Here is a 461,373-nt window from a genome sequence, read left to right as displayed (position 1 = left end):
GACATAAATGAGGAAAGGGTAAAAGAACTTAGCGAAGGTACCGACCGCACTAAAGAGGCGAGTATCGACGACCTTAAACTGGTTATCGGAAAAAAGAAAAATGATAGCTCAGGGGGATTGCATTTTTCGTCAAATAAGGATGACCTGAAGACTTGCAATGTTTTTATTGTAACCGTGCCCACCCCGATAGATCAATTCAAAGCACCGGATCTTACACCATTGCTCAAAGCCTCGGCAATGCTGGGCACGGCTCTGAAAAGTGGCGACCTGGTTATTTATGAATCCACGGTGTATCCTGGGTGTACCGAGGAAGACTGTGTTCCGGTACTTGAGAAAACGTCGGGATTGAAATTTAACGTTGACTTTTTTGCTGGATATTCGCCTGAACGTATTAACCCCGGCGACAAAGTGAACACATTAACTAAAATTAAAAAGGTTACCAGTGGCTCGACGCCGGAAATAGCAGAACAGGTAGATGCATTATATCGATCGATTATAACAGCTGGTACCCATAAGGCTCCCAGTATAAAGGTTGCTGAGGCTTCGAAGGCAATAGAAAATGCCCAGCGCGATGTGAACATCTCCTTTGTAAATGAACTTGCGCTGATATTTGACCGCATCGGCATCGATACCAACGATGTAATAGAAGCTGCAGCCACAAAATGGAACTTTCTGAAGTACAACCCCGGACTAGTTGGGGGGCATTGTATCGGCGTCGACCCGTATTACCTGGCACACAAGGCCCAATCGCTGGGCTATCATCCACAGGTTATCCTGTCTGGCAGGCGCGTAAATGATACCATGGGGTCATTTGTTGCCAACAAGGTAGTTAAGCTGATGATCGATAAAGATCATAAGATAAAAGGCTCGAAAGCTTTGATAATGGGAATCACATTTAAGGAAAATTGTCCTGATGTGCGTAATACCAGGGTGGTGGATATTTATCATGAATTGGTTCAGTTCGGGCTGGAAGTAGACATTTTTGATCCATGGGCCAATGTGAATGAGGTTGAACATGAATACGGCATTACCATTCTAAATGACCTGAAGAACAACGTTATTTACGATGCCATAGTAGTGGCTGTCGCACATAACCAATTCCGCGATTTTGAATATCATAAGATCAAACGCAATAACGGGGTCATTTTCGACACCAAAGCTTTCCTGGACAGGGGGCTGATTGATGGCAGATTGTAACATCTTCATCTAATGCTGATCGTTTTTCAGCAATGGACCTGATTTTAATCGACGACGAAAATTGTTCCATTTCAGGTTATGCTTACGGAAGATTGATTTTTATGAGGGATTGAAAAACGCGCCGTTTCCTTTCCCGAAAAATGGCAGGCTGAAATATAAATAACGTTTTGCTCAAAAGAATTTTAAAATATTCGCTCGTAGAGGCCACATATAAAGGGGTCAATAAATTGATCTTGCTGATCCTCCCTTTATTCCTGACGGGCAGCTATTTCGGTATTGTCAGCTACTATATCTCTATCGAGGTGTTATTCAGCGTTATCCTGATAGCCGGGTTTGATAAATTAACACTAAAATTCTCAAGCACTTTCGGGGATAACAAGCCTTTGAAGTATTCGTTGCGAAGCCAGGCAGTTACTTATATAATTGGTACACTACTGCTGCTAACGTGTTTGCTGTTCGGCATTCAGCAAATAATGGCCGTTCCTATTATTCCCGAACTATGGATGGTATTGACCTGCGCTTTATTGTCCAACCTCATCATCATACAAAGTAGTTTTTATAGGAGTATTAATGATGTAGCCCGCTATTTTAAAGTACGGATCCTTTTTATTGGCTTGAAAGGGATACTTATTATCACAGCAGTATCCATTTGGCCCTTACCCCAAACTTACATTTACGCTAACCTGATAAGCGGGCTGGCATCTGTTGTCTTGTTTAAAGGCTTCTATACAGGAAATTTCGCCAAAACGGTATTCCGGTCAGCACAGTCAAAGTTTTTCCTGAGATTTTCGTTGCCTTTTATTTTTCATACTATCGCCACTCAGCTTATGGCGGTGCTGGATAGGTTTTTGTTGTTTCACTTCACCGATACAAAATCGCTGGGCAGCTATTCGCTATCGTATGCAATAGGCAGTTCTATTGTTTTTTGTTTTATCGGTGTATCATCCTATATGGAACCGATGATATATAAAGAAACCTCGACGAAGCGCGAATATTTTTTGAATCTTTACTTAAAATATTCGTTGGGGATAGGTGTTCTTGGACTATTGGGCCTTTTTGCCCTTATCAAGTTCAATGTAATATCAAGGTTTTATCATGGTTATTCACATGATACGTGGAACAACGCCCTTAGAATTTTAATTTCCCATATGTTTTTACCATTTTATTTTATGGCAAATTATAATCTTACATCGAAAGGAAAAACAATGTCTTTGGCTTCGGTTACCATCACGTCATCGATCATAATGGCGGTAATGACCTATTTTTTTATACTTTTCTGGAAAGTAGAAGGAGCGGTTTGGGCGGTGTTTTTAACTTATTTTATTTTAGGTTTGCTTGCGTTGTCGCATAAGTACAATCGCTCGGCCAGGGACCTGGGCAAGTATGCAGCGTTTACTGCAGTAAATTTGATTTTGTTTTTAGTTGTATGAAGTTTTCCTACATCCTGGTCAATATCATAGTTATTTTATCCGCATTGCTGGCAAGCGATAAGTTAATTTATGCATATGGCTATTGGTGGTATGCCGTTCAGCTTATTGCAACGTTACTTTTTTACTATAAATCAAAGGCTCGTTTCCTGGTGTATCTGAGCCCGTCATTTCTTTCTTTTATATACATCAGCTTATCAGCGACATTTGGACATTTTGTGACTTGTAATAGCATAGGTCTTGCTGACATATACTTAACAACGCTCCGTAACATCCACAGGTTAAATCTTTGTGTGGGTGTTTTGCTCACCAGTAATTTTATTATGGTGCTCGCATCGTTCCCTATGCTTCGAAGATCGAAACATATGGACCTGACCGTGCAACCGCTCAGGAAAACAGGAAGTATCAATAACTACAAGATCGTTGTTTTATTGGCTATCATCTGTATTTTGGCGGCTATTAAGGTAAAAGTTTCAGATACCAATGCATCTTTAGCGGCTTACGTTTTCCCTATTCAGTTGGGATTTACCATGCTACTTTTATTGAATCTGAAATATTTGACTTTAAAGCCCCGTTTTGTTGTGTATGGCTTTCTGTTATTGCTTTTCGCTATAGGGAGCTACGACAGTAAAAGGCAAATCTTTTTTATCCTTATTACACTGATCTTTTACGAGGCTTGCATAAATGGCTTTAGCTTTAAGCATATCAGGATAAACTTTAAAATAGTTTTCCTGACCGTTTTGCTCGGAGTAGTATTTCTTTATATTATTCTTATCAGTTCGATATTGAGAGGGTATGGCGATTACCAGGTTCACGGGTTCTGGCAAGCTAACGGATTTATTTTTAAATATATCGGCGAGGATTATTTTACGTCGGCGCTGGTTAGTAACCTTGAGTTAAACTCATCATATGTCAATACGATAAATCCGATCAATTATGTTATATCCGGTCAGCAGCCGCTCCTATACGGAAGCACGCTCGCTAAGGGCTTGTTTGTATTTATACCATCTTCCATAATACAGAAGCCCAGGAGTATTGTGGACATTTATACGTCAATCTATTCCCCCAATTTCAGGATGCATGGCGGAAGTCTGCCGGTTACTATCCCTGCAGAGCTTTTCTGGAATTTTCATGTGTTCTCATTCCCTATCCTGGCAATTATGTATCTCATTTTTAATAAATATTACCTGGTGCTGGTCAATGGCCTGATTAAAAATAAAACAACTATAGGCTTTATCATGATGTTCTATTTGTACGCCTCCCTCATGCAAATTGCCAGGGGGTCGGGGTTGGATCTTTGGTTTGCTTATTGCCTGATAGCGTTGCCATTTATTGTTATGTTCCGAAGAATTTTTAAGCCGAAGTTTTACCGCCAGCGCATGCCCGTGATATAGCGTCTGCAAGGCAGTTATAATGATCTTATATGAAAATCGCTATCGTCTATCATTTCTTCGCACATTACAGGGGCCCGATATTAGAAGAACTCTATTCCAACCAGCTTTTTGATTTTTACTTTATAGCCGGCAAAAATCCCAATCCGCCTTACTCGTCGCTTAAATTGCATGAGTTTAAAGATAGTGGAAAGTTTATAGAAGTTAAAAACAGGTGGTATCTGAAATACTTTTTGTGGCAAGAGAACTTAAACGGGGTTTTGAAAAACAATAGCTTTGACGCTGTTATTTTTCTTGGCGACTGGAAATTCATATCGACATGGTTTGCTGTAAGATCGTTGCAGAAGAGTGGGGTACATTGTTTGTTCTGGAGTCATGGATTGCTGAATAAGAAAAAGTCGTTAAATAACTCGCTTAAGTACTGGTTTCTCAAAAGATTCAGGGATGGCGGCTTTTTATACAGCCACGCCGCAAAGGAAAACCTTTTAGATATGGGCTATCCCTATGACCTGACGGTGATATATAATTCCCTTGATTTTAAACTACAGGTTGAGACAATCAATAGGCTCAATTCCGAAGCAAAGCCAAAAGACACCGCTTATCCTTATTTAGTGTTTACAGGACGTTTGCTGGCTGATAGAAACCTTGAATTGGTTTTTGATGCAATGAAATTGCTGAACAAAGAAAATATAATAGTCGACCTTGTCATCATCGGAAGCGGTCCGCACCTTGATAGCCTAAAAAATTATACGGCAACATTAGGGTTAACAGATCGTGTAAAGTTTTTAGGAGCTATTTATGATGAAAGCGTTATTGGCAGATATTTTATGAACTCTGCTGCATGCGTTTTCCCTGGTCCGATAGGGCTGACAGTCATTCATGCTTTTACTTATGGCACAACGGTAATAACCAATGACAACTTTGCAAGGCATAAACCCGAGGCCGAAGTGCTGGTGGACGAAGTAAATAGTTTTTTGTTCAGGGAGGGGGATAGGGTATCACTTGCACAAAAAATTAAAAGAGTTTTAAATTTGAACGGGCAGGAAAAAGAGCAGTTTAAAATAAATACATTTAAGGCTGTTCAAGAAAAATATAACCCCGGCAAACAAGCGGAATTGATTGTTAACCGTTTATCGCAACTGGCAAATTCAGGACAATCGGTTAAAAAAAAATTAAAATGATGGGTAATATCCAGGCTCACTATAAAGACGATCTTGCCGTAATAAATAAAGCCTGGCGCATGCGATATTTATAAATGGAATATGTGACAGATAAATAGCATTGAAATTAAGCGCGTGACACTATGAAAAGTTTTCTGAAAAGGATCAGGATGTATTATTTGCTAAAATTTGTTTACCGTATCCGGTCGTACGGCAAGCAGTTTTATATGGGAAGAGGAAACCTGATCAATTGTAAGGAACTTAGTGTAGGCGATTTTGTATATATCGGCAATAATTGTCACCTGTCTGTCGACTCACTAAAAATTTCGGATTATACTATGCTGGCTTCGCAGGTTTCAATTGTTGGTGGCGATCACCGGTTCGATATTGCGGGCGTTCCAACCCGGAATACCGGCCGGGCTGAAAGAAAAGGTGTTATCATTAATAAGGATTGCTGGCTGGGCCATGGGGTAACCGTCCTCGACGGCGTAGAGATAGGTGAAGGGGCCATAATTGCTACCGGTGCTATTGTTACCAGGTCAGTTGAACCATATACTATATATGCCGGGGTGCCGGCAAAAAAACTTCGGGACAGATTTAAAACCTCTGCAGAAGTAAAAATGCACAGCAAAGCTATCAATGGAAAATATCAATAATAATAAATGAAGCAAATTATACAGTCCTTTAAAACAGGCGAAACTATATTGGAAGATATTCCGGCTCCTTTAGTATCACGCGGGAGTGTCTTAATAAAAACAACGCGATCGCTGGTATCATTAGGTACTGAACGAATGCTGGTTGAATTTGGTAAAGCCAACCTGGTACAAAAAGCGCGTCAGCAACCCGATAAGGTGAGGCAGGTATTGGACAAAATCAAAACCGAAGGGCTTGCCCCCACGCTTGAAGCTGTTTTTAATAAATTGGGACAGCCTCTGCCATTGGGTTATTGTAACGTAGGTAAGGTGGTGGCAGTAGGCGACGGTGTTAGTGAATTTAAAGTAGGGGACAGGGTAACGTCCAACGGGCCGCATGCCGAATTTGTAAATGTCCCCAAAAACCTGGTGGCTGCTGTGCCGGAGAATGTCACAGATGAGGAAGCTGCTTTTACGGTCATAGGTTCTATAGGTCTGCAGGGTATACGTTTGTGCGCACCTACTTTGGGCGAAACCATAGTGGTTTTTGGTTTGGGGCTGATAGGTTTGCTGACCGCCGAATTATTGATCAGTAACGGCTGTAGAGTAATTGGCATCGACCTTGACGCGCAAAAAGTAGATATAGCGCGGAAAAAAGGCATCATTGCGATCAACCCACGCGAGGGAGAAGATGTGGTTAAATCCGTGATGAACCATACCGGGGATGTAGGTGCGGACGGCGTATTAATTACGGCGTCGGCCAAAACGGATGATATAATTTCGCAGGCGGCACAAATGAGCCGTAAGCGTGGCCGTATCATACTGGTTGGCGTGATTGGTTTGAATATCAACCGGGCAGAGTTTTATGAGAAGGAATTGACCTTCCAGGTGTCTTGTTCTTACGGCCCCGGTCGTTACGACGAATCTTACGAACAATCCGGTATCGATTATCCATTGCAATTTGTGAGGTGGACCGAGAAGCGGAATTTTCAAACCATTTTACAGGCTATTTCTGCAGGTAAGCTCGATGTAAAGTCTTTGATCACTGAACGCGTTTTGCTTGACAACTATAAAGATATTTACGATAATATCAGCAATAAGGGGTCGATAGCCTCAATACTTGAATATCCTGAAAGCAGCGATGCCTCGAATACAGTTGTACTGCGATCAGCCGGATTTGATAGCCCAGGTACAGGTATCGGGATTATTGGCGCCGGTAATTTTACAAAAATGACCATGCTGCCCGCTTTACAAAAAGCCGGCGCTGCTGTCATATCTATAGCGAGCGCAGGAGGCGTAACAGGCACCGCTTTAGCAAAAAAACATAATATCAATAAAAGCACAACCGATTATAGAGAAATATTAGCCGACGAATCGGTGGGGTTGGTTATGATCACGACAAGGCACAATCAGCATGCTTCGATGGTTAAGCAGGCCCTGGCAGCCGGTAAACATGTGTTTGTAGAAAAACCCCTGGCTTTGAACAATGAGGAACTTAACGAAATTATTACATCATATGATGGAACAAAATCGCTAACCGTTGGTTTTAACCGCAGATTTTCGCCACACATCCAGAAAATAAAACAGCTGGTGGGGAACACACAAATGAATATAATAGCCACAATGAACGCCGGGCACATCCCACCGAATGTTTGGGTACACGATATGAATGTAGGTGGCGGGCGTATAATAGGCGAAGCCTGTCATTTTATAGACCTGATAACGTTTTTGACAGGAAGTAAAGTGAAAGCTGTAATGATGAATTCAATGGGAACCGACCCGCATGATAATACCGACAACGCGACTATACTCCTGAAATATGAAAATGGAAGCACGGGGGTCATCAACTATTTTGCAAATGGTTCAAAGGAATATTCAAAAGAGCGAATTGAGGTATATACACAGGAAAGAACCGCGATTATGGACAACTACCGTGTTACACAGGGTTATGGCTTCAAAGGGTTCTCGAAATTAAAAACAACACTTGATAAAGGCCATAAAGAACAATTCAAACTATTGGCCGAAAGGGTAAAAAGCGGTGGTGCACCACTTATTCCGTTCGATGAAATAATAAATACTACCAGGGCCTCGTTTGCAGCTATACAGAGCCTGAAGGAAAGGGCCTGGGTTATTGTCAATTAAATTAAAAACCATGAAAAACAAAAGAAATATTGGCCGGTTGAACAAGTCCATTTTTGGTAGCCTTGCTATCGTAATGGCGGTGATCTTAAGCCAGGCAAACTGCCTCGCACGCGATCTGTACATCACAGCAAAACCGGGTGGCACTTATAATTTACCTGCTGTTTTAAACGATACTAAAATAGTTATTGACGGTTACGGTTCGTCGGAATCCCCGTTTACAGTAACAGGTGTTGCCGGGAAAACCACAATAAATGGCAATAGTGCCATTTTAGTCGTAGGGAACTATATTACCGTTCAGAATGTTTCGTTCATTAATAACAATATAAACTACCGCGAGAACGAAGCGCTTTTACAGTTGGGCGACAAAAAAAGAGCTGTTTTAGGTGATGTTATCCGGAACTGCGATTTTAATTACACCAATGTTTTTGACGACCAGGATAAGGCCACGCAATTTTACTGGGTAGAGATATATGGCAGAAATAACGTCGTAGATTATTGCACCTTTCAGGGTAAGCAAAACCGGTTGCCTATCATCCATGTAAACTCGCATAGCTGGACTGGCGAGGACAATACCATCTCGAACTGTACATTTCAAAATGTAAAAGCACGCAAGGGTGAAGCGCTGGAAGCCATAAGGGTTGGCCTGGGCAATAGCCGTTCGAATTGCAGGATCATCAATAATAAATTCATGAACTATTTTGGTGATTCAGAGACTGTAAGCTGTAAATCGAATGGGGTGTTGATCGAAGGCAATACATTTACCAATTGCCGTTCAGGGGTTTCTTTGCGGCTTTCAGATTCCAGCGTGATCAAAAATAACAAATTCATGACGAAGGCCGGTGTAAGGATAAGCGGGATAGGGCACGTTATAGCCAACAATGTATTTGACAGCCCTGATTTCAGCAGCATTATTTTCATGCGGGGCGGCGATGCATGCAATTACAAGAGGGTGAATGGTGTTGACATTTCGGATAACATATTTATGGGGAAATTTGAAATGCAGGTATTAAAAACAAAAAATTGTCCAAGTCCGCCCGAGGGTGTTACCATACATCATAACTTTGTTTACGCCGACAACTTGTTCAAAGTGGATGACGATAACATCGATAATGTTTTTAAAACCGATTCAGAAGGTACTGTAATAAGAACGGATGGGATAGGGGTTACAAGGTTCAGATTGAAGCGATTAAACTCAACAAATGAAGATAGTGCCATGAGGAAGGTAAGAGCTTACCGGGCACAGAAGCAAAACAACTAATATGAATATAACCATTATAGCCGGTGCCCGTCCTAACTTCATGAAAATAGCGCCAATTATTGATGCGATAAAAAAGAAAAAAGCCGAAAACAATAATATAAACTACCGCCTGGTGCATACCGGGCAACATTATGATAAGAAGATGTCGGGAGATTTCTTCGAACAATTAGGTATTCCTGAACCTGACGCCAACCTGGAAGCGGGTGGAGGGACGCAGGCAGAGCAAACCGCAGCAATAATGATAGGGTTTGAAAAAGACCTTATGACTAACCCTGCCGACCTGGTGCTGGTTGTAGGCGACGTTACTTCAACCATGGCATGCGCTATTACTGCCCAAAAATTGCATGTAAAGGTAGCCCATGTTGAAGCGGGCATCCGTTCGGGCGATTGGACCATGCCCGAGGAAATCAACCGCCTGGTGACCGATAGCATAACCAACTATTTTTTCACTACGTCAGCCACGGCAAATGAAAGCCTGCGGAATAGCGGTATAACCGGTGACCGGATTTTTTTCGTGGGGAACACGATGATAGACACGCTACTGAAAAACAAAAGCAGGTTTATACGGCCTGCTGTTTGGAACGAAGCAAAGCTAACAGACCATAATTACTTTGTGCTTACCTTGCACCGCCCCGCTAATGTTGACCAGGAGCAGCAGTTGAAGCTGTTAATGAGCGAGATAATAGAACATAGCAAAGGGCTGCCAATAATTTTCCCGGTACACCCGCGTACCGCGAAAAACCTGCAGGGGCTTGGCATCAGTGCGCCGAACCTTTACTTTGTTGAACCTATGAGCTACCTGGAGTTTAATTACCTGGTTGAGCGCGCCAAACTGGTTGTTACTGATTCAGGTGGTATCACGGAGGAAACTACGGTAATGGGCGTACCATGCGTAACACTGCGTGACAACACCGAAAGACCGGAAACAATAACTATTGGAACAAACGAATTAATTGGCACCAACCCTGACGCAATAAAGCCTGCGTTCGAAAAACTATTTAGCGGCAACTGGAAAAAAGGCGGTATTCCACCACTTTGGGATGGTAAAGCCGCAGAAAGGATAGTTGATAGCTTACTTAATATATCTTTGCAGAAAAATTAAGTAATGTTTGCAAAAGTTCAAAGGGCCGGGCAGCTTATCGGCAATATGGGCTGGAGGTATATATTCTTCCGGCTGGGCTTCGAACTAAAAAAAAGGACGGGAATACATAAAAAGGCATTCCCGGTGCGGCCCGCTCATGAAACTTTTCTTTCGCTTGATGAATGGCGCCGCGATTATGTTCCTTTTTTCTTTAGGAGTAAGGGCGAGATCGATTTTACCCTCCCGTTGTCAAAGGAACTTGAAAAGGAGCACGCTCAAATATCGGCTTATAACTTTACATTTTTTTCGAGCCTGGAATATGAGCTGGGTGCAGACTATGACTGGCTAACTAATCCAGATACCGGTTATTCCTACAATGGCACTGCGCACTGGACGGACATAAACGATTACAACCAGGCCGCAGGCGATATTAAATTCGTTTGGGAACCATCCCGTTTCTCGCATTTATATACCCTGATCCGCTTCGACAAACACTCGGGCGTCGATTGTTCAGCACAGGTTTTCGACGAGATATCAAACTGGATAAATGCCAACGCAATAAATCAAGGGCCTAATTTCAAGTGCAGCCAGGAAATATCCCTCCGGATGATGAACTGGATATTTGCCTTGTATTATTACCGCAATTCGCCGACACTAACCAATGAGTTGTTTGATGAGATACAGCATTATATTTTTTGGCAAACGCGGCATGTATATGACAATATCAATTTTTCGAGAATAGCAGTACGGAACAACCATGCCATTACAGAGACACTGGCCTTATATATTGTGGGCCTGTTGTTCCCGCAATTGCCGGGTGCCGCTAAATGGAAAAAGGATGGTAAGCGCTGGTTTGAAGAAGAAATTGCCTACCAGGTATATGAAGACGGAACTTTCCTGCAGTTTTCTATGAATTATCACCGGGTGGTTGTTCAGCTAATGACCTGGGCCATCCGGCTCGCCGGCTTGAATAACGAGCGTTTTGATGAGGTTGTTTATGATCGTGCAAAAAAAAGCCTGCAATTTTTAACCGCGGCGATGGACGAAACCACTGGCTGGTTGCCAAATTACGGAGCAAACGACGGCGCCCTGTTTTTTAAATTGAGCGATAATCATTTCCGTGATTACCGGCCACAACTGGAGGCCCTGAGTAATGTGCTGGGAGTGAAATGGCCTTACGGCCACTTTGAGGACAGCGACTGGTATGGCCTGAAGCCGTTTGAAAGCAGCGAACGGTTAGCTGTACCGCCAGGCTATCGTTCATTTAATAAAGGCGGCTACCATATTTACAGATCGGCCGATTCAATGAGTTTTGTACGGTGCGGTAATCATAAGGATCGCCCGTCGCAAGCAGATAACCTGCACCTGGACGTTTGGCACAAAGGCATCAATATTCTGCATGATGCAGGCAGCTATAAATATAATGCTGACCAGTCCGATCTGAAATATTTTATGGGCAGCCGTTCGCACAATACTGTTATGCTCGACGATTACGACCAGATGGAGAAGGGTGCAAGGTTTATATGGTATTATTGGACGCAATGTGAGTCGGTAAAAACCAGTGAAACGGACGATCATTTTTTCTTTGAGGGAATAATAAAGGCCTTTCAGTATATCAATAAAAACATAAGGCATACCCGCAAAATAACCGTACACAAAAAAGCCTTTGTTTGGGAGGTAGAAGATACTATCGATAACAAACCCCCGGAGATGATGTTAACCCAGCTTTGGCACACCTGTTATCCGGGAATGCTTAAATTTGAATCGTCGACAGCTTTGCATGAGGCGTTAAAGCCGTCAGTCGGCGCAGGCTATTATTCCTCATTTTACGGGAAAAAGGAAAAATGCACCGAAATTGCGTTTGCAACGAACGAAAACCGGGTGGCAACACGTATAACTGTTATTTAATGAAAATACTACTACTACATCAATATTATTTAGAAGAAAACGATTCAGGTGGTTCCAGGTGGAACGAGATTACAAAAATGTGGGCCGAAAAAGGTCACAACATTACGGTGCTGGCCGGGATGATGAATGCTAACGGCAAGGAAAAGCTCCCCGAATACAAGGGCCTTTATTTTAAATTAAAGCAGCAGGGCGACGTTAAGGTTTGGCGGTGCCATGTGTCTGAAGCCTACAATAAAAGCTTTTTGGGCAGGCTATGGGGTTATTTCTCGTTCATGTTCTCATCTATATGGGCGGGCTTATTTAAGGCGAAAGGGAAGTTTGATGTAGTTATTGTCACCTCGCCACCGTTGTTTGTTGGTTTTAGCGGTTATATCCTCTCCCGGTTTAAATCAATTCCCCTGGTTTTTGAGGTGAGGGATCTTTGGCCGGAGTCGGCAATAGATACGGGGGTATTAACTAATAAAGTGATCATAAACCTGGCTTACTGGTTTGAAGCTTTTATTTACCGGAAAGCCAAATTGATCAATGTTTTAACTCCTGCATTTTATAAGACACTGAAAGAGGTTAAAAATATACCGGAACATAAGCTGTTGATGATCCCTAATGCCGCCGATTTTAGCTTGTCCGAAACCTTATTGCAGACCTTTGATGCAGAAACTTTTCGTAAAGAGCATAATTTTGATGGCAAATTCGTGATTACCTATGTCGGTGCGCATGGTGTTGCCAATCACCTGGAGCAGGTTTTAGAAGCGGGTAAATCATTGCAGGATACCAATGTGCTGTTTGTGTTGATAGGCCAGGGCATGGAAAAAGAACGCCTTAAAAATATGGCGGCTGAACAGCACATTACCAATGTTCTTTTTTTGGATCCCGTGCCCAAAAAAGATGTTTTTAAATACATACTGGCCTCGGATATGGGAGCTTCTGTGCTAAAAAAGGTTGATACTTTTAAAACGGTATATTCTAACAAAACCTTTGATTACATGTCGTGCCGGAAACCGATAATAATGGCGATTGACGGTGTATCGCGCGAGTTGGTAGAAGCATCGGGGGCGGGGGCGTATGTGGAACCTGAAAATACAAAACAATACGATACTATTATCAGGCAGTATATGGCCGACCCGGACCGGATAAAAAGAGAAGGGAATAGTGGCTATAATTACGCAAAAGCAAATTTTGACCGCGAAGTACTGGCCTCACGTTACCTGGAACAAATAGAAAAGATAGCCCAAAAGTAAACGAATATGTATAAAAGCTTTTTCAAGATCATATTGGAGTGGCTTATAGCTTTTATAGCATTCGTTATACTGTCCCCGGTATTTTTGGTGGCAACTATTCTTTTGACAATTGCCAACGGCGGACGCCCTTTCTTTGTTCAGCCAAGACCGGGTAAATACGGTCATATATTCAAGGTCATCAAATTTAAAACCATGAACGACAGGAAGGATGCAAATGGACGGTTGCTTCCCGACGCAGTAAGGCTAACGCCTATTGGTTCATTCATCCGGAAAACATCTGTTGACGAGATACCACAATTACTTAACGTACTGAAAGGCGATATGAGTTTGATAGGTCCGCGCCCGTTATTGGTAGAATACTTACCTTTGTACGATGAGTTCCAGAAAAGAAGGCATGAAATGCGGCCGGGTATTACCGGCTGGGCGCAGGTAAATGGCCGCAATGCCATTAGCTGGGAGCAAAAATTCAAATACGACGTTTGGTACGTCGATCATGTGAGTTTTATACTTGATGTAAAAATAATGTGGTCGACGCTTATAAAAATATTTAAATCCGAGGGGATCAGTTCGGCAACATCTGCCACGATGGAACGATTTACGGGAAATTTGATGTCTGACAATCAATCATGAAAGATATAGCAATTTTTGGGGCAGGTGGATTTGGAAGGGAAGTATACCTTTTAATTCAGAAGCTGAACGAAGCAAAGAAACAATGGAACCTGTTAGGTTTTTTTGACGATAACCCTTCCGTTAGTTTTGGCACCAGCCGTATTCCCCTTAATTACCTGGGCTCATTAAAAGAACTCAATGAGTACAATCGCCCCCTTGATGTTGTGATCGCCCTTGGTAATCCCCTGTCCATCAGCAAGGTTACCACCCGCTTAACGAATAATAATTTATCCTATCCAAATATCATTGCGGATGATAGCATTATCTATGATAAAAATTTGATAATAGGAAAGGGCAACATTATAACATCAGGTTGTATATTTACCGACAATATTTCCATTGGTAATTTTAACGTTTTCAACCTAAAAACGTCTGTAGGCCACGATGTTAAGATGGGGGACTGTAATGTCTTTAATCCAAATTCGGCTATATCGGGCAACGTTACCATCGGTAACAACAACTTTTTTGGGTTAAATTCGTCCATTGTCCAGGATAAAAAGGTTGGGTCGAATAACAAGGTCGGCGCAGCGACATTAATTATAAAAAACATCAACGATAATGAATTTTATTTTGGTGTACCCGGTTATAAATCTACTTTGTAAATTACAGTCTATTATATGGAACTAAATACTTTCATTCAAAATTTCGAAAAACAGCTGGAGGATGTTGCTCCGGGTTCCGTTGGGGCAGACACCGTGTTTAAGGACCTTGACGAATGGGATTCAATGACGGCGTTATCGATGATCGCCATGGTTGATGAAGAGTATTCCGTGAAACTTACCGGCAACGAGATAAAACAGGCCCAAACAGTTGAGGACCTTTTTAATATCGTAAAAGGGAAAAATAGTTACTAAATACCGACGGCTTGATGCTTGATCTGCAGGGGAAAAAAATTTTAGTTACCGGCGCTTCGTCGGGTATAGGAAAAGATATTGCCATTTTACTTTCAAAACTTGGAGCCAGGGTGATCATTACCGGCCGGGACCGCGAAAGGTTAAATCAGACCTCGGCTTTGCTTGGTGACAAGGAGATGCACCTTGCCATAATAGCAGACATGGACGCTGAAGCAGATATTAAAGCACTGGTGGAAAAGATAGAGAAACTGAATGGAGCGGTCTTCTGCGCAGGCATTATCGAATATAGCCCGGTAAAGTTCCTGTCAAAAGAAAAGATCAACAAAGTGCTGAGCGTAAACTTTGTGAGCCAGGCATTATTGACCCAAGCTCTTCTAAAAGAAAAGAAAATAGAAAGGCAATCTTCGCTGGTTTATATTTCATCCGTGTCGTCTAAGTTGGGTGTGGCCGGAACAGCTGCATACGCGGCTTCAAAGGCGGCATTATCAGCTTTCGCAAAAGTGCTTGCAACTGAATTAGCCGGACAGAAGATAAGGGTAAACTCATTGAGCCCTGGTATCGTAAAAACGCCGATGACCGAAGGAGCGGATTCAGCGATAGCAGGCGATGATATGAAAGAAGATGAGAAGAAATACCCCCTTGGATATGGTAATACCATTGATGTGGCAAACTATGTTGCCTTTTTATTATCGGATAATTCCTCATGGATAACAGGGTCGGACCTGGTGATGGACGGAGGATTTACATTAAATTGATCATAAGCGGTGTACAAAAAAGCAAGAATTAAATATATAGCCTACTATCTGCCTGAAAAAGTGTTGAGCAACGACGATCTTTCGGCAGAATTTCCTGAATGGTCGGCAGAAAAAATAATAACGAAGACCGGAATAGGTGAAAGACACATTGCGGCGCCGGATGAATTTACATCAGACATGGCTGTAAAAGCTGCCCAAAAACTGTTCGACGAATATGGTGTGTCAAAGTCTGATATAGACTATATTTTATTATGTACACAAAGTCCTGATTACCAGCTTCCGACAACGGCATGTATCGTACAGGACCGATTGGGTATATCAGCCACTGCCGGCGCGTTAGACTTTAACCTTGGTTGTTCGGGATATGTTTATGGATTGAGTCTCGCAAAGGGGCTTATAGCGGCAAACATCGCCAAAAATATTCTTCTGATAACTTCGGAGACTTACAGTAAGTATATTCACGAAAAAGATAGGGGAAATCGTACAATTTTTGGCGACGCTGCAGCAGCTACGCTCATTAGTGATGAAGGGGATGGTTTGGAGATAGAAGAGTTTGTTTTGGGAACGGACGGCCGTGGGGCCGACAACCTGATCGTAAAAAACAGCGGGTCGAAATATAAAACCGAACTGTCCCGCGAAAGTGCAGCGGATTTTGATGGTGAACGCAACGATAATTACCTGTATATGGATGGCTCTGAGATATTCAATTTTACGATAGAGTCGGTACCCGGGTTAGTGAACCAAACGCTGGAAAAGAATAAACTGTCATTTGACAATGTCGACCTGTTTGTTTTTCACCAGGCCAATAAGTATATGCTAAATCATTTAAGAAAAAAAATAGGGATAGCAGAAGAGAAGTTTTTATATCATATTGAAAATTGTGGCAACACTGTCTCGTCAACAATTCCGATCGTTTTAAAAGAGGCATTCGTTCAAAATAAGATACAAAAGAATATGCAGATTTTATTGGCAGGATTTGGCGTAGGTTATTCATGGGGCGGTGTAATCCTGAAATCATAATTATGAATCCAAAAATATGGCTTTCGAGTCCGCACATGGGTGGCGGCGAATTCGAATTTGTTAAGGAAGCATTTGATACTAACTGGATAGCCCCGTTAGGGCCGCATGTAAACGGTTTTGAGCAAGACCTGCAATCGTTTACCGGTGCAAAACATGCAGCTGCGTTAAGCTCGGGCACAGCTGCACTGCACCTTGCGCTTATTATGCTCGGCATAGGGCCCGGTGACGATGTGATTTGCCAAAGTTTTACCTTTTCTGCCTCGGCGAACCCTATTGCATACCAGGGCGCAAACCCTGTTTTTATTGATAGTGAGCCTGAAACCTGGAATATGTCGCCCGAATTGCTGGAGCAAGCGATACAGGATGGAATTGCTAATGGTAAAAAAGCAAAAGCTATAATACCGGTACACTTGTACGGCATGCCGGCAAAGATGGAACAGATATCGGCGATAGCTGCGAAATATGGAATTCCGGTGATCGAGGACGCGGCGGAAGCGTTAGGGTCGACCATCAACGGAAAGCCGGCCGGTACTTTCGGCCTGATGGGGATATTATCATTTAACGGAAACAAGATCATCACAACGAGCGGCGGCGGGGCGCTGATATCTGACTCCGCAGACCTTATCGACAAGGCCCGGTTCCTGGCTACCCAGGCGCGCGACGCGGCCCCGCATTACCAGCATTCGCAAATTGGATATAACTACCGGATGAGCAACGTTTGCGCCGGAATAGGACGCGGACAAATGCAGGTATTAGGTGAACGGATAGCGCAGCGCCGGAAAGTATATGACTATTATGTCGAAAATCTTTCTGATATATCCGGGATCAGGTTTTTACCCGAGCCCGCCGGGGCTTTCAGTAACCGGTGGCTCACCACAATTATAGTGGACCCGGCAAAGACCCGTGGTATAACGCGCGAAGACATCAGGTTGTCGCTGGTGAGTGAAAACATAGAATCCCGCCCGTTATGGAAACCAATGCATTTACAGCCTGTGTTCAGTGGCGCGCTGTCTTATGTCAATGGCGTCAGCGAGGATTTGTTTAATAATGGCCTGTGCCTTCCTTCCGGTTCCAATCTTAGTAGTGCGGACCTTGAAAGAGTGGTGAAAAATGTGAAAAGCCTTTGTGCAAAAACGATACCGAATGAGGCTTAAAAAGGTATTGGCAACAATAATATTACCTTGAACTAAACATTTTTATAAGTATTTATATTTACTTTTGAAAAATATTATTTTTAATAAGTCTCTGGATACTTGTTCTTTGTGGTATTTATATTAAGTTTTTGGCCCTTTAGGGCGGAAAAAAACAAAAACTTTTATTTTACGCGTATGTTAACATTACTGCCGTAAAATCCGTTAAACCTCGCCGTGCCTGGTCGATAGTTTTGCGGTGTGTATTTATTTTTTGTTTGGTAAAAAAACGTTACTTTTACTACGCATCCTCTGTTAGTTTATTTATGAAAAAATATTTACTATTTACCAGGGTGGTTCCAAGATGGTTGATAATGCTTGTCGACCTTATCATTGTAACCTGGTCCTTTTCTACTTCTTATTTTATCGTCCAGCGTTTTGAATTTGTCAATATTCTACGTGGCTACTTCTTTATTTACACTGGTCTCTATTGCGGTATTTCAACGCTGGTAATGTATGCGTTGCGCACGCATACAGGGCTCATCAGGTATTCCAATACGCGCGATGTTCTGCGCATATTCAGTTCTGCATTTTTAACAAGCCTGATCTACGTATTGGTGATCAACGTTTGGGTGGTACATTTAATAAAAGTTAACCTTGTTACCGTCAACCTGGTTTTGCTTGTTAATTTTTCGGTATCAAGTACTTTGCTGATCCTGCTGCGTACCATGGCCAAAAGCGCATTTTTCTACCTTAACTACAATAGTAACGCAAAAAGAACCATTGTATTGATCTACGGTTCCGATCATAATGCGGTATTGGTGAAACAGGCACTTGAAGCAAGCGCAAAAACTAATTTTTCTGTAGTTGGTTTTGTGGACGACGGAGGTAAAAAGATCGATAAGGAAATTCAGCAGGTACGCGTTTACCACATTGATAAGCTGGCAAAACTTAAGGAAAAGCATAACGTAGATAAGCTCATCATCATGAACCATGACCTTGATGCGCAAACGAAAAAGGCTGCTCTTGAGAATTGTCTTGCGCTGGGTATACAGGTAATGACCGTTCCTCCGTCAGATCAGTGGATATATGGTAAACTGAACTTGCAGCAGATACAGGACCTTAAAATTGAAGACCTTTTGCAGCGTAAGCCTATCCAGATAGAAACGACCAGGATATCAGAAGACCTTTGCGGTAAACGTGTACTTGTTACCGGTGCAGCCGGATCTATCGGATCGGAGATCGTTCACCAGGTATTGAGCTATAAACCAGCGATGGTGATTTTGTGCGACCAAGCCGAGTCGCCATTACATGAGATGAAACTGGAGGTTGAAGAGAAGTTCCCGCATATCTGCACCAAGATATTTATCGCTGATATCCGGAATTATCGTCGCATGTATAAATTGTTTGACGATTACAAACCTGAGGTTGTGTTCCACGCTGCCGCATACAAGCATGTGCCGATGATGGAAGAGAACCCGTCTGAAGCAGTTCAGGCAAATGTGCTTGGCACCAAGCATGTTGCTGACCTGTCAGTGTTGTTCGGCATAGGTAAGTTTGTAATGATCTCGACCGACAAGGCGGTTAACCCATCCAATATCATGGGGACCACCAAGCGCATTGCCGAGATATACATCCAATCATTAAAAGATAGTCCGGCCAATAATAAGCTCGGTGTTCCAACCACGCGTTTTGTTACAACCCGTTTTGGTAACGTCCTGGGGTCGAATGGTTCGGTTATACCGCGTTTCAGGGCGCAGATACAAAAAGGCGGCCCGATTACAGTTACACATCCTGATATTACCCGTTATTTTATGACCATTCCCGAAGCGGTACAGTTAGTACTGGAAGCGGGTACTATGGGAAGCGGCGGCGAAATATTCATATTTGACATGGGTGAGCCGGTGCGTATAACCGACCTGGCATTAAAGATGATCAAACTGGCAGGGCTTCAACCCGAAAAGGATATCAGGATAGTTTATACAGGTTTAAGACCAGGCGAAAAGCTCTACGAAGAGCTACTGAACATGGGCGAATTGACAATGCCGACCCATCATCCGAAGATCAAGATTGCAAAGGTGATCACCTATCCTTACAAACAAGTGGTAGAAGATATAGAAGAGTTGCTAACGCTAAACAAGCATCATGATGATATGGCACTGGTAAATAAAATGAAGGAAATAGTTCCTGAATTTATCAGTAAGAACTCTCATTTCGAATTCCTTGATAATATCAGCGGGGATGAAGAAGAAATAGGCGTACTGATTAGTTAAAATAATACAATACGCATGTATTGAACAATTAAGCGCTTTCCGGAAGGAAGGCGTTTTTTTTAACCGGTCAATAGCTTGTTTTTGATTCGGAGGCCTGCCATAGTTTGAAGGCAGGCAGCGCCTCGTCACGCAATAGCTGTGTTATTTTCAATTTACGCTCGCTCATGGGTAGTTCAATCTCCCTGTAAATAAAATGATCATCAAAACCTATATCGGCAGCGTCGGTTTTGGTATTGGCATAGTAAATAGCATCGATGCGCGCCCAGTATATTGCGCCGAGACACATAGGGCAAGGTTCGCAACTGGTGTAAATGGTGCAGCCGCTTAAGTCGTAAGTACCTAATTTGTTGCATGCAAGGCGTATAGCCGAAACTTCTGCATGTGCAGTTGGGTCGTTTTGCGGTACAACTCTATTCGCACTTTGGGCGACGATCTGACCATCTTTTACAATTACAGCACCAAATGGCCCGCCGATTCCCTCTTTCACGTTTTGTTCGGACAACTTTATAGCTACCCGCATAAACTTTTCATGCTCGTTCATTTCCATTTAGCACAAAATTAAAAACCCCGGTTTAAAACCAGGGTTTTTATCATATTATTCAGAAAATAATTTATTTCTTTTCTTTGGAATAAGCTTCGTTCAGTTTCTTTACGAAATCTCCTGTCACATCAAGGGTGCTGTCGCCATATAACAGTTGCGTGTTGCCGGTTTGAAAAGTGAGGACAATTTTGTAGCCATTATCTTTAGCATATTGCTTGCTGAAAGTGTAAATCTTGTCATACAATTTTTTGCTTTCATCAGCAGTTTCGTTCTGAAATTGCGCACCGGCATTTTGCTGGTATTGCTGAAATTCTTGGCTCTCGCGCTGCAAACGTTGTTCGGTCATCGAACGCTCATTTGCACTCATGCTCCCAACATTTTTTTGGTACTCGGCTACTTCGCGCTGTATTGCCTGTTGTTTGGTGCCAACGTCGTTTTTAGCTGCCGCGCCCTTGTCGTCAAGGCGTTTGCGCATATCCTTGGCATAGTCATATTTGGCCATCAAAGAGTCCTGATTTACAAATACGACAAGCGAGTTTGACGGTGCAGGAGTCGTACTTTGGGTTGATGCAGTCCCCTTGTTCTGGTTACATGCTGCCAGGCTGCCGGCAGCCAATATGGCGATGCTTAGTTTTGTTAAAGTGGAGGCCTTGATTTTCATTTTACTGTTAAAAAATTTTGACAAAGATAAACTTTCGGAACAAGTATCCTAACGGATGTGTAAATATGCGAAAGGCAAAGCGGCGAAACGTACAGCCGTGGTTTCAAAATTGTCGCAGCTACGCTATCTAAGCATCCCGCACACCCATTATCAGCACATTTGAACATCACACATATTTATCCACAGAACGCCCCGAATCCGGCTTAGATTTCGTACTTTTGTATGTTAAGACTCCTTAGAAAAGGAGCGATCTTTTTATCTAAATATGAGCGAAGAAAATAAAGACAGATCCAATTATTCAGCGGATAATATCCAGGTTTTAGAAGGGCTTGAAGCGGTAAGAAAACGCCCTTCGATGTATATAGGTGATACCGGCGCAAAAGGCCTTCACCATTTGGTATATGAAGTAGTAGATAACTCGATAGACGAGGCGCTTGCCGGGTATTGCGATACCATCAACGTATTTATACACAAAGGCAATTCGATAACTGTTGAAGACAACGGGCGTGGTATACCGACAGGTATAAACACTAAGGAGCAGAAATCGGCATTGGAAATCGTAATGACCGTGCTGCATGCCGGTGGTAAATTTGACAAGGATACCTACAAAGTTTCGGGCGGTTTGCACGGTGTAGGCGTATCATGTGTTAACGCGCTTTCAACCCATGTTAAAACAGTGGTTCATCGTGAGGGTAAAATATTTACCCAGGAATACGAGCGCGGCAAGCCCCTGTTCGATGTAAAAACGATAGGGGTTTCGGACCGGACCGGAACTATTCAAACTTTCCAGCCCGACCCGGAAATATTTACCCAAACATTAGAATATAAATACGAAACGCTGGCAACCCGTTTGCGCGAGCTGGCATTTCTTAACAAGGGTATCAAGCTGACGCTGACCGACGAGCGAACAACCGGCGAGGATGGCCAGTATCTTTCAGAAGTTTTTTTCTCTGAAGGCGGGTTAAAGGAGTTTGTTAAATATCTTGATGGTACCCGGACCGCGTTGATCCCGGAACCTATATATGTAGAGGGGATGAAACAGGGTATACCTGTTGAGCTTGCTTTGCAGTATAACGACACTTATTCGGAGAATGTACACTCGTACGTAAATAATATCAATACCATTGAAGGAGGAACCCACGTAGCCGGTTTCAGGATGGGGTTGACCCGTACGCTGAAGAGTTATGCCGATAAGTCGGGTTTACTGAAGAATGTTAAAGTTGATATAACTGGCGACGACTTTCGCGAAGGTTTGACGGCGGTGATCTCTGTTAAAGTAGCCGAACCCCAATTTGAGGGACAGACCAAAACCAAGCTGGGCAACAGTGAAGTAAGCGGCGCTGTAAATGTGGCCGTAGGCGACATATTATCGGCCTACCTGGAGGAGAATCCCAGGGAAGCGCGAATGATAGTAAACAAGGTGATATTGGCGGCAACAGCACGTGCCGCAGCCCGCAAGGCCCGCGAAATGGTGCAACGCAAGAACGTGATGAGCGGATCGGGCTTGCCGGGTAAGCTTGCCGATTGCGCCAATGGCGATCCGACACTTTGCGAACTATTCCTTGTCGAAGGGGACTCAGCAGGTGGTACTGCCAAGCAGGGGCGCAACCGCGAATACCAGGCTATTTTACCATTGAGGGGTAAGATACTGAACGTGGAAAAGGCCATGGAGCACAAGATATATGAGAACGAAGAGATAAAGAACATGTTCACCGGCCTGGGCGTAAGTATTGGCACCGCAGAAGATGACAAGGAACTTAACCTGAGTAAACTGCGGTATCATAAGATCGTTATCATGACCGATGCCGATGTCGACGGGTCGCACATTACCACGTTGATCCTTACGTTTTTCTTCCGCTATATGAAGGAACTGGTGGAATTCGGGTACGTATACATTGCCACTCCACCGCTTTATCTGGTTAAAAAAGGCAAGGAACAGGAATATTGCTGGACCGAGGCCCAGCGTGAAGCCGCTATACAGCGACTTAAGGGCGCCGGAAAGGAAGACAGTGTTCATACGCAGCGCTATAAAGGTTTGGGAGAAATGAATGCGGAACAGTTATGGGAAACAACAATGAATCCTGAAACGCGTACTTTACGCCGTGTGAGCATTGAAAACGCTGCCGAATGTGATCATACCTTCTCGATGCTGATGGGTGACGAAGTAGCACCGCGACGGGAATTCATAGAGAAAAATGCAAAATATGCGCGTATTGATGTGTAATTAATTCCCTGATCATGGATTTTTAAGGCCTCGTTCGTTAAAAGCGAATGGGGCTTTTGTTATAAAAAATGCGGTTGATATGAAACGGGCACGGCTATGATATGCAGGAGGTTATACAATGTTCCGACGGATAAGGGTCGATAGGATACTACTTTTTGGCATAGTATTAGTAAATCGAATAGTGTAATAAATACGCTGAATAACGACAAGAAGTTAACTTCGCATTTGTTTGTTTAAACTATAAGTTATACATTTACAGCATGATAAGTTAAAATACAGAAATAATTAATATTGAAAATAGATTCACCTATCTCCTTATTCAATAATTCTGTATTAACTTCTGCCGATCTAAACATGAACACATGATATCAATAAAAAGGATATTTATTCCGCTTTTTATTGCTCTTACTTCTTTGGTCCAAAACGGATACGCCCAGTTGACTAATACCTCCAAACGTACCATAGTGGTGATGGGGTCGTCAAGCGCCTATGGCTGGAAATCATCTGTCCAGGATTCTGCCTGGGTTTACCGGTTGCAAAAAGACCTCCATTTTTATAGCCGCGGCGACACGGTCATTGACATAGCTTTCCCCGGAAATACAACTTTTGATTGCTTGCCGACCGGTGCCCCGTATGCCGCAGACGGGTATCCATCAAATCCTTCATATAACGTAACCAAGGCCCTTAGCTTAAATCCCACTTTCGTGATCATTAGCTTGCCCACTAACGATGTAAGAAACGGGTATGCAAACTCGGAGGTTTTGGCCAATTACACTACTATAACTAATGCTTTAACGGCAGCGGGCGTTCCCTTTATTTTAACAGGTACACAACCCCGTAACCTTGCCACCGATGCGGGGTGCAGCACAGCATTCGACGGCGCCAGCGTATGCTTGTCGTCGGGCGGTTTAACGCCGGCGCAGCAGGCAAACCTTGGAACGTTCAATGGCCTTTTAAGCACGCAATACCCGTCGAATTCTACCTACAATACGCCGATCGTCAATAATTTCCTTACGCTGCTAAGTGTATCGTCATCAAATTTTGAGATCAATCCTGCAATAGGCTACGGCGATGGTATTCACTACACGGATGAAGGGCATCGCATTGTTTATAACACATTCATAAATTTCCAGCTATATAAAGACCTTGTTTGTTTTACACAAAGCATTAATTTTAGTCTTAGTGCGAAAGCTTTGGGCACTCCCGACTTCGACCCAGGTGCCACGGCTACTTCGGGCTTAACTGTAACCTATACAAGTAGCAACCCCGCAGTGGCGACCATTGTTGCCGGCAAAATTCATATCGTTGGCGTAGGGTCAGCAACAATTACTGCCTCGCAATCGGGAGATAGCCATTACCTGGCCGCTCCTGATGTGACGCAAACCTTAACCGTTACTTCGGCAACAACAACCGTTTATGACTGGACCGGCGCCGTTAGTAGCAATTGGGCTGACGCAGCCAACTGGCAGGTAAGCGGCGGCCCGGCCCCGGACTACCCCGGTGACGCGCAATCGACCGACCAGGTAAATATTGGCGTGAATAATGACTATACCAATGCGCCGGTAATCTCGGCAACGCTTCCCAACCTTATCGCTTCCCTAACTTTTGGCGATAGGCTGATCACCGGTGCAAGCACAACTACCAATAGTTTGACGATTAATTCGGGATCTGTTTTAACGGTTACAGGCCAGGTGCTTCAAAAGCACACTACAGCGGGGGTACTCAACTCGGGTAATACCAGCGTGGTAAATGCTATACAAACCTATATCCAAGGCGATGGCACTATTAATTGCGGCAGCGTTGCCGTGGGCGACAATACCGCCCCAACCGCCGATGGTGTTGTTAATGTTACAAAAGTTATGCTGGGATCGGCCGCAGGCGGTTCGACGATAACGATGAATATTACTGGCGACCTAAGCATCAACACACAAAGCCGCGATGATGCCGGTAATACACAGATATTAAGCAATAATGATGCGCAATTTTCGCTGGCGCAAGGCACGCTAACGATTGGAGGCCAGATAAAATTGACAGATGCAGGCGCAACCAGTTTTACCGGTTTGTTCCAGCCGGCTTCAATATTTTCCATCGACTTATTCAATAATAGTGACAGCCCGGTGCTTAACCTGCAAAATGCGCAGGCTTTGAATTGCCAAAGCGGGAACGTCGGTAATAAATTTGATTTTTACAACGTAGTTCAAGCCGGCGGTAGCGGGACTTCGACGGTAAACTATACGGGTACCACCAACCAGGAAGTATATAATAATGTAAGCGGCTCGACGGTTGATAATTATGTTGATAATGATCCGCTTAGTGATTTTGTAGTTTATCAAAACCTGGGTTTTTCCGGCTCGGGCACGAAGATCGTGCATGCTGATTCGCCAACGGGGACATTGATCATCTCGGGTAATTTTACTTTGGCGTCGGGTACTGAAGTAGTTGATTTTGCCACCAATAACTGTGCGTTACTTGTCGGCGGCAACTATACTACTGGTACAGGGTCCACTTTTAATGCGGGTACGCGGCCTGTGTTTATCAGTGCGTCGTTTAATAATGCCGGCACGTCAAATTTCGGCACAGCTACTGTCACTTTTAATTCGGGAGCCGAGGAAGCACTTACTACCGTCGCCCCGCAGTTGTTTACCAACCTTGCGTTTGCCGGCGGGGGCATTTATGATATGAATACGGGTAGCTTTCACATATCGAGCCAGGGTGTATTAACCATGAGCAATTTTTCGCAGCTAAATGCGAATGGCAAATTGACATTGAATTCTGACGCCGGTAGTTCTGCAACTGTTGCAGCTATTCCCGCCGATTGCGCCATAAACGGTGTTGTTGATGTGCAGCGGTACGTAAATGCCTACCGGTCGTACCGCCTGGTTTCATCGCCGGTAACGGATACAACCGCCATGGGCGATGCTGCAACCGACAGCCACGGCAACAAAGTTTACAGTGTAAATTATTTACTTGATAACACCTACCTGACCGGAACAGCCGGAACGGCCGGTAATTTTGATAAAGCGGGCAATCCTACCCTTTATCTTTTCCGTGAGAACCTGGTGCCGAATAACTCGACCTTTACGGGAGGGAACTTCAGGGGGATAGCTGATCTGAGCGCGAGCCCGAATTACACTATGGACGTTGACGGTGCCGGGTATAGTCTGCCGGTCGGCAATGGGTACCTGTTTTATTTCAGGGGAAGCAGGAATCAAAAAACATTGACGCAGCTTACAACCCCCGGCGCGGCTGCTACCGATGATACCCTGAACGCGAAGGGTATTTTGAACCAGGGGACAATAACAGTGAGCCATTGGTATACAGGGACGCCCGAACTGCTTTATTCTGCAACATCAGGCAATGCAGCCATAGAGGGGTTTAATCTAGTGGGTAATCCTTACGCAAGTTCAATTGATTGGGACACATTTAGCGATTCGACAGCGACAGCGCCGATATACGGGCCAGGCATCTCGCCAATCATTGCCCTTATGAATCCGACTGGGCAAACCTCAAGCGGCAACTACGGGTACTACGCCCCCGGGGTGGGCGGCACCAATAATGCAACCAATATTATCCCCAGCGGGGTTGGGTTTTTTGTGCAGGCAAGTCCCGGCGGCACCAATACGCTTACTTTTACCGAAGCATCAAAAACGAATACTCAACCGGCAGCCATCAGTTTATTTATGGCTAAAAAACCACCTGTCGAAAATAAAAAACAGTCTATACGTTTGCAGATTGCGGCAGATTCGGTAAATACCGACGAAACACTTATCAGCTTTAGCTTCAATACGAAGCCACAATATAATTTGATGGAGGATGCACGCTACAGAAACGGGACAGGTAAGGTTAGTTTGGCAAGCATGTCGAGCGACCAGGTGCCCTTGGGTATTAACCAGATGCCCTGGTCAAAAAAACGAATTATACCATTGAAGGTTTCGGCCACGGCAAGTGGTAATTACAATTTAATATTGAAAAGTATTCAGGGCATCACACAGTTATATACCATAGCGCTGAAGGACGCCTATACCAGGGACTCCGTCGACCTGCGAAAAACCAATACTTATAGCTTTGCCATCAATACTGTGGATACGACCACTTTTGGAGCGGGCCGCTTTAGCCTTGTAATAAGCGAGGACCCCAATAAACAATGTAAATTGTTGAGCTTTGACGCTCAAAGAACTGGCATTGTACCACGGGTGCAATTACGATGGAAAACAAAAAACGAGGCTGATTATACGCGGTTTACGGTTGAAAGAAGTACCGATAACGGCAAAACCTTTAACGTATTGACAGGGTTCAAGTCAACTGATGCAGGTGATTACAGTTACCTGGATAAAGATCCTTCATACGGCACAAATCTTTACCGCCTGAAGCAGGTTGATATTGACAACAATGTTACCTGGTCGCAAACACAAAAAGTAGATATTATAAACCGTGATAACCGGGTAGTTTGCGTTTACCCAAACCCGGCCAAAAATTCCATCAACTTGTGCATCGTCACCAAAACCAGGGATATTGACAAGTATAATATCCTGGTGACCAACAGTTCAGGTGTAATTGTACGGCAGGTGCTTTCGTCCGGGGCCGACTGGCAGTCGAACATAAGCGGGCTGCTGACGGGAACTTACCTGGTGCGTGTGCTGAATAGCAAAGACAGGACCCTGGTTGGCGAAGCGAAATTTGTGAAGTTATAATTAATTGCCTTTGCAGGCGTTTTACAATCAATCCCCGCCCTTAAGGGGATATATATTGAAAAGGCCCCGTCCAAAATAAAAGGATGGGGCCCTTTTAGTTATCAGATATGTGCGAGCGTTAATGTTCCTACGCCATAATCTATTACGGCTCTGTATTTCATCAGGATATCGCCACCCAAAACGCCTAATACCTCGGGGTGGTTTAATTGGCGGTATGCAATATTGATGGTGGAGAGGTCGAGTACAGCCACTTCAAATTCATCGATATGTAATTCGCCGATTTGCATGTCGCTGATGATGGCGGTGGACGATACCATATCATTGGTGCCCAACCCGGTTGAAAGCCTGTCGCTTACTTCCAATTTCGCGTCTTCGTTTAATAAGGCGCCATGATCAAAGGCAGTTTTTGAGGCCCCGGTATCCAACACAAGGGTAAATGACTTGCCAAAAATGGAAACCTCCACCAGCGGATGGAAGCCATCCTCGTGAAGGTCGATTATGTGCAGGGGAACAGTGGTTGTCATGGGGCAATAATAGGATTATTTTAACAGCCAGCCCTTACTTTTTAGAAATGAACGGCACGATTCGCAAAAGCCTGTTTCCTCATCCAAATGATTGCCACCTTCAGCATCGCGCATTAAACATGTTCTTTTATTACAATGCGGCAGGCCTTGAGTGTGTCCCAATTCGTGCAAAGCAAGTTTATAGAATTGGTCCATGCGTCGTTCTTTTGACAACCGAAACGTCGATATTACACAAGCATTCCCGGGTTGAAATCCAAGACCCATAATACCCCAGTCATTAATGCTGCCTTTTCTGGTGCTGATATCTTTATCGGTCAAACCAATTACGACAGTATCGGCGACGCCAGGACGACTTAGATAGTTGATGAGCGAGTCGGCCCGGTAGCGGTTTCGCGGAGCGTAAAATGCGAATGCGGGGTAATGGAATAGTTTTTCTCAGCAAAGTTTTAGTATTGATCTTCCGGAGTTTCTCAAAGATAAGATTAGCTTGATCGGCGGGAAATGCATCGAACGGCTGTATAACAAACATTCTATTCGAAGGCGGAAACGAAGGTTTGCATGCGAAATTTAATAGCAATATGGTAATTAAAAGAAAGGCAAGTAAGCTTGGTTTCATGAAGGCTGAAATGTTAACATCGGCGCAAATGTGGATTAAATATACTGCTTAATTTCACCCGTTTTTTTAGATTTGTAATCCACAGGGAAAGTTGATCCAGATTAGTTATGCCAGATTTTTCGCACTTACACGTACATACCCAGTTCTCGCTTTTAGACGGGGCCGCCGATATATCCAAGCTGTACAAAAAAGCGGCTGCCGATGGCATGAAGGCCCTGGCCATTACGGATCATGGAAATATGTTCGGTGTATTCAAGTTTGTTGCGGAGGCTGGCAAACACAACATCAAACCCATTGTCGGCTGCGAGTTTTACGTGGTTGATGATCGCCATAAAAAACAATTCACCAAGGAAAAAAAAGATGTCCGCTATCACCAGCTGTTGCTGGCAAAAAATGCCGAAGGATACCGCAATCTTGTAAAACTATGCTCGTTGGGTTATATCGAAGGGCTATACAGCAAATGGCCGAGGATAGATAAAGAGCTTATCCTGAAATATCACAAAGGGTTGATCGCGACTACCTGCTGCATCGGTGCATCCGTTCCGCAGGCCATATTGAAAAAGACGGAAGATGAAGCAGAAGATGAATTCAAGTGGTGGCTTGACCTGTTTGGTGAAGATTACTATATAGAACTACAGCGGCATGATATACCCGAGCAGGATGTTATCAACAACACTTTGCAGAAGTATGCCAGGAAGCATAATGTAAAGATGATCTGTTCAAACGATTCGCACTATGTGGATCAGCAGGACTCGAACGCACATGACATTTTGCTTTGCGTAAATACCGGCGATATGCAAAGCACGCCCATAGCAACGGATGAAGAGGGCGGGAAGGGATACCGTTTCGGGTTTCCCAACGATCAGTTCTACTTTAAGACCCAGGCCGAAATGGGTAAGCTGTTTCACGATCTGCCTGAGTCGCTGGATAACACAAACGAGATAGTGGATAAGATAGATGTCCTGAAATTAAAAAGGGATATTATGCTGCCAAACTTCGTGATACCCGACGAATTTAAAATACACAAGACAGCTGATGCCGATACACTAAACCAGTGGGAATACCTGAAGCACCTGACGTTTTTAGGAGCTAAGGAGCGTTACCGGGATATAACACCGGATGTGGAGGAACGTATCAATTTCGAGCTGTTCACCATCAAAACAATGGGGTTTGCAGGGTATTTCCTTATCGTATCCGACTTTATCAAAGCAGGCCGCGATATGGGGGTATTTATTGGACCGGGCCGTGGTTCGGCTGCTGGTTCTGTAGTAGCTTATTGCATAGGTATCACCAACATCGACCCAATAAAATATAACCTCCTGTTCGAAAGGTTTTTGAACCCCGACCGTAAGTCGATGCCCGATATTGATACGGATTTTGACGATGCCGGCAGGCAAAAGGTGATCGATTATGTAGTTGACAAATACGGAAAGAACCAGGTAGCGCAGATCATCACCTACGGTTCGATGGCTGCCCGCACCAGTATCCAGGATGTGGGCCGCGTGCTGGATATGCCCTTATCCGATGTGAACGCGCTAAAAAAACTGGTGCCTGAAACTTTGGGCATCACGCTGCGCGGCGCCATAGACCAGGTGCCTGAGCTGAAGGAAATTTATAATGATCCCGGATTAAAGGGTATCGTATTGCGCGAAGCGGAGAAACTGGAAGGCTCTGTAAGAAACACAGGTGTTCACGCTGCCGGTATCATTATTGCGCCGGATGACCTGACCAATATAGTTCCTGTCGCGACAGCAAAGGATTCGGACCTGCTGGTTACCCAATTCGACGGTCGTGTGATAGAAGACGCCGGGGTTATCAAGATGGACTTTTTGGGCCTGAAGACGCTGACCATTATTAAAGATGCCCTGCGGCTCATCAAACAAAATCATGGCGTCGATATCGACATAGATTACATATCGCTTGAGGACGAGAAGACGTTCGAGCTTTATCAAAAGGGTGATACCAACGGTACGTTCCAGTTTGAAAGTGATGGTATGCAGATGTACCTGCGTGACCTGAAGCCGGATAAGTTTGAAGACCTTATAGCCATGAACGCGCTCTACCGTCCGGGGCCGATCGAGTATATCCCGAACTTTATCAAGCGTAAGCATGGGCTGGAGCCGATCACCTTCGACCTTGACGATATGGAGGAATACCTGGGCGAAACCTACGGTATTACGGTTTACCAGGAACAGGTGATGCTTTTATCGCAGAAGCTGGCCGGCTTTAGTAAAGGCGACGCCGACGTGCTGCGTAAGGCCATGGGTAAAAAGCAGATAGAAGTTTTGAACAAAATGGAGGCCCAGTTTATGGATGGGGCCGCTGCGAAGGGGCACCCAAAAGATAAACTGACCAAAATTTGGAACGACTGGAAGGCTTTTGCACAATATGCGTTCAACAAATCCCATTCTACCTGTTACGCCTTTGTGGCTTACCAAACCGCTTACCTTAAGGCGCATTACCCTGCCGAATACATGGCAGCGGTATTGAATAACCAAAATAGTATCGATAAAATATCCTTCTTTATGGAGGAATGCCGCAGGATGGGTGTCCCCGTTCTGGGTCCGGATATTAACGAATCGGATATGGCCTTTGCGGTCAACAAAAAAGGCGAGGTGCGCTTTGGCTTGACGGGTGTAAAAGGTGTAGGCGAAAAGGCAATAGAGAGCATTATAGACGAACGCGTGGCGAATGGACCTTACGAAAGTATCTACGATTTCGCCAGGCGTTCCAATGTGCGGGCGGTTAACAAAAAATCGTACGAAAACCTGGTTTACAGCGGTGCCTTTGATGAATTTAAATATAACCGCGCGCAGTTTTTCGCCAAGACGGAGAACGGCCTGCTGAACGGGATAGAGCGGATGATAAAATACGCCAATGATTATCAAAATACCCAAAGCAGTTCGCAGGCGTCGTTGTTTGGTGGTGGCGTGGCCTCTTATATACCAGAGCCTCCGCTGCCAGAGGCTGAAGAGTTCCCATTGATAGAGAAACTGAAATACGAAAAGGATGTCATCGGTATATACCTTACCGGGCACCCGCTTGATAATTATAAGCTGGAGCTGCAGCGCTATTGTAATAGCACCGTGACGGATTTGGTCACCATTCAAAAAGCGCGGTCAGGTGAGGGTGGTGATGATATTAAATCCGCATTTGCAGAGCTGCGTAAAAAAGGAGAGTTGTGTGTGGGCGGGCTGGTATCTAACGTTCAGCATAAAATGACGAAAACGGGGAAGCCGTTCGGCACCTTTGTGCTGGAGGATTATAATGATTCGTACGAGTTTGCCCTGTTTGGCGATGATTATGTTAAGTTCAGGAACTTGCTGGTAAATGATTATTTTCTGCAATTGAGGGGGAGCATTGAGGAGAAATTCCGGCAAAAGGATAACTGGGATATGCGGATCAATTCGATCGTATTGCTTACCGAGATCAGGGATAAAATGGCCAAATCGATGACGGTATGCCTGGAACTAAATTCTGTAAATAACGACCTTATGGACAGCCTGCAACAAATAGTAGAGGCGAATAACCAGAAATACCCGGTGAAGAACTGCACCTTAAGATTTATGGTGAAGGATATTGAAGAAGCGCTACTGGTTGAATTGCCTTCCAAATCATTTAAGGTAAACCCAAGCGACGACCTGCTGGAAGAAATTCACAATTTGACGCACGTGCAGCCTATGTTGAATTAAAAGGCAGAGAAGTAACATTTCAATATCTGCTGCTATACGCCCCATCCGTTAAATAATGTTAAACCATTATCCTCCAGTTGGTCAATAGGCTAACTTAGGGTATGCGATGGTTAACTGTCCTGTTAATATTTTTCTATGCCGGTGCAAATGCTCAAACGATCAACGGCAGGGTACTGGCCGATAGTACGGGTAAGCCCTTAACAGCGACTATCATCACCCATTCGGGCAATCATGTTTCCAGTAATAATTACGGCGATTTCAGCATAACAGTTTCCGGGATAGGGGATACCGTCAAGGTATCTGCCATTGGCTATAAAACGTACCTATATCCCATTAAAAACCTGAAGCAAACTAATATCATCGTCAGGCTAAAGCAGGTATCGATCCTGCTTAATGAAGTGGCTGTTAAAGCCGAAAGGAACCATAAGAAAGACTCTATTACGCTGCGGAAAGACTATGCTGCTATTTTCAATTATCAGCCTAAAAAAGTAACGGACGCCTTTGTTCCGCCGCCATCTGATGTGCCGTTTACATTCGTAAGCATCAATCTGCTAACGCTGTTAAGCGCCGTTACCCATAAGCACGACCCAAGCTATAAGTTAAAAAAGGAGTTATTGCTCGACGAAGAGGCCGACTATGTTCATACCCGGTTTAACCGCAGCCTGGTAACAAAGGTGACCCGATTACAGGGCGATTCGGTGAGCTTGTTTATGGACAAATATTATCCCAAAGCAGAGTGGGTGCGCAGGACGAGCGATTATGATTTGATCCGATACATTAAAGCTAAGTTATTGGAATTCAGGAAAAAAGACTGACTTTTTGTTAGGCCCGATGTTGATAACATGCCATAACTGCAAGCGGTGTTAATAATTAAATTGCCGTTTAATGCGTTTAAACACTATTTTTATTGTCACCCAAAAGTTAGGGTACCGGGGTTGGATAATCGCATTGTCACAATGTCAGGAAGGCAGTTGTGGCAAGCTATTTGAATGTATACATTTGTAAGCAAAAATTTTAAAATTAAGAGATATGGCTTTAGAAATAACTGATGCAAACTTTGAGGAATTGGTCCTTAAATCAGATAAACCGGTTTTAGTTGACTTTTGGGCAGAATGGTGCGGTCCGTGTCGCATGGTGGGCCCGGTAGTTGAGGAAATCTCAAAGGAATACAGCGGCAAGGCTGTTGTAGGCAAAGTGAATGTGGATAATAACCCCGGTATATCGATGAAGTTCGGCATCCGCAACATCCCGGCTTTATTGTACTTCAATAAAGGTGAGATCGTTGACAAGCAGATCGGCGCTGTTCCAAAATCTGTACTTGCAGGCAAGCTTGACAAACAGTTAGCATAAATTTAAATCAATCAGCATAATGAAGCCGATCCCGGATATCCGGGATCGGCTTTTTTGTTTAATATTAGTCTTTATCCTTTCACTTTATAATAAAACCGTCTTTATCAAGTTTTTTCCTTGTAATCTTAGCCCTCATACCCTACATTAGCGATATGCCTTCATTACAGGAAGAACAGGACATACGTCACCTGGCCAATCTTGAGTTATTGGCCCGCCAGGTGGTGGAAGGTTTCATTACGGGTTTACATCAGAGTCCTTTTCATGGGTTTTCGGTTGAATTTGCCGAGCACCGGTTATATAACAATGGCGAATCGGTTAAAAATATCGACTGGAAACTATTCGCCCGGACAGATAAGCTGTTTGTAAAACAATTTGAAGAAGAAACTAACCTGCGGTGCTACCTGTTACTGGATACTTCATCGTCCATGAACTTTCCCGAAAAAGGGCTAAATAAGCTTCAATTTTCTGTTTATGCCGTAGCATCGCTAATGTACTTGTTCAAAAGACAACGGGATGCGTTTGGGTTGTGCCTGTTTTCAGATAAGATAGACATGCTGAGCCGTGCCCGGTCGACATCGTCGCATATGTTTCATTTATATGCTGAACTGGAGAAGGCTTACAATCAGCCCAAAACAAACGCGACAACCAATATAACCGATGTGCTGCACCACGTAGCCGAGGAGATACACACACGCTCAATGATCATTATTTTCAGCGATATGCTTGAAAATAATTACACCGAAGAAAAACTGAACGCCCTGTTTGCCGCGATACAGCATTTGAAATACAACAAGCACGAGGTGGTGATCTTTAATGTGAACGACCGGAAAAAGGAGGTGGATTTTGATTTCGATAACCGCCCGCACCATTTTGTAGATATTGAAAGCGGGGAGGAATTGAAAATACATCCTGGTAAAATACGCGACGCTTATAAAGCCAATTTGGATAATTACCGGCATCAATTGGAGCTGAAATGCGCTCAATACCATATTGATCTGGTAGATGCCAATATTCACGATGGGTACAATAATATCCTGAAAGCCTACCTGGTAAAGCGAAACAGCATGGTTTAAATAAGGTGTGTACGGTAACAATTAGAATAGGATTCGATTTGAAATTTTGAAAACGCAAATCAAAATGTAGATTTGTGATACTACATTTTGATCCTTTATAAACAGTAAATTCTCAAAATCTAAAATATGGACGATATACAGATCAAGAAACGATCCAAAAAGTATGACGCTATCATTGTTGGTTCGGGAGCAGGGGGTGGCATGGCGGCGTATGTACTTGCTAATGCAGGTTTAAAGGTTTGTTTACTTGAAGCCGGACCGAATTACGATCCGCGCGAAAATTCATCTCAGTTAAAAAACCCATGGGATTCGCCACGCAGGGGTGCAAGTACCAAGTTCAGACCCTTCGGCGATTTTGACGGCTGTTACTGGGGATGGGAGATCGACGGCGAGCCGTACACCCAAAAGGACGGCAGTAACTGGGAATGGTGGCGTGCCCGTATGGTGGGCGGACGTACCAATCACTGGGGGCGTATATCGTTACGTTTTGGTCCAAATGATTTTAAAAGATACAGCATAGATGGATTAGGGGATGACTGGCCGATAGGATATGAGGACGTGAAGCCCTATTATGATAAGATCGATCAGTTGATAGGTGTATTTGGTACCAACGAAGGATTGTATAACGATCCGGATGGTATTTTTCTGCCACCGCCCAAACCCCGTTTGCACGAGCTTTTTATAAAAAAGGCGGCGGGGCATGTCAACATACCCGTAATACCTTCCCGGTTATCTATCTTGACCAAAAAAATAAATAAAACGCGTGAAGCCTGCTTTTACTGCGCGCAGTGTGGCAGAAGCTGTAAGATATACGGCGATTTTTCATCGTCATCGGTGCTTGTAAAACCGGCGGTTGAAACCGGGAACGTTGACCTGGTGGTAAATGCCATGGCCCGCGAGGTATTAACCAATCGCGACGGATTGGCCAGTGGTGTATCATACGTTGATAAAACCGACATGCAGGAATACCAGGTTTACGGGCGTACCGTAATACTGGCAGCCAGTGCAGCCGAAAGTGCGAGGTTGATGCTGAACTCCAAATCGCCCCGCTTCCCCAATGGTATCGCCAACTCGAGCGGCGTTGTAGGTAAATACCTGCACGATTCGACCGGCGCGGATATGGGAGGAATTATCCCCGAATTGTTCGACAGGAAGCGTTATAATGAGGATGGCGTAGGCGGCATGCACGTGTATACACCGTGGTGGCTTGATAATAAAAAGGATAAACTCGATTTCCCGCGCGGTTACCATATTGAGTACGGCGGCGGTTTTGGTATGCCTTTATACGGTTTTAACTGGGGTATCGAGAATCTGAACGGTGCTTATAAGATCAAAGGCAAGCAAAAAGAGGCGGGCGGTTACGGTGCTTCACTGAAAGAGGATTATCGTTATTTCTTTGGCGCACACGTAGGAATGGCTGGCCGTGGCGAGGGGATTGCGCGTGAGGACAGTTATTGTGAAATAGACCCGGATGTGGTGGATAAATATGGTATACCAGTTTTACGATTCCACACGAAATGGAGCGATTACGAGGTTAACCAGGCTAAGCACATGAAGGAAACCTTTAAAGAAATATTACATAGCATGGGTGCTGTTGTGACATGGGGCGGCGATGATGGTCCGCACAATAATTACGGGTTGCATAACCCGGGAAATATCATCCACGAAGCAGGTACGGTTCGTATGGGTAATGACCCGAAAAAGTCGCCGTTGAACAAATACAGCCAGGCACATGATGTAAAAAACCTGTTTTGTGTGGACGGCGGCCAGTTTGTATCGCAGGCGGATAAAAATATCACCTGGACCATACTGGCTCTGAGCATGCGCGCATCAGAGTATATAGTTGACCAATTGAAGAAACAAAATATTTAATTCTCCGGATCATGAACAGAAGAGATTCGTTAAAAGCATTGGTAGTAGGCGGCATATCCACATCGGTTTTGGTGGAAGCCTGTAAACAGCCTGCCAAAGAAACAACCGGGGGCGCTGCTGCCGGCGGCAAAGAGCCCGATCAGGCCGACAGGATGGCCGAGGAAAAAGAAGTGGCGAAAAAGCTGCGCGAAATGCCTAAATTTTTCACGGACAACGAGATGGCCACTATTACCATTTTGGGGGACATTATTATTCCAAAGGATGATGTAAGCGGCAGTGCATCTGATGCAAAAGTTCCGGAGTTTATTGAGTTTATCGTAAAAGACATGCCCGAACACCAGGTGCCCATGCGCGGCGGTTTACGCTGGTTGGATATGCAATGCCTGAAGCGGTATGAAAAGGCATTTAAGGATTGCAACCATACCCAGCAGATGGAAATGGTGGACGAGATAGCCTGGCCGAAGAAAGCGAAACCCGAAATGCACCAGGGCGTATCATTTTTTAACCTGATGCGCAACCTTACCGCTACAGGTTTTTATACGTCAGAAATAGGGGTGAAGGATGTTGGCTATATGGGCAATACGCCAAACCAATGGAACGGCGTACCGGACGACGTATTAAAACAATACAATATGGCTTACACCGAAAAGGAATTAAAGGAATGTATCAGTTTTGATAGTAAAGCCTGATTGGCAGAGAGTTTAAAGCAGAAAGCCCAAAGCGTTTGTTTTGGGCTTTTTTTATTCGTTTTTATCAGGACTGTCGGAAGCATCTTCAAATTGTCATACCCTTATAAGACGTTATTCATTACCTTTTCTTAACATATTCTTAAACTGGCTGGTGCTACCTTTGCGGCTGTTATACCGGATAGTTAGTTAGCGTTCTTTATTCCGGTGATAAGATCAGTTAATAGTTAATTATAAAGAGGGTTTTTACTCTCTTTATTTTTCTGTAGTAACCGGAAAACGCCAATCCCAAACGGAAGATTTACGCTTCTCCCCGTATCCGGAAAACCATCCCATCCATATCCTCTTTAATGCGCAGCTGACAGGCCAGCCGACTGTCCGGACCGGCGTCGGGTAAGGTATCAAGCAAGTCGAGCTCGGTATCGGTGGGGTGAAAGTAAGATTCCGGTCCTTCTACAACCTGTACGTGGCAGGTGGCGCAAAGGGCCATACCGCCGCAGGTAGCAAGTATATGATGCTCCGATGCTTTTAAAACATCCATAAGGCTCAGGTTAATATCTTCGGGTATTTCAACCGGGCGGCGGCTGCCGTCGCGGTCTTCTATGGTTAATGTTATCATATCAAAAGGCGGTTACGCCATAAACAGTTGTATATTTAAAGCTCAGTTTTTGTTCGGGGTAAACATGTTTGAACGCGCTTTGGACCATTAACGCAGCTTCGTGGAAACCACAGAGGATCAGTTTTAGTTTACCGGGGTATGTATTGATATCACCAATGGCATAGATGCCCGGTACATTGGTTGAATAGTCAAACGTATTGACTTCAATGGCCGATTTATCGATATTCAAACCCCAATCGGCAATTGGGCCCAGTTTTGGCGTAAGGCCATATAACGGTATCAAATGGTCGGCTTCAATAGACGCTTTATTTTTATCGTGATCAATGATATTTATTTCCTGTAAGTGACCATTCCCGTTTATGCCTGTAATGTGCGATTGCAATACCAGGTTGATATGCCCGCTAGCTGCCAGGTCAAAAACCTTGTCAGCAGAATCAGGCGCACCACGGAAAGTATCTCCCCGGTGCACAAGGGTTACTTCTGATGCAATATTGGCTAAAAAGATGGTCCAGTCGAGTGCCGAGTCGCCGCCGCCGGATAATACAACCCGTTTATTACGATAAGCCTCGGGGTTCCTGATCATGTATGCAACACCCTTGCCCTCAAATTCCTCCAGGCGATCGATGGCCGGCTTACGTGGTTCGAAGCAACCCAGTCCCCCTGCTATTACAACCGCTTTGCAATTGACCTCTGTGCCTTCGTTAGTTTGAATAATAAAGGAATCATCATCCAGTTGATGCAATTGTTCGACGCGTTCGCCCAGGGAGAATGTTGGATGGAACGGAGCTATCTGCTCCATCAGGTTATCAACCAGTTCCTGCGCGTTCACTGTCGGAAAACCAGGGATATCATAAATGGGTTTTTGCGGGTATATTTCGGAAAGTTGCCCGCCAACCTGCGGCAATACATCGACGAGATGGCAGCGCATTTTTAATAAGCCGGCTTCAAAAACTGCGAATAAGCCAACCGGCCCTGCGCCAATAATGCAAATATCAGTAGTTATGGTCTCCATGTTTTGTGTGTTTAGATCACCACACAAAAATGCTGACAATTATAACCAAAAGCTAATGCTTAATAGTAATATTAGATTACTTTAAGTTATGGTTGGATACACAGAAACGCTTGAAAAGCTCTGTGAGTTTAGTGTATTTCCCCTGTAGCTGTATAAACTCGAAGGTGCGAAAAATATCCAGGCCCTTCATATCGATAATGCTCAACTCGTTGTATTTTAATTCGCTTACAACCGACTGTATCGATAGAAAAGTGGCTGTTTCGGAATACAAAAGGTATTCCTTAATTGCGATACTACTCTCAAGTTGTATCTCTATATTCAGGTCCTTCGGACTGATCTGTACACCTGCCAATGCGTTAAATATCACATCAAGCGTACCTGACCCGGCTTCGCGGAGTACCAGCGGGATAGCAGGCAATTGTTTGGGCGTGATCTCCGCTTTTTTTGCCAATTGGTTGCCTGCGCGGGTAACGAGTACGATCTCATCCTTCGCAAAGGGTGTATAGGTTATCTGCGGATAATGCGCCGCGCCTTCAACTATGGCTATATCGATCTTTTCGGAAAGAACCTGTTGCGTAACCTGGTCAGTATTAGCCTGGGTGAAAGTGAAGGCAACGGCGGGGTAGTTTTTTTTAAATAACGCGAGCAGCCTGGGCAATATGGTTTGCGCAACGGTCGTACTGGCGCCAATGTGGAGCGTTCCTGCCTCGATGTTGTTCAATTGGGCCAGCTCCGTCTCCATCTCAGCATAGGTCTGGAATATTTTCTCAGCATACTGAAGCAATATCTTCCCGGCGGTGGTAAGCGTGATGTTATTGCCGTTCCGTTTGAATAACTGGACATTCAGTTGGTGCTCCAACTCTCTTATATGTTTGGTAACAGCAGGCTGTGTTATAAACAGTTCACCCGCAGCTTTGGTAAAGCTGAGCCGTTGTGCTACAGTGTAAAATACCCTTAACCGAAAATCGAAGATCATCGGTACTAAGGTAATAGTTCGGAAGTAATTCCGGCGGATATGAATTTCATCATTATCCATTAATTTTAATAGATAATTAACTGACTTATAAAAATTCGAAGCTGGTATTCTGTTTAAAAGAATGCCGGCTTTTTTCGAAAATATTCCTGTTTAAACCGGCAATTGCATCAACACAATGATGTTAAAATGCCAGTGCATGAATTGCCTTATGGATATGGTTTGTAAAGCAAATAGAACTTGCCATTAGTTAATGATTTTTTCTCGCCTGTATGATGCGTGTTCTCTATAAGCTCACCGTTAAACGTCCCCGAAACGGCAGTTGCACTATTGGTAGTAACTGAAATGGTTACAGGGTTTGTTGGGAAGGAAAGATCATTGGTATAGTCAATATTTCCTGTAACCACTAATATCATTTGTGGTTGTTGATATGCATGAGCCTGATCGGCCGTATAAGTTGTCCCACTGGTGAGAGCATTTCCTATTATTATGTGAAACTCCGTTCCATCAGCGGATTTCCCGTAAAAAGCTGTATTTGTTTCACCATTCACCATTGCTGTAAATGCAGCAGCACTTGTACTAAAAGATGTGGGTACGCCATTTACATCAGCAGTTATAAAAACATTTGGTGTCTTGTTTTCTTTTTTACAGGAACTTAAGCAAATAATGCTTGCTATGCTTGCAATGAGCGTGAAAAATTTTGCAGTTTTCATTCGTGATAAAGTTTAAAGCTCAATAATAGCAATTTTAGTTTGATCTGCAAAAGCCTTATCAGCTATTTTATTTTGAGTCGTAAAACTATTATTTTATACAATTGTCTATCGCTTCCAATATTACACCACATGCTTTCCTGATCTCGTCTTCTGTAATGATCAAAGGCGGTGCTATCCGCATCGAGTTGCTGCAATGGAGGAACCAATCTACCACAACACCATTTTCTATACAGCGGTCGATAACTTTTTTATTGAATTCAAAGGTTTCAAGTTCCATAGCAAGCATAAGGCCCTTGCCCCTGACTTCCCTGATGGCAGAGTGCACCAATAGCTGCCGGAAAAGTGCCTCTTTTGCATCAACCCAGTCGATAAGGTTTTCATTCAGCAAAACCTCGAGTGCGGCAAGGCCCGCTGCGCAACACACCGGGTGCCCACCGAATGTTGTGATATGGCCGAGAATAGGATTTTCCTTCAGGGCCACCATGATCTTATCCGACGATATAAAAGCGCCTACCGGCATACCACCCCCAAGGGCTTTAGCCATCAGCAATATATCGGGAACAATATTGAAATCTTCAAAAGCGAATAACTTGCCTGTACGGCCCAGGGCAGCCTGTATCTCATCCAGTATCAGCAGCGCGCCGGTTTGGCTGCAGCGTTCGCGGAGAGCCAGCATATAGGCTTTATCCGGCACACGGATACCAGCTTCGCCCTGTACAGTTTCAATAATTACGCAGGCGGTTTCCTCCGTTATCATTTGCAGATCGGCAGGCTCGTTGAACCTGACGAGATCTATACCCGGTAATAATGGACGGTAAGCTTGTTTGTATTCTTCGTTGCCCATCACGCTCAGGGCGCCGTGTGTACTGCCGTGGTAAGCATTATGGCAGGCAACTATCCGGCTACGGCCGGTATAACGTTTAGCCAGCTTCATCGCGCCTTCAACAGCCTCAGTTCCTGAATTTACAAAGTAGACTGAGTTTAAATGAGGTGGAAGCAGTGAAACGAGCCTTTCGGCGAAACGAACCTGGGGCGATTGTACATATTCGCCATACACCATCAGGTGCATGTATTTATCCAGTTGCTCTTTTATAGCTCCTATAACATGAGGATTACCGTGGCCGAGGTTGCTGACCCCGATGCCCGATATCAGATCGATGTATGCTTTACCGTTGCCATCGTACATATACACACCTTTGGCACGCTCAAATTCGAGCAGTAGCGGAAAGTCGGTAGTTTGTGCGTTATTGGCTAAAAAAAGTTGTCGAAGGGTAAGCATGGGCCGAATTTCGGATTTCGAATGCTCAATTTCGAATTTATTTTTCAGGAGTTACCGGACTAACTGGGCGGGGTACTGTTGGGCACCGTGGCCTGGCGTTCGCGGAGCTGGCGGATGAGTTCGTTCGTGAATTCTTTTTCAGCCTTGAACATCTCGCTCACTTTCTCGGGCGGCAGCACTTTCAGGAATTCGTCTGTATAGAATTTACGGATATTTACCAGTTCACTTTCGTAAAATAGTTCGTTGTTGATCTGCTCGGTGCCGTCAGGCTGCAAATCGTTCGCATGCTTTTTGGCCCGTACCGCGGTAAGAGCATCACGGTAACGGCGGTATATCGGCCAAAACCTGGCCGACTGTTCAGCAGTAAGGCTGAGCCGCCGCGCAATGTATTTTTCTTTAACGGCCTCCACCCGGCTTATTTGCTGTTGCCTGATAACACGTTGCTGGAAATTAGGCGGACGACGGATCACCGGGCGTAACTGCCCGAAACTTTGGTAACCGATAACCAGTAATAATAATGTTAAAAAAATATGTCGGCCTGATTTATACATATTATTGGCTGGTGGAATCTAAGGCTTCCTGCAAATCACGACTCAAGTTATTGGCATCAATTTGTTTGCTTTCGTCAAGCAGGGTGCGGTTGTCGTTATCGGTCCCGTCAAGATGTGTTTGGAGATAATTTTGTATATCATCAACCGATATAGCCGACAGGGATTTATGCAGGAACGAATTATTATGCTCCTCCACTGCATTTGTACCACGATTCAAAAGCAGGGTACCGCCGATGGCCAGCACAAGGCAAGCAGCAGTGGCGTATTTAACGGCAACCGACGAGAACATCCTGATGACAACACCCTTTCTTTCTTTCTTCTCCCGGGTGGTTTTATTCAGTATGTTTTCTGTAAGATCATTAAAATACCCGATCGGCACGGCGAAGCTCCCGGTTTCGCTTAAAGCATCTTCGACAAAAATACGGCTCTGGATTTGCCCGGCCAGGTTGTCAAAGTAACCATCGGGAACGGCAAATCCGGCCGTTTCTTTACCCGACGCTTCTTCTATGTTGATACGAGCCTGTATATTGGCAGACAGCTCGTCAAAATAACCTTCGGGTACGGTAAAAGCAGAAGCTTCTTTTTCCAAAGCTTTTTCAACACTAATACGAGCCTGAATGTTACCGGTTAATTCGGCGAAATAATTTGTTGGTACCGTGAACCCTGTTTCAGGGATACTTTTTCTTAATTCTTCAACCTTAATTTTGGACAATATCTGTTCATCAAGGCTATCAAAATAGCCTTCAGGTACTGTAAACGGGTTTTCGGGGTTAACCTGTTTAAGTGACATATAATCGTTTAGCCATTCCCTATTTCCTCTATCCCTGTTCATATCGATATATAGATGAAATCGTTGCCAAAAGGTTTAATACTAATTATGAAAAATTTATGAAAAAATTTAATCCTTTGATAATAAAAATGATTCGATCTTTTTAACCGCCAAGTGGAACGATGCCTTCAGCGCACCCACGCTTGTCCCAAGCATGTCAGACATTTCCTCATATTTCATATCGTCGTAATACTTCATATTAAACACCAGCCGTTGCTTTTCGGGCAATGTCAGTATAGCCTGCTGCAATTTCAACTGTGCTTTATCACCATTGAAATAAGTCGAATCTGCCAGCGTATCAGCAAGCTCGTAAGCCACGTCGTCCAATGGAATATTATTTCTTTGCTTTTTCTTATTCAGGAATGTGATGCACTCATTGGTCGCTATCCGGTACATCCAGGTGTACAATTGGGCGTCGCTCCGAAAGCCGGGGAGGTTTTTCCATATCTTCACGAACGTATCCTGCACAATATCGTCAGCATCGTCATGGTCGATAACCATGCGGCGAATATGCCAGTAAAGCTTTTGCTGGTATTTTTTCAGCAGCAGGTTAAATGCCTCGTTCCGGGTTTTCTCATCCTGGAATTTGCGTAATATTTCTGCGTCTTCAACCTGTACCGCCATGTATTATTTGATCTGTTTGCCTGTATTACGGCGAAAATAATTATTATTTTTTGATTTGCTGCAAAAGGTCAAGCACTTGCTGCGATGCGTTCCCGCTGTCAACTTTATCGATAATATGTATTATTATACCTTTTTTATTGATAATGAAAGTTGTCCTCAGTGTTCCCATATAGTTCCTGCCAAAAAGCATTTTTTCGCCCCAAACCCCGTAGGCTTCGATTATTTTTTTGTCTGGATCGGCAAGGAGCGGAAACGGCAAATTGTATTTGGTTATAAATTTCTTGTGCTTCTTTTCCGTATCAAAACTTACCCCGATAACTGCCAGCCCTTTACTTACCAGCGATTGATAATTATCCCTGAAATTACAGGCTTCCTTTGTACAGGTTGGCGTATCGTCCTGCGGATAAAAATATAACACCACATCCTTGCCTTTAAAGTCGGAAAGGGAAACAGTCTTGCCATCCTGGTCTTTCGCTGTAAAATTGGGGGCCTTATCGCCTTCCTTTAATGAACTCATATTATCTCGAAAAGTTTGCTGTATAATTTGCTGTATTATCCTTGTTGTCGGTAACCGTCAATTCGAACTGATGTTTGCCATGAGGGAAACCGTCGTCAAATTTATAGCTTAATACTTTGGTTTTATAATCCCATTCCATTAATACCCATTTGCCATCTATCTTGCCAGCATAGCTTTTTACACCCGACTGATTGTCGCTGATCTTCAGAGAGAGCCTTTTCATTTGTGTCATATTAGTACCCTCTTTGATATTGAGCGGATGAATTGCCGGGGCAGTGGTATCCACTTTGATAAAATAATCACCAAAAGTACGGGCTTCAGCTTTGATGTAGCCATCGCTGTAAGTGCCCCCTTCCACCACACCATCTGTATTGACGATGATCGCTTTCGCCGCCAGGTCACCTATGGAGTTATCCGGCTTTATCCAAAGTTCATATGTTCCGTTTATTGGCGTAAAGCGGTTATGAATGCGGTGTATGTCCGAATACATTCCCTTTTTGCCGGGCAGCGTAGCATAGGTAAATGTCATATCATCATACAAATTTCCGGGCGGGATGATCACGTGGACCTTATCATTGGTGAATTCGTTTTGTTTGTCGTAGTGGAAGAAAAGTGTATTTTGAACAGGTGCCTGCTGGTTACTCTTGCCCGGAACTGATCTTACTTTGATCTTAAGCGAGGATGTATTACCGGCTACATCCTTTACCACATATTCAACATCGTGCGTTGCGTTATCATCAAAATTGACGACACCACGATCAACCGATTGCGGATAAAGCGATATTTTACTGCCGGGCAAAATAAAACATTTCTGTATAAAACGATGCGACCTGAGAAACGTGGGATAGTCGATATAGGCGTTGATGGCATGTGTTTGGTCGAAGGCAAAACGTTCCACGGCAAAGGTATAAACTGTTTGCCCATCTACTTTTAATTCGATGGAATAGATACCGTTATGATTGAAGGAGGTGCTGTTCATATCAGTTGCCGTAATGCCAAATCCCGTTTCCCCGCTAACATCAATTACTTTAGGCTTTGCCAGCCGGTAGTGGCCCAATGCCCCTGTTACGGCAAAAAATTGCCTCGGCGTATTTTCATCAAATGGGCTGCCGCCGAGATGATAGACACAGACAGTGCCCAGGGTGGGAGCTACTTTATCCGGAATCACAAGCCCAAAAAGCTGCGGGTTGATAGTCTGTTCCGTCTGAGTGTCCCTGATCTCGAAATGCAGGTGCGGCCCTTCAGATGCCCCTGCGTTACCCGACAAAGCAATAACATCGCCCTGGCAAACCTGTAACTGATAGGGTGGGGGATTGAAATCAACCTCAAAACTTTGTTGCTGGTATTGCTGGGCCCGGACAGCCTGTTCCAGCTCAGGTGCAAAACGTTCGATATGGCCGTAAACGGTAGTAAACCCGTTTGGATGGGTAATGTATATAGCGTTGCCAAAACCGCCAAACTGCACCCGAAGCCGCGAGATATAGCCATCATACGCAGCATGGACAGGGTAGCCGGTGCGCCCGTTAGTTTTAAAATCCAATCCCGAATGAAAATGATTCGGCCTTAACTCACCAAAGGAGCCCGCAGTGCTTGGCGGCAGGTCGAGCGGATAGCGAAAGAAGTTCTTGGGGTATTGCTTAGTTTGTACAACGTCCTGCGAAAAGCAGTTGGGACAAGAGGTTAACAGTAGAAGTAGCAGGGCGGCTAATTTGTTTGTCATGCTTATTTAACGTAGAAATCAAGCATTTTATCATTTTCTAGATACGCCTCGAGGTGATCGCCGATATTTACCTTACCTACGCCTTCGGGGGTGCCGGTAAAAATAAGGTCCCCTTTTTTTAACGTTATGTATTGAGATACGAAGGCAATGATCCGTTCGAAAGAGAACAGGAGGTCTTTAGTGTTGCCTTTTTGCCTTGTTTGGCCATTGATATCCAGGCTGAAATTAATATTGTATAAGTCGGAAAACTGCGATTTTGGCACAAAATTACTTACCGGGGCCGAACTGTCGAAAGCTTTGGCAAGCTCCCAGGGCAATCCTTTTTCCTTGTGCCTTTGCTGGATGTCACGAGCCGTAAAATCGACACCGAGGCCGATCTCATCGTAATAATTTGCGGCAAATTTTTCGCTTATATGTTTGCCTTCTTTACATACTTTCAGGACGATCTCGATCTCGTGATGAATATCTTCTGAAAACTCGGGATGATAAAATGGTTTGTTTTCCCGCAGCAACGCGGTATCCGGCTTCATGAAAATTACCGGGACGATTGGAACAGGATTATTTAATTCTTTGGCATGTTCGGCATAATTACGGCCGATGGCTATTATTTTCATAAGCGATCAATAGAAATCCGAAATTGAACATTCGAAATCCGAAATTCAAATGAAATGCAAAATTTCTTTGGTCAGATCACAAAACAGAGATCCTTTTGATAACCGATTCGGTACCGGCTACCACGCGGATAAAGTAAAAGCCGCGCTGCAGTTTGTTATTGATGGGATATGAAAAGTTCTGTTCGCCTGAGGATATCCTTTGCGATACGATGGTGATCAGGTCGTTACCAAGCACATCCATTACCTTGACGGTTACCAGCGCAGTGCGCGAAACATTGCATTTAACGTTTATCTGGTCGGTAATGGGGTTTGGATATACCTGGACGTCGGTAAGCAGTTTTTCGTCGGGCCGGGCTACGTTCACTTTTTGTACCGAAACAGCGGCAGGTTTGAGAGGTGGCAGGGTTAAATGCAAGCCATTCCTGAAATAGCCTGAGCTTTTGCTGGAACCAAGCTTACCCCTGAAGAAATGAATGGTAGTATCGCTTTTTTGAAAGGCATAGGCAAAATTTATGGACACCGCACAAGCGACCATTATTATCCACGAAATCTTATAAGTATATTTTTGCCTCATACGCTAATTCACATACAAAAGTATAAATAATGGACTCAGGAATTCAAAGAGGTTTAATATTATAAAAGATTTTAACAAAATTTAACAAAAAAAGATTTAATTCATTCATATTTGCGCAATAATTATGAGAGGCAATAGCCTAACCACCAATTGTTAGGCTTACACAGTAATTATAAGGTTTTATTTAGATATAATAGGTGTCTCAACATAAGAATCTTCACAAACTGACAGCCGCTGGGCTACTGATCAGTCTGGGTATAATCTACGGCGACATAGGTACATCTCCGCTGTATGTGTTCAAGGAAATAGTTGGTACTAACCCGATTTCAGAAACGCTGATCTTAGGCGGTGTATCCTGCGTGTTCTGGACGCTTACCCTGCAAACCACCTTAAAGTACGTTGTAATAACGTTACAGGCCGACAATAAGGGTGAAGGTGGCATTTTCTCCCTTTTCTCGCTGGTAAGGCGAAAAGCGAAATGGCTTATTGTGCCCGCGGTTGTAGGTGGCTGCGCTTTGCTTGCCGATGGTATAATAACGCCGCCGATCACTATTTCGGCAGCGGTGGAAGGCTTGACAAGCTATTACCCGCATTTGCCTACTATGACGGTGGTGATCATCATTATTGCCGGCTTGTTTATCATCCAGCAATTTGGTACTTCGCTTGTCGGTAAGGCATTCGGGCCAATGATGTTTATCTGGTTTACCATGATGGGTGTGCTTGGAATGGCATTTATAATCCAAATGCCTTCGATTATAAAAGCGTTGAACCCATATTATGCCATTCACCTTCTAACAGATCATTCATTTGATGCGTTTTTGATACTGGGCGCTGTTTTCCTGTGTACGACAGGGGCCGAAGCCCTTTATTCAGACCTTGGGCATTGCGGGCGCAAGAACATCCAGATAAGCTGGATATATGTGAAGACCTGCCTTGTGCTGAACTATCTTGGCCAGGCAGTTTGGCTGCTTCAACGTAACGGCAAAACCATCAACCTGAACCTGCATAATCCTTTTTATGAGATCATGCCGCAATGGTTCCTGCTGTACGGTATCGGCATTGCAACTATAGCCGCTGTCATAGCCAGTCAGGCGCTCATTTCGGGATCGTTCACGCTGATAGCAGAGGCGGTACGACTGAACTTATGGCCAAAGGTTAGGATCAATTACCCGACAGAACAGAAAGGCCAATTGTATGTGCCAAGCGTAAACTGGCTGTTATGCGCCGGCTGTATCGGGGTAGTATTGCTGTTTAAACATTCCGAAAGCATGGGCGCAGCGTATGGTTTGAGCATTACGGTAGCCATGCTGATGACGACGATATTGGTGTCGAAATTTCTTGCCAAGCGAAAATTCCCAACCTATATCATTGTCACATTTTTGGCGGTATATCTTGCCATTGAAATTACTTTCCTTTCGGGTAACCTGGTTAAATTTATCAACGGCGGCTGGTTTACTTTATCGGTGGGTGCCGTGCTGTTCTCCGTAATGTGGACATGGCACATAGCGCGTAAGATCAGGAACCGCTTTGTGAAATTTATCGCCATAGAAGACTATTACAATATCATCAAGGAACTAAGTGATGACGAATCAGTACCAAAGTATGCCTCACAACTGGTTTACCTTACCAGCGCTAACTTTAATTCGGAAATAGAATCGAAGATTGTCTATTCGATCCTTCAGAAGCAGCCAAAAAGGGCGGATGTTTACTGGCTGGTACACGTTGATGTGGTGGACGAGCCTTACAAGAGGGAATATGAAGTCGACTTCCTGGTACCCAATAAACTTATCCGTATCGATTTTAAACTCGGATTCAGGGTGGAACAGCAGATAAACCTATTGTTCCGTAAAGTGGTTGAAGACCTTGTGAAAAAGGGAGAGGTGAATATTACCAGCAAATACAAATCGTTGAACCGGCATAAAATTGTCGGAGATTTCAGGTTTGTGGTGATTGAAAAGATCGTTTCCCGGTCACAACACCTTTCGCTTTACGAGCGGTTTATTATGGCTTATTATGCGCAGCTTAAGCATTTCAGCTTGTCCGAGGAGCGCGGTTTTGGTCTCGACCTGAGTTTCGTTACTATCGAAAAGGTTCCGCTTATGCTGGCCGATCCGGAGACGGTGGAACTGCACCGGATAGATTAATGCCCGGTTGAAAGAACCTGATATAAAACGACGTTATTTGTACCTGATCTTATAGATTAGGATGATACTTGCAAATATCATCGTGATGGCATTGGCTATCGTTACAGGCAGACTTCCGCTCATAATGCCATAAGCCAGCCAGAGCATCGTTCCCGCTGTAAATAAGCTGTACATGGCCAGCGAGATACCCGATGTATTTTTCGTTTGAATGGTTTTGATGGCCTGTGGCAAAAACGAGACGGTAGTGCCAAAGGCAGCTAATAAACCTATGATATCTACCAGGCCAAAGTGCATATGGCCTAAATTAATCAATTACTGTTAGTAAATGATTAATTTTCGTCGCTGCCTGTCGCTATGTGTTCTTTTGCGATCGTGCTGTTCTTGTAACTGTAAGAAAAGTAAATAATAAGTCCCACAACAAGCCATACCAGGAACCTGAGCCAATTGGTGTAACCCATTTCCGTCATCAGGTAAAGGCAGCTTAAAAGACCTAAAACAGGGATCAGTGATAAGTTTTTGATGAAAGCCACTACAGCCAAAGCTGCGGACAACAATAGGAATATAAAAAATGGGAAATTCTCGTGAACCTTATCGCCGGTAAACTTTTCCATTATAAAATCCCGGAAAAAATATACCGCCACGATGAAGAGTACCGGCACTATCCATTTGGCGTTGATATACGGCAATTCGAAACGCCCCCTTCGGTGCTTTTCTTCTTTCGGAAGCAATAATACCCCACCGCAAACCAATACAAAGGCAAATAATGTGCCTATGCTGGTCAGGTCGGTCACTATCGTAAGGTTAAGGAATAATGCCGGCACGGCAACTACAAACCCGGTCACTATGGTTGCAAAAGATGGCGTGTGATATTTGGGATGTATCCTCGAGAATATTTTAGGCAGCAAGCCATCGCGGCTCATGCTCATCCATATACGCGGCTGTCCTAACTGGAATATCAGCAACACGCTGGCCGTGGCTACCACGGCACTGATGGATATGATATAACTTATGTTATGCAACCCTACCCGGGCAAATACAAACGCCAGCGGGTCGCCAACCTGTAAGTCTTTATAGCTTACCATCCCCGTAAGTACCAGCGAAATAAGGATGTAAAGCACCGTACAAATGATGAGCGAATAAATCATGCCGCGCGGAAGATCGCGCTGAGGGTTATTACACTCCTCGGCTGTTGTGGATATCGCATCAAAACCGATATAGGCAAAGAAAACACCTGATACGCCCTTCATTACCCCTTTAAAACCATTGGGCATGAATGGGTGCCAGTTCGCCGGCGTCACGTAAAAGAAACCGATGAGTATGACGCCGATAACTATGGCGATCTTCAGGATTACCATGGCATTGGTTGCCTTCCTGGTCTCCCTTATTCCCACGTATACCAGGTAGGTAATGGCAACAACTATCGCAAGTGCAGGTAAATTGGCTATGAACTTTAAACCACCTATGCCGGGGGCCGTACTCCAGGCTGCCGCATCTATTTTTATTTTATCGGTTATATCGGCCAGGTGATGGCTTGCCGTCATTTGCACCATATCTTTATGTGCATTGTACGCTGTAAGATAATCTGTTGTCACATACCGCGGCAAATGGATATGGAAGCCTTCCAGTAAATTCACAAAATATTCGCTCCATGATATGGCCACCGCTATATTCCCGATCGCATATTCCATCAAAAGGTCCCAGCCGATGATCCAGGCTATCAGTTCGCCAAATGAAGCGTATGCATAGGTATAGGCACTGCCTGCAACCGGGATACGCGCCGCAAATTCGGCATAACATAAAGCCGAAAAACCGCAGGTTATTGCGGTTATTACGAACAATATACTTACCCCCGGCCCTCCCTGGAACGATGCCTCGCCGATGGTAGAAAAAATGCCTGCGCCCACCACGGCGGCTATCCCCATCAGGGTCAGGTCTCGTACACGAAGTTCTTTCTTTAAATGCGGGTCTCCTGTATGTTCGCCGTCGCCAAAACCACTTGCGACATCAGATAATATTCTCTCTATCGTCTTTTTACGAAATATGCTTTTAGACATTCAGTTATATTGAGTTTGGCTGACATCAAACATACTATTTTTTCACATTGAATTAAATAGCTAAACTTGCAGCCGTGGAAATTAGTTTGATAACCGTTTTACGAAGGATCAGGTGGATGGTTATACCTTACCTGGTTATTTTAGTTATTTGCCTGGTTATCAAACTCACTTTTACAAGGTCGGAAATATACTTTGCGGTCAATGGCTTAAATAGCCCGGTAGCTGATTTCCTGGCACCCTACATTACTGACATTGGTAATGGATGGACAGCGGTGGCCACCGTGCTCATCATGATTTTATTTAGCTACCGCAAGGCCCTGATACTGGCGACCGCATATACAGTTACATCGCTCTCAGCGCAGATCGTTAAATATATTTTCGATCTGCCGCGCCCGCAACTGTATTTCGGCGATAAGCTGAAACATGCCCATTTCGTTAAGGGTGTATATATACTAAGCTTTAACAGTTTTCCGTCGGGCCATACGGTTACTGCATTTACACTTGCCGTGTTATTTAGTTACTGGTGCAGGAACAAACGCTGGGCGATAGTTTTTTTACTGATAGCAGTGTTAGTGGGCTATTCGCGCATGTACCTGAGCGAACATTTTTTTGAAGATGTGGTGGCCGGTTCCGTGATAGGTTTTGTGTTAACTGTTATCTGGCTGCGCTGGCTCGACAACGGGGGTTTTATCCAAAAACCAGGCTGGCAAAAAGGTCTGCTGGCAAGCCTGTATAAATAAAAAAAGGGGCCTTAGCCCCTTCCTTAAATGTTAATATTCTTTTAATTATTCAAGCGATACTCTTCGGCGCCTTAAAAATACAAGCCAAACGATCACGAACAGCACAATTATACCGCCACCTATCTCGATCATCCGATAGGTGTTTCCGTCAGACACCGTCGAATTAATATCTGTATATTGGTCGTTCCGTTGCAACTGTGGTGAAAGTTTGATAGAACCGAAATAAGCTTTGCCCTCGGCTTTTACTAATTCTTTCCTTGTATCCGGGTACCCAAACTGAAGCGTATAAGTAGCTTCTTTAGTGTAGATGAGTACAAAATCCCGGTATTGGACATTGCCGCTGCCATCATCAGTGATGAGCGTAAAGGCTTTCCCCTTAAGCGTTCCGATGGTCGTATCGCGTACGTTTTGCGCACTTCCGTTACCAGTTTGCTTTTGAATACCGGTTACATACTTATCGAAGACCTTGTTCAGATCCTTAGCTTTTTTCAGCGGCTGGTTGGTTTTGGCATTGGGCTCAACTATCGAAATGATATAACCCAAATCGGTTGTGGCTGAATATATATGCTGACCTAAAGTGTCTTTCTCGTTATAGTTGGCAGGCATCGAAACCGTTACAAGACTATCCATCTTGACCGGCTTAAATCCCTGTGCAAATACTGTAGTCGCTGAAAACAGTATAGCAAATAAAAAAAGTAGCTTCTTCATAGTCTTTAAATAACTTGTTGAAACATAAAAGGTTTTAAAAAAGGCACCTTTATCTGGTTTTTAGGGTGCTATGTGTTTGATAACAAGTGTATTAAAAGGATTATTGCAGTGCTGATTTTTACTTTTAGCAGACAGTTGAATCGTACAGATAAAAAGGTCATCCAGCTTTAATTAAAAGCAGAATAATTTGATCTGAGCTGTAACTTTCAATTAAAGGAACCGTATAAATGGCGGTATAAAACCTATCCTTATTGCAGGTCAAAAAAGAAATGATCGGGTTTGCGGAGAAGGATACTGAGCAGAGCGAACAAATGACAAATCTTATAAAACAAACTGACAAACAAATGAAAAGAATCAAAGCCTTATTACTGTTTACTGCACTTGTTGGCGTAGTTACTCTTAACTCATGTAAGAAAGACAAGACAACCGTGGCCGTAAGCCTGACCGCAGACATCGACGGTTCTGCCACTAACTTTAGCGTTTCGCCCGTAGCCTTGCAAGGGTCTGTGGATGGCCAAACTTTTACTGTTATACAGGGAGCAACTTCAGCCGGCGCAACTTTGTCTATCACCGTTGCCGGAGCCATAACCGCCGGTAAAACCTACAGTGATGCCGCCGCCAGCGATAATGATAAACCGTTGTTTTTATATGCAACTTCAGCTACTGCCGACGATTATTTAAATGACGATGATGACGCATCTAATTTGCCAAGCATCACCATTACGTCGGTCACCTCCACCACTATTGACGGGACTTTTAAAGGTAAGGTAGCATTGACAAGCGGCGATATGCCTGTAAAATCGATTACTAACGGTAAATTCCACGTTAACATTCAAACCCATCCGTAATTGAAAAATATGAAAAAGGTGCCTTACGCTTTATCGGTACTAATGCTGATTTTAAGTGTCGCGTCATTATCGTCTTGTAAGAAAGACAAAAAAACAACACCGGTGGTAAAAAGCACCGTTACTGCTGATATTGACGGTAAAGCAACGGACTTCAGTTCGTTTGCGATTGTACTAACAGGTTCAACTAACGGCAATAATTTTACCGCGATACAGGGCGATGCGGCGGACGGCAGCAGTATTTCGGTAAGCGTATATGGTACTTTAACCGCGGGCAAAACCTACACGATAGACGGGTCTGATTTTGGAACCGGGCCGGCAATAGCGTACTCGACAAGTAATGGCGATACTTATTTGCCGGATGAGAATTCATCAACTACGCTGAGTGTTACGATAACCGCTGTAAGCGCGTCTTCAATACAAGGTTCCTTTAAAGGAGAGTTAGCGTATGTCGGGTCTGGTGCTAAGCCTGGGAAGTCAGTAACCAACGGCAAATTCAACGTGCAACGTTAAATTATTCTGTTACCCAGGAAATAATATTAAGCCCCGGCAGTTTATGTGCCGGGGCTTTTCTGTAAAGTGTTATAACTTATCCATCTCAGCCTTCACAAACCCGGCCAACTCCTTCACATACCCCGCGCTGAAATCAAACCGGATGCCGGCCGTTTCATAAATATCCTTAATGGTTTTTGTATAGCCGAGCTTTAAAGCGTCCAGATATTGCCGCAACCCTTTTTCGGGGTTTTCCTTGTAGTTTTTCCAAACAGCTATTGCGCCAAGCTGCGCCATGCCATATTCGATATAATAAAACGGCACTTCAAAAATATGCAACTGTTTTTGCCACAAGTTAGCCTCCGCTTCCTGGTGTGTGCTCCAGTCGGCAAAGTTTGCTCCGAAATTCTCAAATATCTGTAGCCAGGCTTCAGTTCGTTCTTCGTCGGTATGATCGGGGTTGGTATATATCCAATGCTGGTATTGGTCAACCACGGCAACCCAGGGTAAGGTTTTTAGTACATCAAACAGTTGGTCCCGTTTAGCACGTTTCAATTCTTCTTCATTATCGAAATAAACGTTCCAGTTATCCATCGATATCAGTTCCATCGACATGGAAGCCAGCTCTGCTACTTCCGACGGGCAATGTTTAAAATCGTTCAGTTCCAGGTCGGCAGTAAGGAAGGTATGTACCGCATGGCCTCCCTCGTGCACCATCGTGGTCAGGTCGCGGAAAGTATTTGCCGAATTCATAAAGATGAAAGGAGCGCCAGTTTCGGCAAGCGGGTAGTTGTAACCTCCCGGCGCTTTGCCTTTGCGACTCTCTACATCAAACAACTGGTTGTCCTTCATTATCTCCAGCCTTTCGCCCAGGTACCGGTTGATGTTACTGAAACACTGAATGGATTTTTCGACCAGGTCATTCCCATCTTTAAAGGGCTTCAATGCTGCCTTGCCGGATATATCTACGTCCAGGTCCCAGGGCTCAAGTTTATCCAGGCCCAACGCGGTTTTGCGTTTTTCTGCCTGTTCGTGCAGTATGGGAACGATCTCTTTCTGAATAGCCTCATGAAACGCGTAACAATCCTGCGGTGTATAATCAAACCTGCCCAAAGCCTGGAACATGTAGTCCCTGAAATTTTCGAAACCGGCATTTAAAGCTACTTTGTGTCTTAAAGCCCGCAAATGATTAAATAGGCTGTTCAACTGATCCTTATCCTGTAAGCGGCGCGCCGTTATTTTTTCCCATGCCTCTTGTCTTTTGCCGCGGTCGGTATCTTTCATACTTACCGCCGCCTGCTCCAGCGTAAATTCCTTGTCGTCGATATGCACCGACATCGAACCTGTTATCGACTGATATTTTTGCTGCTCAACCTGTATCTCGGTAAAAATCGGGATATTTTCTTCCCTGAACAATTCCAATGCCTTTTTTACGCCACGCAGGTAAATGAAGTATTTTTCTTTGTCCAGTTGATCGGCATAATCACTGCCAACCAGCTTTTTATTTAATTCGTTGCTGTATGGCGCAATTTTAGGCTCTATTTCGGTGGCGAAGTATTGAAATTTTTGTAGTAATTCCTCGTTGGCCGTATCGCAGGTCATGCGGATGTAGCGCCAGGCAAAATCCTCTTCAATGGCAGCTTCCAGTTCGCTCCGGTCCTGTAACCAATGCTCCAGTTCCTCAACTGAATTGATAGGGCGGGCGGTCAATTCTTTAAAAAGATGTTCCAGGTTTTCCCATTTAATGTCCAGGTTTTCCGGAATGTATTTTCTTGATTTCTTATATATCATGATTTTTTGATGTGCAGATATGCAAATGTGCAGATGTACAAATGATAAAGCAAATGCAAAATCGGGTAATCCAAAAAATGTTCAGCGGGTTGTAATTAAATTGATGTTTTGCGTATCTTGCGGCAATGTTTACAACCAGATCTTATCAAATGAAATTTGTTCTACACTTATTTATTTTAATCTCCGTTTTCATTTTCTCATGTAAAAAACAAGGCTCTGACGGACCTTCTGTTGGGACGATCAGTTTTACAGGACTTCATAGCGGCGACACTGTTAAAGGGACTTTGTCTGCCCAATTAACAACATCCGGCGGCCCATCGATAAATAAAATAGAAGTTTATGCCAACGATTCGCTGATCGCTACAACCAACACAGCGCCATACGCCTTGAAATGGAACACATTTGCGGTGAACAATGGGAATTATAAGCTGAAAGCTGTTGCTTACGAAAGCAATGGTAAACAAGTAGAGGCCAGTTTGGATGTAGTAGTGAGTAATATCCTGGTTACCCTCCAGATAGATCCAAACATCAACAGTATATATACCAACATAATTTATATTGTCACTGACTCGGCTGGCAATGTGCTGACCTCGGTTAAATATAATGGCGAGAGTATTATTCCCATTGTGTCACCGCATCCCGACCCGAAAAGCCGCTGCAGCGTTTTCGAGGTAAAAACCGACCCGTCAATTCAAACTTATATTACCGGTTATATGAGCATCCCTAAAGGTGGGGTTTGGGACCTTAGAGGTATCAACACGAATCCGGACAAGTGGTATAATGAGACCTTAAATTTTACAAATTTTCCTTCATTTTCCAGGATGATCGTCAGCACCGACGAAATAGGCTTCAGTTTTCAAACACCCCAGCAGGTGGGTAACATATCCAATTACGGTTTCTCGGCAGCAACAAAAGAATTCGTGCAGTATGTAGACGCCAACAATAACGGTCACTATGGATTTTTCCCCCTCGATATTACCAGGACTGCCACGACGATGAGTTTAAAGGATAGCACCTTTAATAATTCGATCAAAAAAACGCTGGCGATAAGTGGAGCTACAGACATCAGCTTAAGCTTATATGGCCGAAGCAGCACAAACTCGTTCGCCTACTATCTCCTGGATATGGCCTATTCTCAAAATTCAGATATGACCTATTTTTATCCCGATGGTGCTTTTCTGAAGGATTACGATTGTCTTGTTTCTTATAATCAAAATGGCTGGAATTACTTTTCGACTTTTAACAGTCTGCCACCGGACGCCATACCACCTTTTGGCACCACTGCAACAATAAACAGCAGTGACATAAGTTCTTTTAGCTTCACGCCACAGGGATCCCTTGATTATTATTACGCCAATTTTTCGGATGTAACTGATAACGTTTTTGCTATTATCTTCTCTCCTTCAGCCTTTACGTCGTTCCAGTTTCCGCAAATACTGAAACTGACCAATATTCCTAACGTCCCTTTAAGTAATTTCAAACCCTTTAATTTCAGAATGTTCAAAACACCGGGATTCAACGAAAGTAAATTGCCCTATTATAACCCCGGTGGATTCCCAGACTTGATATTGCCATCACAAACGGCAACAAAAAACCTTTGATCACTTTTGTTGATAAAACGTTTCCGACATCAATTTTATCCCATTCTCATAAGTTTCGGGATGGTAGCTGAATGCCTTTTCAAATTTATCCGAGTTGAAAATATAATCATTCTCATATTGGTAGTTCATTTCTACTGCGCTTTTTACATTCTTGTCGAACAGGCCGTAAAGCTGCATCATCAGCTTATTTATCGACATGAATTTGGCCTTAACGCCGTAGATTTTTGCAGCTAATTCAATAAATTGTTTGCCGGTTAAAGGGGCAGCCGTAGGCATGTGCCATATCTGGTTATCGGTATCCGCGTTTTGGCCCAGCAAATACATGCCTCTGCCCATATCGGGTATGTAGCTGAAGTTGTGCAGTTTGCCGGGGTTGCCTATCCATTGGGCGCTTTGTTTTTTTGCGTACTTGTCCAGTACCATCATATCAAAAAAGCTGTTCATACTTTCGGTTCCGTAAAAATCGGCCCCGCGGGCAATGGTTGCATTGATGTTCCCTGCCCTGGTTTCATCCATTAATTGCGTCGCTATTTTTGCACGCACTTCACCTTTTTGGCTGCATGGATTGTAAGGAGTGGTTTCCAGCATTGGACCGTTAACCAGTCCATAGCTATACACATTGTCGAAGAATATAAGCCTTGCACCGGTTTCCTTACCCAGGTTGATAAAGTTTTGCATGATAACCGGCCATTGCGCCCGCCATACCTTGATGTCATAAACCAGGCCGGCAGTAAGGTATATCACGTCCGACCCTTTCGAGGCTTCCAGTATTTCGTTGTAATTGAGCAGATCGGCCTTTTTCCAGCTGATGTTTTTCTCTTTTGATTCAACCGGTTTGCGGCTTACCAGGCGAATGGTCTCTTTGTTGTTTGCTAATTCGCGGGTTAGTGCGTTCGCTACCGGCCCTCCGGCTCCTAATATGGTATGCATGATCTTTTTTTTTTTGTTTGATACAAAGTTGCAACAGGTTTGTCAATCAAAACGTTAACAAAAGATAAGAATTCGGAGGATTTCGAATATCGGGTTTTCAATTTCGAATTTAATGTCAGGTAAGCCCAAATCCGAAATTGAACATTCGAAATCCGATATTATTTCACCGCTGCAAGCACCCGTCTCCTTATCCGCGAAAGCGAAACAGGGGTAATCCCCAGAAAGTTGGCTATGTAGTGCTGCGGCATGCGTTGCAGTATTTCGCGACCTGTATTTAAAAGGTTAAGGTAACGTTCTTCGGGTGTTTGAGTAATGAACGAAACCATGCGGTCCTCGTAACAACAAAGGTATTGTTCGGCTACAAGTCGGCCAAAGCGTTCCATTTTGTAGGCCAGCATAGGGTTTGCCAGCATCTGGTCCATATCCCTGCGGGTGAAGGTAATGAGTTTGGTGTCTTCCAGCGCTTGTACATAAACGTAGCCGGGCTGACCGGTGAGGTAGCTTTTGTAGGAACTTACAAACTCGTTTTCGAAGCTGAAGTAGCCGGTAATATCCTGCCCATCCTTCATATGAAAGTAGCGTACGGCGCCGCTTACAATAAAGCCCACCCTGTCGCAAACCTTTCCATATTCAGCAAAGTAATGCTTCTTTTTTAAGGCGCTGAAGGTAAGGTGCTGGCTGAACAGGATCCATTCGGCCTCGTTAAAATCGATATACCGTTTAAGATGCTCCCTAAAAATAGTAAGCGCTTTGGATGTGTCCATACAAGCAATTTAGATTTTCTACAAGTGGATGTGAATATCAAAAGCTGCTGAACCATGCAGGATCAAAAATCTATCTATCAAGAAGAAAACAGCAAACACCACGCTCGCTATGCCGTTGGTGGTCATAAAGGCAAAGTTCACCCGGCTCAGGTCGTTAGGCTTTACCAGTTTATGCTGATAAATGAGCATGGAGCAGAAAAAGGCTATACCGATGTAATATGGCCAGCTTACTGTAGTGAAAAATATAGGTGCAATAATAAATGCTGCCGAAAGAATATGCAGAAAGGTGGAAAGGTTAAGCGCATTCGCCTTACCCAGCCATGCGGGTATCGAGTGCAGATGCTGTCCCCGGTCAAAATCTTCGTCCTGTAAAGCATAGATGATGTCGAACCCGCTCACCCAGCAAAGTACGGCCAGCGAGTAGAATATCGGCAACAATGCAAAGCTGCCAGTAACCACCAGGTAAGCACCAATAGGGGCGAGGGACAAACCCAGGCCAAGCACTAGGTGGCATAAAGCCGTAAAACGTTTGGTAGCGCTATACCCCAATACTACCAGCAAAGCAACAGGCGACAGGTAAAAGCAAAGCCTGTTGATGAAGAAAGTGGTAATAACCAGCAATGCGCAATTGATGATGGTAAATGTTAAGGCTGATGAAGCGCTTATCCTGCCTGCCGGTATGTCCCGTTGTTTGGTGCGGGGATTTATGGCGTCGATATCACGGTCGAGGTAACGGTTGAAGGCCATAGCCGAGTTACGCGCAAATACCATGCAAAGCAGCATCATCACCAGCTTAACCCAGTTAAAATGATTCTCAGTAGTGGTTACCGCCAAAAAAAAGCCAATAACCGCAAATGGCAGTGCAAATACGGTATGCGCAAACAGTACGAGTGAAAAATATTTCTTCATTTTACTTATAAAATTCGGCACTAAAATCAGGCACCACAAAGTTCTGATTTATTTCTGCAATAAACCCCAGCACTTCGTCGCGGCCGGTGTGTAATTCGGCAGAAGTGACAAAATAGGATGGTACTTCGTCAAAGGTGGCTAAAAGCGCCTTTTTGAATTTGGCGATGTTCTGGTCGGTTTTGATGGAGGATTGTTTGTCTGCTTTGGTAAACACCAGCGCAAACGGCAGACCCTTTTCGCCGAGCCAGTTGCAAAACTCCAGGTCTATTTTCTGTGGTTCAAGCCGGCTGTCTATCAGCACCATTACGCATTGCAGGCTCTCGCGCTTATCCAGGTAAGTACGGATGAACTTGTTCCAATCTTCTTTTTTACTTTTGGAGATACGCGCGTAACCATAACCGGGCAAGTCGACTATATACCAGTTATCATTGATCAGAAAATGGTTGATCAGCTGCGTTTTGCCAGGCGTTTGGGAGGTTTTGGCCAGTCCCTTTTTGCCTGTCAGCATATTGATGAGCGACGATTTACCTACATTCGAGCGGCCGATAAAAGCATACTCCGGCTTTACCGGCGGCGGCAGTTTTGATATTTGGGTATTGCTGCAAATGAATTCGGCAGATTTGACGATCATGGGGCAAAGGTATCACATATTGTTGAATTGCTAAATGTTGTATTGTTAGTATGAAGTCTGCGTGACACCGATATTAATTCTTTATACAGAACTTTGCAATATTCAACAATAAAGCAATCCGACAATATAACAATCAAAACATGGAACAATACGCCATCCCCGCCAATACCCGCATAGGCCATGTGCACCTGAAAGTAAGCGACCTGCAACGATCAATGGATTTTTACTGCGGACTGCTGGGTTTTGAATTGATGGTAATGTATGGCACCCAGGCCGCATTTATTTCGGCAGGCGGGTATCACCATCATATCGGCCTAAACACCTGGCACAGCAAAGGGCAACCGCCCGCGCCTGCAACTGCCCCTGGTTTGTTCCACACCGCTATATTATATCCCGATAGGAAAGACCTTGCTGTAGCACTGCAAAGGTTGCTTGATGCCAAATACCCCATAACCGGCGCATCCGACCATGGCGTGTCAGAAGCTATTTATTTGGACGACCCCGACGGCAATGGTGTCGAACTGTATTGGGACAGGCCCAAAGAGCAATGGCCCTTAGATGATAAAGGCAACCTGACCATGTTTACCCAACGCCTGGATATGCATGGGTTATTAGCCTTAGCAAAATAAAAGCCCCCTGTCCCTATAAAAAGTCCCTCTCCTCTGGAGAGGGAGTTAGGGTGAGGCAGTATACGCAGCACCTAAATCTGAATGGGTTCCTGGTGCCGGCCAAGTGAATGTGACCGGGTTAACATGGTTAACATATTTTTATGTCTTAACACATATAACATACTGATTTTGAGCTTGTTGTATAAAAAGTAGCTTGAAATGTGTAAACCATAAATAGTAACTATTTGACGCATTTACAGTAGGGTGAGGCTATCACCTTAATACAAGGTTCAAACCGACTGTAAAATGATCGGGCGATGAATTAATGATGCCCGGCTGTAGGTTGAAGGCGGCAAGGCTGCGTTTCTTTTTGGCCAGGTGATAAGTTTTGTTCAGCCAGTTTGCTGTTACCGGTGCGTCGATAACCGCATAGATATAGGCTGCGGCCATTGGGAGCAGCAATGCGGCAGTAACCGCATCATTCGGCCGATGAGCAGTATTATATGGGTTGATGGTATGGCTGCTGTGATATATCTCTGCGGCGCCAAATGACAAAGCAAAAGTGCCAAACACAATGCCCGCCTTCAGCCCCTGTTTATTATAAACCTGCCCCAGGCCCGGAATGTAAACGGATAACAGGCAAGCCAGTACTGGGCTGCGTTTGTGAATATCACAATATTTGAGTGGCACGTATACAGAGTCGGCGGTTTTAGCGGTATCAATGTGTTGTGCATGAGCGATAAATAACGATAGGCACAAACAGGCGGATAAGAAAAGTTTTTTTGTCATGGTTAGGGTTTGAGGCGAAAGTAGTCTTAATTTTATTTACGTGGGGTAATGGGAAATTATAACAGCATGAACATTGGTTTTCATCAAAAAAAAATAATTTACCCTTGTTATGATACCGACCAAGGATTGTATTTAATATCTGTGACCCAGTTGACCATGATCTATTAACCATAAACCATACACCCAAATAACTATCTTTGCCCGCAAATGAGCAAAACCGTTACGCCGTATACCGACCAGCAGGGCACCAAAAAAGAACAGGTGGCCGATATGTTCAATAATATATCCAAAACCTACGATTTCCTGAACCATTTTCTTTCGCTGGGTATCGATATTATCTGGCGCAAAAAGGCGATCAATGAACTGAAGAACGATCACCCCAAACTGATACTGGATGTGGCAACCGGTACCGGCGATTTTGCCTTTGAGGCGCTGAAAATACTGAAGCCTGAAAAGATCATAGGGGTGGATATTTCGCGGGGTATGCTGGATATTGCCGAACAAAAAATAGCTAAACGCAACTTAAATGATTGTTTTGAAGTAAAACTTGGCGATTCGGAAGGCTTACCTTTTACCGACAGCGAATTTGATGCGGTTACGGTAGCTTACGGGGTGCGTAATTTTGAAAATTTGGAGAAGGGCCTGGCAGATATTTTCAGGGTGCTGAAGCCAGGTGGTAAAGCTGTGGTGCTGGAGTTTTCAAAACCAAAAGCATTTCCGGTAAAGCAGTTGTATAATTTTTACTTCAACTATATAACGCCGGGCATAGGAAAACTGTTCTCAAAAGACGCAAGGGCGTACACCTACCTGCCCGAATCGGTTGCCGCCTTTCCGGACGGGAAGAATTTTACCGCGCTAATGGATAAGGTGGGTTTTAAAAATACCAAATGCAGGCCGCTGGCGTTTGGTATCTGTTCGATATATACAGGCGTTAAATAAATTTGAAAAGATAATATCGGACACCGAATAATTAACCAATTATGGTAAAAAGGTACCTGCTACTCGTGATAGTGCTGCTGTTTGGCAAAATTGCTTTTGCCCAGGTGCCGGCATGGGGCGGCAACGCCGATTTGCAGGATTATAGTTTTGGGTTTACTTTCCAGTACGTAAACAGTTATTTTAAAATTGATAAACGGCCCGACTGGCGCAAGCCTTATTTCGATCCCGGGGTAAATCGCAATATTACCGACTCGGTAAATAGTATCAGTTCGCCGGGTGCGCCGGGGTTTGCCGTGGGCTTTTTGGCTCGTTACAGTCTTACCGATTTTTTGGAGATACGCACCACACCTTCGCTCGTTTTTGCCGACAGGACCTTAAATTACACTTACGCCACACCGTCGCAAAACCAAAGCAAGGCGGTACAATCCACCAGTCTCGATCTGCCCGTATCATTCAAACTTAAATCGGAACGGATTCAGGATTTCAGGGCCTATATGCTAGCGGGCATCAAATACAGCACCGCTATCGGTTCGAAAAAGAATAATCCCGACATTGATCCGCTGGATGCTATCGTGCGCAACAAAAGCGGTTTTGGCTCGTACGAGATAGGCCTGGGCTGCGACATTTATTTTGAATATTTCAAGTTATCGCCCGAGATAAAAATATCCAACTCGTTTGGTAATGTGCTGATATCCGAGGATAATCCCTTCGCTACACCCATCAATAAACTATCGCTGCATACGGTTACATTCAGCCTGATCTTCGAGTAGCAGGGAGTGTGTGGGCCAACATATCTAAGGACTTCAGCAGTCTCTATACGCCTGGCGCATAAGGTTTTTTCGGTTGATAATATTATCTTAATCGATGGTTAAGAATACTGACGTTTACATCATTTTCTTAACGACGGGAAAGTTTAAGGGGACTTTCGCACTGAAAATATCGATATTAAATGGCTAATTTCGCAGCGGATTACTACTTACCTATGTCTAAGATCGCACTAATTACAGGCGCAACCGCTGGGATCGGTGAAGCCTGTGCCCACGTATTCGCCCGTGAACGTTATGACCTCATCCTCACCGGTCGCCGTGCCGACAGGCTCGAGACGGTATCAAAGCAGCTTATTGCCGAATATAATGTGCATGTGAAAACCCTTGTTTTTGATGTGCGCGACCGCGAAGACGTGATCAGCAAGTTGGAAGAGCTGCCCAATGATTGGAAACAGGTAAATGTACTCGTGAACAATGCGGGCCTTAGCCAGGGGCTGGACCCTATACAAAACGGCAGTTACGACGACTGGGAAACGATGATGGATACCAATGTAAAGGGCCTGTTATATGTTACCAAAGTAGTATCGAACTGGATGATAACGAATAAACTCGGGCATATCGTCAACCTGGGGTCTATCGCCGGTAAAGAAGTTTATCCTAACGGCAACGTGTATTGTGCCAGCAAACATGCCGTTGATGCACTAAATAAAGGCATGCGTATCGATCTGTTGCCCCATGGTATACGTGTTACGGCGGTACACCCGGGCGCGGTGGAAACAGAATTCTCCCTTGTCCGTTTTAAAGGTGATGAGGCCCGTGCCAAAAAAGTTTATGACGGTTTTGAACCGCTGGTAGCCATGGATGTGGCCGAAACGATATGGTTCGCAGTGTCAAGGCCGGCGCATGTAAATATCAACGAGCTTACCATTATGCCAACCGCCCAGGCCACGGCAACAAATATTTTTAGAAAATAGCCCGCAAGTCAGAAAGACCGCAAGTCCGGAAGATATATCTAAGATAAAATTGTATTAAGTTTGGAAAAATCTTCCGGACTTTCCGACTTATGCGGACTTTCGGGCCAATTCAATAAATCAATAATTCAGTAATTCAATAACTACCATGCTCATTAACCAAATAGACCAGGATATAAAGCAGGCCATGCTTGGCAAGCAGGAAGCACGTTTGCGCGGCCTGCGCGCTATCAAATCGGCATTGCTGCTAGCCCGTACCGAAAAGGGCGCTTCGGAGGCTATCTCGCAGGAGACAGAGATGAAAGTACTGCAAAAGCTTATCAAACAGCGCAAGGAATCGGCAGATATATACAAACAACAAAACCGCGAAGACCTTTATAAGATAGAAGCCGAGGAAATGGAGGTGATAGAGGCCTACCTGCCAAAACAAATGGAACGCAGCGAAGTTGAAGCTTATTTGAAAGAATTGATTGCCCGTGTTGGGGCCGCTTCTGTAAAAGATATGGGCAAAGTAATGGGCGCGGCCAACAAGGAACTGGCCGGTAAAGCTGATGGCAGAACCATTTCGGAGCTTGTTAAAGAATTGTTAAATTGAGCAAAATAAATAGCATTTATTGTTGCAACTAAGTTTCAATAAACTATTTTTATAGCGGATAAATTAATAATTATACCAGATTTGATTTTGGTATAAGCAAAATTATATACTTAGCTTTTACAAAGGATATGGATTTCGTGCTTAAAGAGGAAAACGGTTTCAGTTATATCGATGAGGGCGAAGGCGAAGTATTGTTGCTATTGCACGGTTTAATGGGCGCCCTTAGCAATTGGGAAAAAGTGATAGACGAGTTTAAGGACGATTACCGTATTGTTATACCCATGTTGCCTATTTACGACCTGCCTTTGCTTACCACCGGCGTAAAAACGCTGGCCAAGTATGTACACAAGTTTGTAACCTACATGGGGCTGAAGGACTTTACCCTGCTGGGTAATTCGCTGGGCGGGCACGTGGGGCTTATTTACTGCACCAACCACATGGAGTTTGTGAAATCGCTTGTGTTAACCGGCAGTTCGGGGCTGTATGAGAATGCTTTCGGAGGGTCGTTCCCCCGCCGCGAAAGCTATGATTTTGTGAAAGAAAAAGTAGAATATACCTTTTACGATCCGAAGACGGCCACAAAAGAGCTTGTCGACGATGTTTTTAAAACAATTAATGACCGTAACCGCGTAATAAGGATACTGGCGATGGCCAAATCGGCTATTCGTCATAATATGGCTAAGGAGCTGCATAAGATAACTATCCCCGTTTCGTTAATATGGGGCAGGAACGATAAGATAACACCGCCGGATGTGGCGATAGAATTTAACCACCTGCTGCCAAATTCGGAACTGCACTGGATAGACCAATGCGGCCACGCGGCTATGATGGAACAGCCGGAAGAATTTAATAAACATTTAAGGGCTTTTTTAGATCGTGATAAAGTAAAGGCTTAATATGCTTGCAATTGAACTAATAGCAGATGCGATACCACCGGTGCACACTTCTGATACGATACAGAAGGTGATGGACCGCATGGTTGAATTCAGGCTGAGGCACCTGCCGATAGTTAATGAAGAGCAGTTTCTGGGCTTGGTGTCGGAAAACGACCTGGTAGAAGAAAGCGATTACCAAACGCCTATTGGCGCCCTGGCATTGTCGCTGGTTAATCCCTATGTGCTCGAAGATCAGCACATATACGATGTGATCAGGTTGTTTTATGAACTGCAACTGACGGTAGTGCCTGTGCTCGACGCAAAAAAGAACTACCTGGGGCTGATCCCGATCAATATGATGAACGAGTACTTTGCTACCCTTACCTCCTCTTCGGAGCCGGGTGGTATCATTGTGCTCGAGATCAGTAACAAAAACAATTCCCTGGCCCACATGGCGCAGATCGTCGAGTCGGACAATGCCCAGATATTAAGCTCCTACGTACGTACTTTCCCCGATTCTACAAAAATGGAGGTTACGCTGAAGGTAAACAAAGTAGATATATCGGCCATTATAGCCACCTTTATGCGTTACGAATACAACATAAAAGCTACCTTTAATCATAGCGACGACAACGACGGCTCGAAGGACCGGTACGATTCGCTGATGAATTACCTTAATTTGTAAAAGCTTTTTTCAGACCATGGTCGATAGTCCGTAGACCATGGCAGAATTTTATAATTTTGTCGAAAACTATGGACCATGGACTATAAACTATGGACTTAAACAAATGAGAATAGCTATCTACGGCAGGCCATTTAACGACTTGGCGGTAATTCCATACATCCAGCAGGTATTTGACAGCCTGGCACAGCATAAGGCCGAAATATATGTGCATCAGCAGCTTTACGACTACCTGGACGGCAAGATAGTTAATGCAAAATATCATGTTTTAAAGGACCACGGTTTTATCAGGAAGGCTATCGACGTGTTTTTAACGCTCGGTGGCGATGGTACCCTGCTGGATATGGTTACACTAATACATGATACCGGCATACCGGTCATCGGCATCAACTTTGGCAGGCTTGGCTTTTTGGCCAGCGTTAATAAAAGCGATATAGCGGCTGCCATTTATGCCGTAATGCACAAGGAGTTTACGCTCGATAAGCGTGAATTATTGCAGATAGATTCGGACGAGAAGATATTTGGCAATGACAACTTCGCGCTCAATGATGTTACGTTCCATAAGCGCGACGATGCAGCCATGATCACCATACACGCTTCCCTGAACGGCGAGTTCCTGAATTCGTATTGGGGAGACGGTATCATCATATCTACATCTACCGGCTCCACGGCATATTCTTTAAGCTGTGGCGGCCCTATCATCTTTCCCGCATCAAACAGCATAGCCATTACGCCCATCTCTCCCCATAACCTTAATGTGCGTCCTATCGTATTACCAGACAGCAGCACGCTTACTTTTGAAGTTGAGTGCCGCAGCGCCAATTTCCTGGTTTCATGCGATTCCCGGACGGCGATCATTGAAAAAACGATGAAGTTCCACATCCGAAAGGCAGATTTTAGCCTTAACCTCATCCGTTTGAGTAATGAAAGTTATTTATCCACGTTAAGGAACAAACTATTGTGGGGATTGGATACCCGCAATTACTAATTTTGCCGGATGCCCAAATTTGTAGTCTTTTTACTACTGCTTTTCATTTCAGTTAATTTACAGGCTCAAACCTGGGAATTGGGAGGCAATGTGGGTGCAGCAGGCTATATGGGCGACCTGAACCCAAACAATCCTTTAAAGATAAGCGGTATATCGTTAGGCGGATTCGTCGCTCGTAATTTCGACGGTTACTGGTCGGCCAAACTAAAATACACTTTCGGGACGATAGCCGGCGCCGATAGCACCTCGTCAAACCCGCAGTTCAGGCAGCGTAATCTTAGTTTCTCGACGGTATTAAATGAATTAAGCCTGATGGGCGAATTCAACCTGTTTAAATATATACCCGAGGCAGGACAAAACAGGTTTACACCTTTTATATATGTTGGCATTGGTATAGTGGGATACAACCCCAAAGCAAGATACCAGGGCCATGATTATGATTTACGGCCGCTAATGACCGAAGGACAGTCCAAACCATATTCAAGTGCCGCTATCAGCATACCTTACGGGGTAGGGATAAAATATAACTTTTCGGGCAAATGGAACTTTATTGCCGATATCGGTTACCGGCACCCAACTACCGACTACCTGGATGATGTTTCGGGCGTATATCCCGACCGCACGAAATTGCCTTCCGACCTTTCAAGGGCGTTATCAGATCGCTCGGGCGAAAACACCGGCACCTATATCGGCTCGCCCGGCAGCCAGCGCGGCGACCTTCGCCCAAAGGATACTTATATGTTCATCAACGTAGGTATCTCCTTCACCTTCGTAACCAGTAAGTGCTATTATTAGCAGTATTTTTATAAAATTCAAATAAATATTTTGTTTAATACAATAAACTCAAAATATAATTCGTTTTAGTTATATATTTTGGATACAGAGGTTTGTAGCCTTATCCCAAAAAGATCTTTTTTAGTTGTTGGAAAGATCTTGGCCCCTCTCCGGTTGGAGAGGGGCGGGGCAAGGCCCGCCAAAGGTCCGGTACACCTAAAACTTAAAATTATGGCAGAGTTAGTTGCTTCCGAAAAAAACGGTAAAAGAAGCTCGCTGAAAAAGCTTCCTCCCCGTATCGACCTGACAGCCATGGTCGATCTTGCTTTTCTGCTGATCACATTTTTCATCCTTACTACATCACTCATCAAGCCAAAGGCTATGGATGTAAGCATGCCGGTAAAAGATACCCCTCCGGGTGGTTATGCCGCAAGCCGTACCATGACCATCTGTCTCGGCAAAAATAACCAGGCGGTATGGTATGTTGGTTTGCCCGATCAGCCTATTGTGCAGCCTGCAATAGTTAACTATAGCAAAACAGGGTTACGCATGGCCATCGCGAATGCAGGTAAAGATATCCTGAAGAAAACCGGGAAAACCATCATCGTGATTGTTAAGCCAAGTTCACACTCCCTGTATGATAATTTGGTCAATACGCTTGACGAGCTTAACATCGCCAGTGTGCCCTCTTATGCCATAGCCGATATTTCGCCAAAAGATATCGACATGTTAAAACAGAAGAACGCTTACTAAACCACCTAAACCTTCACTGCCGCCGGCCATAACAGGTAGGCGGCTTTCTTTGTTATAACCATTTTTTCGGGCATTTTTCTTTTTTGCCCGCATACTAAAAAAGTACAAAGTAAGTTTTACCTTTGTACCCTGAAAAAAAACGCGGCATAAGTGATTGATTACTTTGTTGTAGGCCCGGCTGTTAGAAGCAGACGGACCAATTTTTTTATTTAGGGTATATCTTTTTAGCCACAGCCGGCTTTTAAGAAACAGATAAAATGGGATATAAGGACCAGATAGATTTTTCCAGGTTACCTCAGCATATAGCTATCATCATGGACGGTAATGGGCGTTGGGCAAAGGGCAAAGGAAAGTTAAGGGTATTTGGCCACCGCAACGGGGTAGTTTCCGTACGCGATGTGGTTGAAGCCTCCGCCGAACTGGGTATTAAATATGTCACCTTGTATACTTTCTCATCCGAAAACTGGAACAGGCCAAAGCTGGAAGTATCGGCTATAATGGAACTGATGGTTGCCACAATCCATAAAGAGATAGACAACTTTATGAAAAATAACATCAGGCTGAATGCGATAGGAGAATTGGAGATGCTTCCTGCCAAATGCCATAAAGAATTGATAGGCGCTATAAATAAGACCGCCCGCAATACCGGTTTGACCCTTACCCTGGCACTTAGTTATAGCTCGAGACGTGAAATTACACAGGCCGCTATTAATATAGCGCGTAAGGTACAGCAGGGCGAATTGAACCCTGATGATATTAACGAGGACACTTTCGGAAATAATTTATATACGAGTGAAATGCCCGACCCGGAATTACTGATAAGGACCAGCGGCGAATACCGCATAAGTAATTATTTACTCTGGCAAATTGCATACGCTGAATTGTATTTTACATCGAAACTTTGGCCCGATTTCAGGCGTGAAGACCTGTACGAGGCCATCATTGATTATCAGAAACGCGAACGGCGTTTTGGTATGATCAGCGAGCAACTGAACTAAATTTTTACTTTTAACACTTTTTAACAACTGTATAAATTATTTTTAGCCCACTAAAATATTCGAATGAATAAACTTCTTTTTGCTATTCTTTTCACTGTTATAAGTACTGCTGCGCTGGCACAGGTCTCTAATCAGCCGAGGCCGGCACTTCAAAAATCTATTTCCGCTGATAGTTTAAGCTACCTCAATCCAAAGGATTACATTATAGGCGGGGTTACGGTTACCGGTACTAAAAACCTTGATAAGGATGTGCTTGTACAGATATCCAAATTAAACAAGGGCGACAGGATAAATCTTCCGGGCGAACAAAATGCGGCCGTGGTTAAACGAATGTACGACCAGGGCCTTTTTGACGACGTACAGTTGAACATTACTAAAATAAACCTTGATACCGTATACCTCGAAATAGCAGTTGTTGAGCGTCCGCGTTTGTCCAGGATGCACATTACTGGTCCGCGAAAGGGCGAGATCGAGGATCTGCAAAAGAAACTGAGTGATAAGAACGCCAAGATCGTTAACGAGAACCTTTTGAGCACGACTACCGCCATCATCAAAAAGCATTTCGCTGAAAAAGGTTTTTTGAATACTACTGTCGATATCAAGCAGCGTAAGGACCCGGGTGATGCCAACAGCGTTATTCTTGATGTTGCTGTGGACAAGAAGCACAAGGTAAAAATAAACAGTGTCACTTTTGAGGGCAATACGGCCTTCAGCCAAAAGAAACTCAGGAAATTTTTAAAGAAAACGCGTCAGCGTCATTGGTATAATTTATTCGGATCGAGGAAGTTTTTGCGGGATAAGTACGAGGATGATAAACAAAACCTCGTCGAAAAAATGCAGGACAAAGGGTACCGCGATGCAGAGATCATCAGCGACTCGGTTTGGCGGCATGATGATAAAACCGTCAACGTCAAAATAAAGATTTATGAAGGGCACAAGTACTATTTCGGGAACATTACCTGGTCTGGCAACGCACAATACTCTTCAACCGTGCTCAATAAATTGCTGCGTGTTCGCAAAGGTGACGTTTTCAGCGAAGAGGAATTGAATAAAAGGCTTGTTGGCCCTACGCCAAATAACGATGATGTTTCGACATTATACCTCGATAACGGCTTCCTTACCTACAGTGCCGATCCTGTTCAAACCAGGATATACAACGATACGGTCGACCTGGATATAAGGGTGTACGAAGGTCCGCGTTATACGCTGAACCGTATTATCCTGAAAGGCAACGACGTAACCAACGATAAAGTGGTAAGGCGTGAGATAAGGACAAAACCGGGCCAGATATTCAGTAAAGAGGCGCTTATACGCAGTACGCGCGAAATATCACAGTTGGGTAATTTTGATGAACAAAAGACCGAACCAAGGCCAACCAACATCAACCCGACCGATGGTACGGTGGACATTATCTACAATGTGGTCGAAAAACCGTCCGACCAAATTGAGCTATCGGGTGGTTTTGGCGGTGGCCAATTAGTTGGTACACTCGGCCTTACCTTTAATAACTTTTCACTCAGGAATATATTTCACCTCAAAGAATATCGCCCATTGCCAAAAGGCGACGGCCAGAAATTGAGCATCAGGGGACAATCGAGCGGGCGTATCTATCAAAATTATTCGTTCACTTTCACCGAGCCGTGGTTAGGTGGTAAAAAGCCGATATTTTTCTCTCTTTCGGCCTATACGCAGTTAAGTTCTACCGGGCAGTATTACCCCAAAAGCGACCCGAGGTATAATAACCTGCGTATTAATGGTATAGGTGTAACATTGGGTAAAAGACTTAACTGGCCTGACAATTACTTCCAGTTGAATTACTCGGTGAACTTTGACCACTACAGCCTGGATAACTATCCTGGTTATATATTTACCAATGGTACATCATACAATATTAAACTAACCCAGACACTGCAACGTAACTCATTGGACGTGCCGATATTCCCTACACAGGGCTCAAATATCATGCTTACTATCCAGGGAACACCGCCATATTCGTTATTTAATCACCTGAATTATAAGCTGCCGCCTACGCAGGAACAGGTGTATCACTTTGTGGAATATTATAAAGTTAAGTACGATGCGCAGTGGTTCCAGAAGATATATGGCAAGCTGGTGTTGATGTCGCAAGTGAGGTTCGGGTTCCTGGGCGAGTACAATTCGGCGGTTCCTGCTTCTCCGTTTGAAAGGTTCAAACTGGGTGGCGACGGTATGCAGAGTTACCAGTTTTTGCAGGGTAGCGATATCATAGGGTTGCGCGGCTACCAAAACTTCTCGGTTATCCCGGTAGGTACCAATTATAATGTGAATAATAACCCGGGAAGTACAATATATAACAAATACACATTCGAACTGCGCCACCCGGTTATAGCGAGCCAGTCGGCAACAATATTTGTTTTGGCCTTTGCTGAAGGCGGTAACGTCTGGAACAGTTTCGACCAGTTTAATCCATTCAACGTCAGGCGCTCGGTGGGATTTGGTGCAAGGATATTTTTACCTATTTTTGGGCTGCTTGGTTTGGATTATGGTTATGGCTTTGATAAGATACCCGGTATACCGGATGCTAACAAGGGCCAGTTCCATTTCTCAATTTCACAAAGCTTAAGCGGAGGATTTAATTAATTTGCGCCTTGCAATGAAAAAGATAATACTGGTAATATTTTTTACGTTTGCAGCGTTTACTACATTTGCGCAGCGTTTCGCATTTGTAGATTCGGATTATATCCTGAAACATATACCGGAATACGCGGCAGCGCAAAAACAACTTGCTGCATTGTCGGACCAATGGCAAAAGGAAGTTGACGCAAAATCACAGGAAATTGAACGCATGTATAAGGCGTTTGAGGCAGACAAGATTTTGATGACTGCCGATATGAAAAAAAGGCGCGAGGCCGAGATAAGTGATAAAGAAAAAGAAGTGAGGGATTTTCAGCGCCAGAAATTTGGCCCGGATGGGCAGTTGGCAAAGAAAAGCAACGAATTGATCAAGCCGATACAGGACAGGCTGACCAAAGCCATACAGGCCGTTGCCGAAAGTGAGAGCCTTGATATGATCTTTGATAAGAACAGTGAAGTGATCATGCTGTACGCTAATCCGCGTTACGATAAAAGTGCGGACGTAATAACCCGCCTGGGACTAAAGCCCGGTGTATTTGCTAAATAAGAATTTATAAATAAATTAGACTATTATTAACCCAAGACAAAAAAATGAAAAAACTATTGAAAGTTGCTTTAGTTGCGGTGTGTATTGTGTTTGCAGGGAATATCGCTAAAGCACAAGTTAAGATCGGATACATCAATTTTGAACAATTGATTCAACAGATGCCCGAAACCAAAACTATAAAAACCCAGCTGGATGCTTACAGTAAGCAGTTTATTGATCAGCTAACGGCTATGAACACCGAATACCAGTCTAAAGGACAGGCTTACACTGCCCAAAGGTCGACCATGACAGATGCTATTCGTACTGCGAAAGAGGCTGAACTGGCAGATATCCAGAAAAGAATGAACGATTACAACACCAATGCGCAGCAGCAGGTAAATGCAAAAGAAACAGAACTTTCCAAGCCACTGTTTGATAAGGTACGCGGTGCGGTTGCACAAGTGGCAAAAGAAAAAGGGTATACTTACGTGATCAATTCGGGCCAAACCGACCTGATCGTGTCTCCTCCGGGCGATGACCTGATGAACGATGTTAAGACGAAATTAGGTATCAAATAAGAAACAAACTTATAGGATATAAGCGGTTCCGATACGGGCCGCTTTTTTTATTTTTACACCGTGATAAAAAAACAGCCTATAGGCATTTTCGATTCGGGGTACGGCGGGCTAACCGTTTTTCGCGCTATTGCGGATCTTCTGCCTCAATATGATTACGTATACCTGGGCGATAACGCACGGGCTCCATATGGCAACCGGTCGTTCAATACCATCCATCAATATACGTGGGAGTGTGTGCAGATGCTTTTTGACATGGGTTGCCCGCTGGTGATATTGGCCTGTAATACCGCATCCGCAAAAGCGCTTCGCACCATTCAGCAACGCGACCTGCTGAATGAGGACCCTGCCAAACGGGTGCTGGGTGTTATCCGTCCTACCGCAGAAGTGATTGGGAATTATTCTGATTCAAAGGAAATCGGCGTGCTCGGTACAAAGGGCACCGTACAATCGGGCTCGTACCTTATCGAGATCAATAATTTTTTCCCGGATGTAAAAGTTTACCAGCAAGCCTGCCCGCTATGGGTTCCGCTTATCGAAAACGGCGAATACGATCAGCCCGGTGCCGATTATTTTGTGAAGAAATACCTGGACCAGGTTTTGGCACAATCGGCTAATATCGATACGTTGCTTCTCGCCTGTACCCATTATCCGTTATTGCTCGAAAAAATAAAAGATTACCTGCCCGAAGGTATCAAAGTTGTGCCCCAGGGCGATATTGTAGCGGCCAGCCTGCGGGATTACCTGCAGCGTCATCCCGAAATGGAGCAACAGCTTTCGGCGAATGGGACGCAACAGTTTTTTACCACATCGGATGATACGATGGATTTCGACCATCATGCTTCCATATTTTTTGGCGAGCGGGTGACTTCAGAATTCATCGCGCTTAAATGACGGCTGATCATTGGTCAGATTCTGTCAATTATCCTTTTTTAGTTGAGGTTGAGCAGCAGCGTATCATACATTGTCTATAAACTTTATCAACTATTAACGCCGACCGGTTCAATAAAACCAAAAATGATTAAGTTTGCAGTTGAAGCAAACTGATCCTTGAACTTTTACCTCAAATACTTTATTGTCGCCGCAGGCCTGTTTGCTTTTTCAGGCTTCTTTGCAATGTTTGGTGTTTATGCCGAACGTAAGGTGTCCGCTTTTATACAGGACAGGCTTGGGCCGACAGAAACCGGCAAATACGGTGTTCTTCAGACCCTGGCCGATGTGATCAAGCTTTTAATGAAGGAACTTATTGTGCCGGCCGCGGCCGATAAATGGCTGTTCATGCTGGCACCGGCCATTATTTTTATAGCGGTGTATATGGGCTTTGCGGCCATACCCTGGTCAAATGGTCTCGCTCCGTCCGATCTGAACCTCGGGCTTTACTATATCTTCGCCATACTTTCTATCGAAACGTTGGGTATCCTGATGGCAGGCTGGGGCTCGAACAATAAGTTTTCTATTTTGGGCGCCATGCGCTCAGGCGCGCAGATCATTTCCTACGAGATACCAGCCGGCTTTGCTATCATATCCGTTGTGATGATCGCCCAATCCCTAAACCTGCAAACCATAGCGGCTCAGCAGGGCATCTTATCGCACGAGCAATCAAAATTTTTAGGACTATGGGACGTGTCCGCTAACGGCGGGATATTATCGTGGAACATATTTCGTGCGCCGCATTTGATCATTGCATTCGTTATCTATTTCATAGCTTCACTGGCCGAAAGCAACCGGGCGCCGTTTGATATTCCGGAAGCTGAGTCGGAGCTGGTAGCAGGGTTTCATACCGAATTTACAGGCATGCGTTTTGCATTCGTTTTCCTGGCCGAATATTCGATGATGTTCCTGGTATCAATGGTAGCGGTTATACTATTTTTAGGCGCCTGGAACACACCGCTGCCAAATATAGGAGTAGTGAGGCTGGCCGACTGGACAACCGGAACGGTATGGGGTGTTGTGTGGACAGTGATAAAAGTATTGCTTTTGGTAGGTGTACAGATGTGGATCAGGTGGACGCTTCCCCGCCTGCGCGTGGACCAGTTAATGAACCTATGCTGGAAGGTACTTACCCCGCTTGCATTTATTTGCATGCTGGTATCGGGCATATGGCGCTTGTGGGTGATGTGATTTGGTGATTAGTTAATTTGTGATTAGAGATTAGTTAATCTGTGAAATCAAAATAAGATCGGTGAAATCAAAAATTTAATATCGGTGCAATTAAATAATAATGTTTAAGAGATTCATTAACGGTTTTAAAACAGCATGGAAGGGGCTTTCCCTTACCATCGGGCACCTGTTTGCACAAAACAGCAAACGGAAAATAATGCCGGTTAGCTCCGATAATTATTTTAAGCAGATGGAAGGCACCAACACCATCCAATATCCTAAACAGCAATTGCCAGTTCCCGAAGTTGGCCGCTACCAATTAGAGGTGGAAATAGATGATTGCATTGTTTGTGACCTTTGCGCTAAAATATGCCCGGTGGATTGTATCGATATTGAGCAGATAAAAGCTACTGAACTGATCGGTACTACCTCGGATGGTAGCCCGAAGCGTATCTATGCTGCCAAATTCGACATCGATATGGCCAAATGCATGTATTGTGGTCTGTGCACCATCGTGTGCCCTACCGAATGCATCATCATGACCAACCAATACGACAGGACAGTTTTTGAATTGAAGGACCTTACCTATGAATTTTCGGATATGACACCCGCGGAAGCCGCCGACAAACGCGAATTGCTGGAAAAGCAACTTGCAGAAAAGCAAGCCGCTAAAGAGGCGGCCATGAAACAAAGGGAGGGCGGGGTATGACGATGGTTAAGGTGATGTTTTATCTGATGAGTTTTGTCGCCGTTGCGTCGGGCTTATACATTGCAGCAAGTAAAAACCTGGTCCGCAGTGTGTTCATGTTTTTTGTAACGCTGATGGCACTGGCCGGGTTATACGTGCTCGCCAGCGCTGATTTTGTTGCCATCACACAGATAGTGGTATATGTTGGCGGGATATTGGTATTGATCATATTTGCATTTATGCTTTCGGGCAGAGAGAGCCTTGCAGGCATTCAGCAACAGGAGAGTCGCTTTATCAGTATAAGTAAATTGCCTGCTTTGCTGCTTGCTGTGCTCTTCTTTATCGTGATGCTAAATATACTATTGAAAGTAAATGGCGATCAATTGATATGGGTGCAAAAGGCGATAGCAGGTAAAAATGTAGTTAAGCCAGGCGACGCCACGGTTAACAACATAGGCATCAACCTGATGAGTCATTATTTGCTGCCGTTCGAGGTAATATCCATTTTATTGCTGATGGCCCTTGTAGGCGCTGCGCATATATCACGAAAGGAGAAAAGCTTATGATCTCACTAACTGATTTCCTGATTGTTAGCGCTGCGCTGTTTTGCACGGGAATATTTGTTGTACTAACAAAAAAGAACGCCGTACAGGTTTTGATCGGTATTGAATTGATGCTAAACGCCGCTAACCTTAACCTGGTGGCCTTCGGGAGATACGACAGGCTGGCAAACGGGGGACAAATATTTACCTTGTTTTCAATAACGCTGGCCGCCGCCACTACGGCAGTGGCCCTGGCCATCATTTTGAACGTGTACAAACGCTATAAAACCATCGACCCGTCAAAAACGGATAGTTTAAAAGATTGAAATGAAAAAAAATACAAACGTCATTGCGAAAAATCCCGCTACCGTCGTGGCGAGGAACAGCTTGTCCCGAACTTGTTTCGGGAAAGCCATCTCTGAACTATCCCAGTCAACGGACCGTCTTCATTTTGCGAGATACATGCCAGGGATATTCGTTATAGTGCTTTGTTTATTGTTTTCTTTGAGTTCTTCGGCACAAAACGCTGATGCGACACAAAAAGATACTTCAAAAACTTCATTTACCGGTAACACTAAACCATTGGTCATTTTGGATGGAATGCTTTATAAAGGCGACATCAAAAGCATCGATCCTAATACGATTATGAATGTTGCAATTTTGAAAGGAAATAATGCAACGTCAGTTTATGGTGCAGATGCTTCGGCTGGTGCGATCGTAATAAAGACAAAAAACTATAAAGCAAAGGCTGATACTTCAAAACTATCACCGCCGCTGCATACCGGTCCTGTAATGGCTAAAAGGCCCCTCATTATCTTAGATGGTAAAGAATATACAAAGGATTTGAAAACCATCGACCCCCATACAATTGCAAGTATCAATGTGCTAAAAAACAAGAACGCCACAGATAAATACGGGCCAAAGGCAGCGAATGGAGTTTTGGAGATAACGACAAAAAAATAAGCATTGGAGACCTTTTTACAGCAGGCAGATACATTAACCATTAAGTTCGCATCAGGCGCAGTATTGCTGCCCTTGTTTGCCGCTGTAATTGGGTTTTGCCTTCCCGCGCGATCAAAAGTCTCAGGCTGGTTATCTACCTTTGCTATTTTTATAAGCGCGGCGTTGTCTGTTGCTGTTTTCTCAAAGGTTTGGAACCAGCACCCGGTACATCAGCAGCAATTATGGTTCACCATTGGCGAAACCAAAGTATACGCAGGCCTATTGCTCAATAATCTTTCGGTATTGATGCTGGTGCTGGTTTCGGTGATAGCGTTGCCTGTGCATATCTATTCTGCGGCATACATGAAAAATGACGAACGGTATGGGCGTTATTTTACTTATCTCAGCTTCTTCTGCTTTAGCATGCTGGCCCTGGTAGTGATAGATAACCTGGTGTTATTTTATGTTTTTTGGGAACTGGTAGGGTTTTCGTCGTATCTCCTCATTGGTTTCTGGCGCACAAAGCAAAAGGCGGTTATAGCTAATAAGAAAGCTTTTATTATGAACAGGATAGGGGACATTGGTCTCCTTTCAGCCATTATTATCATCTTCACCTCTACCCGCAGTTTCGATATCGATCATCTGTTCGGTGCAAATGCTTTTGTCAAAACAGCCGCCGGGCAGGTGACGGGCATTTGGCAATACATCGCTTTCGCGGGGCTTTTTTTGGCGGTGGCAGCTAAATCGGCACAGTTCCCGTTGCATACCTGGCTGCCCGACGCTATGGAAGGGCCCACATCTATTTCCGCGCTTATTCATGCTGCCACCATGGTTGCCGCAGGCGTGTTTTTGTTAGGGCGATTTTATCCCATATTCAACCAGCACGAGTTAACCATATTGGCCATTGCCGGCTGCTTTACCGCTTTTATGGCGGCCACTATAGCGCTCACCAAAAACGACCTGAAGCGTGTCCTCGCTTACTCTACTATATCGCAATTGGGTTATATGGTAATGGCTATGGGTATCGGCGCTTATTCGTCGTCATTATTTCACCTGGCCGCACACGCGTTTTTCAAATGTCTTTTGTTTTTGGCCGCAGGCGTGATCATTCACGAAGTTCAGCATATTAAAGACGAATACCACCTCACTATTGACCCGCAGAACATCCTCTACATGGGCGGCCTGCGAAAGAAAATGCCGCTGACCTTTATAGCTTGCATTGTTGGTGGATTAGCACTGGTAGGTTTACCTTTAACATCCGGCTACCTTTCAAAAGATGGCATCCTGATACAATCCTTTGAGTGGTCCGAAGGTAAAAACTGGATATATAAATTAATTCCAATAGGGGCGTTGGTCACCAGTTGGCTCACCGCTTTTTATGTTGCCCGGTTGATAGCAAAGGTGTTTTTTGGCGAGTTCAAAATGATACAGTTTAACCCGTCTATCAAACTGCACATCGGCGATGGCGGCTGGCAATATCGCGTTCCGCTGATGTTTTTGTCGGTTTGCTGCCTTTTCCCGCTGTTCTCATTTAATCCTGTATTGTATGAAAGAGCCTGGATATTCAGCGGTTTTCCGGTCATAACCGGTCTTGATAGGGTGAACATCTACCACACCATAATCCCGGTACTGGTTAACCTGGTTGCGGTATTGGTACTGTATTGGGCATGGAGCATCTACATCAAACTAAAAGCATTGCCGCTGCCCGAATCGGGTTTCCTTTTCAGGTTGTCTTACAACGAATGGTATATTGATAAACTTTACCAAAAGGTTGTCGTATTGCCGGTAATGGCGCTAAGCAAAACTGCCCGCTGGTTCGACCTCAATATTATCGACGGTTTTATACATTTGCTGGCGAATATTGGCGTGGCAGGGTCGAAGATTGCCGGGTGGTCCGATCGTTATATTATCGACGGTATTTTACACATGGTTGCGTCTTTGGTTGTGGCTATAGGTAGTTTTGCCCGCCGGTTCCAAAACGGCAGGGTGCAGTATTACCTGTTTAGTATGCTGGCGGTTATATTGGTTATATTTATTTTGAAAACGGTTTTTTGATAAGATATGAGATATGAGATCTTAGATAGGAGTTTCAAAAGCTTAAGGCTGAAAGCCAAAAGCAGAACGCCGTGCTTTATTTATGAAAAGCTGCATCCGTTTCAACTATTTGCAGACAGCAATGTCTCAGATCTCAAATCTCACATCTCAAATCTCAAATGATTTTATCGCTGCTCATATTCATACCGCTGCTGTTTGCACTTGTCATCATTGTGCTGCCGTCATCGATGCGCGCGGGGTTCAAATATATTGCTTTGCTGGCAACGCTGGTTCAGCTGGGTATCAGTATATGGATGTACCTGCATTTTCAAACAGGGATACATTTTGGTGGGGTGAGCAATGAAGGACAATTCCAGTTCGTTCAAAAAATACCGTGGATCAACCTGGACCTTGGCGGCATGGGCAAAATGCAGGTCGACTATTTTGTAGGGATAGATGGCATTTCCATTACACTGGTGCTCATGACGTCGCTGGTAATGGTTATTGCTGCACTTGCTTCCTGGGAGATCAAAAGCAATCTCAAAGGGTTTTTTAGCTTATTCCTGTTACTGAATACGGCGGTCATCGGCGTTTTCTGCGCGCTCGATTTCTTCCTGTTCTACATCTTTTATGAATTGATGTTGCTGCCTCTGTACTTCCTGATAGGTATGTGGGGCGGCGCAAGGCGCGAATATGCCGCTATCAAGTTTTTCCTTTATACCTTATTCGGCTCGGTATTTATGCTGCTGGTAATGGTGGGTCTGTATCTTTCAGTGAAAGACCCTGCTACCGGAAGCCATACATTCAATATCATCCAGATGATGAACCCGGCTAATTATGACTCAAGTTCGGTATTCTCGGTGCTGGCGCATAAAACCATTTTGGGCATGCCGGCCCGTACCGTTGGCTTTGTGGTGTTGTTTATTGCATTTGCTATCAAGGTACCCATAGTTCCGTTACACACCTGGCTGCCCGATGCGCACGTTGAGGCGCCTACACCGGTTTCCATCATCCTTGCGGGTATATTGCTAAAAGTAGGCGGGTACGGCATTATCCGTATCTGCCTGGGTATTTTCCCCGAGATAGCCTCATCCGGTGCGTTCTGGCTTGGTTTGCTGGGTGTAATATCCATCATTTACGGCGCCCTTAACGCATTGGCTCAGCGCGACCTTAAACGGCTTATTGCATACTCATCTGTTTCGCACATGGGTTTTGTATTGCTCGGCATTGCATCGCAAACCCCTGAAGGTATAAGCGGCGCCCTGATGCAGATGGTAAGCCATGGATTCCTGTCAGCTATGTTATTCTTCCTGGTTGGAGTGGTGTATAACCGGGTGCATGACCGTGATATTTACAATTTCCGTGGCCTGGCAACGCTGATGCCGAAGTATACCACGTTCGTGATGATCGCCTTTTTTGCTTCGCTTGGCATACCCGGATTATCCGCTTTTATCGGCGAAGCGTTTTCACTGCTGGGTGCTTTCGAATCATCGTCTGTCAACGGCTATTTGCCGTATTGGATGGCCATATGCGGCTCGGTTGGTATAGTATTAAGCGCGGCATATTTTCTTTGGACATTACAGCGTATGTTTTTCGGCACCTTGTCGCTAAAAGGCGGCGATGTATGGAAAACCGCGTTGGCCGACCTGGATTTGCGCGAAATTCTGGCGTTGATGCCTTTAGCATTAATTACGCTCGTTTTAGGCGTAATGCCTTCGCTGGTATTTGATAAGATCAACGATTCGGTGCTGGCGCTGGTGCATTTTTTAAAATAAGATATTCATAGACATGCACGACCTGTTACCATTTCTTCCCGGGCAGTTAAACCAGGTATTGGACAGTATCAGTTTGCTGATACCAGAGCTATACTTGTCCGGGTTATTCCTCATGATATTGGTAACCGATCTTTTGTTCGGTAAAAACTCGGGCTGGTTATGCAGGATATTAGCCTGCGCCGGGCTCGTCGTTGTCCTTTTTAAGGACCTTCAGCAATTGGGGCTTGTTGTCAATAATGGCTTCCCGTTTTTTAACGAAATGCTGTTGCTGCATCGAACATCAGTGACGTTTAAGGCGCTTATTGATATGTTCTCCATCATACTCCTAATATATTTTGAGTGGGACGATGAACTGCGATCGCACACGAAAAAGTTGCCGGGGCTGTATGCTATTGCCATTGCCGCTATACTCGGCCTGCATTTGATGGCGATGTCGATAAACTTGTTATCTATCTATGTATCTATCGAGATGGTTTCTATTGCTTCCTATTTAATGGTGGCCTATCATACAGAAAATAAATTCAGCAGCGAGGCGGGCTTAAAGTACGTGCTTTTTGGCGCAGCCTCTTCTGCTATTATGTTATATGGTATATCACTGCTATACGGTTTCACCGGATCATTGAATTTGCTGACCGGCAATATGCTTCCCGGCCTTTTACACGCTAATTCAATGGCGGTGTCGTTGGCATTTGCCCTGGTATTTGTGGGTATTGGCTTTAAATTATCGTTTGTCCCCATGCACTTTTGGGTGCCTGATATTTACCAGGGCGCACCTACGCCTGTTTCTGCTTTCTTATCCACCGTTCCCAAAATAGCCACTTTCTGCCTGCTAATAAATTTCCTTATCCCATTCCTGTATTATCCAAAGTGGGATATGCACGATTTCAAGCTGGCGCTATCGGTGGCAGGCATTGTTACCATGATAGCCGGTAACTTTGCTGCCGTGCTTCAAAATAACATCAAACGAATGCTGGCTTATTCCAGCATCGGGCATACCGGGTTTGCCTTGATGGCGCTTGCTGCATTTAACGATGCGGGAAAAACCGCGTTATCCTTTTACCTGGTGGCTTATTCACTGGCAAGCATCGGCACATGGATGTTGGCAACATATTTCGCTGATGCGGCGAAGGCCGAAGACATGACAGCTTATAAGGGCCTTGGCTTTAAATATCCCCTGGCTGGGGTATTATTTGTTATCCTGTTGATATCGCTGACAGGCATACCGCTTACAGCAGGGTTTAATGGTAAACTGGTTGTTTTTTCAGCGGCATATTCCGCCTACCAACAAAGCCATTATATCTGGACGTTGCTATTAATGATAACCGGCGCCGTGACAACCGTGGTCTCTTTGTTCTATTATATAAAAATTCCGCTCAATTTATTCCTTCGTAAAACAGAAAGGAGCACCGGCTTCGCTTCACCAAATAAGTATTTGCTGGCAGGTGTTGCAATAATTACAATATTGGTTATTTATTTGGGCTTTTTCCCGGATATTTTGATTAAAAATTTGTAATTATCAAAATAAATCTCATATTCTTATAAAATTTTAAACAAATTGGTCATTTTTTGGAAAAAATAGTAATTTGCGAGCCGCAATATAAACCGATTACTTAACCAAATTATGAAACGTTATTTTCCCTTCCTGCTCATAGTAGGCGTACTGATCTTAACTTTTATCTTTCCATCTGTCGAATTTCACAACGTAGCCGAAAATCCCAAGTTCGATACCGGCGATATAGCCTGGATGTTGATGTCGACCGCATTGGTACTTATCATGACACCGGGTCTTGCTTTCTTTTACGGCGGTATGGTGAATAAGAAAAACGTGATCTCGACCATGCTCCAAAGCGTCATTTGTATGGTCATCATTACCGTAATGTGGGGAATTTTTGGTTTTAGTCTTGCCTTCGGCGATTCAATCGGCGGGATAATTGGTAACCCATCCACCTACTTCATGATGAAAGGGATGCTGGGCAACGCAACCTGGAAACTGGCCCCAACTATTCCATTGCTGCTTTTTGCCATGTACCAGCTAAAGTTCGCCATTATTACCCCTGCGCTCATTACCGGGGCCTTTGCCGAGCGTATCCGCTTTAACAGCTATATCATATTCCTTTGCTTATTCTCGATATTCATCTTTTCACCCCTTGCACACTCTACCTGGCACCCCGACGGCATATTAGCCAAATTGGGCGTACTGGACTTTGCGGGTGGTACGGTGGTGCACATGTCTGCGGGTTGGGCGGCGCTGGCATCAGCCATATACCTTAAAGGGCGCAGCGAAGCTAATCATGCGCCGGCCCGTGTCACTTATGTCATCATAGGAACCGGCCTGCTTTGGTTTGGTTGGTTTGGGTTTAATGCCGGTTCGGCCTTTGGTGCGAATCACCTGGCGGTAAATGCGCTGGCAACAAGCACCACAGCATCAGCAGCAGCCGGTTTGACCTGGATATTTTTTGATATGCTTCGCGGCAAAAAGCCTTCAGCTATGGGCACCTGTATCGGAGCCGTGGTTGGCCTGGTTGCTATTACGCCTGCGGCGGGTTTTGTATCGGTGCCACATTCACTGGCCATCGGCATTATTTCGGCCGTCGTAAGTAACCTGGTAGTTGAATGGCGCACGCGCACCTCTATCGATGATACGCTTGACGTGTTCCCTTGCCATGGCGTGGGTGGTATGGTGGGTATGCTGCTTACCGGGGTATTCGCTCACCAAAATGTTAATGCTGCCAATGTAACCGGCGATGGCTTGTTTTTCGGGCACACGCACTTATTCTATGTTCAGTGTATCGCGCTGGTGGCCGCTTCGGTATTCTCCTTCTTTGGTTCTTTATTGCTGCTGAAAATAACCGATATGATATCACCTTTGCGCGTTTCTGCTGAAGAAGAAACCATCGGCCTGGACATCAGCCAGCACGGCGAAAGATTATAATTTAATCATGTAGAGACGCACGATTGTGCGTCTCTACACCTGATTTATTTCACGCGCGTCAATTCATAATGCTCACCCTCGTCATCCGCTATTGCTTTGACGAATTTTCCGTCCGCACCCTTTACAAATTCCAAATCCGTCTCCATTATCTTTAGGAATAGATGATGGTCGTTTTCGGGATAGATGTTTGTCGGCGGCAGTCCAACTTTTGGCGCTTCGACTTTTAATCTCCCATTTACCAGGCTGACCGTAGTGTCATATCGTTCATTGTGCCACACGCCGGTAAACATTCTTAATTGCTCTTCGGCTAACTTAGCTGTGCCGCGATAAGGATGATAGCTCTCCCATTCGAAAGGAATGGTTACGCCGGTTAGTTTCTGAACCAGTTCAGTAAAGATACTTTCAGCATTGTCACTGTTACTCATAATGATCAGAGCGGTCTTTTGCTGCGGAATGGCGATCGAATAATGCTGCCATCCAAATCCATGGCCTTCTTTAAAAAATGCCCGACCATAAGGTGTTTGGAAAAGTCCCCAGCCCAGGCCGTATGCCAACTGTATTTTGCTGTTATCGGCTACCGATGTTGTGTCGAGTGAAAACATCTGCGTTTTAGAATTGATCACAATCTGTGGCGAAAACGCCTGGCCCCAATATTTATTACCGAGCCGTTGATGCTGCATTACTGCGGCAATAAATCGCATATAATCAGCAATAGTCGTTTCCATCGAGCCGGCCGCATATACATGCGTGTACCTGTCTTTATGTAATGTGTCCTCTTGTATGTTATGACCGACGGCATAATCTTCCTCAAAACGTGGCTGCCACAAAAAGCTGGTTTTGGTCATTCCAAAAGGGATAAATATTTTTTCCCGGGCTATATCCTCCAAACTGCGATGGGTAACCGCTTCAACCACCATCTGCAATAGTTGTATGCCTTCGCCCGAATAAGCATAATGCGTACCGGGTGTAAAATAGATGCCCATTTTTTTGCCCGGGTCGGCGTCACGCCAGTTGGGGAAGCCAGTTGAATGCCGTAGACAGTCGCGCGCTGTTATCAATTTCCATCGGTCATCACCTGCCAGTTCCTTATAATTGTCATACTCAGGCAACGGCTTTGGCAGGTAAGTGTACAAGGGTTTATCCAGGTCGATAACGCCGTCCTGCGCCAGCTGCAGCACAGTATAGGCAAACAGTGGCTTAGCCAGCGACGCGGCATAAAAGCTTGTTGCCGTATCGTTCAGTTGCTTTTTGGCTTTATTTGCAAAACCATAGGCTTTTATATAAGCGGGCTGGTTGTTGCTGATAATGCGGATACACAGACCTGTGACCTCCGCGGTGTCCATTAATTTGTGGACTACTTTATCGATGGCCGCAGCCGTCATCGTACCCCCATCAGGCCTTTTGATGTTTCGCTGGGCCGATGAAGGCTGGACGATAAAGAGGATAAATGCAGATAGGATAAGTTTCTTCATAGTGTTGCAGGATCGGTTGACGGCGGGGTACCGCTTTTTTAGACGCTTGATTGCAAAATGGTTTAATCGGCGCAATTAATTTTATCCGGAACAGAAATTAATAATAAATTTACTGGTAGCTAATCGCAATTAACGATGAAAAAATATTTATTCCTTATCCCGTTGTCGGCTTTTTGCCTTGGGGCACATGCCCAACAAACCGATACAGACAGCGGTACATTTATATTGCATAAGTTTCAGCAGGCGATAGGCAAAGAGACTTACCAGGTGAATAAAAGTAAGGACGCCGTAACCTATTCAGCCAGTTTTAAATTTACAGACCGGGGTTCGCCGGTGCCGTTTAAAGCGGAACTGAAAGTAACGCCTGCGGCGGAACCACTGGAATTTGATATCAAAGGAAAATTCTCGCGGTTCTCTGAAATAAATGATAAAATAAGCATCACAAACGGCCAGGCACATATCCTCGTCGATGATTCGGCGCACGACCAAAAAATAGAATCTTTGGCCTTCCCCGTTGCGGGTTATGCACCGGTTATCGGGCAGCAGGTTTTGTTGCAATACTGGAAAAAACATCATGAACCTGCCAGCATCGATATACTGCCGACCGGTTCGGTGCAAATAAGGCGCGACGGCGCAGATACGCTGACTTTCAACGGCAAGCCGCTGATGCTGGAAAGATATACCATAGGCGGCCTGATATGGGGTAATGTATTTGTCTGGACAACTAAGCAGGGCCAGGTGATCAGCGTTATTGAGAATGATGCCGAATTTGACAAATTCGAAGCCATGCGCGAACCTTATGAAGAACTGTTACCTGTTCTGATAGGTAAAACAGCGACCTATAGCATGCGCCTTTTCACTAAATCGGCAGCGCCGGGCGGCAAGACTGAAAAACTGATCGCGATAACAGGCGGAACGATTTACGATGTGGTTAATGAAAGACCGATCCCTGACGCTGTAATACTTGTCGAAAACGGTGTGATTAAAAAAGTTGGCAAAAAGGGCGAATTAGCCGTACCTGCCGGTGCAAAAGTGATTGACGCAACAGGTAAGATGATATTCCCCGGTTTATGGGATATGCACGCCCATTTTGAACAAGCCGAATGGGGGCCGGCCTACCTGGCCGCAGGTGTTACTACCGTTCGCGATTGCGGTAACGAGTATGATTTTATCAATGCTATAAAAAAAGCCATCGACGGAGGAACCGGGGTAGGGCCGACGATATTGAAAGCCGGCATCATCGACGGTAAGGGCCCGATTGCCCTGGGCGTTATACAAGCTGATACGAAAGAGGAGGCCGTTGCAGCCGTCGACCGCTACAAGAACAACGGGTTCGTACAGATCAAAATTTACAGTTCGGTAAAGCCGGCAATAGTTAAAGCCATATGCGATGAGGCACATAAACAAGGCCTGACGGTTACCGGGCATATCCCCCAGGGTATGAACCTTGAGGCAGGTGTCGATTCGGGTATGGACATGGTGAACCATGTGCAATATGTGTACTCGATCATGAAGCGCAATAAGGACCGCTCCATCGATTTTGATGACTCGACCAGTAAAGCCGCTATTCAATTTATAAAGGACCACAATGTGGTGATCGACCCCACAATCGGTGTTTTTGAGATGAGCTTCCGCAACGTAAAGGATGATATTACACAAATTGAGCCTGCATTTAATACCCTTCCGGTGCCTTTGAAGGCCTTATTGAAGAATTTTGGCATGGAGCCGGAGCGATCCAAACAGTTTGAACCACTTTATCAAAGCATGGTCACGATCGTTAAAAAATTGCACGATGCAGGCGTTACCATTGTTGCAGGCACTGACCAGGGTTTTCCAGGCTTCGGCGTTGCCAGGGAATTGGAATTATACGTCCAGGCGGGCCTTACCCCGGCAGATGCGATACAGACCGCCACCATTACGCCGGCCAAAGTGATGAAGCTGGATAAAACGAGTGGTTCGATAGAAGAAGGTAAAAGCGCTGATCTGATTATCGTTAATGGTGACCCCCTGAAAAACATAAGAGATATCCGTAATGTAACTACGGTTATTAAAGCCGGGCATATTTATGAGCCCGGACCGCTGCATAAACTGGTAGGATTTAGTAAATGAAGGCTCTACTTTAAGCCCCTCTCCCTTGGAGAGAGGTTGGGGCGGGGCTTATAAGACGTTCCACTCTTTCTTCATTTCCCTTCCGGTCAATTTGTTCGCCTCGTCGTCATCAAGAAAAACTTCTTTTGCCGGGTCCCATTTTAGCGGACGGTTTAGCTCATAAGCTATATTGCCGAGGTTGCAAACCGTAGCGGTCCGGTGCCCAATCTCCACATCGGCAACCGGTTTGGTGCGCTTACGGATGGCCTGCAGGAAATCTTTATAATGGTCGTCGCTTCGATAAACATGTTTTTCATTATCCCCTATAGTTTGATTAAGCAACGAGCCGGGATTTGTTTCCAGTTTACCCCGAACCACATGAATGTCGCCTTTAGTGCCAACAAAAGTAACTCCCTGGTTCCCTTCAGGTTCGTGCGTCATCGTAATGCCATTCGCATACCGGTAGGTTAGGAATTTATGATCTTTATCCGGCGGGGTAATTAATACCGGGCCACTGCCGTCCATGTCAAGGCCCCACTGGGCAATATCGAACATGTGCGCACCCCAATCGGTCATGCCGCCGCCACCAAATTCCCTGTAATCGCGCCAGTGCGCCCAAAAGTCATCAGTTAAGCCAGGTGCCAGGTTATGGTTAAATACTTGCGGTTTAACATTCGGGCCCAGCCACATGTCCCAGTTCAGCCCTGCGGGCATGGGTTCCTGTGGCAGGTTGTAAGGTATAGGCGGTGGTCCCACGTTTACCCTTACGGTCTTGATCTCGCCGATATAGCCGTTTCTCACCAACTCCACAGCCTGCCTGAATTCGGCCCACGAACGCTGCATACTACCCGTTTGAAAAACCCTTTTATGTTCCCTTGCTGCCTTCACCATCGCGCGCCCCTCTTTTATCGTCAGCGACAACGGCTTTTCGCAATAAATATCCTTCCCGGCTTTTGCGGCCATTACTGCTATTGCAGCGTGCCAGTGGTCGGGGGTGGCAATAACTACCGCGTTGATATCCTTGCGGTCCAGTATCCTGCGAAAATCGCTATACATGTCACAGCCAGGCAGCTTTTCGGTAAAGCGGTGTAATTTGGCCTCGTACACATCTGCGGCAGCCAAAATTCTCACCTCACCTGTTTTAAGGAAAGAGTCCTGCAGGCCCATTGCCTGTTTGCCGGTGCCGATAAAACCAAGTGTTATTTGATCGCCGGGCGCCGCCAATGCTTTACAGCCCATTACATATCGTGGCAAAACCACAGCAGCAGAAAGCACAGAGGCACGGGTTAAAAATTGTCGTCTGTTGATAGCGTTAGGGTTTTCTTTTTTCATGATCGGTATAATCGGATATGGACAAAATAAATATAGCGCAAAATTCATTTCGTTATGTAACAATTATGTGTTTTCAGAAAGTACCGCAGTTTTATCGGTATGTCGTTATTGTTTTTAACTTTATCAAACCAATTGCTTAACGCCTTTTAGAAGAACTATGACCCGGAAATTTATTTTCATCACCTTAGCGCTGTCATTTGTGATAGGACACCTATTTGCCCAGCAGGGCGAAATGCTGATCTATCATCCTATCAAAACCGACAAAGCCGGCAACATCGTGCCCTGGTATAACGACGATCCGGCGATAGCGTTCGACCATAACCTGCACACCATCTGGAACTTCTGGTTCAACATGAGGCGGGACATGAACGGCCTGCCATATTATATGAACCACCAGGTTTGGAACGCCAATTTTGACGACCCGCGAGGCATTGGCGGCGATCAGTTGATGATGGCCATGTCCTCGTGGCGTTTATTGTACGCTTATACCGGGGATGAAAATGTAAAAGAGAACATGAGTTTCCTGGCGGGGTATTACCTTACCCATGGCCTGTCGCCGGCCAACTGTAAATGGCCCAATATACCGTTTCCGTATAATACACTGATCTATTCGGGGATTTATGATGGCGATATGCGCAACGGAAAGGATGTGGCGCAGCTGGATAAGGCGGGGTCGTTAGGCTTAGAGTTGGTCCATCTTTATAAGATCAAAGGCGACCCAATCTTTCTGGATGCTGCTATCAAAATAGCCAATACCCTTGCGCCGAATGTTAAGGCGGGTAATAACGAGCATTCGCCGCTACCGTTTAAGGTGAATGTGTTCACCGGCAAAACCGTTCTGCTGAACACCACAGGTAAACTGGAAGGCAATTCAAAAGATACGGCTTGCTATACCAGCAACCTTACGCCAACAGTGCAGCTGTTTTGGGATTTGATGGAATTGAAAAAAGGCAAGGTGGCATTATATAAAATTGCGGCAGATAAAATAATTAAATGGATAAGGAGATACCCTGCCAAAACCAATAAATGGGGGCCGTTTTTTGAAGATGTGGGTATATGGAGCGAAACACAGATCAACGCCATGACCTGCGCCCGGTTTATGATGGAACACCCGCAGTACTTCCCCGAATGGAAAGGCGATGTGAAAAACATTATCAATTGGGTACATAAGAACTTTGGCGATGACCGCTGGAAAAAATACGGGGTTATCGTAACTAAAGAACAAACGGTTTACCCGGTTCCCGGTAACAGCCATTGCTCAAGACAGGCGGCAGATGAACTGCTGTATACCTCACTTTCCGGCGACACCACCTTTTACAAAAATGCCCTGCTCGAACTGAATTGGGCGACCTATGCCGTGGATGTTGACGGTAAAAATTGTTTTCCGTTTGATGAACCCTGGCTAACCGATGGCTACGGCGATTATGTGCGACATTATTTAAGGGCGATGGCGACTTATCCCTCACTTGCGCCAGCGCAGGATCACATCCTTTCAAGCACTTCTGTTATTCAGCAAGTGGATTACAAGGGCTTTTTCAAGAAATTTATCTACCTCAATTTCAATGCGGATACTAACAAGGTCCGGTTATTTTACCGGGCTTTTGACAATGATGGAACGGAAGAAATACGAATGAACGCCAGGCCGGGCGCGGTGTTATTGAACGACAAACCGATTAGCGAAACGGCGACAGGTGAGGGTTATAGTTGGCAGGCGTTGGAAAAAGGCGGTGTATTGTGGGTTCGGCGCAAGAATGGTGATAAAGTGATCATAATGGAGTAAGGCTATGAAAACATTGCTGGTATGGTTGATAGCGATTTTGTCCCTGCAAAATTGCTTTGCCCAAAATAAGGACGTAGCCACATTAAAACAATTAAATGCGGTTTGGATAGCCTCTTATGTAACCCGCGACACCGCGAAAATGGGTGGTGTGTTTGCTGAAGACCTCGTTTTAACTAACCCTTCAGGAAAGACTTTCCACAAGCGGGATATTCTGAAAGGTGTAGTATCTCCCAACCAGGAATGCCTTTCGTCGAAAATTGATACGGTAAGTGTTCGACTATTTGGCAACATCGGTATTATCAATGCCGAAATAACCGTCGTTGTCAAAGCAAGCGGCAAAACAGATACTGTACACACCAACTATATGGACGTTTATGAAAAACGTCATGGCCGCTGGTATGCGGTGGCGGCGCACGTCACCTTGCTCGATGCCAAATAGTTTATTCTTTCAGGCTTTTGATATAGGCTATCGTCACCGGTATCTGTGCCGCATGGTTGGGGCTTTCGTCCTCGATAAAATAATGTTTGATACCGATGGCCTTCGCGGCTTTCAATACCTCCGGCACGTTGATCTGCCCGGTACCTAACGCCACATCGTTCCTGGTGTCCGTGCCGCCGGTCAGGTCATTGGCTATGCCTTTGCGAATATCCTTCAGGTGCATCAGTTTCCAGCGATCCTTGTATTTGTAAAGCAGTTTGGCCGGGTCGCCGCCGCCATGGAAGGTCCAAAGCATGTCCATTTCGAAGGATACATATTTTGGGTCGGTATTTTTAACAATATAGTCGAACAAGGTACCATCCTCATATGGCCCGAATTCATATCCGTGATCGTGGTAGCATAAAGTTATGCCATTTTCCGCCAGTACTTTGCCAGCCCGGTTAAAATCGTCCACGGCCTTTTTCGCGTCATCAATAGTGAAAGTCTTTCCGTGTGGTATCCACGCCACCATAATGTATTTGGATCCAAAAGTTTTCGCCAGTTTGATAAACGGCTCAGGGTCCTTTGTTATCGCGTTATAATCAGCGCCAAGCGATGGCATGCTGATGCCGCGTTCATCCAGCATTTTTTTGAACTCTTCCGGCGTAGTATTTTTAGGGTTCGGGCCTTCCATTTCGGTTATCCCAAGCGCTTTGATGGTATCTAAAGTTGCCGCAACACCCGTAGGGAAGCTATTTCGGTAGGTATATGATTGCACGCCGATGGCGCCGGTAAACAGGGGTTTCTCCTTTTGAGCGAAAGCGCTCCCCGCGGAAAACAGGATCAGTAAACAGACTGATAAGACAACTTTTTTCATAGTTAAACTGGCTTAATAACGCAAAATAGAAATAATGGATCAATTACCTGTTCAGTTATTAATTAAACGCTCGAATTGAATAGAAAATGTTAAAATCAACGTAATATTCACCACAGATCATTCGCTATTCACCACTCACCATTGACCATTCACTACCTGAATATTAATGCATTTTAATGACATTGTTAATTTAGAGTTTCAACATTTATATTGTACTTTTGCCGACTCGTTCCCAATCATGAGTGATCAGATAAAACACGAATGCGGTGTGGCGTTCATCCGACTTTTAAAGCCACTGTCGTACTACCAAAAAAAATATGGCACTGCGCTGTACGGACTAAACAAATTGTACCTCTTAATGGAAAAACAACATAACCGCGGCCAGGACGGCGCGGGCGTTGCTACCATTAAGCTGGACATTGAACCGGGCAAACGCTACATCAGCCGCCACCGTTCCATGGCCTCCAATGCCGTTGCCGATATATTCGAATACATCCAGAAAAAATTTGCCGATATACAAAAGGAGACGCCGGAGAAGATGAACGATGCCGAATGGCTGAAGCAAAACGTCAGCTTTACAGGCGAGGTCTTATTGGGTCATTTGCGCTACGGTACGCACGGTAAGAACAGTATCGAGAATTGCCACCCGTTTTTGCGGCAAAACAACTGGCAAACGCGTAACCTGGTGATTGCAGGTAACTTCAACATGACGAATGTTGATGAGTTGCTGCAGCAGCTTTACGACCTGGGCCAGCACCCGAAAGAAAAAGCCGATACCATCACTGTGCTCGAAAAGATCGGGCACTTTTTGGATACAGAGAACCAGGGGCTGTTTGACCAATACAAACGGGAGGGACACGATAACAACGTTGAGATCAGCAAGTTAATAGCAAAGGACCTTGATGTTGCCAAAATTCTGCGAAAGTCGGCGAGGAATTGGGATGGAGGATATACCATAGCGGGCATTTTCGGTCACGGGGATGCCTTTGTTATGCGCGATCCAAGTGGTATCAGGCCGGCATTCTACTATTATAACGACGAGATCGTAGTGGCGGCGTCTGAACGCCCGGCACTGCAAACAGCCTTCAACATTCCAATCGAGGAGATCAAAGAAATACAGCCGGGCCATGCTTTGATCGTTAAAAAGAGCGGCAAGGTAAAAGAAGAAATGTTCTTTGAACCGCTGGAAAAGAAATCCTGCTCGTTCGAGCGTATCTATTTTTCGCGCGGAAGCGATGCTTCGATTTACCGCGAACGCAAGCAATTAGGGAGGCTGCTTTGCCCGCAAATATTAGACGCCGTTAATCACGATATTAAGAATACTGTATTCTCCTACATCCCTAACACAGCCGAAGTGGCCTTTTACGGAATGGTTGAAGGGATGCACAAGTATACCAAGCAATACCAGCGCGATAAGCTATTGAACCGCGCCGACAAGATAAGCGACGAGGAATTAACCGAAGTGCTGGCTTTAGCGCCGCGGGTCGAAAAGATCGCCATTAAAGATGTAAAACTGCGCACTTTCATCACACAGGATGCCGACCGCAGCGAGATGGTGGCCCACGTATATGACACTACCTACGGGCTGATCAAAAAGGGCGAAGATACTTTAGTAGTGCTGGATGATTCTATCGTGCGTGGTACTACCCTAAAACAAAGTATCCTGAAGATACTCGACCGCCTTGGTCCAAAAAAGATCGTTGTAGTTTCATCCGCGCCGCAGATTCGCTTCCCTGATTGCTATGGTATTGATATGTCGCGCATGGGCGAATTCGTCGCCTTCGAGGCCGCTATCAGCCTGCTTAAGGACATGGGTAAGGAAGATGTGATCCTCGAAGTTTATAAAAAATGTAAAGACACTGCTCACCTGCCAAAGGAAGAGGTAGAAAATTATGTGAAAGCCATTTACGAGCCTTTTACCGACCAGGAGATATCCGACCGAATTGCCCGGATAATTACTCCTAAAGAGATCAATGCCGAGGTGAAAGTCATTTACCAGACGCTTGATAACTTACATATTGCATGTCCCGATCATACGGGTGATTGGTATTTCTCTGGTAATTTCCCTACTCCGGGTGGTAATAAGGTGGTTAACCGCGCTTTTGTCAACTGGATGGAAGGCAAAAATCAGCGGGGGTATATGTAATCATTTAGAGATTGACGATTAGTTTGACTAATTATAGAAATAGCGATAGGTTTACCTGTCGCTATTTTTTATGATTATAATTGCGATGTTGATTTATAATTTATGAAATCAAAATTTAGGTTTTGGGCTTATTTACTGGGGTTGTTGATGATAGTATTTTCTGTTATGCTAGTTGGGGTACTGTCCGGTAGTGCTCTAAATAAAAACATACCCTTTGGCTTTTTCCTTATTGCTTGTTTGTTTTTCCTGTTCGTGTGGATTTGGATGTTTTTTGGTGAGCTGCGAACCAAAGCGATTTCTTTCAATGTCGAACACAGAAGTTTTATTGTGAAGCCCTATTTGGGGTTGGGAACAGCAAAAAAGTATGATTTGGATGATATAGCCGGGTTTAAAACGTCAATTTTATCATCAAAAAGTGGTAGCTATGAATACTTATACCTATTAGCAGGCGGCAAACGGATAGTAAAGCTTTCAGAATTTTATCACAGCAATTATATACAGATAAAAAAATATCTCATAGCCATAAACATTAAAAATTTAGGGATGGAAAGATTTAGTTACAGGGAGGAGCTTAAAGATACCTTTAGATGATTTACCATTGATTATTTTAATAATTAACTGCTGAACGCTGCAAATACGTAATGTGTTACCAGCTTATCGAAAAGTATTAACGAAGCAATAATAAGCGCTATTCCCGCCACTTCATTAAGGCGATGCACAAAATTGACGGATATCCGGTCGCGCAATTTATTTGCATAAAAGGCCTTTGTCGTATCGAGCCCGAATTGAACGACCAGGATGGTGAGGAACATCACCGCGATCTTTAATGATCGATTGGGCACTCCATAAATATAAAGTGTACTGGCGGTACCGATAACCACCGTCCAGTGAAAAAGCAGGGTGGGGTTGAGGATACACATCAGGAAGCCCTTCAAAAAATACCCGGTACGTTTAAGCTTTGAGGGCACCTTGTTATCGTAATTTACTTCGGATTTTTTGAAGATATAATAGATTCCCAGTGCAAACAGCACTATACAGCCAATTACTCCCGCATTCCGCTTATCCTGGCTCGAGATATCAAAATACTGTGAACCGAACAGAATGGCTCCCACAAATACCACATCGCTTGTAACCACACCCAGGGCCAGTGCAACCCCGGCATGAAACCCTTTTTCGATGCTTGTTTTTATTAAAGCAAAGAAAACCGGGCCCGTAAGAAAAGTAAGCACCAACCCAATCCCAATACCCCTAATTATAGCTTCTATCATTAATTCTGGCTTAGGAATATAAAATTCCCCCTATACAGGGAACGAATATGCGATTTTATATAGTGAATAACCAAACCTAAAATTGGGATTTATTATTTAAAAAAACTATGCGGCAAATTGTAAAAATAATCTTTATGTTAGTGATTTGTAAAAACTCTCTGACAACCTAACTAACAAATGGAACAAAACAAAACAAAAAGTTACGGATCGGCTCTGTATACTATCATCACTGTGTTTTTCTTTTGGGGCTTCCTTGCCGCGTCGAACGGAATTTTCATCCCGTTCTGTAAAGCACATTTTCATCTTACCCAATTCGAATCCCAGCTGATTGACTTTACTTTTTATGGCGGATATTTTATCGGTTCGCTGGTATTGTATTTTGCGTCCCAGGCTACCAAAGTCGACATTTTGAATAAGCTGGGCTATAAAAATGGCATTATATACGGTTTGATCCTTTCTGCGGTAGGCGCCCTTATTATGGTTCCGGCCATCAATTCAGGTTCATTTGGGTTCATCCTCGGTTCCTTTTTTATTATTGCATTGGGTTTCTCCTTACAGCAAACGGCGGCCAACCCGTTTGTTATAGCGCTTGGGTCGCCCGAAACAGGTTCAAACCGACTTAACCTGGCGGGCGGTGTAAATAATTTCGGTACATTATTGGGCCCGGTTATTGTAAGTATTGTGTTGTTTGGAAGTGCTAGTAAGCTAATCCCCGCCGCCGACGTAAATATTACGTCGGTAAATAACCTGTATTTTATATTGGCCGGTTTATATATTGCTGTAGCGATATTTTTCTGGATATCAAATCTGCCAAAGGTTACAAGCGATGAAAAAATAGAAGCAGGCACCAAGACAAATTTACCCCTGCTGGTGATATTTGTAGCGTTTTGTCTCATTTTGGCTGCGGGCCCGTTAACCCAGGCAACAGGGCTGCCCAGGTCATATTTTGTCTATGCGTCGTTGGCTATTATATTAATAACCCTGATCGCGTCACTTTCAGCCTCAAGCAAAAGCAATGAAGGGTGGGGGGCAATGCACTATCCGCAACTGATCTATGGTATGATCGCCATATTTACGTATGTAGGTGTGGAAGTAACCATCCAAAGTAACATGGGCGCTTTATTGAAAACACCTGAATTTGGCGGATTTAAAGAATCGGAAATTGCCCCTTATATTTCTCTTTACTGGGGAAGCCTGATGATAGGCCGTTGGACGGGTGCTATCTCGGTGTTTAATCTTTCAAAATCAATAAAACAAGTGCTGACGGTTATTGTTCCGTTGTTTGCCTTTGGTGTCGTGTTATTAGTAAATTACCTAAGCGGAAAGGATGTAAGCAATCTGTACATTTATGTGGTTTGCGTTGCCGTTTTGATCGTTGGATTTTTTATCGGACAAGAGAAACCTGTACGTACGCTCACGATATTCGGAATTCTCGGTGCTTTAGCTATGATTGTAGGATTAATGACAACCGGCCGCGTCGGCTTATTTGCTTTTATCAGTGGCGGTTTGTGTTGCTCAATCATGTGGCCCTCTATATTCGCCTTAGCGATAGCGGGCTTAGGGAAGTACACCAGCCAGGGCTCAGCTTTTTTGATCATGATGATCCTGGGAGGTTCTATTATCCCTCCGGTTCAGGGTATCTTGGCCGATACCAGCGGTATACATCTATCTTATGTGATACCTGTAATATGCTTCGCTTATCTCGCTTTCTTTGCCTGGAAAGCGGGCTTCGAATTGAAGAAGCAAGGTATTGACGTGGATAACCTGGAAGCAGGCGGAGGACACTGATTTTATGTAATTGGCGATTAGTTGACTTGTGATTAGTATTACCATGTACAACTGATCACTAATTAACAAGTCACTAATTAACCATGACCAAACTAAGTTTCGATCATATTTTTATGAACCTGGCAACCGACCTGGCCAAACGCTCACATTGCGTTAAGGCCCAGGTCGGTGCCGTTTTAGCTAAGGACACCCGTATCATTTCTATAGGCTATAACGGTCCGCCGGCGGGTACCCATAACTGCGACGAGGAATGGCCCGAAACCGGCTGCGCGCGCGACGCACGGGGCAGTTGCTCGCTTGCCTTGCACGCCGAAGAGAATGCTATTCTTTATGCCGTTAAAAATGGCGCCAACCTGGAAGGAGCAACGCTGTACACTACCTTATCGCCATGCCTGCCATGCGCGAGGCTGATATTTTCGGCCGGGGTAAAGCAAGTATTCTTTTTAAACTCTTACGCCGAATATAAGGGGCTCCCAAGCGACGAAGGTGTCGATTTCCTGAACCGATTTGGTGTTAATGCGGAGAAAGTTATTGGGTGAAATCCATTATTCCGGGTCAAGCAGCGACTTGATCTTATTTAGCGCGAAATCCAATTGCTGGTCGGGCGTCATATTGGTATTATCAAGTATAATGGCATCCTGCGCCCTTATCAGCGGACTTTCCTCGCGGGTAGTATCCTGGTAATCGCGGTGGGCCAGGTTCTCGAAAACCTCTTCCAATGTTATATCCGGGTTCTTTTCGTAAAGCTCTTTATATCTTCGTTCGGCTCGCACCTTGGGGTCGGCAGTCATAAATATTTTCAGCTGGGCATCGGGGAAAACGGTGGTACCGATGTCCCGCCCGTCCATCACGATATTTTTGGAGCGGCCCATTCGCTGCTGCTGCTTCACCATCTCGTGGCGTACTTCGCGTAGTGCCGCTACAGCGCTCACATTATCTGACACAGGCATCCGCCGGATCTCTTCCGATACTTCCTCGTCGTTCAGCGTGATGTGCGTCTGGTAATCGCGCGAATGGAAGTTGAGGTGGATGTTCTTTAGCGCTTCAGCAACCTGCTGATGATCATGAAGGTCGACATGATGACGGATAAAATAGAGCGTCACCGCCCGGTACATGGCGCCGCTATCAACGTAAATAAAATGAAGCTTTTGGGCTAATGCCTTCGCTAATGTGCTCTTCCCGCATGAAGAATAGCCGTCGATAGCTATTACAATGTTACTGCTCATCGGAGTGCTAAGGTAACAAAATATGTTTTCAGTTGATTAGGTGGAATCAGTTAAGTGGTTGATTAAGTTTTCCGATTTCTACAAATCAACTTAATCCAACTCAATCAACTAATTGTAAATTTGGCCATGAATTTTTCTAAGACTGACCTGCAAAAGGAGGTTATTTACAAAACATCGCGGAGCGGGGGCAAGGGCGGGCAAAATGTAAACAAAGTATCTACGAAGGTCGAGTTGCTGTTTGATATAGAGCGATCGTTGTTGTTTTCGGACGAAGAAAAACAACGGCTAACGGAAAAACTTCAGTCGAGACTAAATCGCGATGGATATTTGCAGGTAATGAGCGAAGAGGAGCGGAGCCAGTATTTAAATAAAGAAAGGGCCATCGAAAAGCTGGTACTGATATTGACGAAGGCATTACATCAACCCAAAAAACGTAAAGCAACAAAACCGACCAAAGCCATGATAGCTGCCCGGCTCGGGAATAAAAGGCAACAGTCGGCCAAGAAAGCTGCAAGGAAAAAGAGTTTTGACGATTAATTAAAGCGGTACAGTAGTGTCGCCGATCCCCATTGATGTGATTTTACCATCTCTTTTACGTCTTTTGTGTGGAAAATAGCGGCGACATCAAGCACAAAACGTTTACCCGAATACCCCACGCCAAATTGATTGGAGAACATCAGGCGTTCAATATTTTGTGTCACTTCTATACTGCTCGCGCTGCGGGTACCGAAAAGGCTGCCCTGTACCGTGGCGTCGTAAAGTACTACATTTAATTGAGGTTTGTAGTAAAAGAAAAGTTCGTGCTGGTTTAAGGGGGTGAAGCCCCTGGATTTGATAGCCGTACTCTGCGTGCTTACCGAATTAAATAATTGGTTGAAACTGCCCAGGCGGAACAACGGGCCAACCCCGGCCCCGGTAAACCCATTGCCAAGATTAGCATAGCTTGTTAAACTGACGTCGAACGATGATGTGCGGGCCAGCAAACGGTTATATTCGGCTGACAGGTTTAGCTCCAGGTTATTGTCAATTTGGTATTCCCAGCCGCTGGGATGATAAAAACCAAAGTTGTCATGCACAAAATCCTGTATCCCCTTGCCCTTCGCTCCAGGTCCCACTATGCCTATTTGGGCGCCTAATTTTAGGTTGCTTTCGTTTTTGTATAACAAATTAAGCGTGGAACCAACATATAAGTAGCCTGCAAACGGCCGGTCGATATAACGTGGGTCATCGGGCATGCCATTGATCGAAATGCTGCCCGTTTGCGGGTTGAATATCTTCTGCCCCGTTTCAAAACCCAGCACTTTGTTTTGGAGGTTTGATTTCCCATCAACCTTTAGGGCATGCCGGTAATAAATGAAAATGCCATCGGTGTAATACCTGTCAGATCCCTGGAACAGATAGGAATCATTATCGCTTTGGGCGCCAATCTCGTTGCTATGGGTTTGCGCGAATGCTGTGCTGCAGCAGGCGAGGAATACCAGGAGGGAAAATATCTTGTAGTTCATCAGGTTTTTAGGATGAAATAAGGCCTAAAATAGAAAAAGCCCCGGTATTATCGGGGCTTTTTAAACTAAATCTTATCTTTTTTATTTAAACGTATATCCTATGCTAACACCACCTGCGGCTATAAGGCCCTCGTCGTAAAGGATCGGCACAAATGCAATCCTGAAGTTTAGCCCTTTATGTTCGGGCTGGTAACGGAAGCCTATGGTAGCCGTTGCTATAAAGCCTGTTACCTTGTCAAATTCCCACTTGCTGTTGCCAACGTTGGTGCCTGTGGAATTCAGGAACGTTGTTCCCGCACCCAGTTCTACCAATGCCGCGTGTTCGCCATACAGGTAGTTTATCTGGAAGGGAACCGTGAATACCGTATTACCTCCCGAGGCAAAGTAACCTGCACCTATCCGGTAACCCCAGCCGTTACGCTCCTTTTTGAAACGTGCGTCGTAGTTGCCCGATATGGCAAGGCCCGGTCCGCCAACTTCGAGGTAAGCGTTTACAGCCTTAACATGTTGTACGGCCGAAGTATCGGTTATCATCATGCTGGTGTCTGATTTCGCCATCATGGTGCTGTCTGATTTCTTTATCGTGGTATCTTTTTTTATCGTTGTGTCAACTTTTGCAACCATAGCCGAATCAACTTTTTTCGAAGAATCAACCGGCGCATTTACCTGTTGCTGAGTAGCAGACTGTGCGTTGTCTGTGGACGCTTTTTGCTGAGTTGCAGCCTGTGCATTATTGGTAGCTGCCTGTTGCTGAGTTGCAGCCTGACCATTATCCGTGCTCGCTTGTTGCTGAGTCAAAGACTGTGCGTTGTCTGATGGCTGTTGTTGTACCGCCGCCTGCTGTTCGTCCGTACCTGCCGGATGTGTTTCAAGTGGGTTGGTAGCCGAGCGCACCTGCTGATAAGTATTCGGTGGCGGAGCAGTTCCCCGCATTTGCGTTGCTGTTTCGGGAGATGGGACCGGAACCACCGCAACAGCATTTGCTGCCGGGCTGTTATCTGTCTTCACGGCAGTGTTATCCTGTTTTGCAACAATAGGCGCATCGGTTTTTTGTACCGACGATGAATCAGCTTTTACAGGAGCGGCGTTCGATTGACTTTTCTCCAGGTCGGCCTTTTCTTTTGCCGCAACCATCTCGTTGAACTTTTTAGCAAGAGAGCCGTCCGGGTCGATCACCATAGTTGTATCTGCTTTTTTCATGATCGTAGCGCCGGCCCGTATAACAAGCGTGGTATCCGTTTTTATCAATTGGGAGCTCGATGCTTTTTTCGCAAGTGAAGTATCTATATTCATTGCCGGGGAGCTACTCTTCACGGTATCCGGGGTGGTTTGAGCTTTCGACCCTATGTAGCTAAGCAGCAGAGCAAATAAGGCGATCCTGGCTTTAAAAGTAAACAGATGATTCATTATATTCAGTTTAATTGTATCCACTAATTAGTTTAGCTACGGCGTATTACGATAGTGTTAACTAAAAAGTTTCGGGCAAAAAGGGTATAAAAAAAGAATATCCCTGTTTTTTAACAGGGATATTCCTAAAAAAATGACAAAATATGAGGCGTTCTGTATCAGTTCATTACAGGTTTTAATTCATCTTTCACCGTGAGGTCCAATGGATTAGCAACTTTTTCGTCGAGCAGGGCCAGGCCTATCACCTCGCGCATATCGGTTACATAGTGAAATTGCAGGTCCTTTATGTAGTCTTCTTTTATTTCAAGGATATCTTTCCGGTTCGACTTGCAAAGAATGATCTCTTTTATATTTGCCCGTTTGGCGGCCAGTATTTTTTCCTTTATACCGCCCACAGGCAATACACGCCCGCGCAGCGTTATTTCACCCGTCATGGCCAGGTGTGGCTTTACCTTGCGTTGGGTGAAGGCCGAGGTAAGCGCCGTAAGCATGGTGATACCCGCTGAGGGCCCATCCTTCGGCGTTGCACCTGCAGGAACGTGAACATGTACGTCCCACTGGTCGAACAACTTATAGTCGATATTAAAATCTTTAGCATGTGCCCTAAGGTATGCCAATGCGATCGAAGTAGATTCCTTCATTACATCGCCAAGGCTGCCCGTCATGGTCAAACGGCCTTTACCGGGGCTAAGGCTTGCTTCAATAAACAATATATCGCCGCCAACCTGTGTCCAGGCTAACCCGGTTACTACGCCGGCGACATCATTGCCTTCGTACAGGTCCTTGTCGAAAATTGGTGCCCCAAGTATTTTCTCCAACTCCTTTTTATTAACCAGCGGAGTATGCACATCGCCCATGGCAATGGTTTTGGCAACACCACGCACCACCGAGCCTATCTTTTTCTCTAACGAACGCACGCCCGATTCACGGGTATAGTCCTCTATCAGTTTTTCAAGCACATCATTTTTGATGGTGATGTCTTTAGGCTTCAATCCATGTGCCTCACGCTGTTTTGGCACCAGGTGCTGTTTGGCGATCTCTATCTTTTCCTCAATGGTATAACCGCTTACGTCAATGATCTCCATTCGGTCGAGCAATGCGGGCTGGATAGAGCTCAATGAATTTGCTGTCGCGATGAACATCACGTTCGACAGGTCAAAATCAACTTCAACATAATGATCGTAAAAGGTGCTGTTCTGCTCGGGGTCGAGCACTTCAAGCAAGGCTGACGACGGGTCGCCCCTGAAGTCGTTTCCTACCTTATCTATCTCGTCCAGTATGAATACCGGGTTAGCTGCGCCTGCCTTTTTGATAGCTTGTATAATACGTCCCGGCATAGCGCCAATGTAGGTTTTGCGGTGTCCCCTTATCTCAGCCTCATCGCGTATACCACCCAAAGCCATCCGTACGTACCGGCGGCCCAGTGCCCTTGCTATAGATTTGCCAAGGGAAGTTTTACCAACTCCCGGCGGGCCGACCAAACAAAGGATGGGGGCTTTCATGTTGTGCTTTAATTTCAGCACGGCAAGATATTCGATGATGCGTTGTTTGACTTTATCGAGCCCGAAATGGTCTTTATCCAGCACTTTTTGGGCGCGTTTAAGATCAAAGTTGTCTTTTGTGAACTCATTCCAGGGCAGATCGAGCAATAATTCGAGGTAATTGATCTGTACCGAATAATCTGCCGCCGCCGGATTGGTGCGCACCAGTTTCTCCAGTTCTTTATTAAAATGATCGTTAACCTCTTTTCCCCATTTCTTTTTAGCTGCGCGTAAACGCAGGTTTTCTATTTCAAGGTCAGGACTGTTGCCGCCAAGTTCTTCCTGGATAGTTTTAAGCTGCTGGTTCAGGAAATAATCACGCTGTTGCTTATCCAGGTCAATACGTACCTTGCTCTGTATCTGGTTCTTAAGCTCCAGCATTTGCAGATCGAGCGTTAAGTGCTCCAGCACAAGTTTCGCCCTGTCGCGCAGGTTGGCCACTTCCAGCATACGCTGTTTGGCGGCCATATCCGCATTCATGTTCGACGATATAAAATTGATCAAAAATGAAATGCTTTCGATATTACGTATAGCGATACCGGCTTCGCTTGGAATGTTCGGAGATAACTGGATAATGCTCATGGCCATGTCCTTGATAGACGAGATCATGGCTTTAAATTCTTTATCTTCCTTTGGCTTTATTTCTTTGAAGGTCTCTACAGTTGCTTTGATATACGGCTCGCTTTGCACTTCTTCTTTCAGAATGAAGCGTTTTTTACCCTGCAGGATAACAGTAGTATTACCATCGGGCATTTGCAGCATCTTAATGATCAACGCCACAGTTCCTACCTGGTTAAGCTGGCTAAAAGTTGGGTCCTCAATAGCTACATCCTGCTGGGCAACCACCCCGATCATACGCTTGCCTTTATTGGCGTCGCGTATCAATTTGATCGACTTATCCCGTCCTACGGTAATCGGTATAACAACACCGGGGAATAATACCGTATTGCGCAATGGCAATATGGAAAGCACCTCGGGCATTTGTTCATTATTCATTTCTTCCTCATCTTCCGATGACATCAGCGGAAAAAATTCGGAATCTTCATTTATAATTGGTAAAGCATTTTTTATATCGAACGGATCAAAACTCATCTAATACCCTTTCTGTTAAGTAGCGTCATAATGTCAGCCTGCAAAAGTACAGGAATAAAATATCGGGGCAAAATCACCGTTTTGCCTGTCGAATGGTTATAGTTCAAGACCTGTGCCAAGATATATCAAAAAGCTATTTATTAGCGGTAAGTCTGTGACAACGTTAATCTTATAGTGAATATACCCTTTTTACGCGGTTTATGAATGGTAAGTTGGGATGGAAAAAAAGTCAGTAACTATTAATTGTGGCTTTTAAACCGGGGGATGCCTTTTTTTCAACAAAATAGCTAAACCCATAATATTTTGAATTAAAATAAGTTAATAAGCATAAGGTAAAGTATATTATTTTTGTTACAGATTCAAAGCACCTAATGCGGCTATCGGTTATATCGTCTTTATTGGTACTATCGTCATTGCAAGCGGTCTATGGCCAAAATGCCTATTTTAAAATGGGGCAGCAGGCTTTTTTCGACGGTGACTTTAAAGCTGCTGTAAGTCATTTGGAGCGGTCGTGTGTTATCGATTCAACAAATTCGAGCGCACTTTGGATGCTTGGATATTCGTACTATCATAGCGAGAATTATAAAAAATCAATTGCTGCGTATACCCGTGTCATTGCTTTAAAGCCAGCAGATGCTTCGGCCTATTATTACCGGGCCAGGGCCAAGAGTTATTTTGCAAAGGACAGCCAGATGTCGGATGCTGATAAGGAGAAAAATCTTTTAGGGGCGATAGTAGATTTTACCAAGGCCATTTCGATCGACCCGACAGACAATCAAAATAACGCGAAATATTATCAAAACAGGGGCATAGCTTACCGCGAATACGGTGATTTTAAATTACAGGCCGGCTCCCGGTTCTATGACAAAGTTCGAGGAACAAACTCTCTCAGGGCTTCTATCGCCGACCTGGAAAAAGTGCTGAACGATAATCCCGGCCGCCAGGATATAGCCAACCAGATAGAAATATCAAAGCAACGCCTTACCGAAACCATTGCCGCCCGCCATTAATTAAATGATCCTTTAATGCTGTAAAAGTTAAATCCCAGCGTGCGTACGAACTGTCTTTTCTGTATCTGGTATATCGAATCGGGTATGTAGCTCAGCTTTTCAGTGGTTTCATACAATACTTTACCCAGCACTGTGCTTTTTGTATGATTCACAATTAATATCCACTTAATTTTATCTCCCTGCCTTTTAATAACAATATCCTGTGTTTTCAAACCCGGGTCCTTAGCCGTGAAACTTAATATGCCGTCCGCATTAATAACTTTATAACTTGCTTTCCACGCAGGTTTATTAATATCCGATTCGCTGAACAGGCTTAATTCAGTTGCCCAGTCGGCGATACGAAGTTTTTTGGTTTCCCTGTTTTTGTTATGAATTGCCGTTTTAGTGATCAGTGGATCTGACTTTGCAAGCCGCAGGGACTCATTGGCAAAATATTTTTTAAGGTCGAAGAATTTCTCCGTGTCATTGCCCGCGCGGGCATCGCTTTTGCAGGATTGTACCAGCAATAAAGCAAACAGAGCGCAGGCTATAATAAAACACTTCTTAAACCAATACATTTCCGGTCATTTCAGCAGGGATAGGCACGCCTATTATTTTCAGGATGGTCGGAGCAATATCACCTAATTTGCCATCCTTTACTTCTTTTACATCATCGTCGATAACGATGCAAGGTACCAGGTTGGTAGTGTGCGCCGTATTGGGCGATCCGTCGTCATTGATCATATAGTCGGCATTCCCATGGTCGGCGATAATAATGAATGAATACCCATTTTCAATGCCCGTTTCAACAACCGCCTGCGTGCACTGATCGGCAGTTTCAGCGGCTTTCATCACCGCTTCGAAAACGCCGGTGTGCCCCACCATATCTGTATTGGCAAAGTTGAGGATGACAACGTCCGGCCAACCGCTTTTCAACTCCGGAATAATGGCATCACGTATACCCTCCGCGCTCATTTCAGGCTGCAGGTCGTAGGTTGCGACTTTGGGCGAGGGCACAAGCAGGCGTTTTTCGTTATCAAATTCTTTCTCGCGCCCACCCGAAAAGAAGAAAGTAACATGCGGATATTTCTCAGTTTCAGCTATGCGTATCTGGTTCTTACCCGCATCCTGCAATATTTCGCCCAGTGTTTTTGTCAAATCATCTTTTTGAAATACCACCCGCACATTTTTGAATGTCTCATCATAAGTGGTCATCGTAATATAATGCAGGTTTAACGGATGCATGTTCTGCTCGGGGAAAGACTTTTGTGTCAATGCCTGCGTGATCTCGCGGCCGCGGTCTGTCCTAAAATTAAAGCAGATGACAACATCGTCATTTTTTATCACGGCTAATGGTTCCCCACTTTCACTCGTCTTCACTATTGGGTCGACAAATTCGTCAGTAACGCCTGCTTCATACGATTCTTTTATGGAGTCTGATACAGACTGGGTTGGTTTGCCTGTTCCGTTCACTAACAGATCGTAGGCCTTTTTTACCCTTTCCCAGCGATTGTCGCGGTCCATGGCATAATACCTGCCGATAGCCGAAGCCAGCCTGCAAGAGGTGTTTTTGATATGATCCTCCAGTTCGCCGATAAATTTTACGCCCGAATTAGGGTCGGTATCCCGGCCATCCAGGAAAGCGTGGATATAGACGTTTTCAAGCCCGAATTTGCCCGTGGCATCGCAAAGACCTTCCAGGTGCCGGATATGCGAGTGAACACCACCATCGGATACGAGACCGATAAAGTGTACGTCCTTCCCATTTTGTTTAGCGTATTCGAATGCCTCTTTTAGCACAGGGTTGGTTACAAATTCATTATCATCAACGGCTTTATGTATGCGGCCAAGTTCCTGGTACACAACGCGCCCGGCGCCCAGATTCATGTGTCCAACTTCCGAATTTCCCATTTGCCCGGCGGGCAGGCCAACTGAAGTTCCCGATGCCTCCAGCTTTGAATTAGGATATTTTTTTAGCAGCGAATCAAAGAAAGGTGTGTTTGCTGCGTATATTGCATTAGACTTATCGTTGCGGCCGTAGCCCCAACCGTCGAGTATGATTAGTACTACTTTTTTCTGTTTTTCCACAATGCAAATATAAAGGCAACGTTTTAACAATAAAAACGTTTAAGCATTATACTACAGTCAATTTCTAAAGTGACTTTTATCTGTTAAAATATGAAGGTACTTTACTTGTTTTTGCTGTTGCTTACGCCCAATGTGTTCCAGGACACCCAGGACCCTATTGACAAAACGGCTGAATTTCTCAGATCCGGAAACATAACCGAACTTGCAAAAACCTTCGCGCCGGAAGTTGATGTTACTATTTTAGGTAACGAGGATAGTTACCCGGCTGCCCGGGCGGAAGAGATCATCGCTAATTTTTTCAGGCAAAATCAACCCAGGTCGGCAAAAATACTGCACCGCATCACATCCAACGCCAATTACCGTTTTGGTGTCGTTTTGATAACCACCCCGAACGGTGTTTACCGGGTTTCTTTCAATCTGAAGAATACAGGCGGTCATTTTGAGCTGGATGATATTCATATCGAATCCGAAAAACAAAATAATCCCTAATTGTTGTTACTTTTGAGCCGTAAATATCAAAAGTTTGGATAAAGAATACATTGACCAATTTATTACCAATGCATTGGCCGAGGATGTCGGCGACGGCGATCATACTTCACTGGCCACAATTCCCGGAAATACGAATGGCAAAGCCAAATTGTTGATCAAGGATCATGGCATATTAGCCGGAGTTGAACTTGCTGCAGAGATTTTCAGGCGGGTTGACGAAAAGCTTAACCTAATAATATTGATGCATGATGGCGATGCCGTAAAACCCGGGGACATTGCATTTGAAGTTACCGGCGACGCAAAAAGCATACTGAAAGCCGAACGGCTTGTGCTGAATTGTATGCAGCGGATGTCGGGCATAGCGACAAAGACACACCAGATAGTCGAACTGCTTAAAGGCACCGGCGCCAGGGTGCTGGACACCAGGAAAACAACACCAGGTATACGTTATCTCGAAAAATGGGCCGTCAGGATAGGCGGCGGTGTTAACCATCGCACAGGTTTGTATGATATGATACTGATAAAGGATAATCACGTAGATTATTCGGGCGGGATAAAACCGGCAATTGAAAACGCGAAACAATATTTGCAGCTAAACAACAAAAAGCTGGATATCGAGATAGAGGTGCGAAACCTTGGCGAACTTGACCAGGTTCTGCAAACCGGGGGCGTAAACCGCATTTTATTAGATAATTTCAATTTCGACGATTTACGAAAAGCCGTAAAAACCATCAACGGGCGTTACGATACCGAGGCGTCAGGTGGTATCACAACTGATAACATCAGGCAGTATGCCGAATGCGGGGTTGACTACATTTCTGTCGGCGCGTTGACACATTCGGTAAAAAGTTTAGATATGAGCCTTAAAGCGGTGAAAGAATGATAAGTAAAATAGTTAGTGCGTTATCATTTTATTAATATTGTACAAAAATGATCACCGTAGGTTCTGTTTCCTTACTGATATTAGCCTATTTGCTGGGGTCTATTCCGACGGCTGTTTGGATAGGGAAGGCATTCTACGGGATAGACGTGCGCGAATATGGCAGCGGTAACGCCGGGGCCACCAATACGTTTAGAGTCCTTGGTAAAAGAGCGGGAATACCCGTGATGCTCATCGATATCCTGAAAGGATTTACAGCCACTAAACTGGCTGTTTTTGTTGGTGTATCTGTCACCGGCGGTCCGCATTCAAATTTGATCAATTACCAGTTGGCCATGGGCATGGCTGCGGTGATGGGACACTTGTTCCCCGTATTCGCAGGGTTCCGCGGCGGAAAAGGCATAGCAACCCTGTTCGGGATGGTATTGGCGGTAAACCTTAACGCTGCGCTGCTGTGCGTTATCATGTTTATAGCTGTTTTGCTTATTACCCGCTATGTTTCGCTTAGCTCAATAACCGGCGGATTCACCTACCTGGTTGGTGTCAGCCTTATATATAATAAAAATACAAACAATATGGTGGTGATATTTGGTATGTGTATATGCCTGCTGATATTGGTCACCCATCAAAAGAACATCGAACGCCTGCTTAAGGGTACCGAATCGAAGGTCAATCTTTTTAAAAGAAAGGACGCTTAGTATGAAATTTTCAAAACAAATATCGCTGGCAATTTTAATTGCCGTTTTCACCTCATGTTCTACAGTTCCGCTAACCGGCAGGAAGCAGATCAGCCTGGTCGGCGACTCAGAAATAAATACGTCTGCAGCTCAAAGCTATCGCCAGCTTCTATCCGATCCCTCAACCAAAGTGATCACCGGCACACGCGATGCAGAAAGTGTGAAACGGGTTGGAGAAAAACTGTCTGTCGCCATCGAGCGTTTTCTGAAAGAAAACGGATATGGCAATAAATACAGTTTTAAGTGGGAATTCAACCTTATCCAAAGTAAGGAGGTGAACGCATGGTGTATGCCCGGTGGGAAAGTAGCCGTATATAGCGCTATTCTGCCAATTACGATGGACGACGCCGGGCTGGCAACGGTAATGGGACACGAGATCGGTCATGCTATCGCAAGGCATTCGGCAGAGCGTATCTCCCAGCAAATGGCGGCTCAGGCTGGCGGGTCATTGGTCGGAGCTGCGACTTCCGATAAATCGCAGGCTACGCAGTTGATCGTCAACAAGCTTTACGGCGTGGGCGGTGGACTGGTTTTGCTAAAATATTCGAGGAACCAGGAATCAGAAGCTGACAGGCTTGGCCTTATTTTTATGGCGATGGCTGGCTACGATCCGCACAATGCGGTGTCGTTTTGGGAAAGAATGGCAGCGCAAAATAAAGGCGGAGCGCCACCTGAGTTTTTAAGCACCCACCCGGCAGATCAAACCCGGATACAAAATATCAAGGATCACCTCCCCGAAGCTATGAAGTACTATCATCCATAAAAAGCGATGCAAAAAAAGGAATTTCTGAAAGCGCGCTGGATCAACCTCCTGATGCTTAATTATGAAGTTGATCCGGCCGTGCTGGCACAGTATATTCCCCCGGCAACCGAGCTTGATCTGTGGCAGGGGAAAGCGCTGGTAAGTATGGTTGGCTTTTTATTCAAGGAAACGGCTGTCAAGGGTATCAAATGGCCTTTGCATATCAATTTTGACGAGGTAAACCTGCGCTTTTATGTTAAACATTTTAATGGAAAGGAATGGAAGCGTGGCGCTGTTTTCATCAGCGAGATAGTGCCCAAGCCGTTCATCGCGCTTTTTGCCAATATGCTTTATAAAGAACATTACAGGGCTATGCCTATGCGCCATTCTGTTGATGAGCTGTCAGGAGGACTTACAAAATATCTATATGAATGGAAGTTTGACGGCAGGTGGAACAATAGGCTGGGCGGTACCGTGGTCAATGCTGACATTCACCCCATTGTGCCCGGCAGCCAGGAGGAATTTATTTTTGAACACTACTGGGGATACAATAAGATCAGCAAAACTAAAACCAGGGAATACCAGGTGGAGCATATTACCTGGAACGCCGCCAACGTAATCGACCCTGTTTTTGAGGCCGACGTTGCGCAGTTGTATGGCAAAGAGTTTGTTCCTTACCTTACAACGAAACCTTATTCTGCTTTCTTTGCCGATGGTTCCGAGGTGATCGTCAGGGGAGTGGAAAAGATCCGTGCAGACCGAGCGCCTCTAAAATAGCCTGCGCTTTTAGCAGGCATTCCTCGTATTCTTGTTCTGCATCAGCATGAAAAGTAATCGCGCTCCCAACCTGGAACGAAAGGTATTTAGCTGCCGCGTTATATAACAGCGTGCGGATGACCACACTGAAATCAAAATCCCCGTCAGGATTGAAATAGCCTATAGCACCCGAATAAACGCCACGCCTGCTACGCTCATAATGTTCCATCAACCGCATGGCGCTTACTTTGGGTGCGCCGGTCATGCTACCCATTGGAAAAGTGTTCTTGATCGCTTCCACGTCACTGATATCATGTCGTTTTTCACAAATCACTGTTGATATCATCTGGTGTACCTGGGCAAAACTGTAAATACCGAATAACTCCTCTGTCCTTACCGTTCCCTGGATCGCGGATTTCGTCAGATCATTACGCACCAGGTCGACGATCATTACATTTTCCTGTTGCTCTTTCGGGTGGCCACGCAGTCTTTGTTTAGATAGTTCGTCATCAACAGCGTTGTTATATCGCTTCGCAGTGCCCTTGATCGGCTGCGAGATCAGTTTACCTTCACGCTTAGCCAAAAATCGTTCAGGCGAAGCCGATAAAACATACTTATTCTTTAATTTAAAGAATGCCGAGAGCGGGTTTGGCGATATACTATTCAGTTTAATGAATATATCAAGCGGGGATATTTCGGCATTTTCTGCGTAAAACTCCTGGCAAAAATTAGTGACGTAGATATCCCCTCGATTGATATGTTCTTTTATTTTCTTAACCGTTTCAACGTATTCGTTATGGCTAAATCGGGTGTTAAGGGAAATTTCCTCTTCGGTGTTTGCCTGACCAGGTTTTTGTAATGCTATTTCGTCAATAACCTGTTGCGTCTCTGCAGCTATAATTTCAACTTCTTCATTTTTTACAAGGATAAGGTGTTTTGGAGCAAAGAAATAAAGTTCAGGAAATTGTAAACCGTCGATATTGGACGATGAAAGGTCTTCTATCTCATTTTTCAGATCATAAGTAAGAAGTCCTGTAATCCAGCCCGAGTGCTGTTTTCGGAATTCTTCCAGCGCCGGGAAAGCAGCGCCATTGTTTACAATAAGTTCATTTTCAACGCCCACCGCCAGTAAAAAGTCGAATTTTGAATATTGATCGTGAAAATCATTGGAATCCAGGCAGCAAAAAACATCGAAGAGCGACGCCCATTGCAGGGCTTTTCGCTTAAATTCCTGAAGATCATCAACCCGGACTTTCACGCCGTAAAAATAGCTAAGTAAAATCAAAAGGCTCCCCGTAACCGAAGAGCCTTTATATTATGACAATAGAATAGTGCGTTAGTGTAATACTAACGTTTGCTTCCTGTCAGGTCCCACCGAAAGGTATTTAACAGGCACGCCCAATTCGCCTTCCAGGTATTCGATATATGATTTAAGCCTGGCGGGTATCTCCGACAACTCAGTTATGCCGGTGATATCTTCTTTCCAGCCATCTATTTCCTTTAATACAGGCACAGCCTCAACAGCGCATATATCATAAGGCATAAAATCAATTGTTTCGCCCAAATAGTTATAATTGGTGCAGGCATATATCTTTTCAAATCCGCTAAGCACGTCGGCTTTGGTCATTACAAGTTGTGTTACGCCGCTCAGCATAATGGCATATTTCAGCGCAGGAAGGTCGATCCATCCGGTACGGCGTGGTCTGCCGGTTGTTGCGCCAAATTCATGCCCTATCCTGCGCAATTCTTCACCGGTTTCATTGTCCAGTTCAGTAGGGAAGGGGCCGCCACCAACACGGGTACAATAAGCCTTAAAAATGCCTATCACCTCACCAATTTGCCGTGGCGCTATACCAAGACCGGTGCAAGCACCTGCCGCTGTCGTATTCGACGAAGTAACAAACGGATATGAACCAAAATCGATATCCAGCATAGCTCCTTGTGCACCTTCGGCCAATACTTTTTTACCCTCTTTAATGTAGTTATTTACCAGGTGTTCAGAATCTACAAGCGGGAATTTTTTAATTAACTCAACCGCATCAAAAAATGCCTGGTCCCGCTCTGTCAGATCTGGTTTTTCACCGTACAACGACTCCAGCATGGTCAGGTGTTTATCGACAAGTTTTTTGTAACGCTCTTTAAAGTCAGGCAGGGTAACATCTCCCACACGCAGACCATTGCGGCCGGTTTTATCCATATAAGTTGGGCCTATGCCTTTCAATGTGGAGCCGATCTTACCTTCACCCATCTTTTTTTCGGACGCGGCATCCAGTAATTGGTGCGTTGGCAATATCAGGTGCGCCTTTTTTGCTATCACCAGGTTCTGCTTAGCCAGCAGGTCATGACCCGCATCTTTCAATTTTTCTATTTCTTTTTTGAGTGTAATTGGGTCGATAATAACCCCATTACCGATCAAATTCAATGTGTTCTCAAAAAATATACCGGATGGTATGGTATTTAAAACGAATTTCTTTCCGTCAAATTCCAGCGTATGTCCGGCATTAGGGCCACCCTGGAAACGTGCGATCAGGTCATAATCTGCACTTAGTACATCAACAATTTTACCTTTACCTTCATCGCCCCATTGGAGGCCCAATAATACGTCAACAGCCATTTAAAATAATTGGATGGTTAATCAAAGGGGGCAAAGTTATGCTTTTCTATCGCAATAACCCGCCTTAAGTTTTTCACAATTTCCATAGAGATTCAGCGAGTGATGTTTGATCTCAAACTTCAACAATCCGCCCATCATGCTTTGTATCTGCTGTATGCGCGGGTCGCAAAATTCAACAACTTTTCCGCAATCGATACAGATAATATGGTCGTGCTGTTTATAGCCATAGGATTTTTCAAACTGCGCCATATTTTTACCGAACTGGTGTTTGGTCACCAGGTCGCACGATACAAGTAATTCCAGTGTATTATATACGGTAGCGCGGCTTACGCGATACTTTTTATTTTTCATGTGGATGTATAGTGACTCCACATCAAAGTGATCGTTACGCGAATAGATCTCTTCCAGGATGGCAAAACGCTCAGGTGTTTTTCTCAGGTTTTTATTTTCGAGGTAAGCCTCGAAAATCTTTTTGATCATGTCTATGGTTTCCTGCTGGGGCATAGTGGATTATTAAGGCCCAAAGTTATTAATAATATTTAAGTTAAGTGTCGAATGAATCTAATGAGTTAGCCTGTTCAGGATGCTATCTCAACGGCCGAGTCAAAACGTGTCACCGAGGTAATTCCCTTAACTGTTTTAAGCCTTTTGATCAGGTTTTCAAGGTGCTCGGTGTCGTTAACATAAACCATGATAGAACCCTCAAAAATACCATTGTCACTGTCGACGGTTATCGAACGGATGTTGACCTTAAAGTCATTCGAAATAACGGTGGTTAGTTTATTGATCAAACCAACGTCGTCGATACCTGTAATGCGCAGGCCGGTAAGGAAAGCCAGCTCCTGCTGGTTGGTCCACCGGGCTTTTACAATACGGTAACCGTAATTTGCCATCAGCTTGGCAGCATTAGGGCAGTTGGTACGATGTATCTTTATGCCGTCGCTTACGGTAATAAAGCCAAACACATCATCACCGGGAATTGGGTTACAGCAATTGGCCAGTTTGTAGTCTATCTTCTGCATATCCTCGCCTATAAGCAATATATCGCTATCCTTGGTTTTGATATTCCGAAGCAGGCTTTGAACCTGGTCGTTCTCGATCTTATCCTGCGGTTTATTCTCAACAACTTTTTCCGATGCCTGGTATTCCTTCAGGTCCTTCATGTCGATCAAACCCTTCGCTACGTTGAAAAACAGGTCCTGGGTTGAAGGCAGTTTAAAATAATAGCTCAGCTTGTGGATATTATCTGAATTGTAGGTGATCTTAAGCGATTTCATCTTGCGCTCCAAAATCTCCTTGCCCTCATCGGCCACCTTACGTTTCTCTTCTTTTAACGCTGATTTTATTTTGGCTTTGGCCTTTGCCGTAACAACAATATTTAGCCAATCCTCTTTGGGCGTCTGCTTGTTCGAAGTTATGATCTCCACCTGGTCGCCATTTTGAAGTTTGTAACCCAGTGGCACCAATTTGTGATTTACTTTGGCGCCAATGCACGTTGCCCCGACATCAGTATGTATCTCGAAGGCAAAATCGAGAGCGGTAGCATTCAGTGGTAGTTGAATGAGTGCACCTTTAGGTGTAAAAATGAATATCTCATCCGAAAAGAGGTTCATCTTGAAATCATCCAAAAAGTCCAGCGCGTTTAGTTCCGGATTTTTCAGCATATCGCGTACTTTTTGCACCCAAAGGTCCAGCCCGCTGTCAGTCGACGATTCCTTATATTTCCAGTGTGCGGCAAATCCCTTTTCGGCAATCTCGTTCATGCGCTTGGTCCGTATCTGCACCTCAACCCATTGCCCCTTTGGTCCCATCACGGTAGTATGCAGCGATTCATATCCGTTTGCTTTAGGCGACGATATCCAGTCACGCAGGCGATCGGGGTTTGGCCGGTAAAGATCGGTAACGATGGAATAGGCTTTCCAGCATTCCGATTTTTCATTCTCGGGTGTACTATCCAGGATTATCCTGATGGCAAAAAGGTCATACACTTCCTCGAAAGGTATCGCCTTTTTCTTCATCTTGTTCCAGATGGAATGAATCGACTTCGGACGGCCAAAAACGTCAGCATGAAGCCCCTGGCCTTCCAGTACTTTTTTTAACGGTTCAATAAAGTCGCGGATGAATTTTTCACGCTCTGCCTTTTTCTCGTTAAGTTTATTTTTAATGAACTGGTATGTTTCGCGCTCCATGTATTTCATGGAAAGATCTTCCAGCTCCGATTTTATAGCATATAAACCCAGCCGGTGTGCAAGAGGGGCATACAAGTAAACTGTTTCGGACGAAAGTTTTAATTGCTTGTCGCGCGGCATAAATTCCATCGTCCGCATATTATGCAGCCGGTCGGCAAGCTTTATCAAAATTACCCTAACATCGTCGGCGAGGGTAAGCAGCATCTTGCGGAAGTTCTCCGCCTGTAGCGAGCTGTTGGTATCAAATACACCGGATATTTTGGTCAGCCCGTCAATGATCTTGGCTACCTTTTTGCCAAATTCCCTTTCAATATCGTCAAGGGTCATATCGGTATCTTCCACTACGTCGTGCAAAAGGGCGCAAACTATCGAAGTGGTTCCCAGTCCAATTTCTTCGGCAGCTATCTGGGCCACAGCAATAGGGTGGTATATGTAAGGCTCGCCCGATTTGCGGCGCATATCTTTATGGCTTTCCAAAGCCATGTCGAATGCCTTGCGTATCATGCGCTTGTCGCCTTTTTGAAGGGTCGATTTGCAGGCGCGCAGCAAGGCGCGGTATCTTTTCAGTATCTCGTTCTTTTCGGCTTCAATATCTATCACTATATCTTTCATGTTCACACTTCCGTATAATATCATCTGGGGGCAACAAAAAATCAAATTGCCAGTTATTTATGAAATACCAAAGAAATTTGCATTATTTTTGTAATACGTAAAATTATGAAATTTATTGGGTTTCTTTTACTGTGCTGTTGTTTGACGGTTCTGGCGAATGCCCAGGATAAAAAAGCTACCCCATTGGAGATGGGCAAAAATGATACCATTCGCACTTATTTAGTAATGGTGGATGGCGAATTAATGCCTATGATAGTTACCGACGAAGTAAAGATCGTTGATGTACGTATATTCAAAACCCAGGCCGAACGAGACGCTTACCGCCGGTTGAGATACAATATTTACAAAGTATTGCCCTATGCAAAGTATGCTGCCGAACGGTACCAGAAATTGCAGCGCGACATGGCAACAACCGCTGATAAAAAGCGGCAGAAACGAATGGTGGATACCTGCGAAACGCAGATAAAGGATCTTTTTAAAAAAGAAGTTGAGAACCTGACAATTAGTCAGGGCGAGATACTTATAAAGTTGATTGACAGGCAAACCGGCAATACCAGTTACCAAATGGTAAAAGAATTGAAAGGCGGTTTGAAAGCCTTTATGCTCCAATCGGTGGCCCGGATATTCGGGCATAACTTAAAGGAGGAATACGACCCCAACGAAGAACGAGACATGGAGGCCATTTTGCGCGAGGCGGGTTACTATTCCTATCAGAATTGATAATGAACGATACCAGCATTCACCAGTTTAATGTCGAAACATTAGAAGGAGAAGAGATCAGCCTTTCCGAATATAAGGATAAGGTACTACTGATCGTCAATACCGCATCCCAGTGTGGTTTTACGCCCCAGTTGCACGACCTGGCGGCTCTGAAAGATGAATTTAACGGCCAGGACTTCGAGATATTAGCCTTCCCTTCAAATGATTTTGGCGGACAGGAGCCCCTTGAAGGCGAGGAACTGATAGCTTTTTGTAAAAGAGAAGGCGCCAATTACCCTGTTTTTGAAAAGATAAGGGTGCGGGGGCCATATGCTCACCCGCTTTACCAGTTTTTTGCCGACCGCAAAAAGAATGGCAATGTAAAATCGGTACCACGCTGGAATTTCCACAAGTTCCTGGTGGATAAGGCAGGCGTTGTTACTGACTTTTTTTACCCGTTTACCAAGCCGACATCAGGCAAGATAAGAAAGAAAATATCGCGCCTGCTTTCCCGCAAATAGTCATCTGTTATTATGCCCAAATTAGATATATTAGTGTTATCCGTTCATCCTGACGATGCTGAATTAGGCTGCGCCGGGACTATTTTAAAAGAGATTGCCAACGGAAAAAGTGTCGGGATCGTCGACCTTACCCGAGGTGAGCTTGGCACGCGGGGTACTCCCGAAATAAGAGAGCAGGAGGCCTTAGCGGCCGGTAAGATATTAGGCCTCGCCATTAGGGAGAACCTCGGTATTCCCGATGGTTTTTTTGAGAATACCAGGCAGTATCAATTAAAAGTAATTGCGGCTATCAGGAAGTACCGGCCGGAGATTATCATAACTAATGCATATCACGACCGTCATCCTGATCACGGGCGGGCAAGCGAATTGGTGGAGGCATCTGCGTTTTTATCCGGACTCCGCAAGATCGAAACTTTGGATGGTAACGAGGCTCAGGAAGCGTGGCGCCCTAAACAAGTATTGCATTTTATACAGGATAATTACATACAGCCTGATGTCCTGGTTGATGTTACCGATCATTGGGACAAGAAAGTAGAAAGTATCAACGCGTTCGCGTCGCAGTTTTACAACCCCGAATGGCAAAGCGAACCGCAAACCTATATTTCATCTCCAGAATTTATAGCTGTAATAGAGGCGCGGGCACGGGAATATGGTAAAAGCATAGGCGTGAAATATGCCGAGGGGTTTACTTCAAGAAAAGTACTGGGCGTAGATAGCTTATTCGATCTTCGCTAAAGTTTAGTAATTTGGCCATCCTGCAGTATTATACTTTTACGTATTCAAACCGGTTATTATCGTGGCTTCTTTCCCGTTTTAACTTGTTTTCTTTAGCAAGTTTCAGCAGTATGCCGGACAATTCTGAGGTTTTAAAATCGGAATCATAATGATCCTTACAATAATCGGCTATAGCAGATATGGAATGTCTTGAATCAAAATAATCGGTGGCCAATAACTGGTTCAGGATCTTGGTAGCTCCGGGTTTCTTTCGCCCGAAAGATGAGTTTTCGTCGTCGATACCGGTCCTTAGTTTCCGCCCCCTTTTCAAATAGATTTCAGAACCTTCCAGGTCATGTTTCTCTGACTCTGCCATTGCATCCAGGAGACGGTCGATAACTTTCACCTGTACAGCTTCCGATTTAAAGGAATTGACAACTTCGGATATCTCCATCAGTTGTTTTTTTAGTTTTTCGATGTGCTTGCTCATGATAGATAGATTGTAGCTAATTAGGGGTAACAAAAAATACAAAGTTAACCCACATAATAATCGCGAATATTGCCTATTGTGGTTAAAAAATAGTATATATTAATATCTACTTGTTTAATACGTTTAAACGGGCCGTTATAGTATTCATAATATGAAAAAAGCGCCTATTGTTTTAAAAACAGGCGCCTTGTCGCAAAAATATTACCGACCGGTATTATAATATGGTCAATATTTTTTCAAGTACAGATAGTCCTTCATCAATATGTTGCTTATCCATAATAAGTGCCGGCCTGAAGCGAATGGTCTGATTACCACATCCCAGGAACATCACATCCCGTTTCATTCCCTCCTGTATAAACTTATCCCGCCTGTTCTTATCCGGGAAATCAAAGGCGGTCATTAAACCCTTACCGCGTACATTTCCTATGACTGCATTTTTTTGAGATATCCTTAACAACCCGCTTTGAAGATAGTCGCCAACTTCTGCGGCATTGTCGCATAACTGATCCTCTTCAATTATCTCCATGATCTTAGACGAACGTACCATGTCTACCAAACTACCGCCCCAGGTTGAGTTGATGCGCGATGACACCTTGAAAACATTATTTTCAACCTCATCAACTCTGTTACTTGCCAGTATGCCACATACCTGCATTTTTTTACCAAAGGCAATAATATCCGGGCGTGCTTTTTCACCAAAATGCTGGTGGCACCAGAATTTACCCGTAAGGCCAACGCCGCTTTGCACCTCGTCGTAGATCAGCATTGCTTCATTCTCATCAGCCAATATGCGCAACTGTTCCAAAAACTCCTGGCGAACATGGTTGTCGCCGCCTTCGGATTGTATCGGCTCTATAATGATGGCGCAAATATCATCCTTATTTACTTCGAAGGCTTTTTTGATCTGGCTGATGGAAAGTTCTTCCCTTAGCAGTAAGTCTTCGTGATTTGCGTCAGAATAGGGGAAAACCATTTTGGGGATGGATACCCTGGGCCAGTCGAACTTGGCAAACCATTTGGTTTTAACCGGCAGGGTATTGGTCAGGCTTAACGTATAGCCGCTGCGGCCGTGAAACGCCTGTTCAAAATGGAGCACTTTAAAGCCTTTTTCTTTGGTATAGCCCTTTGCAAAATTCTTTTGAACCTTCCAGTCCATGGCAACTTTCAGCGCGTTCTCAATTGCCAATGAGCCGCCCGCAATAAAGAAGGCATGCGGCAGGTAATCGGGAATGCCGACGCGGTCGAATGTTTCAACGAATTGGGCATATTGTTCGGTGTATATGTCGGAGTTTGAAGGATTCGTAAGGGCTGCAAGCAACAGGTTCTTTTTGAATGCTTCATCGTCAACCATCTTGGGGTGATTGTAACCTAAAGGCACCGAAGCGAAGCAGGTAAAAAAGTCGAGATAGGTGCGTTTATGCTTGGCATCATACATATAAACGCCCTTACTTTTTCCCATGTCAAAAGTTAAGTCAAAGCCATCGGCAAGGATGTGCTTTTTTAAAGTGTCCTGTACGTTCTCGGGTGCGATCTGAAGGTTATACATAAGCAATTGGTTTGTCGCAAATTTACGAAAAAACCCTCAAAAACAACAATTTAGGCCATTTTTGAACCGATTGACAAAAAAGTAACTTTAAATTGTTTAAACCTATATTTTGAACTGAACTTAATTTTGGTCAACCTGATTTCGATAGGCAGGTTAGAAGATTTGAGTTGCCCAAACCAAGAATTTCTGCGCAGATCATGATCGAAACTTGTCCTTCATACCTAACAATCCCCACAACCCGCCGGTGTGAATAACTAAAATTTTGCTGTCTGGGGCGAACAGGTTTTTAGCAGCCATGTCGTATAAAGCAAACAGCATTTTACCCGTATAAACAGGTTCTATCAATATACCGGTGGAGGAAGTAAAGTCTTTTATAAAACGGATAAGTTCATCGGTCACTTTTCCGTAACCGCCAAAATGATATTCTGTATGCAGATCATAGTCAGTTGCCGAAGCCAGGCATTTACTTATTTCTGTTCTCAGAAATTCCCCATTCTTCAAAACAGGTACGCCATGGAAGCGGGTTGGGAGGTTATGCAGTTGTAGCCCATTGATGATACCTGCCGCAGTTGTCCCTGTTCCGCAGGCGCAAAAGACATGATCATAGTTTTGGGTCAATTCACTTACCAACTCACTACAGCCTTTTGCACCCAGTTCCGATGCCCCGCCTTCGTTAATGAAATAAGCAGAGGCATTGTCAGCAAAGTATTTGTCGAATAACGCAGTCTTATCGCGATAGCTTTCACGGTCGACGAATATCAAATTCATTCCGTGCAGGCGACAAAGAAATAACGTATCGTTATTAACTTCCTCGCCACGCACGATTCCCGTGGCCTTAAAACCAAATTTTGCGGCAGCGGCAGCCGTAGCTAGCAGGTAATTAGAATAAGCCCCCCCAAATGTGACCAGGTGAGTTTTTCTGACAGCCTGTGCATCTTCAAGTAAATATTTCAGCTTGCGCCATTTATTGCCCGAGATGATAGGATGGATCATATCGTCTCGTTTGATAAAAACTTTCAAGCCCTGTTCATCAAATAACTTATCATGTATTTGGTGAACGGGGCTGAAAATTTCAAAGTCGATCTGCATGGGGTAAAGTTAGAACATCCGCCTGTCAATATTCAATAGTGTAAAAAAACGAGTACTTTTGCGATAATGACAACAACCGAGATTGAATTACCGGAACAGGAAGAACAGGATTTATACGAACATCTGCGGTTGATCGTTGATAAAGGCCAATCGCTGCTTCGCATCGATAAATTTTTGATGCACCGCGTCGAAAATGCTTCGCGCAACCGCATTCAAAATGCTATTGAGCAGGGGAATGTCCTGGTAAATGACAAAGGCATAAAAGCCAGCTATAAGGTAAAGCCGCTGGATGTTATCTCTGTTGTATTACCCCATCCGCCACGAGACACTGAAGTTTACCCGGAGAATATCCCCATTAACATTGTTTATGAAGATGATGATGTGCTGATAGTGAATAAGGAACCCGGGATGGTAGTGCATCCGGGGTATAATAATTATACAGGAACACTTGTTAATGCTTTGGTCTTCCACTTTCAGCAATTACCTACTCTGCCCGGGAATGACGGTCGGCCCGGTTTGGTGCACCGGATAGATAAGGATACTTCTGGATTACTACTTATTAGTAAGAATGAACGCTCGATGACCTACCTGGCGCGCCAGTTTTTTGATCATACTATTACACGTAAATACCTTGCCCTGGTTTGGGGGGATATAGAGCAGGACGGAACGGTGACAGGTTATATTGGTCGCAGTCATAACGACAGGCGGGTGATGTCGATTTATGATGATCCGGAAAAAGGAAAATGGGCGGTAACGCATTATAAGGTTTTAGAGCGATTGCATTATGTTACCCTGATCGAATGCCAGCTGGAAACAGGCCGCACACATCAGATAAGAGCGCACATGAAACACATCGGTCATCCCTTGTTTAGCGATGCCATTTATGGTGGAGACAAGGTTTTGAAAGGGACTGTTTTTAATAAATACAAACAATTTGTCGACAATTGCTTTCAAATAATGCCGAGGCAGGCTTTACATGCGCAGACTTTGGGATTTGTTCATCCTTCAACCAAAAAACCAATGAACTTTGAAGCGCCTTTACCGCAGGACTTTGAGATGGTGCTGGATAAATGGCGGCGCTATGTGAAGTCGGATATGAGCCATAATATTTGAACAAAAATCTTAAAAGCATTGAATGTATTGTTGCCTGGCGCGGTCCTGATCTTTAACTTAAATATCTAACACCAGATATGGCCCCCTTATATATCAATTTTAATGGTGAAATATTGGCTGCTGACAGCAAACTGTTAACCATAGCAAATCGTGGATTTAAATACGGCGACGGCTTGTTTGAAAGTATGCGGCTGATGAAGGGGCAGCTTAAATTTGCTGAGTTGCACGCCGACCGACTACAGAGGGGTATGAAACTGCTAAAGATAGACGGGTATTCGCAAATGGATACCTGGTTTTTGAAGGAGAAAGTAGAGCAGCTTGCAACCCGTAACAAGATCAAACACGGACGCCTGCGACTGACAGTTTACCGTGATGCTGAGGGGCTTTATGCACCTACCCAAAATAAAATGGGCTACTGCCTCGAGATGCAGCCCATGGACGAGCCCCGTTACTTTCTGAACGATAAAGGACTTATTATGGACGTATTCACAGAGTTGCCCAAACCGGTGAATTACCTGTCTAATGTCAAAACCTGCAACTCGCTGCCTTTCGTAATGGCGGGCCTGTTTAAAACGCAGAACAGGCTGGATGATATTTTCCTTATCAACCACCGCGGCAATCTGTGCGAAGCCGGCAGCTCTAACATTTTTGTTTGGTATAAGAGCCACCTTTACACCCCGGCATTAAGCGAAGGATGCGTGGAAGGCGTGATGCGGAACATAGTGATCAAACTGGCCAAACAAAGCAATATCCCATTTACAGAAGCCGAGATAAACCCGGATATACTGTACGAAGCTGATGAAGTTTTTTTGACCAATGCAGCCCGCGGTATACAATGGGTAATGGGGTTTGGGGTAAAGCGTTATTTTAATCAGTTAAGCAAGGGTTTGATAGGGGAGTTGAATAAACTCTGATCAAATAGTTTCAGTTACCCGTATCTCGTTCAAAATGCCATCCCATAAGACTATGCGATGCTGCAACGCTTCCTTTGCAGTAAACGTAACTTCGGCCCATTTTTTATCGTCGTCGCCGCAAAGCTCAGCGGTCATTTGATAGGCTAAATGGGAGTGGTGCTCGCCGTCCACCTCGATGTGACGCTCGAGGTAATAAAGCAAGGTGCCGATCTTGCCCGGGAATTGCTCGTTTAATTCCTTTACCAGGCTAATGAACATACCCGGTATAAGGTCTTCGCGCCCGAAGGTAAAAACGCCGGCCTGCAAATGAGAACCACCTGTCGCTATCAAATCAAACGTATATTCTACAAACTTACGGGCCGCTTCGGGTGTGCCGGAAAGGATGAGAGCCTCATCAATGCTTTTTCCGTTTGATAATTCATAAAGCAGGGCATTGATACAAGCTGCCGAAGAACCGGCCTGCTTCATGGCCGAAAGATACAGTTCGAAATGGCTGGCGCGCTCGCCATCTGGGTCTACATCGCTCTCTTCGCCCAAAACAATTTCGTTGATCAAATAACGGGTGTTAGCGTTTCCAACCGGAATCCATGGGATATCCGTACAGGTTAATTTCTGTTGCAGTGATTTAAGCAGCGACATAAAATCCCAAACAGCAAAAACATGATACTCCATAAAGGTATTGAGGTCCTCGATGGAACAGATATTTTTATAAAGTTCGTGGTTAACAAGTTTTTGCTTTAAGGGTTCTATTTCAGCTTTTAAGGCCGCTATCCGGTTGTCGATCATCCGGCAAAAATAGCCTTAAATTGTTGTGCTAAAATAGGCTTGTTGCTTTATGACGATAAGCTGATTATAACCTTACTCCCCTCAGAAATTCCTCAATACCCATACGCTTTTTTCCTTCTAGTTGAACATCTGTCAAACTAACAAAGCCATCTGCCGCGGCAAATTTCAGAAAGGTTTTGTTGTCTGTCAAAAAACCACCGGGCGATATACCGGGTTCGGTTATCTCGAAATCAGCTACGAAAATTTTAAGGATTTTATCATTCAATGTAGTGAACGCCGTAGGATAAGGGCTGAGGCCCCTGATCAAATTGTATATGTTTTGGGCCGGTTTTGTCCAGTCTATCTTGCAATCATCCTTAAATATTTTGGGGGCATGCTTTAGCTCGGCCCCTTCCACAAGTTGTGCCTGCGGCAGTTCTTTGTACCTCCCGCTTTCAATCCCTTTAACCGTTTTTACCAGCAGCCCGGCGCCTTTATTCATCAGCCGGTCGTGCAGGTCGCCTGCTGTTTCCTTGCCGGTAAGGGTAACCTTTTCTGTAAATAATATATCGCCGGTATCAATATCATGTTTCAGGAAAAAGGTAGTAACACCACTTTCCCGTTCACCATTTATCAACACCCAATTGATGGGAGCCGCACCACGATATTGGGGTAGCAACGAAGCATGTAAATTGATCGTTCCTTTTGGCGGCATGTTCCACACAACTTCTGGTAACATCCTGAAAGCTACCACTACCTGCAGATCGGCCTTTAATGATCTTAATTCGGCCAGGAACTGTTCGTTTTTCAGTTTTTCTGGCTGCAATACTTTAAGGGCATGGGCAACAGCATATTGCTTAACAGCGCTTTCACTTACTTTTTGCCCCCTGCCGGCCGGTTTATCCGGTGCGGTAACTACGCCCACTATCTCGGCCCCCGAGTCGATCAACGCATCAAGCGATGCTACGGCAAATTCGGGCGTACCCATGAAAACTATCCTCATAAACAGGTTGCAGGCTTTTGATTTTTTTAATATTTATTTGTACAAAAGATATTTCTTCCGAATTGTTTTAAAATTGCTCAAAGCAGGCTCCCAGCTTTTTCTTATTTCCGCATCGCTTTTGCCTTCTTCGATCTGCTTTCTTAATTCTGTATTACCCGCCAGTTTGGTAAAGTAATTGTTAAAAAAATGCTCTTTGTCAGGAAATTCCTTATACAACTTTATCAGCCACAATATATCGATTTTGCCTTTACTCCTTATGGTTTCAGGGTCATAATTTCGCATGTCAATTCCATAGCAAATTTTCCCTTTTTGGGGCGGGTCTTCGCTCATGCCTGGGATGCTTTCTGGTGTAAATGAGAAGCGGAATTTTCCTTTGAACAGGGGATGCCCCAGCACCTGGAAGGGAAATAATGTGCCGCGACCAAGACTAAGCGTAGTGCCTTCAAACAGGCAAAGGCTCGGATAAAGTACAATTGAGTTATAGGTGTTAAGGTTGGGCGAAGGATTGACAGGAGGTATGTAGGTAGTTGCATGGGTATAATGAGCTACTTTAATGATCCTCAATTTACATTGTACATGCCCTTTGAGCCAGCCTTCGCCATTTAGCATTTGTGCATATTCGCCAAAAGTCATCCCATGAACAATTGGTATGGCATCCAGCCCGACAAATGAACGGTATGCTGTATCCAGCACAGGACCGTCGACATAGTTACCGTTGGGGTTCGGACGGTCGAGGATCATCAGCTCGACATGGTTTTCGGCACAAGCTTCCATCACATAGTGAAGCGTGGAAAGGTAAGTGTAAAACCGGGTGCCCACATCCTGTATATCAAAAACAACAAGGTCGAGGCCCTTCAGATCATCGGGAGTTGGTTTGTAATGTTTACCATAAAGCGAAATAGCCGGTATGCCTGTTTTAGGATCGACTGTATCATTTACCGTGGCGCCGTTACTGGCGGTACCACGAAAGCCATGCTCGGGCCCGAATATTTTAACTATATGCACCCCGAGTTTTACCAGGCTGTCCAAACTCGAAACATGGTTACGACCAATAACAGATGTTTGATTAATGACCATCCCTATGTTCTTGTTTTTTAGGTAACCGAGATATAACCCTGTTTGATCTGCCCCCGGAAGAACGGTTTTTACAGTAGATTTATGAGCCCTGGTTTTATGGCCGGCTTTTGCTTGATGCTGCGCGGCGGCAATCAGCGAATTAACCGATAAAAGCATGAACAGGACAAAAAAATATCTTTTCATAAGCAGTAAAGTGTAAATGCAGCGGGCATAACAGCAATTCAACTGAAATCTGCATATTTGCGAAGTTACAAAAATCGCTCCGTATTGAGTTTCGCCTCCTTTATATCATCCAGGATATCCTTTAAGTCGAACCGCACTTACTCCAAGCTGATCGTCCGCATCGCGATCATCGGGATCATGCTGAGCCTTGGAGTGATGATATTGTCTGTAGCCATTATACGGGGATTTAAACAGGAGATCAGGCAAAAATTGAGAGGCTTTGCCGGCGATATCCAGGTACAGAATTATGACAACAACAACTCGTACCAGGCATCGCCGATACACATGGATAATGATTTTGTAAAAAAGATCAGGTCGAGTTCCCTTTTCACCAATATAGCGCCCACAGTTATTAAACCCGGGATCATCAAAACCAAGACCGAGATAGAAGGTGTGGTAATAAAGGGGGTGAATAAAGATTATGACTGGACATTTTTTAAGAAGATGATGGTTTCGGGTAAGGTGATCGATTTTGCCGATACGGCGGACGCGCAAAAACAGGTCATGATATCAAGCTATACGGCCAGCCGGTTAAAATTGAAGGTAGGAGATAAATTTCTGATGTATTTTGTACAGGAGTCCCTGCGGAAAAGACCTTTTTATGTTAAAGGTATTTTCGATGTAGGAGTTGAAGAGGTCGACAAAACATTTGTTATCGGCGACCTTTCGCTGCTGGTTAAACTGAACAATTGGGATGCTGACGAGATAGGCGGATACCAGTTACAGGTAGCGGATTTTGATAAACTGAATACTGCGAACGATTTTCTGGCCGATAAAATGCCGTTAAAGTTAAAATCATATACCGTGACGGAGTCGTACCCGACCATTTTTGTGTGGCTAAGCGAATTGGACCTGAATGCAGAAGTGATGTTGATACTCATGATACTGGTAGGCACTATCAATATGATATCGGCTTTGCTCATTATCATCCTGGAACGTACATCAATGATCGGAATACTTAAGGCAATGGGCGCAAAGAACTGGACCATCCAGAAAATATTTCTTTATAATGCGAGTTACCTTGTTGGGATCGGGCTGGTTTTAGGCAATGTATTTGGACTCGGGATAAGTCTTTTCCAACATCGTACACATTTTTTTACATTGGACGAGGCATCATATTACATGAAATTCGTCCCGATGCAGTTACATTGGTCAGACGTGCTTTTACTCAACCTCGGCACCATGGTAATCTGCATACTGGTGCTTATTATACCTTCCATGCTCGTGGCTAAAATATCCCCGGTTAAGGCAATACGGTTTAAGTAAAACACGATTAAGTAATTATATCGATTAGCAAGATTCTTGCTCGGCTGCACATCAAAATCCCGAAAAATCTTTACAATCCTAAAATCGTATCCTCATTTTTTCTTAACCTGGAAGTTGAATTTGAGGTTTACCCCGCCGGCGCCAAACTTCAATTGCTGCGAACCCAGCCCTGCAAGCGGGTATTTCATAAAAGGTTCTACCACCAATTGGCTGCGGCCGACAGTATAACCCGTACCAAAAGCAAGGTTTAGTGTTTTCGCAAAATAGAAGCCATTGAAACTATCTTTGGTGGATTGGTTTTGAACCTGCGAAACGTTAGAAGAATAAAGCGACGGGGTGCTATAGCTATAAGTATATGTTTCGTTGATAAACGTACCCGAACTTACACCTGCCAATATATACGTTCCGCTTTTTTGTGGATCGAAAACAAACTTTAGGTTTAATGGGATATCCAGCCCAACCAGGTTGGCGCTATAGTCTTTAAATGTTGGTGCCGAAGCGGTATACAGCATTTTGGCCGGACTGAAATTTGAAGTAGTGGCCACTGCTATTGCATTGTACGAAGCTTGCTGCGGTGGTTGTCCGGCATAGGTCATGGTATTCTGACCGACGGAAACCCCTGTCGATAATTTAAGGTTCCGGGTCAGCTTAACGTCGGACGTGATACCGGCGCCAAGGTTAAACTGGTTGGTGCTGCCCTTGGCGTAATTGAAGTAAGTGGCGGCATAAACACCTACATTTATTGCCTTATCTTCTTTGGATGTTTTCTTTGACCTGGTTTCCGCTACTTGTTTGTCCTGCCTGAACATGTCCTCGATGGATTTTTTGTCCGATGCCTTGGCCTGATCTTCCTTCCGCATGTCAATCCCCTTTGGATTGGCCGCAACTGCCTGCGACGGATTTTGAACAACCGAGTCAATTTTATTCTTTGCCACGTTCTGCGTAACCGGAAGCGAATTGTTATCCGGAGCCCGTAAGCTCGCAATGATGCCTGGCTTGGACGCCGTATTTTGCGGGTTAGCCTGCGCAATATTATTCGCCGATCGAATACCCGCAATTGCCTGGGATTTTGAAGGCGCCTTTACAGCATGAGGCAGACTGCTTTTTGCTGTAATTAAAGCATTCCCATTAATGTTTTTTCGGTTAACCGCGGCTATCGCCTCTTGCCTCTCCCTTGAAACTGTAGGTGTTCCAGGAGTGTTCTCTTTGTTCTTTGGCGCAACCGGAGTGCCGGAATTTTGCGCTAATGATGATTTGGGCGCGTTTGCAGAATCGGGCAGATATTTTGAATCAGCCTTCCTGTTTTCTTTTGCAATTTCGGGCGCTTGTTGATGGCCTTTCACAGGTGTCTGTTTAGTCACAAGCTGAGACTCATCAATATTTCCCTTTTTGAACCATAGGATACCCAGGAAAAGCAACAGTAATGCCGCAGCTATACCGGCCCAATACCAGGCGGCAACGCGGCGTTTTTTTTCTTCAGGAAATTTTTCCCTCAGTTTTAGCCAGCCTTCATCGGCCGAAGTGTCCTCGTAGTTTTCAAACACTTCGGTGATGCGCTTTTTTAACTCATTGTCAAGCTGGTCATCCATGTTTTGTTATCTCTACTTTAATAATTTTCCTCAATTTCTCTTTTGCCCTGCTTAAATACACCCTCGACGAACTGGCGGGTATATTAAGCATCTCGCTTATTTCGTCGTGGTTATAACCATCTATCTCGTACAGGTTGAATATTGTAGCCTGGATGGTTGGCAAACCTTGCATCAGGTTCAATATATCCTGTGCATTTAAGCTATCGACGACGGTTACGCCGAGTGTTAACTGCCCGGCGTCATCCAGATCGGTGTTTTGTAACAGTTTTAGGTCTTTGCGTCGCCGGTCGATGGCCGTATTTACCACAATTGCCCTTAGCCAGGCTTTAAAGGGCTTTTCGGTGTCAAAACTTTTTATAGCGTTAAACACCTTAATAAAAGCGTCGTTAACAGCCTCCATCGCGTCGTCCCTGTTCAGGCAGTACCTTAAGCCTATCCCCATGGCGTAGCCATAGAAATGCTTATAAAGCAGTTCCTGGTATTTTAAGCTGCCTGATTTGCATTGCCTTATGATTTCGTCTTCGGCAATGCGGTGGGATGGACGCATTAAGTGTTAGATATTCAGCCTATAATTCAACCGTTTACTAATCTGTTACGACAGATAAGCTCCTATCGCTACAACAAAGGAAAATATTTTTCAAATGCATATTAATAAAAAAAGCCGGTACTGATACCGGCCTTCCCCTCAAACTTAAAATAAAAATATATGCTATTGTGTTCTTTTCAGGTCGTACTGCAAACTTAGGGTATCGGCGCTGTAGGCCAATAACTGGAACACTGTGCCGTCGTAGTAGTAGAGGTAAGCTCCGGCCAGGTGAGTTTTTGTTGCGATACCTGCGGGCGGAAATGTGGCGTCGTTAAAAACCATATATGGCGAGCCTATGCTAAAGGTACCGCGGCTAGCAGCGTGTATAGTCGACGTGTCCCCCGTAACTGCATATGTATTAGCAGGGGTTGTCATTGTTATCGTCAGGTTGGTCTTCACTGTGTCGAACGGAACATTGCTGCTGTGACGATGCAAATACCGGAATTGCCCGTTAAACGTACCTGATGGCGTGCCCGGTTGCTTTACGTCGTTGTTGGTTTTCAGGCACCCGGCACCCAAAATCATCAGAAAGGGGAGCAGATACAGTAAATTTCTGTTCATATTTGGCTATACGCGTAAATTGGAGTGAACGCTACAGGGGTATGGTATATTTTTATAGTTTTTTTGCCTCGTCCCAAAATACATCCATTTCGGCCAGGCTCATATCGTGCAGATCTTTGCCCTGCTCTTTTGCCTTGTTTTCGAGATATTGAAAACGCTTAATAAACTTACGGTTCGTTTTTTCGAGCGCGTCTTCAGGGTTGATATTGATAAAACGGGCATAATTTATCAGTGAAAAAAGCAGGTCGCCGAATTCGCTTTCAGCTTTATCATGATCTATTTTGTTGTCATCCTCGGCATTAAATTCGTCTCGGAACTCCCGCATCTCCTCTTCAACCTTCGCCCAAACCTGGCCCTTTTCCTCCCAGTCAAACCCCACCCCACGGGCTTTTTCCTGTATACGCGACGCCTTGACCAGAGCAGGCAGTGACGCCGGCACGCCGCCCAACACAGATTTATTTCCTTCTTTAAGTTTTATCTGCTCCCAGTTACGCTTTACGTCGTTTTCATCATTCACCTCCACATCGCCATAAATATGCGGGTGGCGGTTGATGAGTTTGTCACAAATGCCGTTTAAAACATCCGTTATGGTGAAGTCGTTGGTTTCGGATGCTATCCTCGCATAAAACACAAGGTGTAGCATAATATCGCCCAACTCCTTTTTTATTTCGGGCATATCGGCGCTTAAAATCGAATCGGAAAGTTCATAAACTTCTTCGATGGTTAGGTGCCGGAGACTTTCCAGGGTTTGCTTTTTATCCCATGGACAATTCAGCCGCAGGTCGTCCATGATAGTGAGCAGGCGTTCAAATGCAGCGGAGGGGGTATTACCGGTAACGGGTGGCGTTATTGACATAAATTGAAAGTGCGAATTTGCAGATATACAAATGTCGGGATTTTAAACGGGCCATAAAAAAGTGACCGGAAAATAGACCATAAATTTATTTGTTGCGGTGCGCAGATTTTTTTTACTATTAATATTAAATTAACCCCTGTCATAATTATTAGCGATAATTTTACACACATCACTTTGCAGTATTACTATGAGAAAGATTTACTTTTTGGCTATTGCGCCGGCAATAATGTTCGTTGGAACAACAGTTCATGCACAAACTATAAACCAGCAGCAGGCAACGGTTGCTATGCAGCAGCCCCAGCCCTTTCTGTTTACCATCAATACATTAAATCCCGGCGCGCGCAATTGGAGTGTGAATTATTCGGGCGGCTATGGCCAACACACCATTACACCGCTTGGTTACGATGGGGTAGACCAGAACCTGGCTGTAAAAGGGTATTTAGGTGATAAATTCACCTTTATGGCTTCGATGGGTGTAGGGTTTGCGAATAAGGGCGAAGTGAATAGCTTACAGCAGGTTGAGGTGCTCCGCGATTTTGTCGGGGGTAACCAGCCACTTGGCTTTCGAATCGGGGCAAGTCTTGGCTTCAGGCGGGAGTTCAATAACGACAAAGTTGCTTTGAGCAGAATCACGGCCGCATTCGAGAACCAGGTTTGGCGAATGGGCGCAAATGTTAGGTTCGAGAAAGCATTTGCCCAGGAACGCGATGGTATTGATGTAATAAGCAGCATAGGAGTACACCGGCAAATAACAGGTTCGTTGTTTGGTGGTATTGAAGCAATAGGGCAGGACCTGGAAGGTTTTTGGGAAACCGATGAAGCCGAAGGTGGTGCGAAATTGCTCGTGGGCCCATCATTGAATTATGTACCGGTCGCGTCGCGCTTTTCGTTTACTTTATGCGGAGGCCCTATTATTTATGCGACACGAAGCGTAGGATTAGCAAATAATCTCGCTGCCCGCGAGTTACCTGCTACCAACGGTTTTACCATGAAATTTAACGTAGGCTTCAGGTTTTAGGCAGGTTTTGTAGCTCTCAGCATTTCCCGTTTACCCGGGGCGCCGGGAGCTTTTTCAACTTTAAGGCCAAGCGATTTTACCGCACGTTTGAGATTCCCGGTTATGGCATAGGTTACAAAAACGCCCCCCGGTTTCAAAAACTGTATCGTGTGTGCAATGGAGTCCGCACTCCACATTTCCGGTTGATATGCCGACGCAAAGGCATCAAAGTAGATGACATCGAACGAACTTTTACTTTTGAAACCGGCGAGTTTGCAGCTGGCGAGTTGAAGTTTGCAGAATTCATCTATTACGACAGAGCCATTTAGGGAATCGGCGTATTGGAGCATAAAGTTATTCCAGATGCCTTTTGGCACGTACTGGTCGTAACCGGTTTGACGGATCATTTCTTCGCTTAAAGGATATGCCTCGATGCCGGTATAGTCAAGATCGATCTGATTTTTGACGCAATAATCCGCGCTCAACAGAAAATTCAGCCCTGTACCAAAGCCGACTTCTAACGCCGCTACTTTTTTTCGCTCGTTGTTGTTTAGGAAATGGACCAGTCCCGATTGAAGAAAAACATGACGGCTTTCCTGTAATGCGCCATGTTTGGAATGGTAGTTCTCACCAACCTCGCTATTGTAGATCGTTTTGGATCCGTCCCCGGTTATGACGATCTCGAGCATCAGGTCAAGCTTTTAGCCCTACGCTTTACTACCTCAACTACGGCCTCGCCAAGATCATAAACCGGGACTGTGCCGATCTTGCCTGCTATAATACTTGTGGCAGCAGCCGAACGATAACCGGCAGCACAATGTACCACAATGGGTTTGCCGGCGGGAATTTCACTGAGCCGCTCTCTCAACTCTGGTAAGGGAATGCTGATGGAATGAGGGAATATCTTCTTTTCGTTTACTTCGCCCCAATTGCGCACGTCGACAATGGTGTAGTGATCGGGATGAAATTTATAGTCGGTCTGATCTATCTCCGGCAATTTTTCCGGCATGTTATCAGGTGGTAGTAAGACCCCTTTTATATTGTTCTCATAGCCTATCTTAGCCGCTTTCCTCATCAGGGCATCGAGGCTTTCCTCATCCGTGCCAATAAGGTAAAATGGCTCCTCCGGGCCGATGATGGAACCCAGCCAGGTCTCAAATTTATCACCGCCCTGGATATTCATAGCACCATGCAAGTGGCCTGCCCTGAAGTCGTCGCTGGGACGTGTGTCAACTATCAATGCGTCTTTTTCCAGCGGGGTATTTCTATCTATTCGCGGAACCGCTGATACACTTCTATCCAGTGGTTCAGCGCCTTTCTTATTTATTTCTACATCATGACCAAAATACTTCGGCATAAAAGGCTGATCGGCAACGAGGATATCTACGAAAGCTTCCTCTTTCATAAACTTCAACGCATAGTTCTCGCGAAGCTCGCGGCCGATGGTGCTTTCAAGATCGGGACTAATGTTTTTCCCGCAAAGCGAGCCGGGACCGTGGGCAGGGTAAACAGCCACGTGATGAGGCAGGGTCATCAACTTCTCGCGGGTTGAATGATACATCTGGCGTGCAAGCTCTTCTTTGGCAGCAGTAATATTACCCGCATTTTCGCGGAGGTCGGGCCGGCCAACATCGCCAACGAATAAAGTATCACCGGTAAATATGGCCTTATCGTTGCCATTTTCGTCAATAACCAAAATGCATATCGAATCGGGCGAATGGCCGGGCGTGTTCAATGCCTTCAGCCTTATATCGGCCAGGTGAATTACATCGCCATCATCAAATGTTTCATGGGGATATTCGGCCCCTAAAAGTTTGCTTGCATATATAGTTGCGCCGGTGGTTTGGTGAATTTCAAGGTGCGAGCTTATAAAATCGGCATGCGGATGTGTTTCAATTACGCCGATGATCTCAGCGTTATTAAATGAGGCGAAATCATAGTAGGGTTGCGGGTCGCGGGCCGGATCGACAACGATCATTTTTCCAAGCCTTATAATTGCATAGGAAGCATGGGCCAGGCCCTTATCGTAAAATTGATGGATGATCATAAATAAATGCAAAGATAAGTTTTTGCAACGCCCGAACGTAACACGACATTGTAAAAGGTTTATCGTTTCGGCACTATAACTGCGTTCTGCATTTTCCTTGCAAATTCCTACCTATCCGTCAGTTTTTTTTTAATGCTAAAATCTTAAATTGTAGTAACTTAGATGGTTCAAAAACCTTATATCATTAACCCTTTCTTCATGAAGTACACTGCATTCAAAGCATTACTGATCATTGCGGCCGTTACTTTGTGTTTTCCTCGTTCGGTAAATGGCCAAAATTTAGACCAGGTAGATTTGAGGGTTCGCAATTCATTGGAAAACCACTATAAGCGATACCCGCAGGAAAAGCTATTTGTGCACAGCGATGCTTGTGTATATGCAAGCGGACAAACTATTTGGTATAAAGCGTATGCAATGGCCTACGGAAAACCTTCGGCGCTTAGCAGTGTCGCGTATGTTTTGCTGGCGGATTCCGCGGGTAATATGCTCGTTAAAAATAAATTGCCTATAAAAAACGGGCGGGCTTTCGGTAATATTGATATCCCTGATAGTCTTCGGTCCGGGTGGTATCAGTTGATCGGTTTTACGGCATGGACCATGAATTTTGGAGAAGAGGGAGCTTTCCATCAAAAAATATATATTCAAAATTTAAGTGAAAAAGATATCAGCCTCCACGTATCTGCGACCGGCAATTACCACATAGTGTTTTATCCTGAAGGTGGCGATCCTGTCGAAGGTAGTCTGTGCAATTTTGCCTTTAAAGCTACTGATGCAAACGGACGCCCGGTAAACGTAACCGGCGATGTCCTGAATGACGAAAAGAAAGCCATTGGAACGATCACGACCCTTCATGATGGCATGGGTGCGTTTGAGATAGAAGGACGCGCCGGGCACCAAAACATTGCTTTGGTGATTTTCCCGGACGGATCGGTTCAAACCGTTACACTACCCGATTTTAAAAAACAGGGCCTGGTACTAAAGGTAAACCCGCTTTTGCCCGGCAACCTGGAAGTGCGGATAACCTGCGGTGCTAATAAGGCCGGATACCAAAACGTTGTGCTGGCCGCATTCCAGGATAACGGGACATTTAACACTTATCCCTTACACCTTAGCGAAGGTGTAAACCTCGTTAACATAAAAAAGAATGACTTTTCGACTGGTATATTACGGCTGACGCTGTTCAGCGAGCAGGGGATACCCGAAGCGGAGAGGATCACATTTATTAATAACAACGATCAGCTTAAGCTTTCTCTTAAAGCCGATTCCCTCTCTTTGGGCCCGCGGACCAAATCTGGTTTCACTTTAAAATCATTAAGTGCCAACGGTAAAAATGTGAGCGGTAATTTCTCGGTTTCGGTAGTTGACTCGGATGCGATAAATGAGGATGAAGCAGCGGATAATATCGCCTCATACTTTTTGATGAGCTCGGAATTGCAGGGCAAAGTTTATCACCCTGCTTACTATTTCAAAAACAACAGCGACACCCTTCAGCGACAACTCGACCTGGTGATGTTAACCAACGGGTGGCGGCATTTCAGGTGGGATAAAGACACCACGATTTTAAAAAATCCCGTTGAGAAATCGCAGTTCATTGCGGGCAGAATAATGGGCTACAACGAGCAACTCAACCGTAAAAACCCGCTTCGGGTAAAGCTGATGGTTCAAAACCAGGATTCGACCAAATATTTTGCCTATGTGGAACCGGATAGTGCCGGGCGATTCATTATACGCGACTATGACCGGGCGGGCAGGGCCAGTATCCTGATGCAGACCGTAAATAAAAAAGACAGGTCGGGGAAGTTTAAAGTGAGCCTTTATAGTACGTATGCCGATAGCTTACAAGTAGCTTGTTATTCGCCCCTGGATTCGATAACTGACTATACACGCCCGGTTACCCAATTGTTTATGGCTAAGTCGCAAAGAGAGCGGCAGCAGAAATTGGTATTGGAGGGCAGGTTGTTGAAAACTGTAAATATTCGCGAAAGGAAGTTGACGCCTATTGATGAATTGATTAAGGATCATGTAAAGCGCCTGGAAACCAACAACGCCGAATCGTTTGATTTAATAAGTTATCCCATGCCCACTATTGATATTTTGGATTATTTAAACGGACGGGTGCCGGGTTTGAGAATCACAAAAGATCCTAAAAATGGGATAATCTTCACATATCACGGTCAAAATGTGCTTATTCATAGCGGAGATGTGCAACCTGTATTTTATATTGATGAAGCGCCTGTGGGATTAGACGACGCGCTTGAGGTTCCGATGCAGGAAATAGCTTTGATACGATTCGTACCACCACCGGTATGGTTTGCGCCTTTAAATGGCGGGGCGATCGGAGCAATACTTATCTATACAAAAAATAGCAATGACGACCGGCTGGCTATTCCTGGTTATAAACGATTCGACAGTTATATATTTAACGGGTACACCATAACCCGCGAGTTTGCGGTCCCCGATTACAGCAAACCACAAACTAAAACCACCACCGACAACCGCACCACGCTATACTGGAACCATGATTTGAACACCCGGCGTGGCGAGGCTAAATTTTCGTTCTATAATTCGGATAATACCAAACATTTCCGTATTATCATACAAGGAATGGATGCTGAAGGCCGGATAGGATACCTGGAGCAAGTATATTAAACAGAAAGCCCGGCTAATTTCTTAACCGGGCTTTGATCTGTAACCGGGGATATTGGATTACCAAACCCTTATTCTATCCTCCGGCTTTTTATAGTTTTTGTCGCCAGGCTGAATATTGAATGCGGCATACCATGCATCGATATTGCTGATGGGAGCATTACAACGGTATTTTTCCGGCGAATGCGGGTCGGTCAAAATGCGCTGTGCAGCTGCCTCGGGGCGTTGCGAACCGCGCCAAACCTGCGCCCATGAAAGGAAGAAACGCTGATCGGGCGTAAAACCATCGATCTTCTTTCCTGATTGTCCTTCTTTTGTTTTCTTGAATGCCTCATAAGCAATGTTTAGCCCGCCCAGGTCGGCAAGGTTTTCGCCCAGGGTCAATTTGCCATTCACATGCAGGGTATCAACTACGGTGAAGGCGTTGTATTGCGCCACTACCTGGTCGGCCCGCGATTTAAATTTATCAGCATCATCTTTGGTCCACCATTCATGCAGCGAGCCGTCGGCGTCGTACTGGCGACCCTGGTCGTCAAAGCCGTGGGTCATTTCGTGACCGATAACGGCGCCAATACCACCATAGTTTACGGCATCATCTGCTTTAAAATCAAAGAAAGGGAACTGCAAAATGCCCGCAGGGAAAACGATCTCGTTGTTTACCGGGTTGTAATAGGCGTTTACCGTTGGCGGCGTCATACCCCATCTTTTCTTATCGACAGGTTTACCCAATTGCGCAATGTTATAGTTGTAGCGCCATTTCGAGATGCGTTTCAGGTTGCCATAGTAATCGTTGCGGTCTATAACCAGGCCATCATAATTCTGCCATTTATCCGGGTAACCTATTTTCACGGTAAAAGCATTCAGCTTTTTAAGCGCATGTTCTTTGGTTTCCGCGCTCATCCAATCCAGCCGTTTTATACGGTCGCCCAAAACACTTTTCAGGTTGTTCACCAGGTTCACCATATATTCCTTTGCAGCAGGGGTAAAGTATTTTTCGACATAAAGCTGGCCCAGTAATTCGCCCAGGCTGCCATCAACCAGGCCCGACGTGCGTTCGTTGCGCGGGGTTTGTACTTTCTGCCCGCTCAATGTGCTGCTGAATTCAAAATTTGCTTTTACAAAAGGTGAGCTCAACTCAGAAGCCGACCCTTTAAGCATGTTCCACTCCAGGTAAACCTTCCAGTCGGCAACGGGTGTTGATGCCAGCATGTCATCAGCAACTTTAAAGAAACCCGGTTGCCCAACAATAACCGTATCAACGCCATTCATTTTCATCATCGGCAGCAGTTGCGACCAGTTGAGGTGTGGTGTGGTTTTATTCAGATCGGCAACCGAAAATTTGTTATACGTTTTGTTTGGATCGCGCATTTCAACACGGCTCAGTTGTGCCTTTGCCAACGCGGTTTCGATGTTCAAAATGATCACTGCATCTTTATCCGCTTCATCGGCGCTTGTGCCTGTCAGGGTAAACAGGGTGACGATGTACTTTTTATAAGCATCCCTTATCTTTTTATTGCGGTCATTGTCCTTTAGGTAATAATCGCGGTCGGGCAGGCTGGTGCCGCCTTGCCGCAATGACACGATGTTTCGCGTGGGATGTTTAGAGTCGGCCCCAACGCCTGCACCAAAAAGGGGGCTGGCGTCTCCGCTTACGCGCTCGTAGATCATTTCGTCAATAACGCCGCTCAGGTCAGATATTTTCGCGATACGGGCCAGGTCGGGCTTTATCGGGTCATAACCCTTTTTTTCAATGGACAGGCTATCCATGCCGCTGGCATACAGATCGCCAACGCGTTGTTTAAGGCTGCCTTTAGGCTGGCCCGGAGTTTTGCTCACTTCGGCCAGCAAGCTCAAAAGCTTGTCCGTATTTTGCTGGTGAAGAATGTTGAAACTGCCCCAGCGTGTTTCCTTAGCCGGGATAGCGTTATCCTTTATCCAGGTGCCGTTGGCATAATCAAAGAAGTCGTCGCCCGGTTTTATGGACAGGTCCATGTTCGCGGGGTCGATAAATTTCGCAGGCGGGCCGGTCGGGCCTTTTTTGCTGCCATCCGGAGTAAAGGCGGCGGCTGTAACCAGTACTGCACCTGCAAGCAGTAGGTGTGATAATTTGACGTTCATATTAATTATTTGAGAAAGGGCTGAATTTAGTGAAATACCCGCCACAGATACAAAGCCTGCCGCTTAACCGATGGAATACTGTTTTGTAAAGTGTTCTGAAAGTGGGTTTTAAAAGCGCGCTTGGTGCGTTTATCAAATTGTAACAATATTGTGATGGGTTGCGACGCATATAGTTTACCGATCATAATTCATAGCCGGCTATCCCAATAAACTATGAGCCATCAACTATGAACCAAAAAAGTTATTTTTGCGCGTTATGAGTATTTCTACAAAGTATCAGCCCAAAGAAGCAGAAGACAAATGGTATAGTTATTGGATTGAGCACCGGTTTTTCAGGTCGGTGCCGGATGAGCGCGAGCCTTATACCATCGTCATTCCGCCGCCGAATGTTACCGGCGTGTTGCACATGGGCCACATGCTGAATAATACCATACAGGATGTGCTGATACGCCGTGCCCGTATGAAAGGCAAAAATGCCTGCTGGGTGCCGGGGACGGATCATGCCAGTATTGCCACCGAAGCAAAGGTTGTTGCGATGCTGAAGGAACGGGGAATCAATAAAAAGGATATCGGCCGCGAGAAATTTATGGAATACGCCTGGGAGTGGAAGGAGAAATATGGCGGCATTATCCTGGAACAGTTAAAGAAACTTGGCGCTTCGTGCGATTGGGACCGGACCCGTTTTACGATGGATGAGGATCTGTCTGAAGCGGTGATAGATACCTTTATTCACTTGTACAAAAAAGGGTGGATATACCGAGGCATTCGTATGGTAAACTGGGACCCGCAGGGAAAAACCGCAGTTTCGGATGAGGAAGTAATTCGTAAAGAAGTAAATCAAAAGCTGTATTACATCAGGTACGCAGTAACTGATGGCGGTTTTTTAACGATAGCGACCACCAGACCGGAAACCATCATGGCCGATACGGCTATTTGTATCAATCCCAACGATGAGCGGTACAAGCATCTTCATGGCCAAAAAGCTTTTATCCCTTTAATCAATAAAGAAATTCCGATCATACTGGATGATTACGTGGATATGGAATTTGGTACGGGCTGCCTGAAGGTGACGCCAGCGCACGATTTGAACGACTATGAGCTTGGCGTAAAGCATAACCTGCCGGTAGTAGACATATTGAACGATGACGGAACCTTAAACGACAAGGCGCAGATATTGGTAGGAGAAGACCGTTTTGCAGCGAGGAAAAAGATCGTCCCGATGCTGGAAGAGGCCGGTTCGCTGGAAAAGATAGAGGATTACAAATCGCAGATCGGATTTTCCGAGCGGACTGATGCCGTTATCGAGCCCAAGCTTTCGATGCAATGGTTTTGTAAAATGCCTGAACTGGCAAAACCAGCCCTGGATTATGTACTGAAAGGCGATATTAAACTGATACCTGAGAAATATATCAATACCTATCGTTACTGGATGGAGAACGTAAAGGATTGGTGTATCAGTCGCCAGTTATGGTGGGGGCAGCGTATACCAGCCTGGTATTTACCCGATGGGCAATATGTGATAGCAAAAAACCGGGAAGAGGCTTTTGAACTTGCAAAAAATCTCAAATCTCAAATCTCAAATCTCAGATCCGAAGATATCACCCAGGAAGAGGACGTTGTAGATACCTGGTTTTCCTCATGGTTATGGCCTATGTCAGTGTTCGACGGATTTAAAGATCCTAACAACGACGACATTAACTATTATTATCCCACCAACGACCTGGTTACCGCCCCCGAAATATTATTCTTTTGGGTGGCCAGGATGATCATGGCCGGGCACGAATTCAGGGGTGAGGTACCTTTCAGGAACGTTTACCTGACAGGGATCGTTCGCGACAAGATCGGCCGGAAAATGTCAAAGTCGTTGGGAAATTCGCCCGATCCGCTCGATCTGATGGAAAAATACGGAGCAGACGGCGTTCGCGTCGGCATGCTTTTCTCGTCACCTGCAGGCAACGACCTTATGTTTGACGAAAGGCACTGCGAGCAGGGGCGAAACTTTGCCAATAAAGTGTGGAACGCGTTCAGGCTGGTTAAGGGCTGGAAGGTTGATGATAGCCTGGATAATAATAATACCACAGCTATTTTATGGTTCAAAAGCCGTTTTAACGAAGCTTTGGGCGAGATAGAAGGCAATTTTGCTCAATACAGGATATCCGAGGCGTTAATGTCGACTTATAAGTTGGTATGGGACGACTTTTGCGCCTGGTACCTGGAGATGATCAAACCGGCCTACGAGCAACCTATCGACAAAGAAACATATGAGGCAACGGTGTCATTCTTTGAAGATGTTTTGAAAATACTGCACCCCTTTATGCCGTTTATTACAGAAGAGTTATGGCACGACGAAGATATATTCGGTCAACGAAGCATACAGGATTGTTGCATTGTTGCTAAAATGCCGGAAATCGGGCAAATTGATACCCAGTTACTAAGAGAAACAGAACTGGTTAAGGAACTGGTAACCAAAATACGCGAAGTAAGGCAGAGCAAAAAAATGTCGCCAAAGGAAAGCCTTCAGCTTTTAATAAAATCAAACTCGGGCATTGGCTACGACAGCTTTCAAACCATTATTTCAAAGATGGCCAACATCAGCGAAATTAGTCCTGCTGATAGTAAAACAGATAGCGCAATTGCGTTTAGGGTTTCTACAGACGAGTTTTTTATCCCGATGGAAGAAGATCTGGATACTACAGCTGAAATAGAAAAGCTGCAGAAAGAGAAAGAATACCTGCTCGGCTTTTTAAAATCAGTAGAAGCAAAACTCGGTAACGAACGTTTTATGCAAAATGCCAAACCCGAAATTATTGAGAACGAGCTCAGGAAAAAAGCCGATGCTGTGGCCAAATTGAAAATAATCGAGAACAATTTACTCGGGTTGGCAGGCTAATTGTTAATAAAAGGGCGACTCCTTGAAAAATCGGCACCTGCCGAAAGGGTTGGGTATTGTATTTTTAATTAATATTTAATAGATCAGGGCTACCCCACGATGAACAGAGACGTAGGTTTTTTTAACTTCTCGGTAAATAAGATATTGACCAGGGAGCAAACCATCCTTGACCAGGCACGAATACGCCTGTTGTATTATGGTTTGTGGCTCGCCATCATTGCGGTTTCAGCCCTGGTTGTTAATATCTATCTCGATCACCAATACCTGCTTGCCTTTACCACACTGATATTGCTTGTCAGTTTTATCATTTTATTTAAATACTTGACCTTCCGACCGCGCTGGGGCATCATATCGCATATTTTGCTGGTGATGGCTACTATGGTAAACCTTACCAATGTTTTTATTACCCTGCAAACAGTAGATATTATTACCGCGCAGATCGTGCTGCTCATCATCATATTCAGTTTTTATATGCTGGGCCAGGCAAGCGGGATGTTTTATTCGCTAATGAACCTGATACCGGTATTACTGTTTTTGATACTGGAGTATGACAACAACTACGTGATAGGCATCAAGCCTATGACAATAGATGAGTCTACTATCATCATTGCGGTATGTGCTAATTTTATCCTCATTATCTTCATGCACAGCCATTTCTATACGGCCTTTATTAAAAGCATGAAGCAGTTGAGGGCAACCGCTGAGGAAAGGGGTAACCTGAATGTAGAGCTGGAAAAAGTGATAGAGAAGGCTGAAAAATCAGCTCAGGCTAAATCGGAATTCCTGTCCATCATGTCGCATGAGATACGCACTCCGCTGAACGCGGTGATAGGCATGGGTAACCTGCTGATGATGGGAAACCCGCGGCCCGATCAGCGGGATAACCTGGATATTTTAAAATTCTCGGCTAACAACCTACTCGCCCTTGTAAACGATGTGCTTGACTTTAACAAAATTGAAGCAGGCAAGGTTGTGTTTGAGAATATCAAATTTAAAATACCTGACCTGATGCAAAATGTATGCGGCGGGTTGCGGCTTAAGGCTGAAGAAAAGGAACTTGAATTCAGGGTTTCCATTGACAGCAGCCTGAAAAATAAGGTTGTGATCGGCGACCCGACAAGGCTAACCCAGATCATATTTAACCTGATAAGCAATGCCATTAAATTTACGCCTTCGGGCAATGTTTGGGTAAATGTAAAATGCGTTGAGGACAGGCATAATATCGTAAATGTTAATTTTTCGGTTAAAGACACCGGTATTGGTATCGAAAAAGAAAGCCTTGCAACGATATTTGAGCCTTTTACCCAGGAGTCCATCAGTACTACCAGGCAATACGGCGGCACAGGCTTGGGTCTGGCCATTGTAAAGCGTTTGCTCGAGCTCCAGGGCTTGCATATGGAGGTGCAAAGTACGCTTGGCGAGGGCTCGGAATTTTCATTTGATATGGAATTTCCTGTTTCTACAGAAGTCGCTCCGGCGCCGGAAGAAAATGATCAGCCAGTGTCTGTGGCAACTCCTATCGATTCAATGAGCCAGCTAAGGGTGTTGATAGCCGAGGACAATATGGTAAACGTGATGCTGATGAAAAAGCTTTTTTCCAAATGGGGCATCACACCTACTATAGCCGAGAACGGCGAGCGTGCTATAGAGATGGTACAATACGGCAATTTCGATATTATCCTGATGGACCTGCAAATGCCCGTTCTGAATGGATTTGACGCAGCTACCGAAATACGAAAAATGCGCGATCCGCGTAAGGCCAACATTCCTATCATTGCCCTTACCGCATCGGCACTGTTCGACATAAAAGAACGTGTATTTAACTCCGGCATGAACGACTATGTGTCCAAGCCGTTCAAGCCCGACGAGTTGAAAGAAAAGATACAGAACCTGGTAGCTACTATAAGTTAAAAATAGACGTCCTTATAATTCGGTAAGTCTTCTATAAAACTATAATCGCGTTTTTCAAAATTTATCCGGCAGTAATAATGTTCGAGCCCGTTGCTGACGGCGAGTAACGATACTTTGTGCACCATATTATAACGTGCCACCTGGTCGAATACTTTCTGGTCGATACTGACGGATGGTGCCTTACATTCTATCAGGAGTATCCTCTCACCTTTGGGGTTGAAAACCACTATATCGGTTCGCCGGGCCTTACCGTGTAATTTCAGTCCTCCTTCAAGTTTGATCAGCGATTTCGGGTACCCCTTTTGGTTGATGAGGTATTGAACAAAATGCTGGCGCACCCATTCTTCAGGGGTTATAATGATGTGCTTTTTGCGTATCTCGTCAAAAATGGCCAGCACGCCATCCTGCTCAACGATCTTGAAAGGGTAGGGCGGTAGTTGAAGTGGCTGAAGCATTATTCCAAAAGTAAAAATTCAAAATTCAAAATAGCAGGCTTTTCGTTTTTGAATTTTTACTTTTGACTTCCTCTATGACGGCGACCGAAATAATAAAAGACTTTAAAAACCGAAAGCTAAAGCCCCTGTATCTTTTGCACGGCGAAGAGCCTTATTTTATCGACCTGGTAAGCAACTATGCCGAAGATAAGTTATTGTCTGACGCTGAAAAAGGATTTAACCAGACGGTGCTTTACGGTAAGGACACAGATATAATGACCGTGCTCAATGCCGCCAAGCGTTACCCAATTATGTCCGATTATCAATTGGTGCTGGTGAAAGAAGCGCAGGACATGAAATGGGGTAAGGAAGACGATGATAAAAAGGGGATAGACCCGGTATTAAGCTACCTGGAAAATCCATTACGCAGTACTGTTCTTATTTTCTGTTATAAATATGGAAAGTTTGACAAGCGGAAGAAAACCTACAAAGCGATAGATAAGAACGGGCTCGTCTTTGAATCAACGTCATTATACGACAATAAGATACCTGCATGGATAGAAGACTATGCCGGTGAAAAGGGATATAAGATGGACGGACAGGCGACGGCTATGATGGCCGAATACCTGGGGAACGATCTCTCAAAAATTGCCAATGAACTGGATAAGCTAATGCTGAACGTAAGTAAGGGCCAATCCATAACATTACAGCATGTGCAGGATAATATCGGCATCAGCAGGGAATACAATGTATTTGAATTGCAGTCTGCCCTAAGCCGCAAGGACCCGCTGAAGGTAAACCAGATCGTTAATTATTTTGAAGCCAACCCAAAATCCAATCCCATGGTGCTGGTTTTGGGTAATTTGAATAATTTCTTCAGCAAGGTGTTGTTATATCATTATGCAAAGGATAAGTCGCCTCAAAGCCTTGCGCGCGAATTAGGAGTTAACCCTTATTTTGTAAAAGACTATGAACTGGCAGCGCGCAGTTATAATTATGGGAAAACTATGCAGATAATTAGTTTGCTTCGCGAATATGACCTGAAAAGTAAAGGTGTCGACTCAAACGACGGACCTGGCGAATTGATGAAAGAACTAATGTTTAAGATATTGCATTAACTATGCGGGGTGGAAAATGCTCACTTATTGGGGACAGTGACCCCAAACCCTCTTTGTTTTGAATTGTGTTTAATCAATTCAAAACACATAAAGCCGATTAGAGCTAAAAAAGCATAAAAAGCTATATTTTGATATATGTTTCCTACGCTTGCTATCGTTTGAATATCCATTGCGTTAGTTTAGTATTAGTTAAGTATACGTACAAAACTAAATAATAGTTAATTAAAAATAAAATTTTATATTAAAATGAAAATTATTGTAATTTAAATGTTACATTCTACTTTGCATTAAACGTAAATTTTTCTAAATCTGCACTTTACATGCCAATTTTAATTTGGTGAGAAATAAGGAGTAATGCAAAATACCTAACTGGAACATTATTTGCTATTATCCCGTTTAAAACCGCTGTCAATACATTATTTATTATAACATATAAACATCAATACTGTTTTGCCGGAATTAACAGAAAAACTAATTTGCAATTTTTAAAATGGATCCTTTTAATTCCCGGTTTATTTTAAGTGAGAAAAGATGGCTTTGGATCGATTACGATAAAGGCATCAGTATTATGTTCGTCGGTTTCGGGCATTGCTTCCTGACCCTGAACGGCCACGGCCTGCCGTTGAATGACTACCCTTTTATTAATTATCTCAATACTTTCCTTTACGGATTCCGGATGCCTTTGTTTTTTATCATATCCGGCTTGCTGGTGGGTAAAAGCCTTGCAAAAAAAGGATATGGCGGCTATGTTTCAGACCGTGTCAATAATATATTATATCCTCTGTTGATATGGGGTTCAGTACAGGTAACCCTTCAATTGTTGGCGGCACGATTTACCAACAATGGTACCACCCCGTGGAATTACATCTATCTAATCACCGACCCCCGACAGAACGGGCCATTCTGGTATCTGAACGCTTTGTTTTTTATTGGCGGAATATATGCGCTTTTAAAATCAAAACTGAAGATCAGCCCGGTATTGCATATCATATTTGGTTTTGCCCTGTATTCGGTTTCGGCTTATATGAAAACACATCAGATCGACAAGGGCTTTTTGAACGATATTTGCGAATATTATTTCTTTTTCGCGCTTGGCGACCTGATTTCTAATATCATGCTTGCCGAAGGTAATATAGAGCGTTTTACCTCCTGGAAAATATTCCTGCCCCTGCTGGCTGTATTTGTATACGTTCAGTATCATTTCACGCAATTGAACATCAAGCCCACACCGCTTGGTATGCAGTATGTAGAATACCAGCAGCCCTTTTGGTTCCTGATCGAAGCGCTTATCGGGTGTGTTACCTCGGTTAGCTTTTCCTTCTTGCTTCAGCGATACAAGGCGCTGACCTTTATTCGTATCGTTGGTTATCACTCGCTGTTTATTTACGTTATGCAGATCGTCACCATGTCGTTTACGCGTATCGTTTGTATGAACGTGTTCCACCTGTATTATGTTCCCGCGCTGGTGCTTATCGTATGGACATCGGGTATTGTACTACCGGTGTTCTTTTACAATTTCTGCCTTAAGTATGGCTTGTGGTGGTTATACACTTTCAAGAAACCTAAGAAACAGGTTGAATACATGAAAACGGCCAGTATATTTTGGTTCAATCGCAGCAAAAAGACAGAGATCAAACTCGAAAAGGAAGCGTTGACCAACACAAATTGATAGCTGCCGCGTTTGGTTTTTTTTTAAGAAAAACTGGCTGATTGCACATTAGTTGTCATTAATGACTATATTGAGGTCAATATGATATTAATTTCTAAACATATTAAACTAAAATGCTATTTTTTCAAATGACCAGATAAAATTTAAACCCCATCACCATCTCTCTGAATGAAAACAATACTAAAAAAAGGAAAACGAGCTGCCGAAAAGACACTTATTGGGGCATCGCAGGTTTACTATAACCTGGCCGGCAATAAGGTTGAGTGCAATATATGTCATTACAAGGCAAACAAACTTAAAAGCAACAGTTGGCACGCTTATTCAAGCTGTCCTAATTGCGGTTCTACCGTTCGTAGTCGTTTATTGGTAGCCGCTTTAACCATGTTGGATGAGTTCAGTGAAAGCAAACTGATCGTTGGCAAAAGAGTGCTTCATTGCGCACCTGAAGAAGCTACTAAAAGGGCAATAAAAGGAAAACCAGCGGTATACAAAACTGGTGATTACCTTGCAGAGGGTTATGATTACGGTGACATAGATTACAACCTGGATATAACAGATATGAAACAAATAGGCGACAAAAGTTTTGATTGTCTTATTGCCTGCGATGTTTTAGAACACGTTTATAATCTTCAGAATGGCCTGACCGAAATTTATCGGGTGCTTGACAATGGAGGCTATTGTATCCTGACGGTGCCGCAAAAGGACCATCTTGATAAGACTTACGAGGACTTGACCATCACCGACCCAAAAGAACGGGAAAGGCTTTTCGGACAGGATGATCACGTCAGGATATTCGGTGACGACTTTGTTGACATGCTGGAAAAAGTAGGTTTCAAAGTAACCGCCGTTGATGAAAAGTTCTTCGATAAAGCTATTGTCGACAAATATGTACTGTTCCCGCCTGTATTGTCAAAACACCCTATGGCAACAAATTACAGGAAGGTGTTTTTCGGAAAAAAAGTCTGATTATAAACCTGGTACAATTACATCCGCAAACGTAACGATACAGAACGCCCAAGTGCCTGTACCAGGTCGGGATCGATAGTGCTATTGTCGTCTTTTTGCACCCAGCCCTTATTTTGATCGCGTTGCAGGCCAATTGTTTCCCCGTCTAAAATCAATTCGAGTTCGGTAGTGTCGCGGTCAATTAACTTACTGTTGACGATCTGATACGCGTAGTCGGTATCATTGAAAGTTATTCTTAGCGGTAATCCCATATGCAGATGTTCGTTTGTAAAGATAGACTTGTTATCAGGAAAGTGCCGGTTTTTTCAAAAAAATAATCAGTTGATTTTGAGATAGCTGGAAAGATAATGTCAATCCGGCTTGGAAATTAGGTTATTAAAACTCCCTGGTCAGTTGTCTAATTCCATCTTAAGATAGAAACGGCATTAATGAGCTCCTTCTGTCACAAAAATTGAATCCATTAGATGAAATTATTTAAGCGCTGATCTGTACAGTAAAAATTTAGACACAGTTAACCGAACGTTCCCTGATATTTATTACAACTGTTATATTTGGTGAAAACTTGTATCATGAACTATTGGCTCGTCAAATCAGAACCTCATAAGTATAGCTGGGAACAATTTAATAAGGATGGCCGTGCCGTGTGGGATGGTGTCCGCAACTTTGCTGCCCGGAATAACCTGAGGGCTATGAAAGAGGGCGACCTGGTGTTCTTTTATCACAGTAACGAGGGTAAAGATGTTGTCGGCATAGCCAAAGTGGCAAGGGAATCGTACCAGGACCCGACTACCGACGATACCAATTGGCTGGTGGTCGATCTTGTGCCGGTTGAGGCCCTGAAAAAGTCCGTGACTTTGGCGCAAATAAAAGCCGAACCCGCACTCAAGGACATCCAGTTAGTAAAGCTCGGCCGCCTTTCTGTATCGGCGGTAAAAAGGGAAGAATTTGATAAGATAGTAGAGATGGGGAGTTAAAACCTAAATAATTGACCATTATCTAACTGCCTTAACTTCGCCCGTGTCCAGATACCTGCTTTTTTCCGCCTTTCTTCTTAATGCTTTCGTCTTAAAGGCACAGTCATCTTTTAAGGGATTGGAAAACCTGTTTACTACACCGGGGAACTATATTGTTTATCACACTGAATTTCCGCCGGTGATCGACGGCAATATCAACGAACTGGCTTGGCAGCGCGTACCCTGGACAAACGAATTTGTAGACATTGAAGGCGCAGATAAACCCAAACCACCGCTTTCCACCAAAATAAAAATACTTTGGGACGATAGCTGCCTTTATATTGCTGCGCAGCTTACCGAGCCACAGGTTTGGGCAACGCTGAAGAACAGGGACGATATTGTTTTTCATGATAATGACTTCGAATTTTTTATAGACCCATATAACACCGCGCATAATTATTTTGAGGTAGAGGTAAATCCGCTGAACACCATTTTTGACTTGTTCCTTAACAAGCCCTATCGCGATGGCGGAGCGCCGTTAAGCAATTGGGATGTTAAGGGACTGCGGTCGGCCATAAAAATACAAGGCACACTCAACGATCCATCAGACAAGGACGAAGGCTGGACGGTTGAAATGGCCATTCCTTTCAAATCCATTAGATTGGGAAATGGCGCACTGCCACATGAGGGGACAACCTGGCGGGCTAATTTTTCGCGGGTAGAGTGGGACACTCAAGTGGTGGATGGTAAATATGTTAAACTTACCGGAAGTGCCGGCAAACTATTGCCAGAACATAACTGGGTATGGTCGGCACAGGGGCTCATCAATATGCATTATCCCGAAAGGTGGGGCTATTTGCAATTCAGCCGGGCCGAGCCGGGTAGTGTTAACTTTGAAATGCCTTATTCCGAATTTCAAAAGCAATATCTGTGGCTCATCTATTACCGCGAACAGGAATGGTACAGGCTGCATAAGGTTTACAATAAAAATTTGACGGATCTTGGCCTGGATCAAACAGTAATAGTCAGCCAAAAAACTAATAAATTACGCCTTGAAGCCACAGAACACCAGTTTATGGCTTTTATAAAAGATGAAGACGGCAAAGTTGCCTGGAGCATCAGCCAGGATGGGCTCGTAAAACAAGTAGCTGACCGGCCGGGTGAATAAATCTTGACCGGGATTCAATCTTTCTGATCCGAAAAAAACAAAGCTTTCAGTTCCGTAGCGTCATCCGGCTTCATTTTTCCGCCCAGAATAAGGCGCAGCTGACGGCGGCGTAATGCCCCGGCATATAACAATTTATCTTCCTCGGTTTCCGGCTCCAGCGATGGAACGGGTATCGTGCGCCCGCTTTGGTCCACCGCTACAAAAGTGTAATAAGCCTCGTTGCTTTTAACCTTTGTTGCCGAAGGTATATTTTGTGCCCATACATCCAGCCGCACTTCTACCGAAGTGGTAAAGGCACGTGTGACTTTTGCCTCAATGGTAACCACGTCGCCCAGCTTGATAGAATGCTTGAACGAAACATTATCCACCGAAGCGGTTACCACGATACGGTTGCAATGTTTCTGCGCCGATATGGCGGCCGCTATATCCATCCAGTGCAATAAGCGCCCTCCCATCAGGTTATGCAATGTGTTGGTATCGTTAGGCAATACCAGTTCATTCATAATGGTATGTGATTCTTTGGGTGTTCTGGACTTCATGGATATGGGTTTTACTGCAAATATACATTAACGCATTTAAACCGAAATCATGATCGCATATCAAGTGCGCCTTTAAATTTAAAGGCCCTTTAAAAAATTGATAATTAATAAAATACATGGTAACTTTATTTTGTAAACCAATATTTTATGAAAACGAAACCTTATAAGATCTTTACGTGTTTATTGGTGATCTTACTCTTGAGTCACTGTAAGAAAAATGGAGTTAATATCCCCAATGTTGATCATTTGCAATTTTCAATAACAGGACAAACACACCATTTGGGAAATGTCCAATCGTATGAAGTAACCGGGAACGACTTCCAAATGTCTTCTACTGTAATAAGTGCACATAATACTGTCCTCAACGATCCGGCAGACGTAGGTGAAGCTATAACTATCAATATCTTTCATGCAGCAACGCTAAAAGCAGGGGACAACTTTACAACCAACGATATTAAAAAGGAAGGTATTTTAATTACTTATAGTGCGGGCAATGCCGATATAAGCACATCCGTAGCGGGGAAGCAGGGAACTGTGACATAACCGATGTGACATCAAGTTATATCAAGGGGACTTTTTCGGTACAGGAGTTTACAATACTTGATTCGGGGGGCAACCTTAGTTCCAGCCCCAGCTATACTATTGCAAACGGGACATTTTACGCGACCCGGCAGCAATGAGCGAAAGGTGCTACCGATTTGTGGTATTCAGTCCCCGAAATCCCACCAACTCTGTCCAGCGTGCACCGGAAGGATGGTAGTAAACCAGTATCTCATATTCATTCTCGGTCTCATAATGCGACCCGCCGAATGCGGTATTATCGAGCTTTTGCGATCCTTTAGGCACCCATACATATTCATAATCATATACACCTTGTTTCAGGAATAATTGGATATGATAATGGTGGTCGGTAGGGTCGTAGGTTAGTTTACTCGCATCGCTAAGCTGATAGTTATTGAACTGGCCGACGATATATGCCGATCCATCGTTATCTGATCTCGTTGTTGCGAGCGTGAAGTACATGTGTGCGTAGTCGGCATCTATGCGCGGGTCACTGCCGCCATCCTGGTTGCCGGGAAAGAATTTGCCATCATTATCATAATAAAAAGAGTAATTCGGCTGGTTATTGGTAGGGTCTATCAGTAAAACAACTGTGTTCGCCGTGTCGCGGTAAATGTGTGATATCCTGTCCGAATTCAGCTTCAGGCTGCGGGTATCAAAATGCCTGAATTCGTTTAAACCCTGGAAGTTATTGGTGCTGAGGTCATTGTAAACCAGCGTATTGCCACGAATGCTGGCGGGCTGCGTGTTAAGGATAGCCGTTTCGCTGCGCCGGTTTTGCATGATCAGCGCGCGGATATCATAGTTGGGGTTTTGCACCCGCAACGACCCGTAATTGATCTCGAAATTGACCTTTTGGTCAGTCTCTCTTAATGTATTATCACTGGGGGGAACAACCTCGGCGATGGTCGAAACCTTTGGCTCCGCAACATAAAAACGCCGGGTAAGCACCATTTTGGATTTGTCCCCATCCTCGTAAACCTTAAGGATATAGTTGCCTGATATTTTAAGGCCGATGTTATCGTTCGGGAACCTGATCTCGTAATGGGTATATTTTTGAATGGTCGATGATGAATAATTATAATCGCGTATTTGGTCCTCAGTAAAGCTTTGCAGGTATTCCGCGGGCGAAATATTGGTGGGGGTCCAATTTTCATCGCAATGTTCAACTGTGTAGTAAAAATTGCGGCTGCCACCCTGCAGGTCATCAAAACCCAACAAAAGCTGTTCCCGCGAGTTTAGTTCTATAAGCGGGAACGACTGTGCCTTTTTGGTATTATACAATTCAACGGTCTTTATCCCGGGCTGAAATACCTGGTCGGTATACGGCGTTGTTTGCGCATAGCCGCCTGCGCTAAAAAATAAAGCGATGCAAATACATAAAGCAATTCTACTCATATTCTTAGCCGGGTGTAAATTCCCTGATCTTGTATTTATGATTCCAGCTCCAGTATCTGTTCCGCAAGTGATTCCCATTTAGCTTGTATCTCCTGCAGCTCCAGTTTTTTTAGCTGGTAATTATCGGTCACTTTCGTGGCGTTGTTGGCATCGTTGTAAAGTTTGTCATCGGCCAATTGTGTTTCCAGTTGTTTTACCGTTTTCTCCAGCTCAGTTATTTCCTGCTCCATCCTGACCAGTTCCTGGTTCAGCTTCTTTATTTGTTTCGAACGCTCGTCTGATTGGTGTTTCTCCGGCGAAGGCTCTTTTTTCTCTTCTTTCTTAGGCTGCGTTGCCGGCGCCGCGGCTTTTGGCGCCAGCTTACGTTTGGCAAACCACTCATCAAATTCGGCGTATGTGCCCGGGTATTGTTTTATCGCATGTTCCTCGATAAACCATATTTTATTTGCCACATTATCCAGGAAATAACGATCGTGCGATACGACAATGAAAGTGCCCTGGTATTGCTGTAATGCTTGTACCAGTATATTTACAGATGCAATGTCCAGGTGGTTGGTGGGCTCGTCCAGTACCAGGAAATTCGCGTCAGCCGTGAGCGCCTTTGCCAACGCTACGCGCGATTTCTCACCACCGGACAGTACCTTGATCTTTTTAAATACGTCGTCGCCCGTGAAGAGAAACGAGCCTAAGATGGTGCGCAGTTCTGTTTCGGTATGTTTTGGTGCGAATGATTGCAGCTCCTGTAAAACCGTATTTTCCAGATGCAATGCTTCCAGTTGGTGCTGCGCAAAAAAAGTTTGCGATACATTATGCCCGGTTTCAGCTTTGCCGGTGAAATCTTTATCAGCCCCGGCTATAATACGAAGCAGGGTTGATTTACCTTTGCCGTTAGCGCCTATTAATGCGATCTTATCGCCCTTTTCAATCACCGCTTCCGCATGTTCTAAAATATCGATAGCAGGGTATTTCTTCGTGATATTATCCAATGTTACCACATGTCTGCCCGATTGCTTTGAAAACCGGAAACTGAAGTTTACCGATGGATTATCATCATCCACATCATCAACACGCTCCAATTTATCCAGCGCCTTGATACGCGATTGCGCCATTTTTGCTTTCGATGCCTTAGCCCTGAAGCGTTCGATCAAACGTTCTTCCTGCCTTATTTTCGATTGCTGATTTTTAAACTCGCCGCGCTGAATTTCTTCACGCAGGGCCTTTTCTTCCAGGTAAAAGGAATAGTTGCCCGCGTAAACCGTGAGCTTGCCTTTACGCGATTCAACCGTACGGTTGATCACCCTGTCCAAAAACCACCTGTCGTGCGATACGATAACTATCGCACCTTCAAAAGCTTTCAGGTATTCTTCCAGCCATTGTATGGACGGTAAGTCAAGGTGGTTAGTAGGCTCATCCAGCAAAAGAATATCCGGAGCCTGCAAAAGTATCTTGGCCAGCATCACCCTCATGCGCCATCCGCCCGAAAATTCGCTCAGCTTGCGGTGTGTGTCCGGTTCGCTAAAACCCAAACCGGCCAGTATTTCGTGTGCTTTGTATTCGATATTATAACCATCCAGCACTTCAAACTCGTGCTGTTTGTCGCTTAGCTTGTGTAACAAGTCTTCGCTGTAATCCGTTTCGAGTTTCTTCAGCAGGTTCTCTATCTCGTCGTGCAACTGGTTCTGGCGCTCAAAGGCTTCCATGGCCACATGCAGGATATTCTTATCTGAAGAGTAGGAGAGCAGGTCCTGGTTAAGGTAACCCATGGTCAGGTCCTTGGCCATGGAGATGGTGCCCGATGTCGGCGTATACTCACCAACGATCATTTTCAGCAGGGTAGTTTTGCCCGTTCCGTTGGCCCCTATCAGGCCTATCTTTTCACCTGGCTTGATATGCCAGTTAGCCTCATCATATAAAGCCCGTGCACCTATCTCGAATGTAAGATTATTTATAGCGATCATTTGCGCGCAAAGATACGCTTTTTGAGGCTTAAAGCTTAAGGCAGATAGCAAAAAGCGTGCAGCCGGCATTAACTATGATCCATGAACTATGAACCAAAAAACCTAACTTCGCGCCATGTACCAGTTGATAAAACCGCTGCTGTTCCGGTTCGACCCTGAAAAGATACACTATTTTGTTACACGCAACTTAAAACGCTTCAACCGCTTTCCTGGTGGCTCAAAACTAAGCCGCATGATATGGGATGTGCAGGACACCCGGCTGGAGAAAGAAGTGTTCGGCTTAAAATTTAAGAACCCGGTTGGCCTCGCTGCAGGATTTGATAAAAATGCCGAGGTGATCAGCGAAATGGCCGACCTGGGATTTGGCTTTATCGAAGTGGGTACCGTAACCCCGCTGCCCCAGCCGGGTAATATCAAGCCCAGGATGTTCCGCCTGCCTGCAGATAAGGCGCTTATCAACCGTATGGGTTTTAATAACATGGGTGCCGATGTGGTAGCCGAGCGTATCGCCGCCTATCGCCGCAATGCTAAACCCTGGCAAAAAGGGCTCATCATAGGGGGTAACATTGGTAAAAATAAGGCCACTCCCAATGAAGAGGCCGTAAATGATTATATTAAATGTTTCGATCGCCTGTTCGATGTGGTCGACTATTTTGTGGTGAACGTAAGCTCGCCTAACACGCCCGGTCTGCGCGCCTTGCAGGAAAAGGAACCCCTGATGAATATTTTGAATACCCTGCAGCAACGCAATTCCAAAAACGGTATCAGCAGGCCGATATTATTAAAAATAGCCCCCGATCTGACACATGAACAACTGGACGATATTGTCGATATTGTTATCCAAACTAAAATAGCTGGTTTGATCGCAACGAACACGACCGTTATTCGCGAAGGACTCAGATCAGAAAAGTATGCAAACGAACAAGGAGGACTGAGCGGGAAACCATTGACTGAACATTCTACCGAAGTAATACGCTACCTTTCCCAGCGATCCAAAGGCGCGTTCCCCATTATCGGGGTAGGCGGCATACATTCGGCACAGGATGCGATGGATAAGTTAAAAGCAGGCGCATCATTGATCCAGCTTTATACAGGTTTTATATATGAAGGGCCAGGTTTGATCAGCCGGATCAATAAAAAAATCCTGTCTGCCTAAAGCAAACAGGATTTTTAACCCAATCAAAAAGTCTTCCCTACAGGGGGAGATTTAGAGGGGGCTTATTTACCTAAAGCCTTCGCGATAGCTTCGTTGTTTTTTGCTATCTGGCTGTGTTTCGGTTCAGCCGAACGGCTTCCCAGTTCGATGTTGGTTGCCAGCTTAAGGCCCTGAACCTCTAAACGTGAGAAAGTTTTATTCCTTCTGTCTTTTCTTTTTAAACGTGTAACGCCCATGGTGTTGTAATTTTAATATTGTAAACCTCGAGGTCGGAAGCGGATTCGAACCGCTGTAAAAGGTTTTGCAGACCTCTGCCTAGCCACTCGGCCATCCGACCCTTTTTAAGGAGTGCAAAAATAGTAAATATTTATTGGCTGGCAATTTTATTTTAAAGCTTTTCTGCTTATTTCCGAACAAAATAAAGCTGTTGCTATCGCTACATTCAATGATTCCGCTTTGCCGGCACGTGGTATAGTAACTGCGCGGGTAATCAACTTTTCTGTTTCGGGCCTGATCCCATTCCCTTCATTACCCATCAAAATAAGCCCTTCATGGCCAAAATCTGTATTATAAATGTTATTCCCGCTTAGCAAAGCACCGAATACCGGCATCTTCACTGAAGATAAAAGTGCACCCAATTCTGTATAATAAACCTTAACCCTCGCCAACGAACCCATACTGGCCTGCACCACCTTCGGATTATAAACATCAACCGTATCTTCCGAACAAATAATTCGCTCAACACCGAACCAGTCGGCAATGCGGATAATGGTTCCCATATTGCCCGGGTCCTGGACACCATCCAATGCCAGTGAAAACTTCCCCTTCAATTCAAGGTGGCCCAGCGCAGGCCACGCGGGTATTTTGATTTGTGCCACAACATCCTGCGGCGTTTTAAGACTGCTTATTTTCTCAAGGTCGGTAACAGAAATTTCACACAAGTTTATTTTTTGGGATAATTTCAGCACTTTTGAATCGAACCGGGGAATATGATAAACAGTTTCTATTTGGTAGGGCGAATCGGCAAATTCGATGATGGATTTGTGGCCCTCCACCAAAAATAAACCTGCGTCGCGGCGAAACTTTTTATGTTGTAATGACTTTAATAAATTGATCTGGGATTTTGAAAGCATATAGTACAAAAGGTTACCGCCTTACAATATTAAGTATTCTTCTCGTCTTTCTGGTTTCGGCCTGCAGTTTAACCCGGCGGCTTAACGATAACCAGGCGCTTGTGCGTAAAATAACGATAAAGGGGGTTGATAAAGAGTTTTCAGAAGCTGCGATCAACTACGTGGATAAGGATCAGCAACCCAATAATAAATTTAATCTCCGGTTGTATTACTGGTTCAGCAAAAACGGGAAAAAGGATATCGGGGAACCGCCTAATATCGTGGATACGTCGCTGGTCGAATTTTCAAAACAGCAGATTCAGAAATTTTTGAGGAACAAAGGTTACCTGAAAGCCACGGTCACCGATACCATAAAAGTAAAAAATAAACGCGCCGAACTGGTGTTTACTGCAACAGAGGGCCCGATGTTCAGATTCCGCAGCTATACCGATAGCATTGCTGATAAAAAGTTAGAACATCTTTACCGGCAATATGTTTCCTCGTTTAGCCATGTAAGGCCAGGTGGGCGATATGATGCCGACACGTTGGCTTATGATCGGGATGGAATATATACTTTAATGAAGCGAAACGGATACTACGATTTCCTGCGTCAATACGTCACGTTTGATGCCGACACCACTTTTAATAAAAGCGTTGCCGATGTTAAAATGATCATCGATAACCCACAGGGAAAAAATGCCCATCCTACCTACAGGATCAATAATACCACCATAACGATATCGAACACGAGCGGTAGAAACACTGGCCCGGCGGATACGTTGAAGGTAGATTCTCAATACAAGTTCATTGACTATTCGCACAAATTCAATCCCCGGATCATCACCATTTATGATTTCCAGAAAAAAGGGGAACTATATAATTTAGACAGGCAAATACTAACGACATCGCGTTTAGCCGAGTTAAATGTCTTCAGGAATGTGCCTAATCCCGCCTACGAAAAACTTGGAGACAGCACCAACCGGCTCAATAAAAGAATAGACCTGGTGCCCTTAAAACAAATGTCGGACAGAGTTGAGGGCGAATTCCTGTTCAACGGGGGAAGGTACGGTTTTAACATCGGCAATACGTTTACCGACAGGAACCTGTTCAAGTCGGCTACCATTTTACAGGTTAAGCTCAATTATAATACTTTGTTTGATAATGGCAATAACTCCACGGTGCGCGGCGCTGTCGAAAACCAGGAGTTTAAACTAGGTGCAAGTGTTACTTACCCTCAAATACTTTTCCCTTTTAATCTGCCAATTTTGGGAAAATATGGCGTGCCGCATACCACTTTCGCAAGCAGCTACTCATTGTTCTTTCAAAAGGGTTTGGTAGAGCGGCAAAGTTTTGTAAACTCTATCAGCTATGATTTTACGGAGACAGCCAGTAAGATACATACGGTAACGCCGATTGATATCGAATTTTCAAAAGGAACGATAAACGAAGGCGCAAGGGATTCCCTGTTGAATAAAGGGTATTACTCTTACGTGTATCTCATAGGCCGTACCATTTTTACTTCGGGTTCGCAATACACCTACCAGCTTAATGCGAACAAACTCAATTCCTATCAAAACTTTATTTATTTCAGGGGAAGTCTGGATATTGGTGGTAACACCCTGTCGCTGCTCAGCAATATATTCAACACCGCCCGCGATACCGCCGGACAGCGTACCATTTTCGGATATACCTTTGCCCAGTACACCAAAATGGAAGTAGATGTTCGGTTCTATAAAGATCTTGCCCACGAGCAGCAGTTTATTTTACGGATGAACGCTGGTGTCGGCGTTCCTTATGGCAACAGTTCCCAATTGGTATTCGAAAAAAACTTTTATGTGGGCGGCGCTAACGATATCAGGGCGTGGATACCGCGTACACTCGGCCCGGGCCAGTTTAACAGGGCAAGCTACGGGACTGACGATGCCGCCAATGAGCTCCGAAGCAGGTTACGTTACCTCGACCAATTCGGAGAAATAAAATTCGTCGCGAACGCCGAATACCGGTATAAAATAGCCAATAATTTTTTTGGATCGGCGCTTAAAGGGGCCTTTTTCGTGGATGCGGGTAATGTTTGGCGGCTGCATAAACAAGACCAGTTCCCTAACCAGGAGTTCAGGCTGAACAATATCCTACCCTCTACAGCCATGGCTATCGGAACCGGCTTACGGTTCGATCTTACCTTTTTTGTATTTCGGCTCGATGCAGCATTTAAATTTAAGGACCCCGAATTTTCAGGCTCCGATCAATGGGTACTCCTCAAACATGGTAACGAACTTTTCCATTCGGGTACGTTCAAAGATACGTACAAGGTCACCAATGGCGAAAGTTATAATTTTATGCAGCTCAACTTCGGCGTAGGCATGCCGTTCTGATCAATAGTTGAATAATTGATTTACTAAATTTTTGAAAGTAACGTTCAGGGATTTCCGCTTTAAACTCACTTACCGAACATCCCCTTCAACCCATCGATAATGCTTTCGAAAAACGTGCCGGCTCCCAGGTTATGGTTATAATTGAAATAGATAAATACGATGAAAATGATGGCGGCTATGATGATGAATTTTTTGAACATATAGCCCAGCACGACAAGCAGTATCGGGATAGCCAGCAGTACGATCCAGCTAATGTGGACCGGGATCAATTTATGGTCGCCTTTATAAACGTAGTAAAGTATGGAATGTGTACCGGCCTCGTCGACATGTTTCACGTATAGAAAACTTGACTTGTCAAGTTTTTCGTGGTAGAAAGCCGTGCCCTTGTCAAAACGCAGATCTTTCTGAAAGCCGTTTACAGTAAAGGAGAAAATACCATTTATATTTTCCAGGATATTACTGGCTGTGTCAACCGCGACAACGGCAATCTCGTTTTGGGCGAACGGATTTTCCTTAATGGCAAAATGTTTGATGGTAACAGTATCAGCGAAAGAGATACTCACACAAAATAAAAGCAGGCAGGCGGACAACAAAAACTTTTTCATATTTCGGGATACGACCAGGCCGGTCGCGATGTTGAAATAAAAGTAATATTTTTTATCGGTTAAGCAGGTAAATACTAAAGTTAAGCACAGTTGCAAAGCTTACCCAAAGCAGGTAGGGAACAAGTAGCCACGAAGCAACCTTACTGAATTTTCCGAAATAAATTATAGTAGCCAGTATCATCAGCCATAAAAGTTTGATGACAATAAGTGCACCTAACAGTTCGTGCATTCTGAAGAAAACCAGCGACCAGGAAAAATTCAGTATAAGTTGGATGACGTAAACAGCGGCAGTAACCTTAAATATACCGGAATCGTCGCGCCGCTTCCATACCAGGTATGCTGAAATGCCGATAAGAATATAAAGAGTTGTCCAAACAGGAGCGAATACCCAGTTTGGCGGGTTGAATGAAGGCTTTTTTAAAGTGACGAACCAGCCGCTTATTTCGGGGCGCGTAAAAAATGATGCCGCAAAACCGATAAACAGTGTTATAATTATGCTGATGGCCAGCGGGAGGTACTGTATTTTTTTTTGATGAGTAGTTTCCATGCAAGGTTTGACTGGACGATACTGATAACCCAAAAAGACAGATAATGTTTTACAGGTTGACAGCCAGTAATATAACACTGGACGGGCTTGTTGTTGCGATATGGCATGGATAACCTGTATCAATGTTCAATTTTTGGATGTGATAGGTCATGTTGGCATATTCAACCACATCGCCCGTCACATCAACAGACGAAAACGGTATATTAAAGCCAGTACCTACGGCCTTTAATAAAGCTTCCTTTCGGGTCCAGAAGTCGTAAAAGCCCCTCATGATATCGGGGTAACTCCGGATGACCTCCCGTTCGGCGTAAGTAAAGTAGTCGGTATACTCACTCAGGTCAGTCGGTTTGATCTGCTCGATATCGACACCAACCTTGCCGGTGGCCGTTCCGCAGCAAATGGCAAAATTGCCTGAGTGAGCTATGTTAAAATCAATGCCGTGGTCAAAATATGGCCGATGATAGGAACTATATTTTACATCGCCTAATGAGAAATGGATGTCGAATTGTTGCAGCAGCTTCGCCAGCAACAGTTTCCCCGCGATGTAAAGTTGCTTGTCTGTCCATACCCTTTTTTTTGATGCTTCGGCACGCATATTCTGAGGAAGCAAGAGCAACTTCTCAGCAAGCTCCTGCTCGCTCCATTGGCGGTCGATATGGGCATAACAGCAAGTTAGCATCCTTAATTCAGCCTACAGGTCATCAGCCATTTCCAAATTTTCCCAGCTTGTTTTTTTGTAATAATGCAACATAAGCCAGGCTATAAAAGCAAACAGTATGCAGAGTATCCAGATCACGTTTTCCCACTTCATCAGGTAGTAATGCCCAAAGCCGATACCGCCGAGAAAGGTTACGACCAGTAGTGAAGCAATAAAACGGCCGCCCCCCTGTTTTACGATCACCGGTTTCGAGAATGGGAGGCCTTTTACCATAAATAGCGCCATCAGCACACCGTAGATGCTGCTGATGAGCATAGCCAGGATAATATCGTTAATGGCCCCGGGGCCCCAAATAGCTACAATAATTATTGCCAATACAAGGCAATACGGTAAAAAGTAAATAGTTAGTATAGCCTTATACATGCCCGAAAGTATCTTTCCCGGCTGGCTTATAGGAGTAGAATAATATACCCAGGCCGATTTGTATTTCTCCGACATCGATATGTTGGTCAGGATAGCCGAAAGTATGAAAGTGCAAAGGTAGATCAGTATGATATAATTGTGCCCGTTTCTTAAGTTTTCCCAGCGTTCAGCAAGGTCTTGCCCTTTGCCGTTAAAGGTGAAATAAACGAAATAAATGGGAATATAGCCGAATGCCGGGTAAACTTTCATTTTGAATTCGCGGGTGCGGGTAGAGAGTTTCCAGGTTATCTTAAAGCCTGCATTCTCAACAGGGTCGGCTGCGACCAGGCTTGCGATCCTGTCCAATACCCCCGACCTCTTTTCTTTTTTTATCGCAGCCGGCGAAGCGCTGTTGCCGTCGGAAGTGGCGATAATAGCAAGGCGGCGGTTAAAGCCTGGGGCCAAAACTTTGGCCACCAGCCAAAGGCCGAATACCGGGACGACGAGCCCCGCGATGGCAAGCAAACTCGTGATGATATCCGCACGTACATGATGGAACAGCAATTCATTCAATGCAGTTATCCAGACAGGCGGGAGAATATAGGAAAACCAATGGCCCAGGATATTAACATTTTCAATTTTCGAAACATCTATCAACCTGGGCAGCAGGTAATATGCACCGAATATAACTATAGTGAACCCGATCTGGATATAAGTGATAATGTCCTTGAACCTTTGCGGGCTTACAAACTTCATGATCACCAGGTATACAATATTGACAATGAAGATGGCAAGAAATGTTGCCTCCAATATCTGTAATAAAAATACCGGGATAGCCAGCGGGCCGTCGATAAAGCCTATCATCACCAAACCCGGTGCGCCCTGTAAAAGTGCGAGGCGAAGAACATAAATACTGATATGCAAAATACGCGCAACGGTTACCGTACGATCATTTACCGGGCGCGGCGCAATAATATACTGATCGCGTGAATCGACCAAAACGGTGGTGAAATCAGAGATAAGTGTAAGAGCCATGAATACCATAAACGCGCTGAAATAGAGCGTCTGCCCGACATAAGGCGCTTTATTGATAAAGAGCACCAGGCCAATAAGGAAACCCATTAAAACGGTGAAAAAACCAACCATCCAGGGCGATTGCACCTTGTTTTTTGCATTCTTTCGTGCTGCGAACGCCGTCCTGGGCCTGCGGTTGTCGATTAGCAGTTTGATGCGCAATATCTCGTTCAACTGGTAGGTATCAACACCTGTGCGAACCAGCACCGGGTTAAGGAATGTTATAAAACGCAGGAATATTTTGTCTATCATAACAGGTCAGTCAAAAGCATTAATGATCGCATCTGTTTCACTTGAAGTATCTTCGCGGCCCGTCAGTTTAGAGAATATGCGTTCCAGCGTATCGCTATGATTTTGTTTAAGGGATTCAAACGTCCCGTCGGCAATTATCTCGCCTTTGTTGATCAATAATATCCTGTCCGATACTTTTTCAACCACGTCCATCATATGCGAACAATAAAATATCGTTTTACCTTCCTTTGAAAGCCGCGTGATCAATTCTTTGATCATGATGACAGCATTTGCATCCAGCCCGGACAGCGGTTCGTCCAGTATAATGATCCTTGGGTTGTGGATAATGCCTGCAATAAGCAGCACCTTTTGTTTCATCCCCTTTGAAAAGGTATCCATCCTGTCATCAGCGTTAACACCTAACCCAAACGCGGCAAGTAATTTCCGCGCTCTTTCCTGAAGCGCATTTTCTTCCATGCCATACAACTTGCCAATAAAATCAAGATATTCCATTGGCGTAAGCACGTCGTATATCTCGGCGTTCTCGGGCACGTAGCCAAAAAGCTTTTTGATGGCCAGCGGGTCCTTTGCCATGCTGATACCCTCGACCAGCACTTCGCCCTCAAAATCAGGAATAAGACCTGTCAGAATTTTTACGGTGGTCGATTTTCCGGCGCCGTTGGGCCCTATGTACCCGATAACCTGCCCAGGGTAAATATCGAGGGAAAGGTTTTTTAATACCTGTTTCTGGCCATAGGATTTGGAAAGATTGCGTATTTGGATAAGAGGCGTCTCTGTCATAGGATGATCGGATATTTGCCGGTAAATTAATGAAAATAACCAAGCTTATCAGGATGATAACGAAATTATAACCCTGGAAATTTAGCCGGTTTAAGCTTTTTTGATGTATTGTTTATTTAGAGTAATTAAGTAGCTTTATATACTCAATCACAACCTCATGGCTGATCACACACTAATTATTAATGGCCAATCCCATACCGTTGACGTCGATCCTCAAATGCCCCTGCTTTGGGTAATACGGGACGTCATAGGCCTTAAGGGAACAAAATTTGGCTGCGGGATAGCGCAGTGCGGCGCTTGTACAATCCACCTCGACGGCGACCCAACACGGTCATGCAGCATCCCGGTATCTATAGCCGACGGTAAAAAAATAACCACCATCGAAGGTATATCCGAAACAGGCGACCATCCTATACAAAAAGCGTGGATCGATCAGCAGGTGCCGCAGTGTGGCTATTGCCAGTCGGGGCAGATCATGTCGGCGGTAACGCTCCTTGCGAAGAACCCCAACCCAAGCGATGCCGACATTGATGTTGCAATGTCGGGTAATATTTGCCGGTGCGGCACTTACCAGCGTATTCGTAAAGCCGTTCACCAGGCCGCGGGAAACGCGGGTAAGCAAAATAATTTAGCTGAAGCCAAATAACCGGAGGTCACCATGGAAGAAAAAACAAAGATAAACCGCAGGAAATTTATAACGATCTCGGGCATTGCAGGCGGCGCCCTGGTGTTAGGGTACGCCTTATTAAAAGAAACAAAGCTTGGCGAACTGGTGAACATGAGCAGCGTTGACGCCGGGTCGGAGTTCACACCTTATATTATTATCGACAGATCGGGGAAGATAACCCTGATGAACCCCAAGGCCGAGATGGGGCAGGGTACGTATCAATCGGTACCGGCTTTGATCGCCGAGGAACTGGAGGTGTCCCTGGACCAGGTGACCGTTAAATCAACTTCAGGTGAAGCCAAATTTCCGGACGACCAGCAAATGACAGGGGGAAGCTCTTCGGTCAATACAAACTATTTGCCCCTGCGTACGGCAGGAGCAGCGGCAAAAGAAATGCTGGTAAAGGCTGCCAGTGATAAATGGGGAGTTCCCGTAGCGGAGTGCTATGCAGCAAATGCGATGGTTCATCATAAACCTTCGGGTAAAAGCATCGGCTATGGTGAGCTTGCCGAAAGGGCTTCTAAACTGCCCGTGCCAAAAAAACCGGCACTAAAGGATCCTAAAGATTTCAGGATACTTGGCAAATCATCACCCCGGAACGATATTCCCCTGAAGGTGAAAGGGAAGGCCGTTTTTGGTATAGATGCTGATGTGCCGGGGATGGTCTACGCATCTATCGAACGCTGCCCGGTGTTAGGCAGTAAGCTTGTGAGTTTCGACGATAGCGACACATTTAAAATAAAAGGGGTAACGCAGGTAGTTAAAACAGATCGTATATTTTTCAAAAACCACTATATGGGCCTTGCAGTGATCGCCGATAACTACTGGGCGGCATTACAGGGCAGGAAAGCACTAAAAGTGACCTGGGATAACCAGGGTCTTGATAAATTCAATTCGAAAGATTACGAACAGAGCCTTCGCGAGCTTTCAAAAACTGAAGGGCTTACCGCACATAAGGATGGCGATTTTGATGCGGGTTATGCCCATGCCGCAAAAAAAATTGAGGCTTTGTACGAGACCCCGTTTGTTTCCCATTCGCCGATGGAGCCCATGAATTGTACGGCTGAATGGAAGGACGGCAAAATGGAGGTGTGGGTATCATCGCAGGGCGCAGCATGGACACGCGATGAGATAGCAAAGGCCCTATCCATCCCTAAAGAAAACGTAAAAGTAAATATGCTGTTCAACGGCGGCGGCTTCGGCCGGCGCATATCGCAGGATTTCGCTGTTGAAGCGGCATCTATCGCCAAGGCAGTAAATAAACCTGTCAAGCTGATCTGGACCCGCGAAGATGACACATCGCTGGGACCGTTCCGGCCGGCGACTTTTTCGGCCATGAAAGGCGGATTATCCGGCGACGGGAAAGCTGTTGCTTTTCAGCATAAGGTAGTTTCCCCGTCCATTAATGCTACTATAATGGACAAATTCGATAAAACCAAGGTTGACGAGGATATGGTGGAAGGGATCAGCATCCAACCTTATGAAATACCGAATGTAAGGAATGCTTATGTCTATTCCGAAATTCATCTGCCTTTAACCTGGTGGCGCTCGGTTACTGCATCTACTGTGTCCTTTGCGCACGAAAGTTTTATTGATGAAATGGCGGCTGCAGCCGGTAAAGACCCAATGGCCTTCAGATTGGGCATGCTTAATAAGCCATCAGACAGCAAAAAGGTGTTGATGAAGCTTAAAGAGGTTTCGCATTGGGATGCACCGTTACCAGCAGGAAAGGCCCGGGGAGTGGCCCAATGGAACTTTTTCGCTGGATTGTGCGGCCACGTAGTCGAGGTATCAAGGGGGAAGAACAACTCTGTAAAAGTAGACAAGATATATTCGGTGATCGATCTCGGCACCGTGGTTAACCCCGAGAATGTAAGATCGCAGGTTGAGGGGGGCATTGTGATGGCTCTTACTGCTGCCACAAAAGATGCGATAACCTTCCAGAATGGAAAGGCAGTACAGTCAAACTTTCATAATAACCGTATGTTGAGGATAGACGAAATGCCGGAAATAGAAGTACACATACTTGCCGATGGCGGCCCGGTCATTAAAGGTGTTGGCGAACCTGGCTTACCTCCTTTGGCACCGGCACTGTGCAATGCTGTTTTCGCGCTGACGGGTAAACGCGTAAGAAAATTGCCTTTTGATCTGACTAATGTGTAGCGAGTGATATAACCGGATCAATAATAAAACGGCTCGAAATTCTCGTCTGCCAGTTCACACTTCACCTGCATAGAAGTGAACAGGATATCGCCGAAGATATTGGCTATGGCTGTGTCGGCGGCATCGCGGCCGGTAGCAATTTTGATAAGGCCGTTCAGGGGTACCAGGCGCGTAGCATCGAACAATATCCACTCATCCCCAATATAGGCCTCAAAGCATGCATGGAAATCTCCAGGTTTTAACTGGTACGCATAGCCGGTGTAATAACGCGCCGGAATGGTAAGCGCGCGGCACAGCGCTATGCCCAGGTGGGCAAAATCGCGGCAAACACCCGCCTGTTCGGTAACCGTATCATAAGCCGATGTTTGGGCATTGCTGAAACCGCTACGGTATTCGACATTTTTATTGATCCAGTTGGCAAGTGTGACTACCTTTTCAAAGGGATTGGCGATATGACCGAACAGGTTATTGGCCAGCCTGAACAACTTATCCGACTGGCAATACCGGCTTGGATATAAATAGGGTAGCACCGCCGGGTCCATCTTGCCTACCATGATCTCCTCGCGGCTGGTATGATTTTTTACCTCAAAGTCATTATCTACCGTCGCTTCGTAAGCTATCTGCACGATACTTTTTTCGGGCACTTCCAGGCGGATGATCCTGTTTTCACCATTAACGGCAAATAATTCTTCAACCTTTAAATAAGGATCTACCGTAAGCGTCTCTTCCAGCACGGCCTGTGTAGGCGTACGCAAGGCGTGGATATTTAATATCAGTGTGCCTGCTGAACGCACATCATAAGTCATTTGAGCAGACACATTGAATTTCATCTTTCAGCTAATTAATAAACAAGTTGAATTAAGTTGATTTGTTGGAATTTGTTTTGAAAAGGATTAAATATGACCATCCATTTAACTTAATCCAGTTGAACAATCGGTATTACATGCCCTCCTGGGCGGGCAATTTCGAGAACGCGGCGTCCATCCATTCATCGGGGATGTCCTCCAGTGCTTTCTTTAATTCCTCCGCCCATTGTGCCGAAATTGACTGCAGGTCCTTTTGCTCGTATCGCTGCTCGGTAAGCGAAAAGCTGTTCTTTTTATAAAGCACCACATCTATCGGGAAATCGACGTTGTTTGAACTCACCCTTGTCGAGTCAAACGACAGGAACCCAGCCTTCAGTGCCAGTTTCATGCTCGATTCCTCCGTTAGCGTCCGGTTGAGGATAGCCTTACCATGCCCCGAGTTGCCGATGATGACGTATGGTGCTCCCTGTCCCAGTTCAACCCAATTACCTTCGGGGTATAACAGGAACAATTTTGGTTCCTTGTCATCCTTCAGCTGTCCGCCGATTATCGTGTTCAGGTCGAATTTAAAGCCGGCATGTTCAAGCGAATCCTTGTCTTCTTCAGCCACTTTCTTTACCTGCAGGCCAAAAGCATTTACCGCTTTGTATAATTTATTGAACTCCTGGCTATCCAGTTGCTCCCTGAAATATACTACCGCTTTATCCCTCACCGACCTCAACCCGCTTGTCATGATAAAAAGCGAAAAATTGTCCTTTTGTTCTACAAATACTTTCTTTTTATAGACCGTTTCCGTTCCCGATGTGATCAGTGTGTCGGCAATGGCCACCAGACCTTCCTTTACCTTAATTCCTAAGCAATAAGTCATTTGTTTTTTGATAATAAAGTGGCGCAAAGTAATCAATTAAAACGATTCAGGTTGATTCAGGCTTCAAATCTTCTCTGTTCAAAGTCCGCTTACTTTTGCTTGCGAATTCACATATCAAAACCGGTTCTTGCCTGCCTTTGAGGTTGGTGCGTGTATTATTTCTTAAAATAAATACCAGCTTCTTTCATATTTCATAAAATAATATTTATCATTGTGTCTAATTGACACTATCGATTTGTCAGACCAGTTATACTGCCGGTGATCTATACCGGATCAAACCCAAATAAAACTTCGTAATGAAAAGAAAAGTATCCATTTTGTCCATCCTTGCCATCTTATGGTGTGTGGGCGCATCGGCTCAAAAAAAGCCTGCCGCAGCCGCTCCGCAGCTGGGCAAGAGCCCTTTGAAGGCGGTTATAAAAGCTATGACCGTGGAAGAAAAAGTTAAATTAGTAGTGGGCATGGGCTTTAAAATGCCGGGAGCAAGCTCTGCCCCGAAAAAGAAGGACACCGGAACCACCGCGGTACCTGCAGCAACGCCGCCTGCTTTTACGTTGCCCCCGATAGATCCAAGTGACGACATTCCTGAAAAGGTGCCGGGGGCTGCAGGGCGTACACATGCTATAAAACGACTCGGTATACCGTCCATTACTGTTTCTGATGGTCCAGCCGGTATCCGCATTGATCCTATACGTAACGGCGATAGTTCAAAAACTTACTATGCTACCGCTTTCCCGGTGGGCACTTTGCTGGCATCGTCGTGGGATGTTAACCTGGTGCACAAAGTGGGTGTTGCCTTCGGTAATGAGATACACGAATACGGTGCTGATGTGATATTGGGCCCCGGCGCTAATATTCACCGCAACCCACTGGGGGGGCGTAACTTTGAATATTATTCCGAAGATCCCCTGGTATCGGGCAGTATGGCCGCTGCTATTATCAATGGCATACAATCGCAGGGGGTAGGGACGTCTATCAAACATTTTGTCGCCAATAACCAGGAAACCAACCGCAACAGCGTTAATACTATTGTGAGCCAAAGGGCGCTGCGCGAGATATACCTGAAGGATTTCGAAATCGCCATCAAGGCGTCGCACCCATGGACAGTAATGTCGTCCTACAATAAACTGAACGGCCCTTATACCTCCGAAAACCCTGACCTGCTGACCACTATACTTAAAAAGGAGTGGGGCTTTAAAGGTTTTGTAATGACCGACTGGTTTGGTGGCCGCGACGCTGTTGCACAGGTGAATGCCGGTAACGACCTGCTGATGCCAGGCACCACCATGCAATCCAAAGCGATCATTGAGGCAGTTAACAGCGGCAAGATCAAAATGTCGCAGTTGGACGCCAATGTCGAAAGGATATTGAATATTGTCCTTAAATCGCCCGAATTTAAAAAGTATAAATACTCAAGCAAACCCGACCTGAAAAAGAACGCAGCCGTATCGCGTATGGCAGCGGCACAGGGCATGGTACTGCTAAAAAATGATGATAAGGCATTACCATTAAATGGTAAAAAAGTTGCACTTTTCGGTAATACATCTTATGACCTGATAGCCGGTGGAACCGGTAGCGGTAACGTGAACAAGGCATACACTATTTCGCTTATCCAGGGCCTTACCAATGGGGGTTATTCGGCTGACGCTAACCTGAAAAACGCGTATGAGACTTATATAAGCGATGCAAAAGCCAAACAGCCAAAGAGCAGGATGTCGTTTTTTATGCTTCCGCCGCCTATTCCGCAAATGGCTATAACGCCTGATATGCTGTCGCAGGAGGCTGAAAATGCCGATGTGGCAGTAATCACCCTCGGCAGGAACGCCGGCGAGGGCGCCGACCGCAAGGTGGAAAACGATTTCAATTTAATGGATTCGGAACAGGCCCTGATCAAAAATATTTCGGATGCATTCCACGCTAAAGGCAAAAAACTGGTAGTAGTGCTGAACATTGGCGGTGTTATTGAAACCGCAAGCTGGCGCGGCCAGGTTGACGGTATCCTGCTGGCATGGCAGCCAGGCCTTGAGGCCGGTAACGCCATAACCGATGTATTAAGCGGCAAAGTAAACCCTTCGGGTAAACTGGCTACCACTTTCCCGGTTAAATATGACGACGAGCCTTCGGCAAAAGACTTTCCTGGCAAGGAACTCCCAATGCCCGAAGGTGAGAAGCCGAACCCTATGCGCGGCCACCCCGCTGTAGTTACTTATGAAGAAGGCATTTACGTGGGCTACCGCTACTTCACCACTTTTGATGTGAAACCGGCTTACGAGTTTGGCTACGGCTTATCTTACACCAAATTCAAATACAGCGATCTGAAACTAAGTTCTAAAACCTTTAATGGCGCTATTACCGCAACAGTTACCGTTACCAATACCGGCAACGTAGCCGGCCGCGAAGTGGTTGAGCTTTATGTAAGTGCGCCTGCAGCAACTTTGCAGAAACCCGAAGAAGAACTGCGTGCATTTGGCAAAACTAAAACCCTGCAGCCTAAAGAATCGCAAACCATGAGTTTTACCTTATCGGCAAAGGACCTCGAATCGTTTAATACGGCACAATCGGTCTGGGTTAGCGAAGCGGGTACCTATACCGTAAAAGTTGGCGCTTCATCTACGGATATCAAAAAGACGCAAAAATTTGAATTGCCAAAAACCATCGTTGTCGAAAAAGTACACAATGTGTTAAAGCCTGAAGTGCAGATAGATGAACTAAAGAAATAAGAACAACGCACACATTAACTGTTCCTATAATGAGCCCGTTCCCGGTTTACCGGGGCGGGTTTTTTGTTGGGAAAACCGCTCATCGCGCTGATATGCCCCAATTGCTTAATTTACAACTTATTAGTATGGGTTGACAATTATAAAAGAGTACCTTGCCGGATGGATTTAGCAGAGGCAAAAAAGAAGCTTAAAGAAAACAAGCATCTGATAGGAAAAGTATTCGAAGGGAGCAAAATAAGCGAGTTGGTTATTTTGCCTCTCAATAACCAGCATCTTACGGACATTATAATGTGTATCGACTTTCACCAGTCGTACGACCAGTATTTAAAGCTCTACAGGGATTTTGAAGTTGTCGCTTTTCTTAATTTTGACCAATACCCTATCAATGGGTATTTATCAAGCCAAACGTTGAACCGCGTTCTACAGGGCGTTTCAGAACAATAGCGGTCCCATGGGTTAATCGACGATGTTTTGCTATTTTTATCAAAACTTTTAACCCTGGAAAACGCGCAAACTGCTACCCCGGAGATACCGGGACCCCAAACTATCGATTGGATAAACAATCTGAAGGTGATCTCGCTTTTTGCTGTCATCGTGCTGCACACAGCTTCGTTGCTGCTGATGGACTTCAAAAATGCAACATTAAGCGATTGGTTTGCCGCCGACCTTTACAACGCGCTCACTCGTTTTGCTGTTCCCGTTTTTGTGATGATCACAGGGGCCTTATTGCTGCATCGCGAATATGAAATTGGTGATTTTTTAAAACGTCGCCTTTCGCGCATCATCTGGCCCTTTTTGTTCTGGAGTTTGGTTTATATCGGTTATTCGCTGTATGACGAAGAGATCGTGTTCACCTCCGATGTTTGGAAGAATGTTTTGCTGGTACTCCACCAGCTTAAATACGGAGCTTACTATCATTTATGGTATGTGTACATGCTTATCGGGCTGTATTTTATCATCCCGGTAGTCGGTCGGTTCGTTCGTGCCGCTACTGAAAGAGAGATATTATATTTCCTGGTCGTTTGGTTCGCTGTTATCTCTTTTACGCAGCCCTACCTGTCCCGTTTTTGGCCGCAGGTGGATGTTCGTTATTTTACAGGGTACATAGGCTATTTAGTATTGGGCCACTACCTCGCTTTTAAAGAGCTCCCCGGGAAACGGAACACGACCGGCCTGGTTATTTTCTATTTTTTATGCCTGGCAGGGATAGCCGTTGGCACGTATTTTACCACGGCATCAACCGGAAATATCAGTACCCTGATGTACGAACCGCTGGGACCGTTCATTATTTTATATGCAGCTGGCATATTTTTACTGGCGAGGATCACCGTTTATCAAATACCCGGGTCGCTTATCCGCATTCGCGACCTTATCGGCAACTACAGCCTCGGGATTTATCTTTGCCACGCGTTGTTTTTAACCCTGCTTGGCGAATGGAACCCCAGCTATAAACTCTGTAATCCTTACCTGAGCATACCCCTGACAGCATTGGTTTGCTCTGTGCTTTCTTTTGTGCTGATATTCCTTTTGAGCAAAATACCCTACATAGGCAAGTACGTTGCCGGCTAGTTCCAACAACGATGGTCCGCTTTTAGAACACGAGCCAGCCTGGAGCCATACAACATTTCCTTTGCACATTACAACAGGGTTAACATGGTTAACACAATTTGACCTATTATTGATGTAATTAATTGACTTCCAGTTTATTAAATAAATATGGTGTCAACCATAAATTTTTGCACGCTTGTTTGGCCCTAACCACAATATTTACAGAATTTGTAAGGTTTTGCCTGCTTTTGACTGTAATGGCCCGATCACGCCCCATGCTGACCAATGTGTTATCAAAACTGATTTCCCGCCCCGGAGGAAACAGGTAAAATGCGCGAAGCGGTAAATTTTAGTATCTTTACCATTATTTATTAATTATTTGACATTCCAGGATTTTAATTTCAACGAACATCTTACCGAAGGTATCCTAAGTATGGGATATACAACCCCCACGCCAATACAGGAAATGGCGATCCCGGTGGTACTAGAGGGTAAGGACCTGATAGCTTGTGCACAAACCGGTACGGGCAAAACAGCCTCTTATTTATTACCCGTTCTGCATAAAATTGCCGAAGCCAATGAAGGGCACCGCACTACTACGCTGATCTTAGCGCCAACCCGCGAACTGGCACAACAGATCGATCAGCAGGTTGAAGGGCTGGCTTATTTTACGGGCCTCAGCTCTATTGCCGTTTACGGCGGAGGCGACGGCATCGTGTACGAGCAGCAGCGCCGCGGCATCCAGAATAATGTGGACATATTGATAGCCACTCCCGGCAGACTTATAGCGCACCTGACATCCGGCGTGCTTAAGCTCAATAATATCAAATATTTGATCCTTGACGAAGCCGACCGTATGCTCGATATGGGCTTTATGGGCGATATCATGCGTATTATCCGCGATATACCGGCACACCGGCAAACGCTACTGTTCTCGGCCACTATGCCGGGGCCAATAAGGAAACTGGCCGCATCGATCCTAAGAAACCCTGAGCAGATCAACCTGGCTACATCACAGCCTGCGCAAGGTATCGATCAACAGATATACAAGGTACATAACGAACAAAAATCGAAATTGGTAACCCTGTTACTAAAAAATGCCAGCTACACCAGCACCATCATATTCGCCAACACCAAGGACGAGGTTAAACGCCTGGCCCGCGAACTGAAGGGCGCTCATATCAAAGTCAATGCTTTTCATTCCGATTTTGAGCAGGCCGAACGGGAACAGATATTGTTGGATTTTAAGAACCGCACTTTACCCGTTATCATAGGTACCGATGCTTTGTCGCGCGGGATAGACGTGGAAGGTATCGACCTGGTTATTAATTATGATGTCCCTTCCGACCCGGAAGATTATATCCACCGCATAGGCCGTACGGCCCGCGCCGAAACTACCGGCACCGCTATAACCTTAGTTAACGAACGTGATTCGCGGAAGCTGAAAAGCATAGAACAACTGATAGGCCGCGAGATCGTCGAAAATCCTTTACCAGCCGAACTCGGCGAGGCCCCTGTTTTTAAAGAACGCAAACACTTCGATAAGAAAAGGAACAATAACCGCAGCAAGTTCAAGAAGAAGAAACGCCCGGGCGGCGGCGGTGGTGTGCATTCGCATAGCAGGACCGAATAAGCATCTCTCAATCATCCAGTTCTTCGCAAACAAACCCTGCGGCGCGCAGCAGCGACTCTATCATCCTGGTTTCCGTTTTCGTGGCTTCTATGCGCAGCACCTTGTCGCAATCGTCCAGGTCAAAATTCCATTTACGGACGGTTGGCAAGGCAGCCAGCAGATCGCCGGCCCGCTTTGCTTTACGCCTGCTGCTTACATCGGTTTTAAAAACTAATATTTTCATTGCATTTTACCTTGCGGCAGATTGTGCCTTCGGCAGCCGAAGCAAATAGTTATAGGAAATTGCCAGGATAACAAGCCAGATAAAAGGCTCGAAGACATTTATCAATGGGTCGCCGCTGCAAAAGTGTGCTATGGATGCCGAAATAATGACGATTCCAAAGCCCGCGTATGCCCATTCTTTTACCCGTAACGGCACCTGCGGCAGCAGCAGGGCCATTAATCCTATTATTTTAGCTATAACGAGTTCCGTCCTGAAGTAAAGCGGAAAGCCAAAATGCTGGTAAGCGGGTGTATATATTTTATAAATGCTGAAGATCATGATCAGGGTAACAACTATCGTCGCCGCCCAGTAAATATTTTTATTTTTTTTCATAATTTATGTCATGTTTAAAAACTATGCGTTTGATCACTTTGATGATCCTGTACCTAATAAGCGATCTCGATAGTAGATTGATAAGTCGCCTCATTGCTCAAATTGCTGATCATAAAATGCGCGACATCGGCCCGCGAAATGCTAAGAGCGTTCTTCAAAAAATTATTTATGGCAACCCGGTATTTGCCGGTACCTGCTTTATCCGTAAGCCGGGGAGGGCGGATTATGGTCCAGTTTAAACCGCTTTCCTTTACCAGGGCCTCCATCCGCAGCAGGTCGGCATACATGTGTTTAAGTAGTTTTTGAAGGATATATTTAGCTGCAAAACGCACATAAAAGGGGAGTACCGGGCTTATTTCAACCGCCGAGGCCGAGATGAAAAAAGCACGTTTAACTTCCATGTTTTTCATCGCGTGTACCAGGTTGGCATTACCCTGCGAATAAAGCGTGGTTGGCGCATCGCCCGATATGCCACCGCTTGCGCCAATAGCTGATATCACCGCATCCTGGTTTTCCAGGTATTTTTCAAAGGTTTCGCGCTTCATAATATCACCTTTGATTTTGGTCAGATTTGGATGCGTCAACGGGAGTTTAGCGGGGTTGCGCAATATCGCAGTCACGTTATGCCCGTAATTAAGCGCCAGTTCTACTGTTTGCCGGCCAATGCCGCCGTTTGCGCCTATAACCAGCAGGTTAAGTTTTGCTTGTTCTGTTTTCATACCATCAGAATTTAAAAACACTCAGGGTGAACACGATAAGGAACAGGATAAGCTGAACGATATACATCACGTTCAACTTGCGTTGTATCCTTTCAGTCTCTGCATTGTTGGCGATATCCGCCGAAAGCAGGCTTCTCAGTTTCGCCATCAAACTCCGGCCAACTATCGCTCCGTTGATAATAATACCCAGCACCATCAGCATTTTCAGTCTGAACCACAGCATATCCGTAAAAGCGTGCACGATACCCACCATGCCCATGCCGGTAACAATAACCACGATGGCGCTTATCCTGATCAAAACAGGGAACAGCCCCGAACCGTCAAGCATCACCGAGGCTTTACCCTTATCGGTTAATAATTGTTTTTTTACCCGGCTATAAATGGCCGTATCGGCCACCACAGTGCCGGCAAGGGTAACAAACCCGCTGATATGCAATACAAGCAATGTTTGCAATAATGTTGATGAGTCCATAATAATTGATCCGTTTTCGTTGTATAAATCAAAACTATGCTTCGGTTTCGAAATAAACAATACTTGCGGAGTAAATTCTTTATCTTTACTGCGAAACCGAAATAAAATGACATGAATAAGACAGTGGAACTGGTTAACGAATGGGCCCTATTTGAGGAAAAACACCCCGGCGCCAATATCGACGATTTTTGCCGGCATTACCTTGCAAGTCATCAGCAGCAAAAAATAACCGGGCCGCTTACCGGCGGCGTTGTGCCGCCTACCAGCGAAGGATTATTACTGAAAATGATAGGGCGCATCCATAAACTGAATATGAACTACGCGGGCCGGGCGCTTGAAGGAACGGGCCTGAACCAGGTTGAGGAGTTTGGCATATTGCTGACTGTACAACAGGAAGGCAACCCCCGCAAAACCGACATCATTTATGCCAATTTATTCGAGTTGTCCAGCGGGACGGATATGCTGAACCGGTTGAAAACACGGGGCCTGATAAGGGAGTATGATGATGAAGAAGACAAACGCTCCAAACGAGTAGAACTGACGAAGGCGGGGGCGAAGGCAATAGAACTTTGTATGATGCAGATGCGGAAGGTAGCAGGGATGATGACCATGGAGCTCGATGAAGATGACAAGCAACTTTGCATCAGTCTTTTGAAAAATATCGAGATCAAATTCTCTGCGCTGTGGCAGCAGCATAGGGGAAAGCCTTTTGACGAAGTGTACACAGGCATGGTGACGGATAAAAAAGTGTAAGTTTTATAAAGAATAATCTTAGTTTTAAGACATCATTATAAAACATCCCATAGCTTTATGAGAGGAAAGCTCGCGTTTATATTTATCGCTGCAGGATTTCTTTTTGCCTGCGGCGACAGGCATCACGGTGCGGTGGTAACTACGTTTGCAGGTAGCGGTACCATTGGAGCTGCCAATGGCAAAGCTTCCGAAGCTTCATTCGCAAACCCGATGGGTATTGCTGTAGATTCGGCGGGCGATATATTCATAGCTGATTCGCGTAATAACCTCATCCGCAAAATAAGCACGGATGGGGTGGTGACTACGCTTGCGGGCAGCGGAGCAGCCGGCGCGGCCGACGGCAAAGCCGGAAAGGCGTCGTTCTTTTTCCCCGCCGGTTTGGCAGTTGGGTCCGGCGGCATTGTTTATGTTGCTGATACGCGCAACAGCCTTATCCGCAAAATAGCGCCCGACGGTACGGTTACCACCATTGCAGGTGCACTTACACCGGATACGAAGAATAATCCCGAACACCCCGAACGTTTGGATAATCCGCATGGGATAGTAGCAGGGAACGACGGAAGCGTGTATTTTACCGATTGGGCAAAAGATGTTATCCGCAAAATAGGTCCCGATGGTAAAATGACCACTATTGCCGGTACCGGCGAACCCGGCTCGAAGGACGGCATTGGTGTTAACGCCTCATTTTACTTGCCCGAGGGAATTGCTGTAGACGGCAAGGGGAACCTGTTTATTGCTGATACCTACAACAATATGATTCGTAAGATGGACCCAATGGGAGTTGTAACTACCATTGCGGGAAAACCCGCCAAACAGGGTAAACACAATGATGGCGCAAAAGACGGTAAGGGCCCCGCCGCTTCTTTTTCCCACCCCTGCGGCATTGCCGTGGCCAGGAACGGTGATCTCTACGTGGCCGATGTGGGCAATAGCAAAATACGGAAGATAAGCCCGGGCGGGGTAGTAACTACTTTGGCCGGAACAGGCATACGCGGGGCCGGTAACGGTGATGCCCTTAAAGCAACATTTAATCAGCCGTTCGGTGTTGCCGCCGATAAAGAGGGCAATATTTACGTCGCCGATTATCAAAACAATTTGGTCAGAAAAATAAGCCATTAAACTCTTATATTGGCCTTGCATATAGACATATGCAAGATCGCCGGTCGTCATTGAGCCGACGGGCGGTTATATAAACCTCAAATAATCAGAAAGTATATGACGTTGAAGAATTCACTGTTACCGGTCTTACTGGCGGCAGCAGTTTGTTTCGGGTGTAAAAGGAAGGAAAAAGTCGATCCTGGTAATACCGGCGGCGGTACAACCAAAGATTCGGTGAATGTGCAGCACATTTCTGTGCTCACCCAGCACAATGATAATACCCGGGCCGGGTTGAATGACCATGAAGCTGCCCTGAATACAACCAACGTGAACACGGCGCATTTCGGCAGAAAATTCGTCCTTTCGGTTGATGCCCAAGTATATGCCCAGCCCCTGGTTGTAGGTAATGTATCTATCAGTTCGGGTACGCACAATGTGGTATATATAGCCACCGTAAACAACTCGGTATATGCTTATGATGCCGATAATGGTACCAAATACTGGAGCAATAACTATACAGCCAATGGTATGCGCCCCCCGATAGCCAGCGACATGAATTCGAGCTGGTGTAACCCGTATGATGATTTTGCCAACAGCATTGGCATCGTCGGAACGCCTGTTATCGATTCGGCTGCACAGACTATATATTTTGTTGCCAGGAGCACGAAGGGCCCCGGCGAAGGTAACTTTGTACAATACCTGCATGCCGTCGATATTACAAGCGGGGCCGAGCGGTTGGGCAGCCCGGTAGAAATAACCGCCAGTGTGCCCGGTACCGGCGACGGAAGCAGCGGGGGCACATCGTCGTTTGACCCGATGCGGAACAACCAGCGCCAGGGCCTTGTGCTGGTAAATGGCGTGGTTTATATCAGCTTTTCCTCGCATTGCGACTGGAACCCGTATCACGGATGGATACTTGGGTACGATGCCGGTACATTGCAGCAGAAGGTGGTCTACAATGATACACCCGATGGCGAAGGCGGCGGAATTTGGGAATGTGGCATGGGTATAGCAGCCGACCAGGCAGGTAATTTATATGTCACCACCGGAAACGGAACGGTTGGAAAGGGTAATTTGTACAACCCAACAACCAACGGAACAGACGAAAGAACACCCAATCCCGACCCGACAGACCCGGCTAACCGCGCCGAAAGCGCTTTGCGCCTTACTCCATCTGGGAATACGATGCAGGTAACCAGCTATTTCACGCCCACCAATTATGTCGACCTGAATGTTAATGATCTTGACTATGGTGTAATGGGTACCATGCTGATCCCGAATTCAAACTATTACCTGACGGCGTGTAAGGACGGCAATGTATACGTGCTGAATAAAGATAACATGGGCGGCTATTCAGGATCTTCCAATCAAATTACCCAAACCATCCCAATGAACCAGTCGATGCATTGCCAGCCGGCATATTACAAAGGCAGCGGCAACGAGTTTGTTTATATATGGCCCGGACATGCACAATTGCAGTCGCTTGCATTTAATGCAGGCAGCGGGCAGCTTACTTACGGTGCTGCATTTTCGGCGGCAAACGGCCCGCAGTTTCCCGGGCCGTCCTTGTCCGTTTCGTCCAAAGGGACCGCAGCAGGAACAGGAATTGTTTGGGCGTATTATTCCATATCAGGCGGAGGCATAATAAGGGCGTTCGATGCAGCAAATGTCAGTAAGGAACTTTGGAACAGCACGCAGGCCATTGGCGATGCACCCGGTAGTTACGCCAAGTTTTGCGCGCCAACTATTGCCAATGGCAAAGTTTATGTAGCCACATTTTCGAACCAGGTTATGGTTTACGGGTTGAAGTAGCACTTTTTTTCATGATATTGATCATCAAATTAGCCCCTTTTATACTTTAGATTTGTTATAAGCAAAACATAAACATCATTACCATGATAGAACCAGGAGACGAAATGCCATTGGACGACCTCGAAGGGTCGGACAAGGAAGACCAGATGAGCCAGCAGGATATCCACTCGACGGGGATAGACCCAAGCGAAGAAGAACTGGAAAAGGGAAAGGAGGCCGATGCTGATCTGCTAAAGCAGTCGTTTGATGCGGCTGAGTCGGCTTATACGTTGAATCTTGACGACGACATTCCACCGGAAAAGAAAGACAAAGAATAACGTTTATAGCGACGGGTTTAAACCCGTCGCTATTCTTTTTTTTTCTACTACTTGGTTGCGGCATTCTTTTGATTGTACTCGTTGAATGCAGTAATTATTGCGTTCGCTTCTTCCAGTTTAAATGTCTGTTTCTTTGCCATCGCGATCATTTTTGCAGCTAACCCTTTTTTAGGTGCAGTTGGCTGATTACCATATTCACCCTTTTGATACTTTTCCAGTATTTCAGGCGCATCTTTGAAATACTTCTGCACATCGTAATCCAGCGCGTCGTTGAACTTCGATTCATTGTCTTTTTTAGTCAGAATTTTAAAACCGTTGATCAGGTCTTTTTTTCGTTTCTCCTCTTTGGCGTTTTGTTCTTCCTCAGTGCCGAAATCGGCTTCTATATCTGGCGGATATGAATAATAGCGATAAGAATTGATGCGGCCCGAGGACAAAACTTCCAGCATATGATCATTTGAACCCAAAGATTTTAATTGGAGATTTTCCATATCTACATAATGCACCTTCTCGAACTTTACCTGGCCAACCTGGTAAGATTTCATATCCGTGAATTTGTATTTTTTTGATTTGACCTTGCCGTTTGGATCTGCCGCAACCGCCGCCGAATCCTTCATAAATATAACCCGTTGGTTGTACCAGGGTTCCCTTTGGTTTAACCTGATAAGTCCGGGAACCCGGGTTCCGTCATTAAGGATAACATATCCGGGCTGGTAAGTGTCTTGCGCTTTCAGATCTGTCGAAATCAACAATAAGAGCAGGCTTAGGTAGAAAGCGGAATAGATTTTTTTCATGATTTGGGTTTAAGGTGATATAAAAGGTTTATTACTGCAAGATAAATAAATATCTTTCAGCAATAAACCGGTGTGGAGAATTAAATGTTATTGCTTGTTACGCTACAAACGCGTTAAGCTTCCGCCAGCAATAATAGATCAAAAACAGCACTAACAGGAAGCCTATTGGCATGATAACAAAGGCTATCTGGCTGTTTGCGGCGCAGGCATTGGCCACTGCCGCGCCCGTTAAAGTAAATGTAAAACCTGCAAAGGCCCATTCTTTAATGGTTTTAAATTTATTTTGTACTAAGGCTATAACCCCCAGTATTTTTAATGTGCCTAAAAAAGGCATTAAGTAAGCAGGCATGCCTAATTTATTCATTGCATCGATACCCGCCTGCGTTTTCATAATTCCGCCGAGACCATCCGCAACATGAAACAGGCAAAAGATTACCAGCAATACCCAGTAGAGTATTTTTGTCGTTTTCCTGTCCATGGTCATTTCGCATTTGGGTCGTAATTGATCATCCACCGGACGCCGAACTTGTCCAGGAACATACCAAAATACGCTCCCCAGAACTCTTTTTTGAAAGGCGCCTCTATCGTTCCGCCTTCCGAAAGGCCGTTGAAAAATTTCAATGCTTCTTCCTCGCTGCCCGGCGTTATGGACAAGCTGAAATTATTGCCCGTTTTCAGTATTTGCCCCATCGATTCGATCATATCCGTTGCCATCAGCAAATTGCCGTTACCAACGGGCAAGGCAATGTGCATGATCTTGTCCGCGTTCTCAGGCGACATTTTATCACCGCCCGGCCCGTCCTTAAAACGCACCAGCGCCGAAAATTCGGTCCCGAAAACAGACTTATAAAAATTGAAAGCTTCCTCGGTATTACCGCTAAAGTTTAAATAGGAATTTACTATTGTCATTTTATTTCAGTTTTAATTGGTTACAGATCAAGTTATAAAAAAATAATTGTTTTAGTTCTCTTCGTTCTTATTGTAATTGAACATCCACCTCACGCCGAATTTATCTGCCACTACGCCGAACATCCCTCCCCAAAACTGGGTCTTTAACGGGTCAAGTATCTTTCCGCCCTCAGCAAAGCGATTGTAAAAGGTGTTGATCTCGTTCTCGCTGCTGCAGTTTACCGAGATCGCTATCGAGCTGCCATTGGCGAAACCGCCGGGCCCCGTCATATCCGACGCCATAATAAAAACCGCTCCGTTCAAAAGCGTTGCATGAAGTATTTTATTTTTCATGGAAGGCGGGCACTGGTCCTCAATCACCGATCCCTTTACCGTCTGGATACTCAATTCGCCCCCAAGGCAGTGCTGGTAGAACTGCATAGCCTCCCGGCAGTTACCGTTAAAATTGATGTATGGGTTCAACGTTGTCATAGCACAAAATTTTAAAGATATTTTAAAATATTATTTAGCTGGTGCGTATGTCTTTTAGTGTGAAATACCGTGAAATTGATAAATTCCAACCGGGTCATCTGTCCAATTACAGGCATTTCAAAGCCGGTGCATACCAGGTTCAGATCGGCCGACTCGGTTACTTGCCTTATTCCTTCAAAAGCGTCGTTCAATGCGGTTAGCAGGTAGTCCCGGTCCTTGGGTTCATCGGATGGGATAATAAAATCAGGCGATTGGAATTTGATCTCAAAATTCAAAAAAGAATCCGCAAGCGGCTGCACATTTTGTTCCGGGTCGCGGTCTGCGGGTTTTACCGGTCCGGTTATGGTTTGCAAAATACCCGATGCCGATTTTAACACATGCTCGCCAACCTGCCCGCCGGTCCAGCTTCCTTCAAAAGGCACCTGGTTTATATTTAGCCCGGTGAAGGACCCCAGCGCTTTTAGCAGTATTTCTTTTGTGCTTAATATCTCTGCCGCCAATTCATTTTTCATATTTATTTTGTTTAGCAAATTGATTGATGCAAATTAGTACCAATATCACCGCCAAAAAACGCGCAAATACGACATTCAGGCGGGTTGATTGCGACAGAAACCGAACTTAACTTTACTTTATGAAAACAGTCTCGATATTAGTGCCCGAAAGCGCCGTTTTACAGGGTATTGCCGATCCGCGCTATATTTTCACCGCAGTGAACCAGTTTTTGGAAAATTCCGGCAAGCCGCCCCTGTTCCGTGTGCAACTGGTTGGGTGTACGCCCGAAGTGAAGCTTAACGGCGGTGCATTTTCCATCCGCACCGACCTGCTGCTGGATGAGGTAAAAAGATCCGACCTGGTGATCGTACCACCGCTTTTTGGTGATCTTGATGCCGGCATAAAGCTAAACCGGGAGCTTCTTCCCTGGATAATTGACCAGTACGACGGTGGCGCCGAAGTTGCAAGTCTTTGTCTTGGCGCTTTCCTGCTGGCTTCAACAGGTTTGCTGAACGGAAGAAAATGCTCTACGCATTGGTTTTTTGCAAACCAGTTCCGCAATATGTTCCCGGATGTTGAACTGGTTGATGAAAAGATAATCACCGAAGAAGGGCATGTGTACTCGAGCGGTGGTGCCAATTCCTACTGGAACCTGCTGCTGTATTTGGTTGAGAAATACACCGACCGCGAAATGGCCATCCTGGCGGCCAAGTATTTTGTGATCGATATCGGGCGAAACGACCAGTCGCCTTTTACCATATTTAAGGGTCAAAAGGACCATGAGGATGAACTGGTGAAAAATGCCCAGGAATACATCGAACAAAATTTTCAGCAGAAAATATCTGTGGACGAACTTTCCGAACGCTTCAATATTGTTCGTCGTACGTTTGAGCGCAGGTTCAAAAAATCGACCCACAATACAGTGGTCGAATACATCCAGCGTGTGAAGATAGAGGCCGCCAAAAAGAGTTTTGAAAGCAACCGCAAAACCATTTATGAGGTAATGTATGATGTGGGTTACACCGATATCAAAGCATTCCGCGATGTATTCAAAAAAATAACCGGCATGCCGCCGGTTGATTACAGGAATAAATACAATAAAAACGCTTTGGTAGCCTGATGAAGGCTTGCCGGAGCTTATTTGATGGTCAAATTAAATTTGCCGTTTGTAACGGTCTTTGACGCCGGTCCGCTGCCATTGATCAGTTCAATAGTGCCGTTGAAGGTACCCTGCACATTGGTTGCGCTTATAGAATTGATAACTACATTACTGCTGGAAGCTCCGTTATTTCCGTCAAATTGATATACAAGTGTTCCTGTCATTATGGTATAACTCATATCCGATTCCGAATTTGCACCTGTATAAGTTCCGGCAGCAATAGGCGATTGGCTTGTTACTTCTATTATCATTGAGTCGGAAGTGCTTGCGCTTTTTATACCAATTATAGATAGTGTGTTAAAGCCGGCTGTATTGTCTAAATGAGCTGTTGCACCAAAATTAAAAGTTTGAGGCGTCCCATCTATGGTTGCAGTGATAGTTCCTGTTGCAGTAACTGAGTCGGATGAATGCTTTTTACAGGCCGAAAATACAAGCAGCAGGCAAAGAGGCAAGAAAAATAATTTCAATTTTTTCATTGTGAAGGTTTAAGTTTTTTATTTAAAAATATTGTTAATTCTGACCTGTCAGGGTCGGTCCAAATATCATTATTTCGGATCACATTTTTATCCTGTTCAAAAAATAAAACAGCCCCGTTATTCGGTTTTTTGGGTATTGGTATTACTAAGCATCGGGAATATCCTCAAAATAGCTGTAAGCCCGGCGCCTATGGTGGTGATATACGTGATGATGCGGGAGTAAGCCTCCTGCTGCGAGAAAAGCAGGAAAAACAGGATGGCTAGTATAACAAGGTTCATCGGCGTTTTCAGGCTGCCCCAGCTGCCGTTGTCTTTCACCTGCTCTTTTATCCGGTTCGCTTCAGTGTTCCCGATGGCCGTAAGGATGAAATTCCGGAAACCTTTGTTGAAAAGCATAAGCGTTCCATTTGGATTAATAATGAGCCCTTTGCAGATAAGCATGGTCAGGTTATGATCATCATAAGGGTTTACCAGGCCGTCCTCGGCCAGGTCGTAAAGCAAAAACTTCTCTTCCTTGGTTAACGATTGCCATATATAAGTATAGAAATATTGCGATGTCAACTGTAGTTTAAATATCAGGGAATCACTTATCGGGCCAATGCCCTCCGCCTCCGAAGCAGGGATATGCGACAAGGTCATGGGCTGCATTTTGTGCAGGAAATGGCTGTACTGCGTTTCCTCCATCACCATTCTTCTCAACACACTTGTATCGTCGGGAATAGATGAGCAGACCAGCGGTTCGATAACTATCCGGAAATGCCCTAACAATACGTGCCAGCGTTCAAGCTCGTTTTCCGGAATGCGGCCCTTGTCATCTTTTGACAGGAAGGCATTATCATTATTAAAGGAATCAAGGAAGGTTACAGGATGAACCGTGGATACGATAATGATCTTGCTGGTGCCTTTGTGCATCAGCATTTCCAGGAAGTCGAGCTTGATGCTATTGGTTGCCAGGTCTTTTATATTGTATTCAAAATGATTGATGATAACAAGGGCATGATCTTTCATTGCCTCTTTTTTGCATCGTTTCCAGTCAGGGTCGTTCTCGCCGCCTGTCGGCGATATCAGTATCATATCGGCTATGTAAACGTTGCCTTTTTCGGTGGCGCTGCCAAATGTCAGTTGCTGATTATCGTGCCCCCACAATTGCCCGGACTTGATCTTCTCTTTTAGCTTGGTCAGCTTGCCCGAGCCGGGCGAGCCGACTATAAATAAAAGGCTGTTAAGCACACTGTCGCTAATCAGCTCATCGTCCATGTTTCTCCACGAACCCATCGACGGCAGGTTCAGGGCGAAAAGCTTCCGTATAATATTGTGTATAACGTAATAAAATGCAGCTATGGAAGCAATGAATATCAGGCCCAGGTACCAGTCGGGGTACGAGTAACTCAGGTGTTTCGAACTAAGGCGGATATACTTGTCGGTGCCGCCCAGGTGGTAAAGTGTAGCGGTGGGCAACTTGTGTACGTAAGCACGCGAAAGCGGGAAATTGAAATGTGCTTCCCTTCCGGTCGAGTCTAAATTCATATTGTCATTTTTCACTTCCACGCTATTCAGATGTATTCTGAAAGCGTCGAGTATCCAGGCGGTTGCATAAGATTCCCTGTTGTAACGGGCAATGCTGTCTTTGTACTTGCTGGAAGGTTCCGAAATTCTATCAATGAAATGATTGTCGGTATATACACCGGAAGTGTATGCAGTACCCTCATTGATCCTTTTTAACTCGTCTTTTCCGTTGTTTGCCAGGTGATATACCTTGCCGCTTAACTGCCGGGCAAAAAGCAGTTGCCGGTAACGTGCGTCAAGGTTCTGTTCATAGTTAAAGGAGTAGATAAAGAATACAGCCACCGGTATGCCGCTTATAATAACTAAGCGCGTTGTGGCCATTAACGAAAAACTATGCGTGTAGGTCCAGGGGATGCGCAGCAATTTATTATTTCGGTAGGGCTTGAAAATATAATTTCTTATGCTCACCGTTATGCGCCCCAGCCACGATAATATGCTATAGCAAGCGTGTAAAACTTTAAAGCCCGAAAAATAGAAAACAAAATACAATATGGTTAACGCCGCTTCGTAAACGGCCAGCCAAAACAGGTTTTGCGACCAGCCCATTACCCACCAGGCGGCAATGTTTATCAGCAAAACAAAAATACATAACCAGCCAATGGCTATTTTTTTAAAATTGAAGAGGTACAGATTGCAGGCGCGGTATTTGCTGGCGAATAGCCCGTTTAACAATAAAGATGAAAAAGTGGTAGAAATAAGCAGGATAAACAGGTAAAGCAGGAACGAACTGAAGAAATAGCATATACCCAGCAGTAATATGATGATGAGGTTGGCGATGGAACCCATATTGTACTGCTCGTGCGAAACTGTCTTTGGCCCTATCCACGAGGTGTCAAATAATTGCTTTTTGAAGAATGAACGCTTGGCTGATACAAAAAATACTACCCCGAACTGGATGATCAAAAATATCAGCAGGCATATCAGCATCGAAAAGGTGAAGAAATAGGCTTCGGTATCGCGGGTGTCATTGTATTCCTTATCTTCAAACACAACAATAAAATAGGGTAGGTTTTTAAAAGGCTTGATCTTTAAATTAATTTGACGGCCCATGTATTCGGCAGCAAAGCAGGTGTCCGATTTTGCTTCGATACAAGCCAGGAACTGGCTTTTCTCCCCAAATTCATTTACCAGGTTCTCGTTCAGGTTTCGGTCGGCTTGTGAGTGGTACAGCACATTTCCTTTATCATCAATAACTGCGAATTGAAACCCATCCGGCATTACTACGCTATCAAGGCTTTTCGCGGCAAAGGACATAGCCACCACCTTCTCCTTTTTTGAACTTTTTGCGACAACAGACGTGAAAGAATTGGTGACCCTTGAAACTACCTGGTCTACATAAAATTGGGGCTGCCCTATATGGTTGGGCTGGCTGTTTTTAGTTCTTTGAAAATAATCGCGGTTCTTAAAATTACTGCTATCCGGTATGGGGGTGCCATTGGTCAAATGCGATATGACGTTTCCCCGGCCATCCATCCAGAAAAGCTGATCTGCGGCAATTTTTTCCGGGGCCTTTTTAAGCAGGGCGTAATATTCGGAATTATCCTTCCATGCATGGCCTTTAAGTACCTGGTTTTTGCTGTAAAGGCTATCGGCTGAATCGAGCAGGTTTGAAACGGCCCTTAGTTCATTTTCAAAGGCATCTGATATTTTGCTCGCTAATACATTCCCCGAGTAATTCTTAGCCGAAAACCACCCGCTTTTATATTTGAATTTATCATTGTTAAGGTAAGGGCCATATTTAAAAAATACAAAGAACAGTAACGACATCAGCACCATCGATACCAATACAGTTTCTATCCCGTCCTTCACCGTTAGCTTATCCTTATTACCCATGTTATACAATTTTATCCAGGGCAGGCAAACTATCATCACTATCGCTATGGTTAAAAGAAACAGCACCACGCCAAGCGGGAGCTGGTTTTTTTCCTTTTGGTAGCTCTCGTTCAGCACCAGGCCAACTACAAGCAGTTCGTTGCCGTTGCCAACATTTACAGGCTGCGTAAAGGCCTTATAATCAGTGCCTCCTATTTTCAGGCTCCGCACACCAGGCGATGATATCCTGTTGACCACCTGCAGCAGCGAATCGGGTACCTGGTAGGTGAGTCCCGAAGGGAATGTTTCATAAAGCTTTTTATTGTTGGCGAATACGATGTACTGATCGAAAACATTATGCGGCAAAAGCGATTGGACAAACTGCTTAAATTTAAACTGGATGCCCAGCCGGGCATTTGTATCGCCCTGCCGGCTTTTGATCAGTATCAGGTTTTGCGCGTTGTTGTCGACAAAAACATCAACGCCGGTATCGATAACCGGGCCATGGTCGCGCTTATCATTTTTTTCCCTGTTATTGGATACGGATGGCAGGGCCGGATCATAAAGCAGCGTAAAATTCTTTTTTGAATAGTTGGTTACAAATGCTTTATAAGCAGGGGTGTGATCGAACGAATGCAATTGTGTCGCCAGGAAATTGCCGCTGTTATCTATCCTGGAATGGATATTACTGTCAATTTTTTGCAGCGATGTAAAGCGGCGCTGCTGTACTGTTTTTTCATTTGCGGGTATGTATACAAAGAAATAACCCGCACCCAGCAGTACGAGAAACATAACGGTAATAATAATACCTAATTGATTCTTAGTTTTTGCAAGAAAGTTACCCATATCCAATTTAGATAAAGCAATTACCTATACTAATAGTCAATATTATTAAATAAAAATAAAGAAAATATTGACTATTAGTATGTTAGCTAAAATTAAAATATAGCTAACACGCTTGCAACCGTGTTTACACGGTATTTGGTCAGGTAGTAATACCTAAAAAACGAAGTGGGTTATTGAATAAAGTTGAGGCCCCTGCTCTTATCGATCTTGGTCAGCATCAGGGTTTCCATTAATTCGGTCTTCTTTTTTGCTTCATCTCCTTTTTCGCCGGCAAAATGCTCGTCAATAGTTTCAAAGAATAGTTTTTTCCATCGTTCGAAATGCACGGGCGATAACCGGTGCTTTTTATCGAGATCGATATGCACGCGCATTGCGTTTCCACGATAAGACGTTCCGCCTAAAAGCACGGATTCCCAAAAATCGATCATCACAGGTATATGGGTGTCCCATCTGAATACAAGCACGTCCCTGAATATCTCCCCGATCATCTCATCACCGGTGACTTTGCGATAAAAGTTTTCAACAAGCAGGCGGATATCTTCCCGGTTCTCAATGTCCTTTCTTGCGTGGATTATACTCATTTTATACTTTTTTGATGATTTTTTGGAGCGTCAAAGTGTTATTTGTACGCATAGCCAAAGCAAATATTTGGGCGTTCAATATAACCAAAAGCTTTTCCATTTCGTACAAATGCGAAGATAAATACCCCTGATAATTAGAACTTTATTAAAAGTGATGGTTAAAGCCGTTAATGTAATAAGAACCGCTGTGTTGAGGGAGCTGAGGTGTTGGTTAGTGCTCTTATTTTTTGCAGCCCCGGTGTTTTCGTTCGCGCAAACACAACAACTGCATTTTTCTCATTTAGGCACTGCGAATGGCTTATCCGAGCTGAACCCAAACAGCATACTGCAGGATAGCCGCGGTTTTATATGGATAGGCACCGCCGACGGACTTAACCGCTACGACGGTTATAAGTTCCGCGTATTCCGCAATGATGTAAAAGATACTACATCCATTGCCAATAACTATGTACAGGATATCGCCGAGGACAGGCAGGGCAACCTATGGATAGCAACTGTAGGAGGGGGCCTGAACAAATATGACCGGAAAGCCAATCGTTTCCATCGTTTTTTGCACGATCCCAAAAGTCTGAACAGTATTTCGAGCAATTTTACCAGCAAGGTGATCATCGATGATTACGGAAAGATATGGGTATCCACCCAGCACGATGGCGTTGATGTATATGACCCTTTTAATGGGATATTTAAACATTACCGGAATAACCCCAATGATCCTAACAGCCTTAGCGATAACGAAATAATGACCATCGCCAGGGACAGTCACAATAACGTCTGGATAGGTACCGTTAACGATGGTCTCTGCTTATACGATCGCCAGAAAGGCTCCTTTGTTAGCTTTAAGCATAACAGCGCCGATAAAAATTCACTATCGGGCAATAAGGTTACTGCAATATACGAAGATAGCGACGGACATGTCTGGATAGGGACGCAGGAAACGGGCCTGAACCTTTACGATGCCAAAACCCAAACGTTCAGGCATTTTATGCACGATGCAAAAAACAGCAACTCGCTGATCAATAACAGCATCCAGAGCATTGCCGAAGACGACAACCACAACCTGTGGATAGGCACCGAAAACGGCGGATTGAGCATATACACTTATGCATGGGAACAATTCTTCAGTTATAAGCACGATGATGTCGATAATACCAGCCTTACCGGTAATTCGGTTGATATTATCACTAAGGACCGCCATGGCAATATGTGGATAGGAGTGTACGGCGGGGGCCTGAACCTGTATAAAAAGAATACCGGTAACTTTATACACTATAAGCATAATTCGTTACCGAACAGCCTTTCAAACGACTTTGTACTAAGCCTTTTTGAGGATGATGATTACAATATATGGATCGGTACGGATGGCGGCGGCATGGACCTGTTCAACCTGAAGAAAAACAGTTTTACTACCTTCAGGCACCAGGATGGCAACAAAAATAGCATAGCCGGCGATAACGTCCTCGACATCGAGCAGGACGATCAGAAGAATTTATGGATAGGCACCTGGGGCAATGGCGTAAGCGTGATGGACCCTAAAACCCGTACTTTTCGCTCTTTCCGCCACGACCCGGCTGACCCGAAAAGCCTGAGCGGCGACAATGTATACGCCATACTTCAAACACCCGACAAAAGAATATGGCTGGGTACATTTGGCGACGGCCTGAACCTGTACAACCCTGCCTCGAATAGTTTTACGCATTTCAAAAACGATCCTGCAAATCCAAAAAGCCTGGGCAGCGACCGCATAAATGCAATGCTTTGCGACAGTAAGGGTAATTTTTGGCTGGCCACCGACGATGCCGGCTTATGTTTATTCGATACAAAGACATATACCTGCACAAGCTTTAAGCATGACGATAACAGGAACAGCATCAGCAACAACACGGTGTTCGATATTTACGAGGACCATTCGGGTCGCATTTGGGTTTGTACCCTCGGCGGATTGGATGTTTTCGATCTGAAAACCAAACACTTTACGATCTATAAAACTAAAGATGGCCTGCCGAATGATTATGTGCAGTCTATTTTGGAAGATGATAAAGGGCACATTTGGGTGAGCACTAACAATGGCCTGTCCATGTTCGATCCCGCTACCCGGAAGTTCAGGAATTTTACTACAGAAGACGGCCTGCAGGCTGATGAGTTTAAACAGCATAGCTCACTCAAAAGCCGCACCGGCGCGTTCTACTTTGGTGGTGTAAACGGCTTTAACTCATTTTTCCCCGATCAGATAGTTGACAACCCATATAACCCGCCGCTGGTATTAACAAGGTTCCAGATCTTTAATAAGGACGTTGATGTGGCCCGCGACGACAATGATAAATCCCCTTTAAAAGAAGATATTTCCGAAACGAAATCCATCACCCTGTCGCACGATCAGTCGGTACTGTCATTTGAATATGCTTCGCTGGATTATTTGTCGCCCGATAAAAAGAAATATGCCTACATATTAGAGCCTTTTGATAAAGGATGGAATTATGTAGAAGATAAGAACACCGCGGTTTATACGAATGTACCCGCCGGGGAATATGTATTTAAGGTAAAGAGCCAGAATAGTGCCGGTAAATGGTCGCCCAACGTGCTTACGCTGAAAGTAACCGTGGTGCCTCCGTTTTGGCTCACCTGGTGGTTTGAAACGCTGACCGGTCTTTTTATTTTAAGTTCCATCTACGGCATCTACCGTTACCGGGTTCACAGCATTATCAAACAAAAGGCGCGTCTCGAGCAACAGGTAAAAGAACGCACCGCTGTTGTAATGCGGCAAGCCGAAGAACTGCAGGAACAGTCGGATAATTTGCAGGCGTTGAACGAGGAGTTGCAGTCGCAGTCGGAAGAATTGCAGGCGGTGAATGAAGAGCTGCTGTCGCAATCCGAAGAACTGCAGTCGCTGAATGAAGAATTACAGTCGCAGTCAGAAGAATTAGAAGACCAAAAGAACCAGGAATACAAAGCCCGCCAGGAAGCCGATAAGGCAAACGAGGCGAAAAGTATCTTCCTGGCCACCATGAGTCACGAGATACGTACGCCGATGAACGGCGTAATAGGGATGGCCTCGCTGCTTGCTGAAACGAAGCTAAATGAAGAACAGCGTGAGTATACCGAGACTATCATTAATTGTGGCGACAGCCTGATGAACGTCATCAATGATATCCTCGACTTTTCCAAGATCGAATCGGGTAAAATGGATATCGAGGAAGAGGATTTCGACCTCCGCCAAAGCATTGAAGAGATCATGGACATGTTCTCGCAGAAAGCTGCCGAGCAACACCTCGACCTGATATACCAGGTTGATTTTAACCTGCCGCGTTTTGTGATAGGGGATAGTCTTCGCCTGAAACAGGTTATCATCAACCTGATCAATAATGCTATCAAGTTTACATCCAAAGGCGAAGTATTTATCAAAGCCTCACTGTCGCAGGCCGTTTCAAATGACGAAATTGAGATAGCGTTCAGCGTAAAGGACACTGGTATAGGCATCCCCGAAGAGAAGCTGTCAACCCTGTTCAAGCCTTTCTCACAGGTCGATTCATCAACCACGCGCAAATATGGTGGTACGGGTCTTGGCCTTATTATCAGCGAACGCCTGGTTAAGCTGATGGGCGGCAATGTTTGGGTTGAAAGCAAATTAGGGGAGGGCTCGGTGTTTAATTTTACCATTCGCGCCAAAACAAGCAATAAGTCTGTGGCCGAGAATATTTTGATGCCGGGTTTTGATAATATACAAGACAAAAAAGTGCTTATTGTCGACGACAACAAAACTAATCTTGTTATCCTGAAGGCCCAGCTGGAACATTGGAAACTGATACCAATAACTTGCTCGTCAGCTAAAGAATGCCTGGAGGTATTGGCGTCTGATAAGTCTGTTCAGCTGGTTATATCCGATATGCAAATGCCTGAAATGGACGGCGCCGGTTTAGCCCGGGCTATCAAGGCTTCGGCACGTCCCGTTCCGGTGATCATACTGAGTTCGATCAACGACGAGAGCCGTAAAAAATACCCTGGTCTTTTCTCGGCCGTGCTTACCAAGCCTGTTAAACAAAATCAATTATTGAAGAGCATTTGCACCGAGCTCGGTGAACGCAGAGAAACGGTTGCACAGGATGTTCAGCAGAATAATGTGCTTGATGCCAGCTTTGGCAAGCAATACGCAATGGATATTCTCATCGCCGAGGACAACCCGGTAAATCAAAAACTGATCGAGCGGATATTGCTTAAACTGGGCTATACCGCACTGGTTACCAACAACGGCCTTGAGGCGGTCAATGAGCTTAAAAGAAAACGTTACGATATCATCCTGATGGATATACAAATGCCTGAAATGGACGGCTACGAGGCTACCAGGACGATACGTAAACTGGAACTGGAGCAACCTTACATTATCGCAATGACAGCGAATGCGCTTTCAGAAGACCGTGATATCTGCCTGAGCCACGGCATGGATAATTACATATCCAAACCAATGAAACTGGATACGCTGGTTGCTTTGCTGAAAGAGGCCCACAGGATAAAAAGGGGACCGGTATCGGTTTGAGGTCACGACCCTAAAGAGCTAATAGTGGCCTTTTAATGAAAGAATATCGAGAATTACAATTTCATTTCTTTCATTGATTTCATACACGAGGCGGTGTTCATGATTTATTCTTCGCGACCAGGCACCGGATAAGTTATGTTTTAAAGGCTCGGGCTTTCCTATTCCCTCGTAAGGGTTCTCTTTTATTGCTTTTATAAGGCTGGTTATTTTTTTCTGGATAATTTTATTACCCGATCTTTTCCAATACTTTAGGTCTTCTATGGCTTTCGGGCTGAATATTACTTCCATAAATTGTCGGTATCAACCTTAATACCTTTCCCATTCTTAATATCTTCCCTGCCCTGTAATATTTTTTTCACAAACTCAGGGTTGTACGGGCTCTCTTCAGACGTGAAATCTATTTTAAGGGCTTTAATTACAGCTTTTAAAGCTGCTAATTGCTCTTTTGTCTTAGGTTGTACAATTAGCGTTTCCATAAAACAAAAATACACAATAGTTTATCTTTTCAGGAATTTCCCTTTCAGAATTTTATCCATCAGGCCGTCGTAAAAGCTTTGCCCTATCGGCACCTGCTCGTTACCAATATAGATCGTGTTGCCGTTTATGGAATTGATCATATTGATGTTCATAATGTAGCTTTTATGTACCTGTATGAACTTATCCGGCGGCAAACTTTCAAGAATACCTTTAACGGTCAGGTATACGATCAGTTTGGCCCGTGTTGTTTGTAATATCACATAGTTTGACATGGCCTGTACATAAATGAGTTCATCCAGTACCACGCGTTCAAGCTTGCCGTCACTTTTTACAAAAATGTATTTACCGTCCGGCGTTTCGGCGGTTTTCTTTTCTTTCAGCAATTTGTACTCCAGGGCCTTTTGCGAGGCTTTCAGGAAACGTTCCAGCGGGAAGGGCTTCACCAGGTAGTCTATCACCGCCATCTCGAAACCCTCCAATGCATATTGCTCGTAAGCCGTCGTCATGATAACCATCGGCAGATTAGAAGTTGAACGAAGAAATTCCATCCCGCTCATTTTCGGCATATTGATATCAAGATAAATAAGATCAACATCCTGCGCACTTAGCAGCCCTACCGCCTTTAAAGGATTTTCAGCAGTGCCAACCAGTTTCAGGAAATCCGTTTCTTCAATATATTCCTGTAAAAGCTTGCGCGCTATAGGCTCGTCATCTATAATTACACAATTCAGTGTCATATATTCAATATGGTTAAACGGGCGGTATAATCATTTTCGGTATCCTGTATCTCCAGCGAGTGCTTGCCGGGATATAATAATTCGAGTCTCCTTTTGGTATTGGCTATCCCAAGGCCCGATGATCCCTGTGCCTTGTTAATAAAACTGTCTTTTGTATTAAATATGCTGAACTTAAGGTCGCCGCTTTCGTATTTCAGGCATATTTCAACCCGGTTCTCCCGGCATTCGTTAAACCCGACATATTTAAAAGCGTTTTCGATAAAGGTTATCAGGATCAGCGGCGGTACTTTAAATGCATTGTCTATGTTTTCGGCCGAAAAGCAAACCTTTATCCGTTCATCGATCCTCGACTTTTGCAACGAAATATAATTTTTGATGTAGTTAAGCTCGCGTTCAATTTCTATCAGCTCCACGTTGCATTCATACAATTGGTATCGCAGCATTTCCGAAAAGGTAAGCAGCATACCCCTCGCGTCCTTGTTCGATTTATCGATATGCGCATAAATAGAGTTTATGGAGTTGAACAGGAAATGAGGATTGAATTGCGCCCTGAGAAAGTTGAGCTCATTTGCCGCCTTTTCCTTTTCTATCTGCTCAATATATACCTGCGAACGTATACGCTCGATCACCATTTTAGCGGCGACGATAAAGAAGACCCAGAAAAAAATGTTGATGAACGATTCGTAAAAAACATCCAGGCTATTAAAATGCGTATCGTTTACCAGGAAAAGGTACTTGCGTACCAGGTACGACACCGGGACTCTCAGCCACGCTGTAACGACGATAGCGGCCAAAAAGGCCACAAAAAAGCGTGCATACTTTTTTCTGTTCAGCAGAAAAGGTATGGCGTACAGCGAATTAAAGTAATAATTGGCCGCAATAAATACAAGGTAACAAAACTGGATAGTGATAGTATGCGCCAGCACAAGCGTACTGTTCCTGAAAATATATATCCAGAAGAAGTACGCCAGTAGCCAAAAGACACAATGGTATATCGCTTTATTTATTTTCACCGGCAATAATGGTCTGTTCTCAATTGTCCGCAATGGATTTTAGATCAAATTACGTTAAAATATGGTAATTAATTAGTGGCGCCTGCGCCTTCCTCCGGAAAGGTGTCACCACGGTGACAAGTGTTACAGCTTACTGCCAGGTTGCCCTTAATACCCATTGCAGGGTTTTCTATTTTAAAATAGTCGCGGTTAAGGTTGAGCGTCATCTTCAGCATTTGCCGCGCTATCTGTTTTTCGGCCTTGGCGTCGCTGGCATAGTCCAATTCATCCGAATCCTTTTTTTGTGCATGGCAAAAGCTGCACGATACACCTAAGGAATCTTCAAAATCGTCTATCATGATCTTTTTCAGATCGGCCTGGCTGATATCCTTTGGCAAAACCTGCAAATTGGTATATGGGTCGTCAGGTTTATCAACATTAGTGGCCGCGGTGATGATGGTAACCAGGCCGCATAGCCCTATTATCGTTATTAGTTTAGCTTTGTTTTTCATTTTGCAGGTGCCGGTTCTTTTTGGGCAACAATTTTCAATTGTACTTCCAGGTTATCAGATATGGTACTTGTGCCACCAACCTGGAAATCTTTCCGGTTGATCTTAAAGCTTCCCTTAAAAAGATAACCCTCTCCCGATGGCAATGCCTCAAACGGGAAGGAAATATCTTTGGTGGTGCCTTTGATGGTGAGTTTTCCGGCGAAAAGGAATACTCCTTTTTTATCTCCGGGGGATATTTTTGCCGATACAATTTGTATCCGCGGGTATTTTTTTACGTCGAAATAACTGCTCCCGCGTAAATGATTGTCCCTTAAATCGTTGCCGGTATTAATGGTATTGGCATCAATGTCGACATCGAAATGCGCGTTTGCCGGGTTCTGCGGATCAAAATTGACCATGCCACGTAAACCGCTGAATGAACCGTCTACATCAAAGCCAAAATTCTGTATGGTAAATTTTATAGACGAACCCTGGTCCACGGGCCTGAACTGCGCCAGGCCCATTTCCCAGGACAACCCTGCAACAATAAATAATAATATCTTTTTCATCTTATCCGTTTGTCTTCTCGGCTTCCATCAGCGGCATATCGGTAACCGCAAGGGTGTGATGATGCTCCTGGTAATGTACAGTTGTCAAACCCAAAACACTTTTCAGTTTATCCGCCGGTACCTTCATCGGGCCGGGCGATGGCGCGCTGCCGGGTGCAGGTTGCGGAAAGGCAGTCGACATAGCTGTGTGGAACGTAATGTTGCCTTCAACCTTCTGTATAGTTTGGTGAATATGCCCGTTGAGAACGGATACCGAGCCAAAACGTCTTAGTAAAGCAAGTGCCTGTTCGCTGTCCTTTGTTCCCCAGCCCCATTGCGGGTAAACGGCCCAAAGCGGTATGTGGGCAAACACCACAATAGGGGTGCTTGATGATAAACCTTTCAGATCGTCTTCGAGCCACTTTAACTGATCGGCACCAAGCGTGCCCAGGCCACCGTCAACCTGCACCTGCGCATTAACCAGTCCGACAAAATGGACACCGTGCGAATCAAAGCTATACCAGCCGCCTCCCTTGGTGCCCTTTCCATAACGTTCCAGGTAAAGTTTTCCGTTATCTGTCAGGTCGTGTTCGCCCGGTACATAAAATATCTTGTCTGTTTTAACGCTTTTTAGCGATTGGTCCAGGGTATCAAACTCAGCCGCCTGCGCCAGGTGCGAAAGATCGCCGGTGTGCAGTACAAACGAAGGTGCTTTGGGCATGGTATTGATCTTGTCGATGGCCGCCTGCAAAGTGCCAACTACATCCGGATTGGCAGCTTTGTTAAAACCAATGTGGCTGTCGCTGATCTGCACAAATGTGAAATCTGATTTAGGCAGTATAAGCCCGTTCTTTATGTTGCCGGTCGTATGGTCTATCATCTGGCTCATGCCAAACGATTTTAGTATACCGCCCGACATCATCCATAATACTCCGGTGCCGGCCCATGCCATGCACTCTAAAAAACCGCGGCGGTCTATACCGTCGTTGTTGCCATTGTGTTCGTCAGGCAATGGGCCGTGTTCGTGGTGGTGATCTTTCATGATTTCTTCTTTTTAAAATTGATCTTTCGAATTATACCACGAAGAAAACCTGCTTAAAACGGGCAGGAAAATATTTTACACGAACACCGGTAAATACTTGATGAACATTGTCTTTGAAAAAATGTGCGGCCGCATTACCGGCTATTTTCATTTATCCGAAACAATTACCCCATCCTTATATGTTATAGGGTTTAACTATTGGTAAATTAATTATACTCACCTATTATGAAAAGACTAACAATTACTATTATTGCCGCATCGGCATTCCTATCCTCCCTAACCGCTAAAGCACAAAGTACAGACACTGTTAAGTCCGGTGGATGGTTCCATCACGGTATGAACGGTATAGCCGGCACCTTTCAGATACAGGGTACTTATCGTTACACGTACTTTTCTCAGCTTAACCGCATACTTGCACCAAACGGGCTGGGGACATTATCAGGCAACGACATCTGGATCAATGCCTCCATGAATCACATTCATAATAATTGGATACTGGAAGATGGAATTGGCTTTACGCCCGTATCCACGTCTACCGGCAACAACATTAAAGCTAAGTTTAACCAGTACCAGGCTTTTGCCAGGCTCGGTTATAATGTCGTGGATAATCCTAACGTCAGGTTGTTCCCGTTTGCCGGCGTAAACTTATCCGCCGCTGTGCTGCACATCCAGGACAAGAGTGCGATCAGGAACACGTCTGATTTTTCGGACGAATTGCTGAATACGAGCGCCAGCAAAACTTTTTATCAACCCAATTTCGGTATTGAGCTTGGTGGCGGGTTAGACTACCTGATACCGCTTTCGGAGAAAACAATGGACTGCTTTACCGTTAAACGCAGTATACCTATTGGCATCCGCGCAGGTTACTATATCAATGCGGCACACGGTAACTGGCGCGTCGAGGATAACTATAAGCTAAACAATGGCCCCAATAAAAACCAAAGCGCATTTTTTGTCTCGGTCAATATCGGGTTGGGCTATGCTGTAAGGAAATAGCCGGAATATCGCCAGGCCGGCATGGCCTTATAACCACGGCAGTGTAACTGCCTTACATCAAGACCTTTTCAGCCTGGAAAAGGTCTTGATCATTTCCAGTTGGGTCTATGGTTCTTTTGAAGCATCACCCTTACCGCCCGGGCTATAAAAGCCTTCCCTTCGATTTGCGGATTTACCTGTTCGCCGTTATCGTACAATTCGTAGCTCACACCTCCGTGGCCATCGTTCTTCGCCTCAAGTGTTTCGTCATTTCTCTCATATTTCACATATCCTCCTCTCGAGATGTTGCTGATCGCGGTACCATCGTAATTGAAATGTATTGCTCCGGCGTATTCTATGCGCAAACGATAATTGTCGCCGGTTTCGACAATGGTTGTGTGCCGCCCAAAATGGCAGGATGAAGCGAGCATAAATGCCAAAGCCGCAAACGCGGTCATTTTTAAATTTTTCATATCAGTCAGTCTTTAATGATGCAATGATATGTAAAATATTAGTACTATCCAATACATAGTACTATAAAAATGAATTCAGTACGGGAAACTAAATTCGAAAGAGGATAATTACGAAATAAACTTATAGAGGTAAGGGGCCTTATGCGCACCACCTGTCCATTTTTTGGCAATGCGCTCCAGCAGCCCCAAGCTCAGTATTTTGCGCTGGAACGCCGGCCGCAACAGTTTTTTGTCGAGGATGGTTTCATAAACGGTTTGTAGTTCGTTCATAGTGAACTCTGCGGGCATCAGATTGAAGGCAACGAGCTTACGGTCAAGGTCGGCCTGCAAGCTCTCAAGAGCCTTTTTAACGATCTGTGCATGGTCCTGCATCAATGGGGGAATATCGCCGAGCGCATACCATGCGCAGCCGTCAAATATCTTATCGGGCATGGGGGTAACTTGCGTAAAATCAACCAAAGCATAGTGCCCAACAGTAACAAAACGCTGCAGGAGCCAATGGGTGTCGTCGTGCTTCAACCCAATAGCGGTCATGATGGTTTTCATCGGCCGCGGGTCCGATCGTCCAAAATCACCGAACACGTAAAACTGTTCCAAATAAATATTTTGAAGCCCCGTCCGCTCCGAAACTACCCTGCGGGCCGCTTTGTTCAGGTCCTCGTCAGCTCGGATAAACCCGCCCGGGAGTGCGAATATTTTCGATTCTTTGTATTCCATCAGCAAAACTTTTAGCTGGTGGTCGTGAAAACCAAATATTACGGCGTCGATAGCCAGGCCGGGAAGGTAACCGCTACCGGCTGAGTTAGTTTCGCTTTCCTTTTGCTCTTCCTTCATTGATCGTTTAAGTCAAATAAAACTTGCTATAAAGAAAGTAATAAATTATTATTGTAACAAATTATTACAATAGGCTGAAATCACCGGAGTAATCAAACCAATTTTACCATGAGAAGAATTTGTATCACCATTTTGATGGTCGTGCCCCTTTTAAGCATGACCGCATTGGCCCAGGGGCCCAAAGTTAAAATAGCTAACGGTACGTTAGAAGGAGTTACCGATCCGGCTACCAGGATCAATATGTTTAAAGGTATTCCGTTTGCGCAGCCCCCGGTTGGCGACCTCCGCTGGAAAGACCCGCAACCCGTAAAAAACTGGAGCGGTGTCCGCAAGGCCGATCATTTCGGCCATAATGCCATGCAGAAGAATGTATTTGGCGATATGATGTTCCGTGCCGATAGCATGAGCGAGGATTGTCTTTACCTGAACGTTTGGACACCCGCCAAATCAGCTAAAGAAAAACTGCCTGTACTGGTTTACTTTTATGGCGGCGGCTTTGTGGCAGGTGACGGCTCCGAGTCGCGTTATGACGGCGAAAGCATGGCCACCAAAGGCATTGTGGCAGTTACGGTAAATTACCGGCTTGGAGTTTTTGGCTGCCTTTCGCATCCCGAGTTAACCAAAGAATCGCCTCATCATGCGTCAGGTAACTACGGTTTGATGGACCAGCATGCCGCGCTGGAATGGGTTCAAAAGAACATCGCAGCATTCGGCGGCGATCCAAAAAAGGTAACCATCGCAGGCGAATCCGCAGGTTCTATTTCTGTGTGCGACCAGATGGCTTCGCCCTTAAATAAAGGCTTATTTGCCGGCGCCATCGGCGAAAGTGGCGGTATCCTGCATCTTTCGTCGCTGGCGGACGCCGAAAAAAATGGGATGTCTTTTCAGCAAAAAGCTGGTGCATCCTCATTGGCCGACCTGCGGGCCATCCCGGCTGATAAACTGCTGGATATCGCCTCAAAAGGCAACTGGAGCATGGCTTTGATAGTTGACGGTTATTTTTTGCCGAAGCAGGTTTCTGAGATATTCGCCGATGGCGAGCAAATGCATGTGCCTTTACTGGCAGGATGGAACTCGGCCGAGATACCCTACCAGGCTTTTATGTATGGCGATGCACCGACACCGGAAAATTTCGTAAAAAAAGTAAAACAGTTTTACCCCAATGATGCTGATGAAGTGTTAAAGCTCTATCCAAGTTCGAACCAGGATGAAGTGATCAAATCGGCAACAGAGCTGGCAAGCGACAGGTTTATTGTTTACAGCACCTGGAAGTGGGAGGAACAAAGCGCAAAAACAGGCGGCCAGCCGGTATATAGCTATATCTTCTCTCGCCCGCGGCCAAAAATGGTTGCCGCAATGGGTAATGCCAAAGCCGGTTTGGCAGGCGGTGTTGCCAAAGGCGATGCCAATGAAAAGCCAAATCCGCAGCCTGCTCCGTATCCGGGAGCCTCACATGCCTCGGAAATTGAATACGCACTGGGCAACCTTAACGGCAACAAGGTGTATGACTGGGGCCCTGATGATTTTAAAGTTTCGGCTACCATGGAAGACTACTTCGCCAATTTTATCAAAACCGGTAACCCGAACGGCAAGGGTTTGCCCGAATGGCCCGTCAATAAAAGTGATGGCATTATGCATCACATGATCATCGACGTAACCAGCGGCGCGCAGCCCGCCAACGACCGCCCGAGATATTTACTGCTGGATAAGGTAGCTGAGAAGAAATAATTAAACCCTAACTAAACTGCTGAAGCTGCCCTGGTAATGCGGGGCGGCTTTTGTTTTTTTACCCGCCTTATTTTATAGCTTTGTTGCCGGCTGAAAAATGAATTTGACCACACCCGAAATACGCACCGTTAACGTAACCCGCTATGTAACCCCACTGCGTGAAGGCGGCTCGTTGCCTGCTATCGCCGAGGCCGACGATGGTTTCCTGTACGTGATCAAATTTCGCGGTGCCGGGCAGGGGGTAAAGGCTTTAATTGCTGAATTAGTTGGAGGCGAAATAGCCCGGGCATTGGGTTTTAAAGTCCCTGAGATCGTTTTTGCCAGCCTCGATACCGCCTTTGGTCGCTCAGAACCGGATGAAGAGATACAGGATCTGTTGAAAGCGAGCGTCGGCCTGAACCTGGGGCTGCATTACTTGTCGGGCGCTATTACTTTCGATCCGTCGGTAATGCATGTGCCTTATAAGGTTGCTTCGCAGATTGTTTGGATGGATTGCCTGCTGACCAATGTCGACCGTACGCCGCGTAATACCAACATGCTTACCTGGAACAAGGAACTTTGGCTGATAGACCACGGCGCAGCATTGTATTTCCATCATTCGTGGGATAACTGGCAGGAACAGGCGATACGGCCTTTTTTGCAGGTAAAAGATCACGTACTACTTCTAAGGGCGACCGAACTGGAAGAAGCGGATGAGGAATTTAAGCAAATATTAGCGCCGGAACGCATCAGGTCCATCGTTTCTCTTATTCCGGATATTTGGCTGCAAAGCGAATGGCAGGAAAGCCCGGATGAAGTGCGGGATATTTACACTCAGTTTTTAAATACACGTATAGCAGCATCGGATATTTTTGTAAAGGAAGCACAGCATGCACGAGAGCAACTTATTTGAGTACGCCGTTATCCGCGTGGTGCCCCAGGTAGAACGCGAGGAGTTCCTGAATGCAGGGGTGATATTGTATTGCCCTAAGCTCAAGTTCCTGCAATGCCTTTGCACTATTGATGAGAGCCGTCTTTGCTCGTTCTCTAACCGTATCGACGCTGCCGAAATTAAGGCTCATTTGCATTCCTTCGCCGAAATATGCCGCGGCAGTAAAGATGGCGGACCTATAGCGCAGCTGGATATGGCTTCCCGTTTCCGCTGGCTTACCGCCACCCGTAGTACCGTGGTGCAAACTTCCAAAGTTCACCCTGGTTTATGTGAGGATCCTGCTGAAACGTTACAGAAATTATATAACGAACAGGTATTGTGAGACTTTCACCGGTTGTCATTTCGATCGCCGATAGGCGGAAAAATCTTATACAAGCGAGTGCCCTGGCTTATAAGTAGTCGAAGATTTCTCACTATCGTTCGAAATGACATTGTTTTTTAGCATTTTTATTTCCGGATAAAAATTGAATTTTGACATTCCTCTCACGCCACAAACAAACCATTCTTTACGGCATTGCATTGGCTGCCATTATCTTTGCTATCCGTTGGTTCGAGATCCGGTATGTACTGGCCGATGACCAGCTGGACACGTATATCGGCATCATTGCGCTGTTGTTTACGGGGCTGGGTATATGGCTTGCCGTCAAACTGCGCAGGCCAAAAGTAAAGACGGTAATTATTGAGAAGGAAGTACACCTGTCGCCGTCCACTGAATTTGTTTTGAACGAGGCCGAACTCAAACGCCTGAACCTGAGCAAGCGCGAACTGGAGGTTTTGCAATTGATGGCCGAAGGATTAAGCAACCAGGAAATAGCGGATAAGTTATTCGTTTCGCTAAATACCATCAAAACCCATACGACGCAGGTGTTTGAAAAAATGGAGGTAAAGCGGCGCACGCAAGCGGTTGATACAGGTAAACGGCTTGGAATTATACCCTGATCACTCATACTTTGGTACCATGTAGCCTGTCTTTTTGCAAAATCACCCAAAAGTATGACCGTAATTAGCAACATACTGAACAATTTTGGCTGACTAAAAACTTTAAGACAATGAAAAAAACAATTATCTACGGTGCAATTGCCGGGCTGCTGGTTACCGGCGTTATGCTAACCGGTATGGCTATGATCTACGATACCGATAGCGCGGGCAGTATGGTGTTTGGGTACACCACCATGCTGGTGGGATTCTCCCTTATTTTTGTAAATATAAAGGTGAGCCGCGATAAAAATGGCGGAGTTATCTCGTTTGGCAAAGCCTTTAAGATCGGATTCGGGATAACGCTTATCGCCTCGGCCATATATGTGCTGGGGTGGATGATCGAATATTATGTCTTCTTCCCCGATTTTTATGATAAGTGTGAAATTCACCAGGTAGCCAAACTGAAAGCAGCAGGAGCGTCATTAATTGCCATCAATGCGAAGGCCCAGGAGTACGAACAGATCAAAAAGCTTGTACATAACCCGCTTGTCCACGCATTTATGACCCTGATAGAGATATTTCCTGTCGGCTTGTTGGTTTCGCTGGTCGCTGCGCTTATTCTAAAACGTAGGGCGGGGGAGGGCCACGCTGTGGCTACTTCATAAAAATCGGAAGCCCGGTTATTTTGCCGTTTTGCACATGACAAACGCAGATTTCGTCCATATACCGTCTCGGCTCATGGACGAAATTATAATCCATTTGGAAACCGATGGCAAAATAATCGCCGGCAAAAAGAGGGTCGGAAATCTCGATTTGGTGGATATCAGTTTTTGAGACAAATTGTTTGATACGCTCAAGAAAAGTCATAAGTCCCTTTGACGCAAGCGTTCGTGGCCTCGGGCCTTTGCTTTCGGTTTTATTACTATAAAGTTCGTGATAGGCCTCTATAAATTTCCTTTCGCGGCATAATTGCGCCAGCCGAAATGCAATTTGCTTGATAGTGTTCATGTTGGCACAACACAAGGTACGCTGTTTTGTTATAATATATTTTCGTTAATAATTGATTATCAGTACTTTTTGGATGATTTATAGCCCTCTTTTCGTCAACAGGCCGGTACGGCTAATTAATAAAAAACTGCTGACTCATTATTTTCCCGCCTTTTACATGATAAACGCATAACTCCTCCATGTTGATCCGGCCCCGTTCCTCATGTGTAAAGTCCATGCTTAATTTAACAGCGAAGTGGTTGCCTGTTATCAGCGGTTCCGACATCGTGATACTATGTATCTGCGCCTTTGCCAGAAACTGCTTTTCGCGCTCTATCAAAGTTATAAGCCCCCTTGCTGGGGGCATTATCGGGTATAACGGGTCTATGCTTTCAACTTCCTCGCCAAATAGTTCACGATAAGCTTCCACAAATTTTTGCTCGCTGCAAAGTTTTATCAGGCGTTCGGCGATTTGTTTTATATCAGGCATGTACTTTTATTAGCTAACGTCGCTTCTTCGGTTTTGGTTTATTTCATCTTCACGTAGGTCTCAATGATGATGTGATCCACCACACCGGGAACTTTTTCGACACCGCGCTGGGTCATCGTGTCGTTTTTCAGGTTCATCGTGAAATCAAAATCATGATCTTCCCACTCGCGGGCGTTGCAATACTGCAGGTGTTCGGTGTACTTATCGCCCGAAAGTGTATAGGTGCCGGCTCCGGCCGAAAATACCGGGGTATCTATCTTTCCCTTTTTCGTATCATGGGTAAAAAATGTAAAATGCGTGTCGTTATACAATTTTACCGTTTCAATGCCGCTTTTAGGCGAAGTATCCACCGTGTCTTTGGTGATAGATTTACTGCTCACCAGCCGCCACGAGCCATTCAAGGGCGATTTGGTTGATGCAGTTTCAGCAGCAGTTTCTGTTTTTTGTTTGCATGATGCAAGGGCCAGCAGGGCAGCCGGGAAAATAAGCAGGTATCGCATGGTTTATGTGTTTGGGTTATTGAAGGCTAATATTAAATATAATTTTTATAACATCCTCAATATTTAATATACATCTGCGGGGTCTCAACTGTTAATTCTTGTTAAAATGTGTTAAACAGTTGTTAATCAGTAAACGGATGGTTTTTTGCTGGTTACATTTGGGTATCAAACAACCTCTCCGTATGCTCAAAAATTTCCTTAAGATAGCCTGGCGCAACCTGCTTCGCCACAAAGCCTTTTCGCTGATCAACATCGGCGGCTTATCCATCGGCATCGCAGCCTGCCTGCTTATATCGTTATATGTCGATTATGAACAAAGCTTTGACACTTATAACCTGAAAAGGGACAGGATAGTTCGGGTGACCAATGTCATGCACACGCCCGAAAATGATAACGTGGCGGCCGCGCCTGCGCCAACGCTTTTAGCGGTTACCTTAAGGACTTATCCTGAAATAGAAACGGCCGTCCGCTTTGAGCCTGCACGTGCCGTAATGAAGGTGAACGACCATTTATTTACCGAAGACCAGGTTTACAAAGCCGATGAGAACGTGTTTGATGTTTTTACCTGGAAATTGAAGGAGGGCGATCCAAAACGGGCGCTTGCAGGGCCGCATAAAATGGTGCTTTCGGCGTCGCTTGCCAAAAAATATTTTGGCGATCAAAGCGCTGTCGGCAAAAACATAACTTTTAACAAGGTGCTTTACCAGGTGACCGGCGTGCTTGACGAACTGCCCGAGAATTCCGACCTGAAAGTTAGTGCGCTATTGTCGCCGGAGTTTTCAAAAATAACCAAATGGATGGAGGACGATTTTTCGGTGTACACATTCGTCTTGTTCAAAAATAAACCGGATCTGAAAGCTTTCCAAAGCAAGCTGAATATTATTTCAAAACACGATGTACAACCCGAATTGAATAAAATGGGTGCGGTAAAGTATTCGATCAGGTTCATTATACAGCCGCTTAGCGATGTACATTTTGCCACCGGTTTCCTGGGCGATACCCCGAAAGGAGATAAACAGCTGATCTATATTTTTTCGGTCCTGGCTGTGGTGATATTGGTTATCGCCTTGCTCAACTACATTAACCTGTCTACCGCACGTGCTACCGAAAGGGCTAAAGAGGTGGGTGTCCGCAAAGTCAACGGAGCGTTGCGGCCCGCGCTTATCCGGCAATTCCTGTTCGAATCGTTCTTTGTAACTACTATTGCCCTGTTTATAGGTTTGGGCTTGATGTTCGCGATGCTGCCGTTTTTAAATCAGCTGCTGCAGGCACATATCGGGCTTACCTGGACAACCTACAGCTTCTGGGCCATCTGCGCCATCGTGCTGGCTTCTTCATTGCTCACCGGGCTATATCCCGCGTTTGTGTTATCGGCCTTTCAGCCCGTGGCAGCGTTAAAGGCCAATTTCAGGCAGATGTCGCGGGGACTAACCCTGCGTAAAGTTATCACTGTAACCCAATTCGTCATTGCGACGGTAATGATAGCCGGCGCGTTCATCATGAACAGGCAGATAAACTATGTCGAACATAAATCACTGGGATACAACCGTAACCAGGTTTTGAATATCGCCCTGCCCGATGATTCGGTGGCCCTGCTCAACGTTAAAGCTTTTGACAACGCACTTAAGCAGATGAGCTTTGTTAAGGCAACGGCCGTGCAGACGGGCTTCTCGGCAGGAAATACGGATATGGCCCCAAAAGCGACGACGCTCACTTCGGTTAACGGGGTTAAAAGAGAAACAATGTCCAATTACTTTTCAGTAGATGAAAAATTTATGCCCTTGCTGGGTATGCAGTTAATGGCGGGGCGCAATTTTTCGGCCGGTATGCCTACCGACAAAAAACAAGCTTTTATAGTGAACGAAGCGTTTGTAAAGTTAGTAGGATGGAAGAACCCGGTCGGGCAGCCTATCGAAGGCTTTGATCATAAGGGAACTGTAATAGGCGTGGTTAAAAATTTCCATTATGCGTCCATGCATAATCCTATAGCGCCATTAGTGATGGTTTATACTTCTATGAAGCCGATGTCGGTGCTGGTAAAGTTAGATCCGAAAAAGGTTAAACAGGTATGCGACACATGGAGCAGCTATTTTCCTGATAACCCCTTTAACGCCAATTTCCTGGATGCCGACTTTAATTCCACCTATCAAAAGGATATCACTACGATCAGGCTGTTCAATTATTTCACCGTGCTTTCTATCCTGATTGCCTGTCTCGGGCTTTATGGGCTTGCTTACCTGGTTGCTATGCAGCGCACCAAAGAGATAGGTATCCGTAAAGTGCTTGGCGCGGCATTTCAGCAATTACTGGTCCTGTTAGCCAAGGATTTTGCCAAACTTATTGCCATAGCCGCAGTACTGGGAGTGCCGCTGGCCTGGTTTATCATGAACAAATGGCTCAACGGTTACGCCTACCATATTTCTGTCGGCTGGTGGTTAATGGTCGCACCCGTTATAGCGGTTTTACTGATCGCATTATTGGTTATCAGTTATCAAACTATCAAAGTGGCCGTCACAAACCCTGTTAAAAGTCTGCGGAGCGAATAATTCACCTTCACCACTTCATGATCACGTTAAAGGCTCCGCATGCGGAGCCTTTTTGTTAAACCAATTACGCCTGTCCCGGTGCGTTTACGACAAGTTTAAATTTCATTAGGAACTTAAAAAACTAATCGCATACCTTTGTCACTCCAATAACGCCGCGCCATGATAATAGCAGCAGTCCGTTTAAGGTTCTAACCTGGACTACCACATCCGCTTCTTTGTTCGTCAGTCTCAGGGCTGACTGGTTTCATTTTTTACGTTACTCTATTTTTCATGACAACATTTCAACCGGCTTCAAATAAGCTATCGAGGACATTCTCACTTCTAAAACAGGCCCTAAAAGGCGGTAATCACGATTTTACCCAGGGCAGCATACGCCGCGCGGTATTGTTGCTGGCCATCCCGATGATGCTTGAGATGGTGATGGAATCCGTTTTCGCCATTGTCGATCTCTTTTTCGTCGGGCATTTAAAAAACAGCAGTTATGCTGTGCAAACCGTGGGACTGACCGAATCGGTACTGACCATCATCTATTCCCTTGCGATCGGCTTAAGTATGGCCGCCACCGCAGTTGTGGCCCGGCGCATGGGCGAACATAACCCGGTAGATGCGGCGAAAGCTGGCATGCAGACTATCTCCATTGCTTTAATTATCAATATTTTGATAGGTGGCGCCGGATTCTATTTCGCTGCGGATATCCTGAGGGTAATGGGCGCAACCGCCGAAACTATCCGTATGGGCGTAAATTATACGCGTATTATGATGGGCGAGACGATCATTATCGTATTGCTGTTTTTGATCAATGGTATATTCAGGGGTGCCGGTAATGCGGCTATTGCCATGCGCAGTTTGTGGATAGCCAATATTGCTAATATTATCCTTTGCCCATTATTCGTCAATGGCCTGGGCCTGTTTCCCGGTTTTGGCGTAACCGGTGCGGCTATTGCCACAACTATCGGTCGCGGTACCGGTGTGTGTTACCAGGTCTATCACCTTTTTAACGGCAGAAACATGATCAAGGCGCGAATGGCCTATTTAAGACCGCATTGGGAGCAGGCTAAAGCCATATTGAAAATTGCGCTGCCCGGTATCTTCCAGTTTACTATCGGCTCGTGCAGCTGGATATTTTTATCAAGGCTGGTGGCAAATGTAGGCGGCGACGAGGGTTCAGCAGGCTACCAAACCGCTATCAGGCTTTTGCTGTTCTTTATGCTGCCTGCCTGGGGCATGAGTAATGCGGCAGCTACGCTGGTAGGGCAAAACCTGGGTGCAAAACAGCCTGACCGTGCCGAGGATTCGGTTTACAAAACCATTAAGTATAATATGATCTATATGGGTTTTGTTACGCTTATCAGCCTGGCAGCCAGCAGCCTCCTTGCCGCGATCTTTTCAAACGATGTAGCGGTACGCCAGATAGCTTCCAAAGCCCTGCTTATCATGAGCACCGGTTATATCTTTTATGGCATCGGTATGGTGATGATGAGCGCTTTTAACGGCGCAGGCGATACCTGGGCAACTACAAAGCTCAATTTTATCGGTTTCTGGTTGTTCCAGGTACCCTTAGCGTACGTTTTGGCCAAAACATTTAACTGGGGGACTACAGGCGTATTTATTGCTATTCCTATTTCTCAAACTTTTATTGCGGTAACAAGCTACCTGCTGTTTAAGCGCGGAAACTGGAAAAAAGTAAAAGTTTAGTAATAGAACAACTTTTGTGTGTATTAATAGTTAATATATAAATTTCTTAGCTGTTAATATGTGCAAAAGTTGTTTGCCTTTTAGCAATTTTAAACCGTATATTTATATTACCCTCCCCGCCTCCTATTTACCTGTAAACCTATGAGCAAGTTGATTTTGATCGATGACGATCCTATGTACCATAAAATTTCGCAATTGATGTTGAGGGAGTACAGCGTTGTGAAAGACGTTGTGTCCAGCACAGATGCCAAAGCTACGATTGATTTCCTTGAAGAGAATAAGGAAAACCCCGAACAATTGCCCGATTACATTTTCGTCGACTTAAATATGCCCGGCTATAATGGATGGGATTTTTTGAATGATTACAGAAAAATATACGATTCGCTTAAAAAAGCCATCCGGGTTTATATCGTGTCTTCTTCTATCGCTCCTCACGATATCAAAAAGTCGAAAACCTATTCTTTTGTCAACTCTTTTATCATCAAACCACTCACGCGCGAATTTCTGCATGAACTGATGGCTTAAAAAAAATAGTTGACTTTGTCTACTATTTGTTATTACTTTGGTATTATGAATGATCAGAATACCATTATCAGTGACATCCGGGCCTTCAATCGTTTCTATACGGATATAATAGGTTTGCTCGACCAGCATTTACTGGATAGTCCTTATGCACTTGCCGAGGCCCGCATTCTTTTCGAAATAAATAATGCGGGAACCATACAGGCGTCCCGGATAATTGATAAAATGCACATCGACAAAAGCTACCTGAGCCGCCTGCTGAAAAAGCTTGAAAAAGATAAGCTGGTTATCCGGAAACGGTCGGACAGCGATGCCCGGGCAGTTATACTTTCACTGACTGAAAAAGGAGAAAAGGAGTTCGGGATGCTCAACAAAGCATCGGATGAGCAAATTAGGAACTTGATAGATCCTCTGTCACCAGCTCAAAAGAAATGCCTTGCTTCGGACATGTCGGACATAATGAGGGTCCTAAAACCGGGAAAAAAAATAACTCAGGATGATATCAATATACGCACAAACCTTTTACCCGGCGACCTGGGTTATATAGCTTTCCTGCACGGAATAGTATATGCCGATGAATGCGGCTATGGATTAAACTTTGAAGGGTATGTATTGGAGAGCCTCGGCGAATTCGCCCATCAATACAACCCTGCAAAGGATAGGGTGTGGATATGCGAACATCATGGCAAAATAGTAGGGTTCCTGGCTGCAGTGCACCGCGGGCAAAGCGCGCAATTGCGGTATTTTATCCTGCTTGATGGGTACAGGGGAATAGGATTAGGGAAAAAATTGATGGATAGCTTTATGGCCTACTTAAATGAACAAGGGTTATGCACCGCTTATTTGTGGACCACCAATGAACAACAGACAGCCACCGCCCTGTATAAAAGATATGGTTTTCGGCTTACAGAAGAAAAGCCGTCAAAGGCATTTGATAAAGAGCTGACAGAGCAACGATACGACTTGGAATTATAGTAGAAAATAATATCAATAACTGCACTGAAAACTACGTATTTGCAGAACATATTTAATGTTTGATTGTACTTCATGTAAGCCGGATCAGTAAGTTCCGGTACGCTGATTTATCGCTTTATTTAAATATCATTTTTAAGATAAAAAGTATGACCAAAGATGCCAAACATTATAAGTTCATCAATAATGAAACGGGTAATGTGATCTATTTTCTTTCCATTCCACGCGCCAAAGGAGATGCCAGGGAGATACTGGAAAATACCAGGCATAAATTGGCCGTGGAAAATGGCCTTTATATAGGAAGTATTTATTACCTGGAAACCACTAAGACTGAACCATCCAAATAGATAGCGGTTTTTTGTGTCATTCAATTTGATAACCGTCTTAAGAAAAGTATGTCTTGGCAGGCAAATACTGAAAATAAAAAACACTTTTTTCATGTTTGGCAGTTTGTACTTATGATGTGTCACTAATCAAACTGAGATAATTTACCTGGAAATTATAATCTAACACGCTCCCTTAACTATGCGAATACCTGTTGAACGCTATCCAATCAGAGTAAATCCAGATTCAAAACGTGTAATAGCAAGATTTTTTTTTAACGGCCGCGAACGCGCGGTAGAGGTTATAAAAAGTGTGACCTCTCTTAGCGATGAGGAGGTTTTTGGTATAATATCGCCCTTACTCCAGGAGTTTTCAAAAAGGCACAGGAATATAACCAAAATACTTTATCGTAACTGTAATAAGGTTAGGCAAATAATAGAGGGTCTTGAAATAGACTTTGATAAGATTTCTCATTGGAGAAAGTTGTTGCTTGGCTCATATTTTACCCATGAGTATTCCATCGAATCTGCTGCCTTTTTCAATCCCTCAATTGTTGAGGACCCTGACCAATCGGGGTTGGAAACAGGTCAAAAGCGCCTGATCATAAGCTTCAGGGCGGTGGGCGAGGGGCACATATCATCTATAGCATTCCGGAGGGCCCTGATCGATAAGGAAAACAGGATCGAAATATTGCCGGTAGGAAGTTATGTAGATGAGGCCGAGGTGATCCGCGACACGATGTATGAGAAGAAGCTTTTCTTTGAAAAAATTGCAACGGCAAGGATAGATAAGGCTGTGGTGAAGGAGATCAAGTCAAAAACAAAGGATAAGTTTGATTACGACACCTTGCGGAAGGTTATCATTGAACTACAGCACGAACCGCACTCAGACCGCCGGAAAACCGAATACGAAAAAATACTGTGGCTGTCAGATTCATACAGTAACATGAGTTTCTCTTTGGATACCGATATTTCCGACAGGGTGATATTCCCGATGTCTGAACTGGAGCGAAAAGGAATTGAGGATGCCCGTTTTGTGAAATTTGTAAAGGACGATGGTTCTGTTATTTACTATGCCACATATACCGCGTTTGATGGCGCGCTTATAATGCCAAAGCTTCTTCAGACAACGGATTTTTACAACTTTAAAATAAGGCCGCTGCATGGCGCCGGAGCAGCAAATAAAAACCTTGCGTTGTTTCCACGAAAGATCAATGGTAATTACGTGATGCTGTCCCGGATAGATGGATGGCATAATTATATTATGTATTCGAGCAATATCAACCTGTGGGAGAATCCGCAGGTATTGCAGGAGCCCAAATATCCATGGGAGTTTATCCAGATCGGCAATTGCGGCTCGCCGCTTGAAACCGAACACGGATGGCTTGTCATCACGCACGGTGTAGGGCCTATGCGCCGGTATGTTTTGGGAGCAAGTTTATTTAAACTGGACGATCCTTCCATTGAGGTGGGTAGGTTAAAAGAGCCGCTGCTTATACCTAACCAGGATGAGCGCGAAGGTTATGTGCCTAACGTGGTATATTCGTGCGGTGGAATTGTCAATAACGGTAAACTGATAGTACCTTATGGCCTTTCGGACTATTCCTCGTCATTCTTTAGTGTCGATCTGCACGCGCTTTTGGACCAGCTTCTTATCGATTCGATCACTTAATCCAATATTGACCTATACAAAGCAATATATTCCCTGGCCATTTTTTCCTGCGAGAATTGCTCCACGCTCCAGGCGCGGCAGTCGTGCCGGTTTATTTTTTGAATAAGGGGAATCATATCAATTGCCTCACCAACATTATTTACCAAAAAACCTGTTCTATTATCAACTATCAGCTCGGGCATTGAACCTCTGTTAAAGGCGATCACCGGCGTTCCGCAAAGCATGGCCTCAGCCACACTCAGGCCGAAGGGCTCGTCAAAATTTATTGGGTGCAGTAATGCCAGGGCATTGCGCATTAACTGATTTCTTTTCTCCGGGCCTGCTTCGCCGATGTAGACGACCTGGTCTCCTAAAAATGGTTTGACATGGTGGCTGAAATACCCCTCATCTTGAATGAGCCCCGCTATGAGCAGCTTTTTCCCGGCGCCCTTTGCTATTTGTATAGCCTCTGCCGTTCCTTTGTGATGATGAATACGGCCGAAATAAAGCAGGTAGTCCTCCGGCAATTCATTATAGTCAAAATCATTTACTTTAATACCGTTGTAGATGGTAGCAGCGTAATCAAGCAAGGGCGACCTGTCAGAATTACTGATAGAAACATAATAGGAACTGTCATTATATTTTTGGTAAACAGGAATAATTTTGGACGACGAAAACCCGTGTATGGTGGTTATCATCGGCGTCTTTATAAGTTTCGAATAGGTGAGCGGCAGAAAGTCAAAATTATTATGAATGATATCGAACTCCGATGCTTTTTCTACCAGGTTGCTAATATGCAGGCACTCCACCACCTTGGCGTCCTGTGCCCGGTCCTCCTCATAACCTTTTTCAATAACAGCATCCAGCTTGCCCGAAGTAATGGAATCCGACGTCGCGAAAAGCGTTACATCCCAACCTTCGGCTACCAGCCCCTCAGCAATGTTTGACGACACTTGTTCCCAGGGCCCATAATGCCGTGGCGGTGTTCGCCATGCAACCGGGGCCAATACAGCTATTTTCATTTCAGCAGGACACTTTCTACGGCGTCCTTATCGTATAGGTAAGATGTATCAACTTTAAATGCTTCCAGAACAGCCAGGTGCGATATCATATAGGCCAGCGTGCTTTCGGCGCCCTGGTTCAAATTTATCCCTGTCGGGTGCAGCCCGTCATAGCAACCCTTTGTTTCCGGGTCGTACAAGGGCACACTCAGCGAATTTTCGCCCAGGAACCAGGAATAAACCCGGAATAGTTTTTTAAGATAACGCGGGTCCGCGGTCATATGATGGGCCTGCGCGTACATCAGTACCATGGCCATAATATCTATTGCCTGCTGATCATAAGATGGGAGTTCCCCATCGCGCGAATACCATCCATTATTGCCTACGGGATTGCAATATTTTGAATTTATGGTAATGCCTCCAAGAAAATTCATCGATTCAAAAGCGATATCCAATACTTTCTCATCTCTTGTGATCTCTGCCGAATGGAGTAATGCAAGCGGTAATATGGCATTGTCATAAGTAAGGTGATTTTCAAACCACTTCCAGGTTTCGCCGCGACAATTATCATATGCTGTCATCAGGATGCCGGTCAGATGATCAAGCGTACTGTGCGCGTCGTTATCTGACGGATACGACCGTAAATAATAACTTAACCCAATAATGGTATTACCAACACCACGCAGATGAGTTAAATTACGGAAATTCGGACGCGCTTTATGAAAAAGTTCCTCGCCAAATTTGGCGTAGGCACTGCTTGGGGCGTGGTGGATAAGATATCCCAATGCCCATATAGCGCGGCCAAAGGCATCCTCCGATCCTATCTTATCGAGAAATTCATTTTTATAACTCAAAAAATTCCTAAAGTAGCCCCCTTCGTTTTGCATATACAGCATGAAACTCATGTACGCAGGCAATAAGTCCAGGGCATCCTTGTGGCCTTGTTTTTCCGCCATCAGCGCCATGATCATGGCGCGCGAGTTGTCATCTACGCAGTAGCCTTCTTTCCAGTTAGGTATGCCATATTTTGCATGTTGGATAATACCCGTGCTGTTGGTTAAACTTTTAACATAATCCAGGCTGAAATCAGGCATGATCTCAGGATCGATAACACTTCTTAATATCCTTTCGCTAAGGTCGGGTTTCTCAATAACCTCTTTAATAAGGTCTATATATTTTCTCCCTATCACCGGCCATCTTAAATTTAAGCCATAGTTGTAGGCGTTCTTTTTAATTGCTGATAATTTTCGGGGCGACCGGATCAGATCATTTACTATATCGGCCAATCCGCTCTCATCCTTAAAATTAAAAAGCCTTCCGCGACCTTCATCCAGCAACTCCCGGGCATGCCAGTAAGGGGTGGAAACCACTGCTGCGCCGGCTCCAACAGCGTACGCGAGTGTTCCGCTGGTTATTTGCGCCTCGTTCAAATAAGGTGAGATATAAATATCAGCCGCGGTAAGGTAATTGATCAGGTCGTCTTCCGATACAAACCGGTTGATGAATGCAACATTATTGCTTACGTTCAGCCGGGCCGCTAACTGTACCAGGCTTTCCCGGTATTCCTCACCGGAGTTCTTTAAAATTTCGGGATGGGTAGATCCTAGAATAACGTAAAGTACCTCGGGGTTTGACCGCACAATTTTGGGCAAGGCCCTTATAACGGTTTCTAAACCCTTATTCCTGCTTAATAATCCAAATGTAAGCAGTACTTTTCGGCCCCTAAATAATACATCTTCTTTAACCGGGTTATTTACCGGGCTCTCCAGGTCTGGTGCTCCGTGTTCAAGGAAACATATCTTTTCCTGCGGAATGCCATAAATTTTATGCAGCAGTTTAACAGCGATCTTACCCATTACAACGATCTTGTCCGATCTTTTTGCAACTTTTTGAAGTATTGCTTTTTGCTGGAACGATGGCTTTTCTAAAACGGTGTGAAATACCGATATAAGCGGCTTTTCGAGCTGGTTTACCAACGAGAGAACATATACGCCGTTATCGCCTCCATAAATTCCGAATTCGTGCTGTAGAACGCAGGCGTGCGTGTCGCTGGCATTAATAAATTTAGCGGCTTCGGTATAGTCCATCATGTCATGCTGCCTTATTATAAACTTCACTTCGCCGGGATAATCATATTCATCTTTATTGCCATTATTAACAGCAACTACAAAGGCCTCTTCTTCGCTATGAAAATTTGAATTAATGGCATTGATAAGGCTTTTATTGAACGACGCAAGTCCACACTCGCGCGGTGGATATGTTGATATATAGGTCAGCTTCATTTTTAAGTATTAATTTATCTTTTAACACTTCTAAGAAAATTAAGTTTGATACCGAAAAAATAAAAGATTAGTTACAGCTATAACAAAAAGCCCCTTTGCAGCCTTTGGATGCGTATTTTACCGTTGTATGATAAACGGGGTAAGCCGGTTTGGAAGCAAACGGCGACCAGGGCCGTCTTTATACAAAAAAAAAGCTGCCTTTAATGAGGCAGCTTTTTTTTTTATGGTGTTCCCGACGAGATTCGAACTCATATCATCAGAACCGGAATCTGACATTCTATCCGTTGAACTACGGGAACAATAAACGGGGCAAATATATCAATTTGCCCCGGAATTAGAACGGAAACTTATATGTACCTGTTGATCAGGTTTTCCAGGTATTCCTGCTTACCGCTGATGGCCTTGGGTTCTCCGTTGGCTATCGCGTAGTCCCTCAATGCCTCAAGCGTTACTTTTCCTTCTTCAAAGGCTTTGCCGGTTCCGCTGTCGAATGAAGCATATCTTTCTTTCCTTATCTTTTTGTAATCTGATTTTTGCAATACCTGGTCGGCTATCACCAACGCCCTTGCGAAAATATCCATACCGCCGATGTGAGCATAGAACAGGTCTGCCGGGTCGGTTGAATTTCTGCGGATCTTGGCGTCGAAGTTGATACCGCCCCCGGCAAAGCCACCTGCTTCCAGTATGATCAGCATATATTCAACCACTTCATTAATATTGTTGGGAAACTGATCGGTATCCCAGCCATTTTGCGCATCACCGCGATTGGCATCTATCGAACCTAATAAGCCGGCATCTGCAGCAACTTGAAGGTCGTGCTGGAAAGTGTGTCCCGCTAAAGTAGCATGGTTTACCTCCAGGTTCAGTTTCATATCGTTCAGCAGGTCGTATTTCTGCAAAAAGCCTAATACGGTGGCAGCATCGTAATCATACTGGTGCTTGGTCGGTTCGCATGGTTTTGGTTCGATAAAGAACGTGCCTTTGAAACCTTGCTTACGCGCGTAGGCTATCGACTGGTGCAGGAACTGCGCAAAATGTTCCTGCTCGCGTTTCATATCGGTGTTCAACAGCGTCATGTACCCCTCGCGGCCGCCCCAGAAAACATAATTTTCGCCACCTAAAGCAATTGTGGCATCTAAGGCTGCCTTAACTTGAGCAGCAGCGTGCGTAAGCACATGAAAATCAGGATTGGTCGAAGCTCCGTTCATATAGCGGCGGTTAGAGAATAGGTTGGCCGTACCCCAAAGCAACTTTACGCCGCTGGCGGCTTGCTTTTGCTTCGCGTATTCAACCATGGCCTGCAAACGCCGATCATTTTCGTTGATGTCGTTGGTGTAATCAACTACATCAACATCATGAAAGCAATAATAGGGCAGGTTCATTTTAGTGATGAACTCGAAAGCTGCATCCATTTTATCTTTTGCGCGTTCTACAGCGTCAGCCTTTTCGTTCCAGGGGAATAAATGTGTAGGTTCACCGAAAGGGTCGGCTCCCGAACCGCAGAACGAATGCCAGTAAGCACAGGCAAACCGCAGGTGGTCCTTCATGGTCTTTCCGCCAATTAGCTTGTCAGCATCGTACCAGCGGAATGCCAGCGGGTTATCGCTTTGCGGGCCTTCGTATTTTACCTGTCCTATGCCCTTGAAAAATTCTTTTTCACCAGTGAGTATCATGTCTTAATTGTTGAATGATTGATTTATTAAACTATTGATTGATTTTAAGGTGTTCCGATAGCAGGTTTTTCCAGTCCTGGTAAACCGGTTCAAACTTGTTGTTTGATGCCGGTTCAATTACTTTGATCTTTTCCATTTTGCTGAAAGCCTCGGCGGGCGACGCAAATATTTTCGATCCGATACCCGCGCCAAGCGCTGCCCCTGTGCTGCCATCGTTTTTATACAACTCCACGGGTACCCCGGTGGCATTAACAAATATTTCAGCAAAAAGATCGCTCAGGAAAAGGTTAGCCTTGCCGGCGCGAATAACCGATGGGTTCATGCCATTCCCACGCATAATATCCAGCCCGTAACGGAATGCGCAGGCAATACCCTCCTGCACCGCCCGCATAATATGCTCTTTACTATGTATGTTCAGGTCGATATTATGAAAATGAGCGCCAACAGGTTTGTTGTTCAACATCCGTTCCACGCCATTGCCAAAAGGTAATATTCTCAGCCCGTAACTTCCCGAAGGGGATTGCGCCGCCTTCTCATTCATTTGGGCGTAACTGACAGACGGGCCAAACAGTGTTTTGACCCAGCTATATAGCCTTCCCGTGCCATTAATACAAAGCAATACGCCCAGCCGTTTTTGTTTATCGGTATAGTTCACATGAGCGAATGTGTTCACCCGCGACTGCGGATCGTATGCCAGCTTATCACTTACGCCATAAATGACGCCTGAAGTCCCGGCGGTTGCGGCTACCTCGCCCGGGTTAAGCACATTGAGTGATAAGGCGTTGTTGGGCTGATCGCCTGCTTTATAGGCCACAGGTATGCCTGCTTTCAGGCCCAATGTTTTTGCTACGGCAGGTAATAATTCACCATGATTAGAAAAAACAGGCTGAACGGCAGGGAAAAAAGAAGTGTCGAAACCGAAATATTTGATGACGTCTTTCGACAGTTGACTTTCTTTAAAATCAAAAAATATACCTTCGGACAGGGCAGATTCGGATGTAGTTATTGCTCCGGTCAGCCGCATGGCAATAAAATCGCCCGGAAGCATGATCTTATCTACCTGGTCATACACATCCGGTTCATTTTGCTTTACCCAGGCCAGTTTGGATGCCGTAAAGTTGCCCGGCGAATTAAGCAGCCGTTCAAGGCATTTCTTTTCACCAATAGCTTCAAAGGCTTTGCTACCTATTTCCACAGCGCGGCTGTCGCACCAGATGATGCTGTTTCTTAATATCTGCTGATCTTTGTTTACCAGCACAAGACCATGCATTTGATAAGCGATACCAATGGCAGAAATGTCCTTAGGATCATACTTGCCGCTTTTATTGCAAATTTGAATAGCTTGTTGTACCTGCAGCCACCACATATCCGGCAATTGTTCGGCCCAGCCGGCTTGCGGGGCAAGGATTGGGCTTTCCTCGTCAGGGTATTGGGCTGAAGCTATGGCTACCTGCGTTACCGGATCGACCACCGAAACTTTGATGGATGAAGTGCCAATATCGATACCTAACAGCAGCATGTCTTTTGATTTACCTTAATAATAAGTTTATAAACTGGTGAATATAGCGACAGCGAATTTAAATTATTTTTTTAATCGCAAAGTCAATTCGCCAAGAATAAATGTATTTATTACACTTTTTGTTTGAAATGGTTGAAGGGCCATATCAAACAAAAAGGCCCGGATATATTCCCGGGCCTCTTACTATTAACAATAAAGCAAATTTTAAACGTTAAACCTGAAGTGCATAATATCACCATCCTGCACAATATAGGTTTTCCCTTCAATGGCCAGTTTGCCCGCTTCCTTAATAGCGGCTTCGGAGCCATTATACTTTACAAAGTCCTCGTACTTGATCACTTCGGCGCGAATAAACCCTTTTTCGAAATCGGTATGGATAACGCCGGCAGCCTGCGGAGCGGTAAAGCCCTGGGTGATAGTCCATGCACGCACTTCCTGCACGCCGGCTGTAAAATAAGTCGCCAGGTTAAGCAGCCTGTAAGCAGCTTTGATAAGCTTGTTCACACCAGATTCGGCCAGGCCCAGGTCGTCCAAAAACATCTGGCGTTCCTCGTAGGTTTCCAGTTGCGCAATCTCAGATTCTATCTGTGCCGAAATGATCAGCACCTCGGCATTTTCTTCTTTTACAGCAGCTTTTACTTTTTCTACATAAGCATTCCCGGTATTTACCGAGCCTTCATCTACGTTACACGCGTAAAGTACGGGCTTTGCTGTCAGCAGCCAGATATCTTGTATATACTCCTTGTCTTCTTCGGCCACCGGGGCAGTACGTGCGGATTTGCCGGCTAGCAAGTGATTTCTATAAATGGTAAGCACGTCAAAAGCTTTCTTAACCTCCTTATCGCCGCCTGTCTTGGCCATTTTCTCTATCTTGTTGATCTTCTTTTCGATCGAATCCAGGTCTTTTAACTGCAATTCGGTGTCGATGATCTCTTTATCGCGGATAGGATTTACTGAGCCATCCACGTGGATCACATTATCATTATCAAAACAACGCAGCACGTGGATAATAGCGTTGGTGGCCCTGATGTTGGCCAAAAACTGGTTGCCCAACCCTTCACCTTTGCTTGCGCCTTTTACAAGGCCGGCTATATCTACGATCTCGATAGTATTAGGAACGGTATTTTTGGGCTCAACTATCTCCACCAGCTTGGTGAGGCGCTCATCAGGCACGGTAATTACCCCAACGTTGGGCTCGATGGTACAGAACGGAAAATTAGCCGCCTGCGCCTTGGCATTTGATAAGCAATTAAAAAGTGTCGATTTACCCACATTTGGCAATCCTACTATCCCGCATTGAAGTCCCATTACAGTTGATTATGTTGATTAAGTTGAATGGTAGATTAAGTTGATATTTGGCCAGGAGTTAACTTAATCAACTTAGTCAACCCAATCAACCATTCGCTGTTAAAAGGCGCAAAGATAAAAGAAAAAACCCGGCTTGTATTTTTGAAAAAATAAACGACTTTTGCCTGCGTTATCCGCAGCAAATTTAAGTACTCACCAATGTAAACACGAGGGCCTTTTTATGGAAGAAATGGTTGAACAGATAGAACTATTACTGGAGCACAGCGATCAGGAAGCTCTCCGGGAATATTTAAACAACCTTAACATATCAGACGTCGAAGTTCTGATAGGTGAATTTCCCGAACATGGCCCTTTATTTATAGACCTGCTTATTATCAACCGCGCGGTTAACGTTTTTCGCATACTCGATTTTCCAACCCAGGAAAGAATATTAAAGAAAGTTTCGGCCGCCAAAGTGCGCGAACTGATCTACGAGTTGCCTCCCGATGATCGTACCGCATTGTTCAGCGAAATGCATGGTGACACCGTAAAGGTACTGATACAGCAATTGCCAGCCGATGACCGCAAAGAAGCCTTACGTTTACTGGGTTATAACGAAGATAGCGTGGGCAGGCTGATGACGCCCGACTACATTACTGTTAAGAAAACCTGGAATATGGAACGGGTTTTCGCCCATATACGCAAATACGGCAAGGATTCTGAAACCATTGATGTAGTTTATGTAATAGATAGTAACGGTGTGCTGATAGACGATATCCGTATCCGCGAGATATTGTTGGCCGACCCCGATACGAAAGTGAGCGAGCTTATGGATAGCCGGCTGATCGCGTTAAATGTGAACGATCCGCAGGAGGAGGCCATAAACGTGTTCAGAATGAATAACCGGACAGCTTTACCGGTTACCGACGATGCGGACATCCTTTTAGGTATCGTAACGGTCGACGACATCCTTTGGATAGCCAATGAAGAATACACCGAAGACATTCAAAAGATAGGTGGTACCGAAGCGTTGGATGAGCCTTACCTCGACATCAATTTATTCAGGCTCGTAAAAAAACGCATAGGCTGGCTGATCATTCTTTTCTTGAGCGAAATGCTGACCACCACCGCGATGCAATCATACGGCGGGGAACTGGAGGCTGTAACCATGCTGGCATTCTTTATCCCGCTGATCATCTCCAGTGGTGGGAACAGCGGCTCGCAGGCTTCAACCTTAATCATCCAGGCTATGGCGTTGGGAGAAGTGAAGCTTGCCGACTGGTGGAGGGTGATGCGCCGCGAGATACTTTCGGGCCTTATGCTGGGCGTTATATTGGGAATTATCGGATTTTTACGCGTATCTGCCTGGACAACATTCAGTAACGTTTATGGCACACACTGGTTGCTTATGGCTTTTACTGTATGTTTTGCATTGATAGGGGTGGTGCTATGGGGTTCGCTGGCAGGCTCCATGCTGCCTTTGCTGCTCAAAAAACTTGGTTTCGACCCCGCCACATCGTCGGCGCCGTTTGTGGCTACATTGGTGGATGTAACAGGACTCATGATCTATTTTAACATCGCTATGCTGATATTCGGTTCGCTGATGCATACCAAATAAAAAAGCCCGCTTTGGCGGGCTCGTATAAAGTATCAGTTTAGTTAGTTTTTAAATATCGAACGAAAAATCGTCCTCATCAACGGTTTTGGCAACTTCGGGAGTTTCGCTGAACTCATACCTTTTTTCCACTACTTCCTGGTTGGCTTTGATATATTCCACCGTGTCTTTCAAACCTTCGGCAAATTTTTCAAAGTCTTCTTTGTACAGGAAGATCTTGTGTTTAATAAATACCCCATCTTCCAGGCGCTTTTTGCTCTCGGTTATGGTAATATAATAATCGTTTGATCGTGTCGCCTTTACATCAAAAAAATAAGTCCGCTTCCCAGCCCTAACCTTTTTCGAAAAAACCTCTTCACGTTCTCTGTTGTCAAAATCACCCATGTTAAATAATTGTAATTTGTTTTTTACCCGGCATAAATATAAATAAAATTTCAAAGTACAAGTATTAAAAACAATATTGTTGTGTTTTTTTCAAAGAATAGTCGATATTTTTATAGTATTAGTTAACGATCAGGCATTTTCTTCCTCTTCCAGCAGCTGTTTTTCGTATAACTCAAAATAAATCTGCCTGCGCTCCATTAGCTCATCGTGGGTGCCGTGTTCGGCTATTTCACCATTATCCATCACTAAAATTTTATCCGCGTTTTTAATGGTCGAGATACGGTGTGCTATAATAATGCTTGTTTTCCCCTGCATAATGCCACCCAGGTTGCGTAATATTTCCTCCTCGGTGCGCGTATCTACTGCGGAAAGGCAATCATCAAATATCAGTATCTGGGGATGTTTCATAATAGCCCTCGCTATCGAAACCCGCTGCTTTTGTCCGCCCGACAAGGTAACCCCGCGTTCGCCTATCAACGTTTCAAAACCCTTTTCAAGCTCCATGATATTGTTGTACACGGCTGCATCCCGTGCCGCCTGCTCAATTTTGAGCATATCAAGGTTATCAGCGCTGAAAGCGATGTTATTCGCGATCGTGTCCGAAAAAAGGAAAACCTCCTGCGGTACAAAGCCAATTTGCGAACGGTAGCTGTCCAGGTTCAATTGTTGAACCTGTGTGTGGTCTATATCGATCTGCCCGCCTGTACAATCGTACATCCGCATGATAAGATTGGCAATGGTTGATTTCCCCGATCCCGTTCGGCCGATTATGGCTATCATCTCGCCCGGCTGGGCGGTAAACGTTACATTTTTTAGTGCTTTTATGCCCGTATCCGGGTAGGTAAATGAGACATTATTGAAATGGATGCGGCCTTTCACAACATGCGGGGCAACCTTTGGCGATTCGATCTCAGGTTGTTCGTGCAGGAACTCGTTTATTCTTTTTTGCGAGGCAGCGGCCCGCTGAACCAGCGAAGTGACCCAACCCAGCGCCATTACCGGGAAGGTAAGCATATTAAGGTAAACGATAAATTCAGCAATATTACCAGGCGTGATGTTACCTTTCATCACCTCCACACCACCCACGTACATCACTATAACGTTGCTGAGGCCAACCAGCAAAAGCATGGTAGGGTAAAAAAGCGCCTGGACCTTAACCAGCGCCATGGAATGTGTTTTATAATTTTCGCTTTCATGCACAAAGCTTTCCCGCACTGAATTTTCGCGCACATAGGACTTGATCACCCTGATGCCCGAAAAATTCTCCTGTACAAAACTTGATAGGGCCGACAGCCGCTGTTGTATTTTTTCGCTGCGGAAGTTGATAATGTTATTTACATAATAAATGGTCACTGCAAGGATGGGGAGGGGAAGTATGGAAAATACAGCCAATCGCACATTGACCGTAAGCATGATGGCGATAGCCATGATAAATAATATAACCGTATTAACAGTATACATGATGCCCGGACCCAGGTACATGCGCACCCGGCTTACGTCCTCGGTCGCCCGGTTCATCAGGTCGCCTGTGTTATGGCGGCGGTAAAATGCAAGCGAAAGCTTCTGGTAATGATCGTATATCTCGTTTTTCAGATCATACTCGATGTGCCGGGACATTACGATAATAGTTTGCCTCATGAAGAACAGGAACAGGCCCCTGAGCAGGGCCAGCACCAGCACCAGCACGCCGAAGAGCAGCAAACTATAACCAAAAATACTGTAGATCATAGATTGCCTGTCGAAGCCGGAGAAAAGCTGGTAAACTGATATATTTTCGCGAACAAGATCAAAGGCCATCCCGATCACCTTGGCGGGCAGTACGCCAAAAATATTGGATATGATAACAAATAGGACGCCTGGTATAAGCCGCCAGCGGTATTTGTAAAGAAACTTATTAAGATATGCAAGACTTCTCATCCGGTAGTAACAAAGGTATACTTTTTTAAAGAGGGGGAACTGGCATTGGTAGCCAACATCATTAAGAGTAAATATTTTAACAATTTTTTGACGATTCGTTTTAGTGTACTTTATACAATATCACAATATTTAAAAACATGCTTTGGCAGTCATATAGCCAATATGCGGCATATATTTTTCATGATATTGTCGAATATTTTATATATTTATAATTAATAATTAACAATTAACAATTATTTAGAAATAAAATTAACTATAGATGTAATATTTCTATTGAAGCGCCGTATATTTGTACATCCTTAAATTAATTAAACAACTATGAAACAGACCAGGTACCCCATGACTCTGTTGCTATTACTGCATTCAGAGTCGTTCCATAAAATAGAATACGAGCCCGAAAGGGTGAAATCATTTTCTTCAGCAAACAACTGATGACAGGTCGTTCTCTCGCAAATCACGATCCGTTATCTTTTTATTATCTGCATAAACAATAAAAACAAATTTTAAACTTTTGCCGCCTGGTACGCTTTAAAAGCAGGCTGGCAAACTACCCTGATTAATCAAAATGAAAAAAACAGCAGCATTTTTGGGCTCATTAGGCCTGATCCTCGGACTTTCTTTTACCTCGTGCAAGAAAGACAATGTAACCCCGATGTTACGACCGCCGATTCAACGGCTTTTAAAACCGACGCGATGCTAAGCAACGCAAGTACTACTGATGACACTTATACCCTGCAAAACCAATTGAATGCAGGTAATGTTACCCTTGTTGCCGGGAGAACTTACAATGTCAGTTCGCTTCGGGTTTCGCATGCCTTAAATATGAACGGCGCCACTATTTACGTGACGGCTAAGTATGGTTATCCGATCCGCATGACGGGTTATGGCGCCAGTATAACCAATGGTACTATCAAAGGGAGCTGGACAACATCGCAGGCGGCAGATGCCAACGGCGCAGCCGGTTTATACATTGCGGCAGATAATTGCTCGGTTTCAAAAGTAACTGTTGCATCATTTCCGTCCTATGGTATATTAGTGGCAGCCGTTAACAAGCCGTCGGTAACCTATTGCCTTATCAAGAATACAGGGTATTTAGGGTTTTATTTTGATGCCGAAACTAAATACACCTCTGGCGGGGTTTTTAGTCATAATACGGTCGACCGCAGCGCAATACCTGCTTCGGCGATCAATGAATCCGGCGTTGCGATCCGTGGAAGCTCAAACAATCCAAATATCGTAACTTCCGGCTGGTCAATTATCGGTAACGTTATAAAAATGCCGTACAGGCCCTCAAATTGGAATGCTGAAGGCATGGAAGTGCGGTACATGACAAATAGTACCATCAGTGTCAATACTTTCACAAACGGGTCAATTGGTTGCAGTATAGTAAGATGCTCGGGTATTACAGCGTCGTGGAACCAGTTTAGCGGCTCAACCGAAGAAGGCCTTGAATTTGCCGACACGAAATCAAGTTCATCGCAAAATAATACCATTACAAGTTCGGGCGGTGTTGGTATACTGGTCGACGGAAGTTCGGGCTGCAACGGGATAACTTTAACCGGCGACAAGATATCGGGCACTGTTGAAGAATGTATACATGCTTATTACAATACCTATAACCTTGTTGTTAACGGTGCTACTTTAACAGCAGGCCCAAACACTAAAGCCATTAACCTTCAAAAAACCAACCAGGTTAAGATCCAGAATACTATTTTCCGTGGAAGTGGGGTAGCGAATGCAGCTATCATGCTTGATAACTGCCCCGGTAACCTGGCGATGACAGGCGGTGCTGTAAATGGATTTAAGCAGGCTGTGATATGCATCTATAATTCAACATCAGGCCTGACTACCAACAATGTCAGCATGAACGGTGTCACAATATCCGCGGTGCCCAGGGCCCTGATCACCGTGCTGGAATCCGGCAGCTATCTCGGCGCTAACGTAGCGGTGAAACTTTAATAGTCAAAAAATAAGCTTTTTGGAAGGCTGGTACTGATTGGTGCCGGCCTTTTTTAATTTACTCTGCCGGTTATCCGGTAAGCCATTTAGTTTTCCCCGGACCGGTTTCCACGAAAATACCGACCGGATTTTCCTCGGAAACGCCCGTTTTTATGCCTTATTTAAGGTACTTAAAAAAATATATGTCACTTTAGGTGACTTTTTTTATATTATTGATAATCAACGTATTAAATAGGAAAAATATTAATTATTAAGAAAAAACCCTCTATTTTTTTGCAACTTTTGTGTAATAAAGCTGGTATAAGTACCCAATTCTACCTGATTGATTCAAACTACTCAAAGTATGAGGAAGATTACAGCGGTTTTGGGACTTTTTTGTTTGATACTATCTTTCTCCTGTAAGAAAGACGGGCTTGATCCGATCACTCCGGTACAGCAAACAACATCTACAGGCACAATCAGCACCGATACTACAATAATTGCAGCGGGCAGCTCAGTACCTAACGGCGCGTCGACCGGAACTAAGACAACAACTGGCCCAACAACTGGCGGCAGTGCTACCACTAAAACATCAACACCCACAGGCGCAGTATCAGCAACCTCGGGCAGCGCGACTGTTAAAGCAACTACTCCTGCGTCGGGTGGTACAACCGGCACAACGCCGACGACCCCGCCCACAACAACAACCCCTCCGCCTGCAACCACTGCTACCCCAACTATGATGACAGGCATTTATGCCGATGGTGTTCATGATGATACCCAGGCGTTGCAGAAATACCTGAATGTGGGCGATGTAACACTGGCGCCTGGCAAAACATACAATGTAACAGGCCTGCGGGTAACGTACGACTTTGATTTAAACGGGTCGACTATCCACATGACCCGCACATCCGGCACAGGGATATCTCTTGTAACAAACGGTGCCACCGTAACAAACGGCAGTGTAACAGGCATATGGAGCAGTTCGGCCTTAGGAAACCCAAATGGGGTTCAGGGCATGGCCATATATGCTGATAATGTTTCCATATCCAACGTAACGGTATCATCATTTCCTTCATACGGAATAGTGGTGGTGGGCGCACATAACAATCCTTCAGTTACTAATTGCACCATCACCAGCAATGGTTACATCGGATTTTATTTTGACGCTGAAACCGCAAATACTTCAGGCGGCGTCTTCAGTAATAATTTAGTTGATCAAAGTATGTTGCCAGCTGCTACAATCTCAGAATCGGGTGCCGCTATCAGAGGCAGTTCAAGTAATGGCATTACTACCAGCAACTGGACCATTACGGGTAATACATTTAAAATGCCGGTAAAACCAACAAATTGGAGCGCTGAAGGAATAGAAGTTCGTTATATGACAAATAGTGTGATAAGCAACAACACATTCATAGCGGGTTCAATTGGTTGCAGCGTAGTGCGGTCATCAGGAATAACTGTATCGGCTAATCAATTTAGCGGGTCAGACGCTGAAGCCCTGGAATTTGCTGACTGCAAATTATGTTCAACTAAAAGCAATGTAATTACAAGTGCCTTCAATATCGGTATACTTTTAGACGGCAGCGGCGGTTCCAGCGATATCACGCTCAACAGTGACGTTATTTCCGGTACGGGGTCTGATTGTATAGAGGCCTATAAGGGCTGCCTGAATGTGACCGTTACCAACTGTACTTTAACAGCAGCCAAAAGTGGTAAAGCGATCAATTTGATGGCCACCAGCGGGGTGAAGATTCAAAATTCGGTTTTTATCGGAAACAGTGTCGCTTCTATGGCTGTAATGCTGGATACCTGCCCGGGCAATTTCAGCATGACCGGCGGTTCGGTAACTAATTTTAAATCGTGCGTAATAACCATATATAGCAATCAAAGCGGCCTTGTGACGAATAATGTAATTATGTCAGGGGTTACTGTTAGCGGCGTTCCAACTGCCTTGGCTAAGGTTGTCGGTAATGGTGCGTCAGTGGGTTCAAACGTCGTAGTGTCGTTATAAACAAATAAAAGATATAAAATGAGAGACCGGTTTTCAGCAGGAGGCCGGTCTTTCTTGTATTTTAACAAATAGTATTCTCTATCGATCGAAATAAAGAAGCAGGGAATGAAAACTAAAGTGTCAATCAATTTAACCAGAAGCTAAATTAAGTTTGCGGCAATCAAAAAAACCTATACTTTTGTCGGTACCCTGAACAGGTACATTTACTACTAATAATGTCAGCCCAAAACGCCAGCGAATCACTGTTTGATCAGATGCATGCCTTCGGACATCAGAAAATTGTCTTTTGCAATGATCCTGATTCTGGCCTTAAAGCCATAATCGCTATTCACGATACTACGTTGGGCCCGGCTTTAGGCGGTACACGTATGTGGGCCTATAAAACAGAGGCCGATGCCCTTAACGATGTACTCCGGTTATCAAAAAGCATGACCTATAAAGCGGCTGTGGCCGGCCTTAACCTTGGCGGCGGTAAAGCTGTTATCATTGGCGATGCCCGCAAAGATAAGTCGGAGGCCCTGCTGCGTAAATTCGGGCGTTTCATCAAAAACCTGAACGGTGAGTTTATTACCGCTGAGGATGTTGGTACCAATCCGCGCGATATGGAATATATCCGCATGGAAACCCAATATGTAATGGGCGTGCCCGAATCGATAGGCGGTAGCGGCGATCCGTCACCAATTACTGCGCTTGGGGTATTCATGGGCATAAAAGCTGCGGTGAAAGAACTGTATGGCAATGATAGTATTGCGGGCAGGTCGGTGATGGTGCAGGGTATAGGCCATGTTGGCGAAAACCTTGTGCGGCTGCTGCGCGATGAGAACGCGATGGTGTATGTAAGCGATATTAACGAGGAGCGTACCGTACAGGTTGCAAAAAAATATGGAGCCCAGGCGATATCAAATAATACAATTTTTGACATCGAAGCCGATATTTATTCGCCGTGTGCATTAGGCGCAACTATAAATGCGCAAACAATTAACAAACTTAAATATTCTATCATTGCGGGGTCGGCTAATAACCAGCTGGAAGATGAATATGAGCAGGGCCGCATGCTGCTTGAGAAGGGGATTTTGTTCGCACCTGACTATGTTATAAACGCGGGCGGTGTTATCAATTGTTATTCGGAATTGATGGGGTTCAGCAAAAAACGAACCCTGCAGCTAACCGAAAATATTTACGAAGCGACAAGAAATGTTTTAAAGCTTTCAAAAGCCGAAAAAATTTCGACCATCGAGGCAGCGAACAAAATAGCAGAAAAACGTATTGCGGATATTAAAAAAGTAAAATCAACCTATTAAATCATAAATGATCCGCCATAGGGTGGATAGAAACCGTTCTTTATTACCATGCTAAACAGAAGACATCTACGGGTAAAAGTTTTACAGGCGCTTTACGCCTATCATCAGTCGGACAACAAGGACATTAAGCAGCACGAAAAAAACCTGCTGCAAAGCGTCGAGAAAGTACACGAAATGTACATCTGGATGCTTTCGTTAATATCCGAGGTTGTAAGTTATGTCCAGACCGACGCGGAAGAAAGAAAACACAAGCACCTGCCGACGGCCGACGACCTGGCGCCAAAACTCAAATTGCTTGAAAACAGGTTCATCACATCGCTGAATAAAAATGATGAATACCTGGCGTCGGTAAAAAAATATAAGATATCCTGGAGTTTCGATCCCGAACTGGCAAAATCGCTTTTCACCATTCTCAAAAACTCAACGGAATATAGCGACTATCTGAAAAAGACAGACGATACACTGCATAGTGATAAGGACATGATCAAGTTCATCTTTAAAAAGGTGATCCTGAAATCGTTGCTTGCCGAGCAGGTTTTTGAAGATAAATTTATCTTCTGGCCGGTGGATAAAGATGTATTGCAGGCATTGATAGCCAAAACGTTCAAAAACTTCTCGTACGATAACCCGGCTCAGAATAAACTGGCCGAAGTAACAGGCAACTGGGACGAGGACCGGGACTTTATTATTGAACTCTTCCGGCAGGCGATAAGGTATGATGCCCAGTACCAGGATATGATCAGTAAAAAAACGCAGAACTGGGAACCCGATCGCATTGCAATGATGGATACCCTTTTAATGAAGATGGCTATTACCGAATTCGTTAATTTTACATCAATCCCGGTTAAGGTTACAATTAATGAATACCTCGAGATTTCGAAGGAGTTTAGCACGCCCAAGAGTAATTCATTTATAAACGGTATCTTAGACAAGATTTTATACGAATTGAAGGCCGACAACACCATCAGGAAAGTGGGACGGGGCCTGATAGACGAATGATTTACAGATTCGGTCGAATTTTAAAAATTTTCTAAATACAATGAAAAAACTGTTTTTAGCACTTATGGCCGCAGGCATGCTAATGGTTGCCTGCAATAATCAATCGGGCAGCACAGCATCGAATGATACCAGCGCGACAGCGCCCGGCGATAAACCGGTAATGAAATTTGAAAAAGAAACGCACGATTTCGGTAAGATAAAAGACGGCGAAAAGGTGACCTACGAATATAAGTTTACCAATACCGGCAAATCGCCGCTTATCATTACGGATGCCAAAGCATCGTGCGGATGTACCATACCTGAGTGGCCGAAAGAGCCGATAAAACCAGGTGAGAGCTCAAAAATAAAAGTCACTTTCAACAGCGCCGGGAAAGTGGGCTTGCAGGATAAACAAATTTTAGTAACCGCCAACACCACTCCGGCGCAGAACATTGTGCACCTGATAGGTGAGGTGACCCTTAAGTAATCAATAAAAATGACAACAACAATTCTATTGCAGGCAGCCGGTGCAACCGGTGGTTTTGCCAGCGGGCAGCTGATCACCCTGGTTTTGATCATCGTGGTATTCTACTTCTTTATGATACGTCCACAGATCAAAAAACAAAAAGATCAGAAAAAATATGTGCAGGAGCTTAAGAAAGGCGATAAAGTAGTTACTACCGCCGGTATTCACGGCCGTATTGCCGACGTTGCCGAAGCAACGTTCCTGGTAGAGACAGAAGGCGGCGGCAAAATTCGCTTCGACAAATCAGCTATATCGCTTGAAGCATCTAAGGCGCTGAATACGCCCCCACCTGCTCCCAAAACCGATACGAAGACAGAAAAAGCCAAAGCCTGATAAGGTAAAGCGCTAAAAAGCAGAAGGCTGAAATAAAAGCTGGAAGCAGGAAGTTATAAGTATGAAAATTAGCTAAATTTCAATTTTCAGCTTTGGGCTTTTTGCTTTCAGCTTTAAGCATTTTAATAGATGGCTTTAATAAAACTATCAGCATCAGAGAGAAGACGCTTGTCGGCATTTTTCACCTGCGTGGTGCTTGCCATGCTGGTTTGGGTGTTCTATACTCTCTCCGATACTTATAGTTTTACTGTTAACGAGGTGCTTGTCTACAAAAATTCACCTCAAAAACGCGCATTTCATCCGTTACAGGCCGATACGATCAAGGCGACGTTAAAAGGTACGGGCTGGGAAATATTGTTCCAGAAAATGGAATATGCCAACAAGAATATCGAAGTTGACCTGAAGTCGCTCGAAAGCAAGGATTATGTGGTATTGAGCTCGCAGCTGAAGCAAATAAATAATAAAACAGACTTCGATCAGCCTATAGTTTCTTTTAGCCCGGATACGCTTTATTTCGATTTTTCGGGCAGGACAGTAAAACGGGTGCCGGTCAACTTAATAACCGGTATACATTACCAGCGGCAGTTTGCGCAATCGAACAATATTACGGTCGAACCCTCTTACGTCACGGTAAGCGGTCCGGATAACGTGATAGACAATATCAAATCCTGGAACACGGATTCGCTGGTACTTGATAGTGTCAACGAGACCATAAGGGCCAATCTTGCTTTAGAACCCGTCAAACAGGGTAACCTGAGCATCTATCCCAAGTCGGTAAGGGTAAGAATACCCGTCGACGAGTTTACCGAAAAAACAGTGCAGATACCTGTTAAATTGGTAAACAATCACAATTTTTACCACGTAAAGATATTCCCGCAAAAAGTTAAAATTACCTTTACAACTTCACTGAGAAAATATCCTGAAATGGACGAGGACTTTTTTGAAGCTGCTGCCGACCTTGACCTGTGGCACAACAGCGGCTACAGCACTTTGCCCGTAAAACTGACGCGCTACCCGCCTTATTGCAAGATAGTGAAGATAGAACCGCAAAATGTTGACTTTATCATTCGCAAGTAATGCTTAAAATAGGTATCACCGGTAATATTGGCAGCGGGAAAACCACTGTAAGCAGGGTATTTGAGATATTGGGTATTCCCGTTTTTTATGCCGACGACGCTGCAAAAAGTGTTATGGTGAAGGATGCCATATTGATGGACGGAATAAAAGCAGCTTTTGGCCAGGAAAGTTATTTTGATAACGGTATGCTCAACCGCAGATATATAGCCTCAATTGTGTTTAACGATGAGGGACAATTGGCCAAACTTAACTCGCTGGTGCACCCTGCCGTTTTCAGGGCTTTTGACGAGTGGGCCGCACAGGTAAAAAATGCGCCGTATATAATGAAAGAAGCAGCTTTGCTTTTTGAAAGCGACTCCTATAAAATGTGTGACCGAACAATTATGGTGACTGCGCCACTCGAATTGCGCATAAAACGTGTAATGCGGCGCGATGGGTTTTCCCGGGAAGAAGTATTAAGCCGCGAGGCCAGGCAGTTTACCGAAGAAAAGAAAATTGAACTGGCCGATTTCGTCATTAAAAATGATGATACGGAATTGGTTATCCCGCAGGTTTTGGCATTGCACGAGAAGTTCATTGGTTTATCAGCTCACTAGTTCATTGGTAATAATCTTTAAGAAAATGAACCTGAATTTCATGATGGACTGTTCACAAATGAACTAATGAACCAGTGAACTAATGATACTTGAAGACTTCCTATATTTCGACAGCAATGGCCTTTATTGCAAATACGGCAACTTTTATGTCGACCCGGTTAAGCCCGTACAAACCGCGGTAATATCGCACGCACATGCCGACCATGCCATACCGGGCAACAATGAGGTTTATTGTACGGAAGCCACTTCGCTATTCATGAAACAACGGTATGGAAAAAATGCCGCTAAGTTTTTCAACCTGGCCGGGTATGGTAAACCGTTTATGGCAGGAGGGGTGCAGATCACTTTTATCCCCGCCGGGCATATACTGGGTTCGGCGCAAATACTGATGGAATATGAGGGTGTGAGGTACCTGTACACCGGCGACTATAAATTGCAGGCCGACGCCACCTGCGAGCCTTTGGAATGGGTAAAAACGGACGTGCTGATAACGGAAAGTACATTTGCAAACCCCGCTGTTTTGCATCCCGACCCGGTGGAAGAGATCAAAAAGTTGAATGATGTTAAGATCAATATCCTGTTGGGCGCTTATGGTTTGGGAAAAAGCCAGCGCCTTATCAACCTGATAACACATTATGCTCCTCAAAAAACCATCATGATACACCACAGTATCATGCCGTTAAATGCGGTTTATCAAAAGATGGGGATCGATATCGGAAAGTATCAATTGTATAGCCGCAAGTTGATGAAGGAGCAGAAGGAGTATGTTTATATCGTTCCGCCGTTTACTTTTGAAAGTTACTACAGGGCAGTAGGGGTTAAGCGGCTGTTCGCTTCCGGCTGGAAAAATTTACAGGTTAATCAGAATGATACCTTGTTTATTTCCGATCATGCAGACTGGAACGATATATTACAAACAGTTGAAAAAACGGAACCGAAGCAGGTATGGACGCTGCATGGCGACGGGAATTATTTAAGAAAACATTTTGGCAATCGTATTTTTGTAAAAATATTGAACTGAATGCTGACAGAAGGTATCGATTACTACATCAACGAGGATGGTTTATTTGTTTTTACGAGGGAATATCACCTCAAACGCGGCTATTGCTGCAAAAACAAATGCCTGCATTGCCCCTGGGATTTCGGCAAGACCAAACAAACCGAACAAGTTAAAAAATAATTCAGCATCTTTGCATTTGCAAAAAATGAGGCAGGTATCATGCGTATCGACGAGGAAATACAAAGCACGAATTTCGAGGATAATTATCATAAGGCCGTAATCAATATCAACTACACCTACGGCTGGCTGAATAATGTTTGGCGCTGTCATTTTGAGAAACATAAGTTGACGAGCCAGCAATTTAACGTGCTCCGCATTTTGCGTGGTCAGTACCCGAAACCGGCAACCGTGAACCTTATAAAAGAACGCATGCTGGATAAGATGTCCGATGCTTCGCGCATCGTCGACCGGCTTGTGCAGAAGGGTTTGGTATCGCGCTGTACTAATAACAAGGATCGCCGCGCGGTGGATATCCGCATAAGCGATGCCGGCCTGGAAACGCTTGCCAAAATGGACTCCGAATTTAAAACCAAAGAATTCCTGAAAAATAACCTGACCGAAGAGGAAGCGGGGAAGTTGAGCGAGTTGCTGGATAAGTTGCGCGGATAGCTAAAAAGTCAAAGCATAAAGCTGAAAGCCTTGACTCGTCGCACTAATTCTTTCTGCTTTGGTCTTTTTGCTTTAAGCTCAGGTCAAAGTTCTGCAAAAAAAGCACCGAGCGCAATACCCATCCCAAGCAGCACAGCTATCATTTTACGTACGGTGAATTTGTGGTCCGAGCTTGATTCGAACAGGATAGTGGTGGATATATGCAGGAAAATACCGATGACTACGCCCATAATGCGGCCGTAATATTTTTGAAGGTTGCCTATGCCGCCGGCGCTCAGTTCGTTACTGAAAAAATATCCCGCGGGCGCCATTATTGCAAACAGCACAATAAAGAATATCGTCTTGTTTTTACCCTGCTTATTAGCCAGCAAAACGGTGCCCAAAGCAAATGCGGCCGGTACGTGGTGCAGGGCAATGCCATATACCAATTGATTTTGATTGCCTTCGGCCAGCGGCATACCTTCCAGGAATGCGTGGATGCAAAGACTGACAAGAATGCCAAGCGGAAAAGCAAAATGTTCGGGTCCCGGCTTGTGGATATGACCATGCTCGATACCTTCAGAAAGCTGCTCCAGAAAGATCTGGAATAAAAAGCCGATCAGGATAAATACCCCGACATAATTGTCGTTTCCGTGATATGCGTCTGGTATCAGGTGCAAAACGGTTATGCCGAAAAGGAACGCCCCGCTGAATGACAGCACAAGCTTCAGTGTTTTATGGTTATCGCCTTTAAAGAAAAATACTGACATCCCGCCGGTAAAGGCGCCCAGGAACAGCACAATAATTTTCCAGGTATCCATCAGAATGCAGGTTGTATTTTTTTAAATAATAAGGACATCAGCCAACCGACCAAAAATCCATAAAGCGTCCCAACGGTAACATCAATGGGGAAGTGTACACCTACGTAAACCTGCGCGAAACAGATAGATCCTGCCCACAATACCGCCCACAGCCATATCCAGCGCCATCTTTTGTAAAGCACAAACGCTATGAAAATAGCCATGGCAAAATGATCGGTAGCGTGGGTTGACGGAAAACTGAAGCCCGTTCCGCAGCCATTTACCCTCAAAACAACGGTGGGCGCTATTTCGGGGTCATTGCATGGGCGCAGCCGGTGAACTTCTTTTTTAAAAATGCTGGCGCTTGTAAAATCGGCTAGGCCTGCGCTCAAAGCCATCAGCACGATGATGATAGCTCCCTGCTTTTTATATTTCCAAAGGCAAAGCCCGGTAACGATGATATATAGTGGTATCCAGGTGCGCGCGTTACGCAAGATTGGCATCAGCCAATCAAAAAACGGGTTGCCAAGATCATGATTAATGAAGTGGAATAGGTGCCGGTCGAATTGTACCAGGTGTTCAATCATATCGTATCGGCCAAAAATAGTTAATTATCAGATACGACTTATAGGTATAGGTGTGTTATGACTTAAAAACTATTTATAGGCGGTGATGTTATTTAGTTGCCCCGCAATACAGCCAGTAAAATAAGCCCTTATCGTACCGATTTTGTGCGGCTGTCGTCCAAATATTTTTAATTTTGCACACCAATACATTTACGCTTTGACATTAATAAAATCAATTTCTGGTATACGCGGCACCATAGGTGGCGCAGCAGGAGACGGGCTAACACCGCTGGATATAGTAAAATTCACCTCCGCATACGGCTCATGGGCCATTAAAAAAACAGGTAAGAAAAAAGTGGTTGTGGGGCGGGATGCGCGCATCTCTGGCAGCATGGTCAATAGCCTCGTGGTTGGCACGCTGCAAGGACTGGGCATAGATGTGGTCGATATCGGACTTTCGACTACGCCAACCGTGGAAGTTGCCGTTCCTGATGAGCAGGCTGCGGGCGGTATCATCCTAACCGCCAGCCATAACCCAAAACAATGGAACGCGCTGAAGTTATTGAATGACAAAGGAGAATTTATCAGTGATGCCGAAGGGCAGGAAGTGCTTTCGATTGCCGAAAGCAGCGATTTTAAATATGCCGATGTAAATGACCTTGGGAAAGTAACCCTGGATGACAGCTACCTGCAAAAACATATTGAAAAGGTACTTGCTTTGCCACTCGTTGATGTTGCAGCTATTGCAAAAGCAAATTTTAGCGTGGTAGTTGATTGTGTTAACTCAACCGGTGGCATATTTATCCCGGCATTGCTGGAAGCATTGGGCGTAAAAACAGTTCATAAACTATTTTGCGAACCCGATGGTAATTTCCCCCATAATCCCGAGCCACTGCCGGAAAACCTGATCGCGTTGTCGCAGGAAGTGGTAAAGAAAAAAGCCCATTTAGGCATCGCTGTCGACCCGGACGTTGACCGCCTGGCTTTTGTTTGTGAAGATGGTAATATGTTCGGCGAAGAATATACCCTGGTGGCCGTAGCCGACTATGTGCTGAAAAATATAAAAGGTAATACCGTATCCAATCTTTCTTCGACACGTGCCCTGCGCGATGTTACTGAAAAAGCGGGCGGCGAGTATCATGCTGCTGCGGTAGGTGAGGTGAATGTCGTAAATAAGATGAAGGAAGTAAATGCCGTTATCGGCGGCGAAGGCAACGGCGGCGTCATTTATCCCGAATTGCATTACGGGCGTGATGCTTTGGTTGGTATTGCGTTGTTCCTGACCCACCTGGCTAAGTACGGCAAATCTGTTTCCAGTTTAAGAAGCAGTTACCCGGGTTATTTTATCTCCAAAAATAAGATAACGCTGACACCGGAAATGGATATTGACGCTCTTTTACTAAAGGTTGAAGAGAAATACAAAAATCATCCGCATACCACAATTGATGGTTTGAAGATAGAATTTGACAAAGAATGGGTACATTTGCGTCGTTCAAATACGGAACCTATTATCCGCATTTATTCGGAGGGAAACTCGGAAACTATAGCCGATAACATCGCCAATAAAATGATAGCGGACATTAAGGATATTTTGCATTTGAAAGATTGATCTTTTGGTCGGAAAGCCGGTAAGACCGCAAGTCCGAAAGATTGGTAACTCAATAATTCTTAACTCAATAATTCAATAACTGAACGATGCGTGTCTATTTCGATAATGCTGCCACAACCCCTATTGACCCTGAAGTTTTAAAGGAAATGTATAAGGTAATGGAGAACCACTATGGTAATCCGTCGTCAATACATGGCCATGGGCGCGAGGTTAGGACACTTATCGAACGCTCGCGTAAAACCATTGCTAACCTGCTGCACGCTTCTCCGTCCGAAATATTTTTTACATCGGGAGGTACCGAGGCAGACAATACCGCCATTAGGTGCGGCATTGTTGATAATGGCATTACGCATGCCATATCAAGCCAGATCGAGCACCACGCTGTGATCCATACGTTGGAAGCCATGCAAAAAGCCGGTACCGTTAAGCTGAGTTACGTGGATGTTGACAGCAAGGGAACTGTTGACTACGACCATCTTGAAAAGTTGCTGAAGGAAAACGAACGCAGCTTTGTATCCTTAATGCACGCAAATAATGAATTAGGTACCCTAAGCGATATGGAACGTATCGGCGACCTGTGCGAACAGTACAATGCCATCTACCATTCAGATACCGTACAAACCATGGGACACTTTGCCCATGACCTGAACAAACTGAAGACTCATTTTATGGTTTGCGCCGCACACAAATTGCATGGTCCTAAGGGCATAGGTTTTTTGTATGTGAACCATAAGGTAAAAATAAGACCATTTATATACGGCGGCGCCCAGGAGCGCAATATGCGCGGCGGTACCGAAAATGTTTATGGCATCGTAGGGCTGGCCAAGGCACTTGAAATGGCCTACGCCGACATGGAGCAGCACCGGCAATATATCCAGGCCCTGAAGTCGTACATGATCGACCAATTGAAGGCCAATATTCCCGGCGTAAAATTCAATGGTGAAACGGATGCGGACAAAAGCCTTTATACCGTGCTGAATGTTTCGTTCCCTTGCAACGATATGGCCGATATGATGTTATTTAACCTCGATATCGCTGGTATATCAGCCTCGGGCGGCAGTGCATGCAGTTCGGGTACGGATATCGGATCACATGTGCTGAACGCTATTGGCGGTATTGGCGCGGGACCCTCGGTGCGTTTCTCGTTTTCCAAGTATAACACCAGGGAAGAAGTGGATTACACCGTATCTAAACTAAAAGAATTATGCATGGCTTACGCATAATTGAGTATAATTAATTTCTTTCTAAGAAAAAAAGAAAACAATAGGGCAATCATAGGGGTTACTTATTTATACACTAAAACGTATAGAACCTATGATAACTACCAAAGATAAATCGGGAAAAAGCGGGTCAAAGACTAACCCGCAAGGCCCTTCAAAGAAACCTGCAAAAGGTCAAAAAGACGAAATATTATATCCGCGTGAAAGTGAATCGGCATCCTCTCAGGAGAAAGGCGCAGACGCTTCTTTTACTGAGCGAAACGATGTGACACCGCCAAATAAAAAGGAATTTCCTTCTGTCGGCCCTTCAAAAGCTGATTTTGAGAGCCGCCCGCAGGGGAGGACTACCGGCCGCATGATAGGTCATGAGCCCGGCACCGAAGCCATATAACAATTCTGTTAAGTGATGTACAACAAAGGCTATTGACGAGATGGCCTTTGTTGGTTAAATTATAAAATTATGAGCGAGTATCTGGATGCTGCAGACGAAACGCAGGATAATCATAACAGGAACGACCGGGGTAACAAGAAAGCTACCATAGAAACCAGGGGGCCCGCAAAGGACCATAAAACCAAAGTTTTGCACAAAGACGGTAGTTTTGCTGAGTTGCCCCCAAAGGAATCGACCGGGAGCGGTGCCCTCGACGGTACCGTCGGCCGGGGAACATAAAGGAATACCGGGATTCAAACAACCGGATACATAGGGCCTAAAGCCTTTCGGTGAATAAGCTCACAAGTTCGGGCATGCAAATTGCCTGAGGGGCGCTTAACAGGCGCATTTAAAAGAAAAAGGCTTTGACGAACATCAAAGCCTTTTTCTTTGTATGGCATTTTAAATTAACCGGCCATTAATTTCAAAAAAGTTGATAATTTTTCTTTCATTTCCCTGCGGTCGACTATAAAATCGAGAAAGCCGTGTTCCTGTACAAATTCGGCGGTCTGAAAGCCCTTTGGCAGATCCTTTTTGATCGTTTCTTTGATTACCCTTGGTCCGGCAAAGCCGATGAGTGACCCGGGCTCGGCTATATTAATATCGCCCAGCATGGCATAAGATGCTGTGACACCGCCGGTGGTTGGATCGGTGAGCAGCGATATATAAGGTATTTTGGCTTTCGCTAACAATGCCAGTTTTGCTGATGTTTTAGCCATCTGCATCAACGAGAATGCCGCCTCCATCATACGCGCACCGCCCGACTTCGATATAACCACCAGGGGCACTTTGTGTTCGATGCAATAATCGATAGAGCGCGATATCTTTTCGCCAACTACCGATCCCATCGAGCCGCCAATAAAATTAAAATCCATACAGGCAATTACAATATCCTGCCCGTCTATCTTACCGGCTGCGGCACGCAAAGCATCGTTAAGGCCCGTTTTGCTGATGGTCTCCTTTAACCGGTCCGTATATTTCTTGGTGTCTTCAAAGTGCAGCGGATCACCCGATTGAAGGTTGGGGGCCAGCTCGGTAAATTGATTGTCATCGAACAGGATGGAAAAATACTCCTTTGAACCAATACGAATGTGGTATCCGCAATAGTGGCAAACATATTGATTTTCAACCTGCTCGGTATAGTGAAGCGGCTTTTTGCAATTCGGGCATTTATTCCAGATACCGTCAGGGGTTTCTTTCTTTTCCTCTGTGGTGGTTATGATGCCTTTTGATTCTCTTTTAAACCAGGTCATTCTTTATCTCCAATCAAGTGCAAAGAAACGAAAAATATTATTGATGTGATAGAATTATAATAAGCTTAAACCCGTGGTGATTGTTTACAAATGTTGATATAATTTATAGACTTACTTAATAATATTCAAATAAATACCACCTCGTACTAATAAATTTTATAAATTCGAAGCCCGAAACAATCATGCTCATGAATTTAAAAGATTATAAAGGTGTACTGCACGGCGATCAGGTGCAGGAGCTATTTGAAATAGCCAAGAAACACCAGTTTGCGTTACCGGCGGTAAATGTAATAGGTACTAACACCATAAACGGTGTAATGGAGACAGCCAAAGCTGTTAATTCGCCGGTTATTATCCAGTTATCGCACGGTGGTGCGCAGTTTTATGCCGGCAAATCGCTGGATAACTCCAAGCTGCAGGCGTGTATTTTAGGCGGCGTTTCTGCTGCAAAGCACGTGCATTTGTTAGCAGAACATTATGGCGTAGCGGTAATTATGCATACCGACCACTGTGCCAAAAAGTTGCTGCCCTGGGTAGATGGTTTGCTTGATTATGGCGAAAAATTCTTTGCCGAGACAGGAAAACCGTTATTCTCGTCGCACATGCTCGACCTTTCTGAAGAGCCTATCCACGAGAATATCGAGATATCGGCTAAATACCTTGAGCGTATGGCTAAAATGGGCATGACCCTCGAGATCGAATTAGGTGTTACCGGTGGCGAAGAAGACGGCGTGGATAACAGCGATGTCGACAGCTCACGCCTTTATACCCAGCCGGAAGACGTGGCATATTCATATGAAGAACTTTCAAAAGTAAGTCCGCGTTTTACCGTAGCGGCCGCTTTTGGTAACGTACATGGTGTATATAAGCCAGGTAACGTAAAACTACAGCCTGTAATATTGCATAACTCACAGGAGTATGTGAAAAAGAAGTTTAACCTGCCGGCCGAAAAACCGATCAATTTTGTATTCCATGGCGGGTCGGGCTCGAGCCAGGCCGAGATACGCGAAGCGATCTCCTATGGCGCCATTAAAATGAATATCGATACTGATATGCAATGGGCGTTCTGGGAAGGCATTAAAGATTACTACAAATCGAAAGAAGGTTACCTGCAGAGCCAGATAGGCAGTCCTGAAGGAGAAGATTCTCCAAATAAAAAATTCTACGATCCGCGTGTCTGGCTGCGTAAGGGCGAGGAGAACTTTGTGAAGCGCCTGTCGGCTGCTTTTGAAGATCTGAATTGTATTGATGTGAACAGCAAACTGTAAAGCAGATTAATTGTATTATAAACGCCCCGGCATTTACCGGGGCGTTTTTTGTTAATTTAATCCTAAAATTTGTCGAGATGGCTAAGAAAAAAAAGAATCTTTTCGAAAAATTTGCCAACTGGGCCACCAGCGTAACGGGTAGTTCGGGCGCATTTATTCTGGCAATGGTTGTTATTATTGTTTGGATAGTCACCGGGCCCATATTTAAATATTCAGATACGTGGCAACTGGTCATTAATACAGGTACGACGATCGTCACCTTCCTGATGGTTTTCCTGATACAGAAAACGCAGAATAAAGATTCAAAAGCTATACATTTGAAGCTTAACGAACTGCTGGCGTCGCACCAGGGGGCCAGCAACCGGATGGTAGACATTGAGGACCTGAACGAGGAGGAGCTTGATCAATTGCACAAGTTTTATGTGCAGTTGTCCGACCTGGCCGAGAAGGAGGAGGATATTACCTGTACCCATTCCATCGATGCGGCTGAAGAGAATCACCAGATGAAGCTGGGCCAATACAGAACACGAAAATCATACATGAATGCCAAAAAACGTACAAGTAAAAAAAGTAACTGATCCGGCTGAGCTGAAAAAGGTATTCGCCATACGGCGCGAGGTATTTGTAGACGAACAAAATTGCCCGCCCGAGCTGGAGTGGGAACACGAAGACGAATCGACCCATTTCCTGGCAACTGCAGATGATGTACCCGCCGGCGCGTCACGCTGGCGCAAAACGGATAAGGGTTATAAGTTGGAGCGCTTTGCCGTTCTTAAAGCTTTCCGTGGCGATGGAGTAGGGCAGGCGCTGGTAAAAGCAGTGTTGGCCGATCTGCCACCGGACGCAGATTATGTTTATCTGCATGCACAAGTAGCGGCGGTAACTTTATATGAACGTTTTGGCTTTGTAAAAGCCGACCCCGAATTTGAGGAAGCCGGGATAAGGCATTATAAGATGATCAGGAATGCGTAAAAACTTTGCCCGAATAATCCATCGCTTCCTGTAGCTTGTCTAAATTAAGCCCGGTATCAACGCCTTGTTGCTGAAGGTATGCAATCACATTCTCAGTCGCAATATTACCTGTAAGGTCGTCTTTGGCCATCGGGCAGCCGCCATAGCCTTTAAGCGCAGTATCAAAGCGTTTGCAGCCACTTTTAAAGGCAGCATCTATTTTTTCGAACCATGTGTTTGGCGTTGAGTGCAGGTGTATGCCGAACATGGTGCCGGGGAATTGATCAGAAAGCAAAGCATACAGATCACTAATCTGTTGAGGATTCGCAATGCCAATTGTATCGGCTAATGAAATATATTTAATTCCATCGTTGATCAGTTTTTCGGCCCAATGCAATACTAGTTCAACGTTCCATTCGTCACCATACGGATTGCCGAATCCCATGGAAAGATAAGTGAGCAGATGTTTGTTGTGGCGTTGGCATAGCTCATTTATTTTTTTTACCGTTTCAAAGGCTTCATTTATGCTTGCATTGGTGTTTCGCCGCTGAAACGTTTCGGATATGGAAAAGGGAAATCCCATATAACTGATCGCCTCATATTTCGAAGCATCTTCGGCACCGCGGTAATTGGCAATAATGGCCAGTAGTTTTGATGGGGTACTACTGAGATCCAGTTGTTTCAGCACATCCGCAGTATCGCGCATTTGGGGTATAGCTTTAGGCGATACAAAGCTGCCGAAGTCGATCGTGTCGAAACCAACCTGTAAAAGGAGGTTGATATAAGTGGCCTTAACGGCGGTTGGTACAAAATGAGCAAGGCCCTGCATAGCATCGCGCGGGCATTCGGTGATCTGTATTTCGGATGGCATTTATACGAATGTCAGAATTTTGGGTCGTAAATTATAGCTTTATGTTCCACCTCAACATACAGTTCATTGGTGAGACTCACCAGGTACCTTTCAAATGATTCCATAATTCGCGCCGCCTCCTTACGCACCGATCTCGAGTTCCCGAAGACGGCTCGTTGATTCATTTCTTTTAAGGTCAGTCTCCTGTTGCCGGTCTCGGAAGGCAGATAAAACGTTACGTTATGAATAGTTGTGCGGTACCTGGCATTTTTTATGTCGATAGTTACGGCAAACTGCACCGTATATATTTGCAGTTCGTCGTAGTTTCCCGGCTGGGTTGGGTTAAGGTCCTGCGTGCTTGTAAATATCATCTTACCCTCAGGCTCGTAACCATAGTTTTGCTGGAAGTTCTTCGCCGCCATAAATTGCAGGGCACGCAAAAAAATCTTGCTCACCTTAATATCACTGTCTGTTTTAAAGGTTTTTTGATACCATGCCATGTTGCTATCGATCTGAAGCCTTATCGAATCATGCACCGTGGCTATGGGAGCATTCCTGCCATGGTCGACCTGGTAAGTACGTACAACGCTGTTGCCATCGTCCTGGGCATAGGCAACAGTAAGGGAGAACATTAAGGCAATGCTGAGTATTAAAGTTTTCATGGCCGGATTACTAAAGGCTAATATAGGTTCTGTTACGCTGTAATTTGACCATTAAAGCGAAATAAAGTTTAATCCGAATGCGGTAACATTTCCGCTTCCTGCGGAACCGCCTCCTTAACGTATCGCCGCATGATCAAACGCGACCCGCCGTTATAACTGAGGTAGCTTCCCACCCAGTTGATGAATACCACCACCTTCTTCCGGAAACCTAAAAGTGATATCAGGTGCACGAACATCCATATCAGCCAGGCGAAAAAGCCCTGGAATTTTAACTTACCCAGGTCGGCAATAGCTTTGTTGCGCCCTATTGTGGCCAATGAGCCCTTATCAAAGTATTTAAAAGGCTCAGTCGGCTCATTATTGATGAGGCGAACAATGTTCTTACCAACATTTTTACCCATTTGAATAGCTACCTGGGCCACACCAGGGTGCCCTTTTGGTGTGTCAGGCGTTATCATGGCCGCCACATCACCAATGGCAAATATATTGGGATATCCTGCCACCCGGCAAACGTTGTCCACCCGGATGCGGTTACCTTTTTCTATCAGGCTCTTGTCAATACCGTCGGGAATAACGCCCATTACCCCTGCAGACCAGATAACGTTTTTGGTACGGATGCTTTTGCCACCTTCAAAAGTGATCACGCTGCCGTCGTAACTCTCAACCTTTGCTTTCAGCATCACTTCGACACCCATTCTCTCAAGGAACTTTTTGGCCGCAGATGAACCTTCATCTGAAAAAGGCCCCAGCACCTTCGGCAAAAAATCGGCAAGATAAACTTTCATCTCATGCCTGTTCAGTTCAGGGTAATCCTTGCTGAGTATATGGTTCTTCAATTCGGCAAGCGCTCCTGCCAGCTCAACACCGGTAGGGCCAGCCCCCACTAATACAAAGTTGAGGTAAGGTTCACGTTCTTCCTTAGTTTTGAGCAGTTCCGCTTCCTCAAGGTTTTGTAATACCAGGTACCTCAGGTTCAATGCCTCGGGAATGGATTTCATTGGCATGGCATTGTGTTCTATGTCCTTGTTGCCAAAAAAGTTTGTTGTCGACCCGGTAGCTATCACCAGGTAATCGTATGGAATTTCGCCCGTGGTGGTATCAACCATATGTTTTTCCGGGTTAATACCGGTTACCTCGGTCATTCTGAACCGGAAATTTTTTTGGTTATCGAAATTCTTGCGCAGTGAAAACGCTATAGATTCTGCTTCAAGGCTGCCTGTCGCAACCTGGTAAAGCAGCGGTTGAAAAGTATGATAGTTATGCTTATCCAGCATTAATACTTCTACCGGCTTGTTGGCAAGGGCTTTAGCTACCTCGAGGCCGCCAAAGCCGCCGCCTATAATTACTACCCGGGGGTATTTTGATGTGTCTGCCGCTTTCATATTTAAATGAATATGTTATTAACAGATAACAAAAAAGGCTCCAAATGTTGTTTGGAGCCTTCGATATTATGAAAGATGACTTTTATTTGAGGTCCTTTTTACCAAAGTCGATAATTACCGGGGTAGCGATACAAATGGACGAATAAGTACCAAAGCAAACGCCTACCAGCAATGCGAACGAGAAGCCCCTGATAACTTCGCCGCCAAATATAAACAGCACTATCAGCACGAATAACACGGTTAAAGCGGTGATAATAGTACGGCTCAGTGTTTTATTGATAGCGTGATTAATAACTTCCTTAGGATCATCAGATGCAGAATGGTGCAGACCCAGGAACTCGCGGATACGGTCAAATACCACCACCGTATCATTGATAGAGTAACCGATAACTGTCAATATGGCCGCAATGAACGACTGGTCGATATCCAGGAATGGAATAAAGTTCTTGAACAGCGAAAAGAACGACAACACCATCAAAGCATCATGCGCGGTAGCCACCATTGCCCCGAGGCTGAACTGCCATTTGCGGAACCGGAGTAATATATAAGCCGATATGATGACAATGGCGATAAGTACCGTCCAGAAAGCCGATTGTTTAAGGCCCTCTGCTATGGTGGCCTTCACTTTTTGGAATTTAATGATGTTCTTGTCGGTGATCTTAGTTTCTGGATTTTTGCCCAAAGCGTTGATCAATGTCTGCCTAACCTTTGTGTCAGCCGAAGTCGTGTTTTCCTCGATCAGGTACTTGGTGGTAATACTTATTTTATCTGCGCCGAATGTTTTCACCTCGCTGGCCCCCAAGGGTGCGTCGATAGATTTATGGACGGTCTCGGTTGTTACATTTTTATTATCGAACTGGACGATATAGGTACGGCCGCCAACAAAATCGACGCCATAGTTAAAGCCCTGTGTAAACATAGATATAAGGCCCGCTATAATGAAAACTCCAGAGAAAGCATAGAATTTGAAACGGTTCTTTACAAAAGCATAGTTGGCATTTTTAAAGGTGTGTGAACTCCATGGGTTCGAGAATTTGATGTCCCATCCTTTGGTGATCATCCATTCAAATATGAGCCTTGAGATAAGCAATGAACAGAACAATGAAGTTGCGATACCGATCATCAATACAACCGCGAAGCCTTTGATAGGGCCGCTGCCGAATACGAATAGGATCAACCCCGTAAGGAATGTACTGATGTTCGAGTCGAGGATAGATGAAAGTGCGTGTTTAAAACCATCCGCTACCGCCAGTTTGATGGATTTACCCAGGGCAAGTTCCTCACGCGCGCGTTCGTATATCAGCACGTTGGCGTCAACCGATATACCTAACGTCAACACGATACCGGCAACACCAGGCATGGTTAGTACGGCATTTAAACTGATGAGAACGCCCATCAGGAAAAATACGTTGATGATAACAGCAACTACAGCGATAGTTCCGGCACGGTTGTAATAGGCGATCATAAAGATGAGCACCACTACGAAACCCAATACCGATGAAAGCAAACCTGCACTAATAGCCTGCTGGCCTAAAGTAGCACCCACTGTAGCTTCAGAAACGATAAGAGCAGGGGCAGGAAGGCGACCAGCTTTTAGCACGTTGGCCAAGTCCTTGGTATCTTCCAGGGTAAAATTACCCATGATCCTTGATTCACCGCCTGTTATAGCATTTTCAACTTCAGGAGCCGAATAAACATTATCGTCAAGAACAATGGCAATGGCGTCGTGAGTTGGAGCCGCTTGTTCGGTTACTTCCTTCCATTTCTGGGCACCCTGTGGATTCATGCTCATGCTTACTTCGGGAGAACCCTTTACAGGATCGACCTCATTCCTGGCATCAGTTACCACATCACCTGTGAGTACGGCGCCATTATCTGTCCCTGTAAGCTTCATTGCATAAAGCTCGAAACGTTTATCCTGGTTGTTGGAATTATCGGTTTTATCCTCTATCGGTTTAACGCCCCACAGCAATTTCATGTTCTGCGGCATCACAGCCTTTACTTCCGGCAACTTCAGGATAGCATTAACCCTTGCGGTATCTTTTTTAAGCGCATAACCAATTACAGGTGATTTTTGCACCTGTCCGGTGTTAGGGTTTTGAATATAGTTAGGACTCAAAAGCGTAAACAACGGATATTGGGCGCTCCTCGTAGCTTTGCTTGCTAATGACGAAGTGTCTTTCCCTGCACTTTTATTTACTTTGCTTAACAGGGAAAGCGCGCCCTTTGAGGTGTCTTTTTTAGTTTCAGCAACCTTATTGCCGGCTTTACCGGTGTCTGTTTTTGCAGTTGTTTTGGTTGAATCAGTTTTCGCCGCTTTGTTTTTTGCTGCCAGTAACGAATTAATACTGTTAAGCGTAGCGAAAGCTTCGGTATTGGTAAACGTCCGGTAAAACTCCAGCTTGGCGGTACCTTGTAATAGTTTTCTTACACGTTCAGGTTCGGTTACACCAGGCAGTTCAACCAGTATCTGGTTACGGTCCTTCAGCAATTGGACGTTTGGTTGGGTTACACCAAACTGGTCGATACGGGTATTAATAACCGTGTAGGTTTGCTGAACGGCTACGTCGGCCTGTTCTTTCAAATAAGCTTCAACTTTGGCATTATCGTCACTGAACTTCAAGTGTTCACGATTATCCTGTGTAGCGAAAATAGCTGCCAGCTTGCCGTTTGGATTCAGGGCCTCATATTCCTTTACAAAAAGGGTAATATAATCGCTCTGACTGGTTTTGCTGTCAATGTCGGCCTTGTCCAAAGCCTGGTTAAAAGTGGGGTCGGGGTTTTTATTGGCCAGGGTCTGCACCAGGTCCCTCAAAGCAACCTGCATAGTTACGCTCATACCACCCTGTAAATCGAGACCAAGGGCCAGCTCATGGTTTTCGCAGTATTGATAAGTGTGGCCCAGTATAGGATAAACCGGTTTTGTAGATATAGAATCTAAATATGCTTTTTGTTTTGTTGTATCGCCTTTGGCATATACTGCGGCATCGTCCTTAACCTTACGCACCACCCACGTGAACGAAATCTCGTATAAGCAGACTATCGCCAGAAAGATGGCGAAAAATTTGATAACCCCTTTACCTTGCATTGTAAATTATAATATGTAATAAATTAGTTTATAAGCTTTTTAAATAAGACGGCAAATCTAATAAAATTTTATAAGCATAAAATTTTATATTCAAACAAAATAAAGGCATTGGGTGTTAGGCCCTTTCGAGTGTGATAAACGAGTAAGGTATATTGTTTTTTTCGTCGGCCGGGAAGTCCTCTCGTTCGGTCTCGGTCCACTTTTTGTAGTCAATTTCGGGGAAGAAAGTATCGGCATCGAAAGCTTTATGAACAACAGTGAGATAAATTCTATCGGTTTTATCCATTGCCAGGCGATAAATTTCGGCCCCTCCGCCGATAAACACCTCATCTTCACCTTTGCATAGGTCAATTGCTTCGTCGATGGATCTGACAACTTCACAACCCTCAATTTTTATGTCCTGCCGGGTTACGACGATGTTACGGCGATTGGGCAATGGTTTGCCTACCGAATCAAAAGTTTTGCGACCCATAATAATAGGATGACCAGACGTTATTACCCTGAAATGTTTCAGGTCGGCAGGCAGGTGCCATAACAATTGGTTGTTTTTACCGATGGCATTGTTTTCGCCGATTGCGACGATAGCGCTTATTGTCATTAGGCTGTTTTCGTCAATTTTGTTTTTATCCATAACTTTATTTGATCAATGGTAAGATCTCCCTTGCTCGCAGAAATGGTCATTTCGTACTTTCCCATTTCAGAAGCCTGGATATCTAAACCTGATTCCAATAAAATCAACCTTAGCATGAAATAAGCTATTCGTTTATTGCCGTCGATAAATGGGTGGTTAATGATAAGACTTTCAAAAACTGCGGCCGCTTTATCTTCAGGCAAGGGGTAAAGCTCGTTTTGATCAAATGTCATATAGGGACGGGCAATTGCTGCCTCAAGCCCATCGATGCTCCTAATTCCTTTGCTACCACCAAATTCATTTATCAGCTCATTGTGAATTTGAATGACTTGCCTTAAATAGATCATTGAGCAAGTCTTTTGAGAAGCTCCCTATCCTCAACCATTATTTTTTTAATATTTGCTGCCAATCTGGTGTTTTCCGTCGGTTGGCTTTTTATTTCATGCAACAGATCTAATACACTTTGTAGTGCATCTTCCGGTATTTCTCCCAAAAGTTTGTCTATTTCGGCTTTTATTTGAATTGAAGTCATGTACAAATATACAAATGACAATAAACTATACCGCCACCGCCCCCTTAATATGCGGCCATGGATCATAATTCTCCAGTGTGAAATCTTCGAACTTAAATTGGAAAATATCTTTTACATCCGGGTTGATCTTCATTGTTGGCAGCGGGCGGGGTTCGCGGCTTAATTGCAGGTTTGCCTGTTCAATATGATTATTATACAGGTGCGCATCGCCAAATGTATGGATAAAGTCGCCGTATTGAAGGTTACATACCTGGGCCATCATCATGGTCAGCAAAGCGTATGAGGCGATATTAAAAGGGACGCCCAGGAAAATATCAGCGCTGCGCTGGTATAACTGGCAGGACAATTTGCCGTCGGCAACATAAAACTGGAAAAGACTATGGCAGGGGGGGAGCGCCATGCGCTCCACATCGGCGACGTTCCAGGCCGAAACCATAATGCGGCGCGAATCCGGGTTGTTTTTGATCTGGTTCACCACCTTGCTTATCTGGTCAATGTGACCGCCGTCGGGTTTCGGCCAGCTGCGCCATTGATACCCATAAACGGGGCCCAGGTTGCCGTTCTCATCGGCCCATTCATCCCAAATACGTACGCCGTTCTCTTTCAGGTAAGCAATATTGGTATCGCCCTGCAAAAACCAAATCAACTCGTGAATGATCGATTTCAGGTGAAGCTTTTTGGTGGTTACCAGTGGAAAGCCGTCCTGTAGGTTAAAACGCATCTGGTAGCCAAATACGCTTAAAGTGCCGGTTCCGGTACGGTCGTGCTTTTGTGTGCCGTTCGCCAGCACATGCTTCATCAGATCGAGGTATTGCTTCATTAGCGGGTTAATTAAGTTGATTATGTTGGATCAAGTTGAATGGTTATTTTTAATATCGGCCGATCATAAATAATCAACCATTTAACTCAATCAACTGAATCTAACTTCCCGATACAAATAAAAATAATCTATTTTTGGTATCCTACGGTTGTGCAAAAATACACGCCGTGTTAATCAATCTGATGATCGTATTTCCAAACGCCAAGATCAACATCGGCATTAATATAACAGGCCGCCGGCCCGATGGTTACCATAATATCGAAACTATTTTTTACCCGGTGCGGATATACGACGCACTTGAAGCATTGCCCGGAAAGGAACTCAGGTTTAATTCATCCGGTTTAGCCATACCGGGCAGGGCAGAGGACAATCTTTGCATAAAAGCTTACCATCTTATCAAAAACGACCATAAGCTGCCTGCGGTAGATATTCATTTACACAAACATATCCCGATTGGTGCAGGGCTTGGCGGCGGCTCGGCCGATGCGGCTTTTTTTATCAGGCTGATCGATCAGCAATTTGAATTAGGACTGACAACTGAACAAAAACTCAACTACGCCCGGCAACTTGGCGCCGACTGCGCTTTTTTTATCGAAAGTAAGCCGGTGTTCGCATTTGAAAAAGGCGACCAGTTTGAACCCATTAAGCTTGATCTGTCCAAATGCTGCCTGGTTTTGGTTATGCCCCCGGCGCATGTATCCACCTCCGAGGCCTACCGGGGAGTTAAACCGGCTGAGGTGAAATATTCCCTTTATGAGCTGATAAACGAGCCGCTAAAGGAATGGCGGTATTTTATCAAAAATGATTTCGAGGAGTCGGTATTTAAAAATCACGCGGTTATAAGGGGCGTAAAGGCTGCGCTGTACGAAGCTGGCGCCATATATGCGAGTATGAGTGGGAGCGGAGCATCTGTATTCGGCATATTTGATAAAACACCCGATCTGTCGCCTTTAGAAAAAACAAACCAGGTGTTTTATAATATTTGATTTACACACCTGCGTCGTCGGTTACGCCGCGGCCAACGGCTTCTACCCAATCCCTGTCGCCTAATCCTTTGGCCACCGCCGTTAAAAGGCGGTTATGAATAAGCGTGCCCAGGGGCATTGGTGTTTCGCTTTGCTGGGCCAGTTTGAATGCAAGGCGGGCATCTTTATAACCTAACCTGGCCTTAAAACCTACCGGTTCGTATTGTTTATTTGCTATCAACCTGCCATAGTTTTGATAAATAGGCGCATTAAATATTGTAGAACCGAAAAATTCGGCCACTTTGGAACGATCGAGGTTGAACTTCTCGGCCAGTGTGAACGCCTCGGCCATCATTTCGAGCGACGACATGATCATGAAGTTCCCTGCTATCTTAACTACATTGGCCCCGCCTGCGTCTTCGCCGAAATCAACTACGCCCTGCCCAATGCATTCCAGGATGGGGTTGGCCGTTTCCTTGTCTTCTTTGCTCCCCGAAACGCATACCCATAATTTTTTGGCTGCAGCGGCTTCCGGCCTACCGAATACAGGCGCGGCCAGGTAAGAACTCCCCGCAGCTTTATGCTGGTCGGAAAGAAACTGTGCAATATCCGGCGAGATGGTGCTCATAGAGATATGAAGCGCACCTTTTTGAAAAGTGTTTAAGATGCCGTCTTTTCCAACAACACTTTCTTTAACGGTATCATCGTCGGCAAGCATACTTATAACCACCGTTACATTAGCGGCCGCTTCCGCCGGCGTGTTACATTTGGTGATGGCCGATGCTTCCAGTTCGTCCGCCTTTTCAGCCGTGCGGTTGTACACCTGTAGCTGATAGCCTGCGGCTATTAAATTTTTAGCCATTGGAATGCCCATGTTTCCGAGGCCTATAAATCCGATCTTCATATAGTAGATTGTTTTGTTATTTTAACTGATGTAGTCCCTGTCCTCGTCACTTAGTGTATTAGGTTGATTTTTCTTTGGGTCGGCATCCTCTACCTGTCCGGGAATATATTTCGGTCTCCCGGGCCGGCCGACAAGCACACCGATGACAAACCCTGCCGCCGCGGCGAGAAGGAGCATTGCCAGTTTCGAAATGTGGTAGGTTGCGAATAACACATTAAAAAATACGGGCTCGTTATTTTGCATGATCACTACGGTCAGCAGTATCGTAATGAAGATGATCAGCATTGTTTTTATTCTCATGACTATTTCAAATTAACGGTGAAAAAATGGCTCGGTTTATATCATTTAAAAATGTGACCCGGCAATGAAATACTAATCTACAAAAACAGAAGGGGAGTGGTGCGGATGCTAGAAAATATATCCGCGCACCGGCAACAAAAAAAACATAAAAAATTAAACAAAGCAATCCCCGCGATTTTAGGACCAATGACCGGCATCGGCATCGTTAAAAAAATCCCCATGCGGTATGCCGAAAAAAAACATTCGAAAAAAGTGCGTTGCACCTTGTAGCACTACCTGGTCAATTTTTTGAAAATGCGATTATAAAATCTTGGTACACTTTGTAGCGGGTGATTGTCAAGAAGAGCTACCATGAAGTAATGTTGTATATAATATTAATTAATATACTCACTATTAATATATTAATGTACAAATTTTTACTCATGTTAGCTATTTGCTAATTTAATTAGCATTTTTACATTTAAGTTAGATCGAATTTGTTAAACTATTTAATGATATAAACAATGTAAATATCAGATTAACAATTTAATAAAATTATTATGGTACTTTTGTAAGCGTACTTTTTATTTGATTATTTCTCTTAAAAATCAAGCATTCACGCTGGTTTATGTCAATAATTAATTGGTAATATTAAATACACTAAGTCTGCTTGATATTTTGCCTGTGAGCGATCGGAATTGCGCCGTCGAGGTTGGAGTAACCTCCTAAATAAAGTCGCTTAAATCGCTTTAAATTAAGCCTGGCAGGTCGCGTAAAAATGGCGGCGCCCTACCCTATCGCAAAGATAACGTATACAAAAATTTAGAATTGAGGCTATTTTTTTCTTCTCGTCAGTTGTTTTTGCGCGACAGGAAACAGGAAGATGGTAGATAGAATGATGACCGCGCCGACCCAAAAACCTGTCGTCATTTTATTCATATCACCAAAAAAAAGGAACGACATGATAATGCCATAAACGGGTTCGAGGTTAGTTATAAGCGCAACGCGAAAAGGGGAGAGTTCGCGCATTACCGATACGCCGGCCACGTAGGCGAGCGAAGTACAGACGGTGCCAAGCAGGAAAAGATAACCGAAATCGGAACGGCTAAGGGCCATCGACTGGCCGAACCCATTGGTAAAAAGCAGGTAGATTGATATCCATACAAAGGCGCCCGAAAGCTCGTAAAATGCAATGACTGGTGCCTGGTAATGCCGTACCTGCCGGGCGTTGATGATTGAAAACAGGCTGGCGCAAACCGCGCATACGAGCCCGGCTATGATACCCTTAGTGTATTGTGTTTCAAATTTGAAGATGACGAATATACCCAGGATGATGAGCAGGCCCGAAATGATCTCGAGACCAGATATCCTTTTTTTATTGATGAGCGGCTCCAGTATAGCGGTGAATAAAGTGAGCGACGAGAAGCACACCAGGGCCACGGAAACCGTAGATAATTTAATGGACAAAAAGAACAATATCCAATGTGCCCCCACCAGCGCACCAGTAAAGATGAGCTTAAAAAACGTGGCTTTACTTACTTTGAATTCCGTTCGGTTGAAGCGGAAATAAAAGAATAATGACAGGGAAGCGATGAGTACGCGGTACCATACCAGGTGAACTGCCGATACGCTGATCAGTTTACCGAGTATACCTGTGAACCCCCAGATAAAAACGGTAAAATGCAGAATAACCAGGTTTTTGTTGAGCGTTGCCGGTGCGGTTTCGGGTGGCATTTACTTTGGCGCTTTTAATAACAGAACGTAGCCCAATATACCAAACAATACATTAGGTACAAATACTGATAATAACGCCGGCGCGCCGCCTTTTGTAGAGAAAACCAATGCAAACCTTTCGACCACGATATAAGCGAAACAAAGCAGGATGCCGATACCAAGGGGCAGTCCTATCCCTCCGCGCACCTTACGCGACGACATGGAAACGCCGATGAGCGTAAGTACGAAGGTAGATAACGGGTACACGAAGCGATTGTACTTTTCAAATTCCATGTCCATGAGTTCGCCCGTACCACGTAGTTTAGCCTTTTCTATATTTTTGTTGAGAAGTTGGGTCGACATGGCGCTGTAAGCATTGTCCCTGATCTCGAAGTCCACGGGCTTCATATCCAGCGTGGTATCTTTAGCAGCACCATGCCATATCATCGATTCCTTTAAACCGTTAATACGGCGCAGGCTATAGTTTTTTAGGGTCCATTTCCGTTTGAGCGAATCGTATGAAATATTCTGAGCCACCCATTTTTCGGTCATGGTATCGCCGTTAAACTTCTCCATGATAAACTCAAATCCTGTTTTAGTGGAATTATCGAATGATTTCACAAAAACGAAAGTATGCTTATCCAGTTGCATGTGTACCTCGCTTTTGGACGGATCGCTGCCATCGCTAAAATTTTTATTCTCGAAATCAACTTTTAACCTGTTGGTGAAAGGGATAAGATAAACATTAGCAAACAGTGACACAACAAATATCAGCGAAGCGGAAACAAAATAGGGCCGTAAGAACCGGGCAAAACTCGCCTTTGAACTTAATATAGGTACAATTTCCGTTTGATTGGCCATCCGTGCGGTGAACAGGATAACCGCGATGAAATTGATCAGAGGCTCGAGCAGGTTCAAATAAAAAGGGATGAAGCCTGCGTAATATTTGAAAGCAATATCGTGCAAACTTGCCCCCGATTTCAAAAAATTGTCGATGTGTTCGGCAATGTCAAAAACAACGGTAATAACGGTAAATATGCCCAGCGTAAATACAAAAGTGCCCAGGTACTTATTGATAATATACCAGTCGATCACCTTAAGATATTTGCTGAACAATCGCTTCATTTACAATCGTTGGCCCAGGCGTTTAACCATTTTTTCTTTCCAGTCATAAAATTCGCCGGCTATTATTTTCTTGCGTGCTTCTTTCACCAGCCACAGGTAAAAATGCAGGTTATGCAAAGTAGCTATCTGTGCGCCCAAAATTTCTCCCGAATGCACCAGGTGACGAAGATAAGCTTTTGTATAACATACATCCGCAAACAGGTCGCTGTCGGCCTCGATCGGCGTAAAATCGTTTTTCCACTTCTCGTTACGGATATTGATGATGCCCTCTTTTGTGAAAAGCATACCATTACGGGCATTGCGCGTGGGCATCACACAGTCGAACATATCAATACCTAACGCAATATTTTCCAAAATATTTACCGGCGTACCTACGCCCATCAGGTAACGTGGTTTTTGCTTTGGTAATATATCGCACACAACTTCTGTCATGGCATACATTTCCTCAGCGGGTTCGCCCACAGATAATCCGCCAATGGCATTGCCTTCGCGTTCAAATGATGCGATAACTTCTGCCGATCTTACCCGCAGATCTTTATAAACTGATCCCTGCACAATAGGAAAGAGCGTTTGGCTATATCCGTATTTAGGTTCGGTGCTATCGAAACGGTCGCAGCAGCGTTTTAGCCAGCGATGTGTCATCTCTATGGATTTTCGCGCATAGCCGTATTCGCAGGGGTAGGGTGTGCATTCGTCCAGCGCCATGATAATATCTGCGCCGATGATTCGCTGGGTATCCATCACATTTTCTGGCGTGAACAAATGTTTTGAACCATCGATATGCGAACGAAAAGTGACACCTTCTTCTTTTATTTTACGCACATCGGTAAGGGAATACACCTGGTATCCGCCGCTGTCCGTAAGGATAGGGCCGTCCCATCCGTTAAATTTATGCAGTCCGCCTGCTTTTTCAAGCGTGTCAAGCCCCGGCCTCAGGTAAAGATGGTAGGTGTTGCCCAATATGATCTGCGCTTCAATGTCGTTCTTCAGTTCACGCTGGTGCACAGCTTTAACCGTCCCGGCGGTACCTACCGGCATAAAAATAGGTGTTTGTATAGCACCGTGATCGGTTGTGATCTCACCCGCGCGGGCTTTTGAAAGCGGGTCCTGTGCAGTTAAATTAAATTTCATTTCGAGGGGGCAAAATTAGTCATTTATGTTGATTAAGTCGATCGGGTTGGATAAGTCGGATCGTTTTGCGTCTAACTGGCTTAACCATTTCAACTTAATCTAAATTTCAACTTAATCTTTCACTGATTTTTAACAACTTTGCCTGATATTACGATCTGATTTGGAAGCATATTTACCCGGAACTTTACTCGCATTATTATTTATTTGCTTTATAGTCCAGCTATATTATCTCGTTTATTATCATCGCCGGCTGGCCGCCTATGAACCACTTGCCGAACTGAAAAAAAGCAATATCCCTATCTCTGTCATTATCAGTGCGCGTAACGAAGAACAAAACCTTGCAGATAACCTTCCCGCTATCTTAGAGCAGGATTATCCCGACTTTGAAGTGGTAGTTGTCAACGACTGCTCGCTCGACGAATCGGAACAGGTTTTAAAGGAATTATGCGCTAAGTACAAACACCTGAAAGTAGCGGTTGTAACAGAAAACGACCGTTTTAAAACCGGGAAGAAGTTTGCTTTGACCATGGGCATAAAGGCAGCGAAGAACGAGCACCTGTTATTTACAGACGCCGATTGTAAACCCGCCTCGCCAAACTGGATCAGCCGCATGGCCGTAAATTTTGAAGGACCTGCAGAAATTGTGTTGGGGTACTCGCCATATTCCGGCACGGGTGGTTTTCTGAATGCTTTTATCCGCTTTGAAACTATCCGGACCGCCATCAACTATTTATCGGCGGCTTTGGCCGGCAATGCCTATATGGGTATAGGACGCAACCTGGCTTATACCAAAACGTTATTCTTTAAAAATAAAGGGTTTGCATCGCATATGCACGTCATGTCGGGCGATGACGACCTGTTTGTGAATGAAAATGCCACACCGGAAAATACGGCCATAGAGATACATCCCGAAGCTTTTACCTACAGTAAGGCGAAAGAATCCGTTTCGGCTTTGTACCGGCAGAAACGCCGCCACATGGGCGTGGGGAAAATGTACCGGAACAAACACCGCCGCATGTTGAGTTTTGATGCCCTTTCCGGATTCTTTTTTTATATCTTAGTAGTCATCAGTTTAATATTGACCCACGACCCGTTGCTGGCCCTGGGGTTGCTCTTATTCAGAATAATAACCCAATTAATTTTATACTATAAAATATTCAGGAAACTGGACGGCAAAAATTTAATATGGTATTTGCCCTTCTTTGACCTTGTTTATTACGTTTATTTAAATATTTTTGGATTGATAGGTACTTTTATAAAAACTACGCAGTGGAAATAAACGCAAACTTTACCGAGAACGCTAAGAACGACTTCTACCTTGTGGTAAAAGCCCGCGAAGGAAACCAAAAGGCGTATGCCGACCTGATGCACCGTTACAAGGATTCCATCTATTTTATGGCCCTGAAGATGGTCAATAATAAAGAGGATGCCATGGACCTGACGGTAGAAACGTTTGCGAAGGCGTTCGAAAAACTGGACAAATACCAGCCCGATTATGCTTTCAGTACCTGGCTGTTCCGCGTTGCAACTAATAACTGTATCGATTTCATCCGCAAAAAAAAGCTGAATACCATGTCTATTCACGGTATGGTGGACGATGATGGCGAAGAAAAAACATTGCAGATAAAAGCCGACGTGCTAAACCCCGAAGAGACGTCGATAAAAAAACAGCAAACACAGGAGTTAAAGGTGCTTATAGAGGGTCTGCCTCCGCGCTACCGCAACCTGATAACCCTGCGGTATTTTGATGAACTGTCCTATGAGGAAATAGCGATGCAGCTCGACCTTCCGCTGGGAACTGTAAAAGCGCAGCTTTTCAGGGCAAGGTACCTGCTGGGTAATATCATAAACCGCTTTAACCGGGATGACATCTGATATCATCTTTAAATATTTCTCCGACTTAACATCCCGGCAAAAGGAGCAATACGAACAACTGCCCGGGTTATATAATTACTGGAACAGCCAGATCAATGTAATATCGCGCAAGGATATCGATTTGCTGTTTGAACGGCACGTGCTGCATTCATTAGGGATAGCTAAAGTAATGCCATTCATGCCCGGTGAACGCGTGCTGGACGTAGGGACAGGGGGAGGGTTCCCGGGAGTTCCGTTAGCCATTATGTTTCCTGGAACACAATTTTTCCTGGTGGATTCCATCGGCAAAAAGATCAAAGTGGTTAACGAAGTGGCAAAAGCGATCGGGTTAAAAAACCTTAAAGCCGAACATATCCGCGCCGAGCAGGTACCCGGCAAATTTGATTTTGTGGTATCGAGGGCGGTAACACAGCTAAAGGAGTTTTATCCCTGGGTAAAAGGAAAATTTAACCGGGAGTCAAAAAATATACTGCGCAACGGCATCCTTTACCTCAAAGGCGGCGATCTGCAACAGGAAATTGCCGAATCAAAGCTGGTTGTGAGCCAATACCACCTGAAAGATTATTTTGCCGGGGAGTTTTTCGAGACCAAGCAGGTGATCTATGCAGAGGGTGCCTGACCAACTTAAATACTTATCCCAAACCCCGGCTAAATAATCGGCTGCGTTACTTTTTTTGCCGCAGGCTTTGTCGATCTTTTTGCTTTGCTTTTTGTCGATTTATGCGTGGTTTTGGCAGTTGCCTTTGGTTTTACAGGATCTGGTGGTGGTGGTGGTGGCGGCGGCTCGTCATGTTTTTTGTCCTCAACCTCGGTGGTATTATTGTTATCCGGGTTATCTTTCTTCTTCTTTTTAAATATGTTGATCTTGTCAAGCATTTCCTTCAGCGACTTATGCTTAGGGTGCGGCGGCGGTTCGGGATGCTTACGGGAACTGTCCTGCGCAAAAACATTCCCCGAAAAAACTATTAAACATAAACCGATGGAAAAGATGACGAGGTATTTAGGGATAAGTTTGAATCCCCATTCCTTTCTGCACTGTGACATGGCTTTAACGTGTTAAATTTTTTTGGTAATGCCAATTTATCAAAATTTAATTAAATAATAAAAGCATTACATCACAGCATGTTATGCAAAAAAAAATGCCGGGTTTAACGCCCGGCAATATTACATATGTAAAGGTTCTGTGTTATTCGTCTTTCACAAAGCCAACTATCTCAACATTTCCGGCACAGTCTTTATTAGCGGTTAAGGCAAGATATTCGCCTGAAGGTAACCAGGTACGGGTATGCTTTTCGTTAATTAAATTAAATTGAATAATAAAAAAATAGGTACCCGGGGCCCTGTTCACCGTATCGGTATAAGCGTTCATTTGCCGGTTTACCTCATCTGCAAACAGGGGCATCGCGTTGTTCTTTATTTTAACGCCCGAAATTTTGCGGTCTGCACCTGTAGTAAACTCCACTATTACATTGCCAACAATTTTCTGGTCGAAATATTTTGTGGGATATCTCAGGTGACGTCCCAGGTACGTATAAAGCGTGCGACCCCCGGAAAAAAAGACAGAGGGTGGTGGCAGTTTATTGGCAGGTTGCTGAATTTGCTCATCGATCTGTGATTTGATCTGGCCTTTGATCCTGGCATGATTTCCCCCGACGATAGAATCAATTTTACCTTTGATAGTTGTATTAATCTTCTGACGGACCGCCGTGTCGGGCTTTTTGCTCAAGCTTTTCAGTGTGCCGGGTTTGGGGAAAGTTATTTTTGGGCTGTTCACGTAAAGCAGTTTTTTTGTATCGTCGGCGCCTACAAAGATGATCCGGCCTGATCTTATTAATTCATCAATTTTAAAAGTAGTGGTCGTTCCTGCTCCGGGCGTAGCATCCAATTTCCTTAATGAGATTTGCAGTAGTGATTCATTTCCACTCTTGTGATCGACAAAGTCCATTTTATAACCCCTTTGGCGGAATTTCGATGCCATGTCGCTAAGCGTTTTATAAGTATAGTTTCCCGGATCTATCATAAAACCTATTGATCCTTTGCTTAAAACGGGGATTTTATTTCCATCGTCCGGTTTCACTGTAATTGGAAATTTGATTTCCGGGTAGCTACCTGTATCGTAACTATTTACTATTTCAATTTTGATGTTGTAATTTTTAAGTAGTCGTGCTGCATCTGCATTTGTTAGGTTCTGTACATTATAAATGCCGGTTTTGTCTTTACCTTCTTTTATTGACACCTTGTCGGTAATGGCACTTATGGTACCCTGGGTCACTTTCAGTCTTTTTAAATTGTCTCCAGCACTTCTGTCTAACGCATCTGTCCCTTGCGTGGCTGCCTTGGCCGGAGCAATATCGACGCATTCATAGGTTTTGGCGAACGCCAAAGTAGACACCGCAATACAACCAGCGGTTAAGGGCAACATTAACAGGTATTTCAGCCTTGCCGGGCTACCCGATCTTTTTTGATGAAGCATCATTATTCGTTTTTTGAGTAAGCTTTTATTGAAAAGGTTATTGGTTAGTTGATTCCCCGGTAAGCCATAGGCATTGTTTACCAAAAACTCGGTATAGCTGTCAATTGAAACCGTACTGCCCGCTACGGCATCGTCAGCTATATATTCGTGCAACTCTTTTATGCTGAATTGCAGCAAATACGCCACCGGGTTAAACCAGTTAATGATGCTGATGAGCTCGAAGTAAACAATATCCCAGCTGTGTTTCTGCCTGACGTGTACCATTTCATGAGCAACTACGGTCTCAGAAGACGCTAAGCCTGAGCCTATGAAAAGGTAATTGAAAAAGGAAAATGCGCCCTTTTCATCATCGGTTTTAACCAGGGTCAGGTCATTTAACTTACTGGCCGATTGATGACGGGACAACCTTATGAGTTTGTAAATTTTGATGCCCAGGTTTAGGAGAAGGCACAGCACTACTGACAAGTATATGGCCATATAAATATCCTCCGTGGTCCATGTATTGCCAGTGAGGGGGGTGCGGCATTTATTTCGGAAAAATCGATCTGCTGTATGGTTAACCGGCCGGCCGGTGCGGGTGAGAGCTGCGGTTTAAGGATACCGGCCTGCACAAACGGAATGATAAACGCCAACCCGCTGCTGAAAAGCAGGTATATCCTGTTGTACTGATACCACGTTTCGCGGCGGAGTACAAGATAATAGAACCCAAAAAAGATGATAAGGTATAGGTTTGATTCGAGCAAGTAATGCAGCCAGTTCATGATCTTTTGTTTTTAAGTTTTTCGGCCAGTTTGGTTATTTCTTCCAGTTCCTGAAGGGTCAGGTTCTTTTCATTCACAAGGAACGATACCAGGCTTTGATAGGAGTTACTGAAGTAATTTTTCATCATTTTATCGAAAGTGAATTTTTTATAGTCATCCTCGCTGATGAGCGGAAAGTACACGTGTGAATTCCCGTAGGCTTTATGATCAATAAACCCTTTTCCTTCCAGCACCCGTACCACGGTTGATACCGTATTGTAAGCGGGCTTAGGCTCGGGCATTTTTTCCAGCATATCTTTAACAATTCCCTCTTTCAATTGCCACAAAATCTGCATCACTTGTTCTTCTGCTTTGGTTAATTCTTTCATTTTCATTGCAAACTATTTTTATAGTTGAGTAAAGGTAAAACTATTTTTGTAGTTTGCAAACTATTTTTATAGTTCTTTAATAATATTTTTTGCTAAAAATTTGAGCAAAGTTAAATTTTGTATATTTTAGCTGTGTATATCTAAATCTATGTCACTTCTGCACCAGATCGGTTTAACTTTATTGAGGAATATTGGCCCTGCATCGGCCAAAGCCTTACTTTCCCATTTTGGCGATGCCGAACAGATATTCAAAACACCCCGGGCCAAACTGCTCAAAGTGCACGGCATCGGTGCCAAAAGAACTGATATTTTCGACCTGACTGATGTACTGTATCGTGCGGAAGAGGAGATACGCTTTATAGAAAACAACGATATCAAACCAATTTTTTATACCGACGAAGCTTATCCCAAACGATTGAAAAACTGCATCGACAGCCCTGTATTGCTGTATGCGAAGGGTGATATGAACCTTAATACAAAACATGTAGTGAGCATTGTTGGTACCCGGAGGGCAACCGATTATGGCAGGCAACTTTGTAAACAATTGGTTGAAGAATTACAGCAGTATAATGTTTTGGTGGTAAGCGGCCTTGCCGCCGGCATAGATACGGCCGCCCATAAGGAAAGCATGAAACAGGGTCTGCAAACCGTTGGCGTTTTGGGCCACGGGCTTGAGATGATGTACCCGGCCGCTAATCGCGCCACGGCGCAGAAGATGATGGAGAATGGCGGGATATTGACCGAATATCCTTCGGGCACCATAGCCGATGCTAAAAATTTCCCGCAACGTAACCGTATTGTAGCCGGCATGGCCGATGCTACCGTGGTAATTGAGGCGAGCATAAAAGGCGGGGCGCTGATCACTGCCGAAATAGCTAATTCGTACGACCGGGACGTATTTGCTTTCCCGGGCAGGATAGATGACGAATATTCGGAAGGATGTAATTTCCTGGTCCGGAATAATAAGGCAGCATTACTTACCTGTGCAGCCGACCTGGCTTACAGCCTGGGCTGGGAGCGGAGCGGTGATATAAAGCCGAAACAACAATTAGCCTTACCGATGGACCTGACAGTGGACGAAAGAGTGATCTTTGATATTATTCATCAGCATAAGTCGCCATTGGCAATTGATGACCTAACTCTTAAGACTAATATGCCTGTGAGCCAGCTGGCAATGAACCTGCTGAATATGGAAATGCAGGGATATATACGTTCGCTGCCGGGTAAAACCTACATCCTTAATTAATCCTCCTTTGGAATGCTGTACCATTTGACGGTACCCATGCCCGCGCTTATCATTTCCCAGCTATCCATTTCGAATTCGATCAGTGCAATTGCGCAGGTTGGAAAATCGACGAGTTGACCAGTGAGATAATGGATAACCTGCTCCATCGCAGGATTGTGTCCCACAAGGCCGACAAAATCGAACTTATCGTCAAATCCGTTGATCAGGTTCACCAGCGTAAGACGGCTGGCTTCGTATATCCTGATATCTTCCTTCGGCTTCGATAACGATAAAAACTGGGTGAAAATATCTGCGGTGCTGAGTGTGCGCAGGGCAGGGCTGGTGAACAGTTTTTGAGGGATGATCTTTTCTGCCAGAAGTCTTTCGGCCATAAACTCAGCATCCTTGATGCCCGATTTCCTCAAGGGTCTTTCGAAGTCGTCATAACTAAGGTCGTGAACGGCTTTGGCGTGACGTATTAAAAGAAGCTTTTTCATTAATTAGCTCATATGGTACTAAGATAATACCATATGAGCTGAAATAGTTTTATTTGATAAAATAACTTAACGAAAAGCTGAGTACCTGGTTCTTGGTTTTCAGGTTTACGCCGGCATCGTCGTTGGAGAGGTTGGCTAAGCCCAGGCCATAATTGATGTTAAGTGCGAAGCCCTGGCTAAATTGATAGCCCGCCAAAAAGTTAACGCCGTAATCCGGATTTTTAACATCTTCAGAAGTACTGCCGAAATGCACAGTTTCTTTAGTTCCGTCAGCATCGGTTCCACTGGCTGAAATACCGTAACCAAAGTAAGGGCCCCCACCAAAAAATACTTTCCCGTCGCCCGCAGGAACTTTGTACAGGAAATTTACCGGGATCTCGATGTAATTCAGAGTGACTTTGCTGGTGCCGCCTTCGGATGAGCTTTTGCCACCTTTTGAACTGAACAGAACGCCCGGCTGAAAAGAAAAATTGTCGGTTCCTATATCGACCAATCCGCCGATGTGAAATCCAACCAATGACTCTGTTGATACGGACCCGCCCGTAGCAGAAACCGTTAACTTTGACGAATTGATACCGGCCTTAATACCAAAGGTTGTAGTGGTTTGGGCGAATGTTGCCAGGGAAGCCACACAAAGGGCTACGAGTAAAAGTGTTTTTTTCATGACTAATTTAGGTTGTGAAAAATTTAGGTTAAATATTTACATCAAAACTAATAATTTAATTTAATAAAAGAAAATGCCGGATTTGGATATACCGCTAATGGCGATTGGCAAAGCCGGCAACGACGTCATCGGGTATATCTTTCATGCATTTAAAGTGCCCGAGCGGGCACTTTTCGAGACCGAATTTAGAGCACGGCCGGCACGAGAGTTCAACGCCTATAACCTCCGCATCTTTTACCATATAAGGCTGAACACCCAGCAATTCGGGTACCGTGCCGCCCCAGATAGACCCGATCGGATTATTAAAGGCCTCCGCTATATGCGTTAAACCGGTATCAAAACCAAGCACTTTTGATGCTTTCGAAACCAAAAAAACCGATTCATCAAGGGTAGTCATACCACAGGCGTTGTAAATATTGCCGCCAATTGCTGATGCTATTTCATTGCCGTTTGCTTTTACATCCTCGCCGCCAAGGAGGATAATCGGCCGTTCGATCTTTCTGCAAATGCTGATGATCTTATCGTTTGGCATACGTTTGGTAAAATGCGTGGCGCCAATAACAAATGCGATATAATCGTCCTGGTGCGTTGCCGGCAGCAGTTTTTTAAGATCGTGCTGTGCTTTGACATAGTAGTCGATCGGTTTGCCGTCGTTGGTTACTCCAAGGAATTTCACAGCTTTCAGGTAACGTTCCACCAGGTGTACCGGCTCTACCAGTTTCAACCTGAGTTTCAAGCTCAGCCATTTGCGCACCGGTTGTTTTTTATACGAGGACGATTTGATGCCCGTTCTTAATTTGATAATAGCCGTGCGCAAGTTATTGTGCAGGTCGATAATGTAATCATAGCCTTCCGCTCTGATTTCAGCTATAGTTTCGGATAATTCGGACTTTAAAAGCAGCAGTTTATCCAGGTACGGATTATTGTCGTAAATATATTTGAAAGCCGGTTTGGTGAGGAAATGTATTTCTGCATTTGGCAATTGGGTTTTAAGACATCGTACCACGGGTGTAGTATAAATGATGTCGCCCATCGAACTGAACCGGATGACCAATATTTTCATGCGCTCAGCTTACCTGTTTTCTTATTTTCTGTATGATAGAGCTGGAAGAATAACCTTCAACAAAATCGATCGTTTTTACTTCGCCGCCGTTTGCGATCACTTCTTTTGAACCTACGATATTTTCAACCGCATAATCTGCGCCTTTTACCAGAATATCGGGCATCAATGTAGTGATCAGGTTAATGGGTGTATCCTCGCCGAACAGAACGACCGCATCAACAAAGAACAAGGCAGCCAACAATGCCGCGCGGCTGTTCTCGTCATTTATAGGACGGCCTTCTCCCTTGATCCGTTTTACAGAGCTATCCGAATTTAAGCCGATTATCAGCTTATCTCCCAATTCAGCTGCTTTGGCCAGGTAGGTGACATGCCCTATGTGAAGCAGATCGAACACACCATTGGTAAAAACTATCTTTTTGCCCTCGTTTTTCCATGCTGCAACTGTAGTCTTCAGTTTTTGAAGATCGCTTATTTTACCGAGTAGCTTTTTTTCGAAGTTGTCGTTCATGGTTTGATCTTAAACCTGGAGCTTTATAAGCTTCGCGAGTTTTTCCTGTCGTTTTAAAATACATCGTCGGCGGCCTTGCACAAAATATGGCCGATAAGGATGTGCATTTCCTGTATGCGTGCAGTAACGTCAGACGGCACAATAATATTCAGATCGCAAAGGCCATTCATTTTGCCTCCATCCCTGCCTGAAAGGCCCAGTGTTTTACACCCCAATTTGGTGGCCGCTTCAAAGGCATTCAATATGCCCTGGCTGTTGCCGCTGGTGGATATCCCAATAAACAAATCCCCGGTACGACCGAGGGCCTCAACCTGCCTCGAAAAAACGTGATCATAACCATAATCGTTGGCAATAGAGGTGAGGGCAGACGTATCTGTGGTTAATGCTATTCCGGGCAATGCCCTGCGGTCGCGTACGAACCGCCCGCTCAGTTCGGCCGCTATGTGCTGGGCATCGGCAGCGCTACCGCCGTTACCGGCAATCAGTACCTTGGAGCCACTTTTTAGCACGGAGACCATCATTTCACAAGCTTGGGCAATATCATCCTCAAGCGTATCTATCACTTTCTGTATCAGTTGCTGATGGTCCTTTAATTCTTCAATAATCATGTCTTGCTGTAAACTAATCACTAATCACTAATCACCAATATCGGCAATAATTTCGTCAATTGTGGTTGTGGCGCTGCCGACGCGCCGTATGACAATAGCCGCGGCATGGTTAGCCAGCTCGCAGGACTCTTCAATACTTAAACCCGATGCAATAAAATAGGCCATCGTGGCCAAAACCGTGTCGCCCGCGCCGGTGACATCAAAAACAGCGGTAGCCTTTGTTGGCAATAACTTATGTGTTAATTCATCCAGTATAATAATGCCCTCGTCCGAAAGCGTGACCACAAGGTATTCGGCATCTGTTTGTTTAAGCACTACCCTTGCCGCTTTTTGCAGGTCATCTATATTTTTTACCTGCCCGGTCTTTGCGGCTTCGGCCAGTTCCTTGCGGTTAGGCTTAATGATAAATGCGCCTTTATATTTGCCGTAATCGAACCCTTTTGGGTCGACGATCACTTTTTTGTTTTTACTATTTGCGAGCTTTATCAGTCGTTGAGTAAACCCTTCCGAAAACAGGCCCTTTCCATAATCGGAAAAAAGTACGATATCCACTTCATTAATGTGATGGTCCAGTTTGCCGGCCAGTTCATCCTCCAGTTCGCTACGTATAGGGTCGGTAATTTCCCGGTCGATACGCACCAATTGGTGGCTGCCTGCCAATACCCGCGTTTTTACCGTTGTGGGGCGATTTTGGTCAACAATAATTGCATCGGTCTCCAAATTTTCTGCCCTCATTATCTCTTTCAGCTTTGCTCCAAAGCTGTCGTTGCCCACCACGCCGCTCAAGGTTACCTCCGCACCCAAAGCAACAAGGTTTTGCGCCACATTCGCCGCGCCGCCAAGCGTAGTCGATTCGCTTTTTACGTTGACAATCGGTACCGGCGCCTCGGGCGATAGCCGCGAAGCGTCGCCCCACACATAATGATCGATCATCAGGTCACCGATTACCAATACGGCAGGCGGCGTTTGTGTTTGTTGTATGCGACGTACTTTTTCTACCAGCATTTCAGGCTATTACTTTATTCTTTTTGGTTTCGAATATCTTTTTTATTTCTTCCAAAGTAAACGCATTAAGGCACATTTCCTTATTCAAACCGCCTTTCCTGGCGGCCAGTACACCATAATGCATATCCAGGAAGCCTTCGTTCCGGTGCGCATCAGGATTGATGGAAAGCATAACGCCTTTATCCAAAGCGTATTGGTGCCAGTGCCAGTCAAGATCGAGGCGTAACGGGTTGGCGTTAATTTCTATCACTACGTTGTTTACAGCGCAGGCATCTATCACTTTTTTAAAATCGAGGTCGTAACCTTTGCGGCTCAATAACAGCCTGCCTGTAGGGTGGCCCAATATGGTGGTATATGGATTTTCAATTGCTTTTATTACACGCGCGGTTGCTTTTTCCTTTTCCATTTTCAGGTTGGAATGAACGGAAGCTACAATAAAGTCGAACCGGGCCAGTATTTCTTCAGGGTAATCCAGCGAACCATCGTTTAAGATATCCGATTCAATGCCTTTGAAAATATGGAATCCATTTAACTTGCTATTCAGGCTATCTATTTCTTCGTGTTGCTGCAAAACCTGTTCAATACTTAAACCTTTTGCATAAAAAGCGCTTCGGCTATGGTCGCACATCCCCAAATATTCCAGTTTTAACTGGTCGCGGCAGTAAAGCGCCATTTCTTCCGGCGTATTCACGCCGTCGCTCCAGGTGCTGTGATTGTGCAGGGTGCCTTTCAGGTCGGCGTAAGTTATCAATGCCGGAAGATTGTTAGCGGCAGCTTTCCCGATAAATGTGTCCCCTTCGCGTAATTCGGGTGGTATCCATGCAAGACCAGCCTTTTGATAAATGGCTTCTTCGCTTTCTGCATCGGAAATATTTCCGGTTATCCGTGCGGTTACTGCATCAACATGCTCGGCGGTCCCTGTTTGTTTGAATAGTTCGGAATAAAATGATGGCGATGAAGTGACATCTATTCTTACCAATAACTTGTTTTCTGTCTCTCCGGTAATGCCATTGCCGGTAGCTGCAATATCATTCAAAAGGGTTGATCCGGACAGTTCGGCTATGCCTGGTGCTGTATCGGCCGTACCCGCCAAAAAGGAGAGTTCGGTAATGATCTCACTGCAACGGCGGTACTCCCCGGTAAAACTCACGTTCGCTCCGGGTAAAAGCGCGCTTATCTTTTTAAAGAGGTCGCCGGCCTCAGCCTCAACCCTGGCGTACAGGAATTTGCCATTGCTGGCCATCCTGAACTCGATGACCTTTGCTATTTCCTCCTGGGTTTTTAGCCCGAAGCCTTTTGCCTCTATCAGCCTGTTTTCGTTACAGGCATAGTAAAGCTCGCCGACGGTTTCGATACCGAGATCCTTCCAAATCGTAACGATCTTTTTTGGTCCGATGCCTTTTATCCCAAGCATTTCAACAATACCTTCGGGAGTGGCGTCCAAAAGAGTTTGCATCTCGGCAATGTGCCCTGTCTCGATCAATTCAACAATTTTGCCTGCCGTACTTTTGCCAATGCCGTCTATCTTTTCCATCTCGGCTTGGCTTTTCTTCGCGATAGGGTAGGAAAGCTTATCTACTTTGAACGCAGCGTTTGCCAGCGACTTTATCTTGAACGGATTTTCATCGTGCAATTCCATCAGCTGCGATAAAAGTCGGAGGGTGCGGGCTATTGGTTTATTTTCCATTGATCAAGCCCGTAAAAGTACAAATAGTTCATGGTTCGTGGTTCATAGTTCATGGTAAAATTGTATCCGGCAATATATCATTTACCGGATCGGCCATTAACTATGAACCCTGAACTATTTGCTTAACGAATCACAATATCATACGGCATGCGCGTTTGTGGGGTGCGCATCATTTGGGTAAGGCCTTTTACCTGTTCGTAGTAGCGGTAATTTTCACCGAGCTCCGATTTTACAGCTTTGGTGCGCATTTCGGCGGTCATGTTACTACCAAACTTGCTGAAAATGCTCTTCTGATCGGGATAGGCGTCAACCACGTAACTTTTTATACCGGCTTTTTTAGCGGCAGACTTTATTGCATCGTTGATATTTCCCAAACGGTCAACCAAACCTATCTTCACGGCTTGGGTGCCGGTCCACACACGGCCCTGTCCAATGCTGTTGATATAAGCCTGGGTTTTGTGGCGGCCATCGGCTACGGCTTTGGTAAACTCGTCGTAACCCCGGTTAACACTGTTTTGCAGAATGGCCTTCTCTTCGGCCGAAAGCGGACGGCTGATATCCCCGAGGTCGGCGTATTTCCCGGTTTTCACCCCGTCGAACGTCATACCCAGTTTATCATTGAATAATTTCTGAAGATTGGGGATGATAGCAAAAATACCAATCGAGCCGGTTATGGTGTTCGGTTCGGCAAAGATGGAATCCGCAGCGCACGAGATGTAATACCCGCCCGAAGCTGCCAAATCGCCCATGGAAACAATGATGGGTTTTACCTGTTTGGTCAGCGCCACCTCGCGCCAGATCACGTCCGAGGCAAGGGAACTGCCGCCCGGCGAGTTAACGCGCAGCACAACGGCTTTAACCTTATCGTTAAGCCTTGCCTTGCGTATCGACTCAGATATCCTGTCGGAACCTATCGTATTATCATCGCCATCGCCGCCCTGTATCTCGCCCGAAGCGTAAATAATGGCGATATGATTTTTGGTGTCTTTTTTATCGTCAGATTTACTGTTGCTTCCTGTATAATCAGAAATTTCTACATCATTAAGCGACGATTTTTTGGAAACATCGGTGCGTTCCTTTAATTCGTCAAGCACCTGGTCGCGATATTTCAGCCCGTCTACCAGCTTATATTTTAAAGCATCTTCAGGAAACTGTATCTTCAAATTATTGGCCATGCTGAAAAGCGAATCCTTGTTCACTTTCCGCGCTTCACTTATGCCGGTCAAAAAATGATCATACAACGATCCGAGGTACGAATTAACCTGCATCCTGTTGGCATCGCTCATTTTGGTCAGGATGAACGGCTCGACCGCGCTTTTGTACGTTCCAACCTTGATAACCTGCGCCTCGATCCCGAGCTTATCCAATGTGCCTTTCAGGAAGGTGATCTGCGAACTAAAGCCCCGGAACTCGAATATGCCTTTGGGATTGATGTAAACCTTATCGGCAACCGATGCCAGGTAATAAAATCCCTGCGTATAAACTTCGGAATAAGCGATAACAAATTTGCCCGATTTTTTAAAGTCGATAAGGGCATTACGTATCTCCTCTGTCGTGGCCTGGCCCGAAAGCATGTAACTTTCGTCTAAAAAAATACCACGGATATTATCGTCGTGTTTGGCGCGTTTAATGTTGGCCAGTATATCGTTCAGCCCGATTATTTTATCATTTTCAAGACCCAGCAGGTCGGCAATGGGATTTTTAGGAGTACGTTCGGGAATTGCGTTATTGAAATCGATATGGAGAACGGAGTTTTCCGTAACTTCAGTATGTTTATCACCACTCGCCGCTGCCACTATCAAACCAACAATTATTACGATGAAAATAATGCTGGTTAAAATTATCCCCACCATTGTGGCGAAAACAAATTTGAAGAATTGTTTCATTAAATATTTTAAATCTTTTTATCTATGCAAACTTAGCAATTCGATATGTATAATGTTAAGAGGCTAATCTATAATATTTGTTACAACAATGATTGATGTTTTTTTGCTTTTAGGGAGTAATTTGGGTGACAGGCAGTCGTTTTTAAGCGACGCAAGGAATCATATAAAAACTGGCATAGCGCCCATTGTATCAGCATCTTCCGTTTATGAAACACAATCGTGGGGCAAAACTGATGAGCCCGATTACCTGAACCAGGTGCTTTATCTGAAAACCGGTATGCCCCCGCAGCAATTGTTAGAAACGATACTGGGGATAGAAAAGCTTATGGGACGCAAGAGGGAAGAAAAGTGGGGGTCGCGTATTATCGATATAGATATTTTATTTTACGGGCATGAGATCATTAACGAAACCGATCTTAAAGTACCGCATCCTGAACTGCATAAGCGAATGTTTACACTGGAGCCCTTGAACGAGATAGCTCCCGATTTTATCCACCCCGTTTTAAATAAGAGTATTTTTGAGCTTAAAAGCGAACTTAAAAGCGATTTGCACGTAAAAAAGTTATAATTTTGAAATTCAGATAACCCTAAATTACTAATACCCATTGAGCCAGGATCTTGATCTTTCTTTCTTATATGAAATTGCCGACGGAAGCAATGAGTTTATTATCGAATCCATCGATATGCTTTTGCAGCAAGCCCCTGAATTGCTTGGAAATATCGATACCGCACTAAAAGCGCAGGATTGGGCCGCCGCCGCCGCCGCCGCGCATAAATTGAAACCATCAATGGGTTTTTTTGGTATGCTGGTATCGCAGGAACTGCTTCAGGAAATAGAAATGATGTGCAAAGCCGGAGCAAGTGAGCCCGAAACTATCGCAGCAAAATTCGCCCGGGTGAGTGACCTGATCAGTGTGAACGTGGTTGAACTTAACCGTGTTAAGGCTGAAAAAGAAGCCGAACTTTAAACTTTCTCTATTTTAAAGCTATAGCTTTCCATAATGAGGTTGGCAAGCAGGTTTTTGCATGCCTGTTCCACTTTTGCATGTGCGGTTTCTTCACTGTCTGCCTCTATCTCGAGCGAGATATGCTTGCCGATGCGAACGTTTTGTATCTCGGCAAGGCCCAGGTTCTTCATACTTCCTGTTACTGCTTTACCTTGCGGGTCGAGTATTTCCTTTTTTGGCATTACGTCTATTTCGGCCTGGAACTTTGTCATTGTAGCTTTGTGTTTTACCTGGTAATAATAACTGCCGTGCGCGGCTATTTGTTTTTTTGGTGACCGCTTACCACGGTGTCATTGGAAAATTTGAATTGAATAACGGATAGTGTGATATACATCAATATGATCACCGGTACCGCAGCAAATTTAAAAAATAGTATCAATATAGCGGAGAACAGCAGCAACAAATAGCGATAAATGTTTTTGTTGAAATCGGTGTTCTTAAACTTCAGCGACATCAACGGCAGTTCGGCCACCAGCAATGCGCACATAACAATAACCAGCACGGCCAGTATGTACTGGTTCAATATATACCTTGAAAATTCGGGGTGATGATCCAGTATCAGTGGTATAGATGCGATAAGGATAGCATTGGCCGGGGTTGGCAACCCGATAAAAGAATCGGCCTGGCGTGTATCATTGTTGAATTTGGCTAACCTGAGGGCGGAAAAAACAGCGATCAGAAATGCGGCAAAATTCAGGTAGGGACCTATACCCTGTATTTGCGGCGATTGCAGGAAAAGCTCGTAAAGGATAGCTGAAGGCAAAAAGCCGAAGCTTACCATATCTGCAAGAGAGTCCAGGTCTTTGCCAATGCCAGAAAAGGATTTTAGCACGCGGGATGCAAAACCGTCAAAAAAATCAAATATCGCCGCAAGGAACAAAGCATACGCGGCGAATATGAGGTTTTCCTGGAATGCAAAAACGATCCCTACACAGCCGCTAAACAGGTTAGCACAGGTAATGGTATTGGGCAGGTGCTTGCTTATACGCTTATTCATTTTAGGCCCGAAGGTATCCAGCTTATATTAAGTAATTATGAAATCACAGGAAAATACCTATGATTTCATAACTTCAAAAGTATTAAGAATTCATCGAGATTAGGAATTCTTCGTTGGTTTTTGTGCCTCTTATCTGGCTCTGCAAAAATTCCATAGCTTCCTGGGAATTCATGTCGGCCAAATGGTTGCGCAGTATCCAAACACGCTGCAGCGTTTCACGGTCGAGCAGCAGGTCGTCGCGGCGTGTGCTGGATGCAGTAATATCGATGGCAGGGAATATACGTTTGTTGGACAGCTTACGGTCGAGCTGGAGCTCCATATTACCGGTACCCTTGAATTCTTCAAAGATAACCTCGTCCATTTTCGAGCCGGTTTCAGTTAATGCTGTCGCAATGATGGTGAGCGAGCCGCCATCCTCGATGTTACGTGCTGCACCGAAGAAACGTTTCGGTTTGTGCAACGCATTGGCATCGACACCGCCCGATAATATTTTGCCCGAGGCAGGCGCTACCGTATTGTAGGCACGTGCAAGGCGGGTAATTGAGTCTAACAGGATAACCACATCATGTCCGCATTCAACCATGCGTTTAGCTTTTTCCAGTACGATGTTCGCTATCTTCACATGGCGGTCGGCAGGCTCGTCAAATGTCGACGAGACCACTTCGGCACGTACACTGCGGGCCATGTCGGTTACTTCCTCGGGGCGTTCGTCTATCAGCAGGATGATCAGGTAAACTTCGGGGTGGTTTTTTGCAATGGCATTGGCTACATCCTTCAGCAACATGGTTTTGCCGGTTTTTGGCTGCGCCACGATCAAACCACGCTGACCTTTACCAATAGGCGAGAACAGGTCCATGATACGGGTCGAATAGTTGCCCATATCGGTAAACAGTTCTAATCTTTCGGACGGGAACAGCGGTGTTAAGTGATCGAACGGAACCCGGTCACGAACCTCGGCAGGCACACGGCCGTTAATGGCTTCCACGCGTACCAGCGGGAAATATTTTTCACCCTCTTTCGGCGGGCGTATGCTGCCGCGAACGGTATCGCCGGTTTTTAGGCCAAAAAGTTTTATCTGCGATTGCGATACATAAATATCGTCGGGAGAGGTGAGGTAGTTATAGTCAGATGATCTTAAAAAACCGTAGCCGTCGGGCATAATTTCCAGCACACCTTCGTTAACGATAACGTTGTCGAAATCGAGGTTGATAGCCTCCTGGTTTTTTTGTTGGTTGGGGTTTTGCCCGTTATTAAAGCGGCGCTCAAATTTTTGCGGCCTGCCTTCTGCAGCAGGTTCTTCAGACTTAACAGCAGGATCGGCCTGGTCGGGCTGTTCTGCTGACACCGGCGGTGCGAATGAAACCTCATCATCGGTCTCGTCAGCTGCCGGAGTTTCGTCGTCGGCCTCGTCAAACAGGTTGGTGTCATCTAAGGGCACTTCAACCCTTGGTTTGCTGCTGGCCGATTTAATGGTACGTGTTCTTTTACGGGGTTTTTCAGCAGCTTCGGCAGTTTCGAGGGCAGCGGCCGGTTTGGTTTCTGAATAATTCTGAGCTACTATAGCTTGTTGCTGGCGTGCAACTTCTATCAATTGTTGTTGTTCTATTATATTGCTTATCAACTGTGCTTTTCTAAGCTCTTCAGCATCAGCTATACCTAAGCTTTTTGCAATATCACGCAACTCGGACACGAGTTTGTCGTTCAATTCTGTTATATCAAACATGGGATAAATTAAAGTTCAAAAGGAATAATCTTTTAAGAGAAATTAACCTGCAGCTTACCTTGCAACATCTAAAAATTAATGAGTATGGTGGAATTTTAAATTGTTTCTTTAGTGCAAGAAAAATTCAAAGGATAACGCTGCAATTTTACTCATTAAAATTCAGAAATCAAAAATTTTGAAAAAATATCTTTTATCAGTTAACACTTAGGTTATTTTTTAGTTTTTTTGGGCTTCGAAAATAAATCCCCCTGTAAATGCTTTCGCGCCAGCAGTTAATCCAGCAGATCAAACAAAAGAAATCTTTCCTGTGCGTTGGTCTTGATACCGATATTGAAAAAATACCTGTGTTTTTGAAGGAATATCCTGATCCCCTGTTCGAATTTAACAAGCGCATTATTGATGCGACGCGCGACCTTTGCATAGCTTATAAACCCAACGCTGCGTTTTACGAAAGGCACGGTGTCACCGGGTTACAGAGCCTGATCAAAACAAGCGAATATCTTCCCAAAGATTGCCTCAGCATCATCGATGCCAAGCGCGGGGATATAGGCAATACCTCGGGCATGTATGCCAAAACGTTTTTTGATAAAGAAGCGGCAGGGATGGACTTTGATGCCATTACCGTCGCACCATATATGGGTAACGATAGCGTGATCCCTTTCCTGGCTTTCGAAGGCAAATGGGTGATCATCCTGGCGCTTACCTCATCTGTTGGCAGTAAAGATTTTCAATATCTTGAGACTGGCAATGGCCCGCTTTATGAAACCGTGATACAAAAAGCCAATACCTGGGCCGGGGCCGACCGTATCATGTACGTAGTAGGAGCTACCAAAAGCACCGAGTTTACCAATATCCGAAAGTACGCACCAGACAACTTTCTGCTTGTTCCTGGAATAGGCGCACAAGGGGGAAGTCTTAAAGATGTTTGCCAATATGGTATGACGAAGGAATGCGGGCTTATCGTTAATTCCTCCAGGGCAATCATCTATGCATCCAATGGCGAGGATTTTGCAGAAGCTGCAAGAGCGGAGGCGCTAAAAGTTCAGCAGCAAATGCAAGCGGAACTGGAGAAAGCAGGGGTAATTTGAGAAGATGGATATTGGCTTTAGATCAGGCAAAAACCATCATCCGTTCAGGATATTTCATGGCATAGTTGGATACCATGTTTCGGATATAGTCGTTACCGGGATAAGGGGTAAGATGGTTTTTAAGCTGGTCGAGGCTATCGGCATCAAAATAATGAGAGATGTAGCCCATGCCATAAAACTGCCCTTTCTCTATCAGGATACAACTATGCTCATCATTTCTTCGGCCTTCATCGCGGATGGCGAAGGTTGGCAGGGTGTCCCTTAACTTATCAATGGCCCATTGCACTTTTTGGTTGTAGCTTTCCGGGTTTTCGATGCCTTCACAAGCGCATACATGCCCGCCGGCGCCTGTACAAGGCTCGTGATTGGTCTGTATAAAACACAATTTCGGGCAAAGCTCAAAATCGTCTATCAGCCTGGTTAGGATATTGCGCCCGTCGAGCAGCGAATTGCAGGTATACAGCGGTGCGGCCATTTTACGCCGTTTGTCGACTGCCAAACGCATATAACCGCGCTGGTCCTCAAAAGCATATATACCAAAAGCATGCTCGTATCGCTTTAGCGAACGATTGTATTTGGGCCAAAGCCGTTTGATCTCGATGGCTTCCAGCACAAAGGCAACCAGTTCGGTCCCGCAATCCTGGAAGGAAATATGGTGAATATTACGAAGGAACTCCTGTCGCTGGTAACCGGCGTTGTTTCCGCTGAAATGACTGGTTACGCGTTTCTTTACATTACGGGCCTTACCCACATAAATTACTTTGCCCTTTTCATCATGGAAGTAGTAAACGCCTGGTGCGTAGGGCAGCTTATCGATGTCTTCTTTGGGCAAATTCGGGGGCAATACCTGTTCGCGTGAGCGCTGTTTAAGCGCTTGTTCGATGTGGTTCCCGGTGTCGTTTTGCAACAAAAGTGAGAACAAGGTTGCTGTAGCTTCCGCGTCGCCGGCGGCGCGGTGGCGGCTATCGTTTTCGATACCCAGGTAGTGGCATAGCTTGCCAAGGCTGTATGATGGCAACCCGGGCATTATTTTGCGCCCCAGCCTTACGGTACAAAGCTTGTTGCATTGCAAATCGTACCCCGCTATTTGCAGATGGTGCCGGATAAATGAAAAATCGAAATTGACGTTGTGCGCAACAAATATCTTGCCATGCAACAGATGGTAAATGTCCGCAGCCACATCTTCAAATGGCGGGGCAGTTTGCACCATTTCGTTGGTAATGCCTGTCAGTGCGCGAATGTATACCGGGATGTCGCGCTGAGGGTTTACCAAAGTGCTGTAACGCTGTGTTATCTTCTTGCCATCGTGCAGGCATATCGCTACCTCGGTAATGCCATTTGCGTTGGCATGGCCCCCGGTAGTTTCGATATCCACAATGGCGTACATGGGTCAAATTTAGTGATTGGTGAATAGAGATTGGTGATTAATTGAAATATTTTAAAATGAAAAATGCCCCGGTTTGCCAGGGCATTTTTTATAATGTTTAGTCGGAATGGACTAATCTCTAATCACTATTTCTTCTTCCCCTGCGCTTGTTGTTGCTGGCGCATCATTTCTTCCATGCGCGCCTGGAAGCCTGATTTCTTTTTCTTTTCTTCAGGTTTCTTTTTGTTCTCCTGTATCTGGGCATGGATCTTTTTATCGTCAACCATCAGCCTGATGAGGTATTGCTGGGCAAATGTCATCATGTTGGCCAGGAAGTAATAGTAGTTCAAACCCGCCGGATAATTGTTCAGTGTAACCAGGAAGATGATAGGAGTGATGTAACCAATATACTTCATCTGGCCCGTAGCGCCTGATATCTGGTTGTTGAAATAAGTATAAACAAGGGTAGATATGGTCATCAGCAAACACATTAAGCTGAGGTGACTCGTACCAAATATAGGTGAAAAAGTGATAACCGAATCGTAGGTAGAAAGATCGTGCATCCACAGGAAGCTTTGCCCGCGCAACTCAAATAAACTTGGGAAAAAGCGGAAGAAAGCGATAACGATAGGCATCTGCAACAATAAAGGCAAACATCCGCCGAGCGGGTTGACACCCGCTTTTTTGTACAATTTCATGTATTCCTGCTGAAGCAGGGTAGGATTATCTTCACCAACCTTGGCCTTAATTTCGTCCATCTCAGGCTTCAATATCCGCATCTTAGCCATGGATAAATACGACTTGTAAGTAAGCGGCGAAAGTACAAGCTTCAAAATTAACGTTAGCGCAAGAATAACCAGGCCGTAGTTCCAGTTGAATTTCTTCAGTAAATTGAAAAGCGGCACGGTTGCGTAGCGGTTAATGTATTTCAGCGGACCCCAGCCAAGGCCTATCACCTTATCCAGGTCGTTCCCCTGTGCTTTTAGGATAGAAAACTGGTTTGGCCCAAAATAAAATTCCAAAGGTACGTTGCCATCTGTACTACGGGTGAAAGCAAAGCTGGCTTTCATTTGCTTTACATCGGTAGTGCTGTTTACATCAGTATTTACCGCCATGGTCGATTTATCGATGCCTCCCTGTTTTGCGATCAATATATTGGAGAAGAAGTGATCTTTGAAAGCTACCCAGTCTAATTTTTTATCTGCAACTGTCTTTTCTTCATCTTTTGTATCGCCAAAATCACTTATTTCGTCATCAACATTCTTGTAATAAATCTCTGTATACTGGCGCTCCTGCTTCATGTCCATTTCCTGCTTATGCAGGCTTGCCGACCAATTCAGGTTAAGGGTGTTGCTATTGGCTATTACATTATCCAGGCCGGTTGTTTTAACCGTTAATCCCAATTTGAAGCCCGTGCCTTTTAATGAATATATGTAATCTATATACTGCGTCGGGCTGTAAGTCAAACGCATGGTAAGCGACGACGAGTCCTTTTCGGCTACCGTAAAACCTCCGGAAGTTGACGTAAAGTAAAGATCGTTGGTATTGATAGGTTTATCCTGTGCCCTGAAGGTTAATCCGAAGGCGTTTTTGTCTCCATCAAAAAGGATCAGCGGTTTTTTGTTGAATGTTTTGTAATTCTTCAGTTCGACCGAATAAATGCGGCCGCCTTTGGTGCTAAGTTTTACCCGAAGTTCCTGGTTCTCGATGGTAACAAACTTTTCCGTTCCCATTGAGGCGGCGCCAAAAGGGGCCTTAAGGATCATCGAATCGGTAACCGGTACTTTTTTTGTGGTATCGGTTTTTATTGTGTTAGCGGGGAAGGTAGCTGTGGCGGCGGCTACTCTTTTAAGCGAATCCTGTAAAAGTTTTTCCTTTTTTATGTCTGCATCCGAAGGTTTCAACAGAAAGTAGGAGCCTATGACTATTAAAACTATCAGGAAGAAACCTGTGTATGTATTTTTATCCATTTTATTGTTATCGTACTTTATTACTTCTTGCGGGCATACTCCAGCGAAGCGGCGACAAAGTTAACAAAAAGTGGGTGAGGATTAGCAACTGTTGATTTTAATTCGGGATGGAATTGTCCGCCTACAAAAAACGGGTGTTTTTTTAGTTCTATAACCTCAACCAGGTTGTTATCCGGGTTGATGCCGGAAGGTATCATGCCAGCCTCTTCATATTGCTTAAGGTACTTATTATTAAATTCGTAGCGATGGCGGTGGCGTTCGCTTATCTGTGTTTTGCCGTATATGGCGGCCGCTTTACTGCCTTTTTTCAATTCGCATGCGTAGGCGCCAAGCCGCATGGTGCCACCCTTGTTTTTTATCTTTTTCTGTTCCTCCATCATCGCGATAACGGGGTGCGGCGTATTTTCGTTCATCTCGGTGCTGTTGGCATTTTTAAGTCCGAGCACGTTGCGGCCAAACTCAACCACGGCGCATTGCATGCCGAGGCAGATACCAAAGAACGGGATATTATTTTCGCGCACATAACGTATCGCTTCAATTTTTCCTTCAAACCCGCGCTCCCCAAAACCTGGCGCAACCAGTACACCATGTACATTGCGCAGGCGCTCCACTGCATTTTCGGGAGTCAGTTGTTCCGATGGGATATATTCCACCTTTACTTTACATTCATTTTTTGAACCGGCATGGATGAATGATTCGGTAATGGATTTGTAAGCGTCGGGCAGCTCAACGTATTTTCCTACCAGCGCTATGCGAACTTCAGAAGTCGGGTTTTTTAACCGACCAAGGAAATCCTTCCAGCTCTCCAGGTCGGGTTCTGTGGAATGAGATAGTTTCAGCTTGGTCAATACGGTTTTATCCAACTGCTCTTTCAGCATCAGCAGCGGAACATCGTATATCGTGGATGCGTCGATGGATTCGATAACGGCGTTGATATTTACGTTACAGAAAAGAGCGATCTTTTTACGAATGTCCTGGTTAATCGGGTGTTCGGTACGGCAAACCAGTATGTCCGGCTGTATACCATACTCCAATAGCATTTTAACCGAGTGCTGCGTTGGTTTAGTTTTTAGCTCGCCGGCAGCGGCCAGGAAAGGTATAAGTGTTAAGTGGATCACCAGCGAATTGCTCGATCCTATTTCCCAGCGAAACTGGCGCACAGCTTCGATATAAGGCAGCGACTCGATATCGCCTACGGTGCCGCCCAGTTCAGTGATGACAATATCGTAACGGCCGCTTTCGCCTAAAATTCGGATGTTCCTTTTTATCTCGTCGGTTATATGTGGCACCACCTGCACGGTTTTGCCTAAGAAGGCCCCTTCACGCTCTTTATTGATCACGTTCTGGTAAATGCGGCCGGTGGTGATGTTGTTGGCCTGCGAGGTTGGCGTATTCAAAAAACGCTCGTAGTGCCCCAGGTCAAGATCGGTTTCGGCGCCGTCCTCGGTTACATAGCATTCACCATGTTCGTAGGGGTTCAACGTACCCGGATCGATATTGATATAGGGGTCGAATTTTTGGATGGTTACGCGATACCCGCGGGACTGGAGAAGTTTGGCTAACGAGGCAGAAATAATGCCTTTCCCTAACGACGAAGTAACGCCGCCCGTCACAAAAATGTATTTAGTCATGATGATCAGTTGTGTTCTGTACCGGTTTTTATGCCTGTACCGAATGTTTGTGTACGGGATACAAAAGTAGTAAAAATAGTTGAACTGGTTGTAATTGTTGAAAAGGATGCTGGATGTGGAAATGTTGGAACTATGATTCTATTGATTTTTTGACGGACTATGATTTTGGTTTGGTTTCATCACTCTTTTAAATTGAAGTGAGGTATTGCCGAAATTTATAAGCAGGCCTATATCTAAGCCGTAAGCCTCTAAATAATTAATAGCTTGTGCCAGGTGTACATCTTCCAACTGGACAATTGCTTTCAATTCGACCATAACTTTTCCTTCAACAAAAAAATCAACCCTCCGTGTTCCTATAAGTTGTGTTTTATAGAAAATATCCATCTCATGTTCCCTGCTGAATGTCAATCCCTGCAATCGCATTTCTATTTCCAAGGCTCGTTGATAGATTACTTCCTGGAACCCGTTGCCCAGTAGTGAATGTACCTCCAATGCACAGCCAATGATTTTACCCGTAAGCTCACTTAGTGGATATTCATTTTTTATAATCATTACGTTGTTTTACCTTGAACTATGATTTCCCTTGCCAATCATAGTTTTCATTTAATCATTTTCATCACAGTTCAGACAATTTCTCCAAATCTTCCGGCGTATCTATCGCATGAGTTTCCAGTTCGGTTTCGGCCACTTTAATGCGGTAGCCGTTCTCGATCCAGCGCAACTGTTCCAGGCTTTCGGCTTTTTCAAGGGATGATACAGGCAATTGGGTTATTTCCCGTAAAACATCGGTCCGGTAGCCATAAATGCCGATATGCTTAAAATAATTAAAGTGCTGCAGCCAGTTTTCTTCTTTTTGTCCGCGGATGTGGGGCAGCGGCGAGCGGGAGAAATAGATCGCCTCTGAATGTTTATTAATAATGACCTTGGGCGAATTGGGATTGAATAACTCCTGTTCGTTTTGTATTTTTTTAACCAGAGTAGCTATTTGTGCATCCGGCGCATCAAAGCAAAGGGCCACCTTACTGATCTGTTCAGGGTTAATGTAAGGTTCGTCGCCCTGGATATTGATGATTATATCGTATTCAGGATGTTTTGCAGAAACCTCGGCACAGCGGTCGGTTCCGCTTTGATGTTCAGCCGATGTCATAGCAACCTTACCGCCAAAACCTTTTACATGGTGATAAATTTGTTCGTCATCCGTGGCAACAATAACATCATTTAATAACGCGCATTTTTTTGACTGCTCATAAACCCGCTGTATCATGCTTTTGCCGGCAATTTCCACCAGCGGCTTACCGGGGAAGCGGGTTGATGCGTAGCGTGCGGGGATGATACCGAGGATTTTCATGTTTGGTTGTACGTTATACGTTTAACGTTGTACGTTTAAACAAGGCTGGTAAATTTAACAATTATGAGGTCTGATGTTCCATTTAGGATAAAAGCAAGGAAACGTATAACGTAACACGTCCAACGTCTAACCCGGTCCGGGCACAACGCCTTACCTAAAACAGTCCGTTTATCTCCCGCTCTATCTTCTCCACAATGGTAGCCATATCCTCGGTGTTGTTGGCGAAATCGAGCTTGTCCTTGTCCAGTATCAACAATTTGCCCAGTTTGTAGTTTTTGATCCATTTATCGTACTTGTCATTCAGTTTGGATAAATAGTCGAGCCGGATGCCAATTTCGTACTCGCGGCCACGGCGGTGAATATTATTAACAAGTGTCGGAACTGATGCCTTCAGGTAAACCAGCAGATCGGGCGGTTTGATGAACGAGGTAATATTGGTGAATATAGCTTCGTAGTTTTCGTAATCGCGGGTGGTCATCAGGCCCATATCGTGCAGGTTCTCTGCAAAAATGTAGGCATCTTCGTAAATGGTGCGGTCCTGTATAATATCGCGGCCATTTTTTTGTATATCGATGATCTGCTTAAAGCGGCTGTTGAGGAAATATATCTGCAGGTTAAAACTCCAGCGTTTCATGTCGCTGTAAAAATCCTCAAGGTAAGGGTTATTATCAACCGCTTCGTACAAGGGCGTCCATCCGTAGTTTTTTGCCAGTAACTCGGTGAGCGTAGTTTTCCCGGCGCCTATGTTTCCTACAACTGCTATGTGCATAGTTTAGTTCATGGTTGATGGTTGATGGTTCATGGAACCAAAATTCAGTTAACTAATCTGACGAATATACGTTATTAGGTCAATAGTCCATAGACCATAGTTCATGGTTTTTTTGGCTATCGTCCTTTAACTATAGTCTATCAACAAAATTTAGAAACTCCGGAAACCAATGATCTCTCTTACTTCTTTAATGGTTTTTGACGCGCTTTCCCTCGCTTTGATGGCTCCGTGGCGTGCAACCTGCCTTAAATACGGCGCATCGGATGCAATGGCATTTATTTTTTCGCGTATAGGACCGGTAGCGATGATCATGTCTTCGGCCAATTGTTTTTTCAGGTCGCCGTAGCGTATCTGGCAATTGTTATACAACTTGTCGAAATGCTCGTAAGTATCGGCAGATGAAACCACTTTCATTAGGTCGAACAGGTTTTGGATCTCGACAGGCTTTTGCTGGTTCTCAACGGCCGGGCCGCTGTCGGTAACCGCGCGCATTACTTTTTTGCGGATAACTTCAGGCTCATCAGAAAGATTGACCACATTGGCGTCGCCTTCCGATTTGCCCATCTTGCCCTTGCCATCAAGACCCGGGATCTTCACCAGGTTATCACTGAAGTTGAAGGCGTAAGGCTCGGGGAAATATTCTTTGTTATACAGGCGGTTAAAACGGTTGGCAAACGTGCGTGCCATTTCAAGGTGCTGCTCCTGGTCTTTACCCACGGGCACTTTGGTTGCTTTATGAATAATGATATCGGCTGCCATTAATACCGGGTAGGTCAGCAAGCCGGCATTAACGTTATCCGGGTGCGCGCGCACTTTATCTTTAAAAGAAGTGCTGCGTTCCAATTCGCCCAGGTAAGCGTTCATGTTCAGATATAAGTATAATTCGGCAATTTCCGGCACATCCGACTGAATATAGATCGTAGCCTTTTCCGGGTCGATTCCGGCTGCCAGGTACTCTACCAAAACTTGCTTGATATTACCATGCAGGTCGGCAGGAGTAGGGTGAGTAGTTAACGAGTGCAGATCGGCGATAAAAAAATAGCAATTATATTCATGCTGCATTTTTACGAAGTTTTGAATAGCTCCGTAATAATTTCCTAAATGCAGTTTCCCGGTTGAACGAATACCACTAACGACAGTTTCCATAATGGGGCGAAAGTAAGTATTTTTTATATTTTTGATACCGATGAAATTGATATTGAAGAAGGCGCATGCGCATTGCTATAGGCTCGGCATAGCGTTCTTCTATATGATCTGTTACCCTTATCTCTACTTCCTGGCGCGGAACCCCAAACGATACAGGTCAATTGTCAGGATGCGGCGCATCATTGCTACTATCAGTTCGGCTGTTGCCGGGATATTTTATCGTTTTGAGTACGAGGAGACGGTGAACTGGAACAATACTTACGTGGTATGTCCAAACCATGCAGCCAGTATCGATATTTCGGCCATGTGCGCCATGATCAGCGGCGATTGCAGCTTTATGGGGAAAGAAGAACTGAGCGAAAGTGCGGTTACGAGCTTGTTTTTCAGAACGATAGATGTTCCCGTAAACCGCGATAGTAAAATATCAGCATACCGGGCCTTCAAAAAGGCAGCGGAGAAAATTGGTGACGGGACAACTATGATCATCTTTCCGGAGGGCGGCATTGCGGACGACTACCCCCCGCAATTGCAGCCGTTCAAGAACGGGCCCTTCAGGCTGGCGATAGAAGCGGGCGTGCCCATAGTGCCGGTATCCATACTTAACGCCTGGCAAATATTGTGGGACACCGGATTGAAATTTGGCAGCAGGCCCGGGATTTGTCATATATTTGTGCACAAACCGATAGAAACATCGGGAATGAATCCTGATGAAGCCGATGCATTGCGGGATAGGGTTTACGGTATCATCAAACAAAAACTGGCGGAATATGACCATAGATAAAGAAACAGTAGACAAAGTGGCGCACCTGGCGCGGCTTGAACTTGCAGAAGATGAAAAAGAAAAGATGATGAAGGACATGGGCAAGATACTGGATTTTATGGCTAAGCTGAACGAAGTTGATACATCGGGAGTGGAGCCACTGGTTTACATGACCGACGAGATAAACGTGCTACGCGAAGATGTGGTGAAACAGGAGATCACCCATGAAGAGGCGCTGAAAAATGCCCCCAAACATGACGAGAATTATTTCCTGGTGGCGAAGGTGATCGAGAAGTGAGTCGGCAAGTCCGCATAAGTCCGAAAGTCAGATTTGGGATACGCTCAGGACTTTTGGCTAAAAAAGATTGTAACATTTACTGCCACCTTACAGTCAAAGCAAATAAAAACGGATGGAGCCATTAATTACAATTAAAGATATCGGGCGTAAATATGTGATCGGTGCTGAGACTATTCATGCGCTTAAATCGGTATCCTTAACTATCAATAAAGGCGAATTTGTAGCCCTGATGGGCCCCTCCGGATCAGGAAAATCAACCCTGATGAACATCCTCGGATGTCTTGACACGCCTACCAAAGGCGATTACATCCTTAACGGAACCAACGTTAGCCACATGACCGACAATGAACTGGCCGATGTGCGTAATAAGGAAATCGGTTTCGTATTCCAGACCTTTAACCTGTTGCCGCGCAATACAGCGCTCGATAATGTGGCCCTGCCGTTGATTTATGCCGGTGTAAACAAAGTGAACAGGCAGGAGCGGGCAAAACATGCTTTAGAAAATGTGGGCCTGGGTAACCGTATCGACCACAAACCAAATGAGCTTTCGGGCGGACAGCGCCAGCGTGTGGCGGTTGCCAGGGCGCTTATTAACGACCCTTCGATCATACTTGCCGACGAGCCAACAGGTAACCTGGACACCAAAACTTCGATCGAGATCATGGGCCTGATGGAAGACATTCACGCCAAAGGGAACACGATCATATTGGTAACGCACGAGGAGGATATTGCCATGCATGCACACCGCATTGTTCGGATGCGCGATGGGCTGGTAGAAAACGATTACCCAAACCCCAATATACAGCGGGTTCAAAGGCATACCGAGCCAGCTTAATCAGGCCCTGATCAGCAGGTTGAACAAACCCTGGTCACAAAATCAGCTAATTGCAGCGAGCTTTCGGGCGATACCTGGTGCCGGTGGCCGATGATGAGCGTATGATCGATGATCTCTATCACCACATCTTCATGCCTCACATCCATTACCGCATTCCTGAAATTACGGTCTATAGCCATGTCGGCCTTCCAGCGGTCGTTTACCAACACATAAAATGTGTCGCTAAAGGCTTTGTCATCATCAAAATCCAGTTCAACGGGGTGTACCAGTTCAATAAGCTTATCGGCTAAAGTCTCCGGCCTGATCAGTACCCTGCCGAAGTCCTTTTTTACATAGGCGAGTGCCCAGGTCTGGTATTCGTAATAGTCGTAAGTAGGCGGGACGGTTCCGTAGCCACCTTTTTTTAATTTATGGACCTCGACAAATAGTATATAACAATCGGTCCGGGCGTTTTTTATAACGTAAGAGCCACGGACACTAACATGAGTACATCCCCTGAAAACCTCAAAATCTTTCAGGTGAAAGTCAATATTGCCCGTAAGCCCGATCTGGAATCTTGACTTCAGCAGCTTATAAGTCTCATCAAACGTATCGATGGTTTCACTATTGAGGCCAACGGTATCAAACGGGTAGTTCATACACAAGTATAAGACACGATTTTGAGATTTGGAGAATTTGTTGTTAATTTCAACTGGTCTAGATTAAATCATTTATCACAATGAAACCATACCTCGTAATTTTATTAATCATCCTTCTTGCATCCTGCAATTCTGACAACCCTGAAAAAAAATATGGACTCGATTTTAATAAGAACAGGCTTGAATTAGGATTGCCTGCGCTTCAACCCGGTTGGAAATTGGTTAAGAACGATCAAAGTGTCCTCAGATGGGCGCCGGAAGGGAATTTAACTGGTGTAGGTTTCATACATAAACAGGTGACGATAAAAGATAATAAGATATATGGTGAAGAAAACCGTTTCGAAGGGGCGAAAAAGTATCGCAGAGACGGTGTCGATTATAATGAAGAAGTATATATCTCCTGCTATTTTAACGACACAGAGCAAATAAGCGAATGGGGCTGTATGTTCAAAGGAGCCCGAAACCCGATAAATGGTTCAGCCTCCGAGGAAGATACAAAGATCACCTTAAAGCAAGCTGATTCAATAATTACTTCCTGGGGAATCAAATATTAAGAAAAAATCAATAGCCAACTTTATTGATTCTTCGGATAGCTTTTTACTTATACGGCGCCATATTTCCGCATGAGCAGGCGCAATTCGGGTCGCTGACGCCTAATTTTTTAAGGAAATATTGGTAAAAACCAATACGGTCATTCATGCTGAACACGCTCTCGCCCTGCCCGCATTCCACCGCGCCATTAATGATATTGATGGTCATACCGAAACCGGGCTTGCGGTTTTTGGCTTTATCATCGGCTTTGGGCTGCCACTTACCGATCATTACATCGTGTGCCGAGGGTTTATAGGTTTGCGGCGTCATCCAAAAATATATAGCGGCCTCGAACGCAGCCACAGGGTCGGTTTCCAACAGGTCGGGGTTGTTTAAAAGGACTTTTTTATCCCCAAAGATACAGTCGGAAGCATAACCGTAATTGCCGTTGTAACTCAATTGAAGTGGTCCCCGACCATAATATTTTTTCCCGGCGACAGGCGGGTAATTGTCATTTTCGGCAATGTAAGGCAGCGAGGTATTGCTTTCGTGAATATACATCAGGCCGTCGTTGTATTTGCCGTTCTCGCCATGGCGTGTTTCGTGGGCGATATTGGCAAAGAAGGCAGCCAGTTCCTTTTTGTTGGTTTGCAGGTCTTTTTCGCTGCAGAAATTGCCATAGTCAATAAAGTAAATGCTATCAGGCTTCTTTTTAGCCCATTCCTCGTTCCAGTCTTCGTCCTGCCTTACGATGGCTGATTTCCCCGTTTTTTTATCGGTACGTATGATCTGGTAAACCGATACGGCGCGTTTCGTTACTTTTATTTTGATGGCCCCCATATTATTGATGGCTTTCATAAAAGCAGCATAGGTATAGAATTTATCACGCATCGGGAACAGGTCGTTAAATTGTTTCTCGCTCAGGAAATTTCGCACCGGAACGTTGACCGCTGCAGGTGATGTGTGGGCATCGCTGCATTTAAAGCTTAACAGAAATAGGAAGGACAACAATAAAAAAGTGGCCTTGTATATAGATCGGAATACCTTCATCGGACAGGCTGCAGCAGCAGTATTTATCAGTGTCAAATTTAATAACATTAATAACTCCTAAGAGTTTTCAATCGAATAGCTAATAGATTTAATAAGTAAACCGGAAATTGTACTTTCGGATTTCGAAATCAAAATGAAGATATACACAAAAACGGGCGACAAAGGGCTAACCTCGCTCATCGGGGGTACGCGTGTGCCTAAATATCATCTGCGTATCGAAAGCTACGGTACAGTGGATGAATTGAACTCGTATGTCGGCATGATACGCGACCAGGATATTACGGAGCATGATAAGGGTCTGTTGAAAGAGGTGCAGGACAGGCTGTTCACTATCGGCTCTTCGCTGGCCTCGGATCCCGAAAGATCAAAAATGATAATACCCGACCTGCACGAAGCGGATATAGAATTGCTTGAAAAGGAGATGGACGCAATAAATGAACAATTGCCCGAATTGCGCCACTTTATCTTACCGGGCGGTAACAATGCTATATCATTTTGCCATATTGCCCGCTGCGTATGCCGCCGGGCCGAGCGGCTGGCCGTTCATCTGGCAACCGAAAGCAATGTCGATGAAAAGGTGATCGTCTATCTGAACAGGTTAAGCGATTACCTGTTTACCCTTGGCCGGAAGATAGCAAACGACCAAAAGATAGCAGAAAACCAGTGGATACCGCGTGTGTAAATTTTTGGAAAAAATTATTTGATAATCAATTTAAAAATATTATACTTTTGCCAAAATTTAAAATATAACCTTATAGATTTAAATATATGTATTGGACACTTGAATTAGCATCACACCTCGAAGATGCTCCATGGCCGGCAACAAAGGATGAATTGATCGATTATGCTATCCGTTCGGGAGCGCCCGTCGAGGTTATTGAAAACCTGCAGGCACTGGAAGACGACGGTGAGCCGTATGAGAATATTGAGGAAATATGGCCTGATTACCCAACAAAAGACGACTTCTTCTTCAACGAAGACGAATACTAATATCCCGGCATAACTACAGGAGCCCTGAACTTTCGGGGCTTTTTGTTTTATAAAACCTTTTGGAATGTTTTGAGTTTATGATAAAAACATTATCTAATCAAAACATTTATACTATGAGAGGTTTACTATACATCATTGCCGTTATCCTGATAATAGGTTGGGCAATAGGATTTTTTGCTTATTCGGCCGGCGGCATAATACACGTGCTTTTGGTTATTGCCATTATCGCGTTACTGCTTGGCGTCATCAGGCGGGCCTGACCGGTTCTGCCCTGAGCTTTATAATAGCCATTCCTCGAAAGGGGAGTGGCTATTGTTTTAAAAGGAACTCCGCAATAGCAATATCTTCGGGAAAAGTTATCTTGATATTCTGGTGGCTGCCGCCTATCAGGTTGATATTAACGCCCGTTTGTTCTACGACGCTGGCGTCGTCGGTAAAGCTTTCCTGGTAAACCTGTTTGTAGGCATTTTTTAACTGCGCGGCCTGGAAGGTTTGCGGGGTTTGGATAAGGTAAATATTATCGCGGTTGAGGCTTTGTGATCGGTTGTCCCTGATCTGCCTTACCGAATCGCGGCTTTTAACCGCAACAATGGCGTTGCCATACTTTTCCGCGCATTCATACGATTCGTCAATGATGGCACAGGTCACCAGCGGCCTTACTGCATCGTGAATGGCGACAATAGCATCGTCGTCCTCTATCATATTTATACCGTTCCTTACCGAGTGGAAGCGTGTTTCGCCACCGCTTACCAATTGGTGCGGAACCGTGAAATTATGCTCTTTACACAATTGGTTCCAGTAATCGTGCGATTCGGGGTGCAGTACTAAAATAATGCCCGGCTTTGTTGCACACGCATTAAATGCATTGATGGTATGCATTAGCAGGGGAATGCCATTCAATAGCAGGTACTGTTTGGGAACCGAGGACCGCATGCGGGTGCCCGACCCGCCGGCCACGATAATGGCGTAGTGTTTGGATTTGGGATTCTGGATTTGAGATGTGAGATTCGGATCGCTCATAATAGCCTCATTTGTAATCGAGATTCAGATAAAATCAAATCCCACATCTAATAGCTCAAATCTTATTAAATCATCAGCATGGCATCGCCATAGCTGTAAAAGCGGTATTTCTCTTTCACAGCAACTTCATAAGCATGCATTACATTTTCGTAACCGCCGAATGCACAAACCATCATCAATAAAGTCGACTCAGGGGTGTGGAAGTTGGTGATCATCGAGTTTGCGATGCTGAAGTCGTACGGCGGGAAAATGAACTTGCTGGTCCAGTCGTTAGCCGGCTTCAAAGTTTTGCTGGCCGACACTGCCGACTCAATGGCCCGCATAGAAGTGGTGCCAACAGCACAGATGCGTTTTTTTGCCTCGATGCCACGGTTTACAATATCAGCCTGCTTTTGCTCGATAATAAATTGTTCCGAGTCCATTTTATGCTTGGTGAGGTCCTCCACCTCAACCGGGCGGAAAGTTCCCAGGCCGACATGCAGTGTGACTTCGGCAAATTCGACACCTTTCAATTCAAGGCGTTTCATCAGCTCGCGGCTAAAGTGCAAACCGGCGGTGGGCGCCGCGACAGCACCTTCGTGCTTGGCAAATATAGTTTGATAGCGTTCCTTATCTTCGGGAGTAGCTTTGCGCTTGATGTATTTTGGCAGCGGTGTTTCGCCGAGTATCTCAACATTACGGCGGAATTCTTCATCCGTCCCGTCGAACAGGAAGCGGATGGTGCGGCCGCGCGAGGTGGTATTGTCCACAACTTCGGCTATCAGCAGGTCGTCGTCGCCAAAATAAAGTTTATTGCCTACGCGTATTTTACGTGCGGGATCAACCAATACGTCCCACAGGCGCAATTCTTTATTAAGCTCCCTTAACAGGAATACTTCGATGGTTGCACCGGTCTTTTCTTTATTACCGTACATGCGGGCAGGGAATACCTTGGTGTTGTTCAGGATCATTACATCCTTATCATCAAAATAATCCAGCACATCCCTGAATATTTTATGCTCAATTTTACCAGAATCCTTGTGTAATACCATCAGGCGCGCTTCGTCCCGTGTGCCGGCAGGTGTGTGTGCAATTAATGAATCGGGGAGATTGAATTTAAATTGAGATAATTTCATGCTTTATCTAATGGATTTTTAGGGCGCAAATGTACGAATATTTTTTACGATTGCGCCGATTATTTTTTAAAGGATTGCACTGATTACGCTGGTATTGATTACACCGTATTTTTTTAAAACTGTTATTAAAAACTTAAAGTATATACTTGTGTAACTTAATTAGTCACCTATCGTCTAAACAAGTAACAGCATTTTTTCAAATTTGATTTACAATAAATATACCGTCATGCCAGGATCATGATCGGTGTAATCAAAATAAAATCGGTGTAATACTGACTCTATGATCATTTTAAAACTCTCGCGGGAAAGCTTCCGTTTTGCATTTGATGCCTTAAGGCAAAATAAACTGCGCACCCTGTTGTCGCTGCTGGGGGTTACCATCGGTATTTTTACAGTAATTGGTGTATTATCGGCCGTTGACACGCTGCGGGCCAATCTTCAAAAAAGCGTCAATAAGCTTGGCGGTAATAGCGTTTATGTGCAAAAATGGCCATGGATAGGCGGCGATGATTTCCCGTGGTGGAAGTATCTGCAGCGCCCCGATCCCAAACTGAGGGATTTCGACCAGTTGCAGCGCCGCAGCCAGACAGCCGCCGCTATTAGTTATGAAATCGGCATCGGCGACCGCACGATTAAATACCAGGATCACACAGCCGAAGGGGCGCAGATAAACGCGGTGACACAAGATCATGATAAAGTTTGGAACTTTGACCTCAGCGAGGGCCGCTATTTTACCGAGATCGACTCGCGTACCGGGGCGCCTGTTGCGCTTATCGGCTACGATATCGCTACCAACCTCTTTCCGTCGGGCAGTCCCATCGGTAAGCAGATAAAGGTTATGGGGCGTTATGTTACGGTGATCGGTGTATTTGCCAAGGAAGGTAAGGACCTGTTTGGCAATTCGGACGATAACGCGGTATTGGTGCCTCTTAATTTTGCCAGGGACGTAATAGATGTGCAGGCCAATCAATATCAGCCCACCATTATTGTTAAAGGAAAGCCGGGTTTGACCGACCTGGATGTTGAAAGCGAACTGGAGGGTTTGATGCGATCCATAAGACGTATACAGCCCGGGCAGGAAGATAATTTTTCGCTGAACAGGGCAACACTTATTTCAAACCAGCTCGACCAGATATTCGGCGTGCTTAACACAGCCGGGTGGATAATCGGGGGCTTCTCGCTGCTGGTAGGCGGATTCGGTATAGCCAATATCATGTTTGTTTCGGTAAAGGAGCGTACCAATATCATTGGTATACAAAAGTCGCTTGGTGCAAAAAACTATTTCATATTACTTCAGTTCCTGATAGAGGCTATTGTACTTTGCCTGCTGGGCGGAGTGATCGGGCTGGGCCTGGTTTATCTTGGCACCATGGCCGTGCAAGCCGCAGTGGACATTAAAGTGGTACTGGATATCGGCAATATAATTCTTGGTATGTCCACATCCATTGGTATAGGCATCATTTCGGGCATTATCCCGGCTTATTCGGCTTCAAGGCTCGATCCTGTCGAGGCCATAAGGTCCAATTGATCCGAACGTTACTAAGTCCGGAAGTTTGTTTGCAATAACGTTACTGGCTGACTTTCGGACTTATGCGAATTTTCCGACCATCCATGTTATTCAATCAACTTTTTTACAAATTGTAAACCTTGCCGGCCCTTATATAACACGGATTTATTTACATTTGCTACGCTAAAGAAAACATCTATGTCGGAAACTGCACAATTAAAAATAGGAGATAAGACCTATGATTTCCCGGTTATTGAAGGAACCGAAGGCGAAAAAGCCATCGATATTTCAAAGCTGCGCGATCAGACGGGTTATGTAACGCTCGATATTGGTTATAAAAATACCGGTGCCACGCAAAGCGCCATTACATTTTTGGATGGCGAGCTTGGTGTGCTAAAATATCGCGGTTACCCTATTGAGCAGCTTGCTTCAAAGTCAAGTTTTATAGAGGTGGCTTACCTGCTTATTTATGGCGAATTGCCTACCGAAAAGCAATTGGCCGATTTCCAGCTTCATATCAGCCGCCACACACTGGTGCACGAGGATATGAAGAAGTTTTTTGATGGTTTTCCGTCAAAATCACACCCAATGGGGCAATTATCGTCGCTGGTGTGTTCACTGTCGGCATTTTACCCGGAGTCGTTAAAATCGAACCAAAGCGAAGCCGAACTCGACCTGAGCATCATCAAGATGCTGGGAAAAATGGCGACGATAGTTTCGTGGATATATAAAAAATCGCTTGGGCATCCCTTTATATATCCCCGTAACAAATATGATTACGTAACCAATTTTCTGCACATGACCTTTGGTCAGCGCACAGAAGAGATCGAGATAGATCCGGTTATTGTAAGCGCCATGAATACACTGCTTATCCTGCATGCCGATCATGAGCAGAATTGTTCTACTTCGACCGTACGGATCGTAGGATCGTCGGAGTCGAACATTTACGCGTCGGTGTCGGCAGGTATATCGGCCCTTTGGGGGCCGCTGCATGGCGGGGCGAACCAGGCTGTGATAGAAATGCTGGAAAAGATAAAAGAAGATGGGGGAGACACCGATAAATGGATCAAAAAAGCCAAAGACAAGAATGATACTTTCCGCCTGATGGGCTTCGGTCACCGGGTTTATAAGAATTTCGATCCGCGTGCAAAGATCATTAAAAAGGCCTGTGATGATATCCTCGAAAAATTAGGTATAGATGATGAGGTGCTGGAGATAGCCAAAAAGCTGGAAGAGGTAGCCTTAAAAGACAATTACTTTATCGAGCGTAAACTGTACCCGAACGTGGATTTTTATTCAGGCATTATCTATCGTGCACTGGGCTTCCCGACAGACATGTTTACCGTTTTGTTTGCCCTTGGCCGGCTGCCGGGCTGGATAGCGCAGTGGAAAGAAATGAAAGAACACAAAGAGCCTATCGGCCGCCCGCGCCAAATATATGTAGGCAAGGTGAACAGGGAGTACGTGGATATAAAAAGCAGATAACCTGGTTTATATCGGTCATAACCGATTAAATTCTCAAAGAAGGCTCCCGTTGTTTTAAAACTTCAGGAGCCTTTTCATTTAGCATCCGTAATCTTGCAAATCCTGCAGTTGTGTTCAAACAAAAAACCCGCCCCGGTATAACCGGGAACGGGCTTCAATCAATCAACTCTCTGTTATTATCTTATTGTTTAGTAATAGTGTAAGTATTTGCATTCACATCAAGTGTGATCTTGTAGCTACCATCTGCAGCAATAGGTATGTTTGCTCCGTTGAGAGATAAAGTACCGTCGGACCCACCAAGATTAGTTCCCCAGTCATGGTTCAAACGGAATTTGATATTACCTCCAGCGGTAAGGTTTGCAGTCACTACCCACATTTGGTGAGCATTGTCAAACTGCATATCGGTATCGCCTCCCCAACCTCCTGGTGTGGCATCGCCGATGATGCTCCACTGAACAGGAGTCATTACGATGGTGTTCGCGTTGAGATCTAAGTTAATCTGTATATTGCCGCCTGCTGGGGCTAAAAGATTACCCCCAGAGCCGCTTACCGTTCCACCACCGGCATCGCCATAGTTTGTATGGTTCCAGTCTCTGTTGGAAGTGATCTTGAAATTCAGGTCGCCTCCGGTAAAGTTGATCACACCGGTATAAACGCCGTTACCTGTCGCAGATTCTAAACTGTCCGCAGCTGCGGGGTTCCAGCCCTGGTAAGCTCCGGGGACATACACAAATGCTGTTAAAGCAAACGGTGTAACAGTAAGTGAAACCACATTTGAATATACCGGAGCAACTGTAGCGCTTATTGACGATTTAATACGTGCCTGAACGGGTGATGCAACGCCGGTTGGTAAATTCAATGCCAATACTAAATTATTAAAATCGAGGGTTGTGAAAGCCTGCGTAGTAACTTTGCCGCTAATATTAAATTCTTTCGGATTCGCAAAGTTGTCATCGGGTGCGTCTATCTGCAGTACATTTTTGATAGCCGCCGAATAGCCAAAATCGGCCTGGGTAAGGTTAAAGGTCACCGCTGTTTTTGTCAGGTCGGCCTTGGTCAGTACAAGCGTAGTAGATGATGCCTGTAACCCTGACGTAGCTACATTTGTCGCGTACACCTTTTTCTCATCTTTTTTGCACGAAGGCAGCATCAGCAGCGCAATGCTGCCGATGGCTAAAAGTTTCGTTAATAATGTTTTCATTTTATCTCTTTTAATTTAAAACACTTACCTATTTATGGGTCAAATCAATTATAACCAGGATTTTGCTTCAAGGTAGGGTTGTTAATAATATCTGTTGATGGTATCGGCATCAGGTTGCGGTAGTCTTCAACACCAGTACCGTTATGAGTCGCGCCTTTCCATTGCCAGGTATAATCACCGGAAGTAAATTTATTGAAGCGGATAAGGTCAGTTCTGCGATGGCCTTCAAACAAAAGCTCACGGCCCCTTTCATCCAGGATGAACGGCAGAGTCAATTGTCCGGCAGTAATATCGCCCGAAACATCGCCATCGTATGCCCTGGTACGTACCATGTTTACATAAGTAAGCGCTGTGCCTAAATCGCCGCCACCGCCGCGTAACACACCTTCGGCATACATCAGGTAAACATCAGCCAACCTGAACATCGGGAAATCAGTATCGACAAAAGTGCCGGTTGGATCACTGCCGGCTACGCCTGCTTTGGTTACGTTTTTAAATTTCGTGATAGCATAACCATCATTGAAAGTGTACTCATCTGCAATATCCAATTTCTGGCCATCGGTAAAGAACATAGCGCGCTTATCGCTGTTACCGCTTGGGTCAGGAAACAATGCCACATATTGCGGCGTAGTGCGCAAGCCGGCCCAGCCACCTGAGGCGATCCCGTAATCAGTTTTGTTCATATTACCGCCTACCGATGCATGCACGATGTAAGTCATCCCGCCATAGCCTTGAGTGTGTAAGCCATCCGACTCGATAGGGAAGATGATCTCGTTAGAAGTATTGTTGTCGGCAAGGAACAGATCTTTGAAATGTGGCTCTAAAGTATAACCACCATCAGTTATTACTTTACTTGCATAGGTAACGGCATCAGCGCTGCGGTCGGTACCAGTATATACTTTTGCATTCAGGTATAGTTTGGCAAGCAGCGTCCATGCAACCGCCTTATCGGCATGGCCGTAAGAGAAACGCGGAGCGCCCAGGTCGCCATCAATAGCTTTCAATTCACTTTCGATGTAGTTGAAAACATCGGTACGCGATGCCTGTTTAGGAAAAAACACACCTACATTATCAGCTTCTGTCACAAATGGGACATTGCCAAAAAGGTCAATAGCATGCCAGTAACTTAACGCCCGCAGGAAGCGTGCTTCGGCGCGATATTGCTTTGCTGTAGTTGCATCGCTGCCGGTAATGCCGTTTTTAGCTAATTCGGCGTCAGTTGTATTTCGGATAAATTCATTGTCCAATGAAATTTCGTAATAAATACGATCGTACATCGCACGGATAAATTCGCACTGGTTATTCCAGGTCATGTCGTGAAGTGTATGCACGGTTCCGTCGTTCCACACTATTTGCGCCTCGTCAGTAGTTAACTCCTGCATATTAAAATATTCACGCAGGTAATTGCCAAAGCCTTCGTCAATTCCGGCGATGTCGGGATTGCCTGCCGGGCCCTGCTGCCCGCTTAATGCATACGCCGTGTATAACTTGGCCAATACCTGCTGATAGTTACCGAAATCTTTGTAAACGCTCGCGGTAGTAACCTGCCCTATGGGCACCAAGTTCTTTTTACACGAAGTAATGGTTACTGCCACACCTATTACCGTAATAGTTGCCAGTAGTCTAATGTTTCTTACTTTCATGATTTTGTTAATTCTGTAATTTCTTTTAATAATTTAAGTTAAGCCCGATCGAGAATACACGAGGGCGCGGATAAATATTGTTATCGATACCTGAGGAAACTTCAGGATCAAGTCCGGTATATTTGGTAATTACAAATACATTCTCCACATTAAAGTTGGCTCTAAGTGTAGCAACCTTGGCAATCTTGCCAAAATTGTAACCGAGGTTAGCATAGTCCATTCTTACAAACGAGGCATTTTCAACATAATAGTCGGTATACAACTGGTACTGCTGGAAATTAGTTTTCAATATGCTGTTTGGGATGTTGTTCAGGTAACCCTGGAATTTCAAACCTGCATAAGCGCCGTTGCTGGCCTGTACAGCGTTATAAACATAGTTGCCTATGTTTGAACGAACCGAGAAACTTAAACTCCATTGTTTATAAGTAAAATCAGAATTGAAACCCATAAATACGGTTGGGTTCGGATGCTTGTAAAGGTATTTGTCATCAAGGGTCGAACCGTTTCCGTTCTTATCCACGTAAACTCCTTCAAGCGGCATGCCGTTGGAGCCGTAAACCTGCTGGTAAACGTAGAACTGGTATGGCGTAGCGCCTGCTTTCAGCAACTGGATAGTGTTACCCACGCCACCCGGAATGCCGCCGGTAGCGATTTGCTGGTTGGGATCATGTGTAGCCGAGATGTTGTCAACAACGATCTTGTTGAAAGAGACGTTGTAGCCAAAGTTCCATTTGAAATCTTTGTTGTCAAAAACTATCGCGTTTACATTGAAATCGATACCCTGTGTATGGAGGTTACCTATATTAGCAACAACGTGGTTGGTAAGGTTGGTGCCATCGGGCACTGGTGTATCAAATAGCAAATCCTTGGTCTTCTTGTAATAATATTCAATCGAACCGTTTATCCGGCCGTTTAAAAAGCCATAGTCAATAGCTATGTTGGTAGTTGCTGTTTGTTCCCATTTAAGGTTAGTGTTATAAGCATCGGCACGCAAGGTGTTGATGAACGACCCGCCAAATTGATATTGAGCAGAGACATTGCTGGGCTCATAAACTGCCAGGTAACCGAATAGCGGACCTATATCCTGCTGGCCTGTGATACCATAACCTGCTCTCAATTTCAGATCGGAGATGAAATCAACACTCTTTAGGAAAGTTTCTTCTTTAACCCGCCAGGCCAGCGCCACTGCCGGGAAATAGCCATTACGGTTGAGATTGGAGAAACGTGACGAACGGTCGTCACGGATAGAAGCCGTTAATAAGTACTTATCCATGAAGCTATAGTTCAAACGGCCGAAAGGCGATTCGATGTAGTATTGGCCCGGGAAGATATTAGCCGGTTGGTTAAGCACCGTTGTTCTGTCTGCAGCATAAGTTGCTTCAGGGCGGGTGTAAAAATGGAAGTATTGGTACGAATAGCCTGCCTGTACATCCAAATGGCTTTTAATCGATTTGAAATCCTTTGAATATTTTAGGTAGTAGTCAGCATTATACGTGTAGTTCTTGCTGTAATATTGTGAATAAGATCCATTTGTTGTAAAAGCTGAAGCAGCCGCCGGATCGGTGAAGTTGTTGCCCATACCTTCTGTTTCATCTCCGCCGAAAGTGGCATTAGCTTCTAATTCTTTCAGGAAAGGGAAAGTATAGTTAAAAGAAACACTTCCAAGCCCCCTTTTTGAATAACCATGTCCGGTTGATTCGTTGATTAACCCAACAGGGTTTTTAGGCGCTAATGTGTTAGGCGTTCCGTTCAGAAGCCATTCAAAATAACCACCGTAATTGTCATTGCCTGAATAAACTGGTTGCGTAGGATCAAATCCTACAGCTGCACCGATAGCCCCCTGGTTTGCAAATAAACGGTCTGTGTAAGTACCTTTTAAGTTTAGGTCAACTTTCAGGCTATTATTAAGGAATGCCTTGTTAACGTTTAAAGCTACGGTCGTCCTTTTCAGGTTGTCTCTTTTCAGCACACCATCCTGGTCAAGATAGCCTATTGATAAACGGTATGGCAACCCTTTAATACCACCAGCAAAGCTGATATTATTATCTGTAGCAAATGCCTGGCGATAGATCTGTTTTTGCCAATCCGTGTTTGAAGTGCCAATCTCAGCTTTTTGGGCGTCTGTTAACCCCGCCTGCGCGCTGTTAACCACTTGCGTGAATTCGGCGGCAGTAAGTGCAGGTGCTTCTTTTGTTATTTTTGATAAAGAATTAACGGTACTGAAGTTGATCTTTAACTTGTCGCCACCTTTGCCCTTTTTTGTAGTAATGATAATTACGCCATTTGACGCACGTGAACCGTAAATTGCTGTAGCAGAAGCATCTTTTAAGATGGAAAACCCGTCGATATCATTCGGGTTAATAGTAGCTAAAGCATTATCGATACCTGCAATTCCGGAATTACTTACAGGAACACCATCAATAACGATCAAAGGATCGTTACTTGCCGAAATGGATGCCCCGCCCCGAATACGGATAGTACTTCCTGCACCAGGAGCGCCACTATTTGATGTGATTTCCACACCGGCCACTTTACCTGTAATCAAAGCTTCGGGCGTGGTAAGGGGCCCTGGTTAAAATCTTTGGAAGATACAGCCACAACTGAGCCGGTAAGGTCCTTCTTACGCTGGCTGCCGTAACCAATTACCACCACTTCATTAAGGTTTGTGCTTTCAGGTTTCAATCCGAAATTTACAGTAAGTACGGAAGAACCTACCGCAATGGTTTGCTTGCTTGATACATAACCGATGTATTTTGCGGTAAGGGTATAATTGCCGGGATTAACACTTGCAATGGTGTAGTTACCGTTGGCATCGGTAGTGGCACCGAGCGTGGTGCCGTCAATGCTGACCGAGGCACCGGGAAGGGGCTGGTTCGTCTCGTCCAGCACCTTACCTTTTATGCTTCCTTTTTGTGCAAATGCCATTACAGACATCATCAGAAAGGCACAAAGAAGCAAATACTTTTTTGAGTAATTTTTTCTCATACTTTTATTGTGTGTGAATAAAATCGGCGGTTGTCGCCTGTTGTAAAATTGGTTTGTTAACTTCGCTTTAACAGCGTGTGACTAATTTACACTAAGAAGCAATAATTCCAAATTTTATGTAAAAGATAATTTTCGACCTATTGGGCGATGAAAATTTAACTTGGGAGAAATATTTTAAGGATAATTTTTTATTGATTTTTTTTCAAAATTTGTGGCAAATTTTATAAATAAAGAGGGTTTTGGTCCCAATATAAGTGTCAAAATTACACATTTGGTAATTTTACTTTAATGAAAACGTTCCCGGGAACGTTCCCGGAGAAATAACTGTTAATAAGACAATTTAAAATGATAAAAAAAATAATTTTCTGCGCGTTTTTGCTTTTTTTCCAAAACTTTTTGCTTTTTGGACAGTTACGGGTCACCTTTAGAATCAGCAAAATACCACCGTCAAAAGACCTTAGTGTACACCTGTTTTTGGCAGGCGATTTTAACGGGTGGAATCCCTCGGATGCGCAATACGAATTGACCCAGGCCGGTAAGGACGGCTTTCAGCTTATAGAGACGATGAAGCCGGGTATCATCAGCTTTAAAGTAACCCGCGGAAGCTGGCAGGCAGTGGAGTGCACAAGTGCGGGAAAGCCTATTGAGAACCGGAGCGTTATGCTGGCACACGATACAACCATAGTGCTTGACATTACCGGCTGGCAGGATAATTTTAAAGCGGAAGAGAAGAAACATACCGCAAGCGCGAACGTACATATCCTTAGTGATAAATTTGAGATACCCCAGTTAGGCAGGCAACGGCGGGTGTGGATATACCTGCCTGCTGATTACGAAGCCTCGCAAAGGAAGTACCCGGTTATTTATATGCAGGACGGGCAAAACCTTTTTGACGCCTATACATCGGGTTATGGCGAATGGGGCGTGGACGAGATAATGGATAAGCTGCCCGCAAAAGACCGGTGTATTATTGTCGGTGTCGATCACGGCGGCGAGCACCGCCTGTCGGAATACGATCCTTATGATACCAAATACGGCAAAGGCGAGGGGAGCGAGTATGCCGATTTCCTGGTAAAAAAGCTGAAACCTTATATTGATGAGCATTATCGCACCAAAAAGGACCCGCGTAATACAACTGTAGCCGGGAGTTCCATGGGCGGGCTGATATCGATGTACGCTATTCTAAAATATCCCGGTGTATTTGGTAACGCCGGCGTGTTTTCGCCTTCGTTCTGGCTGCCGCCCGCAATATATGACTATGCAAAGCAGCAGCCTTTGAGAAAGTACACACGGATATATTTCGTATGTGGCGACTCGGAAAGCGACAGCATGGTTGCCGATATGCAGAAAATGGCCGGCCTGGTGCGCGCTAAAGGGGTAAGCGACCAAAACAGCCCGGAGCTTATTGTAAAAGGCGCCCAACACAACGAAAAGCAATGGAACGACGACTTCCCGGCGTTTTATAAATGGCTCAACGCGAAGTCCGGAAGCCGGTAAAGGCCGCATAAGTCCGGGAAAAAATTATACTTCCGGATCAGTCGCCATCCTGGCTTGTAAACTGGTACGTCTCCAGGTTGCCTACCGGTAAATTCACAGTTTCGCCGCGGTTCATTTGCCACCAGAAACGGAGCCGTGGTTTTTCGCGGTTGCCTATTTCGTTCATCGAGTCAGCATCATAAAGGCGACCATTCACCATCACATATTTGATCTTTTGGCTGTTGCGGATGTCTTCCAGCGGGTTGTCGTTTAATACGATCAGATCGGCGAGTTTGCCGGTTTCAAGCGAACCGATCTCCTTCTCCATCCCCAGGTAAGACGCGCCATTGATAGTTGCACACCGGATGGCCTGCATAGGCGACATGCCACCCTGAGCCAGCATCCACAACTCCCAGTGCGCACCAAGGCCCTGTAATTGACCATGTGAACCCAGGTTTACTTTGGTGCCGCCATCAGCTATTTGTTTTACGTAGCGCGAAACCTCGATATGGCCGTAATCACCATATTCAGACGTAGAACGGCGTCGTGAACGGGCGTCGACCAGGGTCCTCGGGGTGAAGTTCAGCAGGTGTTCGTTCTTCCATACTTCTGTACGGTCATACCAGTAATTTTCACCGAACTGGCCCCCGTAACAAACAATGAGAGTGGGGGTATAGCCCGATTTGCTGGCGTTCCACAACGCTTTTACATCTTTGTAAATAGGCACGACCGGTATATTATGCTCGATACCCGTATGCCCGTCGAGGATCATGTTCATATTGGTAAAGAAAGTAGAACCACCCTCGGGCACCACTTCCATTTGGAGTTCGCGGGCCGCTTCAATGATCTGCTGACGCTGTTCGCGGCGCGGCTGGTTATAACTTTTTATAGAGAATGCGCCTACTTCCTTTAAACGGCGGATGTTTGACCGGGCATCTTCAAGACTGTTGATTACTGCTTTAAAATCGCCATCGGCACCATACAATATTGTGCCTGTTGAATACACTCTTGGGCCAACCATGTTCCCGGCTTTCAGCATTTCCGACTGGCTGAACACCATTTCGGTATTGGACGAAGGGTCGTGGGCTGTGGTTACCCCAAATGCCAGGTTAGCATAATAGTTCCAGTCCTGCTGCGGCGATATACCATCGGGACTGGGATGCAAGTGGGCATGTACGTCGACAATGCCCGGCATAATGGTTTTTCCGGTAGCGTCGTAAACCATAGCATCGGCGGGTACCTGTACATCTTCTGTTTTACCGACAGCTACTATTTTATTTTTGTCTATCACAATAGTGCCATTCCTGATCACTTCATCCCCCTTCATGGTGATGATCCTTGCGTTTTTAAAGGCGATCTTGCCTGTGGGTACATCGGTTTTTAATTTAAGGCCTATGTCGATCCCGACGGTGTCGATCACAAGGGTCTTATCTTTCCCGCCATCTACAAACGGGAACGCATTTTTAATATCACGTACGAAATATCTCGGCCCCAGGGTCCACATCAGCTTCTGGCTGTCTTTGCTCCAGTGCAGATAGGTTCCGGCGTCGCGCGTAAGCTTGCTCAGCGGTATGGCCTTATTTGCAGCCGACAGGTCCTGCGGGCTGCCTGTATTTACCATTGGGGTGATGTAACAGTTATACAATTCGGTAAAAGCCATCCACTTGCCATCAGGACTGGGGGCAAACTGCGTGGCATATTTTGATGTGTAGAGCGTTCGCTCGTTCGCCCCGGTGGTATCTATTGCTTTGAAAGCCTTATTGTCGCCCTCTGATCCCTGGAAATATATTTTGGCACCGTCGGCCGAGAACTGCGGCCTTATACCGTGGTCAAGTATTAGCTTGGGCGTTCCGCCGGTTGCAGATATCACGTAAATACCGGGGTCTTTTCCAAAGGCAAAACCTAAAACCTCGTTGCCTTCGCCTTTTCGGTAAACTATTTTGTCGCCTTTGGGCGAGAACTTTGGCGAGTAGTAGAAGCCTTTATCAACAGTAAGCCGGGTTATAGCATGCGTTGTAAGATCGACGCGGTTTACCGATCCTTTGAGCTCGTCGCTCCAGTCCACATAAACCAGCGACTTGCCATCGGGGCTAAATTCAGGCTCATATTCAAAATCGTTCAGGCTGTCTATCCGTTGTGGCACGCTGTTAGGCAGCACCTTGGTATAGATATGCCCTGCGGCGTTAAAAGCTACCAGGTTGCTATCCGGCGATGTGGTGAGCTGCCGTATCATTTTTACCGTAAACTCGTCCTGGAAAACCTTTTGGTTAAAATGGAGCGCCTCGGTAATGCTTTGCTGGCTGGTTACTTCGAAAGGTATCTGCTCGGCGCTCAGGGTGGTGATATCCAGGTTCCATATTTTGCCTTTTGCATAAAATACGATGTTTTTGCTATCGGGCGTCCAGTTGAAATTCGGGTACACGCCAAATATCGCCCAGGTTTCCTGCTGGTCCTTCGACAGGTCGTCGTAAACCGGCCATTCTTCGCCCGTAGCCAGGTTTTGCAGGTAAAGGACGGATTTTAACCGCACCCTTTTAACAAAGGCAAGCAGCTTTCCGTCGGGCGATATCTGCGGGCGGCAGGCGCCGCCGGGGCCACCGGCAACCTCTTCAATTTTACCAGTTTCCCGGTTTAAGCGGCGGATAGCATAAATACCCTGGTTTGGATCCTTATTGTATTGAAAGTCGGGACCCGGTGTCATATCCTCGCTCCAGTAGATGTATTTTCCATCCGGCGAAACTATCGGCTCACCGGCATCCTGCTGGTCGTTTTTGCGTTTGGTTAGTTGTATGCCGTCGCCGCCATTAATATTATATATCCACATCTCGCCTGCGCCTAACGACCGGGTGGCTGTAAAATGTTTGCGCGCCACAATATATTGCCCGTCAGGCGTCCAGTACGGGTTATTCAGCAGCCGGAAGTTTTCTTTGGTTATAGGGTGCTTGTTGGTACCGTCGGCATTCATCACCCATATATTATCGCCGCCGTCCCTATCGCTGGTGTAGGCTATCATTTTACCATCGGGACTATAACGGGGTTGCACGTCCCAGGCTTTGCCGCTGCTAAGCGTAGTGGCTTTTCCTCCTTTTATGGGGATGGTGTAAATATCGCCCAAAAGATCAAAAACGATATTCTGCCCGTCGGGGCTAACATCCAGGTCCATCCAGGTACCTTCATCAGTAGTTATGGTAACTTTCTTAGAAGGGCCTGGAGGATTTTCCACGTTCCATTTTTGGGCATAAACAATATCGGCGGTTAGGAAGGTGAGTATAACGACAAGAATATATTTCATACTGATAGAGAATTAACGCTGCGAATTTAGAAATATTGGCGCACTTTGGGGGATTCCGGGTGCCGAATGTTCAATTTCGCGTTTATCTTAGCGTCGTGAAATTTCGGTTCGCCACGCAATGAACCGGATTCAAAATTGCGCATGACCATCCAGGAAACACTGAAACACTATTGGGGATATGATAACTTCCGGCCGTTGCAGGAGGAGATAATTCAGTCGGTTTTATTGGGGCGCGATACGTTGGCTTTGCTGCCCACAGGCGGGGGCAAGTCGGTCTGTTTCCAGGTACCGGGCCTGGTAAAAGAGGGGATAAGCATTGTTGTTTCGCCGCTCATAGCCCTGATGAAGGACCAGGTGGAGAACCTGAAGGCGAAAGGCATTCCGGCGGTATCCATTGTGACCGGGATGGGCAAGCGCGAAATAGATATTGCGCTGGACAATTGTGTTTACAATGGCGTTAAATTCCTGTACCTGTCGCCCGAGCGGTTATTGTCAGAACTTGTGCGCGAACGGATCAGGTATATGAATGTGAACCTTATTGCCGTAGACGAGGCGCATTGCATATCGCAATGGGGGTACGATTTCAGGCCGCCGTACCTGCATGTTGCCGACCTGCGGGAATTGCACCCCGGCGTACCCGTACTTGCCCTTACCGCGACAGCAACTGCCGACGTAAGGGGCGACATACAGGAAAAATTATGTTTTAAAGAGCCCAACATTTTTCAGCAAAGCTTCGAGCGGAAGAATATCAGCTACGTGGTTCAGCACGAAGAGAACAAGTTGCGCAAACTGCTCGACATACCACGGGGTGTAAAGGGCACCGGTATTGTTTATGTGCGCAGCCGCAAGGAGGCCGAGGAAATAGCCAAATATTACAACGAAAACCATTTCGGCGCCGACTTTTATCACGCCGGGCTCACGATGGAACAACGCTCTGCAAAGCAGGATAGCTGGCAAACAGGCAATACCCGCATTATCGTGGCAACTAACGCTTTCGGAATGGGGATAGACAAGCCGGATGTCCGTTTTGTGATCCACAAGGATATGCCCGAAAGCCTGGAAGCCTATTACCAGGAAGCGGGCAGGGCAGGACGCGACGGCCGAAAAGCTTATGCCGTATTGCTTTATAACCATGCCGACCGGCTGAAAAACGAAAAGAAATTCGAATCGAATTTTCCTTCGGTGGATGAGATCAAACAGGTGTATCATCAATTCGGCAGCTACTTTCATTTGGCCTATGGTACAGGGGCAGGGGTGAGCTTTGACCTGGACCTGGGCGATTTTTGCGTCCGTAATAAACTTGATGCCACCAAAACCGTTAATGCCCTTAAATTTTTGGAGCAGGACGAATACCTGGCGTTCAACGAGAGCGTATTCCTGCCCTCGCGTTTCCGGTTCGAGGTGATGAACGAGCAGCTTTACAATTTCCAGGTACAAAACCAGGGCTGGGACGCGTTCATCAAAACCCTGCTGCGATCATACGGCGGTGCATTTGAGAACTATGTACGGCTGCGGGAGTTTGACCTGGCCCGACGGGCCAACCTGAGTGTGCAGCAGGTGATACAAGGCCTGAAGCAATTGGAGGATGAAGGTATACTGCATTACCTGCAGCAAACCGACCTGCCCCAGGTTACCTGGCTGCAACCGCGCCTGCAGCAGAATGAGTTAATTATTAATAAACGTTACATCGAAAACCGTAAAACGGTTTACCGCAATAAAATGGAGGCGGTGTTTGCCTATGCCGAACATAGCCGGTGCCGCAGCCAGATGCTGCTGGCTTATTTTGACGAAACCGCACCCAAATGCGGCGTATGCGATGTGTGCCTGGAGGAAAAACGCCGGAAGAATAAAGCCGAAACCGCGGAAAATATCACCGCTGAGATCGTCGACTCTTTATCGATGGAGCATAAGAACATCGGCGAGCTGGTGACCACCCTTAAAACCGGCACCGAAAAGGAGCGCCTGGAAGCTATCCGCCTGCTGCTGGACGCGGGAAAGATCAAAACTGATGGGGAGAAGTATTATTTGTAATCAGCTATCTGTTTATCAATTGATTATAGACTATTCTCAATAATGCACTTTAAGCCTCGCGCTTTACAGTGACTGACAATTGACTATCACCTCTGCAGGCTATTGCATCGTTATTTTTCGGATCATATTATTCCCCTGGTCGGCTATATACAGGTTTCCTGCCGCATCCACCGCTATGCCGGTGGGGTTGTTAAACGAAGCCTGTTTTGCAGGGCCGTCTGCCGAACCTGGCGCACCGCTGCCCGCTAATGTACTTACTACACCGTCGTAGGTCATTTTACGGATAAGGTTGTTGCCCTGGTCTACAATGTACATGTTTCGTGCCTTATCAAAGGCTACATCGGCAGGATGATTAAATGTCGCCGTTGAAGAAGAACCGTCGGCCGAGCCTGCTTTGCCGGTGCCAACCCATGTCAGTACGGTGCCTACCACGTTCATCTGGCGAATTGTGTTATTATAGGAGTCGGCAATATATAACAAGCCGTTCGGACTAAAAGCAATGCCACACGGCCGGTTAAATGAAGCACTTGCACCTGTGCCGTCCTGCGATCCTGAAAGCCTGTTCCCGGCCAGGATGACATTTGTTTTGCCATTCACGCTTATTTTTCGAGCCAGATTTGTGGAATAGTCCACGACATACATGTTTCCTGTCGCATCTGCTGCAATGCCTTCCGGCATCATCAGAAAATCCGCATAAGGTGCGGCTATACCCGGTGTTAACGTAGTTACTGTCCCTGATGGAGTTATCTTGCGTATGTTGTAATTGCCTATATCAGAGACATAAAAATTTCCCAAAGCGTCCCTGGTTATTCCCCAGGGCAGATAAAACGATGCCCCAGCACCGGTACCATCCTCAGTACCAGCACGTAATTTTCCAACAAACGTTGTAACATTCCCATCCGGGTCTATTTTCCGAACCTGGCGGTTTTGCATGTCGGTTACATAGAGGTTGCCGGCATCGTCCAGCGCGATATGTGTGGGAGCATAAAATGACGCCGCGGCCCCTTTTCCGTTTGCCGAACCGGAAGCAGGCTGACCAGCTAACGTGGAAACAAATGCAGTAAGTTCGTAAGTAAATACAGGCCCTAAAACCGGCGAGCCATTTTTTACGGAAACACTTACTTTACCGGTACCGGCACCCAGGGGAACGATTGCGGTTAGTTTGGTTGCAGTAGCTGATGATATCGTAGCCGCCTTACTGTTAAAAAACACTTCGTCGTTTGCTGCAATAGCATCGAACCCAGTTCCTGTTATTTCAACAGCTGTATTGTAAGGACCGTCGTTCACACTGAGCGAGGTGATAACTACGGGAATGGATTGTGGCTTTTTGTCGGTCGGAGCAGTGTCGCTTTTTTTACAGCCACATATGGTTGCACACAGCACAAGGCATACCATGTATGCAAGTTTTTGGAAATTGGATAAGATCATAGTTTAAAACTGCAAGAAACAAAAAAATTGCTTCTGTTCCAAATTATACCCACCCGGTTTAAGTCTTCCGAAGATTAACTTAAATCTCACAAATAAATAACGACTCAGTTCGAAATCAAAGATAATTCTCCTTTCATACGTTGGCGCACGTACCGTGTGCTTGATACGTTAACTAAAATGGAGGCGATTGGCCGCTTCGCCGTTTACTCACCCCGACATCGCTGCGCTTGTCGACCCTCTCTACCGCGAGCGGTAAAGAGGGTTGGGTTTTGGATGCCGATTGGCCGCTTCGCCGTTTATTCACCCCGACATCGCTGCACTTGTCGACCCTCTCTACCGCGAGCGGTAAAGAGGGTTGGGTTTTGGATGCCGATTGGCCGCTTCGCCGTTTATTCACCCCGACATCGCTGCACTTGTCGACCCTCTCTACCGCGAGCGGTAAAGAGGGTTGGTTTCTTTTTTGATTTTGAAGAATTCCCTTTTTACCCTGATAAACCGAGGTGGGCAAGGTTTACTTAGTGTGCTAAGTTCAAAAAAGCATTGCGGCCAGGTAGCGCTTGTTTTCGACACGGTAGTGCGCATCGGATTAAAGCTGGCTAAAATGGTCTCTTCTTTGCTTTTTTGGACTTCTTTGGATTTTGGAACATAAAAGCGGTATTAAATTGGGCAGTGGCGTGAATACTTAGTGTAGTGAGGGGGAATGGTCAGTGGTGAGTAGTTGACGGGTATAGTCAATCTAACGCATGTTCAAGAGTGGATACTTGAACATGCGTTCTATGGTTAAAGATTGAACGCGCAGGGCCTCAAAAATCCAGGCTCAAATAGTATAAAATACCGGGTAATGATCGGATAGGATAAGTCCCTGTACGATGCCTGTTACGGGCAACCCGAAGTTTTTAACGCAGTAATCAAGCTTCCTTAAAGGGTCATTTACCGAATAGGTATTATTATTGGGGGGCATATTGTAAATGGAGTCATCAGCGCCGGAGGCTCCCGGTTATAGTCGCCGCCTGCCACCCAGTAATTGCCAGGCGCACCAACAGCGTTGTTGATCGCGGCTAATAACCCGGCGGCGTCAGGGCCGTTCGGACTAATCGCATGCTGGCAGAATATAAAGTGATTGGCGTCGATTTGAAAACCAAGTGCCGGCCGCCATACAGGTGCAATGACCGGCCACACAACATCCCCGCCCATAGGCGGGGATGTTGATACCACTGCCAGGTTACAGCGGTTGCCGTTCGGGTCGGACTGATAAAAAAGGATATGTTTGTTGGTGCGGTTTGTGCCCCAGGTGTAATAGTGTAAATTGGCGACACCTGCAAAATTAGGGTTTATAAGCCTGGCAGATGCGGGCACTGCCCCGCATTCCTGCAGACAGCAGATATCGGCACCATTGCCAAAAAAGTTCATAATGCCAGCGTTCCATTTGTTTTCGGTGCTGTGGCTGGCGCCCTGCATATTCCATGTAACTAGTTTCATTATCGTAGTTTTTTAATTTGTCGTAACAGAGGATTATGTTGTTTTCTTAATTGATCTGTGATCGCGGCAGGTCCGGGTATTACCGAGGCTTGGGTGCTGCCGTTAGTGTTCCATGAGTTCAGGTAATCATAGGTTATATTGATGATTGGGGAACCCGGATTCAGCTTTGCCAGCAGTGATGGATTTATTGCGCGGCTCACAACGGTGCCGGGTGCCATTTCGCCCGACTCGAATACCAATAACACATTTTCCTGAGGAACTACAACATTATTGCCCTGCCCCAGCATAGGCATTGCCATATATAGCTGGTTTGTACCTGTAATACTTTGTGCCGCGCCGCATATACGCGCATAATGGCTGTTATTAAAAAAGGTTAACGCGCCCGCGGTACCGCCTTTTGTAGTTAAACTAGCTATTCCCGAACTATTCATACTCAATACGTCCCCTAATTGCATGGGGGTTACTGAAGCACGGATATATGCTCCCTTATTTAAAGGTATCTGAGGACAAATAAAACCGGCATAGTCATCTGTCCAGGATACCGATACCGACGACGTAAAAATGTTGGTTGTGTGCCATAAAGTATTTACGCAAACCGCATTTGTCAGTTCACCCTTGTATATTCTCAGCCAATAGTCGTTTTGGGCAAAGAAATTCAGGGTACCGTTATCAAGGCTGATATTGATCGAATAATTTGCCATGGCAAAAAATATTATCAAGTCGTGGTGAAAAGGGCGCCTGGTAGCGCCCTTTGAGATTAGCTGATCGGAACTATTAATGTTTCTGCCAGGTTTATCGGCAGGGGATTAACCACAGCATAGGGGTTGCCGCTGGTGTTCCATCCAAGGTTCATATCAAATGCGACGGCAACACTTGGCGCGGCGCCTGATAATGTAATAGTTACCGATGAAGAGATTGCTTCTTCAACGACTGTGCCTGTTGCAACCTGGCCCGATGCAAACATAAGCACCACAGTCTCGTAAGGTTCCATCAGGTCGGCCTGGCTGCCAAAAAGCGGGAAAGCGCAGATGGGGGTAGGGGCGCTGCCATTCATGGATTGGGTCATGCCGCAGATCCACTCGTTCGACTGCTGACTGAAAACGGTAATTGCGCCGTCTCTGCCTCCGGTTGTCGTTACATTAGTATCACCGTCAGATAAAAGTGTCATCAGGTCGCCCAGATTCATGGCTTTGCTACTGCTGATGTCTACCACCACGCCGTTTGCAATAGTTTGATTATCAACAAAAGCGCCATATTGCTCTGTCCATTTTAATGAGACAGTGGCGCTGAATTCGGTTACTGAGAACCATAACGTGGGAAGCGCGGTCGATTGGTTACCTTTTGCACCTTTGAAAACCTGTAACGAATAATTACCTGCTTGCAGTTTGCCTAAGGTATAAGAATCCAGCGCTACTGTAATTCCGTATGAATTTGCCATTTTTTTGATATTTTTTTTTGCACCTACTCTTTCAAGGCTTTTCGGTATCCGCCTTTTTTGTCGTCGGTGAAAGCGCTTTCACGTTTCGACGAGTCAAAGTAATGGCACTAACGACCCGATTTTTAGCGCAGAATTACCCGTTCGCTAAATGGCGTATTTATACCGGCAACAGCAGGTATTTTTACCTGTTATGGTTTGGACGAAGGAGGTAGGTGAGGATCAGATCTCGACGATCCCATTCCTGATAGCAAATACCACCAGGCCGGCAGTATTTTTACAGCCTGTTTTAAGCAGCAGGTTAGCTTTGTGGCCGTCCACTGTGCGGCTGCTGATAAACAGTTTTTCGGCAATTTCGCCCGCGTTCAGTTCGTGGCAGATCATTTGCAGTATCTCGGTTTCCCGTTTCGAAACATCAATATCTATCCCGTTAACATTACGCACCGGTTTATTTTTATAATTCGCCGCTCTTTGTATAGCCTGCATCACCCGTTGGTTGATATAAAACCCTGAATGATATACCGAATTGATGGCGGCGAACAACTCCGACTTGTCACAATTTTTTACAAGGTAGCCGCTTGCGCCGTTTTCTATCATTTTGGCTATCAGTCTTTCGTTGGAATGGATGGACAGCACCAATATTTTTATTTGAGGATATTGTTGCTGCAAAAGTTTGTGAAGCTCCATCCCGCTTATGCCGGGCAGTTCCATATCCAGTATGGTAATGTCGGGCAACATGGCCATCTGTTGCAATTGGGCCAGGTAATCGGCACCATTGTCTGCTTCTGCTATTAATTCAAAGTCAGGATTAGCTAAAAGTAGTACGCCTAAACTCTGGCGAAATATTTTTTGGTCGTCAACAATGGCGATTTTAATAGTACTCATCATAACAGGTGTGCGGCGGCAAAATATAGTAAGATATGTAAAATTAGCAAAGGGGTGTAAACACTGTAAAAATACCGTTAAAAAACGGGTGGTGAATACACCGTATGTAGGGTAGATTTATAGCTTCAAACAGCCGCAGACAGGTTGCCTGCGCAGCACGCCCAACCAAATTTTTTGTAGTAAAGATCACATTATTATCATAGCATGGAAACAGCGGTAAAAAATGTTAAAAGGAGTGCGCAGGATGTGGTGCAAGGCATCAGCAGGGAATTGGCCGACCGGTTGATCGGGGGTTTCAAACAAAAATTTCCCGGGGAGCAGCAGACTGTTTTTATTGCCAGGGATACGAGGACGCAGTTTTATCACGAATATTACTTATAACCTAACTAACCGAATATTTTTAACCCAATTAATTAAAAAAACATGGAAAACCCTAATTCCGTTCAAAACGACGTTCCAGTGATCCCGTTAGCGGACACATCCATTGCAATTGAGGTTGCAAAAATACGTGTGAAAAGGTGGCTGAACTGGGCCATCGAATCAAATAGCTATAACGGCAATCCGCAGTCTATCCCCCGGGCCATCATGATCTCTTTTAACGATATTGATGCCATACGCGAAAAATATAAGGAGCAGTCGCTGAAGGGCATTAGGTTATATTTCGGGCTTAACGGCGAAGACGATCCCAAACCACCAACAACTGCTAATCTGTGCGGTTTAATAGTCCCTGTTTTTTTTGCCGATAAGTACAGGCCCCATGCCGATATAGTTATTAATGATCCCGCCAATCCGAACGACACTTCGGTTTATGATTTTACTTCACCATGCCCTGTTTATTGCGATTTTCAAAGTGAGTTGTATCTCCCTATCTGAAAAGGAGCTAATTTGAATTGGGGGATGAAGCATTTATATGTTACAGTCTTTGTACCTGCTACCGTAATCATCCCGCTGGCTACAGGATTGATACAAAAAAGTTATAAAAATAGGAAGTTAGAAATTATTTATTGGTACTTGCTATTTGGGGGAGTTATGGACGTTTTAGAAAGACTTTTGGGTATTAGGGATATAAATAACTTGCCGTTGCTTCATCTTTATACTATGGCTGAGTTGCTGCTATTAGGTAGATTTTTTCAAATAATTTTTGACAATTCTTCGATCAGGCGGCTGATTGGAGTTGTTATGATAGGATTTTTGGTATTTGCAATTGTCGACCTGAGTTTTATTCAAAGCATCTACCGTTTCAATTCTTATCCGAGGTCGGTCGCAGCGCTGATCATCTCAGGCTTTTGCTTGCTTTATTTTTTTAAGCGAGGTGACTCTGATGATTCAAAATCGTGGGTCAAATATCCTTTAAATTGGATTACTACGGGATTGTTGCTCTATTTTGGCAGCTCCTTTTTTTTCTTTGCCTTTTTGGATGTTCTGTATGAGAAGGCAAGTTTAAAGGTGAACTTATTTTTCGGCACCGTTCACGCCACCCTCGTAATGGTGATGTACCTTTTGTTTACGGTAGGCTTTTTGTATGCCAAAAACCAGCGATAATCTGTTCGTATTGCTCCTAATTAGTATAGTGGGAGCCTTTTTGCTGATCGTTTCCTTCATCCTTTTACAAATACGCGCCCAAAACAGGGTGCTGAAAGAAAAAAGGAAACTGGCGGAGGCCGAAACACAGTACCAGAAGGACTTGCTGCACTCGGTGATCCGGTTCCAGGAGGACGACCGCAAGCGCATAGGCCAAAACCTGCACGACGATGTCGGCGGCCAGCTGGCAGTTTTAAGAATGCAGATGGACGACAATGACGGCAACGATGCCGGTGTTGCCGCTGTCGACAGGATAATCGAAAACGTACGAAACATCTCTCACAGCCTTTCACCGCAGTTCATCCCCGTGCTGCACTTGTGGGAGGTGGTTGAGCAATTGTGTGAAAACCTCGAGAAAGCAAGCAGGCTGCATGTGCAATTCACCAGTAGCGAAAGCGCGAGGTCGACACCCTGGGGACCTGATGTATCGCTGGCGGTTTACCGCGTATTGCAGGAATTGGTGAGCAACACCCTGAAACATTCCGGCGCAACGGCGATCAATTTAAATTTTGATGTAAAGGATGATAACCTGCTTATCAGCTATATCGACAATGGCAAAGGGATGGACGGGTTGAACCTAAAAAAGGGGATGGGCATGTACAATATTATAAGCAGGCTTCAAATGCTGCAAGCCAGTTGGAAAATGAACTCGCCCCGGGGGCAGGGCTATCATTTCAGTATGATTATACCGCCGCAGACTTAATAGTTACCCTGCTGTTACAGTTTCAATCAAATTGCTACCGTTAAATTTCCGTCATCGCTGGGCGCCCCCGCCAAGCTCTTTCATCACCCCAACTTTTCACCGACGATTACAGCCCGTTCACCGTGAAAATAAGGCCGTACATCTAATAGTCGGGTTTTGCCTGTAACGTTTATTCCGGCGTATCGTCTTATGGATGTATTTAAAAACAAAGAACATATATAATTCACAATCAGCATAATAAAACGATGAAAACTACAATCATAACACTCGCAACCATCGCCACCTTAGCATTAGGGATAGGTAATACATCATTCGCAGCCGACAAAGACGGGGCAGCAAATAAAAGCGAAGTAAGCACGGTGCTTACCACGGTTAACAAAATCAGTAAGATCGAAGTTCGCGGTAACGTTGAACTGTACGTATCTGACGGCGACGCCGACCAGGTTAAAGTTTACAACAAATACTACGAAGAAAGCGCATTGGTACAAAGTCAGAACGGCGTGCTGCGCATCTCTTCATACGCCGACCAGAAATTGGTGGTTTGGGTTAAATCCACCGACCTGCGTTCTATCAGCGCTTATGACAATGCCGAAGTAAAATCGTTTGGTAAGTTAAGCCCGATAGAGCTGAGTGTTAGCCTGCATAATGAGGCTTCGGCTAAATTAAACCTGGATGCTTACAGCGCCAATGTTACCCTTGCCGACCATGCCACCGCCGACCTTGCCGGCACCGCGAACGACATGACCCTGAAACATGACGTGGCTACCAGCGTAAATAAGGTAAACTTTACAGCAGTCCACATGACCGAGAACCGGAACGTGCCAGCCTATCAATTGGATATGGCTACTTTATAAGCAATCCCCTTTTACCCCGGTTGGGGGTACAAGTTCAGCATATATTTCAGAGAGAGCTATCTGTACAACGCAGGTGGCTTTTTTGTTGCACATAACATTGAGCCCCCGGGGCGCTCTGACAGGCGCGGAAAATGAGGTGACGATGAGGCGGGTCAGCAGGCGAACAACCTGCTGATCTTCCTCATGAAAGGTAGTGTTTTATTGGTTAACCGCTACTTTGTTAAGTTCTTCGTAAAGCTGTATTACCTTGCGCTGAAGGTATAAGATCTCTTTCTCGCATTCAGAAAGTTCCTTTTCAAGCTTTTCGAATTCGGGCGTAGGCATTGGCGCGGGTATCGCGTCGCCACCGAACAACCCTGGGAGGCCCACTTCAAAAAGGTGGGCTATCTGCTCAAGCCTGGACAGGTTTACATCCGTAACGCCGGTTTCGATCTTTGAATAGGCGGGGATGGAAATGTTCAGCCTCTCGGCTATTACCTGCTGGCTCCATTTGTTGTTTTCGCGCAGGCGCCTGATGTTGTTTCCAACAGGCGAGTTTGATTTACTTTTTGCCATTTTTTGGGGTACGTGCGATAATTTTTGGTCGATCAAATTAACTATCTGGTATTAAAGTAACCACAAGGTTATCTGCGGGTTAAATATAAGAAAAGCAAAAGTTAAAAAAGAAGCGTTGTGGATAAATAAATGTTTGATAAACAGTTCAGTGACAATTTCACCTCAAGGATAACTGGCAAATTAGCAGAAGCCAGGATAATGGAATTGGTGTTTTAACATCAAATGCCTGTTCATTACTATCTTTCTGGGGTATATAGACTATACTATTTCCCCCTAAGCTGTTCTGCTTTGAATTTCACCATCCGGGTAAGCAGATCCATTGGCAATGGCCTGCCGGCTGGTAACCTGATGGTCGATTTTGAGATATCGACGCCCGATAACTCGTCTTTAAAGGCTTCAAGTACCTTACCCGCATGGGGCAACGTAATGTGATAATGATTTTTGAACGCGGCAAAGTAAACCAGCTTTCCATTATAATCGAGCGCGGGCATCTGGTAGTGTATCAGCTCTGCCGCTCCGGGAACGGCCTGCTTAAAGGCCGTTCTGATAGTTTCGAGCTTTTGTTGAACATCTGCCGGAAATGAGGCTATGTATTGGTCTACCGTTTCGAATTTGATCTGGGAGCTTGTCATGGTAACACATTTTTCCGAATAAAGATACTATGAAGATGCAGCTTTCGTGACTGCCAAGAGCGACAATATTACGGTATCATTGCGACACGAGCCGGAACTGCCGCAATCCGGATGCTATTAGTCTGGCGCCAAAAATTTTCACCGACTGAAATCCCCGGTTTACCGAAAAAAAGCCCCTGTATAACTAATAAGGGCATTTTTGCTGTAACGACGCCCCCTTGCACATAGTCTTATGAGTGTAATTAGGAAATAAAAAACAACCGACTTTTAAATATTACTCATATGAAAACTAAAATATTTTCCCTGGTAGCAGTTGCAGCAATCGCACTCGGAATAGGAAACCAAGCATTGGCAGACGGCAAAAATGATTCAGTCGCCAAAAGCAATAACGAAGTAAGCACAGTGCTTACTGATGTATCAAAGATCAGCAAGATAGAAGTTCGCGGAAATGTTGAACTTTATGTATCGGACGGCGAAGCCGACCAGGTAAAGGTTTACAATAAATATTACGAACAAAGCGCCCTGGTACAAAGCCAGAACGGCGTATTGCGCATCTCGTCCTATGCTGATCAGAAACTGGTGGTTTGGGTTAAATCAGCCGACCTTCGCTCCATAACCGCTTATGACAATGCCGAAGTAAGGTCATTCGGCAAACTTTCACCACTCGACCTGACCGTAACTTTAAGCGACAATGCCTATGCAAAGTTGAAAGTTGATGGTTACGGCATGAATGTGATATTGAAGGGCCGCGCCAAAGCCGATATTGCAGGTAATGTTGAGCAAAGCAATCTGAAATGCGACCGTTCGGCTACTTTAAACAGCACCGAATTTGCAGCAGCTCACCTGGTAAGAACTATCGATGGTGTAGCAAAAAGTAACGCAAAAGCCGACGAGTTCGCAGGTTTATAATTAATCATCGCAAGAATTCAATTATATATGTTCAGAAAGCTGCCCGTATCCCAAAAGATCGGGCGGCTTTTTTTACTCAAACCAACCCTGATTCTTATAGCTCAAATCCAAATTAAAATATATATTTGATGTAACCGGTATAATTTCCTTATAGTCTAATACAACAAAACAACCCAATCATGAAAAAGATCTCTTTAATTCCTATAGCATTTATTTCGCTCCTTGCCATAGCCGTGCTGCCATCCTGCAGGTTCAGGTGTGTTAAGGGTTCGGGCAATCACGTTTCAGAGAACCATAAGGTGAGCGATTTTACCCGTATCAATGTGTCGGGCGGCTTTAAGGTAACCCTGAAACAGGACAGCAGCCTTAATGTAAATATCAACGCCGACGATAACCTGATGAAATATATCCATGTCGAATCGGACGGCGACGAATTGAAGATATATTATAAAAAGAATGTTTGCCCGAGCGGTCAGATGGAGATCAGTATCGGCGTTCACAACCTCGAAAAACTAAAAGGGTCGGGTGCAATTAACTTTTTATCGGACGGCAAGATCAATACCAAAGACCTTGACATCAAACTTAACGGCGCAAGTAATATTAATATGGACCTGTCGGCGGCAAACGTAAGTACTGAAAGCGCCGGGGCCAGCGAGATCACGCTCAGGGGCCAGGCAACCTCGCACCGAATCGAAATGACAGGCAACGGAACCGTGCACGCTTTTGACTTTGTGGTTGGTAAATATGAGGTGCGTACCACCGGCGCCAGCGATTGCGAGATAAATGTATTGAACGACCTGCAGGTAAGCTCTACCGGCGCTGCCGATGTGAAGTACAAAGGTAATCCAGCCAACGTAAATACTTCAAAAGTTGGCGCTGCTACCGTAACGCATGTAAACTGACACCGCTTTTCAACCCTCTTTACGTTTTGCCGTAAAGAGGGTTGGTAGGTGAAAGACTACAGGGGTGAGTGGCTACCCCGGCGAAAAACCGACCTTTGATGCGTATTGAAACAGGGCCCCCCAAAAGACATTCGCCTGACTTATTTTTTCCAAAAAATCTTCTTACCTTTGCCCCTCCAAAATCGGTTGTGTGCAAATGAATTAGCGCCCGGCCGTTTGAATTTTAAGTAAAAACACGCCGAAAAAGATGAATATTTCACAGGAAAAGATCGACAACCTGAATGCAGTTGTAAAAATCAATATCAAACCCGAAGATTACCAGCCACGGGTTGAAAAAGCTATACGCGATCATGCGAAGAAAGCCAAGATACCGGGGTTCCGCCCGGGTATGGTGCCGGCATCGCACATCAAAAGGATGTATGGCAAAAGCATTTTGGTTGACGAGGTGAACAACCTGCTTTCCGATACCCTGAATAACTATATTAACGAGCAGCAGCTTGAGGTATTGGGCCAGCCCCTGCCAAAAGCTGATGACAAGGAATATAACTGGGATTTTGCTGACGATTTTGAGTTCAATTATGAATTAGGTTTGGCTCCCGCGTTTGATATCGATTTTTCATCAAAAGATAAAGTGACCCAATATGTCATCAAGGCTGATGAAGAAACACTGGCTGCGCGTATCACCAACATCCGCAAAAGCTATGGCAAAATGACAAATCCTGACGTATCGGCAGACGGTGATGTGCTTTATGCCGAATTGGTGCAGCTTTCTCCGGATGGTTCTGTTTTTGAGGATGGCATCAGCAATACCACATCTGTTCGTTTGGACCAGGTGCAGGATGCGAAAGTAAAAAAATCGCTTATCGGCCTGAAAAAGGATGACGTGGTAACACTGGATATCCAGAAAGCTTACAACAACGATGCTGCCCGCATAGCCGCTATACTGAAGATAGATGAAGAAACGGCAGCTGAGTTGAAATCGAACTTCCGCCTGACGGTTAAAAATGTGAACCGTTTGGAAGAAAGCGATCTGAACCAGGAGTTCTTTGATAAATTATTTGGTGAAGGTAAGGTGACCACGGAAGAAGGTTTCAGGGATGAGATCACAAAGGAAGTGGAAGCCATGTACGCCCAGGATTCGGAACGCAAACTGCAAAACGACCTGTATAAGCTGGCCGTTGACAAAGCAAAATTTGAATTGCCCGACGAGTTCCTTAAACGCTGGCTGAAAGCTACCAATGAGAAACTAACCGACGAGGAATTGACAGGTGGCTACAATGATTTTGCTCAGAACCTGAAATGGACGCTGATCGAGAACAAGGTTATTAAGGATAATCAGATCGAGATCAAATACGAAGAGGTTTTCCAGGCTGCCAAAGCCCGGCTGGATGCCCAGTTCAGGATGTACAGTCCACAGCCTCTAAGCGAGGAGCAACTGGCGCAATACACCGTTCAATATTTGCAGAACAAGGAAGAAGCCAACAAGATATTTGAAGAAGTAAAGGCACTTAAAGTGCTTGATCATCTGAAAAGCATCGTCACCCTCGATCAGAAAGAGGTCACTTCAAAAAAATTCGCTGAGTTGGAGAAATAACCCCGGCTCCCTTTTCATTCTGAACGTAGTGAAGAATCTACTATGGATATTTATTTGTCGATAGATTCTTCGGTTCCCCAGAATGACAAAACAAAATAATTACTATAAACCAAAGCAACTCATCCGGGTTGCTTTGCTGTTTTAAAATACCCGCCTTATAATTTTTTACTTTTAAAAAACTTTGGTTGAATAATAATATTCAACTTAAAACTATATTTATCGCGATAAACCATAATAAAAGAAAGATAGAAAAATGAGTAATATTGATAAAAACGAGTTCAGGAAGTATGCTGTTAAGCATCATCGTATAAATAGCCTGTATGTAGATAAATTTATTAACAATGTTGAAAGAGCAAACATGCCGATAGGCATTGCTCCAACCGGGATGACCCCTTATATCATCGAAGAGCGCCAGCTGAACGTGGCCCAGATGGACGTGTTTTCTCGCTTAATGATGGACCGTATCATTTTCCTTGGCGATGCCATTTATGATAATATTGCCAACATAATCCAGGCGCAACTGTTGTTTTTGCAGTCGGCCGACGCAAAACGGGACATCCAGATCTACATTAATTCGCCGGGTGGATCGGTTTATGCTGGCTTAGGTATATATGATACCATGCAGTTCATCTCGAACGATGTGGCAACCATCTGTACCGGTATGGCGGCATCCATGGCGGCTGTATTATTGTGCGCAGGTACCAAAGGTAAAAGGGCCGCATTGCCGCATTCAAGAGTGATGATACATCAGCCATCGGGCGGCGCGCAGGGCCAGCAATCGGATATCGAAATATCATATCACGAGATCACCAAGCTGAAAAAAGAACTGTACCAGATCATTGCCGATCACAGCGGTGCGCCTTATGAAAAAGTTGACAAGGCGTCGGACCGCGACCACTGGATGACAGCTGATGAAGCGATTGATTTTGGTATGGTCGATGAGATACTGCGTGGCAATAATAGCAAAAAGTAATAAAACAACGGGGTCATTTACAACGTATTAATACTAAATAAGTGACCCCGAACGTTGCATTAATGCTGCCTTTTAAGTATATTTGATAAAATGAATAAAAATAGCAAAGAGATAAGATGTTCATTTTGTGGCGCCGGTAAACAGGATTCGCTCATGCTTATCGCTGGTTTGGATGCACATATTTGCGATAAATGTGTGAACCAGGCCAACGAAATATTGGCGGAGGAGCTGAAGGTGCGCAAGGTAAAAACATCCCCGTCGGCCCCTTCGTTGCTGAAACCATCCGAAATTAAGGCGCATCTCGACCAATACGTTATCGGCCAGGATGATGCTAAAAAGATCCTTTCTGTAGCCGTTTATAACCACTACAAGCGACTTAACCAGCGGGTGGACAAGGATGAGGTGGAGATCGAGAAATCGAACATCATCATGGTGGGTGAAACCGGTACCGGCAAAACCCTGCTGGCTAAAACACTTGCCAAAACGCTGAACGTTCCATTCTGCATTTGCGATGCTACCGTGCTTACCGAAGCCGGCTACGTAGGAGAGGACGTTGAAAGCATCCTGACCCGCTTATTGCAGGCTGCCGATTATGATGTAGCCGCTGCCGAAAAGGGCATTGTCTATATCGACGAGGTTGACAAGATAGCGCGCAAAAGCGACAACGCTTCCATCACCCGCGATGTATCCGGCGAAGGTGTTCAGCAGGCATTGTTGAAAATACTGGAAGGTACCATGGTGAACGTACCGCCACAGGGCGGCCGCAAACACCCCGACCAGAAGATGATCACCGTAAACACGAACAACATCCTGTTCATCTGCGGCGGCGCTTTTGATGGTATCGAAAAGAAAATAGCAGGCAGGCTGCGTACGCAAACCGTTGGTTACAAATTCAAGAACCACGATGGTGACGTCGATCTGAAGAACCTGTATAAATACATAACCCCGCAGGACTTGAAATCATTCGGTTTGATACCCGAACTGATAGGCCGTTTGCCCGTGCTGACGTACCTTAACCCATTAGACAGGGAAGCGTTACAAAACATCCTGACTGAGCCTAAAAACTCGTTATTAAAACAGTATAAAAAACTCTTCGAGTATGAAGGTGTAAAGCTGGAATTTGATGAGGAAGTGCTTGATTTCATTGTGGATAAAGCAATGGAATTCAAACTGGGTGCCCGTGGCCTGCGTTCTATCTGCGAAGCCATCATGATCGATGCCATGTTCGAGTTCCCGTCCAAAAAAGATGTTAAACGCCTTAATGTGACGATGGACTATGCAAGGGAGAAATTTGAAAAGTCGGACCTGAAAAAATTAAAGGTGGCTTAACAAAGCATAAATTTATAAATACGTATATTTGTACCGCAAGCCCTGGTGAAACACCGGGGTTTGTTGTATATATGCAAACCAACGTACGGGTGTCGTCCTGAGGCACTCGAAGGATGAGCGGAAAGGCCTTTGTCCGCATGTTTCGAGAACCTCAATAGCGCACCTCTGCCTTAATTCTACACACTATGAACGAAGAAAAAGACGTCAAAAAAGACACCCCCGAAACCGAAAAGCCCGCTGAAGTTTCTTCACCTGTAAAATCAGGATTGAAGACGAAAGAAGCTATAGTGGCCAACTGGCTGCCGCGCTATACCGGCCGGCCGCTGACCGATTTTGGCGAGTATATCATTCTTACCAATTTCTCCAAATATCTACAGCTTTTTTCCGAATGGAACGATAATACCCCGATAATGGGGCTTGATAAGCCAATGCAAACCGTCACGGCCAATGGCATCACTATTATCAATTTTGGAATGGGCAGCCCGGTAGCGGCCACTATTATGGACCTGCTGACAGCCATTAAGCCCAAAGCCGTTATATTTTTGGGTAAATGCGGCGGGTTGAAAAAGAAGAATAAGGTTGGCGACCTGATATTACCCATAGCAGCGATAAGAGGCGAAGGAACTTCTGACGACTACATGCCTGCCGAAGTTCCTGCTTTGCCTGCATTCGCCTTGCAGAAAGCTATCTCGACCACCATTCGCGATTTTGGACGCGATTACTGGACAGGTACCTGTTACACCACCAACCGCCGCGTTTGGGAACACGATAAAGAGTTTAAACAATACCTCAAAAAACTGCGCGCCATGGCTGTGGATATGGAAACAGCTACCATCTTCACCACCGGCTTTGCCAACAAAATACCCACCGGTGCCCTGTTGCTTGTGTCCGACCAGCCAATGATCCCGGAGGGGGTGAAAACCTCGGAAAGCGACTCGGCCGTTACAGAACAATATGTAGAAACACATTTGCGTGTTGGCATCGAGTCGTTAAAACAACTCATCAACAACGGGTTAACGGTTAAACATTTGAAGTTCTAAAATTAGTTCAACGGTTCATTAGTCCGCCCGTGCGTTAGTTCAATTGTTTATTAGCAATAAAATTTTCAACCAATGAACTAATGAACCAGTGAACCAATCTCTACTTTCTTCATCTCCTCCCTGCCATAAAACACCGGGAAATACATCATCTCGGCCTTTGCCGGGTTGATGTTGTAGATACCGCTGTAACGGGGCATCAGGTTCACGGTGAAGGTGTAGGTGCCTTGTTTCATGCTGCGGCAGAAGATGCTTACCCGGTCTTTAAAATATTCGCGATGTACCTCGTTGCCCCAGTTTTGCTCCTTGCTTTCGTATGAACAGCCCGCCGGTATCGGTATGTTGATCATCACATAATCGGCATCGCCGCGGGTGGTTACTTCCACTTTCAGTTCCACCGCTTCGCCGTCTTTTAATTTGGTTTGTTTGTCACCTTTTTTCTCAAACCAGCTATTGACCGTAAAATCCTTGCTTACTTTTTCGGGCTTCCTATTCCAGAACTGCTGGTAGCCGGTGATATAAACCGGGAGCGTACCTGTCTTCGCAACTTTCAGCTCGTTACCGGCAAAGGTAGCAGTATAAGGGAATTTGGTGACGGTCTCGTTCTTCGCACCCGATAAAGTTATCGACGCGGGTTTGATGCCCTTACCTTCAGTTAGCAGGTCGGGCAAAATATTTTCCAGTATCAGCGCCGACTCATAGGTATTGCGCCAGTCGCCGCCTTTACGCTGCTCCATAAAATATCCTCTTATTTTCGACAGTAGCTCCGGATACTTACCCTCATTTTTCAGGATACGATAAGCCAGTACACTCAGCTGAACCGAGTTGTCAAAAAAACGGTAACCTTCTTCGCCCCAATAAATATTACCGAACATGGTGTGCCGGGCCTTACCAACCAGGCTGTCAATTTTTACGGGAATGCCTGCCTGTTGTTTAACCAGCATCAGCCGCATCTTAGTATAGTCCGACGGATCTTTTTGCAGGCTGATCTCCTTACTGATAACAGCCACATATTTTTCGTAATCGGCTTTGGCACCCAGTTTTTTCAGCAGTTCAAGGCGGTAAAGGCGATCCTGCTGCTTATAGCTATCCAGTTGGTACAGCAGGTATTGTGTCAATTTTACTTTATCCAGTTGGGTAGTATAGCCATCGCTTTCCGCATCCAGCAAAGCCTCAACCACATGCAGGCTCACCCACATTTCTTCAGGTGTATCTTTCCACCACCCCCACGTGCCCTGGCTGTTGCGGCTCTGCTGAATTTTCTTGACGATCTCGGTAATATTCTTTCCATGTTCGAAGGGTTCATTCAAAAACTTTTTGATGCGCCGTTCGGTGAGCAGCCCGATCAATTTGGAAGCCAGCTGCTCGTTACACAAATACTGGTAGTTCCTCAACTTTTTTGTCTCTTCCAGCAATATTGGCAATACCGACGATTCTGCATGAAAAGTAACGGTACCCGAATTCGGGTTAAATTTCAGGCTGACCGTCGTGTCCTTTTCAAGCGCCTCAAAAACCCCTTTGGTTTCTTTGGTGCCCTGCTCCATCAAAGGTATTTTCCGCCTTTCGCCGTCGAAATAACCGTTATCCCGCTTGATGGTATATTCAAATGCCAGGCTATCTGTACCCTCGGCAGTGACACTCATGGTATCGATGTGCGAATTTTTTACCTGTAGAAGATCGTGCGTTACAGGTTTGCCGTTATAGACAAAGCTTCTTTCGATTTTTACCGTATCTGTCGTATAGTTCAGTACTTTGCCTATCACATGCAGTTCGTCGCCCCTCACGGCAAACTGGGGCGATACAAAATTAGCGCTTACCGGGCGATACGATTTGATCTGCTTCTCGCTGAAACCTGTTTGCTTTTGCCCGTTTATAGCCACCACAAAGGTGCGCCAGTTGGTAATGTCATCCGGAAATACCGAAACAAAGCTGGCCTTGCCGTTGGCATCCGTGGTCAGTTTAGGATGCCAGTAGGCATAATCCGAAAAGTTTTTACGCAAGCCCTGTGACCCTTCTCCCTGCTTCGTGGTATCTGCCGCCAGGCCGCTGTTTGATCTCTTTTTGGTATTGATAACAATCACCCCGTTCGCTGCCTGTGCACCGTAAAGCGCAGTGGCCGATGCATCTTTTAAAACACTCATTTCTCCTATGTCGTTTGGACTGATGCCTTTCAGATCTGCAACTATTTCCCCATCAACAACAATAAGGGGCTTGGCGCCGGACTTATCTGATATACCCCTGATGTATATAGTACTTCCGCCTCCAGGCTGTGCTTCAATTGTTACACCCGCGGCTTGTCCCATTAAGCCTTGCTCTGTGGTAGTTACAACTGCCATTGAATAAGTAACATCTTTTCTTCTAACGGTCGCATAACCTGTCACCACCACTTCTCCCAACATGTTTGGAGAAGATTTTAGGCTGATCTTTACAACTGTTCCTAGCTCTATTCTCACTTCCTGTGCATAGTATCCTACGAAACTTGCGATCAAATGCCCGGATGCAGGTACTTTCAGTCTGAAATGACCATTTACATCTGTGACAACGCCATGATTTGTCCCCTTCACTTTCACGGTACAACCCGGTATAGGTAGGCCGTCTTCATCGGCAATCACTGTTCCGCTCATCGAATCACCGAAGTTCGTCATGTCAAAATACCGGTCGTTGAAGGCCTCTTTTAATTTTAGTGCATCGTTCTGTACGTCGCTATCGCCTGATTTATAGGCGCTTGTCCGGTTGGTCATAACCTGGTTTATTTTGATACTGACGGAATCTCTTGGATGAACAGGCAGCACATCAAATTTGTACACCGACACCCCAAACGCCTTAACAACCACATCGTCCTTAATATCGTAGCTGTCACCTTTCAGCAGGAACAGCATGCGGTATTTGCCTGTCTTTAGCGGGCTGAACCTAATTGTATTGCCGGAATATACCTGGATAAAATCAGGATCGTCGTACCGGTACAGGATGATGTTTTTGATCAGCGGGCCCTTCTGGTTCTTATAATCGTTTACTGAGATCTCCAACCGGCCGGTGATCCTGTCACTAACGGGATCATTGATAAACAATTGCTGCGTATTGCTTTTCAGGTACAAGTACTGGTCCCAGATGCTGTCGGCCTCGTTGTGGGTAAACACATATTGGCCGTAATCGCTTGCCCCGTGGCCCAAAAACAAGGCTGTGCGGAAAGGGTACCGTGCAGGGATACTTTTCTGCTTCAGCAACCCCGGTTCAAACACATAGCTATAGTCCGGCTCAACCAGGAAACCCCTCGGTTTTTCGCCGGGTAAAAGCAGATCAGCATAGTTATAAGACAGCGGCCCGGTAAGTACCTGGTTATTGTTGCGGTAACCCGTGGTAATGGGGTTCAGTAATGTCAAATGATCGCCCTGTTGCAACAGGGCCAGCTTCCCATTAAAATTGTCGGTAATGGTAACCATGTGCTGGTCGATAAAATTAGCTTCATAGCGGTCGAGCGTATCGGCCATTTTTACAAAAGTGACCGCATGGTTTGATGTATCATCATTCAGGCTGATGATCAGTTTCCGGTAAGCATTAACCTGCACGCTATCCAGTTTGATGAACTGCGTAGTTGTCCTGAATTTCAGGTTATGTTTGCCCGGTTTTACCGCAAAGCTGTAACGCTCCATTTGCTGCGCCTGGTCAAAGTATACCGGCCGCTCATCAATAAAAAGGATATGCACCGGCTCGATATCCCCTTCTTTAATAACAAAAGGCGCTATCTGGGTAATAGTATCGTGCAGGGGTTCCTCGCTGCGGTATATCGGACGTGGATGGGTAAACTGGTAGTAGGCGATACTATCAAGCCCCATTTCGCGGCTCCATCGTTTCCAGTCAAGGCGGCGCGTGCCCGCGGTATTGTTGTTCGGCTGCAGGTATCGTTCGCGGTTGGTCCTGCGGTAATAATTTTCTTTGCCTAAGTAAGGTATAGAAGGTACGCGGTAATCGCTAAACTTGCGCGTAAGCGCCCAGGCAGTGATATCGGCATTAGCCACTGGTTTGCCTGCATTATCGGTCACTGCAATTTCCGAACGTACCTGTTGACCCGGATAAACGCTTATGGGCTGTTTCACATATACATTCAGCAGTTTATCCTGGTAGGGCACCGTTGTTTGTTCCGATTCATTTTTACCCGCCCAAATGTAGTTCACCACAAAATTGATATCCTTGGCCCCACGGTAAGCTCTCCTGTAAAAAAGGCTGCTGGTTTCGCCGGTTTCCAGCAGATCGTTACCTGCAAACACCGAGTACCAGAAATGCAGGTTGCGTTCGTTGGCAACTCTTACAAACAAAGAATCGGCGGTCCGGTAGCCAGACAGTGAAATGCCAGACTGGCTTTCTTTCAGGTCTACATCCATGTCGGTGCTGTCAGTTTCGATATTATAAGTTACAGCATTTGGATTGATGATGATCTTAGACGGAAGCACCACTTTCATTTTCGATAAGGTATCCTCCCCGCTAAGTGCGCTGATCAGCGCTTCGCCTTTGATCTCCTTACCCAATTTAAAATAGGATGAGACCAACGTATCGCCTTTTATCTCAGCCGATATGCGGTAGCGCTCGCAATTGTAGGTTACGCGGTTTTGGGTTGAATGCGACTCGTTATTGCTGTTCAAAAATTGAGCATGTATTTCGTAATCAAGGCTTGTCCTGGGAAATATCGAATCGGGGATGAGTACCTTCGTTTCGCCGGCAGGCTCCAATGTCAACTGGTGTACCCACAAGGTATCAGGCACAAAAAGCTTGGTCAAATGATTGTACTTAATCACAGGGTTTGTAAGCGTCAGCGTAACGCGACCGTCGCTTAAGGGCAGATCGTTCTCATCAGTCGCTTTCAGGTATACGGCCAGCGGATCACCTGTCCAATGCTCGGTTTTATCCAGCCGGGCGCTGAAGTTAACCGACCTTAGTTCATATTCTTCATACTTAAACTGAGCGGCGAAATAAACCTTGCGTCTGGCCATGGCTGCCTTATCCTCCTCATCGCTGTTGTCGTCATTCTGGCTGTATTTTGCGCTCGTAGGGTCTTCCAGGCTGATGGTATACTCTTCATCAAGGTCAAGGTCCAGCGTATCGCGCAGCACCACACTACCCTCGTAACCGCCATCGCGGTAGCTGTTCACATAACCGGTAATTACATCATCCACGTTATTCCGATCAAGAAGCCTTATCAGTACACGCGGGACCGTTATCGGCTTTTTGCTCTTCTTATTCATGATAAAAGCCTTAAACTTCACTGTATCGCCCGGCCTGTAAATGGCCTTATTGAAAATCATAAAGCCGGTGTAATGATCGTTGTAGCTATTGGGGTATTGGTAACCGTTGTAATTGTATTTGTTCTTATGCTGAAATAGCCGTTTAAAGCCGCACCACTTCGCCTTCAGCCAGTTACGATGATAGCTGCTTTCCTCTGTTATCCTGAAGAAATTTACCACACCCCGATAATCTACCCGGATAAGTTTTGCTTTTTTTGAGTTCCTGACGTGATATAAGCCGCTTTTACTATCAAAAGGTACCAGTTCATGTTTGATGTGCACCACCGCGTCGCTTACCCTTTCGCCCTGCCGGTTAACCAGTGAGAACGAAATATCCCCGGTATTATGAAGCAGCTTCAGGTCTGCCGAATGGTTTTCGATCAGTTTATATTGCAGCACATTCTTTTCTGCAAAAACCTTCAGGTAATTGCCCGACGGCAGATAATTGCGCCAGCGTTCATCTGTTTTAAATGAATCCACCAGCTTATGCATCATTTTTTCGGGCATCAGCTTTTCGGCCTTGCCGTAAAAACGCATCACCTCGTCTGGTTCCAGCTTGTAAATGAAGGTATAATAGCTTCTCTGGCGACTTGGCGTCAGCAATTTTTGCTGTGCGAAAATGCTGCTTTGCATCAGGGCGATAAATAGTAAAAGTGCTGTTGCTTTTTTGTAGAGGTGTGACATGGGAGTGCAGGTTTAATAAGCGGGCTTGTCGGTTGTTTTCCTTATGATGCACAACTGTTTACTTTTCCATAAAGGACTATCAACTTAATTGACATTACTTCCAGATGTACGCGAATTTTCGAGCTTCCCGACCAATAAAACTCCATCAACCACTTAACTCAATCAACTTATTCAACTAACTTTGCCCCATGTGGTACAACAACATACTCGAAACCATTGGCAATACGCCTATGGTAAAGCTGAATAAAATAGTAAAAGACATCCCTGCAACGGTGCTTGCTAAAATTGAGACCACCAACCCGGGCAACTCTATTAAGGACCGCATGGCGCTGAAAATGATAGAGGATGCTGAAAAGAATGGTTTGCTAAAACCGGGCGGTACCATAATCGAAGGGACATCCGGCAATACCGGCATGGGTTTGGCTATAGCGGCAGTGATAAAAGGCTACAAGTGTATTTTTACCAGTACCGATAAACAATCAAAGGAAAAATTTGATGCCCTGCGTGCGTTCGGCGCCGAGGTGATCGTTTGCCCAACGAACGTCGATCCGGAAGACCCGCGTTCGTATTATTCCGTGTCGTCTCGCCTGGAACGTGAAGTGCCAAATTCATGGAAGCCAAACCAGTATGATAACCTGTCGAACTCGGTAGCACACTATCAAAGTACAGGTCCCGAGATATGGGAGCAAACCGAAGGCAAAATAACGCATCTTGTAGCGGGTGTAGGTACAGGCGGAACCATATCGGGTATTGCCAAATACCTGAAGGAGAAGAATCCGGGTATTAAAGTGATCGGCATAGACACTTATGGTTCGGTGTTCAAAAAATATAAGGAAACCGGAATTTTTGATAAGGAGGAAATATACCCCTATGTTACTGAAGGTATAGGAGAGGACTTCCTGCCCAAAAACGTCGACTTCAGCCTGATCGATCATTTTGAAAAAGTAACCGATAAGGATGCAGCCCTGATGACACGCGAAGTGGCTTTGAAAGAAGGTATTTTCGCCGGGAACTCTACAGGTTCGGCCGTGGCCGGTGTTCTGCAGATGAAAGATACGTTTAAAAAGGACGATGTAGTAGTTATCATCTTCCCCGATCATGGTTCGCGTTACATGGGCAAAATGTATAACGAGGACTGGCTGCGCGAACGCGGATTTTTGAAGGACGAAAAACTGACCGCCCGCGACATCATCAAAAAGAAAGAGCGCCAGGAGATCATCACCATCGATTGCGAAAAGACAGTGCTGGAGGCTATCAATGTCATCAAATCGCTCAATATTTCGCAGATACCCGTAACCCAGAAAGGGATGGTGATAGGCAAAATAACCGAAAGCGATATCCTCGATGCGCTGCTGGATAACCCTGCCTTGAAATCATCGCCGGTTCAAACTATCACCACCGCGCCGTTCCCTTTTGTCGACCTGAATACTTCAATCGATAAAATATCAACCATGATCAATAAGGACAACATTGCGGTATTGGCAGAAGATGACCAGGGCAAGATCGAGATCATCACGCAATATGATATTATCAATGCGATATCGGGGTAGACGGATTTTACTTTAATATGATTGCGCATTAACGTTATCGTCATGTATATTTAACCCCGCGTTAATATACATGGGCGATAAATTCAGAATAACCGAATACAAGGCACTTGCCTACAGGATGCTTTTAGCATACGTATTCTACTTCATCAGCAGGGTATTGTTCTTTGCCTTCAACACCCATTTGTTTGCTGTAGATGGCTTTTGGGCCTTTCTTACCCTGTGTTACCACGGCCTGGCTTTTGATACCACGGCATTGCTGTATATCAACAGCCTGTTCATTATCCTGGGTATTTTACCGTTAACGGTCAACACCCGTCCCGGTTATCAAAAAGGGTTGGCTGTCTTGTATTTCGTAACTAACTTTTTGGCCTACGCCACCAATTTTGTCGATATTATCTACTATCGTTTCAGCCAGGTGCGGTCGACCAAAGCAACGCTTGATGTATTGGCCGACGAGACCAACAAAAAGGCGCTGTTTGCCCATTTTTCCTGGGCCTATTGGTATGTTATTGTCATCTTTATTCTATGCTGTATTTGCTGGTACTGGCTGTATTATAGAGTGAGGGTAAAGCAGGAACCCGTTAAAAGTCCGAAGGTTTATTTTGGCCTTTCAACGATTGTGTTCGTCGTTGTTATAGCATTAATGATCGGCGGCGTTCGTGGTGATTTTAAACATAGCACCCGGCCTATAAACATGGTGGATGCCTATAAGCATGTGGCCATCCCTAATCAGGGTGATATTGTTTTAAATACGCCCTTCGCCATAATCCGGACGATAACCACCAGCAGTTTTAAGATCGAACACTGGACGGGTGAAAGCTATATCAATGCAAGCATTAAGCCCATAAAGCAATATAATAGCCATCCTGCGAACCGACCGAATGTAATGATCATCATCCTGGAAAGTATGGCCCGCGAATATTGGGGCAGCATGAATCGTGGCGTGAATATTTCCGGCTTCAAATCGTACACACCATTCCTCGATTCCTTATCGGATAACAGTTTGATATTTACTAACGCCTATGCCAACGGGCGGCAGTCTATTCACGCGATGTCATCCATCCTGGCGGGTATACCGTCGTTTCAAACGGCATTCACATCTTCGCCCTATGCCAAGCAGAAGATACAGTCCATTGTATCCATTTGCGATAGCATGGGCTACCAAACCGCCTTTTTCCATGGCGCTGCCGATGGCTCCATGGGCTTCCAGGGATTTGGTAATATTTTAGGTTATCAGCGTTATTACGGCCGCACGGAATATAATAATGATGCAGATTTCGACGGCATATGGGGTATTTGGGACGAGCCATTCTTCCAGTTTGTTGGCCGCACGCTTGGCAAACAGAAACAGCCGTTCCTGGGTACTTTATTCACCCTGTCGTCGCACGACCCATTCCAAATTCCCGCAAAATATAAAGCACGCTTCAAAGGGGGGCCGCTGGCGATAGACAAATGCGTGCAGTACACTGACAATTCGCTGCGCGAATTTTTCAACTACGCCAAAACACAGCCCTGGTACAATAACACCATTTTTGTCATCACTGCCGACCATACCAGCCAGACCTATTACCCCGAATACAGCAAAGAAATAAACCGCTTTGCGGTGCCGATATTATTTTATAGCGCCAATCCCGCTTATGGCCTTAAAGGCGTCAGGACAGATCTTGCTTCACAAACGGATATCTATCCTTCAATAGTCGATCTCATCGGCTACGACAAGCCTTTCCGGTCGTGGGGGAGAAGCTTGATCACCAACTCACCCTCCGAAACGCCGCGGGTTATCAATTCGCCCGGAAACATCTACCAGTTTATGCAGGGCAATTATATCTATTTGTTCGACGGGAAAAAGATCATCGGTATTTATGCCATTTCCGATAAAGGCCTGAAGCATAACCTCGACGGCGAAATGCTGAACGCCGAAATGAGCAAAGGTATGCTCGATTGCAAAGCATTTATACAGGATTATACAGACAGGATTGTGAATAAAAAATTGAACCCGTAGCGCATCCTGCCTATCCGCTCATCTTCAGAACGGCTCCCGAAACTCAGGCTATAATACAGGGTTAACATGGTTAACACATTTGTATGTGTCTGGTTAATTAAAGTGCTGATTATAAGATAGTTAACTAAAAGTGCCGCTAAAATGTGTTAACCATAAATACTAATGATTTGAAGGGAGCTACCCACCCCCAACATTTATATTGGTTTGTTTGCTGATTTCTAATATAAAAGTCGAGCTACCATTTCTTAAATATCACAAACACCGCCAGTACGATAAGCGCGAAACCCAGCAGGTGGTTCCATCCTAACTTTTCTGTGCGGAAGAAAATGGTGGTAAAAATGATAAACACCGTAAGCGTAACAGCCTCCTGTATGGTTTTCAACTGTACCAAACTGAATGGTCCGCCTGTTTCCTGCGACCCCGCCCTGTTTGCCGGCACCTGGAACACATATTCAAAAAATGCCAGCCCCCAGCTAATGAGGATGATGGCAAAAAGCCCCAGGTTCTTTCCCCACGAAAATTCTTTGAATTTGAGGTGGCCATACCAGGCAAAGGTCATAAAGGTATTGGAAATGAAAAGGAAAATAATGGTTTTAAGCCCCCGCATAGATTATTAGATTTTACACAATAATAAATACAAGACCATTTTGTTTCAAGTGCTCATCAATCATTTGCACATCTGCACATCTGAAATTTGCACATCCGAAATCTGCACATCAAATTACTCCAGCCTTTTCCTGGCAAGTTCTTTTTGGTAGATGTCGTTCAGTCCGGGCTTTGGATTTACCAGCAAAAAGATGGTCGTGCCCTTCTCTCTTGCGTAACGGGATTTTACCTCCCCAAGTTTTACATATTTTTCGACAAATGGCGCGAGTCTCTTGATTACATTGCCTCCGCCCTGGTCGTCCACATAAATAATATAATGCGCGTTCAAACTATCCGGCGCCCAAAGGGTAAAGCTGCTGTTAAGGCTCGCAACCTCCGGCAGATGGTATTTTTTTCCGTAATGGTATACTGCACCGGCATCGCCGTAGTTATCCGCATATATTTGGGTATGCTTTTGCTGTTCAGGTTTAAGGCCCGAATAGGCCCAGGCAACTTTATTACCCATTTCGTCCCAGCCAAACATATCGGCGTAATCCTGCGACAAGGGATGTTCCTTTTGATCTTCCCATTTGGGGGCGATATGCAGGGATTTAAACACAGCTATCGTTTGTTCTACCGGCAGAATAGGTAATGCCAGGGGGATAAAGATAATATTGAGTAAAGTCAATATGACTAATGCGATTCCGCGAACTACTACATATTTTGCTTTGATCCATTTTTCAAAGCTATAACCACCTGCCGCAAACAGCATTGGATAGGCGCCGAACAGGTAATAGTCCTTGCCGTTCATGTACAGCAGGAAAGCAAAGACCAGGATATAAGCAAATGCGATGAAGCGAAATTTGCTTAATGCTGATGAAAATAAAAGCGCGATCAATCCCGGCAGCCATACAAACAGGGCCATTCCATTTACCTTTAACTGGTTAGTGATAAAATCCGCTGGTTTAATATAGTTTAACTGTTGTTCGCGCAGGTTTTTCATATGGGTAAACACAGGCAAATGATGCCTGAATTGCCACAAAAGGTTCGGAAGAAATACCACCAGCGCGATCGCTGCGGCGATCAGGACAGGTTTGCTCCACAACAGTTTACGCTGCCTGGTGAACAACAGGCTGATCAGCAGCGACGCCGCAAAAAATGCCATGGTGTACTTGGTAAGCAGACCAACACCTATAACAACCCCCAGCAGGTAAATATGAATCGGTTCCGAAGTATTGATATAGCGAACAATCAGGTAAACAGCAAGTACCCACCATAACTGGTCGAACACCACCGGCTGAAACAAGTAATCGCTCGCAGCGAATGCGGGAGCAAATATCAGTGCCAGGCAGGCCAGGGCAATGGCAAACCTGCCGCCGCCTAACTCAGCAACTATTTTCCCTGTAAACCAAACGATGAACCCACCCGCAAGGGTGCTGAACATCCGGGTAGCAAATACGGAACCGCCGAATAGGGTTGTGGATAGTTTAGCCAGTAAAGCTATAACCGGGGGCACTTCCTTAAATCCCCAATCCAGGTGATCGCCCAGCGCCAAATGCAACAATTCGTCACGCTGAAAACCAAAATGAGACATGGCCAGCATGTTCAGGGCTATTTTGATAACAACAAATAGCAGGATGAAGAAATTAAGCTTTTGTGGATTGTATTTGTCTGCAGGCAAGTTGGTCGGTTTTTTATAAAGATAGATATTTGAGCTAAATGCAGAAAGCCGAAAGACTAAAGCTTTGCGCTTTTAGCTTTCGGCTTTTCGCTTATAAGCCTTCACCTCAAAGTCAGATCCTCTTTATATCAGCTCCCAGCGCTCTCAAACGCTCGTCGATGTGTTGGTAACCACGTTCTATTTGTTCGATATTATAAATGGTCGATTTACCCTGGGCCGATAAAGCAGCGATAAGCAGCGACACTCCCGCGCGTATATCGGGCGAGGTCATCGATATACCCCGCAATTGTACCTGGTTGTCCAGGCCTATTACCGTGGCCCGGTGCGGGTCGCAAAGGATGATCTGGGCGCCCATATCCAGCAGCTTGTCCACAAAGAACAGGCGGCTCTCAAACATTTTCTGGTGTATCAGAACCGATCCTTTTGCCTGTATGGCAACCACCAGTACAATGCTCAGCAGGTCAGGCGTAAAGCCCGGCCAGGGTGCATCGGCTATGGTCATGATAGCGCCGTCGATAAAAGTTTCTATCTCGTAATGCTTTTGGGCCGGTATGTAAATGTCGTCGCCTTTGCGTTCGATCCGGATACCGAGTTTCCGGAACACATCAGGTATCATACCCAACTCATCGTAATGAACATCTTTAATAGTGATCTCAGAGCCCGTCATAGCAGCCAGACCAATGAACGAGCCGATCTCGATCATATCCGGCAACAGGCGGTGTTCGGTGCCTTTCAGTACGGTTACACCTTCAATGGTGAGTAAGTTTGAACCAATGCCGCTTATTTTAGCGCCCATGCGGTTCAGCATTTTGCAAAGCTGCTGCAGGTAGGGTTCGCAGGCGGCATTATAGATGGTGGTGGTGCCTTTGGCAAGCACAGCGGCCATTACTACGTTGGCCGTACCCGTTACCGAGGCTTCGTCCAGCAAGATATAAGTGCCTTTAAGGTCCGATGCATCTACGTTAAAAAAACCACTTTCCGGGTCGTAGTTAAATTTAGCGCCCAGCTTTTCAAAGCCTAAAAAGTGGGTGTCCAGCCTGCGCCGGCCTATTTTATCGCCACCCGGTTTCGGGATGGCGGCTTTACCAAAACGCGCCAGCAACGGGCCCACGATCATGACCGACCCCCTCAAGCTGCCGCCTTTATTTCTAAAAGCGTCCGATTGGAAAAAATTCTGGTCGATATCTTTGGCCTCAAAGCTGTAGGTGTCCGGGGCAAGCCGCTCAACCACAACGCCCATATCGCCCAGCAGTTCTATCAGCTTATTTACATCTTTTATATCGGGGATATTGCTGATGGTTACTTTCTCTTTGGTTAGTAATACCGCTGACAGTATCTGTAATGCCTCGTTTTTTGCCCCCTGGGGTATAATTTCGCCTTTTAGTGGCTTGCCACCTATTATTTCGAATGCGTTATTCATAGTGAATTTAGTCGATGGTCAATGGACCATAGCCGATGGTTGTGTGCCCAAAGTTGTAAAAAATATTCCTTACTATAGACAACCGGCCATCAACTATGAACAAAATTAGTACTTGCGCGAGCCGCCGCCGTTGTTCCTGTTACGATTATTCTGGTTGTTATTGTTCCGTGGGTTGTTGTTTTGATTATTGCGTCCGCGGTTATTCTGATTATTGTTGGTGCGGCCCCCACGTGCATTATTTTCCTTAGTATAAGGGTTTGCGCGGAATTCTACCTTGTTCAGGTTCACATTCTCTTCCAGTTGCAATTGCCCGCCCGACATTGCCCGCAGATCGGCAATGATGCTTTCGTCAGCAACCGAATCCTTGTTCCACTGTACATAAGCCATTTTCATAAAGTTGGCAATGGCTTGTACCATATGCTGCTTACGCTCAGGCTCCTCAATGGTTTTCGCCTTATCCATCATCAATTCAATGGTTTTGCCATAATGCTTGTATTTGATGCGCTGGTGCGGGTATTTAAGCGGTTCAGGCTTCATGTGGATAACATCCATTTCCGGTTTCGGGTAAGGCGAATCCACATCGATCTGGAAATTGGAGATAATATGCAAATGGTCCCAAAGTTTGTGCTTAAAGTCAGCAACGTCGCGCAGGTGCGGGTTTAAAAATCCCATCAGGTCGATCACTACCTGTGCATAGCGGTTGCGTTCCTCTTTGGTGGGCAGCTCGCAAATATATTTTACCATATTTTGCACGTTGCGCCCGTACTCCGACAATATAAGTTTACTCCTGGTGGAGTTATAATCAAATGGTTTTGATGGTTCGATGCCCATAAAATATCAGTTTTAAAAATGAAAAGCTATACCTTAAAATCAGCGCAGATCCCCTGAAATATACCGGGGCGGCTAAAGTTGAATTGTTATTGAAGTAACGCAAAGATAATGCAAATGTGTTGATATGCAAATCAATTTGTTGTAAGCTTGAAAGGTGTAAAATTCTTTCATTGCCGCCGGCTAAAGCCGACCAATGTTAGTTCGCCAATAATATGGCTTTAGCCAAACTAACCACATTTATTCATTACACAAAACATACTAACTTTACAGTCTTCCAACAATAAAACAATTTAACAATACAGCATTGAAGATCACCCACACCGAAATATATCGCTTCAGCATACCCATGGAGCCCTTTACTATCGCGACCGGCACAATGGACCATGCCCAAAACGTGTTTATACGCGTGTATACTGATGCCGGCTTTTATGGGGTGGGCGAATGCTCGGCCTTCCCAATGATTGTCGGCGAAACGCAGGATACCTGCCTGGTTATGGCGCGCGAGTTTGCGAAATTGTGGAAGGATAAGGATGCACTTGATATTTCGGCCAGGCTACAGCAACTGCACGATTTTACAGCGGGCAATAGCACCATTAAAAGTGCCTTTGATATAGCCTTGCATGATATTGCCGCGAAAAACGCCGGCGCGCCTTTATATCAGTATTTAGGCGGCGCGGTACGCGATGTTGAGTCTGATATCACTATCGGCATAGGCTCGCCTGCCGGTATGGCCGAGAGGGCTATTAAATTTAAGCAGAATGGCGCTACAGTTTTGAAAGTAAAGCTTGGTAAAGACGCAAAAACAGATGTTGAACGTATTCACCGGATAAGAGAAGCGGTCGGGAATAAAATGAAGATACGGGTGGATGCCAACCAGGGCTGGAGTTTTGACGATGCCGTTTTCGCCCTTCAGGGTATAAGCACCTATGATATTGAGTTTTGCGAGCAGCCCATGCGTACCTGGCACGACGACTGCCTGCCCAAACTAAGGACGTTGTCGCCGGTAAAGATCATGGCCGATGAAAGTGTTTTCAATCACCATGATGCACGCAAGCAGATCGAAAGCGGCTCGTGCGACTATATCAACATTAAATTTTCTAAATCAGGAGGCATTTTTGAGGCAAAAAAGATACACGGCCTGGCCGCGAAACATGATATACCCTGTATGATGGGAGGTATGCTGGAGAGCCGCATTGCGCTAAGCGCCAAGTTGCATTTTGTGTATGCCAGCCCGAATATCAAATTTTATGATATGGATACCTGTATGCTCGGCCACCTGGAAGACCCCTGTGCTGGCGGGGTAACTTACGAAGGGTATCACCTCAAAATAGCCGACACTCCCGGCATAGGCGCCGACGCGGATGAAGCTTTCCTGGCTGGATGTGAGAAATTTGTTGTGTAGTTGTTGGTCGGTGATTAGCGCTTTGTATAGTTTCGGTTGCAGGCCAATCAATCCCTAATTAACTAGTCAGAAGTTAACTAATCAACAATTAACCAATCACTAACTCCCGCTCAACTCAGCAAAATATTTATGAAACAACGGGATTGTCTCTATCCCTTTGTAATAATTATAAATATCATACTTCTCGTTTGGCGAATGCAGCGCATCGCTGTCTAACCCAAAGCCCATCAATACGGTTTTAATACCTAACTCGGCTTCAAATAACGCTACGATTGGGATGCTGCCGCCGCCGCGCGTTGGTATAGGCGCCTTGCCAAATGATTCCGTTATGGCTTTTTGTGCTGCTTGGTAGGCCACGCTATCGGTAGGTGTAACTACCGGCTCGCCGCCGTGGTGTGGCGTTACTTTAACTTTTACGCTTTTGGGAGCAATCTTTTCGAAATGTGCTGTAAACAGGTCCCGTATTTTATCCGAATGCTGGTTAGGTACCAACCTCATTGATATTTTAGCGCTTGCTTTTGAGGGCAATACGGTTTTGGCGCCTTCACCAATGTATCCCCCCCAAATGCCGTTCACTTCTAATGTGGGCCGTGTGCCGGTTCGTTCGAAAGTGGTATAACCCTTTTCACCCCACAATTCATCCACACCAAGGTCGGTCATATACTCAGCCTCGTTATAAGGGGCATCATTGATCGCATTGCGTTCATCAGGTGTCAGGTCTATAACATCATCATAAAACCCGGGTATAGTGATGTGATTATTCTCGTCATGCAGCGATGCTATCATCTTAGCCAGTATGGTAGCCGGGTTGGCCACCGCACCGCCGTAGACGCCCGAATGCAGGTCGCGGTTAGGGCCGGTTACTTCAACTTCCAGGTAGGAGAGGCCTCTCAGCCCTGTTTCCAACGATGGGTGCTCCATGCTGATCATCGACGTGTCCGATATCAGCACCACATCAGCTTTAAGACGTTGTTTATTTTCCTTCACAAATATTTCCAGGTTCGATGAGCCGACTTCCTCTTCCCCTTCTATCATGAATTTGATATTGCAGGGAAGGCCGCCGTTTTGCATCATCAGCTCAAAAGCCTTTACATGCATGTAAAACTGGCCCTTATCGTCGCAGGCCCCGCGGGCGTATATTTTACCGTCGCGTACGGTCGGCTCAAATGGCGGTGTTTTCCAAAGCTCCAGCGGATCAGGTGGTTGTACGTCATAGTGGCCATATACCAGCACGGTAGGTTTCGCAGCGTCAACTATCTTTTCGCCATAAACAATGGGATATCCGGCTGTCTGGCATACCTCAACCTTATCTGCCCCTGCATCCGAAAGTTTTTTGGCCACATAATCAGCAGTTTCCAAAACATCCGGCTTGTATTTAGGGTCGGCGCTCACCGATGGGAAGCGCAGCAGGTCAAAAAGTTCATCCAAAAAGCGTTGTTTATTTTGCTCAACGTACTGTTTGATATTTTGCATACAGGAAAATTTGCAACAAATATAGAGTTTCTGTTGAATGCAAAACCGCCAAAAATTTTAAAAAGGGAAACCTGTTCAGCTACAGAAATAGCCGCCAGGAAAAAAAAGAAAAACTTAAAGGGCTGTATTTATAGATAGATAACTAAAATAACATCGCCCTGGAAGGCTAATGTCTTGAGGGACAAGATTAAAGCTTTCGAACATTTAAAACTGAATTTTTTAAAAAATACAGCCCAACCCCGAATGAAATAGTCAATCCGATCATTTGTGCATATATTGGAAAATCCCAATATATGCAACCCCACTGCGAGTAACTTATTGCAAGTTACCGCCAGGTAATGCTGGCTTTAATTAGTCAGCAGTACCCAATTCTTTCTTGTCGTTCAAGGTGCTGCGTTTGTGAGCATCGGCAGTACCTAACTCTTTTTTGTCATCAGCAGTACCAAGCTCTTTTTTGTCGTCAGCAGTGCCCAGCTCTTTTTTGTCAGCAACAGTGTCATGCTTAACAGCAGTAGTGTCGCCTTTGAAAGATGAAAGTGTACCGATGCTCGCCATTAATAGAGCTGCGAAGATTACTTTTTTCATTGTTTTGAATGTGTTAGAAATGGTTATAAATATTATTTGGTTAATAAAATTCTTTTTAAAAGTCCTTAGTTAAAGGCCAAACTTCTTCAACATTATATAAGCGCTATAAGTGCTTATAATCCTGTTTTTTATCCAAAAATTGCAATTATTTTATTTTAAGGGACGATATTTTGAAAAATTGATAATATATCTATCAAAAATCATCAAAATTGCAATAAATGTCTTGCTTATAACAAGCTCTGTTTTAGGTAGTTGCAGTCCTTAACTAAAGTTCCTTCACAAAGGTAATAATGTTTTTCAGAAATAAAAACATTATTTAAAGAATATTTTTTGCATCATTTTTTAATTTTTTACGTAATAGGGTGTTATCACACTAAACTATGCGCTTTAACATGGCTGGTGTGACGAAACCAGGTTAATGAAAAAAGCTTACCTCATCATACTATTTCTGACCGCTGCCTTCGCAAGAGTATATGCCGATGCCGCCATGGAATTTGCCAGCCAGGACACTGCGCAGGTAAACCTGTTGAATAAGCAGGGGTTTAAAAGCCGTATGACCGATCATGACGAGACGATCAAAAAGGCAGAGCAGGCGCTCGAACTGGCCAAAAAGCTAAATTACATTAATGGCATGGCCGAAGCTTACCGCGTAATGGGGGTGGGTGAGGCTTACGCCAATCACGAGGCCAAAGCTATTGCAAACTATTCCTATGCATTATCTTATTTCAGAAAAGCCGGCAATACACTGGGCCAGGCAAAGGTTTACAATAATATAGGCAACCTCTACCTCACCATAGATTACGATCAATCGTTGGATTACCTGGAAAAGGGTCTTACAATAGCGCAAAGTTTGCACGATACCAAACTCATTGCCTACGCTACCTTAAATATAGGTAACGTGTACCTGCGGAAAAAGAATTTTTCACTGGCGCTTGAGTATTATACAAAAAGCCAGCAATTGTTAACACAGCTTAACGATCAGGCTAACCTTACTATCTGCCTGCAAAATACCGGCGTTATTCATTACAAATTAAAGCAGTACGACAAAGCAGAGGAAATGCTGCTTAAGGCGCACGAACAGGCGCGACTCCAGGATCAAAATACAACTATCGGGATCACCGACCTGACTTTGTCTTCAATTTATATCGAAAAAAAGGATTATGATAAGGCAAGGAAGTTTTTGGACGAGGGGATAGCTTTTGCCCAGGTAACCAAAGACGAGAAGCTCGAGGCGGATTTTAGTTATAACTCTTACCAGTTAGAATTACACCGTAAGAACTATGAACGTGCCGTAGCAATATTGCATACGATATACGAAAGGGATAGCACGCTTCAAAAAAGCACTTTATCGTCCGACTTAACGCTGATGCAGCAGCAGCACGACCAGCAGGAAAAACAACGGGAAAGCGAATTGATCATAGAGCGTCAGAAGAATGACCGGGTTAAATTTTGGTGGGCAGTGTCGGGCTCGGGTTTGCTGTTAATTGTGATAGCGTTATTGATCGGCAATGTGAAACGTAAAGCGAAAACTAATTTCCGGTTAACGGAGCTGAACAGCGAGGTTTCCCGCCAGAAAGATAATCTCGACCGTATCAACCATCACCTCGAAGAGATAATTGATGAACGCACGCGCGACCTGCAGATCAAGAATAAAAAGCTCTCCGAATACTCTTCTTATTTGTCGCACCAGATACGCGGTCCTATAGCAACACTTAAAGGTTTGATGAATCTTGAAAAAGAAGGCCTTGTGGACGAGAAGGAGTGTATCAGCATGATGAACAAGTGTGTGTCTGATATCGATGAAAAGATCATTGACATGACCGACATCCTGCACGACCCCAAGCGTACAAGCTTTCAATAAGTCCGTAAGCTTAGCTCAATAGATATTGCTTATATTATATGGGTGAAACTGCTCAGGACTTTTGACTTCTGACTCAAGACTTGCCCGATCATGGCCAGTTGGGATGTATCTGTGCCTCCATTAGTCCCAGGTACATACAATACCAGGCTATCATATGCAGTATAAGTAATGTTTTGTGTTTCTTGTAGCCCTCAGTCTGGAAACCGATCTTTTCCGTGCCGGCTGTAACAAAATAAGTCACCTCGCCCTTTTTGGGAATAAACCTGGATTTTACAAGGTCAAATACCTTGATCTTTAGCTTACTTTCAGGGTCATGAATGGCCGCTTTTTTCGAATGGCCACTCTTCGTGGTCGAAATCAAATAATTAAGCATCATAGGATAGATATATTGTTATATCTGCTATGATGCAATTATTACTCCAAAGTACCTGGTAAACAGATGTTTTATTTGGTTTTTTACTAATTGGAAATCTTTGTTTGTTACAATTAAGATTGTTAATTAGTGTTTAAAAGTCGCCGGATGTATGTGTTCTGAATGATAGTAGAGTTACACTTTATCAAACAATAAAGTGTCGGTTTTACTAAACATGCGATACTTATACAGCCACCGAGTTCTTATTACGCAGTTCTTCGTACAGCTCAATAACTTTGCGCTGTAAGGTTGCAATTTCTGCCTCACGGTCGCTAAGCTTCTTTTGCATAACATTCAGGTGCGAAGGTGCGGCTTCAGTTTGCTCGCTGTCAACATTAAGCAATTGCACAACGCTCACCTCGTAAATGTTGGCGATCTGCTCCAACCGGGAAAGGTTGACATCGGTTACACCAGTCTCAATTTTTGAAAATGCCGGGATCGATATGCCTAAACGGCTTGCTATATCTTCCTGGCTCCATCCGTGCTGGTGGCGTAAGATGCGTATGCTCTTACCAACGGATTTGTTTGCTGTTCTTTGTTTTAAATCGTTCATAATCAATTGTGCCTTAATTAGGGGGTTAGGACTTTATATCCAAACGGTGTGCCACAAATTTTTTGCTCTTAAATGGGCCGTTTTTGCATAAAAAGCAAATTGCTTGATTACACCGCGGGGAAATTATTCTACGATACGGAAAAAAAATAGACCGATTTTTAACCAATTGTAAATGAATTAATGTATTCAGAAATACTTAATAATCCGGGTCAGAATAATTAACTACTAATATAATAATTAATTACATTACAATACGGAGCTTGGCAAATTTTAGGAGTAATTGTTTCTGGCCAATTTCTTTAAAGAAAATAGTTGCCTTAATATCGGGCTTATTCCCTTCAAGACTGATCACTTTTCCGAAGCCGAAGCGTTCGTGCTCCACCTCCATACCCACCTGAAGATTCGAAGTGTCGGAAGGGGCGAAGCCGGCCGACGGGACATGGGCCTTGGCTAATATGGATGTGGTTTTAACCGGAGCTGTTGTAGCCGGCCGCGGTTTGGAGAAAGTATCGCCGCGCTTGCTCCAGGCGTTACGTTCGTCGTCAAAGAAGCTCGAACTGCTGGGTGCGGGTTTGGCGGTAAAGTCCAGCTCGAGGTAGCGGGCATCTATTTCGTCAAGGAAACGGCTTGGTTCGCAACTGATCAGCGTACCGAATTTAAAGCGCGATGTAGCGTAACTGATGGTCAGTTTGCTTTCGGCACGGGTAACGGCGACGTAAAACAGCCTCCGTTCTTCTTCCAGGTCGGTGCGCGAATTAAGCGACATTTGCGATGGAAAAAGGTTTTCCTCAAGCCCCACCACAAATACATGCGGAAACTCAAGTCCTTTGGCCGAGTGTATGGTCATCAGCGATACCGTGTCGGCATCTGGTTTATTGTCCTTATCGTCATTGGTCAGCAGGGCCACATCCTGCATAAATACAGCAAGGCTTTTATCTTCTATATCCTCGCGTTCCGAAAACTCCTTAATACCGTTCAGCAATTCCTGGATGTTTTCATACCTGTTCAGCCCTTCTACCGATTTATCCTCGTAAAGATCCTTTAACAGGCCCGAATGTTGTGCAATATGCAGCGCCGCATCATAAGCCGATTGGTTTTTGGTTATAACCGCGAAGGCCTGTATCATGGTTGCAAATACACTAACCTGTGCCGAGCTGCGCCCGTCAATGTATTTTGATGGGTTGACGATCACTTCCCATGGCGTTATCATATTCTGATCAGCCGCCAGGATGATCCTGTCCACCGAAGTATCACCGATACCGCGTTTAGGGTAATTGATCACCCTTTTCATCGCTTCCTCGTCGTTGGGATTGATCGTAAGCCTGAAGTAGGCAATCAGGTCCTTTATTTCCTTGCGCTGGTAAAATGAAAGGCCGCCATATATCTTATAAGGTATGTTCAGCTTACGCAGCGCTTCTTCCATCGAGCGCGACTGGGCGTTGGTGCGGTACAGGATGGCAAAATCGTGCCATTTCATCCCTTTGGTACTGCGCTCCTGTAAAATGCCTTCGGCGACGATTTTACCTTCTTCATTGTCGCTGAAGGCGCGCATTACCTTTATTTTATCGCCTTCTTCCTTTTCCGAAAAAACATTTTTCTTTAGCTGCTCCTGGTTATTGGCAATAATACTGTTAGCTACGTTGACGATGTTTTGTGTGGAACGGTAGTTCTGTTCAAGCTTGAATATTTTCAGGTCGGGATAATCCTTTTCAAAATTCAGGATGTTCTGGATGTTCGCTCCGCGGAAGGCATAGATACTCTGTGCATCATCGCCCACTACGCAAATATTTTCGTTGATGGCCGCCAGTTTTTTCACAATAAGATACTGCGAAAAATTCGTATCCTGGTACTCATCCACCATCAGGTACTTAAACTTATTCTGGTATTTATAAAGTACGTCAGGGTAGCGTTTCAGCAATTCATTGGTTTTGAAAAGCAGGTCGTCAAAATCCATTGCCCCGGCGCGGTAGCAGCGCGTAGCATAGGTTTCATATATTTTGCCCAATTGCCCGCGGCCGCTCGAAAAATCATCCGCCTGTATCTGGTCGTTCTGCTGGTATTCCTGCCACGATATCAGGTTGTTTTTTGCAGCTGATATACGATTGTAAACAAAATTGGGCTGATACAGCTTATCGTCCAGGTTCATTTCTTTTAAAATGGCCCGCAGCACACTCTTGCTGTCGTCAGTATCGTAAATGGTAAAATTGTTGGGATACCCAAGTTTATCAGCCTCAACCCGCAGTATTTTTGCAAATACCGAGTGGAAAGTGCCCATCCAAACGTTTTTTGCCTCGGCGCCTACGGCATGCATGATACGCTCCCGCATTTCGCGGGCAGCCTTGTTGGTAAAGGTTAGTACCAAAATGTTAAAGGCATCAACACCACTGGCCACCAGGTGCGCCACGCGCATGGTTATCACACGCGTTTTACCCGACCCGGCACCCGCGATGATCATCACAGGCCCTTCGGTTTGCATTACGGCGGCCTGCTGGGCCGGGTTCAGTCCCTTTAAATAATCCAATCTCTTTTCCTCGTTTCTGTCGGGGGACGAAGTTACTTTTTTGAGGCGAAAGGTGAAAATACAAAGGCGAAAGGTTTTAAAATCTGAACATATCAAATCGTTATTTTATCGCCCTGCTCTTGCCTTTATCCTTTTGCCTTTACCTTTCTCCTCGCACACACCGTTTTGGCTACAATAAAAACCGGAATGGATACATGCATATAACTTTTAATGCTCAACTTTGAATTATTAAAACACAGAGACTTATGATTCAAGCAAAAGGCTATGCAGCCCAAACCAACAAATCCAACCTGGCTCCCTGGAGCTTCGACCGCCGCGAGGTTGGCCCGCACGATGTGCAATTTGATATTTTATTTTGCGGTGTTTGCCATTCCGATCTTCACCAGTTAAAAGATGATTGGTTCCCTGGTATTTTCCCGATGGTGCCAGGTCACGAGATCGTAGGCCGGGTGGTTAAAGTAGGCGACCAGGTGAAGAATTTTAAAGTAGGCGACCTGGCCGCTACCGGCTGTATGGTCGATTCATGCGGGCATTGCGAAAACTGCAAACAGGACCTTGAGCAATATTGCTTCGAAAACCCGACGTTTACCTATAACGGTATGGAGCGGGATGGTTCGTCGCCCACTTATGGCGGCTATTCGAATACCATTGTGGTAAAGGAAGAATTTGTTTTACGCATTTCGGACAAACTCGATCTTGCAGCTACCGCACCTTTGTTATGCGCAGGCATAACAACTTATTCGCCATTGCGCCACTGGAAAGTAGGAAAGGGACATAAATTAGCCGTTTTGGGCCTTGGCGGACTTGGCCACATGGCCGTTAAGTTTGGCGTTGCTTTTGGCGCCGAAGTTACCGTTCTCAGCACTTCACCCAAAAAAGAAGCGGATGCCAAAAAATTGGGAGCTCACCATTTTATAGTGACCTCTGATCCTGCTCAGGTAGAGGCAGCCAGGGGCAGCTTCGACTTTATATTGGATACAGTTTCGGCAGAACATGATTTCAATATGTACCTGTCCCTGCTGAAGACAGACGGCACCATGATTTGTGTTGGTGTTCCATCCAACCCTGCGCAGGTATCGGCCTTTAGCATTCTGATGGGTCGTAAAAGTTTGGCCGGCTCATGTATCGGCGGTATCAAAGAAACCCAGGAAATGCTGGATTTTTGTGCCGAAAACAATATCGTATCCGATATCGAATTGATAAATATTAAAGATATCCACCAGGCCTTTGAGCGTATGGAAAAAGGTGATGTGCGCTACCGCTTTGTGATAGATATGGCAACGCTTTAATATGAAAAAGGAAACCAAACAGCCGCATGTGTTCAACTCCATTTCGGAGTTGAACCAGGCGCTGGGCCTGCCCGGGCCGCTGCATCCGCTTGTGGGGATTAATTATTATAAAGACATGAAACCCGACTGGAGCCGGTTAGGCGGAGCGACGGTGATGAATCTTTATAAAATATCTTATAAAACCAATTACACCGGGAAGTTCAAATACGGGCAGAATTATTACGATTTTAACGAGGGCGGGCTGTGTTTTACGTCGCCCAACCAGGTTATGATCGTTGACGAGGAAGACCAGGATTACGGCGGCTTCTCACTGGTGATCCACCCGGATTTCTTACGGAACCATCCACTTGCTAAAACCATTAAGAACTACGGTTTCTTTTCCTATTCGGCATCCGAAGCGCTTCATCTTTCAGAAAAAGAAAAAGAAACCATATTCGGCGTTGTTAAAATGATACAGGAGGAGTTGGATCAGCCGATCGACAGCCTGAGCCAGGACGTTGTGATAGCGCAGATAGAACTGTTGTTGCATTACAGCAATCGCTTTTACAACCGCCAGTTCATTACCCGGAAAGCCGCCAACAATGATCTGTTAACGGAACTGGAAGCGCTCCTGGCAGATTATTTTGACACTGAAAAGGCACTGCAAAATGGCCTGCCTGCCGTGCAGGATATTGCTGATCAATTGAAGGTTTCGTCCCGGTATCTCAGCGACATGCTGCGCTCTCATACTGGCCAGAACGCCCAGCAGCACATTCACAATAAACTGATAGAAAAGGCCAAAGAGATATTGAGCACCAGCAACCTCACCATTGCCGAAATAGCCTACCGTTTGGGGTTCGAACACCCGCAGTCGTTTAACAAACTGTTCAAACGCAAAACCAACCAATCACCCGTGGCATTCAGGCAATCGTTTTTGCAGAATTGATAATGATATAGGTGGATGTTTCCGTACCTACGGCACGGAAACATATCTCTATTTGATCTCTACCGACGTTTTTGCGCCGATGGCGCATTTTGGACTTGCAACTGATTAACCCCAGCGGGGTTAAACGTCGGTAAAAAAAATAATGAAATGAAAATTGCGTGCCGTAGGTACGCAACCTAATGAGGCAGCTTATCCGTCCGTATCTGCCATAATATCCATCCAAACGGCACCAGCCATATCAAATCATTCAGTAAATTGACATAAAGGAATTTTGGCGTAAGTTCACCAATCGAAATATAATAAACAGAACCGACCGGTCCCAAAACCTTGCCAATAAATCCAACCAATATCAACGGCCAATATCGCAGCGGGTCGCGCGACGCGAAGTAGTAGGCTATGGCATAAGTGCCCACCAGCATGCCGATACATCGTAACAGGATCAAAGTAAACGGCGTGGCTGAATAATCGAATAATATAATTTGAGGACATACAGATATTACAATGCCCCAAACAGCATTGTAAATAGCGGCGAGGAGCATGATGAGTTTGGCGAGTTGGAGTTTGGTCATTAAGATTACAAGAAAATTTAGGTTGATTAAGCCAACGAACATTAAGAAGCGCGCATCAGGATTTTTTCTTCTTTTCTAATTGTTCCAATTCGTTTATAAAATTATTAAACCCTTTGTTCTCCGACACGGAATTATAATGGCGATGTAAACTATCCCTAATGTTTTTAAGCTCCGGCGGAAGGAGTTTTTCAATTTTACTATTTTTTCTGATTGTAAGTTTGGCCAGATAAGTAATCCCTATCGAGTTTTGTATTCGACTATTGACCATGCTATTATGCAGTGAAATAAAGTCAAAACATTTTTTAACCGTTTGAATATTATTTTCATTTATAGCTTTTTGTGTAAAACGTTTAAATGTTCCCATTTGTAAAGTAATAAGGCCTACATCGTCTTCATCCAATACTTGGCCCTTTATTTCGGGGAAATTATTTACAAGTTGATCTATAAATTCCTGATACTCCATACCTGCTGTATTAATTATAAATCTAATATTTTATAGCAAACAAAAAAGACCAGATTTGAGAGGATCCGGTCTTTATATAATTTAAGCAAAATCAATCTTTCTGCTTTCTCCTTTAAGCTTTCCGCTTATTTTCCTTCCCAAACATTGTTTTTTAAATCTACATCCGGCATTTGTTTATCCGGGTCGATCTCGACTTTCGTAATAGTTGATGTTGAAGGGTATTTAAATTTCCAAACCCCGCCAATGCGCTGCCAGATATTAACAGGCAAATGGAGAACTTCCACTTTCCCGTTCGATTGTGTGATCTTCAGGTCAACAGGCATCGCCATTTTCTCCTTGTTCACCAAAGTAATGATAGCACCGTTAGCTGCATCGCCTTTTACATAAGTTACTGATTGCACGGCCTGGTCAAGCTCCCAGGTGGTGAAGAACCATTCTTTCCAGAACCAGTTCAGATCTTCGCCTGCGGCATCGTTCATCGTACGGAAAAAGTCGTAAGGCAAAGGGTGTTTAAACGCCCAGTGTTTGATATATTCGTTAAAGGCATAGTCAAAGCGGTCGGGGCCTAACACTACGTTTCGCAGCATATCTAACCCGGCAGATGTTTTCACGTAATACTGACCGTAATCATTCAGGCCCATTGCTTCCGGGGCGACCATAAGGGGGTCTTTCAGCCTTTTCAGGTAGCCAACCAGGTTGTGTGCAGGGCGCGCGGTTGTATCGTCATATTCGCCGTGATTGAACATTTTGGTCGAATACTCATTAATAAAGGTGTTAAAGCCTTCGTCCTGCCACATGTATTTACGCTCATTGGAACCTACGATCATCGGGAACCAGTTATGGCCTATCTCGTGTGTCACATCGCCCCACAAATTGCCTTTTTTCAGGTTATCCAAACAGAACACGATACCCGGATATTCCATACCCAAAGCCACTCCTGATACAGTTGTAGCCGAATTCCATGGGTATTCATAATATTTTTTTGAATAGATCTCAATACTGTATTTCAGGTATTCGGTAGCGCGGCCCCACGAATCATCGCCCGCGCTTTCGGCAGGATAGGTGGCCATGGCAATGCCTTTGCGTCCCGAAGGGAAATTTACTCTTGCTGCGTCCCAGATAAAGGCTTTTGATGCTGCCCACGATACGTCGCGGGTATTCAGCATCTTAAAGTGCCAGGTTTTGGGGCCTTTGGCGCTGGCATTTTGCATTACCTCATCGGGTTTTGTTATCATCACTGTTTTGTCGCTTTTACGGGCCTGTGCCAGGCGCGAAAGCTGGGTAGGGGTAAGTACCTGCTGCCCGTTTTGCAGGTCGCCCGACCCGACAACAAGCATGTTAGCCGGTGCGGTTATATAATAATCAAAATTGCCGTATTCGCAGTAAAACTCACCCAGGCCCATGTATGGCAGCGTGTTCCAGCCTTCTACGTCGTCATAAACGCACATGCGCGGGTACCATTGGGCTATCTCGTAAACATAGCCGTCCTTGAATTTTTTGCGTCCCATACGGTCGGCGCCATACATCGGTATCGAGAACCAGTATTTTATTTTCAGTTCTATCCTGGCCCCATTGGCAGCCATTGGTGCATGGAGGCGCACCTGCATACGGGCATCGCTGATAACCGGTGTTACGCTATAAGCTTGTTTATTATAAGTAACCGATACCGACTGGATATGATACCCGCCGCGACTAAACCCGCGCACGTCAAAACGATCCCCGGTAATAGGAGTAACTGCCGCGCCGCGCGAATCAGGCTTGAACAGGTTTTGGTCGAGCTGCAGCCACAGGTGGTCAAGTTTGTCCGGGCTGTTATTGGTGTAGCTTATGGTAACTTCACCGGTTACCGTAGTATCCTGCGCGCCTTCTGTCAGGGTAGCCCGGATGCTGTAATCAGCGCGGTTTTGCCAGTAATTTGCGCCGGGCAAACCGTCTGCCGAGCGCGTATTGCCGCTGGTAACGGGCCACGTAATAGGGCCGAAGAGGTCATGGTGATCGTATTTAATAGAATCGGTTTGGGCCGATGCGCTTGCGGCCATTAACAACGCAAAACACACGCCCAACAGGTGCTTTAAATTTAATTGGTTCATTATTTTTGAGAATTTGAGGAACAAATAAACCAAAATTATTTGACGATGTTCCATTTGTAACTTTCTAATTACTGGAAATGTGATAATTGCATATTTTCAGACCTTTAGATTACCTGATTGTACCGTCTTATGCTCATCTTCGCCATCATTATAAAACGTCTATGAACCGATTAGCTAATTCCGCCTCCCCCTATCTTTTACAACACGCCAATAACCCGGTCGACTGGTATCCCTGGGGGCCAGAAGCTTTGCAAAAAGCTAAGGATGAAAATAAGCTGATGCTGGTCAGCATAGGCTATTCGGCCTGTCATTGGTGCCATGTGATGGAACATGAAAGTTTCGAGGACGAAAAGGTGGCGGCAGTGATGAACGAATACTTTGTGTGCATAAAGGTAGACCGGGAGGAACGTCCTGACATCGACCAGATATACATGACCGCCCTCCAACTAATGACCGGTCGCGGTGGCTGGCCGCTTAACTGCATCTGCCTGCCCGATCAGCGGCCGATTTATGGGGGCACTTATTTTCGTAAAAACGATTGGGTGAGCCTGCTGTTCAACCTGGCCGATTTTTACAAAACCAAACCCGGGGAGGCAGAGGAGTACGCTGTAAAACTGACAGAAGGTATACGGCAATACGAATCGTTTGCACCGGCAAGTGAAAAGGTTCAACACACCAAAGCCGACCTTGAACTGATCGTCAAAAACTGGCTGCGGTATTTTGATAAAGTAGAAGGAGGAATGGGGTCATCGCCTAAGTTCCCCATGCCCAATAACTGGCAATTTTTGATGCGGTATGCACATTTGATGAAGGATGAAAGCATCGCGGAACAGGTTCAACTAACGCTGCGTAAAATGGCCCTCGGTGGTATTTACGATCACATAGGCGGTGGCTTTGCCCGGTATTCGGTAGATGGCCGCTGGCACGTGCCGCATTTCGAAAAGATGCTGTATGATAACGCCCAGTTGGTTAGCCTTTATTCCGAAGCCGCAATATGGCACCCCGATCCGTTATACCCGGAAGTTGTGGACGAGGTAATTACATTTATTAAACGGGAATTAACCTCGGCCGAAGGTGGTTTTTACTCGGCTTTAGATGCTGATAGTGAAGGAGTGGAAGGCAAATTCTACATTTTTGCAGCCGAAGAGATTGAAGGCATTTTAGGTGCCGACGCGGAATTGTTCTCACTGTATTATAATATAACGGAAGAAGGTAACTGGGAAGAGGAGCATACCAACGTGCTGTTCAGGGATGAAAATGGCTTGCAACTCGCCGCGCGGCTTGAATTAACACCGCAGGAACTGGATGCAAAAATAAAGGCACTTCGGCAAAAGGTTTTTGAGATTCGCAGTCACCGCATCCGCCCGGGGCTTGATTATAAAATACTGGCATCGTGGAATGGCCTGATGCTGAAAGGACTTTGTGAGGCGTATCGCGCATTTGGCAAATCCGAGTATCTTGAACTCGCCTTGCAAAACGCCGGCTTCATTCTAAGTAATCTTGTCGGAGCTAACGGAAGATTATCCCGAATTTACAAAAGCCCCTCCCTTCGGGGGAAGGATGGCGATGAGGCTGCTTTCCTCGACGATTATGCAAACGTTATCGACGCCTTCATCGCGTTATATGAGGTCACTTTTGAAGAGAAGTGGATCGGTAAAGCAAAAGAGTTGACAGCTATCGCCATCAATCACTATTATGACGATACAAACGGCCTCTTCTTTTTTACGGCCGCTGATGATGAACAATTGATAGCCCGCAAATCTGAGGTGATGGACAGCGTGATACCGGCATCTAATTCGGTGATGGCTCATAACCTGCAAAAGCTGGGGCACTTTTTTGACGACGACCAGTATCTTGAAATATCAGCAAAGCTTTTAGCCGGCGTGGCGCCGCAAATAGCACGTTATGGTTCGTCGTACTCAAATTGGGCCATGCTGATGCTAAACGAGGTTTTTGGCCTTTATGAAGTTGCCATAACAGGGAATGACTATGAGCTGAAGCGGGTTGAACTGGAAAAAAATTACATCCCTAACAAAATAATGTTGGGTGGTAAAAAAGGAAGTTTACCTTTGCTGCAGGGCAGGATTGCCGAAAACACCCGGATATTTGTATGCAGGGATAAAACCTGCGGCTTACCTTCCGAAAATATCCGCGACGTATTAAAACAAATCAACGATTAAATAATTATCAAAAAAAAGACAGCATGAAGATTGCACCAAAACACGTAGTGTCATTAACCTACGATCTGTATGTAAAAGACGAGGATGGCAAAGAGGGTTTAGTAGAAAGCGCTACCGAAGAGCAGCCTTTAACTTTTTTGTTCGGCGCGGGCCAGATGCTGCCTAAGTTTGAAGAAAATTTAAGTACCCTTTCTACCGGCGACCCATACGATTTCCAGCTTTCAGCAGTCGACGCCTATGGTGAATATGATGAGGAAGCGGTAGCTAATTTGCCTAAAGAGATGTTCCAGGGAACCGATATTCCCGAGATAGGGAGTATGTTGCCGCTCCAGGATAACAATGGTAATCGTTTCCAGGGACAGGTAGTATCTATTGCTGAAGACTCGGTTATCGTCGACCTGAATCACCCCATGGCAGGGCACGAGCTCCATTTTAAAGGAAATATCATTAATGTGCGCCCGGCAACAGACGATGAAATGTCTCATGGCCATGCCCACGGCCCCGATGGCCACCACCATCATTAATTATTGCAGCGATTTCAGAAATCGTCGTCAACACCATAATTAATATGCGGCGGGTCATTTTTTACACCCCGCCGCATATCATCGTCAAAAAGCGCCAACCCGCCATCGCCATCTACCCGGCAATGAATAATAATGCGGCATATCACCGGTTTATGGTTTATTGTAGCAGGTATAAATTCCTTATCTTGCTCTTTAAGCAGTTTTAACGACATACGCGTACCCTGGAGGAGATCCGGGCCCGTTACCGTCACCTTCATATCGGCCAGCCGGCCCAGCGGACTGATCAAAAGTTCCACCTTGCCCTCGTATAGCCCCGAACCCCAATAATAACTGATAAAAGGCGTTTTATAAATAGCCAGGTATGGGAGGTAACCGTAATAACGGCCGCCTATTTTTAAAGGCTTGGTGGTTTTGTCGGAGTCAGTCAACTCCTTGTCAACTAAATAATCAAATCCCGACGCGCGACTCTCAAATGCTTCATAAACTATCGTATCCTTGTCGACGTTGTAGGTTTGCATCAGCACGCCCTTTGGGTTGAAATAGCGCCAAACGCCGGTCTTTTTATTTCTTTTATAAATGCCGCTCACAATAAGGTGCTTGCGCTTATAAAACTCCTGGTAAAGTCCGTCTTTAATTTGCTCATCGCTCTTCAATACGGTGTAAACCGCGGTCATCCTGTCGCCGAGCTTTTCCTTTTTTTCAATAAGATCCTGCGAAAAGCCCCTTGTACATAAGGATAGGGTAACAAGAAGAAGTAGCAGTGTTTTTTTGTCAGGCATAATAATTCAGCAATATAAGCATACACAGCCAATTTCAAATTGCACCATCTATATTTACTGACGAATAGTATATATTTTTGCGGGAGACTTCTACCTTTATTATATATTATAAAAATGACGACCCCAACCGACGCCTCTTTCTACAAGCCGGTAAGTTTTTCTGAAACTGTTATAACCGAGCTGATGATACCGTCTTATTCCAATTTTGGCGGCAAAATACATGGTGGTATTTTATTATCGCTAATGGATAAAGTGGCTTACGTGTGCGCAGCCAAACACGCGGGTAACTATTGCGTTACCGCTTCAATAGATACTGTCGACTTCCTGGCGCCGGTCGAGGTCGGCGATCTGGTATCACTCATGGCTTCAGTAAATTACGTAGGTAAAACCTCGCTTGTTGTTGGCATTAAAGTTATTTCGGAGAACATTAAAACCAACACCGTGCACCATACCAATACCAGCTACTTTACCATGGTGGCAAAGGACGAGGACAACCAGCCCGTAATAGTGCCCGGCCTGGTGCTGGAGAACCGCACCCAGGTAAGGCGCTTTCTTGAAGCCAGGCGCCGTAAGCAGCTTAAACATAATTATAAACAGGAGGCCGATAAGATAGTGATGCCGGACGACGAGGAACTTTGCCGGGAAATGCTTGAAGGCGAACGCTGTACCATTGCCTGACAATGTCCTTTTTTATTAGATATTTGCCGAACTTTAGAACTTTTTTATCGTAATAACGCTTATGCGGGCATTATTTGGTGTTATACTTCTATTATTGATAAAGGGCAATGTTGTTGCCCGGCCCGCAGCCGCCGTTCCGCCCGCATCAAAAAAGACTGTTGACAGCCTCAATAGCGTTAGCTTTAATATTTACCTCGAATCTCCCGATTCGGCGCGCCATATCGCCGAAAGGGCACTTATCCTTGCCGAAAGTGTTAAATATAATGATGGTATCGGCCGCAGCTTTCTTAACATCGGGGATGTATACTGGTCGCAATCCTATTACCCCATTGCTTTGTTTTATTTTAACAAGGCGTTAATGAATATACCCAGGGAAGACAACCTGCTTATTTCAAGCTGCTATAACATCATCGGCCGTACTTATTCCGATCTCCGGAACTTCAGGCTCGCGCTCCATAATCTTAATCTATCTGAGCAGTATGCCCATGGCGACCCCGACCGGGTAGCCGAGGTTTATAGCGAACGCTCATTGGTCTACCGTCGCCAGGGTAAGTACGACGCTGCACTAAGCGATGCCAGGAAAGCCCTGCTATTGAACGCAAAGGCAAATGATGCACCGAATACCGCCGTGTTGTATGGCCGGCTAAGTACCATTTACACGCTTATGGGAAGGTATAAGGAATCGATAGCCTATTCTGATACTGCGCTGGCTATGAGCTTTGCCACACACAATAAGCGTTTGCGTGCAACTACTTATATCGAATATGCGGAAGTTTACAACAAACTGCACGATTACGAAAAGGCTATATTTTATGCAGTTAAAGGCGGAAACCTTGCGGACAGTATAGGTGTGGTCGATGCCATAACCAACGCTTATAAGGCTTTGATTGGCACTTATGAAAGCAAGGGCGACCTGAAAATGGCCATGTTTTACCAAAAAAGGTATAACAAAATGCAGGATAGCCTCAGTACGTTCAATAAAATTAAGAATACGGAGCTGATACAGGATTATTTTGCGCTTGAAAAACACCTGAATGACATGGCCGATATGGAGCGCGCGGCGCAGCAAAATAAAGCGATGCTGAAATGGCAGCGTGCTGTTATCGTCATCCTGGCGGTATCGCTCCTTGTGGTCGTATTCATTTTGTTTATCACCTATTATTTCTACACGCAGAAAAAAAGACTTGGTGAACGTTTGAACGAACAGAACGAAGGTCTTCTGAAACAAAAACAACTGATAGAGGTACAGGCAGCTAATCTTGAAGTAGTAGCCAACATAAAAGACAAATTGCTGGCTACGATAGCGCACGACTTGCGCACACCGCTGGCAAACCTGCGGAATATTACAGATATGTTCGGGGTTGATTATCTTTCTAAAGAAGAGGTTCACGTCCTGATGAAGGATATTAACCCAATGGTAAAAAGCGCTGAACTTACGCTGTCAAATCTTTTGGATTGGGCAGGTAGTAAGATAAAGGAACGCGGTGTCAATTCAACCGGCCTTGATATTTCAGTACTGGGAGCCGAAGTGGAGCAGGTGTTCAGCCAGGCTCTTGAAAAAAAGAATATTAGATTTATTAACAAGGCCGTCCCCGGAAATTCTGGGCTGGCCGACGAGAACCACATCAAGGTCGTTTTGCGCAACCTGGTAAGTAATGCCATTAAGTTTACGGATAATGAGGGCCGAATAACCCTTAATTCTGAATTTAGAGGCGATAGCCTGATCATAAGCGTAGAAGATACCGGCAAAGGCATGAGCGAGCCTGAACTACAGAAGCTATTTTCTATACAAACGCACTTCTCCCAACGGGGTACCTCGGGCGAAAGTGGTACAGGCATCGGGCTGATGCTTTGCAAGGAACTGGTGGAACTTAACGGCGGTAAACTCTGGATATCTTCCGCTCCTGGCAAAGGCAGCAAATTTTATTTCAGCCTCCCGCTGAACAGGGCATACGCCTGATCCTGGATTTGCCCTGTTTTTCTTTGATCTCAACGTAACCGGTGCTGTAAATACACGTTTCCCAAACGTCGTTGTAAAATTTACACAAGCTGTTTGCATGTTTTCTCAATGTAATTTATAAATTAGCTAACCCAATTATTAGTGTCAATTAAACACCGTTTCCTGATGAAAAATAAAATACGCCTTGTTGCTATTTCTGCACTTTTGTGCGCGGGTATTTTTGGTGCCCATGCCCAAACCGGTCAGGTCGGCATTTTTGACGGTCAGTCTGATGTTGGCCTTGTGAAGCACAAGGGCAGTGCCAACTACGACAGCAACATGCAGCAATATCAAATGGAAGGATCGGGCACCAATGTTTGGGCCACCCACGATGAGTTCCATTACCTCTGGAAAAAAATGAAGGGCGATTTCATTTTGCGAACCAATATTAGTTTCATCGGTAAAGGTGTCGAGGAACACCGTAAAATTGGCTGGATGGTGCGTTCCTCGCTCGATACCAATTCAAAGCATCTCAGCGCAGTGGTTCATGGTAGCGGGTTAACTTCGCTCCAATACCGGCCGGCCACAGGCGGGGCCACCGAGGAAAAGAAGTTTGAGCTTACCGGCGCTGACATTATACAGCTTGAGCGGAAAGATGGCAAATACACCATGTCGGTAGCGCACAAAGGTGAGACTTTCGTAAGCGTAAAACTCGACACAACTGATTTTTTAGGCGACGATGTATACGTTGGCCTCTTTATTTGTTCTCATAATCCTAATGTGGTCGAAAAAGCTACTTTTAATAATGTACGTATTGTAGTACCGGCGCCCAAAGACCTGGTGCCCTATCGCAATTATATAGGCAGCAGTATCGAAATACTGGACCTGGCCGATGAAAATGCTAAAGTTATTTACCAGATTCCCAACTCGCTCCAGGCCCCAAACTGGACGCAGGATGGTAAATCACTGATTTATAATCGCGACGGCATCCTGTATAACTTCGACCTGGCTACCCGTACCCCAAAGGCTATCAATACAGGTGTCGCCAATCACAACAATAATGATCATGTGATCTCCTTTGATGGGAAAATGCTTGCAGTAAGCAGTGGCAATGGCGAAAAGGGTGCTTCGGTTGGGTTTACGGTACCTATTGGCGGCGGCGAAGCAAAACAGATAACGCCAACAGGGCCCTCTTACATGCACGGCTGGTCGCCGGATGGTAAATATATCGTGTTCTGTGGTGATAGGAATGGGGAGTACGATGTTTACCGCATCCCCTCCGGCGGTGGTCCAGAAGTAAGGCTGACCGATGCCAAAGGCCTGGATGACGGACCCGAATACAGTCCCGACGGTAAATACATCTACTTTAATTCTGTACGTTCTGGCCTGATGCAGGTATGGCGTATGAAAGCGGATGGAAGTGAGCAAACACAGTTAACCAACGATGATTTTAATAACTGGTTCCCGCATATTTCGCCTGATGGGAAATGGATAGTATACATTACATTTTTGAAAAACGAGGTTTCGCCGGGAGACCACCCGTTCTATAAACATGTCTACCTAAGAGTGATGCCTGCTAGTGGCGGGCCATCAAAAGTGGTTGCTTATTTATACGGCGGACAAGGAACTATCAACACCCCGTCGTGGGCGCCGGATAGTAAGCACCTTGCATTTGTAAGTAATTCAAGCTTGCTGTTCCCGGCTTTCCCGATAGGGCAGTAATAAAAAGAAACACGCTAAAAAATCATATAAAAATGGATAATTCACGCAGAGATTTCATCAGGAACACAGCCCTGGCGGTTGCAGGCGCGGCATTGGTATCGTCAAACGACCTTTTTGCAGCACCAAAAAAGATCGAAAGAGTGGGGCTTCAGCTCTATTCGGTACGCGATGCTATGAGTAAGGACCCTGCAGGTTCGCTCAAGAAGTTAGCCGATATGGGCTATGTTCATGTCGAGCATGCCAATTACGTCAACCGTAAGTTCTACGGGTATACCGCTAAAGAGTTTAGAAAATTGTTATCGGGAATGGACCTGCAAATGCACAGCGGCCATACTGTAATGACTGCGCATGATTGGGACGATGCAAAAAATGATTTCACTGATAAGTGGAAATATACTGTTGAAGATGCAGCAGAAGTTGGCCAGCGCTATGTGATCAGTCCGTGGCTCGATGAAAGTTTGCGTCATGATCCTGATAAGTTGAAAAAGACAATGGATCAATTCAACAAATGCGGAGAGCTTTGTAAAAAATATAATATGAAGTTCGGCTACCATAATCACAATTTCGAATTCAGCACTAAAGTGGGTGATGAAACGCTTTATGATTATATTTTAGCCAATACCGATCCTGAATTGGTCGCACAGCAGATGGACGTGGGCAATATGCTGGGCGCCGGCGGTATCGCATTGGACCTGCTGAAGAAATATCCAGGCCGTTTTGAGCTGTTGCACGTGAAGGACGAAATTAAAAGCACTACCGGGCAAGGCATGGATGGTTATGACAGCACTATACTTGGTGAGGGTGTTATGCCGGTTAGGGATATTGTTAAAGAGGCCCGTAAGCATGGCGGCACCAGTTGGTTCATCATCGAGCAGGAGTCGTACCAGGGCAAGGACCCGTTCGATTGTGTAAAAATTGATTTACAAACAATGAAAAAATGGGGTTTCTAACCCCTTTTTTGCTACTTTTCAACGAGTAAAAAAATCTGTTGCTGTGTATTGCCAGAATAAGCGGTATTTTTTTGCGTTTTTATTTTATAATGTCAATTATACACTATATTGCCTGTGTTTTCCCCCTGAACAGGCATTATAACCTAATTTAACAATGGACAGGCGTACAGCGATCCGAAATTTAGCCCTGGTACTTAGCAGCGCGGCCATATTACCGGCTTGTACCAAAGATAATCCGACGGCCCATTTCAAGCATTTTGATGTCACCGGCGACCAGGAAGCATTGATTGCCGATCTGGCTGAAACAATCATTCCAAAAACCACAACACCCGGGGCAAAGGATCTTAATCTCGACAAATTCGTCTGGCTGATGCTGGATGATTGTACAAAAAAAGAAGATCAGCAGGCATTTTTCAAAGGCATGGATAAGTTTAACGATCTTACCAAAAAAATGTATAGCAAAAGCTTTGCCGATTGCAGCAAAACCGAGAAGGCTGCTATCCTGGCGACATTTGAAAAGAAACCGGGCGCCAAACCAACCGGCCGCAACCCTTCAGGGAAAAAAGACGATAAGCCAGAAAAGAAAGATGAATTGCAGGCATTTTATGGTACAGTAAAAGGGCTTACGGTTTTTGGGTACACGCAATCGCAGTATTTTATGACTAAGGAGATAGTGTATGAGTTGGTGCCGGGCAGATATAACGCGCATTTCCCGGTTAAAAATAATATGAAGGCTTAAAATGGCAAATCTGAATATCGACAGCGCAAAAGAGCGCACCTTTGATGCTATTGTAATTGGATCGGGGATTAGTGGGGGCTGGGCCGCCAAAGAGCTGACCGACAAGGGCCTGAAAGTTTTAATGCTGGAGCGCGGCCGCGATGTAAAGCATATTAAGGATTATCCGACCACTAATATGTACCCGTGGGAATTTAAACATCGTGGGGTATTGCCGATGGCTGTGCAGGAAGCCAATCCTATAGTGAACCGTTGCTATGCCTTTGGCGAAAGTGCGGCTCATTTTTTTGTTAAAGATAATGAACATCCGTATGTACAAACCAAACCATTTGATTGGATACGGGGCTATCAGGTAGGCGGCAAATCGTTGCTTTGGGCCAGGCAAACCCAGCGCTGGAGCGAGTTTGACTTTGAGGGGCCGGCAAGAGACGGTTTTGCTGTCGATTGGCCCATTCGTTATCAGGATATTGCACCCTGGTACAGCCATGTGGAAAAATTTGCCGGTATATCCGGTAATAAGGACGGCATCGCCGAGTTGCCTGATGGGGAGTTCTTGCCGGCTTTTCCGTTAAACGCTGTTGAAGAATATTTTAGAAAGCACGTTAAAGTGAATTATCAGAACAGGCATGTGATAAGTGCACGTTGTGCGCATCTATCCAAACCTAACCAGATACATCTCGACCAGGGCCGTGCGCAATGCCAGGAACGTACCATTTGCGAACGCGGATGCCCGTTTGGCGGATACTTTAGCAGTAATGCTTCAACTATTCCATGGGCCCTTAAGTCTGGAAATTTAACGATCAGGCCCTTTTCGGTTGTCGAGTCTATTATATATGACGAGAAGAAGGGAAAAGCAAGCGGCGTCCGTATCGTTGATACCAATACCAAAAAAACCGAAGAATTTTATTCACGCATCATTTTTGTAAATGCGGCGGCCCTCAATACCAATCTGATATTGCTCAATTCAAAATCGCACCGTTTTCCTAATGGTTTGGGTAATGATAGTGGCGTGCTGGGCAAGTTTGTGGCTTTCCACAATTATTCGGCACATATCGGGGCGGAAGTTGAAGGATTTGAAGAATGGGCCACCGATGGCCGCAACCCGGCCGGCGGCGGATATATTCCGCGTTTCAGGAATGTTTACAAACAGGAGACTGACTTCCTGCGGGGTTATGCCTGTGGCTTTAGTGCCTACCGCGGGTTTAAGCATAGTTACGATGGCTTCGGCGAAGATTTTAAAGCGGGCCTGGCTTCAAAGGAATATGGTCCATGGCGTGTAGGTTCGCACATGATGGGCGAAACCATCCCAAAGGAAACCAATTTTGTAAAGCTTGATGATAGCAAGAAAGATGCCTGGGGTGTGCCATTGCTCGATATTTCGGTTGATTATGACGACAATGACGAGAAGATGAAAAAGGATTACATCGAACAGCTTACCGAAATGTTTACCAGTGCCGGTTTCAAAAATATTCAGCCGTCCACCAACCACCAGGCGCCGGGTTTGGATATTCATGAAATGGGTGGGGTACGGATGGGCAAGGACCCGAAAACGTCCATGCTGAATAAATGGAATCAATTACACGCATGTACCAATGTTTTTGTAACGGATGGCGCCAGCATGACGTCTACTTCTTGTCAGAATCCCTCACTTACATATATGGCTCTCACCGCCCGCGCTGTCGACCATGCAGTGAGCGAATCGAAAAAGGGGAATGTATGACGGACGATTTTTCAATACCTACTTTAAAGGCATTTGGGGCGATAAAAAGTTATAAAAAATAGCTGTGAAAATGCCCTGGGAATTTGCAGGGGCATTATTGTGTTAAAAAAACACAATGTAATTTAAATAAAAGAGAAATAAATTTTTACATTAGTCGGACTAACCAACATTTAACTAAAACAATCATTTTTTTAACATGTCAACCAACACATACGACGCTATTGTGATCGGCTCTGGAATATCCGGGGGATGGGCAGCAAAGGAGCTTACTGAAAAGGGCCTGAAAACGATCATGCTCGAAAGAGGCAGGGATATCAAACACGTAAAGGATTATGTAAATGCCAATAAAGCACCCTGGGAGTTTGAACACAGGGGAGGCCGTACGGTGCAGATGGAAAAGGATTATCCTGTATTAAAGAGGGATTACCCGCTTAATGAAACCAACCTGGATTACTGGGTGAACGAAAAAGAAAGCCCGTATGTGGAGATCAAAAGATTCGACTGGTTCCGTGGCTATCACGTAGGCGGCCGTTCGTTAATGTGGGGCCGTCAAAGTTATCGCTGGCACGATACCGATTTTGAAGCTAACCTGAAAGATGGCGTAGGTGTCGATTGGCCCATCCGCTACAAGGACCTGGAACCATGGTATACCCATGTTGAAGGATTTGCTGGTATATCAGGCAACCGCGACGGCGTGCCGATCCTTCCCGACGGCAACTTTATGCCGCCAATGGAGATGAACTGTGTAGAGAAAGATATAGCCGCAAGGATAAACGACCATTACAAAAAAGAGGGCAGGCACATGATCATTGGCCGTACCGCTAATATCACCAAGCCGCTGCCGGGCCGTACCAACTGCCAGTATCGTAACAAATGCTGGTTGGGTTGTCCGTTCGGCGCTTACTTCAGTACGCAGTCGTCAACATTACCGGCTGCCATGGCTACTGGCAACTTAACCGTCCGTCCGTGGTCCATCGTTACCAAAATATTATACGATAAAGACACCAAAAAAGCCAAAGGCGTTGAAATACTTGATGCCGAAAACAACCAGACCTACGAGTATTACGCAAAGATCGTTTTCGTTAATGCATCAACGCTAAACTCGGCCTGGGTGCTGATGAATTCGGCAACCGATATCTGGCCCGGCGGTTTGGGCAGCAGCAGCGGCGAATTGGGGCACAACCTAATGGATCACCACCTGGGCGTTGGCGCAGGCGGCAGGGTTGAGGGTTATGATGATAAATACTACTTCGGACGCCGTGCAAACGGTATCTATATACCACGTTACCGCAACCTGAACGGCGAAAAACGCGATTATATCCGTGGCTTTGGCTACCAGGGCGGCGGCGGCCGTGATGAGTGGGGAAGGAGTATTCCTGAACTAACCATTGGCGGTGCATTTAAAGATGCGTTGTCTGAACCGGGCTCATGGTCGTTTGGCATGGGAGGCTTTGGCGAAACTTTGCCATACCACGAGAACCGCGCATATCTTGATAAAGACAAAAAGGATAAATGGGGATTGCCGGTGCTGGCTATCGACGCTGAGGTTAAGGATAACGAGAAGAAAATGCGTATCGATATGGCTAACGACGCTAAAGAAATGCTCGAGGCGACTGGCGTGAAAGATGTTCATACTTTCGTTAGCGAACCTGTATTAGGCCGTGGTATTCACGAAATGGGCACCGCTCGCATGGGTCGTGATCCAAAAACTTCGGTACTGAACGAATGGAACCAGGTATGGGATGCCAAAAACGTATTCGTTACCGATGGTGCCTGCATGGCGTCAACCGCTTGCCAAAACCCGTCGTTAACCTATATGGCTTTGACCGCGCGCGCGGCCAACCATGCGGTTGAGGAGTTGAAGAAGGGGAATGTTTAGTTGTTTGTTAACCGGCGATTAGTTAATTAGTGATTAGCAACAAACCGAACAGTTAAACAAACAATCAATAATTCATTAAATCGATAATTTAATAATTATAAATACATATACCAATGACTGAAAAACCTGAAAATTTACCCCAGGATCCCACAAGGAGGGATTTTATTAAGAAAGGCGCTCTCGCGGCTGCCGGATTTATGATCGTTCCCCGGTTTGTGCTGGGCGGTAAAGGCTATCGCGCACCAAGCGATATGCTAACCGTAGCAAGTGTGGGCTGCGGCGGTAAAGGACAAAGTGATATAGCCATGTTTGCCAGGAGCGGCAAAGCCAATATCGCTTACTTGTGCGATGTCGACGACAAACAAGCTGCCACGACGTTTAAAAATTTCCCGAAGGCTAAGCGCTATAAGGATTGGCGGGAAATGTTTGATAAGGAGTCGAAGAATTTTGATGCTGTTTCGGTTTCAACACCCGACCATACGCATGCTGTAGTAGCCTATAATGCCATGGCTCGTGGTAAACACGTGTATGTTCAGAAACCAATGACGCATGATCTTTGGGAGGCACGCACGCTGACAGCGGCAGCAAAGAAATTTAAGGTAGTTACCCAAATGGGGAACCAGGGCGCTTCCAACGACGGCACACGTTTGATGTCGGAGTGGTATGACGCTGGTTTAATAGGTGATGTTCATACGATATATTGCTGGACCAATCGCCCGGTATGGCCCCAGGGCGTAGCCTGGCCAAAAACAAAAGCTGAGGTGCCTGCAACATTAGACTGGAACCTATGGCTCGGTAATGCGCCGTATAAGGACTTTGTAGATAACTTGGTGCCGTTCAACTGGCGGGGCTGGTGGGATTACGGAACTGGTGCTTTGGGCGATATGGGTTGCCACCTGGTAGAGGCACCGTTCAGAGTGCTTGACCTTGAATACGTAAAAGACGTTCAGGCCAGCGTGGGTTCGGTTTACGTGGGCGAATTTACTAAAGGAGTTTTCCCTGAAAGCTGCCCGCCTTCAAGCCATATTACCATGACTTTCCCCAAAACTGCTAAAACCAAAGGAGACGTTACGTTGCATTGGATGGACGGCGGTATACAGCCCGAGAGGCCGGAAGAGCTTGGGCCTAACGAGCCTTACGGCGGTGAAGAAGGCAACGGCTGCCTGTTTATTGGTACCAAAGGTAAAATGTATTCAAGCACCTATTCTGATGCTGCTCACTTGCTGCCAAGTTCACGTATGCAGGAAGAGGCCGTAAAAGATGCAAAACAACGCTGGGCGCGTGTACCCGGCGGTGCTAACGGTCATTATGCACAATGGGTGGAAGGATGTATTGCCGGCTATGGAAAGACCGAATTAAGCTCTCCGTTTGATAAAGCGGGCCCGCTTACCGAAGCCCTGCTGATGGCAAACCTGGCAGTAAGGGGTCATGACCTGGCTGTAAAAGGAGCAAATGGGCGTAATACTTATCCGGGCCAGGTGAAGCTGCTGTGGGATAATTCCAACATGAAGGTAACCAATTTTGACGAGGTGAATCAATATGTGAAGCGTAACTACCGCGAAGGATTTGCCCTCACCGTTTAATGTCATGCATTTATTTTGATTTTAACTATATTTAATTCGTCAAACCAATTTAAAAATCAATAATTCATTAATTTAGTAAATCAATAACTACAATGAATAGAAGAGATGCCATCGGAAGAGTAGCCCTGATAATGGGCGGTACTATGATAGGTGCTGAATTTTTGCTCTCGGGTTGTAAACCAAACGCTCCAAAGGTAGCTGACCTTTTCAACCAGGATCACGTTGCCTTTATGGACGAAGTGGCCGATACCATTTTACCTGATACTGCCAGCAGCCCAGGCGCGAAAGCCGCAAAAGTGGGCAGCTTTATGGCGGTAATGGTGCGCGATTGTTACGAAACTCCTGACCAGGACATATTCCTGAAAGGTATCACACAGATCGACGACGCCAGCAACAAAAAATTCAGCAAAAAATTTATGGATCTGGACGCTACCCAGCGCACTGCTTTGCTGACCGATCTGGACAAAGAGCAGCAGGAATATTCAAAAAACAAAAAACCGAAAGATCCTAACCACTATTTCAGGATGATGAAAGAGCTTACGCTGCTGGGCTACTTTACGTCGGAAGTTGGCTGCACCAAGGCACTGCGTTACGTTCCGGTACCGGGCCGTTATGATGGCTGTATCCCATACAAAAAAGGCGATAAAGCCTGGGCGCTGTCCTGATCATAAGCGGACCGAATTGATTGGGTTGATTGAGTTAACGGGTTCATCCCGGCCAAACTTGATCAACCCAATTAACTTAATACAAATCAATCTACCTGATAATTACTTAACTAAACAGAACAAATGAGCAAAAGAAAATTGCGCATGGGTATGGTTGGCGGGGGTAAGGATGCCTTTATAGGCGCCATTCACCGTATAGCCGCCAATATGGATGGTCTGATCGAACTGGTTTGCGGTGCACTGAGCATACATAATGATGTTGCAAAGGAAAGCGGAAAAATGCTTTTCCTGCCCGAAGACAGGACCTATTTAAATTTCGAAGAAATGATCCACGCCGAAGCCAAATTACCGGCTGACCAGCGGATGGATTTTGTTACTATAGTTACCCCAAACTTTGCACATTTTGCCCCGGCAATGCTTGCCCTCGAAAACGGCTTTAATGTGGTTATCGAAAAACCGATCACCTTTACACTTGACGAAGCTAAACAATTAAAGAAGAAGCTTGATGAAACAGGTTTGATGCTGCTGCTTACGCATACCTACTCGGGTTATCCGATGGTGAAGGAGGCGCGCGAGATAGTAAAAAGCGGTAAACTGGGTAAAATAAGAAAGATATACGTAGAATATCACCAGGGTTGGCTGAGTAAGCTTTCCGAAAGGGAAGGCAACGCACAGGCGGCCTGGCGCACCGACCCCAGGCGGTCGGGAAAAAGCGGCTGCATGGGCGACATTGGTACACATGCCGCGCATCTTGCCGAGTATATTTCAGGCTTGAAGATCAAACAGATGTGCGCGTCGTTAAATACCGTTGTGGAAGGACGCATGCTGGACGATGACGGTGCGATACTGCTGCGTTTTGAAGAAAACGCCACCGGTGTATTAACTGCTTCACAAGTGGCTGCCGGCGAAGAAAATGCTTTAAAAATTCGTGTTTACGGTGAAAACGGCGGCCTTGAATGGGCACAGCAGGAACCGAACACATTGACGATAAGATGGAGCGACAAGCCCGCCGAGACGCTGCGCGCCGGTTCTAACTATGGCGACAGGGAATCATCCTATGCAACAAGTAACTGCCGTACGCCCGGAGGTCACCCGGAAGGTTACCTCGAGGCTTTCGGCAATCTTTACCGTAATTTCATTTTGGCACTAAGCGCCAAAATGAATGGCGAGGAACCACATAAAGAATGGCTGGATTTCCCTGGTGTCGAAGATGGTATCCGGGGCATGGCCTTTATTGATAATGTTGTGGCTTCGAATCAGTCTGATAAAAAATGGTATGACCACGTGGTTGAGTAATGTGGCGGCGAGAACTTGAGAGTTTTCAGTTAGATGACACAACCCAATAAATGAACCATTGAATTGATAAACCAATGAGAACTATAAAAGGACCTGCCATATTCCTGGCGCAATTTATAGGCGACCAGGAACCATTCAATAACCTGACTTCGATATGCAAGTGGGCAAAAGGGCTTGGTTATAAAGCCGTTCAGTTACCTACTAACGACCTTCGTTTCATCGACGTGCATAAGGCAGCTGAAAGCAAAACCTATGCCGACGAGATAAAGGGCCAGGTGGCGGAGTGTGGCTTGGAGATATCTGAATTATCAACTCACTTGCAGGGGCAATTGGTAGCAGTCAACCCTGTTTACGATGAGCTTTTTGATGCTTTCGCACCCGATCAATACAAAAATAATCCGAAAGAAAGACAAAAATGGGCGGTGCAGCAGGTAAAGGATGCAGCAAAAGCTTCGCAAAATTTGGGGCTGAACGCCAGCGTTACTTTTAGCGGCGCGTTACTTTGGCCTATGGTATATCCCTGGCCGCAGCGCCCGCCGGGAATGGTGGACACCGGTTTTAACGAACTGGCTAAACGCTGGAAACCTATTTTGGATGTTTATGAAGATTGTGGCATCGATCTTTGCTACGAGATACACCCGGGAGAGGATCTGCACGACGGTATCACCTATGAAATGTTCCTTGAAAAGGTGAACAACCACAAACGCGCTTGTTTGCTTTATGATCCGTCACACTTCGTTTTACAGTGTCTTGATTATCTCGAATACATCGACAACTACCATGAGCGCATCAAAATGTTCCATGTAAAGGACGCTGAATTTAACCCGACCGGCAAACAGGGCGTTTATGGCGGCTACCAGAATTGGGTCGACCGTGCCGGACGTTTCCGCTCGCTGGGCGACGGACAAGTTGATTTCAAATCGATATTCAGCAAATTAACAGCTTACGACTACCCGGGATGGGCCGTGTTAGAGTGGGAGTGTGCATTAAAACACCCTGAAGACGGTGCAAGAGAAGGCGCCGAATTCATAAAAAACCACATCATCCGGGTAACCGAAAAAGCATTTGACGATTTTGCCGCATCGGGTGGCGATGAAGGATTTAACCGCAAATTGCTCGGGATAGACTAACTAAAAATGAACCAATTTAACCTAAAATTATAACAATGCAGATCAATCGCACACAACTATTCAGGGCAAGCTGTCTTTCCCTGTTGGTTACATCTCTCTCGTTTGGTATCCGTGCGGGAACCCTGAATGACTTCGGCTCCCTTTTTCAACTGGACAAAACTCAACTCGCAGCCATAACTGCCACAGCTTTTTACGGGTTTCCGATTGCTGTCGTCCTTGGTGGCTTTGTCGTGGATATTATAGGCATGAAACGCTTGCTTGTATTGGCTTTTCTTTTTCACCTCGCCGGCATTCTGTTAACCGTATTTGCTACAGGATACTGGACGTTATATATTTCCACGCTTTTGATAGGCATTGCAAATGGTACTGTAGAAGCCGCGTGCAACCCGTTGGTTACAGCTTTATACTCGGATAACAAAACCACTAAGTTAAATCACTTTCACTTATGGTTTCCGGGAGGCATCGTTATAGGTAGTCTTCTGGTATTCGGAATTAACGCTTTACATTTAACGTGGGACTTAAAATATATTCTCCAGTTTAAAATCGGGCTGATGCTGATCCCCACCGTTATATATGGCTACCTGTTTTCCAAACTCAATTTCCCTGTTACTGAGCGCGTCGCTTCAGGTGTTTCTACAGGGGGTATGTATAAGGCGCTATTGAACCCGCTTTTTATATTTATGTTTATATGCATGTTTGGTACTGCTATTACGGAGTTATTTACCGGGCAGTGGATCGACGTTTTGCTGAAAAATGTATCGGATAATGCTATTTTATTACTGACTTTAGAAACAGGCGTCATGGTACTTGGCCGAGGACTGGCTAAACCCGTTTTAAAAATGTTTCCGCCCGAGGTTGTATTGTTAATATCAACCATCCTGGCGTCCATTGGTATTTATATGCTTAGCACGGTCAGTGGTCCCGCGCTATATGCTGCAGCCATCATATTTGGCATGGGTGTATGTTATTTCTGGCCTACCATGCTTGGCTTTGTAAATCAAAACATGCCAAAAACAGGCGCTATCGGCTTAAACCTGATGGGTGGCGCAGGCATGTTTGCTGTGTCATTATACACCATTGTGATGGGGCATTATTACGATGACATTGTAAAAGCTGCTAATGGCAATAATCTCACTGCCGGTCCGAAGATATTGCAGGCAACATTGGTCATTCCATTAGTGCTTATCGTAGCATTCGGAGGCCTTGTGCTTTATATGCGGGCAAAAAATAAATCAAAACCTTTACAGCAGGTAGCTGTATAAAATATTGCCGGATTGTTTAAATTGCAGGCTGAACAAACAAATAAAAATCACAACACAACAACTTTCTATTTGATTATGAAAAAAGTATTTATCGTTCTTGGCCTGAGTTTGGTAGTAGCCGCATGCGGCGGCAATAAATCCGGTGGCGATTCGTCTGCCGACAGTACATCTGCTGCCAATCAAACCGCTGCTACGGCAGAATCGAGTGCTGCGCAGGACACTGCTGCAAGCCACGATGGAACAGACAAAGCGGGGGGTACGCCTGCCGCGCCCGGAGCCCAATTGATTGCCAAATCGGACTGTAGTACCTGCCATAAGGAACAGCAAAAGATCGTAGGTCCTGCTTTTGCCGATGTTGCTGAAAAATATAAAGGTAAAGGCGACGCCATAGTTGATACACTCGCAAATAAGATCATCAAAGGCGGCAGTGGTAACTGGGGTACCACACCGATGGTTGGACACCCTTCTATATCGATGGATGATGCCCGCACGATAGCTAAATATATTTTATCTGTAAAAAAACAGTAGTACGACTTAAAACCGATCCATGACGCCAGCCATCCGAATCAAACTATCCACAATGATGTTTCTCGAATTTTTCATTTGGGGAGCGTGGTTTGTGACGATGGGGACATACCTGATACACAATCTGCACGCAACAGGCGAGCAAAATGGGACAGCATATGCCACACAGGCATTCGGTGCTATCATTGCCCCTTTTGTTATCGGGCTTATTGCCGATAAATATTTTTCGGCACAGAAAATACTTGGGGTACTGCATCTTATCGGGGCGGGGTTACTATACTACGAATCTACCGCTCCCGATTTTGCGACTTTCTTCCCGGGTATTTTGGCGTACATGATCATCTACATGCCTACGCTTGCGTTGGTTAATTCGGTTTCATTTAAACAAATGAAAGATCCCAGTAAGGATTTTCCTTTGGTTAGGGTTTTTGGTACGCTGGGATGGATGGTGGCAGGCTTTGCCATAGGCTGGCTTAATTGGGAACAAACCGGTTCATTGGCATTGACATTTAAAATGGCAGGGGGAGCGTCACTTATATTGGGCTTGTTAAGTTTCACACTGCCGGATACGCCACCCGGAAAGAAGGGTCAAAAGACTTCTATTGGAGATATTATGGGGCTCGATTCTATCGGCCTTCTGAAAAAAAGATCGTATTTGGTATTCTTTCTGGCTTCAGTGGCAATTTGTATTCCGCTGGCATTTTATTACAATTTTACCAATCCGTTTTTAAACGAAGTAGGCATGAAACGCGCAGCTGCGGTACAGGGCCTGGGCCAGTTTTCGGAATTATTTTTCATGGCGGCGATGCCTTTCTTTTTTGTAAGACTCGGCGTAAAAAAAATGCTGGCATTAGGCATGTTGGCATGGGCACTGCGATACGTTTGTTTTGCCTACGGTGATGCAGGGGCTAACTACTGGATGCTTATTGTAGGAATTGTATTACATGGCATTTGCTACGATTTCTTCTTCGTCACGGGTCAAATATATACAGACAGATTTGCAGGCGAACGTTTCAAAAGCGCGGCACAGGGATTTATTACTTTAGCTACCTACGGTTTAGGTATGATGATAGGTTATTATATGTCGGGGCCAATAGTCGATCACTGGAAAACATCCGCAACCACACATAACTGGACAACCATTTGGCTCATACCAGGCGGAATTGCCGTCGTAGTAATGATTTTCTTCCTGTTATTTTTTACCGATAAAAAACACACCGAGGAACAACCCGGGCTGGATATTGAAGAGCCGTCGCCGGGTGTTGAAATATAAAACCAATTAACCATGGGTAACCACGACCGTAGATCGGCCATCAAAAACATGCTTGCAGGTACTGCAGCTATCACCGCATCAGGAATGCTATCATCATTTACCACAAGCGACAAGGGCGACGATAAATTTGCGCCACTTAAAGGAAATATCAACCATTCGGTAAGCCCCTGGTGCTACAGCGAACTGACGCTCGACCAGCTTTGCGAAACCTCGAAGGGGTTAGGCATTACCGGTATAGACCTTTGCGGGCCAAAAGACTGGCCGACATTGCAAAAGCATGGCATGTATTCGCCTATGTGTAATGGCGCTGAGATAAACCTGACTGACGGTTTCGGTGATACGGAGTTTCATGCAACTTTGCAGAAGAACTATACAGATATGATCCCGCTTGTCGAGAAAAATGGCTATAAAAATCTGATTTGCTTTAGCGGGAGCCGCAGGGGGAAAGACAACGAGACAGGCTGGAATAACTGCGTCAAAGGCCTGAAGCCATTGGTGGCTTTGGCCGAGAAACACAATGTGGTTTTATGCATGGAATTGCTGAACAGCAAAATTGACCATAAGGATTACCAGTGTAATAATGTTGAATGGGGTGTTGAACTTTGTAAAAGGCTCAACTCCAATAATTTTAAATTGCTGTTCGATATTTATCACATGCAGATAATGGAAGGCGACATCATCAGGAATATTACCGACTATCATCAATACATTGCGCACTTTCATACCGGCGGCATACCCGGCAGGCACGAGATCGATGATACGCAGGAATTGTATTACCCGGCGGTAATGAAAGCCATCGTTGCGACCGGCTTTAAAGGATATGTAGGCCAGGAATTTGTGCCTAAAAGGCCCGATAAAATAGCCTCGTTAAGACAGGCCATACAGCTTTGTGACGTATAGCGTTAATCCATCAGGTAAAATAAACGTCTATAAATGTAGGGGGCAAGGCGGACGGTATCAGTCAGACAGCGGCAGCAGTGCTCTTCAATCGAAAAACTAACTAATACTAAATAAATCTACATGACTAACAGAAGGACATTTTTGGCGCAAGCCGGACTGGCATCAGCGGCTATTATGCTGGCGCCCGGATTATTGAGGGCAGCGGGTAAACACTACCCTGGCCTTCAGTTATATACGCTTCGCGATCAGTTACCGAAAGATGTAAAAGGAGTAATAGCCAAAGTAGCCAAAGCTGGTTACAAGGAAGTGGAAACTTTCGGCTATGATATGAAAACAGGCTATTGGGGTCTGCATACCGCCGATTTTGGTAAACTATTAAAAGATAATGGACTGACCACACCGAGCGGTCACTATGGTATAGACTCATTTTTTGGGAAAGGCGATACTGACGAATTAAAAAGATATATCGAAGTTGCCAAAACACTCGGACAAACCTATGTGGTTATCCCGTCGCTCAACGGCGAATTCATCAAAACCGTGGACGAATGCAAGGCTGTGGCGGAAAAAATGAATAAGGCTGCCGATATCTGCAAAGCGTCTGGCTTAAAGCTGGGCTATCACAATCATAACTTCGAGTGGAAACCACTTGGCGGCGGGGCAACTTTTTATGATACCATACTTGCGGAGACCGATCCAAAATTGGTTCACATGGAGATGGATATATTCTGGGTGGTACGCGCCGGCCAGGACCCGATAAAAATATTGAAGAAACACTCCGGACGCTATGCGCTGGTACATGTGAAGGACCGGGATAAGACCAAAACCGATCTGAACACCGAAATAGGTAAGGGAAGTATCGACTTTAAAGCGATCATTCCTGCAGCTCGCGCCGCCGGAGTAACACATTTTATAATGGAGCAGGAGAACTTTACCAATATCGACCCTTATGTAAGCATTACGGAGAGTTGCAATTACATGAAAAATACCCTGCATGTGTAAAATATTTTTTAACCAATTAAATTATCAAAATGAAATACAAGCTTATTTTAACCGCGATGATGGCAGGCAGTTTTTTTATGGCCAAAGCACAGGAGAAGGCAAAACCGGAAGACACTGAAATTTGGGAACCTGTACCTAAAGTAGTGACACCGGGTGAACATTTGGGCGATGCGCCTTCTGACGCCATTATTTTATTCGACGGCAAAAACCTGGATGAGTGGGTGCAAAACAGCGACGGCTCGCCCGCAAAATGGGATGTTGCCGACGGAATATTGACCGTTAACAAAAACTACGGTAATATTGAAACCAAAAAGAAATTTACCAATTACCAGTTGCATATAGAATGGCGCGAACCTGATGGACTTGAGGGTACAGGGCAGGGCAGGGGCAACAGCGGTATTTTCCTGGCCTCGATAGGTAAAGGGGATGCCGGTTATGAATTACAGGTACTCGACCCATACAATAATAAAACCTATGTGAACGGTATGGCCGGCAGCTTATACAAACAAGCTATTCCATTGGCCAATCCTGGTCGTAAAAATGGCGAATGGCAGGTATATGATGTGATCTGGACAGCGCCGGTTTTTAATACAGATGGTTCACTAAAATCTGCCGCTTATGCTACGGTATTTTTTAACGGTGTACTGGTAGAAAATCACTTTGAGCTGAAGGGCCCGACCCTGTACATCGGCAAGCCAGAATATAAGGCACATGGCCCTTCGCCAATAAAATTGCAGGCTCATGGCGATAAAAGCAAGCCGCTGAGCTTTCGCAATATTTGGGTTCGGGAACTCTAAAACTAAACCAAAAGAATATTTTTTGAGCAGGCTTTCCTATTTAGGAAAGCCTGCTTTGTTTTCTTATTCGTTAAAATTGCATAACCTACAGCTTAATTATTTATTAACATTCCTAACCTTTGTGCCGCTTTTTCGTAAAAACATCCAATTTATATAAGCCTGAATATAAACCCCCGGAAGGGTGGCGAATGGATTTTTGAAGTTGATTAGATGTACGATAGCCACGTTATAATACGCATTACCCGCAGGTTGATTTTTCTGCTCCTGCTGACAATCCCTTTTTTGTGTTTTTCGCAGAACCAAAGCCTCAAATTCGAGCATTTTGGCACCCGCGAAGGTCTGACACAGATCAATGTGAACTGTATTATCCAGGATAGCCGCGGCTTTATGTGGATAGGCAGCCGCAATGGATTGAACAGGTACGATGGCTATAAATTCATTACGTTCCGCAACGATTCGCAGGACCCGGGCAGCCTCAGTAACAATATGATCACGGACATGGCCGAGGACCGCGACGGCAATATTTGGATCGCTACGCAAAACGGTCTGAATATGTACGAAAGAAATACTGGTAAATTTATCCGTTATGCGCACGACGAACACAATAAAGCAAGCCTTTCGAACAATATTTTAAGCAGGCTTGCCTTCGATATCGATGGTAGCTTGTGGATAGCCACACAGACAGGCGGGCTTGAACATTTTGATACAAAAAAGAAAATATTCAGTCACCATTTGCATTCCGATGCCGACCCAGGCAGTATCGGTGATAATACCGTTCGCACGGTGTTCCGCGATTCGGAAAATAATATATGGGTTGGTACTGCCCGTGCCGGCTTGGCGGTTTATAACAGGAAGACGAACGGCTTCAGGAATTTTCCATACACCGATCCGGTAAAACATACGGTAGAGGGCAACAATGTTATTAGTATACTTGATAATAATAAAGATCAATTATGGGTTGGTACGCAAGAGGACGGCCTTTTCCTGTTCGATAAAAAAGAGAAGACCTTTAAACGATATACGCACGAAGACGGTGCATCCGGCAGTATTTCAAGCAATACCATCTACAGCATGAGCAAAGATGGCTCGGGTAAATTATGGATCGGTACGGAAAATGGCGGCCTGTCTATACTCGATCCAAAAAGTAATAAATTTTATACCTACCACCACGACGAGGTTGACAACAACAGCATCAACGGCAATTCGATATACGGTATATGCAGAGATAGGTTGGGAAACATGTGGCTCGGCGCTTTTAGCGGCGGTGTCAACCTTTTCAAAAAAACGACAGCAAGTTTTTCACTATATAAACATAATGCTTCCCCTACCAGTTTGTCGAATGACTATGTGCTGGCTCTTTACCAGGATAGGGAAAAAAATATATGGGTTGGAACGGATGGCGGCGGTATCAGCAAATTCGATCCGGAGACAGGCACCTTTATCAACTACAAACAAAAAGCCGGTGGTTTGTCGGGTAATTACGACCTGGTAATAAACGAGGATACGGATGGCAAACTATGGATAGGTACATGGGGCGACGGCATTACTGTAATGGACCCCAAAACAAAGGAATGTTCCTATTTAAATAAGGATGCTAAGGGCCCCAGTAAGTTAAGCGGCAACAACGTTTACAATCTTTTGCAAACAAGGGACGGCAAAATTTGGATCAGCGTATTCGGCGCCGGGCTCAATTGTTATGATAAAGCAGCCAATACCATCAGGTACTACAACTACAATGCGCAGGATCCCAAAAGTATAGCCAGCGACTATATTTATTCGCTTCTCGAAGATAAAAAGGGGAACCTCTGGATAGGAACGTCCGACGGCGGCCTCGACCTGATGGACCGTAAAACAGGCACCTTTACTCATTTTAAGCACAACGAGAGTCGCAATAGTATTAGTAACAACGGTATTACCGATATATTTGAAGATAGCAGGGGTAAGCTTTGGCTTTGTACACTTTCGGGCTTGGATGAATTTGATCCCGCGACTAAACACTTTACCATATTCAATAAGAAAAATGGCTTGCCAAGCGACATCATGTATGCTGCGAGAGAGGACGATTATGGTAAGTTGTGGGTAAGTACAAATACCGGTCTTTCAATGTATGACCCTATCAATGGGAAATTTAAAAATTATACGACAGAAGATGGCGTGCAGGGGGACGAGTTTAAACCACACTCGGCACTAAAGACCTCCGACGGTAAGATGTATTTTGGAGGAATCAATGGTTTCAATACATTTTATCCCGACCAGATACTGAGTCCCATTGCGTTTTCTCCGGTAGTTGTAACGGCAATACAGATATCCAATAAACCATTGGCAATAGCAAAGAACAGCAGCGACCCGTCGCCGTTGAAAAAGGATATTGCCGATACAAGGACGATCAAATTATCTTACAAGCAGTCTTTTGTTACGCTCGAGTACGCCTCGCTTGATTTTGGTTCGCCAGACAAAAAAGAATACGCTTACAAACTCGAAAATTTTGATGCCGACTGGAATAATGTAGGCAGCAGGAATACTGCTTCGTACACCAATTTGCCTGACGGGACTTACATCTTCAAAGTAAAATACCGCAACAGCGCAGGTTTATGGTCGCCTGTGTCAGAACCATTGCAGATTACTATTGTTCCGCCATTTTGGTTGACCTGGTGGTTTAAAACGTTGGGTGCATTTGCTGTTGTGGGTTTGATCTACGGCATTTTTAGAATACGAATGAAGGCCATCAGATCACAAAAATTAACACTCGAAAAGCAGGTAAAAGAACGGACGGAACTGTTGGCGCAAATGACCATTGATGAGCGCCGTTCGCGTAAGGAAGCTGAAAAGGCACGCGAGGAAGCCGAACACGCCAACAGGGCTAAAAGTATATTCCTGGCAACCATGAGCCACGAGATCCGCACGCCAATGAATGGTGTGATCGGTATGGCCACATTGCTGTCGAGTACTGAATTAACCCAGGAACAGGAAGATTATACAGAAACGATCAAGAATTGCGGCGATGCGCTGTTAACAGTTATCAACGATATACTCGATTTTTCGAAGATCGAATCCGGCAACATGGAGCTGGATGAGCAGGATTTCGACCTGCGCGACTGTGTTGAAGGTGTGCTGGACGTATTTGCAACCAGCGCCACAAAGCAAAATCTCGACCTGGTCTACCAGATAGGGCATGATGTACCTACACAAATTGTCAGCGATAATTTGAGGTTGCGCCAGGTTTTGATCAACCTGGTGGGTAACGCCGTGAAATTTACAAGCAAAGGTGAGATATTTATCAGCGTAAACGCTGTTAGTAATAAAAGCGGCAACCTGGAGCTCCAGTTTAGCGTTCGTGATACCGGCATTGGTATTCCTGCCGATAAATTGGACAAGTTATTCAAGGCATTTTCCCAGGTTGATTCAAGCACTACACGCAAATACGGCGGTACCGGCCTGGGACTGGCTATCAGCGAAAAACTTGTTGCGTTAATGGGCGGCGTCATCGATGTGGAAAGCACGCCGGGACACGGTACAACTTTTACTTTTAACATTAAGGCTAAAGTTGGTTCAAAATCTGCCCGTAATTATGTTCATCTTAACACATCTGACATTGAAAATAAGAACATTCTGGTAGTTGACGATAATTATACAAACCGGGAAATTCTTGCGGCACAGCTTACGCAATGGAAGTTTATTCCATTGATGGCCGAATCGGGCTGGCAGGCACTCGAAATGCTGGCTGCTCACAAGATAGACCTGATCATATCCGATATGAATATGCCCGAGATGGATGGTGTTGCTTTAGCAAAAAGCGTTCGCAAAGTTAGTCCCGAAATGCGTATCATCCTGCTTAGTTCGGTGGGTAATGAACAAAGCCGTGCAGAGTCGCACCTGTTTAATGTCATCCTCAGTAAGCCAGCCAAACATCATGTGCTCTACAAGCATATTATCGACCAGCTGAAGAACAATCATAATTTATCCAAAGAGCCCCACCCGGTTAAAACTCAGTTCTCGCTCGATTTTGCCCGGCAGTACCCTTTGGACATTCTGATCGCCGAAGATAATTACGTGAACCAAAAACTGGCTGTACACATACTTGAAAAGATGGGCTATAAACCCGATGTAGCTTCGAACGGGCATGAAGTATTGAATGCCTTCACCAAAAAACGCTATGACCTGGTTTTGATGGATGTACAAATGCCGGAAATGGACGGGCTTGAAGCAACGCAATTTATCCGCACACACATGAGCGAGCAGCCGGTGATAATTGCCATGACCGCTAACGCCATGGCCGAAGACAGGGAGATATGCCTTAAAGCCGGTATGGACGACTACCTGAGCAAGCCGATGAAATTGTCGGAAGTGATCGCCGCACTCGAAAAGTGGAGTACACAGGCACAGTCGCGCACAAAAATTTCAAATTAAACAGGCTGCCAATCAGCGGCATAATGACTTTATTCCCGGGTGTTCGCCCGGAATAACAGGATGCTCTTTTATCAGCGATTTTTTCGTTTATATTTGCCTTAACTGACCCTAACTAACGTCTTGTTTTTCAACGGTATTTATAAACTATGAGAAAACTTTTTCCGATGTTTTGCCTGGTGCTGGTGTGCCGGTCGCTTTTTGCACAGGTTGAAAAGGCTCCAGCCTACCCATTGATCACCCACAATACTTACATGAGCATATGGTCGTTTGGCGATACGCTAACATCGTCTACTACAAAGCATTGGACAGGTAAAGACCAATCGCTGCTGGGCTTCATCAGGGTCGACGGCGAAGTCTATCGCTTTATGGGTAAAGCTCAAAAAATTTATAAGACATTGCTGCCCGCGTCGGATGAGAAAGCATACCAGTGTAAATACACCGAAACACGGCCCGCCGATAATTGGATGAGCCTGCAATTTAATGATGCTAACTGGAACGCAAGCGGTGCGCCATTTACCGACGATAAGACCCAGGCTAAAACTCTCTGGAAAAGCAGGGATATTTGGATACGAAGAACCTTTACCCTCGACAACACTAACATAGACAAACTGGTACTGAAGCTTCAGCATGACGACAATGTCGAAGTTTACCTCAATGGTGAAAGAGCATATGGTAATATTGGCTGGACAAGCGATTTTCAGCTTATTCCGCTAAGGGATGCGGTAAAGGCAAAACTAAGAGCCGGTACCAACGTTTTGGCCATCCATTGCGTCAACACTGCAGGCGGCGCCTGGCTGGACGCTGGTCTGCTCGACGAAGTAAAGGACCCATCGGAAAACGATGTCAAAGTAGCGGTGCAAACCGGCCGGGAAATGACGGCTACCCAAACCAATTATAAGTTTAGGTGTGGTAAGGCCGACTTGCTGGTAACATTTACGTCCCCCTTGCTTATTAACGATATGGATGTTTTTATCAGGCCCGTGTCTTACATTACCTACCGCGTAAGGTCGAATGACAATAACCGTCACGACATAAAAGTCTTCTTAGGCGCGTCGACTGATATTGCTGTCAATAAACCGACGCAGGATGTTGCTGCAGTCACATACACCAGCAACAAATTATCTATCATCAGGGCAGGAACGATCGAACAACCTATTTTGAAAAAAAAGGGTGATGATCTCCGGATCGATTGGGGCTACATGCATGTAGCGGTACCCAAAACCATGAATGCTATTCAATATGTAAGCCAGGCTAAAGAGACCATTAACCCTTTCGCCTCAAAAATATACACAACAACTGATACGGTAAAAGGTAAGAACCTGTCCCTTAATACTATAATCCCTTTCGGTTCGGTGGGCAGGAACTTTGTCTCGAACTTCGTCGAGATCGGTTACGACGACCTGTTCCCGGTGATGTTTTTTGATATTCCGCTGAAACCATGGTGGAAAGCCGATGGCACAAAAACCATTGAAAAGGAATTGAATATTGCGTATGATGATTATGCATCAGTAATGAAAAAATGCGGCGCTTTTGATAAAATGATATTCACGGATGCCTTAAAAGCCGGCGGCAATAAATATGCCGACCTATGCGTAATAGCTTACCGGCAAAGCGTAGCTGCGCACGTGTTGGTTAAAAGCCCTCAGGGCAATATTCTCTTCTTATCGAAAGAAAATTTCAGTAATGGTTCCATCAATACAGTAGACGTTACCTATCCCTCAGCTCCGTTGTACCTGGCTTATGCGCCGAAACTGATGGAAGGCATGCTGAACGGCATTTTCTTTTATAGCGAAAGTGGCAAGTGGAAAAAGCCGTTCGCGGCTCATGACCTTGGTACTTATCCCATAGCCAACGGGCAAACCTACGGCGAGGATATGCCTGTTGAAGAATCGGGTAATATGCTCATCCTTACTGCTGCTATTTGTAAAGCCGAAGGCAAGCCTGATTTTGCAAAAGAACATTGGCAAACCCTCACAACATGGGTAAATTACCTGGTGAAAACCGGTTTCGATCCTGCAAACCAGCTATGTACCGACGATTTTGCCGGGCATTTAGCGCATAATGCCAATTTATCCATAAAAGCTATTGAAGGTATTGCCTGCTATGCCCAGCTGGCTGATGAATTGAAACAGCCGCAGGTTGCAGCAAACTATCGCAATACGGCGCAATCGATGGCTAAAAATTGGGTAAAGAAAGCTGATGCAGGTAATCACTATTCATTGGTTTTTGGCGATAAAAATACCTGGAGCCAGAAGTATAATATGATCTGGGATAAAATACTTGGCCTGCACCTGTTCCCCCAGCAGGTTTATAACAAAGAGGTTACGTACTATCTCACAAAGCAAAACAAATTCGGTTTACCTTTGGACAGCAGGAAAACTTACACCAAGTCTGATTGGATAGTATGGACGGCTGCTTTGAGCAATAATATACAAAACTTTAAGGCGTTGACCGATCCTGTTTACAAATACGCTACCGAAACTCCAAGTAGAGTACCTTTAAGCGATTGGCATGAAACTACCAATGGACGTATGGTTGGGTTCCAGGCCAGGAGCGTTGTCGGCGGGTATTTTATGAAGACGCTGGAGCATAAATGGGTGAAATAATTTTTCTATGAAAACCAGATATATCAAATTACTGTCCATCTCCTGGCTCGTAGTATTAGGCCTGGCATTTACTGTAAATGCACAAACCCCGCGCTATTACTACCAGATAAAGGTATACCACCTCAAAACACAGGCCCAGGAAGACAGGCTCGACAATTACTTTAAGAATGCGTATTTGCCTGCATTGCATAGGGCCCATATCACAAACGTTGGGGTGTTTAAGCCGGTAGAGCAGGATACCGCTGAAAAAAAGATATATATACTGATTCCCTACAGTACCATGACGGCGTTAGAAAACACCGATAATAACTTACTGAAGGATAAAAAATACCTGGCCGATGGGAAGGATTATATTGATGTACCCTTTAACGATGCGCCTTATAACAGGATAGAGACTATCGTTCTGAAGGCTTTCCCTAAAGCACCCGTTCCCGAAAAACCCGTATTGAAGGCAGCCAAAGCCGATCGTGTTTACGAACTGCGCAGCTATGAAAGCCCCACTGAAAAATATCATATCAATAAGGTTAAAATGTTTAACGACGGTGGCGAAACGGTACTGTTTAAACGCTTGAATTTTAATGCCGTTTTCTATGCTGACGTCATATCAGGCAGTCACATGCCCAACCTGATGTACATGACCACTTTTGAAAGCAAAGCCGACCGTGACGAACACTGGCAGAAGTTTTCGAACGACGAGGTTTGGAAGAAGTTATCAGCTGCTCCGGAATACCAGCACAATGTTTCAAAAGCAGATATAATATTCCTTCACCCCACAGAATATTCCGATTTTTAAGGCTTAATAATTTCGGAGGCCGCTATGAAGCTTGAAAAACGTGAATACGATGCTGTTGTAGTAGGTTCGGGTCCCAATGGTTTGGCAGCAGCAATAGTGTTGCAACAAAACGGCCTTTCAGTTTTATTGATCGAGGGTAAGGATACTATCGGCGGAGGAATGCGTTCTGCTGAATTAACACTTCCCGGCTTTACCCATGATATTTGTTCGGCTATCCACCCGCTTGCTGTAGGCTCCCCCTTTTTTGAAACATTGCCTCTTGCGAGTTATGGGTTGGAGTACATCTATCCGGGCGTGGCTGCCGCACATCCGTTTGATAGCGGGAAAGCATCTGTATTGCGGCATTCGATAAGCGAAACAGCTGGCTTGCTCGACGCCGATGCAGAAGCATATGAAAAACTAATGCAGCCGGTCGTAAATGACTGGCCGTCTATCGCCCCCGATGTATTGGGCCCGCTTCATTATCCGAAACACCCGCTTGCTATGGCAAAGTTTGGATTAACAGCACTGAGATCTGCAACTTCAGCAGCGAGCCGGTTTACGACAGAAGAAGCTAAAGGCTTATTCGCTGGCATGGCGGCCCACTCTATGCAACCTTTAACCCATTTAACTACCGCCGCGATAGCTTTGGTGCTAATGTCCGCCGGACATCTCGATGGCTGGCCGTTACCGAAAGGGGGAACCCAAAGCATAGCGAACGCGTTGGCATCATATTTTGCTTCGCTCGGAGGAAAAATAGAAACCAATACTTACATAACTTCACTGGATCAGTTGCCTTCGTCTCACGCAGTTTTATTTGATATTACACCAAGACAGCTATTGCAAATCGCGGGACATAAATTCTCCCATATTTATAAATGGCAGTTGGAACGTTACCGCTATGGCATGGGTGTTTTTAAAGTCGACTGGGCATTGGACGGGCCGATACCATTTATTGCAGAAGAATGCCGCAACGCAGGTACGGTCCACATTGGTAATACGTTCGGCGAAATTGTGGATTCCGAACAGGCTACCTGGAATGGTCGGCATCCTGAAAAGCCTTTCGTGCTGTTGGCGCAACAAAGCCTGTTCGATCAGTCCCGTGCCGTTGGGGGCAAACAAACAGCCTGGGCCTACTGTCATGTGCCCAATAGTTCAACTGTCGATATGACCGACGCTATCGAAAAGCAAATCGAGCGCTTCGCACCCGGCTTCCGCGAACGAATACTGGCAAAACATACCATGAACACTGCGCAGGTAGAAGAGTATAATCCAAACTACGTTGGCGGCGATATCAACGGCGGTGTCATCGATTTAAGTCAGTTGTTCACCCGCCCGGCCTTGCGCTGGTCGCCATACAAAACATCGGCTAAGGGGATGTACATCTGCTCAGCATCCACTCCACCCGGTGGGGGAGTTCACGGTATGTGTGGCTATTATGCTGCAAAGCGGGCACTGAGGGATGTATTTTCTATCTCTTTGAAGCCCCTTTAGCCTACTTCACCTCTATCACCTTCGTTCTTTCCGAGATTCCGTTCTCATTAAATGATTCGATCTGGAAATAATAAGGCAAACTTTTTTCCATACCGTTAAAGAAGTATTCGTTCTTGCCGTAAACCATAATATTGTTATAGAGTTTATCAGGGGCCACACCCATATAAATAGTATAACCAATAGCGTTATCAACAGGCTGCCATCTTATCCACGAATTGCGGCGTTCCGCATCGCCACGCAATACCATAAAGTCCTTTACCTCACCTGGTTTCGCTCCGGCACCTTTGCCAAACGCCCTGAACCCGGATATGGCAAATTTACCGGTGGGCATGTGAATATTTACCAGCTTAAGATATCTGGTTTTAGCCGGTTTACTTAACTCAATATAATCATGCGGAACGTCGGTCTTGTTCTTGCTTTTATCCACCAAAACCCTCCAGTTTTTACCATCGACGGACGAGTAGATGACGTATTGAGTAAATACTCCCCGCGATTTCCCTGAAAATTCTGCATCCTGATCCGCATAATTCACCTGGATAGCATTTATGGTACAAACATCCCCAAGGTCGCTTTTTAGCCACTCGCCTTTATTGGCGGTTTTGGCACTCCAGTAAGTTTTGATGTCCTCGTCTACCGCATTGTTGGCGTGATAACCTCCAAGCGTGGATGAAACCTCAACAGGTTTGCTATAGTTAAGGATCATCCACCCGGTAAAGTTGCTGTTACCGTTCAGGTGATCCTCTTTGCCATCCGGCAGGTATTGCGGAAAATCGCCATAGGCTGTGTTGCAGTACAAAACACCATCTTTGTCAAAGCCGGCCGGCCAGAAACCGATGCGCCGCTCAAAATTGTTCTTCACATTCACTACCATGGTAGATATATGCCAATAGTTGCCGTATTTATCGGCCCATGTTGCCCCGTGTCCGGCGCCTTTGATAAAGCCGCCCGGTTTGTACGAGAATGGGTTATGTTTTTGATAAGTAAATGGCCCAAGCGGTTTCTCGCCTACAAAAACACCATCGGCATAACCGCGCCCCTCAGTGCCCGAACCCCCGAATTGTAAATAGTATTTGCCATCATGCTTGTTCATCCACGAGCCTTCCATAAATCCGCCCAGGAAAACATTGTCGTTGTTTTCGCCAAAGCGTTCCCATCCATGTTCTTCATAGTCCAGGTGTAGAGTTTCCACCTTAGGGCCTATCGGTTCAAAGGTTTTTCGATCGATCTCCTGCCCGTAAAGGGGCAGCGTATTACTTGAGCCGTGATAGATATACACCCGCCCGTCGTCATCCGCGAACATGCCCGGGTCCCAGGCGCCTACTTTAAAATAATCTTTAGCAGCTTTCCATTCGTTATGCACAGGGTCGGTACTCATCCATAATGTAAAGTCCTTATTATAAGTCGATCCGATCACAAGCAAAGTATCTCCCAAAACCAAAGTTGCTGGAGCACACAGGTTGTCGCCCTGGTTCTCGTTGTATGGCCGCAAAAAACTGCGGTAGTTGAAATGCCAGTTCACCATATCGTCGCTGTACCAGTAACCCCACTGGTTGGTAGAAAACAGGTAGTATTTGCCCTTGAACAGGGTGACCGTCGGGTCGGCTGTGGCACGGTGGCGCCCCCACTTAGAAAAATCTTTAAATGGTGTATAGCCGTAATCCAGGTTTAAGGGGTTGCAGTAGGTGAGTCTTTTTTGCTGTGCGTTCAGCCCGGCAAATGATACCAATAACAGGAACAGTGCCAGGCTGCTTTTAAATGACCTCATAGTAAAACGGTTTAATATTGGAATGATGCCACTAATATAACCCGTTTTCTATGGTGGTCAATCGATGTGAAACAGATGATGTACTATTTCACATCGATTTCTCAATTTCAATGGCAAAGTCAATGTCTTTTTGAGTTACGCCACCGGCATCATGGGTATTCAGCTTTAATGTCACTTTATTATATACGCCCGACCAATCAGGGTGATGATCCAGTTTTTCGGCAATAAACGCTGCCTTACACAATAGCGTAAAGGCCTCGAAAAAAGTTTGAAAAATGAAATTTTTGAAGATATAGTTCTCTTTGTATTCCCATCCTTTCAATCCTTTGAGTTGGTCATCTATGTCCTGTTTGGTAAGCCTTTTCATGTCAGGTTTTGTTATTGATATTATTAACAACAGGCTTTATGATAAAGTGTTTTTATCCGATCAAAGCCTTACCGCCGCTCTAACACCAAGGCACTTCTGGTAGGTTGTCTGGTCGAAATATACGGTAAAAATATAGGTATGCTGCTTACTTTGGTCCCATTTATACCCCAGGTTGAATATCCGTGCAAATTCGGTATCACTTTGGCCGTTTGATGATAGAAAGCCCACGCCGAGGTCGACACCGGCATAGATATTCATCGGAAAAGTGTAGCTGCCGTCTGCCGTGATATTAATGACGCTCGCACCATGTGATTCGGTGGCTAAGAGCGGAGTTTTACCGATAAAGTAAGAATAATTCGCCCTGCCACCCACGGCCACCTCAGTTGTGATGTTTGTCGTGGCGGCAACGTCGGCTCCTATGCCAAGAGAAGTATAGTAGGATAGATTTCGGATAGGAATAGCCACATTCGGCCCGATATCAAAATGCCAGTCGCCTGACGATTGTGCTTTTGCGTCTGTAAAAAACAAGCAGGAAAAAAGCAAAAACCCTAAAATAAGATAGATCTTTTTCATAATGATTTAAGTTAAGGTAAATTGATAAATAGGTTGATACTTAGATAAATATACAAACAGGGATAATAAAAATCAAAAAAATCATCTGCGGTGCAAATGAATTGATTTAGCCTGCCCGAAATCGTTAAATCTGTCCGGTATCGGACACTTTCTTGAAATTTATAAATAGTAAACAATTGATTTATAAGTATTTGTGTTTGGTATGGCGCTTGTAAACTGTTAAGGCAAAATTGCATACATGGATACCGAAATTACCCAGGAAGTACTAGTACAGAAACGAAAGAAAACAACTGTTGTCATCATAATAGCTATTGCCGTTATAGCAATTGTTATATGGCTTATCAGAATATTTCTCGGCTCCTCTGTAACCCGGGCAGAAATAACAACGGCTAAAGTTGAAATAGGGGATGTAGAAAATACATTGAACGCTTCGGGCGAGGTGTTACCCGAGTTTGAAGAGATCATCACAAGCCCGGTGAACGCGTCGATAAAAAAAGTAGTGACTGATGCCGGTGGTAAGGTAAAAGCTGGCCAGTCTATACTTACCCTTGATAAATCAGCATCGGAAAACGATTACGCCAAACAGAAATTTCAGTTAGAGACCAAGCGCGCCGAGATAGCCAAACTCAAGCTTGATCTGGATAAAAGTTATTTCGATATACAATCCAACAACGACATAAAGGAACTGCGCATAGGCAATTTGAAAGATGCTGTTGAAAATGCAAAGCGCCTTTATAAAGCAGGTGGTGGCACGCGCGAAGATATAGAGCAGGCCGAATTGAACCTTAAAGTTGCAATGCTGGAAAAAAAGCAAATAGAGAACGAGATAAAAAGCAAACAGAAAACCATGCTGATAGAGGAGAAAGAGGCTGAAATAGCCGCCGACATCCAGCAGAACGACCTGAATGAACTGGAGCGTAAATTGAAACTTGCCGACGTGGTGGCTACCCGAAGCGGGGTTGTGACTTTTGTCAACAAAAATATCGGGGCCAATATAAAAGAAGGCGAGACCCTGGCCCGTATAGCCGATCTCAGCAGCTTTAAAGTTACCGGGAGCCTTTCAGATACTTATCTCGACCAATTGCATACAGGTATGCCGGTTATCGTCCGCATTAACGATACCCAATTAAAGGGAACCGTATCAAATGTTAATCCGTCGGTGCAAAACGGCATTATCTATTTTGATATTCAGCTGGAAGAGCGCAACAACAAGCAGTTGCGCCCAAATATGAAAGTGGATGTTTTCCTGGTAACTGCTGTGCACACTAAGGTGTTGCGTGTAGCAAACGGTGCGGCATTTAAAGGCGCAAGTCCGCAGGATGTTTTTGTCATCAATGGCAACAGGGCCGTAAAACACTCTGTTCATACCGGCCTGAGCAATTTTGACTATGTAGAAGTAGTGAACGGGATAAAGCAAGGTGACGAAGTGATAACCTCGGATATGAGCGAGTATAAAAACACGAAGGAGTTGAACATTAAGTGACCAGAGAGTGCTGCCGGACATCAGTAACATTAGATCGAATTAGCAATGAAATTTTTATATACAGCAATATTACTATTACTTAGCACAACAGCCTTTTGTTCGGGCGGGGATACCATCAGGCTTACCTTACACGATGTGGTGGAACTGGCCAAGGGAAACTCTATCGCATCCAAACAGGCTGTTACCACGCGCGAAACCAAATACTGGCAATGGCGTACATTTAAATCCAACTATAACCCCCAGCTTTCATTAACCGGCAACTTGCCGGGTTACAGCAAAACCAACCTTCAGGTTTTGCAACCCGATGGTACGATACTTTTTCAGCCGATACATAATGATAACTCCGAAATGACGCTAAACTTCAGTCAGAGCATTACTGCTACCGGTGCAACCATTTATGGCCAAACCCAGCTGCAACGCTTCGACGATTTTGACAGGCATAATGTGTTGTATAATGGTGTTCCTTACGCTATAGGTATAAGTCAGCCGTTGGGCCAATACAATAGCTTAAAGTGGGAAAAAAGGATACAGCCGCTGCTTTATAACGAAAGCAAGCAGGCTTATATCGAGGCCCAGGAACAGATATCAATTACTGCGACAGGCTACTTTTTCGACCTGCTGCTTGCACAGGTAAATTTGCAGATAGCACAAACCAACTATTCAAATACAGAAAATATCCTCAAGATTGCGAATACTAAATTCCAGATGGGTAAGATCACCCGGAACGAAATATTGCAGCTACAACTCGAATTATTAAACGCAAAAAAGGCCGTTGGTAATGCCAAACGCGACATGGAGTTAGCAACGCTCAACTTGCGCAGTTATATCAGCCAGGAAGGTGACGACCGGATAACTTTAATTGTTCCGGAGAGTATCAGTTCAATGACCGTATCGGCTGACAGGGTTCTGGAAGAAGCTTATGCCAACCGGTCGGATGCCATTGCGTTTGTAAGAAGAATAGCCGAAGCCAAACGCGATGTAGCCATAGCACATGGCCAAACCGGCCTTACTGCCGCATTAACCGCAAACCTGGGTACGTCAAACTCGGCTCCTAATATCGCTGGGGTCTACCGCTCGCCACAAACACAACAGCTGATACAATTGACTTTTAGTATCCCTGTTTTGGATTGGGGCCGGTCAAAATCGAAGATCAAAACAGCCGAAGCCAATGAGAAATTTACAGAATATGCAGTGGAGCAGGATAAGCAAACATTTAAACAACAGATCGTAACGCAGGTTACCCTATTCAACCAAATGAAAGAGCAGGTGGGCCTGACAGCCCAGGCTGATAGTATTGCGGGGGAAAAATATCAGATAGCAAAGGAGCGATATGTGTTGGGTAATTTAAGCATCACCGACCTCAGCATTGCCTTCCAGGAAAATGACCAGGCAAAAAGGGATTATGTGGCCGCGCTGCGCGATTTCTGGAGCGCTTACTATCAATTGCGTTATCTGTCACTTTTTGATTTCGACTCGAATCAAAAGATCACTTATAAATAACCTTAAATAGAAAACAACGATATGATAAGTTTACAAAACATCGAAAAAGTTTACCGCACCGATACAGTTGAAACACTGGCACTGAGTAGTGTAAGCCTGGATATTGCCAAAGGCGAATTCCTATCCATTATGGGCCCGTCGGGTTGCGGAAAAAGTACATTACTTAATATTATGGGGCTGCTTGATGCGCCCACCAAAGGCGATGTACGCATAGCCGACCAGAGAACAGAGAGCCTGAACGATAAGCAGCTGGCACAATTCCGTAACAAAAAATTGGGCTTCATTTTTCAGAGCTATCATTTGATAAACGACTTGCAGGTGCTGGATAACGTGGAATTACCATTGCTTTACCGTGATGTAACCGCTAAAGAAAGAAAGCAACTGGCCACAGAAGCTTTGGCCAAAGTCGGACTATCTAACCGCATCAAGCACTTTCCTACTCAATTATCCGGTGGTCAAAAGCAGCGTGTGGCGATAGCCAGGGCGATAGTTGGCAGGCCGGAAATTATCCTGGCCGACGAGCCTACGGGTAACCTCGACAGTGCCATGGGCAACGAAATTATGGACATCCTGATGCAATTGAACCAAAAGGACGGCACAACCATCGTAATGGTTACGCACGACGAGAATATGGCACACAAAACTCACCGCTTAGTGCGGTTGTTTGATGGTTCGCAGGTTCAGTAATCACTTTAAAATATTCAAGCCATGCTTAAAAATTATTTCAAAATAGCCATAGCGGTACTGAAAAGGCGAAAGTTCTTCACCTTTATCAGCTTGTTCGGTATAAGCTTTACGCTAACCATCCTGCTTGTGCTTACCGCATTCATTGATAAGGTTGTTGGTGATAATTACCCCGATAAAAAACGTGACAGGTCGCTTTACGTCTCAAGGATATCGCAGTCGGGTAAAAATACCATGCAATCGGGACCGCCTTCTTTCTATTTCCTCGATCATTATGCCCGCACTTTGAAAACCCCGGTCAGTATCGGTATTTCGTCGGGCTTTAACGGAACAAACACTTATGTGAACAATAAAAAGATAGCGGTGAACTACAAATACACCAACGCTGAGTACTGGGAAATACTGGAATATGATTTTGTAGAGGGGAAGCCTTTCGGCAAGAAAGAAGTTGACAACGCCGACAAGGTTGCCGTCATTTCGACCGATATGAAAAAGGAATATTTCGGCGATGGCGGATCGGTTGTGGGACAGTATATCGAGGCGGATAATGTAAAATACCGCGTTATTGGAGTTGTGAAAAATGTACCAATTACCAGCTATATGCTTTACAGCGATATCTACCTGCCCTATACCGTGGCCAAGGACCAGGGATATAAAAACAATAAGAGCTACGGTGGCGGTTATTTTGGTATTCTGCTGGCCAGGTCGTCCGGAGATCTTGACAAAATGCACGACGAATATGAGGCCATGATAAAAAGGTTAAAACCCGAAGATAAAATGTTTACTACGGTTAACAGCCATGCCGATACCTACATCAAAGCTTACGTTGATACAGGTGATGATAAACATTCAGGTACGTTTATCGCAATCACGGCCATTAGCATATTTGCGGTCATCGTGATGCTTTTACCTACGCTTAACCTGGTGAACATCAACATTACCCGTATCATGGAGCGCTCGTCAGAGATCGGGGTTCGCAAAGCTTTCGGTGCATCGTCAATGACGCTGGTCTATCAATTTATAGTGGAGAATATCATTCTTACACTTCTTGGCGGTTTGATAGGTATCGTATTATCTTTTATCGCTTTGCAGGTTATCAACAGCGCTCATCTTATCGCAAACCTCGAACTCACTATCAACTTTACTGTGCTGTTTATCGGCCTGTTAGTTTGTTTGTTGTTCGGGTTGTTATCGGGTGTCTACCCGGCATGGCGCATGTCCAAACTAAATGTGGTAAATGCATTAAAAGCGCAATAAGTCAAATCATTTAAATCAACATATCATGTTCAAGCATTTATTTAAACTGATCTGGAATAAAAAGAAGCAAAACTTTTTATTGATGTCCGAGATGCTGGTCTCGTTCCTGGTCATCTTCGCAGTATTTACACTTTTTGTATACTATTATAACAATTACAAAAAACCTATCGGGTTCGATTATAACGACTTGTGGGCCGTGAGTTACAATAATACCTACAAAACCACTAATACGGATTCATTGAACACATTCTATGAAAACCTGAGGGCAACTATTAAATCAATGCCTTTGGTAAAGGAAGCAAGTTTTTGCAGCGATAATATACCTTTTTCAAACAACCAATGGACCGGTGACGTGCATTATAAAGGGGGTACCAGCAATGCCGACCACTATACTGCCGATGATAACTATAAAAATACGATGAATATTCAGGTGCTGCATGGCAGGTGGTTCGAAAAAGCAGATGGCATGGCAAAAACTACACCTGTTATCATCAATAATTCATTGAAAGATAAATTATTTGGTTCTGAAGAAGCAGTTGGGAAATTGATGGATGAGGGCGACGCAAAAAACAGCCTCAGGGTCATAGGCGTTGTGCAGGGAGTAAAAGCAGGTGGCGATTACGCGCTGGCTCGTCCGGCTATCTATAAAAGGGTAGACACCGGATCATTCCATTGGCTGGGTAAGATCATGATCAGGGTGACGCCGGGTGCGGATGCTGCATTTGAAAGCAAGCTATATAAGACGATGGCTAGTTATATGAAGGATTCCAATGTCGAGATAGAGCATATGGCAAATAAGCGCAAAAGCGCCAACCTTTGGAGCCTAATACCGATGATCGTTACATCCATCGTTGCATGTTTTTTGATCATTAACGTGGCGATGGGGCTGTTCGGCGTACTTTGGTACAACATCAATAAACGCCGTGGCGAAATAGGTTTGCGCAGGGCTATTGGGGCAACCGCGAAGTCTGTATCATCACAATTGGTTTCAGAAGCCTTGGTGCTCACCACGTTCTCCCTTATAATTGGGACTTTTTTTGCGATCCAGTTTCCTTTACTGAACGTGTTCAATCTTGAAGCAGGGATTTACATTGTGGCGCTCATACTGTCGATCATATTTATCTATTTGCTGGTGACGGTTTGTGCCTTATATCCTGGTAAACAGGCTGCAGCAATTTACCCGGCGGTGGCACTGCATGAAGAATAACCATTTGCTTATACTTGCAATTGTAATATGATACTAATAATTGACGATGATATAGCTGTACGCACCTCGCTGCAATTACTTTTAAAAAGTGAAGGTTACGAGGTTGCTGACACGCCTTCGCCTGGTGACGCTTTAAACATTGTCAAAAAACGGCACCCTGAATTGGTCATCCTCGATCTGAATTTCTCTATTGCTACGTCTGGCGAGGAGGGTATGAGTCTGCTTGCTAAGATTAAACAGGCCGACCCGGCGGTGCCGGTGATATTAATAACAGGGTGGGGGAGTATCGAACTGGCTGTAAAAGGCATGAAACTGGGCGCGAACGATTTTATCAACAAGCCCTGGAATAACGATCATTTGCTGCAATCGGTAAAAACTCTGCTCGACCTTCAGGATAAAAAAGCGCAGCACAGTACCCGGAAACAACTGGATAGCCAGTATAACTTTCAACACATCATCGGCGAGGATCCGAACATGCTGGATATATTGGAAACTATCGGGCGGGTTGCAGGTACAGATGCCTCGGTACTGGTGATGGGAGAAAGCGGAACGGGCAAGGAATTGATAGCAGAGGCTATCCATCAAAACAGTTTGCGCCGAAATAAGCCTTTTATTAAAGTGAATCTTGGAGGTATTTCGACCTCCCTGTTCGAAAGTGAGATGTTCGGGCACATTCGCGGGGCATTTACCGATGCAAGGTTTGACAGGATGGGTCGATTCGAAATGGCCAATAAAGGCACCATCTTCCTGGATGAAATTGGCGAGTTGGATGCCGGCAGCCAGGTAAAGTTACTGCGGGTATTGCAGGACCGTACCTACGAGGTGTTGGGAAGCAGCCGTACAAAAACAGTCGACGTTCGCGTTGTATGCGCCACCAATAAGAACCTGAACGAGATGGTTGCCCGTCAAAGTTTTAGGGAGGACCTGCTTTATCGAATTAACCTGATCACCGTTTATCTGCCTGCCCTGCGCGAGCGCCCGAAGGATATTCCTTTGTTGGTCAATTTTTTCATCAATAATTTAAAGGAGATATATAATCGCCCTAAACTAACCGTATCTGTCAACGCGATGAAGTGGCTGCAAACTTTGCCATTGCCCGGCAACATTCGCCAACTGAAAAACCTGGTGGAACGTTCTATCCTTATTAGCAAAAAGGATGTGCTGGATATTAAAGATTTTCGGTCGCAACTGGAACTATCGCCGGTAAAAAAAGGTAATTTGCAGATGCCGGGAGTAGGGGTGGTGACCCTGGAGGAAATGGAGGTCGAGATGATCAAACGCGCGCTTGAATTTCATCATAACAAAATAGCGCGGGCAGCGAAATCACTGGGCCTTACCAGGAGTGCCTTATACCGCCGGCTCGAAAAATACCAGATACCGTTCGATGAAGCTGAGGACTAAGTACATCCTGTTTGTTGTTATCCTGCACCTCATTGTGCTGGTGCTCAGCTACTACATTCTTGAAAAAAACCTGGTATTTTTTATCATATCAGAAGTTTTTGTCATCATCTCCCTTATCATCGCCTGGAACCTGTACCGCCAGCTGATACAGCCGCTAAAGTCACTGATGCAGGGTATTGAGGCAATCCGCGACAGGGATTTTAATGTAAAATTTGTGCCGACAGGTAAACGCGAGGTCGACCAGTTGATAGGCGTCTATAACGAAATGATCGACCACCTGCGTACCGAACGTACCATACAGGAGCAGCAGCATTTTTTTCTTGAAAAATTGATCTACACTTCACCCACCGGTATTATTATTTTGGATTATGATAACAATATACACCAGATCAACCCCAAAGCCTGCGCCATACTCAATGTTAATGAAAAAGAGTTGCTTAAACTGTCGGTTGAGTACTTACCGGATGATTTCCTCAAGCATATCAAAACGGTAAAGCCGGGCGATTCAAAAATATTTAAACTGAACGGCGCCACCACTTACCGCCTGCAGCGGTCGCATTTTATCGATCGCGGTTTCGCGCGCGATTTTATTATGATCGAGGAACTTACGGCTGAGATACTCGCTGCTGAAAAGAATGTGTATGGTAAGGTGATCCGCATGATGGCGCATGAGGTGAACAATACCATAGGGCCGGTAAATTCTATTATACAATCTGCCCTAAAAACCGATAAACTATGGGAAGGACACCATTCCGACGACTTGAAAGATGCGCTCGGCGTGGGCCTCGACCGAAATCAGAACCTTAATCTTTTCATACGCAACTTTGCCGACCTGGTGAAGCTGCCTGTGCCAAACCGTAAACTGATCGATCTGAACAAGCTGGCAGCGTCGGTGGTTACACTGATGGAAATCAGGGCATCTGAAAAGAATATAAAACTGGTCACGCAATTAAATGCCCTGCCTGTCAATGTCTCAGCCGATGAGCAGCAGATGGAGCAGGCGCTTATCAACATAGTCAAAAATGCTATCGAAGCCAGTGATGAGTCCGGCGAGATAAAACTTTCGGTAAGGTTGGCGCCAAGGCAACTGATCATAACGGATAACGGCAAAGGCATAAGTGCCGAACAAAGCGAACAATTGTTTACACCATTTTTCACAACAAAAAAAGATGGACAAGGCATAGGTCTTACACTGGTGCGCGAGATACTGGTCAATCATGCTTTTGAATTTTCCTTAAAAACAGTGGCTCCGCAGCAGACAGAGTTTACCATAAACTTCTAATTTTATAGCGTAAACCATTTCGCTATGAAAAAATGTCTTCTGCTTTTACTCGTCATGTTTGCGTGTGCCCCAATTAATTATAGCCAAGCGCACGATTTCGCTGTAAAAGGTTTCCATCTCGATCTGCGGATACAGGCAATGCCGATGCCCGCGCTAAAGCAGTTCGCGCTGAAACTAAAACAAGAAGGCATGAATACATTGATCATGGAGTGGGAGGGAACATATCCCTTTGAAAAGCATCCCCTCATTCCAAACCGGTACGCGTATACTAAAGCAGAAATAGTCGATTTTATACAATACTGTAACGGTTTAGGCATAGATGTTATCCCGCTGCAGCAAAGTTTCGGGCATGTTGAGTATATACTCCGGAACGAAAAGTACAAAGATCTGCGCGAGGATCAGAAGGATTATTCGCAGGTTTGCCCGCTTCAAACCAAACAGGACAGCCTGCTTTTTACTGATCTTTACACCGAACTGGCATCCACCCATACTTCAAAATATATCCACATCGGCGGCGACGAGACGTATCTTTTGGGACACGATGCCCGGTGCCAGAAGAAGGTTGCAGAAGAAGGCAAATCTAAATTGTACATCGACTATATCCGGACGCTCTGCAATATCGTGATCAAACTGGGTAAGCGCCCGGTGATGTGGGCCGATATAGCACTGAAATACCCCGAGGCTATCAAGCTGCTTCCGAAGGGAACCATCCTGGTGGACTGGAATTACGGCTGGGATATGAATAACTTCGGCGAGCATAAAAAGCTTGTTGAAAGCGGCTTTGAAATTTGGGGCGCACCCGCCTTGCGTTCGCACCCGGATAACTACTTCCTTACAGAATGGGAAAAACATTTCAAAAACATCCGCGATTTTGTGCCGGCTTGCCGCAAATTGGGTTATAAGGGAATGATCATGACCTCATGGTCAACCTCAGGAGCTTATTCATCAGTTTGGGAGACCGATGAAAATCTTCTTGATCTCTATGCCATCAGGCATGTGTACCCCATTAGCGGGTTTAACATATTGCTGGCAGCCTATGCTGAAAGCCTGGGATCGGAGAAACCGCTTGACATTGATGCATTTGTCACCAAATACGCTGTTGACTATTATGGTTTAACTCCCGGTCAGGCCGCTAAATTCTGGCAGGCGCTAAAAATGCCGCAATACCAGGTAATGCAGGGCAAGGCAGTATCGCCAACATCTATGTCCGTCGAGCAATCGCTGGCAGAAGCGGGTAATGCGCTGACTATCTTTAATTCGTTAAATCCAACAAAAAACCAGGATGAGTTTAAGCATTATAGTTTAATGGCCACCATCCGCGTACACTACCTGACCTATGAACTTATTGAAGCAAATGTGAATTCACCAACGTTTGACCCGGCTGAGATACCTGCAGTGCTTGATAAACTAAAGGATCTTATAAATCGGCAGGCCCGGCTCGATGTGGTTTTTGAGCAATTGAACCAGGATTATTTATATCCCGGCGAGGTGCAGGAAGAAAGCGACCTTCGCAATGCCAAAGCGGAACTATTGTATAACCGGTTATCACGTCAAAAATGACTTCGATGCAACTGATCCTAAACGGCCGTGTTATTACGCGCGACAAGATCTTTGATAATGGAAGCGTATTGGTTGGCGATGGCAAAATAATAGCCGTATCTGAAGGCAGGATCGATGCGCCTGGTGCTGCTGTTATCGATGCAAAAGGACAATATGTTTCGCCCGGTTTTATCGACATACACATCCACGGAGGCGGCGGGCACGATTTTATGGATAACTCGGTTGAAGGGTTCCTTGAGATAGCCAAAACGCACGTACACCATGGCACAACAGCCATGTTTCCCACAACATTATCCTGCGAAAAAGCCGATCTGCTGGATACTTTGGAAGTTTACGAGGACGCGAACAAATTAAATATTGCTGGTGCGCAATTTATGGGTATTCATTTGGAGGGCCCTTATTTTGCCATGAGTCAGCGCGGCGCGCAGGATCCGCGCTATATCCGCAATCCTGATCCTGAAGAATATCGCGAGATATTATCCCGATCAAAATTTATCAGGCGTTGGAGCGCTGCGCCCGAATTGAAGGGTGCTATAGAATTCGGAAAGTACATGGTGCAAAATGGCATTTTACCTGCCATTGCCCATACCGACGCGATCTATGAAGAAGTAGTGGAAGCGTTTAATTCAGGCTATACTTTGGCTACCCATTTTTATTCGGCTATGTCGGGTGTAAGTCGGCGTAACGCTTACCGGTATGCCGGCGTGATAGAAAGCGCCTACCTGATAGACGATATGGATGTGGAGATCATAGCCGATGGGGTACACCTTCCTGCACCCCTATTGAAACTGATCTACAAGATCAAGGGTCCAAACAGGATCGCGCTGATAACAGATGCCATGCGCGCCGCAGCTATGCCGCCTGGTGAAAGTATTTTAGGCGGATTTAAAAACGGCGTGAAAGTTATTGTAGAAGACGGTGTAGCCAAAATGCCAGATCGCCAGTCGTTCGCCGGCAGCGTGGCTACCTTTGATCTGTTAGTACGGAACATGGTGAAGCTGGCTGAAGTACCATTGGTAGAAGCGGTACGCATGGCTTCATATATTCCCGCGAGAATTATGAAGATCGATAACAAAAAAGGGTCGCTGGAAGCAGGGAAGGACGCCGACATTGTTTTTTTTGACGAGAATATTAATATCAGTGCTACCATGATCAACGGTAAAATAATTTTTGATAAGAATGTTCAGGGAATTTAAAGCAGACTCACTGGCTGTCAGGATATATGACTCCCGCTCCGGGATGGGTAATACCGCGGCGATAATGGTTTGTGAAAAGCTGACGGAATTATTCTCGCGGCAGCAGTTTGTGAATATAATCTTCGCGGCAGCGCCATCTCAAAATGAATTCCTGCAGGCATTGGTCGAAAGAAAAGATATTGAATGGCAACGCGTGAACGCCTTCCACATGGATGAATACATTGGCCTGAGCGATGACGCACCGCAAAGATTTGGAGCGTTTTTGAAAGAGAAGATATTTGGTCATTTGCCTTTCCGGTCGGTTAATTACATTAATGGAAATGCTCCAGATCCGCAGCTTGAATGCCGGCGGTACGCCGAACTGTTATTGCAAAAACCGCCCGATATTGTTTGCATGGGCATAGGCGAGAATGGGCACATAGCCTTTAACGACCCCCATGTGGCCAATTTCAACGATCCATTGGTTGTTAAAATTGTCGATTTAGATGAATCCTGCCGCAGGCAGCAGGTAAATGACGGCTGTTTTGCTGCATTAGATGATGTGCCAACTCATGCTATAACGCTAACTGTTCCGGCCTTAATGGCTGGCAGATACATCTGTTGTATGGTGCCGGGAAAAAATAAGACTGCGGCTGTTTTTGATACCATATATGGCGGGATAACGGAATATTGCCCGGCTTCTGCACTGCGCAGGCATCCTAACGCGATATTATTTCTTGATACTGATAGCGCGGGCAATGCATGGTAAGGACATTTAATAATTAATAAAGGCCGACTTAACTTTCTGCTTTTATTTTTATCACCCATATAAACGCACATGAACGCCAGATACGTCTTAATTCTATCCGTTTTTTTGCTTGTTTCAGTAACAGCAGTCGCCCAACAAAAAGTAAATATCCTGGAAGTTCCCGGATACAGTCAATACTGTAAAATTGATACCGCGGGTATCTCAGTGTTGCCAAGCGGCCGGTTTGTAAAGCCTGCCGGCCAAATGGCCCGTATTACGCACGACCCATTTGGCCTCTCGCTTTCCCCTGACGGGAAAAAGGCAGTTACGCTTCATAATGGGGTGATTACGCTGATCGATCTGGCGTCGCTGAAAACCATACGGATACCCAAATATGGAACGAATAAAAAGGATCTGCCCTTTCGTGACGGCAACTTTCTCGGAGTCGCCTTTGCGCCCGATTCCAGAACGGTTTACCTGAGTGGCGGCGACAATGGCGCTGTGTTTGTTTTTGATACGGAGAAACTTCGGATAATTGATTCCCTGTCGCTTAACGGAGAAATTAACGGGAAAAATTATGACGATAGTTTCACTTCCGACCTGTTACTTGTTACCACAACGAACGAACTGCTCGTTTTGGACCGCGGTAATTTTAGGATGGTTCGGATCGATCTTGCCACGAAAAAGAACGTTGCATCCATCGATGTTGGCAGGCAGCCCTTCGGCCTTTCTTTGAGTCCCGATCATAAAATGGCTTTTGTAGCCAATGTAGGGATGTACTCATATCCATTGATCAAAGGCGCTACGGAAAAGAATGTCGATTCCATTATGATAACACATCACCCTTACGGCGACAATACAAAGGAGTCGATCAATGGTACTGTCGTAGAAGGACGAACTATCCCCGGGGTAGGCAGCCCATCGTCGCCCGAAGCGATGAGCGTGTTTACAATTGACCTTATTATTAATAAAGTAATCAGCAGGTTTAAAACAGGCTACCAGGTTGGACAAATGATAGAAGGAGCCGAAGTAGTTGGCGGTGCAAGTCCAAACTCGATAGCTGTTGGTAAAAGCCTGGCCTATGTTACCAATGCTACGAATGATAACATCAGCATTATCGATTATAAAAACAATAAATTATCAGGCACCATTCCTATCCGGGTTGATAGTCGCATTGATAAGTATCGCGGTTATTTGCCTTTTGGCATCGCTTTAAGCAAAGACGAAAAAACATTATATGTTGCTTTGCTTGGATTTAATGCGGTGGCAGTGATAGATGTTGCTACCGGGACGACAGTGGGGCTTATACCTGCAGGATGGGGCCCTGCTCGCGTAAGATTATCTGTTGATGGTAAAGAATTATACATTACATCGTGCCGGGGTTTTGGAGCAGGGCCAAACGGTGGCGACGGATTTGTAAAACCTCCCCAGGGGACTTACATAGGCGACATACAGCTTGGCTTATTTCAGAAAGTGCCCGTGCCTAACTCAAAACAGCTGGCTGCTTACACCAAACAGGTAATAGCGAATACACTAATCAGCAAATCTGTTATGCCGGATCCTAAAAATCCACTACCCGTTTTGCCCGGTCTAACCAAAACGCCTATAAAGTACATTGTTTATATCACGAAGGAAAACCGTACCTACGACGAAGTGCTGGGCCAACTGAAAAATGCAAAAGGCGATAGTACCCTTGCGCGTTTTGGCGTGCATTGCGAGTACACTTTGCCCGATGCGCTCAGAGTGCAGTTACCCAATATGAACGTATCGCCGAACCATATCAAAGCGGCACAACAATTTGCATTTTCTGATAACTACTACTGCGACAGCGACGCCTCCATACACGGGCATCACTGGATGCTTGGCGTAATACCGAATGAATGGGTTGAGGCGAATTCCAATGTAAGCAAAACGGCCAAAATCTTTTCTAAAGCGCCGGGTCGCAGGTTTCCGGGATCAACCGGCAGCATGGATCCCGAGGACTATGCCGAACGGGGTGGTTTATGGGAGGCCCTTGGCCGCAAGCACGTAAGCTTTTACAATTTCGGCGAAGGAAATGAGACCGCGCATAACCGCGAGATATGGACCGATACCGCTACCGGGTCGGGCCATGTGGTAATGGTGCCCATGCAAAAAGCGCTGTTCAATCGTACGAGCCACAATTACGCAGGTTTTAACACAAACATTCCCGATCAGTTCAGGATGGACCAGTTTGAAAGCGAATTCACCAAAATGTGGATCACAGGCAAGCGCAAAATGCCGGCACTCATTACCATGCAGGTGCCTAATGACCATACGGCAGATGTGCGGCCCGCAGACGGGTATCCCATGAAGCAATCGTATATGGCGGATAACGACCTGGCTGTAGGGCGGATATTACACTTTTTATCACGTACCAAATACTGGAAAAATATGCTGGTGATCATTACCGAGGATGACCCGCAAGGTGGAGTTGATCATTTGGATGCCCACCGTTCTATATTGATGATGGCGGGGCCTTATGTAAAAAAAGGATATGTGAGCCATACCCACGCCAATTTTGGATCTATCCTGAAAACGATTTATAATATACTGGACGTACCCTACGTGAATCAGTATGATGCAACCGGGACCCTGCTGCGCGACTTTTTTACAAACAAGCCGGATTTTACTCCTTATACACTGGTTCGAAGCGACACACGTGTGTTTGATCCGTCGGTAGCTATGAAGCGTTATGGAAAGGATGTTGACTGGAGGAAAATAGAAAAAGGTCCGGATATGGATGATGAAGAACATGAACGCAAGGACCACGAACATGCACAGTAATGAAATCAAATTGAACGTACTTATTCATGGAGCCCGGTGCAATTACCGGGTTTTATTGTTTTGATATTACAGGTGAAAATTGATAACCTTGTATTCTAAGATAGTAGATCAATTATGTCAACCGAAAACAAGCAACCTGTTGGGCAAAATAGCCAGGGCCGCCGTAAATTCATCCGCGATTCAGCCCTGATCGCCGGGGCAGGAGTGGCCGCTTTATCTATTCCGCAAATGAGCAGCGCCGCCGGATTCTTTAAGCCTGACGGTACGTACACTGTCAGGCAGATCATGGATATGTTTATCGGCCAGGTGCCAGGTGGGGTAAAAAGCAACACGGTAGATACACTAAAATCAGGTAGCCCCGATACAGTGGTTACCGGCATAGTAACGACGATGTTTGCAACCGTCGGCATTATTGAAAAAACGATAAAACTGGGCGCAAATTTCATTATCGCCCACGAACCAACCTTTTACAATCATACAGATAACACCGATTGGCTGAAAGACGATGATGTTTATCAGTATAAGGCCAATCTTTTAAAAGAACATGGTATTACGGTTTGGCGCAACCACGATTATATTCACACCATGAACCCGGACCCGGTTACTGTTACAGCTCTAAAGCTGCTGGAGTGGGATCAGTATTCTGATAAGGATATACCCAATGTTCTCACCATGTCCAGTACACCGCTTCACGAATTGATCAGCCACGCAAAAAAAGTATTGCGCATCGATACGGTAAGGTATATCGGCGATCTTTCCGCACAATGCAGGCGGGTTATCTACATGCCTGGTGCTGCCGGCGGCCAGCGGCAAATAGAAACTATCAGTAAATTAAAGCCCAACGTTCTTTTCTGTGGTGAAATATCTGAATGGGAGACTGCCGAATATGTGCGCGATGCAAGGGCCAAAGGTGATAATATCAATTTGGTGGTGATGGGTCATATCGCCAGTGAAGAGCCTGGCTCACAATTTATGTTAGAGTGGCTGAACAAGAATATACCGGGTGTAAAGGTTGATCATATTTCGCCCGGCAATTCGTTGAAATTTTATTAATGGAAATAAACTACCGCGCCGCAACTAACGCTGACATCGCGGCTTTGGCGCGGTTGCGTTCGGAAGGCTGGGGCGAGGCGCAATATTGGATGCCAAGAATAACGGGCTACCTGGATGGTACGCGCCACCCACAAAAAGCATTAGCGCCCCGTGTTGCTTTTGTCGCAATGAAAGATGATGAAATCATCGGTTTTATTGCCGGCCATTTAACCACGCGACTGGATTGTGATGGCGAACTGGAATGGATAGATGTAACGAGTAAGCATCGCCGGAAAGGAATAGCAAGCGAATTAGTGCGTCTTTTGGCTAAATGGTTCGAAGAAAAGGGCGCGCGAAAAGTCTGCGTCGACCCTGGAAACGAAGCAGCAAGAAAGTTTTATGCATCAATGGGTGCAGAAAATTTGGATCAGCACTGGATGTATTGGAGAGATATTTCCCACCTATCCCATAGTCTTTAAGGTTTTTCATAAATTATTACCGATTTACGCTTGTTTTTCCGATTATTGCACTCCTGTTAAAAATTTATATTGTTCGCATTCAAATATTTGCGGGTAATGCCAGTTATAAACTATAATGACCAAATCGCAACGCCACATTGAAATAATGGATACCACGCTAAGGGATGGTGAACAAACCAGCGGTGTATCCTTCTCTGCCTCCGAAAAACTGACCATTGCCCAGTTATTGCTTACTGAAGTGAAAGTCGACCGCATCGAAATCGCATCGGCCCGGGTATCAGAAGGAGAGTTCCAGGCGGTGAAGAAGATAACAGACTGGGCGTCGGAGAATGGCTTTATCGATAAGATCGAGGTGCTGACATTTGTAGACGGTACGACATCGGTTGACTGGATGGTAAAAGCAGGGGCGAAGGTGATGAACCTGCTCACGAAAGGTTCGATGAACCACCTCAAGTACCAGCTTAAAAAAACGCCTGAACAGCATTTTCAGGAAGTGAGCGAGGTAATAGCATATGCCGCGCAAAATGGTATAGCCTGTAACGTATACCTCGAGGACTGGAGCAATGGTATGCGTCATTCTAAGGATTATGTGTTCCAATACCTTGAGTTTTTAGTTAAACAGCCGGTTAAGCGGATATTATTGCCTGATACCCTGGGAGTTTTGATACCATCTGAAACAAGGGAATATTTAAAGGAAATAGTTGAGAAATATCCGGACATTCATTTTGACTTTCATGCCCATAATGATTACGACCTGAGTATTGCCAATGTGCTGGAGGCCGTAAATGCCGGAGTAAGGGGCTTACACCTTACGATCAACGGCATGGGCGAACGTGCGGGAAATGCTCCTTTGGCAAGTACCATAGCTGTTTTAAATGATTTTGTGAAGGATGTGAATACTTCCGTTGATGAAGCCTCGCTTTATTCGGTTAGTAAGCTGGTGGAAACTTTTTCAGGCTTTCGCATCCCAGCAAATAAGCCTGTAGTTGGCGAAAATGTGTTTACCCAAACTGCCGGTATCCATGCTGATGGTGATAAAAAGAACAATCTTTACTTTAATGACCTGATGCCCGAACGTTTTGGGCGCACGCGCAAATACGCGCTTGGTAAAACAAGCGGCAAGGCTAACATCGAAAATAACCTGCAGCAACTGGGCATTCGCCTGTCCGATGCCGATTTGAAAAAGGTAACCCAAAAAATAATTGAATTGGGCGACAGGAAGGAAACAGTAACGCAATCCGACCTGCCCTATATCATTTCGGATGTACTGGACAGCGATGCAATAGAAGAGAAGGTTCATGTAGAGAACTACGTGCTTACACATTCCAAAAATTTGCGGCCATCGGTTACACTGCGGATCAACGTCAATGGTGAAACCTTTGAAGAACATGCGCAAGGCGATGGCCAATACGATGCTTTTATGAACGCCCTGAAAGTGATCTATCAAAAAAAGAAACTGGTATTGCCTATGCTGACGGATTACGCCGTACGCATTCCTCCGGGCGGTAAATCCGACGCTTTGTGCGAAACTATCATTACCTGGGAGTATAGCGGCAAGGAATTCAAAACCCGAGGTTTGGATAGCGATCAAACCGTTTCGGCCATCAAGGCTACGCAAAAGATGCTCAACGTCATTTAAACCCCGTTTGTAGGTCGTGGAATTTGGCACGGGGTAAAAATGGCATAATTTACCACAATTCCCAATATTTGCCATTTTGACAGTGGTTTGTCAGGCTTTTTAGGCTGATTTTTTGTGCCATATTGTCATAAAATACAAAATATGACAATATGGCAAAAATGATTTCATTTTCGTTATCAGGATGGAAAGTAAAAGGTTTTTCATATTATTTATGAAGAAGGGGAGAAAAATGAATGATTTTTGGTCGTTTAACTGGTAAATTAAGGCATTGCCCTCTCGTTTTTGCTAATTCGACTCCATTTTTTCATAAAACCCGATTTTTTTTTCCAGTTATTGGTCATTTTTTTTAAAAAGGAAATTATTCATCATTTTACCCAATTTTTTTTCCCTGGCTAAATTTCTGTGTAAAGTTTTTTTCCGGTTCTGATTTTTTTCAAAGTGAATTTTTAATTCCTGTAATTTCCCTTTTTCGTGAATTTTCTCTGGAAAAATAAATGTTTGAAATGGCATGTTTTTAGCCGTAATCCCGCCGAGGTACTATGTTCCCGTAATTAGTTAGTGCCCACGCTGTAAATGGTTTTATTTAACATATAATAACGAAAACATGATAACTGTATTAGAGGTTGCCCTTTTGATAGCTATTATAATAGTACCCTTGGTACCTCAAAAAAGCTCCAGAGTAAAATAATTGACTATATAGATCTTCAATTATCACAGAAAAGCCCTCAGAAAGTATCTGAAGGTTTTTTTTATGTTAAACCGGCAGATGTTAGTTTCCTTTATAAACAGGTTTGATAATAATATTCAGCATACCATAATCTCCATATTGGGCTTGTTCAATGCGCATAATATGCCGGCCTTTTAAAGGCAATACCGCATCACGGTGGTAATCGGCGTCATAAATAAGCCTGGAGGGGTCCCAATTCTCCATAACCAATTTATCGTCGATATAAACTCTTACCATCTCCGATGCGCTTATCCCGATCTTATACAGTCCTTCCGGAACATCTATGGCTGATGAGGACATTGTTGCTATCTTCTCCCTCGGAATGTTTTTACCAAAGCCTTTTCCGAATACGATGCTTAATTCGGTACCTTCTGTTGTTTTAACAGGTTTTCCGGCCATTAGTTGCCTGAATTTAGCTTCGTTCTTAACCGGGTCGCTGGTCGTATCGAAAACGAACCATTTTGTCTCCCATTTATATGGGATATCAAATTGCCTGTAATAAAAATAATATGGCTGCCCGGCTCTATATTTTTTTCCGAATGCTGAAGTAACCGCATCACCCTTATATTCAAATTTTATATCAATGTTTGTTAATGCTGATGTGTCTTTCCGGATCGTCACGTTCCCCGGCAGCACACCCGATGCGTTCGTTAGTGCAGTGGCGCCTTTAATGCCGATGATCTTCCATTTCCCGGCCGGGCCAAGCACATCCAGACTTATTTTACCCGAACTATCGGTTTTATTCCACCAGGCTATGGGGTATTTAAAGCTGTATGGCCCCCATTCCGTCATCATGATATATTTTTTGCCTTGTGGTTCTGACGCAGCTAAACGGGTGTTTTGCCCGCTCACAATAACGCCCGGCTTTGGAAAATAACTACTGTCTATTACAGGTTTCGCCTGGCCGCCTGTTTTATCAATTTCAAGATCGTTTACCGTGGTATCAAACTTTTGCTGTAAAGTACTGCCCGATATTTTATTGTTATCGATTGCCACATTATCTGTATTATTGATATTGAAAATATTCTTAACATCGGTAAAAGTGTTGTTCCTGATGCTGTAGTTGATGCTCCTGGTATCTCTTTTTTTCAGGTAGCCAAAATCTTTAGGCCTTTTAGGATTTGACCATAATTCGATACCAACTTTTTCACTTGTAAAAGTATTCTGATCAATAATATTATCCTTGCCGTGCTCTATGGCTATAGAAGACATGTTGCCCGCAAAGTCATTGTTAGCGATGATGGTGTTATAACTAAATCCTCCCCACACGCCATGCCAGCAATCGTGTATGATATTATTGATAACCTTATTACGGCTGAAGGTAAGCTCAACCCCGTTTGTGGGGGCATAGGAAAAATCGTTCGAGAAAAGCAGGTTATCATTACAGCCGCCTTCGCCGCTATCCATCGTCGTTTGACCCGCCCATAGAAAGAATCCATCGCCCGAGTGGGTTACCGAATTCCATGCAAAAGTATTATTATCACATTGCTCAAATACCAGGATACCGGCCGAATCCTGCCCGCGGTAATAAACACCATCGCTAAAGCCACGCACGTTCCAGTCAAGCTTGTTATAAAGGACACGGTTATTACTGCTGCGGTACATCCCGATCCCGATTCCAGAATTAAATGAGAAATTATTATTGTATATCAAACCTCCATTGCAATTAGTCATCATTAGCCCGCACTGTCCTTCAATAATAATGTTGCCATGAATATCTGCGCTATCGCAGCCCCTTAAGTAAATTCCTGCGCCAAAACGAAGCCATTCATCTTTTTCATTATGGTGGTAGCTTTGCCAGTCGGCTAGGTCTTCCCGTTCCCGGTTACTATTCAAATGCTGCCTGAAATTATAACTGAAATCGCTATTAATTATCTTAAGACCGCTTATTCCCCGCGCCATTACACCTACTTTAAAACCTTTAACTATTAGATTTTTTATGGTGATGTTCTTCCCGCTTTTAATAATAACAGCTGTGCCCACGAATTTGTCCGGGTTTTCCGGATCGGAAGAGCCGTCGATCACGGCACCATTAAAATCTACTGAGACATTATCGCCTTCAATAACAATTGGTGCCAGGAACAATGAATCGGTGCCTGCTAAATGGTAAATTTTATTTTTGACAATTACGGAATGTTTAATAACAAGCCCCTGATGTAAAGTAATAAGCTTCTTTTGAGCTTGCAGGGCATGCAGGTTAAACAGCGCTAAAGAAAAAACACAGAATTTCAGAATATTTTTCATTTTGAATGGTACAAATAGATACGGTGGTAGTTAACTCAAATGCCCCCGAAATCTACAAAAACATGAATTGAAATAGGTTCACGATAAATCTCTGGTTAATTGCCAGCGTTGAGTAAATGATCGTAATCGCCTTTTGTGTCGATATCGATATTGCCCTTGTCAAATTCAATCGTTGCCACGTCATCCGGGTGGTCCTTCAGGATTTTTTTTGCTCCATCTTGTCCCTGCAGCTTCAGAAGCTTTGCGAATAATATTCTATCAAATAAAGCCGGTACACCTATTGTTCCTGCATAGCTGCACGCAACGATATTTTTGCCCGACTGCTGTTTTGCAAGGATCAATTTTTGAAGAAGCGCCGCATCAACAAAGGGCTGGTCGCAAAGCATAATGATAGCGTTGCTAACGCGATCGTCTTTCTCAATTTCAGCAAGACCAGTTCGTATCGATGAAGCGATCCCTTCCTGCCACTCAGGATTAATAACGATCAGGATATCGTCTTGCCCGCTGATAACCGGGACGATCGCACCGGCATTAGCGCCTAACACCACAATAACGGGATTACAGCCGGAGCCTCTTCCTGCGTCGATGGCTCTTTGCAGTAGCGTCTTATTATCAAATACAAGATTTTGTTTAGGTTCGCCAAGTCTTGATGAACAGCCTGCTGCAAGGATAATAAGTCCGGTCATTATCAAGATATTTTCAAATGGACATTGTGGATAGGGGTGTCCTTATATTTTAATGAATAGCCATTTCTCGAGGATAATACTGCCTTAATTTCAGCAACGATGGACAATGCAATCTCTTCCGACCCTTCGGAGCCTATGTCCAGCCCAACCGGGCCATAGATACGGCTTAACCGATCTTCAGTCATGTGCATGCCGCCTTCCTCTAATTCACCCAGGATACGTTCCAGTTTCTTTTTCGGACCCAGGATGCCGATGTAGGGTGGTCGTACCGGCAGTAGCTCTTTTAGCAACGCGACCTCGTAATTGTAATTGTGCGTCATTAGCACAAAGGCTGTCCATTCATTTATTATGATGTGCGACAATGCTTGTTCAGGTTTGGACACGACAACCTTTTTTGCCGAAGGGAAGCGTGCTGGATCTGCGTAGGAGGGCCGCCCGTCGACTACAGTAATTTCCCACCCTAAAACTGATGCGATCTTTGTCAATGGTATGGCGTCGTTTCCTGCGCCAACGATCACGAGGGATATTAACGGTTTAACATGCTCCACAAAAGCAGTATACTCAATGGCATCTGTATAATTGATCGTTTCCGACCGGTGATTTTCCAGTACTCTTGAAGCATTGTTGAGCAGATTATCATAATACGGCAAATTCTCGCCCCGGGCCACTATGTGTTTATTCTCTGTCAGGCACAAAATAGTACCTGGCTGCGTCGCTTTGCGGTCTTCCGTTGAAAATACGGTAACAAGTACCGCATGACTTCGGTTATTAATGATCTTTTTTAATAAGCTAACGGGGTTGTGAAGGTGGTCATTTATTGGCTCTATCAATATATGGATAAGGCCATTGCAACCAAGGCCAACGCCCAACTTGGCGTCATCATCGTCGCGGGTGTCGTAGGTAACAAGCAATGGTTCCTGCTGCATTATCACCATTCGTGCCTTGCGTAAAGCATCACCTTCCAGGCAGCCGCCGCTGATAGCGCCGGTCAGTTGCCCGTCTTCAGTAATGAGCATCCTTGCACCTGCGCGGCGATAGGCAGAGCCTTCAACCTGCACTACAATAGCGAGCGCAGTTTTCTTCCCTTCTTTAAACGCTTCGTCGTAAGCGGCAACAATGTCTATAATCTCCTTCATCCTTTACTGGCGTTCCTTTAAATTAAAAGGCTATAACAAATTACAGCTTTTGCACAATACAAAACAATTGGTAATGGTAAAAATTGTTTTACCTGGTTTATGTAAGCAAACCGATAGTAACGGAAATAAAAAAGGCCGGGGTAAATACCCGGCCTTTTTTGTTGTTGTGAGCGGATCACCAACCCGGATTTTGGGTTAGCTTATTATTGGTGCTTATCTCGCGCTGCGGGATAGGCCATAAATAATATTGTTCCTTCATGGTAACACCCTGCTCATTTGGAGTTGATAAAGCATCGCCAAAGGTGTCATGTATCACGTCGTACACTTTATGTGTGCGCTGTATATCAAAATATGCCTTGTCCTCATAGGCAAGCTCGTGGTAGCGCTCCCTCCAGATGGCCTCGCGGAACTGATCCTTGGTTAAGCCGCTTAATGGTGCAAGTTTCGCCCTCGCCCTGATTTTGTTAACCTGGTCGTAAGCTACTTGCGTTGGCCCGCTGACTTCATTCGTTGCCTCGGCGTAGATCAGCATGGCTTCCGGTAACCGAAGAAAGGTCCAGTTCTCGTCGCTTTGCCCGTTACCCAAGGCGCTTTCTGCATGGAAATACTTATACAATGCGTGCACGCCAAAAACTACCGTTTTACTGTCATCACCATACTGCGGGTAGCTTGAAAAATAGAATTGACGTTCCTCGGCCCGCAAGTCGCCTGCTTCATAGCTGGCCACAAATTCATCCGTCGGGATCATTGCGCCCAAATGGTCGCCGTAAGCGCCAACCGGAAGGTTAAATGGGAGGGTCAACTGCGGTATAGCATTCGTAGCTACACCAACCAGGTACTGTCCCTGGAATATCAACTCGCCCTGGTTTTTATGCGCATTGTCGTGCAGATAGGCATAGTTATCAAACAAGGTATAATCGTTTAATACTTTTTCCGCCTCCGAAGCCGCAAGCGCATAGTTTTCTGTTTTTTGCATAGGGAAACCTGCCGTTGTAAGGTATACACTTGCCAATAAAGTGCGAACAGCACCCAGTGATACGCGGCCGGTTTGATCTGTTTCGGGCAGACCAGATGCTTCAGCTTTTTGTAAGTCTCCGATGATCAGGTCGTACACATCTGCAACAGGCGACCGGGAAGGGTAAAGGTCGGGGCTGTTAACCGTCACTGAATTTGTTATCAGCGGCACATCGCCATAAAGGCGCACCAAATGATAATAAAAGAATGCCCGCAGGAAATAGACCTCTCCCAGCAACTTGTTCTTTTGTGCGTCGTCCATGCTTATGCCCGGTATCCGCTCAAGGGCAAGGTTGGCGTTGGCTATGGCCTTATAACTGTTCTGCCACACATCTTCGAAACCAGGGTTTACTGCGTCAGTACGCTCGTGTATCACGTTTCCGTTGTTGACGCTTTGCCCCAGCGACGTGGCATGCCCGGCGAATAATTCAATAGTGATAAATGGGCTTTCGCCATAGGCATCGCCATTTTGAAACAAGTGCAGATTGGTATATATCCCGTTAACAAACGTTTGCGCCTGCGATGCGGTAGTGAAATAATTATTCTTTACAAAGTTGCCGTAATCTTTTTCATCAAGATACTTTTTGCAACTGCTTACAGAAAGGACCAGTAAAACGATGCAGATCCAATATTTTGTTAAATTAAATTTCATGATCGTGTGTTTTTGGCTTTGATTAAAAACTAGCGTTTACTCCAAGTAAAAAGGTTCTCGGTTTTGGATAATCATAAAACTGGATGCCCTGGGTGAAGTTACTGCTGCCATTATAGGTTGACGTTTCAGGATCGTAGCCTGTATAGTGCGTCAGAAGGAACAGGTTTTGCGCCTGCAGGTAAACTCTCAGGCGGCTTAATGCTATCTTTTTGACAACATCCTGCCCGAAAGTGTAACCTAAAGTCACCGTTTTGCCGCGTATGAACGAGCCATTCTCAACTTTAGTCGAATAGATCTCCGTTTGATAGCGTACAAATGCCGGCCTGTCTTCTGCTATAAAAGTATTCTGATGTTCAGGGGTCCAGGCGTTCAGCACCGTCGCATAGCTGTTTGCCTGCCCGGTACGGTCCTGGCCCGAGTGACGGGTCAGGTTCATGATCTGGTTGCCATAGTCAAACTGCAACTCGATGCCAAGATCAAAGCCTTTATAACGGAAGGTGTTGGTCAATGTGCCATAGCCGTCAGGAATCGATTTGCCTAATACTGTTTTGTCATCAGCAGTTATCTTTCCGTCACCATTTTTATCCCATATTTTCAGGTCGCCCGGCAGCAGGCCATATTTGGCTGCTTCTGTAGCTTCGGCGGTTCCCCATGTACCTAAAACCTTGTATCCCCAGAATGTTCCGGCCGGTAAACCCACCCGGGCGAGGTTAAATTGGGAAAGGAAGGTAGGACCAAGGAAAATATCGTCGTTAGACGCTCCAAGGCTCAATATTTTGTTTCTGAGGAACGAGATATTAAAACTGGTGTTCCAGCTAAAGTTGCTCGACCTGATGTTTACGCTATTGATCGTCAACTCGATACCTTCGTTGCGAATACTTCCAATGTTTTTATAGACACTGTTGAATCCGCTTGTTTCGGGCAGGGGAGCATTGAGCAACAAGGCTTTAGTTTTTTTCAGGAACGCATCAGCTTCAATGTTAAGCCGGCTGTTAAATAACCCGAGTGAAAACCCAAGGTCGTATTCTGCTGTTTTTTCCCATTGCAGATCATCATTTCCTATACTCGTCAATGTGGTGCCAATAGCCTGGCTACCACCGAAAACGTAGTTTGTAGTGTTAATATTAGCCAGCGACTGGTACTCACCTATCTCGGAATTACCTGTTAAGCCATAACTTAATCTTACTTTCAGATCGGATATGGTTTTATTGTTTTTCAGGAAATCTTCCTCTGATACACGCCAGGCAATTGCAGCGGACGGAAAGAAACCATATTTGGCATTAGTACCAAACCGTGATGACCCGTCCTCGCGGCCTGTTACTGTCAATAAGTATTTTTCCTTGTAATTGTAGTTTATCCTTCCGAAGAACGACTGCATTTGCCATGCATCATAATTTGAAGAAGGTATACCGGGTATACCACCTGAACCCAGGTTATAATACTGATAATAATTATCAGACAAGTCCTGTGTTGAACCATAAGATCTCAATTGACTGAAGTTTTGACGTTCGGAACCTACAACCACATTGATAGTATGTACTTTGTTAAACACCTTATTGTAGGTTAGGTGATTTTCCCATTGCCAGAAAGTGTTGTTCCATTGGTCGATAGATGCAGAACTATAAGTCTGGTTGGCAGTGGAACCACCAACAAGCCCGCTCTGGAAATGAGGGTGGGTGTTACTGGAATTGGTTACGCCGATGGTCGTCTTAAAATCAAGGCCCGGGAAGAAGGTAATATCTGCGTAGCCGTTACCACTGAACACTCTATTATAAGTAAGCGACACGATCTCGTTGGCTTGTGCAACCGGGTTGTCGCCACCTTCCATATTCGGGTAGTCGGTTCTTTTGCCATAACTTCCATCAGGGTACTTTATAGGGATGATCGGGATCATTTCTATCAGCATACGGGGGATGTTGTTTCCGCCGGTACCATCATCTGCTGTTCGCGTAACCCGGTCGTCATAGTTAATGGTTGCGCCTACTTTCAGCCACGATTTGGTTTGATGATCGAACGTTAACCTTGCATTATATCTTTTTTGGTAGCTGTTTAAGATAATACCTTCGTCATTTGCATAGTTCAGGAACAAACCATAGTTCAAATTATCTGCCGAACCTGTAAATGAGAGGTTATGATTTTGGCCGTACGCGGTGCGCGTTGTTGCCTTTTGCCAATCAACGTCATATAAAGGGTTTAAATTCGAGTCGAACAATTTGCCTATTAAAGCAGTCCTGATCTTTACCGGGTCGTCGTCGGCATATTTGCCGGCTGCCCATCCTGCCGGATCATATTTTTGAATATTTTTATAAGATTGATCCTCTACAGCTAAAAATTCTTTGGCATTCAGCACCGGGATCTCGTGGGCCATATTGCTGATACTTCCGTAAGCGTCGTAACTTACTGTTCCGCCTTTTTTTCCCCCACCGCGTTTGGTGGTCACTAAAATTACACCGTTGGCGCCGCGTGTACCGTAAATCGCTGTCGAAGACGCGTCCTTCAATACGTCGATGGATTCAATGTCATTTGGGTTGATAGAACTACCGCCTTCGGTCCAAACTACGCCGTCCACCACATATAGCGGGTCGGTAGTGGTGTTGATGGAACTATAGCCACGTATCCTTACCTTAGTTTCGCCGCCCGGCGCACCCGAATTGACGGAAACATTAACGCCGGCAATACGTCCGGCAAGTTCCTGTTCAACATTTATCGCCGGATGCTCATCCAGTTGTCTGCTGCTCACGCTCCCTACGGCACCGGTCAGGTCTACCCGCTTTTGTGTGCCGTAGCCCACAACCACTACTTCGCTTAGCGATTTTTGGCTTTCGGCGAGCTTTACATCAACTGTTTCCCGATTGCCAATTGGCACTTCCTGAGTAACATAGCCAATGTAACTGAACACCAGCGTTGCCCCGCCGTCCACGTTATCGAATGTGTATTTCCCGTTTACGTCGGTAACTGTGCCTACGCCGGTACCCTTTACTTTGATCGACACGCCTGGTAAAGGCAGCCCTTTTTCATCGGTGACCGTCCCCTGTACTTTCTGGGGAGCGGCTGCTGTTTTGGTAGCTGCAGGGTCGTCTTTGGCTTTAATTACAATGGTTTGATCGATTATTTTATAAGTGAGTGGCTGGTCCTTTAAGCATTGGTCAAGTGCCTCTGTAACCGTAGCGTTTGATAAATCGACATTTACCTTTGATGTTTTAGCCAGTACGTCTTCTTCATACAGGTAATTGTACCCGCTTTGCTTTTTTATTAGTTTTAATACTTTACCTACCGAGGTATGACTTTGGTGGATATTGATGTTTTGACTATAAGTTTTGGCACTTACGTTAACCATCGCTGCAATTATAAAAACAACGGTTAGCTTCATAGCTAGTAGAATTTTGAACAAGCCATGCCTGTCTATGGGCAAGACCTTACAATTTAATTTCATAGTTTTGTAGTGTTTGGGTTAATAACCTGGTTTCCAATTCACGATTGTAAAATGAGGGTAACCCAGGCATCGACCGGGATAGCGCTGCAACGCTACCCGGTTCATTTACCTGGTCTCAACTATCTCAAATAAAAAGTTTGCTGTTTAAGGTGCTCGAAGTATCGGTTTTCTCATGGGATCTGTTTTTAAATTTAATAATTGGTCGTTTTGTATCAGGCTCAATAATAATCGAGGCGATATCTAATAAACCAGCCAGGTAAAGCTGGTTTTAATTGTTTTTCAATAGTTTATAAATGCGCAGGTGGTCAAGACCCTACAACGATAGTTTTGTCGCTTATCTTGAAATTCACCCCTGTGTATTTTAGCATTTTTAGCAGTTCGGACAGGTTTACACTGCGCGAAATACTGCCTGTAAACCTCCTGTCGGATATATTTCCTTCATATTTAATGGTTACATCGTACCATCTGGAGGCCTGGCGCATAATGAACGGTATGTCTGCTTTTTCGAAAACAAAGCTCCCGTCCTTCCATGCCAGGATATCATCTGTATCTACCGTATTTATGGTGATATTTGCCTTTCCTGAATTTGATACATTGGACTGTTCATCAGGCGTTAGAAAAACAGTCTGACCTTCGGCCGATACCTTCACGCTGCCTTCCGCCAGTGTGGTTTTGATGGAGTTTTCGTCGGTATATGCGTTGATATTAAAATGAGTGCCCAATACTTCCACCGTCTGTTTACCTGCCACAACCCTGAATGGCAGATGCTTGTTTTTGGCAACTTCAAAATAAACTTCGCCGGTTATATTTACGCGTCGCTCGTTTTTGGTAAAAACCGTTGGAAAAGTAATGGACGAAGCGGCATTCAACCAAACCTTTGTGCCGTCGCTCAGCACCACCTGGAATTGCCCACCGCGGGGAGTAGAAATTGTATTGTAAGCCACCGGTAAGTTATTCGGAACCGAACCGGGAGCCATATACACAAGCTGGTTGGTTTTTGCTTTATTCAGTAATGTTTTGCCCTGCCGCGCCAGAACACCATTTTTGGCATCGTTCAGAACGATCTTTGATCCGTTAGCCAGGGTAAGTACAGCTTTGTTGCCACCTGGTGCCACGTCATGTTTTGCCGGCTTTTGCTGGTAGGCTATATTGCCTTTTTTGGTGACTTTTTTTCGTATATGGAAATAAAGCGGAGGTATGGACAGCAGCAGTAAGCAAGCCGCTGCGATGGAGGTCCATCGTATATATTTTATTTTATTTCGATGCGACCGATCGTATTTAATAGTCTCATTTACCTTGTTTAATATCCTGACCCTGTGCGATTCCTCATCTTCTGCAAAGCCCCGGGGGATATTAACCGGGGTGTCCTGCCCTTTATTGTACCACGCCGCAAATTCCTCCTGCTCGGCAGGAGTAATGGTTTTATCAAGCCATTTTTTGGCCAGTTGCTGGTATCTGTCTAAGGATCCGTTACTGTTCATTCAGCGTGCTTTACTATAAAGTCCGCCAACAGCGTGATATCCCTTAGTGTAATTGAAAATATTTTTTTGGAAAATGTTCAGAGAAGGAATTGGCTTAACCGCGTGCGTAAAGTTTTAAGTGCTTTACCAAGATGGGCCTCTACCGTCTTTTCGGAAATGCCCATTTCTTCAGCGATCTTTTTTTGGGAATACCCGGCATCACGGCTAAGCTGGTACACCATGCGGCATTTTTCTGGCAATTCGGCCACAAAAAGCGTTAACCGGCTCTTAAGCTCCTCAAATTCCAGCCATTCTTCGGTGTAGTTATCCGCAACGCTAATGTGGTCGCTACTGTATCCCAGATATTTTTGCCTGTTGTTTTGCTTGTCTAATAATTTGATGACTTTATATTTTACCGACACCGCGAGGTAAGAGCTTAGTGTATCAATTACAGCAAGGTCTCCGCGTCTTCTCCATAGCGAAATGAATATGTCTTGCACAATTTCTTCGGCCTCATCAAGGTCGTTTATTTTATTGGCAGCTACGGTAAAAAGTTTCTTCCAGTAGCGGTTATATATTTCGGTAAATGCACGATTATCATCCGAAGCAAGCCTTTGGATCAGTTCACTATCCTCAAGAATATTATAATCGTACATATTCTAATTCAATAAGCAGTATTATAAAATATTTTTTCAGGCAATAATGGAAGGTACTTCCGCTTTGAAGTACTGGTTTGTAAAACCCAAATGTAGCGTATCTGTTTTTAAAAAAAATACTTGCGTATAAATTAAATCAAAATTCTGGTCTTGCTGCCTGTCAACAGCGCTTTAAAAAAGAAAAAGCGGCGGGATAGATCCGCGCCGCTTTTCGTAATTGTTGTCGTTCATTTATTTCCAGCCACCACCCAGGGCACGGTATAATTCTACCACCGCACCCATTTGCTGCCGCTTTATTGACGCCAGGTTCAGTTCTGCCTGCAATGCATTGCTTTGGGCCGTTATCACCTCCAGATAATTCGCCAGGTCGCTTTTGAAAAGTAATTGCGAGTTTCTGACGGCTTTATGCAATGTTGTTACCTGCTGGCCGGCAATATCCATTTGCTGCTCAAGTTTTTCGTTTTGTACCAGTGCGTTACTCACTTCCCCGGTTGCATTTAGCACCGATTGCCTGAACTGTAGCACCGCTTGCTCACGCTGCACCTTAGCAACCTCGTATTGAGTTTTCAATTCCCGATGATTGAATATCGGTTGCAGTACCGAACCTGTCACCGTGCCAAATAGTGATGCCGGAAGATTAAACCATGTGCTGGCCCTCAAACTTTCCATCCCCCCTGCGGCGGTGATCGTTAGCGAAGGATATAAATTACCCTGTTTTGCGCCCACATTCGCGTTAGCTGCTACCAATGCCATCTCATTTGACCTTACATCCGGCCTGCGGCTTAAAATAGCGGCAGGAAGCCCGGTGGGTAATTGCTTTGGTATCTGCACCTCATCCAGGTTTGTTGAATGCACAACCGCTCCGGGCAATTGCCCGGTTAAAATTTGCAAAGCGTTTTGCTGAATAGCTATATTTTGCTCCAATTGAGGAATTAGCAACGCCGTACTTTGACGCTGGGCCTCGGCTTGTTGTACGGCCAGCAGGTTAGTTTCACCGGCATTTTTCAGCAAGGTGGTTTGATTAACTGTTGTATCAGCAAGCTTCAGATTTTGCCTTGCTATGTCCAGCTGTTTTTCCAGCATCAGCAGGTTATAATAATCCTGCGCTATATCGGCAACCAATTTGGTTTGCACGGCCTTGGTACCTTCATAGGTTTGCAGGTATTGGGCCAGCACCACTTCCTTTTGCCTGCGTATTTTGCCCCAGGTATCTATCTCCCACGACAAACCTAAATTGGCATTATAATCTTCGAAATGGTTACTGCCGCTGATATCAGTTGTCAGGCCGTTGATACCATTTTTTGAAAAACGGTTATACTGCCCGCTAACCTGTAAGTTTAATTCAGGGGTCAGCAGCAATTTAGCCTGTTTTACCTGCTGATCGGCAATGTCTATTCGTTTAAGCGCGATTTGCAGATCGTAGTTATACTTTATGCCACGATCTATCAAACCCTGCAATGCCGTGTCTGTAAAAAACTTGCGCCATTCCATGTCGGCTATGCTGCTGGTATCTGCAAAAGCAACAGAATTAAATTGCTTAGGCAGGTCCACCTCGGGCCGCTGGTAATTTTTTCCAACCTTACAGGCGCTGAACAGCACGGTGAGTAAGGCAGAATATATGATGATCCTATACTTATTCATAATAATATTATTAAGCATTTAACAGTTCCGGCTCAGCTTCCTCAACCGAATCAGATTCTTCTATTTTTTTTGTGCTGATGCGCTCATGCAGGTACTGGAACACAACAAAGAGCACCGGTATAACAAACACACCCAATATTACCCCGGTAAGCATTCCGCCTACGGCGCCTGTACCTATCGAGCGGTTACCGAGGGCGGATGCACCTGTTGCCCTCATCAGCGGGATAAGACCTACTATAAACGCAAAGGATGTCATCAGGATAGGACGGAGCCTTAGCCTCGAAGCTTCCAGTGCTGCTGCCGCCAGGTTCATCCCGGCGCGCCGGCGCTGCACAGCATACTCTACAATCAGGATGGCATTCTTCGCCAGCAACCCGATAAGCATGATCTGGGACACCTGTACATAAATGTTGTTGTCTATACCCATCATGTTGATAAAAAGCATCAGCCCAAATACACCAAGCGGGATGGTCAGGATAACGGCAAATGGGAGAATGTAGCTTTCATATTGTGCTGCCAAAAGGAAGTATACGAATATCAGGCTCATCGCAAATACCAATAGTATTTGTGACCCGGATTTGATCTCTTCGCGTGTCTGGCCGGTCCATTCATAACTATATCCGCGGGGCAGCGATTCTTTGGCTGTTTCTTCAATAGCTTTGATAGCATCCCCTGTGCTGTACCCTGGTTTTGGCACGCCGTTGATGGTAACCGCGTTAAACAAATTGTTCCTGGTAACTGTTTCAGGCCCGTAAACCCTTTTGAGCTTAACTATACCATTAGCCGGAACCATTTGCCCCTGGTTGTTTTTCACGTAGATATTGTTCAGCGATTGCGGATTGGCGCGGTATTTCACATCGGCCTGGGCCATTACCCGGTAGTATTTACCAAAGCGGTTGAAATCGGTTACGAAGCTGCTGCCATAATACACCTGCATAGTTTGTAGCAGATCGGCGACTGACACACCCAGTTGCTTGGCTTTTTCATTATCCACTTCAATTTCGTACTGGGGATTGCCTGCAGCAAAAGTGGTAAAAGCGTAAGCGATTTCTTTCTTTTGCATCAAAGCGCCTATAAATGCATGCGTAGTCGAATCCAGCTTACCCATCGTGCCATTGGTACGGTCCTGCAGCATAACTTCAAACCCGTTTACGTTACCAAAACCCTGCACCGTAGGGAACGTAAAGAAGAAAGCGCTTGCGCCCTTCACCTGCGAAGCCACCTTTTGGGTCATCATCGCGGTTATCTGGTTGAGGTCCTGCACCGGACCGCGTTCACCCTGGGGTTTCATGCGGATAAACCCAGCCCCATATGGCGACGCGTTTGCGTTTGATATAAAGTTCAAACCTTCAACTGTATAATGATTTTTTGTGATAGGGTCGTTCTTCACAATTTCATTTATCTCCTGCATAGCCTTGTGCGTCCTTTCCAGTGAGCTACCCGGAGGTGTGTTCACAGCATACAGCAGGAAGCCCTGGTCTTCGGTAGGGATGAAGCCCGTAGGCGTCTTTTTGATCATAACAAAAGTAACCGCCGAGATCAGGGCCAAACCGGATATGGCCACCCACTTACGCTTGATCAAAAATTGAAGCGATCTTACATACCTGTTGGTAACTGCGGTAAACCCAGCATTGAATGCCGCAAAAAAGCGTGCGCCAAATCCTTTTTTTGTTCCGTGGCCGTCAGCGCTATGTGTATTTTTCAGAAACAAAGCGCTTAAGGCAGGGCTGAGCGTTAAGGCGTTAACAGCCGATATCAAAATAGCGATAGCCAGGGTAAACGCGAACTGTCGGTAAAATACGCCTGCAGGGCCCTGCATAAATCCAACAGGTACAAACACTGCTGCCATTACCAGGGTAATGGAAATGATCGCCCCGGATATCTCACTCATGGATTCGATAGTTGCCTTCCTGGCGGATAGGGTAGTGCTTTCCATTTTGGCATGCACCGCCTCGACAACGACTATCGCGTCATCCACCACAATACCAATAGCCAGTACCAATGCAAACAACGTGAGTAAGTTGATACTAAAGCCAAACAATTGCATGAAAAAGAAGGTGCCTATAATAGCCACCGGTACAGCAATTGCCGGAATTAAAGTAGAACGGAAATCCTGCAGGAAAACGAACACCACGATGAATACCAGCACAAATGCCTCCACCAAAGTATGCTTTACCTGGTCGATAGATGCATCCAGAAATTCTTTGGAATTATACATAATTACCGGCTCGATACCTTTGGGCAATGTTTTAGAGAACTCCGTTAACTGATGTTGCGCCTCGGTCAAAATATCGTTAGCGTTGGAGCCGGCTGTTTGGAATATGGCCACACCAGAAGTTGGAAAACCATTCAGCTGGCTGTTGGATGAGTACGTGAAAGAACCAAATTCAACACGTGCTACATCTTTCAGCCTGACCACCGAACCATCGCTGTTCGACCTGATGATAACATTCTCAAAATCCTTGCTCTTGTTCAGTTTGCCTTTGTATTTCAATACATACTCAAAGGCCTCCTTACTGGCTTCACCGAAACGGCCGGGAGCGGCTTCAAGACTTTGATCTTTGATAGCAGCGGTTACATCCTGTGGCGACAGGTTATAGGCAGTAAGCCTGTCAGGCTTCAGCCAAATGCGCATGGAATAATCGTGCGCACCGAAAGGCTGAGCCTGTCCCACGCCGGGAATACGTTGCAACTGGGGGATCAGGTTGATCTTAATATAGTTTTGTAGAAATGTCTCGTTATAGCTGGTGTCTTTACTGGTAAGCGCCACGAACATGATAATACTATTCTGAACCTTTTGGGTTGAAAGGCCCGACTGTACAACTTCCTGCGGCACCTGGCTTATAGCTTTTGAAACACGGCTTTGTACGTTTACGGCGGCTATATCCGGGTTGGTACCCTGTTTAAAATAAACATTCAGGGTCATGGTACCGTCATTGCTCGAGTTCGAGGTCATGTAGGTCATGTTCTCCACACCGTTTACCGCTTCTTCGATAGGTGTAGCCACGGAGCGTGCCACCACTTCGGCATTAGCTCCAGGGTACGACGCCGTTACCTGTACCGTCGGCGGGGCTATATCCGGGAACTGCGTGATAGGCAGCGTGAAAAGTGATATGATGCCCAGCAAAACCAGGAGAATAGATATCACTGTCGAAAGGACTGGCCTTTCTATGAATTTTCGTAACATAGTTTGTGAGTTGCGTAAGCCGGAAATGCTTCCGGTTTACAGTTAAACAAAATGTGAGCGGGCTTTATGCTTACAGCGCCGCTGTTTTGAATAAGCTGTCGGCCGGCATAGTTTTGGGTTTGATGATCACCCCATCATGTAACCGGTCGATGCCCTGGTAAACGATCTTATCGCCTGCCTTTATTCCTCCCGAAACAAGATAGAAGTTGCCACTTGTGCCTGTAACGGTCACTGGCTTACCAACAACCTTGTTGCTATCGGTCAAAGCGTAAACAAATACCTTATCCTGTAATTCAAAAGTTGCTTCCTGCGGTACCAGTAACGAATTGGTCACCGTGTTCGGCAGCCGAATCTTTCCTGTATTACCCGAACGTAATAAGCCGTTCGGATTGGAAAAATTAGCCCTGAAACTTATGGTGCCATCTGTTTTACTGAATTGACCTTCGGCTAATTCAACTTTACCTTTTTCAGGATAGGTGGAGTTGTCTGCAAGCACAAGTTCCACTTCGGGCAGGTGTTTTATCTTTTCCTGCAGTGTCGCGCCTTCAAAACGCGACTTGAAGTTGATAAAATCGCTTTCACTTAGGGTGAAGTATGCATGCATTTCCTTGTTTTCTGATAACACAGTTAATGCATCTGCCTGTGATTTAACAACCAGGCTTCCGGTTTTAAAAGGAATGGTACCGATATACCCATCGGCTGGAGCGGTAATGGTGGTGTAACCAACATTGATCTTAGCTGATTCAACCTGTGCCTTTGCTTGCTCTACATTAGCTTTTGCAGCGTCATAGGCTGCTTTGGCTGATTGTAACTGAACATCTGATATTACATTGTTCTGTACCAGCGGTGCCAGTTTATTCACGTTGATCAATGCATTGGCTAGCGACGCTTTCGCCGAAAGCAAAGTTGCATTTGCATTGTTTAGTTGCTCGGTGTAGGGGCGCGCATCTATTTTGAATAAGGGCTGTCCTTTGTAAACATAGGCGCCTTCGTCAACATAAATGGCTTCAAGGTTGCCATCTACCTGCGGACGGATCTCGATATCGCGTTTACCCTGTAACGAAGCGGTAAATTCGCTATAAACGGTAACGGGTTTGCTGGTTATGCTAACAACAGGTAGTTCTTGCGGTGGTGGCGCAGTATTGCCGGCTGTTGACGAACTGCAACTTGTATGCAGTACGATGGCGGCGACCGCTATAAGCAAAGGCAAATTATGCCTGATCGATCTGATGATTGTGGTGGTTTCCATATGCGTGAGAATTAATGATTACTTAATAAGAATTTAATGTTGTTATTTTTCCTAACGGTGTTAGAATGCTTGAGAAAAAATTTTATTGCAGATTTTTTATATAGCCTGTTATGGCGTCGTCAAGTACAACTTTGGTCAGTTCATCGTCCGCAGGCGATGTTCCGCTTATTTTGATGGACACCAATCCATGCAGCACCGACCAAAGGGTGTGATATTTAAGACAAGCGTTCACATCAGTTCTATTGTTTAATTTCAGTTGTTTTTCGATCGGTTCGATCATGATATCGATAAACCTTTCGTATTCCGCAGTGCATTTATCGCTTTCGCACGATGCCATTCCAATGCCAAACATTAATTGATAAAGTTGTACATTGTTCAGCGCAAACTCCCAATAAGCGTCGGCCATGGCCTTTATTTGATCAGGAGGGTTGGTGTATTGATCCCGGGCGAATTCCAATTTATCTCCCAGTTTTCGAAAACCCTTTTTGCCGAACTCAAGGAGTATAGCTTCTTTATTTTCAAAGTGGTCATAGATCACCGGGACACTATATTCAATAGCTTCTGCTATCTTGCGGATGGATAAAGCCTGCCACCCGTCTTTTTTTACCATGTCCCAGGCGGTGTAGATGATATTATTTTTTACCTCTTCCTTCTGCCTCGCCCTGCGCTCTACAATTCCCATGTCGATTACCTAACGGTGTTAGCAAAAGTAATACGATTTTGATTTATCATCCAAATATTTTTAGGCTTTTGCATCAAAAATAGGTTTTAAATGTAATTGGTATGACAAACAACAGAATTGGATGACAAATTCTCAATAATTCTGACCGAAATTATTAAATTTTGTTAACAAACCCGGTGCCGGACCCTGGGAGATTACAATTTTATGCTTATGGCTTTTCCTGCATAAGTAACCGTTTTGTCGGCCTTTGCTGTTATTCCTTCGTCGCTGCCGTGGCTGCCCTTTACAAGTACGATATTGAATGTCCGCTTTTTAAGCATGCCAGGGAAGTCGCCTTTTGTGTCCGAAATACTTAGCTGACGTGATTGGTCATTCCATATAAACTTAAATGTGGCGTAGCTGCCTTTTTCGTAATTGTAGTTATTGTTCTCGTCCTCGTAAAATTTAAACTCACCATTAGCGCCGGTGTATATCCTTAGCTCCATAACATCGGCGGGTTTCTCGGTAGCATATTGCATGTGCTGACCCATTGGGACGATCGAACCAGCTTTTACATAAAGTGGCATGGTTTCTATAGGTACATCCACCTCGATTTTATGACCTCCGTTATATTTTTTGCCTGTCCAGAAATCATACCACGTAGTTCCGGCAGGCAGATATACCTCACGGGTATGTTTACCCAAGGCCGCGTTCTCGCCGGAATACAATTGCTCTGTAACCGGGTTTACCAGGAATGCAGGCCCAAACATGTATTGATCGGGAATATCATATACATTTTTATCGTTCCTGAAATCAAATGCCAGTGAACGCATTATGGTGTAGTTTTCCTGGGTTACCTTACCCGCAAGTGAATAAATATATGGCAGCAGGCGATAGCGCAGGTTATCATATTTCAACAAAATAGCTTTGGTACTATCGCTCCAGTTTTTTGAGAACAATGCCCTTTCGCCTTTTCCGTGTATCCGGAAAATAGGGCTGAAAGTACCAAATTGGAACCAGCGTGTGAACAACTCCTGGAACTCGGGTTTCGACCAATCAGGAGCTTTCCAGTGATAGTGATAGCCGCCTATGTCTGATGTCCAGTAGGGGATACCTGATGCGCAGGCATTGATGCCTTGTGGCACCTGGCTCTTTAAAGCCTGGTACGAGCAACTGATATCCGACGACCATAAAGTAGCTGCGTTGCGCTGCTCGCCTGCAAATGCCTGCCTGATAAGAAAATAGGCCCGTTTGCCCGGTATATCCCGCCGCCAGCCTTTATATAAACCTTTGGAATGCTCCAGCGAATAGGTATTAAAATAATCGATGCCTTTGCCGACAGAGAAATTGGCTTTGCGGCGTTCATCCAGCAGGGTGCCATTGTCGGGCTCGCATTGGTCCACCCACCAGGCATCCCAGCCGTAACGTTTTACCAGGCTGTCGCGCGCCTGGTCCCAGTACATTTCGCGCGCAGCAGGGTTGTGGGCATCGTAATAAGTATCGAAAGTGTGGGTAACAACGTTATCCCAGGTAATGCTGGTCAGGAAGCCGTTCTTATCCAGAGCATCATAATTGGGCGTTCCTTTACCAAACACCGGCCAGATGGATATCATGCCGTGTATATGCGCTTTATGTAATTCGTCGACCATTGCCTTTGGGTCCGGATAGCGCTCGGGTTTCATCACATGCGAACCGATAGGCAGCGGGTCCCAATAATACCAGTCCTGCACGATAACATCTACCGGGATATGGTTATTACGGTAGTTATCCTTTACAGAAAGTATTTCTTTCTGACTCAAATACCTGTCCTGCGACTGAAAAAGACCGAATGCCCATTTTGGGTACATCGGTGCATTACCGGTTGTGGTGCGGTACAGGTCAATAATATGGTCAAAACTGGGGCCGTAGAAAAAATAATAATCTACCTGTTTCCCGCTTTCCGAAACATACCTGAACTTTGTGTTATCCGCTTCTGTTCCGTAAAAGTTTGACGCAGAATAATTATCCCACATCAGCCCGTATCCTTTAGTCGATAGCAAGACAGGTATGGCGCCGGTCATATACCTGATGGCCATATCCTGGTCGCGGCCCTTATAATTGATCGACAGCGAATCTGTAGGATGGCAGCCTAAACCGAAAAGGGCCTCATCAGCGGGCGAATTAAAAGTTGTGCTGCAACTGTAAGTATCGATGCCCGCCACGGTTTGCTGATGCATCTCTTTATTGTTTTTATCTTCCGACGTTATGATCTTTCCGGCAGCAGTCAGGTAAGTTATCGCATTGGTTTTACGGTCGATCCTGACGATAAGCTTTCCGGTATTAATATCGATACTATTAGACGACTGGGTGACGGTAAATTTTGACGGCATTTTAAATGCATTGTTCACAACCAGCGAATTGAACGCGGGCAGCTTTTCGAATACGGTGTATTTCACTTCAACAATATCCGGTCTGCATATCCTGACCTTCATCAAGCCCTTGTCCAGTGTAAAGCTTACGCCATCCACGTCCTTATGATAGCTTTTGACGGATGCGCTGGTGATATGTGTAAAAAACAGGGCCAATACAATAATTAGCAACTTAGGAGAGTAGTTGGGGAGGTATTTGCTGATCATGAAAATGTATTATTGGTTTAATTAATTTTTTATTTTTACCGTCGTTGTTTCCCTGATATCGGCTGAAGAGCTGCCCGCCATTAACATCACCGGCTCGCTTTCTACCATAAAATCGTTTTTCCTATCGTTCCAGTAAGCGAGATCCCATGCTGCAAATTTCAATTGCACTGTTTGTTTTTTTCCCGGCTCCAGGCTTATTCGTTTAAAGGCCTTTAATTCCTTTAACGGGCGTTCAACTTTCGACCCCATGTGTTTGACGTATAGCTGAACCACCTCATCACCAACCCGCTTTCCTGTATTTTCCACGTCGATGGTAACGAAAAGACTATCTTTCGAACCGCATTTAGAAGGCGCCTGCAAGTTCGAATATTTAAACTTGGTATAGCTTAGCCCAAAACCAAAAGGATATAAAGGCTCATCTTTCATATACATATAGGTGCGGCCATGGCGGATGTCATAATCCATCATCGGCGGTAGCTGGCTGATCGATTTTGGCCAGGTTTGAACCAGTTTGCCACCGGGATCTGCATCGCCAAAAATGACATCGGCAAGTGCATTGCCCAGTTCCTGGCTGCAATGGGTTAAATGCAGAATAGCAGGTATATGTTCTTGTTCCCAGTTAATGGCGTAAGGAAAGCTACTTACCAGCACCATTACTATATGCGGATTAACTGCGTAAAGTTTTTTAACCAGGTCTCCCTGCAAAGAATCGAGTGAAATACTCTGACGGTCAACGGCCTCGCGGCCTTCGGTAGGCCCGTCTACCTTCTTCCACCCTAAATTACCTGAAGGGTTGTTACCTACGCATACAATAACGATATCGGCGGCCTTTGACATGCTTATTGCAACTAAATTATTTGTAGTGTGAACCACTTTAACACCGGTTCCGACCTTGTTTTTTATTCCATCCAGCGGACTCACGCTATAGGGTGGGGTACCACTGTACCAGTCCTGCAATACTTCTGCTGAACGGGGGCCGACCACCGCTATTGTTCCTGGTTTGTTTTTGTCAAGCGGCAAAAGGTTTTGTCCGTTTTTTAGTAATACGATCGATTTCTGAGTGATTAACCGCGCAAAATCCTGGTGGCCCTTGCTTAGCCATGGCTCGGGTCCATCTTTAATTGATGTGTAAGGCACCATCTCCGGCGGGTCCAACTGACCAAGCCTGATCATCACACGGAATACGCCGCGCAGATTTTGGTCGATATCTGTTTCCGTTACCAGTTTTTTATCAAGCGCGCCTTTTACACCGGCCTTGTAATTATCCAGGAATTGGTTAATGCCGGCTTTGATACACCCGGCAGCGGCTTCTTCCGCAGTTGGATAGTAATGATGGGCAGTCATCAAAAGCCGGTAGGCCCCTCCGTCGGTGCATATAATACCATTTTGTCCCCACTGCTCAACTGTAATATTTTTGAGCATAGGGTTTACTGCCTGGGGGATACCATTTACCTTATTATAGGAAGCCATATAAGCTCTTGAACCACCAACTTCTATACCTTTGCGAAAAGTGTACCCATAATATTCGTTAAACAGCCGGTTATCGAATACCGAATTACTGCTGTCGCGGCTGTCTTCGTTGCTGTTGGCCAAAAAGTGTTTCATCAGTGCCGCCGTTTCCCAATACTTCGGATCGTTGCCCTGCAGCCCTTTTATATAGCTTGCAACCATAGTCGCATTAAAAAAAGCGTCCTCTCCATAGCATTCTTCTGTGCGGCCCCATCTCGGGTCGCGGCCTAGGTCGGCATTGGGTGCCCGAACTACCAGGCCGCCTTTTTTATATTTTTCTGATTGGAAAAGATATCTTGCCTCGTTGGCCTCTATAGATGCGGCCTGCTGTAGCAGTTCCGGGCTCCAGGTCTCGGCCATGCCAATGCTTTGCGGGAATATAGTCGTGGGGACGGGCGTTTTGCCGCCCCAGTTGCCGACAACGCCCATTGCAACGCCATGAAGCCCTTCGATATGACGGGTGCCTTTCACGCCAAGCCGTTCGACCGTTGGGTTGGTGCCCAGGCAGTCCACCTTTTCATCAATGGTCATTAATGAAAGTAAATTTGTTATACGCGTTTCAACAGGTAAGCCGAGGTTCTGAAAAGGATATTTATACTGGGAAAAAGCGGCCGATTGGATCAATGCCAATATGACGCAACATACAAGTCTGAAAATAATTCTGAAATCCAGGTTAAACAGCATATCAGGTATTGCCCAAGTAAACCAAAAAGAGCCATTGAATTCACCCAATGACAATATGCTGTAAAACTATTCTAAGCTTTTTTTTTTATCTGCAACAAAAGTTAAAATAAATACAATAAATGTTAAATCTGTAAAAGATAACACGTTTGTTAGGTTGGTATGACCAGATCACAATATTATCTTGCCCCTGCCAGACTGCTTTCCTGGCTGGCCTCATTCCTTTTGAGCTGGTTAACGTAATCGGAAGGAAGCACTCCATATTCCTCGCGGAATACTTTTGCAAAATAGGTAGGGTTGCTGAAGCCTACTTCATAGGCTACGCTCGCAATATTCAGTTTGCTTTTTTGCAATAATTGCATCGCTTTCTTCAACCTTATGGACCTGATAAAATCAACGGGAGTTTTTCCGGTAAGTGTAAGTAGCTTTTTGTATAAAGATACCCGGCTCATGAGCAGAAGCCGGCTCAATTCTTCAACCGAGAAGTTGTAATTGGTAATATTCGCTTCGATAATAGTTACGGCGTTTTTTATGAATTTTTCGTCTTCCGACTCGATCTCCATTTGCTGTACGTTTATTTCGACATGCTTTTGATAGGTCCTTTTCAGCGTTTCCTGCAAATGCAGCAGGTTCTGTATCTTGGAAAGCAATATTTCAAAGTTGAACGGCTTCATCACGTAGTCGTTCGCGCCACTTCCTAAGCCCGACAACTGGTCCTCCTCTTCGCATAAAGCGGTGAGTAGAATTACCGGTATATCCGCTGTTCTGCTATCTGCTTTTATTTTTTCGCATAGTTCTATACCGTTCATTTCGGGCATGTGGATGTCACTCACGATAATGCCGGGGTGTAAAGCCAGTGCTTTCTGCCAACCTTCTTTGCCATTATTGGCTTCAATAATGGTAAACAGGTGTTTCAGATTGTCTTTAAGATAGAAGCGCAGATCGTCATTGTCTTCTATCAATAATACAAGAGGTTTCCGCGCCGGGTCGCCGTTATGTTCTTTAACCTTTTTCGATTCCGGCGCAATTTTTTGGACACCGTCCGTTTCCGACGCCTGGTGTCCGGCGATTACAGGCAAAAGGATTGTAAAGCAACTTCCTTCGCCAACTTCGCTTTCGACAGAGATATCGCCGCCATGCATCTTTACAAATTCACGTGTGATAGATAAACCAATGCCGCTGCCCTGGTTTAGAAGGTTTTGAGGCATATTATCCTGGAAAAACCTTTCAAATATCTTTTCCTGCTTATCGGCATTGATGCCGATACCAGTATCCAGCACTTTTATTTCAAGCAGTTGTTTACCGTCGGCGTCGGTTTCAGCCTTCAGGCTAAGGAACACACATATATGCCCCCCGTTAGGTGTGAATTTAAAAGCATTTGACAGCAGGTTGAATAATACCCGCTCGAGCTTATCGTGGTCGAATGCAGTAAAGAGCGATTCGATTTCGGAGTCGAACGCGAAACGTATATTCTTTTTATCAGCAATATCTGAAAACGAGGCTGATACCTCTCTTGTAAAATTCACAATATCACCTTTAGCGGGACTTAATTTCAGTTCTTTGAACTCCATTTTTCTGAAATCAAGTAATTGGTTAACCAGGTTAAGCAAACGGCGTCCATTTCTTTTGATCATGGTTAGCTGTTGTTGCTGATCGGGTTTGTCGCTCGATTTGATCATCTGGTCGATAGGGGACAGGATAAGCGATAACGGTGTCCTGAATTCGTGGCTCACGTTGGTGAAGAATTTTATCTTCATCAGGTCCAGTTCGTGCATCCGGTGAGCTTCTTCCCGTTCCTTTGCGATCTGACGCTCGGTCTCCAATTGATGTTGCTTTATTTCAAATTCCTTCTTCAATTTTAATATCCCGCGATGCCTGATATAAAGCAAAGCCGCTATAAAAGCAATTGCATACAGCACATAAGCAAGCGGCGACTTCCAGAAAGGCGGTAAAACTTTTATCTTAAGTGCAATTGTACCGGCATTGCCGGCATCATTGGTATTAAATGCCCTTACTTTGAAAACGTAGTCCCCTGCGTCGAGGTTGGTGTAGGTGGCTTTTCTTGATGTTGCCGGGCTGTTTAACCATCCTTTGTCGAATCCCTCGAGTTTGTACTGGTATTGGATCTTGTTCGGATTGAAGAAGTCGGCAGCCGCAAACTCAATGCTGAAAACATTTTGCCTGTAGTTGAAAACTACCGACTGGATTGATGATATGGCCTTTTGAAGAACGACCGAACCTTTAATAGTATCACCAACGGCTACACTTTTGTTAAAAAGCTGGAGATCGGTAAACGCGAGCTTAGGTTTCCGAACCTGGATGCTGACTTTTGATGGATCGAAGAAGTTAAAACCATGCGCCCCTCCAAATATCATTTCACCATTTCGCGTTTTGTAGGCGGCATTTAAATTGAACTCCCTGCCTTGTAACCCGTCGGCTTCATCAAAGTTCTTGATATCAAACTGGTAGTTGTTGTTGTTACCCCTGATGCTGATACAGGCAATGCCGTTGGAACTGCTTAACCACATCCGTCCCTGCTTGTCTTCAATAATGTTCAGGACATTATTTGCAGGAAGGTTTGTATTACCGTCCAGGTTCGTGAATTTGCCTGTTTTAGGATTTAGTACGCTTAAACCGCCTTTTGTTCCTATCCACATTAATCCCCTGCTATCCTGGGTTATTCCATTAATATCATAAGCGATAGGGCTATTGGGATTTTTGGACTGGTGGATATAACGTGTTATCTTGTTGGTTTTGGTATTGATAACATCGATCCCTTCATCTTCGCCAACCCAAACGTTTTGCTGCGCGTCGGGGTAAAGTGCAGCTATGTAGCTGGAACTTAAATTAGGAAAAGGTTTTGTGAATGAGCCGGTTGCCCTGTTATAAACACTTATACCGCCGGCAAATGTGCCAGCCCATATATTGTGTGACCGATCTTCGAACAGGCAATATACCCGATCGTCTGAAATGGTTCCTGCTATCTTATCGTTATGCCTGTGGTGAGTGAATGTTTTACCATCAAAGCATTCAAGCCCGCCAAAATAAGTTCCTATCCAGAGTTTGCCTTCATAGTCTATGCATAAGCTTATCACTATATCATTGCTTAAGCTGTTGGCATTCCCGGGATCATGCGTATATCGTGTGTATTTATTGTTTTTTCTATCGAAATAGATCAAGCCGCCTCCGTTGGTGCCTATCCATAAATTGCCGGCTTTATCTTCTTTAAAGCAGTCCACATCTTCAAAAGGCAGGCTCGCTTTGTCTGCAGGAAAATGCCTGTAAAGTGGGAACTGAAAAATACCCTTGCGGTAATAGCTTATACCTTGCTTGTAGGTGCCAGCCCAAATGATGCCTTCCACGTCCTTATATAATACCACACTATTTCCCCTGAGCGATTTGGGATCATCCTCGCGGGAAGTCAGGTAAACGATATTGAAAGTTTTCGGGTCAACAATGTCGATCCCGCCATGGTCCGTGCCTATCCAAATCTTCTGGTCATCGCCAATGGTAATGGAATTAACAATATTGGAATTCAACTTGTATCCCGGTTCTTCTTTGGCGAAATGTTTGAAAGACCTTAAGCCGGCATCGTACCTGTATACCCCTATCTGGCTACCATTCGCCCATAGCCAAAGATTTTGCTGCTGATCGACAGTTGCAAAAAATGAAAAATTGCTTTTGCCCTCGGTTGTTGCCGGTACGTGTGCAATTTCGATGATACGGTGATTATTAATATCCAGTTTTTCAAGTACACCGTCGCTGTAGATCACCCAGATAATACCATTCCCGCAATCTGCTATATCCATCACCTGGTCGGAGTGAAGGGAAATCTTCGATTTCGCTGAATGATCGTAAAATTCAGTTATACCGCTTTGAGGTTGATAGCAGTACGCGCCCCTGTTGTTTGTAATGAACCAAAAATTTCCCCAGCTGTCTTTTTTAATTAAGCGTAAGTCTGATGTGCCAATCCTGAACCTGTCGAGCTGACTATGTATATTATTGGAGAATTTTTCGGTTTGCGGATCATAAATACTGAAGTAGTTGTGCGTTAGCACCCACATTTTGTTTTCGGGTCCTTCAAATATATTCGAGACGAAATTTTGGGCGATCGAGTTAGTGTCCCTGTTGTCATTTTTAAAAACCCTGAATTTATAACCATCATAGCGGTTGAGGCCCGAAGTCGTGCCAAACCACATAAAGCCTTTTGAGTCCCTGAAAATGCAATTGATCTGGTTATTCGATAGTCCGTTATTAATATCCAGGTGATAGAATTGATAAGGGTTGTCCTGGCCGTACAGCGCATGCTGCATTAGAAAAAAAAACGCCATCAGTAAGAAAGGTCTCACTCTCATTAAAGTTATAATTGGTATGGCCGATTGGCCTTGGATGAATCTAAATTATGAATAAATGTTAGATATACAATAATAATTAACAGGAACCGGAACTTTTTAAAGTGTTAAAAGAGTACCATTTAAAAATGTGTACAAAATATGGTGTAAAATAGTATCAACAAATGTTATAAATAGACCATTAATTGCCATCAATAGAATTTAACCCAATAGTTTTATTTTCGTAAATAATTGATAATCAGTTAAAAAATACCCGTTTAACATTTGTTGTATAAACTTTAACATTTGTGTTACAGTCAGTGTCCCTCAGGCAATAATTTTATTCATTGTCAAATACAACCAATTTTCAACTTCATCAAAACTTATTATGATTAAAAAATTACGAATTATTCACGTCGTGACTTTAGTCGGGTTGTGCTTATCGCTGCTGCTGGTAAGCAGCACCGGTTTTGCACAAAGTAATACCGTTACAGGGACGGTAACCGATGGCGATAACGGATCGCCTTTGCCGGGAGTAACTATCACAGTTAAAGGCGCCCGGACAACAACGGTCAGCGATGTAAACGGTCATTACTCCATCACAGCATCGGCTAACGGCACGCTGGTATTTGTTTATATCGGCTATGCTACGCAGGAGGTTCCAATAGGGGGGCAGTCGGCAGTTAACGTCAAAATGGCCACCGACAACAAAGCACTGTCGGAGGTTGTTGTTGTTGGTTATGGTACAGCCAAAAGAAAAGACCTGACAGGTTCGGTTAGCTCTGTAACATCGGCACAGATAGCGGCTGTTCCGGTAACCACGCTTGACCAGGCTTTGCAGGGCAGGGCAGCCGGTGTACAGGTAGTGAGCAACGATGCATCGCCAGGCGGTAATATCAGCGTACTCATCAGAGGCATTGGTAGTTTGGCGAGCGGCGGTAACGGACCGCTTTATGTAGTGGACGGCTATCCTCTCGACGGCAGTATTAATAATATCAACCCGAGCGACATTGCATCTATCGACGTATTGAAAGACGCATCTGCAACTGCGATCTATGGTATTCGCGCAGCAAATGGCGTTGTCATTGTAACGACAAAAAAGGGACGAAAAGATGGCGTACAAGTGTCATTCGATGCCTATAATGCTTTTCAGAGCAAACCTAAGGAATATCATATACTGAATGCGCAGCAATGGGCCACATTGGCCAATGAAGTGGCTGATGCCGACCCGCAACACAACTTTGCTGAATTGCAGCAATGGCGTACGCCGGGTTCGTTAACCAATGCTGACTGGCAAAATGCTATGTACCGTACTGCGTTAACCCAGAGTTACAGCCTGGCTGTACGCGGTGGAAGTGAGAAAGTGCAATCGGCAACATCGCTTGGATATTATGATCAGAAAGGCATTGTGCTGGGCTCATACTTTAAAAGGGTAACATTAGGCTCGAATGTTGACTATAACCCTATGAAATGGTTCAAGTCATCAACCAGCGTCAAATACACTTACCAGGATTCGAACAACCCGTTCGGCACAGGCAGCCTGGTGCAATTGACCCAATTGCCGCCTACATTAGACGGTGGTAACAAACAAACATCCCTGATAAAGGACAATAATAACAACTACGGCTTTTATAACCCGCAAAATACTTATGTTGCCAAATACGGTAACCCGGTTTTCACGGTAGAAAATGACCGTTATCAAAACCTCACCAATTTCTTACTGGCCAATACTTCATTAGAAGCTACGATTATTGACGGCCTTAAGATCAAAACCAATGCAGGGGTTAACGTGAATGAATACAATGGTTATTTCTTCCAGCCTGAGGATGACCGCCTCGATCAGCAATACAATCTTGGTGGTGCAACCCAAAATGCTTTTTACAGCCAGCACTTAAATCAAACTTTTAACTGGTTGTGGGAAAATACGATCTCTTACGACAAGACTTTCGGTAAGCATACCATAAGCTTCGTGGGTGGTGTTTCGGAACAAAAGAATACTTACACCGCCATGGGCGGCAGCGGTATCCCGCCCAACAGCGTTATCCGCGATTTGGGCCAGGTACGTAACCTGCAGCTTGATGCGTTGGGCAATGGCCAAAGCATTTATTCCCTGGCTTCGCAATTTGCCAGGTTAACTTACAATTTCAACGATAGGTACCTGGTAACAGGGACTATCAGGCGGGATGGTTCGTCCAAATTTGACGCCGGACATCAATACGGTACTTTTCCATCAGGTGCAGTAGCGTGGAAAGCAAAAGAAGAATCGTTTTTGAAAAATGTGGATTGGCTGTCAGACCTGAAGATCAGGGCCAGCTATGGCGAGGTTGGTAACCAGGGCTCTATCGGCCTTTTCCAATACCAGTCCCTTTACTCAACGGGGTCAGCTCCGGCCACCAGCGGTAACCTTGGTTATCCGTTTGATAAGTTGTACCAGGGCGGTATTGCTTCGGTTCAACCAGCAAATCCTAATCTGAAATGGGAAACAGATACGCAAACCGATATTGGTGCAGATATATCGTTCCTGCACGGCGATTTGACAGTGACGGTTGACTGGTTCGACAGGAAATCAAAGGACTTCCTGCTGACATTGGCTGCTCCTGCGCAAACGGGTTATAATTTCCTTACCCGCAACGTGGGCAGCATGGAAAATAAGGGTTTCGAGTTTGCTATCAATTATAATCACCGCACAAGTGAGTTCAAATATGGCGTGGGCTTAACGCTTACCACTGTAAGTAACAAGTTGACCAGTATTACATCCGGAACGAATTTTGTAACCAACTTCGGTGGCCTTAGTTTAGCGGGTATCGGCTGGTCGACCTTTACCGAAACAAATGTAGGACAGCCGGTAGGCGAGTTCTACGGTTACAAAACACTTGGTATATTCCAGACACAGGCACAGGTGGATGCATTAAATGCAGCAGCAGCGGCTAAAAATCCATCCAATCCATACTACCAGAAAACTGCAACCGGCCCCGGCGATCGCTATTTTGCTGATACCAATGGTGATGGACAGGTTACACCGGCTGACCAGGTAAGTTTGGGCAGCCCGATACCGAAGTTTTATGGAGGCCTGAACTTTGACTTTTCATATCGGGCATGGGACTTTAACGCTTATTTCTATGGCGTTTATGGAAACAAGATCCTGAACTATGAAGAAAGCTCGCTGGAAAGCTTCCAGAACCGGAGTTTTGTTGGTGTCGAAAATGTTAGCTACGATTATTATTTGCATCATTGGACACCGACCAACCCTTCCAATATCTATGCAAGGGCCAATTACAACGACGATGCTATCGGGAGCAACGTGCCCTCAAGCTCGTGGATACAGAATGGGAGCTTCCTGAAATTGAAAAATTTAACAATAGGCTATACATTACCTGCTGACCTTGTGAGCAAAGCGTCACTTGCCAAAGTAAGGGTATACTTCTCAACCCAAAACCTGTTTACAATAACAAGCTACAAGGGGCTCGATCCCGAAGTAGGTATGCAGGGAGGCAATGCAACCCAGAACGGCGTGGATAATGGCACTTATCCATCGTCCAGGTTTTACACTATCGGTTTAAATGTGACATTCAAATAATGAGCAATATAATATTGAAAGATATGAAAATGAATAAGAAAAATATTTCGCTGATAGCCCTGGTCGCGGTGCTATTGATCCCGCTCAGTTGTAAAAAGAGCTTTTTAACGCAGACGAATACCTTCTCGTCTACGGCCGGCGCTACTTTCCAGAAATCTTCGGATGTCGTAGCATTGGTAAACAGCATTTACGACAGCTACCAGAACAGCGACCTTTTGAAGAAATCAATTTGGTACTATGCAAATTTCCAGACCCATGACTGGTTCAACTACGGAGCCGACATTGTTTGGAATAACTACCAGATCAACTCCGATTTCGGAGCGCTTTCAACCTTTTGGAACAATGCCTATATCGGTATAGCCCGGGCGAATGCTGCTTTCGGCATTATTGCTGACGCAAAGGCGAGGGGCATAGTTACCCCTGCTTTAGCCGACCGCCTTACCGGAGAAGCATACTTTTTAAGGGGTATGACCTATTACTACCTTGCAGGATCGTTTGGTGGAGTTCCTTTAGAATTGAGCGCGACAACCAACGGATTAACACCCCGCAGCTCGCAGGATGACGTATTCAAGCAGGTAGTAGCAGACATGCAGCAGGCGGAACAACTTCTTTTGTCTAAAACAACACTGCCATCAACAGACCTGGGCCGTGCCACGAAGGGCGCCGCTTACGGTTTTGAGGGCGCTGCACAAATGTGGCTTGGTAATTATGCGGGTGCATTAACGGCTTTTAACAATCCGGAACTAACGAACAATTACCATTTGCTGCCGAACTTTATGGATGTGCACGAGTTTGATCATCAAAATAATGATGAGTCGCTCTTCGAGATACAGTTCGACGTACAAGGTTCACAAAGCTGGGACGGCGGCTGGCAGAACGGCGGCGAAGTTGCCTGGATAGACGACTTTAGCTGGCCCGAAGAAGTGGATAATTTTGGATATGACTATGGTAACCCCGGCCTGTGGCTTTCCTATCAGCCCGGCGACTTGCGCAAGGGTGGCACTATAATTGGCCCCGGCGATGCGATCGTCAGCCCCGGCATAGTTGCCAAGTGGGGTGGCATAAAAGGCTATCCTGAAGTAGTTTCGGGTTTTACCAATGGCGACCCGCGTTATATTGGCGATGATGGCAAGATCATTAACACCTGCGGAACGGCTACCAAACCATGGTATGGCGTATCCGACCAGAAACGTTCCGGCTACTATTGTGCAAAAAAATGGAGGGACCCCAACCTTACCGGTAACTCTGGCTCACAGGTGATATTCGGCTCGCAAAACCAAATATTACTGCGTTATGCAGAGATATTGCTTGACAGGGCCGAATGCAAAATCCGCACCGGTGATGTTGCGGGCGGCTTAGCCGATATTAAAACTGTGAGAGACCGGGCATGGGGCGGTACTGCTCCGGCGACGATGCAGGATGGTGCTAAGTATGACGGTACTGCTGCTGCTCCGATAACCGACCCACTGCAAATGGTTTTGAGCGAATACAGGCATGAGCTGACAGGCGAATACTCGTTGTTCTACGATCTTCGCAGGGCAGGCCCTGGCGTAGCAGCGGCCTTTATTCATGAAGCATACGGCACAGATGCAACATCGACCCCGCAACCTAACCCGGCTCCAGGGCCGACGCATGATGGCCAGCCACATGGTGTTTGGCGTACAGCATTACCGGACGGGCGTGACCTGCTCCCTATCCCGCAGGCCGCTATCGGGCTTAACCCGAACCTGACCCAAAACCCGGCTTACAGATGAGAACTCAACACACAACATGAGAGTTGATTTATAATTGGCCTGGCTTTCCCCGATTGGGGAAAGCCTTTCTTAATTAATAGAGCCCGGCGTAACAGCGCCAGGTATTTTTATCACCGGGTTTGAGCTATCCAATAAAAAAGTTAAATTCATTCGGCACTTTAGGCTCCCCGGTTATTAACCTGTTTATATGAAAAAGTTTTATCCATTTATTTTTTTGCTTGGGCTGGTGAGCTTTTTTTCGTGTAAAAAGCATATGCTTTTCGAAAAGATATCCTCTTCACATTCCGGTATTCATTTTAATAACCAGATCGTGGAAAATGACACCATCAACCCGTTCGATATCGTTAATATTTACAATGGCGGGGGAGTTGGCGTAGGAGATTTTAACAACGATGGCTTGCAGGACCTCTATTTTACCGGCAATGTTGTATCCAATAAACTGTACATCAACAAAGGTGATTTCAAATTTGAAGATGTAACGGACAAAGCCGGGGTAGGCGCCGCGGGCCGATGGGGAAGAGGCGTTTCAGTCGTCGATATTAACAGTGACGGCCTGATGGATATTTATGTATGTAATACGGTTTATGCCGATTCAAACCGCAGGATTAACTTATTGTATGTGAACCAGGGGATTGATAAGGATGGGGTGCCGCATTTCAAAGAAATGGCTAAGGAATACGGACTTGACGTTCATATACAATCAACCATGGCTACCTTTTTTGATTATGACAATGATGGTAACCCGGATATGTATCTTACAGATAACGAGGCCAGTTCAACCTACTACCCCAATATTTTTGGCCCCGCGGCGGCCAAATACCCGCATTCAAGCATGGGGAGATTATATCATGCGGAGTGGGATGCAAAATTGAAGCATCCTGTTTTTCATGATGTTTCGTTTAAAGCGGGCATTGATCTGCAGGGATTGGGCCATGCCGCAACCGTAGTCGATATTAATCGCGACGGCTGGAAAGATATTTACGTAAGCAACGATTTCCTCTCGCCGAACCTGTTGTACATTAACAATCACGACGGCACTTTCACCGACAAGTCCAAAGAATACTTTAAGCATACCTCATTCAACGCGATGGGCCAGGATATAGTCGATATCAATAATGATGGCCTTGCCGATGTTTTTGAACTGGATATGAACCCGGAGGATAATTATCGTAAGAAAATGATGATGCCACCAAACAGTTATCAAACTATACAGAGTTTTAACCTTTTTCATATTCAGTATCAATATGTGCGAAATACCCTGCAGCTTAACCAGGGGCCAAGGGTGCTGCAAAACGACTCGCTTGGCGCACCTGCATTCAGCGAGATCGCGTTTATGAGCGGTATTGCGCAAACCGATTGGAGCTGGACGCCTGTGATAACCGATTTTAATAATGATGGCTACCGGGATGTGATCGTGACCAACGGATTTCCCAAAGACGTAACAGATCATGATTTTATGGTGTACCGGCAAAATGCTTATGCAATAGGGTCAAAAAAACAGGTACTCGAGCAAATTCCATCGGTGAAGATCCACAACTATGCTTACCAAAATAACGGGAACCTTACTTTCAAGGACGAAACGAAGGATTGGGGGCTTGCTATACCAAGCTTTTCCAATGGAGCGGTCTATGCTGACCTTGATAACGATGGAGCGATGGATATGATCGTCAATAACATCAATGATGAAGCATTTGTATATCGTAATACCTCGCGTGATAAGGATAGCACGGACACACATTATATACAGGTAAAATTCAAAGGAACGGGACATAACCTGAATGGGTTGGGCGCCTGGGCTGACATTTATTATGATAACGGCAAGCACCAGGTTTCGGAAAATAACCCGTACCGTGGCTACTTGTCGACCGACGAAAATATAGCGCATTTTGGACTGGGTAAAACCGGTAAACTGGATTCGGTAGTAATTCGCTGGCCAAATGGCAAAAAGCAGGTGCTAAAAAATGTGAAAGCCGACCAGGTACTTACGGCTAATGTTGTTAACGCAAAAGAATCTTATTCATGGGAACAGCCAAAAATTGCCCGGAATACCCTTTTCACCGAGGTGGACAGCGTTAAAAATATCAGATACCACCACGATGAGGGCGATTTTATTGACTTTAATGTTCAAAAGCTAATACCACACAAACTATCGGAATACGGCCCTGCACTTGCTGTGGCAGATGTTGATGGCAATGGCCTGGATGATATCGTGACCGCAGGCAATTCGGCGCTTCATTCCCAGTTGTTTTTGCAGCAGGCTGACGGTAAGTTCATGAGGCGCGATCTGTTCCCCGACCAGAAAGGCAAGTTCACGGAGGCGAAAGATGAGGGAATGTTGCTGTTTGATGTCAACGGTGATGGTAAACCTGATCTGTATATCGCCAGTGGAGGTTACAAGGACGCTCCTGGCAGTCCGAATTACCAGGACCGCTTATACCTTAACGATGGAAAAGGGAATTTCACCCTGGCAGCAAATGCATTGCCGATGGATCACACCAGCAAACTATGCGTGCGGGCCGTAGATTACAATAAGGATGGCAAGCTTGACCTGTTTGTTTCGGGTAGGGTAGACCCATGGAACTACCCTAAGGCGGTGTCCAGTTGCATCCTGCGTAACGATAGTCAGAATGGTGTGGTTAAATTCACCGACGTAACCAACGAGGTTGCGCCTGCCCTAAAAAACACTGGCATGGTTTGCGACGGCCTTTTTACCGATTTTGACGGCGACGGCTGGCCTGATCTGGTGATGGCTGGTGAATGGATGCCGGTTACTTTTCTTAAGAACGACCATGGAAAGTTTGTGAACGTGACAGCAAACACAGGCGTCGGCGGTCAATTGGGTATGTGGAATTCAATTGTGGCGGGCGATTTCAGGCACACCGGCCGTATAGATTATATTGTCGGAAACCTGGGCGAAAACAGCTTACTACAGGCCAGCGATAAATACCCGATCTATATTACCGCAAAGGATTTCGACCAAAGCGGCACCTATTCGGCTATACCATCGATCTTCCTGCCCGATCAGAACGGTGATAAAAAGGAATTCCCAATGCATGGGCGCGATGACATGCTGAAACAGATGATCAGCATGAAAAAGAAATATACCAACTACAAATCTTACGCAACCGCGACAATGGATGACATATTATCACCTGAACAGCGAAAGGGCGCCCTACGGCTTAAAGCCAATCTGCTGAAGTCGTGTTATTTGCGTAATGACGGGAACGGAAAATTTACCATTATACCGCTGCCCGCCGAAGCACAATTTTCAACTTTGAACGGAATGGTAACTGGTGATTTCGATGGTGATGGCAACCTGGATGTTGCCGTCAATGGAAATGATTACGGCACAGACGTATCCATAGGCAGGTATGATGCATTTAACGGTTTGATCCTGAAAGGTGATGACAAGGGCGGTTTTAAGCCGATGAGCATTGCGCAAAGCGGCATTTATATCCCCGGAAACGGGAAAGCTTTGGTTAAGTTGAGGGACAATAAGGGGCACCTGCTTTTGGCAGCAAGCCAGGATAAGGATTTTATGAAGGTTTATCAATTAAATTCCGGGTCGAGTACTTTATCGCCCGCGTCAACGGACAACTATGCAGTGATAACCTATAAAAACGGAAAAACAGAAAAGCAAGAATTTTATTATGGTTCTTCCTTCCTGTCGCAGTCAGCTCGGTTTATAAAACTTAATGACCAAATTACCAGTGTCACTTTTTTTGATGATAAAAACAGGACGCGAACAGTTAAAGTAAATTAACATGGTCCGGAAAAAAAAAGAGCTTTTCCATGTGAAACATGAGGCGATCATCAAAGATGCCGGGCATTGGATCGTTCAGGAACAAACCGCGCAGGTGCAAAAGGGGTTACTGGGTTTCTTTTTAAAATGATCGACAACGATCCGGAACGACGATAAGAAATACAGTCCCGGGACAACCTGTACAATAATGATAACGCATAGCCTTCAAAAAACTACAAACAAAAACCGCTTCTGGTAAAGAAGCGGTTTTGTTTGTAGTGACCCCGCTGAGGCTCGAACTCAGGACCCACAGATTAAGAGTCTGTTGCTCTACCAACTGAGCTACGGAGTCGGGTTTTGTTTGGGCTGCAAATAAACGGATTTTTTTTTAAAAAATAATGACCAGCGACCAGCGATTAAAGATTAACAAACTTTTTTCCAAATTCCGGGTCTCCGGTTACCGATTTCTATGCTAAAGCATACATTTCATCCCTTTGCTTTTGCACTGCATCGCTGTTGATGTATTCGTCGTACGTCATCAGTTTATCGATCAGGCCGCCGGGTGTCAGTTCTATTACGCGATTTGCGACTGTTTCGGTCAGTTCATGGTCGCGCGAAGTGAACAGGATAGTACCCCTGAAATCCTTCATACCGTTATTGAGCGCCGTTATCGATTCGAGGTCGAGGTGGTTGGTCGGTTCGTCAAACATTAACAGGTTAGCCTGCTGCAGCATCATACGGCTGAACATGCAGCGCATTTTTTCGCCTCCTGACAGTACATTGCTCTTTTTCAATACTTCCTCGCCCGAGAATAGCATCCGGCCCAGGAAACCGCGGATGAACTGGTCGTCCTTATCACCGGTGGAGTACTCCCGCAGCCAATCGATCAGGTTTTCATCCTTGCCTTCAAAATATTCCGTGTTATCAATGGGGATATCGGCGAAATTGATGGTTACTCCCCATTTAAATTCGCCTTTAAAATCCTTGTCCCTTCCGGTAAGAATATTGTAGAAGGCCGTGGTTGCTAAACTATTTTGCGACAAGACGGCAATTTTATCTCCTTTATTGACGATCAGGCGAATATTATCGAACAAAAGTTCGCCATTCAAGGATTTACTCAGACCCTCGATCTGCAATATCTGGTCACCGGCCTCGCGGCCAAGGTTATTGAATATAATACCCGGGTATTTGCGGTTCGATGGCTGTATTTCTTCAAGATTGATCTTATCCAGGGCTTTTTTACGGCTTGTTGCCTGTTTAGATTTGGAGGCGTTCGCACTGAAGCGGCGGATAAAATCCTGCAGTTCCTTAACCTTGTCTTCCAGCTTCTTATTCTGATCGGAACGCTGGCGTAAAGCCAACTGGCTCGACTCGTACCAGAATGTGTAGTTACCGGTAAATATGGTCATCTTGCCAAAATCTATATCAACCACGTGGGTACAAACTGTATCCAGGAAGTGCCTGTCGTGCGATACCACTAGTACGATGGCCTCATAACTGGCTAAGAAGTCCTCTAACCAGCTTACTGTATGGATATCCAGATCGTTCGTGGGCTCATCCAGTAATAAGATATCGGGCTTGCCGAACAACGCCTGGGCCAATAATACACGTACCTTTTGGGTATTGTCCAGATCCTTAACTAAACTATAGTGAAACTCCTCTTTGATGCCGAGGTTACTTAACAGCGTTGCGGCATTACTTTCAGCGTTCCAACCGTCCATTTCGGCAAAAAGGTTTTCCAGTTCGCCTGCACGTTCGCCGTCTGCATCAGAAAAATCCTCTTTCAGGTAAATAGCGTCTTTCTCTTTCATCACGGCATACATTTCCTTATGCCCCATCATCACAGCTTCAATAACGGTAAATTCATCAAACGCATAGTGGTTTTGGCTTAGCACGGCCATGCGTTCGCCTGGCGTAAAACTTACCGATCCGCTTGTGGGATCAATATCGCCCGAAAGTATCTTTAAAAACGTTGATTTACCTGCGCCATTAGCGCCGATAATACCGTAGCAATTGCCCTGGGTAAATTTTAAGTTAACATCTTCAAAAAGTGTACGCTTACCGTAGCGAAGTGAAAGATTGGATATTGTTATCATACTGCACCTTAATTTGCGGCAAAGGTACGGTTATTCGGGCGGATTTTTAGGATCGGGGTCAAATTAAGGCGTTTATCAGCAGCAGCAATCGCCACCGCTGCAATCAGCTTTTGATATGATTTGCGGCATTTCAAAAGGTGTGGGATCAAGCACTTCGTCAATTACTACATCTATATGCAGGTCTTCGAATAAACCCGGCTGCTCCTCTTTTAACAAGACGAACGACCTTTGGTCGCCGGCATGCATACCGTATATATTTTCTTCAAGCGCGGGCAAAATGCCGCCGCTTCCGCATAAGTATCTGAATGGTGTATCGTTCATGATTTCCGTTATCACTGCTCCGCGGCTATTTTTGATTGAATATCTTAAGGCCACCATTTTATTTTCCGCCACCTTCATAGTGATGATTCCCTTCCTGATACGAAAACTTTTTTTACATCAATCTTACCATACATAACATTTATCGATGGCTCGCCACTCTTCAGGCTTACATTTCCGAAACCGGTATCCGTGGACAGGAAGCTCGTAAAATTCCCCACTTTTGAATCGATATGCAGCGTTTTGGTAACCGCATCATACTTTACACCGGTAAGCGCCTGCAGGTATCCATAGCTTGATAAAGCCCGCGCGTACCAATGTCCGCATTCGTATTCATTAAATGGGTTGCGGATGCGCCCGTCGTACCTGTCGCGCGAGGCTCGTAGTATCGCAAGACCCTCATTAACTACTCCGGTGAGCATCAGGTGTGAAGCTACCTGGTGCTCGATACCGGTCCAAACTTCGTCGCTGTAGACAAATGGCAGGGACAGTTTGCCACCATTCGGCCAGGTACATAGTAGCAGGCCGCCCTCATCCCCCAGGGCGTAAGCAGGCCTTTGTGGGTTGGCATGTTCACTCAGATCGGTTTTGAAGTTGTATTTAAAGACCGATTGTAAGTGACTTTTGATGAGGTTGCTGTTGATAGATTCGGGTACCATGCACATTTGAGCGATCCAGACGCCGAGTATGCCGTCGGACAGGCAACCTTTGCCGTATTGATATTTCGGGCCCTCTTTCTCTAAAAGCGCTATGGCTTCTTTTGAGTATTCGCCGCCATACGATTTGGCAGTAGCCGGGTTTTGAGCGTTCAATCCCGTATAGGTAATGTCCTGTATGAAATATTCTCCATCAAACAGCTGATTTTCAAGCGCAATTTTTGCCTTTGATCGTAACATTTTATACCCGCTCACATCCTTCCCCAAATGTTCACCCATTAAAATAATGGCGGTTAGCGAACCGATGTAAAAACTCGTGTGCATTCCATCCGGCCCCCAAAACTCAATATCGTAGGTGTTATGATGTGGCTCTTCTACCACCCCCTTGTTGCGCGGGTCCCAGGTTCGGATACAATAATCAAGGCTCGCTTTTACCATGGGATACATTTTTTGCAGCCAGTTATCGTCGCCGCTGATACGCCATTCGCGATAAACTTTCATGATGCCACCCAATTGGCCGTCGGCAGCAGCATGGAAAGTATGCGTTGCGGGACCGATCGGAAGGTTCGACCTGAAATTCTGATGCCCTTTTTCGTCCTGGCTCTCGCAAAACTCTGTGTGCCTAAGGCTACGCTCCAATGCAGGGAACAGGTGAGGAATGGCCTGTGCATAGTTCCAGACATGCGTGCATGAACCGTGACAACAGCCCCCGCTGTCGCCGCATCCTTCAAAGCTCCATAGGCGCCCGTCGAATTGACGCATTACGGTTGGCGATTTAAGTATCGAAAGATTGCAGGCCACCGCTTCGGTCACCTCGGGCGGAAGTGTTGAATTGTAGAAAGCTTTGCTGAAAAGAGCGCTATTTTTCCGCAGATCATCATAGCGGCTTTTCCAGTAATCAATAACAGCATTGATACTTTCGAACCGGCTGCTATACCACGGTTTATAAAACTTGCCGTCAAAATGCTTATCGTATTTATCAAGCTGCAGATCGCCTGGCGTATTGCAACACCCGCTTGAGGGGTCGCAATCCTTACGCCTGCCCATTTCACCGAAGGTTAACTCTGAATCGGGCGTGTACCAGGCCATCATCAGGCGGATCACCTTTTTCTTGCCCGGCGAAAGGTTGAACGGAACGTATAAACTGGCACCGGGAGCATCGGCAGGTACGGGAGGGTTTTCCCTGGTTTCGGCGTTTTTAACTGTGTTCCATGCCATGGTTAGCGGGTCCCACCAGCCGCCCCTGAACCAGCAATAGTCGACTATGGTCTTATCGTCATCGGTAAACATAGCAAACTCAGACGGATAGGGCTTTTCCTTGGTTCCGCCTTCAAAAAGTATAAAACCATTTTTTGTTTCCCGGATGCTGTTTTTGCCATCATCGACCCTTAGAAAATTCTTTGAATTAAAAGAGAATATTGCTTCAATAGCCGATTTGCCTGTATTGGTAAAAGTATATTCGAGCGCTCCAACAGGCAGGCTGGAATTATCATCATCAGTAGGGATAAACGGGCTCCATCCAGTCAGCTTCACATCAAGCGGGATATCTTTATCGTCCAATTTGATGTGAGCAAATGGGAACTCCGTTTTGAAACTCGCGGCATGAAAATGCGGCAGGCCGGTAGTCGAGCCACCCAAACCGTTGCCGGCATCGTGCAGCCCAAATTTTTTCCAGTTAGGCACCGGGCCTTCAAGCAATTTTGCGCCGTTGACAATCCCCTTCACAGCTATTGCGGCAAATGCCCCGGGATCGTTGAACATGTCCGGGCTGTTGCGGGTCGAGACCTGTGCTATTGAGCCTGTCCCCTCAAGGCAAAACATGCCTGCACCAATGCCACCTATCGGGAATGCAACACGATTCAGGTATTCGCCCGTGTAAGCGGTATTGTAAGCACGTTTGGTTGTTTCTTTTTGATCGGATTTATCAGGGACGTGTTGTTCCTTGTCTGTCGTAAGATTTACAATGTCGGAAGGCACTAAAGCTATGGCTCCGCTCAGGGTGATATTTTTTAAAAAATTTCTTCTTCCGGCGTTCTTTTTCATTTGCAATAAATTGGCAAAGTTTACTGAAATAAATTAAGCATCTATAAAAGTAAATCGCTATCCAGGTTGGCAAAGACTAAATATACAATGTCTGTTTGCACTAACCAAGTTATATTGTTTTTTGTGCGGTGCTGGGGAATGACGCAACAAGCCGGAGAATAATATTTCCTCAATATCACTTTCCGTTGTAGAAAACGTTGCTCAGTGTTTAATTAAAAAATAGCAACTTATTGTTAACTATATAGCTTATAGTTAAGGGGATTGGGTTTGGAACGGCATTTGCCATATGTATCTTACCTAATTTAATTTAAGTCATATGATACTATTGATCGCCAGCTTATTTGTGGTAAACATTGCAGCTGTTTTATTACACCTGAGCGTTAAAAAAGGGTACTAATTATTGCCCCCAGGTTTCGGGCGATGAGCGCCATTTACGTAATATATCGGCATTATCCGAAGAAATATACTGATGTTGTTCGGCGTATTTTATTAAAGCGTTGTAATTGGATAGCGTAAAGAACTTGCATTTGGCTTGTTTAAAGTTCTCGGTAGCAACATCGAAACCATAGCTGAATATAGCCGCCAGACCCGCTACTTCATACCCGGCACTCCGCAAAGCTTCTACTGCCTGTAAACTGCTTTTTCCGGTCGAAATAAGATCTTCGATCACCACGATCCGTTTGCCGGGCATCACTTCTCCCTCTATTAAGCTGCCGGTTCCGTGATCCTTTGGTTTAGAACGGACATAAATAAACGGTAACCCAAGCTCTTGTGCAACTAATGCCCCCTGGGGAATACCAGCAGTCGCAACGCCGGCTATGCAACCCACGGCTCCAAATTCCTCCTGGATAATAAGCGCCAATTGCTGCCTGATGTACGTACGTATGGTAGGGTGGGACAGGGTGATCCGATTGTCGCAATAGATCGGCGATTTCCATCCTGATGCCCAGGTAAAAGGGTTGTCAGGTTGCAATTTAATTGCTTTAATTTGCAGCAGGAACTCGGCTACTTGTTGCTCGATCTCATTTTTATTGAACATGGCTCAAAAGTACAGAATTTATATCAACGAAAAAGTAATACTGATAACGCAGACTGTCCCAAAGCGCGTAGAGCGTTATCAAAGGATTGATGCTCAAACTTTTGACCTGAAATCATTTTACAATCAATATAACGGGAAGCCCGGCGGGCGACTGTTTTATATCATAAGTCCGGATGCGAAGAGCTACCTGAAAAAAGTAATAAAAAGCAATACTCTGATTGAGGCGGCAGGCGGAGTGGTTGAAAATACCAAGGAGCAATTCCTGTTCATCTATCGTAACGGCAAATGGGACCTGCCCAAAGGCAAGTTGGAACGTGGCGAAAAGAAAAAAGAAGGAGCGGTGCGCGAGGTTGAAGAAGAATGCGGAATAAAAGTAAGCGGCCTCGGCAAAAAAATTTGCACAACTTATCACACTTATACCGTCAAAGGCCTGGTAGTGTTAAAAAAAACCTATTGGTACAGGATGAACTATGCAGGCCTGGGAAAATTAAAACCGCAAAAAGAAGAAGGTATAACCAAAGTGAAATGGTACCGTAAAGAAGAGACCGGCCCGATCATTCGCAATACCTTTCCTTCCATTATGGATGTTTTGCTGAAATTAGGGATGATCACAGAAAGGGCAGCGCCTCTTTAGGTACAAACTGGCTTACATCGCCGTTGTGGCGTAATATTTCGCGTACAATAGTCGAACTGATGGACGAATACCCAGGCTTGCTGACGATGAAAATACTCTCAATTTCCGGTGCCAGTGAATGGTTCATCTGTGCTATGGCTTTTTCATACTCAAAGTCGGACACCGTACGGATACCCCGGATCATATAGCCGGCGCCGATGCTCCTGGCAAAATCAACCGTAAGTCCTTCGTATGCAATAATATGGATCCTTGGGTCTTCACCAAAAACAGCCCGCAGCATTTGCTCGCGTGTTGCGACTGATAAGAGGCCTTTTTTTGAACTGTTATCACCGACACCGATATAAAGCTTATCGAAGAGCCCAACAGAGCGTTTGATGATATCGACATGTGCTTTGGTAACGGGGTCAAATGAGCCAGGAAAGAGGGCGATTTTCATTCTGATGATATACTTACACACCAAAAGTAATAATCATTCGCAATAAATCAGTTTTATTGCCCTATAATATCTTCCAGTTGATAGTAGACCGGCAAACCATGCCCTTTTGCCACCTCGACATCCTTATCTGCACCGGACGATTCACCTTTGAGCCGCAGGATAGCATCACATTTGGTGATCAGCCGGTGAGCGACAGGATACGAAATTTCCTGGTAGATCTCATCGCCCGGAGCTTTGGAACCCGCAGCCCTTAAAAGCGGTAGTGCGAGCCACTCACCGATCAGCGGTATATGGCCCGCCCGGAAAAGCGCCAGGGCGGAATCGTTCAGGCGGTCGAGATTTTGCTGCATGAGAACAGGATCGTCATTAGTTCCCGAACGGTAGGGGCCGGCTACAAGTATGGTCATGGGTTGGGTTTTCATATCAGTTTGTTTATTTGCGCGTATTGTAATAGCATCATTGTTTTTGCGTCTTTGATCTCGCCCGTGCCGATCATTTCAAGCGCTTTTGAAAAGGGTAATTCCAACACCTCAATGTTCTCGTGTTCCTCGTCCACACCGCCGCCATCACTTACTTTCATGTCCCTGGTATATTCGGCGACAAAAAAATAGAGTATCTCTGTTACCGAACCCGGCGACATATAGGCTTCAAATACTTTTTGAACTTGCGATAGTTTGTAGCCCGTTTCCTCCTCAGTTTCCCTGCGAATGCATTCTTCTGGGTTATCCTTATCCAGCAGGCCCCCGCAACATTCTATCAAATAACCGCTTTCGTTACCGTTCAGGTAAGTAGGCATCCGGAATTGCCTGGTCAGAATGACGGTTTGAGCGGCTTTGTTATAAAGCAGAATTGTCGCGCCATTCCCACGGTCGTATGCCTCGCGGCTTTGGGTGGTGACTGATCCATCGGGGTGTTTGTGTTCGTATGTTATCTTCCGCAGGACGTACCAATTATCGGAAAGTACCTCTGTTTTGAGAATGTTTATATTTTTCAAAATATAATGATTGTTTTTGATCGATTATGATTACTTTTGAACAAAGTAACAGATAAAGGATGAATTTTCAAAAAAGAAAACACATTATTCTTGAAAAGCTGAAAAAGACGGGAGAGGTTGATATTAAACAGGCAGCTGCCGAACTGGAGACATCCGAAATAACCATCCGCCGTGATCTGAATAAGCTGGCAGAGGATGGCCTGCTTTTCCGCACACATGGCGGCGCTATGCAGGTAAACCAGCTGGACGTTCCACATGAATTTGTAAACAAGGCAGCAAAGAATGTTGAAGCCAAGGATAAAATATGCAAGGCTGCTGCAGCAGAGATCAGCGATGGTGATATCATTTTTATGGACTGCGGCAGTACCGTTTACCGGCTTTGTCAGTTTATTAAAAGTAAAAAGATCAAGGTGATCACCAATTCGTTGCCGGTAGTTTATGAATTGCAAAACAGTATGGTCTCGCTGAATATAATCGGGGGCGAGTTCAACGCCGAACGACAGGCGGTCCACGGTAAAATAGCGGACGAACATATCGGCCGTTACAAAGCAACCAAGGCATTTTTGGGAGTGGATGGCATATCCCGGAATGGACTATTCGCCAACAGCGAGCTGGAAGCCTCGATAACCGAAGCATTTGCCGCCCATAGCGCAAAGACTTTTTTGTTATGCGATGAAAGTAAAATAGGACGCGAAACTTATCTGAGGTTTGCAGGGTTGGATGCGATAGATAGTGTTATTACCAACTCAAATTCCGAAGAATTGAAATATTTTAATGGTCAGGGTATTGAAGTTATTTCCGTTTAATTTTATTTAAACATCATTATGAGGATGATACCTGCCAATACAAATGATGAAAGGAATATCAACCAGTTAGATACTTCTATGTTAATTTTGTATAACAAAAATTTAATGATAATCCCCAATAAGCAGCCAACGATAGCGGTGATTGCAAGGAAGATTGTAAAATAATATGTAGTATATCCAGGGCTTTCTGCGTAGCAAGGTAAATTACTGATAACTGTTAGTAAGATCAATAAAAAAGCTACTTTAGATTTCATTGGCCCTTTTAAAAAACGAAAACGACGAATGTCCATACTTCCGCTGCTCCACAAATGCCGGGTGATTGCTCAAATTCTGTAGCGATTGGTGCTCCACGATCAGCATTCCGCCGGGTAGCAGCAGTTCCTTTTCAAATATGATCTTCGGTATTTCAGGTATGCGGTTCAGGTCGTATGGCGGGTCTGCAAACAACAGGTCGTATTTATCAGTTTCCATCTCCAGGTATTTGAATACGTCGGCTTTATAGGTTTTGACCTGGTCCAAATGGTGCTGCCGGGCGGTATCTTTTATATAATTTATGCAATGGATACTGCGGTCTACTGATATAACCTGCGCAGCTTCCCTGGAAGCAAACTCCAATGAAATATTGCCCGTGCCGCAAAAAAGATCGAGCACCCTGATGCCTTCAAATTCAATTTGATTTTGCAGGATATTGAATAATGCCTCTTTGGCCAGGTCGGTAGTGGGGCGGACAGGCAGGTTTTTCGGCGGATTAAGTCTCAGGCCCCTTAATTTTCCTCCGATGATCCGCATAAATTCAAAGCGGTTAAATATAACAGCGAATTGGAATGTAGTTGTTTAGGCAATTTTACGGGGCAGGTAGTGTTTATTTCTACGCGCCGGAAAAATTTGGCAAGCCGGCTGCCGTTTTCGTCATCCGGGATTATATCGCCGCTCAATACCAGGGTAACCGCTTCATCCGGGAGTTGCAATTCACTGGCGACGACAGTGCTGAAATATGCCAGCTCATCACCGTTCATAAACTCAAAATTGTTATAAAAGCGTAGTTTTCCATCCCTGAAGTTGAGAATCTCAACCAAATTGCCGGTAACATTAAGATATAAATATTGATTCGCCGGACCATCGCCTGCTACAGCCTTTATCCAACCCATGGCGCCAAATACGACATCTTTTGTATCAAATTTTTCAGCCAGGGCATTAATAAGATCACCTCGTACTTTAAACAGCACCTGGTTATCAGCATCGAGTGGTTGCGAGAATACTTTTTCCGAAGGCTTTACATCAAGAAAACGTGCAAAATCAGCCGCTTTTTCCGGGTTAAAAACCCTTACTGGTATAAAAGTGAAGCCCGTATTGGGTACCCCGATGATCCGTTGCCTGTAGTTTTTGAAAAGCAGCTCGTTATCACCCCCAGGCAGGTTTAATACACCCAAGTCTACCCGGTCAGACAACAAAAGGAGCTTGTTCCCATCGGTTACGGCAAACGAGAAGCCATTTGCATCAGCGCTTACCAGCAATGTGTAGCCGCCGGTTTGTTCCGGGTCGAAGTTGTTGTCGAGATACTGGTAATTGCGGTTATCCATGCGGTTATGGCAAAAGTAATATTTTTTGGATTACTTGGCTACTTCGGCCTGTGGAATTAGCGTGAGTGTTACAAACGGGCGTGCATTACCATCGCTTGTTTTACTAAATGTTAACGCTGGCCGCGTTCGCCGGGTAATGGTTAGTATAAATGTCTTTTTTTAAGCAATTGGATGATTTATTCCCTTCAAAGGTGCCATTTTTTGACCGGAAAAGGCCGTTCGTCGCATCCGGAGGTGATCCGGGCAGGCAAATAAGAGAGCTAACCAAAATGCTTTTTTAAAAACTACAAGGCGCTGTAAAAGCTTACCATCAAACTTAAACAGTATTATTGAGTTATCTCTAAGTAATTTTGGCAATTAAAACACGTTTATTATGGCAAGCTTAAACATGACCATCCCATTCAGCATTTCGCACGAGGAAGCACTTAAAAGAATTAAAAACCTGCTGACTGAAACTAAGAAAGAGCACGGCGATAAGATCGATAACTTAAAGGAGCAATGGAACGGGAACGTGGGCATTTTCAGTTTCACGGCCAAAGGCTATGATATTTCGGGCACATTAACGGTAGAACGTTCGGCCGTTGAACTTAACGGAAAGATCCCGTTCGCGGTGTCTCTTTTCAAAGGTGTTATCACAAAGGCCATTAACGAAAAAGCGGCCGAATTGCTCGCGTAAATTACCGGCGTTAACCCGGCGCGCGGCACAATGCTACACTTGGCATGTAAATTGCAAAATACCCTGTGAGAAAGAAGATATTCAACTCTTTTCATTTTAAATAAACAGGGAAAAATGGACGAAATGCGAGATTCGGCCATTTTTTTTGCCCTTAACTGAACAAACCAAGCCGTTTACCTGTAAAACTTACTACTCCGTAGCAGGATTTCTGATGCACAATTTGCCCATGAATATTTCTTTATAGTAAAACTGTAGAAAATTTTCCCCGCTTTTGCCCGGGCGGTAATGCTGGATATCCCCAACCGGAGAATTACCGTAGTTTGCATAGCCGGCGCAAAGAAATATTTTTGCGGTGAGACAATAATTTTACCGGCCGTATTAATATAATGATACGAAATACTGACGCCACGTGCTTTCTAAGCACTAAAATTTACAACAATGACAAAAAATAAATTATTACGAATGGACAACGTCCTTATCGTAGTCGACGACCTTGAAGCCATGAAAGCCTTCTTCCTCCGGCTTGGATTTGAGATGGAGGGCGAAACGACCGTCGGGGGACCTCCTGTAGATCGTCTCATTAGTCTTCAAAATGTTCGTGCTACACTCGTATTCATGCGCACCCCGGATGGGCACGGGCGTATAGAGTTGGATAAGTTCCACACGCCCCGGGCGATCAGGATCGGACCGGAGAAGGCGGCGGTGAACGAACTCGGGATACGCCGCATCATGATGGCTATTGAAGGTCTCGACGCTATGGTGGCTGACCTGCTTGCTCATGGGGCCGAACTTGTAGGGGAAGTGGTTCAATACGAAAACACGTACCGCCTTGCTTACATACGCGGCCCCGAGGGTATCATCGTGGGATTGAGCGAGCAGTTGAAGTAATTAGTCCCCGCGGGGTCTCTCGCGAGGATCCTGCCGCACATAATCATAAATAAATTCCCCACATTTGCCTCATGCCCTCACCCGATCAGATCGCCGAAGTATTCCCGCACGAGCCTACGCCGCAACAGGTGGAGTTATTTGCCCGCCTGCACGAGTTTTTGCTGAGCGATAACGGCGACGAGTGCTTTATACTGAAAGGCTACGCAGGTACCGGCAAAACTACCGTACTGGGTGCGCTGGTTAAAGCGCTAAGGTTTTACAGTTACAAATCGGTATTGCTGGCGCCTACTGGCAGGGCAGCGAAGGTGATCACCAATTACTCGGGCCGCAAGGCTTTTACCATACACAAGCGCATTTACCGGAAAAAGTCGGCCATGAGTATTGACGACCCTTTCCGGCTGGCGGATAACATTGCTACGGATACACTTTTCATCGTTGATGAGGCTTCCATGATCTCGGACGAAACCTCATCCGGTAATAAAGATACCCTCTTGCGCGACCTGGTGAGCTACGTATATAACACCAAAAACTGCAAGCTGGTACTGGTGGGCGATACCGCCCAGTTACCGCCGGTAGGAGCCGACTACAGCCCCGCGCTGGATTTCAACCTGATGAAAAAGATGTTCGCGCTGGATATTTTTAGCTTTGAGCTGACGGATGTGCTGCGGCAGGAGAAGGATTCGGGCATATTATTCAATGTTACGGCCATGCGCGAGATCATCCGCAAGGGAAAGGTATTGACACCCCATATTACCACCAAAGGTTATAAAGATGTTTACCGCATGACCGGCGAACGGCTGGAAGAGGGCCTGAATTATGCCTATAACAAATACGGGCACGAGAATACGCTCATCATCTGCCGGTCGAACAAGAACGCCAACCGCTACAACCAGCAGATACGCGGCCGCATTTTGTACCGCGAGGAAGAGCTCACCGGCGGCGACCAGGTGATGGTTGTGCGCAACAACTACTTCTGGCTGCAGGACCAGGAAGATAGCAGCACCGGTTTCATCGCCAATGGCGACATAGCGAAGATACGTAAGGTGCGCCGGACCGAGGAAATGTACGGTTTCCGGTTTGCGGACGTACAACTGGAATTCATTGACTACGCCGAGGACCCGGTGCTGGAATGTAAGATTTTGCTGGATACCCTCTATTCCGAATCGCCAGCCTTATCCCCGGAGGATCAAAAGCGCTTTTTTATGGAAGTGATGAAGGATTACGAACACATCGCCAGCCGCAAGGCAAAATTCGACGAGATGAAGCTAAACCCGTATTACAACGCCCTGCAGATCAAATTTGCCTACGCCATAACCTGCCACAAGGCACAGGGCGGCCAATGGGATGCCGTCTTCGTCGACCAGGGCTACCTGACAGACGAAATGATCAACATGGATTTCCTGCGATGGTTTTATACAGCCTGCACAAGGGCAACGAAGGAGTTGTATTTGGTGAACTTTGATAACAGATTTTATCTATAGTTACTGGATGATTCTCAATACCTATTCGACGATCGGTAGCTTTATCGTAAACGTCGAACCCTTCTTTTCTTCGCTCATCACTTCGATGGTCCCGTTGTGATTTTCGATGATCTGTTTGGAAATGCTTAGGCCCAGGCCTGTTGATTGTTCACCGCGTACGCCAGGGCGGCGCGCCTTTGAAAAACGTTCGAAGATATGCGGGAGCATATCGTGAGGAATGCCCACGCCGTAATCACGCACCTCTATAATGGCATATTTGTCTTTTTCACTCAGGTAAATATCAATCTTGCCATTCTCTTTTGAGAACTTTAAGGCATTGGTGATCAGGTTATCCATCACCCGCTGGAATTTTTCGGCATTGATCTCTGCAAACAATTGATTTTTCGAGCCTATCAGCACAATATTGCCCTTACCGTTCTTTTGGGCCTTCCAATCGCCGATGATCCTCTTTAAAAAATGGTTCAATTCCGTCCGTTGGGTGTCAATAATATTGATGTTCTCGTTACTGGCAGCGTCCAGCAGGTCGGCAACAATGCCCCGTGCTTTTGCGCAGGATGTTTTGATCATTTCAAGGTTTTCGTGCGTATCCTTGTCCACATCCTCCATTTCCATCATCATGGCTATCGTTTCAATAGCGCCTATGGGGTTGCGCAGGTCGTGTGCCACCATGCCCAGTATCTCGTTTTTAAAGGCGTTTCCTTTTTCAATAGCAATGTTTTTATCCCTGATATCCATCAACTGTATAAAATAGGTTGATTTGTAGGAATAGAAGTATCTCGATATGAAATAAAAGCAAAAAAGCAGGGTAAACGATATGATCTGGTCGTAAACCATTTCCATCGGCTCCGCGGCAGTATAATACAGCAGGTAGGTAAATACCAGTTCGGTCATAACGATCAGGATGATCGTCTCCACATTTTCAAGGACGAATACGACACTGATAATGCTGAGGGCGGTGAGATACAGGGTTAACGCATTGCGCGGGTCAGATGTTGCGATAAAGCTCGAATACATCCCGCAGAAGATGATATAAAAGGCAAACGCAAAAACGAACAGGCCCATGACCATATCAGTCTTTTTCTGCCTGTTAAAAAGATAGATGAACAGGTAACTGCCGCCCCAAAATAGAGGTGTTATGCAGATATATAGCCAATTGGTATAGTTAAATTCGGGGTAGTTTTGCGCCCGGGTAAGACTTTCGGGGAATATAAAATAAAGGATGCGCAGGATGATGTTAAGTATCAGGAATATAATGCTGCCGGTGCGCACGGCTCCAAGGTTCTTCAGGGTATAATAGTCTCGGTAGGCCGAACGGCTTTTGCCTGAAACTCTCTTATACGGCTGATTAGTCAAAACCCGGGTTTTAGTTTAAATGGTAAATCAAAAGTATATAAATAGGTGTTTAACAACAAACAAATCAGGTCGTTATGGCCGGAAATGTTTCAGTTAAGCCAATAAATGTAGACAAAATGTCCTTGTAAAGCAGAAATGAAATGTCAAATTATCACTTATTCGTCTGTGGCAAACGTTTTGAAAGGGGTATAGTATGAATTTTAACAACTTTACCATAAAAGCCCAGGAGGCTGTGCAGAAAGCTTCCGAGATTGCTGCCGGCAACCAGCAGCAGGCTATAGAAAATGCCCATTTGCTAAAAGGTTTGCTGTTAGTTGATGAGAATGTTGTCACTTATTTATTGAAGAAACTGAACGTTAACCTAAACAGGCTTAATGAAACACTCGACGAGCAGATCGCCTCGTTCCCCAAGGTTAGTGGCAGCGAAATATACCTTTCGTCCGAGGCCAACTCGGCTTTGCAGAAAGCGCAATCCTACCTAAAGGAATTTAAGGACGAATTTGTGTCCGTCGAGCATATCCTGCTGGGAATACTTGCCGCAGGCGGTAAAGCGAGCACTGCTTTAAAGGACCTGGGTGTAAACGAAAAGGACCTGAAGAAAGCTATTATTGCGCTGCGTGGTGACAGCAAAGTAACTGACCAGAATGCCGAGGCAACTTACAATGCCTTAAACAAATATGCACGTAACCTGAATGAATATGCGGAGTCGGGCAAACTCGACCCGGTTATCGGCCGCGATGACGAGATCAGGCGCGTTATACAGATATTATCCCGTCGTACCAAAAACAACCCGATACTTGTCGGTGAACCTGGTGTGGGTAAAACAGCTATCGCTGAAGGTATCGCTTTCCGCATCATCAAGGGTGACGTCCCCGAGAATCTTAAATCGAAGACGGTTTACTCATTGGATATGGGCGCCCTGATAGCCGGCGCTAAATATAAAGGTGAATTTGAAGAACGTCTTAAGGCAGTTATCAAGGAGGTTACCCAGGCCGACGGCGAGATCGTTTTGTTTATCGATGAGATACACACCCTTGTTGGCGCAGGCGGCGGCGAAGGCGCCATGGACGCTGCAAACATATTGAAGCCGGCACTGGCCCGCGGCGAACTGAGGGCAATAGGTGCAACTACTTTGAATGAATATCAAAAATATTTCGAAAAGGACAAAGCGCTTGAGCGTCGTTTCCAGATGGTTTTAGTGGACGAG

At 45.0% G+C, this 461,373-nt stretch carries 405 protein-coding genes and 3 tRNA genes (2 of these 408 running past the window's edge); 212 read left to right on the top strand and 196 right to left on the bottom strand.

Annotated elements, in window-relative coordinates; translation table 11 throughout:
* From FRZ54_RS21775 to FRZ54_RS21695, 17 genes are all read left to right on the top strand, one after another.
* Positions 1–1,197, top strand: partial view of a nucleotide sugar dehydrogenase gene (locus tag FRZ54_RS21775; RefSeq protein WP_147033922.1) — the 3' portion only. 111 nt of this gene lie to the left of the window's left edge; 1,197 of the gene's 1,308 nt are visible here — the last part of the coding sequence; the start codon falls outside the window, past its left edge; its stop codon occupies positions 1,195–1,197.
* Between the two features lie 167 nt (positions 1,198–1,364).
* Positions 1,365–2,627, top strand: a complete 1,263-nt coding sequence (locus tag FRZ54_RS21770) for an oligosaccharide flippase family protein (RefSeq protein ID WP_187359695.1) — start codon at positions 1,365–1,367, stop codon at positions 2,625–2,627.
* The gene (locus tag FRZ54_RS21765) at positions 2,624–4,018 is read left to right on the top strand and encodes a hypothetical protein (RefSeq protein WP_147033920.1); all 1,395 of its coding nucleotides are present in this window, start codon (positions 2,624–2,626) and stop codon (positions 4,016–4,018) included. Before FRZ54_RS21770 ends, FRZ54_RS21765 begins: the two co-directional genes overlap by 4 nt.
* Positions 4,019–4,047: 29 nt before the next feature.
* Positions 4,048–5,196, top strand: coding sequence for a glycosyltransferase family 4 protein (locus tag FRZ54_RS21760; protein ID WP_147033919.1), 1,149 nt, complete (start codon positions 4,048–4,050; stop codon positions 5,194–5,196).
* Positions 5,197–5,318: 122 nt separating this feature from the next.
* Positions 5,319–5,831: an acyltransferase gene (locus FRZ54_RS21755; RefSeq protein ID WP_147033918.1), complete on the top strand. Its 513-nt coding sequence runs from the start codon at positions 5,319–5,321 to the stop codon at positions 5,829–5,831.
* A 6-nt stretch (positions 5,832–5,837) separates the two neighbouring features.
* Entirely contained in the window at positions 5,838–7,949 is a 2,112-nt protein-coding gene (locus FRZ54_RS21750) for a bi-domain-containing oxidoreductase (RefSeq protein WP_147033917.1), read from the top strand.
* A 10-nt stretch (positions 7,950–7,959) separates the two neighbouring features.
* The gene (locus tag FRZ54_RS21745) at positions 7,960–9,207 is read left to right on the top strand and encodes a chondroitinase-B domain-containing protein (RefSeq protein ID WP_147033916.1); all 1,248 of its coding nucleotides are present in this window, start codon (positions 7,960–7,962) and stop codon (positions 9,205–9,207) included.
* 1 nt (position 9,208) lies between these two features.
* Complete coding sequence (wecB, locus tag FRZ54_RS21740; RefSeq protein ID WP_147033915.1) at positions 9,209–10,309, top strand: non-hydrolyzing UDP-N-acetylglucosamine 2-epimerase; 1,101 nt, start codon at positions 9,209–9,211, stop codon at positions 10,307–10,309.
* A 3-nt stretch (positions 10,310–10,312) separates the two neighbouring features.
* A complete protein-coding gene (locus FRZ54_RS21735; protein ID WP_147033914.1) occupies positions 10,313–12,196 on the top strand; it encodes an alginate lyase family protein in 1,884 nt (627 codons plus the stop codon).
* Entirely contained in the window at positions 12,196–13,434 is a 1,239-nt protein-coding gene (locus FRZ54_RS21730; protein ID WP_147033913.1) for a glycosyltransferase family 4 protein, read from the top strand. The genes FRZ54_RS21735 and FRZ54_RS21730 overlap by 1 nt, the downstream gene beginning before the upstream one ends.
* Positions 13,435–13,440: 6 nt before the next feature.
* Entirely contained in the window at positions 13,441–14,064 is a 624-nt protein-coding gene (locus FRZ54_RS21725) for a sugar transferase (protein WP_147033912.1), read from the top strand.
* Entirely contained in the window at positions 14,061–14,705 is a 645-nt protein-coding gene (locus FRZ54_RS21720) for a PglD-related sugar-binding protein (protein ID WP_147033911.1), read from the top strand. Before FRZ54_RS21725 ends, FRZ54_RS21720 begins: the two co-directional genes overlap by 4 nt.
* A 15-nt stretch (positions 14,706–14,720) precedes the next feature.
* The gene (locus tag FRZ54_RS21715) at positions 14,721–14,957 is read left to right on the top strand and encodes an acyl carrier protein (RefSeq protein WP_147033910.1); all 237 of its coding nucleotides are present in this window, start codon (positions 14,721–14,723) and stop codon (positions 14,955–14,957) included.
* A 14-nt stretch (positions 14,958–14,971) separates the two neighbouring features.
* Positions 14,972–15,712 carry an SDR family NAD(P)-dependent oxidoreductase gene (locus FRZ54_RS21710; RefSeq protein ID WP_147033909.1) on the top strand — a complete coding sequence of 247 codons (741 nt, stop codon included), beginning with the start codon at positions 14,972–14,974 and terminating at the stop codon, positions 15,710–15,712.
* A 9-nt stretch (positions 15,713–15,721) separates the two neighbouring features.
* Complete coding sequence (locus tag FRZ54_RS21705; RefSeq protein WP_147033908.1) at positions 15,722–16,732, top strand: 3-oxoacyl-ACP synthase III family protein; 1,011 nt, start codon at positions 15,722–15,724, stop codon at positions 16,730–16,732.
* 2 nt (positions 16,733–16,734) lie between these two features.
* Positions 16,735–17,886 carry a DegT/DnrJ/EryC1/StrS family aminotransferase gene (locus FRZ54_RS21700; protein WP_147033907.1) on the top strand — a complete coding sequence of 384 codons (1,152 nt, stop codon included), beginning with the start codon at positions 16,735–16,737 and terminating at the stop codon, positions 17,884–17,886.
* Positions 17,887–18,188: 302 nt separating this feature from the next.
* Positions 18,189–20,135: a polysaccharide biosynthesis protein gene (locus FRZ54_RS21695; protein ID WP_147033906.1), complete on the top strand. Its 1,947-nt coding sequence runs from the start codon at positions 18,189–18,191 to the stop codon at positions 20,133–20,135.
* 67 nt (positions 20,136–20,202) lie between these two features.
* On the opposite strand, the gene FRZ54_RS21690 is transcribed toward FRZ54_RS21695, so the two are convergent.
* Together FRZ54_RS21690 and FRZ54_RS21685 are read right to left on the bottom strand one after the other, a co-directional pair.
* Positions 20,203–20,682 (bottom strand): nucleoside deaminase, encoded by a 480-nt coding sequence (locus FRZ54_RS21690; protein ID WP_147033905.1) that lies wholly within the window; start codon positions 20,680–20,682, stop codon positions 20,203–20,205.
* 64 nt (positions 20,683–20,746) lie between these two features.
* Positions 20,747–21,337 carry an OmpH family outer membrane protein gene (locus tag FRZ54_RS21685; RefSeq protein ID WP_147033904.1) on the bottom strand — a complete coding sequence of 197 codons (591 nt, stop codon included), beginning with the start codon at positions 21,335–21,337 and terminating at the stop codon, positions 20,747–20,749.
* Positions 21,338–21,602: 265 nt separating this feature from the next.
* Between FRZ54_RS21685 and gyrB the strand changes: the two genes are divergently transcribed.
* Both gyrB and FRZ54_RS21675 read left to right on the top strand, forming a co-directional pair.
* On the top strand, positions 21,603–23,561 hold the full coding sequence (gyrB, locus tag FRZ54_RS21680; RefSeq protein ID WP_147033903.1) for a DNA topoisomerase (ATP-hydrolyzing) subunit B: 1,959 nt from the start codon (positions 21,603–21,605) through the stop codon (positions 23,559–23,561).
* A 362-nt stretch (positions 23,562–23,923) separates the two neighbouring features.
* A complete protein-coding gene (locus FRZ54_RS21675) occupies positions 23,924–28,252 on the top strand; it encodes a T9SS type A sorting domain-containing protein (protein ID WP_147033902.1) in 4,329 nt (1,442 codons plus the stop codon).
* A 101-nt stretch (positions 28,253–28,353) separates the two neighbouring features.
* On the opposite strand, the gene FRZ54_RS21670 is transcribed toward FRZ54_RS21675, so the two are convergent.
* Together FRZ54_RS21670 and FRZ54_RS21665 are read right to left on the bottom strand one after the other, a co-directional pair.
* Positions 28,354–28,776 carry an aspartyl protease family protein gene (locus tag FRZ54_RS21670; RefSeq protein WP_147033901.1) on the bottom strand — a complete coding sequence of 141 codons (423 nt, stop codon included), beginning with the start codon at positions 28,774–28,776 and terminating at the stop codon, positions 28,354–28,356.
* Between the two features lie 15 nt (positions 28,777–28,791).
* The gene (locus FRZ54_RS21665) at positions 28,792–29,142 is read right to left on the bottom strand and encodes a hypothetical protein (protein ID WP_147033900.1); all 351 of its coding nucleotides are present in this window, start codon (positions 29,140–29,142) and stop codon (positions 28,792–28,794) included.
* A 357-nt stretch (positions 29,143–29,499) separates the two neighbouring features.
* Between FRZ54_RS21665 and dnaE the strand changes: the two genes are divergently transcribed.
* The 6 genes from dnaE (at position 29,500) to FRZ54_RS21635 (ending at position 38,068) form a co-directional block, all read left to right on the top strand.
* Positions 29,500–33,084, top strand: coding sequence for a DNA polymerase III subunit alpha (gene dnaE / locus FRZ54_RS21660; RefSeq protein ID WP_147033899.1), 3,585 nt, complete (start codon positions 29,500–29,502; stop codon positions 33,082–33,084).
* A 101-nt stretch (positions 33,085–33,185) separates the two neighbouring features.
* The gene (locus FRZ54_RS21655; protein ID WP_147033898.1) at positions 33,186–33,899 is read left to right on the top strand and encodes a carboxypeptidase-like regulatory domain-containing protein; all 714 of its coding nucleotides are present in this window, start codon (positions 33,186–33,188) and stop codon (positions 33,897–33,899) included.
* Between the two features lie 214 nt (positions 33,900–34,113).
* On the top strand, positions 34,114–34,434 hold the full coding sequence (gene trxA / locus FRZ54_RS21650) for a thioredoxin (RefSeq protein WP_147033897.1): 321 nt from the start codon (positions 34,114–34,116) through the stop codon (positions 34,432–34,434).
* Positions 34,435–34,586: 152 nt separating this feature from the next.
* Positions 34,587–35,507 (top strand): DUF58 domain-containing protein, encoded by a 921-nt coding sequence (locus tag FRZ54_RS21645; protein ID WP_147033896.1) that lies wholly within the window; start codon positions 34,587–34,589, stop codon positions 35,505–35,507.
* A 126-nt stretch (positions 35,508–35,633) separates the two neighbouring features.
* The gene (locus FRZ54_RS21640) at positions 35,634–37,379 is read left to right on the top strand and encodes a GMC family oxidoreductase (protein ID WP_147033895.1); all 1,746 of its coding nucleotides are present in this window, start codon (positions 35,634–35,636) and stop codon (positions 37,377–37,379) included.
* Positions 37,380–37,390: 11 nt separating this feature from the next.
* The gene (locus FRZ54_RS21635; RefSeq protein WP_147033894.1) at positions 37,391–38,068 is read left to right on the top strand and encodes a gluconate 2-dehydrogenase subunit 3 family protein; all 678 of its coding nucleotides are present in this window, start codon (positions 37,391–37,393) and stop codon (positions 38,066–38,068) included.
* A gap of 298 nt (positions 38,069–38,366) precedes the next feature.
* Here FRZ54_RS21635 and FRZ54_RS21630 read toward each other — a convergent pair whose 3' ends face one another.
* The 12 genes from FRZ54_RS21630 to FRZ54_RS21575 form a co-directional block, all read right to left on the bottom strand.
* Positions 38,367–38,684: a 2Fe-2S iron-sulfur cluster-binding protein gene (locus FRZ54_RS21630; RefSeq protein ID WP_147033893.1), complete on the bottom strand. Its 318-nt coding sequence runs from the start codon at positions 38,682–38,684 to the stop codon at positions 38,367–38,369.
* 1 nt (position 38,685) lies between these two features.
* Positions 38,686–39,696, bottom strand: coding sequence for an NAD(P)/FAD-dependent oxidoreductase (locus tag FRZ54_RS21625; protein WP_147033892.1), 1,011 nt, complete (start codon positions 39,694–39,696; stop codon positions 38,686–38,688).
* Positions 39,697–39,772: 76 nt separating this feature from the next.
* Positions 39,773–40,672: a LysR substrate-binding domain-containing protein gene (locus FRZ54_RS21620; protein WP_228462563.1), complete on the bottom strand. Its 900-nt coding sequence runs from the start codon at positions 40,670–40,672 to the stop codon at positions 39,773–39,775.
* A 206-nt stretch (positions 40,673–40,878) separates the two neighbouring features.
* Complete coding sequence (locus FRZ54_RS21615; protein WP_147033891.1) at positions 40,879–41,382, bottom strand: hypothetical protein; 504 nt, start codon at positions 41,380–41,382, stop codon at positions 40,879–40,881.
* A gap of 88 nt (positions 41,383–41,470) precedes the next feature.
* Complete coding sequence (locus FRZ54_RS21610) at positions 41,471–42,661, bottom strand: aspartate aminotransferase family protein (RefSeq protein ID WP_147033890.1); 1,191 nt, start codon at positions 42,659–42,661, stop codon at positions 41,471–41,473.
* Between the two features lie 59 nt (positions 42,662–42,720).
* The gene (locus FRZ54_RS21605; protein ID WP_147033889.1) at positions 42,721–43,212 is read right to left on the bottom strand and encodes a hypothetical protein; all 492 of its coding nucleotides are present in this window, start codon (positions 43,210–43,212) and stop codon (positions 42,721–42,723) included.
* A 1-nt stretch (position 43,213) separates the two neighbouring features.
* Entirely contained in the window at positions 43,214–44,044 is an 831-nt protein-coding gene (locus FRZ54_RS21600) for a hypothetical protein (protein WP_147033888.1), read from the bottom strand.
* Positions 44,045–44,110: 66 nt separating this feature from the next.
* Entirely contained in the window at positions 44,111–44,665 is a 555-nt protein-coding gene (locus FRZ54_RS21595; protein WP_147033887.1) for an RNA polymerase sigma factor, read from the bottom strand.
* 43 nt (positions 44,666–44,708) lie between these two features.
* Positions 44,709–45,182 (bottom strand): thioredoxin-dependent thiol peroxidase, encoded by a 474-nt coding sequence (gene bcp, locus FRZ54_RS21590; RefSeq protein ID WP_147033886.1) that lies wholly within the window; start codon positions 45,180–45,182, stop codon positions 44,709–44,711.
* A gap of 1 nt (position 45,183) precedes the next feature.
* Positions 45,184–46,902 carry a M23 family metallopeptidase gene (locus FRZ54_RS21585; protein WP_147033885.1) on the bottom strand — a complete coding sequence of 573 codons (1,719 nt, stop codon included), beginning with the start codon at positions 46,900–46,902 and terminating at the stop codon, positions 45,184–45,186.
* Between the two features lie 2 nt (positions 46,903–46,904).
* Positions 46,905–47,516 carry a fumarylacetoacetate hydrolase family protein gene (locus FRZ54_RS21580; protein WP_147033884.1) on the bottom strand — a complete coding sequence of 204 codons (612 nt, stop codon included), beginning with the start codon at positions 47,514–47,516 and terminating at the stop codon, positions 46,905–46,907.
* A gap of 76 nt (positions 47,517–47,592) precedes the next feature.
* On the bottom strand, positions 47,593–48,090 hold the full coding sequence (locus tag FRZ54_RS21575) for a T9SS type A sorting domain-containing protein (RefSeq protein ID WP_147033883.1): 498 nt from the start codon (positions 48,088–48,090) through the stop codon (positions 47,593–47,595).
* Between the two features lie 197 nt (positions 48,091–48,287).
* Here FRZ54_RS21575 and FRZ54_RS21570 point away from each other — a divergent pair, with 197 nt between their 5' ends.
* The gene (locus tag FRZ54_RS21570; RefSeq protein ID WP_147033882.1) at positions 48,288–50,234 is read left to right on the top strand and encodes a KUP/HAK/KT family potassium transporter; all 1,947 of its coding nucleotides are present in this window, start codon (positions 48,288–48,290) and stop codon (positions 50,232–50,234) included.
* 33 nt (positions 50,235–50,267) lie between these two features.
* Here FRZ54_RS21570 and FRZ54_RS21565 read toward each other — a convergent pair whose 3' ends face one another.
* Complete coding sequence (locus FRZ54_RS21565) at positions 50,268–50,546, bottom strand: SemiSWEET transporter (RefSeq protein ID WP_228462562.1); 279 nt, start codon at positions 50,544–50,546, stop codon at positions 50,268–50,270.
* A gap of 17 nt (positions 50,547–50,563) precedes the next feature.
* Positions 50,564–52,288 carry an amino acid permease gene (locus FRZ54_RS21560; RefSeq protein ID WP_147033881.1) on the bottom strand — a complete coding sequence of 575 codons (1,725 nt, stop codon included), beginning with the start codon at positions 52,286–52,288 and terminating at the stop codon, positions 50,564–50,566.
* 74 nt (positions 52,289–52,362) lie between these two features.
* Here FRZ54_RS21560 and FRZ54_RS21555 point away from each other — a divergent pair, with 74 nt between their 5' ends.
* Positions 52,363–53,028: a phosphatase PAP2 family protein gene (locus FRZ54_RS21555; RefSeq protein ID WP_147033880.1), complete on the top strand. Its 666-nt coding sequence runs from the start codon at positions 52,363–52,365 to the stop codon at positions 53,026–53,028.
* A 45-nt stretch (positions 53,029–53,073) separates the two neighbouring features.
* Here FRZ54_RS21555 and FRZ54_RS21550 read toward each other — a convergent pair whose 3' ends face one another.
* Positions 53,074–53,736 carry a hypothetical protein gene (locus FRZ54_RS21550; protein WP_147033879.1) on the bottom strand — a complete coding sequence of 221 codons (663 nt, stop codon included), beginning with the start codon at positions 53,734–53,736 and terminating at the stop codon, positions 53,074–53,076.
* A gap of 344 nt (positions 53,737–54,080) precedes the next feature.
* On the opposite strand from FRZ54_RS21550, the gene FRZ54_RS21545 reads away from it, so the two are divergent.
* Both FRZ54_RS21545 and FRZ54_RS21540 read left to right on the top strand, forming a co-directional pair.
* Positions 54,081–54,584 carry a hypothetical protein gene (locus FRZ54_RS21545; RefSeq protein ID WP_147033878.1) on the top strand — a complete coding sequence of 168 codons (504 nt, stop codon included), beginning with the start codon at positions 54,081–54,083 and terminating at the stop codon, positions 54,582–54,584.
* A 9-nt stretch (positions 54,585–54,593) separates the two neighbouring features.
* Positions 54,594–55,094, top strand: a complete 501-nt coding sequence (locus FRZ54_RS21540) for a hypothetical protein (RefSeq protein ID WP_147033877.1) — start codon at positions 54,594–54,596, stop codon at positions 55,092–55,094.
* 69 nt (positions 55,095–55,163) lie between these two features.
* On the opposite strand, the gene FRZ54_RS21535 is transcribed toward FRZ54_RS21540, so the two are convergent.
* Positions 55,164–56,864 carry a M3 family oligoendopeptidase gene (locus FRZ54_RS21535; protein ID WP_147033876.1) on the bottom strand — a complete coding sequence of 567 codons (1,701 nt, stop codon included), beginning with the start codon at positions 56,862–56,864 and terminating at the stop codon, positions 55,164–55,166.
* A gap of 149 nt (positions 56,865–57,013) precedes the next feature.
* Here FRZ54_RS21535 and FRZ54_RS21530 point away from each other — a divergent pair, with 149 nt between their 5' ends.
* Positions 57,014–58,465, top strand: coding sequence for an Ig-like domain-containing protein (locus FRZ54_RS21530; RefSeq protein ID WP_147033875.1), 1,452 nt, complete (start codon positions 57,014–57,016; stop codon positions 58,463–58,465).
* Here FRZ54_RS21530 and FRZ54_RS21525 read toward each other — a convergent pair whose 3' ends face one another.
* From FRZ54_RS21525 to yihA, 4 genes are all read right to left on the bottom strand, one after another.
* Entirely contained in the window at positions 58,466–59,395 is a 930-nt protein-coding gene (locus FRZ54_RS21525; RefSeq protein WP_147033874.1) for an NAD-dependent epimerase/dehydratase family protein, read from the bottom strand.
* 158 nt (positions 59,396–59,553) lie between these two features.
* On the bottom strand, positions 59,554–60,159 hold the full coding sequence (locus FRZ54_RS21520) for a Crp/Fnr family transcriptional regulator (protein WP_147033873.1): 606 nt from the start codon (positions 60,157–60,159) through the stop codon (positions 59,554–59,556).
* Positions 60,160–60,177: 18 nt separating this feature from the next.
* A complete protein-coding gene (locus FRZ54_RS21515) occupies positions 60,178–61,068 on the bottom strand; it encodes a UbiA-like polyprenyltransferase (RefSeq protein ID WP_147033872.1) in 891 nt (296 codons plus the stop codon).
* A 1-nt stretch (position 61,069) separates the two neighbouring features.
* A complete protein-coding gene (gene yihA, locus FRZ54_RS21510; RefSeq protein WP_147033871.1) occupies positions 61,070–61,699 on the bottom strand; it encodes a ribosome biogenesis GTP-binding protein YihA/YsxC in 630 nt (209 codons plus the stop codon).
* Positions 61,700–61,839: 140 nt separating this feature from the next.
* Between yihA and FRZ54_RS21505 the strand changes: the two genes are divergently transcribed.
* Positions 61,840–62,328, top strand: coding sequence for a VOC family protein (locus FRZ54_RS21505; protein WP_147033870.1), 489 nt, complete (start codon positions 61,840–61,842; stop codon positions 62,326–62,328).
* Between the two features lie 252 nt (positions 62,329–62,580).
* On the opposite strand, the gene FRZ54_RS21500 is transcribed toward FRZ54_RS21505, so the two are convergent.
* A complete protein-coding gene (locus FRZ54_RS21500) occupies positions 62,581–63,096 on the bottom strand; it encodes a DUF5683 domain-containing protein (RefSeq protein ID WP_147033869.1) in 516 nt (171 codons plus the stop codon).
* A 207-nt stretch (positions 63,097–63,303) separates the two neighbouring features.
* Between FRZ54_RS21500 and ubiE the strand changes: the two genes are divergently transcribed.
* The 23 genes from ubiE (at position 63,304) to FRZ54_RS21385 (ending at position 86,165) form a co-directional block, all read left to right on the top strand.
* Positions 63,304–64,035 carry a bifunctional demethylmenaquinone methyltransferase/2-methoxy-6-polyprenyl-1,4-benzoquinol methylase UbiE gene (ubiE, locus tag FRZ54_RS21495; protein ID WP_147033868.1) on the top strand — a complete coding sequence of 244 codons (732 nt, stop codon included), beginning with the start codon at positions 63,304–63,306 and terminating at the stop codon, positions 64,033–64,035.
* 41 nt (positions 64,036–64,076) lie between these two features.
* The gene (gene porT / locus FRZ54_RS21490; protein WP_147033867.1) at positions 64,077–64,805 is read left to right on the top strand and encodes a type IX secretion/gliding motility protein PorT/SprT; all 729 of its coding nucleotides are present in this window, start codon (positions 64,077–64,079) and stop codon (positions 64,803–64,805) included.
* Between the two features lie 212 nt (positions 64,806–65,017).
* Positions 65,018–65,776: an SDR family NAD(P)-dependent oxidoreductase gene (locus FRZ54_RS21485; protein WP_147033866.1), complete on the top strand. Its 759-nt coding sequence runs from the start codon at positions 65,018–65,020 to the stop codon at positions 65,774–65,776.
* 145 nt (positions 65,777–65,921) lie between these two features.
* Positions 65,922–66,368 carry a GatB/YqeY domain-containing protein gene (locus tag FRZ54_RS21480; RefSeq protein ID WP_147033865.1) on the top strand — a complete coding sequence of 149 codons (447 nt, stop codon included), beginning with the start codon at positions 65,922–65,924 and terminating at the stop codon, positions 66,366–66,368.
* A gap of 128 nt (positions 66,369–66,496) precedes the next feature.
* Positions 66,497–67,264: an alpha/beta fold hydrolase gene (locus tag FRZ54_RS21475; RefSeq protein ID WP_147033864.1), complete on the top strand. Its 768-nt coding sequence runs from the start codon at positions 66,497–66,499 to the stop codon at positions 67,262–67,264.
* A gap of 1 nt (position 67,265) precedes the next feature.
* A complete protein-coding gene (locus tag FRZ54_RS21470) occupies positions 67,266–67,928 on the top strand; it encodes a CBS domain-containing protein (protein ID WP_147033863.1) in 663 nt (220 codons plus the stop codon).
* Between the two features lie 103 nt (positions 67,929–68,031).
* Positions 68,032–68,913, top strand: a complete 882-nt coding sequence (locus tag FRZ54_RS21465) for an NAD kinase (protein ID WP_147033862.1) — start codon at positions 68,032–68,034, stop codon at positions 68,911–68,913.
* A gap of 9 nt (positions 68,914–68,922) precedes the next feature.
* Positions 68,923–69,708, top strand: coding sequence for a type IX secretion system protein PorG (gene porG / locus FRZ54_RS21460; RefSeq protein WP_147033861.1), 786 nt, complete (start codon positions 68,923–68,925; stop codon positions 69,706–69,708).
* 210 nt (positions 69,709–69,918) lie between these two features.
* Entirely contained in the window at positions 69,919–70,440 is a 522-nt protein-coding gene (locus FRZ54_RS21455) for an ExbD/TolR family protein (RefSeq protein ID WP_147033860.1), read from the top strand.
* 257 nt (positions 70,441–70,697) lie between these two features.
* Entirely contained in the window at positions 70,698–71,438 is a 741-nt protein-coding gene (locus FRZ54_RS21450) for an isoprenyl transferase (protein ID WP_147033859.1), read from the top strand.
* A gap of 63 nt (positions 71,439–71,501) precedes the next feature.
* Positions 71,502–74,057 carry an outer membrane protein assembly factor BamA gene (gene bamA / locus FRZ54_RS21445; protein ID WP_147033858.1) on the top strand — a complete coding sequence of 852 codons (2,556 nt, stop codon included), beginning with the start codon at positions 71,502–71,504 and terminating at the stop codon, positions 74,055–74,057.
* A 13-nt stretch (positions 74,058–74,070) separates the two neighbouring features.
* Entirely contained in the window at positions 74,071–74,598 is a 528-nt protein-coding gene (locus FRZ54_RS21440) for an OmpH family outer membrane protein (RefSeq protein WP_147033857.1), read from the top strand.
* A 44-nt stretch (positions 74,599–74,642) separates the two neighbouring features.
* The gene (locus tag FRZ54_RS21435; protein WP_147033856.1) at positions 74,643–75,155 is read left to right on the top strand and encodes an OmpH family outer membrane protein; all 513 of its coding nucleotides are present in this window, start codon (positions 74,643–74,645) and stop codon (positions 75,153–75,155) included.
* Positions 75,156–75,218: 63 nt separating this feature from the next.
* Positions 75,219–76,046, top strand: a complete 828-nt coding sequence (murI, locus tag FRZ54_RS21430; RefSeq protein WP_377026850.1) for a glutamate racemase — start codon at positions 75,219–75,221, stop codon at positions 76,044–76,046.
* 156 nt (positions 76,047–76,202) lie between these two features.
* Positions 76,203–77,273, top strand: coding sequence for an NADH-quinone oxidoreductase subunit NuoH (gene nuoH / locus FRZ54_RS21425; protein ID WP_187359693.1), 1,071 nt, complete (start codon positions 76,203–76,205; stop codon positions 77,271–77,273).
* Positions 77,274–77,373: 100 nt separating this feature from the next.
* Complete coding sequence (locus tag FRZ54_RS21420; RefSeq protein WP_187359692.1) at positions 77,374–77,961, top strand: 4Fe-4S binding protein; 588 nt, start codon at positions 77,374–77,376, stop codon at positions 77,959–77,961.
* Positions 77,958–78,506: an NADH-quinone oxidoreductase subunit J family protein gene (locus tag FRZ54_RS21415; RefSeq protein ID WP_147033853.1), complete on the top strand. Its 549-nt coding sequence runs from the start codon at positions 77,958–77,960 to the stop codon at positions 78,504–78,506. Before FRZ54_RS21420 ends, FRZ54_RS21415 begins: the two co-directional genes overlap by 4 nt.
* The gene (nuoK, locus tag FRZ54_RS21410) at positions 78,503–78,808 is read left to right on the top strand and encodes an NADH-quinone oxidoreductase subunit NuoK (protein ID WP_147033852.1); all 306 of its coding nucleotides are present in this window, start codon (positions 78,503–78,505) and stop codon (positions 78,806–78,808) included. Before FRZ54_RS21415 ends, nuoK begins: the two co-directional genes overlap by 4 nt.
* A gap of 1 nt (position 78,809) precedes the next feature.
* Positions 78,810–79,445 carry a TonB-dependent receptor plug domain-containing protein gene (locus FRZ54_RS21405; protein ID WP_147033851.1) on the top strand — a complete coding sequence of 212 codons (636 nt, stop codon included), beginning with the start codon at positions 78,810–78,812 and terminating at the stop codon, positions 79,443–79,445.
* Positions 79,446–79,448: 3 nt separating this feature from the next.
* Positions 79,449–81,479 carry an NADH-quinone oxidoreductase subunit 5 family protein gene (locus FRZ54_RS21400; RefSeq protein ID WP_228462561.1) on the top strand — a complete coding sequence of 677 codons (2,031 nt, stop codon included), beginning with the start codon at positions 79,449–79,451 and terminating at the stop codon, positions 81,477–81,479.
* Between the two features lie 158 nt (positions 81,480–81,637).
* Complete coding sequence (locus tag FRZ54_RS21395) at positions 81,638–83,233, top strand: complex I subunit 4 family protein (RefSeq protein ID WP_147033850.1); 1,596 nt, start codon at positions 81,638–81,640, stop codon at positions 83,231–83,233.
* A gap of 13 nt (positions 83,234–83,246) precedes the next feature.
* Positions 83,247–84,746, top strand: a complete 1,500-nt coding sequence (locus FRZ54_RS21390) for an NADH-quinone oxidoreductase subunit N (protein WP_147033849.1) — start codon at positions 83,247–83,249, stop codon at positions 84,744–84,746.
* A gap of 108 nt (positions 84,747–84,854) precedes the next feature.
* On the top strand, positions 84,855–86,165 hold the full coding sequence (locus tag FRZ54_RS21385; protein WP_147033848.1) for an ammonium transporter: 1,311 nt from the start codon (positions 84,855–84,857) through the stop codon (positions 86,163–86,165).
* A gap of 44 nt (positions 86,166–86,209) precedes the next feature.
* Here the strand turns inward: FRZ54_RS21385 and FRZ54_RS21380 are convergent, their stop codons facing one another.
* The gene (locus FRZ54_RS21380) at positions 86,210–87,637 is read right to left on the bottom strand and encodes a serine hydrolase domain-containing protein (protein WP_147033847.1); all 1,428 of its coding nucleotides are present in this window, start codon (positions 87,635–87,637) and stop codon (positions 86,210–86,212) included.
* Positions 87,638–87,772: 135 nt separating this feature from the next.
* Between FRZ54_RS21380 and FRZ54_RS21375 the strand changes: the two genes are divergently transcribed.
* Positions 87,773–89,746 (top strand): amidohydrolase family protein, encoded by a 1,974-nt coding sequence (locus FRZ54_RS21375; RefSeq protein ID WP_147033846.1) that lies wholly within the window; start codon positions 87,773–87,775, stop codon positions 89,744–89,746.
* Positions 89,747–89,794: 48 nt separating this feature from the next.
* Here FRZ54_RS21375 and FRZ54_RS21370 read toward each other — a convergent pair whose 3' ends face one another.
* Complete coding sequence (locus FRZ54_RS21370; RefSeq protein ID WP_147033845.1) at positions 89,795–91,057, bottom strand: Gfo/Idh/MocA family protein; 1,263 nt, start codon at positions 91,055–91,057, stop codon at positions 89,795–89,797.
* Between the two features lie 157 nt (positions 91,058–91,214).
* On the opposite strand from FRZ54_RS21370, the gene FRZ54_RS21365 reads away from it, so the two are divergent.
* Together FRZ54_RS21365 and FRZ54_RS21360 are read left to right on the top strand one after the other, a co-directional pair.
* Positions 91,215–92,837 (top strand): hypothetical protein, encoded by a 1,623-nt coding sequence (locus FRZ54_RS21365; protein ID WP_147033844.1) that lies wholly within the window; start codon positions 91,215–91,217, stop codon positions 92,835–92,837.
* Between the two features lie 4 nt (positions 92,838–92,841).
* On the top strand, positions 92,842–93,276 hold the full coding sequence (locus tag FRZ54_RS21360) for a nuclear transport factor 2 family protein (RefSeq protein WP_147033843.1): 435 nt from the start codon (positions 92,842–92,844) through the stop codon (positions 93,274–93,276).
* A gap of 1 nt (position 93,277) precedes the next feature.
* Here the strand turns inward: FRZ54_RS21360 and FRZ54_RS21355 are convergent, their stop codons facing one another.
* Positions 93,278–94,132, bottom strand: a complete 855-nt coding sequence (locus tag FRZ54_RS21355; RefSeq protein WP_147033842.1) for a sugar phosphate isomerase/epimerase family protein — start codon at positions 94,130–94,132, stop codon at positions 93,278–93,280.
* Positions 94,133–94,370: 238 nt separating this feature from the next.
* On the opposite strand from FRZ54_RS21355, the gene FRZ54_RS21350 reads away from it, so the two are divergent.
* Positions 94,371–96,278 carry a class II glutamine amidotransferase gene (locus FRZ54_RS21350; RefSeq protein ID WP_147033841.1) on the top strand — a complete coding sequence of 636 codons (1,908 nt, stop codon included), beginning with the start codon at positions 94,371–94,373 and terminating at the stop codon, positions 96,276–96,278.
* 102 nt (positions 96,279–96,380) lie between these two features.
* Positions 96,381–96,869 carry a hypothetical protein gene (locus FRZ54_RS21345; protein ID WP_147033840.1) on the top strand — a complete coding sequence of 163 codons (489 nt, stop codon included), beginning with the start codon at positions 96,381–96,383 and terminating at the stop codon, positions 96,867–96,869.
* Positions 96,870–96,892: 23 nt separating this feature from the next.
* Here the strand turns inward: FRZ54_RS21345 and FRZ54_RS21340 are convergent, their stop codons facing one another.
* Entirely contained in the window at positions 96,893–97,546 is a 654-nt protein-coding gene (locus FRZ54_RS21340; protein WP_147033839.1) for a LysE family translocator, read from the bottom strand.
* Between the two features lie 177 nt (positions 97,547–97,723).
* Between FRZ54_RS21340 and FRZ54_RS21335 the strand changes: the two genes are divergently transcribed.
* Together FRZ54_RS21335 and FRZ54_RS21330 are read left to right on the top strand one after the other, a co-directional pair.
* On the top strand, positions 97,724–99,334 hold the full coding sequence (locus tag FRZ54_RS21335; RefSeq protein WP_147033838.1) for an MFS transporter: 1,611 nt from the start codon (positions 97,724–97,726) through the stop codon (positions 99,332–99,334).
* A gap of 83 nt (positions 99,335–99,417) precedes the next feature.
* Positions 99,418–99,873 (top strand): deoxycytidylate deaminase, encoded by a 456-nt coding sequence (locus FRZ54_RS21330; protein ID WP_147033837.1) that lies wholly within the window; start codon positions 99,418–99,420, stop codon positions 99,871–99,873.
* 6 nt (positions 99,874–99,879) lie between these two features.
* On the opposite strand, the gene cmk is transcribed toward FRZ54_RS21330, so the two are convergent.
* A complete protein-coding gene (gene cmk / locus FRZ54_RS21325) occupies positions 99,880–100,560 on the bottom strand; it encodes a (d)CMP kinase (RefSeq protein WP_147033836.1) in 681 nt (226 codons plus the stop codon).
* 126 nt (positions 100,561–100,686) lie between these two features.
* Here cmk and arfB point away from each other — a divergent pair, with 126 nt between their 5' ends.
* The gene (gene arfB, locus FRZ54_RS21320; protein WP_147033835.1) at positions 100,687–101,097 is read left to right on the top strand and encodes an alternative ribosome rescue aminoacyl-tRNA hydrolase ArfB; all 411 of its coding nucleotides are present in this window, start codon (positions 100,687–100,689) and stop codon (positions 101,095–101,097) included.
* Here the strand turns inward: arfB and FRZ54_RS21315 are convergent.
* From FRZ54_RS21315 to lon, 3 genes are all read right to left on the bottom strand, one after another.
* Complete coding sequence (locus FRZ54_RS21315) at positions 101,094–102,065, bottom strand: lipid A deacylase LpxR family protein (RefSeq protein ID WP_147033834.1); 972 nt, start codon at positions 102,063–102,065, stop codon at positions 101,094–101,096. The two genes, arfB and FRZ54_RS21315, sit on opposite strands and share 4 nt — an antisense overlap.
* 81 nt (positions 102,066–102,146) lie before the next feature.
* Complete coding sequence (locus tag FRZ54_RS21310) at positions 102,147–103,472, bottom strand: hypothetical protein (RefSeq protein ID WP_147033833.1); 1,326 nt, start codon at positions 103,470–103,472, stop codon at positions 102,147–102,149.
* A 158-nt stretch (positions 103,473–103,630) separates the two neighbouring features.
* Positions 103,631–106,105, bottom strand: coding sequence for an endopeptidase La (gene lon, locus FRZ54_RS21305; RefSeq protein ID WP_147033832.1), 2,475 nt, complete (start codon positions 106,103–106,105; stop codon positions 103,631–103,633).
* Between the two features lie 371 nt (positions 106,106–106,476).
* On the opposite strand from lon, the gene FRZ54_RS21300 reads away from it, so the two are divergent.
* Positions 106,477–107,115: a tetratricopeptide repeat protein gene (locus FRZ54_RS21300; protein WP_147033831.1), complete on the top strand. Its 639-nt coding sequence runs from the start codon at positions 106,477–106,479 to the stop codon at positions 107,113–107,115.
* Here FRZ54_RS21300 and FRZ54_RS21295 read toward each other — a convergent pair.
* Both FRZ54_RS21295 and gpmI read right to left on the bottom strand, forming a co-directional pair.
* The gene (locus tag FRZ54_RS21295) at positions 107,112–107,672 is read right to left on the bottom strand and encodes a hypothetical protein (protein WP_147033830.1); all 561 of its coding nucleotides are present in this window, start codon (positions 107,670–107,672) and stop codon (positions 107,112–107,114) included. The two genes, FRZ54_RS21300 and FRZ54_RS21295, sit on opposite strands and share 4 nt — an antisense overlap.
* Positions 107,659–109,182, bottom strand: coding sequence for a 2,3-bisphosphoglycerate-independent phosphoglycerate mutase (gene gpmI, locus FRZ54_RS21290; RefSeq protein ID WP_228462560.1), 1,524 nt, complete (start codon positions 109,180–109,182; stop codon positions 107,659–107,661). The genes FRZ54_RS21295 and gpmI overlap by 14 nt, the downstream gene beginning before the upstream one ends.
* Positions 109,183–109,272: 90 nt before the next feature.
* Here gpmI and FRZ54_RS21285 point away from each other — a divergent pair, with 90 nt between their 5' ends.
* From FRZ54_RS21285 to FRZ54_RS21265, 5 genes are read left to right on the top strand one after another with little or no spacing between them, the layout of a single operon-like run.
* Positions 109,273–109,671 carry a DUF4783 domain-containing protein gene (locus FRZ54_RS21285; protein ID WP_147033828.1) on the top strand — a complete coding sequence of 133 codons (399 nt, stop codon included), beginning with the start codon at positions 109,273–109,275 and terminating at the stop codon, positions 109,669–109,671.
* Positions 109,672–109,705: 34 nt separating this feature from the next.
* On the top strand, positions 109,706–110,554 hold the full coding sequence (gene nadC / locus FRZ54_RS21280; RefSeq protein ID WP_147033827.1) for a carboxylating nicotinate-nucleotide diphosphorylase: 849 nt from the start codon (positions 109,706–109,708) through the stop codon (positions 110,552–110,554).
* A 47-nt stretch (positions 110,555–110,601) separates the two neighbouring features.
* On the top strand, positions 110,602–111,249 hold the full coding sequence (gene plsY, locus FRZ54_RS21275; RefSeq protein ID WP_147033826.1) for a glycerol-3-phosphate 1-O-acyltransferase PlsY: 648 nt from the start codon (positions 110,602–110,604) through the stop codon (positions 111,247–111,249).
* 1 nt (position 111,250) lies between these two features.
* Complete coding sequence (locus FRZ54_RS21270; RefSeq protein WP_147033825.1) at positions 111,251–112,051, top strand: M48 family metallopeptidase; 801 nt, start codon at positions 111,251–111,253, stop codon at positions 112,049–112,051.
* A 6-nt stretch (positions 112,052–112,057) separates the two neighbouring features.
* Positions 112,058–112,807 (top strand): YqjF family protein, encoded by a 750-nt coding sequence (locus FRZ54_RS21265; protein ID WP_147033824.1) that lies wholly within the window; start codon positions 112,058–112,060, stop codon positions 112,805–112,807.
* Here the strand turns inward: FRZ54_RS21265 and FRZ54_RS21260 are convergent.
* The 4 genes from FRZ54_RS21260 to FRZ54_RS21245 form a co-directional block, all read right to left on the bottom strand.
* Positions 112,761–114,044 carry an anthranilate synthase component I family protein gene (locus tag FRZ54_RS21260; RefSeq protein ID WP_147033823.1) on the bottom strand — a complete coding sequence of 428 codons (1,284 nt, stop codon included), beginning with the start codon at positions 114,042–114,044 and terminating at the stop codon, positions 112,761–112,763. The two genes, FRZ54_RS21265 and FRZ54_RS21260, sit on opposite strands and share 47 nt — an antisense overlap.
* A gap of 78 nt (positions 114,045–114,122) precedes the next feature.
* Positions 114,123–115,400 carry an adenylosuccinate synthase gene (locus FRZ54_RS21255; protein ID WP_147033822.1) on the bottom strand — a complete coding sequence of 426 codons (1,278 nt, stop codon included), beginning with the start codon at positions 115,398–115,400 and terminating at the stop codon, positions 114,123–114,125.
* 36 nt (positions 115,401–115,436) lie between these two features.
* Positions 115,437–115,904 carry a Fur family transcriptional regulator gene (locus FRZ54_RS21250; RefSeq protein ID WP_147033821.1) on the bottom strand — a complete coding sequence of 156 codons (468 nt, stop codon included), beginning with the start codon at positions 115,902–115,904 and terminating at the stop codon, positions 115,437–115,439.
* 74 nt (positions 115,905–115,978) lie between these two features.
* Complete coding sequence (locus FRZ54_RS21245; RefSeq protein ID WP_147033820.1) at positions 115,979–118,201, bottom strand: RelA/SpoT family protein; 2,223 nt, start codon at positions 118,199–118,201, stop codon at positions 115,979–115,981.
* Positions 118,202–118,306: 105 nt separating this feature from the next.
* Between FRZ54_RS21245 and FRZ54_RS21240 the strand changes: the two genes are divergently transcribed.
* The 3 genes from FRZ54_RS21240 to bshB1 are packed head-to-tail and all read left to right on the top strand — an operon-like array spanning position 118,307 to position 120,156.
* Positions 118,307–118,921 (top strand): DUF4294 domain-containing protein, encoded by a 615-nt coding sequence (locus tag FRZ54_RS21240; RefSeq protein ID WP_147033819.1) that lies wholly within the window; start codon positions 118,307–118,309, stop codon positions 118,919–118,921.
* 2 nt (positions 118,922–118,923) lie between these two features.
* Positions 118,924–119,421, top strand: coding sequence for a glutathione peroxidase (locus FRZ54_RS21235; protein ID WP_147033818.1), 498 nt, complete (start codon positions 118,924–118,926; stop codon positions 119,419–119,421).
* A 12-nt stretch (positions 119,422–119,433) separates the two neighbouring features.
* Positions 119,434–120,156, top strand: coding sequence for a bacillithiol biosynthesis deacetylase BshB1 (gene bshB1 / locus FRZ54_RS21230; protein WP_147033817.1), 723 nt, complete (start codon positions 119,434–119,436; stop codon positions 120,154–120,156).
* Positions 120,157–120,184: 28 nt separating this feature from the next.
* Here bshB1 and FRZ54_RS21225 read toward each other — a convergent pair whose 3' ends face one another.
* From FRZ54_RS21225 to FRZ54_RS21215, 3 genes are all read right to left on the bottom strand, one after another.
* Positions 120,185–120,625: a hypothetical protein gene (locus tag FRZ54_RS21225; protein ID WP_147033816.1), complete on the bottom strand. Its 441-nt coding sequence runs from the start codon at positions 120,623–120,625 to the stop codon at positions 120,185–120,187.
* A 214-nt stretch (positions 120,626–120,839) separates the two neighbouring features.
* Complete coding sequence (gene lat / locus FRZ54_RS21220) at positions 120,840–122,171, bottom strand: L-lysine 6-transaminase (RefSeq protein WP_147033815.1); 1,332 nt, start codon at positions 122,169–122,171, stop codon at positions 120,840–120,842.
* Between the two features lie 195 nt (positions 122,172–122,366).
* Positions 122,367–123,260 (bottom strand): 1-aminocyclopropane-1-carboxylate deaminase/D-cysteine desulfhydrase, encoded by an 894-nt coding sequence (locus tag FRZ54_RS21215; RefSeq protein WP_147033814.1) that lies wholly within the window; start codon positions 123,258–123,260, stop codon positions 122,367–122,369.
* A 66-nt stretch (positions 123,261–123,326) separates the two neighbouring features.
* Between FRZ54_RS21215 and FRZ54_RS21210 the strand changes: the two genes are divergently transcribed.
* Together FRZ54_RS21210 and FRZ54_RS21205 are read left to right on the top strand one after the other, a co-directional pair.
* Complete coding sequence (locus tag FRZ54_RS21210; RefSeq protein ID WP_147033813.1) at positions 123,327–124,373, top strand: RluA family pseudouridine synthase; 1,047 nt, start codon at positions 123,327–123,329, stop codon at positions 124,371–124,373.
* Positions 124,374–124,450: 77 nt separating this feature from the next.
* On the top strand, positions 124,451–125,287 hold the full coding sequence (locus tag FRZ54_RS21205; RefSeq protein ID WP_147033812.1) for an aminotransferase class IV: 837 nt from the start codon (positions 124,451–124,453) through the stop codon (positions 125,285–125,287).
* On the opposite strand, the gene FRZ54_RS21200 is transcribed toward FRZ54_RS21205, so the two are convergent.
* From FRZ54_RS21200 to FRZ54_RS21190, 3 genes are all read right to left on the bottom strand, one after another.
* Positions 125,288–126,073, bottom strand: a complete 786-nt coding sequence (locus tag FRZ54_RS21200; RefSeq protein ID WP_147033811.1) for a DUF3050 domain-containing protein — start codon at positions 126,071–126,073, stop codon at positions 125,288–125,290.
* Positions 126,074–126,137: 64 nt separating this feature from the next.
* Positions 126,138–127,055, bottom strand: a complete 918-nt coding sequence (gene fmt, locus FRZ54_RS21195) for a methionyl-tRNA formyltransferase (RefSeq protein WP_147033810.1) — start codon at positions 127,053–127,055, stop codon at positions 126,138–126,140.
* Positions 127,056–127,088: 33 nt separating this feature from the next.
* On the bottom strand, positions 127,089–128,315 hold the full coding sequence (locus tag FRZ54_RS21190; protein ID WP_147033809.1) for an exo-beta-N-acetylmuramidase NamZ family protein: 1,227 nt from the start codon (positions 128,313–128,315) through the stop codon (positions 127,089–127,091).
* 84 nt (positions 128,316–128,399) lie between these two features.
* Between FRZ54_RS21190 and FRZ54_RS21185 the strand changes: the two genes are divergently transcribed.
* Positions 128,400–129,620 (top strand): ABC transporter permease, encoded by a 1,221-nt coding sequence (locus FRZ54_RS21185; RefSeq protein ID WP_147034559.1) that lies wholly within the window; start codon positions 128,400–128,402, stop codon positions 129,618–129,620.
* Between the two features lie 92 nt (positions 129,621–129,712).
* On the opposite strand, the gene FRZ54_RS21180 is transcribed toward FRZ54_RS21185, so the two are convergent.
* From FRZ54_RS21180 to mazG, 4 genes are all read right to left on the bottom strand, one after another.
* Complete coding sequence (locus tag FRZ54_RS21180; protein ID WP_147033808.1) at positions 129,713–131,209, bottom strand: hypothetical protein; 1,497 nt, start codon at positions 131,207–131,209, stop codon at positions 129,713–129,715.
* The gene (locus FRZ54_RS21175; protein ID WP_147033807.1) at positions 131,202–131,756 is read right to left on the bottom strand and encodes an RNA polymerase sigma factor; all 555 of its coding nucleotides are present in this window, start codon (positions 131,754–131,756) and stop codon (positions 131,202–131,204) included. The genes FRZ54_RS21180 and FRZ54_RS21175 overlap by 8 nt, the downstream gene beginning before the upstream one ends.
* 162 nt (positions 131,757–131,918) lie before the next feature.
* Complete coding sequence (locus FRZ54_RS21170; RefSeq protein ID WP_147033806.1) at positions 131,919–132,356, bottom strand: hypothetical protein; 438 nt, start codon at positions 132,354–132,356, stop codon at positions 131,919–131,921.
* Positions 132,357–132,408: 52 nt separating this feature from the next.
* On the bottom strand, positions 132,409–133,212 hold the full coding sequence (gene mazG, locus FRZ54_RS21165; protein WP_147033805.1) for a nucleoside triphosphate pyrophosphohydrolase: 804 nt from the start codon (positions 133,210–133,212) through the stop codon (positions 132,409–132,411).
* Between the two features lie 187 nt (positions 133,213–133,399).
* Between mazG and FRZ54_RS21160 the strand changes: the two genes are divergently transcribed.
* Positions 133,400–134,230 (top strand): hypothetical protein, encoded by an 831-nt coding sequence (locus FRZ54_RS21160; protein ID WP_147033804.1) that lies wholly within the window; start codon positions 133,400–133,402, stop codon positions 134,228–134,230.
* Here the strand turns inward: FRZ54_RS21160 and mnmD are convergent.
* Positions 134,227–134,898, bottom strand: a complete 672-nt coding sequence (gene mnmD, locus FRZ54_RS21155; RefSeq protein ID WP_147033803.1) for a tRNA (5-methylaminomethyl-2-thiouridine)(34)-methyltransferase MnmD — start codon at positions 134,896–134,898, stop codon at positions 134,227–134,229. The two genes, FRZ54_RS21160 and mnmD, sit on opposite strands and share 4 nt — an antisense overlap.
* Positions 134,898–136,256 carry an MBL fold metallo-hydrolase gene (locus FRZ54_RS21150; protein ID WP_147033802.1) on the bottom strand — a complete coding sequence of 453 codons (1,359 nt, stop codon included), beginning with the start codon at positions 136,254–136,256 and terminating at the stop codon, positions 134,898–134,900. The genes mnmD and FRZ54_RS21150 overlap by 1 nt, the downstream gene beginning before the upstream one ends.
* 198 nt (positions 136,257–136,454) lie before the next feature.
* Here FRZ54_RS21150 and FRZ54_RS21145 point away from each other — a divergent pair, with 198 nt between their 5' ends.
* On the top strand, positions 136,455–138,905 hold the full coding sequence (locus FRZ54_RS21145) for a hypothetical protein (protein ID WP_147033801.1): 2,451 nt from the start codon (positions 136,455–136,457) through the stop codon (positions 138,903–138,905).
* A 57-nt stretch (positions 138,906–138,962) separates the two neighbouring features.
* Here FRZ54_RS21145 and FRZ54_RS21140 read toward each other — a convergent pair whose 3' ends face one another.
* Positions 138,963–141,020 carry a M13 family metallopeptidase gene (locus FRZ54_RS21140; protein ID WP_147033800.1) on the bottom strand — a complete coding sequence of 686 codons (2,058 nt, stop codon included), beginning with the start codon at positions 141,018–141,020 and terminating at the stop codon, positions 138,963–138,965.
* Between the two features lie 256 nt (positions 141,021–141,276).
* Here FRZ54_RS21140 and FRZ54_RS21135 point away from each other — a divergent pair, with 256 nt between their 5' ends.
* Positions 141,277–143,910, top strand: coding sequence for a valine--tRNA ligase (locus FRZ54_RS21135; protein ID WP_147033799.1), 2,634 nt, complete (start codon positions 141,277–141,279; stop codon positions 143,908–143,910).
* A 99-nt stretch (positions 143,911–144,009) separates the two neighbouring features.
* Positions 144,010–145,821 carry an ATP-binding protein gene (locus FRZ54_RS21130; protein ID WP_147033798.1) on the top strand — a complete coding sequence of 604 codons (1,812 nt, stop codon included), beginning with the start codon at positions 144,010–144,012 and terminating at the stop codon, positions 145,819–145,821.
* On the opposite strand, the gene FRZ54_RS21125 is transcribed toward FRZ54_RS21130, so the two are convergent.
* Positions 145,818–146,276, bottom strand: coding sequence for a type I restriction enzyme HsdR N-terminal domain-containing protein (locus tag FRZ54_RS21125; protein ID WP_147033797.1), 459 nt, complete (start codon positions 146,274–146,276; stop codon positions 145,818–145,820). The genes FRZ54_RS21130 and FRZ54_RS21125 overlap by 4 nt on opposite strands.
* Positions 146,277–146,350: 74 nt before the next feature.
* Here FRZ54_RS21125 and holA point away from each other — a divergent pair, with 74 nt between their 5' ends.
* The 3 genes from holA to FRZ54_RS21110 all read left to right on the top strand — a co-directional run bounded on the left by holA (position 146,351) and on the right by FRZ54_RS21110 (position 150,008).
* On the top strand, positions 146,351–147,373 hold the full coding sequence (holA, locus tag FRZ54_RS21120; RefSeq protein ID WP_147033796.1) for a DNA polymerase III subunit delta: 1,023 nt from the start codon (positions 146,351–146,353) through the stop codon (positions 147,371–147,373).
* A gap of 490 nt (positions 147,374–147,863) precedes the next feature.
* Positions 147,864–149,042 carry an acyltransferase family protein gene (locus FRZ54_RS21115; protein ID WP_147033795.1) on the top strand — a complete coding sequence of 393 codons (1,179 nt, stop codon included), beginning with the start codon at positions 147,864–147,866 and terminating at the stop codon, positions 149,040–149,042.
* Between the two features lie 168 nt (positions 149,043–149,210).
* Complete coding sequence (locus FRZ54_RS21110) at positions 149,211–150,008, top strand: methyltransferase domain-containing protein (RefSeq protein ID WP_147033794.1); 798 nt, start codon at positions 149,211–149,213, stop codon at positions 150,006–150,008.
* A 17-nt stretch (positions 150,009–150,025) separates the two neighbouring features.
* On the opposite strand, the gene FRZ54_RS21105 is transcribed toward FRZ54_RS21110, so the two are convergent.
* Positions 150,026–150,259, bottom strand: a complete 234-nt coding sequence (locus FRZ54_RS21105; RefSeq protein ID WP_147033793.1) for a hypothetical protein — start codon at positions 150,257–150,259, stop codon at positions 150,026–150,028.
* A 318-nt stretch (positions 150,260–150,577) separates the two neighbouring features.
* Here FRZ54_RS21105 and FRZ54_RS21100 point away from each other — a divergent pair, with 318 nt between their 5' ends.
* Together FRZ54_RS21100 and FRZ54_RS21095 are read left to right on the top strand one after the other, a co-directional pair.
* Positions 150,578–150,982 carry an EVE domain-containing protein gene (locus FRZ54_RS21100; protein ID WP_147033792.1) on the top strand — a complete coding sequence of 135 codons (405 nt, stop codon included), beginning with the start codon at positions 150,578–150,580 and terminating at the stop codon, positions 150,980–150,982.
* A gap of 43 nt (positions 150,983–151,025) precedes the next feature.
* Positions 151,026–152,129: a carbohydrate-binding family 9-like protein gene (locus FRZ54_RS21095; RefSeq protein WP_147033791.1), complete on the top strand. Its 1,104-nt coding sequence runs from the start codon at positions 151,026–151,028 to the stop codon at positions 152,127–152,129.
* Positions 152,130–152,143: 14 nt separating this feature from the next.
* Here the strand turns inward: FRZ54_RS21095 and FRZ54_RS21090 are convergent, their stop codons facing one another.
* Positions 152,144–152,668 (bottom strand): acyl-CoA thioesterase, encoded by a 525-nt coding sequence (locus FRZ54_RS21090; protein ID WP_147033790.1) that lies wholly within the window; start codon positions 152,666–152,668, stop codon positions 152,144–152,146.
* Between the two features lie 147 nt (positions 152,669–152,815).
* Between FRZ54_RS21090 and FRZ54_RS21085 the strand changes: the two genes are divergently transcribed.
* On the top strand, positions 152,816–153,211 hold the full coding sequence (locus FRZ54_RS21085; RefSeq protein WP_147033789.1) for a hypothetical protein: 396 nt from the start codon (positions 152,816–152,818) through the stop codon (positions 153,209–153,211).
* Positions 153,212–153,358: 147 nt separating this feature from the next.
* On the opposite strand, the gene FRZ54_RS21080 is transcribed toward FRZ54_RS21085, so the two are convergent.
* A complete protein-coding gene (locus FRZ54_RS21080; protein WP_147033788.1) occupies positions 153,359–154,627 on the bottom strand; it encodes a type IX secretion system plug protein in 1,269 nt (422 codons plus the stop codon).
* 35 nt (positions 154,628–154,662) lie between these two features.
* The gene (locus tag FRZ54_RS21075; protein ID WP_147033787.1) at positions 154,663–156,585 is read right to left on the bottom strand and encodes an ABC-F family ATP-binding cassette domain-containing protein; all 1,923 of its coding nucleotides are present in this window, start codon (positions 156,583–156,585) and stop codon (positions 154,663–154,665) included.
* A 115-nt stretch (positions 156,586–156,700) separates the two neighbouring features.
* Here FRZ54_RS21075 and FRZ54_RS21070 point away from each other — a divergent pair, with 115 nt between their 5' ends.
* Positions 156,701–157,741 (top strand): quinone-dependent dihydroorotate dehydrogenase, encoded by a 1,041-nt coding sequence (locus tag FRZ54_RS21070; protein ID WP_147033786.1) that lies wholly within the window; start codon positions 156,701–156,703, stop codon positions 157,739–157,741.
* 62 nt (positions 157,742–157,803) lie between these two features.
* Here FRZ54_RS21070 and FRZ54_RS21065 read toward each other — a convergent pair whose 3' ends face one another.
* From FRZ54_RS21065 to FRZ54_RS21055, 3 genes are all read right to left on the bottom strand, one after another.
* Positions 157,804–157,977: a spore protein gene (locus FRZ54_RS21065; RefSeq protein WP_147033785.1), complete on the bottom strand. Its 174-nt coding sequence runs from the start codon at positions 157,975–157,977 to the stop codon at positions 157,804–157,806.
* Between the two features lie 30 nt (positions 157,978–158,007).
* Positions 158,008–158,078, bottom strand: a tRNA-Cys gene (locus FRZ54_RS21060).
* Between the two features lie 46 nt (positions 158,079–158,124).
* Positions 158,125–158,874, bottom strand: a complete 750-nt coding sequence (locus tag FRZ54_RS21055; protein ID WP_147033784.1) for a TrmH family RNA methyltransferase — start codon at positions 158,872–158,874, stop codon at positions 158,125–158,127.
* On the opposite strand from FRZ54_RS21055, the gene tamL reads away from it, so the two are divergent.
* Complete coding sequence (tamL, locus tag FRZ54_RS21050) at positions 158,865–161,225, top strand: translocation and assembly module lipoprotein TamL (protein ID WP_147033783.1); 2,361 nt, start codon at positions 158,865–158,867, stop codon at positions 161,223–161,225. The genes FRZ54_RS21055 and tamL overlap by 10 nt on opposite strands.
* Positions 161,226–161,290: 65 nt before the next feature.
* On the opposite strand, the gene FRZ54_RS21045 is transcribed toward tamL, so the two are convergent.
* The 5 genes from FRZ54_RS21045 to FRZ54_RS21025 are packed head-to-tail and all read right to left on the bottom strand — an operon-like array spanning position 161,291 to position 165,543.
* Positions 161,291–161,830, bottom strand: coding sequence for a hypothetical protein (locus FRZ54_RS21045; RefSeq protein WP_147033782.1), 540 nt, complete (start codon positions 161,828–161,830; stop codon positions 161,291–161,293).
* Between the two features lie 52 nt (positions 161,831–161,882).
* On the bottom strand, positions 161,883–162,377 hold the full coding sequence (locus tag FRZ54_RS21040) for a TspO/MBR family protein (RefSeq protein ID WP_147033781.1): 495 nt from the start codon (positions 162,375–162,377) through the stop codon (positions 161,883–161,885).
* Between the two features lie 49 nt (positions 162,378–162,426).
* Positions 162,427–163,056 (bottom strand): 4'-phosphopantetheinyl transferase family protein, encoded by a 630-nt coding sequence (locus tag FRZ54_RS21035; RefSeq protein WP_147033780.1) that lies wholly within the window; start codon positions 163,054–163,056, stop codon positions 162,427–162,429.
* A 12-nt stretch (positions 163,057–163,068) separates the two neighbouring features.
* Positions 163,069–164,763: a hypothetical protein gene (locus FRZ54_RS21030; protein ID WP_147033779.1), complete on the bottom strand. Its 1,695-nt coding sequence runs from the start codon at positions 164,761–164,763 to the stop codon at positions 163,069–163,071.
* A 6-nt stretch (positions 164,764–164,769) separates the two neighbouring features.
* Positions 164,770–165,543 (bottom strand): ABC transporter ATP-binding protein, encoded by a 774-nt coding sequence (locus tag FRZ54_RS21025; protein WP_147033778.1) that lies wholly within the window; start codon positions 165,541–165,543, stop codon positions 164,770–164,772.
* Positions 165,544–165,700: 157 nt separating this feature from the next.
* Here FRZ54_RS21025 and FRZ54_RS21020 point away from each other — a divergent pair, with 157 nt between their 5' ends.
* Both FRZ54_RS21020 and FRZ54_RS21015 read left to right on the top strand, forming a co-directional pair.
* Positions 165,701–166,189: a (2Fe-2S)-binding protein gene (locus tag FRZ54_RS21020; RefSeq protein ID WP_147033777.1), complete on the top strand. Its 489-nt coding sequence runs from the start codon at positions 165,701–165,703 to the stop codon at positions 166,187–166,189.
* 12 nt (positions 166,190–166,201) lie between these two features.
* Positions 166,202–168,373, top strand: a complete 2,172-nt coding sequence (locus tag FRZ54_RS21015; protein ID WP_147033776.1) for a xanthine dehydrogenase family protein molybdopterin-binding subunit — start codon at positions 166,202–166,204, stop codon at positions 168,371–168,373.
* A 17-nt stretch (positions 168,374–168,390) separates the two neighbouring features.
* Here the strand turns inward: FRZ54_RS21015 and FRZ54_RS21010 are convergent, their stop codons facing one another.
* Both FRZ54_RS21010 and FRZ54_RS21005 read right to left on the bottom strand, forming a co-directional pair.
* A complete protein-coding gene (locus FRZ54_RS21010; RefSeq protein ID WP_147033775.1) occupies positions 168,391–169,203 on the bottom strand; it encodes a transglutaminase-like domain-containing protein in 813 nt (270 codons plus the stop codon).
* A 109-nt stretch (positions 169,204–169,312) separates the two neighbouring features.
* Positions 169,313–170,047 (bottom strand): peptidase, encoded by a 735-nt coding sequence (locus tag FRZ54_RS21005; protein ID WP_147033774.1) that lies wholly within the window; start codon positions 170,045–170,047, stop codon positions 169,313–169,315.
* Between the two features lie 296 nt (positions 170,048–170,343).
* On the opposite strand from FRZ54_RS21005, the gene FRZ54_RS21000 reads away from it, so the two are divergent.
* From FRZ54_RS21000 to FRZ54_RS20985, 4 genes are all read left to right on the top strand, one after another.
* Complete coding sequence (locus tag FRZ54_RS21000; RefSeq protein WP_147033773.1) at positions 170,344–172,767, top strand: glycoside hydrolase family 3 C-terminal domain-containing protein; 2,424 nt, start codon at positions 170,344–170,346, stop codon at positions 172,765–172,767.
* 159 nt (positions 172,768–172,926) lie between these two features.
* Positions 172,927–173,211: a hypothetical protein gene (locus FRZ54_RS20995; RefSeq protein ID WP_147033772.1), complete on the top strand. Its 285-nt coding sequence runs from the start codon at positions 172,927–172,929 to the stop codon at positions 173,209–173,211.
* A gap of 27 nt (positions 173,212–173,238) precedes the next feature.
* Entirely contained in the window at positions 173,239–174,336 is a 1,098-nt protein-coding gene (locus FRZ54_RS20990) for an acyltransferase (protein WP_187359691.1), read from the top strand.
* Between the two features lie 358 nt (positions 174,337–174,694).
* Positions 174,695–175,948 carry a DEAD/DEAH box helicase gene (locus FRZ54_RS20985; protein WP_187359690.1) on the top strand — a complete coding sequence of 418 codons (1,254 nt, stop codon included), beginning with the start codon at positions 174,695–174,697 and terminating at the stop codon, positions 175,946–175,948.
* Between the two features lie 7 nt (positions 175,949–175,955).
* Here the strand turns inward: FRZ54_RS20985 and FRZ54_RS20980 are convergent, their stop codons facing one another.
* From FRZ54_RS20980 to FRZ54_RS20965, 4 genes are read right to left on the bottom strand one after another with little or no spacing between them, the layout of a single operon-like run.
* Positions 175,956–176,171 (bottom strand): hypothetical protein, encoded by a 216-nt coding sequence (locus FRZ54_RS20980; RefSeq protein ID WP_147033770.1) that lies wholly within the window; start codon positions 176,169–176,171, stop codon positions 175,956–175,958.
* A 6-nt stretch (positions 176,172–176,177) separates the two neighbouring features.
* Entirely contained in the window at positions 176,178–176,543 is a 366-nt protein-coding gene (locus tag FRZ54_RS20975) for a DoxX family protein (RefSeq protein ID WP_147033769.1), read from the bottom strand.
* A 53-nt stretch (positions 176,544–176,596) separates the two neighbouring features.
* Positions 176,597–177,262 (bottom strand): NAD(P)-dependent oxidoreductase, encoded by a 666-nt coding sequence (locus FRZ54_RS20970; RefSeq protein ID WP_147033768.1) that lies wholly within the window; start codon positions 177,260–177,262, stop codon positions 176,597–176,599.
* A gap of 4 nt (positions 177,263–177,266) precedes the next feature.
* Positions 177,267–177,734: a hypothetical protein gene (locus FRZ54_RS20965; RefSeq protein WP_147033767.1), complete on the bottom strand. Its 468-nt coding sequence runs from the start codon at positions 177,732–177,734 to the stop codon at positions 177,267–177,269.
* A gap of 111 nt (positions 177,735–177,845) precedes the next feature.
* On the opposite strand from FRZ54_RS20965, the gene FRZ54_RS20960 reads away from it, so the two are divergent.
* The 4 genes from FRZ54_RS20960 (at position 177,846) to FRZ54_RS20945 (ending at position 181,714) form a co-directional block, all read left to right on the top strand.
* Entirely contained in the window at positions 177,846–178,487 is a 642-nt protein-coding gene (locus FRZ54_RS20960; protein WP_147033766.1) for a MarR family winged helix-turn-helix transcriptional regulator, read from the top strand.
* A 57-nt stretch (positions 178,488–178,544) separates the two neighbouring features.
* Positions 178,545–179,606, top strand: coding sequence for an NHL repeat-containing protein (locus FRZ54_RS20955; RefSeq protein ID WP_147033765.1), 1,062 nt, complete (start codon positions 178,545–178,547; stop codon positions 179,604–179,606).
* A gap of 96 nt (positions 179,607–179,702) precedes the next feature.
* The gene (locus FRZ54_RS20950) at positions 179,703–181,397 is read left to right on the top strand and encodes a PQQ-binding-like beta-propeller repeat protein (protein ID WP_147033764.1); all 1,695 of its coding nucleotides are present in this window, start codon (positions 179,703–179,705) and stop codon (positions 181,395–181,397) included.
* 83 nt (positions 181,398–181,480) lie between these two features.
* Entirely contained in the window at positions 181,481–181,714 is a 234-nt protein-coding gene (locus FRZ54_RS20945; RefSeq protein WP_147033763.1) for a hypothetical protein, read from the top strand.
* A 47-nt stretch (positions 181,715–181,761) separates the two neighbouring features.
* On the opposite strand, the gene FRZ54_RS20940 is transcribed toward FRZ54_RS20945, so the two are convergent.
* The 5 genes from FRZ54_RS20940 to FRZ54_RS20920 form a co-directional block, all read right to left on the bottom strand.
* Positions 181,762–182,508 carry a hypothetical protein gene (locus FRZ54_RS20940; RefSeq protein WP_147033762.1) on the bottom strand — a complete coding sequence of 249 codons (747 nt, stop codon included), beginning with the start codon at positions 182,506–182,508 and terminating at the stop codon, positions 181,762–181,764.
* A gap of 97 nt (positions 182,509–182,605) precedes the next feature.
* Positions 182,606–182,986 (bottom strand): DoxX family protein, encoded by a 381-nt coding sequence (locus FRZ54_RS20935; protein ID WP_187359689.1) that lies wholly within the window; start codon positions 182,984–182,986, stop codon positions 182,606–182,608.
* A 2-nt stretch (positions 182,987–182,988) separates the two neighbouring features.
* Complete coding sequence (locus FRZ54_RS20930) at positions 182,989–183,417, bottom strand: VOC family protein (RefSeq protein ID WP_147033760.1); 429 nt, start codon at positions 183,415–183,417, stop codon at positions 182,989–182,991.
* Between the two features lie 51 nt (positions 183,418–183,468).
* Positions 183,469–183,888 carry a VOC family protein gene (locus FRZ54_RS20925; protein ID WP_147033759.1) on the bottom strand — a complete coding sequence of 140 codons (420 nt, stop codon included), beginning with the start codon at positions 183,886–183,888 and terminating at the stop codon, positions 183,469–183,471.
* A gap of 11 nt (positions 183,889–183,899) precedes the next feature.
* Positions 183,900–184,400 carry a DinB family protein gene (locus FRZ54_RS20920; RefSeq protein WP_147033758.1) on the bottom strand — a complete coding sequence of 167 codons (501 nt, stop codon included), beginning with the start codon at positions 184,398–184,400 and terminating at the stop codon, positions 183,900–183,902.
* Between the two features lie 119 nt (positions 184,401–184,519).
* Here FRZ54_RS20920 and FRZ54_RS20915 point away from each other — a divergent pair, with 119 nt between their 5' ends.
* Positions 184,520–185,500 (top strand): GlxA family transcriptional regulator, encoded by a 981-nt coding sequence (locus tag FRZ54_RS20915; RefSeq protein ID WP_147033757.1) that lies wholly within the window; start codon positions 184,520–184,522, stop codon positions 185,498–185,500.
* A 17-nt stretch (positions 185,501–185,517) separates the two neighbouring features.
* Here FRZ54_RS20915 and FRZ54_RS20910 read toward each other — a convergent pair whose 3' ends face one another.
* The 3 genes from FRZ54_RS20910 to FRZ54_RS20900 form a co-directional block, all read right to left on the bottom strand.
* Complete coding sequence (locus FRZ54_RS20910) at positions 185,518–186,015, bottom strand: hypothetical protein (RefSeq protein ID WP_147033756.1); 498 nt, start codon at positions 186,013–186,015, stop codon at positions 185,518–185,520.
* Between the two features lie 117 nt (positions 186,016–186,132).
* On the bottom strand, positions 186,133–190,239 hold the full coding sequence (locus FRZ54_RS20905; protein ID WP_147033755.1) for a PDC sensor domain-containing protein: 4,107 nt from the start codon (positions 190,237–190,239) through the stop codon (positions 186,133–186,135).
* 170 nt (positions 190,240–190,409) lie between these two features.
* Positions 190,410–190,820, bottom strand: a complete 411-nt coding sequence (locus FRZ54_RS20900; RefSeq protein ID WP_147033754.1) for a group III truncated hemoglobin — start codon at positions 190,818–190,820, stop codon at positions 190,410–190,412.
* 214 nt (positions 190,821–191,034) lie between these two features.
* Here FRZ54_RS20900 and FRZ54_RS20895 point away from each other — a divergent pair, with 214 nt between their 5' ends.
* Positions 191,035–195,348, top strand: a complete 4,314-nt coding sequence (locus tag FRZ54_RS20895) for a hybrid sensor histidine kinase/response regulator (RefSeq protein WP_187359688.1) — start codon at positions 191,035–191,037, stop codon at positions 195,346–195,348.
* 18 nt (positions 195,349–195,366) lie between these two features.
* On the opposite strand, the gene FRZ54_RS20890 is transcribed toward FRZ54_RS20895, so the two are convergent.
* From FRZ54_RS20890 to FRZ54_RS20860, 7 genes are all read right to left on the bottom strand, one after another.
* On the bottom strand, positions 195,367–195,636 hold the full coding sequence (locus FRZ54_RS20890) for a Txe/YoeB family addiction module toxin (protein WP_147033752.1): 270 nt from the start codon (positions 195,634–195,636) through the stop codon (positions 195,367–195,369).
* On the bottom strand, positions 195,627–195,824 hold the full coding sequence (locus FRZ54_RS20885) for a DUF2683 family protein (protein ID WP_147033751.1): 198 nt from the start codon (positions 195,822–195,824) through the stop codon (positions 195,627–195,629). Before FRZ54_RS20885 ends, FRZ54_RS20890 begins: the two co-directional genes overlap by 10 nt.
* Before the next feature lie 21 nt (positions 195,825–195,845).
* Complete coding sequence (locus FRZ54_RS20880) at positions 195,846–196,562, bottom strand: LytR/AlgR family response regulator transcription factor (protein WP_147033750.1); 717 nt, start codon at positions 196,560–196,562, stop codon at positions 195,846–195,848.
* Entirely contained in the window at positions 196,559–197,575 is a 1,017-nt protein-coding gene (locus FRZ54_RS20875; RefSeq protein ID WP_147033749.1) for a sensor histidine kinase, read from the bottom strand. The genes FRZ54_RS20880 and FRZ54_RS20875 overlap by 4 nt, the downstream gene beginning before the upstream one ends.
* A 68-nt stretch (positions 197,576–197,643) precedes the next feature.
* Positions 197,644–198,066, bottom strand: a complete 423-nt coding sequence (locus FRZ54_RS20870) for a c-type cytochrome (RefSeq protein ID WP_147033748.1) — start codon at positions 198,064–198,066, stop codon at positions 197,644–197,646.
* Positions 198,063–198,614 (bottom strand): YceI family protein, encoded by a 552-nt coding sequence (locus FRZ54_RS20865; protein ID WP_147033747.1) that lies wholly within the window; start codon positions 198,612–198,614, stop codon positions 198,063–198,065. Before FRZ54_RS20865 ends, FRZ54_RS20870 begins: the two co-directional genes overlap by 4 nt.
* Before the next feature lies 1 nt (position 198,615).
* A complete protein-coding gene (locus FRZ54_RS20860) occupies positions 198,616–199,635 on the bottom strand; it encodes a metallophosphoesterase family protein (RefSeq protein ID WP_147033746.1) in 1,020 nt (339 codons plus the stop codon).
* Between the two features lie 225 nt (positions 199,636–199,860).
* Here FRZ54_RS20860 and FRZ54_RS20855 point away from each other — a divergent pair, with 225 nt between their 5' ends.
* Positions 199,861–200,631 (top strand): hypothetical protein, encoded by a 771-nt coding sequence (locus tag FRZ54_RS20855; RefSeq protein ID WP_147033745.1) that lies wholly within the window; start codon positions 199,861–199,863, stop codon positions 200,629–200,631.
* Positions 200,632–200,720: 89 nt separating this feature from the next.
* Here the strand turns inward: FRZ54_RS20855 and FRZ54_RS20850 are convergent, their stop codons facing one another.
* Complete coding sequence (locus FRZ54_RS20850) at positions 200,721–201,083, bottom strand: hypothetical protein (RefSeq protein WP_147033744.1); 363 nt, start codon at positions 201,081–201,083, stop codon at positions 200,721–200,723.
* Between the two features lie 108 nt (positions 201,084–201,191).
* Positions 201,192–201,917 carry an NUDIX hydrolase gene (locus FRZ54_RS20845; RefSeq protein WP_147033743.1) on the bottom strand — a complete coding sequence of 242 codons (726 nt, stop codon included), beginning with the start codon at positions 201,915–201,917 and terminating at the stop codon, positions 201,192–201,194.
* 108 nt (positions 201,918–202,025) lie between these two features.
* Here FRZ54_RS20845 and FRZ54_RS20840 point away from each other — a divergent pair, with 108 nt between their 5' ends.
* The 5 genes from FRZ54_RS20840 (at position 202,026) to FRZ54_RS20820 (ending at position 206,159) form a co-directional block, all read left to right on the top strand.
* The gene (locus FRZ54_RS20840) at positions 202,026–203,645 is read left to right on the top strand and encodes a carboxylesterase/lipase family protein (RefSeq protein ID WP_147033742.1); all 1,620 of its coding nucleotides are present in this window, start codon (positions 202,026–202,028) and stop codon (positions 203,643–203,645) included.
* Between the two features lie 97 nt (positions 203,646–203,742).
* A complete protein-coding gene (locus FRZ54_RS20835; protein ID WP_147033741.1) occupies positions 203,743–204,537 on the top strand; it encodes a HipA family kinase in 795 nt (264 codons plus the stop codon).
* Positions 204,515–204,898 carry a DUF3037 domain-containing protein gene (locus FRZ54_RS20830; RefSeq protein WP_147033740.1) on the top strand — a complete coding sequence of 128 codons (384 nt, stop codon included), beginning with the start codon at positions 204,515–204,517 and terminating at the stop codon, positions 204,896–204,898. The genes FRZ54_RS20835 and FRZ54_RS20830 overlap by 23 nt, the downstream gene beginning before the upstream one ends.
* A gap of 149 nt (positions 204,899–205,047) precedes the next feature.
* Positions 205,048–205,515 carry a response regulator transcription factor gene (locus FRZ54_RS20825; RefSeq protein ID WP_228462559.1) on the top strand — a complete coding sequence of 156 codons (468 nt, stop codon included), beginning with the start codon at positions 205,048–205,050 and terminating at the stop codon, positions 205,513–205,515.
* 110 nt (positions 205,516–205,625) lie between these two features.
* Positions 205,626–206,159, top strand: coding sequence for a DUF4199 domain-containing protein (locus tag FRZ54_RS20820; RefSeq protein ID WP_147033738.1), 534 nt, complete (start codon positions 205,626–205,628; stop codon positions 206,157–206,159).
* On the opposite strand, the gene FRZ54_RS25000 is transcribed toward FRZ54_RS20820, so the two are convergent.
* The 3 genes from FRZ54_RS25000 to FRZ54_RS20810 all read right to left on the bottom strand — a co-directional run bounded on the left by FRZ54_RS25000 (position 206,149) and on the right by FRZ54_RS20810 (position 207,471).
* Positions 206,149–206,502: a SnoaL-like domain-containing protein gene (locus tag FRZ54_RS25000; RefSeq protein ID WP_377026846.1), complete on the bottom strand. Its 354-nt coding sequence runs from the start codon at positions 206,500–206,502 to the stop codon at positions 206,149–206,151. The genes FRZ54_RS20820 and FRZ54_RS25000 overlap by 11 nt on opposite strands.
* A gap of 112 nt (positions 206,503–206,614) precedes the next feature.
* The gene (locus tag FRZ54_RS20815) at positions 206,615–206,971 is read right to left on the bottom strand and encodes a SnoaL-like domain-containing protein (RefSeq protein ID WP_147033737.1); all 357 of its coding nucleotides are present in this window, start codon (positions 206,969–206,971) and stop codon (positions 206,615–206,617) included.
* 38 nt (positions 206,972–207,009) lie between these two features.
* Complete coding sequence (locus FRZ54_RS20810) at positions 207,010–207,471, bottom strand: hypothetical protein (RefSeq protein WP_147033736.1); 462 nt, start codon at positions 207,469–207,471, stop codon at positions 207,010–207,012.
* A 182-nt stretch (positions 207,472–207,653) separates the two neighbouring features.
* On the opposite strand from FRZ54_RS20810, the gene FRZ54_RS20805 reads away from it, so the two are divergent.
* From FRZ54_RS20805 to FRZ54_RS20780, 6 genes are all read left to right on the top strand, one after another.
* A complete protein-coding gene (locus tag FRZ54_RS20805; RefSeq protein ID WP_187359687.1) occupies positions 207,654–210,017 on the top strand; it encodes an ABC transporter permease in 2,364 nt (787 codons plus the stop codon).
* Between the two features lie 270 nt (positions 210,018–210,287).
* Positions 210,288–211,712, top strand: coding sequence for an MATE family efflux transporter (locus FRZ54_RS20800; RefSeq protein WP_147033734.1), 1,425 nt, complete (start codon positions 210,288–210,290; stop codon positions 211,710–211,712).
* A 141-nt stretch (positions 211,713–211,853) separates the two neighbouring features.
* Positions 211,854–212,237 (top strand): response regulator, encoded by a 384-nt coding sequence (locus FRZ54_RS20795; RefSeq protein ID WP_147033733.1) that lies wholly within the window; start codon positions 211,854–211,856, stop codon positions 212,235–212,237.
* A gap of 45 nt (positions 212,238–212,282) precedes the next feature.
* A complete protein-coding gene (locus FRZ54_RS20790; protein WP_147033732.1) occupies positions 212,283–213,209 on the top strand; it encodes a bifunctional helix-turn-helix transcriptional regulator/GNAT family N-acetyltransferase in 927 nt (308 codons plus the stop codon).
* A 146-nt stretch (positions 213,210–213,355) separates the two neighbouring features.
* A complete protein-coding gene (locus FRZ54_RS20785; RefSeq protein ID WP_147033731.1) occupies positions 213,356–213,553 on the top strand; it encodes a hypothetical protein in 198 nt (65 codons plus the stop codon).
* 178 nt (positions 213,554–213,731) lie between these two features.
* Positions 213,732–215,201, top strand: coding sequence for a glycoside hydrolase family 130 protein (locus FRZ54_RS20780; RefSeq protein WP_147033730.1), 1,470 nt, complete (start codon positions 213,732–213,734; stop codon positions 215,199–215,201).
* Here FRZ54_RS20780 and FRZ54_RS20775 read toward each other — a convergent pair.
* From FRZ54_RS20775 to ychF, 6 genes are all read right to left on the bottom strand, one after another.
* Positions 215,198–216,202: a glycosyltransferase family 4 protein gene (locus tag FRZ54_RS20775; RefSeq protein ID WP_147033729.1), complete on the bottom strand. Its 1,005-nt coding sequence runs from the start codon at positions 216,200–216,202 to the stop codon at positions 215,198–215,200. The two genes, FRZ54_RS20780 and FRZ54_RS20775, sit on opposite strands and share 4 nt — an antisense overlap.
* A complete protein-coding gene (locus FRZ54_RS20770) occupies positions 216,199–218,463 on the bottom strand; it encodes a glycosyltransferase family 4 protein (protein ID WP_147033728.1) in 2,265 nt (754 codons plus the stop codon). The genes FRZ54_RS20775 and FRZ54_RS20770 overlap by 4 nt, the downstream gene beginning before the upstream one ends.
* Positions 218,464–218,687: 224 nt before the next feature.
* A tRNA-Arg gene (locus FRZ54_RS20765) sits at positions 218,688–218,762 on the bottom strand.
* Positions 218,763–218,810: 48 nt separating this feature from the next.
* Positions 218,811–220,136: a xylose isomerase gene (gene xylA, locus FRZ54_RS20760; RefSeq protein WP_147033727.1), complete on the bottom strand. Its 1,326-nt coding sequence runs from the start codon at positions 220,134–220,136 to the stop codon at positions 218,811–218,813.
* Between the two features lie 31 nt (positions 220,137–220,167).
* Positions 220,168–221,655, bottom strand: coding sequence for a xylulokinase (locus FRZ54_RS20755; protein ID WP_147033726.1), 1,488 nt, complete (start codon positions 221,653–221,655; stop codon positions 220,168–220,170).
* 204 nt (positions 221,656–221,859) lie between these two features.
* Positions 221,860–222,963: a redox-regulated ATPase YchF gene (gene ychF, locus FRZ54_RS20750; RefSeq protein WP_147033725.1), complete on the bottom strand. Its 1,104-nt coding sequence runs from the start codon at positions 222,961–222,963 to the stop codon at positions 221,860–221,862.
* A 220-nt stretch (positions 222,964–223,183) separates the two neighbouring features.
* Between ychF and mgtE the strand changes: the two genes are divergently transcribed.
* Entirely contained in the window at positions 223,184–224,560 is a 1,377-nt protein-coding gene (gene mgtE, locus FRZ54_RS20745) for a magnesium transporter (RefSeq protein ID WP_147033724.1), read from the top strand.
* Positions 224,561–224,608: 48 nt separating this feature from the next.
* On the opposite strand, the gene FRZ54_RS20740 is transcribed toward mgtE, so the two are convergent.
* Both FRZ54_RS20740 and FRZ54_RS20735 read right to left on the bottom strand, forming a co-directional pair.
* A complete protein-coding gene (locus tag FRZ54_RS20740) occupies positions 224,609–224,941 on the bottom strand; it encodes a DUF3276 family protein (RefSeq protein WP_147033723.1) in 333 nt (110 codons plus the stop codon).
* Positions 224,942–225,070: 129 nt separating this feature from the next.
* Complete coding sequence (locus FRZ54_RS20735; RefSeq protein ID WP_147033722.1) at positions 225,071–226,858, bottom strand: ABC transporter ATP-binding protein; 1,788 nt, start codon at positions 226,856–226,858, stop codon at positions 225,071–225,073.
* Positions 226,859–227,485: 627 nt separating this feature from the next.
* On the opposite strand from FRZ54_RS20735, the gene FRZ54_RS20730 reads away from it, so the two are divergent.
* The 11 genes from FRZ54_RS20730 to FRZ54_RS20685 all read left to right on the top strand — a co-directional run bounded on the left by FRZ54_RS20730 (position 227,486) and on the right by FRZ54_RS20685 (position 237,290).
* A complete protein-coding gene (locus FRZ54_RS20730) occupies positions 227,486–228,817 on the top strand; it encodes a right-handed parallel beta-helix repeat-containing protein (RefSeq protein ID WP_147033721.1) in 1,332 nt (443 codons plus the stop codon).
* A gap of 343 nt (positions 228,818–229,160) precedes the next feature.
* Complete coding sequence (locus tag FRZ54_RS20725; protein WP_147033720.1) at positions 229,161–230,810, top strand: right-handed parallel beta-helix repeat-containing protein; 1,650 nt, start codon at positions 229,161–229,163, stop codon at positions 230,808–230,810.
* 215 nt (positions 230,811–231,025) lie between these two features.
* Positions 231,026–232,111: a Glu/Leu/Phe/Val family dehydrogenase gene (locus FRZ54_RS20720; protein ID WP_147033719.1), complete on the top strand. Its 1,086-nt coding sequence runs from the start codon at positions 231,026–231,028 to the stop codon at positions 232,109–232,111.
* A 48-nt stretch (positions 232,112–232,159) separates the two neighbouring features.
* Positions 232,160–233,110 (top strand): transcription antitermination factor NusB, encoded by a 951-nt coding sequence (gene nusB / locus FRZ54_RS20715; protein ID WP_147033718.1) that lies wholly within the window; start codon positions 232,160–232,162, stop codon positions 233,108–233,110.
* A 40-nt stretch (positions 233,111–233,150) separates the two neighbouring features.
* Positions 233,151–233,576 carry a DUF1573 domain-containing protein gene (locus FRZ54_RS20710; protein WP_147033717.1) on the top strand — a complete coding sequence of 142 codons (426 nt, stop codon included), beginning with the start codon at positions 233,151–233,153 and terminating at the stop codon, positions 233,574–233,576.
* Between the two features lie 9 nt (positions 233,577–233,585).
* A complete protein-coding gene (yajC, locus tag FRZ54_RS20705; protein ID WP_147033716.1) occupies positions 233,586–233,948 on the top strand; it encodes a preprotein translocase subunit YajC in 363 nt (120 codons plus the stop codon).
* A 129-nt stretch (positions 233,949–234,077) separates the two neighbouring features.
* Positions 234,078–235,025: a CdaR family protein gene (locus FRZ54_RS20700; RefSeq protein WP_147033715.1), complete on the top strand. Its 948-nt coding sequence runs from the start codon at positions 234,078–234,080 to the stop codon at positions 235,023–235,025.
* A complete protein-coding gene (coaE, locus tag FRZ54_RS20695) occupies positions 235,025–235,621 on the top strand; it encodes a dephospho-CoA kinase (RefSeq protein WP_147033714.1) in 597 nt (198 codons plus the stop codon). The genes FRZ54_RS20700 and coaE overlap by 1 nt, the downstream gene beginning before the upstream one ends.
* An 82-nt stretch (positions 235,622–235,703) precedes the next feature.
* On the top strand, positions 235,704–236,642 hold the full coding sequence (locus FRZ54_RS20690; protein ID WP_147033713.1) for an exonuclease: 939 nt from the start codon (positions 235,704–235,706) through the stop codon (positions 236,640–236,642).
* Positions 236,643–236,801 carry a DUF5522 domain-containing protein gene (locus FRZ54_RS24560; protein WP_187359686.1) on the top strand — a complete coding sequence of 53 codons (159 nt, stop codon included), beginning with the start codon at positions 236,643–236,645 and terminating at the stop codon, positions 236,799–236,801.
* 39 nt (positions 236,802–236,840) lie between these two features.
* Positions 236,841–237,290 carry a MarR family winged helix-turn-helix transcriptional regulator gene (locus tag FRZ54_RS20685; protein ID WP_147033712.1) on the top strand — a complete coding sequence of 150 codons (450 nt, stop codon included), beginning with the start codon at positions 236,841–236,843 and terminating at the stop codon, positions 237,288–237,290.
* Positions 237,291–237,373: 83 nt separating this feature from the next.
* Here FRZ54_RS20685 and FRZ54_RS20680 read toward each other — a convergent pair whose 3' ends face one another.
* Together FRZ54_RS20680 and FRZ54_RS20675 are read right to left on the bottom strand one after the other, a co-directional pair.
* Positions 237,374–238,090, bottom strand: a complete 717-nt coding sequence (locus tag FRZ54_RS20680) for a ZIP family metal transporter (protein ID WP_147033711.1) — start codon at positions 238,088–238,090, stop codon at positions 237,374–237,376.
* Positions 238,090–238,656, bottom strand: coding sequence for a phosphatase PAP2 family protein (locus FRZ54_RS20675; protein ID WP_147033710.1), 567 nt, complete (start codon positions 238,654–238,656; stop codon positions 238,090–238,092). The genes FRZ54_RS20680 and FRZ54_RS20675 overlap by 1 nt, the downstream gene beginning before the upstream one ends.
* A gap of 196 nt (positions 238,657–238,852) precedes the next feature.
* Between FRZ54_RS20675 and glmM the strand changes: the two genes are divergently transcribed.
* The 4 genes from glmM to FRZ54_RS20655 all read left to right on the top strand — a co-directional run bounded on the left by glmM (position 238,853) and on the right by FRZ54_RS20655 (position 242,134).
* A complete protein-coding gene (glmM, locus tag FRZ54_RS20670) occupies positions 238,853–240,244 on the top strand; it encodes a phosphoglucosamine mutase (RefSeq protein ID WP_147033709.1) in 1,392 nt (463 codons plus the stop codon).
* An 86-nt stretch (positions 240,245–240,330) separates the two neighbouring features.
* Complete coding sequence (locus tag FRZ54_RS20665) at positions 240,331–241,467, top strand: cysteine desulfurase family protein (protein WP_147033708.1); 1,137 nt, start codon at positions 240,331–240,333, stop codon at positions 241,465–241,467.
* A gap of 91 nt (positions 241,468–241,558) precedes the next feature.
* Positions 241,559–241,855, top strand: a complete 297-nt coding sequence (locus FRZ54_RS20660; protein WP_147033707.1) for a hypothetical protein — start codon at positions 241,559–241,561, stop codon at positions 241,853–241,855.
* Between the two features lie 69 nt (positions 241,856–241,924).
* Positions 241,925–242,134, top strand: coding sequence for a hypothetical protein (locus FRZ54_RS20655; RefSeq protein WP_147033706.1), 210 nt, complete (start codon positions 241,925–241,927; stop codon positions 242,132–242,134).
* 167 nt (positions 242,135–242,301) lie between these two features.
* On the opposite strand, the gene accD is transcribed toward FRZ54_RS20655, so the two are convergent.
* The gene (gene accD, locus FRZ54_RS20650) at positions 242,302–243,147 is read right to left on the bottom strand and encodes an acetyl-CoA carboxylase, carboxyltransferase subunit beta (RefSeq protein ID WP_147033705.1); all 846 of its coding nucleotides are present in this window, start codon (positions 243,145–243,147) and stop codon (positions 242,302–242,304) included.
* Positions 243,148–243,335: 188 nt separating this feature from the next.
* Here accD and fbaA point away from each other — a divergent pair, with 188 nt between their 5' ends.
* From fbaA to FRZ54_RS20635, 3 genes are all read left to right on the top strand, one after another.
* Positions 243,336–244,415: a class II fructose-bisphosphate aldolase gene (gene fbaA / locus FRZ54_RS20645; protein WP_147033704.1), complete on the top strand. Its 1,080-nt coding sequence runs from the start codon at positions 243,336–243,338 to the stop codon at positions 244,413–244,415.
* A 77-nt stretch (positions 244,416–244,492) separates the two neighbouring features.
* A complete protein-coding gene (locus tag FRZ54_RS20640) occupies positions 244,493–244,993 on the top strand; it encodes a low affinity iron permease family protein (RefSeq protein ID WP_147033703.1) in 501 nt (166 codons plus the stop codon).
* Positions 244,959–245,387, top strand: coding sequence for a GNAT family N-acetyltransferase (locus FRZ54_RS20635; RefSeq protein ID WP_147033702.1), 429 nt, complete (start codon positions 244,959–244,961; stop codon positions 245,385–245,387). The genes FRZ54_RS20640 and FRZ54_RS20635 overlap by 35 nt, the downstream gene beginning before the upstream one ends.
* Here FRZ54_RS20635 and FRZ54_RS20630 read toward each other — a convergent pair.
* From FRZ54_RS20630 to FRZ54_RS20595, 8 genes are all read right to left on the bottom strand, one after another.
* Positions 245,374–246,237 (bottom strand): hydroxymethylglutaryl-CoA lyase, encoded by an 864-nt coding sequence (locus tag FRZ54_RS20630; protein ID WP_147033701.1) that lies wholly within the window; start codon positions 246,235–246,237, stop codon positions 245,374–245,376. The genes FRZ54_RS20635 and FRZ54_RS20630 overlap by 14 nt on opposite strands.
* An 11-nt stretch (positions 246,238–246,248) precedes the next feature.
* On the bottom strand, positions 246,249–246,878 hold the full coding sequence (locus FRZ54_RS20625; RefSeq protein ID WP_147033700.1) for a hypothetical protein: 630 nt from the start codon (positions 246,876–246,878) through the stop codon (positions 246,249–246,251).
* Positions 246,879–246,946: 68 nt separating this feature from the next.
* Positions 246,947–248,260, bottom strand: coding sequence for an NAD(P)/FAD-dependent oxidoreductase (locus tag FRZ54_RS20620; RefSeq protein ID WP_147033699.1), 1,314 nt, complete (start codon positions 248,258–248,260; stop codon positions 246,947–246,949).
* An 82-nt stretch (positions 248,261–248,342) separates the two neighbouring features.
* Positions 248,343–251,348, bottom strand: a complete 3,006-nt coding sequence (gene secDF / locus FRZ54_RS20615; protein WP_147033698.1) for a protein translocase subunit SecDF — start codon at positions 251,346–251,348, stop codon at positions 248,343–248,345.
* 115 nt (positions 251,349–251,463) lie between these two features.
* A complete protein-coding gene (locus FRZ54_RS20610) occupies positions 251,464–251,979 on the bottom strand; it encodes a dihydrofolate reductase (RefSeq protein ID WP_317131596.1) in 516 nt (171 codons plus the stop codon).
* Complete coding sequence (locus FRZ54_RS20605; protein ID WP_147033697.1) at positions 251,946–252,326, bottom strand: type II toxin-antitoxin system death-on-curing family toxin; 381 nt, start codon at positions 252,324–252,326, stop codon at positions 251,946–251,948. The genes FRZ54_RS20610 and FRZ54_RS20605 overlap by 34 nt, the downstream gene beginning before the upstream one ends.
* Positions 252,323–252,511 carry a hypothetical protein gene (locus FRZ54_RS20600; RefSeq protein ID WP_147033696.1) on the bottom strand — a complete coding sequence of 63 codons (189 nt, stop codon included), beginning with the start codon at positions 252,509–252,511 and terminating at the stop codon, positions 252,323–252,325. The genes FRZ54_RS20605 and FRZ54_RS20600 overlap by 4 nt, the downstream gene beginning before the upstream one ends.
* 25 nt (positions 252,512–252,536) lie before the next feature.
* Positions 252,537–253,331, bottom strand: coding sequence for a thymidylate synthase (locus FRZ54_RS20595; RefSeq protein WP_147033695.1), 795 nt, complete (start codon positions 253,329–253,331; stop codon positions 252,537–252,539).
* A gap of 182 nt (positions 253,332–253,513) precedes the next feature.
* On the opposite strand from FRZ54_RS20595, the gene ispE reads away from it, so the two are divergent.
* Positions 253,514–254,317 carry a 4-(cytidine 5'-diphospho)-2-C-methyl-D-erythritol kinase gene (ispE, locus tag FRZ54_RS20590; RefSeq protein WP_147034556.1) on the top strand — a complete coding sequence of 268 codons (804 nt, stop codon included), beginning with the start codon at positions 253,514–253,516 and terminating at the stop codon, positions 254,315–254,317.
* Between the two features lies 1 nt (position 254,318).
* Here the strand turns inward: ispE and FRZ54_RS20585 are convergent, their stop codons facing one another.
* From FRZ54_RS20585 to tgt, 5 genes are all read right to left on the bottom strand, one after another.
* A complete protein-coding gene (locus FRZ54_RS20585; protein WP_147033694.1) occupies positions 254,319–255,200 on the bottom strand; it encodes an NAD(P)-dependent oxidoreductase in 882 nt (293 codons plus the stop codon).
* A 21-nt stretch (positions 255,201–255,221) separates the two neighbouring features.
* A complete protein-coding gene (locus FRZ54_RS20580) occupies positions 255,222–255,500 on the bottom strand; it encodes a DUF1049 domain-containing protein (protein ID WP_147033693.1) in 279 nt (92 codons plus the stop codon).
* Positions 255,501–256,313: 813 nt separating this feature from the next.
* Positions 256,314–257,213 carry a DMT family transporter gene (locus FRZ54_RS20575; protein WP_147033692.1) on the bottom strand — a complete coding sequence of 300 codons (900 nt, stop codon included), beginning with the start codon at positions 257,211–257,213 and terminating at the stop codon, positions 256,314–256,316.
* The gene (locus tag FRZ54_RS20570; RefSeq protein WP_147033691.1) at positions 257,214–258,317 is read right to left on the bottom strand and encodes an LptF/LptG family permease; all 1,104 of its coding nucleotides are present in this window, start codon (positions 258,315–258,317) and stop codon (positions 257,214–257,216) included.
* Positions 258,318–259,448 (bottom strand): tRNA guanosine(34) transglycosylase Tgt, encoded by a 1,131-nt coding sequence (gene tgt, locus FRZ54_RS20565; RefSeq protein WP_147033690.1) that lies wholly within the window; start codon positions 259,446–259,448, stop codon positions 258,318–258,320.
* Positions 259,449–259,608: 160 nt separating this feature from the next.
* Here tgt and FRZ54_RS20560 point away from each other — a divergent pair, with 160 nt between their 5' ends.
* The 3 genes from FRZ54_RS20560 to rsmG are packed head-to-tail and all read left to right on the top strand — an operon-like array spanning position 259,609 to position 261,942.
* On the top strand, positions 259,609–260,727 hold the full coding sequence (locus FRZ54_RS20560; RefSeq protein ID WP_147033689.1) for a glycosyltransferase: 1,119 nt from the start codon (positions 259,609–259,611) through the stop codon (positions 260,725–260,727).
* A complete protein-coding gene (locus FRZ54_RS20555; protein ID WP_147033688.1) occupies positions 260,718–261,323 on the top strand; it encodes an RNA polymerase sigma factor in 606 nt (201 codons plus the stop codon). The genes FRZ54_RS20560 and FRZ54_RS20555 overlap by 10 nt, the downstream gene beginning before the upstream one ends.
* Positions 261,313–261,942, top strand: a complete 630-nt coding sequence (gene rsmG, locus FRZ54_RS20550; RefSeq protein ID WP_147033687.1) for a 16S rRNA (guanine(527)-N(7))-methyltransferase RsmG — start codon at positions 261,313–261,315, stop codon at positions 261,940–261,942. The genes FRZ54_RS20555 and rsmG overlap by 11 nt, the downstream gene beginning before the upstream one ends.
* Before the next feature lie 29 nt (positions 261,943–261,971).
* On the opposite strand, the gene FRZ54_RS20545 is transcribed toward rsmG, so the two are convergent.
* The 4 genes from FRZ54_RS20545 to FRZ54_RS20530 form a co-directional block, all read right to left on the bottom strand.
* Positions 261,972–262,367, bottom strand: coding sequence for a hypothetical protein (locus tag FRZ54_RS20545; protein WP_147033686.1), 396 nt, complete (start codon positions 262,365–262,367; stop codon positions 261,972–261,974).
* A gap of 142 nt (positions 262,368–262,509) precedes the next feature.
* Entirely contained in the window at positions 262,510–264,273 is a 1,764-nt protein-coding gene (locus FRZ54_RS20540) for a M56 family metallopeptidase (RefSeq protein ID WP_147033685.1), read from the bottom strand.
* Entirely contained in the window at positions 264,252–264,557 is a 306-nt protein-coding gene (locus tag FRZ54_RS20535) for a hypothetical protein (protein ID WP_147033684.1), read from the bottom strand. The genes FRZ54_RS20540 and FRZ54_RS20535 overlap by 22 nt, the downstream gene beginning before the upstream one ends.
* Positions 264,554–264,931, bottom strand: coding sequence for a BlaI/MecI/CopY family transcriptional regulator (locus FRZ54_RS20530; RefSeq protein WP_147033683.1), 378 nt, complete (start codon positions 264,929–264,931; stop codon positions 264,554–264,556). The genes FRZ54_RS20535 and FRZ54_RS20530 overlap by 4 nt, the downstream gene beginning before the upstream one ends.
* Positions 264,932–265,073: 142 nt before the next feature.
* Between FRZ54_RS20530 and dprA the strand changes: the two genes are divergently transcribed.
* Positions 265,074–266,171: a DNA-processing protein DprA gene (gene dprA / locus FRZ54_RS20525; protein ID WP_147033682.1), complete on the top strand. Its 1,098-nt coding sequence runs from the start codon at positions 265,074–265,076 to the stop codon at positions 266,169–266,171.
* Here the strand turns inward: dprA and FRZ54_RS20520 are convergent.
* The 8 genes from FRZ54_RS20520 to sppA form a co-directional block, all read right to left on the bottom strand.
* Positions 266,168–266,647, bottom strand: coding sequence for a SixA phosphatase family protein (locus FRZ54_RS20520; protein ID WP_147033681.1), 480 nt, complete (start codon positions 266,645–266,647; stop codon positions 266,168–266,170). The genes dprA and FRZ54_RS20520 overlap by 4 nt on opposite strands.
* A 49-nt stretch (positions 266,648–266,696) precedes the next feature.
* The gene (locus FRZ54_RS20515) at positions 266,697–267,311 is read right to left on the bottom strand and encodes an outer membrane beta-barrel protein (RefSeq protein ID WP_147033680.1); all 615 of its coding nucleotides are present in this window, start codon (positions 267,309–267,311) and stop codon (positions 266,697–266,699) included.
* Positions 267,312–267,405: 94 nt separating this feature from the next.
* A complete protein-coding gene (locus FRZ54_RS20510) occupies positions 267,406–268,374 on the bottom strand; it encodes a glycosyltransferase family 9 protein (protein ID WP_147033679.1) in 969 nt (322 codons plus the stop codon).
* Between the two features lie 4 nt (positions 268,375–268,378).
* Positions 268,379–268,882, bottom strand: a complete 504-nt coding sequence (rfaE2, locus tag FRZ54_RS20505; protein ID WP_147033678.1) for a D-glycero-beta-D-manno-heptose 1-phosphate adenylyltransferase — start codon at positions 268,880–268,882, stop codon at positions 268,379–268,381.
* 53 nt (positions 268,883–268,935) lie between these two features.
* A complete protein-coding gene (gene gmhA / locus FRZ54_RS20500; protein ID WP_147033677.1) occupies positions 268,936–269,490 on the bottom strand; it encodes a D-sedoheptulose 7-phosphate isomerase in 555 nt (184 codons plus the stop codon).
* 27 nt (positions 269,491–269,517) lie between these two features.
* A complete protein-coding gene (gene rfaE1 / locus FRZ54_RS20495) occupies positions 269,518–270,495 on the bottom strand; it encodes a D-glycero-beta-D-manno-heptose-7-phosphate kinase (protein WP_147033676.1) in 978 nt (325 codons plus the stop codon).
* Between the two features lies 1 nt (position 270,496).
* Entirely contained in the window at positions 270,497–272,182 is a 1,686-nt protein-coding gene (locus FRZ54_RS20490) for a DNA polymerase/3'-5' exonuclease PolX (protein ID WP_147033675.1), read from the bottom strand.
* Positions 272,183–272,304: 122 nt separating this feature from the next.
* Positions 272,305–274,068 (bottom strand): signal peptide peptidase SppA, encoded by a 1,764-nt coding sequence (gene sppA, locus FRZ54_RS20485; RefSeq protein ID WP_147033674.1) that lies wholly within the window; start codon positions 274,066–274,068, stop codon positions 272,305–272,307.
* An 88-nt stretch (positions 274,069–274,156) separates the two neighbouring features.
* On the opposite strand from sppA, the gene folK reads away from it, so the two are divergent.
* Both folK and FRZ54_RS20475 read left to right on the top strand, forming a co-directional pair.
* On the top strand, positions 274,157–274,636 hold the full coding sequence (gene folK / locus FRZ54_RS20480) for a 2-amino-4-hydroxy-6-hydroxymethyldihydropteridine diphosphokinase (RefSeq protein ID WP_147033673.1): 480 nt from the start codon (positions 274,157–274,159) through the stop codon (positions 274,634–274,636).
* A 37-nt stretch (positions 274,637–274,673) separates the two neighbouring features.
* A complete protein-coding gene (locus FRZ54_RS20475; RefSeq protein ID WP_147033672.1) occupies positions 274,674–275,036 on the top strand; it encodes an Hpt domain-containing protein in 363 nt (120 codons plus the stop codon).
* On the opposite strand, the gene purS is transcribed toward FRZ54_RS20475, so the two are convergent.
* The 3 genes from purS to rho all read right to left on the bottom strand — a co-directional run bounded on the left by purS (position 275,033) and on the right by rho (position 277,795).
* A complete protein-coding gene (gene purS, locus FRZ54_RS20470) occupies positions 275,033–275,287 on the bottom strand; it encodes a phosphoribosylformylglycinamidine synthase subunit PurS (RefSeq protein WP_147033671.1) in 255 nt (84 codons plus the stop codon). The genes FRZ54_RS20475 and purS overlap by 4 nt on opposite strands.
* Positions 275,288–275,331: 44 nt before the next feature.
* Positions 275,332–276,072 carry a CDP-alcohol phosphatidyltransferase family protein gene (locus tag FRZ54_RS20465; RefSeq protein ID WP_187359685.1) on the bottom strand — a complete coding sequence of 247 codons (741 nt, stop codon included), beginning with the start codon at positions 276,070–276,072 and terminating at the stop codon, positions 275,332–275,334.
* A gap of 82 nt (positions 276,073–276,154) precedes the next feature.
* Entirely contained in the window at positions 276,155–277,795 is a 1,641-nt protein-coding gene (rho, locus tag FRZ54_RS20460; protein ID WP_187359684.1) for a transcription termination factor Rho, read from the bottom strand.
* A gap of 254 nt (positions 277,796–278,049) precedes the next feature.
* On the opposite strand from rho, the gene pyrF reads away from it, so the two are divergent.
* The gene (pyrF, locus tag FRZ54_RS20455) at positions 278,050–278,883 is read left to right on the top strand and encodes an orotidine-5'-phosphate decarboxylase (protein WP_147033669.1); all 834 of its coding nucleotides are present in this window, start codon (positions 278,050–278,052) and stop codon (positions 278,881–278,883) included.
* Between the two features lie 22 nt (positions 278,884–278,905).
* On the opposite strand, the gene FRZ54_RS20450 is transcribed toward pyrF, so the two are convergent.
* The 7 genes from FRZ54_RS20450 to trpS form a co-directional block, all read right to left on the bottom strand.
* Positions 278,906–280,270, bottom strand: a complete 1,365-nt coding sequence (locus FRZ54_RS20450; RefSeq protein ID WP_147033668.1) for an exonuclease domain-containing protein — start codon at positions 280,268–280,270, stop codon at positions 278,906–278,908.
* 125 nt (positions 280,271–280,395) lie between these two features.
* Complete coding sequence (gene yidC / locus FRZ54_RS20445) at positions 280,396–282,219, bottom strand: membrane protein insertase YidC (protein WP_147033667.1); 1,824 nt, start codon at positions 282,217–282,219, stop codon at positions 280,396–280,398.
* A gap of 20 nt (positions 282,220–282,239) precedes the next feature.
* A complete protein-coding gene (locus tag FRZ54_RS20440) occupies positions 282,240–283,850 on the bottom strand; it encodes a CTP synthase (protein ID WP_147033666.1) in 1,611 nt (536 codons plus the stop codon).
* 138 nt (positions 283,851–283,988) lie between these two features.
* The gene (locus FRZ54_RS20435; protein ID WP_147033665.1) at positions 283,989–284,402 is read right to left on the bottom strand and encodes a GxxExxY protein; all 414 of its coding nucleotides are present in this window, start codon (positions 284,400–284,402) and stop codon (positions 283,989–283,991) included.
* A 64-nt stretch (positions 284,403–284,466) separates the two neighbouring features.
* Positions 284,467–285,198, bottom strand: coding sequence for a 3-deoxy-manno-octulosonate cytidylyltransferase (gene kdsB / locus FRZ54_RS20430; protein WP_147033664.1), 732 nt, complete (start codon positions 285,196–285,198; stop codon positions 284,467–284,469).
* Positions 285,199–285,352: 154 nt separating this feature from the next.
* Positions 285,353–285,967, bottom strand: coding sequence for a deoxynucleoside kinase (locus tag FRZ54_RS20425; protein ID WP_147033663.1), 615 nt, complete (start codon positions 285,965–285,967; stop codon positions 285,353–285,355).
* A 150-nt stretch (positions 285,968–286,117) separates the two neighbouring features.
* Positions 286,118–287,113 carry a tryptophan--tRNA ligase gene (gene trpS / locus FRZ54_RS20420; protein WP_147033662.1) on the bottom strand — a complete coding sequence of 332 codons (996 nt, stop codon included), beginning with the start codon at positions 287,111–287,113 and terminating at the stop codon, positions 286,118–286,120.
* A 40-nt stretch (positions 287,114–287,153) separates the two neighbouring features.
* On the opposite strand from trpS, the gene FRZ54_RS20415 reads away from it, so the two are divergent.
* The 3 genes from FRZ54_RS20415 to FRZ54_RS20405 all read left to right on the top strand — a co-directional run bounded on the left by FRZ54_RS20415 (position 287,154) and on the right by FRZ54_RS20405 (position 289,006).
* Positions 287,154–287,894, top strand: coding sequence for a lysophospholipid acyltransferase family protein (locus FRZ54_RS20415; RefSeq protein WP_147033661.1), 741 nt, complete (start codon positions 287,154–287,156; stop codon positions 287,892–287,894).
* Positions 287,881–288,171 carry an Asp-tRNA(Asn)/Glu-tRNA(Gln) amidotransferase subunit GatC gene (gene gatC / locus FRZ54_RS20410; RefSeq protein ID WP_147033660.1) on the top strand — a complete coding sequence of 97 codons (291 nt, stop codon included), beginning with the start codon at positions 287,881–287,883 and terminating at the stop codon, positions 288,169–288,171. The genes FRZ54_RS20415 and gatC overlap by 14 nt, the downstream gene beginning before the upstream one ends.
* Before the next feature lie 112 nt (positions 288,172–288,283).
* A complete protein-coding gene (locus FRZ54_RS20405; RefSeq protein WP_147033659.1) occupies positions 288,284–289,006 on the top strand; it encodes an ABC transporter ATP-binding protein in 723 nt (240 codons plus the stop codon).
* A gap of 11 nt (positions 289,007–289,017) precedes the next feature.
* Here the strand turns inward: FRZ54_RS20405 and FRZ54_RS20400 are convergent, their stop codons facing one another.
* A complete protein-coding gene (locus FRZ54_RS20400; RefSeq protein WP_147033658.1) occupies positions 289,018–289,644 on the bottom strand; it encodes a hypothetical protein in 627 nt (208 codons plus the stop codon).
* Between the two features lie 80 nt (positions 289,645–289,724).
* On the opposite strand from FRZ54_RS20400, the gene FRZ54_RS20395 reads away from it, so the two are divergent.
* Positions 289,725–290,198, top strand: a complete 474-nt coding sequence (locus FRZ54_RS20395; protein WP_147033657.1) for a hypothetical protein — start codon at positions 289,725–289,727, stop codon at positions 290,196–290,198.
* Positions 290,199–290,241: 43 nt separating this feature from the next.
* Here FRZ54_RS20395 and FRZ54_RS20390 read toward each other — a convergent pair whose 3' ends face one another.
* On the bottom strand, positions 290,242–291,225 hold the full coding sequence (locus FRZ54_RS20390; protein WP_187359683.1) for a chitinase: 984 nt from the start codon (positions 291,223–291,225) through the stop codon (positions 290,242–290,244).
* Positions 291,226–291,358: 133 nt separating this feature from the next.
* On the opposite strand from FRZ54_RS20390, the gene FRZ54_RS20385 reads away from it, so the two are divergent.
* The 3 genes from FRZ54_RS20385 (at position 291,359) to FRZ54_RS20375 (ending at position 292,475) form a co-directional block, all read left to right on the top strand.
* Positions 291,359–291,907, top strand: a complete 549-nt coding sequence (locus FRZ54_RS20385; protein ID WP_147033655.1) for a cob(I)yrinic acid a,c-diamide adenosyltransferase — start codon at positions 291,359–291,361, stop codon at positions 291,905–291,907.
* Between the two features lie 86 nt (positions 291,908–291,993).
* Complete coding sequence (locus tag FRZ54_RS20380) at positions 291,994–292,215, top strand: DUF2795 domain-containing protein (RefSeq protein ID WP_002996718.1); 222 nt, start codon at positions 291,994–291,996, stop codon at positions 292,213–292,215.
* 113 nt (positions 292,216–292,328) lie between these two features.
* Positions 292,329–292,475 (top strand): lmo0937 family membrane protein, encoded by a 147-nt coding sequence (locus tag FRZ54_RS20375; protein WP_147033654.1) that lies wholly within the window; start codon positions 292,329–292,331, stop codon positions 292,473–292,475.
* A 49-nt stretch (positions 292,476–292,524) separates the two neighbouring features.
* Here FRZ54_RS20375 and FRZ54_RS20370 read toward each other — a convergent pair whose 3' ends face one another.
* Together FRZ54_RS20370 and queA are read right to left on the bottom strand one after the other, a co-directional pair.
* Entirely contained in the window at positions 292,525–293,235 is a 711-nt protein-coding gene (locus FRZ54_RS20370) for a 2-C-methyl-D-erythritol 4-phosphate cytidylyltransferase (RefSeq protein WP_147033653.1), read from the bottom strand.
* 65 nt (positions 293,236–293,300) lie between these two features.
* Positions 293,301–294,350 carry a tRNA preQ1(34) S-adenosylmethionine ribosyltransferase-isomerase QueA gene (queA, locus tag FRZ54_RS20365; protein ID WP_147033652.1) on the bottom strand — a complete coding sequence of 350 codons (1,050 nt, stop codon included), beginning with the start codon at positions 294,348–294,350 and terminating at the stop codon, positions 293,301–293,303.
* 280 nt (positions 294,351–294,630) lie between these two features.
* Between queA and FRZ54_RS20360 the strand changes: the two genes are divergently transcribed.
* A complete protein-coding gene (locus tag FRZ54_RS20360; RefSeq protein WP_147033651.1) occupies positions 294,631–295,878 on the top strand; it encodes an ABC transporter permease in 1,248 nt (415 codons plus the stop codon).
* Between the two features lie 177 nt (positions 295,879–296,055).
* Entirely contained in the window at positions 296,056–297,342 is a 1,287-nt protein-coding gene (locus tag FRZ54_RS20355; RefSeq protein ID WP_147033650.1) for a citrate synthase, read from the top strand.
* 181 nt (positions 297,343–297,523) lie between these two features.
* Here FRZ54_RS20355 and FRZ54_RS20350 read toward each other — a convergent pair whose 3' ends face one another.
* From FRZ54_RS20350 to FRZ54_RS24800, 4 genes are read right to left on the bottom strand one after another with little or no spacing between them, the layout of a single operon-like run.
* A complete protein-coding gene (locus tag FRZ54_RS20350; RefSeq protein WP_147033649.1) occupies positions 297,524–298,543 on the bottom strand; it encodes a SusE domain-containing protein in 1,020 nt (339 codons plus the stop codon).
* A gap of 44 nt (positions 298,544–298,587) precedes the next feature.
* Complete coding sequence (locus FRZ54_RS20345) at positions 298,588–300,186, bottom strand: RagB/SusD family nutrient uptake outer membrane protein (protein ID WP_147033648.1); 1,599 nt, start codon at positions 300,184–300,186, stop codon at positions 298,588–298,590.
* 25 nt (positions 300,187–300,211) lie between these two features.
* Complete coding sequence (locus FRZ54_RS20340) at positions 300,212–302,707, bottom strand: SusC/RagA family TonB-linked outer membrane protein (RefSeq protein ID WP_262712274.1); 2,496 nt, start codon at positions 302,705–302,707, stop codon at positions 300,212–300,214.
* A 20-nt stretch (positions 302,708–302,727) separates the two neighbouring features.
* On the bottom strand, positions 302,728–303,171 hold the full coding sequence (locus tag FRZ54_RS24800) for a carboxypeptidase-like regulatory domain-containing protein (protein WP_228462557.1): 444 nt from the start codon (positions 303,169–303,171) through the stop codon (positions 302,728–302,730).
* Between the two features lie 345 nt (positions 303,172–303,516).
* Between FRZ54_RS24800 and FRZ54_RS20335 the strand changes: the two genes are divergently transcribed.
* Positions 303,517–304,668, top strand: a complete 1,152-nt coding sequence (locus FRZ54_RS20335) for an alpha/beta hydrolase (protein ID WP_228462556.1) — start codon at positions 303,517–303,519, stop codon at positions 304,666–304,668.
* Positions 304,669–304,705: 37 nt separating this feature from the next.
* On the opposite strand, the gene FRZ54_RS20330 is transcribed toward FRZ54_RS20335, so the two are convergent.
* Entirely contained in the window at positions 304,706–307,939 is a 3,234-nt protein-coding gene (locus tag FRZ54_RS20330; protein ID WP_147033647.1) for an amidohydrolase family protein, read from the bottom strand.
* A 141-nt stretch (positions 307,940–308,080) separates the two neighbouring features.
* Here FRZ54_RS20330 and FRZ54_RS20325 point away from each other — a divergent pair, with 141 nt between their 5' ends.
* Positions 308,081–309,970, top strand: a complete 1,890-nt coding sequence (locus FRZ54_RS20325) for a RecQ family ATP-dependent DNA helicase (protein ID WP_147033646.1) — start codon at positions 308,081–308,083, stop codon at positions 309,968–309,970.
* 99 nt (positions 309,971–310,069) lie between these two features.
* On the opposite strand, the gene FRZ54_RS20320 is transcribed toward FRZ54_RS20325, so the two are convergent.
* From FRZ54_RS20320 to FRZ54_RS20300, 5 genes are all read right to left on the bottom strand, one after another.
* The gene (locus tag FRZ54_RS20320; protein ID WP_147033645.1) at positions 310,070–311,398 is read right to left on the bottom strand and encodes an IPT/TIG domain-containing protein; all 1,329 of its coding nucleotides are present in this window, start codon (positions 311,396–311,398) and stop codon (positions 310,070–310,072) included.
* Positions 311,399–312,328: 930 nt separating this feature from the next.
* Positions 312,329–312,877, bottom strand: coding sequence for an endonuclease/exonuclease/phosphatase family protein (locus tag FRZ54_RS20315; RefSeq protein WP_147033644.1), 549 nt, complete (start codon positions 312,875–312,877; stop codon positions 312,329–312,331).
* The gene (locus FRZ54_RS20310; protein ID WP_147033643.1) at positions 312,877–313,578 is read right to left on the bottom strand and encodes a hypothetical protein; all 702 of its coding nucleotides are present in this window, start codon (positions 313,576–313,578) and stop codon (positions 312,877–312,879) included. The genes FRZ54_RS20315 and FRZ54_RS20310 overlap by 1 nt, the downstream gene beginning before the upstream one ends.
* 56 nt (positions 313,579–313,634) lie before the next feature.
* Positions 313,635–314,315 carry a hypothetical protein gene (locus FRZ54_RS20305; RefSeq protein ID WP_147033642.1) on the bottom strand — a complete coding sequence of 227 codons (681 nt, stop codon included), beginning with the start codon at positions 314,313–314,315 and terminating at the stop codon, positions 313,635–313,637.
* Between the two features lie 219 nt (positions 314,316–314,534).
* Positions 314,535–315,200 carry a response regulator transcription factor gene (locus FRZ54_RS20300; protein ID WP_147033641.1) on the bottom strand — a complete coding sequence of 222 codons (666 nt, stop codon included), beginning with the start codon at positions 315,198–315,200 and terminating at the stop codon, positions 314,535–314,537.
* A 201-nt stretch (positions 315,201–315,401) separates the two neighbouring features.
* On the opposite strand from FRZ54_RS20300, the gene FRZ54_RS24555 reads away from it, so the two are divergent.
* The 5 genes from FRZ54_RS24555 to FRZ54_RS20280 all read left to right on the top strand — a co-directional run bounded on the left by FRZ54_RS24555 (position 315,402) and on the right by FRZ54_RS20280 (position 318,335).
* The gene (locus FRZ54_RS24555) at positions 315,402–315,578 is read left to right on the top strand and encodes a hypothetical protein (protein WP_187359682.1); all 177 of its coding nucleotides are present in this window, start codon (positions 315,402–315,404) and stop codon (positions 315,576–315,578) included.
* 42 nt (positions 315,579–315,620) lie between these two features.
* Complete coding sequence (locus FRZ54_RS20295; protein WP_147033640.1) at positions 315,621–316,070, top strand: hypothetical protein; 450 nt, start codon at positions 315,621–315,623, stop codon at positions 316,068–316,070.
* 24 nt (positions 316,071–316,094) lie between these two features.
* Complete coding sequence (locus tag FRZ54_RS20290; RefSeq protein ID WP_147033639.1) at positions 316,095–316,739, top strand: hypothetical protein; 645 nt, start codon at positions 316,095–316,097, stop codon at positions 316,737–316,739.
* Positions 316,720–317,481 carry a sensor histidine kinase gene (locus FRZ54_RS20285; RefSeq protein WP_147033638.1) on the top strand — a complete coding sequence of 254 codons (762 nt, stop codon included), beginning with the start codon at positions 316,720–316,722 and terminating at the stop codon, positions 317,479–317,481. The genes FRZ54_RS20290 and FRZ54_RS20285 overlap by 20 nt, the downstream gene beginning before the upstream one ends.
* Before the next feature lie 245 nt (positions 317,482–317,726).
* Complete coding sequence (locus tag FRZ54_RS20280; protein WP_147033637.1) at positions 317,727–318,335, top strand: GIN domain-containing protein; 609 nt, start codon at positions 317,727–317,729, stop codon at positions 318,333–318,335.
* 198 nt (positions 318,336–318,533) lie between these two features.
* Here the strand turns inward: FRZ54_RS20280 and FRZ54_RS20275 are convergent, their stop codons facing one another.
* Together FRZ54_RS20275 and FRZ54_RS20270 are read right to left on the bottom strand one after the other, a co-directional pair.
* Positions 318,534–318,890, bottom strand: coding sequence for a helix-turn-helix domain-containing protein (locus FRZ54_RS20275; protein ID WP_147033636.1), 357 nt, complete (start codon positions 318,888–318,890; stop codon positions 318,534–318,536).
* Between the two features lie 263 nt (positions 318,891–319,153).
* Entirely contained in the window at positions 319,154–319,522 is a 369-nt protein-coding gene (locus FRZ54_RS20270; RefSeq protein ID WP_147033635.1) for an iron chaperone, read from the bottom strand.
* 282 nt (positions 319,523–319,804) lie between these two features.
* On the opposite strand from FRZ54_RS20270, the gene FRZ54_RS20265 reads away from it, so the two are divergent.
* The 6 genes from FRZ54_RS20265 to FRZ54_RS20240 all read left to right on the top strand — a co-directional run bounded on the left by FRZ54_RS20265 (position 319,805) and on the right by FRZ54_RS20240 (position 326,269).
* Positions 319,805–320,431, top strand: a complete 627-nt coding sequence (locus FRZ54_RS20265) for a GIN domain-containing protein (protein WP_147033634.1) — start codon at positions 319,805–319,807, stop codon at positions 320,429–320,431.
* A gap of 179 nt (positions 320,432–320,610) precedes the next feature.
* Positions 320,611–321,333, top strand: a complete 723-nt coding sequence (locus FRZ54_RS20260) for a head GIN domain-containing protein (RefSeq protein WP_147033633.1) — start codon at positions 320,611–320,613, stop codon at positions 321,331–321,333.
* Positions 321,334–321,580: 247 nt separating this feature from the next.
* Positions 321,581–322,927, top strand: a complete 1,347-nt coding sequence (tig, locus tag FRZ54_RS20255; protein ID WP_147033632.1) for a trigger factor — start codon at positions 321,581–321,583, stop codon at positions 322,925–322,927.
* A gap of 253 nt (positions 322,928–323,180) precedes the next feature.
* The gene (clpP, locus tag FRZ54_RS20250; protein WP_147033631.1) at positions 323,181–323,900 is read left to right on the top strand and encodes an ATP-dependent Clp endopeptidase proteolytic subunit ClpP; all 720 of its coding nucleotides are present in this window, start codon (positions 323,181–323,183) and stop codon (positions 323,898–323,900) included.
* Positions 323,901–323,990: 90 nt separating this feature from the next.
* Positions 323,991–325,229, top strand: coding sequence for an ATP-dependent Clp protease ATP-binding subunit ClpX (gene clpX, locus FRZ54_RS20245; protein WP_147033630.1), 1,239 nt, complete (start codon positions 323,991–323,993; stop codon positions 325,227–325,229).
* Between the two features lie 185 nt (positions 325,230–325,414).
* A complete protein-coding gene (locus tag FRZ54_RS20240) occupies positions 325,415–326,269 on the top strand; it encodes an AMP nucleosidase (protein ID WP_147033629.1) in 855 nt (284 codons plus the stop codon).
* 77 nt (positions 326,270–326,346) lie between these two features.
* Here FRZ54_RS20240 and FRZ54_RS20235 read toward each other — a convergent pair whose 3' ends face one another.
* Positions 326,347–332,226, bottom strand: a complete 5,880-nt coding sequence (locus tag FRZ54_RS20235) for an alpha-2-macroglobulin family protein (RefSeq protein WP_147033628.1) — start codon at positions 332,224–332,226, stop codon at positions 326,347–326,349.
* A gap of 188 nt (positions 332,227–332,414) precedes the next feature.
* On the opposite strand from FRZ54_RS20235, the gene FRZ54_RS20230 reads away from it, so the two are divergent.
* Both FRZ54_RS20230 and FRZ54_RS20225 read left to right on the top strand, forming a co-directional pair.
* The gene (locus tag FRZ54_RS20230) at positions 332,415–333,776 is read left to right on the top strand and encodes a pyridoxal-phosphate dependent enzyme (protein ID WP_147033627.1); all 1,362 of its coding nucleotides are present in this window, start codon (positions 332,415–332,417) and stop codon (positions 333,774–333,776) included.
* A gap of 70 nt (positions 333,777–333,846) precedes the next feature.
* Positions 333,847–335,778, top strand: a complete 1,932-nt coding sequence (locus FRZ54_RS20225) for an LTA synthase family protein (protein WP_147033626.1) — start codon at positions 333,847–333,849, stop codon at positions 335,776–335,778.
* Between the two features lie 235 nt (positions 335,779–336,013).
* Here FRZ54_RS20225 and FRZ54_RS20220 read toward each other — a convergent pair whose 3' ends face one another.
* The 4 genes from FRZ54_RS20220 to FRZ54_RS20205 form a co-directional block, all read right to left on the bottom strand.
* Complete coding sequence (locus FRZ54_RS20220) at positions 336,014–336,385, bottom strand: DMT family protein (protein WP_147033625.1); 372 nt, start codon at positions 336,383–336,385, stop codon at positions 336,014–336,016.
* Positions 336,386–336,499: 114 nt separating this feature from the next.
* On the bottom strand, positions 336,500–338,044 hold the full coding sequence (locus FRZ54_RS20215; protein WP_147033624.1) for an ArnT family glycosyltransferase: 1,545 nt from the start codon (positions 338,042–338,044) through the stop codon (positions 336,500–336,502).
* 112 nt (positions 338,045–338,156) lie between these two features.
* Entirely contained in the window at positions 338,157–339,464 is a 1,308-nt protein-coding gene (murA, locus tag FRZ54_RS20210; RefSeq protein ID WP_147033623.1) for a UDP-N-acetylglucosamine 1-carboxyvinyltransferase, read from the bottom strand.
* Between the two features lie 105 nt (positions 339,465–339,569).
* Positions 339,570–340,295 (bottom strand): DUF4290 domain-containing protein, encoded by a 726-nt coding sequence (locus FRZ54_RS20205; RefSeq protein WP_147033622.1) that lies wholly within the window; start codon positions 340,293–340,295, stop codon positions 339,570–339,572.
* A 304-nt stretch (positions 340,296–340,599) separates the two neighbouring features.
* Between FRZ54_RS20205 and FRZ54_RS20200 the strand changes: the two genes are divergently transcribed.
* On the top strand, positions 340,600–341,697 hold the full coding sequence (locus tag FRZ54_RS20200) for a mandelate racemase/muconate lactonizing enzyme family protein (protein WP_147033621.1): 1,098 nt from the start codon (positions 340,600–340,602) through the stop codon (positions 341,695–341,697).
* Positions 341,698–341,796: 99 nt separating this feature from the next.
* Here FRZ54_RS20200 and FRZ54_RS20195 read toward each other — a convergent pair whose 3' ends face one another.
* Positions 341,797–343,170: a dipeptidase gene (locus tag FRZ54_RS20195; protein ID WP_147033620.1), complete on the bottom strand. Its 1,374-nt coding sequence runs from the start codon at positions 343,168–343,170 to the stop codon at positions 341,797–341,799.
* 351 nt (positions 343,171–343,521) lie between these two features.
* Positions 343,522–343,755, bottom strand: a complete 234-nt coding sequence (locus FRZ54_RS20190; protein WP_147033619.1) for a hypothetical protein — start codon at positions 343,753–343,755, stop codon at positions 343,522–343,524.
* Between the two features lie 418 nt (positions 343,756–344,173).
* Between FRZ54_RS20190 and FRZ54_RS20185 the strand changes: the two genes are divergently transcribed.
* A complete protein-coding gene (locus FRZ54_RS20185; protein WP_147033618.1) occupies positions 344,174–345,616 on the top strand; it encodes a tetratricopeptide repeat protein in 1,443 nt (480 codons plus the stop codon).
* An 88-nt stretch (positions 345,617–345,704) separates the two neighbouring features.
* Here FRZ54_RS20185 and FRZ54_RS20180 read toward each other — a convergent pair whose 3' ends face one another.
* The 3 genes from FRZ54_RS20180 to FRZ54_RS20170 all read right to left on the bottom strand — a co-directional run bounded on the left by FRZ54_RS20180 (position 345,705) and on the right by FRZ54_RS20170 (position 349,102).
* Entirely contained in the window at positions 345,705–345,992 is a 288-nt protein-coding gene (locus FRZ54_RS20180; protein ID WP_147033617.1) for a hypothetical protein, read from the bottom strand.
* A 220-nt stretch (positions 345,993–346,212) separates the two neighbouring features.
* A complete protein-coding gene (locus tag FRZ54_RS20175) occupies positions 346,213–346,581 on the bottom strand; it encodes a helix-turn-helix domain-containing protein (protein ID WP_147033616.1) in 369 nt (122 codons plus the stop codon).
* A 241-nt stretch (positions 346,582–346,822) separates the two neighbouring features.
* Positions 346,823–349,102: an ATP-dependent helicase gene (locus FRZ54_RS20170; RefSeq protein ID WP_147033615.1), complete on the bottom strand. Its 2,280-nt coding sequence runs from the start codon at positions 349,100–349,102 to the stop codon at positions 346,823–346,825.
* 245 nt (positions 349,103–349,347) lie between these two features.
* On the opposite strand from FRZ54_RS20170, the gene FRZ54_RS20165 reads away from it, so the two are divergent.
* Positions 349,348–350,391 carry an NAD(P)-dependent alcohol dehydrogenase gene (locus tag FRZ54_RS20165; RefSeq protein ID WP_147033614.1) on the top strand — a complete coding sequence of 348 codons (1,044 nt, stop codon included), beginning with the start codon at positions 349,348–349,350 and terminating at the stop codon, positions 350,389–350,391.
* 1 nt (position 350,392) lies between these two features.
* Positions 350,393–351,316 (top strand): helix-turn-helix domain-containing protein, encoded by a 924-nt coding sequence (locus tag FRZ54_RS20160; protein ID WP_147033613.1) that lies wholly within the window; start codon positions 350,393–350,395, stop codon positions 351,314–351,316.
* A gap of 176 nt (positions 351,317–351,492) precedes the next feature.
* Here the strand turns inward: FRZ54_RS20160 and FRZ54_RS20155 are convergent, their stop codons facing one another.
* The 3 genes from FRZ54_RS20155 to FRZ54_RS20145 form a co-directional block, all read right to left on the bottom strand.
* Positions 351,493–351,885 carry a hypothetical protein gene (locus tag FRZ54_RS20155; protein WP_228462555.1) on the bottom strand — a complete coding sequence of 131 codons (393 nt, stop codon included), beginning with the start codon at positions 351,883–351,885 and terminating at the stop codon, positions 351,493–351,495.
* Positions 351,886–351,940: 55 nt separating this feature from the next.
* Positions 351,941–352,348, bottom strand: coding sequence for a DUF7674 family protein (locus tag FRZ54_RS20150; RefSeq protein WP_147033612.1), 408 nt, complete (start codon positions 352,346–352,348; stop codon positions 351,941–351,943).
* Positions 352,349–352,473: 125 nt separating this feature from the next.
* On the bottom strand, positions 352,474–354,438 hold the full coding sequence (locus tag FRZ54_RS20145; protein WP_147033611.1) for a M1 family metallopeptidase: 1,965 nt from the start codon (positions 354,436–354,438) through the stop codon (positions 352,474–352,476).
* A 161-nt stretch (positions 354,439–354,599) separates the two neighbouring features.
* Between FRZ54_RS20145 and FRZ54_RS20140 the strand changes: the two genes are divergently transcribed.
* Positions 354,600–356,618 (top strand): thioredoxin domain-containing protein, encoded by a 2,019-nt coding sequence (locus FRZ54_RS20140; RefSeq protein WP_147033610.1) that lies wholly within the window; start codon positions 354,600–354,602, stop codon positions 356,616–356,618.
* 23 nt (positions 356,619–356,641) lie between these two features.
* Positions 356,642–357,142, top strand: coding sequence for an FKBP-type peptidyl-prolyl cis-trans isomerase (locus tag FRZ54_RS20135; RefSeq protein ID WP_147033609.1), 501 nt, complete (start codon positions 356,642–356,644; stop codon positions 357,140–357,142).
* Positions 357,143–357,156: 14 nt separating this feature from the next.
* On the opposite strand, the gene FRZ54_RS20130 is transcribed toward FRZ54_RS20135, so the two are convergent.
* Positions 357,157–357,921, bottom strand: a complete 765-nt coding sequence (locus tag FRZ54_RS20130) for a toxin-antitoxin system YwqK family antitoxin (RefSeq protein WP_147033608.1) — start codon at positions 357,919–357,921, stop codon at positions 357,157–357,159.
* Between the two features lie 114 nt (positions 357,922–358,035).
* On the opposite strand from FRZ54_RS20130, the gene FRZ54_RS20125 reads away from it, so the two are divergent.
* The 21 genes from FRZ54_RS20125 (at position 358,036) to FRZ54_RS20025 (ending at position 387,254) form a co-directional block, all read left to right on the top strand.
* Positions 358,036–358,599 (top strand): acyl-CoA thioesterase, encoded by a 564-nt coding sequence (locus tag FRZ54_RS20125; RefSeq protein ID WP_147033607.1) that lies wholly within the window; start codon positions 358,036–358,038, stop codon positions 358,597–358,599.
* Positions 358,600–358,660: 61 nt separating this feature from the next.
* Positions 358,661–360,559: a tetratricopeptide repeat-containing sensor histidine kinase gene (locus tag FRZ54_RS20120; protein WP_147033606.1), complete on the top strand. Its 1,899-nt coding sequence runs from the start codon at positions 358,661–358,663 to the stop codon at positions 360,557–360,559.
* A gap of 165 nt (positions 360,560–360,724) precedes the next feature.
* Positions 360,725–362,260, top strand: a complete 1,536-nt coding sequence (locus tag FRZ54_RS20115; RefSeq protein ID WP_147033605.1) for a TolB family protein — start codon at positions 360,725–360,727, stop codon at positions 362,258–362,260.
* Positions 362,261–362,292: 32 nt separating this feature from the next.
* Complete coding sequence (locus FRZ54_RS20110) at positions 362,293–363,210, top strand: sugar phosphate isomerase/epimerase family protein (RefSeq protein WP_147033604.1); 918 nt, start codon at positions 362,293–362,295, stop codon at positions 363,208–363,210.
* A 154-nt stretch (positions 363,211–363,364) separates the two neighbouring features.
* A complete protein-coding gene (locus tag FRZ54_RS20105) occupies positions 363,365–363,949 on the top strand; it encodes a gluconate 2-dehydrogenase subunit 3 family protein (RefSeq protein WP_147033603.1) in 585 nt (194 codons plus the stop codon).
* A 1-nt stretch (position 363,950) separates the two neighbouring features.
* Positions 363,951–365,666, top strand: coding sequence for a GMC oxidoreductase (locus tag FRZ54_RS20100; RefSeq protein ID WP_147033602.1), 1,716 nt, complete (start codon positions 363,951–363,953; stop codon positions 365,664–365,666).
* 196 nt (positions 365,667–365,862) lie between these two features.
* The gene (locus FRZ54_RS20095) at positions 365,863–367,545 is read left to right on the top strand and encodes a GMC oxidoreductase (protein WP_147033601.1); all 1,683 of its coding nucleotides are present in this window, start codon (positions 365,863–365,865) and stop codon (positions 367,543–367,545) included.
* Between the two features lie 113 nt (positions 367,546–367,658).
* Positions 367,659–369,128 (top strand): Gfo/Idh/MocA family protein, encoded by a 1,470-nt coding sequence (locus FRZ54_RS20090; protein WP_147033600.1) that lies wholly within the window; start codon positions 367,659–367,661, stop codon positions 369,126–369,128.
* Positions 369,129–369,220: 92 nt separating this feature from the next.
* Positions 369,221–369,793 carry a gluconate 2-dehydrogenase subunit 3 family protein gene (locus tag FRZ54_RS20085; protein ID WP_147033599.1) on the top strand — a complete coding sequence of 191 codons (573 nt, stop codon included), beginning with the start codon at positions 369,221–369,223 and terminating at the stop codon, positions 369,791–369,793.
* Positions 369,794–369,916: 123 nt separating this feature from the next.
* Positions 369,917–371,089: a Gfo/Idh/MocA family protein gene (locus FRZ54_RS20080; RefSeq protein ID WP_228462554.1), complete on the top strand. Its 1,173-nt coding sequence runs from the start codon at positions 369,917–369,919 to the stop codon at positions 371,087–371,089.
* 74 nt (positions 371,090–371,163) lie between these two features.
* A complete protein-coding gene (locus FRZ54_RS20075; protein ID WP_147033598.1) occupies positions 371,164–372,219 on the top strand; it encodes a sugar phosphate isomerase/epimerase family protein in 1,056 nt (351 codons plus the stop codon).
* A gap of 35 nt (positions 372,220–372,254) precedes the next feature.
* Positions 372,255–373,481, top strand: coding sequence for an MFS transporter (locus FRZ54_RS20070; protein WP_147033597.1), 1,227 nt, complete (start codon positions 372,255–372,257; stop codon positions 373,479–373,481).
* A gap of 75 nt (positions 373,482–373,556) precedes the next feature.
* On the top strand, positions 373,557–374,009 hold the full coding sequence (locus FRZ54_RS20065) for a c-type cytochrome (RefSeq protein ID WP_147033596.1): 453 nt from the start codon (positions 373,557–373,559) through the stop codon (positions 374,007–374,009).
* A gap of 19 nt (positions 374,010–374,028) precedes the next feature.
* Positions 374,029–375,279 (top strand): nucleoside permease, encoded by a 1,251-nt coding sequence (locus tag FRZ54_RS20060; RefSeq protein ID WP_147033595.1) that lies wholly within the window; start codon positions 374,029–374,031, stop codon positions 375,277–375,279.
* A gap of 12 nt (positions 375,280–375,291) precedes the next feature.
* Entirely contained in the window at positions 375,292–376,179 is an 888-nt protein-coding gene (locus tag FRZ54_RS20055) for a hydroxypyruvate isomerase family protein (protein ID WP_147033594.1), read from the top strand.
* Between the two features lie 120 nt (positions 376,180–376,299).
* A complete protein-coding gene (locus tag FRZ54_RS20050) occupies positions 376,300–377,178 on the top strand; it encodes a sugar phosphate isomerase/epimerase family protein (RefSeq protein WP_147033593.1) in 879 nt (292 codons plus the stop codon).
* 29 nt (positions 377,179–377,207) lie between these two features.
* Positions 377,208–377,975, top strand: a complete 768-nt coding sequence (locus FRZ54_RS20045) for a 3-keto-disaccharide hydrolase (protein WP_147033592.1) — start codon at positions 377,208–377,210, stop codon at positions 377,973–377,975.
* A gap of 249 nt (positions 377,976–378,224) precedes the next feature.
* Positions 378,225–382,382, top strand: coding sequence for a hybrid sensor histidine kinase/response regulator (locus FRZ54_RS20040; protein WP_228462553.1), 4,158 nt, complete (start codon positions 378,225–378,227; stop codon positions 382,380–382,382).
* Between the two features lie 146 nt (positions 382,383–382,528).
* Positions 382,529–384,988, top strand: coding sequence for a glutaminase family protein (locus tag FRZ54_RS20035; RefSeq protein ID WP_147033590.1), 2,460 nt, complete (start codon positions 382,529–382,531; stop codon positions 384,986–384,988).
* A 7-nt stretch (positions 384,989–384,995) separates the two neighbouring features.
* Positions 384,996–385,781: an NIPSNAP family protein gene (locus FRZ54_RS20030; RefSeq protein WP_147033589.1), complete on the top strand. Its 786-nt coding sequence runs from the start codon at positions 384,996–384,998 to the stop codon at positions 385,779–385,781.
* A 24-nt stretch (positions 385,782–385,805) separates the two neighbouring features.
* Positions 385,806–387,254: a phytoene desaturase family protein gene (locus FRZ54_RS20025; protein ID WP_147033588.1), complete on the top strand. Its 1,449-nt coding sequence runs from the start codon at positions 385,806–385,808 to the stop codon at positions 387,252–387,254.
* A 1-nt stretch (position 387,255) separates the two neighbouring features.
* Here FRZ54_RS20025 and FRZ54_RS20020 read toward each other — a convergent pair whose 3' ends face one another.
* From FRZ54_RS20020 to FRZ54_RS20010, 3 genes are all read right to left on the bottom strand, one after another.
* Positions 387,256–389,019, bottom strand: a complete 1,764-nt coding sequence (locus tag FRZ54_RS20020) for a family 43 glycosylhydrolase (RefSeq protein ID WP_147033587.1) — start codon at positions 389,017–389,019, stop codon at positions 387,256–387,258.
* 88 nt (positions 389,020–389,107) lie between these two features.
* Positions 389,108–389,386, bottom strand: coding sequence for a 4a-hydroxytetrahydrobiopterin dehydratase (locus FRZ54_RS20015; RefSeq protein ID WP_147033586.1), 279 nt, complete (start codon positions 389,384–389,386; stop codon positions 389,108–389,110).
* A gap of 60 nt (positions 389,387–389,446) precedes the next feature.
* Complete coding sequence (locus FRZ54_RS20010) at positions 389,447–389,959, bottom strand: hypothetical protein (RefSeq protein ID WP_147033585.1); 513 nt, start codon at positions 389,957–389,959, stop codon at positions 389,447–389,449.
* Positions 389,960–390,197: 238 nt separating this feature from the next.
* Between FRZ54_RS20010 and FRZ54_RS20005 the strand changes: the two genes are divergently transcribed.
* The 14 genes from FRZ54_RS20005 (at position 390,198) to FRZ54_RS19940 (ending at position 408,211) form a co-directional block, all read left to right on the top strand.
* Positions 390,198–391,442, top strand: coding sequence for an efflux RND transporter periplasmic adaptor subunit (locus tag FRZ54_RS20005; protein WP_147033584.1), 1,245 nt, complete (start codon positions 390,198–390,200; stop codon positions 391,440–391,442).
* 45 nt (positions 391,443–391,487) lie between these two features.
* A complete protein-coding gene (locus FRZ54_RS20000; protein ID WP_147033583.1) occupies positions 391,488–392,942 on the top strand; it encodes a TolC family protein in 1,455 nt (484 codons plus the stop codon).
* 21 nt (positions 392,943–392,963) lie between these two features.
* Positions 392,964–393,629 carry an ABC transporter ATP-binding protein gene (locus FRZ54_RS19995; protein WP_147033582.1) on the top strand — a complete coding sequence of 222 codons (666 nt, stop codon included), beginning with the start codon at positions 392,964–392,966 and terminating at the stop codon, positions 393,627–393,629.
* Positions 393,630–393,650: 21 nt separating this feature from the next.
* Complete coding sequence (locus FRZ54_RS19990) at positions 393,651–394,883, top strand: ABC transporter permease (RefSeq protein ID WP_147033581.1); 1,233 nt, start codon at positions 393,651–393,653, stop codon at positions 394,881–394,883.
* Between the two features lie 25 nt (positions 394,884–394,908).
* On the top strand, positions 394,909–396,090 hold the full coding sequence (locus FRZ54_RS19985; protein ID WP_147033580.1) for an ABC transporter permease: 1,182 nt from the start codon (positions 394,909–394,911) through the stop codon (positions 396,088–396,090).
* 27 nt (positions 396,091–396,117) lie between these two features.
* A complete protein-coding gene (locus FRZ54_RS19980; protein ID WP_147033579.1) occupies positions 396,118–397,491 on the top strand; it encodes a sigma-54-dependent transcriptional regulator in 1,374 nt (457 codons plus the stop codon).
* On the top strand, positions 397,475–398,773 hold the full coding sequence (locus tag FRZ54_RS19975) for a sensor histidine kinase (protein ID WP_147033578.1): 1,299 nt from the start codon (positions 397,475–397,477) through the stop codon (positions 398,771–398,773). Before FRZ54_RS19980 ends, FRZ54_RS19975 begins: the two co-directional genes overlap by 17 nt.
* 24 nt (positions 398,774–398,797) lie before the next feature.
* Positions 398,798–400,333, top strand: a complete 1,536-nt coding sequence (locus FRZ54_RS19970; RefSeq protein ID WP_147033577.1) for a beta-N-acetylhexosaminidase — start codon at positions 398,798–398,800, stop codon at positions 400,331–400,333.
* Complete coding sequence (nagA, locus tag FRZ54_RS19965; RefSeq protein WP_147033576.1) at positions 400,330–401,529, top strand: N-acetylglucosamine-6-phosphate deacetylase; 1,200 nt, start codon at positions 400,330–400,332, stop codon at positions 401,527–401,529. Before FRZ54_RS19970 ends, nagA begins: the two co-directional genes overlap by 4 nt.
* The gene (locus tag FRZ54_RS19960) at positions 401,513–402,277 is read left to right on the top strand and encodes a glucosamine-6-phosphate deaminase (protein ID WP_147033575.1); all 765 of its coding nucleotides are present in this window, start codon (positions 401,513–401,515) and stop codon (positions 402,275–402,277) included. The genes nagA and FRZ54_RS19960 overlap by 17 nt, the downstream gene beginning before the upstream one ends.
* Positions 402,278–402,346: 69 nt before the next feature.
* Positions 402,347–405,061 carry a phosphoesterase gene (locus FRZ54_RS19955; protein WP_147033574.1) on the top strand — a complete coding sequence of 905 codons (2,715 nt, stop codon included), beginning with the start codon at positions 402,347–402,349 and terminating at the stop codon, positions 405,059–405,061.
* A 114-nt stretch (positions 405,062–405,175) separates the two neighbouring features.
* Positions 405,176–406,114: a Nif3-like dinuclear metal center hexameric protein gene (locus FRZ54_RS19950; RefSeq protein WP_147033573.1), complete on the top strand. Its 939-nt coding sequence runs from the start codon at positions 405,176–405,178 to the stop codon at positions 406,112–406,114.
* Positions 406,114–406,572, top strand: a complete 459-nt coding sequence (locus FRZ54_RS19945; protein WP_147033572.1) for a GNAT family N-acetyltransferase — start codon at positions 406,114–406,116, stop codon at positions 406,570–406,572. The genes FRZ54_RS19950 and FRZ54_RS19945 overlap by 1 nt, the downstream gene beginning before the upstream one ends.
* A 115-nt stretch (positions 406,573–406,687) precedes the next feature.
* On the top strand, positions 406,688–408,211 hold the full coding sequence (locus FRZ54_RS19940; protein WP_147033571.1) for an alpha-isopropylmalate synthase regulatory domain-containing protein: 1,524 nt from the start codon (positions 406,688–406,690) through the stop codon (positions 408,209–408,211).
* 330 nt (positions 408,212–408,541) lie between these two features.
* Here FRZ54_RS19940 and FRZ54_RS24795 read toward each other — a convergent pair whose 3' ends face one another.
* From FRZ54_RS24795 to FRZ54_RS19870, 15 genes are all read right to left on the bottom strand, one after another.
* Positions 408,542–408,721 carry a hypothetical protein gene (locus FRZ54_RS24795; protein ID WP_228462552.1) on the bottom strand — a complete coding sequence of 60 codons (180 nt, stop codon included), beginning with the start codon at positions 408,719–408,721 and terminating at the stop codon, positions 408,542–408,544.
* A 259-nt stretch (positions 408,722–408,980) separates the two neighbouring features.
* Entirely contained in the window at positions 408,981–411,182 is a 2,202-nt protein-coding gene (locus tag FRZ54_RS19935; RefSeq protein WP_147033570.1) for a right-handed parallel beta-helix repeat-containing protein, read from the bottom strand.
* Positions 411,183–411,277: 95 nt separating this feature from the next.
* Entirely contained in the window at positions 411,278–411,868 is a 591-nt protein-coding gene (locus FRZ54_RS19930) for a nucleotidyltransferase family protein (RefSeq protein ID WP_147033569.1), read from the bottom strand.
* 2 nt (positions 411,869–411,870) lie between these two features.
* Positions 411,871–413,004: an XdhC family protein gene (locus tag FRZ54_RS19925; RefSeq protein ID WP_147033568.1), complete on the bottom strand. Its 1,134-nt coding sequence runs from the start codon at positions 413,002–413,004 to the stop codon at positions 411,871–411,873.
* A 175-nt stretch (positions 413,005–413,179) separates the two neighbouring features.
* Positions 413,180–414,670, bottom strand: coding sequence for a RagB/SusD family nutrient uptake outer membrane protein (locus tag FRZ54_RS19920; RefSeq protein WP_147033567.1), 1,491 nt, complete (start codon positions 414,668–414,670; stop codon positions 413,180–413,182).
* Positions 414,671–414,692: 22 nt separating this feature from the next.
* Positions 414,693–418,040, bottom strand: coding sequence for a TonB-dependent receptor (locus FRZ54_RS19915; RefSeq protein ID WP_187359681.1), 3,348 nt, complete (start codon positions 418,038–418,040; stop codon positions 414,693–414,695).
* 368 nt (positions 418,041–418,408) lie between these two features.
* A complete protein-coding gene (locus FRZ54_RS19910) occupies positions 418,409–419,584 on the bottom strand; it encodes a FecR family protein (RefSeq protein WP_147033565.1) in 1,176 nt (391 codons plus the stop codon).
* Positions 419,585–419,661: 77 nt separating this feature from the next.
* A complete protein-coding gene (locus tag FRZ54_RS19905; protein WP_147033564.1) occupies positions 419,662–420,219 on the bottom strand; it encodes an RNA polymerase sigma-70 factor in 558 nt (185 codons plus the stop codon).
* Positions 420,220–420,450: 231 nt separating this feature from the next.
* Complete coding sequence (locus tag FRZ54_RS19900) at positions 420,451–421,860, bottom strand: efflux transporter outer membrane subunit (RefSeq protein ID WP_228462551.1); 1,410 nt, start codon at positions 421,858–421,860, stop codon at positions 420,451–420,453.
* 10 nt (positions 421,861–421,870) lie between these two features.
* Entirely contained in the window at positions 421,871–425,047 is a 3,177-nt protein-coding gene (locus FRZ54_RS19895; RefSeq protein ID WP_147033562.1) for an efflux RND transporter permease subunit, read from the bottom strand.
* 70 nt (positions 425,048–425,117) lie between these two features.
* Positions 425,118–426,296: an efflux RND transporter periplasmic adaptor subunit gene (locus FRZ54_RS19890; RefSeq protein WP_147033561.1), complete on the bottom strand. Its 1,179-nt coding sequence runs from the start codon at positions 426,294–426,296 to the stop codon at positions 425,118–425,120.
* 82 nt (positions 426,297–426,378) lie between these two features.
* A complete protein-coding gene (locus FRZ54_RS19885) occupies positions 426,379–426,978 on the bottom strand; it encodes a TetR/AcrR family transcriptional regulator (protein ID WP_147033560.1) in 600 nt (199 codons plus the stop codon).
* A gap of 194 nt (positions 426,979–427,172) precedes the next feature.
* Positions 427,173–429,572, bottom strand: a complete 2,400-nt coding sequence (locus tag FRZ54_RS19880) for a glycoside hydrolase family 31 protein (RefSeq protein WP_147033559.1) — start codon at positions 429,570–429,572, stop codon at positions 427,173–427,175.
* A gap of 21 nt (positions 429,573–429,593) precedes the next feature.
* The gene (locus FRZ54_RS19875) at positions 429,594–431,765 is read right to left on the bottom strand and encodes a glycoside hydrolase family 3 C-terminal domain-containing protein (protein WP_147033558.1); all 2,172 of its coding nucleotides are present in this window, start codon (positions 431,763–431,765) and stop codon (positions 429,594–429,596) included.
* A 176-nt stretch (positions 431,766–431,941) separates the two neighbouring features.
* Positions 431,942–436,117 carry a hybrid sensor histidine kinase/response regulator transcription factor gene (locus tag FRZ54_RS19870; protein WP_147033557.1) on the bottom strand — a complete coding sequence of 1,392 codons (4,176 nt, stop codon included), beginning with the start codon at positions 436,115–436,117 and terminating at the stop codon, positions 431,942–431,944.
* A gap of 364 nt (positions 436,118–436,481) precedes the next feature.
* Here FRZ54_RS19870 and FRZ54_RS19865 point away from each other — a divergent pair, with 364 nt between their 5' ends.
* The 4 genes from FRZ54_RS19865 (at position 436,482) to FRZ54_RS24855 (ending at position 445,317) form a co-directional block, all read left to right on the top strand.
* The gene (locus FRZ54_RS19865) at positions 436,482–439,670 is read left to right on the top strand and encodes a SusC/RagA family TonB-linked outer membrane protein (RefSeq protein ID WP_147033556.1); all 3,189 of its coding nucleotides are present in this window, start codon (positions 436,482–436,484) and stop codon (positions 439,668–439,670) included.
* 29 nt (positions 439,671–439,699) lie between these two features.
* Entirely contained in the window at positions 439,700–441,424 is a 1,725-nt protein-coding gene (locus tag FRZ54_RS19860) for a RagB/SusD family nutrient uptake outer membrane protein (protein WP_228462550.1), read from the top strand.
* 187 nt (positions 441,425–441,611) lie between these two features.
* Positions 441,612–445,187, top strand: coding sequence for a VCBS repeat-containing protein (locus FRZ54_RS19855; RefSeq protein WP_147033554.1), 3,576 nt, complete (start codon positions 441,612–441,614; stop codon positions 445,185–445,187).
* Between the two features lies 1 nt (position 445,188).
* Entirely contained in the window at positions 445,189–445,317 is a 129-nt protein-coding gene (locus FRZ54_RS24855; RefSeq protein ID WP_262712273.1) for a hypothetical protein, read from the top strand.
* Between the two features lie 128 nt (positions 445,318–445,445).
* Here FRZ54_RS24855 and FRZ54_RS19850 read toward each other — a convergent pair.
* From FRZ54_RS19850 to pyrE, 5 genes are all read right to left on the bottom strand, one after another.
* A tRNA-Lys gene (locus FRZ54_RS19850) sits at positions 445,446–445,518 on the bottom strand.
* Between the two features lie 115 nt (positions 445,519–445,633).
* On the bottom strand, positions 445,634–447,262 hold the full coding sequence (locus FRZ54_RS19845; protein ID WP_147033553.1) for an ABC-F family ATP-binding cassette domain-containing protein: 1,629 nt from the start codon (positions 447,260–447,262) through the stop codon (positions 445,634–445,636).
* A gap of 75 nt (positions 447,263–447,337) precedes the next feature.
* On the bottom strand, positions 447,338–447,661 hold the full coding sequence (locus FRZ54_RS19840) for a peptidylprolyl isomerase (protein WP_147033552.1): 324 nt from the start codon (positions 447,659–447,661) through the stop codon (positions 447,338–447,340).
* Positions 447,658–450,279, bottom strand: a complete 2,622-nt coding sequence (locus FRZ54_RS19835; RefSeq protein ID WP_147033551.1) for a GH116 family glycosyl hydrolase — start codon at positions 450,277–450,279, stop codon at positions 447,658–447,660. Before FRZ54_RS19835 ends, FRZ54_RS19840 begins: the two co-directional genes overlap by 4 nt.
* 397 nt (positions 450,280–450,676) lie before the next feature.
* Complete coding sequence (gene pyrE, locus FRZ54_RS19830; RefSeq protein ID WP_147033550.1) at positions 450,677–451,318, bottom strand: orotate phosphoribosyltransferase; 642 nt, start codon at positions 451,316–451,318, stop codon at positions 450,677–450,679.
* Here pyrE and FRZ54_RS19825 point away from each other — a divergent pair.
* Complete coding sequence (locus tag FRZ54_RS19825) at positions 451,317–451,952, top strand: NUDIX hydrolase (RefSeq protein WP_147033549.1); 636 nt, start codon at positions 451,317–451,319, stop codon at positions 451,950–451,952. The two genes, pyrE and FRZ54_RS19825, sit on opposite strands and share 2 nt — an antisense overlap.
* Here the strand turns inward: FRZ54_RS19825 and coaD are convergent.
* Genes coaD through nudK form a run of 3 tightly spaced genes read right to left on the bottom strand, consistent with a single transcriptional unit; the run spans position 451,927 to position 453,382 of the window.
* Positions 451,927–452,388, bottom strand: coding sequence for a pantetheine-phosphate adenylyltransferase (gene coaD, locus FRZ54_RS19820; RefSeq protein ID WP_147033548.1), 462 nt, complete (start codon positions 452,386–452,388; stop codon positions 451,927–451,929). The genes FRZ54_RS19825 and coaD overlap by 26 nt on opposite strands.
* Before the next feature lie 53 nt (positions 452,389–452,441).
* On the bottom strand, positions 452,442–452,810 hold the full coding sequence (locus FRZ54_RS19815) for a DUF4406 domain-containing protein (protein WP_228462549.1): 369 nt from the start codon (positions 452,808–452,810) through the stop codon (positions 452,442–452,444).
* Entirely contained in the window at positions 452,807–453,382 is a 576-nt protein-coding gene (gene nudK, locus FRZ54_RS19810) for a GDP-mannose pyrophosphatase NudK (protein ID WP_228462548.1), read from the bottom strand. The genes FRZ54_RS19815 and nudK overlap by 4 nt, the downstream gene beginning before the upstream one ends.
* Before the next feature lie 59 nt (positions 453,383–453,441).
* On the opposite strand from nudK, the gene FRZ54_RS19805 reads away from it, so the two are divergent.
* Positions 453,442–454,188, top strand: coding sequence for a DeoR/GlpR family DNA-binding transcription regulator (locus FRZ54_RS19805; RefSeq protein WP_147033546.1), 747 nt, complete (start codon positions 453,442–453,444; stop codon positions 454,186–454,188).
* Between the two features lie 243 nt (positions 454,189–454,431).
* On the opposite strand, the gene FRZ54_RS19800 is transcribed toward FRZ54_RS19805, so the two are convergent.
* Positions 454,432–454,977 carry an RsmD family RNA methyltransferase gene (locus FRZ54_RS19800; protein ID WP_147033545.1) on the bottom strand — a complete coding sequence of 182 codons (546 nt, stop codon included), beginning with the start codon at positions 454,975–454,977 and terminating at the stop codon, positions 454,432–454,434.
* Entirely contained in the window at positions 454,953–455,768 is an 816-nt protein-coding gene (locus FRZ54_RS19795; RefSeq protein ID WP_147033544.1) for a DUF3822 family protein, read from the bottom strand. The genes FRZ54_RS19800 and FRZ54_RS19795 overlap by 25 nt, the downstream gene beginning before the upstream one ends.
* A 373-nt stretch (positions 455,769–456,141) precedes the next feature.
* Between FRZ54_RS19795 and FRZ54_RS19790 the strand changes: the two genes are divergently transcribed.
* The 3 genes from FRZ54_RS19790 to FRZ54_RS19780 all read left to right on the top strand — a co-directional run bounded on the left by FRZ54_RS19790 (position 456,142) and on the right by FRZ54_RS19780 (position 458,813).
* Complete coding sequence (locus FRZ54_RS19790; RefSeq protein ID WP_147033543.1) at positions 456,142–456,444, top strand: polyhydroxyalkanoic acid system family protein; 303 nt, start codon at positions 456,142–456,144, stop codon at positions 456,442–456,444.
* Between the two features lie 438 nt (positions 456,445–456,882).
* On the top strand, positions 456,883–457,332 hold the full coding sequence (locus tag FRZ54_RS19785; RefSeq protein ID WP_147033542.1) for a VOC family protein: 450 nt from the start codon (positions 456,883–456,885) through the stop codon (positions 457,330–457,332).
* A gap of 71 nt (positions 457,333–457,403) precedes the next feature.
* Positions 457,404–458,813, top strand: a complete 1,410-nt coding sequence (locus FRZ54_RS19780) for an ATP-dependent DNA helicase (RefSeq protein WP_147033541.1) — start codon at positions 457,404–457,406, stop codon at positions 458,811–458,813.
* Positions 458,814–458,834: 21 nt separating this feature from the next.
* On the opposite strand, the gene FRZ54_RS19775 is transcribed toward FRZ54_RS19780, so the two are convergent.
* Positions 458,835–460,166 (bottom strand): sensor histidine kinase, encoded by a 1,332-nt coding sequence (locus FRZ54_RS19775; protein WP_147033540.1) that lies wholly within the window; start codon positions 460,164–460,166, stop codon positions 458,835–458,837.
* Positions 460,167–460,359: 193 nt separating this feature from the next.
* Here FRZ54_RS19775 and clpB point away from each other — a divergent pair, with 193 nt between their 5' ends.
* Positions 460,360–461,373, top strand: partial view of an ATP-dependent chaperone ClpB gene (clpB, locus tag FRZ54_RS19770; protein WP_147033539.1) — the 5' end (the start) only. 1,596 nt of this gene lie beyond the right edge of the window; 1,014 of the gene's 2,610 nt are visible here — the first part of the coding sequence; it begins with the start codon at positions 460,360–460,362; the stop codon falls past the right edge of the window.

It is taken from the genome of Mucilaginibacter ginsenosidivorans, from assembly GCF_007971025.1.
GTDB lineage: Bacteria > Bacteroidota > Bacteroidia > Sphingobacteriales > Sphingobacteriaceae > Mucilaginibacter > Mucilaginibacter ginsenosidivorans.
The sequence above is the reverse complement of the archived record's forward strand: the minus strand, read 5'-3'. Positions and strand labels throughout refer to the sequence as shown.

Coding starts and splice junctions, on each gene's coding strand:
- FRZ54_RS21765 (WP_147033920.1), top strand. CDS start 2,624: ATGAAGTTTTCCTACATCCTGGTCAATATCATAGTTATTTTATCCGCA.
- FRZ54_RS21760 (WP_147033919.1), top strand. CDS start 4,048: ATGAAAATCGCTATCGTCTATCATTTCTTCGCACATTACAGGGGCCCG.
- FRZ54_RS21755 (WP_147033918.1), top strand. CDS start 5,319: ATGAAAAGTTTTCTGAAAAGGATCAGGATGTATTATTTGCTAAAATTT.
- FRZ54_RS21750 (WP_147033917.1), top strand. CDS start 5,838: ATGAAGCAAATTATACAGTCCTTTAAAACAGGCGAAACTATATTGGAA.
- FRZ54_RS21745 (WP_147033916.1), top strand. CDS start 7,960: ATGAAAAACAAAAGAAATATTGGCCGGTTGAACAAGTCCATTTTTGGT.
- wecB (WP_147033915.1), top strand. CDS start 9,209: ATGAATATAACCATTATAGCCGGTGCCCGTCCTAACTTCATGAAAATA.
- FRZ54_RS21735 (WP_147033914.1), top strand. CDS start 10,313: ATGTTTGCAAAAGTTCAAAGGGCCGGGCAGCTTATCGGCAATATGGGC.
- FRZ54_RS21730 (WP_147033913.1), top strand. CDS start 12,196: ATGAAAATACTACTACTACATCAATATTATTTAGAAGAAAACGATTCA.
- FRZ54_RS21725 (WP_147033912.1), top strand. CDS start 13,441: ATGTATAAAAGCTTTTTCAAGATCATATTGGAGTGGCTTATAGCTTTT.
- FRZ54_RS21720 (WP_147033911.1), top strand. CDS start 14,061: ATGAAAGATATAGCAATTTTTGGGGCAGGTGGATTTGGAAGGGAAGTA.
- FRZ54_RS21715 (WP_147033910.1), top strand. CDS start 14,721: ATGGAACTAAATACTTTCATTCAAAATTTCGAAAAACAGCTGGAGGAT.
- FRZ54_RS21710 (WP_147033909.1), top strand. CDS start 14,972: ATGCTTGATCTGCAGGGGAAAAAAATTTTAGTTACCGGCGCTTCGTCG.
- FRZ54_RS21700 (WP_147033907.1), top strand. CDS start 16,735: ATGAATCCAAAAATATGGCTTTCGAGTCCGCACATGGGTGGCGGCGAA.
- FRZ54_RS21695 (WP_147033906.1), top strand. CDS start 18,189: ATGAAAAAATATTTACTATTTACCAGGGTGGTTCCAAGATGGTTGATA.
- FRZ54_RS21690 (WP_147033905.1), bottom strand. CDS start 20,682: ATGGAAATGAACGAGCATGAAAAGTTTATGCGGGTAGCTATAAAGTTG.
- FRZ54_RS21685 (WP_147033904.1), bottom strand. CDS start 21,337: ATGAAAATCAAGGCCTCCACTTTAACAAAACTAAGCATCGCCATATTG.
- gyrB (WP_147033903.1), top strand. CDS start 21,603: ATGAGCGAAGAAAATAAAGACAGATCCAATTATTCAGCGGATAATATC.
- FRZ54_RS21675 (WP_147033902.1), top strand. CDS start 23,924: ATGATATCAATAAAAAGGATATTTATTCCGCTTTTTATTGCTCTTACT.
- FRZ54_RS21670 (WP_147033901.1), bottom strand. CDS start 28,776: ATGACAACCACTGTTCCCCTGCACATAATCGACCTTCACGAGGATGGC.
- dnaE (WP_147033899.1), top strand. CDS start 29,500: ATGCCAGATTTTTCGCACTTACACGTACATACCCAGTTCTCGCTTTTA.
- FRZ54_RS21655 (WP_147033898.1), top strand. CDS start 33,186: ATGCGATGGTTAACTGTCCTGTTAATATTTTTCTATGCCGGTGCAAAT.
- trxA (WP_147033897.1), top strand. CDS start 34,114: ATGGCTTTAGAAATAACTGATGCAAACTTTGAGGAATTGGTCCTTAAA.
- FRZ54_RS21645 (WP_147033896.1), top strand. CDS start 34,587: ATGCCTTCATTACAGGAAGAACAGGACATACGTCACCTGGCCAATCTT.
- FRZ54_RS21640 (WP_147033895.1), top strand. CDS start 35,634: ATGGACGATATACAGATCAAGAAACGATCCAAAAAGTATGACGCTATC.
- FRZ54_RS21635 (WP_147033894.1), top strand. CDS start 37,391: ATGAACAGAAGAGATTCGTTAAAAGCATTGGTAGTAGGCGGCATATCC.
- FRZ54_RS21630 (WP_147033893.1), bottom strand. CDS start 38,684: ATGATAACATTAACCATAGAAGACCGCGACGGCAGCCGCCGCCCGGTT.
- FRZ54_RS21625 (WP_147033892.1), bottom strand. CDS start 39,696: ATGGAGACCATAACTACTGATATTTGCATTATTGGCGCAGGGCCGGTT.
- FRZ54_RS21620 (WP_228462563.1), bottom strand. CDS start 40,672: ATGATCTTCGATTTTCGGTTAAGGGTATTTTACACTGTAGCACAACGG.
- FRZ54_RS21615 (WP_147033891.1), bottom strand. CDS start 41,382: ATGAAAACTGCAAAATTTTTCACGCTCATTGCAAGCATAGCAAGCATT.
- FRZ54_RS21610 (WP_147033890.1), bottom strand. CDS start 42,661: ATGCTTACCCTTCGACAACTTTTTTTAGCCAATAACGCACAAACTACC.
- FRZ54_RS21605 (WP_147033889.1), bottom strand. CDS start 43,212: ATGTATAAATCAGGCCGACATATTTTTTTAACATTATTATTACTGGTT.
- FRZ54_RS21600 (WP_147033888.1), bottom strand. CDS start 44,044: ATGAACAGGGATAGAGGAAATAGGGAATGGCTAAACGATTATATGTCA.
- FRZ54_RS21595 (WP_147033887.1), bottom strand. CDS start 44,665: ATGGCGGTACAGGTTGAAGACGCAGAAATATTACGCAAATTCCAGGAT.
- bcp (WP_147033886.1), bottom strand. CDS start 45,182: ATGAGTTCATTAAAGGAAGGCGATAAGGCCCCCAATTTTACAGCGAAA.
- FRZ54_RS21585 (WP_147033885.1), bottom strand. CDS start 46,902: ATGACAAACAAATTAGCCGCCCTGCTACTTCTACTGTTAACCTCTTGT.
- FRZ54_RS21580 (WP_147033884.1), bottom strand. CDS start 47,516: ATGAAAATAATAGCCATCGGCCGTAATTATGCCGAACATGCCAAAGAA.
- FRZ54_RS21575 (WP_147033883.1), bottom strand. CDS start 48,090: ATGAGGCAAAAATATACTTATAAGATTTCGTGGATAATAATGGTCGCT.
- FRZ54_RS21560 (WP_147033881.1), bottom strand. CDS start 52,288: ATGTCTAAAAGCATATTTCGTAAAAAGACGATAGAGAGAATATTATCT.
- FRZ54_RS21550 (WP_147033879.1), bottom strand. CDS start 53,736: ATGAAGAAGCTACTTTTTTTATTTGCTATACTGTTTTCAGCGACTACA.
- FRZ54_RS21545 (WP_147033878.1), top strand. CDS start 54,081: ATGAAAAGAATCAAAGCCTTATTACTGTTTACTGCACTTGTTGGCGTA.
- FRZ54_RS21540 (WP_147033877.1), top strand. CDS start 54,594: ATGAAAAAGGTGCCTTACGCTTTATCGGTACTAATGCTGATTTTAAGT.
- FRZ54_RS21535 (WP_147033876.1), bottom strand. CDS start 56,864: ATGATATATAAGAAATCAAGAAAATACATTCCGGAAAACCTGGACATT.
- FRZ54_RS21530 (WP_147033875.1), top strand. CDS start 57,014: ATGAAATTTGTTCTACACTTATTTATTTTAATCTCCGTTTTCATTTTC.
- FRZ54_RS21525 (WP_147033874.1), bottom strand. CDS start 59,395: ATGCATACCATATTAGGAGCCGGAGGGCCGGTAGCGAACGCACTAACC.
- FRZ54_RS21520 (WP_147033873.1), bottom strand. CDS start 60,159: ATGGACACATCCAAAGCGCTTACTATTTTTAGGGAGCATCTTAAACGG.
- FRZ54_RS21515 (WP_147033872.1), bottom strand. CDS start 61,068: ATGAAGAAATATTTTTCACTCGTACTGTTTGCGCATACCGTATTTGCA.
- yihA (WP_147033871.1), bottom strand. CDS start 61,699: ATGATCGTCAAATCTGCCGAATTCATTTGCAGCAATACCCAAATATCA.
- FRZ54_RS21505 (WP_147033870.1), top strand. CDS start 61,840: ATGGAACAATACGCCATCCCCGCCAATACCCGCATAGGCCATGTGCAC.
- FRZ54_RS21500 (WP_147033869.1), bottom strand. CDS start 63,096: ATGACAAAAAAACTTTTCTTATCCGCCTGTTTGTGCCTATCGTTATTT.
- ubiE (WP_147033868.1), top strand. CDS start 63,304: ATGAGCAAAACCGTTACGCCGTATACCGACCAGCAGGGCACCAAAAAA.
- porT (WP_147033867.1), top strand. CDS start 64,077: ATGGTAAAAAGGTACCTGCTACTCGTGATAGTGCTGCTGTTTGGCAAA.
- FRZ54_RS21485 (WP_147033866.1), top strand. CDS start 65,018: ATGTCTAAGATCGCACTAATTACAGGCGCAACCGCTGGGATCGGTGAA.
- FRZ54_RS21480 (WP_147033865.1), top strand. CDS start 65,922: ATGCTCATTAACCAAATAGACCAGGATATAAAGCAGGCCATGCTTGGC.
- FRZ54_RS21475 (WP_147033864.1), top strand. CDS start 66,497: ATGGATTTCGTGCTTAAAGAGGAAAACGGTTTCAGTTATATCGATGAG.
- FRZ54_RS21470 (WP_147033863.1), top strand. CDS start 67,266: ATGCTTGCAATTGAACTAATAGCAGATGCGATACCACCGGTGCACACT.
- FRZ54_RS21465 (WP_147033862.1), top strand. CDS start 68,032: ATGAGAATAGCTATCTACGGCAGGCCATTTAACGACTTGGCGGTAATT.
- porG (WP_147033861.1), top strand. CDS start 68,923: ATGCCCAAATTTGTAGTCTTTTTACTACTGCTTTTCATTTCAGTTAAT.
- FRZ54_RS21455 (WP_147033860.1), top strand. CDS start 69,919: ATGGCAGAGTTAGTTGCTTCCGAAAAAAACGGTAAAAGAAGCTCGCTG.
- FRZ54_RS21450 (WP_147033859.1), top strand. CDS start 70,698: ATGGGATATAAGGACCAGATAGATTTTTCCAGGTTACCTCAGCATATA.
- bamA (WP_147033858.1), top strand. CDS start 71,502: ATGAATAAACTTCTTTTTGCTATTCTTTTCACTGTTATAAGTACTGCT.
- FRZ54_RS21440 (WP_147033857.1), top strand. CDS start 74,071: ATGAAAAAGATAATACTGGTAATATTTTTTACGTTTGCAGCGTTTACT.
- FRZ54_RS21435 (WP_147033856.1), top strand. CDS start 74,643: ATGAAAAAACTATTGAAAGTTGCTTTAGTTGCGGTGTGTATTGTGTTT.
- FRZ54_RS21420 (WP_187359692.1), top strand. CDS start 77,374: ATGTTTAAGAGATTCATTAACGGTTTTAAAACAGCATGGAAGGGGCTT.
- FRZ54_RS21415 (WP_147033853.1), top strand. CDS start 77,958: ATGACGATGGTTAAGGTGATGTTTTATCTGATGAGTTTTGTCGCCGTT.
- nuoK (WP_147033852.1), top strand. CDS start 78,503: ATGATCTCACTAACTGATTTCCTGATTGTTAGCGCTGCGCTGTTTTGC.
- FRZ54_RS21405 (WP_147033851.1), top strand. CDS start 78,810: ATGAAAAAAAATACAAACGTCATTGCGAAAAATCCCGCTACCGTCGTG.
- FRZ54_RS21395 (WP_147033850.1), top strand. CDS start 81,638: ATGATTTTATCGCTGCTCATATTCATACCGCTGCTGTTTGCACTTGTC.
- FRZ54_RS21390 (WP_147033849.1), top strand. CDS start 83,247: ATGCACGACCTGTTACCATTTCTTCCCGGGCAGTTAAACCAGGTATTG.
- FRZ54_RS21385 (WP_147033848.1), top strand. CDS start 84,855: ATGAAACGTTATTTTCCCTTCCTGCTCATAGTAGGCGTACTGATCTTA.
- FRZ54_RS21380 (WP_147033847.1), bottom strand. CDS start 87,637: ATGAAGAAACTTATCCTATCTGCATTTATCCTCTTTATCGTCCAGCCT.
- FRZ54_RS21375 (WP_147033846.1), top strand. CDS start 87,773: ATGAAAAAATATTTATTCCTTATCCCGTTGTCGGCTTTTTGCCTTGGG.
- FRZ54_RS21370 (WP_147033845.1), bottom strand. CDS start 91,057: ATGAAAAAAGAAAACCCTAACGCTATCAACAGACGACAATTTTTAACC.
- FRZ54_RS21365 (WP_147033844.1), top strand. CDS start 91,215: ATGACCCGGAAATTTATTTTCATCACCTTAGCGCTGTCATTTGTGATA.
- FRZ54_RS21360 (WP_147033843.1), top strand. CDS start 92,842: ATGAAAACATTGCTGGTATGGTTGATAGCGATTTTGTCCCTGCAAAAT.
- FRZ54_RS21355 (WP_147033842.1), bottom strand. CDS start 94,132: ATGAAAAAAGTTGTCTTATCAGTCTGTTTACTGATCCTGTTTTCCGCG.
- FRZ54_RS21350 (WP_147033841.1), top strand. CDS start 94,371: ATGAGTGATCAGATAAAACACGAATGCGGTGTGGCGTTCATCCGACTT.
- FRZ54_RS21345 (WP_147033840.1), top strand. CDS start 96,381: ATGAAATCAAAATTTAGGTTTTGGGCTTATTTACTGGGGTTGTTGATG.
- FRZ54_RS21340 (WP_147033839.1), bottom strand. CDS start 97,546: ATGATAGAAGCTATAATTAGGGGTATTGGGATTGGGTTGGTGCTTACT.
- FRZ54_RS21335 (WP_147033838.1), top strand. CDS start 97,724: ATGGAACAAAACAAAACAAAAAGTTACGGATCGGCTCTGTATACTATC.
- FRZ54_RS21330 (WP_147033837.1), top strand. CDS start 99,418: ATGACCAAACTAAGTTTCGATCATATTTTTATGAACCTGGCAACCGAC.
- cmk (WP_147033836.1), bottom strand. CDS start 100,560: ATGAGCAGTAACATTGTAATAGCTATCGACGGCTATTCTTCATGCGGG.
- arfB (WP_147033835.1), top strand. CDS start 100,687: ATGAATTTTTCTAAGACTGACCTGCAAAAGGAGGTTATTTACAAAACA.
- FRZ54_RS21315 (WP_147033834.1), bottom strand. CDS start 102,065: ATGAACTACAAGATATTTTCCCTCCTGGTATTCCTCGCCTGCTGCAGC.
- FRZ54_RS21310 (WP_147033833.1), bottom strand. CDS start 103,472: ATGAATCATCTGTTTACTTTTAAAGCCAGGATCGCCTTATTTGCTCTG.
- lon (WP_147033832.1), bottom strand. CDS start 106,105: ATGAGTTTTGATCCGTTCGATATAAAAAATGCTTTACCAATTATAAAT.
- FRZ54_RS21300 (WP_147033831.1), top strand. CDS start 106,477: ATGCGGCTATCGGTTATATCGTCTTTATTGGTACTATCGTCATTGCAA.
- FRZ54_RS21295 (WP_147033830.1), bottom strand. CDS start 107,672: ATGTATTGGTTTAAGAAGTGTTTTATTATAGCCTGCGCTCTGTTTGCT.
- FRZ54_RS21285 (WP_147033828.1), top strand. CDS start 109,273: ATGAAGGTACTTTACTTGTTTTTGCTGTTGCTTACGCCCAATGTGTTC.
- plsY (WP_147033826.1), top strand. CDS start 110,602: ATGATCACCGTAGGTTCTGTTTCCTTACTGATATTAGCCTATTTGCTG.
- FRZ54_RS21270 (WP_147033825.1), top strand. CDS start 111,251: ATGAAATTTTCAAAACAAATATCGCTGGCAATTTTAATTGCCGTTTTC.
- FRZ54_RS21265 (WP_147033824.1), top strand. CDS start 112,058: ATGCAAAAAAAGGAATTTCTGAAAGCGCGCTGGATCAACCTCCTGATG.
- FRZ54_RS21255 (WP_147033822.1), bottom strand. CDS start 115,400: ATGGCTGTTGACGTATTATTGGGCCTCCAATGGGGCGATGAAGGTAAA.
- FRZ54_RS21250 (WP_147033821.1), bottom strand. CDS start 115,904: ATGCCCCAGCAGGAAACCATAGACATGATCAAAAAGATTTTCGAGGCT.
- FRZ54_RS21245 (WP_147033820.1), bottom strand. CDS start 118,201: ATGAAAGATATAGTGATAGATATTGAAGCCGAAAAGAACGAGATACTG.
- FRZ54_RS21240 (WP_147033819.1), top strand. CDS start 118,307: ATGAAATTTATTGGGTTTCTTTTACTGTGCTGTTGTTTGACGGTTCTG.
- FRZ54_RS21235 (WP_147033818.1), top strand. CDS start 118,924: ATGAACGATACCAGCATTCACCAGTTTAATGTCGAAACATTAGAAGGA.
- bshB1 (WP_147033817.1), top strand. CDS start 119,434: ATGCCCAAATTAGATATATTAGTGTTATCCGTTCATCCTGACGATGCT.
- FRZ54_RS21225 (WP_147033816.1), bottom strand. CDS start 120,625: ATGAGCAAGCACATCGAAAAACTAAAAAAACAACTGATGGAGATATCC.
- lat (WP_147033815.1), bottom strand. CDS start 122,171: ATGTATAACCTTCAGATCGCACCCGAGAACGTACAGGACACTTTAAAA.
- FRZ54_RS21215 (WP_147033814.1), bottom strand. CDS start 123,260: ATGCAGATCGACTTTGAAATTTTCAGCCCCGTTCACCAAATACATGAT.
- FRZ54_RS21210 (WP_147033813.1), top strand. CDS start 123,327: ATGACAACAACCGAGATTGAATTACCGGAACAGGAAGAACAGGATTTA.
- FRZ54_RS21205 (WP_147033812.1), top strand. CDS start 124,451: ATGGCCCCCTTATATATCAATTTTAATGGTGAAATATTGGCTGCTGAC.
- FRZ54_RS21200 (WP_147033811.1), bottom strand. CDS start 126,073: ATGATCGACAACCGGATAGCGGCCTTAAAAGCTGAAATAGAACCCTTA.
- fmt (WP_147033810.1), bottom strand. CDS start 127,055: ATGAGGATAGTTTTCATGGGTACGCCCGAATTTGCCGTAGCATCGCTT.
- FRZ54_RS21190 (WP_147033809.1), bottom strand. CDS start 128,315: ATGAAAAGATATTTTTTTGTCCTGTTCATGCTTTTATCGGTTAATTCG.
- FRZ54_RS21180 (WP_147033808.1), bottom strand. CDS start 131,209: ATGGATGACCAGCTTGACAATGAGTTAAAAAAGCGCATCACCGAAGTG.
- FRZ54_RS21175 (WP_147033807.1), bottom strand. CDS start 131,756: ATGCGTCCATCCCACCGCATTGCCGAAGACGAAATCATAAGGCAATGC.
- FRZ54_RS21170 (WP_147033806.1), bottom strand. CDS start 132,356: ATGAACAGAAATTTACTGTATCTGCTCCCCTTTCTGATGATTTTGGGT.
- mazG (WP_147033805.1), bottom strand. CDS start 133,212: ATGTCAATAACGCCACCCGTTACCGGTAATACCCCCTCCGCTGCATTT.
- FRZ54_RS21160 (WP_147033804.1), top strand. CDS start 133,400: ATGAGAAAGATTTACTTTTTGGCTATTGCGCCGGCAATAATGTTCGTT.
- mnmD (WP_147033803.1), bottom strand. CDS start 134,898: ATGCTCGAGATCGTCATAACCGGGGACGGATCCAAAACGATCTACAAT.
- FRZ54_RS21150 (WP_147033802.1), bottom strand. CDS start 136,256: ATGATCATCCATCAATTTTACGATAAGGGCCTGGCCCATGCTTCCTAT.
- FRZ54_RS21145 (WP_147033801.1), top strand. CDS start 136,455: ATGAAGTACACTGCATTCAAAGCATTACTGATCATTGCGGCCGTTACT.
- FRZ54_RS21140 (WP_147033800.1), bottom strand. CDS start 141,020: ATGAACGTCAAATTATCACACCTACTGCTTGCAGGTGCAGTACTGGTT.
- FRZ54_RS21135 (WP_147033799.1), top strand. CDS start 141,277: ATGAGTATTTCTACAAAGTATCAGCCCAAAGAAGCAGAAGACAAATGG.
- FRZ54_RS21130 (WP_147033798.1), top strand. CDS start 144,010: ATGAACAGAGACGTAGGTTTTTTTAACTTCTCGGTAAATAAGATATTG.
- FRZ54_RS21125 (WP_147033797.1), bottom strand. CDS start 146,276: ATGCTTCAGCCACTTCAACTACCGCCCTACCCTTTCAAGATCGTTGAG.
- holA (WP_147033796.1), top strand. CDS start 146,351: ATGACGGCGACCGAAATAATAAAAGACTTTAAAAACCGAAAGCTAAAG.
- FRZ54_RS21115 (WP_147033795.1), top strand. CDS start 147,864: ATGGATCCTTTTAATTCCCGGTTTATTTTAAGTGAGAAAAGATGGCTT.
- FRZ54_RS21110 (WP_147033794.1), top strand. CDS start 149,211: ATGAAAACAATACTAAAAAAAGGAAAACGAGCTGCCGAAAAGACACTT.
- FRZ54_RS21105 (WP_147033793.1), bottom strand. CDS start 150,259: ATGGGATTACCGCTAAGAATAACTTTCAATGATACCGACTACGCGTAT.
- FRZ54_RS21100 (WP_147033792.1), top strand. CDS start 150,578: ATGAACTATTGGCTCGTCAAATCAGAACCTCATAAGTATAGCTGGGAA.
- FRZ54_RS21090 (WP_147033790.1), bottom strand. CDS start 152,668: ATGAAGTCCAGAACACCCAAAGAATCACATACCATTATGAATGAACTG.
- FRZ54_RS21085 (WP_147033789.1), top strand. CDS start 152,816: ATGAAAACGAAACCTTATAAGATCTTTACGTGTTTATTGGTGATCTTA.
- FRZ54_RS21080 (WP_147033788.1), bottom strand. CDS start 154,627: ATGAGTAGAATTGCTTTATGTATTTGCATCGCTTTATTTTTTAGCGCA.
- FRZ54_RS21075 (WP_147033787.1), bottom strand. CDS start 156,585: ATGATCGCTATAAATAATCTTACATTCGAGATAGGTGCACGGGCTTTA.
- FRZ54_RS21070 (WP_147033786.1), top strand. CDS start 156,701: ATGTACCAGTTGATAAAACCGCTGCTGTTCCGGTTCGACCCTGAAAAG.
- FRZ54_RS21065 (WP_147033785.1), bottom strand. CDS start 157,977: ATGGGCGTTACACGTTTAAAAAGAAAAGACAGAAGGAATAAAACTTTC.
- FRZ54_RS21055 (WP_147033784.1), bottom strand. CDS start 158,874: ATGCTTTCAAAATCCCAGATCAATTTATTAAAGTCATTACAACATAAA.
- FRZ54_RS21045 (WP_147033782.1), bottom strand. CDS start 161,830: ATGAAAAAGTTTTTGTTGTCCGCCTGCCTGCTTTTATTTTGTGTGAGT.
- FRZ54_RS21040 (WP_147033781.1), bottom strand. CDS start 162,377: ATGGAAACTACTCATCAAAAAAAAATACAGTACCTCCCGCTGGCCATC.
- FRZ54_RS21035 (WP_147033780.1), bottom strand. CDS start 163,056: ATGCTAACTTGCTGTTATGCCCATATCGACCGCCAATGGAGCGAGCAG.
- FRZ54_RS21030 (WP_147033779.1), bottom strand. CDS start 164,763: ATGATAGACAAAATATTCCTGCGTTTTATAACATTCCTTAACCCGGTG.
- FRZ54_RS21025 (WP_147033778.1), bottom strand. CDS start 165,543: ATGACAGAGACGCCTCTTATCCAAATACGCAATCTTTCCAAATCCTAT.
- FRZ54_RS21020 (WP_147033777.1), top strand. CDS start 165,701: ATGGCTGATCACACACTAATTATTAATGGCCAATCCCATACCGTTGAC.
- FRZ54_RS21015 (WP_147033776.1), top strand. CDS start 166,202: ATGGAAGAAAAAACAAAGATAAACCGCAGGAAATTTATAACGATCTCG.
- FRZ54_RS21010 (WP_147033775.1), bottom strand. CDS start 169,203: ATGAAATTCAATGTGTCTGCTCAAATGACTTATGATGTGCGTTCAGCA.
- FRZ54_RS21005 (WP_147033774.1), bottom strand. CDS start 170,047: ATGACTTATTGCTTAGGAATTAAGGTAAAGGAAGGTCTGGTGGCCATT.
- FRZ54_RS21000 (WP_147033773.1), top strand. CDS start 170,344: ATGAAAAGAAAAGTATCCATTTTGTCCATCCTTGCCATCTTATGGTGT.
- FRZ54_RS20995 (WP_147033772.1), top strand. CDS start 172,927: ATGGATTTAGCAGAGGCAAAAAAGAAGCTTAAAGAAAACAAGCATCTG.
- FRZ54_RS20980 (WP_147033770.1), bottom strand. CDS start 176,171: ATGAAAATATTAGTTTTTAAAACCGATGTAAGCAGCAGGCGTAAAGCA.
- FRZ54_RS20975 (WP_147033769.1), bottom strand. CDS start 176,543: ATGAAAAAAAATAAAAATATTTACTGGGCGGCGACGATAGTTGTTACC.
- FRZ54_RS20970 (WP_147033768.1), bottom strand. CDS start 177,262: ATGAAAACAGAACAAGCAAAACTTAACCTGCTGGTTATAGGCGCAAAC.
- FRZ54_RS20965 (WP_147033767.1), bottom strand. CDS start 177,734: ATGGACTCATCAACATTATTGCAAACATTGCTTGTATTGCATATCAGC.
- FRZ54_RS20960 (WP_147033766.1), top strand. CDS start 177,846: ATGAATAAGACAGTGGAACTGGTTAACGAATGGGCCCTATTTGAGGAA.
- FRZ54_RS20955 (WP_147033765.1), top strand. CDS start 178,545: ATGAGAGGAAAGCTCGCGTTTATATTTATCGCTGCAGGATTTCTTTTT.
- FRZ54_RS20950 (WP_147033764.1), top strand. CDS start 179,703: ATGACGTTGAAGAATTCACTGTTACCGGTCTTACTGGCGGCAGCAGTT.
- FRZ54_RS20945 (WP_147033763.1), top strand. CDS start 181,481: ATGATAGAACCAGGAGACGAAATGCCATTGGACGACCTCGAAGGGTCG.
- FRZ54_RS20940 (WP_147033762.1), bottom strand. CDS start 182,508: ATGAAAAAAATCTATTCCGCTTTCTACCTAAGCCTGCTCTTATTGTTG.
- FRZ54_RS20935 (WP_187359689.1), bottom strand. CDS start 182,986: ATGGACAGGAAAACGACAAAAATACTCTACTGGGTATTGCTGGTAATC.
- FRZ54_RS20930 (WP_147033760.1), bottom strand. CDS start 183,417: ATGACAATAGTAAATTCCTATTTAAACTTTAGCGGTAATACCGAGGAA.
- FRZ54_RS20925 (WP_147033759.1), bottom strand. CDS start 183,888: ATGACAACGTTGAACCCATACATCAATTTTAACGGTAACTGCCGGGAG.
- FRZ54_RS20920 (WP_147033758.1), bottom strand. CDS start 184,400: ATGAAAAATGAATTGGCGGCAGAGATATTAAGCACAAAAGAAATACTG.
- FRZ54_RS20915 (WP_147033757.1), top strand. CDS start 184,520: ATGAAAACAGTCTCGATATTAGTGCCCGAAAGCGCCGTTTTACAGGGT.
- FRZ54_RS20910 (WP_147033756.1), bottom strand. CDS start 186,015: ATGAAAAAATTGAAATTATTTTTCTTGCCTCTTTGCCTGCTGCTTGTA.
- FRZ54_RS20905 (WP_147033755.1), bottom strand. CDS start 190,239: ATGGGTAACTTTCTTGCAAAAACTAAGAATCAATTAGGTATTATTATT.
- FRZ54_RS20900 (WP_147033754.1), bottom strand. CDS start 190,820: ATGAGTATAATCCACGCAAGAAAGGACATTGAGAACCGGGAAGATATC.
- FRZ54_RS20890 (WP_147033752.1), bottom strand. CDS start 195,636: ATGGAAGTAATATTCAGCCCGAAAGCCATAGAAGACCTAAAGTATTGG.
- FRZ54_RS20885 (WP_147033751.1), bottom strand. CDS start 195,824: ATGGAAACGCTAATTGTACAACCTAAGACAAAAGAGCAATTAGCAGCT.
- FRZ54_RS20880 (WP_147033750.1), bottom strand. CDS start 196,562: ATGACACTGAATTGTGTAATTATAGATGACGAGCCTATAGCGCGCAAG.
- FRZ54_RS20870 (WP_147033748.1), bottom strand. CDS start 198,066: ATGAAAAACAAAGCTAAACTAATAACGATAATAGGGCTATGCGGCCTG.
- FRZ54_RS20865 (WP_147033747.1), bottom strand. CDS start 198,614: ATGAAAAAGATATTATTATTTATTGTTGCAGGGTTGTCCTGGGAAATG.
- FRZ54_RS20860 (WP_147033746.1), bottom strand. CDS start 199,635: ATGAAAGATCACCACCACGAACACGGCCCATTGCCTGACGAACACAAT.
- FRZ54_RS20855 (WP_147033745.1), top strand. CDS start 199,861: ATGAAAAGACTAACAATTACTATTATTGCCGCATCGGCATTCCTATCC.
- FRZ54_RS20850 (WP_147033744.1), bottom strand. CDS start 201,083: ATGAAAAATTTAAAAATGACCGCGTTTGCGGCTTTGGCATTTATGCTC.
- FRZ54_RS20845 (WP_147033743.1), bottom strand. CDS start 201,917: ATGAAGGAAGAGCAAAAGGAAAGCGAAACTAACTCAGCCGGTAGCGGT.
- FRZ54_RS20840 (WP_147033742.1), top strand. CDS start 202,026: ATGAGAAGAATTTGTATCACCATTTTGATGGTCGTGCCCCTTTTAAGC.
- FRZ54_RS20835 (WP_147033741.1), top strand. CDS start 203,743: ATGAATTTGACCACACCCGAAATACGCACCGTTAACGTAACCCGCTAT.
- FRZ54_RS20830 (WP_147033740.1), top strand. CDS start 204,515: ATGCACGAGAGCAACTTATTTGAGTACGCCGTTATCCGCGTGGTGCCC.
- FRZ54_RS20820 (WP_147033738.1), top strand. CDS start 205,626: ATGAAAAAAACAATTATCTACGGTGCAATTGCCGGGCTGCTGGTTACC.
- FRZ54_RS25000 (WP_377026846.1), bottom strand. CDS start 206,502: ATGAACACTATCAAGCAAATTGCATTTCGGCTGGCGCAATTATGCCGC.
- FRZ54_RS20815 (WP_147033737.1), bottom strand. CDS start 206,971: ATGCCTGATATAAAACAAATCGCCGAACGCCTGATAAAACTTTGCAGC.
- FRZ54_RS20810 (WP_147033736.1), bottom strand. CDS start 207,471: ATGCGATACCTGCTTATTTTCCCGGCTGCCCTGCTGGCCCTTGCATCA.
- FRZ54_RS20805 (WP_187359687.1), top strand. CDS start 207,654: ATGCTCAAAAATTTCCTTAAGATAGCCTGGCGCAACCTGCTTCGCCAC.
- FRZ54_RS20800 (WP_147033734.1), top strand. CDS start 210,288: ATGACAACATTTCAACCGGCTTCAAATAAGCTATCGAGGACATTCTCA.
- FRZ54_RS20795 (WP_147033733.1), top strand. CDS start 211,854: ATGAGCAAGTTGATTTTGATCGATGACGATCCTATGTACCATAAAATT.
- FRZ54_RS20790 (WP_147033732.1), top strand. CDS start 212,283: ATGAATGATCAGAATACCATTATCAGTGACATCCGGGCCTTCAATCGT.
- FRZ54_RS20785 (WP_147033731.1), top strand. CDS start 213,356: ATGACCAAAGATGCCAAACATTATAAGTTCATCAATAATGAAACGGGT.
- FRZ54_RS20780 (WP_147033730.1), top strand. CDS start 213,732: ATGCGAATACCTGTTGAACGCTATCCAATCAGAGTAAATCCAGATTCA.
- FRZ54_RS20775 (WP_147033729.1), bottom strand. CDS start 216,202: ATGAAAATAGCTGTATTGGCCCCGGTTGCATGGCGAACACCGCCACGG.
- FRZ54_RS20770 (WP_147033728.1), bottom strand. CDS start 218,463: ATGAAGCTGACCTATATATCAACATATCCACCGCGCGAGTGTGGACTT.
- xylA (WP_147033727.1), bottom strand. CDS start 220,136: ATGATACTCACTGGTGAAAAAGAATTTTTCAAGGGCATAGGACAGGTA.
- FRZ54_RS20755 (WP_147033726.1), bottom strand. CDS start 221,655: ATGCTGCTGTTAGGTATCGATATTGGCACTTCATCCATCAAAGTTTCG.
- ychF (WP_147033725.1), bottom strand. CDS start 222,963: ATGGGACTTCAATGCGGGATAGTAGGATTGCCAAATGTGGGTAAATCG.
- mgtE (WP_147033724.1), top strand. CDS start 223,184: ATGGAAGAAATGGTTGAACAGATAGAACTATTACTGGAGCACAGCGAT.
- FRZ54_RS20740 (WP_147033723.1), bottom strand. CDS start 224,941: ATGGGTGATTTTGACAACAGAGAACGTGAAGAGGTTTTTTCGAAAAAG.
- FRZ54_RS20735 (WP_147033722.1), bottom strand. CDS start 226,858: ATGAGAAGTCTTGCATATCTTAATAAGTTTCTTTACAAATACCGCTGG.
- FRZ54_RS20725 (WP_147033720.1), top strand. CDS start 229,161: ATGAGGAAGATTACAGCGGTTTTGGGACTTTTTTGTTTGATACTATCT.
- FRZ54_RS20720 (WP_147033719.1), top strand. CDS start 231,026: ATGTCAGCCCAAAACGCCAGCGAATCACTGTTTGATCAGATGCATGCC.
- nusB (WP_147033718.1), top strand. CDS start 232,160: ATGCTAAACAGAAGACATCTACGGGTAAAAGTTTTACAGGCGCTTTAC.
- FRZ54_RS20710 (WP_147033717.1), top strand. CDS start 233,151: ATGAAAAAACTGTTTTTAGCACTTATGGCCGCAGGCATGCTAATGGTT.
- yajC (WP_147033716.1), top strand. CDS start 233,586: ATGACAACAACAATTCTATTGCAGGCAGCCGGTGCAACCGGTGGTTTT.
- FRZ54_RS20700 (WP_147033715.1), top strand. CDS start 234,078: ATGGCTTTAATAAAACTATCAGCATCAGAGAGAAGACGCTTGTCGGCA.
- coaE (WP_147033714.1), top strand. CDS start 235,025: ATGCTTAAAATAGGTATCACCGGTAATATTGGCAGCGGGAAAACCACT.
- FRZ54_RS20690 (WP_147033713.1), top strand. CDS start 235,704: ATGATACTTGAAGACTTCCTATATTTCGACAGCAATGGCCTTTATTGC.
- FRZ54_RS24560 (WP_187359686.1), top strand. CDS start 236,643: ATGCTGACAGAAGGTATCGATTACTACATCAACGAGGATGGTTTATTT.
- FRZ54_RS20685 (WP_147033712.1), top strand. CDS start 236,841: ATGCGTATCGACGAGGAAATACAAAGCACGAATTTCGAGGATAATTAT.
- FRZ54_RS20680 (WP_147033711.1), bottom strand. CDS start 238,090: ATGGATACCTGGAAAATTATTGTGCTGTTCCTGGGCGCCTTTACCGGC.
- FRZ54_RS20675 (WP_147033710.1), bottom strand. CDS start 238,656: ATGATTGAACACCTGGTACAATTCGACCGGCACCTATTCCACTTCATT.
- FRZ54_RS20665 (WP_147033708.1), top strand. CDS start 240,331: ATGCGTGTCTATTTCGATAATGCTGCCACAACCCCTATTGACCCTGAA.
- FRZ54_RS20660 (WP_147033707.1), top strand. CDS start 241,559: ATGATAACTACCAAAGATAAATCGGGAAAAAGCGGGTCAAAGACTAAC.
- FRZ54_RS20655 (WP_147033706.1), top strand. CDS start 241,925: ATGAGCGAGTATCTGGATGCTGCAGACGAAACGCAGGATAATCATAAC.
- accD (WP_147033705.1), bottom strand. CDS start 243,147: ATGACCTGGTTTAAAAGAGAATCAAAAGGCATCATAACCACCACAGAG.
- fbaA (WP_147033704.1), top strand. CDS start 243,336: ATGAATTTAAAAGATTATAAAGGTGTACTGCACGGCGATCAGGTGCAG.
- FRZ54_RS20640 (WP_147033703.1), top strand. CDS start 244,493: ATGGCTAAGAAAAAAAAGAATCTTTTCGAAAAATTTGCCAACTGGGCC.
- FRZ54_RS20635 (WP_147033702.1), top strand. CDS start 244,959: ATGCCAAAAAACGTACAAGTAAAAAAAGTAACTGATCCGGCTGAGCTG.
- FRZ54_RS20630 (WP_147033701.1), bottom strand. CDS start 246,237: ATGCCATCCGAAATACAGATCACCGAATGCCCGCGCGATGCTATGCAG.
- FRZ54_RS20625 (WP_147033700.1), bottom strand. CDS start 246,878: ATGAAAACTTTAATACTCAGCATTGCCTTAATGTTCTCCCTTACTGTT.
- FRZ54_RS20620 (WP_147033699.1), bottom strand. CDS start 248,260: ATGAAAGCGGCAGACACATCAAAATACCCCCGGGTAGTAATTATAGGC.
- secDF (WP_147033698.1), bottom strand. CDS start 251,348: ATGCAAGGTAAAGGGGTTATCAAATTTTTCGCCATCTTTCTGGCGATA.
- FRZ54_RS20610 (WP_317131596.1), bottom strand. CDS start 251,979: ATGGATAAAAACAAAATTGACGAAAACAGCCTAATGACAATAAGCGCT.
- FRZ54_RS20605 (WP_147033697.1), bottom strand. CDS start 252,326: ATGATCTATTTAAGGCAAGTCATTCAAATTCACAATGAGCTGATAAAT.
- FRZ54_RS20600 (WP_147033696.1), bottom strand. CDS start 252,511: ATGACTTCAATTCAAATAAAAGCCGAAATAGACAAACTTTTGGGAGAA.
- FRZ54_RS20595 (WP_147033695.1), bottom strand. CDS start 253,331: ATGAAGCAATACCTCGATCTGATGAAGCATGTGCTGGCGAACGGCACA.
- ispE (WP_147034556.1), top strand. CDS start 253,514: ATGATCGTATTTCCAAACGCCAAGATCAACATCGGCATTAATATAACA.
- FRZ54_RS20585 (WP_147033694.1), bottom strand. CDS start 255,200: ATGAAGATCGGATTTATAGGCCTCGGAAACATGGGCATTCCAATGGCT.
- FRZ54_RS20580 (WP_147033693.1), bottom strand. CDS start 255,500: ATGAGAATAAAAACAATGCTGATCATCTTCATTACGATACTGCTGACC.
- FRZ54_RS20575 (WP_147033692.1), bottom strand. CDS start 257,213: ATGCCACCCGAAACCGCACCGGCAACGCTCAACAAAAACCTGGTTATT.
- FRZ54_RS20570 (WP_147033691.1), bottom strand. CDS start 258,317: ATGAAGCGATTGTTCAGCAAATATCTTAAGGTGATCGACTGGTATATT.
- tgt (WP_147033690.1), bottom strand. CDS start 259,448: ATGAAATTTAATTTAACTGCACAGGACCCGCTTTCAAAAGCCCGCGCG.
- rsmG (WP_147033687.1), top strand. CDS start 261,313: ATGACATCTGATATCATCTTTAAATATTTCTCCGACTTAACATCCCGG.
- FRZ54_RS20545 (WP_147033686.1), bottom strand. CDS start 262,367: ATGTCACAGTGCAGAAAGGAATGGGGATTCAAACTTATCCCTAAATAC.
- FRZ54_RS20540 (WP_147033685.1), bottom strand. CDS start 264,273: ATGGCCATATACTTGTCAGTAGTGCTGTGCCTTCTCCTAAACCTGGGC.
- FRZ54_RS20535 (WP_147033684.1), bottom strand. CDS start 264,557: ATGAACTGGCTGCATTACTTGCTCGAATCAAACCTATACCTTATCATC.
- FRZ54_RS20530 (WP_147033683.1), bottom strand. CDS start 264,931: ATGAAAATGAAAGAATTAACCAAAGCAGAAGAACAAGTGATGCAGATT.
- dprA (WP_147033682.1), top strand. CDS start 265,074: ATGTCACTTCTGCACCAGATCGGTTTAACTTTATTGAGGAATATTGGC.
- FRZ54_RS20520 (WP_147033681.1), bottom strand. CDS start 266,647: ATGAAAAAGCTTCTTTTAATACGTCACGCCAAAGCCGTTCACGACCTT.
- FRZ54_RS20515 (WP_147033680.1), bottom strand. CDS start 267,311: ATGAAAAAAACACTTTTACTCGTAGCCCTTTGTGTGGCTTCCCTGGCA.
- FRZ54_RS20510 (WP_147033679.1), bottom strand. CDS start 268,374: ATGAAAATATTGGTCATCCGGTTCAGTTCGATGGGCGACATCATTTAT.
- rfaE2 (WP_147033678.1), bottom strand. CDS start 268,882: ATGAACGACAACTTCGAAAAAAAGCTACTCGGTAAAATAAGCGATCTT.
- gmhA (WP_147033677.1), bottom strand. CDS start 269,490: ATGATTATTGAAGAATTAAAGGACCATCAGCAACTGATACAGAAAGTG.
- rfaE1 (WP_147033676.1), bottom strand. CDS start 270,495: ATGCTGGTAGAAAAAGTACGTCGCATACAACAAACACAAACGCCGCCT.
- FRZ54_RS20490 (WP_147033675.1), bottom strand. CDS start 272,182: ATGGAAAATAAACCAATAGCCCGCACCCTCCGACTTTTATCGCAGCTG.
- sppA (WP_147033674.1), bottom strand. CDS start 274,068: ATGAAACAATTCTTCAAATTTGTTTTCGCCACAATGGTGGGGATAATT.
- folK (WP_147033673.1), top strand. CDS start 274,157: ATGATTGATGTTTTTTTGCTTTTAGGGAGTAATTTGGGTGACAGGCAG.
- purS (WP_147033671.1), bottom strand. CDS start 275,287: ATGACAAAGTTCCAGGCCGAAATAGACGTAATGCCAAAAAAGGAAATA.
- FRZ54_RS20465 (WP_187359685.1), bottom strand. CDS start 276,072: ATGAATAAGCGTATAAGCAAGCACCTGCCCAATACCATTACCTGTGCT.
- rho (WP_187359684.1), bottom strand. CDS start 277,795: ATGTTTGATATAACAGAATTGAACGACAAACTCGTGTCCGAGTTGCGT.
- pyrF (WP_147033669.1), top strand. CDS start 278,050: ATGCTTTCGCGCCAGCAGTTAATCCAGCAGATCAAACAAAAGAAATCT.
- FRZ54_RS20450 (WP_147033668.1), bottom strand. CDS start 280,270: ATGTACGCCATTGTGGATATCGAAACTACCGGGGGCCATGCCAACGCA.
- yidC (WP_147033667.1), bottom strand. CDS start 282,219: ATGGATAAAAATACATACACAGGTTTCTTCCTGATAGTTTTAATAGTC.
- FRZ54_RS20440 (WP_147033666.1), bottom strand. CDS start 283,850: ATGACTAAATACATTTTTGTGACGGGCGGCGTTACTTCGTCGTTAGGG.
- FRZ54_RS20435 (WP_147033665.1), bottom strand. CDS start 284,402: ATGATTATAAAAAATGAATATCCACTAAGTGAGCTTACGGGTAAAATC.
- kdsB (WP_147033664.1), bottom strand. CDS start 285,198: ATGAAAATCCTCGGTATCATCCCCGCACGCTACGCATCAACCCGCTTC.
- FRZ54_RS20425 (WP_147033663.1), bottom strand. CDS start 285,967: ATGCACATAGCAGTTGTAGGAAACATAGGCGCCGGGAAAACTACGCTC.
- trpS (WP_147033662.1), bottom strand. CDS start 287,113: ATGGAAACTGTCGTTAGTGGTATTCGTTCAACCGGGAAACTGCATTTA.
- FRZ54_RS20415 (WP_147033661.1), top strand. CDS start 287,154: ATGAAATTGATATTGAAGAAGGCGCATGCGCATTGCTATAGGCTCGGC.
- gatC (WP_147033660.1), top strand. CDS start 287,881: ATGACCATAGATAAAGAAACAGTAGACAAAGTGGCGCACCTGGCGCGG.
- FRZ54_RS20405 (WP_147033659.1), top strand. CDS start 288,284: ATGGAGCCATTAATTACAATTAAAGATATCGGGCGTAAATATGTGATC.
- FRZ54_RS20400 (WP_147033658.1), bottom strand. CDS start 289,644: ATGAACTACCCGTTTGATACCGTTGGCCTCAATAGTGAAACCATCGAT.
- FRZ54_RS20395 (WP_147033657.1), top strand. CDS start 289,725: ATGAAACCATACCTCGTAATTTTATTAATCATCCTTCTTGCATCCTGC.
- FRZ54_RS20390 (WP_187359683.1), bottom strand. CDS start 291,225: ATGAAGGTATTCCGATCTATATACAAGGCCACTTTTTTATTGTTGTCC.
- FRZ54_RS20385 (WP_147033655.1), top strand. CDS start 291,359: ATGAAGATATACACAAAAACGGGCGACAAAGGGCTAACCTCGCTCATC.
- FRZ54_RS20380 (WP_002996718.1), top strand. CDS start 291,994: ATGTATTGGACACTTGAATTAGCATCACACCTCGAAGATGCTCCATGG.
- FRZ54_RS20375 (WP_147033654.1), top strand. CDS start 292,329: ATGAGAGGTTTACTATACATCATTGCCGTTATCCTGATAATAGGTTGG.
- FRZ54_RS20370 (WP_147033653.1), bottom strand. CDS start 293,235: ATGAGCGATCCGAATCTCACATCTCAAATCCAGAATCCCAAATCCAAA.
- queA (WP_147033652.1), bottom strand. CDS start 294,350: ATGAAATTATCTCAATTTAAATTCAATCTCCCCGATTCATTAATTGCA.
- FRZ54_RS20360 (WP_147033651.1), top strand. CDS start 294,631: ATGATCATTTTAAAACTCTCGCGGGAAAGCTTCCGTTTTGCATTTGAT.
- FRZ54_RS20355 (WP_147033650.1), top strand. CDS start 296,056: ATGTCGGAAACTGCACAATTAAAAATAGGAGATAAGACCTATGATTTC.
- FRZ54_RS20350 (WP_147033649.1), bottom strand. CDS start 298,543: ATGAAAACATTATTAACGAAACTTTTAGCCATCGGCAGCATTGCGCTG.
- FRZ54_RS20345 (WP_147033648.1), bottom strand. CDS start 300,186: ATGAAAGTAAGAAACATTAGACTACTGGCAACTATTACGGTAATAGGT.
- FRZ54_RS24800 (WP_228462557.1), bottom strand. CDS start 303,171: ATGAGAAAAAATTACTCAAAAAAGTATTTGCTTCTTTGTGCCTTTCTG.
- FRZ54_RS20335 (WP_228462556.1), top strand. CDS start 303,517: ATGATAAAAAAAATAATTTTCTGCGCGTTTTTGCTTTTTTTCCAAAAC.
- FRZ54_RS20330 (WP_147033647.1), bottom strand. CDS start 307,939: ATGAAATATATTCTTGTCGTTATACTCACCTTCCTAACCGCCGATATT.
- FRZ54_RS20325 (WP_147033646.1), top strand. CDS start 308,081: ATGACCATCCAGGAAACACTGAAACACTATTGGGGATATGATAACTTC.
- FRZ54_RS20320 (WP_147033645.1), bottom strand. CDS start 311,398: ATGATCTTATCCAATTTCCAAAAACTTGCATACATGGTATGCCTTGTG.
- FRZ54_RS20315 (WP_147033644.1), bottom strand. CDS start 312,877: ATGAAACTAGTTACATGGAATATGCAGGGCGCCAGCCACAGCACCGAA.
- FRZ54_RS20310 (WP_147033643.1), bottom strand. CDS start 313,578: ATGGCAAATTATTCGATCAATATCAGCCTTGATAACGGTACCCTGAAT.
- FRZ54_RS20305 (WP_147033642.1), bottom strand. CDS start 314,315: ATGGCAAATTCATACGGAATTACAGTAGCGCTGGATTCTTATACCTTA.
- FRZ54_RS20300 (WP_147033641.1), bottom strand. CDS start 315,200: ATGATGAGTACTATTAAAATCGCCATTGTTGACGACCAAAAAATATTT.
- FRZ54_RS24555 (WP_187359682.1), top strand. CDS start 315,402: ATGGAAACAGCGGTAAAAAATGTTAAAAGGAGTGCGCAGGATGTGGTG.
- FRZ54_RS20295 (WP_147033640.1), top strand. CDS start 315,621: ATGGAAAACCCTAATTCCGTTCAAAACGACGTTCCAGTGATCCCGTTA.
- FRZ54_RS20290 (WP_147033639.1), top strand. CDS start 316,095: ATGAAGCATTTATATGTTACAGTCTTTGTACCTGCTACCGTAATCATC.
- FRZ54_RS20285 (WP_147033638.1), top strand. CDS start 316,720: ATGCCAAAAACCAGCGATAATCTGTTCGTATTGCTCCTAATTAGTATA.
- FRZ54_RS20280 (WP_147033637.1), top strand. CDS start 317,727: ATGAAAACTACAATCATAACACTCGCAACCATCGCCACCTTAGCATTA.
- FRZ54_RS20275 (WP_147033636.1), bottom strand. CDS start 318,890: ATGGCAAAAAGTAAATCAAACTCGCCTGTTGGAAACAACATCAGGCGC.
- FRZ54_RS20270 (WP_147033635.1), bottom strand. CDS start 319,522: ATGACAAGCTCCCAGATCAAATTCGAAACGGTAGACCAATACATAGCC.
- FRZ54_RS20265 (WP_147033634.1), top strand. CDS start 319,805: ATGAAAACTAAAATATTTTCCCTGGTAGCAGTTGCAGCAATCGCACTC.
- FRZ54_RS20260 (WP_147033633.1), top strand. CDS start 320,611: ATGAAAAAGATCTCTTTAATTCCTATAGCATTTATTTCGCTCCTTGCC.
- tig (WP_147033632.1), top strand. CDS start 321,581: ATGAATATTTCACAGGAAAAGATCGACAACCTGAATGCAGTTGTAAAA.
- clpP (WP_147033631.1), top strand. CDS start 323,181: ATGAGTAATATTGATAAAAACGAGTTCAGGAAGTATGCTGTTAAGCAT.
- clpX (WP_147033630.1), top strand. CDS start 323,991: ATGAATAAAAATAGCAAAGAGATAAGATGTTCATTTTGTGGCGCCGGT.
- FRZ54_RS20240 (WP_147033629.1), top strand. CDS start 325,415: ATGAACGAAGAAAAAGACGTCAAAAAAGACACCCCCGAAACCGAAAAG.
- FRZ54_RS20235 (WP_147033628.1), bottom strand. CDS start 332,226: ATGTCACACCTCTACAAAAAAGCAACAGCACTTTTACTATTTATCGCC.
- FRZ54_RS20230 (WP_147033627.1), top strand. CDS start 332,415: ATGTGGTACAACAACATACTCGAAACCATTGGCAATACGCCTATGGTA.
- FRZ54_RS20225 (WP_147033626.1), top strand. CDS start 333,847: ATGGGCGATAAATTCAGAATAACCGAATACAAGGCACTTGCCTACAGG.
- FRZ54_RS20220 (WP_147033625.1), bottom strand. CDS start 336,385: ATGCGGGGGCTTAAAACCATTATTTTCCTTTTCATTTCCAATACCTTT.
- murA (WP_147033623.1), bottom strand. CDS start 339,464: ATGAATAACGCATTCGAAATAATAGGTGGCAAGCCACTAAAAGGCGAA.
- FRZ54_RS20205 (WP_147033622.1), bottom strand. CDS start 340,295: ATGGGCATCGAACCATCAAAACCATTTGATTATAACTCCACCAGGAGT.
- FRZ54_RS20195 (WP_147033620.1), bottom strand. CDS start 343,170: ATGCAAAATATCAAACAGTACGTTGAGCAAAATAAACAACGCTTTTTG.
- FRZ54_RS20190 (WP_147033619.1), bottom strand. CDS start 343,755: ATGAAAAAAGTAATCTTCGCAGCTCTATTAATGGCGAGCATCGGTACA.
- FRZ54_RS20185 (WP_147033618.1), top strand. CDS start 344,174: ATGAAAAAAGCTTACCTCATCATACTATTTCTGACCGCTGCCTTCGCA.
- FRZ54_RS20180 (WP_147033617.1), bottom strand. CDS start 345,992: ATGATGCTTAATTATTTGATTTCGACCACGAAGAGTGGCCATTCGAAA.
- FRZ54_RS20175 (WP_147033616.1), bottom strand. CDS start 346,581: ATGAACGATTTAAAACAAAGAACAGCAAACAAATCCGTTGGTAAGAGC.
- FRZ54_RS20165 (WP_147033614.1), top strand. CDS start 349,348: ATGATTCAAGCAAAAGGCTATGCAGCCCAAACCAACAAATCCAACCTG.
- FRZ54_RS20160 (WP_147033613.1), top strand. CDS start 350,393: ATGAAAAAGGAAACCAAACAGCCGCATGTGTTCAACTCCATTTCGGAG.
- FRZ54_RS20155 (WP_228462555.1), bottom strand. CDS start 351,885: ATGACCAAACTCCAACTCGCCAAACTCATCATGCTCCTCGCCGCTATT.
- FRZ54_RS20150 (WP_147033612.1), bottom strand. CDS start 352,348: ATGGAGTATCAGGAATTTATAGATCAACTTGTAAATAATTTCCCCGAA.
- FRZ54_RS20145 (WP_147033611.1), bottom strand. CDS start 354,438: ATGAACCAATTAAATTTAAAGCACCTGTTGGGCGTGTGTTTTGCGTTG.
- FRZ54_RS20140 (WP_147033610.1), top strand. CDS start 354,600: ATGAACCGATTAGCTAATTCCGCCTCCCCCTATCTTTTACAACACGCC.
- FRZ54_RS20135 (WP_147033609.1), top strand. CDS start 356,642: ATGAAGATTGCACCAAAACACGTAGTGTCATTAACCTACGATCTGTAT.
- FRZ54_RS20130 (WP_147033608.1), bottom strand. CDS start 357,921: ATGCCTGACAAAAAAACACTGCTACTTCTTCTTGTTACCCTATCCTTA.
- FRZ54_RS20125 (WP_147033607.1), top strand. CDS start 358,036: ATGACGACCCCAACCGACGCCTCTTTCTACAAGCCGGTAAGTTTTTCT.
- FRZ54_RS20120 (WP_147033606.1), top strand. CDS start 358,661: ATGCGGGCATTATTTGGTGTTATACTTCTATTATTGATAAAGGGCAAT.
- FRZ54_RS20115 (WP_147033605.1), top strand. CDS start 360,725: ATGAAAAATAAAATACGCCTTGTTGCTATTTCTGCACTTTTGTGCGCG.
- FRZ54_RS20110 (WP_147033604.1), top strand. CDS start 362,293: ATGGATAATTCACGCAGAGATTTCATCAGGAACACAGCCCTGGCGGTT.
- FRZ54_RS20105 (WP_147033603.1), top strand. CDS start 363,365: ATGGACAGGCGTACAGCGATCCGAAATTTAGCCCTGGTACTTAGCAGC.
- FRZ54_RS20100 (WP_147033602.1), top strand. CDS start 363,951: ATGGCAAATCTGAATATCGACAGCGCAAAAGAGCGCACCTTTGATGCT.
- FRZ54_RS20095 (WP_147033601.1), top strand. CDS start 365,863: ATGTCAACCAACACATACGACGCTATTGTGATCGGCTCTGGAATATCC.
- FRZ54_RS20090 (WP_147033600.1), top strand. CDS start 367,659: ATGACTGAAAAACCTGAAAATTTACCCCAGGATCCCACAAGGAGGGAT.
- FRZ54_RS20085 (WP_147033599.1), top strand. CDS start 369,221: ATGAATAGAAGAGATGCCATCGGAAGAGTAGCCCTGATAATGGGCGGT.
- FRZ54_RS20080 (WP_228462554.1), top strand. CDS start 369,917: ATGAGCAAAAGAAAATTGCGCATGGGTATGGTTGGCGGGGGTAAGGAT.
- FRZ54_RS20075 (WP_147033598.1), top strand. CDS start 371,164: ATGAGAACTATAAAAGGACCTGCCATATTCCTGGCGCAATTTATAGGC.
- FRZ54_RS20070 (WP_147033597.1), top strand. CDS start 372,255: ATGCAGATCAATCGCACACAACTATTCAGGGCAAGCTGTCTTTCCCTG.
- FRZ54_RS20065 (WP_147033596.1), top strand. CDS start 373,557: ATGAAAAAAGTATTTATCGTTCTTGGCCTGAGTTTGGTAGTAGCCGCA.
- FRZ54_RS20060 (WP_147033595.1), top strand. CDS start 374,029: ATGACGCCAGCCATCCGAATCAAACTATCCACAATGATGTTTCTCGAA.
- FRZ54_RS20055 (WP_147033594.1), top strand. CDS start 375,292: ATGGGTAACCACGACCGTAGATCGGCCATCAAAAACATGCTTGCAGGT.
- FRZ54_RS20050 (WP_147033593.1), top strand. CDS start 376,300: ATGACTAACAGAAGGACATTTTTGGCGCAAGCCGGACTGGCATCAGCG.
- FRZ54_RS20045 (WP_147033592.1), top strand. CDS start 377,208: ATGAAATACAAGCTTATTTTAACCGCGATGATGGCAGGCAGTTTTTTT.
- FRZ54_RS20035 (WP_147033590.1), top strand. CDS start 382,529: ATGAGAAAACTTTTTCCGATGTTTTGCCTGGTGCTGGTGTGCCGGTCG.
- FRZ54_RS20030 (WP_147033589.1), top strand. CDS start 384,996: ATGAAAACCAGATATATCAAATTACTGTCCATCTCCTGGCTCGTAGTA.
- FRZ54_RS20025 (WP_147033588.1), top strand. CDS start 385,806: ATGAAGCTTGAAAAACGTGAATACGATGCTGTTGTAGTAGGTTCGGGT.
- FRZ54_RS20020 (WP_147033587.1), bottom strand. CDS start 389,019: ATGAGGTCATTTAAAAGCAGCCTGGCACTGTTCCTGTTATTGGTATCA.
- FRZ54_RS20015 (WP_147033586.1), bottom strand. CDS start 389,386: ATGAAAAGGCTTACCAAACAGGACATAGATGACCAACTCAAAGGATTG.
- FRZ54_RS20010 (WP_147033585.1), bottom strand. CDS start 389,959: ATGAAAAAGATCTATCTTATTTTAGGGTTTTTGCTTTTTTCCTGCTTG.
- FRZ54_RS20005 (WP_147033584.1), top strand. CDS start 390,198: ATGGATACCGAAATTACCCAGGAAGTACTAGTACAGAAACGAAAGAAA.
- FRZ54_RS20000 (WP_147033583.1), top strand. CDS start 391,488: ATGAAATTTTTATATACAGCAATATTACTATTACTTAGCACAACAGCC.
- FRZ54_RS19995 (WP_147033582.1), top strand. CDS start 392,964: ATGATAAGTTTACAAAACATCGAAAAAGTTTACCGCACCGATACAGTT.
- FRZ54_RS19990 (WP_147033581.1), top strand. CDS start 393,651: ATGCTTAAAAATTATTTCAAAATAGCCATAGCGGTACTGAAAAGGCGA.
- FRZ54_RS19985 (WP_147033580.1), top strand. CDS start 394,909: ATGTTCAAGCATTTATTTAAACTGATCTGGAATAAAAAGAAGCAAAAC.
- FRZ54_RS19980 (WP_147033579.1), top strand. CDS start 396,118: ATGATACTAATAATTGACGATGATATAGCTGTACGCACCTCGCTGCAA.
- FRZ54_RS19975 (WP_147033578.1), top strand. CDS start 397,475: ATGAAGCTGAGGACTAAGTACATCCTGTTTGTTGTTATCCTGCACCTC.
- FRZ54_RS19970 (WP_147033577.1), top strand. CDS start 398,798: ATGAAAAAATGTCTTCTGCTTTTACTCGTCATGTTTGCGTGTGCCCCA.
- nagA (WP_147033576.1), top strand. CDS start 400,330: ATGACTTCGATGCAACTGATCCTAAACGGCCGTGTTATTACGCGCGAC.
- FRZ54_RS19960 (WP_147033575.1), top strand. CDS start 401,513: ATGTTCAGGGAATTTAAAGCAGACTCACTGGCTGTCAGGATATATGAC.
- FRZ54_RS19955 (WP_147033574.1), top strand. CDS start 402,347: ATGAACGCCAGATACGTCTTAATTCTATCCGTTTTTTTGCTTGTTTCA.
- FRZ54_RS19950 (WP_147033573.1), top strand. CDS start 405,176: ATGTCAACCGAAAACAAGCAACCTGTTGGGCAAAATAGCCAGGGCCGC.
- FRZ54_RS19945 (WP_147033572.1), top strand. CDS start 406,114: ATGGAAATAAACTACCGCGCCGCAACTAACGCTGACATCGCGGCTTTG.
- FRZ54_RS19940 (WP_147033571.1), top strand. CDS start 406,688: ATGACCAAATCGCAACGCCACATTGAAATAATGGATACCACGCTAAGG.
- FRZ54_RS24795 (WP_228462552.1), bottom strand. CDS start 408,721: ATGCCATTTCAAACATTTATTTTTCCAGAGAAAATTCACGAAAAAGGG.
- FRZ54_RS19935 (WP_147033570.1), bottom strand. CDS start 411,182: ATGAAAAATATTCTGAAATTCTGTGTTTTTTCTTTAGCGCTGTTTAAC.
- FRZ54_RS19930 (WP_147033569.1), bottom strand. CDS start 411,868: ATGACCGGACTTATTATCCTTGCAGCAGGCTGTTCATCAAGACTTGGC.
- FRZ54_RS19925 (WP_147033568.1), bottom strand. CDS start 413,004: ATGAAGGAGATTATAGACATTGTTGCCGCTTACGACGAAGCGTTTAAA.
- FRZ54_RS19920 (WP_147033567.1), bottom strand. CDS start 414,670: ATGAAATTTAATTTAACAAAATATTGGATCTGCATCGTTTTACTGGTC.
- FRZ54_RS19915 (WP_187359681.1), bottom strand. CDS start 418,040: ATGAAGCTAACCGTTGTTTTTATAATTGCAGCGATGGTTAACGTAAGT.
- FRZ54_RS19910 (WP_147033565.1), bottom strand. CDS start 419,584: ATGAACAGTAACGGATCCTTAGACAGATACCAGCAACTGGCCAAAAAA.
- FRZ54_RS19905 (WP_147033564.1), bottom strand. CDS start 420,219: ATGTACGATTATAATATTCTTGAGGATAGTGAACTGATCCAAAGGCTT.
- FRZ54_RS19900 (WP_228462551.1), bottom strand. CDS start 421,860: ATGAATAAGTATAGGATCATCATATATTCTGCCTTACTCACCGTGCTG.
- FRZ54_RS19895 (WP_147033562.1), bottom strand. CDS start 425,047: ATGTTACGAAAATTCATAGAAAGGCCAGTCCTTTCGACAGTGATATCT.
- FRZ54_RS19890 (WP_147033561.1), bottom strand. CDS start 426,296: ATGGAAACCACCACAATCATCAGATCGATCAGGCATAATTTGCCTTTG.
- FRZ54_RS19885 (WP_147033560.1), bottom strand. CDS start 426,978: ATGGGAATTGTAGAGCGCAGGGCGAGGCAGAAGGAAGAGGTAAAAAAT.
- FRZ54_RS19880 (WP_147033559.1), bottom strand. CDS start 429,572: ATGATCAGCAAATACCTCCCCAACTACTCTCCTAAGTTGCTAATTATT.
- FRZ54_RS19875 (WP_147033558.1), bottom strand. CDS start 431,765: ATGCTGTTTAACCTGGATTTCAGAATTATTTTCAGACTTGTATGTTGC.
- FRZ54_RS19870 (WP_147033557.1), bottom strand. CDS start 436,117: ATGAGAGTGAGACCTTTCTTACTGATGGCGTTTTTTTTTCTAATGCAG.
- FRZ54_RS19865 (WP_147033556.1), top strand. CDS start 436,482: ATGATTAAAAAATTACGAATTATTCACGTCGTGACTTTAGTCGGGTTG.
- FRZ54_RS19860 (WP_228462550.1), top strand. CDS start 439,700: ATGAATAAGAAAAATATTTCGCTGATAGCCCTGGTCGCGGTGCTATTG.
- FRZ54_RS19855 (WP_147033554.1), top strand. CDS start 441,612: ATGAAAAAGTTTTATCCATTTATTTTTTTGCTTGGGCTGGTGAGCTTT.
- FRZ54_RS24855 (WP_262712273.1), top strand. CDS start 445,189: ATGGTCCGGAAAAAAAAAGAGCTTTTCCATGTGAAACATGAGGCGATC.
- FRZ54_RS19845 (WP_147033553.1), bottom strand. CDS start 447,262: ATGATAACAATATCCAATCTTTCACTTCGCTACGGTAAGCGTACACTT.
- FRZ54_RS19840 (WP_147033552.1), bottom strand. CDS start 447,661: ATGAAGGTGGCGGAAAATAAAATGGTGGCCTTAAGATATTCAATCAAA.
- FRZ54_RS19835 (WP_147033551.1), bottom strand. CDS start 450,279: ATGAAAAAGAACGCCGGAAGAAGAAATTTTTTAAAAAATATCACCCTG.
- FRZ54_RS19825 (WP_147033549.1), top strand. CDS start 451,317: ATGGCTCAAAAGTACAGAATTTATATCAACGAAAAAGTAATACTGATA.
- pyrE (WP_147033550.1), bottom strand. CDS start 451,318: ATGTTCAATAAAAATGAGATCGAGCAACAAGTAGCCGAGTTCCTGCTG.
- coaD (WP_147033548.1), bottom strand. CDS start 452,388: ATGAAAATCGCCCTCTTTCCTGGCTCATTTGACCCCGTTACCAAAGCA.
- FRZ54_RS19815 (WP_228462549.1), bottom strand. CDS start 452,810: ATGAAAACCCAACCCATGACCATACTTGTAGCCGGCCCCTACCGTTCG.
- FRZ54_RS19805 (WP_147033546.1), top strand. CDS start 453,442: ATGAATTTTCAAAAAAGAAAACACATTATTCTTGAAAAGCTGAAAAAG.
- FRZ54_RS19800 (WP_147033545.1), bottom strand. CDS start 454,977: ATGCGGATCATCGGAGGAAAATTAAGGGGCCTGAGACTTAATCCGCCG.
- FRZ54_RS19795 (WP_147033544.1), bottom strand. CDS start 455,768: ATGGATAACCGCAATTACCAGTATCTCGACAACAACTTCGACCCGGAA.
- FRZ54_RS19790 (WP_147033543.1), top strand. CDS start 456,142: ATGGCAAGCTTAAACATGACCATCCCATTCAGCATTTCGCACGAGGAA.
- FRZ54_RS19785 (WP_147033542.1), top strand. CDS start 456,883: ATGACAAAAAATAAATTATTACGAATGGACAACGTCCTTATCGTAGTC.
- FRZ54_RS19780 (WP_147033541.1), top strand. CDS start 457,404: ATGCCCTCACCCGATCAGATCGCCGAAGTATTCCCGCACGAGCCTACG.